Source organism: Streptomyces canus, assembly GCF_041435015.1.
Lineage (GTDB): Bacteria > Actinomycetota > Actinomycetes > Streptomycetales > Streptomycetaceae > Streptomyces > Streptomyces canus_G.
The window spans coordinates 2,973,124-3,434,496 of sequence record NZ_CP107989.1; the positions used below are offsets into that span (position 1 = coordinate 2,973,124).

Consider the following 461,373-nt stretch of genomic DNA (forward strand, 5'->3'; position numbering starts at 1 on the left):
GGGGCCCGGCACTCCGGGCTTGGCCACGGCGACGTCGTGCGGCGTCCGCTGCACCGGCGGCGCGGGCCGCAGCGGGCCGGGGCGACCGGGGCGCGGCGGAGCCGCGGGGCGTGGACCGGGTACGGGACGAGGGGTCGGCGCGGTGCGGCCACTGGCCGGAGTGGCGCGGGGACCCTGGGCACTCTCGTGAATCTGAGGCTCCTCGGGAATGAGAGGCATGGGCTGATTTTTATCAAACGTTGGTGCGGCTCGCGTCAGCGGGTGGCACATCAGTGCGAGCGGAATCGTCAGAAGTCGAAGCCGAGCTGGCCCTCGATTTCCGGAACGCTTCCATCCGCCCAGCTGCGGGCCTTCTTGAGGTGCCGCCACTGTGGCAGCGCATCAAGATACGCCCACGACAACCGGTGAAACGGGGTGGGGCCCCGAACCTCCAGCGCGGCCTTGTGCACGGGCGACGGATACCCGGCGTTGGCCGCGAAACCGAAGTCTGCATGGTCGATACCCAGTTCGGCCATCATTTTGTCGCGCTGAACCTTGGCGATCACCGAGGCCGCCGCGACCGCCACACAGGATTGGTCGCCCTTGATCACGGTCCGGACATTCCAGGGCGCTCCGAGATAGTTGTGCTTCCCGTCGAGGATCACCGCGTCCGGCCGGACCGGGAGTGCCTCCAGGGCGCGCACGGCGGCGATCCGCAGGGCGGCCGTCATCCCCAGGTCGTCGATCTCTTCGTGACTCGCGTGTCCCAGGGCGTACGACGTCACCCACGTCCGCAGTACCTCTGCGAGTTCGGTACGGCGTTTGACGCTGAGCAGCTTGGAGTCGGTGAGGCCTTGGGGCGGTCGGCGCAGTCCGGTGACGGCCGCGCAGACGGTGACGGGGCCGGCCCAGGCACCCCGCCCCACCTCGTCGACACCAGCAATGATCTTCGCTCCGGTCGTGGCGCGGAGGGAGCGCTCGACGGTGTGAGTAGGTGGTTCGTACGGCATGGCGCCCTTAGCCTACGCCGCCCGGATCACCCGGCGACACCCGGTTTCCCCGGACGGCGTCCGGACGTCCACGATCAGCGCTCACAGTCCGGTCGACCGCAGCAGCGGCAGCAGGAACTGGTCGATCATCTCTTCGACATCCCGATCGCCCCATTCGCTACCGCGCATCTTGGAGCGGTACATCATCATGGCGGGGATGGCATCGAAGACATAGTCGTTCGCCGCGTCAGGACGCACCTCACCCCGCTCTATTCCGCGGGTGATGATCTCGCGAAGCAGCCTGACACTCGGCTCAACGACCCCGTTGAAGATCACGGCACGGAAGCGTTCAGCCTGAGCCTGGTCGCATTCGTGAATGACTGAGCGCAGCGCGAAACCCGGCCGCGAGAACATCGCTTCGCGCGCCTGACGGCACAGTTCGAGCAAGTCCTCACGCACACCACCAAGGTCGGGCGCCTCCTCGAAACGCGGCAGTCCGGCCCGAAGGGCGTCGGCGACCAGGTCCTCCTTGGAGGGCCAGCGGCGATAAACCGCGGCCTTGCCGGTCTGGGCTCCGGCGGCGACACCTTCCATCGTGAGGCCGTTCCAGCCGACCGTGCTGAGCTGTTCCAGCGCGGCGTCGAGGATCGCACGCTCCAGCACGGCGCCGCGCCGACGGAGGGAGGCCGCCTGAGCGGGGGCGGCCGTCCAGCGCGAGGTAACCATCTGAGTGACTCCAGCGAGCAGGGAAGCGGGGAATTCGGGGAGGGACGGGACAACGCGCGGCGACACAGGGGGACACGCCACGCGCCAACAAACTTAAGTGAACGCTTGCGTTCACTACTGGGGACTCACTACCGTTGACGCGACAGTGAACGCGACCGTTCACTAAAGCGCTTGTGGGGGACCCATGGTGACAACCTCTCAGTTGATCAAGGATCAGAAACCAGGTGCGGCCCGCCGGGAAGGGCGACCCGGCATCGCGCTCGCCGTCATCGCGGCCTGCCAACTCATGGTGGTACTCGACGCGACGATTGTGAACATCGCGCTGCCGCACATTCAAGACGCTCTCAAGTTCAGCACCACCGACCTCACATGGGTCGTCAGCGCCTACACACTCACCTTCGGCGGCCTGCTCCTTCTGGGCGGCCGCGCGGGTGACATTCTCGGGCGCCGCCGGGTCTTCATGACCGGCATCCTGCTGTTCACCTTCGCGTCGCTGCTCGGCGGACTCGCCCAGGAGCCCTGGCAGCTGTTGGCCGCCCGCGTCCTGCAGGGCGTGGGCGGCGCGATCGCGTCGCCCACCTCCCTGGCGCTGATCACCACCACGTTCCCCGAAGGGCCCGAGCGCAACCGGGCCTTCGGCGTCTTCGCCGCCGTCTCCGCGGGCGGTGGTGCCATAGGCCTGCTGGCGGGAGGCATGCTCACCGAGTGGCTCGACTGGCGATGGGTGCTCTTCGTCAACGTGCCGATCGGCGTGCTGATCGCGGTACTCACCCCGCTGTACATCAGCGAGTCCGAGCGCCACAGCGGCCGCTTCGACATCGCGGGCGCCCTGACCTCCACAGGGGGCATGGCCCTGCTCGTCTACGGTTTCATCCGCGCCGCCGACGAGGGCTGGCGCGACAGCCTGACCATCGGGTCCTTCGGCATCGCCGTGGTGCTCCTGCTCGCCTTCGCGTTCATCGAGTCGCGCGCCAAGGAGCCGATCACCCCTCTGCGGATGTTCGCCGACCGAAATCGCTCGGGCACGTACGTGATCATGCTGAGTCTCGCTGCCGCGATGTTCGGCATGTTCTTCTACATCGTGCTCTTCGTCCAGAACGTGCTGGACTACAGCCCGATCCAGGCCGGTCTCGCCTTCCTGCCCGTGACGGTCGTGATCGCACTGGGGGCAGGCCTGTCGCAGCGGTTCCTGCCGGTGCTCGGCCCCAAGCCGTTCATGCTCACGGGGTCGGCACTCGCGGTGACCGGGCTCGCCTGGCAGGCACTCATCAGCTCCGACAGCTCTTACGTCGGTGGAGTTCTCGGCCCCATGCTGATCTTCGGCTTCGGTATGGGCCTGAACTTCGTGACGCTGACGATCACCGCGGTCTCCGGCGTCGCCCAGCATGAGGCCGGCGCGGCCTCCGGGCTGCTCAACGCCACGCAGCAGGTGGGCGGTTCGCTCGGTCTGTCCATCCTGACGACCGTGTTCGGGTCGGCCAGCAAGGACGAGGCCGAGAAGCAGCTGCCGCATTTCATGGCCGACGGTTCGGCGGAGCAGAAGGCGGAGTTCGCCAAGACGCACCAGCTGCCCGCCCCGTGGGGACACGAGGTACTCGCCCAGGGCATCTCGTCGGGCTTCGTGGCGGCCGCCTCGATGGCCGCACTCGCCCTGGCCAGCGCCTGGTTGGTGATCAAGGTCCGCAAGAGTGACCTGGAGGCGCTCGCCGGTACGGCGGGTCCGGGCCTCGGCTGAGGGAGCCGGGCTCACGATGAGCGGCGGATGGCCGGGACGGCTCCGGGGGAGCGACGGCGAGGACGAGAGTCCGGCCATCCGCACGAGAAGTACCGTCCCCAGCAAGGCGAACACCGCCCACCACCCCATGGCCACACCCCCGTGCCTCGCACGCGTCATCTGCCTGCACCGGCCCATCCGTCACAGGACAACTGTCACGACAACGAGCGGCCGGTTACACAGAGTTCCCGGCATGTACGGAGAGTTCTCGGCGATGTAGCCGGGGGCCAGGCGTGGGGCTTTCAGCCCGGCACCCGCAGCCACTCCGGAAACGTCTCGGTCCGTTGCACCCACTCGGCGGGCGGCGTCCCTGCCTTCCCCCCGGCGATCACACCTCCCACGATGGCGCAGGTCGTGTCCACGTCACCGCCCACCTGGGCGGTTGTCCAGAACGCCTCCTCGTAGTCGCCCAGGGACCGGGCGGCTGACCAGAGCGCGAACGGCACGGTGTCATGGGCCGTCGTCCGGCGCCCGCAGCCCAGCACGGCCGCGACGGTCGAGGCGTCGCCGTAGTCGAGCATGTCGCGTGCCCGTCTCAGCCCCGCGCCGACGGCACTCTTCGGGACGAGAGCGATGACGCCGTCGAGAAACGGCCCTGGGCTGGGCGGACCACCGGGGGCGGCAGCCAGCGCGGCGGCCGCGGCGACGGCCATGGCGCCGACCACGGCCTCACGGTGCTGATGCGTGGGATACGCCGAGATCTCGGCCTGGTGGGTCGCCTGCTCCGGGTCGTCCGCGTAGAAGGCTCCGAGGGGCGGGATGCGCATCGCGGCGCCGTTGCCCCAGGAACCCTGCCCGTTGAAGAGGGCCGCGGCGAGCTCACGCCAGTCGCCGCCCTCGCGGACCAGCCGCAGCAGACGGTTGACGGCGGGGCCGTAGCCCCGATCGAAATCGTGGTGTTCGGCGAAGGACTGGGCCAGGGCGTCCTGGTCGACGCGGTGGTGGGCGGCCAGGACGGCCACCACCGAGCAGGCCATCTCGGTGTCGTCCGTCCACTGCCAGTGACCAGGCGGCAGCTCGCGGTTCTTCAGCAGGGGGTAGTTCACCGGCACGAAGAACTGCGAGCCCAGCGCGTCCCCCACGGCCAGGCCACGCAGACTGGCCAGAGCGCGACTCAGGCGCCCGTCGGTTGTGGAGTCAGCGGTCATCGGTCTGCCACTCTAATCGGTGATCCCGTACGGTTCCGGCTCTCGCCAGCGCCCGAAGGGCCGGTCAAGGGCGTACTTGTCGTCGTCCCCGAGAACGAGCATCCGCATCTCCGCGTTCCCCGGGTTCGACAGTGACTCGAATTCCGCGACCGTCCAGTGGAACCAGCGCATGCAGAACAGTCGCATGGCGAGGCCGTGCGTCACGATCAGGACGTTCGGAGGGTGGTCGGGCGCCTCGAAGCTGCGGAACAGGCTCTCCAGGAAGCCACCCACGCGGTCGTACACGTCGGCCCCGGACTCACCCTGGGCGAACCGGTAGAAGAAGTGCCCGTAGGCGTCCCGGTACGCCTTCTGGAGACGTACGTCGTCGCGGTCCTGCCAGTTTCCCCAGTCCTGCTCCCGCAGTCGGGGTTCCTCGCGGACGCGTATGAGTTCGGGGTCCAGGTGGAAAGCGCGGAGTGTCTCGTGCGTACGGCGGTAGGGAGAGACGTACACACTGACGCGTTCGCGGCCCAGCTCCTCTCGCAACCGTTTACCGGTCTCCTCCGCCTGCCGCCAGCCCCGTTCCGTCAGGGCCAGGGCGTGGTCGGGCTCGCGTTCATACACGGTGTCATCAACATTGCCCGTTGACTCCCCGTGCCGGACAAGGACGATTCGCCGTGGTCGTGCCATGCCAAGACCCTAGATCGGGTGAGGGCGTATCGAGCACTCGTACGGGCTCCATACGGCGTAGGTCACACATTTCCCGCACCATCGGCCGCGCAGAGGCGCACGAATGGTAAGTCCGGATTTCAAACCGTCCAGGCCGGTTCAAGGTCCAGGATATCGCCTGTCAGGGCGGCGACGTCGGCGTCGGTCTGTGCGCGCAGCGCGAGCCGTTCCACTCGTTCGGTGCGGTACTTGCCGTGCTCGGCGGCCGACCGCCACATCGAGAGCACCAGGAACTCGTGTCCTGGGGCCTCCCCGAACAGACCACGGATCATGCCCGGCGAGCCGGCCATCGCCGGGTTCCAGACCTTTTCCTGCATGAGCGTGAAGTGCTCCGCACGCTCCTCGTGGACGCGGCAGTGGGCGAACCGCACCAGGTCGGCGTCGGTGAAGCGGGGTTCGAAGCCCGTCTTCACGTCGAAGCGGTAGTCGAACAGCTTGACCTGGATGTCCTTGAACGTGCCTGACTGGGCCGCCGCGAGCCGGTCATGGGAACGGGCCATGAAGGAGTCGTAGAAGGAACGGCTCTCCCAGAAGGAGAAGATGTGCGCCACGCCCTGCCGCCCCCGGCTCCAGCCTCCGCCCTGTCCCCGAAACCCCGGCTCTCCGAGAAGCCCCGCCCACTTTCGCTGCCCCCGCTCGAAGCCGCGGCGGTCCACCACGGTGCAGCGAATCCACTTGACCAGCACCGCGCCATGGTAAGGCCACAGAGCGTGGCGCCGGTCACGCTCGGCGGCAGAGGTGACGCTCAAGTGACACACGCGCGTGGCAGGATGGACAACCGGTCTTACCTGACTGGCAGTTCGGGCCGTGGGCACAGGGGGAAGGGGAAATCCGGTGAGCGGCATCAACAAGGGGATCCGCAAGGTCGAGGTCGCGCTCAAGTGGGATCCGAGTCCGGCGGGGCAGCCGGCCACCGACCTGGACATCGTCGCCGCGACCTACGTGGCGGGCGATCCGTACGGCGATCCCGCCTATGTGGTGCACTTCGACAGCCGTTCCCCCGACGGCACCATCTATCTCAACCGGGACAGCAAGGACGGCAAGGGCTTCGGCTGGGACGAGGTCATGACCCTCGAACTCGACCGGCTGGACGCCCGGTACACGCGCGTGGTCGTCGGCACCGTCATACAGCAGCGTTCCGCACCGCGCACCTTCGTCGGCGTGATCAACCCGGGTCTGCGCATCCGTGAGGGCTACACGGTCCTGGCCGAGGACGACTTCGGCGGCGTCCTCGGCGCTACGGCCGCGAAGGTCGCGGAGTTCGTACGTCAGGAATCCGGCACCTGGGACTTCCACCCCGGGATCAACGGCTTCGAGGACGACCCCGCGACGTTCACCCGGAGCATGGGCCGGGCGTGACGGGTCAGCCGACGGTCCAGTCCGGGACCGTCGGCAGCACCGTCTCGGCGACGCGGAACAACGCGAGGTCATCGGGCACGACGTCGTCCTGACGCCATATGGAGACCTCGTAGAAGCCACCGCCGTCCTTGGTGTCCTTGGCGACCAGCAGGCTGCGGGCGATGCCGCCGGGACCGGTGTCGACCTTGCCGCCACCGAGGTTGAAGTTGAGGGCGATGGTCCGGTCCGAGTAGAGGACCGCCGGGTGGCCGCCTATCGTCCTGTGCTGCGCCGAACTCCCCAGGAAGCCGGCCATCTCGGCCACCGGGATGTCGTCGTCGGACGTCGAGAGTTTCACGGAGTAGGTGGACAGCTGGATCTCCGCCTCGGGTGTGACGGTCTTGGTTCCGTCGGCCCAGGTGCCCACGCTCTCGTTGCCGCTGGCGTTCATCGCGTACTCGGTCGGCGTGCCGAGCAGTGTGGGCAGGTCCGCACGGTTCAGCGCCGTGCACAACTGCACCCCGGATACCGGCTTCGACGGCCGGGCGTCATCAGACGTGTCGCACACGGCCGGTTCGGGATCGCTGGACTTTTGCTGAAAGGTCCCTGACAACAGGAGAGCCGCAAGGCCCCCGACCACCACCAGTGCAGCGACAGCCTGGCCCCACTCACTCGGGCCCTTCTCGGGCTGCCTCACTCTCTCTGCGGCATCGGCAATCTGCTGCTCAGCCATGTTCCCCGTATCCCCCACCCTGCTGTTCGCGCCGGTCGTGCGCTGGGGGAGCCTAACGTGTGATCGTCTCGTGGAGAAACGGAAAAGCCAAAGGCGGTGCAGTCGATGTCCGACTGCACCGCCCCGGGCCGACTTACATCAGCTGCAGCCGCTGGTCGAGCCGCAGCCCTCGCAGATGTAGCAGGAACCGGCCCGCTGCATCTTCGTACCGCAGGAGAAGCACAGCGGGGCGTCGGCCTGGATGCCCAGCTGCATCTCCACCAGCTCGGCGCTGGTGTGGGCCTGCTGCGGAGCGGGCTTGGCCGCCTCCACCTCGGCCTTCGGCGTGACGACCGCCTTCAGCTCCTGGGCGCGCGGCGCCGACTGGGCCAGGCCCTCGACGTCGACCTCTTCCTCGGTCGGCTCGTAGGAGCCGGTCTCGAGGTGGCGCTGACGCTCCTCGGCGGAGTGGATGCCGAGCGCGGAACGCGTCTCGAAGGGCAGGAAGTCGAGCGCCAGGCGGCGGAAGATGTAGTCGACGATCGACTGCGCCATCCGCACGTCCGGGTCGTCCGTCATGCCGGCCGGCTCGAAGCGCATGTTGGTGAACTTCGAGACGTAGGTCTCCAGCGGCACGCCGTACTGGAGGCCCACCGAGACGGCGATGGAGAAGGCGTCCATCATGCCCGCGAGGGTGGAACCCTGCTTGGACATCTTCAGAAAGACCTCGCCGAGACCGTCGTCCGGGTAGGAGTTGGCGGTCATGTACCCCTCGGCGCCACCGACCGTGAAGGAGGTCGTGATGCCGGGACGGCCCTTGGGCAGACGCTTGCGGACCGGACGGTACTCGACAACCTTCTCGACCGCCGCGCGGATGGTCTCCTCGGCCTTCTCCGTGACCTCGGCCTTCTCCTTCTCCTTGGTCTTGGCGGAGAGGGGCTGGCCGACCTTGCAGTTGTCGCGGTAGATGGCGAGCGCCTTGACGCCCATCTTCCAGGCCTCGAAGTAGACCTCTTCGACGTCCTCGACGGTCGCCGTCTCCGGCAGGTTGACCGTCTTGGAGAGCGCGCCGGAGATCCAGGGCTGGATCGCGGCCATCATGCGGACGTGGCCCATCGCGGAGATGGAGCGCTCGCCCATGGCGCAGTCGAAGACCTCGTAGTGCTCGTGCTTGAGGCCGGGGGCGTCGATCACATTGCCGTTCTCGGCGATGTGGGCGACGATCGCCTCGATCTGCTCCTCCTGGTAGCCCATGCGACGCAGGGCCTGCGGGACGGTGCCGTTGACGATCTGCATCGAGCCGCCGCCGACGAGCTTCTTGAACTTGACCAGGGCAAGGTCGGGCTCAAGGCCGGTGGTGTCGCAGGACATCGCGAGACCGATGGTGCCGGTCGGGGCGATGACGGACGCCTGGGAGTTACGGAAACCGTTCTTCTCACCGAGACGCAGCACGTCCTGCCAGGCCTCCGTGGCCGCGGCCCAGATCGGCGAGTCCAGGTCGTCCATGCGGACGGCCTTGCCGTTCTCGTCGGAGTGCTGCTTCATGACACGCAGGTGCGGCTGCGCGTTGCGGGCGTAGCCGTCGTACGGGCCGACGACCGCGGCGAGTTCGGCGGAACGCTTGTATGACGTGCCGGTCATCAGGGAGGTGATGGACCCGGCGAGAGCGCGGCCGCCGTCGGAGTCGTACGCGTGGCCGGTAGCCATCAGCAGGGCGCCGAGGTTGGCGTAGCCGATGCCGAGCTGGCGGAACGCGCGCGTGTTCTCACCGATCTTCTGCGTCGGGAAGTCCGCGAAGCAGATGGAGATGTCCATCGCGGTGATGACGAGCTCGACGACCTTCGCGAAGCGCTCGACATCGAAGGACTGGTGGCCCTTGCCGTCGTCCTTCAAGAACTTCATCAGGTTCAGCGAGGCGAGGTTGCAGGACGTGTTGTCCAGGTGCATGTACTCGCTGCAGGGGTTCGAGCCGTTGATACGGCCGGACTCCGGGCAGGTGTGCCAGGCGTTGATGGTGTCGTCGTACTGGATGCCGGGATCGGCACAGGCCCAGGCCGCCTCGGCCATCTTGCGGAAGAGCGACTTGGCGTCGACCTCCTCGATGACCTCACCGGTCATACGGGACGTCAGGCCGAACTTGCCGCCCGTCTCGACGGCCTTCATGAACGTGTCGTTCACGCGGACCGAGTTGTTGGCGTTCTGGTACTGGACGGACGTGATGTCGTCGCCGCCCAGGTCCATGTCGAAGCCCGCGTCACGCAGGGCGCGGATCTTCTCCTCTTCCTTCACCTTGGTCTCGATGAAGCCCTCGATGTCGGGGTGGTCGACGTCGAGGATGACCATCTTGGCGGCGCGGCGCGTGGCGCCACCCGACTTGATCGTTCCTGCGGAGGCGTCGGCGCCACGCATGAAGGAGACCGGACCGGAGGCGTTGCCGCCCGAGGACAGCAGCTCCTTGGAGGAGCGGATACGGGAGAGGTTCAGGCCGGCACCGGAGCCGCCCTTGAAGATCATGCCCTCTTCCTTGTACCAGTCGAGGATCGACTCCATGGAGTCGTCGACGGCCAGGATGAAGCAGGCCGAGACCTGCTGCGGCTGGGGCGTACCGACGTTGAACCACACCGGGCTGTTGAAGCTGAAGATCTGGTGCAGGAGGGCGTACGCCAGCTCGTGCTCGAAGATCTCCGCGTCGGCGGGCGAGGCGAAGTACTTGTAGTCCTCGCCGGCCTTCCGGTACGTCTTCACGATGCGGTCGATGAGCTGCTTGAGGCTCACCTCGCGCTGGGGGGTGCCGACGGCACCGCGGAAGTACTTGCTGGTGACGATGTTGACCGCGTTCACCGACCAGAAGTCGGGGAACTCGACGCCACGCTGCTCGAAGTTGACCGAGCCGTCGCGCCAGTTGGTCATGACGACGTCACGGCGCTCCCAGGCCACCTCGTCGTACGGGTGCACGCCGGGGGTGGTGTGGATGCGCTCGATACGCAGGCCCTTGTTCGCTGCCGCCTTGGTGCCCTTGGCGCGGGAACTCCGTGCCGGACCGCTCGCCGTCTCTGTCATGCCGCCTCCCTGTACGGGCGAAAACGCCCTGAAGTGCCCCGATGTTCCCGTGGCACGGTGTTCTGTCTGGTATTGCGGGCGCCCACTCGCTACCGCCCGCAACAGGTCTTCGGTCGCCGCCGTCCGGCCGACCCGGGGTCCTGGCCCGGTCCGGCCCGCCGATCAGTCGGCGGCGCGGGCGGGCTCGGGGAGTTGAGCAGTCCCTCCGGGCCCGCGATCGTCTTCCTGGCTCCCCGCGACGGCCTCTTCGCCGTCCACAGCCCCTCCGCGGTCCTCGTCGTCCGCGGCGGGGGGTCCCGTCTCCCTCAGTTCCGCGATGGCCGCATCGAAGTCCTCGAGCGAGTCGAACGCCCGGTAGACGGAGGCGAATCGCAGATACGCGACGAGATCGAGCTCTTGCAACGGGCCGAGTATGGCCAGCCCCACGTCGTGGGTGGTCAGCTCGGCGCTGCCGGTGGCCCGCACCGCCTCCTCGACCCGTTGGCCGAGCTGGGCGAGTGCGTCCTCGGTGACAGGCCGCCCCTGGCATGCCTTGCGCACACCATTGATGACCTTGGTACGACTGAAAGGCTCGGTGACTCCGGACCGCTTGACCACCATCAGCGAGCACGTCTCCACGGTCGTGAAACGACGGGAGCAGTCCGGACACTGGCGGCGCCTGCGGATCGACGTGCCGTCGTCGGTCGTACGACTGTCGACGACGCGGCTGTCGGGGTGCCTGCAGAAGGGGCAGTGCATGATTCCCAACCCTCCTCACAGCAGACTCAATAGCCTCGCTGAGCCCCATGGGCCCCTCGAAGCAGCCCCCAGCATAGGCGATCGCAGCGGTCGTGGAGACCCGGGGGACCACAACTTCTGGGCTGCTGTAGCAATCCAAGCACTACATGTAGGGATTGGCACGGCATACACGCCGTACACGCATGTCGCGCCTGTATGGGCATGTGCCATACGACTGCCCCGGCCCCGGCGAACACGACGCACAGCCGTATCGCTGCGGCGCATGCGGAGATACCGTGGGCGCCACAAGGAGGGGACGTGGGATTCCCGCAGAGATGGGAGCCGGTACCCGGCCGACTGGGCACTGGATGGCAGACTGGGGCAACAACCCGCGAGGTCGCCATCCGGCGGTGAAGAGTACAGCAATGGGCCCTTTTGTTCGGCAGGCGGCGCGTTAGCCATACACCCAGACACATCATCGCGTCAGGTGATTCGCGATTTTTCACTCGAACGTGTGTTTGGCGCAACCTTTCGAAAGCAACTACCGTTGTCCAGCAGGGAGACCATCGAGAGGGGCCGACGTGACCACGACCGCAGACAGTGCCACCATCACTGCCCAGGACCGTTCCCAGGGCCGACTCGAGCCGGTGCATGCGATGAACGAAGCCGTGAATCCCGAGGGACACAAGCGGTCCCTCCCGGGCCGACCTCCAGGCATCCGGGCGGACAGCTCGGGGCTCACCGACCGGCAGCGCCGGGTGATCGAGGTCATCAGGGACTCCGTCCAGCGGCGCGGCTACCCGCCGTCCATGCGGGAGATCGGCCAGGCGGTCGGGCTGTCCAGCACCTCATCCGTCGCACATCAGTTGATGGCACTGGAGCGCAAGGGCTTCCTGCGCCGCGACCCGCACCGCCCGCGCGCGTACGAGGTGCGCGGCTCCGACCAGGGCGCCTCGGTGCAGCCCACGGACACCGCGGGCAAGCCCGCCGCGTCGTACGTCCCGCTCGTCGGCCGGATCGCCGCCGGTGGCCCGATCCTCGCCGAGGAGTCGGTCGAGGACGTGTTCCCCCTCCCCCGCCAACTCGTCGGCGACGGTGAGCTGTTTGTGCTGAAGGTCGTCGGTGACTCGATGATCGAGGCCGCGATCTGCGACGGCGACTGGGTCACCGTCCGCCGCCAGCCGGTCGCCGAGAACGGCGACATCGTGGCCGCGATGCTGGAAGGCGAGGCCACCGTCAAGCGCTTCAAGCGCGAGGACGGCCACGTCTGGCTCCTCCCCCACAACTCCGCGTACGAGCCGATCCCCGGCGACGACGCGACCATCCTCGGCAAGGTAGTGGCAGTACTGCGGCGCGTCTGAGTACCGCGGCAGGCCTCGCCGATCCGACCGGGCCCCGGAACCCCTGCGCCGGTTCCGGGGCCCTGCGCTGTCCGGCCCCGGTGACGGGTCGCTCTACATCGCGGGTTGGCCTGACCCGGTGCCGGGTCAGGCCAACCCGCGATCATCCGACTTCCGCCTGCGCCTTCTCGGCCTCTGCCACGAGTTCCGCCGCTTCCGTCGCCCTCGCTGCTGCATCGATCGCCGTCAGCGACTTCCGCACCTGGTTACGGTCCGTGGTGTACCAGAAGTCGGGCAGTGACGCCTTGAGGTAGCTGCCGTACCGCGCCGTCGCCAGCCGCTGATCCAGTACCGCGACCACACCACGGTCCCCCGAGGCCCGGACGAGGCGGCCGGCCCCCTGGGCCATGAGCAGCGCGGCATGCGTGGCGGCGACGGCCATGAAGCCGTTGCCCCCCGCGTCCTCCACCGCCTTCTGGCGGGCGCTCATCAGAGGGTCGTCGGGTCGGGGGAACGGGATCTTGTCCATGACGACAAGCTGGCAGCTGGGGCCGGGCACGTCGACGCCCTGCCAGAGCGACAGCGTGCCGAAAAGGCAGGTCTGCGGGTCTGCCGCGAAGTTTTTGATCAGCTCGCCGAGGGTCTCCTCGCCCTGGAGGAGGATCGGGAACTCCGGGATGCGGGAGCGCAGCTCCTCGGCGGCCAGTTGGGCAGCCCTCATGGAGGAGAACAGTCCCAGGGTGCGACCGCCTGCCGCCTGGATGAGCTCGGTCAATTCGTCGAGCATGTCCACTCGGTCACCGTCACGCGCGGGTCGTGAGAGGTGCTTGGCGACATAGAGGATGCCCTGCCTGGGGTAGTCGAAGGGCGAACCGACGTCGAGGCCCTTCCACTTCGGCAGGTCTTCGCCCTCGGTTCCTTCCGGGGCGAGCCCCAGGGACGCTCCCACACCGTTGAAGTCGCCACCCAGCTTCAGGGTCGCCGAGGTCAGGACCACGGAACGGTCCGCGAACAGCTTCTCCCGCAGCAAGCCGGACACCGACATGGGGGCCACGCGCAAGGAGGCTCCGAAGCGGTCGTGGCGCTCGTACCAGACGACGTCCCACTCCGAGCCGTTCGTGATCCGCTCCGCCACGTCGTGCACCGCCTCCACGGAGGCCAGCGCCTGTTTGCGAACCGCGTCTTCGTCCTGGACCGACTTGTCGCGGGTCGCTCCGATCGCGGAGATGACCGTACGGGCGGCGTCGCGCAGGGCCATGAGCGCGTACCCGAGGTCCTCCGGGATCTCCTCCAGCCTGCCGGGCAGGGCAAGCTCCATCAGCCGCTCGAAGCCCTCCGCCGCGGTCTGGAGCTGATCCGCCGCCTTCTCGTTGACAAGCTTCGCGGCGCGGCGCACCGCGCGGTTGACCTGGCCGGGGGTGAGCTCGCCGGTGGCGACACCGGTGACCCGGGAAACCAGCTCGTGCGCCTCGTCGACGATCAGCACTTCGTGCTGAGGAAGCACGGGGGCGCCTTCGATGGCGTCGATCGCGAGCAGTGCGTGGTTGGTGACGACGACCTCGGCGAGCTTGGCGCGCTCGCGGGCCATCTCGGCGAAGCACTCGGCGCCGTAGGCGCACTTCGTCGCTCCCAGGCACTCACGGGAGGACACGGAGATCTGCGCCCAGGCGCGGTCGGAGACACCCGGCGTGAGGTCGTCGCGGTCACCGGTCTCGGTGTCCTGCGACCAGTCCCGCAGCCGCAGCAGGTCCTGGCCCAGCTTGCTGGTGGGCGCCGCGGCCTCGAACTGGTCGAAGAGCCCCTCCTCCTCGTCCTGCGGGACGCCCTCGTGGAGGCGGTGCAGGCACAGATAGTTCGACCGGCCCTTGAGCATCGCGAACTCCGGGCGCCGGCGCAGCAGCGGGTGCAGCGCCTCGACCGTGCGCGGCAGGTCGCGCTCGACGAGCTGTCTCTGCAGGGCGAGGGTGGCCGTCGCGACGACGACCCGCTCCCCGTGCGCGAGCGCGGGCACGAGGTAGCCGAGCGACTTTCCGGTACCGGTGCCGGCCTGCACCAGCAGGTGGGAGCCGTCGTCGATCGCGTCCGCGACGGATTCGGCCATGGTCACCTGGCCGGGGCGCTCCGTACCGCCGACGGCAGTGACGGCAGCATGCAGGAGTTCGGGGAGTGAGGGCTTCGTCATAGCGCGACCACCCTACGGCCCGGCACTGACAAAGGGGTGATCAAGGCGGGGACGAGGGACGGGATCAAGACCGTGAACTCCTCGGAGAGGTGGAGGGCGAGATCGGATCTGCTCGACTCATTTCGACCAGGACCGCGTCTGATCCGGGCGGAGGCGACTTCGGTCGGGCGACCGGCTGAAATTGACCGAGGCGCAGTGGGCGGGACAGGTACGTCGGAACCCGTGGGTCCGAGGTCGTGTGCCGACGTGGTGCACCCGGGGTCGTATGTCCGTTGCTGCGTTCCCGGGTCGTCGAAAAAGTCTCGCGGCGGGTGGGAACCGGTTCGGTGCGAGCGGTGTACCAAAAGTGATTGCACGATGACGCGTTGCTACAGCAGATCGCGCAGGGATCGGTCTCGGATCATGAGGGCCGCCCGCTTGGCGGGCAGGTCGACCTCAGCGGAGAAACGGAAGCCTGCGCTCAGAAAGGCGGTGACGGACGGGATGTTGCGAAGGTCGGGTTCCGCGATGACACGAGCACAGGCGGGTCGCCTGTCGAGTACGAGATCGGCGACGGCTCTGAGAAGAGTGCTGCCGAGACCGCGCCCTCGATCGGAGACGGCGCCGATGAGGAGATGGATACCGGTGTCGTGCGGCCTGATCGGATAGTGGCGAGCCAGCGAATCCAGGTCTGCCCGGTAGATCTCCCAGTAGCTCATCGGAGTGCCCTCCAGCACCCCGAGGCAGGGATAGCTGCGCCCGTCACCGGCCAGCTGGGGCCGCAGGTGGCCCTCCGTCACGTTCTGGGGCCCGGCCAGCTCCCAGAACGCGGTGACGGCGGGGTCGTTCATCCAGCGGCAGATGAGGGCAAGGTCCCGCTCGACGCGTACGGGCACGAGTTGGAACACGCCTGCCGGGGTCGCGATCGGCCCCCAGTCGGCGACCCCGTCGAGCAGGTCGTCGCCGCCCGTGGTGCGTGAGGCGTGCGGGGCGGCCCTGTCGCTCCAGCTCCGTTGCTCGTGCCCGTGCCCGTGCCCGGCTGCAGCATCGGCCGTGGCTGCATCTGCGCCTGACCGTCCCTCCTGGAAGAGCGCGAGGAGTTCGTCGGGCAGGCGCAGGTCCAGCGTGTCCTCGTTGTCGGTGCCCCGGCCGATGCCCCGGGCAGCATTGTCCTCGCTCTCGTCGGGACAGACGCCGGTGCCGACGTCGGTCGAGGCGGCGGAAACGGCATCGGCACTCGCGTCGGTGGGAGACACAGGGCGCTCCTCTCAGGAGGTGGGGTGGGTCATGTTCCCCAGGAGTGAAGGGGGTTGGCGATGGTGACGTAGACGGACTGGGTGTCGACCGGGCCGACGAGTTCGTCCAGACCGTGCACGCGGGTCAGCAGATTGGCCTTGCAGCGCAGGACGGGTGAGTCGAGCAGGCGGCTGGGGAGCGTGGTGCGCAGTCGGGTGGGTCCGCAGGCCACGTCGTCGAGGAAGCGGCGGAAGGCGGCGAGCAGCAGCCGTTCGTCGGCCAGACGCTGGGAGCCGAACGCACCGATGAGGCCGAGGACGTTGTTGATCGCGAGGTAGTAGGCGAAGCGCTCGTCGGTGACCTCATCGGAGACGAAGGTGTCGCTGTGTGCACCGATGCCGGGCAGGCGGGCGTCGAGCTCCGTCCGTCGGGACTCGCGGAAGTAGTAGCCCTGGTTGTCCCGGTACCGGCCGCCGGCGGGCCAACCGTCGGCGTCCAACAGGACCAAGGTGTTCTGCTGATGCGCCTCCAGAGCGATGCCCGCCTCTCCGTCGAGCCACAGCACCGGGCGGACGACATGTTCCAGGTAGCGCAGGAACCACTCGGCGGCGACGGCTCCTCGAGGGCGGCCGGTGCGGGTGGCGAGACGCGTGACGACCTCGGCCAGACGGGACCGCCAGACCGGCCGGTCCGTCTCCGGACGGTCTCGGTCCGGGCTGTCACTGCGCGGGCGGTCGTCGGTGGCAGCGGCCCAGGCGTGGGGATCGGGGCGGGGAGAGACGAGTCCGGCGATGCAGGAGACGTCGTGAGAGGGGCTGAACGGGTTGTGCCGGATCATCACGTCGATTCCGGGGACGTGACTGCCGTCGGGCCCGTCGACGGCGAGCCAGGCGGGGTCACGGACGATGTCGAAGGCCGGGTGGACCGCCTGCCACTGCTTGGACAGGCCACTGCGCAGGAGCCGGTGCACCTCGACACCCCGGTGGAGTTCCTTGCGGAGGTTTTCGCGGCGGGAGTTGGTGATGCGCAGGCCCAGCGAGAGCTTGAGCATGGCGGGGGCGCCGGAGCGATGGACGGTGCGTACGGAGGAGGTGGGATGCCAGGGGGAGCCGTGCGCGCCCAGGTCCTGGAGCAGTCCGGCATCGAACAGCGGGGCGGTCCCGGCGCGGTGCCGGACCTCGCGGAGTTGCCAGGGGTGCAGGGGCAGGGCCGTGCGGCCGTCGGGCAGCGGAAGGTCGGGGCCGGCCAGGCGTTGGGTGAGCTGGGCGGCGGTGATGGGACGGCCGCGTTCGGTCCAGGCCGAGTCGGTGGCGAGGAGAGAGGGGTCGACAGCGAGCCAGTGCAGGAGAAAGGAGCCGCGCAGCTCAGGTGAGTACGAGGCTGCTTCGGATTCGGAGAGACCCTCGCGGCTCTTCGGGGCCGGGTGCAAAGGGTGGCCGAGGACGAGTGCCTGTTCGGCGGCGAGGAAGCAGTCGGGGCCGTCGTCGGGGTGCATGCGCCGCTCGCGGACGAAGGTGGCGGTACGGCGGACGGAGTCGGCTACACGGGCCACGACTTCGGCACAGGCTGCAGACGCGGGGGATTCTGCCGTCAGTGACTCCCGGGTGAGCAGCGCCGCGACGGTGACCGCATCGGCCGGCGGGGCCTGGCCGGGGGCGTCGGCGAGATGGGGCAGGCCGAAGCGGTGCCATCCCGTCGGCGACCAGTACTGGACGGGGACGAGGAGGGAGGTGCCGCTGGCGGGGAGAGGAATGCGGAGGGTGCCGTCGGTGGGGGCGGGCAGGTCCGTCTCGCGGGCCCAGCAGCGCAACAGATTCTCCACGGTGGCGGCTTCGGCCGCGGCGTGCGGGTCTGGGTGATTCAGCGGGTCGCTGGTGGCGCCGCGCAGGCGTTCCCGTTCGGGAGGGCCGCCCTGGGACGGGGTGCGGTCGGGGCGGGAGCGGCGCTGCGGAGAGGGGGATGCCTCGGAATGGTTGAGCGGGTACGTGGGGGTGCGGTCCTGGGGGGTGGGGGTGGTGTTCAAGTTCGGTGTTCCTCAGGGGTGGTTCTGCCTGGGAGGGGCTGCGGTCTCGTGGTGCAAGGGCGACCGGTTGATCGGGGATATCGGGCAGATGAGCGGTTGAACCGCGTGGAGATGAGTGGTGTTCGGGAGGGATTCGGTGAGCAATCAGCGTGCTGACGGCGACTGTTCGGAGGCGTCGGTAAGCGGCTCGCGGCTCGGCCTGTGGCGCGCGAGGTGGCGGCAGCTATGGGCCCGGACCGGAATCCTGCTCTGGGTCGAGCCCCGATTCCCACTCCAGTGCCGGCCCCGGCCCCAGTCCCAGCCCCGAACCCAGTCCCGGGCCCGGCTCCGTGTGCGGCTGTCAAACCGGCTTCAGGGGGAGCTGACGCCCCGGTCGAGGGCGTGGTTGCGGCCTCAGTTCCCGGTGTGGCTCGAGCCGGCACGCCAGTTCCTGCCGTCCCTTCGGCTCCCGCCGCTACCCCGTCCCCTCGCTCCGGCGCCGACGCTGCTGTTGTCTCCCGGCACCGCTGCCGTGACCGCGGGCCACAGCTGCCACGGCGTCGGCGAGTCGGTCGAGGACGGCCGTCGCCTGTTCGTCTGTGATCGTCAGAGGTGGGAGCAGGCGCACGACGCTCGCGTGACGACCACCGAGTTCGACGATCAGGCCACGCCGGAGGCACTCCCGCTGGACGGCGACGGCAAGCTCGGAAGACGCAGGCCGAGGGTGTGGAATGGAACCCGGCATCACGCCCCCCTCACCACCGGCGCTCCTCAGCCCGACCGAGCCCAGCAACCCAGCGGCCCCACGGTCCTCATCGGACCCACCGGGCCCGCCGGCCTCATAGGGCCCAGTGGATTGTCCGGACCTACCAGTCTCATCGGGCCCGTTGGCCCCTCCAGGCCCAGCGACACCCCACCCGTCCCCTTCGCCCTCCCCCTCCGCCATCTCCACCATCTCCATACCGATCATCAGCCCCCGCCCCCGCACATCACCGATCACGGAAAACTCCCGGCTCAGCCCTCGGAGTTGATCCAGCATCCGCGCACCGAGCGTTGCCGCACGTTCTGTGAGGCCGTTCTCGCGGACGTAGGCCATCGTGGCCGTGCCCGCAGCCATGGCGAGTTGGTTGCCGCGGAAGGTGCCGGCGTGGGCGCCGGGTTCCCAGACGTCGAGGTCGTCTCGGTAGACCACCACGGAGAGGGGCAGGCTTCCGCCGATGGCCTTGGACAGGACCATGACGTCGGGGGTGATGCCGCTGTGCTCCACGGCCCAGAAAGCGCCGGTACGGCCGACTCCCGTCTGGACCTCGTCGGCGATGAGCGGGATCGAGCGGTCGGCCGTGATCCGTCGCATGCGTCGCATCCACGCGTCGGGGGCTGGAAGAACTCCGCCCTCGCCCTGGACGGGTTCGAGGATCATGCCTGCGGGCAGCGGCACCCCGGACTTGGGGTCGTCGAGGACGGACTCCGTCCAGCGGGCGGCGAGTTCGGCGCCGTGCGGGCCGCCGACCCCGAAGGGACAGCGGTAGTCCTGCGGGTAGGGCAGCCGGGCGACCCGTACGTCGAAGGCGTCGCCGGACGCTTCGAGAGCCCCGGCGGTCATGCCGTGGTAGGCACCGGCGAAGGCGAGCATGCCGTTGCGGCCGGTCGCCGCGCGCACGAGCTTGAAGGCTGCCTCCACCGCATCGGTGCCGGCCGGGCTGCAGAACTGCACGCGCGCGTGGTCGGCGAGGCCAGGCGGCAGGGTGCGGAACAGTTCGGTGATGAAGGCGTCCTTGACGGGCGTCGCGAGGTCGAGGACGTGGAGGGGTGCGCCCGAGTCGAGGACCTTGCGGATCGCCTCCAGGACGACGGGGTGGTTGTGTCCGAGGGCAAGGGTGCCGGCGCCCGAGAGGCAGTCGAGGTAGCGGCGGCCGTCGGCGCCCTCGATGGTCAGCCCGCGTGCACGTACCGGCACGATCGGGAGGGCACGGGCATAGGTGCGTGCCGCCGACTCGCGGGCCGACTGGCGACGCAGGATTCCCTCGTGCGCGGAGCGGGCCGTCGACGGTTCCTCGACAGGGGTGTGCCCCGCCATGGCCTCCCCGGGTGCGGTCTCGGTCACGGCCATGGTTCTCCCGTCGTCGCGCTGTGCAGGGGCAAGCGGTTCCCTCGCGGACTCACCCGCCCCGACATACGGAACCCCGGGACCCTTTGCTCGACATCTCGGCACATCGATGCCCCGAGTGTCGGGAAATCTCCGGGGATTGGGGCGCCGGAGACCGACCCGTCCCCCGGCAGCAAGCCCCCACCGCTACCAACCCCGGACCGTTCACCGGGTTACGGGTTGACTGAAGATCTTTGGCGTGACGGAACTGTTGCGGTTCCATCGGAAGTCCCCCATAACGGACGCATAGTGTGTGATGCCGTTCCAGGGCGCGGTGCCGGAGGGTGAACTCGCGGGACGTCTGCGGGAAGTCCCCGGTTGCGCAGCCGGGTTCGTCCACACAGGGGGAGGCAGAGCATGCGATCCACACCGCTGTCATTGACCGCTCGCGACGAAGGCGAACAGGGCGCGCGCCGCAGAACCACTCCTGTGCTCGCCGCAATGACCCTCGCCTCCGTGCTGGCGCTGACCGCGACCGGCTGTGGTTCGGGCGACTCGGACGCGAACGCGCAGGCCTCCGCCTCGGCCGCGTCCGAGGGCGACGGCAAGATCACGATCCCGGACGACATCAGGGACAGGCTCAAGGAGCACGGGATCGATGTCGACGAGTGGAAGAACGGCGCCTGGAAGAACTGGGACAGGGACGACTGGCTGCGCGAGGCCCAGGACTACATCAACCCGATCATCGAGGGCCTGTGGGACCCGGACCGAATGCGGGAGGCCGAGGATCCCGACCGCGGTGTCCAGGAGAGCGACCTCTCGGATGACCAGGGTGTGACCGATCCGGAGCCCGCGCCGGTGGACGCGAAGCCCGTATCGCCTACGTACCACGACAATGTTCCTGAGGCGGGCAAGCTGTTCTTCGACTCCCCCGAGGGCACGATGGTCTGCTCGGCGACGGTCGTTGAGGACCCGGCCCACCCGGGCAAGTCCGACATGGTGTGGACGGCGGGGCATTGTGTGCACGCGGGCAAGAGCGGTGGCTGGTACCGCAACACCGCGTTCGTGCCGTCGTACAACGATCAGGCCCTGTCGGGCGCGGAGTTGGAGAGCGCGACCGAGAAGGATGTCGCTCCGTACGGCGTCTGGTGGGCCGACTGGGCGCAGACCTCGGACCAGTGGATCGCCCAGGGTGGTCCGACCGGCGGGGACGGTGCCCCGTACGACTTCGCCGTCATCCATGTGACGCCGGAGGAGGGTGGCAGCGGGAAGTCGCTGGAGGAGACGGTCGGTTCGGCCCTGCCGGTGAACTTCGCCGCGCCGGCTGTGCCACGGGTGGAGAGCATCACGGCCGGCGGGTATCCGGCGGCGGCGCCGTTCGACGGGGAGACGCTGTACCAGTGCCAGGACAGGCCGGGACGGCTGTCGATCAACGCCTCGGACCCGACGATGTACCGCATCGGCTGCACCATGACCGGTGGCTCGTCCGGCGGCGGCTGGGTCGCGACCGGTGCGGACGGCCGGCCGGCCCTGGTGTCCAACACCTCGATCGGGCCGGTGAACGCGGGCTGGCTGGCCGGGCCCCGGCTGGGTGAGGTGGCCAAGGGCGTGTACGACTCGGTCAGCGAGAAGTTCGCGGGCCAGTGAGCCCCTCGGCCTTCCCGAGCACCCTGACCGGCGCCGACGAACACAACGATCACGACCGCTCACGAACCGTCGGTGACCTGAACACGCTGGAGGCCCGCCCTTGGGAAAAAGGGCGGGCCTCTCAGAGAGCTACGGCTCAGAGAGCTACGGCACTCAGGCCACAACCGGTGCCGGCACGTACGGCGCCAGATCCGCGGCCAGCTCCTCGTGCACGCGCACCTTGAGCTGGGTGCCCTCCGCGGTGTGCTCCTCGGAGATCACCTCGCCCTCGTCATGGGCACGGGCGACCAGCTTGCCGTGGGTGTACGGCACGAGCGCCTCGATCTCGACGGACGGCCTGGGCAGTTCGTTGTCGATCAGGGCGAGCAGTTCGGTGATGCCCTGGCCGGTACGGGCCGAGACCGCGAGGGAGCGCTTCTCGTTCCGCATCAGCCGCTGGAGCGTCAGCGGGTCGGCCGCGTCGGCCTTGTTGATCACGACGATCTCGGGCACGTCGGTGGCGCCGACATCCCTGATCACCTCGCGCACGGCGGCCAGCTGCTCCTCCGGGTTCGGGTGCGAGCCGTCCACCACGTGCAGGATCAGGTCGGACTCGCCGACCTCCTCCATCGTGGAGCGGAACGCCTCGACCAGGTGGTGCGGCAGGTGCCGTACAAAACCGACGGTGTCGGCCAGCGTGTACAGGCGGCCGCTCGGGGTCTCCGCGCGGCGGACGGTCGGGTCGAGGGTCGCGAACAGGGCGTTCTCGACCAGGACGCCCGCGCCCGTGAGGCGGTTGAGCAGGGACGACTTGCCGGCGTTGGTGTAACCCGCGATGGCGACCGAGGGCACCTTGTGGCGCTTGCGCTCCTGCCGCTTGATCTCGCGGCCGGTCTTCATGGCCGCGATCTCCCGGCGCATCTTCGCCATCTTCTCGCGGATCCGACGCCGGTCCGTCTCGATCTTGGTCTCACCGGGACCACGGGTGGCGAGGCCGCCGCCCTTGCCGCCGCCCATCTGACGGGACAGCGACTGACCCCAGCCGCGCAGTCGCGGCAGCATGTACTGCATCTGCGCGAGCGCGACCTGCGCCTTGCCCTCCCGGGACTTGGCGTGCTGGGCGAAGATGTCGAGGATCAGGGCCGTACGGTCGATGACCTTGACCTTGACGACGTCCTCGAGGTGGATGAGCTGGCCCGGGCTGAGCTCACCGTCGCAGATGACGGTGTCCGCGCCGGTCTCCAGGACGATGTCCCGCAGCTCGTCGGCCTTGCCGGAACCGATGTAGGTGGCCGCGTCGGGCTTGTCGCGGCGCTGGATCACGCCGTCGAGCACGAGTGCGCCGGCGGTCTCCGCGAGGGCGGCGAGCTCCGCGAGGGAGTTGTCCGCGTCCTGCGCGGTCCCCGTGGTCCATACGCCGACCAGGACGACCCGCTCCAGACGGAGCTGGCGGTACTCGACCTCGGTGACGTCCTCGAGCTCGGTGGAGAGGCCTGCGACGCGGCGCAGGGCCGCGCGCTCGGAGCGGTCGAACTGCTCGCCGTCCCGCTCTCCGTCGATCTCGTGGCTCCAGGCGACGTCCTCTTCCATCAGGGCATCGGCCCGGAGACCTTCGGCGTATGTGTGCGCGAGGCGCTGCGTGTCCTGGGAAGGGGATGAAGAGGAGGTCATTTGATCCTTACGTCGATGGGGATTCCGATTCGGCGGTCATGTGGCACAACGCACGAGCACCTTGGGAGATTCCCGCGCCCCGTGCCGCGCCGACCTGAAGATGGTCGCACGGTACGGGGCGTCTCGTCACCGCCTTTTCGCCGGTGCCACGGCCTTCCAGTCCGGGTGGCCGGGCATCGGCGGGGTCTTCTTGCCGTAGAGCCAGCCCTGGAGGAAGTCGCCGAGGTCGCGCCCGGAGATCTCGGAGGCGAGGTGCACGAAGTCGGCGGTCGACGCCGTGCCGTCCCGGTGTTCCTGCACCCAGGCCCGTTCCAGGTTCTCGAAGGACTTGCGGCCGATCTCCTGGCGCAGGGCGTACAGGACCAGGGCGGCGCCGTCGTAGACGTTCGGCCGGAAGATGCTGATCTTCTGGCCGGGCTCGGGCGGCTTGGGCGCGGCCGGCGGTCCGCCTTCGGCCCGCCAGCGGTTGGAAGCGCCGTAGGCGGCCTTCATGCGGGCCGCAAGGGTGCGGCCCGCCTTCTCCTCCGCGTACAGGGCCTCGTACCAGGTGGCATGTCCTTCGTTGAGCCACAGGTCCGACCAGGTGCGGGGGCTGACGCTGTCGCCGAACCACTGGTGGGCGAGCTCGTGGACCATGATCGACTCGACGTACCACTTGGGGTAGGCGGGCTCGGTGAAGAGGTCCTTCTCGAAGAGGGACAGGGTTTGGGTTTCCAACTCGAAGCCGGTGTCGGCGGCGGCCATGAGGATGCCGTACGTCTCGAACGGGTACGGCCCGACTTTGCCCTCCATCCAGGCGAGCTGGCCGGGGGTCTTCTTGAGCCAGGGTTCGAGCTTGGCGCGGTCCTTCGTGCGCACGACGTCCCGGACGGGCAGTCCGTGCGGGCCGCTGCGGCGCAGCACGGTGGAGCGGCCGATGGACACCTGCGCGAGTTCGGTGGCCATGGGGTGCTGGGTGCGGTACGTCCAGGTGGTCGTCCGGCCGGCGCGGTCCTCGTCCGTCGGCAGTCCGTTGGCGACGGCCGTGTAGCCGTCGGGTGCGGTGACCCGGATGGTGAACATCGCCTTGTCGGAGGGGTGGTCGTTGCAGGGGAACACCAGGTGGGCGGCGTCGGCCTGGTTGGCCATGGCGAGCCCGTCCGCGGTGCGCACCCAGCCGCCGTCCCGGTCGTCGGCGGAGACGGGGTCACTGGTGTGCCGCACGGTGATCCGCATCCAGCTACCGGCGGGCAGCGGCCCGTCGGGCGTGACGACGAGGTCCTCGTCGGCGCTGGTGAAGGCCGCGGGCAGACCGTCGACCTCCACCGATCGGACGTCGCCGTGTGCGAAGTCGAGGTTGATGCGGTCGAGTTCGGTCGTCGTCCAGGCATCGATCGTGGTGACGGCCGTGAGTGGCTTGCTGTTGTCGCCGGGATAGGTGAAGGAGAGGTCGTACGACGCCACGTCGTAGCCGGGGTTGCCGAGGTGCGGGAAAAGGCGGTCACCGACCCCGAGCGGTGTGGCCGGGGCGCTCGCGGCCAGCAGGCAGACGGAGACGGCAGAGGCGAGCAGCGCGGCCGCCTTGCGCCGTCGGGCGTTTCCGGTACGGCGACGGGGGGCGTCGGGGCCGGGCCGGTCGGCGTGGGTGGGGTGCGTGGGGGTGGGACCGGCGTGTGTGTGGGAGCTGAGCGGCATGCACCACGGCTACCAGCGCGCACGTGCGCCACGGCGACGACTCGCGACTGTCCCACTCGAACGGGGTGCTCCGGTTCCGTTGAGGAGACGCGTGAGGTCCTGCGGCCGGCCACACGCGCTGAGGATCTGTGGCCCGCCACGCGCGCGTTCAAAGGTCCTGAGGCCTGCCACGCCCGCATCGTCAGGACCAGAGGCCTGCCACGCGCGCGCTGAGTTCCTGCGGGCTCCACGCGCGCGTGAGCGGCCTGTCGACCGGCCCTGCACCCGCTCACCAAGACCTGTGGCCCCGCCCTCACGCACATGCAGACCTGCGGACCGGCCCTCACCCACATGCAGACCAGCAGACCGGCCACCCACACGCATGCAGACCAGCGGGACGGTCCCCACGCACATGCAGACCAGCGGGACGGTCCCCCACGCGCGTGCAGACCAATGGCCCCACCCCTGTCGGGCGCGCCCCTGATGCGTCCTTCAGGCCCCAGGCGTCTGCGCCCTGCTCACGTCGTACACCCCGGCCACGTTCCGCATCGCCCGCATCAGCGACGGCAGCCGGGCCGCATCCGGCAGCTCGACGGTGTACGTGTGGCGGACTCGCTGCTGGCTGGGGGGTTCGACGGTCGCGGAGACGATCTCGGCGCCCTCGCCGGCCATGGCCTCGGTGAGGTCGGCGAGGAGGTGCGGTCGGCCGAACGATTCCGCGAACAGCGTGACCCGGCACCCGGCGGTGTCGCCCCAGCGCACGCCGACCTCCGTACGCCCCACGCTCTTCATCCGCGCCACCGCGGCGCACTCCACTCGGTGCACGGTGACCACTCCCCCGCGCACGGCGAAACCGGTGATCTCGTCGGGCGGTACGGGCGTGCAGCAGCCGGCGAGCCGTACGGTCGCGCCGGACTGGTCGATGAGGGCGACGGCGGCGCCGGGGCGTTCGGCGGCCGGGTTGTCGGAGGTCGGCGGGTCGGCGATGATCCGGCCCACGCCGTCGGGAGTGTCGGCAACCGACGGCTCCGCGGCGGAGACCCGGAAGGGGTTCGCATCCCCCCGCCCGGCCCGCAGGTCCTCGGTCGTCGCGGCGGCCGTAACGTCCCGCTCCGCGATCTCCTCCGGCGTCTCGTGCGACGGATGGGTCGCGATCCACCGCTGGATGGCGATCCGCGCCGCGGGCGTGTGCGCGTGGTCCAGCCACTCCTTGGAGGGCTCGGCGGCGGGGTCCTGTCCCATGAGGAGCTGGACGGTGTCACCGTCCTTCAGAACGGTGCTCAGGGTCGCCAGACGGCCGTTGACGCGGGCGCCGAGGCACGCGTGCGCGTCCTCGCCGTACTGCGCGTACGCGGCGTCCACACAGGTCGCGCCCTCGGGCAGGCCCAGGGTGCCGCCATCGGGCCGGAAGACGGTGATCTCGCGGTCCTGGGCGAGGTCCTCACGAAGGGTCGACCAGAAGGTGTCGGCGTCCGGCGCGGCCGCCTGCCAGTCGAGGAGGCGGGAGAGCCAGCCGGGCCGGGTGGGGTCCACCCGCTCCTCGTCGGCGCCTGCGCCGGTGGACGCGCCCGGCGCCTCCGAGGTGTCCGCGGGTGAGGCGTAGGGATTGCCGAGCGCGACCACGCCGGCCTCGGCGACCTTGTGCATCTGATGGGTGCGGATGAGGACTTCGACGACCTGGCCGTCGCCGCGGGCCACGGCGGTGTGCAGCGACTGGTACAGGTTGAACTTCGGTACGGCGATGAAGTCCTTGAACTCCGAGACGACCGGCGTCATACAGGTGTGCAGTTCACCCAGGACGCCGTAGCAGTCCGCGTCCTCGCCCACCAGAACCAGCAGGCGGCCGAAGTCCGCGCCGCGCAACCTGCCGCGCTTGCGGGCCACCCGGTGCACGGAGACGAAGTGCCGTGGCCTGATGACGACTTCGGCCGGGATACCGGCCTCGCGCAGCACGGAGCGCACCTCGTCGGCGATCTCGGCGAGCGGGTCGTCCGCGCGGGAGGCGTTGTCGACGATCAACTCGCGCGTGTGCTCGTACTCCTCGGGGTGGAGGATCGCGAAGACCAGGTCTTCCAGCTCGGTCTTGAGTGCCTGGACGCCGAGGCGTTCGGCGAGCGGGATGAGAACGTCCCGGGTCACCTTGGCGATGCGGGCCTGCTTCTCGGGGCGCATCACGCCGAGGGTGCGCATGTTGTGCAGCCGGTCGGCGAGTTTGATCGACATCACGCGGACGTCGTTGCCGGTGGCGACGAGCATCTTGCGGAAGGTCTCGGGTTCGGCGGCGGCGCCGTAGTCGACCTTCTCCAGCTTGGTGACGCCGTCGACGAGGAAGCGGACCTCCGCGCCGAACTCCTCGCCGACCTGATCGAGCGTCACCTCGGTGTCCTCGACGGTGTCGTGGAGCAGAGAGGCCGTCAAGGTCGTGGTCTCGGCGCCGAGTTCGGCGAGGATCAGCGTCACGGCGAGCGGATGCGTGATGTACGGCTCACCGCTCTTGCGCATCTGGCCGCGGTGCGAGGACTCGGCAAGGACCCAGGCGCGGCGCAGCGGTTCGAGGTCGGCGTCGGGGTGGTGGGCGCGGTGGGCCTCGGCGACATGGCCGATGGCGTCGGGCATCCGGTCTCGGGCGGCGGGGCCGAGCAGCGCGGCGCGGCCCAGGCGGCGCAGGTCGATCCGCGCCCGCCAACGGGCGGCCGCACCTGTTACCGGACCTGGGGTCGCGGGGTTCGTGGCCTCCGCACTCATGGGCACCTCCGGCTGTGGACCGGCGGACGGGGTGCCCCATGGCGGACACGGCTCAGGGGATGGCATCTGTCCCCGTCCGGGCCGGTGCTTGATGCTACCGAGCCCATCACGCCCGACTGACCGCCTCTCGGCGAGCGTGAAACGGATCACCCAATCGAGCGATGGCTTCCAGGTTTACGATTTCACGCCGCCTGGCCAGCAGCCAACCGTGGTTTTGAATCGCACAGAGGGCCGAAGGCTGCGGTTCCACGCCTTGGGCCGTCCGAGTGCTGTGATTCATATGGTCAACCAATCGCGTTTTCCAGCCAGTCGGCGTCGATCTCGCCCTCGGCGACGATCACCGCCGGACCGGTCATCTCGATCTCGCCGTCGCTCCGCTCGGTGATCACCAGGGTGCCTCCGGGCACATCGACGGTGTAGGTCGCCGGAGTGCCGGTGGCCATCGGGTCGGCGCCGTCCCGGCGGGCCGTGGCGACGGCGACGGCGCACGCGCCCGTGCCGCACGACCGGGTCTCGCCCGCCCCGCGCTCGTGCACGCGCATGGCGACATGGCGGGGGCCGCGGTCGACCACGAACTCGACGTTGACCCCGCTCGGGTAGGCGGCGGCCGGGTTGAACGGCGGCGGGGAGTACAGGTCACCGGCGTGCGCGAGGTCGTCCACGAAGGCGACGGCGTGCGGATTGCCCATGTTCACGTTGCGTGCGGGCCAGCTGCGGTCACCCACACTCACCGTGACGTCCCCCTCGGGGAGCAGCGCCTTGCCCATGCCGACGGTGACGTCACCGCCCTTCGCGATGTGCACGGCCTTCACGCCCCCGCGCGTGGCCACGGCGAGGTCGCCCTCGCTGACGTGACCGGCGCGCTGGAGGTAGCGGGCGAAGACGCGTACGCCGTTGCCGCACATCTCGGCGATGGATCCGTCGCCGTTGCGGTAGTCCATGAACCACTCGGCCTCCCCGGCCATGTGGGTGGCCTCGGGGTGCTCGGCGGACCGTACGACGTGGAGCAGGCCGTCACCGCCGATGCCTGCCCGGCGGTCGCACAGGGCGGCGACGGCGGCGGGGGGCAGGTCGAGGGTGTTCTCGGGGTCCGGGACGATCACGAAGTCGTTCTCGGTGCCGTGGCCCTTGAGAAAGGGGATCCGGGTGCTCATGTCTCGATCGTACGTGCAGGCCGGTGGTGACTGGCCGCGCCGGCGCCCACGCGGCGGGAGCCGCAGATCGACACGGCCCCGCGCCCTTGAAAGCCTCTAGCGGAGCCTCGCCACGCGCCAGACCGCGAGAACGACCACAACCGCCACCAGCAACACGTACCCGAGCACGACCCGCCAGTCCGCGCGGCGGCCGGACCCTCGCTGCGGCAGTCCCGGCCACGTGTAACCAACCCGGCGTGCGGCCATCATGCCCCAGCCCGCCGCACAGGAGCAGATCAGCAGACCCAGCATCGCGATCACCGCTCCGCTGTCACCGAAGTCGAAGGCCAGGGGGAAGGCGAACATCAGGGAGCCGACCGCGGCCAGCGAGACGATGGGAGCGAGCTGCCAGATCCGCAGACGGCGCTGCGGGCGCAGCTCGACCTCGACCTCTTCCCCGCCCGGGAACATCTCCTCGGGCTCGGGACCGTCGGCGGTCACACCGCCCTGGGTGTCGTCGGGCCCGTCGGGGCTCAGACGCTCTGCGTCCAGCTCCGGTTCACCGCTCTCGGCGGTGAGGGGCTCGGTGCCTTGTGCGGTGTCGCGAGGGCCGGCCTCCATCGCCACGCGCCCTCCCAACTCGGACTCCACTTGGTCGATCGAAGCTCGATGATGGCACGGCGCCGGAGGCCGGGATGACGGCCGGAGCGTCCCGATGCCAGGACGTGATCAGGCTGTGACCGGTCGTTCGAGCAACGCCAGTGCGAGCTGCGGAAGTTCTGTGAGATGCGCCGCAGCCCCACTCAACCAGTGCACCCGCGGATCGCGCCTGAACCATGAATCCTGACGGCGCGCGAAGCGTTTCGTGGCACGGATGGTCTCGGCCCGCGCGTCCTCCATCGTGCGCTCCCCCGAGAGCGCCGCGAGCACCTGCTGGTACCCGAGCGCACGCGAGGCCGTGCGCCCCTCGCGCAACCCGCACGCCTCCAGCTCCCGCACCTCGTCCACGAGCCCCGCCTCCCACATCCGGTCGACGCGGCGCGCGATGCGCTCGTCGAGTTCGGGCCGCGCGACGTCGACGCCGATCTGGACGGTGTCGTAGACCGAGTCGTGGCCGGGGAGATTGGCAGTGAAGGGCTTGCCGGTGATCTCGATCACTTCGAGGGCCCGGACGATACGGCGACCGTTGCTGGGCAGGATCGCCTGCCCGGCCCCGGGGTCGGCGGCGGAGAGACGGGCGTGCAGCGCGCCGGAGCCGCGCAGCACGAGTTCCTCCTCCAGGCGGGCCCTGACCTCGGGGTCGGTGCCGGGGAACTCCAGGTTGTCGACGGCCCCGCGGACGTACAGCCCGGAGCCGCCGACGAGGATCGGCCAGCGGCCCTCGGCGAGCAGGGCGTCGATGCGGGCGCGGGCCAGCCTCTGGTACTCGGCGACGGACGCCGTGACGGTCACGTCCCAGATGTCCAGGAGGTGGTGCGGGACGCCGTCGCGTTCCTCGGGCGTCAGCTTGGCGGTGCCGATGTCCATCCCTCGGTAGAGCTGCATGGAGTCTGCGTTGACGACCTCACCTCCCAGTCGCTGGGCGAGAAAGACGCCCAGATCGGACTTTCCGGCCGCGGTGGGTCCGACGACGGCGATGACGCGGGGGGAGGGGGGTGCGCTGCTCACCGCTCCAGTCTCGCAAACCCAGGAGCACCACCTCGAACGAGTTACGTGACGACGCGGGTCCGGCGTCGTTGCCAGTTGCGTGGTTTCCGCCGCCCTGTCTGCGGCGGCGGCGATCCGGGTGGCGCAATCGGGCGCTCCGGACGACGCGGGGTTTCCCCGCACGAGTAAGGTATGGAGTGGATATGGGCGTTTTCGCACGACTTCTCCGGAGGTCGAAGGCCACGGAGGAGGCGTCAACCGCCGAGGCGCAGGCCGACATCCGGACGGCCGAGCCCGCGGCGGAGGAGGCGGGAGAGGCGAAGGGGGCGACCGAGGCCGAAGCCAAGGTCGAGGCCGAGCCCCAGGCCGAGGGCAAGACCCAGGTCGAGGTCGCCGGGACGGCCGAGGACGCGGACGGAGCGACGGTGACGGAGGCCGTCGAGGACGCCGCCGCCGAGGGCGTGGATATCCCCAAGCAGCAGTCCGCCGACGAGGCGGCCGACCGTGAGGCCGGTGAGGGCGCCCGCACGTAACTGCCCCGCGTGGGAAGGTGAACGATGGGTCTCCTGGACAAGGTGAAGGCCAAGCTCAGCCCGGCCAAGGACAAGGTCTCCGGCCTCGCGCAACAGCACGGGGACAAGGTCCAGTACGGCCTCGACAGGGCCGCGAAGGCCGTGGACGAGAAGACCAAGGGAAAGTACCGCGGCAAGATCCAGACGGGCACGAGCAAGGCCAAGGGCGCCATGGACCGACTCGCGCACCAGGACGGCACGGAGGGACCGGGAGGCGGCACGCCGCCGCCGGCCTCACCGCCGCCCGCTTCCTGAGCGGCAGCACGGCACACCGACGGACGGCCGCGGGGCAGGACGCCCCCGGCCGGCCGCCGTTTCCCGCCCAGAACTCCTCTACGACCCCTGCGGCTCCACCGGACTCCTCTACGACCCCTGCGGCTCCACCGGACTCCTCTACGACCCCTGCGGCTCCGCCGGCCGTCAGGACCAGGTCGCGACCACGTACCCCACGCCGTACGGCGCGTCCTCGTACAGCAGCGAGCCGCCGAGGCCCGCGCCCTCGGCCGCGCCCGCGAGGACCTGCCAGCAGGCCCGGCCGGAGGCCTTCAGTGCGTACGCCAGCTCGGCGTCCAGCGCTTGCAGGGCGGCCACGTCGGCCGCGCCCAGCGCACGCGCGACCTCCGCGTCGAACGGGGCCGCGCGCTCGTCGAGGTAGCCGGGCGCCTTGCGCGTGCGGCAGGCGCTGGCGTCGCCCATCACCAGCAGCGCCACCCGCTCCGCCCGGGCGGCGATGTCCCTGCCGGTCTGAATACACCGCTCGGGCTCCAGAGGTTCCCCCACACCGAGTCCCTCGATCGGGGCGTCGGACCAGCCGATGCGCTCCAGCAGCCAGGCGGCGACGGCGAGTGAGGTCGGCAGCGGGCGCTGCGGGGCCGGCCCCCGCTCCGGTCCGAGCCGCACGTCCACCTCCACGCCGAAGCCGCGGAACGAGCCGCGGGCGCCCTGCGGGTGCGGGCCGCGTCCGCTCTGCTCGGCGGGGCCCACGACGACGAGGCGGTCGGGCCGGGCCGCCGCGAGCACGCCCAGCGCGTCGGTGCAGGCGGCGCGGGCCCCGTCGAGCTCGGGCGCCGCCCCGGCGGCGACCGGCGGCACGAGAAGGGGCGGGCACGGACAGACAGCGGCTGCTACAAGCATGATCGGCAGCCTACTTCCAGGCCCACGGCCAGGACTCGGGATGGGTGCTCCACTCCAGTTCGCCGAGCCGGTACACCACGCGAAACGTGCCCATCATGCCCTCGATGGTCGCGTAGTAGGCGTCCCCGTCACCGATCCGGTAGACCTGCCGACGCTTCTGGCGCAGACCGACGCCCGGACGGTGGGTGCAGGCGATCTCGTACAGGCGGGCGCGGGCCTCTTCCCGGGTGCCCTCGAAGTGCGCCACCTCGTCGAGGTCCTGATGGTTCCCGGGCCTGCGGTCGACCAAGACCACCCAGCGCCCCATGCCCCGCCCAGCCTCTCCTCGGTGACCGGCGGCGTGCGCTCAGTGCGCCGCGCAGCCGCCCGTGGCCGCAGGCAGCGGCTCGGGAACCCCGATCTTCGGGAGGCCCAGCATGACACCCGCGGGTACGGCGGCCGCGTTCCGCTTCTCCCATGCGTCCCCCGCGCGTGTGCGGCGCACATCGAGGACGGCGCCCTCGGCCAGGAGGTGGTGGGGGGCGGCGTAGGTGATCTCGACCGTGACCACGTCGCCGGGGCGGACCTCCTGGTCGGGCTTGGTGAAGTGGACCAGGCGGTTGTCCGGGGCCCGGCCGGAGAGGCGGTGGGTGGCGCCGTCCTTGCGGCCCTCGCCCTCGGCGACCATCAGCTCCAGGGTGCGGCCAACCTGCTTCTTGTTCTCCTCCCAGGAGATCTCCTCCTGGAGGGCGACGAGGCGCTCGTAGCGCGCCTGGACGACCTCCTTGGGGATCTGGTTCTCCATGGTCGCGGCGGGGGTGCCGGGACGCTTGGAGTACTGGAAGGTGAAGGCCTGCGTGAAGCGTGCCTCGCGGACCACGTGCATGGTCTGCTCGAAGTCCTCCTCGGTCTCGCCGGGGAAGCCCACGATGATGTCGGTGGTGATCGCCGCGTGCGGGATGGCGGCGCGGACCTTCTCGATGATGCCCAGGTAGCGCTCCTGGCGGTACGAGCGGCGCATGGCCTTCAGGACCGTGTCCGAACCGGACTGCAGGGGCATGTGCAGCTGCGGCATGACGTTCGGCGTCTCGGCCATCGCCGCGATCACGTCGTCCGTGAAGTCGCGCGGGTGCGGGGAGGTGAAGCGGACGCGCTCCAGGCCCTCGATCGCGCCACACGCGCGCAGCAGCTTGCTGAACGCCTCGCGGTCGCCGATGTCGGAGCCGTACGCGTTGACGTTCTGGCCGAGCAGCGTGATCTCGGAGACGCCCTCGCCGACCAGCGTCTCGATCTCGGCGAGGATGTCGCCGGTACGGCGGTCCTTCTCCTTGCCGCGCAGGGCCGGGACGATGCAGAAGGTGCAGGTGTTGTTGCAGCCCACGGAGATCGACACCCAGGCCGCGTAGGCGCTCTCGCGCCGCGTCGGCAGCGTGGAGGGGAACGCCTCGAGGGACTCGGCGATCTCGACCTGCGCCTCTTCCTGCACGCGCGCGCGTTCCAGCAGGATCGGCAGCTTGCCGATGTTGTGCGTGCCGAAGACGACGTCCACCCAGGGTGCCTTCTTCACGATGGTGTCGCGGTCCTTCTGTGCCAGACAGCCGCCGACCGCGATCTGCATGCCGGGCCGCGAGGTCTTGCGCGGCGCGAGCCGGCCGAGGTTGCCGTAGAGCCGGTTGTCGGCGTTCTCCCGCACCGCGCAGGTGTTGAAGACGACGACGTCCGCGTCCCCGTCGGAGCCCTCGGGAGCGGGGACGTATCCCGCCTCCTCCAGCAGCCCGGACAATCGCTCGGAGTCGTGGACGTTCATCTGGCACCCGTAGGTGCGCACTTCATACGTCTTCGAAGAGGGAACGTCCACTGCCGGGCTCCGGTCGCTGCTGCTGGTCATGGGTCAAGGGTAGGCGCTCCGCGGAGACCGTCGCCCCCGGTGCTCAGCCGTGGCCGTTCACCAGCTCGCGCTGACCGTGGCAGGGCTCAGAGGGGCGTTCCGGCGAGCGGACGGGCCTCTTTGCCGGTGGTGACGGACCACCAGGTGCGCGTCGGTGGTCGAAGTTCGGGCCGGGAGTCCGGGCCGGTCGCCTCGCCTGGAGACTTTCCCGGGGGCACGTCACGCCGTCGTCGCCGGTCGTCCGCATTTCGAGGCCGCCGGACGGATGACGTGCATCACGTAGGGGGCGACACCAGGGGCTTTGCATGACCATGCGTTGTGATGCATAATCTTCCTATGTCCAAGGTCCTCACGTCCCTCCCCGCCGGCGAGCGCGTCGGCATCGCCTTCTCCGGTGGTCTCGACACCTCCGTCGCGGTCGCGTGGATGCGCGACAAGGGCGCCATCCCCTGCACCTACACCGCGAACATCGGCCAGTACGACGAGCCCGACATCGACTCGGTGCCCGGCCGCGCGCACGCCTACGGTGCCGAGATCGCGCGCCTGGTCGACTGCCGTGCCGCGCTGGTCGAGGAGGGGCTGGCCGCGCTCACCTGCGGGGCGTTCCACATCCGCTCGGGCGGGCGGGCGTACTTCAACACCACGCCCCTGGGCCGCGCCGTCACCGGCACGCTCCTGGTCCGGGCGATGCTGGAGGACAACGTCCAGATCTGGGGCGACGGTTCGACCTTCAAGGGCAACGACATCGAGCGGTTCTACCGCTACGGCCTGCTCGCCAACCCGAACCTGCGGATCTACAAGCCCTGGCTGGACGCGGACTTCGTGACCGAGCTCGGCGGCCGCAAGGAGATGTCGGAGTGGCTGGTCGCGCACCAGCTGCCGTATCGGGACTCGACCGAGAAGGCGTACTCCACCGACGCCAACATCTGGGGCGCCACGCACGAGGCCAAGACCCTGGAGCACCTCAACACCGGCATCGAGACCGTCGAGCCGATCATGGGCGTCAAGTTCTGGGACCCGTCGGTCGAGATCGCGCCCGAGGACGTCACGGTCGGCTTCGACCAGGGCCGCCCGGTGACCATCAACGGCAAGGAGTTCGGCTCCGCCGTCGACCTGGTCATGGAGGCCAACGCGATCGGCGGCCGGCACGGCCTCGGCATGTCCGACCAGATCGAGAACCGGATCATCGAGGCGAAGAGCCGCGGCATCTACGAGGCGCCCGGCATGGCCCTGCTGCACGCGGCGTACGAGCGGCTCGTCAACGCGATCCACAACGAGGACACCGTCGCCCAGTACCACAACGAGGGCCGGCGCCTTGGCCGTCTCATGTACGAGGGCCGCTGGCTGGACCCGCAGGCCCTGATGATCCGCGAGTCGCTCCAGCGGTGGGTCGGCGCGGCGATCACGGGCGAGGTCACCCTGCGTCTGCGGCGCGGCGAGGACTACTCGATCCTCGACACCACGGGCCCGGCGTTCTCGTACCACCCGGACAAGCTGTCGATGGAGCGCACCGAGGACTCGGCCTTCGGCCCGGTGGACCGGATCGGCCAGCTCACCATGCGCAACCTCGACATCGCCGACTCCCGCGCCAAGCTGGAGCAGTACGCCGGCCTCGGTCTGATCGGCACCGGCAGCCCCACGATCGGCGCCTCCCAGGCGGCGGCCACGGGCCTGATCGGCACCATGCCGGAACTCCCCGAAGGCGGCGCCGAGGCGATCGCGTCCCGCGGCGAGGTCTCGGAGGACGAGGCCCTGCTGGACCGGGCCGCCATGGAGTTCGGCACGGACTGAGTCACCTCGTGAAGGAGGCCGGTGCGACCGCGCACCGGCCTCTTGTCATGTCCGCCCGTCCCGCGACCGCATCAACGGCTGGATCCGCGTCCCGAACCTCTCGATGCCCTCGAGGAAGTCGTCGAAGACCAGCATGATCCCCTTGGTCCCCTCGACCCCGGCGATCTCGTCGAGCATGCGCGCGACACTCTCGTACGACCCGACGAGCGTCCCCATGTTGAAGTTCACGGCGCCCTCGGGCAGCACGATGGTGCGGGCCGTGGAGGAGTCGTCGGCGCTGGTGTCGGTGGCCGACTCCCCCGCCATGTAGGCGAGCGCCGCGTGGTCGGCGCCCTCGTGGTAGTCCTGCCACTTCGCGCGGGCGGCCTCGTCGGTCTCGTCGGCGATGACCATGAACAGGGACAGGGCGCCGACGTCACGGCCGGTCTCCCGCGCCGCCTCCACCAGCGTGGCCGCGCTGTCCGAGAAGGCCAGCGGTGTGTTCACCCCGCTGCCCAGGATGAAGTTGTAGTCGGCGTGCCCGGCGGCGAACCGCATGCCCGTGCCGCTCTGCCCGGCGGCCACGATGTCGATGTGCCCGTCCGTGGGCCGCGGCGAGAGCACGCAGTCGTCCATCTCGTAGAACTCGCCCTTGAAGTTGCTGACGCCCTGGCTCCACAGCTCCTTCATCACCGTCACGTACTCCACGGCCCGCGCGTACCGGTTGCCGAAGTGCTCGTCGCCGGGCCACACGCCCATCTGCGCGTACTCTCCGGGCGCCCAGCCGGTGACGATGTTGACGCCGAACCGCCCGGGGGCGATGGAGTCGACCGTGACCGCCATGCGGGCGACGATCGCCGGCGGCAGGGCGAGGATCGGCGTGGAGGCGTACAGCTTGATCCGCTCGGTGACCGCGGCCAGGCCCGCCATCAGTGTGAACGACTCCAGGCAGTGGTCCCAGAACTCGGTCTCGCCGCCGAAGCCCTTGAGTTTGATCATGGACAGGGCGAAGTCGAACCCGTGCTCCTCGGCCTTCTGCACGACCGTCTTGTTGAGCTCGAAGCTCGGCATGTACTGCGGGGCACTCTTGGAGATGAGCCAGCCGTTGTTGCCGATGGGGATGAAGACACCGATGTCCATGCCGCTCCTCATGATCGGAGACTGCCCGCTCCGACGGCACGGTACACGGCCGGTGTTTCGGCAACTTCCTGTGAAGTATGGGCAGTTGAGGTGAGGGAAGGGCGGGAAACAGCGCGTCGGAAACGGTGAAGCAGGTTTCGAACGGAAACGGGAACGATAAGTTCCCTCCATGAACGCGCGGCTCGCTCTTCTCGGCACGGTCACCCCTGGTGCGACGGAGAGCGAGGTCTTCCGGCTGGCGCTAGGGCATGCGGTCGGCGAGCTGAGCGCGCTCGGCGGGGCCATGCACCTGCGCGGCCCGATGTCCGCGCTGCGCCTGGTGTCGTCCGTCGGTCTGCCGCCCGCCCTCACCCGCTCCTGGGAAATCGTCGACCAGGAGGGCCCCCTGGCCCCGGCCCGCGCGCTCCAGCAGGGCGAGGGCGTGTGGGTGCCGCTGTCCCAGGACGCGCAGGACGAGGTTCCCTGGCCCGGCACCGGCCTCGCCGCCCTCCCGGTGTTCAGCGGCCGGCGCAGCATCGGCGCGCTGACCGTCCTGGCCGGCGACCGGGGCGAACCCACTCCGCGGCACTGGGACTTCCTGCGGGACGTCGTCGCCTGGACCGAGGACCGCATGGCCCAGGCACCACCGCCGTCCGGCCCCTCCCAGACGGAACTGGGCGGCGAACGGCTCCGGCAGGCCCTGAAGGAGGTCCAGGTCGGCTCGTGGGACTGGGACATCCGCAACGGTGACCTGATCTGGGACGAGGCCGCCCTGGCGTTGTACGGCACCCGCCCGACCGACTTCACCGGCCGGATCGACAACTGGATGCGGATCGTCCACCCCGACGATCTGGCACCCACGCTGGCGGCGGCGCAGCAGGCCATCCTCGACCACAGCGTCTACGAGGCCGAGTACCGCGTACGGCGCCTGGACGGCACCTGGGGCTGGACACAGGCCCGCGGCCGGGCCACCTACGACGAGCAGGGCGAGCCCCTCCGGATGATCGGGGTGGGCTGGGAGAGCAACGAGTCGCGCACCGCGCGCGACGCCCTCGGCCGGGCCCTGAGACACATGAGCGACGGCTTCCTCGCAGTGGACGACGAGTGGCGGATCACCTTCGCCAACCTGGAGGCGGAACGCTTCCTCGGCTTCTCGGAGGAGGAGCTGTTCGGTCGCCTGCTGTGGGACCTGCCCGCCACCCGGCAGGTCCCGGGCCTGAAGGAGAGCTGTCTGGAGGCCGGGGCCCAGGAGAAGCCCGCCGGGTTCGACGTGTACCTCGCGGACTGCCGGCGGCGGGTGCATGTGCGGCTGGTGCCGGGGCCCGACGGCCGCACCCTCTACTTCCAGGACGTCACGGAGAAGCGCCGGTTGGCGGAGGAGCGGCAGGCGACGGAACGGGCCACGGCCGAGCGGGCGGTGCGGATCGCCGAGCTGACCACGGAGCTCGCCAAGGCGACGACCTCACGGGACGTGGTGGACGCGGTCGCCCGCCGGGTACTTCCGCCTTTCGCCGCCTCCGGGCTGATGGTCCAGGTCAGCGAGGGCGACCGGCTCCACCACGTCGGTGCGGTCGGCTACCCGCAGGACTTCGTGACCCTCCTCGACAGCCGCTCCCGGGCGGCGACCGGCGATCCGGCCTGGGACACGATCGCGTCCGGCCTCCCGCTGTTCATGTCCTCGGCCCACGAATACGCCGCCCGCTATCCCGAACTGGCCGGCTTCCCCGCCCGCGGCGAGAAGAAGTCCTGGGCCTTCCTGCCGCTGACGGCGTCCGGGCACACCTTCGGGGTGTGCGTGGTCTCCTTCGACCGGCCGCGGCTGCTCGACGACGAGGAACGCGCCCTGCTCACCACGATCACCGCCCTCGTCGCCCAGTCCCTGGAGCGGGCCCGTCTCTACGACGCCGAGCACACCCGGTCCCGGGAACTCCAGCGCAGTCTGCTCCCCCAGGCGCTGCCCGACCTGCCCGCGTGCACGGCGGCCGCACGCTATCTGCCGGCCGGACCGGGCGCGGACGTGGGCGGCGACTGGTACGACCTCATCCCGCTGTCCGGCGGACAGGTCGCGCTGGTCGTCGGCGACGTGATGGGCCACGGTCTGCCGGAGGCGGCCACCATGGGCCGGCTGCGCACCGCGGTGCACACCCTGGCCGACCTGGAGCTGCCGCCCGGCGAGATCCTCGGCCACCTCAACGACATCGTGGGCGGCATGGGCGAGGCGTCGTACGCCACCTGTCTGTACGCGCTCTACGACCCGACGACCCGGGTCTGCTCCATCGCCCGGGCCGGCCATCCACCGCCGGCTCTCGTACGGCCCGACGGAACCGTGCACTTCCCCGAGCCGGACGCCGATCCCCCGCTGGGAGCCGCCAAGCCGCCGTTCGAGACGGCCGAGCTGGAGGTGCCGGAGGGCAGTCTGCTCGTGCTGTACACCGACGGGCTGGTGGAATCGGCGAAGCGGGAGATCGACGAGGGCATGGCGGAGCTGGCGCGGCTGCTCGGCGCCGCCCACGCCGACGGGACCGCCGTAGACCTTGAACGCCTGTGCGACATGTTGACGGCCGGGCTCCTGCCGACGGACCAGCAGGCGGCCGACGACGCGGCGTTCCTGGTGGCCCGCCTGCACGCGCTGCCGGCCGACCGGATGGCCGGCTGGTCCCTGCCCGAGGACCCTAAGGCGGCGAGCCAGGCCCGCCGCCACATCCGCGAACAGCTCGCGGCCTGGGACCTGGACGACCTGTCCCCCACCACGGAGCTCCTGGTCAGCGAACTGGTCGGCAATGTCGTCCGGCACGCCCGCGGTCCCGTCCGGCTGCGCCTCCTGCACACCACCGAGCTGATCTGCGAGGTCTACGACGGCAGCCAGACCATGCCCCGTATCCGCCGGGCCACGGAGACCGACGAGGGCGGCCGGGGTCTGCAGCTCATCTCGGCCCTCTCCACCCGCTGGGGCGCCCGCTACACCCCCACGGGCAAGTGCATCTGGACGGAACAGTCCCTGCGGGGCCCGGACCTGCCGTCGGACGTGCTCCTCCTGAACCCCGCGGACTTCGACGAGGACTGGGACGCACTCCTGTGACGACGGATGCCCGTTCGGCCCAGCACAACGGGCCGGGCGCCGGGGCGCGTCCCTAGGGTCGCGGTGACGGCTCTTCAGGCCCCACCCGAAAGGCACGACCCATGGGAATACGCACCACACTCACCGGCGCAGCGGTGGCGGTCCTGGCCGCCGCGGGACCGCTGACCGGTGTCGCACACGCTCAAGGCGACCTGGACTGCGCCGACTTCCGCTTCCAGGAGGACGCGCAGGCGGTGTTCGACCTCGACCCCACCGACCCGAACCGGCTCGACGAGGACCGGGGACGGGACGACGGCATCGCCTGTGAGGTGCTGCCCCGAAGGGACACCGAGGCCGTGAGCGTGGCGACGCCGCTTCCGACCACGGCTCTTCCGACGCTCGGTGTCCAGGGCGGGTCCGGTGGCAGTGTGGGCCCGGCCGGCTTCGAGCGGGCGATCGGGGTGGCCCTGGCACTCGGCGGGGTCGGGCTCGCGGGTGCGTATGTCGTGCGGCGGCGTCGGGCCGCACAGCCGCAGTCCCGCCTCAGGGGTCGATGAGCCCCGCCCGTATCGCATACCGGGTCAGCTCCAGCCGGTCCCGCATCCCCAGCTTGTGCAGCAGATTCGCCCGGTGCCGCTCGACCGTCTTCGCGCTGATGAACAGCAGCTCGCCGATCTCCTTCGTGGTGTGTCCCTCGGCGACGAGCTTGAGGATCTCCTCCTCGCGCTCGGTGACGGCCCGCGCGGGCAGGTCGTCGCCGCGGTGCAGCCGGTCGAGGTAGGAGCGGACCAGGGCCCGCTCGGCCCCGGGGTAGACGAAGGACTCGTCGCGCACGGCGGCCCGGCACGCCTCGACGAGATCGCGGTCGGCGACGGACTTGAGGACGTATCCGCTCGCCCCGGCCCTGAGGGCCTCGAAGAAGTACTGCTCGTTGTCGTACATCGTCAGAATCAGGATCCGCAGGTCCGGCAGCCGCCGGGACAGCTCGCGAGCCGCCTGGAGCCCGGTCATCCGTGGCATGGCGATGTCCAGTACGGCGAGATCGACCTCGCGCGCGCGGGCCAGCTCCACCGCCTCCGCGCCGTCGCCCGCCTCGGCCACGACCGTGAGGTCCGGCTCCCCCTCGAGAATCAGCCGCACCCCCCGCCGTACGAGAGTGTGGTCGTCGGCGAGCAGCACACGGGTCGGCCCGGACATCAGCGCACCCCCGCCGCGACCGGTATCCGCAAGCGCACGTCCGTTCCCCGGCCGGGCCCCGGCGCCACCGAGAACACCGCTCCCACCAGCAGCGCCCGCTCCCGCATGCCCTGTATCCCGGCTCCCTCGACCGCCCCGCCCAGCCCGCTGCCGTTGTCGCGCACGAGGAGTTCGACACCACCGGCGACGGGCTGGAGCCGCACCTCGGCCCGGTCGGCGGCGGAGTGCCGCGCGGTGTTGGTCAGACCCTCCTGGGCCACCCGGTAGACGACCAGTTCCGACTCCTCGGTCAGCCGGGGCAGATCGCCCCCGACGTGATGGCGCACGGTCAGTCCGTGCGTGGTGAACTCGGCCGCCAGGGACCGCAGCGCACTCGGCAGCCCGAGCTCCTCCAGTACCCCGGGCCGCAGTCGGCGCGCGATCCGGCGGATCTCGTCCAGACCGGCCCGAGTGGCCTCCTGCGCCTGTCCCACGTCCTCCCGCAACTCCTCCGGTGCCCGGTCGGCGACTCGCTTCAGCTGGAGCAGAACGGCGGTCAGCGTCTGCCCGACCTCGTCGTGAAGCTCACGCGCGATGCGATGCCGCTCCCTCTCCTGCGCGGAGAGCGCGTGGGCCGCGCCGGTCGCCCGCTCGGCCTCCAACCGGTCGAGCATGGTGTTGTACGTCGTGATCAGCGCGGCCGTCTCGGAAGGACCGGAGACGGGCGCACGCACCCCGGGACGCAGCAGATCGGCGGCTGCCATGGCCCGTCCCAGCCGCTGGAGCGGGATGAGCCCGACCCGCAGCACGACAGCGTTGGCGGCCAGCAACAGAGCGAGTCCCCCGAGGACCACCACGGCCTCCCCCTGCCGGACGGGCGTCGACACGGTGACCGGCCCCAGCAGCAGCGCGGCGGCGACGACGAGGCCCGCGGCGTTGAGCGAGAAGATCCGCCAGAACAGCGACACGGTCCTGCCCTCGCTCCTCTCGTACGACGCTCGAGGAGCCAGTCTCGCCGGGCCCCGCCGCTCGCGTATATCCGTCACGTCACCCATATCGCCACCGTACGGGGACCTGGCAGCATGCGAACCCGGCACCGTGATCACACGAACCACAAGGGGAAGAAACGTGTCTGCACCACGCCTGAGGGCGACGCCGCTGCCGGGGATCGGGGTCCAGTACGACCTCATGACCCGCGAGGACCGCCATCTCTCCGTGGTGGCGCACCGCGACGGTGCCCGTACCGTGAGCGTGTACCGGGCCGACGACCCCGACTCCTGCGCCCAGTCGCTGCGCCTGACCGGCTCCGAGGCGGGCGCCCTGATCGACGCGCTGAAGCCCTCTCACCACAGCCCGAGCCTCCTGTACACCACCGACCTGGGCCTGGTGGCCGAGCGCATCGAGGTGGCGGCCGGCTCCCGCTGGAACGGCCGGGTCCTGGGCGACACGAAGATGCGCACGGACACCGGCGCGTCCGTCGTGGCGGCCCTGCGCCGGGCCGAGGCGATCCCGTCCCCCACGCCGGACTTCCGCCTGGCGGGCGGCGACATCCTCATCGTCGTGGGCACCCGCGAGGGCGTGGACGCCGCCGCGGCGATCCTCGGGCGGGAGTGAACACGTGCACTCCGCGGTCCTGCTGATCGAGTTCGGCTCGATCATCCTCGGCCTGGGTCTCCTCGGCCGTTTCGCCGCCCGTTTCCGCCTCTCGCCCATCCCCCTCTACCTTCTGGCCGGCCTGGCCTTCGGCGAGGGCGGCCTGCTCCCGCTGGGCGCGAGTGAGGAGTTCGTGTCGATAGGCGCCGAGATCGGCGTCATCCTCCTGCTCCTGATGCTCGGCCTGGAGTACTCGGCCGGCGACCTGGTCACCAACCTCAAGGCCCACTACCCCTCCGGCCTGGTCGACGGCGCCCTCAACGCCCTCCCGGGAGCGGCAGCCGCGCTCCTGCTGGGCTGGGGCCCGGTGGCGGCGGTGGTCCTGGCGGGCGTCACCTGGATCTCCTCCTCCGGCGTCATAGCGAAGGTCCTGGGCGACCTGGGCAGGGTCGGCAACAGGGAGACCCCGGTCATCCTGAGCGTCCTGGTCCTGGAGGACCTGGCGATGGCGGTGTACCTGCCCATCGTCACCGCCCTCGTCGCCGGAGCGGGCCTGCTGGCCGGAAGCCTGACGCTGGCCATCGCGCTCGGGGCGGCCGGCCTGGTCCTGTTCGTGGCGGTCCGCTACGGCCGCCTGATCTCCCGCTTCGTCTCGAGCGACGACCCGGAGAAGCTCCTGCTGGTGGTCCTGGGCCTGACGATCCTGGTGGCGGGCGTGGCACAGCAACTCCAGGTCTCGGCAGCGGTGGGCGCGTTCCTCGTGGGCATCGCCCTCTCGGGTGAGGTGGCGGAGGGCGCCCACACCCTCCTGAGCCCCCTGAGGGACCTCTTCGCCGCGGTCTTCTTCGTCTTCTTCGGCCTCCACACGGACCCGGCGAGCATCCCCCCGGTCCTGCTCCCCGCGCTGGCCCTGGCCCTGGTCACCGCGGCAACCAAGATCGCCACCGGCTACTGGGCGGCCCGCCGAGCCGGAATCTCCTCCAAGGGCCGCTGGCGCACGGGCGGCGCCCTGGTGGCCCGCGGCGAGTTCTCGATCGTCATCGCGGGCCTGGCGGTCTCGGCCGGCATAGAACCCTCCCTGGGCCCCCTGGCCACGGCCTACGTCCTCATCCTGGTCATTGTCGGCCCCCTCACGGCCCGCTACACGGAGCCCCTGGCGACACGACTGACGACGCGCCGCGAGTCCCCGACGACGACGGACAGCGGCTCGCGGGTGGCGGAGGCGTCGGTGGGGCGGGACGGCGCCTGAGCGGGCGCCGGGCGGGGTTGTCGGGCGCCTGCGGGACCGTGGGGGCTGCGCCCCTGGGGAGCTGCAGTCGCCCGCGTCACCCCGCCCGCCCCGGCGGACCGCTCGCCACGACGGACCGGTAGCCGCGTACGGCGCCAGGGGGACGGGGTGGGGGGTGTCCGCCCGCAGCGGCCGGCGTCCGATACCGGGCACCACCCAAGACACAGCAACCACCGGACCGAGGACGGACACCCCCCCCCCCGGCCCCGACCCACAACACACCCCCACGCGCTACACCCGCCCCCACCGAAGCCGAAACGGGCCGCCGCAGGCACCCAGGGGCGCGGGGAACTGCGCACAACACCCACCCCCACCCAACCGAAGCAGGCGCCGCAGGCACCCCCGCCCAACCGCCGGAGGCACTGGTCAGCCCTCCATCCCCCTGACAAAATCACCGGCATGCCCAAGCCGTTCCCCCGCCTCGGCCGCCGCCAGGCGCTCCAGACCGCGGCCGCCACGATCGTGGCCCTCGGCCTGCTCCTGTGGTGGCTGCTCCCGCTGGGCGAGACCCCTCCGGCCGGCACGATCACCTTCAGCACGGGCACGAAGCAAGGCGTCTACCAGAAGTACGGCGGCCTCCTCCGCAAGGAGATCCGCAAGGACATGCCGGACCTGAAGGTGAAGCTGGAGACCAGCGCCGGCTCCCAGGAGAACGTCAGACTCGTGGCCACCGGAAAGGCCGACTTCGCCATCGCCGCGGCCGACGCGGTGGAGACCTACCAGCAGAACGGCGACCCGGGCGCCGACCAGCTCCGCGGCGTGGCCCGCCTCTACGACGACTACGTACAGCTCGTCGTCCCGGCCGACTCGGACATCCGCACCCTGGCCGACCTGAAGGGCAAGCGCGTCTCCATCGGCGTCCCCAACTCCGGCGTACGACTGATAGCGGACCGTGTGCTCAACGCCGCCGGCATCGACCCGGACAAGGACATCCGGCCCAGGGCCGCGGGCATCGACACCGGCCCCAAGCTCCTCGGCCACGGCCTGGACGCGTTCTTCTGGTCCGGCGGCCTGCCCACCGACGGCCTGAAGCAGCTGGCCGAACGCTCCGCGTTCCGCTTCGTCCCGATCCAACCGTCCCTCGTGGCGAAGCTGCACGCCGGGGGCGAGCCCACCCGCTACTACCGCGCCACCAACATGCCGGCGTCGGCGTACCCGTCCGTCCAGAACAACAGGACCGTCCCGACGATGGCCGTGTCCAACCTGCTGATCACCCGCAAGGACATGGACCCCGAGCTCACGGAGTGGCTCACCCGGACCGTGATCAAGAGCAGGGACGGCATCGGCCACGACGTCCACTCCGCACAGCTGGTCGACGTACGTACGGCGATCTACACCGATCCGGTCCCCCTCCACGAGGGCGCCCGCCGCTACTACCGCTCGGTCAAACCGTAGGACGACTACGGGGCACGGAGACGGTCACCACCAGCCCGTGCGGCTCATGGTGTCCGTACGAGATCGCTCCGCCGCCGGCAGCCAGCAGCGCCCGCGAGATGGACAGCCCGAGACCGGAGCCCTTGATGTTCTGATGCCGTCCGCTGCGCCAGAACCGGTCGCCGACACGCACGAGTTCCTCGTCGGTGAGCCCGGGTCCGCGGTCGGCGACGACGACCGTCGAGGTGTCCCCGTCCGCGGCGACCGTGACCGCGACGGTCTCGTCCTTGGGGGTGAACTTGATCGCGTTGTCGATGACCGCGTCGAGGGCGCTGGAGAGGGTGACGGGGTCGGCCCAGGCGGTGGTGGGCGGACAACTCCCCACCAGCAGCACTCCCTTGGCCTCGGCGGTGGGGGTCCAGGCGGCGACCCGTTCGGAGGTGAGCTCCCCGATGTCGGTGATTCCGAGGTCCGCCTCGGTGTGCTCGGCGAGCGCGAGGTCGAGGAGGTCGTCGAGGACCTGGGCCAGCCGCTTGCCCTCCGTCTGCACGGAGGCGATCTCGGTGTTCCCCTCGGGAAGTTCGAAGGCGAGCAGCTCGATACGCAGAAGCAGGGCGGCGAGCGGATTCCTCAACTGGTGGGAGGCGTCGGCGACGAAGGCCCGCTGTTGCTCCAACACGTCCTCGACGTTGTCCGCCATCTCGTTGAACGAGCGTGCCAGTCGGCGGAGTTCGGGCGGCCCCCCGGCCACCGCCACCCGGGACTTGAGCCGGCCGGTGGCGATGTCGTGGGTGGTGGCGTCGAGGACCCGCACGGGCCTGAGCACCCAGCCGGTCAGCCGCAGCGCGGCGCCTACGGCCAGCAGCATGGCGGCGAGTTCGCCCGCGAAGATGACGAGCCAGTCGTGCAGGATCCGCGAACGCATCGGGCCGGTGGGCGAGTCGGTGACGACGACCGCGATGACGTCGCCGTCCCGGATCACCGGCGAGGCCACGACCAGCCGGCCCCGCTGCCAGGGCCAGACCTGCTTGGGGTCCTGGCTTCGGCGGCTGAGCAGCGCCTCGCCGAACGCGTCGCGCACCTCGCCCTCCCGGGGGAGGAACCATCCGCGTGGGGCGGTGGCCATGGGCACATCGCCGTCGTAGAAGACACCGACACGAATGCCGTAGACCTTGTAGTAGCTGGCGAGTTCACTCTCCAGTGTCTCCAGGCGTTCGTCGGAGGCGTCGGTGACGAACTGGGCGAGGGCGGCGAAGTGCGCGGTGTCGTCGATCCGGTCGACGACGACCTTCTGTTGCTGGGCGGAGGCGACACCGATGGCGAGCGGCACGCCCAGGGCCATCAGTACGGCGGCCATGAGGACGATGAGCAGCGGAAGAAGACGTGTACGCACGGCCCCGCCTACGACCCGCACCGAAGTCGCGAGCTCCGACGCACGCGAGCACCGCTGAGCGCACCCCGGCGGCACCTGCGCACGGCGACGGCACGACACCCGCAGAAGGGGGCACTCCCCTGCTTCGGGACGCCTCCTGCGCCGAGCACCGCCCCCCGGCTCGACCGGACACCTGCACCCGAACCACTCCGGGCCCCCGCATCACGCGACTCACGGCCACCACCGCACACACGGGCACCCGCTTCGCCGCACTCACCCGCGCCCACAGCCACCGCCCCTCACCCGACCCACATTCCTCCCCCGAGCCTCGCACAGCTCTTCGCCCCACGGTTTCATCCGGAGGCCTCGCCGTAGACGTGGGGCCCACGCCCCGAGCCATCACCGCAGGTCTGCGCCCCCACCGTCACTCCATGCCATCGCAGTCCCTCGGCCGAAGGCGGCACCCCGCGGCACCCCACGCTCACGCCATCCCTCCACACCGTCCCGTCGGCGCATCCCCACCGAAGTCCGGCTGGGCCCCACTGGGCCCCTTCACACCCCCGGCGCCACCAACCGGTACCCCACGCCCCGTACCGTCTCGATCAGCGCGGGCATCCTCAGCTTCGCGCGCAGGGACGCCACATGTACCTCCAGCGTGCGACCTGTTCCCTCCCAGCTGGTGCGCCAGACCTCGCTGATGATCTGCTCGCGCCGGAAGACCACACCGGGCCGCTGGGCGAGCAGCGCCAGGAGGTCGAACTCCTTGCGGGTGAGCTGGACGACCGTGCCGTCGACGGTGACCTGACGGGTCGGCAGTTCGATGCGCACGGCGCCGAGGACCAGCGCGGCATCCCCGCCGCCCGACGCGTCCTCATGGACGGTGCGCCGGCTGACGGCGTGGATGCGGGCGAGCAACTCCCCGGTGTCGTACGGCTTGACCACGTAGTCGTCGGCGCCGAGGTTGAGCCCGTGGATGCGGGAGCGCACGTCGGAGCGAGCGGTGACCATGATCACCGGTGTGCTGGTGCGCTTGCGGATCTTGCCGCACACCTCGTAGCCGTCCTGGTCGGGCAGTCCGAGGTCCAGGAGCACGACGCCGAAGCCGTCCACCTCCGGGACGAGCGCCTGGAGTGCCTCCTCGCCGCTACGGGCGTGCGTGACGTCGAAACCGTGCCGGGCGAGCACCGCGGACAGCGCGGCGGCCACGTGGTTGTCGTCCTCGACGAGGAGAAGTCTCACCCCGGCCCCCTTTGGTTCATCGGACGTACTATCTGAATGTGCAGTGAACAGGTACAAATGTGCGTACGTACACACGCGTGCGCATCGTGCAGTCATGCTGATGGATGAGGACGGCGTCAAGGGCGTTCCGGTTGCGCCGCGGTTCCGTTACCCGGCCGATATGGGCACTGGTCGCAAGTGCTACGACACGTGTCCGATTGCTATCGGATCGTGATGCTCAGATTCCCCTCAAGACTAATGACGCTGGTCGCGTGGGGTTACTACTGTCCTCCGAAACCGAGGAGGACGGAGCCAGAGAGCGATGACCGAAGTATCGGTGGCCAAGGAAGATGTGGCCGCGACCGGCGAACTGGTCGTCCTGAAGAGCGTCAACAAGCACTTCGGCGCGTTGCACGTACTCCAGGACATCGACCTGACGATCGCCCGCGGCGAGGTCGTCGTGGTCATCGGACCCTCCGGGTCCGGGAAGTCCACCCTGTGCCGCACCATCAACCGCCTGGAGACGATCGACACGGGTTCGATCGTCATCGACGGCAAGCCGCTGCCCCAGGAGGGCAAGGAACTGGCCCGGCTGCGCGCCGACGTCGGAATGGTCTTCCAGTCCTTCAACCTCTTCGCGCACAAGACCGTGCTCGAGAACGTGATGCTGGGCCAGATCAAGGTCCGCAAGGCCGACAAGAAGCAGGCCGAGGAGAAGGCGCGCGCCCTGCTCGACCGGGTCGGCGTCGCCACGCAGGCGGACAAGTACCCCGCCCAGCTGTCCGGCGGTCAGCAGCAGCGTGTCGCCATCGCCCGCGCCCTGGCGATGGACCCCAAGGTCATGCTCTTCGACGAGCCCACGTCGGCGCTCGACCCTGAGATGATCAACGAGGTGCTGGAGGTCATGCAGCAGCTCGCCCGCGACGGCATGACAATGATCGTCGTCACGCACGAAATGGGTTTCGCACGATCGGCTGCAAATCGCGTGGTGTTCATGGCGGACGGACGGATCGTCGAGGAGGCTGCGCCCGACCAGTTCTTCAGCAATCCGCGCAGCGACCGTGCCAAGGACTTCCTGTCGAAGATCCTGCACCACTGACGTGCTACCCGGATCGACCACCGACGGCCCTCATCTCTTCACCACTTAAAGGATGTTCACCATGAAGCTCCGCAAGGTCACCGCCGCCTCGGCCGCCGTTCTCGCCCTCGCCCTGTCCGCGACCGCCTGCGGCGGCGACAGCAACGACGACAGCTCCGGCTCGGGTTCCAGCGGCGGGGGCAAGATCAAGATCGGTATCAAGTACGACCAGCCCGGCCTCGGCCTGAAGGAGCCCGACGGTTCCTTCTCCGGCTTCGACGTGGACGTGGCGACGTACGTGGCCAAGCAGCTCGGTTACCAGCCCAACCAGATCGAGTTCGTCGAGACCAAGAGCGCCGACCGTGAGAACGCGCTCGCCCGTGGCGACGTGAAGCTCATCGCGGCCACCTACTCGATCAATGACGAGCGCAAGAAGAAGGTCGACTTCGCCGGCCCGTACCTGCTGGCCCACCAGGACCTGCTGGTCAAGAAGGACTCCAAGATCAGCGAGGCCACGGACCTCAACGGCGAGAAGCTGTGTTCCGTGACCGGCTCGACCTCGGCGCAGAACGTCAAGGACGACTTCGCCCCGAAGGCCCAGCTGAAGCAGAACGCCGGCTACTCGGAGTGCATCGCCGCCCTCCAGAGCGGCGCCGTCGACGCGGTGACCACGGACGACTCGATCCTCGCGGGCTTCGCGGCCCAGGACAAGTACAAGGGCCAGTTCAAGCTCGCCGGCCTCAAGCTGAGCAACGAGAACTACGGCGTCGGCGTGAAGAAGGGCGACACCGCGACCCTGAACAAGGTCAACGCCGCCCTGGAGAAGATGGTCAGCGACGGCTCCTGGCAGAAGGCGGTCGACAAGAACTTCGGCCCGGCCGGCTACAAGAACGAGCCCGCCCCGAAGGTCGGCGTCATCGTCAAGTAACGCGAGGGCTCACCGGCGCGCCGCCGCCCGCCGCGATCAGGGCGGCGGCGCGCCGCGCCCGTCCACGTACGCCACACACACGCCACACACCCGGAAGCGCGGGAGATCGTGTTCGACTTTCTAGAAGGTTATGACGTCCTCGGGGCGTTCTGGATGACGGTGAAACTCACCGCCCTGTCCGCCGTCGGCTCCCTGATCTGGGGCACCCTGCTGGCCGCGATGCGGGTCAGCCCGGTCCCGTTGATGCGCGGCTTCGGCACCGCCTACGTCAACATCGTCCGGAACATCCCGCTGACGGTCATCATCGTCTTCACCTCGCTCGGCCTCGCCGACATCTTCGGTGTGACGATGGGCGCGGCGGACAACTTCGACGTCCAGGGCTTCCGGCTGGCGGTGCTCGGTTTCGTCGCCTACACCGCGGCGTTCGTCTGCGAGGCGATCCGCTCCGGCATCAACACGGTGCCGCTCGGCCAGGCCGAGGCGGCCCGTGCGATCGGGCTGAACTTCACCCAGACCCTGCGTCTCATCGTGCTCCCGCAGGCCTTCCGCTCGGTCATCGGGCCGCTGGCCAACGTGCTGATCGCGCTGACCAAGAACACCACCGTGGCGGCCGCGATCGGCGTGGCCGAGGCCGCCACCCTGATGAAGACGATGATCGAGAACGAAGCCCAGACGCTCGCCATCGGCGCGGTCTTCGCGTTCGGCTTCCTGGTACTGACCCTGCCGACCGGCCTCCTCCTCGGCTGGCTCGCCAAGCGACTGGCGGTGAAGCGATGAGCTCGGTCCTCTACGACACGCCGGGACCCCGCGCCAAACGGCGCAACGTTCTCCTGTCGGTCGTCTTCACCGTCCTCCTCGCCCTCCTCCTGTGGTGGGTGTGGCAGAAGATGGACGACAAGAACCAGCTGGAGTGGAGCCTCTGGGAGCCCTTCACCACCAGTGCGGCCTGGACGACGTACCTGCTGCCCGGTCTCGGTGACACCCTCAAGGCCGCGGCGATCTCCATGCTGATCGCCCTCCCCCTGGGCGCGGTCTTCGGCATCGCCCGCATGTCCGACCACGCCTGGGTGCGGGGCGCGGCCGGCACGGTGGTCGAGTTCTTCCGGGCGATCCCGGTGCTGCTCCTGATGCTGTTCGCCAACGAGTTCTACGTCCGCTCCACGGACATCAGCAGCGAGCAGCGGCCCCTGTACGCCGTCGTCACCGGCCTGGTGCTCTACAACGCCTCGGTGCTCGCCGAGATCGTCCGCGCGGGCATTCTCTCCCTGCCCAAGGGGCAGACGGAGGCGGCCTACGCGGTCGGCCTGCGCAAGGGCCAGACGATGACCAGCGTCCTGCTCCCGCAGGCGGTCACCGCGATGCTGCCGGCCATCGTCAGCCAGCTGGTCGTCATCGTGAAGGACACCGCGCTGGGCGGCGTGATGCTGGGCTTCACCGAGCTGCTCAACTCACGCAGCACGCTGGCGGCCAACTACGCCAACGTCATCCCCAGCTTCATCGTCGTCGGCATCATCTACATCATCCTGAACTTCCTCCTCACCAGCTTCGCGGGCTGGCTGGAGCGGAGGCTGCGGCGCAGCAAGAAGAGCACGGGCGCGGTCCTCGGCGAGGACACGGTGGAGGTCAACCCGGCAGCGGTGGGCGGCACCTTCGGCACCGGCGGCGAGGGCGGCGGCCCGAGCGGATTCACCTTCAACGACAAGCCGCCCCGATGATCTGATGCGCGGTCAAGTGGCATGACCCGTCCGCCCGGACGACACGGAGGCAGTGGCATGATCGCCACTGCCTCCGTCACTTGACGCAAGCACCGGCAATGGGTTGCATACGTTCTGTGATCGCGCACCCTGCCCCAACCTCCTGTTCACCTACATCTCCCGGCATTCCGCTGCGGGCAGGGGGCGCCGCGCCGTGGACCCGGTGATCATCGTCGGAGCGGGGCCCGTCGGGCTCACGCTCGCCCTGGCGCTGGCGCGTCAGGAGGTCCCCTCCGTGGTCCTCGACGAGGGTCCGGGCAAGGACGAACCCCGCCTGGCCCGGACCGCCGTACTGCACGAGGACACCGCCGCTCTCATGTCGCGGCTGACCGGCGTGCCGGTCGCCGAGCTCGGCGTGCACTGGGCCGGATGGCGGTCGATGCGCCGCAAGCAGGTGATGCGCGAGGTCGACTTCGAAGAGGGCGGAGACGCCCCCCTGCACCTCGCGCAGCACGTCCTGACGGGCGCCCTGCGCGCCGCCCTGGCCGAGCAGCGACTGGTCAAGCTCACCACCGAGAGCCGTCTCGACACGATCGAGCAGGAGCCCTCCGGCGTCACCGCCCACACCCGCGGCCCCAAGGGCACCTGGTGGCGCGGCAGTTACCTGGTCGGCTGCGACGGCCCGCGTTCCACCGTGCGCAAGCTCGAGGACATCCGCTTCCCGGGCCGTACGGCGGTCGAGCGCCACGCGGTCGCCGCCCTGCGCGCGGAACTCCCCTGGGAGGACCGGGCGTTGCTCCACCGGATGCCGCCGTGGCGGACGTCCGGCCCGTCGGCCGGGGAGATCACCGCCCGCCCGCTTCCCGAGGGCGTGTGGCGCCTGGACTGGCTGCTGCCGCCGGGCAAGGACCTGGTCACCCCCGAGCTCCTGGTGGCCCGCGTCCGGGAGACCCTGGCCGGCTGGACGGGCGGCTCGACACCGCCGTACGAACTCCTCGACACCGGAGTCCACACCGTGCACCACCGGCTGGCCCGCCGCTGGCGCGCCGGCCGGGTCTTTCTCGCCGGGGACGCGGCGCACTGCCTCGGGGCGCTCGGCACGCAGGGCCTCGACGAGGGCCTCCAGGACGCCGACAACCTTGCGTGGAAGCTCGCTCTGGCCTGGCACCACGGGTCGCACGAGGCGCTTCTCGACAGCTACCAGGCCGAGCGGCGTGCGGTCGTCGCCGGGCGGCTGCGCGCCGCCGACCAGGCGCTGCCGCTGCTGCGTGGTGGCGGGGGGCTGCGGTCGGTCGTCCCCGGCTCGGCCCGTGGCCACGACGCCTTGCTCACGGACGGTCACTTGGGGCGCGGCCCGCTCGGCGCGCCGGGGGCGTACGCCGACTCGCCCCTCGCGCCCCGGCACCTCGAAGGAGAGGTGCCCGTCGCCACCCTGCCGGGGTCCGCGGTCGCGGATGTGCGGGTCACCGCCGAGGACGGCTCCTTCGTACGGCTGCGCGAGCGCCTGGGCCGCGGCGCGCTGCTGGTCGTCCTGGTCGCGCCGGGCACCGGAGTGTGGGAGCGCAAGCACTGGGTGACCGCCGGGATCATGCCCCGCCTGGCCGCGTCGGTGACCGCGCTGCCGCACCACGCCGAGCTCCTGGTCGCCGAGGAGTACCCGGGTGCGGCCCCGCACACGGTCCTCCTCGTACGGCCGGACGGTCATCTCGTCACGGCGCTGAGCGGAGTCCGCCCGGCGGACCTGTACTCGGCGGCCGAGACGGCGCTCGGCGGGCCGCCGGCGAAGACCGAGGCGAGCGCGGGGGCCGGCTCGCGTTGATGTGCTCACCGTCACTGTGCGTCCACATAGTGACGGTGAGTTGAAACGCTCCGGGCTCGCATGGTGTACTCCGGATCGTGACCGACACCTGTGTGCGCCTGTGGCGGAGGGTCCATATGGACCTCGTCCGCTATGCGGGCTGCGTGTGTCGCCCGTCCTGCTGAATTCGCCTCTTCACTTCCCCGCGTGCCGTGTCTGAGCGACGGCACGCTCTCGCGAACTCTTCTCAGGACGGTGTCCGTGTCTGTCTCCCCCGCCCTCCCCTCGGTGTCCTCCGTCACGCCGCCCACCCAGGCCGACCTCCTCGACTTCGTACGGCGCACCGCCGCCGACACCGAGCTGATCGACTCGCTCCCCCTCGACCCGGAGGGGCGCACCTGGGTGCGCCTGGAGGGGCCCGGCGGCAGCGAGGCCTGGCTGATCGGCTGGCCGCCCGGCACCGGCACCGGCTGGCACGACCACGCCGAGTCGGTCGGCGCCTTCACCATCGCCGCCGGAGAGCTCAAGGAGAACTCCCTCGCCGCCCGGCTGCCCGCCGACGGCTGGAAGACCCTCGAACTCTCCGAGGACGTGGACCGCGAGCGACAGCTGCCGGCCGGCAAGGGCCGCTCGTTCGGACAGCACCACGTCCACGAGGTCCTCAACGAGTCCACCGACGTCCACGCGATCTCCGTGCACGCCTACTACCCGCCCCTCCCCCAGATCCGCCGCTACAGCCGCACCGGCCAGATCCTCCGGCTGGAGCACGTGGAGCGGCCTGCGGACTGGCAGTGAGCGCCCCGCCTGTCGGTCGTACGGCCGAACCAGGCGCCCGGCATCGATGAGTTGCTGGAGCTGCACGCGGGCTACGAGCGGGTCGGAGCCTGCGCGAAGCTTGACGGGCTGATCCCGTGGTGCCCTGGTCGTCCAGCGCAACGAGCTGGAGTGGCGCCTCGACCCTCGGGGCAGCCACCGCCTCCCCGAGGCCACGGACCACGATCATCGGCTGGCGTCCCGTACTCCAGGAGCCGCCGGCCCGTCGGCCCAGGCGGTGACCGGCAACCCTGCCGCCCGCCAGGCCGGGAAACCGCCGACGGGATCCGTGGCCCGGCGCAGCCCCGGTCGGCGCAGGGGCTCCGCCGCGAGGCTGGAGGCGTACCCCTCGTCGCACACCACCACGACCCGCACCCGGTTGTTCACGATCTTGTCGATGTCCTCGTCGCGCAGCGGGGCGACGGTGCCGGTGACGGCCGGCTCTCCCCGCTGCCCGCCGGGGAGACCCCGTCCTGGCCGGTGATGCTTCTCCTCGTGCCGGGCATCGCCCGTTTCCGCCCCGGTGTCTCTCCGCTCAGGCCCGGTTCCTGAAAACCCCCGGTGTCAGAACCCCTCGTCGCCGAGGAACTCCGTCTCCTCGCCCTCCTCCGCCAGCGCCTGCCGGACCACCCGCAGGGCTATGCCCTCGGAGTAGCCCTTGCGGGCGAGCATGCCGGCGAGGCGGCGCAGTCGCTTGTCGCGGTCGAGGCCGCGCGTCGCGCGCAGCTTGCGGTCGACGAGCTCGCGGGCCGTCACCTCCTCCTGCTCGGAGTCGAGCTGCGAGACGGCCGCGTCGATGAGCGTGGAGTCGACGCCCTTGGTCCGCAGTTCCTGGGCGAGCGCCCGCCGGGCGAGCCCCCGGCCGTGGTGCCGGGACTCCACCCAGGCGTCCGCGAACGCGCTGTCGTTGATCAGTCCGACCTCCTCGAACCGCGACAGCACCTCCTCGGCGGCGTCGTCCGGGATCTCCCGCTTGCGCAAGGCGTCGGCGAGCTGCTTCCGCGTGCGCGGGGTCCCGGTGAGCAGGCGCAGACAGATCGCCCGCGCCCGCTCCACCGGGTCCGCCGGAGACTCCCCCTTCTCGGCCCTCGACAAGGAGGGGCCGCCTCCGTCCTCGCCGGGCGACTCCCCGAAGCCGCGCCGACGCTGTCGACGCCCCCGGGAACCGCCCGAGGCTTGGCCGCCGCCTCGACGCGAGCTCCGGCCGAACGCCTCGCCACCGGGCTCATTGCCGCTCGACCCACCATCGCCGTACGTCCCGCCGCGGTGGGACCGACCGGCGCCATACGCCAGGTCATCGCCGCCGGCCCCCTCGACGCCGTACGACATCGCGCGGCCGAATCCCCCGTCCGCGCCGCCCGTCGGCTCATCGCCGATCCACCCCATGCCGTACGACACCGAGCGGTCGTGTCCCCCGTCCGCACCGTCCCCGTCGCCGCCCGGCCCGGCAGAACCCCCGTCGCCCTTTCCGCCCCAGCCTCGTGGAGCGTCCTCGTACTCGGCCCAGTCGGTTCGCCGTGTCACAGGATCAGCTCTTGGCGGCCGGAGCCTTGGCCTTCGTCGCCTTCGCAGCCGCCGAAGCCGGCACCTTGGCGGCATCGTCCCCGGCAGCGGACACCGCGGCGTCCGCACCCGGCTCGGCGGTCGGCTCCTGAGGCCGGACGCCGACACCCAGCTTCTCCTTGATCTTCTTCTCGATCTCGTTGGCCAGGTCGGGGTTGTCCTTCAGGAAGTTGCGCGCGTTCTCCTTGCCCTGGCCGAGCTGGTCGCCCTCGTACGTGTACCAGGCGCCCGCCTTGCGGACGAAGCCGTTCTCCACGCCCATGTCGATCAGACCGCCCTCGCGGCTGATGCCCTGCCCGTAGAGGATGTCGAACTCGGCCTGCTTGAAGGGCGGCGCGACCTTGTTCTTGACGACCTTGACGCGGGTGCGGTTGCCGACCGCGTCCGTACCGTCCTTCAGGGTCTCGATGCGGCGGATGTCGAGCCGCACCGAGGCGTAGAACTTCAGCGCCCGGCCACCGGTCGTGGTCTCCGGGGAGCCGAACATCACGCCGATCTTCTCGCGGAGCTGGTTGATGAAGATCGCGGTGGTCTTGGACTGGTTGAGCGCGCTGGTGATCTTCCGCAGGGCCTGGCTCATCAGACGGGCCTGCAGACCGACGTGGCTGTCACCCATCTCGCCCTCGATCTCCGCGCGCGGGACGAGCGCGGCGACGGAGTCGATGACGATGAGGTCGAGGGCACCGGAGCGGACCAGCATGTCCACGATCTCCAGAGCCTGCTCGCCGTTGTCCGGCTGGGAGAGGATCAGGTTGTCGATGTCGACGCCGAGCTTCTTCGCGTACTCGGGGTCGAGGGCGTGCTCCGCGTCCACGAAGGCGACCTGCCCGCCGGCCTTCTGGGCGTTGGCCACCGCGTGCAGCGTCAGGGTCGTCTTACCGGAGGACTCCGGTCCGTACACCTCCACCACTCGGCCACGCGGCAGGCCGCCGACGCCGAGGGCGACGTCGAGTGCGGTCGACCCGGTGGGGATGACCTCGATGGGCTCGTTCGGCCGCTCGCCCAGGCGCATCACGGCACCCTTGCCGAACTGCCGTTCAATCTGTGCGAGCGCGGCGTCGAGCGCCTTCTCGCGGTCGGTTCCTGCCATGGGTTCCACCCGATTTGCTTGAGTCGATCGCTTCACGTCAAAGACGCTAACGCCTGCCACTGACAATGCGTCCCGACGGCCGTCCGGCCTGTGGATAACTCGGGCACTCCTCCATGCAAACCATGCCGAAACGCCCACCGTTCACTTCGCCGGAACCTCCATAAGAATGGATGTTCGATTTTCGTGTCAAGCGCACCACACGGCACCCGGGACACTTCCTGCGGCACGCTCCCACGGCTTCCTCCGCCACGCTCCGGCTACTTCCCCCGGCGTACTTCAGGTGTCTTCGACGGTACGACGACCGGGCGGGCCGTTCTCGCGAGTCTGGTGCCATGGAGACCACGACGAGCGCCCGAGAGACCGCCCGGAAAGGCGGCGGCACGGCACGTACCCCCGCCGTCGTCGCGACCCTGTCCGCACTGCTCCTGCCGGCCGCGTCCATCGTCGGCCAGATCGTCGCCGGAGCGGACTACCCCACCGTCCCGCCCGGACTCGTCATCCTGCTCGTGGCGGCGGCCCTGCTGGTCCGGCGCACGAACCGGTGGACGACCGGACTCGCCCTCGGCGTCGGCCTGCTCACAGGCACGGGCGCGATCCTGACCCCGAACACCGGCGACCACCTCTCCTCGGGGGACACCGCGCCCATCGCCTCGACTGCGGCCGAGCTCGTCGGCCTCGTCACCCTGGTGATCGCCGGGGCCGCGGCCGGCCTGGCCCGGCACGGGGCAGGGCACTGATGGCCCCGGTTCCGACGGAAGCGCCCGCGGTGCCGACACGGACGTCGGCGCCGCGGGCCCGCGCCGCACGCCGCGTGGAGCGTCTCTGCCACGCCACCGGTGTCCTCCTGGTCCTCTCCGGGCTCGCGCACCTGGTGGTGTTCGCCGTGGACGGCGGCCCCTGGGACGGGCCGGTCTCCTGGCGCAAGCCGGTGACGTTCGGGGTGTCCTTCGGGGTGACCCTGATCGCGGTCACCTGGGTCACGTCGTATCTGCGCGTCGGCCTCCGGCTGCGGACCCTGCTGCTTGCCGTCTTCGCGGCCGACTGTGTGGTGGAGGTCGGCGGCATCACCCTTCAGGCGTGGCGCGGAGTGCCCTCGCACCTCGACATGGAGACGCCCTTCGACACGGCGGTGTCCATGACGCTCGCGGTCGGCGGCGGCGTCCTGGTGGTGCTGCTGACGGTGTTCGCGGTCGCCTCCTTCCGCCACCGGCCCTCGGGCCCGGTGGGGATGGACCTCGCGGTGCGGTCCGGGTTCGCGATCCTGCTCGTCGCACTCGCCTCGGGTGCCGCGATGATCGCGCACGGTGTGGTCCTCACCCGCACCGGCCACCAGGAGGCCGCCTACCACTCGACCGCCCCGCTCAAGCCACTGCACGGCGTGAGCCTGCACGCGGTCCTGGTCCTGCCCGCACTGGCCCGGCTGCTGTCCCGCACGCCCTGGAGCGAACCGCTACGGCGACGGATCCTGTACGCGGCGATCGGCTCCTACGTCACGGCCGTCATCGGCGCCGGGGTGTGGGCCGCCCTCGCGTACTGAACCCGGCGCCCTCAGGACGAGCCGTCGCCGGATGCCTGCGTTCCCGGCCGCCGCCGCTCCCACAGCGCACGCACGCGCGCGACCGGCGAGGGCCCCTCGCCCCGCTTCCGGTGCCCGTGGACGCGCGGGTCGTCGGTGACGTCGTACCGCTTCACGTACGCCCCCAGGAACGCCTGCAGTGTGGCGACCGCCGGGATGGCGATCAGCGCGCCGACCGCGCCGAGGAGGGCGGTGCCCGCGACGACCGAACCGAAGGCGACCGCGGGGTGGATGTCGACGGTCTTCGAGGTCAGCTTGGGCTGCAGCACGTAGTTCTCGAACTGCTGGTAGATCACCACGAAGACCAGCACCCACAGCGCGTACCAGGGATCGACCGTGAAGGCGATCAGCATGGGCAGGGCGCCCGCGAGATAGGTGCCGATGGTCGGGATGAACTGCGAGACCAGGCCGACCCAGACGGCGAGCACGGGCGCGTACGGCACGTCCAGGGCCTGGAGCAGGACGAAGTGCGCGACGCCGGAGACGAGGGCCATCAGACCGCGCGAGTAGATGTAGCCGCCGGTCTTGTCCACGGCGATCTCCCACGCGCGCAGCACCTCGGTCTGGCGGGCGGGCGGCAGCACGGAGCAGATCGCACGGCGCAGCCGCGGGCCGTCCGCGGCGAAGTAGAACGAGAACAGCCCGATCGTCAGCAACTGGAAAAGCCCGCCGAGGACCTGGGCGGAGACGTCCAGGACGCCGGTGGCGCTGTTCTGCACGTAGTTGCGCAGCCAGTCGGAGCGCAGCAGCCCCTCCTGGACGTCCACCCGCTTCAGATCGGTGTGGAAGTGCCCGTTGATCCAGGCGATGACGGAGTCGAGGTAGTCCGGGAAGTCCTCGACGATCTTGATGATCTGGCCCGCGAGCATGGAACCGAGCAGCGTGACGAAACCGGCGGTCACGATCAGCACCCCGAAGAAGACGAGGAAGGTCGCGAGCCCTCTGCGCACGCCGCGCGCCGCCATCTTGCTCACCGCGGGTTCGATGGCCAGGGCCAGGAAGAACGCGATGAGAATGTTGGTCAGCAGGCCTATCAGCTGGTGGAAGGCCCAATTGCCGAGCTGGAACACGGCGAAGAGGGCGAGCGCGAGCACCATGGCGCGCGGCAGCCAGCGCGGCATGCGGGCGTTCGGCCCGACGCCGTCGGCCGGGGGCCGGGTGGGCGGCGTCGTGCCGAACGGAGATGCGTGCTGGGCTGCCTGCCCGGACTCGTCAGTGGGTGCCACGGAGCAAGTCTCGCCCACGCGACCGACAATCGGCTGCCGTGCTGCGATCTTCGTGACCGGTCAGTGCCTCTTTCGTGAGATGTTCACGCGCGGTCGGCACTTCTCCTCGGAACGTCCACGGCGTCTCAGTGCCTCTCGCCCGGAACGTTCATGACGGTGCAGACCACGCGCCACACGTCCTTGGCGTCCCAGCCGGCGTCCAGCGCCTCGTGCACCGTGCGCCCGCCGAGCTCCGCCATCACGTGATCACGCGCGAAGGTGTCGGAGTACCCCGGACCGAAGTGTTCCGTCATCCGCTGCCAGAAGACCGTCAACCGCATGACTCCAGTATCCCGCCCCTGAGGGTGGGCCTCGGCCGGGACCGCCTGCCGAGACCGCTTTCCGCCCTACGGTCTGACGCATGCCCGAAACAGGAGCTTCCCCACTCCCCCAGACGCCACCGGCGCACTCCCCGCTCTTCCGCGCCGAGCACCACGTCTGGCTCACCGCGCGTGTGCTGGAACAGCGTCTGTTCGCCTACCACTTCCTGAACGCCGCCCCCGACCCGGTGGAGACGGCACTGGAGGCGTACCGCAACGCGGACGGCGGGTACGGTCACGCGCTGGAGCCCGATCTGCGGGGCCCGGTCAGCCAGCCCCTGCACACCGGTCACGCCCTGCGGGTCCTGGACGCCGTCGGACGCTGCGGCGGACAGCGCGTGGAGCGCGTGTGTCGTTATCTCACCTCCGTGTCCACCCCGGACGGCGCCCTCCCGGCGGTCGCTCCCGCCCAGCGCGGCTATCCGACGGCCCCCTACATGCCGGTCGTGGACGGCCCGCCGAGCGATCTGCTCACCACCGGGCCCGTGGTCGGTCTGCTGCACCGCAACGACGTGTGGCACGCCTGGCTGTTCCGGGCCACGGACTTCTGCTGGCAGGCGGTGGACTCCCTCCAGGTGTCCCACCCGTACGAGATCCAGGCCGCCGTGACCTTCCTGGACTCCGTCCCCGACCGCACGCGCGCGGAGGCGGCCGCCGGCCGCCTCGGCCGACTGGTGCGGGAGCAACGTCTGGCCGCGCTGAACCCCTCGAACCTCGACGCGTTCCCCGTCTCCTCCGGCTACGCCCCGGGCGAGCACCACTTCCCCCACGACTACGCGAAGACGCCGGACTCGCTCGCGCGCGCGTGGTTCACGGACGCCGAGATGTCCCGTTCGCTCGACCACCTCGCGGCCGAGCAGCACGAGGACGGCGGTTGGCCGGTCCGCCGACGCCAGTGGGCACCGTCCACGGCCCTCGAAACGCGCCCCATGGTGACGATCGAGGCCCTGCGCACACTGCGGGCGTACGGCCGCGAAGTGGGCTGAGCCGCTACGACGGCCACGCCGACACACACGCGACGGCGGCCTCTCGCGCCCCTACGCTCCGCCCCTCCGCCGTCACGACCCCCTGGCCGGGCCTCCGCCGTCCCGCCCCGACAGCCCGTACCTCGCCGTCACTCCCCGATGGCCTGCACCCCGCCCTCACACCCCGATGGCGCGACCTCCACCGTCACGCACCCATGGCCCGACCTCCACCGTCACGCCCGCAGGACCCGTGGCCCCACCTCTCACGCCCCGACGGCCCGCAACCCACCGTGACACCCCGATGACCCGACCTCCACCGTCACGCCCCCCTGACCTGCGCACCCCCGAAACACCCCCACGGCCCACCCTCACGTCAGGCCCCGACGGCTTCCCACACCCCGCCCTCACACCCCGATGGCGCGACCTGCGCCGTGACGACTGCACGGACTCCGGACCCGCCTCACGACCCCATGGCCCGGCCTCCACCGTCACGCCCGCACAGGCTCCGCACCCGCCTCACGACCCCATGACCCGGGCACCCGCCATCACGCCCCACGTCAGGCCCGCAGCAGATCAACCCCGGGCAACTCGGCATACCGCCAGTGCCGCGCCCGCTCCCCGAAACCCGCCATGCACCCATTGTCACGCGGTTCCCCGCGCCCCTGAGTGGGCCAAGTACGAGGACGGACGGACACCTCATCGGCGCCGCAGGCATCCCCGCTCAACCGCCGGAGGCAACCCGCAGGTCAGGGGCATTGTCAGTCCCCGGGTGCAGGATGGACGCATGGTCAGCCCAGCACACCGAGCCCTGAACGGCTTCTCGCCCGCCACCCGCGGCTGGTTCACGGGTGCATTCGACGCGCCCACCACCGCCCAGGCCGGGGCGTGGCAGGCCATCGCAGAGGGCTCGGACGTACTCGTCGTCGCCCCCACCGGCTCCGGCAAGACCCTGGCCGCCTTCCTCGCCGCCCTGGACCAGCTGGCCTCCACACCCCCACCCGCAGACCCCAAGAAGCGCTGCCGAGTCCTGTACGTCTCCCCCCTCAAGGCGCTCGCCGTCGACGTGGAGCGCAACCTCCGCAGCCCCCTCACCGGCATCCGCCAGGAATCCGTCCGCCTCGGCCTCCCCGAGCCGGAGGTCAAGGTGGGCATCCGCTCCGGCGACACCCCCGCAGCGGAGCGACGAGCCCTCTCCACCCGCCCCCCGGACATCCTGATCACCACCCCGGAATCCCTGTTCCTGATGCTGACGTCGGCGACCCGCGACGCGCTCACCGGCATCGAGACAGTGATCCTCGACGAGGTCCACGCCGTGGCCGGCACCAAGCGCGGAGCACACCTGGCCCTCTCCCTGGAGCGCCTGGACGAACTCCTCCCGAAGCCGGCCCGCCGCATCGGCCTCTCCGCCACGGTCCGCCCGGTGGACGAGATCGCCCGCTACCTCTCCCCCCAGCGCAAGGTGGAGATCGTTCAGCCGAAGTCCGGCAAGGAGTTCGACCTCTCGGTCGTGGTCCCGGTGGAAGACCTCGGTGAACTCGGCGGCTCGCCGGTCGCCGAGGGCAACGAAGCCGCGGAACGCCCCTCCATCTGGCCCCACGTGGAGGAGCGCATCACCGACCTCGTCCAGTCCCACCGCTCCACGATCGTCTTCGCGAACTCCCGCCGCCTCGCGGAACGCCTCTGCAACCGCCTCAACGAGATCGCCTACGAGCGCGCCACCGGCGAGCCCCTGGACGAACACCACGCCCCGGCCGAACTCATGGGCGGTTCAGGCGCGGCCCAGGGCGCACCCCAGGTCATCGCCCGCGCCCATCACGGCTCGGTCTCCAAGGAACAGCGCGCCCTGGTCGAGGAGGACCTCAAAGCAGGCCGCCTCCCCGCCGTGGTGGCCACCTCCAGCCTCGAACTCGGCATCGACATGGGCGCGGTGGACCTCGTCATCCAGGTCGAGTCACCCCCGTCCGTGGCCTCCGGCCTGCAACGCGTCGGCCGCGCCGGCCACCAGGTCGGCGCGGTCTCCACCGGCGTGGTCTTCCCGAAGTACCGAGGCGACCTGGTCCAGGCAGCGGTCGTCACGGAACGCATGCGCACCGGCTCCATCGAGTCCCTCAAGGTCCCCGCCAACCCCCTGGACGTCCTCGCCCAGCAACTCGTCGCGATGACCGCGATGGACACCTGGCAGCTCGACGACCTCCTCGCCACCGTCCGAAGGGCGGCCCCGTTCGCCTCCCTCCCCGAGTCCGCCTTCACCGCGGTCCTCGACATGCTCGCCGGCCGCTACCCCTCCGACGCCTTCGCCGAACTGCGCCCGCGCGTGGTCTGGGACCGTATCGCCGGCACCATCACCGGCCGTCCCGGCGCCCAGCGCCTCGCCGTCACCTCCGGCGGCACCATTCCCGACCGCGGCCTCTTCGGCGTCTTCCTGGCCGGCTCCGACCCCAAGAAGGGCGGCGGACGGGTCGGCGAACTCGACGAGGAGATGGTCTACGAGTCGCGCGTCGGTGACGTCTTCACGCTCGGCACCAGCTCCTGGCGCATCGAGGACATCACCCGCGACCGCGTCCTGGTCTCCCCCGCCCCCGGTGTCCCCGGCAGGCTCCCGTTCTGGAAGGGCGACCAGCTGGGCCGCCCCCTGGAGCTGGGCCGCGCGGTGGGCGCGTTCCTCCGCGAGGTCGGCTCCCTGTCCAAGGAGGACGCCCGCCTGCGCCTCCTCGCCGCGGGCCTGGACGCGTGGGCGGCGGACAACGTCCTGTCCTACCTCGACGAGCAGCGCGAAGCCTGCGGCCACGTCCCGGACGACCGCACCATCGTCGTGGAGCGTTTCCGCGACGAACTCGGTGACTGGCGGGTCGTCGTCCACTCCCCCTTCGGCGCCCAGGTCCACGCCCCCTGGGCCCTCGCCCTCGGCGCGAAGCTCTCGGAGCGGTACGGCATGGACGCCCAGGTCATGCACGCCGACGACGGCATCGTGCTTCGGCTGCCCGACGCCGACCTGATGAGCCTCGACCTCCTCGACCGGGAGCCCAACAGGAGCGGCACGGAGTACGACGCCGAACAGGCTCCGGTGGGCGCCGCGGACGTCGTCTTCGACAAGGGCGAGGTCGACCAGGTCGTCACCGACCAGGTTGGCGGCTCGGCCCTGTTCGCCTCGCGCTTCCGTGAGTGCGCCGCCCGCGCGCTCCTGCTGCCGCGCCGCAACCCCGGCAAGCGCACCCCCTTGTGGCAGCAACGCCAGCGGGCCTCCCAACTGCTCCAGGTGGCAAGCGAGTTCGGTTCGTTCCCCATCGTCCTGGAGGCGGTCCGCGAATGCCTCCAGGACGTCTTCGACGTCCCCGGGCTCGTCGAGCTGATGGGCGACCTGGAGTCCCGCAGGGTCCGCCTGGTCGAGGTCACCACTCCCGAGCCCTCCCCCTTCGCGCGCTCCCTCCTCTTCGGCTACGTCGCCCAGTTCCTCTACGAAGGAGACTCGCCGCTCGCCGAGCGCCGCGCGGCGGCCCTGTCGCTGGACTCCCGGCTGCTGGCCGAGCTGCTCGGCCAGGCGGAGCTGCGCGAGCTGCTCGACGCCGAGGTGCTGACCGAGCTGGAGCGGGAGCTCCAGTGGCTCGCCGAGGACCGCCGGGTGAAGGACGCCGAGGGCGTCGCGGACATCCTCCGCGTCCTCGGCCCGCTCACGGACGCCGAACTGGCCGAGCGGGGCGCCGAGCCGCAGTGGGCGCAGGACCTCGCCGGGGCCCGCCGCGCGATCAAGGTCCGTGTCGCCGGCGCCGACCACTGGGCGGCGATCGAGGACGCGGGCCGCCTGCGCGACGCCCTCGGCACAGCGCTGCCGGTCGGCGTCCCGGAGGCCTTCACCGAGCCGGTCAAGGACCCCCTCGGTGATCTCCTCGCGCGTTACGCCCGCACCCACGGCCCCTTCACCTCGGCGACGGTCGCCGCCCGCTTCGGGCTGGGCACGGCGGTCACCGAGGGCGCGTTGCAGCGCCTGGCCGCGAGCGGACGGGTCGTACAGGGCGAGTTCCACCCGGCGGGCATCGGCCAGGAGTGGTGCGATGCCACGGTGCTCCGCCGCCTTCGCCGCCGTTCCCTGGCGGCCCTGCGCCACGAACTCGAACCGGTGCCGCCACCGGCCCTCGCCCAGTTCCTGCCGCAGTGGCAGCACATCGGCAAGGGCCACTCCCTGCGCGGCGTCGACGGACTGGTGCGTGCCGTCGAGCAGTTGCAGGGTGCGTCCGTGCCCGCCTCCGCCCTGGAGAAGCTCGTCCTGCCGTCACGCGTCATGAACTACACCCCGGCCATGCTCGACGAGCTCACGGCCGCCGGAGAGATCGTGTGGGCCGGAGCGGGCGCCCTGCCCGGAAAGGACGGCTGGGTCTCCCTGTACCTGGCGGACGCGGCCCCCCTCCTGTTGCCACCACCGCACCCCCTGGAGCTGACGGCCCTGCACCAGTCCGTCCTGGACGCCCTCACCGGCGGCTACGGCCTGTTCTTCCGCCAGATCGCCGACCAGGTGCGCGCCACCACCCACCCCGACGCCACCGACCCCCAACTGGCCGACGTCGTATGGGACCTGGCCTGGTCCGGGCGGCTCACCAACGACACCCTCACCCCCATGCGCTCCCTCCTCGGCTCCGGCCGCACTGCCGGCTCCACCGCCCACCGCGCCAAACGCACGATTCCCCGTGGCCGCTACGGCTCCCTCACGGCCGCGGCCCGCCCCGCCTCCCGCACCGGCCCGCCGACCGTCGCCGGCCGCTGGTCCCTGCTCCCGCCACGCGAGCCCGATCCGACCGTGCGCGCCCACGCCCTGGCCCGCACTCTCCTTGACCGGCATGGAGTGGTCACCCGGGGAGCCGTCTCGGCGGAGGGCGTGGAGGGCGGCTTCTCGGCGACGTATCGCATCCTCTCCGCCTTCGAGGACAGCGGTCAGGCCCGCCGCGGTTACGTCGTGGAGGGCCTCGGCGCCGCCCAGTTCGCCATGGACGGCGCGGTCGACCGTCTCCGCGCGGTGTCCAACGCCCGCGACCGCGGGGAGCCGGTGCCGGACAGCGGCACTCCCGATCTCTGGGGTTCCGGCTCGGTACCCGAGGCACCCCACGGCCCCGCACAAGGCGACCCCGAGGCCGAGGACTGGGACTGGACCCGCGCCTTCGACGACCCCGACGGCCCCGGTCCCGAGGCAGGCCCCGGCTTCGCTTCCGATTCCCCGTCACCCGCTTCCCGCGACGAGTACATCTCACCGCGCGACTACCCACCCCAGCCCACCCCCCAGCACTGGCAAGCCACCCCCGGATACGGTTCCGGCTTCGGCAGCCGCAGGCACCACGGCTCCGACGCCTCCCGAGCCGTGGTCCTCGCCGCCGCCGACCCCGCCAACGCCTACGGCGCCGCCCTGCCCTGGCCCGACCCCCCGACCGAGGCCGGCCACAAGCCGGGCCGCAAGGCGGGCTCCCTCGTGGTCCTCGTGGACGGCGAACTCACGCTCTATATGGAGCGCGGCGGCAAGACCCTCCTGGCCTGGCCCTCCGCCCCCGACACCGCCCCCACCGACGACCCCCGTCTGCACACAGCGGCGGAGTCCCTCGCCGCGGCCGCCAAGGCCGGTTCCCTCGGCACGGTCACGGTGGAACGCATCAACGGCACCTCGGCCCTGACCTCCCCCCTGGGCGCCCTCCTGGAAACAGCGGGCTTCATCGCCACCCCTCGCGGCCTACGTCTACGCGCGTGACGGCACCCGTCGCCCCCGGCCGCCGAGCCACGGCCACCCGCCCTGCCCCTTGAACCGAACCAGCCGAAGGCGAAGCCACCACCCGCACCCTTCTCATGCCCGCTCCCCCCTCTACGCCCTTCCCCCATGCCACCCTTGACCCATGCCCGAAGGAGACACGGTCTGGCAGTCCGCGAGACGCCTGCACAGCGCCCTGGCGGACAAGGTGCTGACCCGTAGCGACCTGAGGGTGCCGAAATACGCCACCGCCGACCTCACGGGCCGCCGAGTCCTCAACGTCACCCCACGCGGCAAGCACCTCCTCACCCGCATCGAAGGCGGCCTGACCCTCCACTCCCACCTCCGCATGGACGGCTCCTGGAAGGTGTACGCAGAAAACCAGCGCTGGACCGGCGGCCCCACCCACCAGATCCGCGCGATCCTGGCCAACGCCGACCACACAGCCGTCGGCTACCGCCTCCCCGTTCTGGAACTCCTGCGCACCACGGACGAACACAAAGCCGTCGGCCACCTCGGCCCCGATCTCCTGGGCCCGGACTGGAACCCCGAGGCGGCCCTGGCGAACCTTCTCCAGGACCCCGCCCGCCCCCTCGGCGAGGCCCTCCTCGACCAGCGCAATCTCGCCGGCATCGGCAACGTCTACAAGAGCGAACTCTGCTTCCTGCTCGGCGCCACCCCCTGGCTCCCAGTCGGCGCCCTCCCCACGGACCGCGCCGCTCAACTCCCCGCGCTCGCCAAGAAGCTCCTGGAGGCCAATCGCGACCGCCCGGTCCGCAGCACGACCGGCCGCCGCGGCCAGGACCTGTTCGTCTACGGCCGCGCACCCCGTCCCTGCCTGCGCTGCCACACCTCCATCCGCGTCGCCGACCAGGGCGACGGCTCCCGCGAACGTCCCACGTACTGGTGCCCGGCCTGCCAGACCGGCCCCGCCCCGAGCCCCCACCGCAGGGCACCTAGCGGAACTCACCCCAGAACCTCACACCGTACGACCAATTGACGCTCCGTCAGAAACGCTCGTACCGTCGCTCCATGGCCGTCAGCGCGTACGACCTCACCGGACGCACCGCATTCGTCACCGGCGCCGCGAGTGGCATCGGCCGGGCAACCGCCGCCCTGCTCGCCGAGGCCGGCGCGACCGTGCACTGCGCCGACCTCGACGCGTCGGGGCTGCACGAGACGGCGACCCTGATCAAGGACGCGGGTGGCACCGCGCACACCCATCCCCTCGACGTCACGGACCGCGAACAACTCCACCAGGCCATCACCTCCTGCGAGCGCCTCGACGTGCTGGCCGCGGTCGCCGGAATCATGCACAGCAGCCCGGTCCTGGAGACGAGGGACGAAGACCTCGACCGTGTCCTGAACGTCAACTTCAAGGGCGTGCTCCACGCCTGCCAGGAAGCGGCCCGCCTGATGCTGGACCGGGAGACGAGAGGCAGCATCGTCACGATGGCTTCCGGCGCCGTGGACACGGGCGGACCCGGGCTGCTCTGCTACGGCGCGGCCAAAGCAGCCGTGGTACAGCTCACGAAGACTCTGGCCACCGAGGTCGGCCGGTACGGCATCCGGGTCAACGCGGTCGCACCCGGCTGGATCCGCACTCCCATGACCGACCGCCACGACGAGGAGGCACAGGCGCACACCGAGGCACTCATGTCCCGCATGTCACCGCTCAGACGCGTCGGCGAACCGGAGGACATCGCCCACGCCGTGCTCTACCTGGCCTCCGACGCCTCGTCCTTCATGACGGGCCAGATCATCCGTCCGAACGGCGGGGTGGCGATGCCGTGGTAGCCGCACCGGCCCCACCGGAGCGCCCGGCCCCGGCAGGTCTCCCCGTCCGCCACGCCTGACGCCATCGCCCGGCGCCCACGGCTCCCGCGGCCCGTCCCTTCGGCACACAATGCACCGGCAGCAGGCTCAGCCCCCATCCACCCGCCGCGATCGCTCCTTCGAGCCCCCCGGCGTCCGGCGTCAGCACCAGCCGCGCCATGGCCCACCACCACAGCGCCCCGAGCCCGAGAGTCACCCCCCGGCGTACTGTCGGCCCCGCCATGCAGCCACCTCCAGCCCGGACGCTAGACCGCCGCCGCACCCATGGGGAGGGCGCACCAAGGGCACACGGTCGCACCGAAGCGGCCGTCGCTCCAAGATGCACGAAAACCCCGACCGGCGCCTCTCCAGTCCAGCTGGAGAGGCCCGTCCGGGGCCTCGCAGACTTACTCTCGGCGTGCCGTCGGCTCATGGCACACCAAGCGTGAGCGTCACGCCGCTACGACGTCCACCGCTTCGCTGGGCGCCTTGATGGTCACCCGTTCCGGTGGCACACCCTTGACCGAGACGGAACCCAGCATCGGGCGCACCGCTGCCGGTACCGGTGCGCTGGGCGTGGCCGCAGCGGACTGGGCCAGCTCGGCGAGGGCGAGCTCGTCGCTCACTTCCCGCATGAGTTCGGACATCCGTACGTCCAGCGCGTCGCAGATCGCGGACAGCAGCTCGGAGGAAGCCTCCTTCTGCCCCCGCTCCACCTCGGAGAGATAGCCGAGTGAGACTCGGGCGGACGAGGAGACTTCGCGCAGAGTACGGCCCTGGCGTTGGCGCTGCCGACGCAGCACGTCACCCAGCAGGCGACGGAGCAGAATCATCGGTGGCTCCCTCCTCGGACCGCGTAGCCGCATCCTTCACGCCCCACCGTACCGCCTTGCGCCGCGGCCGTGCGGGGAGCGATGTCGTGTTCACTCAGGGCTGCAAACATCAAAACCCCCCGTTCCGTTCCGTATCCTGTGCCCGCTCATTCCCGGTCTGTTCGCTCGCAAGCTCTTCCAGGAGCAGTGCGAGTACGCTCCGTACACTCTCCATACGAATTTCCGCGCGGTCGCCGTTCAACCGCAGCGCGGTCACTTTCCCGCCACCCGCTGCGTCGGAAGCGCCCGCGGAGGGCCCGTCGACAGCCACGAAAACCGTCCCGACGGGCTTGCCGTCCTGCGGTTCCGGGCCCGCGACTCCGGTGGTCGCGATGCCCCAGTCGGCGCCGAGTGCCTTGCGTACTCCGGCCGCCATCTGGGCCGCGACCTGCGGATCCACCGCGCCTCGTTGGGACAGCAGGGTGGCGTCGACACCCAACAGCTCCTGCTTCAGTTCGGTGGCGTAGGCGGTCACCGACCCCCTGAACGCCTGGGACGCCCCGGGAGCCGCTGTGATTTCCGCCGCAACCAGTCCGCCGGTGAGCGACTCGGCGACCGCGAGCGTCTGGCCCTTCACGGTGAGTAGTCGCACCACTTGGGCGGCCGGGGAATTCACGCTTCCGACTCCTCCAACGCCGCCTTGCGCTCGGCGATTCCCTGCCTGCGCAGCACAATGGCCTGTCTCACATAGTCCAGCCCGGTCACGACGGTCAGCACGACCGCCACAGCCATCACCCAGAACCTCGCGGTGGCCAGCCACCCCGTCAGCGCCAGGATGTACATCCCTACGGCGATGCCCTGGCTGAGGGTCTTGAGCTTGCCTCCCCGGCTCGCCGGGATCACGCCGTACCGGATGACGAGGAAACGCAGCAGGGTGATCCCGAGTTCCCTGCCCAGGATGACGATCGTGACCCACCACGGCAGGTCGCCGAGCCCGGAGAGACAGATCAGCGCCGCCCCCATGATCGCCTTGTCGGCGATGGGGTCGGCGATCTTCCCGAAGTCGGTGACGAGGTTGTAGGCGCGCGCCAGGTGTCCGTCGAAGAGGTCGGTGATCATGGCGACCGCGAAGGCCGCCCAGGCGAACGAGCGCCACGCCGGGTCGTACCCGCCGTCGGCCAGCATCAGGGCGACGAAGCCGGGCACGAGGACCAGCCGGAGCATGGTCAGCAGATTGGCGACGTTCCAGACGCTGGCCTGGTTGACCGCCGCGGCCGCGATCTTCCCGCCGCGCGCGGTCTTCGAACCGGAGTCGTTGCCGGCCCCGGAAGCCGCGCCGGCAACGGCACCCGCCACGGGGACGGCACTCGCGCGTACCTCGGCGGCCGTACCGGAGACCGCGGCCGACGGAGCGCTGTGGGCCACACCGGAGGCGGCACCCGAGACGCCGCCCGCCGGTCCGCCCTTCGCGGCGGAGGGGCCACCCGCAGCGGACGCCGGAACTCCGGTCATCTGCCCGCCTCCTCACTACACGCGAGCGAGCCGTCGAGCGGCTCGGCCACCAGGTCGACACCTTCCGTACCGACCACCTTCGCCTCGACCATACGACCGACGCTCAGACCTTCGCCGCTCGTGAGCAGCACTTGGCCGTCGGTCTCCGGCGCCTGGTGCGCGCCTCGGCCGTACACGCCCTCGTCGTCGATGGACTCGACGAGCACGTGCACGGTCTCGCCGACGCGCTCCTCGGCGCGCTGCGAGACGAGCTCTTCGGCGAGCCGGGAGACACGTGCCAGCCGCTCGGCGACGACGTCCTCGTCCAGCTTGTTCTCGTACGTCGCCGCTTCGGTGCCTTCCTCGTCGGAGTACCCGAAGACGCCGATGGCGTCCAGTCGCGCGCCGTTCAGGAACCGCTCCAGCTCGGCCAGGTCGGCCTCGGTCTCGCCGGGGAAGCCCACGATGAAGTTGGAGCGCACACCGGCCTCGGGGGCCTTGCCGCGGATGGTGTCGAGCAGCTCCAGGAAGCGGTCGGTGTCGCCGAAGCGGCGCATCGCGCGCAGCACGCCGGGGGCTGAGTGCTGGAAGGACAGGTCGAAGTAGGGCACCACCTTGGGCGTGGACGTCAGCACGTCGATCAGGCCCGGCCGCATCTCGGCGGGCTGGAGGTAACTGACACGCACGCGTTCCAGGCCGTCGACCTCGGCGAGCTCGGGCAGGAGGGACTCGAGGAGACGGATGTCGCCGAGGTCCTTGCCGTAGGACGTGTTGTTCTCGGAGACCAGCATGATCTCCTTGACTCCCTGCTCGGCCAGCCAGCGCGTCTCGTTGAGGACGTCCGAGGGGCGACGCGAGATGAAGGAGCCGCGGAAGGACGGGATGGCGCAGAAGGAGCAGCGCCGGTCGCAGCCGGAGGCGAGCTTCACGGAGGCGACCGGGGCGCCGTCCAGACGGCGGCGCAGGGGCGCACGGGGGCCGGAAGCCGGAGCGAGCCCCTCCGGAAGGTCGGCGGGAGCCGCCTCGGGGGCTTCGGCGGCCGGCCCGTGTCCGGGCAGCGAGACGGAGGCCGCCGACTCCTGTCGCTGGGCCGGGCTGATCGGCAGCAGCTTGCGCCGGTCGCGCGGGGTGTGCGCGGCGTGGATGCCGCCGCTGAGGATCGTCTGCAGGCGGTCGGAGATGTCGGCGTAGTCGTCGAAGCCGAGCACTCCGTCCGCCTCCGGCAGCGCCTCGGCGAGGTCCTTGCCGTACCGCTCGGCCATGCAGCCCACCGCCACGACGGCCTGGGTTCTGCCGTGCCCCTTGAGATCGTTGGCCTCGAGGAGGGCGTCGACGGAGTCCTTCTTGGCGGCTTCGACGAAGCCACAGGTGTTGACGACGGCGACGTCCGCGTCGGCGGCGTCGTTCACGAGATCCCAGCCGTCCGCCTCCAAACGGCCTGCGAGCTCCTCCGAGTCCACCTCGTTGCGGGCGCAGCCAAGAGTGACGAGTGCGACGGTACGGCGTTCAGGCATGGGCTCAAGACTACTTCGTCCCACTGACACCCCACGTCGACGGGGTTGGCCGATCTTGGCCAACCCCGTGACGGCAAAGCGAACGGATCCCTATCCGACCTGCGGGTCGCCCTTCGTGTACGTCAGGCGCTCCACGGCCCCGGGCTGCCAGTCGTCGTCGATCTTCTTGCCGTTCACGTACAGCTGGATCGCCCCGGCGTCACCGAGGACGAGGTTGATCTTGTCGCTGTCCTGGAAGGTCTTGGTGTCGCCCTGCTCGAGCAGTCCGTCGAAGAGGGTCCGGCCGTTGTGGTCCTTGGCGAGGATCCAGCTCTTTCCGTCAGCGGCGCCGACCTGAACGGTCACCTTGTCCTGGGGTGCCGCCGCGATGGCGCTGTCGGTCGGCGTGGGCGTCGGCTTCGGGTCCTTGGTGGTCTTGTCGGACTTGGGCGTCGGAGACTTGCTGGTGGCGGGCGTGGTGCCGTCGGCGACCTGGGTCGCCCCGCCGCCGTCGCCGCCCTTGAAGGCGGTGAACCCGACGAAGCCGACCACAGCGACGATTGCGGCGACCATGGCCGCGGTCCAGTTGGGCCCGCGGCGCTCGGGTCGGATGCGTTCCGCCTCGAACAGCGGAGCGGCCGGGGTCGGGGCCGGACGCCCGCCGCCGTGATCGGCGGCGAACTGGTCCAGCAGGGGGGCCGGATCCAGGTGGACGGCCTTGGCCAGGGTCCGGATGTGGCCCCGGGCGTACACATCACCCCCACAGGGAGCGAAATCGTCCGCCTCGATGGCATGCACGATGGCGATGCGGACCCTGGTGGCGTTGCTGACGTCGTCGACGGTCAACCCAGCCGCGATCCGCGCCTGTTTCAGGGCGTGGCCGACGGAGAGGCGGTCTTCCTGTCGGTCGTCTTCGAACGGACGCTCGTCTTCAGGGGAGTTGCCGATGGACACGGGGGCGCCTTTCGAGCGTTTAAGCCACCTGTGCTGGAGGTTCAGTCTAGGGGGGGTGCGAAAGGGTGGGGCAACCGGGCGGTGGGACTTTGTACGCCATCGGAATGGCCGGGCACACCGATGGTGGAGCAGCAGCTTTTCGCTTCCCTCAACTTGACGTACGCCGAAGGGAAACGGTTGCTCAATGATCCCTTACGGGTGAGTCACGATCGAACATCGGTGGCCGCACCCGCTCCGGGACTCCCTTTAAGCCTCCCCGCGGATCACCGCGAGCACTCCGTCCAACTCGTCAGCCTTCACAAGAACGTCACGAGCCTTGGATCCCTCGCTCGGCCCGACGATGCCCCGGGACTCCATGAGGTCCATCAGACGCCCCGCTTTCGCGAACCCGACCCGCAGCTTGCGCTGGAGCATGGACGTCGACCCGAACTGTGTGGAGACGACCAGCTCGGCCGCCTGGCACAGCAGGTCGAGGTCGTCGCCGATCTCCTCGTCGATCTCCTTCTTCTGCTTGGTGCCCACGACGACGTCGTCCCGGAAGACCGGCGCCATCTGGTCCTTGCAGTGCTGGACGATCGCCGCGACCTCGTCCTCGGTCACGAAGGCGCCCTGCATACGGGTGGGCTTGTTGGCCCCCATCGGCAGGAAGAGCCCGTCGCCCTTGCCGATCAGCTTCTCGGCGCCGGGCTGGTCGAGGATGACCCGGGAGTCGGCGAGCGAGGAGGTGGCGAAGGCGAGCCGTGAGGGCACGTTCGCCTTGATCAGACCGGTGACGACGTCCACCGACGGCCGCTGCGTGGCGAGCACCAGGTGGATGCCGGCCGCGCGTGCGAGCTGCGTGATCCGCACGATCGCGTCCTCGACGTCCCGCGGTGCGACCATCATGAGGTCGGCGAGCTCGTCGACGATGACCAGCAGGTACGGGTAGGGCTGGAGCTCACGCTCGCTGCCCTCGGGCAGCTTGACCTTGCCGTTCCTGATGGCTTCGTTGAAATCGTCGATGTGCCGGAAGCCGTACGCCGCCAGGTCGTCGTACCGAAGGTCCATCTCCCGTACGACCCACTGGAGCGCCTCGGCGGCCCGCTTCGGGTTGGTGATGATCGGCGTGATCAGGTGCGGGATGCCCTCGTAGGCCGTCAGCTCCACACGTTTGGGGTCGACGAGGACCATGCGCACGTCCTCGGGGGTCGCGCGGACCATGATGGAAGTGATCAAGCAGTTAATGCACGACGACTTACCGGAACCGGTGGCTCCGGCAACCAGCACGTGCGGCATCTTCGCGAGGTTGGCCATCACATAGCCGCCCTCGACGTCCTTGCCGAGCGCGACGAGCATGGGGTGCTCGTCCTCGGCGGCCGCCGCGAGCCGCAGCACGTCGCCGAGGTTGACCATCTCGCGGTCGGTGTTCGGGATCTCGATGCCGACCGCCGACTTGCCGGGAATCGGGCTGATGATCCGCACATCCGGGCTGGCGACGGCGTACGCGATGTTCTTGGCCAGCGCGGTGATCCGCTCGACCTTCACGGCGGGGCCGAGCTCGACCTCGTAGCGCGTGACCGTCGGCCCGCGCGTGAAACCGGTGACGGCGGCGTCGACCTTGAACTCCGTGAAGACGGTCGTCAGCGAGGCGACTATGGCGTCGTTGGCCGCGCTGCGCGCCTTGCCGGGGCCGCCGCGCTCCAGGAGGTCGAGTGAGGGCAGCGCGTAGGTGATGTCGCCGGACAGATGGAGCTGCTCCGCGCGCGGGGGCAGTTCGCCGGAGGCCTCGGGAGCGGGCTTGGTGAGGTCGGCGACCTCGACCTTGAGCTTCTCCTGCTTCGGCCGCGCGTCCTGCTTGGGCCGCGCGGCCGGGACGGGGGTGGGTACCGGTGTCGTCTCCACCCGGTCGCCCACGCTGACGCCCTGGGTGAGGTCGGCTACCAGCGCCGAGGGCGGCAGGCCGTGCATGACGACGCCGTCCAGATCCGCGGCCGCGGCCGCAGCGATGTCCACGGCGTCCATCCGCCGGTCCATCGCGGGCTGCGGCACCGCGGAGCGCCTGGGCCGTCCACGGCGCTGCGAGAGGGCCTCCTGCTCCGCTCCGTCGGGGTCGTACGACTCGGGCGCGGGACCTCGCCTGCGACCGCGTGCGGGCAGCGCCTCGCGCCACTGCTCGTCGTAGCGCTCGTCGTCCTCGCCGAGCTCGTCCTCCGCCGGGTCGGGCAGGATCCCGAGCCGCACACCGAGCTCCCGCAGCCGCCGCGGGATGGCGTTGACCGGCGTGGCGGTGACGACGAGCAGCCCGAAGACCGTCAGCAGGACGAGCAGCGGTACGGCGAGGACCTCGCCCATGGTGTACGTCAGCGGGGTCGCCGCTCCCCAGCCGATGAGGCCGCCCGCGTCCCTTATCGCCTGCATGCCGTCGCTGCGGGCGGGCGCGCCGCAGGCGATGTGGACCTGCCCGAGCACGCCGATGACGAGCGCCGACAGGCCGATCACGATGCGGCCGTTGGCCTCGGGCTTCTCGGGGTGCCGGATGAACCGCACGGCGATGACCGCGAGCAGTATCGGCACGAGCAGGTCGAGCCGGCCGAAGGCGCCGGTCACGATGATCTCGACGAGGTCGCCCACCGGGCCACGCAGGTTCGACCAGGTACCGGCGGCGACGATCAGGCCGAGGCCGAGCAGCAGAAGCGCCACGCCGTCCTTCCGGTGCGCGGGGTCGAGGTTCTTCGCGCCCTGCCCTATCCCGCGGAACACCGCGCCCACGGCATGGGCCAGGCCGAGCCAGACGGCCCGGACGAGACGGTAGACGCCCCCGGTCGGGCTGGGCGCCGGCTTCGGCGGCGCGGCCTTCTTCACCGCGGCCTTCTTGGCGGGCGCCTTTTTTGCCGGTGCTTTCTTCGCCGCAGCCTTCCTCGCCGGACCCTGCGCGGGAGCGGCAGCCTTCTTGGCGGGCTGCTTCTTGGCTGCGGAGGGACGTGAGGCCATAGGTGCGAGGTTACCGGTGGAGACGACCGCGGACACGTGTGCCCACTGCTTCACCCGTTCGTGTCGCTCGTGGAGAGGTGTCGAACTGACGCGGGCTCAAGAGGTCCTTCTACGAGCGTCAGTTCTGCGAAGGCACCGACGGCGAACTCCCGGTGCCGGGCTCCAGCGCGTCCAGCGCCCGCCGCAACCCCGTGAGTTTGCGTTCGAGATGGGCAGCGGTGGCCACCGCTGCCGCGTCCGCGGACTCGTCGTCCAGTTGCTTGGAGAGCGCCTCGGCCTGCTCCTCGACCGCGGCCAGACGCGCGGACAGCTCGGCGAGCAGACCCGCCGGCTCCTTCGCGTCCCCAACCGCCGCCTTGCCTCCGCCGCCCTCCAACTGGAGCCGCAGCAGCGCCGCCTGCTCCCGCAGCTGGCAGTTCTTCATATAGAGCTCGACGAAGACCGAGACCTTCGCACGCAGCACCCACGGGTCGAACGGCTTGGAGATGTAGTCCACCGCCCCGGCGGCATACCCCCGGAACGTGTGGTGCGGGCCGTGGTTGATCGCGGTGAGGAAGATGATCGGGATGTCCCGGGTCCGCTCCCGCCGTTTGATGTGCGCCGCGGTCTCGAAACCGTCCATGCCCGGCATCTGGACGTCCAGCAGAATCACCGCGAAGTCGTCCGTGAGCAGTGCCTTGAGTGCTTCCTCCCCGGACGATGCCCGCACCAGTGTCTGATCGAGCGCGGAGAGGATGGCCTCCAGCGCGAGCAGATTCTCCGGCCGGTCATCGACCAGGAGGATCTTGGCCTTCTGCACCATGGCCCGCCCTCCTCGCCCCGGATGTGCACCGGGCGCCGCCGCTGGGGACGACTCCCTTTCGCCGCCCGTCCTTGTGCCGGTCATCGTAGCCGCACCCTGTCTGTCGCCACACCCTGTCACCGTGATGTCACTGTGCACGTAGCAGAAACGTAGCGGGAGACCAGAAGGTTCCCCGAATCCCGTACTTCTACACGGCGTCGGGCACACTCAGTCAGCAACTCCGCGTGAACTCCGCTGATTCCCATCACTCCCCCCGCATCCACTGCTCCATCACCGACAGCAGATGATCGGGATCGACCGGCTTGGTCACGTAATCGGAGGCGCCCGACTCGATCGCCTTCTCGCGGTCGCCCTTCATCGCCTTGGCGGTCAACGCGATGATCGGGAGCCCGGCGAACTGCGGCATCCTGCGGATCGCATTGGTCGTCGCGTACCCGTCCATCTCGGGCATCATGATGTCCATCAGGACGACCGCCACATCCTCGTGCTGCTCCAGCACCTCGATACCCTCACGGCCGTTCTCCGCGTAGAGCACGGACAGTCCGTGCTGCTCGAGGACGCTGGTGAGCGCGAAGACGTTACGGATGTCGTCGTCGACGATCAGCACCTTCTCCCCGCCGAACCGGATGCCCCGGCGTGGCTGCGGCGCGGCCTGGTGCTCCACGGCCGACCACTGGTCCGGCTGTCCGATCCGCTGTTCGAGGGCGGGCGCGGTCCTGCGACGGCGCCGGAAGAGCGCCGCGGCGCCGTTCTGTGTCTCCTGGTACGACTTCACCTCGGCCGGCGTCTCGACCTCGGCCCCGGTCCGCCCGTGCTCCGACGTGGACGCGACCAGATCGCCGGCCTCCAGGGCGGGCATGGACTGCTGGTAGCCCTGCGGCGGCAGTTCGCTGGGGTGCAGCGGCAAATACAGCGTGAACGTCGATCCGCGACCGGGCTCGCTCTGCGCGTGGATCTCGCCGCCGAGCAGTTGCGCGATCTCTCGTGAGATCGACAGCCCGAGGCCGGTGCCGCCGTACTTGCGGCTGGTCGTACCGTCAGCCTGCTTGAAGGCCTCGAAGATCACCCGCATCTTGCTGGCCGCGATGCCGATCCCGGTGTCGGTCACCGAGAACGCGATCAGGTCGGCGCCCGGGTCGCGCAGGGAACCGGCCTCGAGCAGTTGCTCCCGGATCGCCACGGGTACGTCCCGCCCGGCGGGCCGGATGACCAGCTCGACGGCTCCGGAGTCGGTGAACTTCACCGCGTTGGACAGCAGGTTGCGCAACACCTGGAGCAGCCGCTGTTCATCGGTGTGCAGCGTGGCGGGCAGCTCGGGCGAGACCCGTACGGACAGGTCCAGGCCCTTCTCCGCGGTCAGCGGCCGGAAGGTGGCCTCCACGTAGTCCACGAGCTGCACGAGCGCGATGCGTGTCGGGGACACGTCCATCTTGCCCGCCTCGACCTTCGACAGGTCGAGGATGTCGTTGATCAGCTGCAGCAGGTCGGAGCCGGCCCCGTGGATGGTCTCGGCGAACTCGACCTGCTTCGGGGTGAGGTTGGAGTCCGCGTTGTCGGCGAGCAGCTTGGCGAGGATCAGCAGCGAGTTGAGCGGGGTGCGCAGCTCGTGCGACATGTTGGCCAGGAACTCGCTCTTGTACCGCATGGATACGGCGAGCTGTTCGGCACGCTCCTCCAGGACCTGCCGCGCCTCCTCGATCTCGGTGTTCTTGACCTCGATGTCGCGGTTCTGCTGGGCCAGCAGTTCGGCCTTCTCCTCCAGTTCGGCGTTGGACGCCTGGAGGGCCTTCTGCCGGTTCTCCAACTCGGCCGACCGCTCCCTGAGCTGCTCGGTCAGCTCCTGCGACTGCTTCAGCAGTACCTCCGTCTTGGTGTTGACGGAGATGGTGTTGACGCTGGTCGCGATCATCTCGGCGATCTGGTTGAGGAAGTCCTTCTGGATCTGCGTAAAGGGTGTGAAGGAGGCCAGCTCGATGACACCGAGCACCTTGCCCTCGAACAGCACCGGGAGGACGATCACTTGCGCGGGCGGCGCCTCTCCCAGTCCGGAGGAGATCTTCAGGTATCCGCTGGGCGCGTTCTCCACCAGGATCGTGCGCTTCTCCTCTGCGGCCGTCCCGATGAGCGCCTCACCCGGCCGGAACGACGTCGGCATCGAGCCCATCGAATAGCCGTACGACCCGAGCATCCGCAGCTCGTACTGCTCCTCGGCCTCGGCGCTCATGTCCTTGCCGTCCAGGAGCGGCATCGCCACGAAGAACGCGCCGTGCTGCGCGGTCACCACCGGCGTCAGCTCGCTCATGATCAGCGAGGCCACGTCCTCGAGGTCCCGGCGACCCTGCATGAGCGCCGAGATACGGGCCAGGTTGCCCTTGAGCCAGTCCTGCTCCTTGTTGGCGATCGTGGTGTCGCGCAGGTTGGCGATCATCTTGTTGATGTAGTCCTGAAGTTCCTGGATCTCGCCGGACGCGTCCACGTCGATCTTCAGGTTCAGGTCGCCTCGGGTCACCGCGGTCGCCACGCGCGCGATGGCTCGCACCTGCCGGGTAAGGTTTCCTGCCATTTCGTTCACGGACTCGGTGAGGTCGCGCCAGGTGCCGTCGACGTCACGCACGCGTGCCTGGCCGCCGAGCTGGCCCTCGGTGCCCACCTCGCGGGCGACTCGGGTGACCTCCTCGGCGAAGGAGGACAGCTGGTCGACCATGGTGTTGATGGTGGTCTTGAGTTCGAGGATCTCACCGCGGGCGTCGATGTCGATCTTCTTCGTCAGGTCGCCCTTGGCGATGGCCGTGGTCACCATGGCGATGTTCCGCACCTGACCGGTCAGGTTGGACGCCATCTGGTTCACGGACTCGGTGAGGTCCTTCCAGGTGCCGGCCACACCGGGCACCCGCGCCTGACCGCCCAGGATGCCGTCCGTGCCCACCTCGCGGGCCACCTTGGTGACCTGGTCGGCGAACGAACTCAGGGTCTTCACCATGGTGTTGAAGGTGTCGGCGAGCTGCGCGACCTCGCCGCGCGCCTCGATCGTCACCGTCCGCGTGAGGTCACCGTTGGCGACCGCGTTCGCGACCTGGGAGATGTTGCGCACCTGCATGGTCAGGTTGTTGGCCATCAGGTTCACGTTGTCGCTGAGGTCCTTCCAGATCCCCGTGACACCCGGAACCCGCGCCTGACCGCCCAGCTGGCCCTCGGTGCCCACCTCCCGGGCCACCCGGGTCACCTGCTCGGCGAAGGACGACAGCTGGTCGACCATCGTGTTGACGGTGGTGACGAGCTCGAGGATCTCGCCCTTGGCGTCGACGGTGATCTTCTTCGAGAGGTCACCCTTGGCGACCGCGGTCGTGACCTCGGCGATGTTGCGCACCTGGATCGTCAGGTTGTTCGCCATGAAGTTCACCGACTGCGTGAGGTCCTTCCAGGTGCCGGAGACACCCTGGACCTCAGCCTGCCCTCCGAGGATGCCCTCGGTGCCCACCTCACGGGCCACCCGCGTCACCTGGTCGGCGAAGCTGGAGAGCTGGTCGACCATCGTGTTGAGGGTGTTCTTCAGCTCCAGGATCTCGCCGCGCGCATCGACGTCGATCTTCTGCGACAGGTCACCCCGCGCCACCGCGGTGGCCACCTGGGCGATGTTGCGCACCTGGGCAGTAAGGTTTCCTGCCATTCCGTTCACGGAGTCGGTGAGGTCGCGCCAGACACCGGCGACGCCGGGCACCTGCGCCTGGCCTCCGAGGCGTCCTTCGGTGCCCACCTCACGGGCCACCCGCGTCACCTGGTCGGCGAAGGCGGACAGCTGGTCGACCATCGTGTTGATGGTGTTCTTCAGCTCCAGGATCTCGCCGCGCGCGTCCACGTCGATCTTCTGCGACAGGTCACCCCGCGCCACCGCGGTCGTCACCTGAGCGATCTGCCGCACCTGAGAGGTGAGGTTGCCTCCCATGAAGTTGACGGAGTCGGTGAGCTCCTTCCAGGTACCGGACACCCCCGGCACCACGGCCTGACCTCCCAGCCGTCCCTCGGTGCCCACGTCCCGGGCCATCCTCGTCACCTGGTCGGCGAAGGCCGACAGCTGGTCCACCATCGTGTTCACGGTGTTCTTCAGCTGGAGCATCTCGCCGGAGACGTCGACGGTGACCTTCTGCGACAGGTCACCGTTGGCCACCGCCGTGGTCACCTGGGCGATGTTCCTCACCTGTCCGGTGAGATTCCTGAACGCCGTGTTGACGGAGTCGGTGAGATCCTTCCAGGTACCGGCGGCCCCGGGCACCTGCGCCTGGCCGCCCAGCTCACCCTCGACACCGATCTCGCGCGCCACGCGCGTGACCTCGGCACCGAACGCGGACAGCTGGTCCACCATCCCGTTGACGGTGTTCTTGAGTTCCAGCATCTCGCCGGCCACGTCGACGGTGACCTTCTGCGACAGGTCACCGTTGGCCACCGCCGTCGTCACCGCGGCGATGTCCCGCACCTGTGTGGTGAGGTTCCGGAAGACCGTGTTCACCGAATCGGTGAGGTCCTTCCACGTTCCCGCCGCACCCGGCACGTTCGCCTGCCCGCCGAGCTGTCCCTCGGCACCGACCTCGTTGGCCACGCGGGTGACCTCGTCCGCGAAGATCCGCAGCGTCTCGGTCATCTGGTTGATCGTGTCGGCCAGCTGCGCGACCTCACCGCGTGCGGAGACCGTCACCTTCTGCGACAGGTCACCGCTGGCGACCGCCGTGGTCACCTGGGCGATCCCGCGCACCTGGGCCGTCAGATTGCCGGCCATGAGGTTCACCGAATCGGTGAGGTCCTTCCACACCCCGGCCACACCCGGCACCTGCGCCTGGCCGCCGAGCTCGCCCTCGACGCCCACCTCGCGCGCGACACGGGTCACCTCGGAGGAGAAGGAGGAGAGCTGGTCCACCATCGTGTTGACGGTGTTCTTCAGCTCCAGCATCTCGCCGGCCACGTGAACCGTGACCTTCCGGGACAGATCACCCTTGGCGACCGCCGTGGTCACCAGGGCGATGTCCCGCACCTGGGCCGTCAGCCGGTACGCCATCGTGTTGACGGACTCGGTCAGGTCCTTCCACGAACCCGACATGCCACGCACGCGTGCCTGTCCGCCGAGCTTGCCCTCGGTGCCGACCTCGCTGGCCACCCGGGTGACCTCGTCGGTGAACGTCGACAGCTGATCGACAAGGTTGTTCACCGTCCGCCCGACCTTCAGGAACTCCCCGCGCAGCGGATGCCCCGTCCCGTCCGGCGCCTGCGTCCTGAGTTCCATACGGGGTGACAGATCACCCTCCGCCACCGCGGACAGCACCCGGCCGACCTCGGAGACGGGCCGTACGAGATCGTCCACGAGCGCGTTGGAGGCATCGATGGCGGACGCCCAGGAGCCCTCACAGGCGCCTGTTTCCAGCCTTTCCGTGAGCTTGCCCTCACGGCCCACCATGCGCCGCACCCGCGACAGCTCACCTGTCAGATGGAGATTGCGGTCGGCCACCTCGTTGAAGACCGCGGCGATCTCCGACATCACGCCGTCGCCGGACACCGTGAGCCGCTTGCGGAAGTTCCCGTCCCGCATCGAGACCAGTGCCGCCAGCAGCCGGTTCAGGGCCGCCGTGTCCACCGCGGTGGTCCCATTGCGTGGTTTGCGCTGGTTGCTCGGGGACTGTCCGCCTTTCGCGCGCGTTTTAGTGCCCCGCGTCGCTGCGCCAGACTCCACTGTGTCCCTCCCGCAGGGGTCGACCGTTACTGCTGTGCTCAGGTGCTACTGCGCGGCGCACCGGTGGCTGCCGCGTGCTTCTGCTTACTACAGCGTTATTTCAACCGGGCACACAAAGCCGCACCACGGGCTGCTGCCCGCCGTACACGTAAGCCACTCGGCCTGCCCGAACCTTCTTCAGGAGCCTGCCCAGTGTTTCACCCTGGTTGAACCCGGCCATAACAGTTCGGCAGCTTCGCACATCGTCCGCACACCCTCCGGACGGAAACACTGCAGACCGGCATCCGCATGGCCGTCGAAGGTAAGTAACCTTGCATGCGGCTGTCCAGCCGAGCCGGTCCGTCCGGCCTGGACGGTGGCACGAGCACGAGCGGGCATCGGAGGGCGGCCGCACACATGACCACCGGACTGGTCCCCGGGGGACAGACCCCGGACCCCCGGCCGACGGGCGGCCTGCCGCAGCAGCGGCACGAGCCGGTCGGCCAGGCAGCCCTGCACGTCGACAACCGGCCGAGGAGTTCTGTGATCACCGCGCGCGCGGCCGCCAGCTTCGAGCCTGTCGGTCGATCGGTAGCGACCGCCCGCTCCTTTGTCCGCGACACCCTCCAGGGATGGGGCTTCGCCGACATCGTCGACGACGCGGTGGTCCTCACCAGCGAACTCGTCACCAATGCCGTGGTGCACGCGGGCACCGCCGCGGACGTTCTGTGCCTGCGCAGTGACGACGGTGTGCGGATCGAGGTGGGCGACCACTACCCCGAGCGCGAGATCCCCCTCCAGGGTCAGGCCGTCAACATGGGCAACCTGGACCGCGAGGGCGGCCGCGGCCTCCAGCTCTGCGCCGCGCTCGCCGGCCGGTGGGGCGTCGAGTACACGCCCACTCACAAGCAGGTGTGGTTCCAGCTCGATCTGCCCGAACGCACGGTGGGCACCCGCACGGCAGGTCCGTCCCTGCCCGCGGACCTCCTCCCGCTGGCGGACGGCCGCGTCCGCGTCGCCGTCGTCCAAATCGACCGTGCGTGCGCCATCAGCTCGTGGAACGAGGACGCCGAGGAACTCTTCGGCTACGCCGCCGAACAGGTCATCGGCAAGCCCCTGACCGATATCGCGGCCTGGCCGCACACCCCGGGCACCAGCACCGGAATCGCCGAGGCCCTCCAGCTCTCGCGCTGGGAGGGCAGCTACGGCATCAGGGCGGCCAACGGTCGCGTCACTTCTGTGTACGCCTCCCACCTGCGCGTCCGTGACACCGGCGGCGAACCCTCCACGGTCTGCCTCCTGGTGCGCGACCACGAACGCGCCGTCCTGCAGACCCCGTTGCGGGTGCCCGCCTCCGACACGAACACCTCATCCGACGGCCAGAGCACCGACCCCTTCGAGGTGTTCATCGGCTCCCCGGCCCCGGACGACCTCGACGGCCTCCTCCAGCGCACCGTCGAACGTGCGCGCGACATGCTCGACGGCGACTCCGCCTTCCTGCTCCTCGCGACCGACGACGAGACCGAGCTGGAGGTCCGCGCCTCCACCGGCCTGCCCTCCGCCCGCCAGCGCTTCGCGCGCGTGCCCGTCGAGGCAGGCCCCGGCCGCTACGGCTCCGCCCGCATGCCGGCCGTCCACGACGACCTCTCGGCCGTACCCGGCGCCGTACCGCTCCTGAACGGCACGGGCATGCGCTCGGTGGTCACGGTCCCGCTGAAGGTCGAGGGCCGCCTCACCGGCTCCCTCGGTGTGGCCGCCGAAGGCCCCGGCAGATACTCGAACGAAGAGGCCCTCCGCCTCCAATTCGCCGCCGACCGCATCGCGTTGGCAGTCGAGTCTGCGCGCCTGGGTGAACTCGAACGCCTGCGCCGCGGCTCCCTGAGCTTCCTCGTCGAGGCCTCCGACCTCCTCGCCGGCACCCTGGACCGCGACCAGACCCTGGCGCTCATGGCCCAGATGACCGTCCCCACCCTGGCCACCTGGTGCGCCGTCTACACGATCGCCGACCAGGCCTCGGATCCCTATCTGTCGTACGTCCTCCACGAGGACGAGGAACTCATCGACGGCATCAAGTCGTTGCTGTCCAAGATCCAGCCCCCGGACCCGGTACCCACCCCCGGGGCCCGCGTCTGGTCGGCCCCCGGCGAGGCAGCACACCAAGCGGCTCTGCGCAGCTCCATGCGCAGCCTCGGACTCAGCGGCGGCCCCACCCACCAGATCGCCTCCGGAATCGGTCCCACGCTCGCCACAGCCTCCGCGGTGGGCGGCGAGACCGTCGTCCTCCCGCTGGTCGCCCGCAACCGCGTCATCGGCATGCTGACCCTCGGCAAGCCCGCGGACGAACACTTCCGCCAGGAAATCCTGGAACTGGCCGAGGACTTGTCCCGCCGGGCCGCCCTCGCCCTGGACAACGCCCGCCTCTACTCCGAGCGCACCGCCATCAGTCAGTCCCTCCAGCGCAGCCTCCTACCGCCCGAGCTCCCCGAGATCGACGGCGTGGAGGTCGAGGTCATCTACCGTGCGGCCGGAGAAGGCAATGAGGTCGGTGGCGACTTCTACGACGTCTTCCCCATCAGCGACGGCGCCTACGGGTTCGCCATCGGCGATGTCTGCGGTACGGGTCCGAACGCGGCGGCGGTCACGGGCCTCGCCCGGCACGCCCTCAGGCTGCTCGCTCGCGAGGGCCTCAGCGGCCCGGCGGTCCTGGAGCGACTGAACTCCGCGATCCTCGACGAGGGCGCCCGCAGTCGCTTCCTGACCCTCCTCTACGGCGAGCTGTGGCCGCAGGAGGACGGCAGCGCCCGACTGAAGGTCGTCTGCGCCGGCCACCCCCTCCCGCTCCGCCTGCGCCAGGACGGCACCGTCGAACCGGCTGCCGAACCCCAGCCGCTTCTCGGTGTCATGGAGGACCTGGAGCTCTACGAGCAGACGGTCACCCTCGACCCGGGCGACGTCCTCCTCTGCGTCACGGACGGCGTCACCGAGCGCCGCGAAGGCACCCGCATGCTGGGCGACGACGGTCTCGCCGACGTCCTCACCACCTGCACGGGCCTGACGGCCGGCGCGGTCGCGGCCCGCATCATGCGCGCGGTCGAGCGCTTCGCCTCCGACGCCCCGTCCGACGACATGGCGATCCTGGCGATGCGCGTCCCGGGCCTGCACACGGACTGAGAGAGAACACGACAAAGGCCCCGCCCAATCGGGCGGGGCCTTTTGGCTGGAGCCCCCTAACGGAATCGAACCGTTGACCTTCTCCTTACCATGGAGACGCTCTGCCGACTGAGCTAAGGGGGCCTGTCGCCTTTTCGAGGTTTCCCTCGCGGCAACGAAATAGATCATACCCCGAACAGCCCGGTGCTCCCAACTCGCTCAGAAAGCAGGCTGAAGCAGTCCCCCCAGCGCATTGCACGCGGCCACGACCCGCTGCATGTCCCGCTTGGTCAGCGAAGCGTCCACCGGCAGCGCGAGCGTCTCGTCGGCCGCCCGCTCGGTCTCCGGCAGCGACACACAACGCCGGAACTCGGGCAACCGGTGCACGGGCGTCTTCACCGGCACCCGGCAGTCAACCCCCTTGCCCCGCAGGGCGCGAGCGAACGCGTCCCGGTCCGGCCGCCCGTTACCGGGCACCCGCACCACGTACTGCTGATAGGTGTGCCCGTCCCCGCCATCGGGCGTGCGCACCCCGCGCAACTTCCCATCGAGGTAGCAGGCCCGCTCCCGACGTTGAGCGATCTCGTCGTACGGCGCCTCGGACTCGCCCTCCTGCAGCACCAGCAGCCCGTGCCGCTGCCCGAGCGCGAGCAGCCGCGCCATGTCGGCAGGTCGCCCGAATCGGTGTACGACAACGACGGCCGCCGTCCGCGGAGTTACCGCCGCTTCGACAGCGGAGGCGTCAAGGCAGTAACTGACCGGATGTATGTCCGCGAACACCAGGAGCGCACCCGCGAGTGTCACCGCCTCGGCAACCTCGACGTTCCCGAAGGCCGGCACGACGACCTCGTCACCGACTCCGACGCCGGCGGCCCTGAGCATTGCAGCAGTACCCATGCCTCGGATGGTGGTTGCGCAACGTGAACTTCAAGTGACGCACAACAAAAAAGGGTTGGACCCCGAACCGAAGTTCAGGATCCAACCCTTTGAATAATTGTTCGGCGGTGTCCTACTCTCCCACAGGGTCCCCCCTGCAGTACCATCGGCGCTGTAAGGCTTAGCTTCCGGGTTCGGAATGTAACCGGGCGTTTCCCTCACGCTATGACCACCGAAACACTATGAAGTTAGACCGGAAAAACGACACGGTCGTTGCCTCAGAACTAACACAGTGGACGCGAGCAAATATGGACAAGCCCTCGGCCTATTAGTACCGGTCACCTCCACCCATTACTGGGCTTCCAGATCCGGCCTATCAACCCAGTCGTCTACTGGGAGCCTTAACCCCTCAAGGGGGTGGGAATACTCATCTCGAAGCAGGCTTCCCGCTTAGATGCTTTCAGCGGTTATCCCTCCCGAACGTAGCCAACCAGCCATGCCCTTGGCAGAACAACTGGCACACCAGAGGTTCGTCCGTCCCGGTCCTCTCGTACTAGGGACAGCCCTTCTCAATATTCCTGCGCGCGCAGCGGATAGGGACCGAACTGTCTCACGACGTTCTAAACCCAGCTCGCGTACCGCTTTAATGGGCGAACAGCCCAACCCTTGGGACCGACTCCAGCCCCAGGATGCGACGAGCCGACATCGAGGTGCCAAACCATCCCGTCGATATGGACTCTTGGGGAAGATCAGCCTGTTATCCCCGGGGTACCTTTTATCCGTTGAGCGACGGCGCTTCCACAAGCCACCGCCGGATCACTAGTCCCGACTTTCGTCCCTGCTCGACCCGTCGGTCTCACAGTCAAGCTCCCTTGTGCACTTACACTCAACACCTGATTGCCAACCAGGCTGAGGGAACCTTTGGGCGCCTCCGTTACTCTTTAGGAGGCAACCGCCCCAGTTAAACTACCCATCAGACACTGTCCCTGATCCGGATCACGGACCCAGGTTAGACATCCAGCACGACCAGACTGGTATTTCAACGACGACTCCACCTGAACTGGCGTCCAAGCTTCACAGTCTCCCAGCTATCCTACACAAGCCGAACCGAACACCAATATCAAACTGTAGTAAAGGTCCCGGGGTCTTTCCGTCCTGCTGCGCGAAACGAGCATCTTTACTCGTAGTGCAATTTCACCGGGCCTATGGTTGAGACAGTCGAGAAGTCGTTACGCCATTCGTGCAGGTCGGAACTTACCCGACAAGGAATTTCGCTACCTTAGGATGGTTATAGTTACCACCGCCGTTTACTGGCGCTTAAGTTCTCAGCTTCGCCACACCGAAATGTGACTAACCGGTCCCCTTAACGTTCCAGCACCGGGCAGGCGTCAGTCCGTATACATCGCCTTACGGCTTCGCACGGACCTGTGTTTTTAGTAAACAGTCGCTTCTCGCTGGTCTCTGCGGCCACCCCCAGCTCGAGGAGCAAGTCCTCTCACCAGTGATGGCCCCCCTTCTCCCGAAGTTACGGGGGCATTTTGCCGAGTTCCTTAACCATAGTTCACCCGAACGCCTCGGTATTCTCTACCTGACCACCTGAGTCGGTTTAGGGTACGGGCCGCCATGAAACTCGCTAGAGGCTTTTCTCGACAGCATAGGATCATCCACTTCACCACAATCGGCTCGGCATCAGGTCTCAGACTATTGCCAGGCGGATTTACCTACCTGACGTCCTACACCCTTACCCCGGGACAACCACCGCCCGGGCTGGACTACCTTCCTGCGTCACCCCATCACTCACCTACTACCACCTTGGTTCGGCGGCTCCACCACTTTCCATTCCCCGAAGGGTCCGGAACGGCTTCACGGCCTTAGCATCAATAGGTTCGGTGTTTGACGCTTCACAGCGGGTACCGGAATATCAACCGGTTATCCATCGACTACGCCTGTCGGCCTCGCCTTAGGTCCCGACTTACCCTGGGCAGATCAGCTTGACCCAGGAACCCTTAGTCAATCGGCGCACACGTTTCCCACGTGTGTATCGCTACTCATGCCTGCATTCTCACTCGTGAACCGTCCACCACTGCCTTCCGGCGCGGCTTCACCCGGCACACGACGCTCCCCTACCCATCACGATCCCCGTTGGGGGTATATATCGCAATGACACGACTTCGGCGGTACGCTTGAGCCCCGCTACATTGTCGGCGCGGAATCACTAGACCAGTGAGCTATTACGCACTCTTTCAAGGGTGGCTGCTTCTAAGCCAACCTCCTGGTTGTCTCTGCGACTCCACATCCTTTCCCACTTAGCGTACGCTTAGGGGCCTTAGTCGATGCTCTGGGCTGTTTCCCTCTCGACCATGGAGCTTATCCCCCACAGTCTCACTGCCGTGCTCTCACTTACCGGCATTCGGAGTTTGGCTAAGGTCAGTAACCCGGTAGGGCCCATCGCCTATCCAGTGCTCTACCTCCGGCAAGAAACACACGACGCTGCACCTAAATGCATTTCGGGGAGAACCAGCTATCACGGAGTTTGATTGGCCTTTCACCCCTAACCACAGGTCATCCCCCAGGTTTTCAACCCTGGTGGGTTCGGTCCTCCACGAAGTCTTACCTCCGCTTCAACCTGCCCATGGCTAGATCACTCCGCTTCGGGTCTTGAGCGTGCTACTCAAACGCCCTATTAGGACTCGCTTTCGCTACGGCTACCCCACTCGGGTTAACCTCGCAACACACCGCAAACTCGCAGGCTCATTCTTCAAAAGGCACGCAGTCACGAGACACCAAGCAAGCTTGATGTCCGACGCTCCCACGGCTTGTAGGCACACGGTTTCAGGTACTATTTCACTCCGCTCCCGCGGTACTTTTCACCATTCCCTCACGGTACTATCCGCTATCGGTCACCAGGGAATATTTAGGCTTAGCGGGTGGTCCCGCCAGATTCACACGGGATTTCTCGGGCCCCGTGCTACTTGGGTGTCTCTCAAACGAGCCGCTGATGTTTCGACTACGGGGGTCTTACCCTCTACGCCGGACCTTTCGCATGTCCTTCGCCTACATCAACGGTTTCTGACTCGTCCTGTCGCCGGCAGACGACAGAAGAGAGATCCCACAACCCCGAATGCGCAACCCCTGCCGGGTCTCACACGCATACGGTTTGGCCTCATCCGGTTTCGCTCGCCACTACTCCCGGAATCACGGTTGTTTTCTCTTCCTGCGGGTACTGAGATGTTTCACTTCCCCGCGTTCCCTCCACATACCCTATGTGTTCAGGTATGGGTGACAGCCCATGACGACTGCCGGGTTTCCCCATTCGGAAACCCCCGGATCAAAGCCTGGTTGACGACTCCCCGGGGACTATCGTGGCCTCCCACGTCCTTCATCGGTTCCTGGTGCCAAGGCATCCACCGTGCGCCCTTAAAAACTTGGCCACAGATGCTCGCGTCCACTGTGCAGTTCTCAAACAACGACCAGCCACCCATCACCCCGGAGCTTCACTCCGAGTTCACTGGGGCCGGCATCGAGGGGGTTCATTCCCTCAGACACCCAACAGCGTGCCCGGCCACTTTCCGCTTCCCTCAACGTTCCACGCTCCGAAGAGCAGTACTGGAAGGAGAAGACGATCAAGTGTGCCGAATAATCAACGTTCCACCCATGAGCAACCACCGTCGAACGTGTGCCGACGTAATGGCCCTGGACCACCGGGCAAGCCCGGCAGCCTAGATGCTCCTTAGAAAGGAGGTGATCCAGCCGCACCTTCCGGTACGGCTACCTTGTTACGACTTCGTCCCAATCGCCAGTCCCACCTTCGACAGCTCCCTCCCACAAGGGGTTGGGCCACCGGCTTCGGGTGTTACCGACTTTCGTGACGTGACGGGCGGTGTGTACAAGGCCCGGGAACGTATTCACCGCAGCAATGCTGATCTGCGATTACTAGCAACTCCGACTTCATGGGGTCGAGTTGCAGACCCCAATCCGAACTGAGACAGGCTTTTTGAGATTCGCTCCACCTCACGGTATCGCAGCTCATTGTACCTGCCATTGTAGCACGTGTGCAGCCCAAGACATAAGGGGCATGATGACTTGACGTCGTCCCCACCTTCCTCCGAGTTGACCCCGGCGGTCTCCTGTGAGTCCCCATCACCCCGAAGGGCATGCTGGCAACACAGAACAAGGGTTGCGCTCGTTGCGGGACTTAACCCAACATCTCACGACACGAGCTGACGACAGCCATGCACCACCTGTACACCGACCACAAGGGGGGCACCATCTCTGATGCTTTCCGGCGTATGTCAAGCCTTGGTAAGGTTCTTCGCGTTGCGTCGAATTAAGCCACATGCTCCGCTGCTTGTGCGGGCCCCCGTCAATTCCTTTGAGTTTTAGCCTTGCGGCCGTACTCCCCAGGCGGGGAACTTAATGCGTTAGCTGCGGCACCGACGACGTGGAATGTCGCCAACACCTAGTTCCCACCGTTTACGGCGTGGACTACCAGGGTATCTAATCCTGTTCGCTCCCCACGCTTTCGCTCCTCAGCGTCAGTAATGGCCCAGAGATCCGCCTTCGCCACCGGTGTTCCTCCTGATATCTGCGCATTTCACCGCTACACCAGGAATTCCGATCTCCCCTACCACACTCTAGCTAGCCCGTATCGAATGCAGACCCGGGGTTAAGCCCCGGGCTTTCACACCCGACGTGACAAGCCGCCTACGAGCTCTTTACGCCCAATAATTCCGGACAACGCTTGCGCCCTACGTATTACCGCGGCTGCTGGCACGTAGTTAGCCGGCGCTTCTTCTGCAGGTACCGTCACTTTCGCTTCTTCCCTGCTGAAAGAGGTTTACAACCCGAAGGCCGTCATCCCTCACGCGGCGTCGCTGCATCAGGCTTTCGCCCATTGTGCAATATTCCCCACTGCTGCCTCCCGTAGGAGTCTGGGCCGTGTCTCAGTCCCAGTGTGGCCGGTCGCCCTCTCAGGCCGGCTACCCGTCGTCGCCTTGGTGAGCCATTACCTCACCAACAAGCTGATAGGCCGCGGGCTCATCCTTCACCGCCGGAGCTTTCAACCACCACAGATGCCTGCGGTAGTGGTATCCGGTATTAGACCCCGTTTCCAGGGCTTGTCCCAGAGTGAAGGGCAGATTGCCCACGTGTTACTCACCCGTTCGCCACTAATCCCCACCGAAGTGGTTCATCGTTCGACTTGCATGTGTTAAGCACGCCGCCAGCGTTCGTCCTGAGCCAGGATCAAACTCTCCGTGAATGTTTACCCGTAATCGGGTGCACACATCACGAGAGCGGAGCGACCACCGGAATAAGGCGGTCGCTCACAGCGTCCTCGCTGTGTTTTCTTCAAAGGAACCTCGCCCCAGCAGATGCTGGAGACGGGGTATCAACATATCTGGCGTTGATTTTTGGCACGCTGTTGAGTTCTCAAGGAACGGACGCTTCCTTTGTACTCACCCTCTCGGGCTTTCCTCCGGGCTTTTCCCTTCGGTCTTGCGTTTCCGACTCTATCAGACCGTTTCCGGTTCCGATTTCCTCGGTGCTTTCCAGGTTCCCGCTCTCGCGTTTCCCTTTCCGGCGGCTCCGACTTTATCAGAAGTTCTGAGTCGGAATTCCCGCCCCCTGGAGGCTGGCTCCGGAGCACGAAGCTGCCGGGTTCCCCCTCGGGCGGAGCCGTAAACGTACTGGAGCGGGGCGCCTCGATGCAAATCGAGGCGCCCCGCTCCTGGTTCACTCGGACGAGTGTCCGACGATCCGTCAGACCTCCACCACCACAGGCAGGATCATCGGCCTGCGGCGATAGGTGTCGGAGACCCACTTGCCCAGGGTCCGCCGCACCAGCTGTTGCAGCTGGTGGGTTTCGACCACGCCGTCCTGCGCCGAGCGCTCCAGAACCTCGGTGATCCTCGGGATCACGTCGCTGAACGCCGAGTCGTCGATGCCGGAGCCGCGGGCCTGGATGTGCGGGCCACCCGTGATCTTGCCGGTGGACGAGTCCACCACCAGGAAGACCGAGATGATGCCCTCGTCCCCGAGGATCTTGCGGTCCTTGAGGGCCGGCTCGCCGACATCGCCGACCGAGAGGCCGTCGACGTAGACGTATCCCGCCTGGACCTTGCCCGAGATCTTCGCCTTGCCCTCTACGAGGTCGACGACCACACCGTCCTCGGCGATGACGATCCGGTCGTGCGGGACGCCGGTGAGGGCGCCCAACTCGGCGTTGGCGCGCAGGTGCCGCCATTCGCCGTGGACCGGCATCAGGTTCTTCGGCCGGCAGATGTTGTAGAAGTACAGGAGCTCGCCCGCGGACGCGTGGCCCGAGACATGCACCTTGGCGTTGCCCTTGTGGACGACGTTGGCGCCCCACCGGGTCAGACCGTTGATCACGCGGTAGACCGCGTTCTCGTTCCCGGGGATCAGCGAGGACGCGAGAATCACCGTGTCGCCGTTGACGATCCGGATCTGGTGGTCCCGGTTGGCCATGCGGGACAGGGCTGCCATCGGTTCGCCCTGGGAGCCCGTGCAGACCAGGACCACCTCGTGGTCCGGGAGGTCGTCGAGCGTCTTGACGTCGACCACCAGGCCCGGGGGGACCTTCAGATAGCCGAGGTCGCGCGCGATGCCCATGTTGCGGACCATCGAGCGGCCGACGAAGGCGACCCGGCGGCCGTACTCGTGGGCCGCGTCCAGGATCTGCTGGATGCGGTGGATGTGGCTGGCGAAGCTCGCCACGATGATCCGCTTGCGGGCGTTGCCGAAGACCTGCCGCAGGACGTTCGAGATGTCCTTCTCGGGCGGGACGAAGCCCGGCACCTCGGCGTTCGTGGAGTCGGAGAGAAGGAGGTCGATGCCTTCCTCGCTCAACCGGGCGAACGCGTGCAGGTCCGTGAGACGGCCGTCCAGCGGGAGCTGGTCCATCTTGAAGTCGCCCGTGTGGACCACCATGCCGGCGGGCGTACGGATGGCGACCGCCAGGGCGTCGGGGATGGAGTGGTTGACCGCGACGAACTCGCAGTCGAAGGGCCCGATGCGCTCGCGGTGTCCTTCCGCCACCTCGAGGGTGTAGGGGCAGATGCGGTGCTCCTGGAGCTTGGCCTCGATGAGCGCGAGGGTCAGCTTGGAGCCGATCAGGGGGATGTCCGGCTTCTCGCGGAGGAGGAACGGGACACCACCGATGTGGTCCTCGTGGCCATGCGTGAGGACGATGCCCTCGATGTCGTCGAGGCGGTCCCTGACGGACGAGAAGTCCGGCAGGATCAGGTCGATTCCGGGTTGCTCCTCCTCCGGGAAGAGCACCCCGCAGTCGACGATCAGCAGGCGGCCGCCGTATTCGAAGACCGTCATGTTTCGGCCGATCTCGCCGAGACCGCCGAGTGGGGTGACCCGCAGGGCGCCTTCGGCAAGCGGCGGGGGCGGGGCCAGTTCAGGATGCGGATGACTCAAAAGACTCTCCTCACCACACACGCCACGTACCGGTGGGGCACATGGCGTGCGTGACGTTCGTGCGTGTAGCAGTTGTCGTTGTGGTGCGGGCACCGGTGGCCCGCGTATTCAGTTGTTGAGTCCGGTTGCGCGCCGGGCGCGCGAAGTCTGGTGCTAGAGCTGTACCCCGCCGGCAGCAAGATCGATCTTGAGCTGCTCGATCTCGTCGGTGGAAAGCTCCACCATGGGGGCGCGCAGAGGCCCGGCGGGCAGGCCCTGGAGGGCGAGCGCGGCCTTGGTCGTCATCACGCCCTGGGTGCGGAACATGCCGGTGTACACGGGGAGCAGCTTCTGGTGGATCTCGGTGGCCTTCTGTACGTCGCCGGAGACGAACGCCTCGACCAGGGCGCGCAGGTCCGGGGTGACCACATGGCCGACGACCGAGACGAAGCCGACCGCGCCGACGGAGAGCAGCGGGAGGTTCAGCATGTCGTCGCCGGAGTACCAGGCGAGGCCGGAGCGGGCGATGGCCCAGCTGGCGCGGCCGAGGTCGCCCTTGGCGTCCTTGTTCGCGACGATCCGTGGGTGCTCGGCGAGCCGGACCAGCGTCTCCGTGCTGATCGGGACACCGCTGCGGCCCGGGATGTCGTAGAGCATGACGGGCAGCTCGGCGGCGTCGGCGACGGCCTTGAAGTGCCGGTACAGGCCCTCCTGCGGGGGCTTGTTGTAGTACGGCGTCACGATCAGGAGGCCGTGCGCGCCCACCTTCTCGGCGGCCCGCGCCAGCTCGATGCTGTGGTGGGTGTCGTTGGTGCCGACACCGGCGACGACGTGGGCGCGGTCGCCGACCGCCTCCAGTACGGCTCGTACCAGGTCCGATTTCTCCGCGTCACTGGTGGTGGGGGACTCGCCGGTGGTGCCGTTGATGATCAGGCCGTCGTTGCCTGCGTCCACCAGGTGGGTGGCGAGCCGCTGTGCGCCGTCGAGGTCGAGTGCGCCGTCCGCCGTGAACGGCGTGACCATGGCGGTGAGGACCCGCCCGAAGGGGGTCTGCGGAGTGGAGGTCGGAGCCATGGGTAACACGCTACTCGTTGCTCAAGGTGGGGTCTGCCCTAGGGGGACGCGACAAGTGGTGACAAATGCGGAGCCCGGCACTGCCTGCTCGGGGGTTCAAGCAGTGCCGGGTCCGTTTGATCAGGCTAAGTGAACTTCTCTAAATGCCGCAATACGGACACTTCGCCGGAAGGGCCCGTACATCTGTGCTCAGCGGGGAAACGGGCGTCCGTTACGGCGCCACACGGCCGTTCGCATTGAAGGCGGCGTAGGTGAGCGGCATGAGCTTCGCCCACTCCGCCTCCATCTTCTCGCCGACCATCTCGATCTCCCGCTGCGGGAAGGACGGCACCTTCGCCTGCTCGTGCTGGGTGCGCAGACCGAGGAAGTGCATGAGCGAGCGGGCGTTGCAGGTGGCGTACATCGAGGAGAACAGACCGACGGGGAGGACCGAGCGGGCTACCTCGCGGGCGACGCCCTGCGCGAGCATCTCCTGGTAGGCCCGGTACGCCTGGCGGTACGACTCCTCCATGGCGCTGCCGACGGACTCGTGCTGCTCGGGGGTGCCCTCGACGAAGACGTACTTGCCCGGGCGGCCCTGCTGGACGAGCTTGCGGTCGGGGCCGGGGACGTAGAAGACGGGCTGGAGCTCCCGGTAGCGGCCGGACTCCTCGTTGTACGACCAGCCCACGCGGTGCCGCATGAACTCGCGGAAGACGAGGATCGGGGCGTTGATGAAGAAGGTCATGGAGTTGTGCTCGAACGGGCTGCCGTGCCGGTCCCGCATGAGGTAGTTGATCAGGCCCTTGGAACGCTCCGGGTCCTTGCTCAGCTCTTCCAGGGACTGCTCTCCGACGGTCGACACCCTGGCGGCGAACAGCACGTCGGAGTCGGCCGCGCTGTGCTTGACCAGTTCGACAGTGACGTCGTCGCGCAGCTCGATCTTGAAATCGTCGTCGGGGGTGGGGCTCACGGTTCGGGGGGTCCTTCCCAGCTCGTCGTATGGCGACGCCACTCTACGACCCGCCAAACGGGACTTTCACTGTCGTGACCGAGTTAAGTCGGCGAAACCGGGCACCTTTTGCGGCAACCGCTCGTCTGTACAGACAGCAGCGATTCGTTCGATCCCCGAAGGGAGAAGTACCCCCATGCTGTTGCGTCGGCGCGAGCCCGTACCGTTCGCCTTTCTCGCCGAAGCCGACAGGTTCCGCAGCAATGTCACCCCTCCACCCCGCCGGCGGGCGTCCGCCGGTGAGATCGCGGGACGCTGGTTGACGGGACTCACCATCGTCGCCGGACTCGTGGGATCCCTGGTCCTCGGGATGCCGGCGCTGTCACAGGATCAGGCGCCCGTGCAGAACCAGCAGTCGCAGGCCTCCCAGGGGCGCTGACTCTCCCCCACTGCCCGAATGGCGTGGGACGTACCCCCATGGACCCCCTGAGGTGGCCGACAGGGTTACCGGCGGATAGCCTCACCGGGCACAGCCCACCGCATGGATCGAGTGAGGACCCGCCGTGCCCCTGCCCTTCCTGACGGCCGACCGCGCATTCGAGACGACGGACGACATCGCGCTGCCGTTCGACAACCGTGACCACTGGCGCCGGCCCTACCGGCCCGGTCCGTGGCGGGTGGGCGTGGCCGCGGTCCTGCTGTTGCTCGCCTCGTACGTGCTGTTCGCGGCGGTGATCATCGCGCTGACGGACTCTCCGTCCGAGGCCGGTGTGGTGTTCGGCATCGCGGTCCTCGTCATCGTCGGCGCACTGCGGCTGCTGCGCATGGGCGTGTGGGTCAGCGCTCGCGGGGTGCGCCGGGTCGGTTTCCTCTTCACTCGTACGGTGCCCTGGGAGCGGGTCGTCGCCGTGCGGACGGCACAGCAGCCGGTGCGCTGGCTCGGACTGCCGCGCACGGTCCAGGGGCAAGCCCTGACCCTCGTACGGCAGGGCCAGGCACCGCAGGACGTGTCGCCGCTGCTGACCACGCACAATGCGGACTTCCTCGCGCGTGGCCAGGCATTCGAGCGGGCCGCGGACGCGGTGGAGGCCTGGGCCGCGGAGTACGGGCGGGCCTGAGCCCGACAGGGAGGCATGGCGAAGGGGCCGGTCCGCACCAGGACCGGCCCCTTCGCCATGCCGGGGCTTCAGAGCTGCTGGACGGGCCTGCCGTCGTGCAGGGCGATCGCGCGCTGCATCGCCTTGCGTGCCCGGGGCGTGTCGCGGGCGTCGTGGTAGGCGACGGCGAGGCGGAACCAGCTGCGCCAGTCGTCGGGAGCCGCCTCCGTCTCGGCCTTGCGCTGGGCGAAGACCTCGTCGGCCGAGTCACGGTCGATCCGGCCGCCGGGCGTGCGCTGGAGCTCGTCGACGGGCAGGCCGCCCTCGGCGTCGAGTTCCGCGGCGAGAGCGTTGGCCCTCCGGACGAACTGGGTGTTCTTCCACAGGAACCAGACGCCGATCACCGGAAGGATCAGCACCGCGACGCCGAAGGTGACGGTGATGAGGGTGCCGGACTGGATCAGCATGACGCCGCGGCTGCCGACCAGGACGAAGTAGAAGACCAGGACGGCGGCCGTGATGGCGTAGGACAGCTTGGCGCGCATCAGCCCAGGTCCAGGAAGTTCTCCAGGCCGAAGGTCAGGCCCGGGGTCGTGACCACTCGGCGGGCGCCGAGCAGGATGCCCGGCATGAAGCTGCTGTGGTGCAGGGAGTCGTGGCGGACCGTCAGGGTCTCGCCCTCCCCGCCGAGCAGGACCTCCTGGTGGGCGAGCAGACCGCGCAGGCGGACGGCGTGGACGGGGATCCCGTCGACGTCCGCCCCGCGCGCCCCGTCCAGGGCCGTCTCCGTGGCGTCCGGCGCCGGGGCCGTGCCCGCCGCGCGCCGGGCCTCGGCGATGAGCTGGGCCGTGCGCGTGGCGGTGCCGGACGGGGCGTCGACCTTCCTGGGGTGGTGGAGCTCGACGACCTCGACGGACTCGAAGTAGGGCGCGGCGATCTGCGCGAACTTCATCGTCAGGACGGCCCCGATGGAGAAGTTGGGCGCGATGAGGACGCCCGTCTGCGGGGAGGCGTCCAGCCAGCCCTTCAGCCGCGCGAGGCGCTCGTCGGTCCAGCCCGTCGTACCGACGACGGCGTGGATGCCGTGGCCGACGCAGTACTCGAGGTTGTCCATCACCGAGGCCGGCGTGGTCAGTTCGACGGCAACCTGCGCGCCGGTCTCGGCCAGGGTCTGCAGTGTGTCGCCCCGGCCGAGGGCAGCCACCAGCTCCATGTCCTCGGCGGCCTCGACGGCCTTGACCGCCTCGGCGCCGATCCGGCCCTTGGCTCCGAGGACCGCCACGCGCAGCTTGCTCATCTTCTTGTTTCCTTAACCGATGCAACCGGGGTGGATTAGGCGACGGCCTCGTGCAGTCGGGCCGCCTGCTTGTCCTTCAGCGGGCCGATGACCGACAGCGACGGACGCTGTCCCAGGATCTCGCGGGCGACCGCACGCACGTCGTCCGGGGTGACCGACGCTATCCGGGCCAGCATGTCGTCGACGGACATCTGCTCGCCCCAGCACAGCTCGCTCTTGCCGATGCGGTTCATCAGCGCCCCGGTGTCCTCCAGGCCCAGGACCGTGGAGCCCCTCAGCTGGCCGATGGCGCGGCCGATCTCGTCGTCCGAGAGGCCGTGTTCGGCGACCTGGTCGAGTTCGTCGCGGCAGATCTTCAGCACGTCGTGGACCTGCGAGGGCCGGCAGCCGGCGTACACGCCGAACAGGCCGCAGTCGGCGAAGCCGGAGGTGTACGAGTAGACGCTGTACGCCAGTCCGCGCTTCTCCCTGACCTCCTGGAAGAGGCGCGAGGACATGCCGCCGCCGAGGGCGGTGTTGAGCACGCCGAGGGCCCAGCGGCGCTCGTCCGTGCGGGGCAGGCCGGGCATGCCGAGGACGACGTGGGCCTGCTCGGTCTTGCGGCCGATGAGCTCGACGCGGCCCGCGGTGCGCAGGGCGCGCCTGCCGTCGCGCGGGGCGATGGGCGTGGCGTCGGGGCTCTTCAGGGCGCCGGCCTTCTCGAAGGCGGCCCGGACCTGTCGTACGACCTTGTTGTGGTCGACGTTGCCGGCGGCCGCGACGACGAGATGGGTCGGGTCGTAGTGCTTCTTGTAGAAGCGGCGGATGCGGTCGGCGGTGAGGGCGTTGACGGTGTCCACCGTGCCGAGGACCGGACGGCCGAGGGGGTTGTCGCCGAACATGGTGTGCGCGAACAGGTCGTGCACGCAGTCGCCGGGGTCGTCCTCGGTCATGGCGATCTCTTCGAGGATCGCGCCGCGCTCGACGTTGACGTCCTCTTCGAGGATGAGCGAGCCCGTCAGCATGTCGCAGACGACGTCTATGGCCAGCGGCAGGTCGGCGTCGAGCACGCGCGCGTAGTAGCACGTGTACTCCTTCGCCGTGAAGGCGTTCATCTCGCCGCCGACCGCGTCGAGGGCGGAGGAGATGTCCAGCGCGCTACGACGAGTGGTCCCCTTGAAGAGGAGGTGCTCCAGGTAGTGCGTGGCGCCGTTCAGAGACGGTGTCTCGTCGCGGGAGCCGACGTGCGCCCAGATGCCGAAGGTCGCGGAGCGGACCGAGGGAAGGGTCTCGGTGACGATGCGCAGGCCACCGGGGAGGGTGGTCTTGCGGACGGTGCCGATGCCGTTCTCGCCCTTGATCAGGGTTTGGGTACGGGCGACGGCCCGCGCCTCCGAGGAGGTGCGGGCCGTCGCCGTGGAGCTACTCGACGTCACTGGTCGGTGTCGTCCTTCTTCTCATCGTCGCCTTCGCCCTCGATCACGGGGATCAGGGAGAGCTTGCCACGGGAGTCGATCTCGGCGATCTCGACCTGGACCTTGGAGCCCACAGCGAGCACGTCCTCGACGTTCTCCACGCGCTTGCCGCCGGCGAGCTTGCGGATCTGCGAGATGTGCAGCAGTCCGTCCTTGCCCGGGAGCAGCGACACGAACGCGCCGAAGGTGGTCGTCTTGACGACCGTGCCCAGGTAGCGCTCGCCGACCTCCGGCATCGTCGGGTTGGCGATGCTGTTGATCGTGGTGCGGGCCGCCTCGGCGGAGGGACCGTCGACCGCACCGATGTAGATGGTGCCGTCGTCCTCGATCGTGATGTCGGCGCCGGTGTCCTCCTGGATCTGGTTGATCATCTTGCCCTTGGGGCCGATGACCTCGCCGATCTTGTCCACGGGGATCTTGACGGTGATGATCCGCGGGGCGTTGGGGGACATCTCGTCCGGCGTGTCGATCGCTTCCATCATCACGTCGAGGATGTGGAGGCGGGCGTCACGGGCCTGCTTGAGAGCGGCGGCCAGGACGGAGGCGGGGATGCCGTCCAGCTTGGTGTCGAGCTGGAGGGCGGTGACGAACTCCTTGGTGCCGGCGACCTTGAAGTCCATGTCACCGAAGGCGTCCTCCGCACCGAGGATGTCGGTGAGGGTGACGTAGTGCGTCTCGCCCTCGATGTCCTGGGAGATCAGGCCCATGGCGATACCGGCGACGGGGGCCTTCAGCGGCACACCGGCGTTCAGCAGCGACATGGTGGAGGCGCAGACCGAGCCCATGGACGTCGAGCCGTTGGAGCTCAGGGCCTCGGAGACCTGGCGGATCGCGTAGGGGAACTCCTCGCGGGTCGGCAGGACCGGGACCAGGGCGCGCTCGGCGAGGGCGCCGTGGCCGATCTCGCGACGCTTCGGGGAGCCGACGCGGCCGGTCTCGCCGGTGGAGTACGGCGGGAAGTTGTAGTTGTGCATGTAGCGCTTGCGGGTCACCGGGGAGAGGGTGTCCAGCTGCTGCTCCATGCGGAGCATGTTGAGGGTGGTGACGCCCAGGATCTGGGTCTCGCCACGCTCGAACACCGCGGAGCCGTGCACACGCGGGATGGCCTCGACCTCGGCGGCGAGCGTACGGATGTCCGTCACGCCACGGCCGTCGATGCGCTTCTTCTCCTTGATCACGCGCTCACGGACGAGCTGCTTGGTCAGGGAGCGGTACGCGGCGGAGATCTCCTTCTCGCGGCCCTCGAACTCCGGCAGGAGCTTCTCGGCGGCGAGCGCCTTGACGCGGTCCAGCTCGGTCTCGCGCTCCTGCTTGCCCGCGATGGTCAGCGCGGAGGCGAGCTCCGGGCGGACGGCGGCGGACAGCGCCTCCAGGATGTCGTCCTGGTAGTCGAGGAAGATCGGGAACTCGCCGGTGGGCTTGGCAGCCTTCGACGCGAGGTCGGCCTGGGCCTTGCAGAGCACCTTGATGAAGGGTTTCGCGGCATCCAGACCGGCGGCGACGACCTCCTCGGTCGGCGCCTCGGCGCCGCCCTTGACCAGCTGGATGGTCTTCTCGGTGGCCTCGGCCTCGACCATCATGATCGCGACGTCGCCGTCCTCCAGGGTGCGGCCCGCGACGACCATGTCGAAGACCGCGTCCTCGAGCTCGGAGTGCGTCGGGAAGGCCACCCACTGGCCGTTGATCAGCGCGACGCGGACGCCGCCGATCGGGCCGGAGAAGGGCAGGCCGGCCAGCTGCGTGGACGCGGAGGCGGCGTTGATCGCCACGACGTCGTACAGGTGGTCGGGGTTGAGCGCCATGATCGTGGCGACGACCTGGATCTCGTTGCGCAGGCCCTTCTTGAAGGACGGGCGCAGCGGGCGGTCGATCAGGCGGCAGGTGAGGATGGCGTCCTCGGAGGGGCGGCCCTCACGGCGGAAGAAGCTGCCGGGGATCTTGCCGGCGGCGTACATCCGCTCCTCGACGTCCACCGTCAGGGGGAAGAAGTCGAGCTGGTCCTTGGGGTTCTTGGAGGCGGTGGTGGCCGACAGCACCATGGTGTCGTCGTCCAGGTACGCCACGGCGGAGCCGGCGGCCTGCTTGGCCAGGCGGCCCGTCTCGAAGCGGATGGTGCGGGTGCCGAAGGAGCCGTTGTCGATGACGGCCTCGGCGTAGTGGGTCTCGTTCTCCACTAGCGTTTTCTCCGTTACTTTTCGTCTGCGTTGCGTCTTTTGTCCCGATCCGCCCGTGTGGCGGGGGGACGTGAGCGGAGAAGCGCTCCGTCTGGTGCGGGCCGGTCTTCGATCGAAGCACCCGGGTTCGCAAGGCCCGGGGGCCACTACCGAGGACCGGCGGCGGCGAGGTGCACTTCTCCTCGTGGTACTGCGTTGTGCTACCACACTACAAAGTGGGTGTGACACTGCGCACGTTTCCGCGCGTACGTTGAGCACGTACGGCAAAGGGAGCGGTCCCCGATCGTTTCGGGAACCGCTCCCTTCACGGCGTCCTACTTGGCGCCCGCCGCACCGCGGCGGATGCCGAGGCGGTCGACCAGCGCACGGAAGCGCTGGATGTCCTTCTTCGCCAGGTACTGGAGAAGGCGGCGGCGCTGACCGACGAGGATCAGCAGACCACGACGGGAGTGGTGGTCGTGCTTGTGGGTCTTGAGGTGCTCGGTCAGGTCCGAGATACGGCGCGAGAGCATCGCGACCTGGACCTCGGGGGAGCCGGTGTCGCCCTCCTTGGTACCGAACTCGGTGATGATCTGCTTCTTCGTAGCGGCGTCGAGCGACACGCGTACTCCTCGTAGTCTCTTGGGTAGCCACCGAGTGCCCCTGGTCCACTTCTCAGGGGAGCTTCCGTAACTCGGGAGGCGGGGATCCGCTGGGCGCGGCCTCCAGAGCGGTGAGCTCCGGGGGTGCGTACACAAACGGCCGTCAGCCAGCGTATCAGCCCGGCGGCAGTGCCCCGGCCCACGCCCGCGTCGTACACATGCCACGGCGGCTGCCACCCGTGTGGGTGACAGCCGCCGTGAGGTGTGCGGGGCGTCAGCTGGTCATGCCGCGGGCCGACGCGTACAGGTCGAGGACCGCGAGGCACAGCGGGACGAGGGAGAGGAGCACCGCGCCCTCGCTCAGGTCGAGCATCCGGCCCCAGAAGGGGGTCACGCCCTTGCGCGGCACGATCAGGGCGATGGCCACCAGGAGCGTGGCACCCAGGGCCACCGCGGCCGACAGCCAGACGGTGCGGATGTCCAGCGGAGCGCTGTTGTGGTCGTAGACGAGCTCCTTGATGATGTCGGCCGGCGGGTTCAGGGCGAGGCCGAGGACCAGCAGGCTGACGGTGATGATGCCCGAGATCATCAGCGTCACGACCTGAGACGTGTACAGGAAGAGCCGGGCCCGCATCAGCATGGCGAGGCCGGCCGCCAGCGAGAGCAGCTGGGCCCAGCCGCTGCTGGAGAAGCCGAGCACCACACCGGCGGAGGCGACGCCGGTGACCGCGGAGCCGCCGACGAGGCCGAGCAGCAGCTCGTGGCCGCGGCGGGCCTGGTCGGTGATGAGCTGGTAGTCGACGGGCTCCTGCTCCTGCTGCTCCTCGGCGCGCCCGCGCTTGGCGATCTGGTCGGGCGAGCGGAAGCCGATGGGCAGCCGGGAGAAGCGGGCGGACCAGCCGGGCAGGAAGCCTATGACGGCGACCATGACCACGGCGGTGACGGCGGCGGTCTCGCGCGGCTCGGCCTCGGAGACGATCGCGGCGAAGGTGGCGAGGACGCCGACACCGGCGCCGAACGCGGCGGCGATGAAGGGCGCGTCCTTCTGGGGCAGCATCAGGACGAGCAGCACCGCGGCGACGAGGACGACGGCGAAGCCGACGAGGAGGTTCAGCCGTCCGGGGCCCTCGCCCGCGTCGAGGGCCATGATGCCGGAGCCGCCGACCATCAGGTGCGGCAGCGAGGCGAGGCCGAGGGCCACGGCCGCGTGGTGGTCGTCGTAGACCCGCGCGCGGACGGAGGCGAGCGCGACGAGGACGACACCGGTGACTCCGGCGATGACGCCCGGCAGTCCGTGCATGTCGTGGCGCAGCGGCTCCGAGAACCACAGGGCCAGCGCCATCATCGTCAGCAGCAGCGCGCCGGCGGTCAGGCCGACGACGCGCATCATGCCGTCGTTCCAGCTGCGCCGGTCGGCCTCGACGACGGCGGCCACGGCGTCGACGACGTCGTCGAAGACGGCGGGCGGCAGAGAGTCCGCGAACGGCCGCAGGAGCAGCAATTCGCCATCGCGTATCTGCTGTTCGGAGAGCGAGCGGCCGTCGTCGAGGACGGATCCGTCCCTGCGTACGAGGTTGTACCCGGTGGGCGCGGCCTCTTCGGGTGTCTGTCCCGACAGCCGCAGGATCTCCGGGTATACGTCAGAGAGCGGCACGTCCTCGGGAAGTGCCACATCGATCCGGCTGTTCGGTGCCGCCACCGTGACCCGGCAGAATCCGGTTGCTGAAACCGTACTCACCTGACGGTTCCCCCTAGTCCAGTACTCGGTGATTCGTCGCGGTTTGCCAGGGCGATTCCCGCTCCGCGCTTCGTTTGGAGCGTCACCCTACCGTCCTCTTGCGGCTTCTCCCCATCCCCTCCCGGCTCAAGGGGCCCGCAGAACAGTAGGATCAACGCCCGGCTCATGTGTTGGCAAAGCCCCATGAGTTGACGAACATACGGGGGCCGTCACGACGGGGGCGGTTCGACATTGCGATTGCGTGAAGGACTGGTGGATCGGTGAGCGTCGTCATCGTCAAGCGCCCGCCGCGGGTACTCCCGCCGGAGGTGCCGAGTGAGGAGGTCAAGCTCGAGTCCCCTCCCGAACTCCCTCGTACTGAGGACGACAGCCTCCTGATGAACCTGCTGCCCATGCTGGGCATGGGGTCGTCGGCGGCGTTCTTCTTCATGCCCGGCGCCCAGGGCTTCATGAAGATCATGGGCGGACTCATGATGGTGTCCACGGTCGCCATGCTGGTCGCCCAGATCGTGCGGGCCCGGAAGGGACCGTCCGGTCAGATGGCCGAGGCGCGGCGCGACTACCTCAAGTACCTGGCGCAGAAGCGCCGTGAGGTACGGCGCACGGTGCACAAGCAGCGCGACGCGCAGTACTACCTGCACCCGGCGCCGGAGCAGCTGTGGGCGCTGGTCGCCGAGGGGTCGCGGCTGTGGGAGCGGCGTGCCATGGACCCGGACTTCGTCCAGGTCCGGATCGGCCTGGGCCCGCAGCAGTTGGCGACGCCGCTGGTCGCGCCCGACACCGCCCCGGTGGACGAGCTGGAGCCGCTGACCGCGCACGCGATGCAGCAGTTCATCGCGAGCTACGGCACGCTCGGTGAACTCCCGCTGGCCATCGGGCTGCGCTCCTTCTACCACGTGACGATCTCCGGGGACGCGGAGACGGTCTACGGCCAGACCCGGTCGGTCGTCGGTCAACTGGCCTCGCTGCACTCGCCCGAGGACGTGGTGATCGCGGTCGTGGCCTCGCCGGGTGCGGCGGTGGACTGGGAGTGGACCAAGTGGCTGCCGCACATGCAGCACAAGGAGTCCGACGGCGCCGGCAGCCGCCGTCTGCTCTGCTACGACCTCGGCGAGCTGGAGGAGATGATCGCCCACCAGCTGGAGGGCCGCCCCCGCTGGAGTCGGGACGGCTCGCCGGTGCTCGACCAGCCGCACGTGGTCGTCGTACTCGACGGCGGCGGTGTCCCCGCCGACTCGGTCCTCGCCTCGGCGGAGGGCCTGCAGGGCGTGACCATCGTCGAGGTGGTGCCCGGCGAACTCGACGAGGTGCGTGGCTCGCTGTCGGTGCGGGTGTGGCCCGACGCCATGGAGCTGGAGGCGGGCACGGGTGTCTTCACCGGTGTCCCCGACGTGCTGTCGCAGGCGCAGGCGGAGTCGCTGGGCCGTCAGTTGGCGCCGCTGCGGCTCGGTGCCGCCGATGCGGACGAACCGCTGCTGGCGAACCTGGACTTCACCGACCTGATGCAGATCGGCGACGCGGCGAGCGTGGATGTCTCGCGCACCTGGCGGCCGCGCACGCTGCACGAGCGGCTGCGTGTGCCGATCGGTCTCGGCGAGAGCGGTGAGCCGGTCATGCTGGACCTCAAGGAGGCCTCGCAGGAGGGCATGGGCCCGCACGGACTGTGCGTCGGCGCCACCGGTTCCGGCAAGTCGGAGCTGCTGCGCACCCTGGTCCTCGGCCTCGCGGTGACGCACTCGTCCGAGACGCTCAACTTCGTCCTCGCGGACTTCAAGGGTGGTGCCACCTTCACCGGCATGGGCAACATGCCGCACGTCTCCGCGGTCATCACCAACCTGGCCGACGAGCTCACGCTCGTGGACCGGATGCGTGACTCCATCACCGGTGAGCTGACCCGTCGCCAGGAGCTCCTGCGGCAGGCCGGCAACTACGCCAACATCACCGACTACGAGAAGGCGCGCGCCGCCGGTGCCGCGCTCGACCCGCTGCCCTCGCTCGTCCTGATCATCGACGAGTTCAGCGAACTGCTCGCCGCCAAGCCCGACTTCATCGAGATGTTCATCCAGATCGGCCGTATCGGCCGTTCACTGGGTGTGCACATGCTGCTCGCCTCGCAGCGCCTCGAGGAGGGCAAGCTGCGCGGCCTGGACACCTTCCTGTCGTACCGCATCGGTCTGCGCACCTTCTCCGCGGCCGAGTCCCGTACGGCGATCGGTGTGCCCGACGCCTACCACCTGCCGAACGTCCCCGGTGCGGGCATCCTCAAGTACGACACCGAGACGATGGTGCAGTTCAAGGCCGCGTACGTGTCGGGCACCTACCGGCCCAACGGGCCGATGGCGCAGGGCGGCGGCCGGATCGACCGCTCCCCCGTGCTGTTCACCGCCGCTCCGGTGCCGTTGCGGATCCTCGCCGAGCCGGAGCCGGAGACCCGGAGCAACCAGGTCGACGACGCGCTCGCCGACACCGTCCTCGACGTCATCGTCAGCCGCCTGGACGGGCAGGGTCCGCCCGCCCACCAGGTGTGGCTGCCGCCGCTGGACGAGCCGTTCAGCCTCGACCAGGTGCTGCCGGCCCTCAACATCAGCGCGGAGCGCGGCCTGCACGCCGAGGGCTACCACGCCCAGAGCAAGCTGATCGTCCCGGTCGGCCTGGTCGACAAGCCCTTCGAGCAGCGCCGCGACGTGATGTACGCGGACCTGTCGGGGTCCGCAGGTCACGCGCTGATCGTGGGCGGTCCGCAGTCCGGCAAGTCGACGCTCGTGCGCACGATGATCACGTCGTTCGCGCTCACCCACACTCCGGCCGAAGTGCAGTTCTACGCCCTCGACTTCGGCGGCGGCGGCATGCTCGCGCTGGAGAACCTGGCCCACATGGGCGGCGCGGCCTCCCGTCTGGACCAGGAGAAGGTCCGCCGTACGGTCGCGGAGGTGCACGGCATCCTCAACGCCCGTGAGGAGTTCTTCCGCTCCAAGAGCATCGACTCCATGGGCACCTTCCGAAACCGCCGGGCGCAGGGTCACTACCCCGACCAGCAGTGGGGCGACGTCTTCCTGATCATCGACGGTTGGGCGACGTTCAAGAACGACTACGAGATGCTCGACCCGGTCATCGCGGACATCGCCACCCGTGGTCTCGGCTTCGGTGTCCACCTGATCATCACCGCGACCCGGTACACCGAGATGCGGCCGGCGCTGCGCGACCAGATCCTGAGCCGGCTCGAACTGCGGCTCGGTGACGCGATGGAGTCGGAGTTCGACCGCAAGCGGGCCGAGAACGTGCCGATGGGCAAGCCCGGCCGCGGTCTGTCCCCGGACAAGCTGGACTACCTCGCCGCCACGCCCCGGATCGACGGGGCGACCGCGGTGGAGGACCTCGCCGACGGCATGGCGAACCTCGTCCAGAGCGTCAACAACGCCTGGCAGGGCCCGGCGGCACCGAAGGTGCGGATGCTGCCGACGATGCTGCACGCGTCCGAGCTGCCCGGCGGCGGCGACTTCGGCAGCCGCGGTATCGCGGTCGGTGTCGACGAGCTCACCCTCTCGCCGGTCTTCGTGGACTTCGAGACCGACCCGCTGTTCGTCATCTACGGCGAGAGCGAGTCCGGCAAGTCCTCGCTGCTGCGGTTCATCGCCAAGCAGGTCTCCGAGCGGTACGCGACCAACAAGGCGCTGTTCGTGGTCTCGGACTTCCGGCGCGCGCTGCTCGGCCAGGTGCCCGAGAGCCACATGTACAAGTACTGCGCCTCGGGTCCGCAGCTCCAGGAGGTCATGGAGTCGCTGGCCGGCTCGATGAGCCGCCGTATGCCGGGCCCGGACGTGACGCCGGACCAGCTGCGCAACCGCTCCTGGTACAACGAGCCCGACGCGTTCATCTTCATCGACGACTACGACCTCGTCGCCACGTCGATGGGCAACCCGATGTCGGTGCTCCTGGAGTACCTGCCGTTCGCGCGGGACCTGGGTCTGCGCATCATCCTGGCCCGCAGCACCTCCGGCGCCTCGCGCTCCTCCTTCGAGCCGGTCCTCACCCGGATCAAGGAGCTCGGCGCACAGGGCATCGTGCTGTCCGGTGACCCGTCGGAGGGTCCGGTGTTCAACAACATCAAGGCCACTCCGCAGCCGCAGGGCCGTGGCCAGTTCATCTCGCGCCGCTCCAGCGGGCAGCTCGTCCAGACGGGTTACCTGCCGGAGAGCTGAGTCCGTCTGCGTGAGTGGAGGGGCGGCCCGTGTGTGCGGGCCGCCCCTCCTTGTCTTTGTGGGGAGACCTGTCGAACGGCGGACGTACGGCTGCGACAGCGATACGGCGATGGCGGCACCCGGAGAGGGTGCCGCCATCGCCGTACGGGTACCGCGTGGTGCGTCCGGTCAGGTGGACCAGAAGTGGAGGACCGCCTGGGCGTAGGCCACTCGCGGGTCCAGCTGGGCGGGGCGGACCTTGTACTTGTCGGTGATGCCGTAGAACTTCAGGGGCGCGGGGCCCAGGCCGCCGCCCGCTCGCCAGACCGTGCGCGACGGCAGGTGCCAGTCGATGCCGTAGCCGCCGATGAGGCTCGCCGCGTTGTAGAGCAGCGTCAGGGGCGAGAGGACGACGTACACGGCCCACGCGGCCACGGTGCCGGGGCGGCCGACCAGCCGGGTGCCGTCCGGAAGTTCCAGCTCGTAGCGAGGGCGGCCACCGCCGGTCGGCGGGTGGAGCACGGCGAGTACGGAGCCGTCGGGCGCCGTCACGGTCAGCGCGCCGGCCGGGCCCCGTGGGGCCACGACACAGAGCGGCTTCTGGCCCGCCTGGTCCTCGTAGAGGGTGAAGTCGGTGGCGAGACCGTCGGGCGTACCGCCGCTCGACACCCCTCGTGCGACGTAGACCGGGTCTGCGCCCCGCACCTTGATGACACTCTGGAGGTTGAGGGCCGTGGTGCCCTGGGCGGCCTGCGCGTGCACGCCAAATACAGTCGTCATCGCCATCTCTTTCCGGTGACCGGCTTCAGCCAGGCAGGCAGTCCGTGATGCGGCAGCCCCGCCGCCGACAAGATCTGAAGGTACCCGTTGACCTGGTCGCGGGTCCCGCCGCGCAGCCAGACGTGGCGGAACCAGAACGCCCGGGCCAGCAGGTACACGCTGAGCGCGAGCAGCAGCGCCACGGGGGTGCAGAGGACCACGTCGGCCGCCGTGTCGGAGGTCGACCAGTCGGTGCTGCCGAGCAGGAACCAGGCCCCGACCGCCCCGGGCACGAACAGCAGACCGCCCCACAGCCCGCGGGAGTTCATCCCGCCCAGCAGCCGGCGGTGGCGCTGGAGCATCGCCTCGACCTCCGGATCGGCCAGGTAGTCGATGCCCCGTTCGGCACCGATCGTGCGCGCCGCCTCGGGCAGGCCCGGCACCGTCGCCAGCTGCGCGGCCCTGACCTGCAACAGGTCCAGGGCCTGTGCCGGGACGGTGCCGTCGGCCGCGCTCATCCGAACACGTCTCGCACGGACTGCGCCTGCACGGGCACGTGGACGCCGTTCGTCGCGTCTGCCGGACCACTGGGAGGAACGTCTGCCGGCTGCTCGGGGACCGGCGCCTCGACCGCGCTCTCGCCGTGCACCTCAATGGTGTTCACGATGGTGAATAACAGGTCGGAGTACAGGTCCCAGTCCTGCATGCACGGAGTGCTGAGTTCGAACAGGACCATCTCCGCCTCCCGGCGCAGCGGCAGGAAGACGGCGATCTTCCCGACCTCCACGTCCTCGGGACGACCGGAGTCGGTGACCTCGGCCGGGAGGGTCGTGACGTCCGCGGTGAACCGGACCACCGCCTCTCCCGCCGTGAGCCACACCGTCTCGACCTGAGCCCCTTCGCCACTGAGGCCCGCGAGTTCCGCGGCGACGCTCGCGGCCGTCATCTTCCGGCCGTCGGGCACGGACTCCAGCAGAGCACCCGTCACCGTCGCCGTGCTGCGCCGCCCGTCGAGGTCGAGGAGACAGAAGCCGGCATAACTGACTCCGGCCTCCATCATCTCGGCGACCACCGGCAGTTGGGTCGCCGCGTACTGGAACCAGAGCTCGGGGGTGCCCTGCGGGTAGACGTCCTGGGCCAGCTCGATCAGCGCCTGGCCGACCTGCTCCTCGGTCTCGTGGACGGGGAACTCGAAGAAGGCGGGCGGCACCCGGAACGTCAGACGCGGGGTGGCGACGACCGTGGAGTCGGCCGAGCCGCCGCCGGGGAACATGGTGCTCATCGGTTACGCCGCTCCCGCCGCAGACATGAACGCGTTGCTGGGCGGCGCGGCGGCCGCCTTGGTGTCGGCGCCACCGCCCGAGATGAGGCCGAAGGCCAGGCCCACACCCTTGATGCCGCCCATGGTGCCGCGCATCAGACCGCTGCCGACGTCCACGGCCTCGTCGGCGAGGCCCATCGCCTTGCCGGCCCGCGCCAGCCCCTTGTACATGAGACCGTCGGCCATGCCTCGGGCCATGTTGACGGAGGTCGCCATCTCGTCGGCGTGGGAGAAGACACCGGCGAGCCGTTCGCCCGTCGCCGCGGCCCTGGCCGCCTTCGCTCCCGCGGTGATGCCCTTGACGGCTCCGATACCCGGCAGCACACCGAGCCCGGCGCCGACCCAGTCCATCACCCCGACCTTCTCGCCACGGGCCGTCTTGACGCCGTAGCCGGCGAGCGCGAGGGCGCTGGCGCCGATGGCGAGGCCGCCGAGGATCGCGCCCACGGGCGGGATCGCCATGGTCGCCAGGGAGAGGATGGACAGCACGGATCCGATCTTGGAGAACAGGTCGGCGTGGTCGGCGAGGAAGTCCGTGAAACCGTCCCAGGCCGCCTTCAGGCCGTCGCCGATCGACTCCCAGATACTGATGTCCGGCGGCCGGTTGTTCGCGGCCTCGCGAATGGCGTTCTCGGCCTTCGCGGACTGCTCCTCCCAGTACTTGCGCAGCGCCTCGGCGTCCTGGATGAGGAGCTTGAGGTCGGTCGCGGCGTCCTGGGCCGCCTGCGAGGCGGAGTCGGCCTCCTCCGAGAGGGCCTTGGCCTGCTGCTCGGTGAGCTGCTGGAACTGGGCGCCCTCGATCTTGACGTTGACCCGGTCGACGTCGGCGTTCTTCTGGTCGAGCCGCTTGCGGGCCTCGACCGCGCGGTCCTCCAGGTTCTTGGCCTGCCGCTGCAGGGTCTCCAGCTCGTCGTGCCAGCCGCGCAGCGCCCGGGAGCAGGCCGTCATCGACTCGTGCCCCTGCTGGAGGTACTTGGGCAGTTCGCCGACCTTCTCCTGGAACTTCTTGGCGGCCTCGCCGTCCCACACACCGTCGGTCTTGCCGATGCTCACGAGCATCTCGCGCATCTCGTCGAGCTCGTCGCCGACCGTCTTGACGTCGTACGCCAGCGACTCGATCGTGTGCAGGTCGCCCTTGGCCGGGTTGAACGTCAGTCCTGGCCAGCCGGGCTCGTCGAACATCCCCATCTTCTTCTCCCCGTTGTGTGCGTGTGCGTGTGCGAGGTGTCTTGCGTGTGCGAGGTGTCTCAGCGGTGGTGCGGGCTACTTCTGGCTGAAGCCCTTCTGCAATTCCTGGTCGGTCGTCTGATACATCTCGACCGTCTTCTGCAGACCCTCGTGCAGGGTCTTGGAGGCGTCGGCGATCCGCTTGATGCCGTCGCCCCAGGCGTCCTGGAAGTCGTCGCAGGCGTTGTCGAGGCCGTCGGTGCCAAGGCCCTTCGGGCCAACCTTGTTCAGCCGCTGCTGGGCGCCACGCATGCGGTCGTCCACCTGGTCCAGCCTGTTGATCAGGGTCTTCATCCGATCGACATCGATCTGGAAGTCAGCCATCCCCGTGTCTCCCCGTGGTCGTGATCCAGTCAACGGCGATCAGGTTATCGGAGCAGCAAGTTCCGAGGTACCGGGGATGTTCGCTGTCGCCGACCCGCGGCACGCGCATGTTCACATCCGGTCCCGCACCTGCGGCACAGCCTGCGCGCAGGCCGGCCCGCTGGTCCTGCCGGGGCGAGGCGAAACCGTACGTGCGCCCGGTCCGGTACTCGTTCGCGGCGTCGGGGGGCTCCCTCTTCAGAGGGGAGATCAGGACGAACACCGGCCACGGCAGGATGCGCCAACTGCGCCGGGTGATCCGGCCGACCGGGGCGCCGTCACCACCGGGGATCTCGTACATCCCGTCGCCGACGGACCGGACCGCACGGAGCTGGGGGTTCGCCGTCGTCAGGGCCGTTGACGGTGACGGGCGGCGGAATCTCAGAGCTCGGCGGGCCGTGCCGCGGGACGGTCGGCGTGGGGTGGTCGCCGTCGGGCGGATGGCATGGGGCGGTTCAACGACGGCTCAATCACGGGATGTTCACAGGACTTCCCCGGGCGGGTTTCTCCGTGAAGGCGCGTCGGTTTCGGTACCGCGAGGTGGCGCACGGCTGGGTCCCGGGCGCGCGGTTAGGCGTCCGGGTCGTCGCCCGGTCGGGTGTCCCGGCGGCGATCGTGGCGACGCTCATGCCGACGGCATCACGCAGCCGAGCCCCAGGCCGTCAGCTCCCCTCCGCTACAGCGACGTCCGGGTGGACCGGGCCGCCTGCCACAGGTCCCGCAGCAGAGCGATCTCCGCCATGTGATGGATGAGCTCCAGGTTGGACCCCCACAGCACGGAGATGTACGGCTCGTCGGGGGCGGAGCCGTACGGGTACTGGGAGAAGCCGATCGTGTCGAGTTGGTCCTCGGTGACCCGGCCCACGGCGTCGCGCCAGCGGTCGAGCAGGAACCAGAACCGCTCCTGGGCCAGGGCCGCGGAGGGCGTGAAGTCGACCAACTCGTGGGGGTCGGTGCGGCGTTCGCCGAAGGTCCACTCCCACTCGCCCGCGAAGCACGAGTGCAGATGCCCCAGCCGCCACGCGATGGTCGTGACCGGCGAGATGTCGGGCTCCACCCGGCCGGTGTGAGCGAGGACCTCCTCGACCCGTTCGACGCTCACGCTCCAGTCCTCGGCGATCTTGGCGACGCTCATGCCGTCGGCGGCCTGCCGGGCGACCTCGGCGTACTCGCCCGCGGGGATGTCCGGGGCGCCCCTGTCGATCACCCACTCGCCGGGGCCGTACGCCCTGGGCGTCACCGCCTCGCTCCGGCGCCGGATCGACCAGCAGTCGGGCACCGGCTCCCACAGGTACTCCTCGTCACCGAGGCCCTCCAGCCGCACCTGCGCCCGCTCGCGGACGCAGTCGAACTGGTCCAGCAGCACACCCAGTCGATCGGTCCGTACGCGTCCGGTCTCCATGGCCCCGCTCCCCTCGCGCAGACGCGTCTCGCCGCGCTCACGCGGAGGTTAGCGACCGACCCGTACAGGGTGCGACGGATTTCCGAGCCCGCAGGTTCCGTTCGGAAAGGTCTGCGCCAACTGAGCCCCAGATCAAGTCATGTGATGCAGGGTGAACTTGTCTCCTTGAACCATTCAAAGTTACGTTTCCCCAACTAACTTTCGAACGGGGGTCCTTGTGGGTGTAGTCCTGCCGAGCGAGCTGGATGCGGCCCTGGACCTGATAGGCATCAGCTGGCCCAACGTCGACGAGGACGACTACCGCGACATGGCCCAGGCCATGCGGGAGTTGGCCGACGACATCGAGGACGGTGCCGCGGACGCGCACCGGGCGATCACCGATCTGATCGGGACGAACGAGGGTCTGGCGATCCAAGCGCTGGAGAAGCACTGGGATGTCGTCAAGGGCAAGCATCTGACCAATCTCTCCGAAGCGGGCCGGGTGGCGGCGACCGCGCTGGACGCCGTCGCCGTACTGATCGAGGGCGCGAAGATCGCCGCGATCGCCCAACTCGGCATCCTCGCCGCGGAGATCGCGGCCGCCATCGCCGCGGCCCCGCTCACCTTCGGCCTGTCCACCCTGGGCGGTGTCGCGGGTACGCAGGTCACCCGGATCGCGGTGAAGCGCATCTTCGAGGAGGTGTGCGAGGAGATCGCGGGGCGGATCATGGAGGTCGCCATGGGCCCGGTCTTCCAGGCTCTCGGCGCGATGGCGGGCGACCTGGTCCTGCAACTGGGCGGCAACGCCCTGGGGACGCAGCACGGCGTCGACCTCGGTCAGACCGCGAAGGCGGGCCGGGAGGGCCTGGACGAGGGCGTCGACAGCCTCAAGTCGGGTGGGGGCATGCAGCTGGCCAGCGCCGGCGGAGGCGCGGGCGGTTCGATGCAACTGGCCGGGGCGGGCGGGGACGGCGGGTCGAGCAGTGGCGGCGGCGGTGGCGGCGGTCAGTTCAGCATGGACCTGGAGTCCTACGACCGGGCGGGCAACGGCCTCAAGAGCGCGGGCGGCAAGATCCGCGACGGAGCCGGCAGCAAGCTGACCCGCGCGAAGTCCTCGCACGGCCGCGCCCGGGGCAAGGATCCGCTCACCAATCTCCTCGACCCCATGGTGGACGAGGTCGTGGACGGGATCGAAAAGGGCGTCAAGCGCTCCGCGGCCCACCTCGACGAGAGCATGACCAGCGGCCTGAGCCAGATGGCGAAGCGCCACAAGGGCAACGACGACGAGACCGCCCTGTCCCTGAAGCAGCTCCAGAAGGGCAACGACGGCAAGACGCCCATGTACCTGATGGGCGACGACGGCACGCTCAAGAGGCTGCGGGCGGACGGCGGGACCCACAAGCTGACCCAGGAGGACCGGGACCGCATCGGCCTCACGCTCGACGGCGACAACGCCGGCCGGCCACTGCCGGGCGAGCCGAACCTCAAGCTCCACGGCAAGCAGCGTCCGCGTCCCCTCAGCAACTCGGAACAGGTGGAGCTCGGGAGCACACCCCTGTCCCAGGCCGTCCAGCTGGCCCGGCACTCGGACAAGAGCTACGGCAACCACAAACAGGTCAACGGGCAGGACAAGTTCGAGAGCAACAACTACGCCGCCGCCCGGTTCAACAGCGCCAAGCAGGACGACGGCGACTTCGTCATGGTCGCGCGCAGTTCTGGATTCCGTCACTCCGAGCGCATGATCGGGTTCCCGGTCCTGAGAGACGGCGCCGGTGGCCGTATGACCGAGCTGTACACGGAAAGAGCTCCCTGTTCGTCCGCCCCGAACTGCAGCGCATGGATGAAGGAGAGACTTTCGCACGTCGATGTCACCCACAGCATCGATTACGGAAACACCAAGGAATCCAGAGCCCAGGGCAACGCGGAAATGATGGATTACCTGGACCGCCTCAAGGCGAACCGGCATAAATAGGCACATGCTAGCATCGGGCACTCCGATCATTCGCAAGGCAGGCAGGTCACGAGATGACGTCCCCCATCGACCGGGAGACCCTGGAATCCGAGTTCGGTCCGGAGGAGCTCACCACCTTTTCCGCAGCGGCGGTGGCGAACATCCGGCACGAGCCGAGTGCGGACTTTCTTCGCAATGTCGGCATTCCCGCCCGGCCGAATCCCTGGTTCGACCTCGTGGACGGCTCTCCGGAGCAGGCCAGAACGCTCGGCGACGCCTACGCCGACCTCCGCGAGCGCTGGACGGACCTGCCCGAAGGGGCCGAGGGCTGGCTCCTGCTGGGCATGGTGCCCTATGACGACATCGCCCTGGACGGTGTCTCAGGGGTCGTGTACTGCCTTCCGGGCGACGAATCCGAGATCTATCCACTGAACAAGGATCTCCCTTCCTTCGCTCACTTTCTCTATCTACTGGAGAAGGAACGCCCGAACTACGATTTCGATTCGGAACTCGACAATATCGACCCGGAGAGCGCGGCGGCCCGTCTCGCCGAGCAAATGCGGGAAATCGACCCGGCCGCTCTTGCGGTGACCAATTCCCGCTGGCACGACATCCTGGAGTATGTCGCCGAACCCGAGGCGAGGTAATGGCGATGAATGACAGCGACATCCGGCGCATCGGAGACCTCACCTTCCCCCTGACCGTCGGCCCGTACTTCGTGACGGCCGGGTCCGACCCCGTACCGCTGCAGGAGTTCGCCCAGTCCGTCGGCCGTACGGTCGTGCTGGAGGAGTGCCGGGAGTGGGCGCGGTTCGGGTCGGACCGCGGGTTCGAGATCTGTGCCGATCAGCAGGGCGTCGTACGCGCCGTGCTCCTCGACTGGACCGAGGAGTCGCGGTTCGTGAACGCGACTGCGGAGGCCTTCACCCAGTCGCTCGCCGCGCTCGACCAGGCCCTCGCCGTGATCCTCGGCACCGAGGTGCCGCAGGAGGCCGCCGCCGCGTACGCGGAGTTGGAGCAGCGGCTGCGGACCCTCGACCCAGGGGCGTTCGAGGGGCGGGAGCACTGGTGGCCCCTCGTCCTCGACGACATCCGGGACACCGCGAGCGCGGAGTGGTTCACCGCCTTCGAGATCGTCAACGACCAGGGCGAGAAGCAGATCGTCACGCAGGCCGGTGACATCGGCGTCCACCCGGAGGAACGGCTGTGGGGCCGGCTGCGGGCCGCGGGCGTGCAGCCGGAGCAAGTGCTGCGGGTCCACACCGAGTTGGAGGCCTGCTTCATGCCGGGGCACTACTGCTCGCTGTGGCTCGGGCAGGTCTTTCCCGAGGCGCAACTGACACACAACTTCCCCTACGGGGAGACCGCCGAGTCCCGCGCCGAGGGCATCCGGCAACTGCGTGAGGCAGCGGCCCAGCAGCCGCAGTAGAGGGGATGCAGCACATCATGACCGTCGGTACCGTCACGCCGGACATCGCTTCCTGGCCGCCACTGGACGACGACAGGCGGGCTCCGGGGCAGCAACTGCTCGACTGGGCCGCCGACGGAGACGGGCCGCGGCTGTGTCTGGTGCGGGGCGCGGAGGGCAGTGGCAAGAGCGCACTGCTGGCCTGGCTCCTGGCCGGGACCGTCGGCCGGCCGGGGCTCACCGTCCATGCCACCGTGCCGTCCGAGGGGCTGACGACCGAGAGCTTCGCCTGGGAGCTGGGGCGTCAGCTCGGCTACGGCCCCCTCTCCCCCGACCGTCTGATCGACCAGGTCGGCGCGGACGAGCGGCCGTTGCTGCTGCTCGTACCCGATCTGCACCGGGCCGGGGCGGGCCCCGCCGATCTGCCGTCGGCGGCACCGGAGACGCTGGTCGCCGAGCTGCTGGAACCCTTGCTGGCGATTCCCCATGTGCGCGCGGCCGTTGAGGTCGGGACGTCGGGGTTGCTGGCGGCGGACGGGGGCGTCGAGGTCGTGGACCTGGAGGAAGTGGACCTGGGGGAAGGCGACGGCCACGGCACCGGACAGGACTCGTACGCCGAGCTCGTCGCCGCCGTCCCGCGCACGGCCGACGGTCGCCCCGACTGGTCCCGGGCGCCTGACGCGGTGCGCCGCCGCATCCTCGACGCGGCGCTGCGCACCGATGACCAAGGAGCCGCCGTTCGCGGCCTGTTGGCCGACCCCGGGTTCCTGGTGCACGGCTCGGCCACCGCGCTCTCGGCCGCCCTCGCCGACCAGCGCATCCCCGTGCCCGGACGGCTGCGCGAGGTGTGGAGGCGTGCCGCGCCGGAGCTGACGGCGTATCACACCGACGGCGCCGAACGTGCCGCCCTGCTGCACGCCGCGGCGGTCGACACGGACCCGGACCTCACGGAGTACCTGCGGCCGCTGGCCGGGCAGCACTGGTGGTCCGCGGTGTGGGCCCGGCGGGACGTCCCCCTGAGCGCGCCGGCCCTGGTGCCGGGCGGCGCGGAGCGAAAGCTGCTGGCCTCGGATCCGACGGGGCGGCTGCGGACGTACGACGTGGGGAGCGGCGCGTCACTCGGAGCGTCCGGCGGGAGTGCGTCCGAACTCGGCGCGGTCGGCGGCAGTGCGGCCGACGGCATCGCGTCGACGATCGTCCACCCGGCCTCCGTACGACCGCGCTCCATAGCCCCTCGTGACGCCCGGTCGGCGCTGCTGCTCGACCGGTCCGAGGCGCTGCTGCCGCTCGTGACCGAGGACGACCCGACCGCCGCGTTCGCGCTCGAGCGCATCGCCGAGTACCACGGTGCGGCCGCGCTCGCCGAGGAGGGTTCGCTGGTCACCGCACTCGGCAGCGGCGGCACCCGGAGTCCGTACGCGGTCGTCGGCGACCGGGGCGGCACGGTCCATGTGTGGTCCCTGGGCGAGTACCAGGACGTCCCGCGCTCCTGCCGTGTGCACGAGCAGCCGGTCACGGCCGTCACCTGCGTCGACACGGGCGACGGGCTGACGCTCACCTTCAGTGCCGGGGCGGACGGCTCGGTGCGGCTGTGGGAGACCTCGGCCGAGCCGATGCCGGTGCCGGTGCAGCAGCGCCGGTACCGGACCACCGCGCTCGCCGCCGCGGACACCTCCGCCGGTCCGGTGCTCGCCGTGGCCTGGAGCGACGGCGAGCTGCATCTGTGGCACGTCTTCTCCGGCAGGGTGCGGGTGCTGCCCTGGCTGCGGGGCTGCGCATCCCTCGCGCTCACCCCCGAGGGTCTGCTGGTCATCGCCGACGCCGAAGGGCTGCATGCCGTACGGCTGCGGCTTGACGTGCTCTGGGAGCAGTGAGGTGCCGTCGGCGCTTGATCAGGCCCTGCGGGGCGTGGGGACCTGACGAACGGCCAGTGGGCCCGGCTGGGGCCGTTGCTACCGAAGGGGTATCGGAGGGGTATCGGAGGGCAGCGCGACGGCACCTCGGCCAGGATCGTCACTCAGCTCCGGGCCCAGGCGCTGCATACAGCCCAGACGTCTCGCGCGGCCCCTGCCAGGACTGACAACTGCCAACCCACAGTGCCTATTAGGCGTACCCCACCGGGCCGTGGCTGGTCGCAGTCCTCGACGAGTGGCTGTGACCAGTACGGACCCGTCGTGCCCTAGCTGTCGACGTCGAGCGCTGTCCCGTACAGCCGGTCCACCTTCAACCGGATGACCACCCGGCGCTCGGTAACCAGCTGCTCCAGGAACGCGTCTTCGTCCTCGGGCTTCGAGGCCTTCGGGATCATCCCAAGCAGTTCCCGTCCCACAGCGTCTCCAGGAACCGTCGTGATCTCGGAGACCTCGGCCTCGCCTTCGGCGACGGCGAACGACCACACGTCGCCGCCCTGCACATGCAATGCCGCACGCGGGTTGCGCCGCAGATGCCCGACCTTGACCCGGTCGGCCGTCGTGGAGAACCGCACCGTGCGGGCTTCGGGGTCCCAGCTGTACAGCATGGTGGTCAGGTGGGGGTGGCCACTGCGTTTGACGGTGGCGAGCGTGCCGAACTGCTGCCTGCCGAGCAAGGCGGAGAGGGCTTTGTCGGACAGTGGGCGAGGCGCTGGTCCTTGAGTCATGACGTGATCAACCTCCTTGGCCGCCCAACAATTTCCTGGACGTCATCACCCCAACGCCCGGCTGGCCCGGTCGCCCGGGAGGGCCGTCACCTTCTCCGTGGACGCCTTGGCCGCCTCAACTCGTAGGTGGTGTGCAGGGTTTCGGCGGTGTGCAGCAAGTTGTTCGACAGTTCGGTCGCCAGGTGCGGGTGACCCGGGGGGCGGATTCCGGCCGAGGCCGCTCCAGTCGGTGCTCACTTCGCCCTCGGTCTGCTCGTACGCCTTGATGACGGCGGGGAGGGCGTCGTTGAGGACCTTGCCCGCTCGGGACCTGCCCGCGCTTTCGGCGCGACGACCATGCGATCAGGAGGTTCACGAGCACCAGCGCGGCCACGCCGCACCGATCCACCCGAGGATGGCCGGGCTGACGACACCGCCGGGCGGGGCCGCGAGCAGAACACTCAACGACCCCGGGTATGGATCCGGCCGGACGGACCGTCCGACCTTCGCACCGGATCACCGCACCCACGCGTCCGTTTCATCACCGTACCGACGCTCCCGCACCCCGGACGCCGCGTTTCCCTCACGGTGGTTCACACCATCGACCCATCTGACCCACACCACCCCCATCGGCCTTTTCCGTATGGATCACCATCTTTTTCCGCCTGGATGAGGAACGTGGCGCGCAGCGGCACCGGACCGAAACCGACGAGCTTGTAGGCTGTCATGAGCATTTCGGGGGAGCTGCTGATCACTTGAACGTGATCAGTTGAGCGTTGTGTTCCATTTCTCTGTGGGCTCCCGCGCATCATCGAGACTCATGGGGAGAGGGAGTTCATGTCGTACCCTCCGCCGCCCGGAGGGCCGGGCGGCGCGTATCCGCAGGGGCAGGGCGGGTGGGCATCACCTCCACCTCCCCCTCCACAGCAGCCGCAGCACCCACAGCGCCCACAGCCGCAGCCACAGCCGCAGCCAGGTGGCGTGCCCTATCCGCCCCAGGCCGTGCCGGGACACTACGGCTATCCACCGCAACCGCCCGCCTCGGCGCCGGGTTGGCACACGGCACCCCACCCGCCGTATCCGCAGCAGCATCCCGGTGGAGCCGGTGGCCACGGTGGCGGTGACCAGGGCGGTGGGAGCGGCCTGAAGAAGGCCGTCATCGGTGTCGTGGTCCTCGCCGTGCTCGCCGTGCTCGGCATAGGCGGCCTCGCCGTCTACCAGGCCCTCGGGGGCGGCGCGTTGCCCACCGCGGCAGGCGGTGCGCAAGGCGAGCAACTGCTCAGCCCGGACGACATCGAGGAGCTGCTCGACGGCCGTAGCCAGGCGTTGCGGAGCGGAGACGAGGACACGTATCTCGCGCCCTTCGCCGGTGACGCCAAGGGCACGCAGAAGCACCTCTTCGAGAACCTGCGCAAGATCCCCTTCACCCAGGCCGAGTACTCCGTCCTGAAAACGACGGGCACGGGCACCGACGAGTACGGCGACGGGGCCACGGTCGCCCTCGACGTCGCCTTCGTGCACAAGATCCAGGACGTGGACGTCCGGCCGGTGTCCGAGTGGTACCGGTGGATCATCAAGCGGGAGTCGAAGGACGCCGAGCCGCGCATCACCAGGGTCGGTCCCGCCCCGGGCGCCTACGGCGCCAAGAGTTATGTGTTCTACCCGGCTCCCTGGGACCTCTACGAGGACATGCACGTCGTCAAGAAGGCCCACACGCTGACGATCTCGGACAAGAAGTACGCCGGCGACACGGACCGCTACGCGCCGTACATCGAGAAGGCGGCGAAGGACGACATCGAGCTGTGGAAGTCGAACGGTCCCGAGGGCACCGAGACACCCACGGGATTCGTCACGGTCCTCGAACCCGACCGCAAGACCTACTCCTCCCTGTACGGCTCGCAGTCCGTCGAGTGGGAGGCCGGGCAGAGCGTGGCGATGCCCACCTTCGACGCCGGGTTCGGCGGTGACGAGAAGGACCTGGAATACGGCGGCGCCCGGGTCAAGATGGACATGTCCGGCAGCCGCTTCACCAATGCGACGTACTGGCCGAAGCTCGTCCAGGAGATCTCCCACCACGAGTTCGCGCACGCCATCGTGCAGCCGCTGGAAGCCGCCTCCGGCGGTTTCGCCGCCGACTCCTCCACACGCTGTTGGGTCGTGGAGGGTTTCGCCGACTACGTGGCCTTCCGCTTCGACAGTGAACTCGGCGCGTGGAACATCCGCAACGACGTCACCGGCAAGGAGTTCAGCGGCGAACTGCCCTCGGATCCCGGATCCGGGGACGAGGTCTCCACGAACTACACCGTCAGTTACCTGGCCATCCGCTTCATGGCCGAGAAGAACGGCGAGGCCGCGGCTCTTCGGTTCGTCACCGACCAGTACCGCCACCCGGGGCAGCTCGACCGGCAGTTGCGCACGGCCACGGGCATGGGGGAGAGCGAGTTCCAGGCAGCCTGGGCGAGTTACGTGAGGAGCCACAGCTGATGAGCGCAGACGGCACGCAGGGCCCCGCCGGTCCGTACGGGCAGCAGCCACCCCCGGTCCCCCCGCCGGGATACGGGTACCCGCAGCAGCCCCCCGGACCGCCGCAAGGTCCGCCGCCGCAAGGTCCGCCGCCCCAGGGCCCGCCACCGCAGCCGTACGGCTATGGGTACGGCGGCCCGCAGCAGGCGCCCCCGCCGGGCTACGGGACCCCGCAGGGCTACGCTCCGCCTCAGCAGCAGGGCTACGGATTCCCGCAGCAGCCCCCTCAGGCGCACGGCTACCCAGGACCGGGCGGCCCCTTCGGACCCGGCGGTCCCGTCGGACCCGGCGGCCCCATCGGCGCGCCTCAGCCGGGGAAAACGCGCGGGAAGCCGGTCGGGTTGATCGTGCTGCTCGTCATGGCCGTGCTCGTGTTGGGCGGGGCGGGTTTCGGGGCCTGGTACATGCTCGTCGGCTCGGCGAGCAACAACGTGCTGTGGAGCGTGGCCTCCCGGCAGCACGGCGAGGACGTCGACGCGGTCCTCGGGGCGAAGACGCGGGGCACCTGGTTCACCGACAAGGCGGTGGTCCAGACCCTGCCCAACGGTGTGAAGGCGTACGACCTCGACACCGGCAAGCAGCTGTGGGCGACAGCGCTCCCCGGCGACAGCAGCGAGGCGTGCGTCGCGCCCGAGAACTCCTCCGGCGACATCGGCATCGTCGCCTACGGCGAGGGGAAGGCCTGCGACCACCTCGTGGCCTACGACCTCGGCACCGGCAAGGAGCTCTGGGACAAGGACCTCAAGCCCGGTGGCACCACGTCGAAGGACGAGGTGTCGGTCGCCCGGGCCGGCGATGTGGTCGTCGTCAACGCCGCGAAGGTGACGCTGGCCCTCAAAGCGGCCGACGGCACGACGGCCTGGGATCCGAAGAAGTTCGCGACGCAGGACTGCCCCAGCGGCGAGTTCACCGGCGGCAAGGCCCTGATCCGGGTCCGTGGCTGCCAGGTCAGCGACTTCGACGACCCCGACTGGGGCCAGAACTGGGACGAGGTCTCGCTGGTCGACCCGACCACCGGGCAGGCGCGTTGGACCTACCACCACAAGGTGCCCAAGGACAGCTTCGGCGAGATCGAGGGCGGCGACGTCGTCTCGACCTCTCCCGTCGTCCTGGTCCGGCACGGCGACGACGGGGAGGCGCTCTTCTCCCTCGACGACGAGACGGGCAAGGTGCGCAGCCAGTTCTCCCCCGCCACACCGTCCCAGTACATCAGGACCGACGACTCGCTGGGCGGCCCCTGGTCGGAGGCGGGCGTCTTCGGCGACACCTTCGTCATCGATGTGACCGGCGAGAAGAGCAAGGAGCTGCTGGCCGCCTACGACCTGGACAGCGGCAAGCAGCTGTGGAAGACCGACGCGGTCGAGTACAGGTCGTTCTATCCGCTGCCCGCGGCCGGCGGTGACCGGATCCTCGCCTACAAGACCACCAACGACAATGACAAGGGCCCCGAGCTGGTGGAGTTCGGTGCGAAGGACGGTTCGACGAAGACCGTCGTCGAGTACCCGGAGGACGTCCACAAGGGCATGTCGATTTCCGCCAGGCCCTACTGGCACGAAGACCGGCTCTACGTGTCCGAGCCGAACCCTTCCGTCGTCTACGGGGAGACGCCGTACACCCTGGTGGCCCTCCCGACCACTGACTGACCGAGGGGCTGTTGTTTCCAGAAGGCTCTCGTCGCCCGCGCACCGGCGACGGGAGCCTTCCGTCCGTTCAGTACCGGGCGGAGGCCCTCGTCAGCCCCGAACGGTCCTGGCCGCCGGCGGGGTCCGACTCGTACACACAGTGCAGGGCAGTGAGTTGGGCCAGTAGCGGGACGGGTACGACGCACCCGGCGGCCGTGGCGAGGGCTCCCGGCCGCTGCCCCCGGCGCCGCAGGGACAGCAGGAGGAACAGGGCCGCCAGGGCGCACGCGGGCGCGGCCCAGACGGTGACGTACATGCAGGTGGACGGGCCAGGTAACGACAGGTCTGGCTGTGGCGTGGGGCCTCTGTTACGTGGTCGGCAAGAGGCGCCGCCAGGCGTGACACCTTCGGCCATCGGTTGACGGCGTCGATGAACATGTTCCGGGCGTCAGGCAGCAGGCTGTGTAGACGCCGCCGCGTCACTCGTGCCGTCGCAGTCACCCATGCGCCCCATCGCCTGCACCATGAAGCCGACAGCAGTGGCCAGCACACCCGCCAGGGCGGTCCACCACCGCCAGACCCCACCGTCCGGGACGAGCAGCAGGGTGGCCAGGCAGCCGAACGCCACCGCGAATCCGACGACTCCCGATACAGAGGCCGTCACCAGCCAGCCCGCTCCGAGGTCCAGCATCCGGACGTGGCGTTCGGGGTCCGGGTGCGCGGGTTCAGTGAGCCCTTCCGCTGCGATCCGCTCGACTACCTGGATCGGGACCGTGCCCGACAACTGCCAGCCGTCGTCGCCCACCAGCTCGGCGAGCATGTCGCGGCGTCGCCTCTGGAGGGGGTGCCAGAGCAGCCGGCCATGCGCACCGGACAGCGCTTCTCCAGCTGCCTTGAGTCCCATCTGGGACTGGAAGGGGACTTCCTGACCGCAGCCTTCCAGCACAAGGCACTGAAACCGCCGGGTGTTCTCCTGACGCTTCTTCTCATCGGCCGCTTCAGGGCTTCCTGGCGGGGGCGTTTCGGTGTGTTCCTTGGTGCCGGCGACCGCGACTCGCAGGGAATGCCAGTCGGGGGTGACGGTGCGAGCGGGGCGCCGGATGCTTTCGGTCAGCCCCCACCCGATGAGGGCAGCGAGAGTCGCCAGGCCCCAGAAGGGACCGATCACCAACATGCTGTCGAACTCCACAGCCCGCCCGGCAAGTTGGCGCTTCACCTCGGCGAGCCGGTCGTCACCGACTGCGCCGAGCTCGGGCCGCTCCGGGACGGATGCCACGAACAGTTCGCTGCCGATCCCATGGCGTCGATTGGTGTCCGCCCGGAATGTCACGGGCACGCCCCCCTCTCCGGCCGACGAGGGAAGCAGGACTGTGTAGTCAGCCGTGGCGGAGGAGCGGGGGCCACTACCTGCCTCCTGGTTCTCGATCTTCACGATGGGACGCCGCTCGATCACCGCACCCTCCTGGGCCAACACCGCGCTCGTGCCCGTTCCCCGGGCGTCGGCGGCGGCGAGCGTCACCCAGAGAGCCACCAGCGTGAAAGCGGTGACCACCGTGCCCCCGTAACGGACGGTCAGCCAGCGTGTTCCGCTCAGCCGCCGAGGCACGGCGCCTTCGCCGCACCCTGGGGACACTGAGGCTGTCCGCACTGCCCATTGGTACGTCTCGCTGCGGGGCCGATCGCCGTCGCGCAACACTGCCACCGACCAGATCGCCAGGGACGCGGCGAGCAGAACCAGCGAACACCACAGAACGGTCGTGCGTGCCGGTGTGGCGCCCAGGAAGAGCCAGGCGGCGGTCAGCGCCGTGAGAGCGAGCGGGACGGCCACGGTGACGAATCGCCCGCAGCGCGGGAAGGGACGGAGGTCGTTCACGCCCTTGTCCAGGGTCCACCTACCGCTCATCCGAACGCTCCGTACCGCTGGGGGTCGGGCCGATTCCGCAGGACCTTGGCAGCTGCGCCCGCATCGCTCCGCGTGTCCTCGGCCGCACCGGGCCGGGCCTGTTTCTCGTCCGCGTTGGGATCGCCATTGACGGCCGCGTCGCTCTGCTTGGAGATGTTGCCGCCCGCGCCGAGAGCGAAGCCGATGGGAGCGTTGGTGGCCACATCCCCCGCCAGGTTCCGTGCCGCAGAAAGCGTCCGCCCGTCCGTGGCCCGGTGAACGGCCGTGCTCCCGGCGCCACCTGCGAGTCCTCCGGCGACTGCTCCGAACGCCATCTGCGACGCGTCGAACCGCTCTCCGCTGCGAATGTTGTTGACGGTGTCACCGGCAACGGAGGAGAAGGCGCCCAGCGCCACACCGTCGACAGCGGTCGCGGCCACGCCCCCGCCGAGCTGCGAGGCCAGACGACCCGCCACGAACTTGCCGCCGAAGGCCCCCACAACACCGTTGAGGGCATTGCTCTTGAACTCAGGATCGTCGCCGGTGGCCAAGCTCGTCACGACACCGGAACCCGTCCCGGCAGCCCACTGCACACCCAGCTCGACGCCCAGGCTCAGCAACTGGCGGCCCCTCACGCCTGTGCGAATGGTCTGGAACGCACGGGCCGCAGCCGCCAGCAGTCGCCCCAACTTCGTGGCCGCATCCACGGCCTGCGCCCCCAACCGCACCGCATTCGCCGCCCCGGCCGCCGCCGAGAACCCGACGGTGACGAAGGAGAGCAGGACGGACGCACCGATCGAGACGCCGATCTCGAGGTAGATCTTGTGGATGTCGGCATTGATCTCCTCGATGTGGTCGGCCGCCTCCTCGAGCCCCCTCGCCGCCTCCTCGAAGAGCGGCAAGGTCTCCTCGACCCCGTGACCAACCCTCTCCCAGTGCTCGCGGAATGCCTCCGCGGACCCACCCCGCCAGTGCTCACCAAGCGTCACCCGAACCTGCCGGTCGAGCGCGGAGTACGCCTCCTCCACCTCCTCGCCCATGGTCCGCCACCCCTTGGCCGCCGCCCGCAGCACATCCGGACGGCCACCGGGATTCACCACCTCGATCCCGGCCTCGTAGACCTTTTCGGCGACGCTCTCCTCGCTCATCCCTTGCCGTCCTTGAACAGATCGGCGAGGGCATCGTCCGCCGCCTCGGAGTTCTTCGCATTGCCCTTGAGGGCCTGGCCCACCTCATCAAGATGCCGGGCGAGTTCCCCCAGCGATACGGCCATCTCCGTGGCCAACTTGACGTAGGCCGCCGTCACCTCATCGGACTCGGTCAGAAACCCGAACCCGTCCTGAATCTGCTCGGTCCCCGTCACGCCCTGAAAACTCTTGACCGCTCGGCCCAGGTCATACGCCCGCGTATCAAACGCGCTCGCCAACTTCCCCAGTTCTTGCGGCTCCAAGTAGAAGTCACCGGCCATGCGCCACTCCGTACACCCCATGCTTCGAGACCTTTGACATGCACTTCCGCAACATCAAACGGCCCGAAGAGTCACGTACTGGCACCCGATGGAGGTACTGCGTCAACTACCCACCGAGGAAGGCCCTTCGCTCCCCCAGGGCGAAAGCGCACCAGACCAAGGCCTCAACAGTGCTTCCCTCGAAGCCTATTTCTAGGCAGATGATTGAATTACCCAACGATCAAGGGCACTTACGACTCCGAGCCAGCCGTCCACGGCCTTCCGCTGCCGCCGCACTCACCAAGAACCCTCACCCACTGCTCCGCACCACGGATGGACTCGATGAGCCACCTGATCCCCGACCGATTCGACGTACTCGGTACTCGCCCACAACGGGGACCAGCAGGTAGCCGTCGTCCTGCGCTGGGAACAGAAGGACGACGACTACACGGTCGTCGCCGACGGGCCATGGGCCCAGGTGATCGGTATCGGAGGGGACTGCTTCGAGGCGCTTACTCGCGTCCGTGAGCAGATCGAGCCCGCCGGATGGCTCCTGGGAGTCAACGGCGCTCGCCGTGACACCTGGGCCTCCGGCATGTGCCGTGGCCTGGGCGCTTTCCAGGTGTATCGCCTCACCCCCGGCGCCCGCCTCACCAACGCGGACCGTGTCCAGACCTTCCACGAGGCGCCCCGCGAGACGCTTGGCACCATCGCCGAGCAGATCCTCTTCGAACATCAGTGGAACCCGGACCCGGTAGCAGCCCCTTCCGGCCCGACGCCTGCCGTTCACCCGGTCACCGATGCCCTTCGTGCCGTGGCCACACATCAACGCGGTGGCTACGTCTACGCAATCGACCCGTACTTCGATCCCCACCGCGCAGTCCCGCCGTACGGCATCGTCGGTGGCTGGTCCGTCGACAACACCGGCCGCCTGGTCGCCTTCAGTCACAACCCGAACTACCGTGCATCACCAGCGGCGTTGGAGTTCCCCACCCCGCTCTCCGCTCTGGAGGTCACCATGCACCTGGCCATCACCGGATACGGCAGCGAGGCGGATCTGTTCGCCGCCTTCCGCGACGCCGCGCTCTCAGTCTTCCCCCCCCGGATTCGCAACGGGACCCACGCACTGTGACCGACCCCGACGGCAGTCGCTACATCGCGGCGTTCACCCATCCCGACCACACGCCGGGAACGTGGCGCCAGTGGCACCGGACCACGGGTCGCGAGCTCGCAGCCGCAGGTCTCCCGGTCCGGCTCAACCCGGGGCATCACATCAGCCTGACCGTCCCGGCGGAGGCACTGCGCGTCTAGGCCGACACGAGGCATACGTGCCGTGCCGTGCCGTGCCGCGCAACACCGTCAGGGCGGACCGGCTCTCCTCACAACACGGAGTCGTACTGATTCGCTTTCGGTCGCCACGTCGTCGGGAACTAGGCTCTTCACTTACCTGTAGGCAACACGTCCGGGCCGTTGACGTCCCCGTGGCGGGGATCAGTTGCTCTTGTCGGATCCTGGCTCACGACGTCAGCTTTGCTGGTACGCCGCACCCGTGACGGGCCGCCGACTGCTCGGCGAAGTGCTCCAGGTCCACCTGCTCTTGCTCAGTGAGCGGATCCGAAGTGAACTTGCGATCGTTCCCCTCGACAGTCGACGCCTGGTAGTAGCCGACGCCCAGGGCGCCCTGGCACGTGGCCGACGTCCAGGCCGTGGACCTATCGACCCCAGAGGGGGTGTCGTTCCCGCCGTACTCACCGTTGACGACCGCTTCGGACGCGTCACTGAAGGGGCCGTAATCCGCGACAAGTCGCAGGCTGCCGACGAGGACGCACTCCTCCACCGGCGACTTCGCGGCGGCGGTCTCGCGCACGATCGGCGCGGAGGTCATCCCCTTGCAGGTCCCCGTGGCGGCACCTGCCGACACCGTCCGCGCACCGGCTGCTGGAGCGGCCAGCTTGCCCGTGCCTCCAGGTTCCGTCTCGCAGCCGGTCTTCTCCGCCGCGCGCTGCGCCGTCCCGGTGGCAGCCCGGGCGAGCTTGAGGCGTATGGACTCGGTGGCCTCGACGTCGTACGGCGAATCGGCCGTCACGAGGATTCCGCCGCCCTCCTTCGGCGACCAGTTCTTGCAACTGAGGAGCACCGATGCGGTCGACTCCTCGTCCCTGGTGACCATGAGCCCCTGCCACCCGCCGTTCAGGGGTACGGGGGTGGTCCTCTCATCGTTCTGGTAGGCCGCGTACGCGTTGTGGGCGCCGGCCGTGGTCTCGACGGCGATCTCGATGCCGTCGACCTTGCATCGCGTCGCCAGACCGGCTGGCTCCGTCACGTCGTCCGACACGTCGAACTGCCAGCTGGAGACGTCGAATCCCAGACCAAGCAGGGAGAGTTTCGACTTCCCCGCGAGATCCAGTACGGAGTCGACCGGAAGCATTCCACTGCACGCCCGTGCCGTCTTGGCGGCCGGGTACTGGAGCTGAAATCCGTAGTACCCAGCCCCCAGGACGGCCAGGGTCAGCGCGGAACCGATCAGCCGGCGCATGTCTGTTCCACGCCGGAAACTACGGTAGTTCAAACCCATGCCGGTCTCAGCCACCCGAAGCGTTCGGGGAAGCCGACCGGGACGCGGCCGGGGAAGGGGACGCCGAGCACTTGAACACGTCGTCACCGAGGTAGCTCGTGGCGATGGTCAGCGCGGAGACGAACGCCTTGGTCAGCGAGTCGTCGAGGCTCCGCGCCGGGGGCGGCTCCTTCACCTCGATCTCCAGCACGGCGTGATCGCTCGTCGCCTCTCCAGGCATAGCGCAGGGGAGAGCCAGCCACGCCCGGTTCTGGTTCACGTTTCCTTTGGCCACCCGCACCTTGGTCCTCTCCAGGTATCCGGTGCTCGAACCGACCTTGAAGGTCTTGACGGTGGATGGGCCCGGAGACCTGTACCTGTCGAGGTTGTCGATGCTGTCCGAGTGCCAGAGGTAGTCGATCTCAACAGAGTGCTTCTCGCCGTAGAGGTAGCATCTACCGCCCGCGGTCCACTCCTTGGGATGGAAGTCGTGGGTCTCTTCAGAGGTCACGCCACTATCGCCCGCGAGCGTCCGAAAGGCGTCGCCACGGAGCTTGCCATCGCACACAGGCGTATTGGCGTTCTCCGTCTTGTCGTCGCCCCCGCTGCTGCTGCAGCTGGAGAGAACCAGCGTGGCTGTGACAACCACGACGAGCGGCCAGAGGCTCCGCCGCGCCCTGGAAGATGTGCGTGATTCAGAAAGGCTGGGCACTGTCTTGATCACCGTCCGCTCGTGGAGGAGTTCCAGGTGGTCCCCGCGGCGTACCCGTCCTCCGAGGCCCGCGCCACGGATTCGGCATACACGTTGATGTCCCCCTCGGACATCTGCAGACCGGAGTGCGCGATGGCCTGACGCAGCGACTCCGCGCTCGAGGACCTCACCCCTTCCCTGCCCTCGGCGTACCGTTCCCTAGCCTCGTGCTGGGCCTCGTCAACGGTGTCCTGCTGAATCTGATCCACCACAAGTGCCTGGATGTCCTCGACGGCCCAGCCCGCAATCGTTCCCACGATCGGTGCAGCGGTGCTGGTCGCCGCGCCGACCGCCATGCCCAGGCCGCGGCCCGCCCACTTGTCGCCCAGCGCCACAGCGTCGTTGAAGTCCTTGTCGGACGCCGAGTGCTCGTCGAAAATGGCCTGATCACGGGCGTCACTGAGAATGCCTGCCACGACACCACCCGGATGAGCGACGTTCTCCATCGCGGTGGCGAAGTCCGACGGATTGCTCTCGGCCACCTGCTGCATCCAAATGGCGGTGTTGGCCTGTGAGGCCTCGGTGATCGCGACATAGGCGTCCGGGTCTCGGCCTACCGTCCCGAGGAAGGGTTGGAGCGTGCTCGTGTCCAGTCCGGCCTCCGCCCCGAAGGACTTGATCGTGCCCTGTTCGTTCCCCATGGCTGCCTGTACGTCCGCCATGTACTCCGCCGTCATGTTGCCCAGGCTGTCACGGAGCGCGTCCCGGGGAGAGTCACTGGCCAGGCCGGGGTCGCCCCCGATGGTGTCGACCACTTCCTTCATCAGGGCCGCGCGCTCGGGGGTGTGTTTCACCGGAGCACCATCGTCGTCGAACGAGCGGCCGCTGGTGGCGGATTCCAGGGCGTGGCCGAGGTTGTTGTAGCCGCTGGGGTTCTTGTCGTCGCCCGTGTAGCCCGGGCCCTCCGGCCAGTGCCGGTCCTTCAGCAGGTAGTCGAGGTGGTCGACCTTCTCACCATTGATCGTGGCGTCTGAGGTGAGGAACTCGGTGGAAGCCTCCGGATTGTGCCCCAGCGCGTCCATGTACCCCGCCATCGGGTCGAGGGCCCCGATGTTGGTCGTGCCCAGCGTCCGCGGATAGCCCCAGTACGCGTCCGGGTTCTGCCCCGCGTTGGCGCCGTTCTTCTCGGCGGTGATCAGCGCGTCGCCGTAGTCCTGGAGGAAGTCCTTGTCCCACTTGCCCTCGCTCATCAGGCTGCTGGTGAGCTGATAGCCGCTGAGGCCGTACGGCGACTCGGTGGGGTTGGCGTTGAAGTCGTGCTGGCCCGCCTTGAGCAGGTCGTTCTGGAACTTGGTGATCTCGGGGTCGGGACCGCCCTTGCGGTGGTCGTCCGACGTGGTCGCCGTACCGATGGTGGTGCCCAAGTTCGCCTTGAGCTCCTTGAGTTGGGCCAGCTGCTCCTTGGAGAGCGTGGTGCCGGCCGGCGGGCTCATGAGCTCGTTGTACTTGCTCAGCATGTTCTCGCCGCCGGTCTTGACCGCGAAGTCCCTTGAGAACTCGGGGTCGTTCTTGTTGGCGGAGAGGAGCAGGTTGAGCTTGGTGATCTCGGCGTCGGAGAGCCGGCCCTTCTTGTTCATCAGGGCGGCCGCCTGGTCGGCTTCGACGGAATCGAGGGTGGTGTAGACGCTGGTGTTGAAGGACTGGCTGTCGCCGTTGGCGTCGCGTTCCAGAGCCGAACTGGCGGCCTCATCCGCGGCGGTGGCCAGTTCCAGGACCCGCGTCAGCCGGGAGACGAGCGAGTCCAGCTTCTTCTTTCGTTCCTCGGCGAGACCCGGCGAGGCGGAAGCGGTCGGGCTGTCCTGCCGCGGGTCGACGTCCTCGACGCGCCCGTCGTCGTAGACCTTGTAGTGGTCGTTGCGGGCCTCGTCGAGCAGGGCGTGCAACTGCTTCTGGGACGCGGCGAATTCGCCGTGCGCGTCCAGCAGCAGCTTAGCGATGCGCTCCGCCTCGGTGGCGGCGTTCTCGTACTCCGTACGGGCCTTGCCCATGGTGACGAAGGCGGCCTCGGCGGCGTCGCCCTCCCAGTGGCCCTTGAGGTGGTTGATGACCCGCTGCTCGAACTCCCGCTGCAACGCGTCGTACTTGGCCGGCAACGCTTTCCAGGACGCGGCGGCGTCGGCCAGCGGGCCGAGGTCGGCCTTGTCGAGGTAGGGGATGGACACCATGTGCGACTGCTCCTTGTGAGGGGGTTCCGGTCCGACTCGATGGGCTCACCCGGGTGGCTCTACGACGACGGCCCGGGCGGCCCGATTCACCCGAAGGGCGTGCTGATCGAGCGCTGCCGGGCCTGTTCCTCCTGCTCGGTGCTGGTGTAGTGGCCGGAGGTGGTGTGGAGCTTGTCGCTGATGTCCTGGAGCAGGCTCTTGAGGTTGAGGACCTGGGAGCCCCAACGGACGTCCATGGTCACCAGAGAACCGGCGGTGGCCCAGGAGCCCGCCTCGGCCATGCCCCCGGCGCTGTGCTTGTTCAGCCCCCTGGAGGCGCTCAGGCAGTCGTCGTCGGCGCCGTTGTCGACGTTCTCGGTGTCACCGCGCAGTTCGACGAGCGCGTTGGCAGCCTCGTCTAGGCGCTGGGTGTCGACGTTGGTGCCGCCACCGCCGCCGCCCCCGCCACCACCCTCTGCGGGCACGGAGTTCAGCCGCGTGTGAGTGGATCCGCTGTGCTGCGGTGCATCGAAGGGAGTACTCATCCCTTGTCCCATCCCCGTTGTGAAAGTGGTGGGCATGCCCGGTTCGCTCACTCGACCACGGGTTGCGTTGCATCCGTACGACGTGAGGTGCCCACTCCGGCCGGGCCGTGCGTCCGGCGCGTAGGCAAGGACATGCCAATCAAGCAGGCCGAACATACCGGATCTTCCTTTGCGTGTACCACCGTTCACCGCACCGTGAGACGCGAGGAGGAGGCGGCGGACGCGAATGCGAACGGCTCGACGGGCACTTGCCCGTCGAGCCGTCACTCCTCGTTTGCGGATCAGGCGTCCGGCGCCGCCACGACCGTCCCGGAGGGCGCCTTCGCACCCACCGCCGTGCCGAAGTCGGAGTCCGTGAGGTCCTGCATGTCCTCACGGGTGCTGTCCTGCTTGATGAAGTACGGCTTGCCGGTGGTCGCGACGTACCAGGTGACGGACTCGCCCTTCCCCGACAGCACGACCGGCACCGCCGACTGACCGTCCACCGTGGTGACCTTGCCCTTCGTCACCTTGCTGCCGGCGTCGAGGGTGTCGGGGGCAGTGAACTGCTCCTGGTGACACCAACTGGCGAGCTTCGCCATCAGCGCGTTGCTCGGTGTCCCGTGGGTCCACTTGTCGGTGGAGAAAGCGGTCTTGCCGAGGGCGGAGTTCATCCCTTCGGCGAACGTCGAATCGGGCTTGGCCCAGACGTCGTTGCCCTTGCGGATGACCTCGAAGGAACCCTTCCCCGAGATCTCGACGGTGCCGACGCATTCCGTGGCGGAGAGCCGCAGATCACTCTTGGTGCCCTCGCGCTCCATCTTCTCGTGGAAGGATCCCGCCTGGGCATTGGTCTTCATGCCCGTGTCGTAGATCTCCTTGGGGGAGAGCTTCTCGATGCCGTTCGACTCGGCGGCGGGACTGGCATTTGCGGCCTTGGACGGCGTGGAACCGGCTGCGGACTTCGTGGCGGCGGTGTCGCTGTTGCAGGCCGTGAGCGACACGAGTGCGACGGCGCAAGTGAGCGCGGCGGCTGCATGCCGGGCGGACGGAATGTGCGTCTTCATAAAGACCCCCGTGAGTATTCGATTGCGGGTGAACTTGCGTGATCATTTAAACCACGATCGCCCGGTGCTCCAACTCGGCTCCCCGTCGCCGAAGTTGTCGCTCGAAAACCTCGGGGCACACCGCATCCCATCGCCTATTGGCCGTCACAGCCTAGCCGAACGCACGGGGGCCCCGTCGCGGCCGGCGCATCTCGCGCCCACCGACGACACGACACACCCGCACACATTGCAGGAGCAGCGGCGACGTAGACATGCCTGGCACAAAGCCCGGCGAAGCGAAACAATGCACAAGCTCGATCGGGCAGCGGAAACCACAGTCGTATTTCCACTCGCAGGACACCAATACTTCACAGAACCCGCCGAGGACCTCCGCTCCGCGTAGTCCCCTTCCGAATGTTCTTCCCACCAGTGGTCGCAGAGCCCATAGATTGACCTCGTGGGACTCTTCGACAAGTTGACCGGCACCCAGCGCCCCGCCGACGGCGTCACGCCGGCCTCCCCCAGGGAAGTACGCACGGCCCTGCTCGGCCTCAACCGGCCCGACCTCCCCTACGTCATCCGCGACGGCGCCCCGGAAAACGTCGACCTGGTCGCGGAGTGGCGACTGGCGGAGCCGACCTGGCAGACCTTCTTCGTCCAGTCGCAACTGTCCCGCGCCATCCGCATCCGCATGCGGCTGGATCACGAGGACCATGAGGTACGCGCCCTCGAAGAGGGGTGGGAGATCAGCCGCGTCGGGAACCCTCCGACACTCAAGATTTCGGCGCAGTACACACGCGGACCGAGCCGGACCGTCTCCACCCGCTGGAGCATCCAACGAGCGGACGACGACGGCCTCGCAGCGACGCAGACCTTCCGCTTCGACAGCTCGGACCTGGTCAACCCCCTGCGGGACACGGTCCTCAAGTCCGGCTGGACCTGGCGGGGAGTAGTCTTCGGCAAACTGTGAGGCCTCACGGCACGCGCCGGACAGGGTTGTTCGCTGTCACGACGAACGCGTCTCGGGTCTGTGCTGACTGCACGGGCGTCGCCGCAGCGACGGGACAAGACGCACCACCACACGCCTACGTTCCACAGTCGCGCAGACGGAACGTGACGCGCCACATGATCCCGGCATGCCACGCCCTTCTCCTGCGCTCCATGCCGACGAGTTTCCGTTTCTCGGCGAACAGCTTCCACGCGTTCGGCTGCATGAACAGCGGCTCCCCAGAGCCTGGCACGATGCCCGCACCGCCGACTCGGTAGGCGTTCGTACGGATCATCAGCGCCCAGTACGAAGTCTGACCAGTCTGGCGCGCGACAGCAGTGTGGGCGCAATGACGAACAGGTCGCCACTGCGCCCACACACATACCCAGTCAGATAAATACGTTGATGACCGTGCCTACTGCTGCGGCGGCCACTGCCCGTGAGGCGGGGTTGACTGCTGATACGGGTTCTGCTGCGGAGCAACCTGCTGCTGATACGGATTCTGCTGCGGCGGAGCAGGCTGCTGGCCGTAGTTCGGATAGCTGCCGGGCCCGCCAGGACCGCCGTTGTTGTTCTTGTTGCGCCGGGACAGCTTCACGATCAGAAGAACGATGAGGCCGATCACGACCAAGGCGACAACGCCGAGGACGACGAAGAAGAGCATTTGCTTCTGGTCTGCCTTTTCTTGTTCAGCAGCGGAGTCAGTGTCGGAGGGGTTGGCACTTGCCGCAGCGGACGGGCTCTCCGACCCTGGAGGCGCGAGCGGCCCATACTTTGACCCGGCGGGGATGTTCTCCGTCAGCGCGGCAAGCGGGCTGATTTCGCCGTAGCCATACTTCTCGTCGGGGAGAGAGACACCCTTGGCAGATTCCGGGAGTACGGCAGTCTTTACGAGGCGATTAGCAATCTGCCCGGCCGTAAGGTCAGGGAACTTCGATCGCAACAAAGCTGCAGCTGCAGACACGAAGGCCGTAGAGTCCGAGGTCCCGTCTCCAATTTGGAGATTGTTGCCCGGCCAACCTGCGCTGACGATGCGTGTAGCGGGGGCAGTCAGCAAGACCTCGGGTCCGTAGTTGGAGTCCTGCCAGATGGTTCCGTTCTGATCAACCCCACCCACCGCCAAAACCCCTGGCGCCATGGCAGGAAATCCGACTCGGCGCTTTCCATCGTTTCCCGTACCGGCCACGATGAGGACATCATGTTTTAGCGCATAGGAGATCGCGTCAAGATCTTCGGATGATCCGCCGCGGTCAGAGTACTGGTCGCGGATATCCATGGAAATATTTACAACGGAGGCCCCGTTGTCCACCGCGTAACGGATCTCATCTGCGAATCCTGCTAGATCGGCTCGAATGGGAAGAATCTTAGCTTCCGGCGCCAGTCCCATGACTCCGTCCGCTGCACCGGCTCCATGCCCGTGACCTGCAATGAGAGCGGCCATCTGCGTGCCGTGAGTTGGTTTGTTCTCCGAGGCTTCAGGCGAAGGATCATCATCCCCATCGACAAAATCCTTGCCCTTGAGGACATTGTTCTTCAGATCTACGTGCTCGGAGTTCACTCCTCCGTCAATGACGGCAACCGTGACGCCCTTGCCCTTGGAAACCTTCCACGCGGACTCGGCATGCAGTGCGTCCAGTGCCCACTGGTCACGTCTGGTCTGGTCGGCGGAAGCAGCAGGGGCTGCGGCAAGGATCAGCGCGACAGTCAGCGCCATGGCACCCAATGCGTGCGCCGTTCGCTTCAAGACCATTCCGTCTTCCTTATCCCGTTACTGAACGTGGGCGTGGCTCGGAAGCCACGCCCACGCATCCTGTCACGTGCCGGTGAGCCCCGACTGCAGGCGACTACTCAATGACTCGAGGAGCCGCGTTCGTCTGCGGGGTCCAGGTCTCCTCGTCCTCGACCAGGTAGTCGGGACGCTCGCCCTCGTGCTGCTCGTCTTCCTTACGGCGGCCAGTGCGCGAACCAGGAGCACCTGCGATGCCGCCCTTACGGACAGCGCTGGCTCCCTTTCCTGCGGCGCCGCGGCTGCTGTGCAGGCCCGAGCCACCGGCAGTGCCCCTGCCCGCACCCGCGCCGGACTTGGGCGTGCCACCGACTACGCCACCACGAGCCGTACCTCCGACCCGCCCGGCCCCGCCCTTGGCTGCGCCCGCTCCACCTACGCCGCCAGCGCCGGCGCGGCCTGCCATACCGCCGGCGCCAGCACCTGCGGCGGCACGGCCGACCATGCCACCGCGAGCTGCACCGGCTCCAGCCGCTCCGTCAACCGCGCCACCGACGAAACCAGCACCGCCACCGACGCCACCGCCAGCAGTTCCTCCCCCGACGGCGCCGGTGCCGGCACCGCCGATTGAGGGTGCTCCCGTCCGCCCACCAGAAATGCCGTCGATTGCCGTGCCGACCTGAGGCTCCGAGACAGTCGGCTTGTGTGCGCCACCTGTGATACCCGAGGGGGGAGTTACCGCCTTGGACGAGCTGATCGTGCTGGTCTGACCACTACGAGCGGTGCCCGTCGTAACCCGCTGCGGGCTACGCGTCGCGGTCTCAGTGGGCACGACTACAGGAGCAGGAGCGACGCCGCCGGGGTCCCCCGGGTAGTCCTCACTGTCGTTGACGCTGCCGCGCTTCCACGACCCCATCTCCGCAGCCCGACTGTTATAAGCCGCCCCCAACGCCTCCATCTTCACAGCCATCCGCAGCTGCGCCTCGCGCCCCTCGGACAAGCTGCCCGCGTTGCCGTCGAGGGCCTCCTGGGAGCCGGCGCCGCTCTTGAGGGCGTTGTTCGCGCCCGAGTCGTCGCGGTCGCCCATGTTGCCGATGTAGTCGAGCGCGCTGGAGACCTTGCCCGGCTTCTCCATCGCGAGGACCTCGGGCTTGATCTCGTCAAGCTTCGCGGCGGCGCCCCGCAGGGAGACCGAGGTGTTGGTGGCGTACTTGGAGCTGTCGGTGATCTTCGTGCCGATCACCTGGGCTCGTTCCCTGAACAGATCCGCGCTCTGTCCTTCCCAGTGGGCGAGAACGTGCTCGACAGCGGCGTCGAGGCTCTCCTTGATCCCGCCCGGTCCGACCAGGTCCTTACTGAGAGCCTCCCAGGCCTTCGCGACCCTCGTCACGGTGCCCGGGTCGGCGTCACGGACCATGTCCTTCATCTGGTCCATGTCGAAGTTGAGCCCGAACGGCGTGGTGTGCTTCGCCGAAATGCACTGGTTCGTCTCGACGTACTCGAAGTCGTCGATGTCCTTGTCGCCCATGCCTACAGCCCCCTCGTATCCCCGTAGCAGGACATCCCGTTACTTCCTGTTGAACGCCGCATAGTTCTCCGCCTCAGCGTCGCTGAACGCGTCATGCGTCCTCTTCGTCTTCTTCCCGAAGTCGTCCAGCACGTCTTCCAGGTGCGCGACGATCTCGTAGAGACGCTCCTTCATCGCTTCGTGGGCGTCGTACAGCGCCTTCGCCTCACCGAAGCCCGTACCCAGCGCGCCCTGCGGCAGGTACGTGTTGCCCATGCAGCTCGACTTGGACGTCGTCATGTCCCTGATGACGCCGTTGAGCTTGGTGATCGTCCCCTCGATCTCACTCAGATCGACCTTGTACTGCTCAGCCATAATGCTCAGCTCCCCGTTGACTCCACGTTGTTACCCACACCCTGCTTACGTCGCCAGTCGCTCAGAACCCGCCCGCCCCCGAACAGAAGCAGCACCAGCGCGAACCCGGCCGCCAGGACGTACAACGCGTAGCGTTCCGTCCGTTGTTGTTCGGACTCGCCGAGGACCAGTGTCGCGGCCTGGACGTTGGCGGAGTCGCCCGCGGGGCCCGCCGTGTCCGGCTTCGGGCCGTCGGCCGAGGGCGTCGCCGTGTCGTCGTTGACCGCGGCGGCCGGGTCGATGACGCCCCAGCCCACGAAGTCGTCGCGGCCCGCCTTGGTCCGGTCCGCCGTCTGCTCGATCTGGGTGATGACCTGCTTGTAGTTCCACTCGGGGTGCTTGGCGCGGATCAGTGCCGCGACCCCCGAGACGTACGGCGCCGCGAAACTCGTGCCCTGGTCGACGCAGTTGCCGCCCACCGGAACGGTCGAGACCATGTCGATGCCGGGTGCCGCGACGCCCACGAACGGGCCCGACTGGGAGAAGGGGGCACGGGCGTTGTTGCGGTCGGAAGCCGCGACCGCCAGCACACCCGGATACGCCGCCGGGTACGTCTCCTTGACCTTGCCGTCCGCGCCGTCGTTGCCGGCCGCCGCGACGATCAGGGCATCATGCTTGTCCTGCGCGTACTTGACGGCCTGCAGGAAGGCGGCGTCGACATCCGGGGCCATCTTCGAAGCGGTGTCCTGCGAGATGTTGATGACCTTGGCCCCGGCGTCGGCCGCGAACTTGATCGCCTTGATCATCGTGTCGACGTTGCCGCTGCCCTTGTCGTCGTTCTGACGGATCGGGATGATCGTCGCTTCCGGGGCGAGGCCGACGAAACCGGTGCCGTCGAGCTTCCTGGCCGCGATGATCCCCGCGACCTTGGTGCCGTGGCCCACCGTGGGGTCGGTCTTGCCGGTGCCGCCCTTGTGCAGGAAGTCCGTGCCGTTGGCGACTGCGCCCTTGAGCTGCGCGTTGACGGTGTCGACACCGGTGTCGATGACGGCGACCTTGACGTTCTTGCCCTTGGTGTCCTGCCACAGCTGGTCCAGGACGACACGCTGCAGCGACCAGGGCGTTCCCTTGATGATGTCGGACGGGAACGAGCAGCTGGTGTCGTCGACCTGGAAGCGCACGTCGTCGTCGGCCAGGGTGGTCCGCACGCGCTCTGCGGCGGCAGTCGATGTGGCCCCCGCCGCGGCAGTCGATGTGGCCCCCGCCAAGGGCAGCCCACAGGCCAGTACCGCCACGGCGGCGGTGCCTGCGGCGCTCCGACGCGCGGTGCGCGATGCCCCGGATCCCACTGTTTTACGTCCTCCCGTTTTGTTTCTGTACGGGACGCATGAACCAGCTTTGAGCGGAAAAGTCCATGCACCCCGTGAATCGCCGATGGGGGCGAGTGCGCGACAGCGCACCCGCCCCCATCAAGCGGTCACGTCAGCCGCCCCAGATCTGGGCGTTCTTCGACTCGGTCGCCTGGTAGTTCTGGGCGGCGCTGTCGAGGGCCTTCGCGATGGCCTCCAGCGTCTGCTGCATGGAGGCGGCGCGCTGGTCCCACTCGGCCTGCTTGGCGCGGTAGGACTCCTGCGCCGAGCCTTCCCAGCTGGCGGAGATGCGCTTGACGCCGCTCTCCAGCTCGTCAAGCTGCGTACGGATCTTGCCCGCGGTGCTGCGGACGTCCTGCGCGGCCTGGGAGATCGTGGCGAAATTTACAAGAATCTGCCCGGACATCTCTTCTATGTCTCCTCAGATGTGTGGATGGTCGGTCACGGACGTGCGCCGCGGCGCACGGGTCCGATCATCCGAAGGGGGACGAGGCCGCGATGTTCTGGATGGACGCGCGCTGCTCCTCTTCCGAAGCCGCGTAGGCCTTGGTGCTCTGGTCGATCGCTTCCTTGATGTCGTTCAAGATCTGGTTGATCTTGTTGGCATCCTGGTTCACCTGCGACTGCAGGTTGTTGTACGCGGTGGCCGCCGAGCCCTTCCAGCCGCCCGTGATCGTGTCGATCACGGTCTGCAGGCGGGAGATTTCGCCCTGGATCGAGGAGTTGACCGAGGAGATCTTGCCGCTGAACGCGACCATCTCCTCCTCGGTCATGGTGAACTGCTGTCCAGCCATGTTGTGTCCCCCATGAGACGTAGGAGTTCTAGGTAGACCCACACACGCCACACCGCCGCCGAAGGGCGGCAGGCGTAGCCAGTCTGGTCTGGCTCCACTCTAGACGCATCCGCCGACAGAACGAACATCCGAAGGGTTCTGTAGCAAGATCGCGATGAACTCAACTCACCTTTTTCACAAGTTGTTTGCTATGCGCGCGCGACGCGCGCGGCCAACAAAGCGGCCACCAGGGGGGACGGAGGAAGACACCACAAAGGCCCTCCCCCAGGCCCAACAGCCTGAAGGAGAGCCCTCGTTCCGTTCGGACGCCGTTCGGACGCCGTTCGGACGTCGTGCGGACGCCTGGCCTACGACCCCTGCGCCTGCTCCGCGTTCCCGCTGCTGAGCTCCGGCCCCGCCGCCAGCAGATCGGCCCACGCGGCCGGCACCGCGACCGGCTTGATCTTGCCGTAACCGAGCCTGACCTGGGCGGTGTTGGTCTGCTGCTGGGTGTTGTTGTCGACCTTCTCGCCGCCGGTGACCTGACTGTCGTTCGTCGCGGGGACCGAGTAGCGCAGCCCCGTGTCGGTCACCAGGAAGGTGCTGCCGCCACCGGCGTCGGCCCCGGTGAGGCGCTTGAACAGCAGGCCGCTGCCGGGCGAGACGTAGGTGCTCGAACCGCTCTGGGAGACGTCCTTCGGGTAGTCCTGGCCGGTCCAGACGGTCATCTGGTCCTTGCCGGTCCGCGGGTCGTCCTTGCCGCCGTGCCAGATGCTGCACGCGACCTTGTTCCCGCCCTTCTCCCAGTGCGTGTTGGCCACGGTCACCGGTTCCTCGGGCCAGTTCTTCGCCGACATCCACTCGCCACCCGACGGCTGGACGTCGTTGAACCTGACCTCCACCGGTGCCGGCTTCTGTGAGCCGTACGCGCCGTCCACCCAGGTGCTGCGCAGCCACATCTGCGCCGTGAAGTCCGACACCGCCTGGACCTTGTCCTTCAGCACGATGTACTTCTGCTTCTTGCCGCCGATGGAACCATCGGCCTCGAGGATCAGGCCCACCTTGGAGTAGTTGGGATCGAGGCCCTCGACCTGCGCTTGCGACCCCACGTCCCCGCCCAGGTCGGGGAAGTCGAGGTCGCCCGCGACGTTCAGCGTCTTGATGAAGTCCGCGCTGACCTTCTGCGGCGTCGCGGCACCGAACACCGCGCGTTCCAGCGTCCGCATCGACTCCTCCCCCTGGAGCCTCCAGCCCACACCGCCCAGCAGGTAGGCCTGCCCGTCCCCGGTGACCATGTACCGCGGACCGGTGGTGTCGCCGGATGCGGCGGGGCCCTCGACGTAGAGGGCCTCCCGCTGGTTCAGCTCCTTCTTCCCCTTGTGCATCAGGTCGTTGTAGTCGCCCTGGTCCAGCACGTACGTGGCCCGCACCGGCTGCCCGTCCGAGCCCGGCGCCTCGCACAGCGCCCAGACCTTGGCCTTCTCCGCGTCCGAAGCCGACGGCAGCCGATCCGGCGCGAACGGAATCCCCACCGTCGCGCCCATCGGGTACTTGCTGTTGTCGAGCACCGACTCCTTGATCTTCATGACCTGGGGGTTCTCGCCGTTCAGCAGCAGCTTGGCGGACGCCAGGTTGAGGACCGGGTGCAGGCTGAGCTTGTCCTCGCCCTTGGTCTTCACCAGGACATAGCGCGTCGTCGACTCGCTGCCGACGAGGATGTTCTTGCCCTGTGCGTCCCAGCCCTTCGGAGCGGTCGGGCTGAGCATGCCCCAGGCGCCGAATCCGATGAGCACCAGCACCGCCACACCGAGACTCGGCAGGACGGTCTTGAGGGGACGCGGCGCCGCCTCTTCCGAACCGTGCGGTGACGGCTGAAGAAACGCCGCCACCGTGCGCCTGCGCGCGAAGGAGTAAGCGTTCAGCTCATCCCGACGTGTCGCCATCGATGGGTCAACTCCCCGTTTTTTCGCTTTGTTGCCGAATGCGGAACTCCCCAGGGCCGCCCGGTAGTCCGTGGCGTTTGCTCCTGCAGGGGCCTCTACTATGCCGTGTGACGATCGCACCGTACGGTACGGGGTACGGTGATCCGCCGCCAGCTCAAGTCGCGGCCAGACAATGCAAAGGGGTTGTACCGGGGGATGAGCACTGCGACCAGGTCCCGGCGCCGTAACGGCAGCCGTCGTACCCAGGAGAACCAGGGGCCCGGGCAGGTGCCGGAACCGGCACAGCCGTCCTCGACCCCGAGGCCCGCGAGCCCGGCCTCGCCGTCGCTCGCCCGGCGCCCCGGCAGCATCGGCCCCATCCGCGTCCAGCACCTGGTCGGCTTCGAACTGGCCGCCGCGGTCCTGCTGATCGGCTGGCTGCTGCGCCCCATCGGCCTCACCGTAGGCATCGTGCTGGCCGTACCACTGGTCCTGGCCGGACTGCTGCGCCGGCGCGGTCGTCCACTGCCCGAGTGGTTCAGCACCGCCCGCGCGCTCCGCGACCGCCGCAAGCGCAACGCCGAACCCGTGCCCCCCGGCACCGACCCCGGCTTCGCCCCGGCCGTCGAGTGCGACCCGGCGCTGCGCACCTACAGCTTCCAGGACCGCGAGCAGCGTGAGATCGGCATGCTCGGCGACGGCACCTTCCTCACCGCGCTCGTGCAGGTGCAGGCCGCCGACACCCCCCTGCGTCCGTCCTACGGCACCGGGGACATCCCCCTCGATCTGCTGCAGGGCCTGCTGGAGGTGGACGACATCCGGCTCGCCTCGGTCCAGGTCGTCCAGCACACCCAGCCCGCGCCCGCACCGCATCTGCCTCCGCAGGCCATGGCGGTCCGCTCCTACGGGCCGCTGCAGGCCCAGAGCATGACCCCGGGGCTGCGCATCACCTGGGTCGCGCTCAAGTTCGACCCGGAACTGTGCCCCGAGGCCGTGGAAGCCCGCGGTGGCGGTATGCAGGGGGCCCGGCGGGCGCTGCTGCGGGTCGCCGACCAGCTGGCCAGCCGTCTCATGGGAGTCGGCATGCAGGCCAAGGTGCTGAGCGAGGCGGACATCTGCGGCGCCATCGCGACCTCCAGCTGCGTCAATCCGATGGCCACGACAGGCGGTGCCGCGCTCGACGGGAGCCGCTCGGGCCGCCGTACGGCCGAGAGCACCCGTACCTGGCGCTGCGACGACCGGCTGCACACCACGTACTGGGTCTCCCGGTGGCCGCAGTTCGGCGGCGTCGGTCCGGCGTTCCCCCGGCTGGTCGGCGCGCTGACCTCGGCGCCCACGCTGGCCAGCACCTTCTCGCTCACCATCAGCAGGCGCCGGGGCAACGTCCTCGCCCTGTCCGGGCATGTGCGCCTGACCGGCCGCGGTGAGAACGAACTGGGCGAGGCGGCCCAGCACCTGGAGCGGGCCGCGTCCGCGTTCAAGGTCGGACTCGTACGGCTCGACCGTGAGCAACTGCCCGGAGTTCTGGCCACCCTGCCGCTGGGAGGTACCCGCTGATGTCCGCTCCCACCGTCCGTCCCTCCGGCCGCTCCGGTTTCGGATCGTCGACCCCGGGCTTCCCCGGACAGCGTCCCGGGCATCTGCCCCGCTCCCCCGAGCCCGCCCGGATCGGTCCCGAGCGGCGTCTGCGCGAAGCCTTCGGTCTGCTCGGCCCCCGACGTGAGCGTCACCTCGTCGACGCCGACGTCCTGGCGCAGCTGACGCTGCCCGTCGGCGACGACGGTCTGATCCTCGGCATCGATCAGGACAACCAGCCCGCGGTGCTGGGGCTGTGCCGCCCCACGCGGCTGGACATGGTGCTGGTGGGCGGCACCTGGATGGCCCAGGTCATCGCCCTGCGGGCGGCGGCGATCGGCGCGCGGGTGGCCGTGGAGACGGCACGTCCGCAGCTGTGGGCGCCGATGGCGCAGGCGGCCGGCGGTGGCCAGCAGTGCGTGACGGTGCACCAGGTGGGCCGGATCGCCCCACAGGGCCCGTCCCCGGCCAGCCCGGTGCTCATCATCCGCGACCTGGGCATCCGCCCGCCGCGCAGCCGTCTCACCACGGCGCCCTGGCAGTCGGTGCTGACCCTGCTCCCCTACCTCGGCCCGACCGCCCCGCGGCTGCTGGCCAACGCGGACGTCGTCGGCGTCCAGCGGATCTCTCCACAGGAGTCCCAAGTGGTCGGCAAGTCCATGCGGTTGCCCCAGGGCGACGCCGCGTCCCTGCCGTCCCTCGCCGACAACGTCGCCCTGTGGTGCACGCAGAAGCACCGGCAGTACGTGATGACCCAGCCCACCGACGCGGAGACCGGTCTCCTCGGGGCGCCCCGCCGGATGGACTGACGGGCGGACTCGTGACGCGGCCAAGGCGGCGGCCCCTCACGCGAGTTCGTAACCGAACCGTTGCGCCGTGTGAGAGGGCCCAGGCCAAGTAGGGTGCTCGTGCACGAGGTTCGCTCATGAGAAAGGGCCCGCCGACCATGACCGACGCGGACGACATCGCCGCAAAGACACCGGACGAGGACGTCAAGGCGCGAAAGGCGAGGGAACGGGACGAGCTGTACGGCCTGGACATCTCCGGCGTCGAATGGCACAGCGCGCCCGGCACCGAGGAGCACGAGGAGCGCGTCGAGATCGCGTACCTCCCCGAGGGCGCGGTGGCCATGCGGTCCTCCCTGGACCCGGACACCGTGCTGCGGTACACGGAGGCGGAGTGGCGGGCCTTCGTACTCGGCGCACGCGACGGCGAGTTCGACCTGGAGGCCGCACAGCACCAGGGCGGGCTCTCCGCGGAGCAGGCGGAGTAGGCAGGACGGCCCGGCCTCGGCCGGGACAGAGCCGACCGCCCCGGGCTCCAAAAGACGGACAATCGTCACAAGGCCGACATCAGGGCAGGCACCGGTCCGTTGGGCGCGAGCGCACAGCGGACGGGCCTGCCCCGCCGACGCCGGTGGCGTTTACGCTTGATGCGGGTGCGGCGTAAGAACCCACGGGTGGGTTGTTCGCGTCCAGGGGACTTCAGACGGATCGGACACCAGGAACGGTCGCCCCCAGCCCGGCACATGAGTGCCCACACGGCACGAGGGTGCTCGACCCCACACCAGGAGGAATTGTGCAGAGCGATCGGGACGGGCTGCGCGCGGGCTGGACCACGCCCAGCGACGACCAGTCCGACGCGGAGTCCGCCACCGAGATGACGGGCGAGTTCACCATCGACTACGCCGCGCCTGCCTGGTACACGCAGAGCGCGGCGCCCGAGGCCGAGGCGGAACCTCCCGCGCCCGCCGCTGCCCCCACCGCGCCTGCACCGCACCCCGGTTACCCCGATACGTCCGGTTCCGCACCGTCGGCTCCCGTTCCCGGCCCGCAGTTCGACCCTTCCGCGGGCCCGGCCGGCGCAACGCCTCCGCCGCCGCCGTGGGCGGGAAACCCCGGCGCGGCCCCCCAGCCCCCGCAGAGCGGCTACGGCTACCCGCAACCGCCTGCTCCCCCGAACCCCCAGAGCGGCTACGGCTACCCCCAGCCGCCCGCTCCCCCGAACCCCCAGAGCGGCTACGGCTACCCCCAGCCGCCTGCTCCCCCGAACCCCCAGAGCGGCTACGGCTACCCCCAGCCGCCCGCTCCCCCTACGGCACCCACCGCGGCACCGGTGGCTCCCGCACCCCCCGCGGCCCCAGTGGCTCCCGCACCTCCCGTCGCCCCTGTAGCCCCCGCGCCCCCCGTGGCTCCGGCACCCCCTGCAGCCCCTGCCCCCGCCCCCGCCGCCGCAGACGGCGGTGCGGCTCCCGCAGGAGAGGAAGCGGAAGGCCGTTTCGACGCGTCCTCCGCCACGGCGACGAGCGCCCCGCAACCCCCCGCCACCCCGTCGCCGGAGGCACCCGCCGCGCCCACCGCGCCCACCGCCCCCGAGCCTTCGGCCCCCGCCGAAGCCCCGCAGGGGTCCGCGGAGGCGGACGTCGAGGCACCGGCGGCGGCCCCGTCCTCGAGCGAGGCCGGAGCCACATCCGCCTCCGACGACGAGACCGGAACCGACGAGGCCACGGCCGCCCCCCAGGCGCCCACCGCCGAAGCCGCGGCACCGGAAGCGCCGGAAGCCCCTGAGCCACCGGAAGCCAATACGCCCCCGGCCGCCACCCCGAGCGGTGACGCCGAGCAGCGGACCACCGCACCGGACCAGCCCCAGGCACCGCAGGTCGCCGCCGGACCCGAGCAGCCCCAGCCTGCCCAGAACCCCGCCCCCGAGCAGCCCCACGCCCAGCAGGAGGGCTGGCGTCCCCCGCCGGCTCCCCAGGGCGCAGTCCCGCCCCTCCCGCCCCAGTTCGCGTCGGCGGCGCCCGGTGCGGCACCGCCGTCGGCCCCGGAGTGGTCGACGGGCGGACAGCCCGGCGCCCCGCTCCCGCCCGCACAGCCGACGGCCGCCCCCCAGCCCCAGGCACCGCAACCGGCGCCCGGGGGCTGGCCGGCCACTCCGCCGCAGCCGGAAGGCCAGCCGGCACAGGGCGGTTACGGCTACCCACAGCCCCCGGCCCCGCAGAACCCGCAGAATCCCCAAAACCCGCAGAGCGGTTACGGCTTCCCCCAGCCCCCTGCGCCCCAGCCCGGCCAGGGCGGCTACGGCTACCCCCAGCAGCCCGCGCCCCCCAACCCCCAGAGCGGTTACGGCTTCCCCCAGCCCCCCGCTCCGCAGCCCGACCAGAGCGGCTACGGCTACCCCCAGCAGCAGGCCCCCGCACAGCCCGGCCAGCCGGGTCAGCCCGTGCCGCCGCCCCCGGCACAGCCGCAGGCCCAGCCGGGGCAGCCGCAGTTCCCGGGACAGCAGCCGCCGCAGGCACCCCAGCCCGGCCCCTACGCGGGCGCTCCGGGCCAGCCCGGCGTGGACCCCCGTACCGGTGGAGCCTGGCCCGCGGCCGTCCAACACGACCAGCGGCAGCAGGTCGCCGGCGCCGGCGCGCCGCTGGGCTACAACGCCGCGGTGGAGCTGACCTCGGACCGGCTGGTCAACAGCAAGAAGCAGAAGGCCAAGAGCAGCCGCCCCACTCCCGGTGGCTCCAAGTTCAAGCTCGGAGGCAAGAAGGAGGAGCAGGAGAGGCAGCGCAAGCTCGACCTCATCCGCACCCCGGTGCTGTCCTGCTACCGGATCGCGGTGATCAGCCTCAAGGGCGGCGTGGGCAAGACGACCACGACCACCGCCCTCGGCTCCACTCTCGCCACCGAACGGCAGGACAAGATCCTCGCCATCGACGCCAACCCGGACGCCGGCACCCTCGGCCGCCGGGTGCGGCGCGAGACCGGCGCCACCATCCGCGACCTGGTCCAGGCGATCCCGTACCTCAACTCGTACATGGACATCCGCCGGTTCACGTCCCAGGCGGCCTCGGGCCTCGAGATCATCGCCAATGACGTCGACCCGGCCGTGTCCACGACGTTCAACGACGAGGACTACCGGCGCGCGATCGACGTGCTGGGCCGCCAGTACCCGATCATCCTCACGGACTCGGGCACGGGTCTGCTCTACAGCGCCATGCGCGGGGTCCTCGACCTCGCGGACCAGCTGATCATCATCTCGACCCCGTCGGTGGACGGCGCGAGCAGCGCCAGTACGACGCTGGACTGGCTGTCGGCGCACGGGTACGCGTCCCTGGTCTCGCGGTCCATCACCGTGATCTCGGGTGTGCGCGAGACCGGCAAGATGATCAAGGTGGAGGACATCGTCACCCACTTCGAGCAGCGCTGCCGGGGCGTGATCGTCGTACCGTTCGACGAGCACCTGGCGGCCGGTGCCGAGGTCGACCTCGACATGATGCGGCCGAAGGTCCGGGAGGCGTACTTCGACCTCGCCGCGATGGTGGCCGAGGACTTCGTGCGGGCCCAGCAGGAGCAGGGTCTGTGGACGGGACAGGGCGGCCACCAGCCGCCGACCATGGCTCCCCCGATGCCGGGCCATCAGCAGCAACCCCCCGCCGGACAGCCGCAGCAGCCCCAGCCGCCGTTCCAGGGCTTCCCCGGCGCCCAACCCGGCCAGCCCTGGCAGACCGGTCAGCCGGGTCAGCCGGGTCAGCCGCAGCCCGGGTTCCCGCAGCCGCCGTACGACCCGAACGCGGGACAGCCGCCGCAGCAGTAGGCGAAAGCAGCAGACGAAAGAGGGCCGGCACCACAAAGGTGCCGGCCCTCTTTCGTCTCCACGCCTTCAGGCCTGCGCGCCCTCGATCAGCTCACGGCACCGCTTCACGTCCTCGGCCATCGCCTTCAGCAGCGCGTCCAGCGACTCGAACTTCTGCTGCCCGCGCACATAGGCGAGGAAGTCCACCGCCACGTGCAGCCCGTACAGGTCGAGCCCGACGCGGTCGATCGCGTACGCCTCCACCGTGCGCTCGGTGCCGTCGAACTGCGGGTTGGTGCCGACGGAGATCGCGGCCGGCATCGCCTCGCCCTGGGCGTGCAGCCAGCCGGCGTAGACGCCGTCGGCGGGGATGGCGGTGTGCGGGAGGGTCTCGACGTTGGCGGTCGGGAAGCCGAGCTCGCGCCCTCGCTGGGCCCCGCGGACGACCACGCCCTCCACCCGGTGCGGACGGCCCAGGATCTCCCCGGCGCCCTCCACGTCACCTTCGGCGACCAGGCGCCGGGTCAGGGTGGAGGAGAAGGGCTCGCCGCCGCCCGCCGTGCCCGACACGTACAGGTCGACGATCTCGACCTCGAAGTCGTACGTCTTGCCCTGCTCGACGAGGAAGTCGACGTTGCCCGCGGCCTTGTGGCCGAAACGGAAGTTGGGGCCCTCGACGACCGCCTTGGCGTGCAGCTTGTCGACCAGGACCTTGACGACGAAGTCGGCGGGCGAGAGCTTCGAGAACTCCGTGGTGAAGGGGAGGATGAGGAGCGCGTCCACGCCCAGCTCGGCCATGAGCTCGGCGCGGCGGTGGTGCGGGGCCAGCAGGGGCGGGTGACTGCCGGGGCGGACGACCTCGCTGGGGTGCGGGTCGAAGGTGACGACGACCGAGGGGACGCCCAGCTCGCGCGCCCGGTCCACGGCATGCCGGATGATCAGCTGGTGCCCGCGGTGGACCCCGTCGTAGGAACCGATGGTGACGACGCTGCGCCCCCAGTCCTCGGGGATGTCCTCCAAGCCACGCCAGCGCTGCACTGTGACCGCTCCTCGTCGAACCTGTGTCCGTATTGACTCTTGCGACTTACGCAGGTCTAAGGGTGCCATGCCGCGTGCCCGTCGCTCGCATCGGCATGGGGGCTGTGACCCGACGCACGCGGAGTCAGGCGGGAACCCGTACACCCGCCAGGTTCTCGATCATCCGCCGGGTGCTGGGGCCGACCACCCCCGCCCACTCCTGCGGGGCGTCGGCGAGCCAGCCGGCCACCAGCGCGGCGAACCCGGGCACGTGCCGACCGAGGTCGACGAGAGCGCGGTCGAAATCGGACGCGCCCAGCGGGGTGCGGACGAGGAGGAGGCCGGTGCGCCGGACGAGGTCGCGGACGCCGTCCCCACCGCGCGCGGCGGCCGCGGGCAGCAGGGCGACCAGGACCGCGGGCTCCCGTTCGTGGTCCAGGAGGAAATCGAGGAGTTCCTGGCGCAGCGGGCGCGAGGCGGGGGTGCCCGGGCCCACGAGCACGGCGGCCAGCGCGGCCCGCACCCGTTCCGAGGCGCCGGCGAGCAGTCCGCTGACCAGCGGGAGGAGTACGGCCCGGGCGGCGGGGCCCTGGTCGAGGCGCCGGTCGACGTACGCGGCCACGTCACCGGCGGTCTCCGGGCGCCGCTCGACCGCCTCCCGCGCCAGCACGGCCACCCGGCGGGCCAGGGCGGGCGTGGTGACGTCGGCGAGCGTGCGCAGCGCCCCCCCGGCACCCGGCCTGCGCAACCGCTCCCGGAAGGCCTCCAGGACCGGATCGGGGTCGGTGGCGAGCGCGGGGACCAGCGCGCCGGGCGGGAACCGCGGGTCGCCGGCCGCGAAGTGCCCGAGCGCCTGCGGGAGATGACGGGCACGCGTGCGCGGGTCGCGCACCAGCAGGGCGAGCGCACCGCCGTGCAGGGTGCGGTCCTCGGGGCGGGCGAGCAGCGCGAGGGCGGCGTAGCGCAGGAGTTCGCGGTCGGCCTCGGTGCGTACGTGCGGGGCGGCCCGCAGTCCGTACGCCACCGCCGCCACCCGCCGTGCCGGCCGCTCGTCGTGCGCCCACCGGTCCACGGCCCGGCACACCGCCGACGGCTCGTCCTCGGCCAGCACCGCGAGCAGTTCGTCGGCCCGCCGGTGCGCACAGCCGACGAGCACCTCGGTGAGGTCGTCCAGGGCCCGGGTCCGGTGCGTGTGCAGCAGCGCCTGCGCGGCCTCCGCGACGGTCGCGTGCGGGGTCGCGGGCAGCGGCCGCTCGTCGTCGAACCAGCGCGTGAGATGCGGCTGTACGGCGGTGGGGTCCGTGGCCAGCAGCTCTGCCACGGCGTCCAGGAACCGGGGGCCCGGCTCGTGCGGGGGCCCGTCGGCGAGGACGAGGCGGCGCAGCAGCTCGAAGCGGTTACCGGGCGGGAGCGGGAGGGCGGTCCAGAAGGCCGGCCCGAACGCGGGCGGGACCGGTTCCTCCTGACGGCGCCGGTCCACCAGGCGGTCGGTGAGCCGCCGCAGGACATCGGTGTACGGCGTCGCGTCGGGCACGCGCAGCAGGGTCTCGGTGAGAAGGCGGGCCGCCCACCAGGAGTGCGTGTCGGCGTCGAGGGCGTGGAGCAACTCCTCCAGTCGGTGCGCCAGTTGCCGTGCGCCGTGCTGGCGGGCGACGAGAAGCAGGGCCTGGACGACGGGGCCGATGCGGTGGTGCGGGACGGGGAGGGGGTCTTCCCGTTCGGTGCGGTGGCGGTGGACCAGGACACGCAGGGCCTCGTCCAGGTCGAGGTGGGTGCCCTGGATCCAGTCGGCGAGTTCCTCGTGGGCGAAGCGGTAGCCGCTGCCGGCGGGGACGAGGAGGCCCTCGGTGAGGACGGCGGAGGCCCAGCCGGTGCCGCCGAGCCGCTTCGGCGCCGGGCCCCAGGGGAACACCGCCTCGAACGACTCCCGGTCCAGCTCCCCGTGCCCGGGACCGAGGCTGCGGCGGGCGGCCTCGTGGACCTGGCCGGAGACCTTCGCGGCGAGCCGGCGGACGGCGGCGCCGCGCAGGCCGCTCGCCGTGGCCAGCCGTACCGCGATACGCAGGCACATCAGGTCGAGGTACGCCGAGAAGACCTCGTCGCGGTCCGTGGGGGCGTGCGGGGCGTCCGGGAGAGCCGCGCGGACCTCGGAGAGGAGCCGGAGGGTGAGGGGGTGGCGGTCGTCGGGGGCGGTGAGGATGCCTTCGGGGAGGGTGTGGCGGGCCCGGGCACGGCGGGCCTCCTCGTCGGTGAGGTCGGCGAGGCGTACGCAGGGCGGAAGGTGCCCCTCCGGGATGCCGTACAGCAGTTCCTCCGGGAAGTCCGCGCCCTCCCAGTACTCCTCCCGGCACGCCACCACCAGCCTCGCCCCCGTCTCCGCCAGCCACTTCACCGTGCCCTGTGTCCACTCGGCGAGGCGGTGGGCCAGGACCGGGGGCATCTCCTCGGGTCCGTCGAGGAGAAGGAACAGGGGGCGGCCCGCGGTGCCGGAGAGGCGGGCCAGGCGTTCTGGGGTGAGGTCGCCCAGGTCGGCGGGGACGGTGTCCGTGGAGCTCGCCACGATCCGGGCGGCCCTGGTGAGCGCTCGGCTCGCCGCGTCGGCCACCGAGGCGTCGGTGTCCTCGAGGTCCGCGCCGCGCAGCCAGAGGGTGGGGGCCGGGGCGGAGCTCCGGTGGCGGCGGGCGGCGAGGGCCGCGAGTTGTGTCGTACGGCCGCTGCCGGGCGGTCCGACGAGGCCGAGAACGCCGGCCGGGCCCTCGGGGAAAGCGGCGAACTCCCTGGTGACCGCTGTCCGTTCGACCGGCTCGGTCGGGTCTGCCCGGCCCACGTGACCGGCGAGCGTGCCCGGCGGCCCGTCCTGGCCGATCGAGGTGGCCGTCAGTTCCAGCACGCCGGCGAGGTTGAGGTCGGCGCCGTACGCCGGGACCGTCGCCGCGTTCTCCGCGAGCAGGTCGGCGAGGGGGCCGGTCCGGACGGAGCGGAGCGGGACCGCGTATCCGCTGTCGCGGTGGCCGCACTGCAGGGCGGTGCCGAGGACGGCGACCACCGCGCCGGTCTCGGCGTCGAGCACGGGGCCTCCGGCGGCCCCGCCGCCCAGCCGGAGGGCGTCCCGTCCCGCGGTGCCGATCGCCAACTCCAGGACGTCTTCGAGGAGATGGAAGCGGTCGGTGGCGGTGTAGGTCACGGAGGCCGTGCCCAGCACACGGGCCTCGCGCCAGCAGCCGGCGGGGAGCCGGACGTAGGTGCCGGTCTCGACGGTGTCGCGCACGGACACCGGCAACGGGTCCACGCCGAGTCCTTCGGCCCGGATGAGCGCCAGGTCCAGCTCGGGCAGCGCGGTCACGGCATCGGCGGACACCACACGACTGCGGTCACCGCCGGAGTGCAGCACGAGCCGGGCCAGCCCGTCGACGGCCTCATGGCCGGTGACGACGGTGCCACGGTGATCGGCCACGAACCCGATCCCCCGGGGCCGGCCGGCCAGATCAAGAATCCGCACGAGTCCCTCGTCCCGCCCGGCCCCGGGAACCGGTCCGCGTTGCCGCCCCCGCGCATGCCGCGAACGCTCCTCGCACCCGCTCAGACCCGCCTCACGCGGCTCCGAGCCCCGCTGTTCCGCAGACAGCTGTTCCGCAGACAGACCCGCGTCGCGCGACTCCCGCCCCCCAGATCCCGCAGACAGACCCGCCTCACGCGACTCTCCACCCCCAGCCCCCCTAGGCCAGGCCACCTCGCCGGACTCCCGGCCCCCAGGCCCCGCAGTCCAAGCCACGTCCCGCAGCTCCCGACCACCAAGCCCCGCAGACCGACCCGGCTCACGCGACTCCCGCCCCCCAGCCCCCCTAGGCCAGGCCACCTCGCCGGACTCCCGGCCCCCACGCCCCGCAGTCCAAGCCACGTCCCGCAGCTCCCGACCACCAAGCCCCGCAGACCGACCCGCCTCACGCGGCTCTCCACCCCCAGCCCCCCTAGGCCAGGCCACCTCGCCGGACTCCCGGCCCCCACGCCCCGCAGACAGACCCGGCTCCCCCGCGATCCCTTCCCCCCGCCCCGGCATCTCCGCGCCGGAGGCGAGAGGCGTCGTTCCGTCGGCGGAGTCATCTCCTGCCGCCATGGCCGTACCTCCCCGCCGTACGCACGTTCCTGTTTTCGACGGTAGGCGTGTGGTGATCGGCGGCACAGATCGTGTGGTGAACGCGCCCCCTTCCACTCCCCCGGTTCACTCCGAGCGCCTGCCCGCGCGGGTGAATGGAAGGGGACGGGCGGATACACCCTAGGGGTGGGGGAACCGAGGGGGGACCGTGGAGCGGCGGCACAACCCCGTGATCGCCGCTCCACGGGCAAACAGCCTCGGTGCCTAGCCGAAGACGGCCAGGCTCTTCGCCTTGCCCTTCTGTTCCTCGACCAGCGCCAGAAAGCGGCCCTCGGGGTCGAAGACGGCCACCGTACCGGCGCCCGTGTACTCGTCGGGCATGTCGAGCCGTACGCCGTTGGTGAGCAGCTTGGCCCGGCGGCCGTCGACGTCCCAGCGGGGGAACGCGGCGGTCGCGGCCTCGGCGATCGGCATCACCGTCAGCTCCTGCTGGAGCTGGTCGAGCGTCTTGGCCGAGTCCAGCTTGTACGGGCCCACGCGCGTGCGGCGCAGAGCCGTCAGGTGGCCGCCGACGCCCAGGTCGGCGCCCAGGTCGCGGGCGAGGGCCCGGATGTAGGTGCCGGACGAGCAGACCACCGACACGACCAGATCCACAACGGCCGTGCCGTCCTCGGCGACCGCGTCCCGGACGTCGTGGACCGCGAAGGACGAGATCGTGACGGGGCGGGCCGGGATCTCGAAGTCCTCGCCCTCACGCGCCCGTTTGTACGAGCGCACGCCGTCGATCTTGATGGCGCTGACCTTGGACGGCACCTGCATGATGTCGCCGCTCAGCTTGGCGATCCCGGCGTCGACGGCCTCTCGGGTGACCTTCGAGGCGTCTGCCGACCCCGTGATCTCGCCCTCCGCGTCGTCGGTCAGCGTCGTCTGGCCGAGCCGGATCGTGCCCAGGTACTCCTTCTCGGTCAGCGCGAGGTGCCCGAGGAGCTTGGTGGCCTTCTCGACACCGAGGACCAGCACACCCGTCGCCATGGGGTCGAGGGTGCCGGCGTGTCCGACGCGGCGGGTCCTGGCGATCCCGCGCATCTTGGCGACCACGTCGTGCGAAGTGAAGCCCGACGGCTTGTCCACGATGACAAGGCCGTCGGGCGGCGGGTTCTTCTGGGTCATTCGGCGGCGTCGTCCGTCTCGTCCTCGTCGCCCGGCTTCCGGTACGGATCGGCGTCGCCGGCGTACTTGGCGCCGGCCGAGACCTCGCGCACCTTCTCGTCGGACTGGCGCGCCTTGTCGAGGAGGTCGTCGATGGTCTTGGCGGTGTCGGGCAGCGCATCGGCCACGAAGGTCAGCGTCGGGGTGAACTTCACGCCCGCCGCCGCTCCGACCGCGCTGCGGAGCACGCCCTTGGCGCTCTCCAGCCCTGCGGCCGCGGCCGCCCGCTCCTCGTCGCCGCCGTACACCGTGTAGAAGACGGTCGCCTCCCGCAGGTCACCCGTGACCCGGGTGTCCGTGATGGTGACGTGTGAGCCGAGCCGCGGGTCCTTGATCCCGCGCAGCAGCTTCTGGGCCACCACCTCTCGGATGAGGTCCGCCAGCCTCTTGGCGCGCGCGTTGTCGGCCACTGGTCCGTCTCCTTAGTAACTGTCTTGCTGCTTGCTTCAGTCTTCGTCGCTGTGGAGCCTGCGTCGAACCGAGAGCAGTTCCACCTCGGGCCGCCCGGCGACCAGCCGCTCGCAGCGGTCCAGCACGTCGGTGAGGTGTCCCGTGTCCCCGGAGACCACCGCGAGCCCGATCTCGGCCCTGCGGTGGAGGTTCTGATTGCCCGTCTCCGCCGCGCTCACCGCGTACTTGCGCTGGAGCTCGGCCACGATCGGACGGACGAGAGAGCGTTTCTCCTTCAGCGAGTGGACGTCACCGAGGAGCAGGTCGAAGGACAGAGTCCCCACATACATGTGTAGCCGGATGTCCCGCCGGTTCGGGGTACGGGCGCCGCGCTTGGACGCCGGTACGGGGAACCGTACACGCAACGGCCGGGGCCGATCGACGGATATTACGTCCGCCGATCGGCCCCGATCGCGTGCTACGACGGTCAGCCGCGCGGCTTCTCGCGCATCTCGTACGTCGCGATGACGTCGTCGACCTTGATGTCGTTGAAGTTTCCGAGGTTGATACCACCCTCGAAGCCTTCGCGGATCTCGGTGACGTCGTCCTTGAAGCGGCGCAGACCGGAGATGGTGAGGTTCTCCGCGACGACCTTGCCGTCGCGCAGCAACCGCGCCTTGGTGTTGCGCTTGACCTCGCCGGAGCGGACCAGCACACCGGCGATGTTGCCCAGCTTCGACGAGCGGAAGACCTCGCGGATCTCCGCCGTACCGAGCTCGACCTCTTCGTACTCCGGCTTGAGCATGCCCTTGAGGGCCGCCTCGATCTCCTCGATCGCCTGGTAGATGACCGAGTAGTAGCGGACGTCCACACCCTCGCGCTCGGCCATCTGCGCCGCACGGCCTGCCGCGCGGACGTTGAAGCCGATCACGATGGCGTCCGAGCCCATCGCCAGGTCGATGTCCGACTCCGTGACCGCACCGACACCGCGGTGCAGGACCCGGATGTCGACCTCTTCGCCGACGTCCAGCTGGAGCAGGGAGGACTCGAGGGCCTCGACGGAACCAGAAGCGTCACCCTTGATGATGAGGTTGAGCTGCTGGACCTCGCCGGCCTTGAGCACCTTGTCCAGGTCCTCGAGCGACACACGGCGCGTGCGCTTGGCGAACGCCGCGTTCCGCTCGCGGGCGGCGCGCTTCTCGGCGATCTGACGGGCCGTACGGTCCTCGTCGACCACCAGGAAGTTGTCGCCCGCACCCGGGACGTTGGTCAGGCCCAGGACCTGGACCGGCGTCGACGGGCCGGCCTCGGCGACGTTGTTGCCGTTGTCGTCGAGCATGGCGCGCACGCGGCCGTAGGCGTCGCCCACGACCATCGTGTCGCCGACCCGCAGCGTGCCTCGCTGGACGAGCACCGTCGCCACGGCACCACGGCCGCGGTCGAGACGGGACTCGATCGAGATGCCCTGCGCGTCCTGGTTCGGGTTGGCCCGCAGGTCGAGCGAGGCGTCGGCCGTGAGCACCACGGCCTCCAGCAGGGAGTCGATGTTCAGACCCTGCTTGGCGGAGATGTCGACGAACATGGTGTCGCCGCCGTACTCCTCGGCCACCAGGCCGTACTCGGTCAGCTGACCGCGCACCTTGGTCGGGTCGGCACCCTCGACGTCGATCTTGTTGACCGCGACGACGATCGGGACGTCGGCCGCCTTGGCGTGGTTGAGCGCCTCGACCGTCTGCGGCATGACGCCGTCGTTGGCCGCGACGACCAGGATCGCGATGTCCGTCGACCGGGCACCACGGGCACGCATGGCGGTGAACGCCTCGTGACCCGGGGTGTCGATGAAGGTGATCGCGCGGTCTTCTTCGTTGACCTGGGTCGAGACCTGGTAGGCACCGATGTGCTGGGTGATGCCGCCGGCCTCGCCCGCGATGACGTTCGTCTTGCGGATGGCGTCGAGGAGTCGGGTCTTACCGTGGTCGACGTGACCCATGACGGTCACGACCGGCGGACGGACGACCAGGTCCTCGTCGTCGCCCTCGTCCTCACCGAACTCGATGTCGAAGGACTCGAGCAGCTCGCGGTCCTCCTCCTCGGGGCTGACGATCTGAACCGTGTAGTTCATCTCGCCCGCGAGGAGCTGCAGCGTCTCGTCGGAGACGGACTGCGTGGCCGTGACCATCTCGCCGAGGTTCATCATGACCGCGACGAGGGACGCCGGGTTGGCGTTGATCTTCTCCGCGAAGTCGGTGAGCGAGGCACCGCGCGACAGGCGAATGGCTTCGCCGTTGCCGCGAGGCAGCATCACGCCGCCGACCGACGGGGCCTGCATGGCCTCGTACTCCTGGCGCCTCTGCCGCTTCGACTTGCGACCGCGACGCGCGGGACCGCCGGGACGACCGAAGGCGCCCTGCGTGCCACCACGGCCACCGGGACCGCCGGGACGACCACCGAAACCGGGACGACCGCCGCCGCCACCGCCGGGACCACCCGGACGGCCGGCGAAACCGCCGCCACCGCCACCGGGACCCGCGGGACGACCGGCGAAGCCGCCGCCACCGCCACCGGGACGACCGGCGAAACCGCCGCCGCCGCCACCGGGACGACCGCCGCCACCGCCACCGGGGCGACCGCCACCGCCACCGGGACCGCGACCACCGGGGCCACCGCCGCCGGGACGCGGGCCGGCAGCCGGACGCTGCGGCATCATGCCGGGGTTGGGACGCGGGCCGCCGGGGCCACCGCCGCCGGGACGGGGACCGCCCTGCGGACGGGGCATGCCACCCGGGCTCGGACGCGAGCCGCCCGGGGCCTGCGGACGGGGACCGCCCGCCGCGCCCTGGGGACGGGGACCGCCCTGGCCCTGACCCTGCGGACGCGGAGCGCCGCCGGGACGCTCACCGGGACCACCAGGGCCGCCGGGGCGCGGGGCACCGCCCGGACGGGGCGCCTGCGGGCGCGCCATGCCGGTGGAGCCACCAGAGGTGAAGGGGTTGTTGCCCGGACGGGGACCGGCCGGACGAGCGCCGGGACGGGCACCCTGGCCGCCCGGACGCGGAGCGCCGGGACGGTCGCCGCGCTCACCACGGCCCTGACCGCCCTGGCCGGGACCGCCGGCCGGACGCGGAGCGCCGGGACGCGGGGCCTGGGAGGCCGGACGAGGAGCACCCGGACGCGGGCCGGAACCCTGGCCCTGGCCCTGGGAGGCCGGTGCGGCGGGAGCCGCCGGGGGTGCCGTGAACTCCGGCGTGGTCGGAGCCGGGGACGCCGGGGCGGGCCGCGGCGCCGGTGCGGGCTTCGGGCCCGGAGTGGGACGGGAGCCGGGAGCGGCCGGGGCGGCGGGAGCCGCGGGCCTCTCGGCGGCGGCCGGCTTGGGAGCCGGCGGGCGCGGGGCGGCCGGACGGGCGGCCTGCGCGGGAGAGGGGGCTGCCGGCCTGGCCGGGGCAGCCTTGCGTGCGGGGGCGGGCTTGCCGCCTCCGTTGCCCTGCTGGAGGGCGTCCGTCAACTTACGGACAACGGGCGCTTCGATGGTCGAAGACGCCGAACGGACGAATTCACCGAGTTCCTGGAGCTTGGCCATGACGACCTTGCTCTCCACCCCGAACTCCTTGGCGAGTTCGTATACCCGGACCTTAGCCACTTCGCTCCTTTTAGGTCCGGGTGCGTCCGGACCGTCGCTACTTCATGGGCGTACTCATCGCGTGCTCATCGAGTGCTCATCGCAATCTCGACCTACTTCCAACTCGCGGGGTACCAGGGCCGCACGGGGGTTCCGCGCGACGCTTCTTACGGTGTTGCCTGCTCAGCAACTGTCTGTCTGCTCGACGTACTGGCGCAACGCCTTTATGTCGAGCGCTCCCGGGGCGCGCAGCGCCCGCGTGAACGCCCGGCGGCGTACCGCCTGGTCGAGACAGACCAGGGCGGGGTGTACGTACGCACCCCGGCCGGGCAGCGTACCGCGAGGATCAGGGACGCATGCGTCCTCGATCGCCACGATGCGCAGCAGATCGGTCTTGGCCGTTCGCTGCCTGCAACCCACACAGGTGCGTTCAGGGCATGCTCGGGCGGGCGTCCGGCCAGACACTCTTAAGTCTACCTCCCCGTACCGACCTCACCCCTTGGGGGCAGCGATCGAACGGTTGTTGTCGTGATCTAAGCCACCTGCGGCTTGGATCTATTCCCCAGCGCCGTTCACCGGCGCCATCCGCCGGCGCTACTCGCCGGCCTGCTCGGTGTCCGGCCGGATGTCGATCCGCCAGCCGGTGAGCCGGGCGGCGAGCCGGGCGTTCTGCCCCTCCTTGCCGATGGCGAGGGAGAGTTGGTAGTCGGGGACGGTCACCCGCGCGGAGCGGGCGGCCATGTCCACGACCTCGACCTTGGACACCCGGGCCGGCGACAGCGCGTTGGCGACCATCTCGGCCGGGTCGTCCGACCAGTCGACGATGTCGATCTTCTCACCGTTCAGCTCACCCATGACATTGCGCACACGTCCGCCCATCGGGCCGATGCAGGCGCCCTTGGCGTTCAGGCCCGATCGGGTGGACCGTACGGCGATCTTGGTGCGGTGACCGGCCTCGCGGGCGATCGCGGCGATCTCGACGGACCCGTCGGCGATCTCCGGCACCTCCAGGGCGAAGAGCTTCTTCACCAGATTGGGGTGCGTGCGCGACAGGGTGACGGACGGACCACGCACACCCCTCGCCACTCGTACGACGTACGACCGCAGCCGCATCCCGTGCGGATACGTCTCACCGGGGACCTGCTCCTGCACCGGCAGGATGGCCTCCAGCTTGCCGATGTCGACGAGCACGTTCTTCGGGTCGCGGCCCTGCTGGACCACGCCCATGACGATGTCGCCCTCGCGCCCCGCGTACTCGCCGAGCGTCGCGTCGTCCTCGGCGTCGCGCAGCCGCTGCAGGATGACCTGCTTGGCGGTGGTGGCGGCGATACGGCCGAAGCCGGACGGGGTGTCGTCGAACTCGCGGGCCTCCTGCCCCTCCTCCAGATCCTCGGGATCCTCCTTCGCCCACACGGTCACATGGCCGCTCTCGCGGTTGAGCTCCACGCGCGCGTGACGGCGGCTTCCCTCGGTGCGGTGGTAGGCGATGAGGAGGGCCGACTCGATCGCCTCGACCAACAGGTCGAAGGAGATCTCCTTCTCCCGTACCAAGCCCCGCAGGGCACTCATGTCGATGTCCACGGCTACGCCTCCTCTTCCTGCTCGTTTTCGTTCTTGCTGTCCTTGCGGCTGAACTCGACCTGCACGCGTGCCTTCTCGAAGTCGGAGAAGGCGAGTCTGCGGGCGGTGGCCTTGCGGCCCTTGACGCCGGGCACTTCGAGGTCGAGGCCTTCGTCGTCGACCTTCAGGATCCTGGCGACCAGCTCGCCGCCCTCGGTCAGCTGGAACTTCACCAGCCGGTCCACGGCGCGCACGTAGTGACGGTGCTCCTTGAGGAGGCGCTCCGCGCCCGGGGTGCCGACCTCGAGGGTGTACTCCCCCGCGCCCATCGCGTCGCTCTCGTCGAGCTTCGCCGAGAGCGCACGGCTCACATCGGCGATCTGGTCCAGGTCGGCACCGGTGTCCGAGTCGACGACGACGCGCAGCACTCGCTTTCGTCCTACGGAGTCCACTGCGATCTCTTCGAGATCCAGGCCCTGGGAGGTGACGAGCGGTTCCAGGAGCTCTCGCAGCCTCTCGCTCTGGGTCGTGCTCATCCGGGTGACTCCTCGGCCGCGTGTGCTGTTGTGGGTAGGTCGCGTGTCTGGTCAAAGGGTATCCGGTCGCAGGGGGTGTTGCCGTCCAGGTGACCTCGGATGCGCGGGTACCGTGATCGCCAGCGGGGTGACCTCCCGCCCATGTGTTCGTACGAGCTTCCCGAGGACGTCTGTCGTGCCGTACCCCCCTCCGCCGCACGTCCCCTCGGGGCCGCGCAGAAGATCCCTGCTCGCCTCGGTCGCCGGGGGCGCCCTGCTGGTCGGCTGCTCCGACGGGACCGGGAGCAGCGAGGAGGGCACCGCCGGCAGTCCGTCCGTCGTCGAGCGGGCACGCGTGCGTGCGGCTCGGGACAGCCGGGGGATCGTCGAGCGGTACGACGCCGTCCTCGCCGCCCATCCGGCGCTGGCGCAGCGGGTGGGGCCGTTGCGGGCGGAAGCGGCGCGGCATGTGGAGGCGTTCGGGGAGACGGTCGCGAAGTCCTCGCCCACCGCGTCGCAGGCCTCGCCCGCACCGTCGGTCACGGTCCCCGCGACCGAGAAGGACGCCCTCGCCCAGCTCGCCGCCGCCGAACGGGCGCTCGCCGACCGGCGGGCCAAGGCGCTGCTGGACGTACCGGGCGAGCTGGCCCGGCTGCTGGCCTCCGTGGCGGCGGCCGGTGCGGCGCACGCCTATCTGCTGATGGAGGGGATCCGGTGAGCGACGGGAACGACAAGGAGCTGGAGGCCTTTCAGAAGGCGCTGGCCGCCGAGCACGCGGCCGTGTACGGCTACGGCGTCGTCGGCGGCCGGATCGCTGAGGCTCGGCGAACGGAGGCCAAGGCCGCCTATGACGCACACCGGGCCCGGCGGGACGGGCTGGTGCGCCAGGTGCGGAACATGGGCGGAAAGCCGGTGGCCGCGGCCGCGGCGTACGCGCTGCCCTTCCCGGTGCCGGACTCGGCCGCGGCGGTACGGCTCGCCGCCGACCTGGAGGAGCGGGTGGCCGGGGTGTACTCCGACCTGGTGCGGGCAACCGAGGGCGGGCGGCGGAGCACGGCCGCCGAGGCGCTGCGGGAGGCCGCGGTGCGGGCGGTGCGCTGGCGCGGCGAGAGCGTAGCCTTCCCTGGGCTCGCCGAGCGGGCGGTCACGCTGTCGTCGTCGGCCTATGGCCCGGCTTCTTCGTCGGCTCCCAGGGCGTAACGCGGTACAGGAAGGAAACGACTCGGGCATGGCTTTCGAACCACCGCAGCGGCTGGTGCGGGCGCTCGGCGAGAGCGCGCCGGACGGTGACGACTGGGTGGAGAGGCTGCCCGAGACCGCTGAACAGGCTGTCGCGCTGCGCGAGTTGACCGTGGAGCGGGTCCAGGTGCCCGGGGGGCGCAGCAGCCTCGTGGTGCTCGTGCGACACGCTGACGGAACCCCGGCCGTGCTCAAGCTGGCCCCGGCCCGGGCCCGGCCGGAGAGCGAGCGGGCGGCGCTCGCGCACTGGGACGGGCGGGGGGCCGTACAGCTGCTGGAGCCCTTTGTCGCCGAGGGGGTACTGCTGCTCGAGCGGCTGCATCCGGATGTGTCCGTGCGGTCCCTGCCGGAGGCGAAAGCGCTGCTCGAGGCTGCTGGGGCGCTGCGGCGGCTGTGGGTGGAGCCGCCGGGCGACCATGTCTTCGAGACGGTGGCCGAGCGGACCGGGCGGCAGGCCGCGGTCATGCGGGGGGCTTCCGCGGAGGTGGCGGGGCTGGTGAACGCGGCCCTCGATGCGCGCGAGTCGTTGCTGGCCGCGCCGCCGGAGGAGCGGTTGCTGCACGGCACGTTCCGGCAGAGCAAGGTGCTGTCCGGTGTGCGGTCGCCCTGGCTCGCCGTCGGGCCTGATCCCGTCGTCGGGGAGTGTGCGTTCGATCTGGCCCGGCTGGTGCGGGACCGGGTGGAGGACCTGATCGCCTCGCCGTCGGGGGCGGCGACGACCCGCCGGCGGATCAAGCGGCTCGCGGAGTCCCTCGAGGTGGATCAGGAGCGGTTGCGGGGGTGGACGTTGTTCCGGGCCGTGGAGTCGGGGGTCCGGGCGCTACGGGTGGGACGGCCGAAGGATGCCGAGTTGCTGCTGGAGTTCGCCGCGTGGCTCTGAGACCGTAGGGCGGCGGCCGCCGGTGCGACCGCCGCCGTGCGCTCAAGCGGTCAGGCGCGCGATCGCCTCGTCCACCGTCAGCTCCTCGCGCTCACCGCTGCGGCGGTCCTTGAGTTCCAGGACACCCTCGGCGGAGCGGCGGCCCGCGACCAGGATCTTCGGTACGCCGATGAGTTCGGAATCGGTGAACTTCACACCCGGGGAGACCCCCGCGCGGTCGTCGACGAGAACCCTGAGGCCCGCCTCGCGCAGCTTCTCGGAGACGTCGAGGGCCAGTTCGATCTGGAGGGCCTTGCCTGCGGCGACGACGTGCACGTCGGCGGGGGCGACCTCGGCGGGCCAGCACAGGCCCTTGTCGTCGGCGGACTGCTCGGCGAGGGCGGCGACCGCGCGGGAGACGCCGATGCCGTAGGAGCCCATGGTCACGCGGACCGGCTTGCCGTTCTGGCCGAGGACGTCGAGCTTGAGGGCGTCGGCGTACTTGCGGCCGAGCTGGAAGATGTGGCCGATCTCGATGGCGCGGTCCAGCTTGAGGCCGGTGCCGCACTTCGGGCACGGGTCGCCCTCCTGGACGACCACGACGTCGACATACTCGTCGACCTCGAAGTCACGACCGGCGACGACGTTCTTCGCGTGCGTGTGCTCCTTGTTGGCGCCGGTGATCCAGGCGGTGCCGGGGGCCACGCGCGGGTCGGCGATGTACTTCACCTTCTCGCCCAGGCCCTGCGGACCGACGTAGCCGCGCACAAGGTCGGGACGGCCGACGAAGTCCTCGGCGCTCACCAGCTCCACGGCGGCGGGCGCGAAGTGTGCCTCCACCTTGCCCATGTCGACCTCGCGGTCGCCGGGGACGCCGACGGCCACGATCTCGCCGTCGACCTTCACGAGGAGGTTCTTGAGGGTGTCGGAGGCCTCGACGCCGAGGTGGGCGGCGAGGGTCTCGATGGTCGGGGTGTCGGGGGTGGGGATCTCCTCGAGGGCGGCGACGCCGACCGCGTCCACCGGCTTCAACTCGTACGTGATCGCCTCGGTGTTGGCCGCGAAATCACAGTTCGGGCAGTCCGCGAAGGTGTCCTCGCCGGCCTCGGCGGGGGCGAGGAACTCCTCCGACTTGGAGCCGCCCATCGCGCCGGCGGTGGCGGCGCAGATGCGGTAGTCGAGGCCCAGACGCTCGAAGACCTTCTGGTAGGCCTGGCGGTGCAGGGCGTAGGACTGGGCCAGGCCCTCGTCCTCGGTGTCGAAGGAGTACGAGTCCTTCATCAGGAACTCGCGGCCGCGCAGGATGCCGGCCCGGGGGCGGGCCTCGTCACGGTACTTGTGCTGGATCTGGTAGAGGATGACCGGCAGGTCCTTGTAGGAGGACGCCTGGTCCTTCACGATCAGCGTGAAGATCTCCTCGTGGGTCGGCCCGAGGAGGTAGTCGCCGCCCTTGCGGTCCTGAAGGCGGAACAGCTCGGGGCCGTACTCGTCCCAGCGGCCGGTCGCCTCGTACGGCTCCCGCGGCAGGATCGCGGGGAGCAGCACCTCCTGGGCACCGATCGCGTCCATCTCCTCACGGACGATCCGCTCGACGTTGGCCAGCACCTTCTTGCCGAGCGGCAGCCAGCTCCAGATGCCGGCCGCGGTCCGGCGAACGTACCCGGCACGCACGAGCAGCTTGTGGCTGAGGACCTCGGCGTCCGCCGGGTCGTCGCGCAGCGTCTTCGCCATCAACTGGGACATGCGCTGGACCGGTGCGTTCGCCATGGTTCTCGTACTCCTGCCGGATAAGGGTGATGGCTAGGAGGTTAGCCGGGCGGGCTGTGCCCGCGGAAATCGGTTCAGCGGCGGCGCAGGGGCAAGGGGGCGCCCATCACGGCGTACGGCTTCGGGGCGCTCGGGAAGAGGACCTGGCGGGCGAGGTCCTGGTAGCCGAGGGAGTGGTAAAGGCCGCGGGCCGGGCTGTCGGTGTCGATCGCGGAGAGGATCGAGCGGGGCTCCGCGGCGCTGTCGGTGATCGCGGTGATCAGGGTGCGGCCGATGCCGCGGTTCTGGTGGTGGGGGTGGACATGGAGCTCGGTGATCACGAACGAGCCGTCGAGCCAGATGTCGTGGTGCTGCGCGCGGAGGTAGGGCTCCACGACGGTGGACCACCAGTGGGTGCGGTCGTTGGGCATGCCGTACACGAATCCGACGAGATGCCCTCCGACGGTCGCGCCGAGGGCCCTCGCACCGGGATAGGTCATGTGGCGGAGCACGATCTGGCGGCGGACCGCTACCTCGTCGGCGCCGAGGCCGAATGCGACGGCCTGTACTGCCAGGGCCTCGTCCACGTGGGCGGACAGGTCCAGGGGGCCGATGACGAGGTCCATGCGGGCAGCGTACAGGGGGGTTTCCGTTGTGTGCCGGGGGCGGGTCGGCTCAGAAGAGGATGCTCATGAACGCGCCGATCTCCTGGAAGCCCACCCTCGCGTACGTCCGCCTCGCCGGGGTGTTGAAGTCGTTGACGTACAGGCTCACCACCGGGGCCACGTCCGCCAGGGCGTACCGCAGTACCGCCGCCATCCCCGGGGCCGCCACTCCCCTGCCCCGGTACTCAGGGGCCACCCACACGCCCTGGATCTGGCAGGCCCGGTCCGTCGCGGCGCCGATCTCCGCCTTGAAGACGACCTTGCCGTGTTCGTCGAGGCGGGCGAAGGAGCGGCCGGAACCGACCAGTTCGGCGACGCGGGCCTGGTAGAGGAGGCCGCCGTCGCCGGCCAGCGGGGAGACGCCGACCTCTTCCGTGAACATCGCCACGCACGCCGGCATGATCGTTTCCATCTCGTCCTTCCGGATGCGGCGGACGTACGGATCCGGGGCGATGTCGGCGGGCATGCGGTCGGTGACCATGAGGGGCTGCTGGGCACGGATCTCCCGCGCCGGGCCCCAGCTGGGTTCCAGCAGGCGCCAGAGCTGGGCGGTGGGTTCGACGGGACCGACGATGGACGAGCAGCGGCGGCCGGAACGCCGGGCGCGGTCGGCGAAGGCACGAACGGCTCGAGGGGTCGCGCAGATCGGCACCAGGTTGGCGCCGGCGTAGCAGAGGGACGTGAGCATGCCGTCCTCGTACCAGCCCCACATCTCGCCGCCGAGCCGCCACGGGTCGAGGCCTGCGACCTGCACCCTCGACGTCACGAAGGCGTTCGCGACCGGATCGCGGTCGAGCACGGCGAGCGCGGCATCCAGGTCGCTCGGTTCGAGGACCCGGGAGGTCGTCTGGGTCAACACGGGCGGGGCCTCACACTGGGGTCTGCTGATCTCCGCACTGTACCTGCGGAAGCTGAGCCGTGCCGCCCCCGGTTCGGGGGCCGTTCGTTGCTGACACAGCCGGACCGCGCTGATAGGAACGTCGGATGATCTCGACCCCTGTGCGATCCGACGCCCGGACATGGCCCGACGAGCAGCTCGCGGAGTTGTTCGGCGAGGGCTTCCCCTCGTTCATCACCGCCGACCGGCTGGTGAAGGAGTACATCGGCCGGGTGCGGGAGTTCTTCGCGGGGCTGGATCTGATGCTGCTGGACGCGGACGGGGTTCCCGTCGCCGCCGGGTGGGGGGTGCCGCTGCGGTGGGACGGCCGGGCCGACGCGCTGCCCTCGGGGTACACGGACGCGCTGGTGCGGGCCGTCGAGGGTCATGAGCAGGGCGTCGAACCCGACACCCTGGTGATCTGCGGGGCGATCGTCACCCCGTCGCTCAAGGGGCAGGGACTCGCGGGGCGGATGCTCACCGCCCTGCGGGAGGCCGGACAGGATGCGGGGCTGGCGCGAGTCGTCGCGCCCGTGCGGCCCACGACCAAGGCCCGCTATCCGCTGACGCCCATCGAGTCGTTCCTGCGCTGGCGGCGGGAGGACGGGACCGCCCTCGATCCCTGGATCCGGACCCACGAACGGCTCGGCGCCCGGATCCTCGCCCCGGCCCCCGTCTCACAGACGATGACCGGCACGGTCGCCGAGTGGGAGGGCTGGACGGACCTCGCCCTCCCCGAGTCCGGCGACTACGTCATCCCGGACGGGCTGAGTGTGCTGCGGGTCGACCGGGACGCCGACGCCGGCCTCTATCAGGAGCCGAACGTCTGGATGCGACACCGGTGAGCCACGGATGTCAGCCCGCGACGGACACCGACGGCTCGCCGGAGGCGATGCCCTCCGCCTCCATCTGCTCGGCGATCTTCATCGCCTCTTCGATGAGGGTCTCCACGATCTTCGACTCGGGGACGGTCTTGATGACCTCGCCCTTGACGAAGATCTGGCCCTTGCCGTTGCCGGAGGCGACGCCGAGGTCGGCCTCGCGGGCCTCGCCGGGGCCGTTCACCACGCAGCCCATGACCGCGACGCGGAGCGGGACCTCCATGCCGGTCAGACCCGCGGTGACCTCTTCGGCCAGCTTGTAGACGTCGACCTGGGCGCGACCGCAGGACGGGCAGGAGACGATCTCCAGGCCGCGCTGCTTGAGGTTCAGGGACTCCAGGATCTGGTTGCCGACCTTGACCTCCTCGACCGGCGGGGCACTCAGCGACACCCGGATGGTGTCGCCGATGCCCTGGGAGAGCAGCGCGCCGAAGGCCACGGCCGACTTGATCGTGCCCTGGAAGGCGGGGCCCGCCTCGGTCACGCCGAGGTGCAGCGGGTAGTCGCACTGGGCGGCGAGCTGGCGGTACGCCTCGACCATCACGACCGGGTCGTTGTGCTTGACCGAGATCTTGATGTCCCGGAAGTCGTGCTCCTCGAAGAGGGAGGCCTCCCACAGGGCGGACTCGGCCAGCGCCTCGGGGGTCGCCTTGCCGTACTTCTGGAGCAGCCGGCGGTCCAGCGAACCCGCGTTGACGCCGATCCGGATCGGCGTGCCGTGGTCCTTCGCGGCCCGCGCGATCTCCTTGACCTTGTCGTCGAACTGCTTGATGTTGCCGGGATTGACGCGTACGGCCGCACAGCCGGCCTCGATCGCCGCGAAGACGTACTTGGGCTGGAAGTGGATGTCCGCGATCACCGGGATCTGCGACTTGCGCGCGATGGTCGCGAGGGCGTCGGCGTCGTCCTGGGTCGGGCAGGCCACACGCACGATCTGGCAGCCGGACGCCGTGAGCTCGGCGATCTGCTGGAGCGTCGCGCCGATGTCCGAGGTGCGGGTGGTCGTCATCGACTGGACGGAGACCGGGGCGTCGCCGCCCACAGCCACCGTGCCGACCTGGATCTGCCGGCTCTTCCGGCGCTCGGCGAGCCTGGTCGGAACGGACGGCATGCCGAGAGAAATCGCAGTCATCTGCTGTGCAACCCCAAGTCGTGGATCAAGGTCCAGGTCCCGTCAGCGCCGGGCTCCGGACTTCGAGATTACGGCACGAGCCCCGGCACCAGCACATCCCGGCCCGCAAACCCACTCAATGGAAGACGGCCCGGCACAGAGCGTGCCGGGCCGCCTCGAACGCCGTATGGCTAGGAGATTCTCACCGGGTTAACCACGCGGGCACCCAGCGAGATACTGGGCTGTGGCTCAGCGACGGGCCCGGAGCTGATGGACAGTGCCGGAGCGGTTCCGTGGCTCAGCACAGGAGTGCTCCCTCCCTCCTCACCGAGGATCTCCACGATCTTCGCCCACACACCGTCCGCCAACCAGGTTCGCTGCCGGAGCCGGACTTTCCCGGGGTCGCCGAGTCCCGGTTCCCCCAATGCCTGGTCGCAGCACTCAGCTTGACACGAGTACGACGTCGAACAGGCCTGCGGCGATTTCCGCGAGCAGCTCATTCAGTGCAGGCCTCGAAGTCGTCGAGCCTGATTCGCCGAGGTCTTCCCAGGATCCCGCGAGTCGCCACGCCGAGCGCTTCTCCACGAACGTTCGAGTGGCGTCGGCCTGAGCCGGAATTCCGTACCTTCTCTCCTGCTCCGCTGTCGAGACCCGCATGTACGCGGCGACGGCGAGCGCCTCGGATCCTTCGAGACTGGCCAGACCCCAGGGTGTTGGCGCACCGCTGGGGTCATCCATGAACAGCAAGAACGTACGAAGTCCGCACCTGCTCCGTACGAATAAGCCTCGCCTTTCACCCGTGTGAGCTACACGAGCGAAAGGCGAGGCGCTATCACGGCGCTATCACCACGGTGATAGAAAATGACCGATTCTCAGCTGAGTTTGACCGGATTAACTACATCCGCGATCAAAACGAGGACCGTAAAGCAGATAAAGATCCCCGCCACCACATAAGCCACCGGCATCAGCTTCGCCACGTCGAACGGGCCCGGGTCCGGGCGCTTCAGGACCTTCGCCAGGTTGCGGCGCAGGGACTCCCACAGGGCGCCCGCGATGTGGCCGCCGTCCAGGGGCAGCAGCGGGAGCATGTTGAAGAGGAACAGGGAGAGGTTGAAGCCCGCGACCAGCATGAGCGCCATGGCGAGTTGCTGGGTCGGGGGGATGTCGAGCGTGAAGATCTCGCCGCCCACCCTCGCCGCGCCGACCACGCCCATCGGGGAGTCCGGCTCGCGCGGGGCGTCGCCGAAGGCCGCGTTCCACAGGGCCGGGATCTTGCCGGGCAGGGCGGCCAGGGAGTCGACGGCCTCGCCGACGCGGTCGCCCATCCAGACCACGGAGTCGCCGAAGTCCTGCTTGACGATGCCGGTGGCCGCGCTGAAGCCGAGGAAGCCGGCGGTGACGTACTCGCCCTGGACGTACTGCCCGCTGGAGTCCTTCTTGGCGACCTGGTTGCTCGCGATCTTCGCGGTGAGGGTGACGTCCTTGCCGTCCCGCTCGACGACGATCGGGACCGTCTTGTCGGGGTTGGCGCGGATGAGGTCGGAGAGCTTGTTCCAGTCGTCCGTCCTCACGCCGTCGAACGAGAGGATCTTGTCGCCCGCCTTGAGGCCGGCCGCCGCGGCCGGGGAGGCGGGGTCGGAGGCCTTGCAGGTCTGGCGGTTCTGGCTCTGGGAGATCACGCACTTGGAGACGGAGCTGACCGTGTTGGTCTGCTGGGAGATGCCGAAGCCCATGAGCACCGTGAGGAACAGCGCCACCGCGAGGATCAGGTTCGCGAAGGGGCCGGCGAACATCACGATGACGCGTTTCCAGGGCTTACGGGTGTAGAAGAGGCGTTTCTCGTCGCCGGGCTGGAGCTCCTCGAAGGCGGCCGAGCGGGCGTCCTCGATCATGCCGCGCCACGGGGAGGTGGAGCGGGCGCTGATACGGCCGTCGTCGCCGGGCGGGAACATGCCGATCATGCGGATGTAGCCGCCGAAGGGGACGGCCTTGATGCCGTACTCCGTCTCGCCCTTCTTGCGCGAGAAGACGGTCGGTCCGAAGCCGACCATGTACTGCGGCACGCGGATGCCGAAGAGCTTGGCGAAGGACAGATGCCCCAGCTCGTGCCACGCGATCGACACCAGAAGGCCGAAGGCGAAGAGCCCTATGCCGAGGATGAACATCAGGGTCGTCATGCACGGGCCTCCGCCGTCTGTGCCGTCAGTTCCCGGGCCCGGGTCCGCGCCCAGGTCTCCGCTTCGAGGACGTCCGCGACGGTGAGCGAGGTTCCCCCGCGCGGGGTGCCGTGCTCGTCCACCACCCGGGTCACGGTCTCCATGATCCCGTTGAACGGCAGTGCGCCGGCCCGGAAGGCCTCGACGCACTCCTCGTTGGCGGCATTGAACACCGCCGGGGCCGTGCCCGCGAGCTGTCCCACGTGTCGCGCGAGGTTCACCGAGGGGAACGCCTCGTTGTCGAGCGGGAAGAACTCCCAGCTCGACGCCTTGCTCCAGTCGAAGGCGGGCGCCGCGTCGGGGACGCGCTCGGGCCAGCCCAGGCCGATGGCGATCGGCCCGCGCATGTCGGGGGGCGTCGCCTGCGCGATCGTGGATCCGTCCGTGAACTCAACCATCGAGTGGACATACGACTGGGGATGCACGACCACCTCAATGCGGTCGAAGGGAATGTCGTAGAGGAGGTGTGCCTCGATGACCTCCAGCCCCTTGTTGACGAGGGTCGCGGAGTTGATCGTGATGACCGGGCCCATGGCCCAGGTGGGGTGGGCGAGGGCGTCCGCGACGCTCACCTGAGCGAGGTCGGCCTTCGTACGGCCGCGGAAGGGGCCGCCGGACGCGGTGACGACGAGCTTGCGTACGTCGGCCCTCGTCCCGGAGGCCAGGGCCTGGAAGAGGGCCGCGTGCTCGGAGTCGACCGGGATGATCTGCCCGGGCTTGGCGAGGGCCTTCACCAGCGGGCCGCCCACGATGAGCGACTCCTTGTTGGCGAGCGCGAGGGTGCGGCCCGCCTCCAGGGCGGCGAGGGTCGGGGCGAGGCCGATGGATCCGGTGATGCCGTTGAGGACGGTGTGCGCGTCGGAGGCGGCGAGCTGTGTGGCCGCCTCCGGGCCGGCGAGGATCTCGGGGAGCGGCTCGCCCGTGCCGTAGAGACCGCTGAGCGCCTCGCGCAGCTGCGGTACGACGTCCTCGCGGGCGACGGCGACGGTTCGCGCCTTCAGCCGGTGCGCCTGCTCGGCGAGGAGCGCGACCCGGCCGCCGTTGGCGGAGAGCCCGGTCACCCGGAACCGGTCGGGGTTGCGCAGCACGAGGTCGATGGCCTGGGTGCCGATGGAGCCCGTGGAGCCGAGGATCACCACGTCCTTGGGACCGTCGCCCGGGAGGGGGTCGTAGACCAGGTGCGGGTCGGCGAGGGCGCGGGCCGGAAGCCCCGTCGTCCGCCCGGAGGGCGGGCTCTGCGGCGTCAGGTGCGTGCTCTCGCCGTGCCGGGCGTCGGCCCTCGTACTGGATGTACCTGGGTCGGCGCCCGGCACGGCGGGAGTGGGTGCATGGCGTCGCGGGGCGGACGGGGCTTCCGGCCCGTGCCCTCGGGGGGCTGGACTGTCGCTCATCCCTCCATTGTGGCCGTAAAGAGGGTGTGTGAGGACAGCGCGTCCCCTTCTCGGGTTGCGGGAGGGGGATCGTCCTGTCACCGGATGGGCCGGTGCATGTTCTCCTTCTCCGAAGGGCCGGGGGTGGCGTCCGCGATCCAGACGCCCTCGCCCGAGGGGTCGACGATGCCGTCCTCCAGCCAGGAGTAGGTGCCGGACATGACTCCCTTGACGACCTTGCGGTCCTGGTCGTCGGTGTTGTTCCACAGGCGGCCGAAGAGTTCCTCGACGCGCAGGCGGGACTGGTGGCAGAAGGCGTCGGCGAGTTGGTAGGCCTCACGGCCGTGGGATTCGGTGGTGTAGAGGAGTTCGGCGCGTACGCAGGCCGCGCTCATCGCGAAGAGTTCGGCGCCGATGTCGACGACGCGGCCGAGGAAGCCCTGCTTGGTCTCCATCCGGCCCTGCCAGCGGGACATGGCGTAGAAGGTGGAGCGGGCGAGTTTGCGGGCCGTTCGTTCGACGTAGCGCAGGTGTACCGAGAGGTCTACTTCGCGCTTGAACTCGGCGTAGGAGGTGGGGAGTTGGCCCGGTCCCGCTACCAGCTTCGGGAGCCATTTGGCGTAGAAGACGCCCGCGTTCGCGCCCGCCTTCGCCTTGTCGCCGAGGGACTTCTCCGGGTCGATGAGGTCGCCCGCGACCGAGAGGTGGGCGTCGACGGCCTCGCGGGCGATCAGCAGGTGCATGATCTCCGTGGAGCCCTCGAAGATGCGGTTGATGCGCAGGTCGCGCAGGACCTGTTCGGCGGGGACGGCCTTCTCGCCGCGGGCCCTGAGGGAATCGGCGGTCTCGAAGCCCCGGCCGCCGCGGATCTGGACCAGTTCGTCGGCGATGAGCCAGGCCATCTCGGAGGCGTAGAGCTTGGCGAGGGCTCCCTCGATACGGATGTCGTTGCGGTTCTCGTCGGCCATCTGACTCGAGAGGTCGAGCACGGCCTCCAGGGCGAAGGTCGTCGCCGCGATGAAGGAGATCTTGGAGCCGACGGCCTCGTGGTGGGCGATCGGTTTGCCCCACTGTTCGCGGGCCGCGGACCACTCGCGGGCGATCTTCAGACACCACTTGCCGGCGGCCACGCAGGAGGCGGGCAGCGAGAGGCGCCCGGTGTTCAGGGTGGTCAGGGCGATCTTCAGGCCCGTGCCCTCGGGGCCGATGCGGTTGGCCGCGGGCACCCGGACCTGGTGGAAGCGGGTGACGCCGTTCTCGATGCCGCGCAGGCCCATGAAGGCGTTGCGGTTCTCGACGGTGATGCCGGGTGAGGCGGTCTCCACGACGAAGGCGGTGATGCCGCCCTTGTGGCCCTCGGACTTGGGGACGCGGGCCATCACGACGAGCAGGTCGGCCACCACGCCGTTGGTGGTCCACAGTTTCACTCCGTCGAGGATGTAGTCGTCCCCGTCGGGCACCGCGCTGGTCGCGAGGCGTGCCGGGTCGGAGCCGACGTCCGGTTCGGTGAGGAGGAAGGCGCTGATGTCGGTGCGGGCACACCGGGGCAGGAACCGCTCCTTCTGCTCCTGCGTGCCGAAGAGCTTCAGCGGCTGGGGCACGCCGATCGACTGGTGGGCCGACAGCAGCACGCCGATCGCGGGGCTCGCGGAGCCCGCGAGGGCCAGCGCCTTGTTGTAGTACACCTGGGTGAGGCCGAGGCCGCCGTACTTGGTGTCGATCTTCATGCCGAAGGCGCCGAGTTCCTTGAGCCCGTCCACGACGTCGTCGGGGATCCGGGCCTCGCGTTCGATGAGGGCGCCGTCCACCTTGGTCTCGCAGAAGTCGCGGAGCTTGGCCAGGAAGTCCTCGCCGCGCTGGGCGTCCTCCTCGGGGGGCATCGGGTGGGGGTGGATGAGGTCGAGCCGGAAACGACCGAGGAACAGTTCCTTGGCGAAGCTGGGCTTGCGCCAGTCCTGTTCCCGGGCGGCCTCCGCCACCTCGCGGGCCTCGCGCTCGGTGACGACGGGCTTGGTGGACGGTGCGGACATCAGGCTCACCTCGTCGTGAATCGGGATCTTGGGGGCCGTATGGTTACCGACGGGTGCTACCCGATCGTATGTACCCGATCCAGGGCGAGGCCACCACCCTTCGTGCGGCCGTTCGGCCGATGTCGACGGAAAACGACTTGGTGTCCAGTCGGCTGGTGCCTTGGTGGACCTCGGTGCCGCAGACGCAGCTGTCGTCGCTCAGGGGCTTCCGCCGGACGAGTGGCGGGGTGAAGTCATCGACGCCGAGGGCGGCCTAGGTGGTGCTGTCCGGGCGGACGAAGGAGCAGCCGCTCCGGCCGATGCCCTCTCCGTGCGACGTCCCATCCGTGCGACGTCCCATCCGTGCGACGTCCCATCCGTGACCGCGCGCGGGGGAAGGTTGCCGCCGGGCCGGGGCGGGCCTGGAGGCGGTCGCCGCGCGGGCCGGGCGGGCTGCGGGGTCGGATGAGGAACTGAAAGCCGACCGGCTCGCTGCGACGACCTGAAGGGGCCCCGAGGGAGGCCGGGGCCGGGTGGCCCTGCGGGCTCCGGGGGCCGGAGATCCGGGCATGCCCCGGGCGGCCGAGCGGGCCTGGAGGCGGTCGCCGCGCAGGAGGTGCGGGCTGCGGGGTCGGATGAGGAACTGGACGCCGAGCGACTCGCTGGCGACAGCCTCAGGGGGCCAGGGGTCGGGGTGGCCGTGCGGGCTCCGGGGCGCCGGAGATCCGGGCTTGCCCCAGGGGCCCGAGCGGGCCTGAGGGCGGTCACCGCGCAGACGGGCGGGCTGCGGGGTCGGCGAGGAACTGGACGCCGAGCGACTCGCTGGCGACAGCCTCAGGGGGCGGGGCCCTGGTGGCCCTGCGGGCTCCAGGAGGGCCGGAGATCCGGGCATGCCCCGGGCGGCCGGGCGGGCCTGGAGGCGGTCGCCGCGCAGGACGGGCGGGCTGCGGGGTCGGTGAAGGACTGGACGTCGGCCGGATCGCTGCGACGGCCGGGGCCCGGACGGCCGCGGGGGCCGAACGGCGCAGCTGGTGCAGGGGGCGCCGGGAGTCCGCACGGCCCTGCGGGCGCAGGAGGGCCGGAGGTCCAGGCGGCTCCGCGAGTGCGCGGGACGACGGCCTCGGTGTCCTCGAGGTGGGCGGTGCCGCCGTGGATGGTCGCGCGTCCGGGTGGCCCGAGGTCGGGGTGGGCGGGGTGCTGCTCGCCCGGCAGCATCGTCACCTGCCGGGCGAGCAGCACTCCGCCCCAGGTGTACCGTGCTCATCCCGCTCTCACCGGCCCCCCCCCACCGGACGGGTTCTCGCGTCTCCGTTCCATGGCCCCCCGAGGCCGGTCGTGGTAGGCAAGAGGCCGTACCCCGTCGCGGGCGTGAACGGGCAGGCCGGAGCGGGTTCGCCGGTGTCGGGGCCTGCTTCGCGCGCCGCTCGCCCACGAGTCCTTGTCGAAGCGCTTCGACAACCTATGGACACCCACTCCCGGGGGAGCTACTGTCGAACCACCCCCACCCACCATTGTTCGCACTGCGCACTGTCGAAGCGCTTCACAAAGCTTGGAGAGCTGGATGGTCACCCTCGCCGAGGTCGCCCAGCACGCCGGAGTCTCGGCGAGCACGGTGAGCTATGTCCTCAGTGGCAAGCGGTCCATCTCGACGACCACCCGGCAGCGCGTCGAGGAGAGCATCCGCGAGCTCGGCTACCACCCGAACGCCGGCGCCCGCGCCCTCGCCAGTAGCAGGTCGAACATCATCGCGCTGATGATCCCGCTCCGCACCGACATGTACGTGCCGGTGATGATGGAGATCGCCATCGCGGTGGCCACCACCGCACGGACGCACGGCTACGACGTCCTGCTGCTCACCGGCGAGGAGGGTCCCGACGCCGTACGGCGCGTCACCGGCAGCGGGCTCGCCGACGCGATGATCCTGATGGACGTCGAACTCGACGACGAGCGGCTGCCGTTCCTGCGCGGCACCGACCAGCCCTCCGTGCTCATCGGCCTGCCCGCCGACACCTCCGGGCTCACCTGCGTCGACCTCGACTTCCGGGCCACCGGCGCGCTGTGCGTCGAGCACCTCGCGAAGCTCGGTCACCGCGACATCGCTGTCATCGGCGAGGCCCCCGCGGTCTACGAACGGCACACCGGTTTCGCCGAGCGCACTCTGGACGGACTCCGGTCGCGGGCCCAGGAGTTGGGCGTACGACTGCTGCACCGGCCGTGCGACGGCGGGTACGACGCGATGGCCGTGACGCTCGCCCGCGTCCTCGACGAGCGTCCGTCCACCACGGGCTTCGTCGTGCAGAACGAGCAGGCGGTCGAGCCGCTGCTCGCGCTGCTGCGCCAGCAGGGCCGGGCCATTCCCGAGGACGTCTCGGTGGTCGCGATCTGCCCCGAACAGGTCGCCGTCCAGGCCTCGGTGCGGCTGACGTCGGTCGCCATTCCCGCCCAGGAGATGGGCCGGCACGCCCTGGAGCGGCTGGTCGCCAAGCTGGAGGGCCGCGGTGAGGACGAAGTGGTCCTGATCGAGCCCGAGTTGACGGTCCGGGCGAGCACCGGCCCGGCGCCTTCGACCACCTGACACGTCACGCACCACACCTCACACACCACGCGTCCCGTGCCTGTGCGGCACGCCCCTGTCTGCATTCCTTCAGGAGCACTCCTCGTGAATCAGCCTGCCGAAAACCAGCCCAAGGTCACTCTCGCGCAGTCGTCTCCCACCGTCGGTACGTTCCGGGAGCGGGACGGCGCGCTGGAGTGGAGCGGGCGCCAGGAGACCGTCCGTGTCGAGCCCTGGGGTCCGGACGCGGTCCGGGTGCGTGCCCGGCTCGGCGGGCCGATCCTCGAGGGGCTGCCGGGCGCCCTGCTCGACGAGCCGCCGGCCACCGAGAGCACGGTCAAGATCGGTGACGGGGAAGGCCAGTTGACGGTGGGCGCACTGACGGTCCACGTCGACGCCGAGGGGCAGCTCCGCTTCCTGCGCTCGGCGGACTCCGCCGAGCTGCTCGCGGAGGCCCGCGCCCACTTCTGGTGGCCCGGCTCGCGTCTGTACACCGCGGTCGGCAACGGCCACCACCGGCTGGAGCAGCGCTTCGCCGCCTACGACGACGAGAAGCTGTACGGCCTCGGCCAGCACCAGCACGGCAAGCTGGACCAGAAGGGCCTGGTCCTCGACCTGATCCAGCGCAATGCCGAGGTGGGCATCCCGGTTCTGGCCTCCAGTCGCGGCTACACCCTCCTCTGGAACAACCCGGCGATCGGTCGCGTGGAACTCGCCCGCAACGGCACGCGCTGGGTGGCCGACTCGGCCCGCCAGATCGACTACTGGATCACCGCGGGCTCCCCGGCCGACGGTCAGCGCCGCTACAGCGGGGTGACCGGCCGGACGCCGATGCTGCCGGAGTGGGCGGCGGGGTTCTGGCAGTGCAAGCTGCGTTACCGCACCCAGGACGAACTCCTGTCCGTGGCACGGGAGTACAAGCGGCGCGGGCTTCCCCTCTCCGCGATCGTCTGTGACTTCTTCCACTGGACGCACCTCGGCGAGTGGAAGTTCGACCCGGCCGAGTGGCCCGACCCGGCGGCGATGGTCCGTGAACTGGAGGAGATGGGCGTCAAGTTGGTGGTCAGCGTCTGGCCGTCGGTGTCGCCGCTCAGCGAGAACCACCTGGTCATGGAGCAGCGCGGCTACTTCATCGGCACCCAGTACGGCCCGATGGCGCACGCCGACTGGCCCGACAAGGGGGTCGCCTCCACCGTCCAGGTCGCCTTCTACGACGCCACGAACCCGGAGGCCCGGGAGTTCATGTGGTCGAAGGTCCGCGACAACTACCTTGCCCCGTACGGCATCACGGCCTTCTGGCTGGACGCCTGCGAGCCGGAACTCAAGCCCGGATTCCAGGAGAACCTGCGCTACTGGGCGGGGCCCGGCCTCGAGGTCGGCAACATGTACCCGGCCGAGAACTCCCGCACCTTCCACGAGGGCCTGACGGCCGCCGGCGAGGAGGTCATCACCCTCAACCGCTCGGCCTGGGCGGGCAGTCAGCGCTACGGCGCCGCCCTGTGGTCCGGTGACATCGGCACCGACTTCCCGACCCTGCGCGAGCAGATCGCCGCGGGTCTCAACACCGCGATGTCCGGCATTCCGTGGTGGAACACGGACATCGGCGGCTTCCACGGCGGCGACCCAGACGACCCGGCGTACCGCGAGGTCATGGTCCGCTGGTTCCAGTTCGGCGCCCTGTCCCCGCTCATGCGGCTGCACGGCTTCCGCGACCCGGGCATGCCGCTGGGACCGGAGATGACCGGCGGCCCCAACGAGGTGTGGTCGTACGGCAAGGAGGCCGGCGCGATCATGGAGAAGTACCTGCGCCTGCGCGAGCGGCTGAAGCCGTACGTCCTGAAGGTCATGCGCGAGGCCCACGAGGAGGGCCTGACGCCGATGCGCCCGCTGTTCCTGGAGTTCCCGGACGACCAGGCGACGTGGACGGTCGACGACGCGTATCTCTTCGGCGCGGATCTTCTGGTCGCGCCGGTGCTCACGGCGGGCGCGACGGCCCGTACGACCTATCTCCCGGCGGGCGCGACCTGGACGGACGCGTGGACCGGTGAGACGTACGAGGGCGGCACGACGGTGACCGTCGACGCCCCGCTGGACCGCATCCCGTTGTTCCTGCGGGACGGGGCGCGGCTTCCGGTGGCCGAGTAGCGCTGGGGAAGCGGCCGGTCCCACGGGGGTGGGCCGGCCGCTTCGTCGTGTGGGAGTCAGCTTCCGCAGACCGAGTGCAGAGCACGCACCAGGGCCCTGGTGTGCAGGGCGTCGAGGTGATCCTCGTGGTGGACCTGGAGGCCGGCCAGCGCCAGCTCGGGACGGCAGGTGAGCGCGCCGCGGTCGTCGGCGGTGGTGGCGAGGGCCTCGACCAGTGCGCTGGTCACACGGTTGATCTCCTGCCGTACGACGCTCAGGTCCGGCTTGGTCGTCGGCGCCTCGTCGGGGTGGTCGGTCCACCGCTGGAACAGACCGCGCTGGACGATCTTGTTCGCCTCGATCTGGTCGCGGAAGATCACTCGGATCTCGTCCGGGTCGGCGCCGAGCTGCTGGGCCTGGGCGGCGACGTTGTCGAGGACCTGTTGTTCGCGGGCGGGGTCGTCGATGGGGCTGTCGGTGCCCCACTTGGCGGCGGCGACCAGGTCGGCGGTGGCCAGGCGTTCGGCGGCGAGTTCGACGACGGGATGCAGGGCGGAGAGGGAGGGGGCGGCGGCGTGGGGCGCCGCGGCCGTCCCGGAGACGGGAACCGCGACCGCGGAACCCGTCGCGGTGAGAACGACGGCCGCGGTCGCGGTCACGGCGATCAGGGCACGTCGGAGGGGGGTGGTGGTACGCATGCCCCCATCCAACCCGACGCTGCCCCACGATCAGGTCAACTGCTGCTTACGGTCAGGTTGTTCGCGGTGAAGTTGAGGCCACCGGACGAGCTGGTGATCTCGAAGCCGAACTGGACGTCACCGATGGTCTCGTTGCCGAACCAGCCCTTGGTGTCCTTGATCCACTTCAGGATCGGGAGGACGTCGACCGTGCCCGAGGTCGAGTTCGAGGTGCGCACGAAGGAGAACACCTGGTTCGACCCGTTGGTGCCCTTGTACACGGTCCAGGTGTGGCCGCCGAGCGTCACGTTGCCCTGCGAGCTGCCGATCGGGCCGACGGCTCCGGTCTTGTTGACCCAGAGCATGATCTCGTACTTGTGGTTGGTGTCCCAGATGTCATACGACGTGTTGTACGCGCCGGACGACGGGACCGAGACGTTGTAGCTGCTGGAGAGCGAACCCAGCGAGGTGATCGACTTGTTGATCACCTTCTTGGAGTTGGGGTAGGACTTGATGCCGCCGGTGTTGGGGTGGTTGGCGTTGACGCCCCAGTTGGTGCCGGAGTTGGCCCAGATGCACTGGCTGCCGGCGCCGGAGCCCCAGATGTTGTTGTAGAGCGTGTAGCCGTTCAGGCTCGTGTTGCCGTACTGATCGCAGGTGTTCCAGACGGCGGCGGACGCGGGGGCCGAGGCGAGTCCGACGGTGGCGCCGATGGCCATCGCCGGGGCCAGCACCGCCATGGTGATCTTGCGCAGGGTGCTCTTTGCCATGGTGTCCCTTTCCATGGGTGGGGGGAAATGCGGGGGTGGTTACCACGCCTCCAGACGAAGGACGTGGTCTTCTCCGGCGACGAGGTCGAGCGGCTCGGTGCCGGAGGAAGTCCGGAGTTCGACGCGGTGGGTGCGGGTGGGGCGCAGCACCGCGGTCGCTTCGGTGGGGCTCCAGGTGAGGTCGAGTGCGGCCCCGAACCTGGTGCGGATGCCCCGTAGTTCACCTCGGGGGCAGGTGGTCGGAACCGCCGGGAGCAGCACCAGCCGGTCCGGTGTCGACTGCACGAGCATTTCGACGAGGACGGCGGGCAGGGTGTGGGCGGCGTCCGCGTTGTAGACGTGCCGGTTCGGGTAGTGCGCGCTCATCAGCGAGGCGTGGAAGAAGTCGCCCCCCAGGACCTGGCCGAGGGCGTGCGCGACCCGTTCCGCGTCGCGCAGCCGGGCCGCGACGAGGGCGTGGTGGAGATGGCCGTGGGCCGAGTCGTTCTCGGAGCCGCGGAGTTCGAGGGCGCGGTGGGCGGCCCCGGCGAGGTCGGGGGTGTCGTAGGGGGTGATCTCGTCGAGTGGCCAGACACCGTAGAGGTGGCTGAGGTGGCGGTGGTCGTAGGTGTCGTCGAGGCCGGGCCACGCCCATTCGGCGAGGGCGCCGTCGGCGTTGACCCGGTGGGGAGGGAGCCGGTAGGCGAGGGCGCGCCAGGCCTCCGTCTTCTCGGGGTGGTAGGCGGCGGCCGTGAGCAGGGCGTGCCGGGCGGCCGAGAGGTCCATGGCCGCGTTGATCGCGCCCCAACTGGCGTTCGCGGGACGGTTCTCGGGCGAGTAGGAGGGGACGACGACGAGATGGCCGTCGGCGTCGGTGCGGGTGAGGAAGTCCTCGTAGAACAGGGCGACTTCGGCGAGCGCACGGGCGGTGCGCGGGTCCTGTTCGCCGCGGGTCTCGTCGTGGTCGACGAGGGGCTTGAGCAGCCAGTCGGCACCCGCGGTCCACAGGTGCAGCGGGTACTCGCGGTTGAAGTGGTACGTCAGCCCGGACTCGCCGTCGGAGTGCGGCGGGGCCACGGCACCCCGGGTGCCGAAGATCTCGCGGGCGTTGTCCTGCCAGTCGGACAGCTGACGGTGGATCAGGGAGGCGAGGGCTTCGGTGACTTCGGGAAGGTCAGCGCTCGCTGCCGACGCGGTCTGGAGGTTGACATTGGCGTCGTTGGTGAACGCTCCCGACCATGCGGTGTCCCAGTCGCCGGTCCACAGACCGTTGAGGCGGGGTGGGAAGAGGCCGCTGGAGGAGAGCAGGTGGTAGCGGCCGGCGGCGAAGAGGCGTTCCAGGAGGGCGGGACTGTCGGAACGCTCCAGCAACTCCGAGCCCGGCAGCGCGCGTTCGGCGGGGTCGGCGGCGAGGTCGAGGGTGACGCGTTCGTAGGCGGTGCGGTGGGACTCGGTGTGGCGGGCCAGGAGGCCGTCGTAGGGATCCTGCCGGTCGGGCAGCAGCTCGCGCAGGGCGCGGGCCTCGGCGAGCGCGTCCGGATCGTCGGTGTGCCGCAGGACGCGGGTCAGCAGGAGGACGGAGTCCGCGCCGGTGACGCGGAGCCCGGGGGGCGTGAGTGTCGTACGGCCGCCCGTGACCACGACGAGGGTCACGCCGGTGTAGGCGCGGTCGCTGCCGGGGTAGCGGGCGCGCAGGGTGAGCAGGGCTCCCTCGGGGGTGAGCACGGCGCCGTGGCCGACGGCGAGGCCGTGCGGGGCGTTCGGGAGCCGGTGGTCGAGGGAGATGTCCAGGTCGGGAGTGGTGGCCTGGTGGACGACGACGTCGTCGGCACGGGAGACGAAGACGCGGCTGAGGCGGCCGTCGTACTCCGTCCGTGCGACGCCGGTGGTGAAGTCGACGGAGCGGCGGTAGCCGGAGTCTTCGGCGGACGCGGTCCGCCGCAGCCGGATCGCGAAGGCCGGGTGGAAGGGCTGTACCCACTGGAGCTCGCGCCGGTCGGTGAAGCTCTCGGCCGCGTGGAGGTCGCCGGAGAGCAACCGGTCCTGGAGCGCGGGGAGTCCGGCGGCGAGCCGGGGCGGGCGGGCGTGTTCGGCGCCGTTGGGGCGGACGAGGGTGTGGTGGGTGACGACGACCCGCTCGTCGGTCGGATCGCCGAAGAGGAGAGCGCCGTGGTGGCCGTTGCCGCTGAGGAAGCCGTCCTCCCAGCGCGCGGCCGGTTCGCGTTCCCAGGTGCCGTGGACGAGGTTCATGGGCGCAGTACCGCCACACCGTAACGTTCCAGGGTGAGTTGGTTCGTGACGGCCGTTCCGGTCAGCAGGTCGTGGTGGGTGCCCGGCACCCGGACCGTCACCGGCTCGCGGCCGTGGTGGAGCAGGAAGAGCAGGTCACCGCGGCGGACGGCCTCGACCTGGTCGGGCAGTCCGTCGAGGACCGGTCGCACGCCCGCTCCCGTGGCGATCCCGGCGAGGAGCTCGCGCAGGGCGCCCGGCTCGGGAAGCGTCGAGAGGTACCAGGCGCGGCCCCTGCGCAGCACGGCGGGCAGCCCGTCGAGCTCACCGCCCTTGTACGAGGCCTCTGTTGTGGCGTCCTCGGACTTGTCGATCTCCTCCGACCACAGGGTGCCGCGGAAGTCGTCGCATTCCGCGTACTCCCCCGCGTCCAGCGGCCACCACTCGTGCAGGGTGCGGATGCCGAACAGGTCGCGCAGCCGGGCGTCCATGCCTCCGGGGCGCACCCGGTCGTCCTCGTCGGCGACGCCGGTGAGGAATCCGGAGACGAGGGTGCCGCCCTGGTGGACGTAGCCGAGGAGGTTGTCGATCGCCGCGTCGGTGAGGGCGTACAGCTGGGGGACGACGACCACCTTGTAGGCGGTGAGGTCGTGTTCGGGGTGAGCGAAGTCGGTGGTGAGGTGGGCTTGCCAGAGCGCGCGGTGCCAGGCCTTGAGGACGTCGGGGTAGTCGGCCTCGCTGGAGAGGCGGCCGTCCTGGGCGCCGGCCCACCAGGCATGCCAGTCGTGCAGGACAGCGATGTCGTGGGCGGTGTGACATCCCGTCACCTGCGCTGAGATCGCGGCCAGTTCGGCTCCGAGCCGCTTGACCTCCTGATAGGTGCGTCCCTCCTCCCCCGCGTGGCTGACCATGCCGGAGTGGAACTTCTCCGCGCCTTGCCGGGACTGGCGCCACTGGAAGAAGCAGACGGCGTCGGCCCCGCGGGCGACGGCCTGGAGGGACCAGAGGCGGTTCAGCCCACGGGGCTTGGGGTGGTTCACGCCCCGCCAGTTGACCGGTCCGGCGGCCTGCTCCATGAGCATCCACGGCCCACGGGCCTGCGAGCGGGTCATGTCCTGGACGAGAGCGCCCTGTTGAGCCCCGAGAGGATCACGGGGGTCCGGATAGAGGTCGACGGAGACGACGTCCTCCTCCTCGGCCCAGCGCCAGGCGTCCTGGCCGACCCACAGGGGCATGAAGTTGCTGGTCACCGGGGTGTTCGGGGTGGCCCGGCGGACGATGTCCCGCTCGGCGAGGTAGCACTCGAGGAGCATGTCGGAGGTGAACCGCTTGAAGTCCAGCACCTGGCTGGGGTTCTTCATGTAGTGGGCGTGGCGAGGCGTGTGGATCTCGGCCCAGTCGCCGTAGCCCTGGCTCCAGAAGGCGGTTCCCCAGGCGGAGTTGAGGGCGTCGAGGGAGCCGTAGCGTTGCCGCAGCCAGGTGCGGAAGCGGGCGGCGGCCTCGTCGCTCCAGTCGTAGGTGCAGTACTCGTTGTTGATGTGCCACATCGTGAGGGCCGGGTGGCCGCCGTAGCGGGCGGCGAGGTCCTCGCTGATGGCGGCGGCGTAACGGCGGTAGGTGGCGCTGGAGTGCGAGAAGTGCTGGCGCCCGCCCCAGTACTCGGTGCGGCCGTCCTCGGTGACGGGCAGGGTGTCGGGGTGCAGGTGGCCCATCCACGGCGGTGGCGAGGAGGTGGGGGTGGCGAGGACGACCCCGATGCCGTTGTCGTGCATGAGGTCCATCAGCCGGTCCAGCCAGCCGAAGTCCCGCTCCCCCGGCCGGGGTTCGAGCCTGGCCCAGGAGAAGACCCCGACGGTGACGGAGTTGACGCCGGCGGCCCTCATCAGCCGGACGTCCTCCGGCCAGGTCTCCTCGGGCCACTGCTCGGGGTTGTAGTCGCCGCCGTAGAGGATGCGGCCGCGGGTGGCGTCGCCCAGGTGCGGCCTCCTTTCCACGGCCATCAGACGGGCTCCCCGTACTGGATGCCCCGGCCGTTGGTGGCGATGTAGACGCGGCCGTACAGCCGCGGGTCGGCGGCGATGGTCGCGCCGATCCAACCCCACTGGTGCCGGTCGTCGTTGACGCGCACCCAGGTCTTCGCGCCGTCGTCGGAGCGGTACACGCCGGTGATCGCCTCCGTGGCGCCGACCATGTAGATCGCCGGGTGGTCGGCGCCCTTGGCCGCCTTTCCGAAGGCGAGGGTGTGCGAGGCCCAGCAGCTGGTGAGCTTGGTGAAGGTCGCTCCGCCGTCGGTGGACCGGTACAGGCCGTTCGTCTTGGTGCTGAGCCACAGGTCGCCGGAGCGCCCAGGGGCCGCCGTCAACTGGAACTGGCTGTCGCCGGAGGGCAGTCCGCTCGCGCGGCCGGTGAAGGTGAGGCCGCCGTCCGTGCTGGCGAACAGGGTGCCGGTGTCGGTGTCGTACGCGTAGAAGCGCGTCGGGTCGGCGGGGTCGGCGAGCGGGGTGGCGCCCTTGGGGTAGGTGGAGACCTCCGACCAGCTCGCTCCGTTGTCCGTGGAGCGCTGGGCGGAGTACTTGGTGCCGTCCCAGTGCACGAAGGTCCACAGCAGCACGCTGCCGTCGCTGTTGGTGGCGATCGGCCCCGGCGCGTCCTTGGCGAGGGCGGGCTGGGCCGCGAAGGGCGCCCAGGACTTGCCGCCGTCGTTCGAGAAGGCGCCGTTGCCGTGGTCGCCGAAGCCCGTGCGGACGACGTACGCCGGCCGGGCCGCGGCCTGCGCGAGGCCCGTCGCCGAACCGAACACGGGGTTGCTCGCCATGCCCCGCGACGGCGACGCCGTGAGCCGCTCGTGGTACATCACCCCGACGTCCCCGAGACCGCTGAGCAGGTGCGCCTCCCCGGTCGGGGGCGAGATCAGCATGCGTACGGAGGTCTCCTCGAGGCCGCGGATCTGCGGCGCCCAGTGCTTGAGGTCCCGGGTGCCGTAGAGGGTGGCGCCAGTGCCGTGGACGATGTGCTTCGAGTCGTACGGATCGACGGCGAGGGCCTGGATCCACCAGCCGAACTTGGGCGCGTCGGCCCCGAAGGTGAGGAACGGGGTCTCGGACACGTCGAGGACCGCGGACTCCTTGAGGGAGGTCCAGGTGCGTCCGCCGTTCGTGCTCCGGTACAGGGTGTCGACGGCCGCCCAGCGGTTGTTGGTGGAGACGACGACCGTGCCGGGCCTGCGGGCGTCGACGGCGACTCCGCCGTACCCGAAGGTGTCGGCGGAGCCTCCCCCACTCTCGGCTTCGCTCGAGCGGGAGGTGCCCCCAGCCGTCGTCCCGCCGGGCTTCACGGGCGTGACGTCGGTCCACTTGCCGCTCGCCGTGGCCAGCTTGTGCACACTGCCGTCGGACTGTCCGTTGGGGCCGGGTGCGTTGGCGTAGGTGACGTACAGCTCGCGAGTGTGGCAGTCGTAGGCGGCCCGGATCGGCACCTTCGCGGCGGCACCGGAGGGCTGCGCGGGGACGGCTTCCCAGGTGGCCCCGTCGACGGTGCGGTACAGGTTGGCAGCGGTGCCGTCCGAGTCGCCCCAGCCGGCGTAGACGCTGCGGCCCACGGCGACGAGGAGGGTGATGCCCTGGCCGGTGGCGCTCGGGGTGGCCGGGAAGCTCACCGCCTTCCAGGTCGCGCCCCGGTCCGTGGACTTGAGCAGCCCGTCGTGTCGGGTCCCCAGCCACAGCGTGTCGCTGTCCCGCGGATCGACGAGCAGCCGCTCACCCGCCCCCCGCCCGTCCTCGTTCCCACCGAGCTTCACGGTGAGATCGGTACGGGCCCAGGTGGCGCCACGGTCCTCGGACCGCAGGACCGCCCCGTTTCCGGCCCAGGACTGGGCGTAGGCACCGAGGGACAGATACACCCGGTTCGGGTGAGCGGGATCGACGGCGATGGCCTCGACCCCGAGGAGGTTCCAGTCGTCCCACCCGAGATCGTCGTTGAGCGGAGTCCAGCGCGCGCTCCGGTCGTCCCAGCGATAGGCCCCGCCGATGTCGGTACGGGCGTAGGCGAGCCCCCGCACGGTGGGATGGAAGAGCACACCGGTGACGAATCCGGTGCCACCGATGACGGCGGTGCGCCAGCGGTAGGTGGGGGTGACCGAGGCGGCTTCCGCACGCCCTTGGAGGGAAGGAACGGTGGTGAGCGCGGCGGCAGCCGCGGTCCCGGCCAGAACAGCACGCCGGCTCAGCCTGGACGTAAGCATGACAAACCTCGCTCTGAACTAAGGGGAAGTAAGCCCACTAAGGGGCGCGGGGAACTGCGCGCCCAGCCACAACGGACTCGCGGCCGCCGTCCGACAGAACCACCCCTCCGGGATGGCGAACGGTCAGCCCTTCACCGCACCCGTCAACATGCCCTTCTTGAAGTGCCGCTGGACGAACGGAGAAGCAACCGCGACAGGAATCAACGCCAGCACCATGACCGCCATCTGCAATCCCAGCGCCGACAACTGCCCCGTACGCACCGCCTGCTGAAGCCCCGTGGGGTTCGCCGTGTTCTTCTGGACCAGCTGAATGAGCACGTTCTGCAACGGCATCATGTCCTGGTCGCTGAGATAGATGGACGCGTTGAACCAGGCACTCCAGTACCCGACCGCGTAGAACAGCGAGATCACGGCCAGCACGGCCCGTGACAGCGGCATGATGATGGTCAGCAGGATCCGCAGGTCACCGGCCCCGTCGATGCGCGCGGACTCGGTGAGCTCGGGTGAGATGCCCATGAAGAAGGCCCGCAGCACGAGGATGTTGAAGACGCTGACCGCGCTCGGCAGGATCAGCGACAGATAGGTGTCGGTGAGTCCCAGCGACTGCACGAGCAGGTACGTCGGGATGAGCCCGGCGCCGAAGAACATCGTCGCCATCATGATGACCAGGAAGAGCCGGTGTCCCAGACTCCCCGGCCGCGACAGACCGTAGGCCGCCAGCACCGACACCGCCATGGAGAACACCGTGCCGGTGAGCGTGACCCCGACCGAGACCATGATGGCCCGGCTGACCTGGCCACCGCTGAGCAGTTCGGTGTAGTTGACGAAGGTGATGCCCTGGGGGATCACGACCAGGCCGCCGACCCGGTCGATCACCGGTTTCGGGGACAGGCTGGTGACGATCACGATCCACAGCGGGCCGAGCACCCCCAGGCAGCACAGCGCGAGGAAGCCGCTCTTCGCGGTGATGCCGGCCTTGCTGGGCGGCTCTTCCCACACCGGGCGGGCGGGGGCCTTGAGACTGCGGACGAGCTGCGTGTTGAGGCTCATTTCTGGTACACCCCCTGCTCGCCGAGCAGGTGCGCGAACTTGTTCGCACCCAGCACGAGGCAGATTCCTATGACTCCCTTGACGAGGCCGACCGCGGCCGCGTAGCTGAAGTCGCCGTTCTGGATACCCATGTTCCACACATAGGTGTCGAGGACCTCGCTGACCCCCACGCCGACCGCGTCCCGCTGGAGCAGGAACTGCTCGAAGCCGACGCTGAGCGCGTCGCCCACCCTGAGGACCAGCAGCAGCGCGATCACCGGGCGCAGCGCGGGCAGCGTGACGTGCCACATGCGCCGCCAGCGCCCGGCGCCGTCCATCGCGGCGGCCTCGTACAGGTCGGTGCTGACCGCGGCCAGCGCGGCGAGGAAGACGATGATCCCCCAGCCGGCGTCCTTCCACACGGCCTGCGCGGTGACCAGGTACTTGAACAGGCCCGCGTTGGTCATCAGGTCGAAGCCGCTCCAGCCGTGGTCCTCCAGGGTCTGGGCGATGATGCCCGCGCCGCCGAAGATCTGCTGGAAGACGGTGACGACGAGGACCCACGAGAAGAAGTGCGGCAGATACATGATCGCCTGCGCCACGGCCCGGACCCGGGGCCGGATCACACTGTTGATGAGCAGCGCGAGGGCGATGGGGATCGGGAAGAACAGCACCAGCTGAAGCACGAACAGCATGATGGTGTTCTTCGCGGCGCCCCAGAACAGCGGGTCGTCGATCATCCGCGAGAACTGCTCGACGCCGACCCAGGGGCTGTGGAAGATCGCGGTGACGCCATTGCTGGAGACGTAGGGGTCGTAGTCCTGGAAGGCGACGACGTTGCCCAGCAGCGGGACGTAGTTGAAGAGCAGGAGCAGGAGGATGACGGGCAGCGTCATCAGGATGAGCGTACGGTCGCGGCGCAGCCGGACCCGGAAGGGGACCTTGCCCGCCTTGCCCGCCTTGCGCGGCACCCGCGCCTCCGCCGCGGCGGCGACCGCGGCCGTCGGTTCCTCGACGGCCGCGGGGGGACGAGTCCCGTCAGGCCTGCTCCCGGCCGTGATGGACATCAGTTGGCGCTGCCGTTCTTGTCGATGAGCTGCTTGTACCAGTCGCGCAGCTTGTCGCCGCCGGAGGACTTCCACGTGGAGATGGCGGCCTGCACATCGGACAGCTTGCGGTTGCCGCGCACGTAGTCGATCTCCAGCTGCTCGAACTGGCTGGAGAGGTTGGCCCAGCGGGTCGGCTCGACGATGTTCATGCCGAAGGTGGACGTCTTCTTCATGAAGGCCCCCATCCGCTGCTGCCACTCGACCTGCTTGCGGGCGACCTCGGGGAGGTCGGGGTGGGCGTAGTAGGCGGCCGGTGCGGCCAGCATGACCCAGGCGTTGAGCACCTCGGAGTTGCCCAGGTCGTTCTTGACCGGGACGCCGTCCTTGACGGTGTAGTGGGTGCCCTCGACGCCGTAGTCGACGAGCATCCGCTCCTTGGTGCCGTAGGGCGCGGCCGAGAAGTTGGCTGCGGCCAGCGCGTTCTCGATCGTCGCTTTCGAGGCGCCCTTGCGGATCAGCGACCAGATGGTGGCGGGCGAGGAGGCGTACAGCTTCGGGTTGCCGCCGTCCGCGCCGAAGAGGTCCATGGCGTCGATCACGAGGTCCGGGTTGGACTGGGCCTGTTCGGAGGCCTTCCCGTACCAGTCGGCGATGTTGGTGTTCCAGACCAGGATCTGTCCGGCGGTGAAGCGCTGGCCCGCGTCGCCCGTGCGTGCCTTGTCGTCGGGGTGGACCACGCCCGCGTCGAACAGCTTGCGGACCCACTCCAGGGCTTCCAGGTACTCGGGCTGCTCGATGCGGTACGTCAGCTTGCCGTCGGACCCGATGTCCCAGCCGATCGACCCGGAGCCGCGGACGCCGAAGAAGCTCCACGCCGACCAGGTCATGTCACCGCAGGCCCACACCTTGGCCTTGGAACTGGTGGCCTCCTTGGCCCAACTGAGGAACTCGTCGGCCGACTTGGGTACCGAGTAGCCCTTCTTGTCGAAGAGGTCCTTGCGGTACAGGGGCGCGATCCAGTTCGCGGTGGCGGCGGGCATCGGTATGCCGCGCAGCGCGCCGCCGAAGATGCCCATGCGCCAGGCGTCGGAGGGGATCGCGGCCAGGTTCGGGTACTTCTTGACCTTGTCGCCCGCCAGGTAGGGGCCGAGGTCCATGAACTTCGCGGTGACCGCGTTCGCGATCTTGCCGACCAGTTCCCAGCTCGGCACGACCACCATGTCGGGAATGGAGCTGGAGGCCAGGACGGCGCCCAGCTTCTGGCCATAGGTGTTGCCGTCCTGGTTCTGCCAGGTGACCTTCGTGCCCGCCGCCGCGTCCAGCGCCGTGTAGTAGGCGCAGCCGGCCTTCGGCGGGGAGCCCCAGAACGGGGACATGACCTTGAAGGGGGCGCCGGTGCCGAGCTTCTCCGGGACCGAGGCCTTGAGGGCCGCGAGGTCGACCTTGCCGGTGTAGCCGGCGGCCGAGCCGTTCTTGGACGGCAGGTCCGGGTTCGCGACCGTGCTGGCGACGAACGCCGGGAGCAGCTTGTCCGCGGCCTTGCCCGACGTGGTCCCTTCGCGCTCGCCGCTGTCCGAGCCGCCACAGGCGGCAAGCAGCGGCATCCCGCCCGCCACCGCTGCGGTGGCGACCGCGGTGGAGGCGAGGAAGCTTCTCCGGCTCGGCCCGGAAGGACCGGAGGAGGGGGCAGCGGCGTTCGGCGTCATTGCGTCAACCCTTCATGGCGCACCAGGACACCCGGCGGTGGAGCCGTCGGCTGCGGTGTCTTGAGTGGAACTGGCTGAGCTGAAGCGATGCTTCGACAGTGCGACGGAATCCGTAGTCGAAGCGCTTCGATGTTGCTGTGAGGTTAAGTGAACGCCCAGGGGTGCACAAGGGTCGATCCCAAGATTCCTCCGAGGCATAAGGGGTGACCTTTTCTTATGCACCGCTTGAAGTGACGGTGTGGATCCCTTGACACCCACCCCGATGTCGAATGAGCATCGAAGCGCTTCGAAAGCATCGAACCGATCCATCGCAGGGGGATCCCCACGTGACCGCACACCCGCCGCACACACCACCGTTTCGCGATCCGCATCTGCCGTTCGCGAAGCGCATCGACGATCTGCTGTCGCGGCTGACCCTCGACGAGAAGACCGGATTCCTGCACCAGTTCGCCCCTGCCGTCGAGCGGCTGGGCATCTCCGCGTTCCGTACCGGCCAGGAGGCGCTGCACGGCGTCGCGTGGATGGGACCCGCGACGGTGTTCCCGCAGGCGGTGGGCCTCGGCGCGACCTGGAACACCGATCTCGTACGCCGGATCGGCGAGGCGGTGTCCAAGGAGGTCCGGGCGATGCGCGCCCGCGACGACAGGGTCGGCCTCAACATCTGGGCACCGACGGTCAATCTGCTCCGGCACCCGCTGTGGGGCCGTAACGAGGAGGGCTACTCGGAGGACCCGAAGCTCACCTCGGCCATCGCCACCGCCTACACCCACGGGCTGCGCGGCGAGCACCCCACGTACTGGCGCACCGCCCCGGTGCTCAAGCACTGGCTCGCCCACAACAACGAGACGGACCGCGCCACTTCGTCGAGCTCGGTGCGTCCGCGCGTGCTGCACGAGTACGATCTGCGCGCCTTCCGCGAGACGGTCGAGGCGGGCGCGGTGGCCGGGGTGATGCCCGCGTATAACCTGGTCAACGGCCGCCCCAACCACGTCTCGCCCTATCTGCGCGAGCACTTGCGCGCCTGGACCGACGAGGAGCTGCTGGTCTGCTCGGACGCGGGCGCGCCCTCCAACCTGGTCGACCACGAGCACTACTTCGACACCCACGAGGAGGCCACCGCGGCCTCCCTGCGGGCGGGCGTCGACAGCTTCACCGACCACGGCACGGACAGCTCGCAGATGGTCGGCCGGATCCGGAAGGCCTACGAGCAGGGCCTGTTGACCGAGGCCGACATCGACGCCGCGGTCCGCCGGCAGCTCTCGGTCCGCTTCCGGCTCGGCGAGTTCGACCCGCGCTACGACCCGCACGCCGACGTCAAGGACTTCGACACCCCGGCACACCGCGCGCTCGCCCAGGAGGCCGCCGAGCAGGCGATCGTGCTGCTCAGGAACGACGGCGTGCTCCCGCTCGCCCCCGGCACCCGGCTCGCCGTGGTCGGCCTGCTCGCCGACGAGTGCAAGCTCGACTGGTACAGCGGCACGCTCATCCACCGCTCCACCCCGCTGGAGGGGCTGTACGAGCGGTTCGGCGCCGAGCGGGTGGAGTTCGCGGAGGGGGTGGACCGGGTCCTCCTGAAGACCTCCGCCGGGACGTTTCTGCATGTCCTGGCCTCCGGCGACGGCGAGGACGAGGTGCGCGGCGCCGAGGGCGCCCTGGACCCGGCGCTGCTCGCGGGCCGCACGGACCTGCCCCCGCTGACGACCGACGCGACCGGCACCGAGTTCGCGCTGGTCGACTGGGACGAGGGCGTCCTCACGCTCCGCGCCCCCGACGGCCGCTATCTCTCCGTCGCCGAGGACGGCTACCTGCGCGCCTCCGCCGACCAGCCGGGGGGCTGGGTCGTCCAGGAGACCTTCCGCCTGGAACCGCACGCGAACGGTCACCTCCTCAGGCACATCGGCACGGGCCGCCACGTCACTGTCGCCGCGGACGGAGTGAAGGTTGCCGACGAGAACGCGGAAACTTTTGAGCTGATCATCGCCGAACGCGGCGAGGACGCAGTGACCCGCGTCACGTCCGAGGCGGACGTGGTCCTGGTCGTCGCGGGCAACGACCCGCACATCAACGGCCGTGAGACCGAGGACCGGGCGTCCCTGCGGCTTCCCGCCCACCAGGAGCGCCTGCTGCGGGCGGCGCGCGCCGCCCACCCCCGCACGGTCCTGGCCCTGGTCTCGGCCTACCCCTACGCGGTCGACACGTCCGACCTGGCCGCGGCGCTCTGGACGGCCCACGGCGGCCAGGCGGCCGGCACCGCCCTGGCCCGCGTCCTGGCCGGGGACGTCTCTCCCGCGGGCCGCCTCCCCCAGACCTGGTACGAGAACGACGCCGACCTCCCCGGCCTCCTCGACTACGACGTCATCGGCAGCCGCCAGACGTACCTGTACTTCGAGGGCACGCCCCTGTTCCCGTTCGGCCACGGGCTGTCGTACACGTCCTTCTCGTACGGCGACCTCACGTCCCGCGTGGCCGAAGGGGCGCTGCATGTCTCGTTCGCGATCACGAACACCGGTGACGTCACCGCCGACGAGGTCGCCCAGCTCTACACCCGCGCGGTGGACCCGGCACTCCCCCGCCCGCGCCGCGAACTCGTGGCCCACCGGCGGGTGACGCTCGCCCCGGGCGCCCGGGAGGAGCTGTCCTTCGAAGTCCCCTTGCGCGCCTTCGAGTTCTGGGACGTGGCGCAGGGCCGCTCGCGCCTGGAGCCGGGCCCGTACGAGCTGCTGGCCGGTGCCTCCAGCGAGGACATCCGGCTGCGGACGACGGTGCTGCTCGACGGCGAGCCCGGCGCGCCGCGCCCCGTGCTCCAACGGGGCCTGGAGGGTGTGGACTTCGACGAGCAGAGCGGCGTCGAGATCGTCGACCGGACGAGGACGGCCGGCGACGCGGTGACGGCGGCCGAGGGGCGTACCGGCGAACTGGTCTACCGGGACTGCGACTTCGGGGACGGTGTCTCCGGTGTCACCATGACGGTGTCCGGCGAGGGCGCGGTCGAACTGTCGCTGGACGGGGGCACGGTGCTCGCCGCCGTGCAGGTGGAGGAATCCGACTCCGGACCGTACGACTACACCACTCTCGGCGCCGAGATCGTCGCCGAGGGCGTGCACGACGTGCATCTCAGGCTGCGCGGCCCGCTGCGGCTCGCGCACGTCGGCTTCTCCGGTTGAGGGTCCGGAGCGGCTGACGACAAGAAGAGGCCCGGCACCGGAAGGCATCGGTGCCGGGCCTCTTCGAGAACCCTATATGGAAATGGTTCCCATTAGCTAGAGAGCTTTGGCCAGAGAGCTTTGGCCAAAGGGCTTTGGCTAGAGGGCTTTGGCTAGAGGGCGAGCCCCGTCAGCACCAGCACCCGCTCGTACGTGTAGTCCTCCATCGCGAACTTCACGCCCTCGCGGCCCACACCGGACTGCTTGACGCCGCCGTACGGCATCTGGTCGGCGCGGTAGGAGGGCACGTCACCGACGACCACGCCGCCGACCTCCAGCGCCCGGTGGGCGCGGAAGGCGGCCTGCAGGTCGTGGGTGAACACGCCTGCCTGGAGCCCGTACTTGGAGGAGTTGACGGCGGCGAACGCCGCGGCCTCGCCGTCGGCCTTCTGCACGGTGAGGACGGGGCCGAAGACCTCCTCGCAGGAGATCGTCGTGTCGGCCGGGACGTCGGTCAGGACGGTCGGCGCGTAGGAGGCGCCGTCGCGGTCGCCGCCGGTGAGCAGGGTGGCACCCGCCTCGACGGCCTCCTTCACCCACGCCTCGACGCGTACCGCCGCGTCCTCGCTGACCAGCGGGCCGACGTCGGTCCTGTCGTCGCCCGGGTCACCGGTGACCTGGGCCTCGACGGCGGCGACGATCCGCGGGAGCAGCCGGTCGTACACCGACGCGTCGGCGATCACCCGCTGCACCGAGATGCAGGACTGGCCGCCCTGGTAGTTGGAGAAGGTCGCGATGCGGGTCGCGGCCCAGTCGAGGTCCTCGTCGCTCGCGTAGTCGCCGAGGACGACCGCCGCGCCGTTGCCGCCGAGCTCCAGGGTGCAGTGCTTGCGCGGCACCGAGTCCATGATCGCGTAACCGACCTTCTCGGAACCGGTGAAGGAGATCACGGGCAGCCGCTCGTCCTGGACGAGGGCGGGCATCCGGTCGTTCGGGACGGGCAGGATGCTCCAGGAACCGGCGGGCAGCTCGGTCTCGGCGAGGAGGTCGCCGATGATCAGCCCGGAGAGCGGGGTGGCCGGGGCCGGCTTCAGGATGATCGGGGCGCCGGCCGCGATCGCCGGGGCGATCTTGTGGGCGCAGAGGTTGAGCGGGAAGTTGAAGGGCGCGATACCGAGCACGACACCCTTCGGGAAGCGCCGGGTCAGCGCGAGGCGGCCCTGACCGCCCAGGTCGGTGTCGAGGCGCTGAGCCTCACCGCCGTTGAACCGCCGGGCCTCCTCCGCGGCGAACCGGAACACCGAGACGGCACGGCCGACCTCCCCCCGGGCCCACTTGATCGGCTTGCCGTTCTCGGCGGAGATCAGCTGCGCGATCTCCTCGGTGCGTTCGACGAGCCTGCGGCTGACGTGGTCGAGGGCGGCGGCGCGGACGTGGGCGGGGGTGGCGGCGAACTCGTCCCGTACGGCGTACGCGGCGGCCACGGCCTCCTCGATCTGCGCGTCGTCGGGCACGGCGACCCTGCCCACGAGCCGGCCGTCCCACGGGGAGGTGACGTCGAAGGTGTCCTCGCCGGTGACCCGGCGGCCGGCGAGCCAGAAGGCGTGGGTGGAAGTCATGACTCCACGGTAGGGCCGGGAGGACGAGATCGAATTTGTCCGGGGTGGAGCAGTGGGCCACTCGGACACTCCGGTTCGGCGCCCCCGGGCGATGTCTACTCGGCCGACGTCGTCGCCTTCAACGCCAGCCACAGCTCCATCCGCACATCGGGATCGTCCAGCGACCGGCCGAGGATCTCCTCGACCCGCCGCATCCGGTACCGCAGGGTGTGCCGGTGAACGCCGAGGTCCGCGGCCGCCGCGTCCCACTGGCCGTGCCGGGAGAGCCAGGCCCGCAACGAGGCGACCAGGTCGCCCCGGCCGGTCGCGTCGTGCTCGTACAGCGGCCGCAGAAGGCCGTCCGCGAAGGCCCGTACCGCGTCGTCGGCGAGCAGCGGCAGCACCGACCCGGAGGCCAGCTGCTCGTGCTCGACGTACACCCGGCCCCGTCGCCGGGCGACCGACAGTGCCTGTTCGGCCTGCTTGTAGGCGGCCGCGGCGGCGATCGGTCCCACGGGGGCGGACACCCCGACGACCAGTTCGTCCTGGTCCCCGGCGCTCGCCTGTTCCCGTGTCCGCGCCGCCTCCAGCGCCACCGCGTACTCGCCGCACGCGGTGACGGCGGCCCCACCGTCCGCGGCCAGCACCACCAGCCGCTCCCGCTCGGGGACCACGAGCACGGCCTCGCCGGAGCGGGCCGCCGCGGACTCCACGACCTCGGTCAGCGCCTCGAGCGGATCTCCGTCCGTGTCGGCGGCCGCGGCGAGCGCGGCGGCGGACGGGACCCGGGTGGGGGCGTCGGCGGCGATCCGCACGGACGACACGGCGACCGTCTCCGCCACGATCAGCCGGAAGGGCGCGTCCAGGAGCCCGCCGTACAGATCGCCCGCGACCGTGCGCGCGTGCTCCGGCTCGCCCGCGAGCAGCATCCGCAGCACCGCCGCCCCGATCCGCTGTTCGGCCGCCTGCAGTGAGCGGGACCGCTCGGTCGTGAGCGTCAGCAGCGCGATCGCCGAGTGCACCGCGTACCGCTCCGCCGTACCGAGCGCCGCGGCCGTCCCCACCGCCAGCGCGGACCGCGGCCGCCGCCCGGTGCCCAGGGAGTGCAGCTCCACACGGTCGTCGTTGTCGGAGGTGCCGGACCCCCCGACCACGGAGGAGGCGGGCGCGGACCGTTCCCGCAGCCGTTCCACGTCGGCGGTGAGGCGCGCGGCACGGCGGCCGGCCCACTCCGGCGCGGTGGCGACGACGGCGCCCGAGGCGTCGTAGAGCGCCGCCCAACCGTCCACCTGGGAGGCGAGCGCGGCGAGCAGCCCCTCCGGGCCGCCGGTCAGGGCCTGCTTGGTCAGTTCGCGCTGGGCGGCGAAGCCCGCGGTGACGGACCGGTACTGGTCGGCGGCGATCGCCGCGGACACGGCCTTGCTGATCGCGAGGAAAGGAGTGCGGCGCGGCACCTCGAGCAGCGGGAGCCCCTCGTCGCGGGCCGCCTCGACGAGGGCCCCGGGGATCTCGTCGTAGGTGACCCCGACGGCGAACCCGAGCCCCACCACCCCCGCCCCGGCCAGCCGCTTCACATACCGCCGCATCGCCTCCGGATCCTCCGCGTCCAGCTTCAGCGCGGTGATCAGCAGCAGCTCCCCGCCCTCCATGTAGGGGACGGGATCGGCCAGCTCGCTGACGTGCGCCCAGCGGACGGGGACGTCCAGCCGGTCCTCGCCCGCGCGCACGGTCAGCTTGAGCGCGGAGTGATGGACGAGCGAGGCGAGGGTGGGTGGCATGAGGTCCGGGACCTTCGGAGAGGAGTGCGCAGAGGTGTGATCTTTTGGCCGCCGTGTATGAACGACCTGTGACGATTCTGCCTCACTGTACGGTCCTCAGCTCACGTCATCCCCGCAGATCCACCAGCAGCGGCGGCGCGTGCTCGCCCTTCACCGTGGTCAGCGACAGCACCGCGTGCCCCGCCGGCACCCCGTGCGCGAGTTCGGACGCGGACCACCGCTCCCGCTCGACCTGCCGCACGGTCACCGCCCGCGCGGTCGGCGCCTTGCCGGTGATGACCTGGCGCACCGCGTGCAGCACCTTGCCGGCCGGGGTCTCGGCGATGATCTGCCGGTCGGTGACGTCCCGCGCCTCGATCCACTCCTTGCCCCACACCTCGGCGAAGTCCTGCCCGTCCCACGGGGTGAGCCCGGACAGCGCCATCCGGCACCCGATGGCCCCGAGCAGGGGCCCGCGCAGCGGCCGCGGTACGTCGTCCAGCGTCCGCAGCGTCAGCACCACTCCCGCGTTGCCGGACCGCAGCCGCTGAACGCCCCGTACGGCTTCTGGGGTCACGACCCCCGTGGCGTCGTCGATGACCAGACAGGCGAACAGCGACCGGTCCTCCCGTACCGCGACGCTCGCCGTGAACTGTGCGAGCACCAGCCGCGCCAGCATCCGCGAGGCGTCGGCGTGCCCGCGCTGGGGGAGGTCGATCCGGACCCGGACGGGGTGGTCGAGGGCCTTCAGCGAGAACGGCCGCGACTGTCCGGACGTGTCGAAGAACCCCGCGAAGGCGGGCCGGTCGAGCAGCGCGACCCGGTCCGCGAGAATGCCTCCCACATCCCCCGGATTCCCCATCTGCCGCTCCCGCGCGTCGAGTTCCCGCAGCAGCGACTCCTGCCGGGAGTCCTCGAGCCCCTTGCGCAGCGCGGCCATCGGCCCCGGCGCCCCGTCGAGCAGCTGACGCAGCTCCGGTACGGAGGGGAAGCGGCCGTGGACCGACCGGAACGGTCCGAGGAGCTGGGCCAGCACCGTGGTCGACCGTCGGGTGTCGCCCCCCTGATGAGGCTCGGCGAGGTCCCCGACGAGCGCCTCGGCGAGCACGGCCGCGGCTTCGTCCGGATCGGCCGTACCGCCGTACAGGTCGAGGTTGTACACCGACTCCGGATTCCCGATCTGTACGACGACGTCGTAGGCGTCGGCCGGTCCGAGCCCCACGCCCACGGCTCCGACCACCACGACGGCGGCCCGTCCGGCGAGGGCGTGCAGACACAGCGACTCGGCGAGCGGCCTGATGACGGTCCCGGTCTTGCCGGACCCGGCCGGCCCCACGGCGAGCAGCGAGGTACCGAGCAGCTCGGGCCCGAGCCCGAGCCCGGTCCCCCGATAGGCGTACGGATTACGGGCGTCGTCGGCGGTCGTCCCCAGCCGCACCTGCCCGGTGAGGAGATCGTGCCGAGCGAGCCGAGCGGGCAGATCCCGCTCCCCGGAGGGGTGCAGACAGGCGGCTGCGCCGTCCTGGAGCACGGCACCGGTGAACGTGGCCAGCCCGAACCGCCCACTGCGCACGCCCTGCCAGGCACGGGCGATACGAGCGTGGTCGACGTCGCGCATGCGCCCGGCCCTGGCCTCGGCTGCGAGCCGCTCGGCGGCGTCGACGGCACCGGCAGCGCGGAGCTGGGGCCATTCGGCGGGGTCCTCTTCGGGGGCGGGCGGCGGTTCATGCGCGGGTACGGCTCGACGCCAGGCAGGGGGGCCGAACCGGCGCCAGACCTCACCCCAGCGACCGAGCTTGCCCACGACGACCATGATGATCAACGCGATGAGCACCTTGTAACCCGTGTAGAGGAGGGCGGTGCCCGTCCGGCCGAGGGCGCCGTCGGGGCCGCGCCAGGAGTCAGGCGTGATCAGAAGAAGCGGAACCCACCACCAGTCGCCGAGATAACCGTTCTGGAGCAGCGACCAGACGAGCCAGCCCACGAGGAACGCGATCAACGCGCCGCTGATCAACTGGCGGCCGGGAATCAGTTCCGGTTCCGCCTCCGGCCGGGGCCGGTGTCCGAACCGCCACACCCCGGGCAGCGTCTCGGACCGTGGCGTCCGCAGCCACGTCAGGAACGCCGAGCCGTCCGGCAGTGGTGGCACCCCAGGCGCCTGGGACGGCATCGGCGGCATATCGGACCGTGCCCGTGGCACAGGATTCGCATGCGTACCCCGCGCGTCCCGCGTCCCGTCGCTGTCCATCGCCCCTGCTCCCTGACCAGCCGTTCCGTCCACCATCAGCGGCCAATCTAACGCCCCCGCCAGGGGAGTTCACTGCTTACGTGGCCGGGCGTCGCGGTCGGCGCCATGTCCACCGCGGACAACCCGATCTCCTGACAACGCCCACATGGAGCATGCCCACCCCCCGGCCACCGGCCTAGCCTGCGAGAAAGAAGGTAAGCGTCAGCACCACCCCAGGAGCCCCTCATGACCGCACTGCCGCAGGAGCGCCGCCTCGTCACCGCCATCCCGGGACCCAAGTCGCAGGAGCTGCAGGCCCGCCGGGTCGCCGCGGTCGCGCAGGGAGTGGGGTCCGTGCTGCCCGTCTTCACGGCGCGCGCGGGCGGCGGGATCATCGAGGACATCGACGGGAACCGGCTGATCGACTTCGGTTCGGGCATCGCCGTGACGTCCGTCGGCGCCTCCGCCGAGGCCGTCGTACGCCGGGCCTCCGCCCAGTTGGCCGATTTCACCCACACCTGTTTCATGGTCACCCCGTACGAGGGCTATGTGGAGGTCGCCGAGGCCCTCGCCGAGCTCACCCCGGGTGACCACGCCAAGAAGTCGGCCCTGTTCAACAGCGGCGCCGAGGCCGTGGAGAACGCCGTCAAGATCGCCCGCGCCCACACCAAGCGGCAGGCCGTCGTCGTCTTCGACCACGGCTACCACGGCCGCACCAACCTCACCATGGCCCTGACCGCGAAGAACATGCCGTACAAGCACGGCTTCGGCCCCTTCGCGCCCGAGGTCTACCGCGTCCCCGTCGCCTACGGCTACCGCTGGCCCACCGGCCCCGAGAACGCGGGCCCCGAGGCCGCCGCCCAGGCCATCGACCAGATCACCAAGCAGGTCGGCCCGGAGAACGTCGCCGCGATCATCATCGAGCCCGTCCTGGGCGAGGGCGGCTTCATCGAGCCCGCCAAGGGCTTCCTGCCGGCGATCAGCCGGTTCGCCAGGGACAACGGCATCGTCTTCGTCGCCGACGAGATCCAGTCCGGCTTCTGCCGCACCGGCCAGTGGTTCGCCTGCGAGGACGAGGGCATCGTCCCGGACCTGATCACCACCGCCAAGGGCATCGCCGGCGGTCTCCCGCTCGCCGCCGTCACCGGCCGCGCCGAGATCATGGACGCCGCCCACGCCGGCGGCCTCGGCGGCACCTACGGCGGCAACCCGGTGGCCTGCGCGGGCGCGCTCGGCTCGATCGAGACGATGAAGGAGCTCGACCTCAACACCAGGGCGAAGAACATCGAGACGGTCATGAAGGCCCGCCTCACCGCCATGGCGGACAAGTTCGACATCATCGGCGACATCCGCGGCCGCGGCGCCATGATCGCCATCGAGCTCGTCAAGGACCGCACGACCAAGGAGCCCAACCCGGAGGCGACCGCCGCGCTCGCGAAGGCCTGCCACCAGGAGGGGCTGCTGGTCCTGACCTGTGGCACGTACGGCAACGTCCTGCGCTTCCTGCCCCCGCTCGTCATCGGCGAGGACCTGCTCAACGAGGGCCTCGACATCATCGAGCAGGCCTTCGCCCGCATCTGAGGAGAAACACAGCAGGTCGGAAGCGGACTCGCACCTTCCGACACCACCCGCCCCAGGCGTGACAACCCCCCGGATTCCGGGGCTGCGGTGGCGAACGGCAGAGGGTGTGAAGAAGGTGTGCGAGGTGGTTGTGAGGATGCGATTCCGCCTGTCGTACGCCGCCACCCTGCCGTAGGTTCTACCCAGATGAGAGATACACCCCGCCCACAGGGGACTGTGGGCGACATCAGGCCGGGGCCTCCCCAGCTTCGACCTGGTCGTGCCCTCGCGCACACAACTGGAGCCTCTGGCTCCGGATCTCCTCACCGATCGGACAGTCGCCCGCCCCAAACCCCCCGGGGCGGCCGACCATCCGATCCGATCGGCCGCCTCGGAACCACCCCCCCTGTTCCGGGGCGGCCGGCCTTCCTCATCTTCCTTCTCGGAAGCGCGGTCCTCCTCTTCGCCCTGATCACCTGGCAGGTCGTCGAGGACGGGCCGCTTCTGCGTGTCGACGAGCGCGTCAGCCGCGCACTGGTCCACCCGGACCTCGGCTCGGCGGCCCTCGCCGACCTGGGCAATGTCGAGGTCGCGGTTCCGGTCCTGGTCGCGGCCCTCCTCTGGTCGGCCCGGCGGGCCCGGCGCACGGGTACGGACCGCTGGTGGCTGCCGCCCGTCGCGGCGGCCGCCCTGATGGCACTGGTCCCGGCCCTGGTGGTCCCCCTCAAGGAGCTCACCGCCCGCTCGGGCACCCCGGTCGTCCCGCCCGGTACCGGCTACTACCCCTCGGGGCACACCGCCACGGCCGCCATCGCCTACGGCGCCGCCACCCTGCTCGTCCTCCCCTGGCTCCGCACCACCCGCACCCGCCGCGCACTCGTCGTCCTCTACGGCCTTGTCGTTCTCGGCGTCTCCTTCGGCCTGGTCCGCCGCGGCTGGCACTGGCCCCTGGACGTGGTGGCCAGCTGGTGCCTCTGCACGGCCCTGCTGCTCGGGTTCTGGCTTTTCCTGGCACGACTCGGCCGCCGCTGAACTCCTGGTCACACTGGGCGTTGTCGCTGCCGGCGGGGGACGCCCGCAGCGCCGAACTCCCACTGTGCACAGGACTCCCCGGTCCACGTCGGCAGCACGGGCGGCCGACGACGGCGCGGTGGTGCGTCGGTTCAGCCGTCGCCCTCCGTCGCCAGGCCCGCCGCCGCCTCGTGCATGGCCAGTTCGAGCAGCGCCGGATCGACGAGAATGCCGGAGCCGTCCGGCGGGACCAGCCAGCGCACCCCTCCCCCGGCCACCCGGCCCGGGTACGGCACGACGATCCAGGTGCCGGCACCGGCCGTACGGATACCGGTGCCGAGCCAGCGGGCCGCGGTGCCCGGCGGCACGAAGAAGCCCATCCGCGCGTCGCCGAAGTCGACGAGCACCGGGCCCAGCCGGTCGAGGATGCGGGTGAGGACATCGAGCGTCGGGTAGCCGAGTCCGCCCGGCAGAATCAGTACGTCCCAGGCCTTGCCGGCTGGAAGCAGCGCGACCCCGAGGGGGTTGCGCTCCCACTCCCAGCGGCAGGCCTCGGGATCCGGTGCGACGGATGCCAGCCACTCGACCGCCGTCTTCGCCCCACTCATGACAGGACCTCCCCTTCCCTCATCGACGCTGATCGCGTCACGAAGGAGAGGAAGTTCTCCTGCCGAGCATTACGCGGGTTCTGACCACCCGTTGGAGTGAATCAGATCACATACGACCGTTCAGCTGTCGAATCCCAGACCGAGCTTGTCCATGGTCCGCAGCCACAGGTTGCGCCGCCCACCGTGCGCGTCGGCACGGGCCAGCGACCACTTGGTGAGGGCGATACCCGTCCAGGCGAAGGGCTCCGGCGGGAACGGCAGCGGCTTCCTGCGGACCATCTCCAGCGAGGTCCGCTCGGTGCTCTCCCCGGCCAGCAGATCCAGCATCACGTCCGCCCCGAACCGGGTCGCGCCGACACCGAGACCCGTGTAGCCGGCCGCGTACGCCACCTTGCCGTGGTGCGCGGTGCCGTAGAACGCGGAGAACCGCGAGCAGGTGTCGATCGCGCCGCCCCACGCGTGCGTGAAGCGGACGCCCTCCAGCTGCGGGAAGCAGGTGAAGAAGTGCCCGGCGAGCTTGGCGTACGTCTCCGGCCGGTCGTCGTACTCGGCCCGCACCCGGCCGCCGTACGGGTAGACCGCGTCGTACCCGCCCCACAGGACGCGGTTGTCGGCGGAGAGCCGGAAGTAGTGGAACTGGTTGGCGCTGTCGCCCAGGCCCTGCCGGTTCTTCCAGCCGATCGCCGCGATCTGCTGGTCGCTCAGCGGCTCGGTCATCAGCGCGTAGTCGTAGACCGGCACGGTGTACGCCCGTACCCGCTTGACCAGGCTGGGGAAGATGTTCGTGCCGAGCGCGACCTTCCGGGCCCGGACCGAACCGTACGGCGTGCGTACGGCCATGCCGGCGCCGTAGGACTTCAGGTCCAGGGCGGGCGTGTTCTCGTAGATCCGGACACCGAGTCCCAGGCACGCCCGCTTCAGGCCCCAGACGAGCTTGGCCGGGTTGAGCATGGCCACGCCCCGGCGGTCCCACAGTCCCGCCTCGAAGGTCGGCGAGTCCACCTGCTCCCGCACCGCGTCGGCGTCCAGGAAGTCGACACCGTCGGCGAGGTCCTGCTGCTGGAGCTCCTCGTACCAGTCGCGGAGTTCCCGGGCCTGGTACGTCTCGGTCGCCACGTCGATCTCGCCGGTGCGCTCGAACTCGCAGTCGAGGTCGTGCCGGGCGACCGCCTTCTCGATCTCGTCGAGATTGCGGGCGCCCAGCTCCTGGAGCTTGTGGATCTCGTCCGGCCAGCGGGTCAGCCCGTTGGACAGACCGTGGGTGAGGGAGGCGGCACAGAAGCCGCCGTTGCGACCGGAGGCGGCCCAGCCCACCTCACGGCCTTCCAGCAGGACCACGTCCCGCTGCGGGTCCCGCTCCTTCGCGTTGAGCGCGGTCCACAGCCCGCTGTACCCACCGCCGACGACCAGCAGGTCGCAGGTCTCGGCGCCGGTGAGGGCGGGCTCGGGGCGGGGCCTGCCGGGGTCGTCCAGCCAGTACGGGACCGGCCGGACCTCGGAAAGTGCCTTTGTCCAACGGCTCATGGCGCCTGGGGCCATGATGTCAACTCCCTACAGGGGCTTTTGCTTGTTACGGCGGTTGCTGACGACCATCGAGCCCAGCACCAGAAGCACGGCGACGAGGAACATGGTCGTACCGATGACGTTGATCTGAACGGGCGTTCCGCGCTGTGCCGAACCCCAGACGAACATGGGGAAGGTGACGGTCGAGCCCGCGTTGAAGTTGGTGATGATGAAATCGTCGAAGGAGAGCGCGAAGGCGAGCAGAGCGCCCGCGGCGATTCCGGGGGCGGCGATCGGCAGGGTGACCCGGAGGAAGGTCTGCAGGGGCCCGGCGTAGAGGTCCTGGGCCGCCTGCTCCAGGCGTGGGTCCATCGACATCACGCGCGCCTTCACCGCCGTCACGACGAAGCTGAGGCAGAACATGATGTGGGCGATGAGGATCGTCCAGAAGCCCAGCTGGGCGCCCATGTTGAGGAACAGGGTGAGCAGCGAGGCCGCCATGACGACCTCGGGCATCGCCATCGGCAGGAAGATCAGCGAGTTCACGGCGCCGCGGGCGCGGAAGCGGTAGCGGACCAGCGCGAAGGCGATCATCGTGCCGAGGGCGGTCGCGCCGATCGTCGCCCAGAACGCGATCTGGAGGCTGATGGAGAGCGAGCCGCACATGTCGGCGACCCCGCAGGGGTCCTTCCAGGCGTCCAGGGAGAACTGCTGCCACTGGTAATTGAAGCGGCCCTTCGGTTTGTTGAAGGAGAACACCGTGACGACGACGTTCGGCAGCAGCAGATATCCGAGCGTGATCAGTCCGGCGATGACGACGAGGTGGCGCTTGAGCCAGTTGACGAAGGTCATTTAAACCAGATCCTCCGTGCCGGACCTACGGATGTAGAGCGTGACCATGAAGAGAATCGCGGCCATCAGGATGAAGGAGAGAGCCGCCGCCGTCGGATAGTCCAGAATCCTCAGGAACTGCGTCTGGATGACGTTTCCGACCATGCGGGTGTCGGTGGAGCCGAGCAGATCCGCGTTGACGTAGTCACCGGCGGCCGGGATGAAGGTCAGCAGCGTCCCGGAGACCACGCCCGGCATCGACAGCGGGAAGGTGACCTTGCGGAAGGTGGTGACCGGCTTGGCGTACAGGTCGCCCGCCGCCTCGTGCAGCCGCCCGTCGATGCGTTCCAGCGAGGTGTAGAGCGGAAGGATCATGAACGGCAGGAAGTTGTACGTCAGACCGCACACCACCGCGAGCGGCGTGGCCAGCACACGGTCGCCGGCGGTCCAGCCCAGCCAGTTGGTGACGTCCAGGACGTGCAGCGTGTTGAGCGTGCTCACCACCGGGCCGCTGTCCGCGAGGATCGTCTTCCAGGCGAGGGTGCGGATCAGGAAGCTGGTGAAGAACGGCGCGATCACCAGGATCATGATCAGGTTCCGCCAGCGACCCGCGCGGAACGCGATGAGATACGCGAGTGGATACCCCAGCACCAGGCAGAGGACCGTCGCGGCACCGGCGTACAGGATCGAGCGCAGGAACTGCGGCCAGTACTGGGACAGGGCGTCCCAGTAGGTCGCCAGGTGCCAGGTGACCTTGTAGCCCTCCTCCAGGGAGCCCGTCTGCACGGACGTGGAGGCCTGGTAGATCATCGGCAGCGCGAAGAAGACCAGCAGCCACAGGATGCCGGGCAGCAGCAGCCAGTACGGCGTGAAGCGGCCCCTCTTGCGCGGGGGCTTCTTCTCGGGCGCGGTCGGGGTGAGAGGCGGCGGCGCCTCGGTGAGGGTCGCCATCAGACCGTCGCCTCTTCCTGGATACCGGCGTCGATGTCCTGGTCGGCGTCCAGGCCGAAGGTGTGGGCCGGGTTCCAGTGCAGGACGACCTCGGCGCCGGGGGCGAGCCGGTCGTCGCGGTCGATGTTCTGGGCGTAGACCTCGAACTCGGGGCAGACGGGGCTGTCGATGACGTACTGCGTGGAGACGCCGATGAACGAGGAGTCGGCGATCTTCCCGGTGATCCGGTTGCGGCCCTCCGGGATCTCCCCGGCCTCGTCGGCGTGGGTGAGGGAGATCTTCTCCGGCCGGACACCCACCAGCACCTTGCCGCCGGTCGTCGTGGGCCCGGCGTAGCGCGCCTCGGGCAGCATCAGCTTGCCGCCGCCCGCCTTCAGCACGATCTCGCCACCGCTCCTGGAGTCGACCTCGGCCTCGATGAGGTTGGAGGTGCCGAGGAAGTTGGCGACGAAGGTGGTGTTCGGGTTCTCGTAGAGGTCGGTCGGCGAGCCGAGCTGCTCCACGCGGCCCGCGTTCATCACGGCGACCGTGTCGGCCATGGTCATGGCCTCCTCCTGGTCGTGCGTGACGTGCACGAAGGTGATGCCGACCTCGGTCTGGATGCGCTTGAGCTCCAGCTGCATCTGGCGGCGCAGCTTGAGATCGAGGGCGCCGAGCGGCTCGTCCAGCAGCAGCACCTTGGGCGTGTTGATCAGCGCCCGCGCCACGGCGACCCGCTGCTGCTGGCCACCGGACAACTGGTGCGGCTTCTTGCGGGCCTGCTCCCCCAGCTGCACGAGCTCCAGCATGTCCTCGACCTGCTTCTTCACCGACTTGATGCCGCGTCGGCGCAGGCCGAAGGCGACGTTCTCGAAGATGTCGAGGTGCGGGAAGAGGGCGTACGACTGGAAGACGGTGTTCACCGGCCGCTTGTAGGGCGGCAGCCGGGTGACCTCCTGGTCGCCGAGGTGCACGGTGCCCGTCGTGGGCTCCTCGAGACCGGCGATCATGCGCAGGGTGGTCGTCTTGCCGCAGCCGGAGGCGCCGAGCAGAGCGAAGAAGGAGCCCTGGGGGACGGTCAGGTCGAGCGGCTGTACGGCGGTGAAGCCGTTGTCGTACGTCTTGCTGATGCCGGAGAGACGGACGTCGCCGCTGCTGTCGGTGTTCTTGTTCGTCATGGTGGTCACGCCCCAGTCAGCTTCGCGAACTTCTCTTCAAAGGCCGTCTCTTCCTTCGAGCTCAGGGAGCGGAAGGCGTGGGACTTCGCGGCCATGGCCTTGTCGGGGATGATCAGCGGGTTGTTCGCCGCATCCGGGTCGAGCTTCTCCAGCTCGGGCTTCACTCCGTCGACGGGAGTCACGTAGTTGATGTAGGCGGCGAGCTCGGCGGCCGGCTTCGGCTCGTAGTAGAAGTCGATGAGCCGCTCGGCGTTCGTCTTGTGACGCGCCTTGTTGGGGATCAGCATGTTGTCGGTCGACGTCATGTATCCGCTGTCCGGGATGATGAAGTCGATGTCCGGGCTGTCCGCCTTCAGCTGTACGACGTCACCGGCCCAGGCGATACAGGCCGCGAAGTCGCCGCTGGTCAGGTCGGAGGTGTAGTCGTTGCCGGTGAAGCGGCGGATCTGCCCCTTGTCGACGGCCTTCTGGAGGCGCGCGATGGCCGCGTCGTAGTCGTCGGCGGTGAAGTGCGACGGGTCCTTGCCCATGTCGAGCAGGGTCATGCCGATGCTGTCGCGCATCTCCGACAGGAAGCCGACGCGCCCCTTGAGCTTGGCGTTGTCGAGCAGGTCGGAGACCGACTTGACCTCCACGCCGTCGAGGGCCTTCTTGTTGTAGGCGATGACGGTCGAGATGCCCTGCCACACATAGCTGTAGGCCCGCCCGGGGTCCCAGTCCGGGTCACGGAACTGCGCGGACAGATTGGCGTACGCGTGCGGGAGGTTGGAGGCGTCCAGTTTCTGGACCCACCCGAGGCGGATGAGCCGGGCGGCGAGCCAGTCCGTGAGGACGATGATGTCCCGCCCGGTGTCCTGACCGGCGGCCAGCTGCGGCTTGATCTTCCCGAAGAACTCGACGTTGTCGTTGATGTCCTCGGTGTACTTCACCGATATGCCGGTCCGCTTCTTGAACTGGTCGAGCGTGGGGTGGTGCTTCTCGCTCTCGTCCACGTCGATGTACTCGGTCCAGTTGGAGAAGTTGACGACCTTCTCCTTGGCCGAGTGGTCCTCCGCGGAGACGCCGCCCTTGGTGTTGCCGGCCGCGGGGATGCCACAGGCGCTCAGCGCCCCGAGGCCGCCGACCGTGAGCGCGCCGCCCGCGGAGGCACGCAACAGGGACCGCCGGGTCATGGCGGCCCGGCCGCTTCGGAAGCTGCGCCGCATGGCGGCCACTTGGGCCGGGGACAGGCGGTCGGGCTCGTACTGCTCCATGCGCTGGTGCCCTTTCGGGAAAGTGGGCGGCCGCGGGTCGGGCGGCCTGAATTCGGCTAACGGTCCCCGAAGATCGTGCGGTGCCAGTCCTTCGCCGCCACCGCCGTGTTGTCGAACATGACATGCTTGATCTGGGTGTACTCCTCGAACGAGTACGAGGACATGTCCTTGCCGAAGCCGGACGCCTTGTACCCGCCGTGGGGCATCTCGCTGATGATCGGGATGTGGTCGTTGACCCACACGCACCCGGCCTTGATCTCACGGGTGGCCCGGTTCGCCCGGTAGACGTCCCGGCTCCAGGCGGAGGCGGCAAGCCCGTAGGGGGTGTCGTTGGCGAGCCGGATGCCTTCGTCGTCACTGTCGAACGGCAGGACGACAAGGACGGGTCCGAAGATCTCGGACTGGACGATCTCGCTGTCCTGGGCGGCGTCGGCGACGAGCGTGGGCCGGTAGTACGCCCCCTTGGCGAGCTCTCCCTCGGGCACCTCGCCGCCGGTCACCACGCGCGCGTAGGCACGCGCACGGTCGACGAAGCCCGCGACCCGGTCCCGCTGGACGTGTGAGATGAGCGGCCCGAGATCGGTGCCGGCGGCGAAGGGGTCCCCGAGCCGGACGGTCTGCATGAGCGCGGCGGTCTTCTCGACGAATGCGTCGTACAGCGGCCGCTGCACGTACGCGCGCGTGGCGGCCGTACAGTCCTGCCCGGTGTTGATGAGCGCGCCCGCGACGGCTCCGTTGACGGCGGCTTCGAGGTCGGCGTCGTCGAAGACGACGAAGGGAGCCTTGCCGCCGAGCTCCAGGTGCAGCCGCTTGACGGTGGCGGTGGCGATCTCGGCCACGCGCTTGCCCACCGCCGTCGACCCGGTGAACGAGGTCATGGCCACGTCGGGATGCCCGACCAGCCGCTCCCCGGCCTCTTTCCCGGTCCCGGTGACGATGTTGACGACACCGTCGGGAATGCCCGCCCTGGTGGCGGCCTGGGCGAAGAGCAGCGAGGTGAGCGGGGTGATCTCGGCGGGCTTGAGCACGATCGTGTTGCCCGCGGCGATCGCCGGAAGGATCTTCCATGCGGCCATCTGAAGGGGGTAGTTCCAGGGCGCGATGGACCCCACGACACCGATGGGCTCGCGCCTGACGTACGACGTGTGGTCACCGGAGTACTCACCGGCGGACTGCCCCTGCAGATGCCGGGCGGCACCGGCGAAGAAGGCGGTGTTGTCGATCGTGCCCGGGACGTCGAACTCCCGGGTCAGCTTCAGCGGCTTCCCGCACTGGAGCGACTCCGCCCGGGCGAAGTCCTCGGCGCACTCGGCGAGCACGGCGGCGAACCGGTGCAGGGCGTCGGACCGCTCACCGGGAGTCAGGGCCGCCCAGCCCGGGAAAGCCGCGCGAGCCGCGGCGACGGCGGCGTCCACATCCTCGACGCCCGCCAGCTCGTAGGTGAGGACCTCTTCCCCCGTCGCGGGATCCACGACCGCGTGCGTACGACCGGAGGTCCCCTTGGTGAGGCGCCCTCCGATGAACTGCGCGCCTTCGGCGAACCGCTCCTGGGCCGCGAACCGGTCCGGGGTGGCACTGCCCGGCTTGTGCATGTCGCTCTCCTCCGCCGTCACCCCGCGGATTCCGCGGGTGGGTGGCGTAGCTCCAGCTCGATTTGAGTGCCGATCCTGACAGAGCAATGGCACTCCTACAAGTGATTCCGTTGTTGCCTTTCGGTTACGCGACGGAATCTGTCGACCAGGTGTCGAGTCGTCCTCGAAAAGAAAGGACGGAATGTCAGTGGCAGCTGCCAGACTCGGGTGCATGGGGAAGATCACGGGGACGATCGATTCACAGGATGCCCTGGTCAAGCAGGTCCGGGCCGGAGCGAAGATCAAGTATCTGCACTTCTGGGGCCACCGCCCGCGTCCGGACGGCCACGTCGGCGCGAGCTGTCTGAGCCAGTGGTGGCCGTCACCGTTCGTGGTGGACGGAGTGACCTATGCGACCGCCGAGCACTGGATGATGGCGGGCAAGGCACGCCTTTTCGAAGATCAGGAGGCCGAGCGCCGGGTCCTGGCGGCCGGATCTCCGGCTCAGGCCAAGAACGTGGGCCGTCTGGTCCGGGGCTTCGACGAGCAGACCTGGCGGCGCGAGCGCTTCGGGATCGTCGTCGAGGGCAGCGTCCACAAGTTCGCGGCGCACGCGGACCTGCGGGAGTTCCTGCTGAACACCGGCGACCGGGTTCTGGTGGAGGCCAGCCCGATGGACCGGGTGTGGGGCATCGGGCTCGCGGCGGACGACGAGGCGGCGGGCGACCCGGCGCGCTGGCGAGGCCCGAATCTCCTCGGCTTCGCGCTGATGGAGGCGAGACAGCGCCTCAGAATCGCCTGAAGGGACCGCCGCATCCCGGCGATCCCCTCCTTGTTCCGTCCGGGACGATCGCTACGCCACCGCGGCGGAGGCCGCCACGACGGCGAGGGAGCCGTCGTAGGAGTCGGAGTCGTCCTCCGAGTTGATGGCAGCGGTAATGCCGATGGCGAGCAGCACGATCACGGCGACGCCGAGGATCGTCCCGATGATCCCCATGATGAATCCGGCCTGGGCCTGCCCGTGGTTGGTGGCCTCGCCCCGCTCGGCCCGCTTGCGTCCCTTGACCCCGAAGACGATGGCCAGGACCCCGAGCACCAGCGAGAGGATGCCGTACATGCAGAACAGCGCGCAGGACAGGATGCCCAGCACCATCGCCGCGACACCCATACCGTTCTGCGGGGGCATCGGCGGGGTGGGCCAACCGCCGTACCCCTGCTGGTAGTTGGGGTAGCCGTAGCCGACGGGGGCACCGGGGCCCTCCGGTCCGATGGGCGGGGGCGGCACGGAGGCGGGCCCACCGGGTACGCCGGGGTAGCCGTAACCGGGAGTGGCGGTGGGCTCCGCGGCTCCGGGAGGCGGAAAGCCGTACCCGTCGTTCGGCACGGACGTCACGGTGGGCTGATCATGGACGGGCGGCGACGGGTTCTTCTCCAGCGAAGGCCCACTTTGCGGCGGCGCCCACGGGTCCCGACCGTCCCCGTTCGGCTGCGTTCCGTCCGTCATGCTCACGTCCCCCTAGGTCGTTCGTGCGGCCATGTTACGGGGCGGGGCTTGGGCGGGACACGGCCGGGCGCCTACGGGGGTGCCGGGTCGGGTTGTCGGGCGGGTGCGGGTGAGTGGGGGCTGATCGCGCAGTTCCCCGCGCCCCTAAGGAGTTGCAGTCACCCTTGCAGTCACCCGCGCCACGACGGACCGTTGGCCGCGTACGGCGCGCAGGGGACGGGGTGGGGGGTGTCCGCCCGCAGCGGCCGGCGTCCGATACCGGGCACCACCCAAGACACAGCAACCGCCGGACCGAGGACGGACACCCCCCCCCCCGGCCCCGCCCCACAACACACCCCCACGCGCTACACCCGCCCCCACCAAAGCCGAAACGGGCCGCCGCAGGCACCCAGGGGCGCGGGGAACTGCGCACAACGCCCACCCCCACCCAACCGAAGCAGGCGCCGCAGGCACCCCCGCCCAACCGCCGGAGGCAACCGCACCCCGCCTAACATGTTCCGCATCGATCAGCCGATCACCGCGCCCACCGCACCACCCCACCGTGCGGGCGCCCAGCAAGGGGAGGCCCCATGACGACGACCGACCACCTGCACGCCTTCATCGCCGACCTGCCCAAGGCCGAACTCCATGTGCACCACGTCGGATCGGCCTCCCCCCGCATCGTCTCCGAGCTGGCCGCCCGCCACCCCGACTCCAAGGTCCCCACGGACCCCGAGGCGCTCGTCGACTACTTCACCTTCACGGACTTCGCCCACTTCATCGACGTGTACCTCAGCGTCGTGGACCTGATCCGCACCCCCGAGGACGTACGACTCCTCACCTACGAGGTCGCCCGGGACCTCGCCCGCCAGCAGGTCCGCTACGCCGAGCTCACGATCACCCCGTTCTCCTCGACCCGCCGCGGCATCGACGAGCGCGCGTTCATGGAGGCCGTCGAGGACGCCCGCAAGGCGGCGGAGTCCGAGTTCGGCACGGTACTGCGCTGGTGCTTCGACATCCCCGGCGAGGCAGGCCTGGAGGCCGCCGAGGAGACGACCCGCCTCGCCACCGACGACCGCCTCCGCCCGGAGGGCCTCGTGAGCTTCGGCCTCGGCGGTCCCGAGATCGGCGTACCGCGCCCCCAGTTCAAGCCGTACTTCGACCGCGCGATCGCCGCGGGCCTCCACTCGGTCCCGCACGCCGGCGAGACGACCGGCCCGGAGACGGTGTGGGACGCCCTCACCCACCTCCGCGCCGAACGCATCGGCCACGGCACGAGCTCCTTCCAGGACCCGGCGCTCCTCACCCACCTCGCCGAACACCGCATCCCGCTGGAGGTGTGCCCCACCTCCAACATCGCGACCCGAGCCGTCCGCACCCTCGACGAGCACCCGATCAAGGAGTTCGTGGAGGCGGGCATCGTCGTCACGATCAACTCCGACGACCCCCCGATGTTCGGTACCGACCTGAACAGCGAGTACGCGGTGGCGGCAAGGCTCCTCAACCTCGACGAGCAGGGTCTCGCCGGGCTCGCGAAGAACGCGGTGGACGTGTCGTTCCTCGACGAGCCCGGCAAGGCGCGGATCAAGGACGAGATCGACACGTACACCACCACCTGGCTCGCACCCTGAGCGAACGCCCCCACCACAATGGGCGCATGCACAAGCTGACGGCCGTGGCACACCGCGGCGACCCCTACCACGTCCGTGAGAACACGATCGACTCCCTGCGTGCCGCGCTCGACCGGGGCGCGGACGCGGTGGAGATCGACGTACGGCTCACCAGGGACGGCGTACCGGTGCTGCTCCACGACGAGACGCTGAAGCGGCTGTGGGAGCACGACCGCCCCCTCCGCGCCCTGTCGGCGGACGAGGTACGAGGGCTGACGGACGGCAGGGTGCCGACGCTCGCGGAGGCCCTCCGGGCCACCGACGGCCACCGTCTGATGCTCGACCTGCCCGGCACGAGAGAGGTACGAGTCGCCCGCCGCGTCGTCGACGTGGTCCGCGAGTGCGGAGCCCAGGACCGGGTCTACTACTGCGCCGACGCCACCGCGATGCTCGCCGTGCGCGCGGCCGACCCGTCCGCCGAGATCGCGCTCACCTGGACGACCCTCGCGCCCCCGCGTCCCACCCTCCTGGACGCGGTGCGGCCCCGCTGGCTCAACTACCGTTTCGGCCTGATCGACCGCGGCCTCGCCGACCGTATCCACGCCGACGGCTACCTGATCTCCGTCTGGACCCCCGACACCCGCCGCTCCATGCGCCGCCTGGCCGCCGCGGGCGTCGACTCGATCACGACGAACCGGGTGGACGTGCTCTGCGCGTTGAGAGCACAGGCGAACGGAAGTGGGACGGAGACCTACGGCGCCGACACCCGGGACTCCTGAGCGACGGTCGCCGCGTCGGCGGGAGTCGAGCGGGTGAGGTACTGCGGCACGGGGGTGTCGTCCTTGCCGGTGTCGCGGACCAGGCCGTAGCGCTTGACGCCCTGGTCGGGACCGGTGGTGATGTCCTTCTCCGCCGCGTCCCAGCTGGACGGGAAGACGCTGAGGCCGTAGTCGGCGCCGCGTTCGTTGACCGTGAGGGTGACGCTGCCGTCGAGGTAGAAGTACTCGTTCTGCCACATCTGCTGGGTGCCGGCGGGCAGGACGGTGTAGCCGATGGTGGCGCTGCCCATGCCGGTGGCGGTGCTGTCGGTGGCGCTGACGGGGTCGTCCATACGGCGCCCGCCGCCCGAGGCGACGTGGAAGAGCTCGCCCCTCAGGCCGGTCCAGGACGGCATGACGAGGCCGCCGGCCCGGTACTGCGGCGAGATCTGCCAGCGGACGAGGACATAGCCCTTGCCGGTGAGCGTGACGCTGTCCCCGCGGTGGTTCATGACGGCGTGCGCCCCGCCGGTGCTGGTGACGCCGGTCTCGGGCCGGTGCGGCAGCGCGGCGGGCGGGGTGTCGGGGTCCGGGGCCCGGTCGACGGCGTCGACGACGCTGCCGTAGCGGGCGGTCCTGGTCGGTGTCACCGAAGGCGACGGCGAAGGGGAAGGGGACGGCGACGGGGAGACCGACGGGGTGTCCACCACGGGCGGCGGCCGATGCGTGCTCGCCGCCGTGGGCGAGACCGCCACCCGCGGCGGCGGGGCGTCCGGGGTCTGCGTGACGACGTACGCCCCGCCCGCGACGATCGTCGCCCCCGCGGTGGCCGCGACGACGGGCTGGGTGAGGGCGCTCATCACCTTGGCGGACCAGCTGACGGACGCGACCGTGGCGGTGGCGGCCGCGGCCGTCTTTCCCCCGAGGGCCAGCGAGAGGGTGAAGCCGACCGGGACCGGCACCAGCGCGATCCCGACGAGCAGCCGCTCCGGCGGTACGACGGACTCGCGGGTGTCTCCGCAGTAGCCGCAGCCGCGGATGTGCCGGGCCAGCCGCTTGCGCCAGACCGAGTCGGGGCGGCCGTTCCAGCGGGCGGTCAGTTCGCGCAGGCCGGGACAGGCCCCGTCAAGGGCGCGGACGATGCCCCGGGAGGTCTCCAGGCGCTCCTTCATGCGCTGGACGCGTACGGCGGCGTGCTGCCTGCTGATGCCGACGGCGGCGGCCAGTTCCCGTCGGGTGAGCTCGCCGGCGACCTCCAGCCACCACAGCGAGAGCAGTTGCCGGTCCTCGTCGTCGAGCCAGCGCACCGCCTCCGCGACCTCGCGCCGCTGCCCCTCCAACTGGAGCCGCAGGACGGTGAGTTCGGCGAAGTCGGCGGCTCCGCCCGTGGCCGACTCGTCCAGCGGGGCGGGGGTCCTGCGACGGGCCCGGTCCCGTATCTGCCGCATGGCGATGGCGACCAGCCAGGACCGGAAGCTGTCCGGGTCGCGCAGGCTGCCGAGGTTGTCGACGGCCCGCAGCATGGTCTCCTGGACGACGTCGTCGACATCGGCGTGGCCGTTCAGGGCGCGGCCGACGATGTTGTACACCAGTGGCAGCCAGCCTTCGACGAGCTCGTCGAGCGCCCGCCGGTCGCCGTCCTGCGCCGCCGCGATGGTGTCGCGCCATTGCCGCGTGTCCACGTGGTCCTTTCCGGCCGGTGCCCCTCGTGCGTGGAGACGGAGTGAAGGGCTCCGCGATAACACTTTTTCGCCCCCCCTAGGGGGCCTCCCCCACAACTCCCCTAAAGACAGCGGGAGTTGCTCAGGGTTCCGCCAGGGGTCGGGCCCTCCTCACCGACGATCCCGTCACCTCTGCAGCACCGCAGGATGATCACACACATCCCACACCCCCAGGAGCCGACTCGTGCGTGACCTTCGTCGCAGAAGCATCCTCGCCGGCGCTCTCGCCGTGCCCCTGACCGCCGGCCTGCCGACCTCGTCGGCGAGCGCGCACAGCGCCTGCGCGCCGGACGGCGAGGCACTGCGCTCGGCGCTCGCGGGGCTCCCCGATGCGGATGCCACCGCGGCCCTGGTCCGGGTCGGCGGCACCGGCGGGAGCTGGCGCGGCAGCTCGGGTGTGCACGACCTGGAGAGCGGGCGGCCCGCCGATCCGGACGCGCGGTTCCGGGCCGGTTCGACGACGAAGGTGGTCACGGCGGCGACCGTACTGCGCCTGGTTTCCGAGGGACGGATCGACCTGAACACTCCGGTCCAGCGCTACCTGCCCGGCATCCTGAGCGCGCGGTTCCGGCCGGTCACCGTACGGCACCTGCTCAACCACACCAGCGGCATCCCGGCGGGCGACGGTCTGGGCGACACCTTCGAGGAGGTGTACGCCCACCGCTTCGACACCCTCACCCCTCAGCGGGTCGCCGCGTCCGCGGGCGCGAAGCAGCCGGAGTTCTGCCCGGGGAGGCAGCAGCACTACCTCAACATCAACTACACCTTCCTCGGCCTGCTGATCGAGAGGGTGACCGGGCGGTCGTACGCCGCCGAGGCCGCCCGGCTGGTGCTGGCGCCGGCCAGGATGCGGGACACGTACTTCCCGGGCACCGACCCGCGCGTCCTCGGCCCGCACAACCGGGGCTACCAGGCGGTGAAGCGGGCCGACGGGACGACGGAGTTCGTGGACGTCACGGAGTGGAACCAGGCGGACCGGTTCGCGGCCGGGGACATGATCTCCACGATCGCGGACCTGGAGCGGCTGCTCACCGGCCTCTTCCGGGGCCGGATCGTCGAATGGCCGCAGCTGAAGGAGGTGTTCTCGGTCCCGTCGGGCATCACCGGCGCGAGTTACAGCGCGGGCGGCCTCCAGCGCTTCGAGTCCGACGGGAAGGTCTACTGGGTCAAGTCGGGCGGCCGGTACGGCTACAACTCGGCGATCGCCGCCACCCGCGACCTGAGCCGGACCCTCGTCTACTCGGTCAACTCCACCGACGCGAAGAGCGAGGACGCGAACCCGGTCGTCGTCCGGATCATCACGGCCGCGCTCAAGTAGCGGGCACAGCCGGGGGGTTGTGCGTGGGGTTGTGCGGAGTGAGCGCCTCCAGCCGCTTGATCCTCCTCCGTACGACGTACAGCGGGAGCACCCCGAACACCCCGAACGCCATGTCGATCACGGTCCACCAGAACGGGATCCCCCGGATCGGTCCGCAGATCAGGGCGAGCGGGACGATCCCGGCGCAGGCGATCATGCCGAACTCGACGACCCAGATGTTGCGGACCGGGTCGCGGTAGGGGCCGTAGAAGGCGACCGCGATGACCAGGTGGGCGAAGGCCAGCCAGTCCGTGCCGTAAAGGAGGAAGGGGTAGTCGGAGTCGGCGGTGTCGAGCCCGCGCCGGACGCGAGCGATCCAGTCCGTCAGGGCGTCCGGCGCGGGAAGGTACCGCAGCACGTCCTCGGTCCAGCGCAGTTCGTGGACCAGCGGGAAGGCGGTGGCACCGCTGAGCACCAAGCAGACGACGAAGAAGACCAGCCATGCGCGGATGCCCCTGAGTTGGGCGGCTCTGTCGCTCATGGCAGCAGCGTACGCCTGGAATTGAACATGTTCAAAACAGTAGGACCGCGGGGCCCGAGGTCAGGACGCCGCCGCCGTCTCGGCCAGCTTCTGGAACTCGCCCAGGTCGTAGTTGGCGAGCGTCGAGTCCAGGTTGGTCAGCGCGCCGAGGTGCTCGATGAACCCCTTGGGGTCGTACTCGATCTGCAGCGTCACTCGGCTCGTGGTGTCAGTGAGCCGGTGGAAGGTGACGACGCCCGCGTGGTGAACCCCCTCCACCGTGCGCCAGGCGATGCGGTCCTCGGCAATGACCTCGGTGAGCTCGGCGACGAAGTTCTTGTCGGCGCCGGGCAGTTGCAGTTGCCAGGCGAAGCGGCGCTCGTCCAGCGGCTCCACCAGGCGTACGTGGCTCAGAAAGGTCGGCCACCGGGTCACGTCGCTCCACAGGGCCCATGCGACAGCGACGGGAGCCTCGATATCGACCGTTTCCACGAGGGACGCGGACATGCGGTACCTCTCCTTCCGATCAGCCGGGGGGCCGGCTCGACGGTTGCGGTGCGAAGCGGATACCCCCGCCGGGGCGGCACACACGGTCCGGGTGGTACCCCGGTACCACCCGGACCCCGAAGATTCCCCCACGGTCCCAGAGTCCTGACCTGTGGCGCTCCTAACGTCGGAGACAGACACCGCGGCGCCTTCGCCGACGGGTCCGAGCCCAGGCAGGAAAGGCCCCTCACCATGATCGAAGCGCGTGAACTGACCAAGCGGTACGGCGACAAGACCGTCGTCGACCACCTGAGCTTCACCGTCAGGCCCGGCGAGGTGACCGGCTTCCTCGGTCCCAACGGCGCGGGCAAGTCGACGACGATGCGCATGATCGTCGGCCTGGACGCCCCCACCGAGGGCGCGGTCACCGTGGGCGGCCGTTCCTACGCCAGTCAGGCAGCGCCCCTGCACGAGGTCGGCACGCTGCTGGAGGCCAAGTCCGTCCACCCCGGGCGCAGCGCGTTCAACCACCTGATGGCGCTCGCGTACACCCACGGCATTCCGCGCCGCCGGGTGGACGAGGTGATCGAGCTGGCGGGCCTGACCAGCGTGGCCGGCAAGCGGGTGGGCGCCTTCTCGCTCGGTATGGGACAGCGGCTCGGCATCGCCGCGGCCCTGCTCGGCGACCCGGCGGTCGTCATGCTCGACGAACCGGTCAACGGCCTCGACCCGGAAGGCGTGTTGTGGGTGCGTAACCTTCTGCGCCGGCTGGCGGACGAGGGCCGGGCCGTGATGCTGTCCTCGCACCTGATGAGCGAGACCGCGCTGATCGCCGACCACCTGGTGATCATCGGACGCGGCCGGCTGCTCGCCGACACCACGGTCGACGGCTTCACCCGTGAGGCTAGCGGCGGCGGCGTGAAGGTCGCCACCGCCGAGGCAGCGAGGCTGCGCTCGCTGCTGGCCGGCCCCGATGTCACGGTCAGCTCCTCCAGCGCCGAAGAGCTGCTGGTCACCGGACGCGACGCGCGTGAGATCGGGGCGATCGCCGCCCGGCACGGAGTGGCGCTGCACGAACTCACCCCACAGACCGTCTCCCTGGAGGAGGCGTTCATGGACCTCACCCGCGATGTCGTCGAGTACCAGAGCGCTCCGGCCGGCACCGAACGAAAGGCCGCCTGATGACCGTCACCAGCCTTGCCCCCGCTCCTGCCCGCACGACGGAATACAAGGTCACCGGTGTCCGGGTGCTGCGCTCGGAGTGGGCCAAGTTCTGGTCACTGCGCTCCAGTTGGATCACCCTGGGTGTCGCCGTGTTCCTGCTGGTCCTGTTCGGGACGATCGCCTCCTACACCTACAGTCCCGACGCCGCCGGGACCGGCGGACCGGGCCCGGGAGGCGGCAGCGGTGACAGTACCGCGGTGAGCCTGGCCCTGACCGGTGTCCCATTCGCCTCGCTGGCCATCGGTGTGCTCGGAGTGCTGCTGTCGGCCGGCGAGTACAGCACCGGCATGATCCGCTCGACGCTCACCGCCGTACCACGTCGGCTGCCCGTCCTGTGGTCGAAGGCCGCCGTGATCGGCCCGGTCGCCCTGGTCCTCAGCACCGTCGGCGCCCTGGCCGCCTTCCTGCTGGGAACCCCGGGCCTGGACGGCGAGAAGATCGCCTTGTCCCTGGGCGACGACGGTGTCCTGCGCAGCCTGGCCGGCGCCGGTGTCTACCTCGGCCTGGTCGCCGTGTTCGGCGTGGCCCTGGGCGTACTGATCCGTTCCTCCGCCGGAGCCATCGCGGCCCTGGTCGGCATCCTGCTCATCCTGCCCGGCCTGGCCTTGCTGCTGCCCGACTCGCTGTACGACAGCATCAACCCCTACTTCCCCGGCAACGCGGGCTCGGCCGTCTACGCCCTGCACCAGTCCTCCGACGCTCTCTCCCCCGGCGCGGGCCTGGCGGTGTTCGCGGGATGGGTGGCCCTGACCCTGGCCGGGGCGGCCTTCCGGCTCGTGAAGTCCGACGCCTGACCCGGGCACGGGGACAATGGTGTCCATGACCGCGCACCGTGCCGCAGCCGCCGCGGACCCGGACCGTGGGGCGGCGGCCCCGCCGTCCCCCGGATACGACGCGGCGTGGGCGCACCCGCTCCTGGGCCGTATCCTGCGCGACCGGAGCCGCCTCCAGCGGCTGGACCGCCGGTATCCGTGGCTGCTCGACACCGCGACGGTGCTGGCCGTCACGCTGTTGAGCCTCCCGGTCCTGCTCCGGGGCACCGGCACCTCCCCCTTCGGGGAGACCGAAATCCGTGACGTGCCGTCCGGTGTCCTGGTCGCCTGCGTCGCCGCGGTCGTCGTTCCGCTGTGGTGGCGCCGCAGGGCCCCTGCCGTCACGTACTTCGTGATCATGTCGGCGTCCCTCGTCCAGTGGTCGCTGGGGGTCTGGCTGCCGACCGGCTTCGCCGCGCTCATCGCCCTGTACACCGTGGCCCGGACCGCAGCACTGCGGGTGCTGGGCTGGGCTGCCGCGCTGACCGTGGTCGTGCCGGTGCTGGCGGTCTCCGTCCTGGTACCGATGGAGCATCCGCTGCTCAGCCTCTTCTTCCTGCTGGGCACGGCGACGGCGGCCGTCGCCACCGGCCTGACCCTGCGCATCCGTCAGATGTATCTGGCGGCGCTGGAGGACCGCGCCCGGCGCCTGGAGATCGAGCACGAGCAACGCGTCCTGCTCACCGCCGCCGCCGAGCGCTCCCGGGTCGCCCGCGAGATGCACGACATCGTCGGCCACAACCTCTCCGTCATGGTCAGCGTCGCGGACGGCGCCGCGATCCTCGCCGCCAACCGGAACGAACGGTCCGCCGACGCCCTGCGCATCCTCGGCGACACCGGCCGCCAGGCCATGAGTGAACTGCGCCGCGTGCTGGGCGTCCTGCGCGAGGAGCGGGGACCTGACGAAGACGCGCGACCGCTCAGCCCGCAGCCCGGCATCCGCGACCTGGACCCCCTTCTCGCGCGGGTGCGGGCGGCGGGCCTGCCGGTCACCTACCGGACCGTGGGCGACCTCGACGCACTGAGCAGCGGCGTACAGCTCACCGTGTACCGCATCGTCCAGGAGTCGCTGACCAACTCCCTCAAGCACGCGGGGTCCGGCACGTCCGCCGAGGTCACCCTCGCCGCCGGGGCGCGAGACGTACGCGTCGAGGTCGCCGACACCGGCACACCGCCGGGCGCACCCGCGCCGGGGAAGCCGCAAACCCGCGGCGACGGCCCCGGTCACGGCCTCGTCGGCATCCGCCAGCGGGCCGCCATGTACGGCGGCACCGTCATCATCGGCCCACGCGACACCGGCCACGGCTGGCTCGTGGACGTCGTGCTCGACGTACCACCGGGAGATCCCCTGCCATGACCACCGTCCTCGTCGCCGACGACCAGCCCCTGCAGCGCATGGGCGTCCGCATGCTCCTGGAGGGCACCCCGGGCCTGGACCCGGTCGGCGAGGCCGAGCACGGCGCCGAGGCCGTCCGCTTGGCCGCCGAACTCCGCCCCGACGTCGTCCTCATGGACATCCGCATGCCCGGCATGGACGGCATCGAGGCCACCCGCCGCATCACCGCCACCGGCGGCCGCACCCGCGTCCTGATCGTCACCACCTTCGACCTGGACGAGTACGCCTACGAAGGCCTGCGGGCAGGTGCCAGCGGCTTCCTGCTCAAGGACGCCCGCCCGGAGGAACTCGTCGCCGGCATCCACGCGGTCGCCACCGGCGACGCGGTCGTGGCCCCCCGCCTGACCCGCCGTCTCCTGGACGCCTACGCCCACCAGGTCCTCGCCCCGACCGACGCCACCGCCTCTGACGACCCCCGGCTCCGGACCCTCAGCGACCGCGAGCGCGAGGTCCTCGTCGCCATCGGGCACGGCTGGACGAACACGGAGATCGCCGAGCGGCTCGTGCTCACCGAGTCCACGGTGAAGAAGCACGTCGGCCGCGTCCTCGCCAAACTCGGGGCCCGCGACCGCATCCAGGCCGTGATCACGGCGTACGACACCGGGCTGGTCAGAGCCAAGCCGTAGCCCGGGGTGCCGGAGTTCCCCGTCACCACGTCAGCCGCGGCGGTCACAACCCCACGATCACGTTCCACCGCTTCGCGTACTCCACCCGCTCCTTCGACGTGAGGTCCCGAGCGATCACGAGCCGCTCGCGCATTCGCGCGTCCGGGAAGATCAGGGGGTTCTCGGCGAGGGCGGCGGTGTCCTCGCCCTTCGACGCGGCCAGGACGTCCCGGGCGGCGGGGACGGGGCAGACGTAGTTGACCCAGGCGGCGAGTTCCGCGGCGGCCTCGGGGGCGTAGTAGTAGTCGATCAGGCGCTCCGCGTTGGTCTTGTGCAGGGCGCGGGCGGGGATCATCAGGGAGTCCGACCAGAGCTCCGCGCCCTCCTCGGGGACGACGAAGCGGATGTCCGGGTTGTCGGCCTGAAGCTGGATCACGTCTCCTGAGTAGGCCTGACAGGCCAGGACGTCACCGGTGACGAGGTCCTTGGTGTAGTCGTTGCCGGTGAAGCGGCGGATCTGGCCGTTCCTGACGTACTTCTCGACCTGGTCGCAGACCTCGTCGAAGTCGTCCGCCGTCCACCGGGTGATGTCGACGCCGTTGCCCTGCATGAGCAGCGCGAAGGCCTCGTCGAGGCCGGAGAGCAGGGTGACCCGGCCCTTCAGGTCGCTCGCCCAGAGGTCCTTCACATGGCGGATCTCGCGACCCAGCTTCCTGCGGTTGTACGCGATGCCGGTGATCCCCGACTGCCACGGCACGGTGTACTCGCGGCCCGGGTCGAAGGCCGGTGAACGCAGGAGCGGGTCCAGGTACTTCGTGACGTTCGGCTGGTTCGCCCGGTCCATCTCCTGGACCCAACCGAGCCGTACGAACCGCGCGCACATCCAGTCGCTCATGACGATCAGATCGCGGCCGGTCTGCTGGTGGTTCATCAGCGCGGGGCTGATCTTGCCGAAGAACTCGTCGTTGTCGTTGATCTCCTCGACGTAGTCGACGGATATGCCGGTCCGCTTCCGGAAGGCGTCCAGCGTCGGCCGCTTCGTCGAGTCGTCGTCGTCCGTGTCGATGTAGAGCGGCCAGTTCGCCCAGGTCAGCCGCCTGTCGGTGGCGGAGCGATCGGTGACGGCGCGGTCGCTCGCGGCCACGTGCGCGGCGGGCACCCCGCACCCGGCGAGTCCGCCCAGCACCGCCCCGCCGCCGACCGCGCGCAGCAGAGTCCTACGGGAGAGCGGGGGCGTGTGCGGTATGAGGGGGAGAGGCATTGACGCAGCATGCCGCCCCGGGCCGTGGGCCGACAATCGACGCAGCGTCGAACGGAGCGGGGTGCGGCGGACACCCTGTCGAGCGGGCACCCTGTCGAGCGGACGCCACACCGACCCACCTCAGGGGCGCGGGGAACTGCGCGACCAGCCCCCACGCACCCGCGGCCGAAGAGCCACGCACACCCCGCCGCCGAAGCACCACCCGCGGAACCACCGCCCCCGCGGCGGAGGAACTACGCGTCCAACGAAGTCATGACGTGCTTGATCCGCGTGTAGTCGTCGAAGCCGTAGCCCGAGAGGTCCTTGCCGTAGCCCGACTTCTTGAAGCCGCCATGGGGCATCTCGGCGACCAGCGGAATGTGCGTGTTGATCCACACACACCCGAAGTCCAGCTTCTTGGACATCCGCATCGCGCGGCCGTGGTCCTTGGTCCACACCGAGGAGGCGAGCGCGTACTCGACCCCATTGGCCCACGACACGGCCTGCTCCTCGTCCGTGAAGGACTGGACGGTGATGACCGGCCCGAAGACCTCCTTCTGGATGATCTCGTCATCCTGCTTCAGCCCGGACACGACGGTCGGCGCGTAGAAGTACCCCTTCTCGCCGACCTGGTGACCGCCGGCCTCGACCTTGGCGTGCGCGGGCAGCCGCTCGATGAACCCGGAGACCTGCTTGAGCTGGTTCGGGTTGTTGAGCGGCCCGTACAGCACGTCCTCGTCGTCCGGCTGCCCGGTCTTCGTGTCGGCGGCGGCCTTCGCCAGCGCCGCGACGAACTCGTCGTGGATCGAGGACTGCACCAGCACTCGCGTGGCCGCCGTACAGTCCTGCCCGGCGTTGAAGAAGCCCGCCACCGAGATGTCCTCGACGGCCTTCGGGATGTCGGTGTCCTCGAAGACGACGACCGGGGCCTTGCCGCCCAGCTCCAGGTGCACCCGCTTCAGGTCCCTGGACGCGGACTCGGCGACCGACATACCGGCCCGCACCGACCCCGTGATGGACGCCATCGCCGGCGTCGGGTGCTCGACCATCAGGCGCCCGGTGTCCCGGTCGCCGGTGATGACGTTGAAGACGCCCTTCGGCAGGATTCCGCCGATGATCTCCGCGATCAGCACGGTCGAGGCGGGCGTCGTGTCCGACGGCTTCAGCACCACGGTGTTGCCCGCCGCGATCGCCGGCGCGAACTTCCACACGGCCATCATCATCGGGTAGTTCCACGGTGCCACCTGCGCGCAGACCCCGACCGGCTCGCGCCGCACGATGGAGGTCAGACCCTCCATGTACTCACCGGCCGACCGCCCCTCCAGCATCCGCGCCGCGCCGGCGAAGAAGCGGATCTGGTCGACCATCGGCGGGATCTCCTCGGACCGCGTGAGCCCGATCGGCTTACCGGTGTTCTCCACCTCGGCCGCGATGAGCTCCTCGGCCCGCTCCTCGAACGCGTCCGCGATCTTCAGCAGGGCCTTCTGCCGCTCGGCGGGGGTGACGTCACGCCAGCCCGGGAAGGCCGCGGCGGCGGCCGCCATCGCCGCGTCCACGTCCGCCTGCCCGGACAGCGGCGCGGTCGCGTACGCCTCACCGGTGACGGGGTTGACCACCTCGGTGGTGCGCCCGTCGGCGGCGTCCCGGAACTCACCGTCGATGTAGTTGCGCAGACGACGCAGCTCGGTGCTCACTGCCGGCCTCCTGTGTCAGGTCGAACTGTCCAATGGCTGAGACACCCACCCTAATCCGGCGGCTCACGTTTTCAACACCCCCGATCGCGCCAAAGCTGCGAAATCCGCAGGTCTCAGTCACGTAAACAACGAATTTCATCGCCCTGGCCTTGCGGAAGTGACGAGACCTCGTGCACAGTGACGTCGTGGCCAGTCGAAGCGCAGACCCCAAGGACTCCCGCGAGTCCCGGAGCGAGTCCAGGAACGGCGCCGGCCCGAACCTGGACGCCGTCTCCCTCGCCATCATCGAACAGCTCCAGGAGGACGGCCGCCGTCCGTACGCCGCGATCGGCAAGGCCGTCGGCCTGTCGGAGGCGGCCGTGCGCCAGCGCGTCCAGAAGCTGCTCGACCAGGGCGTGATGCAGATCGTCGCCGTCACGGACCCGCTCACCGTGGGCTTCCTGCGCCAGGCGATGGTCGGCATTCATGTCGAGGGCGACGTGGAGTCCGTGGCCGACGCGCTGACCGGCATGTCCGAATGCGAGTACGTGGTGATGACCGCCGGCTCCTTCGACCTGGTGGTGGAGATCGTCTGCGAGGACGACGACCACCTCCTGGAGGTCATCAACCGCCGCATCCGGGCCATCCCCGGAGTGCGCTCCACCGAGAGTTTCGTCTACCTGAAGCTCAAGAAGCAGACCTACATGTGGGGAACCCGATAACCGTGAGGACCCGATAACCGTGAGCTCCAAGGACCTCAGCCGCACCGCGTACGACCACCTGTGGATGCACTTCACCCGCATGTCCTCGTACGAGAACTCCCCGGTCCCGACCATCGTCCGGGGCGAGGGCACGTACATCTACGACGACAAGGGCAAGCGCTACCTCGACGGTCTCGCGGGCCTGTTCGTGGTCCAGGCCGGCCACGGCCGCACGGAACTCGCCGAGGCCGCCTTCAAGCAGGCGCAGGACCTGGCGTTCTTCCCGGTGTGGTCCTACGCGCACCCGAAGGCCGTCGAGCTCGCGGAGCGCCTCGCGCAGCACGCGCCCGGCGACCTGAACAAGGTCTTCTTCACCACCGGCGGCGGCGAGGCGGTCGAGACCGCCTGGAAGCTCGCCAAGCAGTACTTCAAGCTCACCGGCAAGCCCACGAAGTACAAGGTCATCTCGCGTGCGGTCGCCTACCACGGCACCCCGCAGGGCGCCCTGTCGATCACCGGACTGCCGGCTCTGAAGGCCCCCTTCGAGCCGCTGGTCCCGGGCGCCCACAAGGTCCCGAACACCAACATCTACCGCGCCCCGCTCTTCGCCGACGACCCCGAGGCCTTCGGTCGCTGGGCCGCCGACCAGATCGAGCAGCAGATCCTCTTCGAGGGCCCGGACACGGTCGCCGCGGTCTTCCTGGAGCCCGTGCAGAACGCGGGCGGCTGCTTCCCGCCCCCGCCCGGCTACTTCCAGCGCGTTCGCGAGATCTGCGACCAGTACGACGTGCTCCTCGTCTCCGACGAGGTCATCTGCGCCTTCGGCCGCCTCGGCACCATGTTCGCCTGCGACAAGTTCGACTACGTCCCGGACATGATCACCTGCGCCAAGGGCATGACCTCGGGCTACTCCCCGATCGGCGCCTGCATCATCTCCGACCGCCTGGCCGAGCCGTTCTACAAGGAGGACAACGTCTTCCTGCACGGCTACACCTTCGGCGGCCACCCCGTGTCGGCCGCGGTGGGCCTGGCGAACCTCGACCTGTTCGAGCGCGAGAACCTCACCCAGCACGTCCTCGACAACGAAGGCGCCTTCCGCGCCACCCTGGAGAAGCTCCACGACCTGCCGATCGTCGGCGACGTCCGCGGCAACGGCTTCTTCTACGGCATCGAGCTGGTCAAGGACAAGGCGACGAAGGAGTCCTTCAACGACGAGGAGACCGAGCGCGTCCTGTACGGCTTCCTCTCCAAGGCCCTGTACGACAACGGCCTGTACTGCCGTGCCGACGACCGCGGCGACCCGGTCGTCCAGCTCGCCCCGCCGCTGATCTCCGACCAGGGCACCTTCGACGAGATCGAGCAGATCCTGCGCGCGACCCTCACCGAGGCCTGGACGAAGCTCTAGCCCCCCGCGATCCAGCGGCCCGTACGGCCCGGCGTGCACCCGTCCGAGTGACAGGCGTGCACCCCGGGCCGTGTGCTGTACGGCGTCCCGCCCCCGCCTCCTTAGCGTGCCTGGTAACCGATCGGCCCTGCTTTCGTTCCCCCGCACGGGGGATTGCAAGGCACAACGGACCAGAACGAGGTGTACGCCCATGGAGGCCCCGCCGGACAACGACGTGCTCTGGGCACGCTCCCTGCACTTCACCCACCGCGACGGGTCGCCGGCACTGCAGGGTGTCTCCCTCGGCGTGCGCGAGGGCGAGATCCTCGCCGTGAGCGGCCCACGCGGCAGCGGCAAGACCGCGCTGCTCAGATGTCTGTCGGGACTCACCCCGGCCCAGCGCGGGGAGGTCTGGTTCAACAGCGTGCCCGTGCACACGATGGGCCCGATGACCCGCGAGCGCCTGCGCCGCGACCGCTTCGGCTGGATCGACCCGGCCCCCGCGCTCGTCCCCGAGCTCAACGCCTGGGAGAACGTCGCCCTCCCCCTCATGCTGCGCGGCACCGGCCGCAGGCGCGCCAGGACGGCCGCCCTGGAGTGGCTGGAGCGCCTCGACATCGGCGACCGGACCCGCAGCCACCCGCACGAGCTGACCCAGTCCGAACGCCAGCGCGTCTGCATCGCCCGCGCCCTGGCCCCGGCGCCGTCCGTGCTTTTCGCGGACGAACCGACGGCTCCCCTGTACCGGGCGGACCGCGCGCACGTGCTGCGGACGCTCACGACGGCCGCCCGCTCGCACGGCATCACCGTGGTCCTGGCGACGCACGACACGCACACCGCAGCCCTGGCGGACCGCACGGTCACCCTCCTGGACGGACGCCGGGTGAACACCGTGCACCTGCCCCCGATGGCCGACTCGGAAGGCCGTACCGCGTGCTCGCTCTCCGTCTGATGCGGGGCGCCCGTCCCGCCGTACAGCTGCGCCGCCTCCTGGTGGCACTCGCCTCGGCCGGCACGGGCTTCCTCCTCCTGTGCGCCCTCGGTCACGCGATCGGTCACCCCGAGGACCCGTCCGGCGCCCTGCTGCGCCTGGCCTGGTGTCTGACGCCCCTCGCGGCGACGGTCCATTTCGCCCTGGCGGTCGCCCGCACGGACCCGGGCACCCGCCCCCGCCCCGGCCTCGCGGCCATCGGCCTGGGCCCGGCCCGCCTGATGGCCGTGTCGGCCACGACAACGGCCCTGTCCTGCACCCTCGGCTCCCTGCTGGCCCTGCTCTTCTTCCTCCACCTCCGGGGTGACCAGACGGGCATGCCCTTCGACGGAGCGGCGGCGGACTTCCTGGCAGCGGACGTCCCGCTGCCGTTGCCGGCCGCCCTGACCCTGCTGGGCCTGGTTCCGGCGATCGCGTCGGCCACCGTGGGATGCGTCCTGCGGCCGCGGGACGACCGACCGGCATCGGCGAAGAACCAGGCGCGGTCGTACGGCCGTTTCGGCGCCTACGGCAGGACGGCAGCCAGGGAGACCTTCGGCTCGTACGGCCGTTTCAGGGCTCACCGGCCCGCGGGCGGCCGTGCCGCCGGGGCGGCTCCCGACCCCGTGCGAGGGCGCACTCCGCAAGCGCGGGCCGGCGAAAGCACCCTGACGGCGCCCCCCGCCGCGGACAACCAGAACGAGGACCTGGGCCGAGAAGCCCTGCCCACCCCCCGAGAAGCCCCCAAAGGCCTCCCTTGGGGCATCGCCGTGCTCGCCGCGGGCCTGGCGGTGGAGGCCTACGCCAACCGGCAGGGGACCGCCACCGCCGCACCCCTCCCGGGCGGCCTGGCAGGCACCCCCTCCGTCCTTGTCGGCTGGCTCCTCACCGCCGTAGGCCTGGCGGTCGCCGGCCCCGGCCTCACCCACCTCTGCGGCCGCCTCCTCCAGTCCACCCGCCCCGGCGCCCTGCGCCTCCTCGCCGGAAGGGTCCTCATGTCGGAAGCCGCCCGCATCGGCCGCCCCCTGGGCATCGTCTGCGCGGTGACGTCCGGCATCTGGGCCATGGCCACCCTGTACGACCCGACAGGCCCCGAAGTGGGCCCCCTGACCACCCTCGGCCTGCTCCTGGTGACGAGCTGCACGATCGCCACGCTCCTCACAGCCGCCGTGGAGGCCAAGCACGCGAGGTCGGACACCACAGCCGCGCTGCTCCGCCTGGGCGCCCCGGCGACCATGCTCCGCAGCGCGGCTGCCCTGCGCGCCGGCGCCCTGCTGGCCCTCTTCGGCCCGCTCACCCTGGTCGTGGCCGAGCTGGCGGCCCTCCCCCTGACCTCCTGAGCGCCCGTACGAAAAACCCGTACGAGAAATTCGTACGAAAAAAAATCACGGCCGCCGATGAGTTCCGCCGCGCCCACCCGTCTACCCACCGAACAGCACGCACCCGATGGGAGAGACTCCGATGACCTCGCCGACCTACCAGCAGATGATCTTCGTGAACCTGGCCGTGAACGACCTCGACGCCTCGAAGAAGTTCTTCACCGAGCTCGGCTACTCGATCAACCCGCAGTTCAGCAACGACTCCGCGGCGTCCGTCGTGATCAGTGACACCATCGTCGCGATGCTGATGACGAAGGAGTTCTACGCGACCTTCACCAAGAAGGAGATCGCGGACGCGACGAAGACCAGCGAGGTCCTGATCGCGCTGAGCGCGGAGAGCCGCGCGAAGGTCGACGAACTGGTCGACAAGGCGATCGCGGCGGGCGGCACCCTGTCCGGCGAGACCCAGGACCACGGCTTCATGTACGGCCGCTCCTTCGACGACCTCGACGGCCACAGCTGGGAGGTCGTCTGGATGGACCCGGCGACGATCGAGGGCTGACCCACCGGCCGCAACTCGGCGTGCGAGCATGGGCGGGTGCAGACGAGCCCCGCCCATGCGGCACACCACGACGACCGTGAGATCGAGACGCTGGAGGAGTTCGACGCGGTCGTACCGGCCCGCGGCACCCTCTCGGGTTTCCGGGTCCAGGCCGTCGATCTGACGGACCGGACCAGGGAGTTGCTGGCCACCGACACAGCGGGCGCCGTCTTCCTCGGCTGCCCGATGCGGGAGAACGCCGCGGAGAAGATCCGCGCGGACGGCGCCCTGGTCTTCCCGCCCGTCCCGAACCTCCCCTTCGACCCGTACCGCGGACTGCTGTACTCCCCCGACGAGTTGTTCGACGGGCTGGAGAAGGGATACGAGCAGACCCCCGACGCGCTCGCCTACGCCTGGTTCCAGCGCACCAAGGCCGACGGCGACATACACGCGTCGATGCTGCGCTCCGTCCACGACGACGCCGTCTCCGACGCCCTCGACGAACTCCTGCGCGGCACAAGGGTCGTGGGGGTCATGGGCGGTCACGCGATGGCCCGCGGCACACGTGAATACGCCGGCGCCGCGCGCCTCGGCCGCGAACTGGCCCGCGCCGGGCTCACCGTGGCCACCGGAGGCGGCCCCGGCGCGATGGAGGCGGCCAACCTCGGCGCCTACGCGGCCCCCTTCGAGGACGCCATGCTCGACGAGGCGTGCGATCTGCTCGCCGAGGCGCCGTCGTTCACGCCGTCGATCACCGACTGGGCGCGCGTCGCCTTCGAGGTCCGCTCCCGCTGGCCCCGGGGCGGCTCTTCCGTCGGCATCCCGACCTGGTTCTACGGGCACGAGCCGCCGAACGCCTTCGCCTCGCACATCGCCAAGTACTTCGCCAACGCCACCCGCGAGGACGGCCTCCTCGCCCGCTCCACCGCGGGTGTGGTCTTCCTGCCGGGCGCCGCCGGCACCGTGCAGGAGATCTTCGACAACGCGACGCCCAACTACTACGAGTCGCACGGCGAACCCACGCCGATGGTGCTCGTGAAGCGCGTCCACTGGACGGAGAAGCTGCCCACCTGGCCGCTGCTCCAGGCGCTCGCCCGGGAGCGGTCGATGGAGGCCCGAATCGCCCTTGTTGACCGGATCGAGGAGGCCGGAGAGGCCTTGAAACGTCTCACTCCTTAATAAGAAGGCAAAGTCAACACGTGTAGGGTCCCTGCACGTTGACACTTCTTATGCTGCGCTTATAGACCTGTGAGACTCGTGGGGGCGGTGATGTCACATCACCATCCCCTCAGCCCCCCGCATTTGAGCATCCCGTGAAGGACGAACGTGGCATTTACGCCCATATCCCGCCGCACCGCCCGCGTCTCGCGCTTCCTCGGCGTCGCCGCCGCATCGACCGCGATCGTGCTCGGTGCCTCCGGCAACGCTCTTGCCTGCAACATCAATGAGTTCTCCGCCGAAGCCAAGTGCGACGGCACTCAGGGCGTCATCACCGTCACCGACGTGGACAAGTCCGGCGTCGAGGCGACGGTCTCCGTGTACCTGCAGAGCAACGGCGCCGACGCGAAGAAGGTCGGCGAGCAGACGGTGAAGGGCTCCAAGGAGGGCACCACCATCACCTTCGAGGAGGACTGGGCGCCCAACGCGGAGTACCGCATCCACGTCGAGGCCCTGCCCTACATCAAGGGCAAGGACATCACGCCGAACCTGACCACCCCGGCGACCGCCTGCAAGACCGAGGACACGCCGACCCCGACGCCCACGCCCACCCCGTCGGACTCCGCCAGCACTCCGGCCGAGGAGTCCCCGACCCCGACCCCGTCGGCCTCGGAGGGCACCACCGCTCCGGCCACCGTCGAGAGCAACGCCCCGTCGCCCGCGGCCGGTGACTCCAACCTCGCCGAGACCGGTGCGAACTCCAACACCGGCCTGATCGCCGGGATCGCGATCGCCCTGGTCGCCATTGGCGGCGGCGCCGTGTTCTTCGGCCTGCGCCGTCGTGGGGCCAGCACCCGCTGACGACAGTCGTGTGTGGCCCGTCCCGGGTTCGGGGCGGGCCACACCCCTGTCATCCGAAGCTCGCCCGCCGCAGCCAGAACTCCAGCAGCTCCCGCTCACCCAGGACTTCCAACTCCGGGCTGTCCAGGGGCAGTCGACGGTAGAAGGCGAGCATGACGGCGGTCAGCGGACCGCGCAGGGCTACGGTCGCCTTCTCGTGCCCGCGCCGCCACACGATGACGTCCTCGGTGAGCTCGATCACCCACTCGGCCTCCAGTCGAGGCGTCCCGTCGGTGGCATGCAGATGGATACTGCGCCCGGAGCCGCGCAGTTCCCCCGACTCGTCGTCCGGCATGGTCCGCTGGGCGAACTCCACGATCTGCAACCACTCGTCGATCGCGTCGGCGGCGATCTCCGGGGCCACCTCGTACGGCTGCCCGGCGGCGAGCGTGGCGTCGGCACGGTGGACCGTGAGTTCGTGTGCCATCCTGCGGGCCCAGAAGCCCGAGGTGGGGATCCCGGCCCAGGACCACACCTTGGCATCCGGCCCGGCCTCCCGTAGCGCGGCGACGAGCAACTCCCCCGTCTCCGCGAGCCAGGCGTCCAAGGCCCCGGTGTCCTCGGGCCCCTCCCCCAACGGCACCCGGTCCTCGGGCACTTCCTCCTGGGCCCGGGTCCGCACCATCACCTCCACCCAGCGCAGGGCGCCCCCGGTGTGCCGCACCAACCGCTCCAGGGACCACTCCGGGCAGGTCGGCACGGTCACGGACAGGTCGACCCCGGACGTCAATACGTCCCTGAGCAGGCCGACTTGATGAGCGATCTCGTCGCAGTACCGGTCATGTGCGAGCAGAGTCATGCCCCGCACCCTATGTGCGCCCGGTCAGTCCAGCACCACGATTTCGGCCGGGTCGAATTCCACCCCGACCGTGTCCCCGACCTCCGGCGCCGCACGGAGCGCGCAAGCGGCCTCCAACCGCGGCCCGCCCTCCCCAGGGTGCAGATGTACGGCCACGTGGGTGCCCTTGAAGGTCCGCGCGGCCACCGTGCAGCGCAGGCCCTCGTCGGCCGCCGTCAGCCGCACTCCGGCCGGCCGCACCAGCACGCTCCTGACCCCCTGGGCAGCTCCCGAGGGCACCGGAACCTTTCCCCACGCCGTGTCCGCGACCTCACCCGCCACCGTGCCCTCGACGACGTTCTCGAAGCCGAGGAAACGGGCCACGAACTCGTCCGCCGGCCGCTGCCACACCTCAAGAGGCGTACCGGACTGGGCGATCCGCCCGTCCCGCATCACCACGACCCGGTCGGCCAGCGCGAAGGCCTCGCCCTGGTCGTGGGTGACCGCGAGCACGGTGGTGCCCAACCGCCCGAACAGCTGCCGCAGTTCGACGACCAGCCGTTCCCGCAGCGAGCGGTCCAGCTGTCCGAGCGGCTCGTCGAGCATCAGCAGCCGGGGCCGGGGCGCGAGCGCGCGGGCCAGTGCGACCCGTTGCTGCTCACCGCCGGAGAGCGCGCCGACAGCCCGACGGGCGGCGCCCGGAAGCCCGACGAGGTCGAGCAACTCCCGCACCCGCTCGTCCTGTTGCGCCCTCGTGGCGCCGTGCATCCGCAGTCCGAAGGCCACATTCGCGCCCGCGTCCCGCTGCGGGAAGAGCTGATGGTCCTGGAACATCAACCCGACCCCGCGCTTGTGCGCGGGCACCCCGCCCTGGTCACGCCCGTCGAGCAGGACCCGGCCCCGGTCGAGCGGTTGAAGGCCGGCCACCACCCGCAGCAGCGTCGACTTGCCGCTGCCGCTGGGCCCGAGCACACACACGATCTCGTGCTCGGCGACATCGAGACCGACCTCGTCGAGCACGGGCCGCCCGCCGAACCGTACCGTCGCGTCCTCAAGGCTCAGCAGCATCAGAACTCCCCTGTCCGGTCGGTACGCAGCCGTTCGAGGACCAGCAGCGCCACCGCGCACACCACCATCAGGATCGTCGAAAGGGCCATCGCCTGGCCGTAGTTGAGATCACCGGCCCGCCCGAGCAGCCGTGCCACGGCGACCGGCAGCGTCGGGTTGTCGGGCCGTGCGATGAACACCGTCGCCCCGAACTCGCCCAGCGACACGGCGAAGGCGAAGCCCGCCGCGATCAGCAAGGCCCGCCGCACCATGGGGAGATCGACCTCCCGCCACACCCGCCACGGCGAGGCCCCGAGCACGGCCGCGGCCTCCCGCAGCCGGTGGTCCACGGCCCGCAGCACCGGCAGCATGGTCCGCACCACGAAGGGCACCCCGACCAACGCCTGCGCGAGCGGCACCAGGATCCAGGACTGCCTGAGGTCCAGCGGCGGCTCGTCGAGCGAGATCAGGAACCCGAAGCCCACGGTCACCGCGGACACCCCGAGGGGCAGCATCAGCAGCGCGTCGAAGCCCCGTACGAACCGGCCCGCGTCCCGCCGCGTCAGCGCGGCCGCCGCCAGGCCTCCGATCACCACGGCGATGGCGGTGGCGGCGAGGGCGTACTCCAGGGAGTTCCCGACCGCCTCGATCGGCGCGACGAGGAAGACCCCGCCGTCGCTGTGGGTCAGCGCCCGGTAGTAGCCGAAGTCGGCAGCGTCGAGCGACCGCTGCACCAGCACCGCGAGCGGCAGCACAAGGAGGACGGCGACGCTGCCCACCACCCCGGCCAGCAGCCCCCACTCCCCCGCCCCTCGCGGCCGCCGGGCGGTGACGGACTCGTCCACGAGCCGCAGCGCGGTCTCCCGGCGCCGTACGGTCCACGCGTGCACGGCGAGAACAGCGCCCACCGCGACGAACTGGATCAGCGTCAGCACGGCGGCCGTGGACAGGTCGAAGATCTCGGAGGTCTGCCGGTAGATCTCCACTTCGAGAGTCGAGAAGGTCGGCCCGCCGAGGATCTGCACCACGCCGAAGGAGGTGAAGGTGAAGAGGAACACCATGAGGGCGGCGGCGGCCACGGCGGGCGCGAGCGCGGGGAGCGTGACCGTCCGCCAGGCCCTGAGCCGGGACGCGCCCAGCATCCGCGCGGCCTCCTCCTGGCGCGGATCCAGCTGGGACCACAACCCGCCGACGGTCCGTACGACGACCGCGTAGTTGAAGAAGACGTGCGCGAGCAGGATCGCCCACACCGTGGTGTCCAGCCGTACGCCCCACAACTCGTCCAGCAATCCCCCACGGCCGACGAGCGCCAGGAAGGCCGTACCGACGACCACGGTCGGCAGCACGAAGGGGACGGTGACCACGGCCCGCAGGATCTGCTTGCCGGGGAAGTCGAAGCGCGCGAAGACATACGCGCCGGGGAGCGCGACCAGGAGCGTGAGCGCGGTGGAGGCGAGCGCCTGCCAGGTGGTGAACCACAGGACGTGCCGGATGTCCGGCTGCGCGAGGACGTCGGTGATCCTGCCGAACTGCCAGGTCCCGTCGGTCTTGAGTCCGCGCGCGACGATCGCGGCGACGGGATAGGCGAAGAAGACGGCGAAGAACGCGACGGGCACGGCCATGAGTCCGAGCCGGGCCGCCGCATTCTTGACGCCCTTGCGGGGCCTTACTTCAGTACGAGCGAGGTCCACGACTTGACCCAGTCGTCACGGTTGTCGGCGATCTTCGCCGGGTCCATCGTCTCGGGGTCCTTGGCCTGCGGACCGTACTGCGTGAACTCGGCCGGCACCTGGGCGCCGTCGACGACCGGGTAGACGAACATGTTGAGCGGCATGTCCTGCTGGAACTCCTTGGTGAGCAGGAAGTCCAGGAACGCCTTGCCGCCCTTGGTGTTCGCGGCGTTGCTCAGCAGTCCGGCGTACTCGATCTGCCGGAAGCAGGTGCCCTGCGCCACGCCGGTCGGGGCGGTCGTCGGCTTCGGGTCGGCGTAGATCACCTCGGCCGGCGGCGAGGAGGCGTACGACACGACGAGCGGCCGGTCGGCCTTCGCCTTCTTGCCCCCGGCGGAACCGGAGAACTCCTCGTTGTAGGCCTGCTCCCAGCCGTCGACGACCTTGACGCCGTTGGCCTTGAGCTTCTTCCAGTAGCCCTGCCACCCGTCGTCGCCGTACTTCGCGGCGCTCCCGAGCAGGAAGCCGAGCCCCGGCGAGGAGGTGGAGGCGTTCTCGGTGACGAGGAGGTTCTTGTAGGCGGGCTTGATCAGATCGTCGTACGACGTCGGCGGCTGGAGCTTGTGCGCAGCGAAGTAGGCCTTGTCGTAGTTGACGCAGATGTCGCCGGTGTCGATGGGCGTGACCTTGTCCCCGTCGACCCGGTACCCGGCCTTGATCCGATCGGCGCCCTTGGCCTCGTACGACTGGAAGAGCCCGTTGTCGAGCGCGCGGGACAGCAAGGTGTTGTCGACGCCGAAGAAGACGTCGCCCTGCGGGTTGTCCTTGGTGAGGATGGCCTTGTTGACGGCCTGTCCGGCGTCGCCGTCCTCCAGGACCTTGACCTTGTAGCCGGACTTCTTCTCGAAGTCGGCGAGGACGGTCTTGGAGACGGCCCACGAGTCGTGGCTGACGAGGGTGACGGTCTTGGAGCCGTTTCCTTCGGAGTCGGAGGACGACGACCCGCACCCGGACAGCGTGACCAGGCCGAGGCCGACGACGGCAGCAAGAAACTTCTTGTTGTTCACGGTGATGACCGAACTTCCTACCCAGAATGACCTGGGCGAGGTTCAGAGGGTCTGCGGCCCGATTGCCGCACTCTCAGCGCTGTGGCGCTCCCCTGTCGGATATGAAGATGTACGTACGTCCGTCAGACTACCGCTCGGTGGCCGCGAGCTGACCACAGGCCCCGTCGATCTCCTGTCCACGGGTGTCCCGGATCGTCACCGGCACACCATGGGCGGCGATGGCCTCGACGAAGGCCTTCTCGTCCTCGGGACGGGAGGCGGTCCACTTGGATCCGGGAGTCGGGTTCAGCGGGATCAGGTTGACATGCACCGGCTTGCCCTTGAGCAGGCGGCCCAGCCGGTCACCGCGCCAGGCCTGGTCGTTGATGTCGCGAATGAGCGCGTACTCGATGGACAGGCGCCTTCCCGACTTCTCGACGTACTCGAACCCGGCGTCGAGCACCTCGCGCACCTTCCACCGCGTGTTCACGGGGACGAGGGTGTCGCGCAGCTCGTCGTCGGGCGCGTGCAGGGAGATCGCGAGCCGGCACTTGAAGCCTTCGTCGGAGAACCGGTGAATGGCGGGCACGAGCCCCACGGTCGACACGGTGATGCCGCGCTGGGAGAGACCGAGCCCATCGGGCGCGGGATCGGTGAGCGCGCGAATGGAGCCGACCACGCGCTTGTAGTTGGCGAGCGGTTCGCCCATCCCCATGAAGACGATGTTGGAGAGCCGCGCCGGCCCACCCGGCACCTCCCCGTCCCGGAGCGCCCGCATGCCGTCCACGATCTGATGCACGATCTCGGCGGTGGACAGATTGCGGTCCAGTCCCGCCTGCCCGGTGGCGCAGAAGGGGCAGTTCATGCCACAGCCCGCCTGCGAGCTGATGCACATGGTCACCCGGTCCGGATACCGCATCAGCACCGACTCCACGAGCGTCCCGTCGAACAGCCGCCACAGCGTCTTGCGCGTGGTCCCCTGGTCGGTCGACAGATGCCGTACGACGGTCATGAGCTCGGGAAGCAGCGCCTCCTGGAGCTTGCCGCGCGCGCCGGCCGGGATGTCGGTCCACTCCGCCGGGTCGTGCGCGTACCGCGCGAAGTAGTGCTGCGAGAGCTGCTTGGCGCGAAACGGCTTCTCCCCGATCCCCGCCACGACCTCCTTGCGCTCGGCGGGCGTGAGATCGGCAAGGTGCCGCGGCGGCTTCTTGGCTCCGCGGGGGGCGACGAAAGTGAGTTCTCCGGGCTTAGGCATAGCCTCACCAGTGTCGCAGATCATTCGGGGACCGCGTTCAGAAGATCCACACGCCGAAGGCGGCGACCGCCAGGCCTACAACCACGAAGAAGCCGCCGGTGAGGGTGACCGGGAGTGCCTGACCGCGGCGGCGGGAGGGCTCCAGGCCGCGCCAGGTGCTGATCGCCGCGTACAGGCCGATGAGAGCGATCGCACAGCCGAGCACGAGGGCGACCAGGCCGAAGAACCCGGACCAGGTGGAGTGGTGGCCCGGGTTGGGGGTGAACACGGCCGCGAGGGCTGTTCCGCCGAGGGGGCTCACTTGTCGTTCTCGTCCTTCTTCAGGTTCTGGATGTCGGCCTCGATACCGGACGCGGCGGCGTAGACGCCGGTGTTGAGGGTGGTGCCCACGGTGTTCCTGAACGCTCCGTCCGCGAGCTTGCCCTGCTCGCTGAGGTGTTCCCCGCCGAGGCTGCCGTGCTGCTCCAGGGCGTGGTTGACCCCGTGGTTCTGGGCATTTCCGGCGGCCCCGGCGACCGCGTTGGTCAACGCGTCCTGGCCCATGGTCGACGCGTCCTGGCCGTTCGCGTAGTCGGCTGTCAGACCGCCCGTGACGTTGCCGAACGCGCCGTTGACCGCGGTGCCGAGCAGGCCCTCCCCTCTCAGGAGGTCTCCGGCCACCCCGGTGAGACGGGCCCCGACCGCGCCGGCTCCCGCGGTGAACCCCGCTGTACCGCCCGCGAGCAGCGCGCCGTTCCTGAGGTCCGCCCCGACGGTCACCGGCTGCCCGTTCACGGCCTGGGTCACCATGATGCTCCCCGAGTCCGCCACGACGTTCGTCGTGAAGCTCTCCAGCCCCGTCTTGGCGAAGGTCGCGGAGACCCTCGCCACGGCCGTGAGCATCCTCTCCAAGGTGGCGACCGTCTCCGCGCTCAGCCCCGAGAACCGTTCCAGGAGGCCCGCCACCCGCTCCGCCGCCGCCGTGAACAGCCGGACCAGGTCCACGATCCTGGCCACCCGCGCCGCCACCGCCGTGTTCGCGACGAGGTCGGAGATGAAACCGGTGAAGAACGACAGCGCGACCCCGGCGATCTCCATCTCGGCGATCTCGACACAGATGTCGATGATCTCCTTGTTGATCCCGTCGATCTCGTCCGCGTAGGACCGCAGGCCGTCGGCGACATGGTGGAAGTTGGCGGCGACGTCCTGGACGGCCTTCTTCTGCTCGCCCCAGTGCTTCTCGAAGGCGTCCCTGGCGGCCCCGTGCCAGCCCTGTTTGTCGACACCGGCGATCGCTGCGTCCACGGCCCGTACGACATCTGTCAGTTCGGTGCCCGTGGCGTCCCAGGAACGGGCGATGGCCCGGAGGGTGTCGCCGTCCCCGCCGGGGAGCTCCACACCGGCGGCCTGGAGGATCTCCAGGACCTTGCCGTCGATCCAGTCGTTGACGCTCACGGGCGGCCGCCCGAGGCCGCGGAGTGCAGATAGCCGAGGGCCGTCCGGTCCGAGTCCGTGTAGTGGGTGGCGTTCAGCCGCAGCCGGTCACCGTCGCTCCTGAGCACGTCCGGAAGATGTCCGAGCGCCTTGGCGGTGTTCTCCAGCAGCTGCCGGTACTGCTCCGACGCCCCGTCGCAGATCCCCAGCAGCCCGAACGCCTGCCCGATCTCCGCCGCGCTTCCCGAGAACGCCCCGATGGGCCCGGCGAGGCCCGTCGCCTCCCGGTCGAACCTGCCCGCCAGATCCGTCAACGTCTCGGGGTCCACCCCGAACTGCTCGCTCATCTCGTTCCCCCGTTCGAAAACCGACGCGACGGTCAGCATCCCGGTCGAGATCCCGCGGAAACGGCCCCTTTTACGTATGCGAAGCAAGGCCTGACACACAATTTGCGCCGCCCTGGCCTCCGCCATGCCTACGTGACAGATCTCCGCCACGCCTGCGGGTGACGCAACGCAAAGGGGCGGCAGCCGTCGCTGCCGCCCCTCTCCCATCCTCGTGCGTCAGCCGCTGCCCACGAACAGCACCAGCAGCAGCCACACCACCGGAGCCGTCGGCAGGAGGGAGTCCAGGCGGTCCATGATGCCGCCGTGGCCCGGCAGCAGGGTGCCCATGTCCTTGATGCCGAGGTCCCGCTTGATCATCGACTCGCCGAGGTCACCCAGCGTCGCGCTGGCCGCGACCGCGAGGCCGAGGACCAGGCCCTGCCACCAGGTGCCGTCGTCGATCAGGAACTGCATGCACAGCGCGCCCGCCACCATCGCGAACAGGACCGCTCCGACCAGGCCCTCACGGGTCTTGCCGGGACTGATGCGCGGCGCGAGCTTGTGGGTGCCGAAGCGCCAGCCGACGGCGTACGCACCGGTGTCGCTGACGACGGTCAGGAGCAGGAACATCAGTACCCGGGCCGCCCCGTCCTCGGCCGTCAGCATCATCGCGACGAACGTGGCCAGGAACGGGACGTAGAACGCCGCGAAGACGCCGGCCGTGACGTCCTTGAGGTAGCCCTCCGGCGGTTCCGTCATCCGCCAGACGAGGACGGCGAGTGCCGTGAGTGCCATGGCGACCCAGGCCCCCTCGGCGCCCCTGACGTACCCCGCGACGACCATCGCGGCCCCGCCGAGCGCCAGCGGCACGAGCGGCGCCCTGATGCCCTTGCGCTCCTCAAGCCTGCTGGTCAGCTCCCACAGACCCACGACCACGGCGACGGCTATCACGCCGACGAACGCGGCCTTGACGAAGAACAGCGACGCGATGATCACCGCACCGAGTCCGACCCCGACCCCTATGGCGGCACCCAGATCCCGCCCCGCGCTCTTCTTCTGCGGCGCGGGAGCCGGCTGCGAGGAGTCGGGCATGGGCTCCGGATTCTGCTTCTGCGGCGCCGCCGCGTGGGGCTGCGCCGACGTGGTCTCGTCGCGGAACCTCTCGTTCCGGAACGCCTCGTCCCGGAACTGGTCGTCCCGGAACAAGGGGCCGCTCAGCCGAGCGGCCCCCCGGTCGTCATCCTGGTCGCCGCCGTATCGAGGTACAGCGGGTCCGTCGGGCACGATGGGCATGGGCCGAGTGTGCTGCGCGTCATGCGCATCGTACGCGGGACCCGCCGGGTCAGCCCCCTGGACAGGCCCCTGGTCGGACGGCGCCCAGTACCCGGCGTGGGGCGGCGTTCCCCAGGAAGAGTCGTTCATCAGACCTCGAGAAGCTCAGCTTCCTTGTGCTTGAGGAGCTCGTCCACCTGGGCGACGTACTTGTGCGTCGCGTCGTCGAGCTCCTTCTCCGCACGGCGGCCCTCGTCCTCGCCGACCTCGCCGTCCTTGACGAGCTTGTCGATCGCGTCCTTGGCCTTGCGGCGGACCGAGCGGATGGACACGCGCGAGTCCTCGGCCTTGGCCTTGGCGACCTTGATGTAGTCGCGGCGGCGCTCCTCGGTGAGCTCGGGGAACACCACCCGGATGATGTTGCCGTCGTTGCTCGGGTTGACGCCCAGGTCGGAATCGCGGATCGCCTGTTCGATGTTGCGCAGGGCGGTCTTGTCGAACGGGGTCACCACGGCCATGCGCGGCTCCGGCACGGAGAACGAAGCCAGCTGGTTGATCGGCGTCGGCGCGCCGTAGTAGTCGGCCACGATCTTGTTGAACATCGCCGGGTGCGCACGCCCGGTGCGGATCGCGGCGAAGTCCTCCTTGGCGACCACGACGGCCTTCTCCATCTTCTCCTCGGCCTCGAGGAGGGTCTCTTCGATCACCACTTGCTCCTGCGTGTCTTGAGTAGGCCCGGCTGCTGTTCCATGTGCGTGGGCGGCGGCCGGCTGCGTCGCGTCTTCTTCCTGCACGGTTCCCGACCGGCAGGACATTGTCCATCCCCCGGTCAGGGACCGGGTGTATCCCGGGTCAGTCCCGGCTGTCCTGGTCACCCACAAGCGTGCCGATCTTCTCACCCTTGACGGCGCGGGCGATATTGCCCTCCGCCAGGAGCTCGAACACCAGGATCGGAAGCTTGTTGTCGCGGCACAGCGTGACGGCGGTGGCGTCGGCGACCTTCAGGTCACGGGTGATGACCTCGCCGTATCCGAGGGCGTCGAACTTGACCGCGTCGGGGTTGGTCTTCGGGTCGGAGTCGTAGACCCCGTCCACGCCGTTCTTGCCCATGAGCAGCGCCTCGGCGTCGATCTCCAGGGCGCGCTGCGCGGCGGTGGTGTCGGTGGAGAAGTACGGCATGCCCATACCGGCGCCGAAGATGACCACGCGGCCCTTCTCCAGGTGGCGCACGGCACGCAGCGGGATGTAGGGCTCGGCGACCTGGCCCATGGTGATGGCGGTCTGCACCCGGCTGTCGATGCCCTCCTTCTCCAGGAAGTCCTGGAGGGCGAGGCAGTTCATCACGGTGCCGAGCATGCCCATGTAGTCCGAGCGGGCGCGGTCCATGCCGCGCTGCTGGAGTTCGGCACCGCGGAAGAAGTTGCCGCCACCGATGACGACGGCGATCTCGGCACCGTCCCGGACGACGGCGGCGATCTCACGGGCGATCTTGTGCACCACGTCGGGGTCCACACCCAGGCCCCCGCCACCGGCGAACGCCTCTCCGGACAGCTTCAGCAGAAACCGGCCGCGCACTTTGCCGTCGTCGCTCTTCTGGGCCTTGGTGGTCATGGGGATCCCGCCTCTTTCACCTGTTGCACATACGAAGAAGGCCACTGCCGGTGGGAACTGGTTCGCATCCCATGCGCGGCAATGGCCTCCTCGTCAGATCTGCTGTCGTCCGCCACGCGCGTGCGTGGCGGCGTACCGGACGACTGCTGACGACCCTATAGGGCCCGCGCGTCGCTCGCGGTACGGACTCAGATGCCGACCTTGATGCGCGTGAAGCGCTTCAGGGTGACACCGGCCTCGTCCAGAACCTTCTGGACCGACTTCTTGTTGTCGAGCGCGTACGGCTGACCGAGCAGCGTGGCGTCCTTGAAGAAACCGTTGAGGCGACCCTCGACGATCTTCGGCAGGGCGGCCTCGGGCTTGCCCTCGGCGCGGGTGGTCTCCTCGGCGACGCGACGCTCGGACTCGACGACCTCGGCCGGAACGTCCTCCTTGGAGAGGTACTTCGGCGCGAAGGCGGCGATGTGCTGGGCGACACCGCGGGCGACCTCGGCGTTGGGCTTGTCCAGCTCGACGAGGACACCGATCTGCGGGGGCAGGTCGGGCATCGTGCGGTGCATGTACGCGGTCACGAAGCCGTCGGCGAACTGCGCGAAGCGGTCCAGGACGATCTTCTCGCCGAGGTTGGCGTTGGCCTCGTCCACGAACGCCTGGACGGTCTTACCGGCCTCGATCTCAGAGGCGAGCAGGGCCTCCAGGTCGGCCGGGGAGGTCGCGGCGACGTGCTGCGCGATCTTGTCGGCGACGGCCTGGAACTTCTCGCCCTTGGCGACGAAGTCCGTCTCGCACTTGAGCTCGACGAGGACGCCGGAGGAGTTGTCGTCGGCGATGATCGAGACCACGGCGCCGTTCTCGGCGGAGCGGCCCTCGCGCTTGGCGACGCCCTTCTGGCCCTTGATCCGGAGCGCCTCGACAGCCTTCTCGACGTCGCCCGCGGCCTCGTCCAGCGCCTTCTTGCAGTCCATCATGCCGGCGCCCGTGAGCTCACGGAGCTTCTTGACGTCGGCGGCGGTGTAGTTCGCCATGAGTCTGTGAATCTTTCTCGAAGTCTGGAAGATCGAAGATCTACGGGGTCTACGGCCCCCATTCAGCCGGGGGCCGCCGACTCTCCGCTGATCTACGGGTGAACGGCGGGAGCGGAGTTCATGCCCCCGCTCCCGCCGTCACCCCTGACGCTGACGGATCAGGCCTGCTCGGCGTCCGCGGCCGGAGCGGCCTCGGCGGCGGGAGCCTCGGCAGCGGGCGCCTCGGCCGGGGTCTCGGCCTCGGCGGCGGGGGCCTCAGCAGCAGGAGCCTCGGTGGCCTCCGCGGCCGGAGCGGCCTCGGCGGCGGGAGCCTCCTCGGCCTTCTTCTCGCCACCCTCGAGCAGGTCGCGCTCCCACTCGGCGAGCGGCTCGCCCGCGGCCTTCTCGCCCTTGTCACCGGTGGCGACGCGAGAGCGGGAGATGAGGCCCTCGGCGACCGCGTCCGCGATCACACGGGTGAGCAGGGTGACGGAGCGGATCGCGTCGTCGTTGCCCGGGATCTTGTAGTCGACCTCGTCGGGGTCGCAGTTGGTGTCGAGGATGGCGACGACCGGGATGTTGAGCTTCCGGGCCTCGCCGACCGCGATGTGCTCCTTCTTGGTGTCCACGATCCAGACGGCGCTGGGCACCTTCTGCATCTCGCGGATACCACCGAGGGTCTTCTCCAGCTTGGCCTTCTCGCGCGAGAGCACGAGAAGCTCCTTCTTGGTCAGACCCGACGCGGCGACGTCCTCGAAGTCGATCTGCTCGAGCTCCTTGAGGCGCTGCAGACGCTTGTAGACGGTCGAGAAGTTGGTGAGCATGCCGCCCAGCCAGCGCTGGTTGACGTAGGGCATGCCGACGCGGGTGGCCTGCTCGGCGATGGCCTCCTGCGCCTGCTTCTTCGTGCCGACGAACATGACCGTGCCGCCGTGGGCGACGGTCTCCTTGACGAACTCGTAGGCGCGGTCGATGTACGACAGCGACTGGAGCAGGTCGATGATGTAGATGCCGTTGCGCTCCGTGAAGATGAACCGCTTCATCTTCGGGTTCCAACGACGGGTCTGGTGACCGAAGTGGACGCCGCTTTCCAGCAGCTCCCGCATCGTGACGACGGCCATGGCCGTTCTCCTTGGTGTTCTCGGTTGTGCCGCGCGCGCCGGATGGCACTCGCGCCTGACGCCCGCGATGCGCCTTGCCACTAGGGACCGAGAGGCGCTGACACCGGCTGTGTGAGGGCCTGATGTCGGGGCGTGCGAAGTCGACCCGGTGACCCGGATCGCCAGAAGAAGTGTACGGGACCCGCGAGGTACCGGGTGACGCCGCTGTCCACAACCCGGGAGTAGTCCACAGGTCCCGGCCGTGACCGGGGCGGGTGCGGGACGGTTTCCGCATGCGAGCGAAGCGATACGGGCGATGCGGTACATGGCTGGTGCTGGGGATTCTGCTGCTGTTGACGGCGCCGACACCCCGGCCCCGGCCGCCCCTTCTCACCCCGACGGCCACGGACACGGCGGTCCCGGCGATCGGCCGCGCCTGGCCCGTGGGCGCCCGCCCGACGGTTCTGCGTGGCTGGGAGCCCCCGGCGACGGTGTACGGCCGCGGCCACCGGGGCGTGGACCTGGCGGCCCCTCCCGGAAGCCCGGTACGGGCGGTGGCGCCGGGCCGGGTGGCCTTCGCGGGGCGGGTGGCGGGGAGGGGTGTGGTCTCGGTGGAACTGACAGGGACGGATCTTCGAACGACCTACGAGCCGGTGACGGCGTCGGTGGAGAAGGGCGCCGAGGTGGCGGCGGGCGAGGTGGTGGGCACGGTCGAACCGACGGGCTCCCACTGCACGACCACCTGCGTGCACTGGGGCTTACGGAGGGGCGAGACCTACCTGGATCCGCTGTCCCTGCTCCCACCATGGCTGCTGCGCAGGGGTCCCTCGAGACTGCTCCCGGTACTGGACGTCCCCCTGCCCTGACTGCGGGCAGCAGCCGCTCGGCCGGCTCCCCCTCAGGCGCGGGCAGGCGAAACGCACGCCCACCCGGCGTCAGCCCCGCACACCCCGCAGCGCCATGGAAACCGCGGCCTCGGTGATCACGGACGGCTCCTCCGCGGCCCCGAGCTCGATCCTCCGCACAGCCGCGTCCACGACCCCCTGCACCAACATCGCCGCCAGCCGAGGCTGTTCATGCCCCATCTCGCCGAGCGCCTCGACGATCATCGCCACCAGCCCCCCGTGCGCCGCCCGGATCTTCTCCCGGGCCCCCGCGTCCAGCTCACTCGCGGAGATGGCCACCACGGCCCGGTGCCGCCGATCCCCCACCAGCGCCAGCTGCTGCCGCACATACGCCTCGACCCTGACCTCGGGGCCCTCCGCCGCGGCCATCGCCGCCGAGACCTCCGCGGCCCAGACGGGGAAGTCGACCGCGCACAGTTCCTCGACCACGGCGGCCCGCGACCGGAAGTACTCGTACACGGACGATCGCGCGAGCCCCGTCCGCTCGGCGAGAGCCGGGAAGGTCAGCGCCTCCGTCCCACCCTCGGACAGCAACGACCGAGCCGCGTCCAGCAGGGCGGCTCGCTGCATCGACCGGTGCTCGGCCACGGAGGCCGCTCGAATCCTTGGCACGTCAACCACTGTACGGACGCACCACTGCGGACGGGAGTCACTCCACCCCACCGGCCGTGACCGAGAGACCGTCGGGCCAGGTCAGCGACCGAAGCCGGCCAGCTTCGCCCTCAGTTGCAGCACGGACTTGGTGTGGATCTGGCTGACCCGGCTCTCGGTCACCCCCAGCACGTTCCCGATCTCCGCGAGGGTGAGCCCCTCGTAGTAGTACAGGGTGACGACGGTCTTCTCGCGCTCGGGCAGCGTGTTGATGGCCCGCGCCAGGAACCGTCTGAGCTCCCGGTCCTCGGCGACCTCCACGGGATTGTCCGCGGCGGTGTCCTCCAGGGTGTCCATGAGGCTCAGCCGGTCGCCGCCCTCGCCACCGACATGCAGCAACTCCTCCAGCGCCACCACGTTGGCCAGCGACAACTGGCTGAAGACCGCATGGAGATCGTCCACCGCGATCCCCAGCTCGCCGGCGACCTCCCCCTCCGTGGGCGTCCGCCTGAGCCGCGCCTCCAGCGTCGCGTACGCCCGCTCGACGTTGCGCGCCTTCTGCCGCACGGACCGGGGAATCCAGTCCAGCGCCCGCAGTTCGTCGATCATCGCGCCCCGGATCCGGGTGATCGCGTACGTCTCGAACTTGATCTCCCGGTCGATGTCGAACTTCTCGATCGCGTCGATGAGTCCGAAGACCCCCGAGGACACGAAGTCCGCCTGCTCGACATTGGGCGGCAGCCCGACGCTCACCCGCCCGGCCACGTACTTCACGAGCGGCGAGTAGTGCAGGATCAGCTGCTCGCGCAGCCGCTCGTCTCCCGTCGCCTTGTACGACCGCCACAGCTCGTCGAGCGTCGAGGGAGCGGGCGGCCGCACGCTGCCACCGCCACGGGCGGCTGGGGGGATCGCCGCCCGGTCGGACCCGGAAGTGTGCTGGGGCATTCGTCGCCTTGTGCCGTTCTGCCGTGAAGTACGCGATGTACATGAAGTGCGTCGGAATCCCCGTGAGCGTAGCGTGACTGAAGAGTCGCAGTGCGCAAACAACGTGGCCGAGTGCATGCGCAGATGCGTTCCGCCGACCGCTCGCCCGGGGCACGGGCATCACCCTGTGTGATCACCGGAACGCTCCAACTGCGGGAAACCGCAAGGGCTTCGGGCTTCGCCCGGACGGCCGAACACGCTCGGTCAACACGGGCCGCGACCACCCCGGACGGAGATCATCGCCTGGCGTGTCAACTTCCAGCTGTCGCCGTGTCGTTCGACGTAACCAAGTGAACGGAGTTCGTACAGTCTCGCGATGGCGTCGTCCCGCGTCGTCTGCGCACCGCGCGCGATCTCCTCCGCACCGGCCTCCCGTCGACCGGGCAGCGCGGACAGCACCCTCCGTGCCGCCGGGTCCAGCAGATCGCGCGGCAGCACGGGCCCGCGCCGGTCCGGCGCCAGCTCCCCCATGTCGCCGACCAGCTCCACGACTTCCGCCGCGTCCGTGACCAGCGCGGCATCCCCGCGCAGCAGCTCGTGCACTCCGGCCGACAGGCTGCTGGTGGCAGGCCCGGGCACTCCCATCGTGTGACGGCCCAACCGCTGTGCCGCACGGGCGGTGACCAGCGAGCCGCTGCGGTGGGCGGCCTCGACGACCACCGTGCCCCGGGTGAGGGCGGCGATCACTCTGTTGCGCAGCACGAATCTGCTGGGCGTCGGATGATCGCCGGGCGGCAACTCGCCGATCACCAGACCCTGTTCCGCGATCCTGGTGATCAACTGGGTGTGTCCGCGCGGATAGGGCCGGTCGACCCCGCAGGCCAGGACGGCCACGGTGGCGCCCCCTGCGCCGAGAGCACCGCGATGCGCGGCGCCGTCGACCCCGTACGCCCCGCCGGACACGACGACCCAGCCGCGCTCGGCGAGCCCGGTGCCGAGGGTGGCCGCCATGTGAGCCCCGTACTCGGTGCAGGCACGGGCTCCCACGAGGGCGACGGACCTCAACGCCCACATCCGCAGACTGGGCAGCCCCCGCACCCACAGTCCGATCGGCCGCGCGTCTGCGAGATCGTCTAGCTGCCCCGGCCACTCGGCGCTGCCGGGAACGACGAAGCGCGCACCGGCCGCGTACGCGACGGCGAGATCCCGGCGGGGCTCGGCCACCCGCGCCCGGGCCCGCAAACCGCTCCACCGTTTCTCACTCACCCCGGGCAACGGCTCCCCGGACCCCCGCAACCGCGAGGCCACCTCCGCCACACCCCACTCCCGGAGCCACCGCCCGCCGACCTCGTCCCCGGGCTCGACGACCCGAGCGAGGAAGACCCGGTCGAGCAGCTCGCCGTCGGGTTCGTCGCCGGTCACGCCGGCGCCCCGATGGCCATGGGCACTCCCCGGGGCACTCCGGTGCGCAGTTGCAGCGCCAGGGCGACGTCCGTCGCGTCCGGTCGGTCGTGTCCCGAGAGGTCCGCGACCGTCCAGGCGACACGCAGGACGCGGTCGAGCCCCCGGGCGGTCAGGACGCCCCGCTCCAGATTGCGCTCGGCCTCGTCCATCGCCCCCGACATGGCGTGCCAGCGGCTTCGCAGCTCACGCCCGGGTACGTCGCTGTTGGTCCGCCACGGGGTGCCGGCGAAGCGCAGCGCCGCCCGTTCCCTGGCGGCCCGCACCCGGTCGGCGACCACGGCGGTCGACTCGCCCCGGGCACCGCGTCCGGCAAGCTGGTCACGTGTGACCCGGTCCACCTGCACCCGCAGGTCGACCCGGTCGAGCAGCGGGCCGGAGAGCCGGGCCTGGTAGCGCCGGATCGCCGAGGGCGGACACTCGCAGAAGTCGTCGGTCTGCGAGAAGCGACCGCAGGGGCACGGATTCGCCGCGAGCACCATCAGGAACCTCGCCGGAAACCGCACCACGCCCGCGCTGCGCGCGATCACCACGTGCCCCGCCTCCAGCGGCTGCCGCAGCGCGTCGAGGGCCTGGGTGTTGAACTCGGGTGTCTCGTCCAGAAAGAGGACGCCTCGATGAGACAGCGACACCGCCCCGGGACGGGCGATACCGGGTCCGCCGCCGACGAGGGCCTGCATGGTGGCCGAGTGGTGCGGAGCGCAGTAGGGGGCGACATCGATCAGGGGCTTGCCCGGCGGCAGCAGACCCGCCACCGAGTGCACCGCCGTCACCTCGAGCGACTCCTCCCGGGCCAGCCGGGGCAGGATCGCGGGCAGCCGCTCCGCGAGCATCGTCTTGCCCGCGCCGGGCGGGCCCTCCAGGAACAGGTGATGTCCACCGGCCGCCGCCACCTCCACCGCGGTCCGCGCCGAGATCTGACCGACGACGTCGGCCAGGTCGTGGCCGTGGTCCTGCTGCGCGGCTCCGGAGCTGTGCATGCCGGTGGCGGCGCCCGTACCCGGCACGCGCAGGCCGGCCAGCAGCGGATCGGGGCGGCCCGGCTCGTCGGGTTGCTCGTCGGGCACCGGCTCGTCCGCGAGGACCGCGATCAGCTGCCGCAGGGTGCGCACGCCGAGCACGGAGACCCCGGGCACCAGCGAAGCCTCGGCGGCGGCGCACTCCGGCACCACGACCTGCTCGTAGCCGGCGTCCGCGGCGGCCAGTACCGCGGGCAGGATGCCCCGAACGGGCCGCACCCGACCGTCCAGCCCCAGCTCTCCGATCATCACGATGTCGGCGAGCACGCGCGGGTCGATCCGCTCGGAGGCACCCAGCACGGCACACGCGACGGCGAGGTCGAATCCCGAACCCGCCTTCGGCACGGATGCCGGACTGAGCCCCACCGTGAGCTTCTTCTGGGGCCATTCACCGCCCGAGTTCACGACGGCCGCCCGAACCCGGTCCCGGCTCTCCGTCAGGCTCTTGTCCGGCAGCCCCACCAGTGTGAACGCCGCCACCCCGGGCTCCAGGTCCGCCTGGACCTCGACCACGACTCCCTCGACGCCCACCAGCGCCACCGAGCACGTACGAGCGAAACCCATCTCAGGCCACCCCCTGCGCATGCTCGACCAGGGGCGCGCCGCGCTGTGGCAGGACCACACCCACCAGGTCGATGCGGACGCCTCCCGGTGGGGCGCCTCCGTGGGCGTGGATCCAGCAGGCGGCGAGGCCCCGCAGGCGCTCCGCCTTCTCGGGGGTCACCGCGGCCATGGGGTGCTCGAAGGCGCCCGCCCGCCGTGTCTTGACCTCGCAGACGACCAGGACCTCGCCGTCCCGCGCCACGATGTCGATCTCACCCGTCCTGCCACAGCGCCAGTTGCGCTCCAGGACCGTCATCCCGGCCTCGGTCAGCCGCCTCGCGGCCAGACTCTCGCCGTACTTGCCGAGTGCACTGCGTGCGTTCATGTCGGCACCACCTCCGGCGCCAACGATCACGCAAACCCGTCCACCGAGTTGATCTTGGTGGACTACTCACCGGTTGTGGAAAACCTGGTCACCCACAAGGGTCACCCGCCGGGCAACTCCAGGTCGCTCTTGTTCAGCTCCTCGATGTTCACGTCCTTGAACGTCAACACCCGGACCTGTTTCACGAAGCGAGCCGGCCGATACATGTCCCACACCCACGCATCCGCCATGGACACCTCGAAGAACACCTCACCCTGGACCGAGTGCACCTGCATCTCGTAGTCGTTGGTCAGGTAGAAGCGCCGCTCGGTCTCGATCACGTATTTGAACAGACCGACGACATCGCGGTACTCCCGGTAGAGCTTGAGCTCCATCTCGGTCTCGTACTTCTCGAGGTCCTCGGCGCTCATGGCATGTTCCCCTTCAGCCGTGCGATCCCACCATTGTGCGCCAGTCCCGTCAGCCCCTAGACGATTTCGGTGTCCAGGGTCACGGGCCCGGCCGGGGGACCTTCGTCGAGCAGCCTGCGCAGCAGCTCGGCGAGTCTGGTCGGATACACCGTCTCATGTGCCTGGCTCAGTTCCTGACACGTCCACCAGCGCGCTCCGGCGACACTGCGCCGCTCCAGCTCGGTCAGGGCCGTGGCCCGGGTGGCCGTCACCGTCGTACGGGCCAGGTAGTACCACTCGTCCTGGTCCCAGCGACGACCCGCGAACGGGAACGAGCATGTCCGCCGCCAGAGCACCGGCCCGAGCTCCACCTCGGTGATGCCGGTCTCCTCGGCGAGTTCCCTCAGGGCGGCCTCTTCACGGGTCTCCTCGCCCTCCAGTCCGCCACCGGGCGTGAACCACCAGTCGTCGGCCGGATCGTCCGGCTCGTGACCGTGCAGCAGCAGAATGCGGTCCTCGGGGTCGAGCAGGACCACCCGGGCCACCTTGCGCAGTTCGCCTTCGGGCGAGTCGTCCTGCCCGGCCGACGCCTCAGCGGGCACCGGCGGGCTCCGTCCGGACGCGGGAGCGCCCGCCGAAGAGCTTGGCGACGGGCCCGTACGCCCCGCCGCCCAGAACGAGCACCGCGCCGACGATGATCAGGATGAAGATCGTACGCAGCGGTCCGGGCGAGGAGAGCGCGCCGAGCGGCTCGAAGCCGGTGGGGCGCTCCAGCATGCCCTTCATGGGCCAGACGACGGCGTCCACCCGAGCGGTGACGGCCGAGCGTGCGACGGTGCCCTGGGCGGCGTCGGTGAGGTGGGCGGAGGAGTCCAGCGAGCCCTGGCGCTCGTCGCCGAGCAGGAAGAGGCGGCCTTCGGGCACTTTCACCGTCGGGATGGACTTGTCCTCGACGATGCTGCCCTTGAGATAGGTTTCGTCGATCTTCTTACCATTGACGGTCAGCTTCCCGTCGGTGCAGCAGGAGACGGTGTCCCCGCCGACCGCGACCACCCGCTTGACCACCGAGGCGCCGGTCACCCAGCTCTTGTCGGTGAAGACGACGACATCGCCCCGGCGTATCTCGTCGCCGTCGACGCGCTGCGCCATCACCCGGTCGCCCGCGTCGATCGTGGGCGTCATCGAGCTGGTGGGCACGGTATACGGCCGGTACAGCACCGCTCCCCAGGCGAATCCCCCGAGAAACAGCACCAGGCCCAGTGCGACGGCCAGTCCGGACAGTCGCTGTCCGGTCCGGCCGCCCACCGGGCCCGTGCTGGTGCCGCCGCTCTGCGGGGCCGTACGTGTAGTGCTCTCGCCACCCATGGACCCGCACCCTACCCGGCGGTACCCGGCCGGGGCAGCCCCTCCTCCCCGGCCGGGGTCACCCGCTCCGCAAAGCTTTCGCCAGGTCGCGCGGCACCCCCGGTGCCTGGGGGCTGATCAGCGGGTCCGCTCCACGGTGATCTTCCTGCGCCGCCACAATGCCACCGGCACCACACCGACGAGGGCGATCCCCTGCGGCGCGACCGTCAGGGCGGCGGAGGCCGACGACCCGTTGTTGATGCCGGCCTGGTCGAAGGTGTCGGGCTTGGGCAGCGTGCCCCAGCGGTTGAGCGGCCAGGCCTTCACGACGGCGCGCCCGACGACGTCGTCGACCGGGACCATGCCGTGGTGCTTGTCCGACTGGTTGTAGCGCGAGTCACGGGAGTTCTGCCGGTGGTCGCCCATCACCCAGATGTAGCCCTTGGGGACCTTCACCGTGAACTGGCCGCCCTGGTCGTCCTGGCTGCACGGGGTGTTGCCGGCATAGACGTACGACGCCTCGCTCAGCGCCTTGCCGTTGACCTTCAGCGGACCGGTGCCCTCGCAGGAGACCGTGTCACCACCCACGCCGACGACGCGCTTGATGAGGTCCTTCTCCTCGGCGGAGGGCATCAGGCCGATCCAGGAGAGGAACGTCTGTACGGCGTTCGGGTCCGCGGTCGGTTCGCCCGCCAGCCAGTTGTCGGGGTCGTGGAAGACGACGACCTCGCCGCGCTCGGGCTCGGAGCCGAACCACGGGGTGAGCTTGTCGACCAGGACGCGGTCGCCCTCCTGGAGGGTGTTCTGCATCGAGTCGGACGGGATCGAGAAGGCCTGCACCAGGAACGTCTTGATCAGCAGCGCCAGCACGAGCGCGATGCCGACCAGGATGGGCAGCTCCTTCCAGAAGGAGCGCGGCTTCTTCACCCTGGGGGCCGAGTCGCCGGGCCCCCCTCCCTTGACCTCCGTCACCATGCCGTCCTCGGTCACTCCGGAGTCACTCCCGGAGGTCACGGCGCTGTCCGCGGCCGGGTCGGCTGCTTCCACGGGGCGTCCGCGGTGCTCCTCGCCGTCGTGCCCGGATCGTGCGCCAACCGCCACATCCCCCACGCCAACTCCTTACTCTGTGCCGCCGCCTGCCCCAGGTTCGGCGCAGGCCCACCACTCCCATAACGAGCGGGAGTTCCGCAGGGCTCGGGAGTTGGATCGCTTCGTTCGGATCCTCGGGAGCAACCCTAAGCGACGCCCGGGAGCCTGAGGTCGTCCCTGATGCCGAGTCGGCCACGGAAGAGTAAGTTTTCGGTTCTTTCAGCGTGGTCCAGTGCCCAAAGGGCCAGGCGATGACCATGGCCCGTCCGACCACCGAGTCCAGGGAGACGGTGCCGCCGTAGTCGGTGTCCTGGTGCGAGCGGGAGTCCGCGGAGTTGGCGCGGTGGTCCCCCATGACCCACAGCCGCCCCTGGGGGACGGTGATGTCGAACTGCTGGGTGGAGGGGGCGTTTCCCGGATAGAGGTAGTCGGTCTCGCTCAGGGGGACGCCGTTGACGGTCACCCGCCCCTGGGTGTCGCAGCACTTGACGCGGTCACCACCGACCCCGACGACCCGCTTGATGAGGTCCTTCTCGTTGTCGGACGGCAGCAGGCCGATGAAGGTCAGGCCCTCCTTGACCTGCTTGACGACGATGGGGTCGTCCTTCTTCGTCGTGGTCTGCTCGTCCTGGAGCCAGCCGCCGGGGTCCTTGAAGACGACGACGTCCCCGCGTTGCGGCTCGGAGCCGAACCACGGGGTGAACTTGTCGACCAGGACACGGTCGCCGATCCGGATCGTCTGTTCCATCGAGCCGGACGGGATCACGAACGCCTGGACGAGGAAGGTCTTCAGGACCAGGGCTATGAGGACGGCCACGCCGACGAGGAGGGGTATCTCCTTGACCGCGCCGCGCCTCCTGCGCCGCTTGACCTTGCGCTGGAGCTGTCGCCGCTCCGCGCGTGAACGGCCGCCCGTGGGGCTGGCGGAACGCCGGACACCGGTGGGCAGCAGGTTCTCGGCGGCGGAACTCGACACACCGCGCGGCTTGCCGCGGTTACCCATGCGCGCCCTCCGCTGCGGACACGCGCGCGTAGGCGGCGGAACGGTGCAGACGGGTGGCGTGGCCGGCGGGCCAGATGATCCAGTCGGCCCGGCCGAGAACATCGTCGACGGGGATCATGCCGCCGCCCGGTGAGCCCAGATGGTCCCGGGAGTCGCTGGAGACGCTGCGATGGTCACCGAGGACGAACAGTGCGGCGTCGGGCACCTCGACGTCGAAGGAAACCGAGGACGGGCTGTCGCCCGGGTACAGGAAGCCCGACTCGTCGACCGACCGGCCGTTCACCTCGATCCTCCCCACCTTGTCGCAGCAGACCACGTGGTCTCCCCCCACACCCACAACGCGTTTGATGTAGTCCCCGTCACCGAAATACCCGGTTCCGTCGAACACGACCACATCTCCCCGCCGCGGCTCGGCACCGAAACGGTACGCCAACCTATTTACGAGAACGCGGTCCCCGATCCTCAATCCGTTTTCCATGGATCCGCTGGGAATCTGGAATGGTCTGACCACGAACGTGCTGATCAGCAGAAGAAAGACCAGGCAGAGCAGCAGGGTCAGGGAGATCCGGCCCCCCGGCAGCCCCTCGGTGATCCTTGACACCAACGCGAAACGCGACCGTCCCTCCGCGGCTCCTGGTGCGGAGCGGGAGGAGCGGTCGCGCTCCGTCGGCTGTGCTTCGGTGTCCATCGGAGCCAGATGCTATCCGGCCCCGCTGTGACCTCCGAAAAGCGCTCAGTTGTCGCGCTTCTCCTTGATCTTCGCGGCCTTGCCGCGGAGCTCGCGCAGGTAGTACAGCTTCGCGCGGCGCACGTCACCGCGGGTGACGAGCTCGATCTTCTCGACGATCGGGGTGTGCACCGGGAAGGTGCGCTCGACGCCGACGGAGAACGAGACCTTGCGGACCGTGAAGGTCTCGCGGACACCGGCGCCCTGGCGACGGATCACCACGCCCTTGAACTGCTGCACACGGGAGCGGTTGCCCTCGATGACGCGGACGTGGACGTTGACGGTGTCACCCGGGCGGAAGGCCGGGATGTCGGTGCGCAGCGACGCGGAGTCGACGATGTCGAGCAGGTGAGACATTTCGTCTGCTTTCTTCGCCCATGCCACAGGTCATCGGCGGTAGCTAGTGTTTCGTGAGGAGGCTGTCCGTGCCGGGGCGGGCGTCGTGTCCCCCTGTGGCAGGGGCGCACGCCGGACGACGCACAACAGCGGCCTATTGTTCCATGGCTTGTGGCCTGCGCCAAAATCGGCCGTACGGCTCCCCCGCCGGGTCCGGCGCCCAGCCCAGGATGGAGAGCATCTCGCGGTCCTTCTTGTCGAAGACCCCCGGGTCACAGCGCTCGATGAGGTCGGGCCGGTTGGCAGCCGTACGCCGGAGTGCCTCGTCGCGGCGCCAGCGGGCGATCTTGCCATGGTGCCCGCTGAGCAGCACGTCCGGGATGCCGCGCCCGCGCCACTCGGGCGGCTTGGTGAAGACGGGGCCTTCGAGCAGGTTCGCCATGGCTCCGGGCGCGAAGGAGTCGTCCCGGTGCGACTCGGCGTTGCCCAGCACACCGGGCAGCAGCCGGGCCACCGCCTCGGTGACCACCAGTACGGCCGCTTCGCCGCCGGCGAGGACGTAGTCGCCGATGGACACCTCGTGGACGGGCATCCGAGTGGCGTACTCGTCGATCACCCGGCGGTCGATGCCCTCGTAGCGCGCCGGAGTGAAGATCAGCCAGGGGCACTCGGAGAGCTCCACGGCGAGCTCCTGGGTGAAGGGGCGGCCGCTCGGGGTGGGGACGACGAGCGCGGGCGCGTGGGAGCCCGTCTCGTAGCCGTCCGCGAGCACGCAGTCCAGCGCGTCCCCCCAGGGGTCGGTCTTCATGACCATGCCCGGGCCGCCGCCGTACGGGGTGTCGTCGACGGTGTTGTGCCGGTCGTACGTCCACGCGCGCAGATCGTGGACGTGCACGTCCAGCTGGCCACGCGCGCGTGCCTTGCCGACCAGGGAGACGTTCAGGGGTTCGAGGTACGCGGGGAAGATCGTGACGACGTCGAGCCGCATCAGGACTCGTCCTCGGAGTCCCGGGAGGACGCGATCTCGGCGCGGTCGTCGATCAGGCCGGGCGGTGGTGTGATGACCGCCCTCTGCTCCGCCAGGTCGATCTCGGCGACGATCTCCTCGACGAACGGGATCATCACCTCACTGCCGTCCGGCCGCTCGACGATGAAGAGGTCCTGGGAGGGCAGGTGCGAGATCTCGGTGATCCGGCCGACCTCGACGCCGTCCGCGGTGACCACGTCGAGGTCCATCAGCTGGTGGTCGTAGTACTCGTCCTCCTCCTCCGGCAGCTCCTCCGGATCGACCTCGGCGATCAGGAGGGTGTTGCGGAGGGCCTCGGCGGCGGTGCGGTCCTTCACGCCCTCGAAGCGCAGGAGGAGACGGCCGCTGTGGACGCGGCCGGTCTCGATGGTGAGCGGCCCCGTGGAGGGCGGGTCGGTGGCCAGGACGGCGCCGGGGGCGAGCCTGAGTTCGGGCTCGTCGGTTCGTACCTCGACGGTGACGTCGCCCTTGATGCCGTGGGCGCGGCCGATCCGTGCGACTACCAGCTGCACTGTGCTTGCTCTCCTGTCATACGACTACGGGCCGGGGACGGCCCGATGGCCCTCCCCGGCCCGAGCCGGTGCTGCGTTTGACGTCAGCGGACGTGGTCGACGTCGACGAGGTCGACGCGAACACCACGGCCGCCGATGGCGCCCACGACGGTGCGCAGGGCACGCGCGGTGCGGCCGTTGCGGCCGATCACCTTGCCGAGGTCGTCGGGGTGCACCCGGACCTCGAGAACGCGCCCGCGACGCAGGTTGCGCGAGGCGACCTGCACATCGTCAGGGTTGTCGACGATGCCCTTCACGAGGTGCTCGAGAGCCTCCTCGAGCATGCTCAGGCCTCGGTCGACCCGGACTCGGCCGCGGCCTCGTCCTTCTTCTCAGCCTTCTTCTTCTGGGTGATGGCCTCACCCTTGCCCTCGTCGTCGCCACCAAGGGCCTCGAACGAGGGGCGCGCGGCCTTCTCGGCCGGCTGGAGCAGCGGAGCCGGGGCGGGCTCGCCCTTGTACTTCTGCCAGTCGCCGGTCTTCTTCAGAATGGCGAGCACGGGCTCGGTCGGCTGCGCGCCGACACCGAGCCAGTACGCCACACGGTCGGCGTCGACCTCGATGCGCGAGGGGTTCTGCACCGGGTGGTACAGGCCGATCTCCTCGATCGCACGGCCGTCACGGCGGGTGCGGGAATCGGCGACGACGATGCGGTAGTGAGGCGAACGGATCTTGCCCAGACGCTTCAGCTTGATCTTGACTGCCACGGGAGTGGGTTCTCCTGGTTTTGACGTGGTTGGGCACGGCGAGATTGCCGCGTGGGGTTGCGGTACCCGAGTGCCCGATGGACGCGTCAGCCGGAGGCGAGAGGGTTCCTGTGCGGCTGTCGAGTACAGCTAGCCATTGTGCCACACCCCGCGACTCACGTCGGACCGAGGGCGCGCACGCGCATGCCTGAGGGGCACCCGGCGTTCCAGGTGCCCTCGGGCCGACCGCGACTGCCACGAGCAGCCGCGATCTCAGCCTGCTGCCGCGCCCACGATCTCGGGGATGCGGAACGGCTTGCCGCAGCCCCCGCAGACGATCGGCGCCTGGGCCAGGACGGAGGGGACGACCCTCACATTGCGGCCGCAGTCGCAGACCGCCTTGACCCGGACCCCGCCTCCGGAGGAGCCGTGACGGGCCGCCGGTCCCCGGAAGGAGCGGGCGGTGTCGGCGGAGGTCGCCGCCGTGTGGGCCTTGAGGGCGCGCTGGAGCTGATCGATGGTCGGGCGATACCGACGCTTCGCCTCGGGGGTGAGCGTGACCAGTGAGAAGCCGCTGCTCGGGTGCGGCTCCTCGGGGTGGTCCAGGCCCATCTCCTCGGCGATCGCGAGGAATCTGCGGTTGTGGTAGCGGCCGGCGCGGGAGGTGTCGCGGATGCCTCGCGCGGCGGCGATGCCGTGGACTGCCTCGTGAAGCAGTCGCTCGAAGGAGAGCTCGTGACCGCACGCGGACGACGACTCCCCGATCAGGGACTCTGGCGCGGCAAGGTCCGGCAGTTCGGGGTGGTACCGCTGAATGTCGGCCCACGCCTCTGCCAGCTCTGCGGCGAGAACAGGTGGTGTCTGTGTCGTGCTCACGTAATGACAACGAGCCGGAGGGCCCCTGTGTTCCTATTCCGGGGCATCCCAAATAATTTGCACGTACCCGTCAGTTGCCGCTGATGCGTGGAGACGAGGGCGGGTGCGCTGATCTGCGGAGAAGCCTCGCAGCTCATACCAAGCTGGTGCGTAGTGTGAGGTACGCCCCGGCGCGTAGATCGCGTCCACGCGCCGGTGCGGTTGTGATCCGCAGGTGCGCAAGAGGCGTTTCGGCCGCTCTCGCACCGGAAGGGTGCTGCCTCAGTAAGCGCGCGCGACGACCGCGACGTTACCGGGGGCGTCGTCGGCACTCGGCACCGACCCGTCCTCCGCGACCAGACACCGTACGGTCACCGCGTGCGCGGCCAGCCTGGCCTCGCCTTCTTCGCCGAGGGTGGCCCACGGGATCCGCGCCCAGCCGCCGGCGACAGCGGCCTCGACGGCTTCGTCGAACGTCGACACCTCACTCGTCCGGGACTCGCGTCGCTCGCGGGACTGGGCCAGCAGCAGCGCCTGGTCCTCCTCGAGGACGGCCGGGAGCAGTCGTACGAGATCCTCGACGTCGATCGCCTCCTTCCCGCCCGGGATCCGCCGCGCCACCATCGCGGTGCCGTTCTCCAGGTCACGGGGCCCGATCTCGACGCGGACCGGTACGCCCTTGAGCTCCCAGTCGACGACCCGGCGGCCGAAGGGGGTGTCGGTGCGGTCGTCGACGTGGACGCGGATGCCCGCCGCCTTCAGCCGGTCGCCGATCTCGCGGACCTTGGCCAGAACCGGCTCGTCGCCCTTGATCGCGAGGACGACGACCTGGGTCTGCGCGAGCCGCGGCGGCACACGGAGGCCGTTGTCGTCACCGTGCATCATCACCAGGGCGCCGATCATGCGGGTGGTCGAGCCCCAGGAGGTCTGCCAGACGAGTTCCTGGGTGCCGTCCTTGGACAGGTACGAGGTGTTGAAGGCCTTGGCGAAGTTCTGGCCCAACTCGTGGCTGGTGGCCATCTGGAGGGCCTTGCCGTCACCCATCATGCCTTCGAGCGTGAGGGTGTTGATGGCGCCGGCGAAGCGCTCCTTGACGGTCTTGCGGCCGGGGACGACGTCCATGGCGAGGACGTTGGTCATGAAGTCCTCGTAGACCTGCCGGTGGATGTGCGAGGCGAACGCACGCGCGTCCTCCTCGGTCGCGTGCGCGGTGTGGCCCTCCTGCCACAGGAACTCCGTCGTCCGCAGGAAGAGCCGGGGCCTGAGTTCCCAACGCACCACGTTCGCCCACTGGTTGATCAGCAGCGGCAGGTCGCGGTAGCTCTGCACCCACTTCGAGAAGTAGTCGTTGATGATCATCTCGGAGGTGGGGCGGACGACCGCGGGCTCCTCGAGTTCCTTGCCGCCGCCATGGGTGACCACCGCGAGCTCGGGCGCGAATCCCTCGACGTGGTCCGCCTCGCGGGTCAGGTACGACTGCGGGATCAGCAGCGGGAAGTACGCGTTCTGGGTGCCCGTCTCCTTGATGCGGGCGTCCATCTCGGCCTGCATCCGCTCCCACAGTCCGTACCCGTATGGTCGGATGACCATGGTGCCGCGCACCGGACCGTTGTCGGCCAGTTCGGCCTTGGTGATCAGATCCTGGTACCAGCGCGGGAAGTCGTCCGCCCGGGGTGTGAGAACAGGTGCCTTTGCCATGGCGCGATGTTACGGGCGCAGATTGCCGGGATGTGAATTCTTTTCCCCGGCACATGCCAACCCGCAACCAGGGCCCTTCTGCCTCTGGACGAGCGGTCGAGTGCGGAGTTACCTGGCATACGGGGGAACTGCGAGCGCACGTCACGGGGGCTACGGAATCGGGCACAGAGTCAACTCTCGGCGGATTGGGGCGCTTATCCATGACACCTACGCTCGTGCGGCAGCACTTGCCCTCGACGGGAGAGGTCTCCCGTCGCGACCTCGGTGCACGCGCGCGTGACTGGTCCGAGATCCAGGAGCGGATGCTGGTTCCGCTGTACGAGGCCGTCTACGAGCGATTGGAAGTGGGCTCCGCGACACGGGTGTTGGGCCTCGGCTGCGGCAGCGGGCTCGCCCTGCTGATGGCGGCCTCCAGAGGCGCCGCGGTCGCCGGTGTCGAGCCAGCCTGCCCCGAACGGCTGGCGCTCGCGCGGCAGCGGCTGCTGCCGGAGACGTGGGGCACACGCGCGCGTGTCGGCACCCGGCTCGTCGAGGGAGCCCCTGGGGACGCCGCCGACGCCGACGCTCCCCCGTACACCCTCGTGACCGCCTTCGAGCCGATCGGGTGTCTGGCGGGCGACTCGGAGGGGCTCGGTGAACTTCTCGCCTCGGCGACACCACTCGCCGAGCGGGGAGCGCCCGTGGCGCTCGCCGGCTGGGGTCCGCCGGAGCGGTGCGCCACGTCGTCCGTGCTGCGGGTGGCCACCAAGCTGGCGGATCCGCTGCGCAGCACGGGCAGTTGGCGCCCGGCCCTGCGCGACGATCTGGAGGAGGTCGCCCAGCGGGCGGGGCTGAAGCCCGACGGCTCGGGGCGGGTGGCCTGCCCCTTCGGGTACGCCGACCTCGACAGCGCGCTCAAGGGGCTGCTGTCGACCGGGCTCTTCGACGCGGCCATCGAGGCGACCGACCAGGCACAGGTGGACAAGGAAGTGACGGAAGCCCTGCATCCGTATCAGCGCCGGGACGGCACGGTGTGGATGCCGAACGTCTTCCGGTACCTGATCGCGAGGGTCCCCTAGGCCTCCGTGTCCTTCTTCAGCCGCGTGACCCCGGCGATCCGGTACGCGTCCGTCTCCTCCAGCGTCTCGCTCGCCAGCAGGGCCTCGGCCAGCGCGTTCAGTTGCCCCCGGTGCTCGGTGAGTTTGTGGAGGGCCTCGTCGTAGCACTCGTCGACGATCCGCCGCATCTCGCCGTCGATCACATCGAGGGTCTGGGGTGCGGCGGCGAGGCCGTACGCCTGCTGGGCGTCGCTGGGGAGGGCGGACAGGCGTCCCACCCGCTCGCTCATCCCCCACCGCGCGACCATCCCGCGCGCGATGTTCGTGACCTGTTCGAGGTCGTTCTCGGCGCCGGTCGTGACGACGCCGTAGACGACCTGTTCCGCGGCCATGCCGCCGAGCGCGCCGATGATCCGTCCGCGCAGGTACTCCTCGGAAAGCGCGTACCGCTCCACCTCGGGCGTCGACATGGTCACCCCGAGCGCGCGGCCGCGCGGCACGATGGTCACCTTGCGGACCGGGTCGGCGCCGGGCTGCAGCATGCCGAGGAGGGCGTGCCCGCTCTCGTGGTACGCGGTACGGCGCCGGTCCTCCTCCGGCATCACCAGCGTGCGCTCGGCCCCGAGCTGCACCTTCTCCAGGGCCTCCGACAGGTCGGACTGCGTCACCTGGTCCTGCTTGCGCTTCACGGCGAGCAGCGCGGCCTCGTTGGCGAGATTGGCCAGATCCGCCCCCGTCATGCCGGGGGTCGTGCGTGCCACCCGGGCCAGGTCGACCTCGGGCGCGAGCGGGATCTCGCGGGTGTGGATGGCGAGGATCGCCTCGCGTCCGGCGCGGTCCGGCGGGGAGACGTTGACCACCCGGTCGAAGCGGCCGGGCCGGGTCAGCGCCGGGTCCAGAATGTCGGCGCGGTTGGTCGCCGCGATGACGACGACGCCCTCGGACCCCGAGAAGCCGTCCATCTCGGTGAGGATCTGGTTCAGCGTCTGCTCGCGCTCGTCGTGACCGCCCACCGAGGCGCCGCCGCTGCGGACCCGCCCGATGGTGTCGATCTCGTCGATGAAGATGATCGACGGCGCCACCTTGCGGGCCTCGGCGAACAGCTCACGGACCCGGGACGCACCGACACCCACGATCATCTCGATGAACTCGGAGGCCGAGGCGGAGAAGAACGGCACCCCCGCCTCACCCGCCACCGCACGCGCCAGCAGGGTCTTGCCGGTGCCGGGCGAACCGGCGAGCAGCACACCGCGGGGCATCTTCGCGCCCATCCTGCGGTAGACGTCGGGGTGCTCCAGGAAGTCGACGACGTCGTCCAGCTCACCCTTGACCTCGTCGATGCCGGCCACGTCGGCGAAGGTGGTGCGCTGGGTGCCGGGCCGCAGGCCCACCGGCTTGGGCGGCGCCTTGCGCCCGAGCATGCCGCCCACACCACCCATCCCGCCGCCCAGCCGCCGGGCGAAGAAGATCCACACGGCGACCAGCAGCACGATCGGGATCAGCGAGAGCAGCAGGTTGGGCAACAGACCGCGCTGCTGCACGACCGGTCGCGCGGTCACCGTGACGTCGTGGCTGCTCAGGTGCTGCCAGAGGGCGTCGTCGGCGAAGGCCGGGCGCTGGGTCCTGAACCTGGTGTAGTCGCCGCCGCCGTCGGGATCGTCCCGGGACTGCTTGAGCTGACCCTGGATCGCGTCGCCCTTGGAGTAGATCTTGTCGACGTTTCCCGCGTCGACCTGTCTGCTGAACTCCGTGTAGGAGATCGTCGGCTCGTCGCCCCCACCGAGGTAGTTCAGCCCGACGTACACCAGCAGGAAGACGATCACCGCGGTGACGGCCAGTCCCCACCAGCGGCCGCGCGGCCGCCTCCCGCCCGGGGGCCGTGGTCCGTCGTCCGGGGTGCCCTCGGTGCGCCAGGGCTGGTCGGGGGCCTTGCGCGCCGGAGCGGCATTGCTCATATCTGGACGTTACGGCAGACCTCGGGCCTCGGCACGCGCTGAGGGCGCCCTCCGGCAGGGAGGACGCCCTCGAAGTCGTACAGGACTCAGCCCATGAACTTCTTGAACTCGTCCGGCAGCTCGAAGTCCTGCGGGGCCTGCTGGCCGGGCACACCGAAGGCGCTGCCCCCCTGGGCGGCCTTCCGCGCGGCCTCCTCCTGCTCCTGCTGCTTGCGCTTCATCGGGTTGCCGGAGCGCTGCTTGCCCTTGGCCTTCTTCGGCTGCTTCTTGGCACGGCCGGGGCCGCCGCCCATGCCCGGGATGCCCGGCATGCCCGGCATCCCGCCGCCCTGGGCCATGCGCGACATCATCTTGCGGGCCTCGAAGAACCGCTCGACGAGGTTCTTGACCGCGCTGACCTCGACGCCGGAGCCCTTGGCGATACGGGCGCGGCGCGAGCCGTTGATGATCGTGGCGTCAGCGCGCTCGGCCGGGGTCATCGACTTGATGATGGCGGCCGTGCGGTCGACGTCCCGCTCGTCGATGTTGTTGATCTGGTCCTTGATCTGACCCATGCCGGGCATCATGCCGAGCAGCTTGCTGATGCTGCCCATCTTCCTGACCTGCTCCATCTGGGCCAGGAAGTCGTCCAGGGTGAAGTCCTGGCCCTTCTTGGACGCCAGCTTGGAGGCCATCTTCTCGGCCTCTTCCTGGCTGAACGTCTTCTCCGCCTGCTCGATCAGGGTGAGCAGGTCACCCATGTCGAGGATGCGGGAGGCCATCCGGTCCGGGTGGAAGGCGTCGAAGTCCTCGAGCTTCTCGCCGCTCGACGCGAACATGATCGGCTTGCCGGTGACCTGGCGGATCGACAGGGCCGCACCACCGCGGGCGTCACCGTCGAGCTTGGAGAGCACCACGCCGTCGAAGCCGACGCCGTCGCGGAAGGACTCGGCGGTGTTGACCGCGTCCTGACCGATCATCGCGTCGACGACGAAGAGGATCTCGTCGGGCGAGACGGCGTCACGGATGTCCGCGGCCTGCTGCATCAGCTCCTGGTCGATACCCAGGCGGCCGGCGGTGTCCACGATCACGATGTCGTGGACCTTGGACTTCGCGAACTCGATGGAGTCCTTGGCGACCTTGACCGGGTCACCGACGCCGTTGCCCGGCTCGGGCGCGTAGACCGCGACACCGGCACGCTCGGCGACGACGCTGAGCTGGTTGACGGCGTTGGGACGCTGGAGGTCGGCGGCGACGAGCAGCGGCGAGTGGCCCTGCTCCTTCAGCCAGTGGCCGAGCTTGCCCGCGAGGGTGGTCTTACCGGCACCCTGGAGACCCGCCAGCATGATCACGGTGGGCGGGTTCTTGGCGAACCGCAGCCGCCGGGTCTCGCCGCCGAGGATCGTGACGAGCTCCTCGTTCACGATCTTCAGGACCTGCTGCGCGGGGTTCAGCGCCCGCGAGACATCGGCACCGAGGGCACGCTCCTTGACGTTCTTGATGAACGTCCGGACGACGGGGAGGGCCACGTCCGCTTCCAGGAGGGCGATCCGGATCTCGCGCGCGGTGGCGTCGATGTCCGCCTCGGAGAGCCGTCCCTTGCCGCGCAGGTTCTTGAAAGTCGCTGAGAGGCGATCGGAAAGAGTATCGAACACGGCGCTCGCGGTCCTCGGGGTCGGTGGCAGCTGGGAATCGCCCTCCAGGGTATCCCGGCGACACACGTAGCCGGGATCCCCCGGTCAGCCCCGCAAGGTCTCCTCCAGCTTCCGGGCCACGGAAGCCGCTTCGCCGGCCCCGAGCGGGGCGCCCTTGCCGTCGGTGACGTAGAAGGCGTCCACCGCGTTGGCGCCCAGTGTCGACACGTGGGCGCTGCGCATCCGCACCCCGGCGTCCTCCAGCGCTTGCCCGATGCGGAACAGCAGTCCCGGGGCGTCCTGGGCCCGCACCTCGATCACCGTCGCATGCCGGGAGGCCGCCGAAGCGACCGTCACGCGTGCGGCGGGCGCGATGACACCCCGGCGCCTCGGATACGCGGCGTCGCGCTCGGCCAGCCGCCCGGCGACGTCCAGCGAGCCGTCCAGGGCCCGTACGAGATCGGCGCGCAGCCGGGCGGCCTGGGGCAGCGAGCCGTACTGGGCCGCGACCCGCCAGTTCAGCAGGAGCACGGAGCCCTCGACACCGTCGGGCAGGTCCAGGGCCCGCAGCTCCGCCGTGCGGACGGTCAGCCGGTGCACGGCCAGCACTCCGGCGACAGCGGGCAGTACGCGCGGCTGGTCCGGTACGGCGATGAGGAGCTCCACGCCGAGCGGCTCGGGGTCCCCGGCGGGCTGGCCCTCCGTGAGCGCCGGCGGCTCGGTCTGCGCGCGCAGGGACAGCACCGGGCTGCCGGTCGCCACCGCCTCGATGGCGAGCCGCTCCTGCTCGGCGGTGGGCGCGGCGGCCTCCGGCTCGTCGAGGTCGTCCCCGGCGAGCACGGCGGCCACCCTCTTGACCAGGTCGGCGACGAGCGAGCCCCGCCAGGACGACCAGGCGGCGGGCCCGGTGGCCAGGGCGTCCGCCTCGGTCAGCGCGTGCAGCAGCTCCAGCGTGCCCTGTGATCCGACCGCATCGGCGACCGAACGCACGGTGGCCGGGTCCTCCAGGTCACGCCGGGTGGCGGTGTCCACGAGCAGCAGGTGATGCCGTACGAGCGTCGCGAGTACGGCGACGTCGTCGCGGTCGAATCCGATGCGCGCGGCAACGTCCTTCGCGATGATCTCGCCGGCCACCGAGTGGTCGCCGGGCCAGCCCTTGCCGATGTCGTGCAGCAGCGCGGCGACGAGCAGCAGGTCGGGGCGGTGGACGCGCCGGGTGAACTCGGAGGCGCGGACGGCCGTCTCGATGAGGTGCCGGTCGACGGTCCAGATGTGTACGGCGTTGCGCTGGGGACGGCACCGCACCCGCTCCCAGTCGGGCAGCATTTGGGTGATCAGCCCCTCGGCCTCCAGCGCCTCCCAGACGTCGATGGTGGGCTGGCCCGAGCCGAGCAGGGTCACGAGCTGCTCGCGCGCCTCGGCGGGCCACGGCGTGGGCAGCGGGCGCACTCCGGCCGCCATGCGCCGTACGGCGTGCAGGGAGAGCGGGAGTCCGGCCTGTGCGGCGGCGGCCGCGGCGCGCAGCGGGAGCACGGGATCGCGATCGGGGCGCGCGGCGCGGGCGAGCACCACCTCGCCGTCCTGCTCGACGACCCCCTCCGCCAGCGGCGACCTCTCGGCCACCGGCTTGCCACCGCCGAGCATGGCGCGCAGCCGCGGCCGTACGGCACGTGACCTGAGGACGCGTCCCACCTCGCGCCAGGTGACGTCACTGGCGTACGAGATGACCCGCGCGGCTTCGTAGACCTGCCGCAGCAGGGTGTCGGCGTCGAGCAGGCCGAGCTCGGCGGCGACCTGGTCCTGTTCCTGGAGCGCGAGCCGGTCGGTAGCGCGGCCCGTCGTCAGATGCAGGGCGTCCCGGACGTCGAGCAGTCGGCGCCGGGCGTCGTCGAGGCCCTCGCGCGGGGCGTCGGCCAGCCAGGAGGCGGCGACGGCACGCAGGGCGGTGGCGTCCCTCAGGCCGCCCCGGGCCTCTTTGAGATCGGGTTCGAGCAGGTACTGCAGTTCGCCCTGGCGCTCGGCGCGCTCGGCGCACAGTTCCTGGAGCTCGGGAAGGCGCTTGGGGGCCTGGTTGCGCCAGTCGGCGAGGACCGCCGTCCGCAGGCCCGCCGTCAGTCCCAGGTCGCCGGCGATGTGGCGGGCGTCCAGGAGGCCGAGTTGGACTTTCAAGTCCTCCCCGGCCGTCTTGCGGGCCTCCGCAGGCGTGCGCACGGAGTGGTCGAGGGCGAGACCGAGGTCCCACACGGGGTACCAGATGCGGTCGGCCAGCGCGGCGACCGCGGCCGAGTCGCTGCCGTCATGCAGCAGGACCAGGTCCAGGTCGCTGCGCGGGGACAGCTCGCCGCGGCCGTAGCCACCGACGGCGATCAGGGAGACCCCGCGCAGCGCCTCGGCGCCCGCGGTGAACAGCCCCGAGAGCCAGTCGTCCGTCAGCTCGGCGAGGGCCGAACGGCGCGGCGGCCCGGACCGCGCCCCCTCCTGGAGGAGGCGCAGCCGGGCCGCCGCGTAGCCGCTGGGTCCCGAGTCCTCTACGTCCTTGTGCACGTCCGTGCTCGTCACCCAGCAGCTCCAGTTCTGTTCTTCGGTCAGAGCGCGTCCGGGCCGCGCTCGCCCGTCCGGACCCGTACGGCCGTCTCGACCGGCAGGGACCAGACCTTGCCGTCACCGATCTTGCCGGTACGGGCCGCCTTGACGATGACGTCGATCAGCTGCTCGGCGTCGTCGTCCTCGGCGAGGACCTCGATGCGGATCTTCGGGACCAGGTCGACGGTGTACTCGGCACCGCGGTAGACCTCGGTGTGGCCCCGCTGACGACCGTAGCCGCTCGCCTCGGTGACCGTCAGGCCGTGGACCCCGAAGGCCTGGAGGGCTTCCTTGATCTCGTCGAGCCGGTGGGGCTTGACGACGGCGGTGATGAGCTTCATGCGTCCACCTTCTTGCCCGCGTCGCCGGCCGGGGCCGTGACGGAGGTCCGGGCGGCGCCGCCACCGGCACCGCTGAAGTCGTATGCGGTCTCGGCGTGCTCGGCCTGGTCGATGCCCGAGACCTCCTCGTCCTCAGTGACCCGCATGCCGATCGTCTTGTCGAGCAGGAAGGCAAGGATCGCGGAGGCGATCAGGGAGTAGGCGAGGACCGCGAAGACACCGGCGCACTGCTTCCAGAGCTGGTCCGCGTTGCCGCCGTAGAAGAGGCCCTTGACGTCGGACTGGCCCTTGCCGCTGGCGAAGAAGCCGATCAGCAGGGAGCCGATGATGCCGCCGACCATGTGGACACCGACGACGTCCAGGGAGTCGTCGTAGTTGAACCGGTACTTCAGGCCGACGGCCGCGGCGCAGGCGACACCGGCGATGGCGCCGATGCAGATCGCGCCGATCGGGGTGATCGCACCACCGGACGGGGTGATGGCGACCAGGCCGGCGACCGCGCCGGAGGCGGCGCCCAGCGTGGTGAACGCGCCGTGGCGGATCTTCTCGTAGATGAGCCAGGCGAGCATGGCGGCCGCGGTGGCGATCTGCGTGTTGACGAACATCAGCGAGCCGACGCCGTCGTCGTTGCCGAGCCACGAGCCGGCGTTGAAACCGAACCAGCCGAACCACAGCAGGCCGGCGCCGAGCATGACCAGCGGGAGGCTGTGCGGGCGCATCGGGTCGCGCTTGAAGCCGACGCGCTTGCCGATGACGAGGATCACACCGAGCGCCGCGGCACCCGCGTTGATGTGGACCGCGGTACCACCGGCGAAGTCGATCACACCGAGCTCGAAGGCCCAGCCGCCGGTGCCCCAGACCCAGTGGGCGACCGGGAAGTACACGACCGTCGCCCACAGCGCCACGAAGAGCGCCCAGGCGGAGAACTTCACGCGGTCGGCGATCGCACCGCTTATCAGGGCGGGCGTGATGATGGCGAACATCATCTGGAAGACGGCGAAGGCGAGCACCGGGATCGTGTATCCGGACCAGATGTCGCCCTTGTCGATGCCGGTCCATCCGAAGAAGTCGGATTCCCAGCCGATGAGCGAGCCGTGGTCCGTACCGAACGCCATGGAGAAGCCGTAGACGACCCACAGGATGGTGACGATACCCATGCTGATGAAGCTCATCATCAGCATGTTGAGGGTGCTCTTGACCCGGACCATGCCTCCGTAGAAGAAGGCGAGACCCGGCGTCATGATCAGCACCAGAGCGGAACAGATCAACATGAAGCCTGTGTTGGCCACAGACAGCTTGTCTGCGGCGAGCGTGATGGCGGTTGGTGCCATCGGCGTCTCCTCGTCGTAGGTACGGCCCCGTGCGGGCGAAGCCAGAGCGGAATGAGGGGTGGGCCGGTTATGCGCCATGAGATTGACGCAGCGCGGTTTCGGTGGAAGCCCCTCGTTGTTTCGCCGCCGTGACGAAGACGCCTTGCGTGTTACGCATCGATGAACTGGCAGATATGGGCCGCGTCGATCGTTATCGTGGCGCAACCTTCGCTCAAGGAGTGAAACCGGCCGCGGTCGGCCTTCCGGTGACCTGGCATGGGGGAGCCGAGTCGGGCAGTTCGGGAGGGCCGGCCGCGGCCGGGGTTCTGGGGATTCAGACGGCTTCCGCGGTCTCCGGAAGTTCCACGGCAAGCTTGTCGGTGAGTTCCACGACCTCGGCGAGATCACCGAAATCGCGTACAGCCGTGTCGACCGTCTTTCGAATACGAGTGTTGACGCGCTCGGAGCGGACCTTCTTGGCGATGTGCATGGCCTGTTCCACCAGTACGGTGCTCTGCTCGGGCTCGCGCCGGAGCAGATGCACCGTGGCCATGCCGATGAGATTGAGTGCGTACGACCGCTGGTGCTCGTCGTCCTCGGAGAAGAGCTCCACCGCCCGATGCATGAGGGGCTCGGCCAGGGAGGCGTAGGTCGGGCTGCGACCGGCCACGTAGGCCAGGTCCCGGTAGGAGTGGGAGTTCTCGCCGTACAGCTCGGCCTCCGAGAAGAAGCGGATCCAGTCGGGGTCCGGCTCGTCCCACTCGTCGGCGTCGGCGAAAACGTCCTCGGCCATCCGGACCGCCCTCTTGCACTTGCCGGGCTGCCCCATGTTGGCGTAGGCGCGGGCCTCCATCGCATACAGCATCGACTGGGTGCGGGGGCTCGCACAGTCCCGGCTGCCGTACTGCGCGAGGTGGATCAGCTCCAGGGCGTCCTCGGGTCGCCCGAGGTGGATCATCTGACGGCTCATGCTGGACAGGACGTAGGAACCGAGCGGCTTGTCGCCGGCCTCCTTGGCCGCGTGCAGGGCGAGGACGAAGTACTTCTGCGCGGTGGGCTGCAGCCCCACGTCGTACGACATCCAGCCCGCGAGTTCCGCCAGTTCGGCGGCGACCTTGAACAGCTTGCGGGTGGTGGTCTCGGGCTGGGGCTCCTGGAGGAGGTCCGTCACCTCGTGCAGCTGGCCGACGACCGCCTTGCGGCGCAGGCCGCCGCCGCACTGGGCGTCCCACTGGCGGAACATCTCGGTCGTCGACTCGAGGAGGTCGAGCTCGGGCCTGGAGAGACGGCCGACGCGACGGGACGCGGCCGGGTCGGGTTCCCGGTGCGGGGTGGCGGCGGGGCCGGGGACGAGCCAGCGCTGCATGGGCTCGATGAGGGACGGGCCCGCGGACAGGACCAGCGAAGTCCCGAGGAAGCCGCGCCGCGCCAGCATGAGGTCGCTGCGCGAGAACTCGCTGAGCAGGGCCACGGTCTGCGGGCCCGTCCAGGGCAGGTCGACCCCGGTCGCGGACGGCGACTGGCGGGCGGCCCGCAGCCCGAGGTCCTCGACGGAGACGACGCATCCGAACCGCTCGGAGAACAGCTCGGACAGGATCCTGGGGATGGGTTCGCGGGGGTTCTCGCCATCCAGCCAGCGGCGCACCCGCGAGGTGTCGGTGGAGATGTGGTTGGCCCCCAACTGGCGGGCCCTGCGGTTGACCTGGCGGGCGAGCTCGCCCTTCGACCAACCGCTGCGCACGAACCAGGAGGTGAGCAGCTCGTTGGGGCGCTTGTCGGCCTGAGAGGAGCTCTGCGCGGCGCTCCCGGCGCCCGTCCCGCTTCCGCTGTTGCCGCCCACTGGAACGCCCCCATCCCTGAGACCACTTGTCGCCGAGTGCGCCAAGCCTTATCAGAATGCCGGTAAATAGGGCCGTTCGTCCGGCAGTTGTCAGCCTTCGAACGGGGACCCGACTTGCCTCCGGCATACCCACACGTGCATGTGCCCCCAGGACTCGTGCACTCAAAGTAATCCTACGATCACGCGTCCAGCCATGGCGATCCCGGAAACGCCACCATTCGCCACCCCTTCGAATGAACTCACGGTCGCCTCCACACGATTCACTTGACATAGACCGAGCAGGGGTAGGCGGAGCGGTGCATTCAGGGGCGCACATGACCCAGCGCACCACCCGGGGCACCTCCGAGCGCCGACATCGCCCGGAAGAAGCAACGGAGAGTGACTGACCGCGTCCGTCGCGTAACCACCGGCGCGCTGGACCCGTTGGAGGGGGCATGGGCTTCACGATCGGCGGCATTCGGGAGATCCGTTCCGGTACCCGCAGGCGCGGCCGCTCCTCGGAGTGCACCACCGTCGCCGAGTTCACCGGACTCTGGGGCTGGGACGTCGTCCCGGGCGCGCGCACGTCGGCCGGCGAGTGCTCCTGCGGCCGCGCGGACTGCCGTCACCCCGGCGCCCACCCCCTCGACTTCGCACCCCCGGTCCCGGCCGGGGCCACGCTCGACGACGTGACCAAGGCGTGGTCCGAGTTCCCCGGCGCCTCGGTGATGCTGCCCGTCGGCCGTGCCTTCGACGTCATCGAGGTCGCCGAGCCGGCCGGACGCCGCGCCCTGGTCCGCCTGGAGCGCATGGGCCTGCCCCTCGGCCCGGTGACCGCGACCCCCGAGGGCCGCGCCCAGTTCTTCGTCGCCCCCGGCGCCGCGTCCGACCTGAGCGAACTCCTCTACCGCATGGGCTGGGACGACGCCGCCTCCCTCGACCTGCGCGGCCTGGGCTCCGGAAGCCACATCACGGCTCCGCCGTCGGACCGGGGCGGCCTGGGCCCGGTCCAGTGGCTGCGCCCGCCTTCCCTGGACACGGCGACGAAGCCGCCGGCGGCCCGTCTGCTGCTGGGGACACTGGCGTACGTGGCACACAGGTCGCAGGCGTAGACGTAGACGTACGCAGCGAAGCGCCCGCTCCCCACTGCACCTCGGGGGCGGGCGCTTCTTCGCGCTCCACGGCTTCTCGCGCGCCGCGGGTACGGCGTCTCAGTCGCCGATCAGCGCATCCACGAACGCTTCCGGCTCGAACGGCGCCAGGTCGTCGGCGCCCTCTCCGAGGCCGATCAGCTTGACCGGCACGCCCAGCTCACGCTGGACCGCGACCACGATGCCACCCTTGGCCGTGCCGTCCAGCTTGGTCAGGACGATGCCGGTGATGTCGACGACCTCGGCGAAGACGCGCGCCTGCACCAGGCCGTTCTGCCCGGTGGTGGCGTCCAGGACCAGCAGCACCTCGTCGACCGGAGCGTGCTTCTCGACGACCCGCTTGACCTTGCCGAGCTCGTCCATGAGACCGGTCTTGGTGTGCAGCCGTCCCGCGGTGTCGATGAGGACCACGTCGACCCCCATCTCCTTGCCCTCCTTCACCGCATCGAAGGCGACGGAGGCGGGGTCGCCCCCCTCGGGCCCGCGCACGGTGTGGGCACCCACCCGCTCGCCCCAGGTCTGGAGCTGGTCGGCGGCGGCGGCACGGAAGGTGTCCGCGGCGCCCAGGACCACGCTCCGTCCGTCGGCCACGAGCACGCGCGCGAGCTTGCCGGTGGTGGTGGTCTTGCCGGTGCCGTTGACGCCGACGACCATCACGATGCCCGGCTTGCGCTCCTCGGGCTCGGTCTTCACCGTGCGGTCGACCTCGGTGCCGACCAGCTTGAGCAGCTCGTCGCGCAACAGCCCGCGCAGCTCGTCCGGGGTCCGCGTGCCGAGCACCTTCACCCGCTCACGCAGCCCGTCGACCAGCTCCTGGGTGGGGGCCACGCCGACGTCGGCGGTGAGGAGGGTGTCCTCGATCTCCTCCCAGGTGTCGTCGTCGAGGTGCTCGCGCGACAGGAGCGTGAGCAGCCCCTTGCCGAGCGCGTTCTGCGAGCGGGAGAGCCGGGAGCGCAGACGGACCAGGCGGCCGGCGGTGGGCTCCGGGACTTCGATCTCGGTCGGGGGAAGCTCTTCTACGACGGGCGGCGCCGAGCCGTCCGGAAGGTCCACCTCCTCTATGGTCCGGCGCGGTTCGTCGCGCGGCGTCTCGGCCTCGTCGCCGACGTGCGGCTCGGCCGGAGGGGCGGTGATGTCGGGCGCGGCGGGAGGCGGCGGGGGCAGCGGCTTCTTGCGCCGGCTGCCGACGACGAGCCCGCCGAGCACACCGAGCACGACCACGGCGATGACTACAGCAAGGATGACGGTTTCCATAACGCACCCAGTATCGGCCATGGGTCACGGCCGAACCCAGCTCGTGTTTTCACACGGGGAAAATAGCCACAAAATGGCTTTTAGTATGACTAATGTACGATGGCTGCCCATGAGCGGTCTCGAAGTCCACGGCCTCGAACAGATCCCCGAGGCCGAGCGCACCGCGAAGACACGTGAGCTCTTCCCCACCTGGGCCGCCGCCAACATCAGCGTCCTGCTCCTGACCATGGGAGCGGGCCTGTCCGTCTCGTACGGCCTCGGTTTCTGGCAGATCCTGGTCGTCGGCGTCACCGCGCCGATCGTGTCGTACGGCTTGGTCGGGCTGATCGGAATCGCCGGTAAGCGCGGCGGCGCGCCCGGCATGGCGCTGTCCCGGGCGGTGTTCGGACAGCGGGGCAATCTGCTGCCCGGGGCGCTGATCTGGGTCGCCCGCTGGGGCTGGGAGACGATCAACGCGGTGACCGGTGCGTACGCGCTGCTCAGCGTCCTGGACATCCTCTTCGGCGTCCGCAGCGGCACCGCGCTGATCGTCGTGACGCTGCTGCTCTTCGTGGTCGCGAGCTTCGCGATCTCGGGTCTGGGCATCAACGCCGTACAGAGGTGCGCCACCTGGGCCGCCTGGCTCTTCGGCGCCTTCTCCGTCCTGGTGCTCGCGCGTCTGGTCGTCGACACGGACTGGGCTGAGGTCTTCGGGCAGGGCGCGGGACCGGTGTCGGCGATGATCGCGGCCATCGGCCTGATCGCCGCGGGCGGGATCAGCTGGGTGCCCTCCTCCCCCGACTTCACGCGCTATCTGCCGGGTACGGCCTCCTCGGCGGCGATCGTACGCAACACGGTGGGGGGTGCCGGCGTCGTCGTCCTGCCGCTGGTCCTCATGGGCATGGTCATGGCGTCCGCGACCCCGGACCTGGCCTCCACCCCGGACCCGGTCTCCTTTCTGGGCGAGATCCTTCCGCTCTGGCTCGCCGTCCCCTACCTCCTGATCGCCCTGGCCGGCACGCTGCTGATCAACTCGATGTCCATGTACTCAGCGGGCTTCACCGCGCAGACCCTCGGCTTCCGGGTCCAGCGGCACTGGGCGGTCTCGGTCAACGCGGTGATCTCACTCGTCCTCGGCGGTGTCCTCATGCTGGCCGCGACGAGCTTCCTGGACACGTTCGTCGCCTTCCTCTCCCTTCTCGCGGTGGCCTTCTCGGCGTGGGCCGGGGTCTTCGGCGCGGACCTGCTGCGCCGGACGTCGTACGACGGCGAGGCCCTGCTCGACACGACACGGACGAGCGCCTACTGGTACCGGGGCGGCTTCAGCCCGGCGGCGGTCACCGCGTGGGCGGCCGGGCTCGGTGCCGGGCTGCTGTTCACCACCTGCGACTGGTTCACCGGGCCGCTCGCCTCGAACAACCCGGTTGGCGAGTACGGCCTCGGCTGGGCGGCGACGATCGTGATCTCCGGGCTCCTGTACATGGTCCTGCCGAAGCCGGCGACCGCCGAACCGGACGGACGGTCGACCGAACGAGTCGACGCCATCATCTGATCCGGCACGCACCCTACGGCCCGCGTGCCGACTCCATAGCAATCTGACGCCTCGTCAGTTACCGTCCCCGCACCACCCGCCCGGTGAAGGGGGACCCCCATGCCCGTCACGGTCGTCCGTTTCAACCTCGTCGAGCCCGGCGCGACGCCCGCCTCCCTCAGCGCCCGCTACCGGGCCGCCCTGGACATGGCCGCGTACGCCGACGAGCACGGGATCACCACCGTGCAGACCGAGGAGCACCACGGCGTCGACAACAACTGGCTGCCGTCGCCGTTCGCCTTCGCGGGCGCGGTGTTCGGCGCGACGCGGAGGATCGCGGTCACCGTCTCCGCCGTGATCGGCCCGCTGCACGACCCTCTCCGTCTGGCCGAGGAGATCGCCGTACTGGATCTGCTGAGCGGCGGACGGCTGGTGACGGTCGCCGGGATCGGGTACCGGCCCGAGGAGTACGCCCTGTTCGACGTGGAGTGGAGCCGACGGGGCCGCCTGCAGGACGAGCTGCTGGAGACTTTGCTGAAGGCCTGGACCGGCGAGGAGTTCGCGTACCGGGGTCGTCCGGTACGCATCACCCCGCGCCCCTTCACCGACCCGCACCCCCTCCTCCTGGTCGGCGGCTCCTCCAAGGCCGCGGCCCGCCGAGCCGCCCGCCTCGGCCTTCCCTTCTTCCCCAGCGCCCACCTCCCGGAACTGGAGGCGTACTACAAGGAGCGGCTCGTCGAGTACGGCACCGAGGGCTGGACCATGATGCCGACGGCCGAGACACCGTTGCTGCACATCGCCGAGAACCCGGACGAGGCGTGGGCGCGTCACGGGGAGCACTTCCTCCACGAGGCCCGGACCTACGCCTCCTGGCAGTCCGGCGACATCCACTCGGCGGTGCGGTCGGCGGCCGCGAGCGTGGAGGAGCTGCGCGCGGAGGGCGTGTACCGGATCCTGACGCCGGACGAGTGCGTGGAGCAGGGGCTCGACAACCTCGTCCTGCATCCGCTGGCGGGCGGTATGCCGGTGGAGGAGGGGTGGCGGAGCCTGCGGTTGTTCGCGGAACGAGTGATTCCGGCACTGAACGGCTGAGCCGGGCGTTATCCGGTGGTCGACGAGGACTCGGCGATGCTCCACTGAGCCCATGAGCCTGTTGGTGGACGTCTTCGTCCGGGAGCCGGACGGCAAGCGGCGGATACTTGACGTGCCGGAGGGCGTGTACCACTCCGGCGGCTTCGAGTCGTGGCGTACGACGGTGTGGGGCTCGGAGTTCGTGCGCTCGCTCGGTGCGCGCTTCCTGCCCGTACTGGCCGAGGACGACCTCCATGTCGAGGCCGAGGACGTGCCGGAGTTCCGGCGCGAGGTGGCCCTGCTGCGCTCCCGTCTGGACGAGGTCGCCCACGGCACGCAGCGGCCACGGACCGTCGAGGAGCACCGGCACCAGATCGACACTCGGTTGCGGATCATCGAGGAGAGCATCCGCAAGGCCCTGGAGATCGGCGGCGGCGTCCTCATCTGGTGACGCACGCAAACAACCGCCGCCCCCGGTCCAGCGGTTGCCGGATCGGGGGCGGCGGACGGTGCGAGGAGAAGGGCAGCGGGGTGTTGGCCCCTCCCCCCGGGTTCGCGTGGGCCGTCAGCCCATCTCCTCCAGCTTCTTGCCCTTCGTCTCCTTGACGTACTTGAGGACGAACGGAATGGAGAGCGCGGCGAAGACCGTGTAGATCACGTAGGTCGCGGAGAGGTTCCAGTCGGCCAGCGACGGGAAGCTCGCGGTGATGGCCCAGTTGGCGATCCACTGCGCGGACGCGGCCACACCGAGCGCGGCGGCGCGAATCCGGTTCGGGAACATCTCGCCGAGGAAGACCCAGACGACCACACCCCAGGACAGGGCGAAGAACAGGACGAAGACGTGCGCGGCGATCAGTGCGGTCCAGCCCTGCGCGGCCGGCAGCTTGCCGTCGACCAGGTCGAAGGAGAACGCCCACGCCTCCAGTGCGAGACCGATCACCATGCCGACCGAGCCGATCAGGGCGAGCGGCCGACGGCCGACGCGGTCCACGAAGATCATCGCGATCACGGTGCCGACGATGTTGATGATCGACGTCGTGAAGGAGTAGAAGAACGAGTCCGTCGGGTCGACGCCGACCGACTGCCACAGCGTCGAGGAGTAGTAGAACGCGACGTTGATGCCGACGAACTGCTGGAAGACCGAGAGGCCGATGCCGACCCAGACGATCGGCTTGAAGAAGAAGCTCCCGCCGAGCAGGTCCTTGAACGTCGACTTGTGCTCGCTCTTCATGGCGTGCTCGATCTCGGCCACGCGCGCGTCGAGGTCGATCTTGTCGCCCTCGACCTCCTCGAGGATCTCCCGGGCACGCTCGTGCTTGCCGACGGAGATCAAAAAGCGCGGGGACTCGGGGATGGCGAAGGAGAGCAGGCCGTAGAGGACGGCCGGGATCACCATGACGCCGAGCATGACCTGCCAGGCCTCGAGCCCCATCAGCTTGCCGCGCTGGTCACCGCCGGCCGCGTTCAGCAGGCCCCAGTTGACCAGCTGCGAGATGGCGATGCCGATGACGATCGCGGCCTGCTGGAAGGACCCGAGGCGACCGCGGTAGGCCGGCGGGGCGACCTCGGCGATGTAGGCGGGGCCGATGACCGAGGCCATACCGATGGCGAAGCCGCCGACGATCCGCCAGAACGCCAGGTCGTACAGCGCGAAGGGCAGCGCCGAGCCGACGGCGGAGATCGTGAAGAGGACGGCTGAGATCTGCATGCACCGGATACGGCCGATGCGGTCCGCGATACGTCCCGCGGTCGCCGCGCCGATCGCACAGCCGATCAGGGCGATGGCGATGACCTGCGCCAGGGCCGCGGAACCGATGTCGTAACGGCCCCGGATGGCCTCGACAGCGCCGTTGATCACGGAGCTGTCGTAGCCGAAGAGGAAACCGCCCATCGCGGCCGCCGCCGCGATGAAGATGACGTGCCCGAGATGATCGGGGTGAGCCGCCTGGGCTCCTGACTTGGACGCCTGCTCTGTGCTGGTCACGTGTACTCCTCGGGCCACCGGCAACGCTGCCGGCTGGGGGCGACCCTTCCAGATAGGTGGTACCTGAAGGTAAAAACAACATTGCCGAGACTATGCCTTCAAGTTTCGAAGTCAAGAGGGCGGCTGGTGTGAGATTGCAGGTACGTCTGACCTGGATGTGTTCAAGTCTTGAAGTATTGAAGGAGGGCTAGCGGAGCCGCTGTGAAATCACCTTCGACACACCGTCGCCCTGCATGGAAACGCCGTACAGCGCGTCGGCGACCTCCATGGTCCGCTTCTGGTGCGTGATCACGATGAGCTGCGAGGCCTCCTGCAGCTCCTGCATGATGCGGATCAGCCGCTGCAGGTTGGTGTCGTCGAGGGCGGCCTCGACCTCGTCCATGACGTAGAACGGGCTGGGCCGAGCCTTGAAGATCGACACCAGCAACGCTACGGCGGTGAGCGAGCGCTCGCCACCGGAGAGCAGCGACAGCCGCTTGACCTTCTTGCCCGGCGGACGGGCCTCGACGTCCACGCCGGTGGTGAGCATGTTGTCGGGGTCGGTCAGGATGAGCCGCCCCTCGCCGCCCGGGAAGAGCCGGCTGAAGACACCCTCGAACTCCCGGGCCGTGTCCCGGTATGCCTCGGTGAATACCTGCTCGACGCGCTCATCTACCTCCTTCACCACTTGAAGCAGGTCGGTGCGGGTCTTCTTCAGGTCCTCCAACTGCTCACTGAGGAACTTGTGCCGCTCCTCCAGCGCCGCGAACTCCTCCAGGGCGAGCGGATTGACCTTGCCGAGCTGCTGATACGCCCTCTCGGCCGCCTTGAGCCGCTTCTCCTGCTCGGCACGGTGGAACTGCTTCGGCTGGTTGCGCGGATGCTCCGGATCGTCGGGCAGTTCCTCGCCCTCGGCGGGCGGGGAAGGCGGTACCGGCTGGTGGGGGCCGTACTCGTCGATGAGCCCCGCCGGTTCGACACCCAGTTCTTCCAGCGCCTTGGTCTCCAGCTGCTCGATCCGCATCCGCTTCTCGGCGCCGAGCACCTCGCCGCGGTGGACGGAGTCGGTCAGCTTGTCGAGCTCGGACTTGAGATCGCGGCCGGTGTTCCGTGCGGCGGTCAACTCCCGTTCCCGCAGCGCCTTGGCGGCGTCGGCGGCGGTCCGCTCCTCGTCCGCGCGCGCGAGGGACACCTCGACGTGCGCGAGCAGCTGCCGCGCACCGGAGGCGACAGCCTCGGCCACGGCGGCCTCGTGGCGCAGCCGGGCCCGCCGCTGTTCGGCACGCGCGCGTGCGTCGCGCTCCGCACGGGCGGCTCGGTCGAGGGAGTCGGCCCGTCCGGCAAGCCCCTTGACCCGCTCCTCATGGGTACGGACCTGGAGGCGGGCCTCCATCTCGGTCTGGCGGGCGTTGGCCCCGTCGGCGGCGAGACGGTCCCGTACCGACGTGTCGGGCTCCTCCTCCACCGGCATCTCCTCGGCGACGGCGAGCCGTTCGGCGAGTTCCTCGACCTCCTCGAGCGCCTTCTCCAGGGCGTCCTGCGCTCGCGCGGCCGCCGCGGTGGACCGCTCCGCCTCGCCGGCGGCACCTTTCGCCTGGCCGGCGAGGCGGCCGAGCTGCTGGGCGACGGCTGACTTCTCCCGGTCCGCGGCGCGGCGGCGCTCTCCGAGCTCCTCGACCAGTGCGGCTGATGCTGTGCGGCGCTCGACTGCGGTGTGCTGGGCCTCAGTGAGTTCCTCGCAGCGGATGGCCAGCTCTTCGAGTTCGACGGCCGCTTCGTCGACTGAGGCCTGTACTTCGAGGAGGCTCGGGGCGCCCGCGGAGCCGCCGTGGGCGAAATGGGCGCCCAGGAGGTCGCCTTCGGCGGTCACTGCGGTGAGGTGGGGGTTGGCGTAGACGAGGTCTTCGGCGTCTTCGAGGGTGCCGACGACGACGATGCCGTGGAGGAGGCGTCTTACTGCGGGGAGGAGGTCCTGGGGGGCGCGGACGAGGTCTGCCGCGTGCTGATGCGTGGCGTCTGCGGGGCCGTCGTGGCTGGTCGCGCCCCGCGGCGGAGCCGCACTTTGATGCAGGCCCGCGGCCCTGAAGGGCGCGTCTTCGGCGCCGCCTGCCAGGAGGAGTGACGCTCGTCCTGCGTCCTGTTTCCGCAGCAGGCGGATCGCGTCCGCCGCTGCCGACGGGGAGGTCACCGCGAGGGCGTCCGCTGCCGCGCCGAACGCCGCCGCCAAGGCTGCCTCGTGCCCCGGAGTCACCGTCAGGAGTTCCGCCGCCGGACCCAGCAAGCCTGTGAGACGATCCTTCGCGCCCAGCAGCGCTCCCGTCCCGTCCTTCCTCCGCAGTCCCATTGCCAGCGCCTCATGCCGGGCCTGCGTCGCCGCGCGTCTGCGTTCCGCCGCCGTGACCGCCTCTCGGGCCACGGTCAGGGCTGCCTCCGCCTCGGCGAGCTGTCGCTTCGCCGCGTCGTGCCGCTCCGCCAGTTCCGCGTCGCCCGCGTCCAGGCCGTCCACCTCGGCCTTCAGTGCCTCGTACTCCTCCTGCGCGGCGACCGCCCGCTCCTGGGACTCGTCCCGGGTGGCGGCGAGGCGGTCGATCTCGGCCTGGGCGGAGGCGGCGCGGGAACGGGCCGCGTTGACCTGGCCGCCCAGCCGGGCGAGGCCCTCGCGGCGGTCTGCGATGGCGCGCGCGACGTCCTTGAGTCGCCGTTCCTCCTGGGTGAGTTCCCGCTCCAGGTCGGCGCGGTGCGCGACCGTGTCCTCCAGGGCGTGCTCGGCCGCCTCCAGCGCGGCCTCCAGCTCGGCCTCCTGCTCGCGGATGCGGGCGGCCTCGCGCTCCATGTCCTCGGGGTCGCGGCCCCGCCGTTCCTCGGGCGGCGCAGAGGTCGCGCTCTTCACGCGCGCGTCGGCCAGCGAGACCGTGCCGCGCACCCGCTCGGCGAGCTGGGAGAGCTCGTACCAGGTCTGCTGGGCCCGCTGGAGCCGGGGCGTGAGCTGTCGGACCTCGTCCTCCAGAAGCGCCTCCCGCTGGAGGGCCTTCTTCAGTTCCTGCTCGGCGCTCTCCTTGCGCTCCTTCAGCGCGGCCTCGTCCGCGACCTCGACCTGGAGCGCCTGTCGCAGCCGTACGAGATCGTCGGCGAGCAGCCGGAGGCGGGCGTCTCGCAGGTCGGCCTGGATGACGGCGGCCCGGCGGGCGACCGCGGCCTGGCGGCCGAGCGGCTTGAGCTGGCGCCGGAGTTCGTCGGTCAGGTCCTGCACGCGTGCGAGGTTGGCCTGCATCGCGTCGAGCTTGCGGAGGGCCTTCTCCTTGCGCTTGCGGTGCTTGAGAACTCCGGCGGCCTCCTCGATGAAGGCCCGGCGGCCCGTCGGATCGGCGTGCAGGACGGAGTCGAGCTGGCCCTGGCCGACGATGACATGCATCTCGCGGCCGATGCCGGAGTCGGAGAGCAGATCCTGGATGTCGAGGAGACGGCAGGTGTCGCCGTTGATCTGGTACTCGCTGCCGCCGTTGCGGAACATGATCCGCGTGATGGTGACCTCGGCGTACTCGATGGGCAGGGCGCCGTCGGAGTTGTCGATGGTCAGGGACACCTCGGCGCGGCCCAGCGGCGGGCGGCCGGTGGTGCCGGCGAAGATGACGTCCTCCATCTTGCCGCCGCGCAGCGACTTGGCGCCCTGCTCGCCCATGACCCAGCTGAGCGCGTCCACGACGTTGGACTTGCCTGAGCCGTTCGGCCCCACGACACACGTGATCCCCGGCTCGAACCGGAGCGTGGTCGCCGAGGCGAACGACTTGAACCCTCGGAGGGTCAGCGCCTTGAGGTGCACGCCGCTGGACTCTACCTTCCGGGGGTGTCTCACTCCATGAACGCGTTGTTGCCCGCGGTTTCACCGTTGAACGTGCAGGGCACACCAAACGTTAAGAGGGTGAAAGGATGCACGGGGGCAAGAAAGAAGGGACGCCGAAGCGTCCCTTGCAAACTCTGACAACTTAGCGGTTGATACAGGCCGCCCAACCACTGCGTGAGCTGTCGTGGAGCGATGCAGTGATCAGGTGAGCGCAGGCTCCGCCTGGTGTGCGTCGATGCTCTCCAGGAGACTTTCGTGAGAAGCGGCAGCCGCGAGCGCGTCGTTCTCGGCCTGGATCCGTACGAGCTCGGATTCCAGATCCTGTACGCGCTGCTGGAGCCGTCGCATCTCGGCGAGGAGTCGAGGGTCGGAGCCGCCGACGTAACCGAGAAGCGCCTTTGCCATGATGGATGGTCCTCCACACTGAGTGACCGACCGAAGCGGTGTGGGTCGTGAGGGATTCGCACCCGCGGTGCTTGACACTCTTGAGTTCATACTGCTGTTCATCCATGCCAAACAGCTAAGGTGCGCGGGGTGCTTTCAGCGTCTCACCAAAAAGTTTGACGGTCAACACGATCACGCCCCGTATTGGCGGACAACCCGGTCCGGCGCGACCTGAGACGGTGGCGCTGCGGCTCCCTCGGGGCCCTCGGGACGTGACGATCAGTCTTAGCCGCGGAGCTTGCCACGGCACGGCCTTCTTGGCAACCACCAGCGACTTTCTGCTCCGGGCAGGTGCCAGCGGCATGTCCCTCCGCTTCCGCCTGGGCCGTTTTACAGAAACGGCTCATCGGATGGCGAAGCCGTCGTAACCCCCACGAGGTGTGTCCCAGATCTCGGTGACACCGTCTACGCGGCCGGGCGTGTCGTCGCCCAGGAGCCAGTCGAGGAGTCCCTGGCATCCCTTTCGCGGGCCCTCCGCGACCACTTGCACGCGTCCGTCGTCCAAATTGAGAGCAAAACCACTCAGGCCGCCGATCTCCAGGGCCTTGGCCCGCGTGAACCAGCGGAAACCCACACCTTGGACGCGTCCGCGCACCCAGGCGACCAGTCGTACATCCTCGCTCATGGGTGCAACCTAACCGGGCAATGTCTCTCTGGGCACTCCCTCCCCAGGCGCCATGCGGTACTGTCCGCTGCCAATGAATCTCATACGAAACTCACTCGATGGTGTGGGTTTTGTGACTTTGGTTGACCCGGGGGGACGCGTCGACCTCACGAACGAGGACTAGGAAGGCAAGCACATGGGACGCCACCGACGCTCCGCCGCCGGCCGCGCCGCCACGGGCCGCGCCACGGGGGTCACAGCGACACACAGCTCCTACGGGAGCGGTTACGACCCACAGGACTCGTACAACTTCGCCTCGGCGGGCACCGCGACCTACCGAGGCCAGGAAGACCCCGACCCCTACGCGCGCAGTGACGCCTACCTGTTCGCGTCGGAGGAGGAGTACGCGCTCTACCGCGGCGAGGGCTACACGCCCGCCGACGGTTCCCGGCGCAGCGGGTCGCACCGCCGGCGCAAGAGGAACCTCGTGACGCCGGTCAAGACCGGTCTGCTCGGGGTCTCGGCGGCCGTCGCGATCGGCACGGTCGCGGTCGCCACCGGTGTGGTGCCCGGCCTGGACAACTACAAGCTCGGCGGCGGCAGCACCACCGGCGGCGATGTGCAGGCGGCGGGCACTCCGACCAACTCCCCGGCCGAGCAGGGTGGCACCTCCGGCAGCGCCGACAGCCGTGAGGACGGCAGCTCGACGAGCCGGGACGCCGACCGCGCCTCCTCGCCCTCACCTTCCCCCTCGCCCTCGACCTCGACGGCCACGCCGACCGAGAAGCCGACGAAGAAGCCGGCGGCCCCGCCGAGCAAGAAGCCGAAGACGACGCCTTCTCAGAAGGAGAGGGAGCCGGCGAAGAAGGAGACCACCGCGCCCGTGGAGGTCTCGACCGAGGCCGCCGCGGCCGCCGAGGTGCTCAGGCTCGTCAATGCCGAGCGGGCGAACGTCGGCTGCAGCCCGGTCGCCGCCAACAGCGCGCTGGCCGATCTCGCCGGGGCCTTCAGCAAGGCCATGGCCGACCAGGGCTTCTTCGACCACACCGACCCGAGCGGCGCCACGCCGTGGGACCGGGCCGCGCAGGCCGGGATAACGAGCCTCGGCGGCGAGAACATAGCCCGCGGCCAGTCCGACCCGGCGGCGGTGATGGAGGCCTGGATGAACAGCCCCGGCCACAAGGCCAACATACTGAACTGTGACTTCAAGACGCTGGGCGTCGGTGTGGTCTTCGGTTCGGGCGGCCCCTGGTGGACGCAGGACTTCGGCTACTAGAGGACGCCGAGACAGATGGCACTAACTACAAGTTAGTGCCGTCTGTTGGTTAGTGCCGTCTTCCAGTACGCTCGTGATATGGACACCACGCAGCAGCCCTTGGAGGCGCGGGACCTCCCGTTCGACGTGTTCGCCAAGGCCTGCCCCTCGCGCGGCACGCTGGAGCACGTGACGGGCCGCTGGGGCGGACTCACCCTCGGCGCCCTGTACGAGGGCTCGCTGCGCTTCAACGAGCTGCGCCGCCGGGTCGACGGCGTGAGCGAGAAGATGCTCTCCCAGACGCTCCAGGCGCTGGAGCGCGACGGCCTGGTGCACCGCGAGGCCCAGCCCACCAACCCGCCCCGGGTCGACTACGAACTGACCCCGCTGGGCCGCGAGGTCGCCGAGCGGCTGCTGGGCCTCATCCACTTCGTCGAGGGCCGCATGGACGACGTCCTGGCCGCCCGCGAGCGTTACGACGTGACGCGTGGCGCCCGCTGACACCTCGGGCAGAAATAGCTGGACCGGTTCATCCAGGGCCGTCGGCGCATCGGCGTACCGCACCGCTTGCACGGCAGCCCCTCCCGTCCGTACGCGTCGAGGGACCGGTCGAAGTACCCGGACTCACCGTTGACGTTGACGTAGAGGCTGTCGAAGCTGGTGCCGCCGACCGCGAGGGCCTCGTTCATCACGTCCCGGACGTGGCCCAGGAGTTCGGTCGTGCGCGGGCGGGTGAAGTTCGCGGTGGGGCGCTCGTAGTGGATGCGGGAGCGCCAAAGGGCCTCGTCCGCGTAGATGTTGCCGACTCCACTGATCAACGACTGGTCGAGCAAGGCCCGTTTGATGGTGCTGCGCTTGCGGCGCAGGGCCTGGTGGAAGGCCTCGTCGTCGAAGAGCGGGTCGAGGGGGTCGCGCGCGATGTGCGCGATGACGTCGGGCAGGCCGTCGGGGGTGTTGTCGTGCAACGACAGCCCGCCGAAGGTCCGTTGGTCGACGAAGCGGAGCTCGGTGTCGACCTCGTCGGCGAACCGCACCCGGATCCTGAGGTGCTTCTCGTCGGGCGCGGCATGCGGCTGGACCAGTAGCTGGCCGCTCATGCCGAGGTGGGCCAGGATCGACTGGTCCGTGTCCTCCAGGGGCAGCCAGAGGTACTTCCCGCGGCGGCGCGGGGTGCCGACGCGGTGACCCTTGAGGCGGTGCGCGAAGTCGTCGGCACCGGCGAGGTGACGGCGGACCGCACGCGGGTGCAGCACCTCGGCCTCGGCGACCGTACGGTGGGCGACCCACCGCGCGAGGCCCCGCCGCACGACCTCGACCTCGGGCAACTCGGGCATGGGACTCCCCCGTCACGGACCGGTGTATGAACCGAGCGCCCGCCCCGGTGTTCGGGGGCAGGCGCTCGGCTGCGCTGTTCTTCCGGACGCGCTGGGGCTTCCAGGCGTCAGGCGGAGACGGACGACGGACCTTCGTCGTCGTTCTTGGCGGCTTCGACGACCTCAACGGCCTCGACGGCCTTTTCGGCCACCGCCTTGGCGCGCTCGTCCGCGGCGGCCCGGATGGACCTCCAGGCGGACTCCGCGGCCTGCTGCTCCGCCTCCTTCTTGCTGCGGCCGGTGCCGGTGCCGTACGAGACGCCTCCGACGCGGGCGGCAGCAGTGAAGGTCTTCTCGTGATCGGGGCCGGTCTCCGTGACCAGGTACTCGGGCACGCCGAGTCCTTCGGTCGCGGTGAGCTCCTGGAGACTGGTCTTCCAGTCCAGGCCGGCACCGAGGTTGGAGGACTTCTCGATCAGGGGGTCGAACAGGCGGTGCACCAGTTCGGAGGCCGCTTCGAGACCCTGGTCGAGATAGACCGCGCCGATCACCGCTTCCAGGGTGTCGGCGAGGATGGATGCCTTGTCCCGGCCGCCCGTGCCCTCTTCACCACGGCCGAGCCGGATGAAGGAGCCCAGGTCGAGCCCACGGCTGACCTCCGCCAGTGCGCGTGAGTTGACCACCGCGGCCCGCAACTTGGCCAGTTGGCCTTCGGGCAGGTCGGGGTGGGTGGTGTACAGCGTGTCCGTGACCACGAGGCCGAGCACGGAGTCCCCGAGGAACTCCAGCCGCTCGTTGGTCGGCAGACCGCCGTTCTCGTACGCGTACGAACGGTGGGTCAGCGCACGCACCAGAAGGGCGGACTCGAGTTTGTACCCGAGCCGCCCTTCCAACAGCGTGTGGGACGAGGCCTGGTTGTCGCCCGCGTTCTTCTTCGGCGTGGACACAGTGCCTCTCACCAGCCGCTCAGACCTCGAGGACCTGGCGCTTGTTGTAGGTGCCACAAGCAGGGCACGCGATGTGCTGCAGCTTGGGCTCGTGGCAGCGCTCGCACGCAACCAGGGTGGGGACCGCAGCCTTCCACTGCGACCGGCGGTGGCGCGTGTTGCTGCGCGACATCTTCCGCTTCGGAACAGCCACGGCTACTTCTCCTGCTTCTCGTCGACGCCCGGTTCGGCGCCGCTCATCTCGTCCTTCTCGCCGTCTTCGAGTGAACCGGCGAGTCCCTGCAGTGCCGCCCAACGGATGTCGACGGCGTCATGGTGGTGGTCCGGGTCGTCCGTGAGCCGCGCCCCGCACTCGGAGCACAGGCCCAGACAGTCGTCCTGGCACACCGGCTGCATCGGCAGTGCGAGCACCACCGCATCACGCAGCACGGGTTCGAGGTCGAACAGGCCGTCCTCGATGAAGAGCCTGTCCTCGTCTTCCTCGGCGTCGTCGGCCGGTTCCGCTTTCACGCGGCCACGGTCGTCGGCGTCAGGGTACGAGAACATCTCCTGGAAATCCGCTTCGAGCACCAGCTCAAGCGGCTCCAGACACCTTACGCACTCCCCCTCGGCCTGTGCACGGGCGGTGCCTGTGACAAGCACACCTTCCATGACCGACTCGAGGCGGAGCTCGAGCACGACCGGGGCGCCTTCCGGCACTCCGATCACTCCCTGGATACCCAGATCCTTGGGAGCGTCGATCTCACGGGTCAGGCGCTGCAGCGCGCCAGGACGCCGCCCCAGCTCGTGTGTGTCGAACACGAGAGGGTTGCGGTGGTCGAGGCGGGCGTTCAGGGCCATTCCTGCTTTCGATCTTCGAGCTCAGAGGGGCGCCGCCCTTCGGTGCTCCCGGGCAGCGTTGATCGCGGACGTACGCGCGACCGAAGAGCCAGGATACTGGACCTTTCGCTCACGGCCCAATCCGGTGGTCCCTTACTGGCCGCGACCCTGCTCGTACGCCCTCAACTGCTCCGGCGTGATCATGCCGGTGTCGAAGAGGCTGGTCTCGTCCAGGGCGTAGCTCTGCTGCTCCTGGTGGGCCTGCTGGGCCTGCTGGGCCTGGTTCGGGTCGTACTGCTGCTGGTCGTAGCCCTGGTAGGCGTAGGGATCGGCCTGCTGGTAGCCGTACGGGTCCTGCTGGGCGTAGGGATCGGGCTGCTGCTGATAGCCGGCGTAGGCGTCGGCCTGCTGGTAGCCGTACGCGTGCTGCTGGGCGTAGTCCGGCTGCTGCTCGGACTGGCCGCGGGCCTGGGACCGGGCGTCCTGCTCCGCGAGGGCGGTGAGGTCGGCCAGGTAGTCGGCGTCGCTGGAGTGCTGGACGGTGGAGGTGTCGTCGGCGAGGGCGCCGAGGTCGTCCGTGGCGATACGGCCGTGCAGCTTCTGTCGGCCGCGGCCGACGGCCTCCAGGGTCTTGGCGAGGACCGCCTCGAAGGCACCGAGCTTGGCGTCGACGTAGGAGTCGGCGTCCTTGCGCAGGGTCTCGGGGTCGTGGCTGCGCTCGGGGGCGTCCTCGTCCTCGTAGCCGTTCTCGTCGAGGCCCGGGCCGGTGCCGAGGAGCTTCTCGCGGCCGCGGCCGACCGAGCCGAGGGTCTTGGTGAGGACGACCTCGAAGTTGGCGAGCTTGGAGTCGACGTAGTCGTCGGCCTCCGCCCGGACCTCCTCGGCCTCCTGGCGGGCCTCGTTCAGGATCCGGTCGGCCTCGGCCTGGGAACGGCGGGCGACCTCGGTGTCGGAGATCAGGGAGCCGCGCTCGGCATGCGCCTGCCCGATGATCCGCTCGGCCTCCTGGCGGGCCTGCTCGACCATCTGCTCGCGGTCCCCGATCAGTTCCTGAGCCTGCGCGAGGGAGCCGGGCAGCGCCTGGCGCACCTCTTCGAGCAACGCGAGCAGTTCGGCGCGGTTGACCATCACCGAGGCCGACATGGGCATCGACCGGGCACCGGAGACCGTGGAGACGATCTCGTCGAGCTTCTTCTGCACGTCCACCTGTGCTCGCCACTCTCTACAGCTGTGTTGGAGACGGACGGGACGACTGTAGTCCCATCAGTCCTTGCGCAGGCGCTTGTTGAGTGCCTCCAGGACCAGCGGCGGGACCAGGTGGGAGACGTCTCCACCCCAGGTCGCGACCTCCTTGACGAGCGAGGAGGACAGGAAGCTGTAGGTGGGGTTGGTCGGGACGAAGAGGGTCTCGACTCCCGAGAGGCCGTTGTTCATCTGGGCCATCTGGAGTTCGTAGTCGAAGTCGCTGACCGCGCGCAGGCCCTTGACGATGGCCGGGATGTCGCGCTCCTTGCAGTAGTCGACGAGGAGGCCGTGGAAGGCCTCCACGATCACGTTGCCGTACTCGGCGGTGACCTCGCGGATCAGGTCGATCCGCTCGTCGATCTCGAAGAGGCCCTTCTTGGACTTGTTGATCATCACCGCGACGTAGACCTCGTCGTACAGTCTGGAGGCGCGGGAGATGATGTCGAGATGTCCGTTGGTGATCGGGTCGAACGACCCGGGACAGACGGCGCGGCGCACTTGAGATCCCTCGCTCTCCGGTCCGGTCATCGTGCGTCTTCGCACGTAGAGGCGGCGCGACCGTACCAAAACGTTCCCTCGCCGTAGCGACGGGCCTTGACCGCGTCGAAACCGGGCGGCCACTGGAACTCTCCGCCTCTGGTGCTGCGCTCCACGGTGACCAGGGCCTCGGGCGCTAGCCAGTGTTCGGTGCGGAGTGTGAGGAGAATCTCGCGAAGATCGTGATCTGTGACTCGGTACGGGGGGTCGAGGAAGACGAGGTCGTACGGCTCGGTCGGCGCCGATTGTTGAATGATCTGTTCCGCTTTGCCTGCCCGTACCTCGGCACCCGGGAGGCCGAGGTTCTTGACGTTCTCGCGGATCGTGCGGGCGGCTCTCGCGTCGGCCTCGACCAGGAGGGTGTGGCTCGCGCCGCGCGAGAGGGCTTCGAGGCCGACCGCGCCTGAGCCCGCGTACAGGTCGAGGACCCGTTCGCCCGCCAAGGGGCCGCCGAGGAGCGACTGCCAGGTGGAGAAGAGACCTTCGCGCGCGCGGTCCGAGGTGGGACGGGTTCCGTTGCCCGGCGGGACGGCCAGGCGGCGTCCGCCGGCTCTGCCCGCGATCACGCGAGTCATCTTCGGTCCTTGTTCGGGGATGGTCGGGGGGGGTGGTTGCGGATCCAGTTTCTCAGCCCTTTTCCAGGTACTGCTCCCTCTCCTCGTCCAGGAGCGCGTCCAAGGCTGTGCGCAGGCCGGGAAGTCCCGTCAGCTCGGGATCTGCCTCCACCACCGCTGTCGCCTCCTGCCTCGCCTCCGCGATGATCTCCTCGTCCTCGATCACGGCGAGGACCCTCAGCGAGGTCCGGGCGCCGGACTGGGCCTGGCCGAGGACATCGCCCTCCCGGCGCTGCTCCAGGTCGATGCGGGACAACTCGAAGCCGTCCAGAGTCGACGCCACCGCGTTCAGGCGCTGGCGGGCCGGGCTCGCCTCGGGCATCTCCGAGACCAGGAGACAGAGACCCGCCGCCGAACCCCGGCCCACTCGGCCGCGCAGCTGGTGGAGCTGGGAGACGCCGAAGCGATCGGCGTCCATGATGACCATCGCCGTGGCGTTCGGGACGTTGACGCCCACCTCGATGACCGTGGTGGCGACCAGGACGTGGGTCTCGCCCGCGGCGAAGCGGCGCATGACCGCGTCCTTGTCGTCGGGGTGCATACGGCCGTGCAGCACCTCGACCCGCAGGCCGCTCAGAGGGCCCTTGGCGAGCTGGTCGGCGATGTCCAGGACGGCGAGCGGCGGGCGCTTCTCGGCCTCGTCCTCCGCGGACTTCCTGGCCTTCTTCGGGTCGTCCTCCTCGTCGCCGATGCGGGGGCAGACGACGTAGGCCTGGTGGCCGTTCTCCACCTCCTCGCGGACCCGCTCCCAGGCCCTGGCGAGGAAGTGGGGCTTGTCGGCGGCGGGGACGACATGGCTGGCGATGGGTGAGCGGCCGGCCGGGAGCTGGTCCAGGACGGAGGTCTCCAGGTCACCGAAGACCGTCATCGCGACCGTGCGCGGGATGGGCGTGGCCGTCATGACGAGGAGGTGGGGCGGCTGCTTGCCCTTGCCGCGCAGGGCGTCCCGCTGCTCGACCCCGAACCGGTGCTGTTCGTCGACCACGACCAATCCCAGGTCGTGGAACTGCACCTTGTCCTCGATCAGCGCGTGCGTCCCGATCACGATCCCGGCTTCACCGGTGACCAGATCCAGCATGGCCTGTCTGCGCGCGGCCGTCCCCATCGAACCGGTGAGCAGCACGACCTTGGTGCCGTGCTCGGACCCGCCCAGCATGCCGCCCTCGGCCAGCTCCCCCATCATCTCCACGATCGACCGGTGGTGCTGCTGGGCCAGCACCTCGGTGGGGGCCAGCATGGCCGCCTGCCCGCCCGCGTCGACGACGGCGAGCATGGCGCGCAGGGCCACCATTGTCTTCCCCGATCCGACCTCGCCCTGCAGCAGCCGGTGCATCGGATGGTCTGTCGCCAGGTCGTCGAAGATCTCCTTGGAGACCTTCTGCTGCCCGTCCGTGAGGGTGAACGGCAGTCGGTCGTCGAAGGCCGAGAGGAGGCCGTCCGGAGCGGGTTTCCTCGGTACCGCCGGGAGTTGGGCGTCCGCGTGGCGGCGACGGGCCAGGGCCACCTGGAGGACGAAGGCCTCGTCCCACTTGAGGCGGGCGTGGGCGTCAGCGATGTCGGCCTTGGTGTGCGGGCGGTGGATCTTGAGGAGTGCCTCGGGGAGGGGGACCAGGCCGCGCCCCTCGCGGAGGGACTCCGGGAGGGGGTCGACCGCCTCCTGGGCGCTCGGCAGCACCGTCTGGATCGCCTTGCCGATCTTCCAGGACTCCAGTTTGGCGGTGGCGGGATAGATGGGGATCAGGGCGCCCGCCCAGGTCTCCACCGTCTCCGCTGCCTCGTCGTCGGCCCCGCGCAGCAACTCGTAGGCCGGATGCGCCAGTTGGAGGCGGCGGTTGAAGAGGGAGACCTTTCCGGCGAACAGCGCGCGAGTGCCCGGCAGGAGGTCCTTGTGGGGCTTGTGAACGCCGTTGCCGAAGAAGACCAGTTGGAGGCGGCCGCTGCCGTCCGTGATGGTGACCTCGAGACGCTGTCCCTTGCCGCGCGGCGCCTTGGCCGAGGCGAAGGTGTGCAGGCGGGCGTCGGCGACCTGGGCGACCACGGTGACATGCTCGTCCATCGGCAGGTCGGCGAGGTGCGTCAGCTGCCCCCGCTCCTCGTATCTGCGCGGGTAGTGGTGCAGGAGGTCGCCGACGGAGTGCAGGCCGAGATGCTCGGCCATCACCTTCGCGGTGGCGGGGCCGAGCACCTTCTTCAACGGTTCTTCCAGTGCGGGCACGAGATCCATTGCACACCACACCACTGACATTGCCGTATACATACCGGGAAACCCCTGGTCAGACGGCTGGTTGGGGACTTAGGATGGCGCGCTCCGGCCATCCCCGCGGATCCCGCCCCACCCGGGACCGCCCGACCCCGCGCCGTGCGAACGTTCCTCCCACCGGCGCTGCGACGATGGACTCCCAGACCTCACAGACACCCCAGGTACCTCAGCAACCTCATACGTTTCAGGTCGACCTGCGCGGTCTGGTGGACCTCCTCTCCCATCACCTCTACTCCAGCCCCAAGGTCTATCTGCGCGAACTGCTCCAGAACGCGGTGGACGCGATCACGGCCCGGCGGGCCGAACAGCCGGACGCCCCGGCCCGGGTGCGGTTGTACGCCGAGAACGGCGCCCTGAGGGTCGAGGACTCCGGGGTCGGGCTCACCGAGGCGGACGTGCACAGCCTGCTGGCCACCATCGGACGCAGCTCCAAGCGGGCCGAGGGACTTCAGGAGGCCCGCTCCGACTTCCTCGGCCAGTTCGGCATCGGTCTGCTCGCCTGTTTCGTGGTCGCCGAGCGGATCCGGGTGGTCAGCCGAAGCGCCCGTACGCCGGACGCGCCGCCCGTGGAGTGGACGGCGAGCGACGACGGTTCGTACGAAGTGCGGACGCTGCCCCCCGACGCCCGTCCGGAGCCGGGGACCACCGTGCACCTGGTCGCGCGGGCGGGCGCCGGCGAGTGGCTCACGCCGGAGCGGGTCCTGCGGCTCGCGCGGGACTTCGGCTCCCTGCTGCCGTACGACGTCCGGGTCGGCGACGAAGCGGTCACCGACCTGCCCGCCCCCTGGGACCGGCCCTACACCTCCCCCGCCACCCGCAGGGTGGCCCTGGCCCGGCACTGTCACGAGCTGTTCGGCTTCACACCATTGGACTCGATCGAGCTGAACGTGCCGCTCGCCGGGATCCGGGGCGTGGCCTACGTCCTTCCGTCGGCGGTCAGCCCTGCCCAGCGGGCGACCCACCGCGTCCATCTCAAGGGCATGCTGCTGACCGAGCGGGCCGAACAGCTGCTGCCGGACTGGGCGTTCTTCGTGCGCTGCGTCCTGGACACCGACAGCCTGCGTCCCACGGCCTCGCGCGAGTCTCTGTACGAGGACGAGACGCTGGCCGCCGTACGGGAAGCGCTCGGGGAGCGCATCCGGTCCTGGCTGACGGGCCTCGCCGCCGGGGACCCGGAACGGCTCGCGGCCTTCCTGTCCGTGCACCACCTGGGCGTGAAGTCGCTCGCGCGGCACGACGTGGACATGCTGCGCACGATGCTGCCGTGGCTGCCCTTCGAGACGACCGACGGCCGGCTGTCGCTGGAGGAGTTCGCGCAGCGGCACCCGGTGGTGCACTTCACGCGGACCGTCGAGGAGTACCGGCAGGTCGCGCCGATCGCCTCCGCGCAGGGCGTCGGGGTGGTCAACGGCGGTTACACGTACGACAGCGACCTGGTCGAGGCGCTGCCCTCGGTGCGGCCGGGAACGGTCGTCTCCGAGCTGGACGCGGACACCGTCACCGCCCACATGGGCCTGGTCGACCCGGCCGAGGAGCTGGCGCTGTCCGGTTTCCTGGCGGCCGCGCGCGCCAGGCTCGATCCGCTGGGCTGTGACGTGGTCCTGCGGGCGTTCCGGCCGCTGTCCGTGCCCGCGCTGCACCTGGACGACCGGGACGCCCGGCACGAGCAGGCGCGGGCGGAGGCCGAGGACCGGGCCGACGACCTGTGGGCGGGCATCCTGGGCTCGCTGCGCGGCAGCGCCCCACGCGCGCGTCTCGTGCTGAACCATCTCAACCCGCTGGTGCGGCGGATCGGTTCGCTCGGCGATCCGGACCTGATCGGCACCGCCACCGAATCCCTGTACGGGCAGGCCCTGCTGATGGCCCAGCGCCCGCTCAGGCCCGCGGACTCGGCCTTGCTGAACCGGGCCTTCATGGGCCTGCTGGAGTGGGCCACGAACGGCGAGGAGGGCCTGTGATGAGCGGGATCGACGGGTTGGACGGCAACCACGGGGTCACGGGCTTCGACGCGCTGCGCCGGGCGATGGCGGAGAACGCCGAGGAGCCGGAGGGGCCCGCCCGCAACGCGCGCGCGGAGCAGCTGCTCGCCGAGGCCGAGAAGCTGAACACCCCGCTCGCGGTGATCGAGGCGCTCGGACACCAGCTGAAGGTCTACAACTACAGCTCCGAGAAGGCCAAGATGTTCGTCCCCTTCGCGCGGCTGCTGCGCATGTGGGACGAGCGGCCAGAGGACTTCGACGAGTACGAGACGCACTCCCTGCACTGGGTCTTCAAGTGGATGACGACCGGCATGCTCGACCAGCCGCACATCCCGCTCGCCGCCATGGAGAAGTGGCTCGGCGAGATGGAGCAGCGCTACCGGCTGGCCGGGCACTCCGAACGGGCCGTGCGCAGCGCCGAGTACAGCGTGGCCGCGCATGTCGGGGACCTGGCGCGGGCCGAGCGCGCGTACGCCGCGTGGCTGGCCGCCGACCGGGACGCCATGGCCGACTGTCACGCCTGCGAGCTGCACGAGCAGGGCTGGTGGCAGGCGCAGCGCGGGAGGGACGAGGAGGCGCTCGACCTGTGGGCGCCGGTCCTGGAGGGCGAGTTCACCTGCGCCCACGAGCCGCACGCGGTCCTCGCCTCTTCGCTGACGCCGCTGCTGCGGCTGGGCCGCCTCGACGAGGCGCGCGCCAACCATCTGCGGGGCTTCAGGCTCGTGCGCTCCATGGAGAGCATGCGCAGCGCCTACGCGGACCATGTCGAGTTCTGCGCCCTCAGCGGCAACGAGGCGCGCGGCCTGGAGCTGCTCGCGGAGCGCCCCGCGTACTTCACGGACGACGGTCATCCTCGCAGCAGGCTGGACTTCACGGCCGTGGTGGCGCTGCTCATGGACCGGCTGACCGAGCTGGGCCTGGGCGACCGGCCGGTGCCGGGGCCCGCGGGCCGGTCCTGGAGCGCGGCCGAACTCGCCGCCCACGCGCGCGCAGAGGCCCTCGCGCTGGCCGCCCGCTTCGACGAGCGCAACGGCACGGTCCACGTCAGCGAGCGGGCACGCGCGCGCATGGCTCAGCGCCCGCTCGTGGAGCGGCTGCCGCTGGGAGTGCGGGCGGTTCGGACGGCCGCCGCCGTGGTCGTGCCATCGGTCCCGCTGACTGCTCAGGAGCCCGATCTGCCCGACCTGTCCGCGCTGATCGCCGAGGCGCGGCGGCTGTCGGACACCCTCCAGCCGAACGCCGTCGAGGCGTGGGCGGCGGTCGCGCGGGCCGCGAAGGGCGTCGAGCTGGACCCGCGCGACCGGGCGGAGATGGCCGACCACGAGGCGATGGACCTGGGTCCCGAGGGAACCGAACTGTTCGAGCGGGCCGCCGCGTTGTACGCGGAGGCGGGGGACCCCGGCGAGTCGCTCGCGGCACGCGCGCGTGCCGCCTACATACGCGCGCTGGCGGGAGATGTGGACGAGGCCCTCACCGTGGTCGCCGGGCTGTACGACGAGGTCCTCGCGCTCTACTCCACGGACGGCACAGGCGTACGGCAGACGGCGTCGGTGCTGATGTCCCGGGCGCGCATCCTGATGCGGCGGGTGCACGAGGCCGAGGAGGACGCGGTCCTCTCGGAGGCGGAGCAGGCCGTGCGGGAGGTGCTCGCGCTCGTCGAGGGGCGGACCGGGGACGACGTGCGGCTCGCCGCGCGGGTCGCCGAGGGGCAGGCGATGCTGGCGGAGCTGGCCGCGCGGGCCGGGGACGTGGAGGCGTCCGCGGAGCTGTTCACGTGGGCCGCGGCGGGGTTCGTGGAGGCGGGCCTGCCGTGGTTCGCGGTGGAGTACGAGGCCCGGCTGGCCGGGCTCCTGCACCACCTGGGAGATCCGGCGGGCTGCGAGCGGGCGCTGGGGGCGGCCCTGGAGCACGGCGGCCCGCACCTGGAGGCGATCGGGCGGGCCCAGCTGCATCTCCAGCTCGCGGAGATCGTCGGCGGCCGGGGTGACGACGAGGAGGCGGCCGAGCACGCCCTGGAGGCCGCTCACTGGGCCGACGAGGCCGGGGAGGGCCCGGCGCTGGGTGCCCTGGCCCGGCACCAGCTGGGCGGGTTCCTGCTGCGGCAGGGCCGTTGGGCCGAGGCCGCCGAGGTGCTGGAGTCGGCGCTGCCCGACCTGAGCGCCGAGACGCACGGCGACGGGGCGGTCGTCCAGACGCAGTGGTGGCTCGGTGACTGTCTGAGCGAGCTGGGCGAGCACCGGGAGGCGGCCGAACGGCGCCTGCAGGCCGCCGAGATCGCCCGGCACTGGCCCGAGCAGCACGACCACGCGACGCTCGCCCACCTCGCCGCCGAGTCCCTCGGGGCGGCGGGTCTGCCCGCCGAGGCGGACCGGGCGTACGCGCGCGCGGGCGGCCTGTGGCGTGAACTCGGCAACGTCCACGGGCTGATCCGCTCCCTGCGCGCCCGCGCGTGGCTCGCGCTGCGTGCCGAGGACGGGGCGGACACGGCACGGGAGCTGATGACGGAGGCGGTCCGGGAGTGCGAGGTCGCGCTGGGTGGGACGCGGGCCGAGGAGGAGGCGTGGCAGCGGCTCGTCGGTGAACTCGGGCACACGCACCGGCAGTTCGGGGACCTGCTGGCCCGTTCCGTGCCCGAGGACGCCGAGGACGACTCGATCCGGGCGGTGCTGGAGGCGTCGCTGGCCCAGGTGGTGGAGGCGATCGTGGTGTTCGCCTCGCTCGGGGACGACGCCCTGGACGCCCGGACCGGTGCCGAGCTCGCGGCGGGCTGGCTGGCGGCGGACCTGAGCCGGCCGGCGGAGGCGGCGGCACGCGCGCGTGCGGTGCTCGACGCCTATGGCGGCACGGACGGCTCCGGCAAGGCTCGCGACGACGAGACGGCACGGACCCGGCGGGCCGAGGCCGAGCAGATGCTGGGGCTCATGGAGGAGCAGAAGAGCTGATCGCCCAGGGGTGCTATTCGACCCCGATGAGCAGCAGGGCTCCCTGCCGTCCGCCCCGGTACACCACGGTGTCGACAGCGAGGTACGACTCCCGTACGCGTGTCTCCAGGTGGTCGGCGACCGCCTCGGGGGCCTCGTCGCCGAGGACGAGGGTGACCAGCTCGCCGCCGGCCGAGAGCATGCGGTCGAGGACGGTCTCGGCCGTGACGGTGACGTCCGAGCCGATCACGGCCACGTCCCCGTCGATGAGGCCGAGGACATCGCCGGTCTGGCAGATGCCGGCCATGGTCCAGGACTGGCGTTCGGCGACGGCGACCTCGGCGTAGCGGGTCGCGCCGGCCGCCGAGGTCATCTGGACGACGTCCTCGTCGAACCGGCGCTCCGGCTCGTGCACGGCGAGCGCCGCGATGCCCTGGACCGCGGAGCGCGTCGGGATCAGCGCGACGCGGATGCCCTCCGCGCGGGCCTGCTCGGCCGCGGCGGCCGCGGTGTGGCGCAGGTCGGCGTCATTGGGCAGCAGCACGACCTCGCGCGCGTGGGCACGCCGTACGGCCTCCACGAGCTCCCCGCTCGCGGGCGGCTCCCCCGGGCGGGCGAGGACGGTGGTCGCGCCGGCCTCGGTGTACAGCCCGGCCAGGCCCTCGCCGGGCACGACGGCGACGACGGCCCGCTGGGCGCGCTCGCGGGGCTGCCGTTCGGCGCCGGTGGTGTGCACGTCACCGAGGCCGAAGTGCGTGATACGGATCCGGTACGGCCGCCCGGCCTCGATGCCCGCCTCCACGGCGGCGCCGGCGTCGTCGACGTGCACATGGACGTTCCACAGGCCGTCGCCGCCGACCACCACGAGCGAGTCCCCGAGCCCGTCGAGCCGCTCCCGCAACCGCGCGACGGCCGTGTCGTCGGCCTCCAGGAGGTAGATCACCTCGAAGGCGGGGCCACCGGTGCCCGGGGCGTCGGCGCACTCGTCGGGGGAGGCCGGGTCGGCCGCGGAGACTTCGGCAGAGCCTGCGTCCGGGGAGGTCCCGCTCAGCACCGGCACCGCCCTGGGCGCCTCCCCCGTGAACGTCTCCACCAGCGCCCCCAGCACCGCCACCAGTCCTCGCCCGCCGGCGTCCACCACCCCGGCCCGTTCCAGGACGGCCAGCTGGCCGGGTGTCGCGGCGAGGGCGGCGCGCGCGCCCTCGTAGGCGGCCCGGGCGACCGTCCCGCAGTCGCCCTCCGCTGCCCCGGCGGCGTCGGCGGCGGCCGAGGCGACCGTGAGGACGGTGCCCTCGACCGGGTGGGCCACGGCCCGGCGGGCGGAGTCGGCCGCGTGCCGCAGGGCGAGTCGGAGTCCCTCGCCGTCCGTGTGAGCCGTCTCACCGTCGGCGGCCAGCACCTGGGCCATGCCCCGCAGCAGCTGGGCGAGGATCGTGCCCGAGTTGCCGCGGGCGCCTATGAGGGCTCCGTGCGCCATCGCGCGCGCGGCGTCGGCCAGTGCGGGTTTGCCCGAGCCATGGGCGTCGTGGCCGTCGAACACGGCTTCCACGGCCGCGGCCGCGGACTCCGCCGTCAGATAGAGGTTCGTGCCGGTGTCCCCGTCGGCGACGGGGTAGACGTTGATCGCGTCGATCTCCTCGCGTGCCCGGCCCAGCGCCCGCAGCGCGAGACCGCACCAGGTGCGCACCGCGAGAGCATCGAAGAATGTCTGCGGCACGTGTGCCACCTGCGCCTCCTCGGCCTGCTGGACTGGACGCAGCGTAGACCCCGGGTGGGTGTCCACCGGAAGTGGGCCGGGAGCGAGTGCCTGGTCAGCCATGGTAGTTTCGTTCTACTGGCGCAGTCGTTGTATGCTGCTCCGGTTGCCCGATCCCGATCGGGCCATTCCCCCTGGCAGTGCCACTCAGATCTCTGATCCTACGATCTTCGATCCCGGCTTGCCGGGATCCGACCGTAAGTGCATCTGAAGTCTTTGGAGTGACCCGTGGCTGCCAACTGCGACGTCTGCGGCAAGGGGCCGGGCTTCGGCAACAACATCTCGTTTTCGCACCGCCGTACGTCCCGTCGCTGGAACCCGAACATCCAGCGACGCCGTATCGTGGTCGGCGGGACGCCGAAGCGCGTGAACGCTTGCACCTCGTGCATCAAGGCCGGCAAGGTCTCGCGCTGACGCACAGCTAAGCGCGCGGCCACTGCTGGTTCGCTGCACTGAGCCGGTCCACCGAGAGGTGGGCCGGCTTTTTGCCGTGTCCACGTACGGCGCGTCCGCGTACTAGCGGAACCGCCATCCATGATCCACAGGGCCGATTCCGCCGCCGAGGGCGAACCCGGCGGCGATCGCCCCGGTGACGTACTCCTTGGCGGCCGCCACCGCCTCCGGCACGGACCGTCCCTTCGCGAGCTGCGAGGCGATCGCGGAGGCCAGGGTGCAGCCCGTTCCGTGCGTGTGCCCGTTGTCGTGGCGAGGTGCGCGCAGCCAGTGCTCCGTACGGCCGTCGGTGAGCAGGTCGACGGCGTCGCCGGTCAGATGGCCGCCCTTGACGAGCACCCACGTCGGTCCGTACGACAGGATCGCCTCGGCGGCCTCTCGCATACCGGACTCCGACTCGACCCGGACGCCGGTGAGCTGTGCCACCTCGTCGAGGTTCGGGGTGGCGACCGTGGCGACCGGGAGCAGCCTCGTGCGTACGGACTCCAGGGCGGACGCGGCCAGCAGCGGGTCCCCGTGCTTGGAGACGCCGACCGGATCGACCACGGCCGGGGCATCCGTGGCTCCGAGCAACTCGGCCACCGCCTCGACGAGTTCGGCCGAAGCGAGCATCCCGGTCTTCACGGCCTGGACGCCGATGTCGTCCACGACACTGCGGTACTGGGCCCGCACCGCCTCGACGGGCAGCTCCCAGGCACCCTGTACGCCGAGGGAGTTCTGCGCGGTGACGGCCGTGACGACACTCATGCCGTGCACGCCGAGCGCGAGCATGGTCTTCAGGTCGGCCTGGATCCCGGCGCCTCCGCCGGAGTCGGAGCCGGCCACGGTGAGCACCAGGGGCTTCACGACTCGATGTCCCCGCCGAAGTGGTCCCAGCCGCCCTTGCTCGTCCAGGGCGCCCCGTCGACCGTCACCTGGGGCAGCGCCGAGGGGTTGAGGACCTCGCCGATCACCTTCCAGCGGGCCGGGAGCTTCACGTCCGGCGAGAAGGTCGCCACGATCGCGTGGTCCTCTCCCCCGCTCAGCACCCACTGCATGGGGTCGACACCGACGGCCTGCCCGATGTCGTTCATCTGCGTGGGGATGTCGATCGCGCCGGAACGGATGTCGATGCGGACCTTGCTGGCCTCGGCGATGTGTCCGAGGTCGGCGATCAGCCCGTCGCTCACGTCGCACATCGCGGTCGCGCCGAGCGCCGCGGCGGCCGGGCCCGCGTGGTAGGGCGGCTCGGGGCGCCGGTGTGCCTCGACGAACGCGCGAGGCGAGCGGAAGCCGCGGGAGAGCACCGCGTACCCGGCCGCGGACCAGCCCAGCCAGCCCGTCACCGCGACGAGGTCGCCCGGCTGGGCGCCGGCCCGGGTCACCGGCTCCTGGCCCCGCAGATCGCCGAGGGCGGTGATGGAGACCATGATCGTGTCTCCCCGTACGACGTCCCCGCCGACCACCGACGCGCCCGCGACCTGGCACTCGTCGCGCAGGCCGTCCATGAGCTCCGAGGCCCAGGTGACGGGGAGTTCGGCGGGCACGACCAGGCCGAGCAGCAGGGCGGTCGGCACCGCACCCATGGCGGCGATGTCCGCGAGGTTCTGCGCGGCCGCCTTGCGGCCGACGTCGTAGGCCGTGGACCAGTCGCGGCGGAAGTGCCGACCCTCCAGAAGGATGTCGGTGCTCGCCACGACCCTGCGGTCGGGTGCGGCGACCACCGCGGCGTCGTCGCCGGGACCCACCCGGACCGCCGGGGTGGTGGTGAGACGGGAGGTGAGCTCCCTGATGAGCCCGAACTCACCGAGCTCACCAACAGTGCCCTTCATTGCCCTTACGCCCCTTCTGTGCCGTGCCGTGCCCGGTCGCGCGTCAACAGTGTCCTCGATACGGTCGAGGGGACCGTCAGCTTCTTCGGTGTTCGTCGTGTCCGCACCCCGGCACAGGCGTCCACGCCCCCGCGGGTCTCCCCGCGACGAGCGGCGACGCGATACCGTGGCGTTCCTTTTCCCCACATGATCCTCGTGGCCGCCCTGGAGGTTCCGTGGTACAGGCGTACATCCTGATCCAGACGGATGTCGGCAAAGCGTCGACCGTCGCCGAGACGATCAGCAAGATTCCTGGAGTCATCCAGGCCGAGGACGTGACAGGACCGTATGACGTGATCGTCCGTGCACAAGCCGACACCGTGGACGACCTGGGTCGCTTGGTGGTCGCCAAGGTCCAGCAGGTGGATGGCATCACCCGTACCCTGACCTGCCCGGTCGTCCATCTGTAGCCCCCGTCTACCCTTGGCCGGTGAACTTCTTCCGTCACCGGCCTCTCGGTCTGCCCGCGCTCGCCCTGCTGATCACGGTCGCGGGCTGCTCCTCCGCGGACGACAGCGCGTCGGCGGCGGTTCCCTCGCCGGGGGCGGGCGTCACGAAGCTCTGCCGAGAACTGGACCGGGTACTGCCGTCCAAGGTCGACGACCAGGACCGTCGGGATCCCGAGCCCGTGTCCGCGCTGACCGCGGGCTGGGGTGACCCGGCGATCATACTGCGGTGCGGTGTCGAGCGACCCTCGAAGATGGACGACCCGGAAGCCGACGGGGTCGAGGTGAACGGGGTCGGCTGGCTGCTGGAGAAGCAGGACGACGGTTCGTTCCGGTTCACCACGACTTTGCGGAAGGCGTACGTCGAGGTGACGATCCCCAAGGACCGCACCGACGACGGCATGGCACCCCTGGTGGATCTGGCGTCCACGGTGAAGAAGGCGATCCCCGAGGGGATCGCCGACTAGCTGCCGACCGGTTAACGAAGTCCCGTCGGCCTGCGCAGTGCCGCCTCGATCAGCCTGTCCACCAGCTCCGGGTAACCGATCCCGCTCTTCTCCCACATCTGCGGGTACATCGAGATCGGCGTGAAGCCCGGGAGCGTGTTGATCTCGTTGATCACGAACTCGCCGTCCTCGGTGAGGAAGAAGTCCGCGCGGACCAGGCCCTCGCAGGAGGCCGCGTCGAAGGCGTCGACCGCGAGCTTCTGGACCTCGGCCGTCTCCTCGGGCGTGAGCGGCGCCGGCACGATCCCCGGGGTCGAGTCGATGTACTTCGCCTCGAAGTCGTAGTACGCGTGCTCCTGCGGCGGGGGGATCTCGGCCGGGACCGACGCGCGCGGGCCGTCCTCGAACTCCAGGACACCGCACTCGATCTCGCGGCCCCGCAGCGCCGCCTCCACGAGGATCTTCGGGTCGTGGCTCTGTGCCTCGGCGATCGCCTCGTCCAGGCCGGACAGGTCGTCGACCTTGGTGATGCCGATCGACGAACCCGCGCGCGCGGGCTTCACGAACAGCGGCCAGCCGTGCTGGCCCGCGAAGTCGACGATCTTCTTGCGGGCCGCGGACTCGTCCCGCTGCCACTCGCGCGGCCTGATCACCACGTACGGGCCGACCTTGAGCCCGAAGGAGGTGAACACCCGCTTCATGTACTCCTTGTCCTGGCCGACGGCCGAGGCGAGCACACCCGCGCCGACGTACGGGACGCCGGAGAGCTCCAGGAGGCCCTGCAGGGTGCCGTCCTCGCCGTAGGGGCCGTGCAGGACGGGGAAGACGACGTCGACCTCGCCGAGCGCCTTGGGCACCGATCCGGGCTCGCTGTAGACGACTTCACGGTTCGCGGGGTCGACGGGGAGCACCACGCCGCCCTCGCTCGACTCGGCGAGTTCCTCGACACTCGGCGTACGGCGCTCGGTGATCGCCATGCGTTCCGGTTCGTCGGCGGTGAGCGCCCAGCGGCCGTCCCGGGTGATACCGATCGGCAGGACGTCGTACTTGGTCCGGTCGATGGCGCGCAGTACGGCGCCGGCGGTGACCACGGAGATCCCGTGTTCGGAGCTGCGCCCGCCGAACACGACGGCCACGCGCGGCTTGCGAGGCGGCTGCTGAGGGCTCTGGGGGAGGTTCTCGGTGCTCATATCGCGTTGAGAGTACCCGTTGGTAGTGCCTCGATACAGCGTGCGCCCCCGCGGCGAACGAGGCAAAAAGCGAGGCCGTAGCTCAGCGTCGTTCGGGTTTCGCGCTGCGCGACATCAGCTCCTTGACGGCGACCACCGGGGCCTTGCCCTCGTGCACGATGCCGACGACGGTCTCGGTGATCGGCATGTCGACGCCGTGCCTGCGGGCCAGATCCAGCACGGACTCACATGACTTGACGCCCTCCGCGGTCTGCTTGGTGACCGCGATGGTCTCCTGCAGGGTCATGCCCTTGCCGAGGTTGGTGCCGAAGGTGTGGTTGCGCGACAGCGGTGAGGAGCAGGTCGCCACCAGGTCGCCGAGACCGGCGAGTCCGGAGAACGTCAGCGGGTCGGCGCCCATGGCGAGTCCGAGCCGGGTCGTCTCCGCGAGACCGCGCGTGATGAGCGAGCCCTTGGCGTTGTCACCGAGGCCCATGCCGTCCGCGATGCCGACGGCGAGGCCGATGACGTTCTTCACGGCGCCGCCGAGTTCGCAGCCCACCACGTCGGTGTTGGTGTACGGGCGGAAGTACGGCGTGTGGCAGGAGGCCTGGAGCCGCCGGGCGACCGCCTCGTCGGTGCAGGCGACCACGGCGGCGGCCGGCATCCGGGCGGCGATCTCCCGCGCGAGGTTGGGGCCGGTGACCACGGCGATGCGGTCGGCGCCGACCTTCGCGACGTCCTCGATCACCTCGCTCATCCGCATGGCGGAGCCGAGTTCGACGCCCTTCATGAGGGAGACGAGGACGGTGTCGGGCGCGAGCAGGGGGGTCCACTCGGCGAGGTTGGCGCGCAGGGTCTGCGAGGGGATCGCGAGGACGGTCAACTCCGCGTCGCGCGCTGCCTCCGCGGCGTCCGCCGTGGCCCGGAGGTTCTCCGGGAGTTCGACGCCGGGGAGGTAGTCCGGGTTCGTCCGCGTGGAGTTGACGGCTTCCGCGAGTTCGGGACGCCTCGCCCACAGGGTGACCTCGCACCCCGCGTCGGCGAGCACCATGCCGAACGCGGTGCCCCAGGAACCGGTACCGAAGACGGCCGCCTTGACGGGCTTGCTCACTTGGTCTTCTCCCCCTCGTGGCCGCTCTGGGCCTGGGTCCGGCGCCGCTGCTCGATCCGCTCGCGGCGCGGGTCGTACGCCGTCTCGGGCGCCTTCTCGCCGCGGATCAGCTCCAGCTGGGCGGTGACGGCGGCCATGATGACCTCGGTGGCCTCCTTCAGGAGGTCCGGGGTCATCTCCTTGCCGTAGAAGGGCGACAGGTCCACGGGCGGGCCCGCCAGGACGTGCGAGGTCTTGCGCGGAAGCACGTGGAGCTTCTTGGCGTAGGGCGGCAGGAGTTCGTTGGCGCCCCACTGCGCGACGGGGATCACCGGGCACTTGGTCTGGAGGGCCACCCGCGCGGCACCGGTCTTGCCGATCATGGGCCACTGGTCGGGGTCCCGGGTGATGGTGCCCTCGGGGTAGAACGCGACGCATTCGCCGCGGTCCACGGCGTCGATGGCGGCCCTGAAGGCGCTGAGCGCGTCCGTGGTCTCGCGGTAGACGGGAATCTGCCCCGTGCCGCGCATCATGGCGCCGATGAATCCCTTGCTGAAAAGACCGCTCTTCGCGAGGAATCGCGGAACGCGTCCGGTGTTGTACTGGAAGTGCGCGTACGCGAAGGGATCGATGTGCGAATTATGGTTGACCGCAGTGATAAATCCGCCGTCGGCCGGAATATGCTCCATTCCGCGCCAGTCCCGCTTGATCAGAACCACGAGCGGCGGTTTGGCGATCACCGCTGCCAGGCGGTACCAGAAGCCGATTCTGCGGCGGGGCACGCGGACACCTTCCTCTAGGGCCTGGGGGGCCGCACAAGTGTCGCCCCAGGCCGCCGGTCTGTCGAGAACACCGTACGCCCCGCCACCGACACCGCCAGATGGGCCGCGTGACGACTGAGTGACAATGGCCGCCACAAGAGAAGGACGGAACACGCGTGCAGTGGACGTTGGTCATCCCGCTGAAGCCCTTGGCGCGGGCCAAGAGCAGGCTCTCGGACACCGCCGACGACGGGGTACGCCCGGGTCTGGCCCTCGCCTTCGCCCAGGACACCGTGGCGGCCGCGCTGGCCTGCCCCGCGGTCGGTGATGTGGCGGTAGTCACGAATGACGCCCTGGCGGGCCGCGAGCTGGTGGCCCTGGGCGCCCGGATCGTCCCCGACGAACCAGGGGGCGGCCTGAACGCGGCCCTGTCGCACGCGGCGGCCGTCGTACGGTCCACGCGTCCCGAAAGCGCCCTCGCGGCCCTGAACGCCGATCTCCCGGCGCTACGGCCCCTGGAATTGGCCCGGGTCCTCGACGCTGCCGCGGAATTCCCGCGCGCTTTTCTCGCGGACGCCGCAACAATCGGCACCACTCTGCTGGCGGCCCGACAAGACGCGGAATTGCTCCCGGCCTTCGGCCCGGATTCCCGCGCACGACATCGCGCCTCGGGAGCGACGGAACTCCCCCTCACCGAGGTGGATTCCGTACGACAGGACGTGGACACCGGCGAGGATCTGCGGGCCGCGCTCGCCCTCGGTGTGGGCCCCCGGACGGCCGCCGCCGCTGCGCGGTTGCTGATTCCCGGGCAGTAGGCTGCGGCCATGCAGGCGACCGCGTACACGTACGACCCCGAAAGCCGCAGCGGGCAGGTGCTTCTCGACGACGGCACCCCCGTCCCCTTCGACACACCGGCGTTCGACGCGGGCGGTCTGAGGCTGCTGCGTCCCGGACAGCGCGTGCGCATCGAGATGGACGGGGACAAGAAGGTCACGCTGGTGACCCTCCAGACCTTCTGAACCCCCTGTCTGAACCCCCTGTGCACACGCCGCGGGCCGGACTCCGATGCGGAGTCCGGCCCGGCGCGTGAGTGCCCTGTGCCCTTACCTCTTGCGGGCCGTGGCCTTCTTGGCGGTGGTGGTGCGAGCCGTCGACTTCTTGGCGGGGGCCTTCTTGGCGGTCGCCTTCTTCGCCGGGGCCTTCTTGGCCGTCGCCTTCTTGGCGGTGGTCTTCTTCGCGGCGGTGGTCTTGGCGGTCGCCGTGGTCTTGGCGGGCGCCTTCTTCGCCGTGGTCTTCTTCGCGGTGGCCGTCGTCTTCTTGGCCGTCGTCTTCCTCGCGGTGGTCTTCTTGGCGGCAGCGGTCTTGGCGGTGGCCTTCTTCGCGGCCGCCTTCTTGACCGTGGCCGAAGCCCCGCCGGTCAGGCTGCCCTTGGGCGCCTTCTTGACCGCGACGTCGTTCTTCGGGAGCTTCTTCGTGCCGCTCACCAGGTCCTTGAAGCCCTGGCCCGCGCGGAAGCGCGGAACGGAGGTCTTCTTGACCCGAACCCGCTCGCCCGTCTGGGGGTTACGGGCGTAACGGGCCGGCCGGTCGACCTTCTCGAACGAACCGAAGCCGGTGACCGAGACCCGGTCGCCCGCGACCGTCGCGCGGACGATGGCGTCCAGGACCGCGTCGACCGCGTCGGCGGCCTGCTGGCGGCCGCCGACCTTGTCGGCAATCGCTTCTACGAGCTGCGCCTTGTTCACGTCTTCCCCTTCGGAGACATTGCCCGAACGAAAGTGTTCAAGCTTTTTCGCACGTTAGGCAGATATATACCGCAAATCAAACACGAAACGGGCTTATCACCCTTGTGCCGCAACGAACTCGGCTGCTCTGGACTTGTTCAGCGTTCCTCTTCCGGGATCCGCCCCGCGTCGAGGTCGGCCATGAACCCCTCCAGACGCCTTGTCGCTTCGACGACGTCGTGCTTGGCCGCGGCCGTAATGACCAGCAGCTTCCGGGTCAGCGCCATCCGTACGCCCTCCGGGACTTGCAGTGCGCGCACTCTTGCGTGCGCTTCCTTGAGTTGGTCCGCGACTGCCGCATAGAGCTCGAGTTGGCCGTCGTGTTCCATGCACAGATTGTGCCATCTGGGGCGAGTTGTCGCCTGCTAGGGGTGCAACTGCCGCCTCAAACGGCCTTCCGGGCACATCCGGAAGCCACGGCTACAAGGGACGCGTACCCCGACAACACCCGCCGTAACGTGGGAAGTTGAACGGGCGTGTCGCAGCGCGCGAGGCCGTCCGGGCGCAGACACGGCCGTACCCCCGATCGGGCTGATCGGGGGTACGGCGGGGGTGTTGAGGTGGCCGAAACTCGACCTGTTCAGTTGCTCCGAAGGAGGGTTCCGGGTGTTCCGGCCGCCCTCGGGGTCAGCTCTGGAGCGTCCTCGGCTTGTACGAGGGCCGCTTGGCCTCGTACGTGGCGATGTCGGCCTCGTTCTGGAGGGTGATGGAGATGTCGTCCAGGCCGTTCAGCAGCCGCCAGCGGGAGTTCTCGTCCAGCTCGAAGCTCGCCGTGATGCCCTCGGCGCGCACCTCGCGGGCCTGGAGGTCGACCGTGATCTCGGCCTCGGGGTCGTTCTCCGTGAGCCCCTGGAGCGCGTCCACGATCTTCTGCTCCAGAACCACCGTGAGCAGGCCGTTCTTGAGCGAGTTGCCACGGAAGATGTCGGCGAAGCGGGAGGAGATGACGGTCTTGAAGCCGTAGTTCTGCAGCGCCCACACCGCGTGCTCACGGGAGGATCCGGTGCCGAAGTCGGGGCCGGCGACCAGGACCGTGGCGCCCTTGCGCTCGGGCTGGTTGAGGATGAATTTCTCGTCCTTGCGCCAGGCTTCGAACAGTCCGTCCTCGAACCCGTCCCGCGTGACCTTCTTGAGCCAGTGAGCAGGGATGATCTGGTCGGTGTCGACGTTGGAACGGCGCAGCGGGACGGCCCGGCCGGTGTGCGTGGTGAATGCTTCCATGACTCTCAGACTCCAGCGGCGACAGGGGCGTCGGACAGGTCGGCGGGCGAAGCCAGGTGGCCGAGGACGGCGGTCGCGGCCGCGACCTGCGGCGACACCAGGTGCGTACGACCGCCCTTGCCCTGCCGGCCCTCGAAGTTGCGGTTGGAGGTGGACGCGGAGCGCTCACCGGGGGCCAGCTGGTCCGGGTTCATGCCCAGACACATCGAGCAGCCCGCGTGCCGCCATTCGGCGCCGGCCTCCTTGAAGACGACGTCCAGGCCCTCGGAGACGGCCTGCAGACCCACGCGCGCGGAGCCGGGGACGACCAGCATCCGTACGCCGTCGGCGACTTTGCGGCCCTTGACGAGCTCGGCGGCGGCGCGCAGGTCCTCGATACGGCCGTTGGTGCATGAACCTACGAAGACGGTGTCCACCTTGATGGAGCGCAGCGGCTGCCCAGCCTCCAACCCCATGTATTCCAGGGCCTTTTCGGCGGCGAGGCGCTCCGAAGCGTCTTCGTACGAAGCAGGGTCGGGGACGTCCGCCGAAAGCGGCGCGCCCTGGCCGGGGTTGGTGCCCCAGGTGACGAACGGCGCCAGCTCGTCGGCCTTGATGACGACCTCGGCGTCGAACTCGGCGTCCTCGTCCGTCTTCAGCGTCTTCCAGTACGCGACGGCCGCGTCCCAGTCCTCGCCCTTGGGCGCGTGCGGGCGGCCCTCGAGGTAGTCGAAGGTGGTCTGGTCGGGGGCGATCATGCCTGCGCGGGCGCCGGCCTCGATCGACATGTTGCAGATGGTCATGCGGGCTTCCATCGAGAGCTTCTCGATGGCGGAGCCGCGGTACTCCAGGACGTACCCCTGGCCGCCGCCGGTGCCGATCCTGGCGATGATCGCCAGGATCAGGTCCTTGGCGGTGACGCCGTCGGGCAGTTCTCCGTCGACCGTGATGGCCATGGTCTTCGGGCGGACCAGCGGCAGCGTCTGGGTGGCCAGGACGTGCTCCACCTGGGAGGTGCCGATGCCGAACGCCAGGCCGCCGAAGGCGCCGTGCGTGGAGGTGTGCGAGTCGCCGCAGACCACGGTCATGCCGGGCTGGGTCAGTCCGAGCTGCGGACCCACCACGTGCACGACGCCCTGCTCGACGTCGCCCAGCGGGTGCAGGCGGACGCCGAAGTCGGCGCAGTTCTTGCGCAGCGTCTCCAGCTGGACACGCGAGACCGGGTCGGCGATCGGCTTGTCGATGTCGAGGGTCGGGGTGTTGTGGTCCTCGGTGGCGATGGTCAGGTCGAGCCGGCGCACCTGGCGACCGCTCTTGCGCAGACCGTCGAAGGCCTGCGGGCTGGTCACCTCGTGCAGCAGGTGCAGATCGATGAAGAGGAGGTCGGGCTCGCCCTCGGCGCGCCGGACGACATGGTCGTCCCAGACCTTCTCCGCGAGTGTCCTACCCATCGCTTTCCCTCCGGCCGGCAAACGTCCACCGGCCCAACTAGAGATCTTGAGGAGACGGCGCCCGGCCCCAGTTCACGGGCGCCCGTCACCCGGCCCGTACGGTCACCGGGCCGCTGTGTCTACAAGGGTTGCGCGTCTCACGAAAAAAGGAACTTGCGTTTCACAGAGTGAGACGTGAGTATCGTTTCATGGACAACAGTAGCGGCGTCGGCGTTCTGGACAAGGCAGCCCTTGTCCTGAGCGCTCTGGAGTCCGGTCCGGCCACCCTCGCGGGCTTGGTCGCGGCGACCGGACTGGCACGACCCACGGCCCACCGGCTGGCCGTGGCTCTGGAACACCACCGCATGGTGGCACGCGACATGCAGGGCCGTTTCATTCTGGGCCCGCGCCTCGCCGAGCTGGCCGCGGCCGCCGGCGAGGACCGCCTCCTCGCGACGGCCGGCCCGGTGCTCACGCATCTGCGGGACATCACCGGCGAGAGCGCACAGCTCTACCGCCGCCAGGGCGACATGCGTATCTGCGTCGCCGCGGCGGAGCGCCTGTCGGGCCTCAGGGACACGGTCCCGGTCGGCTCGACGCTCACCATGAAGGCCGGCTCCTCGGCCCAGATCCTGATGGCCTGGGAGGAGCCGGAGCGTCTGCACCGCGGTCTCCAGGGCGCCCGCTTCACGGCCACGGCCCTGTCGGGCGTACGGCGCCGCGGCTGGGCCCAGTCCATCGGCGAGCGCGAGCCGGGCGTGGCGTCCGTGTCCGCGCCCGTACGCGGCCCCTCCAACCGCGTGGTGGCCGCCGTCTCGGTCTCCGGCCCCATCGAGCGCCTGACCCGCCACCCGGGCCGCATGCACGCCCAGGCGGTCATCGACGCCGCCGCCCGCCTCTCCGAGGCACTGCGCCGCACGGGCTGAGGAGCAGGGGACGGTCGTATCCCCGTCGGCTCAGGACCAGCCTCAACGCCGCGGCAGATCTTGGACCTACGGGGATCGGACCCACCCGAAGGAGCGCGGGGAAGTGCGCGAGCACCCACCGACAGCTCCTATACGCCCCACAGGGCTCCCCCTATGACGTTCAGGCGTCCGCCGACTCCCCGGACCGATGGGCGAACCGCTCTTTCGCGTACCGCCCGCGCGCGGCGACCGGCACCTGTCCATGTGCCGCGGCGAGTCCGAACGCCGGCATGTCCGCGTAGATCGACTCGTAGGACCCCTCCGGCACCACATACGCCTCGTGCCACAGCCCCACGTGCTGCCGTGCCCTCCCCGCCTTCTCCTTGCGGTTGATGATCGCCCACGCCCTGTGGTGGAACATCTCCGGCGAGTGCGCGTAGGCGTACAGCTTCTCCTTCGACTCCCAGTACTGGACGACGTAGTACGTCCGCGGTGAGGCCGTCAGCAGCACATGCGAGAGCAGCCCCCGCTCCGGAGCCCTCCGCAGCTCCCGCAGCATCCGCGGCATGGCCAGGAAGACCGGGACCCAGTGGTGCACGGCCCAGAAGTGGTTGATGCGCATCCCGATCAGCAGGACGACCACGTCCCTCTCCGCGGACGCGGTGGTGCGGCCTGCGACGACCTTCTTCCCGACCATGGAACCCCCTCGTTGGCGAGCAGCACTATCCGACTGCGCATGCTTGGATAGTGCCGGTATCCGAGAGGGGGTGCAAGAGATGCGGCTGGCCGAACTCAGCGAGCACAGCGGTGTGTCCACCGCGACGATCAAGTACTACCTGCGCGAAGGGCTGTTGCCGCCGGGCCGCCAGATCAACGCCACGACGGCCGAGTACGACGAGGAGCATCTACGTCGGCTGCGGCTGGTGCGCGCGATGATCCAGGTGGGCCGAGTGCCGGTGGCGAAGGTGCGCGAGGTCCTCGGACACGTGGACGACGACTCCCTGGGCCGCTCGATCCGTCTCGGCGCGGCGCTGTGGGCCCTGCCGCAGGTGCCCGAGCCGGACGAGGACGACGAGTACGTCCGGGCCGCGCACCAGGAGGTCACCGCACTCCTGGACCGGCTCGACTGGGAGAACGCCAAGCAGCTGACGACCATCTCCCCCGCGTACCGCTCGCTGGTGGTGGCGGTGGCCGCGTTCCGCCGGCTCGGCTACGCGTGGGGAGCCGAACAGCTCGCGCCGTACGCCGAGTTGATGCACCGGACAGCCGTCCTCGACCTGGACAACCTGGAGACGCACCCGTCGGAGGCGGAGTGGATCGAGTTCGCGATCCTGGGCGCGATCCTCAACGAGCCGCTGCTGCAGTCGCTGCACCGGCTGGCCCAGGAGGAGGAGTCGACGCGGCGCTACGGCTTCGCATGACCCGGGCACGGCGAAGGCCCTCCACCGAAGTGAAGGGCCTTCCTCTACGTACCCCCGACCGGATTCGAACCGGCGCTACCGCCTTGAGAGGGCGGCGTGCTAGGCCGCTACACAACGGGGGCGTGGAGCCTGCGTTTCCGCAGGTCCGAGCTGGTCTACCTGGACTCGAACCAAGAATGACGGTACCAGAAACCGTAGTGTTGCCAATTACACCATAGACCAAGGTGATTTAGAGTAAATCGTACCCCCGACCGGATTCGAACCGGCGCTACCGCCTTGAGAGGGCGGCGTGCTAGGCCGCTACACAACGGGGGCCCTAGCGATCCTGCATGAACGTCAGCGGGTGCGACCCTGACTGACCCTCCGGGAAGGATCTGTACCCCCGACCGGATTCGAACCGGCGCTACTGCCTTGAGAGGGCAGCGTGCTAGGCCGCTACACAACGGGGGCTTCGCGGAGTTGATCTCCGCCTTTGCAGATGAGCTCTGCGAGCTGGCCTACCTGGACTCGAACCAAGACTAACTGAACCAGAATCAGTCGTGCTGCCAATTACACCATAGGCCACTGGAACTCAAGCCCCTACGGGGATCTTGTTCTAGTTTGCTCCTCCGGATCCCGGCCTTTCGGCCCGCTCCCCGGCGGCGCAGGAAGAACATTACCTGAAGGTGGACGGGGCTCCAAAACGACTATCCGCGCCGAGGATCGCGGGGAGTTCGGCGAGCGAGGCGATGCGCCGCGGTCCGGCGGGGGTGGGGACATGGGCGTGCACACTGCCGTCGCGGTCGACCCAGACCGACAGCAGTCCGGCCTCGGCGGCGCCCCGGCCGTCGATCTCCGGGTGGTCGCCGACGTACGCCACCTGGTGCGGGGCCAGCTCCAGGGCGTCACAGGCCGCGAGGAAGGCTCCGGCCTCGGGCTTGGAGACGCCCAGTTCGGCGGCGCACAGGATGACCTCGAAGCGGTCGTGCACGCCGAGCACGCGCAGCTTGTGGTCCTGGACGCGGATGCTGGAGTTGGACAGCACGGCGTGTCGGTGACTGGCGGCGAGGGCGTCGAGGGCGGGCAGCACGTCGGGGAAGAGGGTCCAGGCGGTCTCGTAGTGCGCGATGTACCGCTGGAACCAGGCGTCCGCCTCCGTGTCGGTCAGCTCCTCGCCCAGGAACACCCGTACCCGGTCCCGCCGCTGACCCTGGAAGTCGACCTCCCCCGCCGAGAACCGCGCCCACTGGGTTTCCGTGATCGCCCGCCACCGCACGATGGCTTGCTCGACGTTCTCGTACGCCTCGAGCAGCCCCTCGGCCGCCAGATGCAGACGCATCCCGATGCGGTCGGCCCCCGTGTAGTCGAAGAGGGTGTCGTCCACGTCCCAGACCACGGCCCTGATGCTCATGATCCGACGGTAACCCGGCATCCGGGGCCGCGTCCGGCGATTGCGGCCCCTCAGGACTCGGGCGGGCGACGCGGCGCGGACTGGCACACTGGGCTCATGACCGAGTACCGCGTCCAGTTCACCGTCGAGGCCCGGGCGACGTACGACGCTCTGCCCGGAGAGCGTCGAGCCCAGTTGGACAAGGCCGTGCGGATACTGGCTCGTGACCCGTTCCGCAAGACATCGACCGCGCAGCTCGGGCCCGATGAGCACCTGCGCAAGGCCTATGTGGCGCCCGGCGTGATGCTGGAGTACATGGTGGCCGGCGCGATCATGGTCGTCGTGGTGCTGGAGATCTTCGACGAAAGCGCCTACCTGATCGACGAGAGCGACGCGGTCTGAGACGCCGAGGGGCGGCAGCCGGAGTCCCCGGTTGCCGCCCCTCGCGCGTGCGTGCGTTACGGCGTCAGCTTCTCCAGCGCCGCGTCGATGCGGGCCAGCGTCGTCTCCCTGCCCAGGATCTCCAGGGACTCGAAGAGGGGCAGGCCGACCGTGCGGCCGGTGACGGCCACGCGGACCGGGGCCTGGGCCTTGCCGAGCTTGAGGCCATGGGTCTCGCCGGCCGCCAGGACGGCCTCCTTGAGGGACTCCGGCGAGGTCCAGTCGGCGGACTCCAGCTTCTCGCGGGCGGTGCGGAGCAGGGCGTCCGAGCCCTCCTTCATCGCCTTCGCCCAGGACGGCTCGTCGAAGACCGGCTCGGGGAGGAAGAGGAAGTCGACGTTGTCGGTGATCTCCGAGAGGACCTTCAGACGGGTCTGGGCGTGCGGGGCGATCGCCTGCCACTTCGACTCGTCGAAGTCCTCCGGGGACCAGGGGGCGAAGGGAGCCTTGAGCCACGGGGCGCAGCGCTCCGTGAAGTCCTTCACGTCCAGGAGACGGATGTGGTCGGCGTTGATCGCCTCGCACTTCTTCAGGTCGAAGCGCGCCGGGTTGGGGTTCACGTCCGCGATGTCGAAGGCCGCGACCAGCTCGTCGGTGGTGAAGATGTCCTTGTCCGCCGAGAGCGACCAGCCCAGCAGGGACAGGTAGTTGAGCAGGCCCTCGGGCAGGAAGCCGCGCTCCCGGTAGAGGTTGAGCGAGGCCTGCGGGTCACGCTTGGAGAGCTTCTTGTTGCCCTCGCCCATCACGTACGGCAGGTGCCCGAAGGCGGGCACGGACTTCGCCACACCCAGCTCGATCAGCGCCTTGTACAGGGCGATCTGGCGCGGGGTGGAGGACAGCAGGTCCTCGCCGCGCAGGACGTGCGTGATCTCCATCAGCGCGTCGTCGACCGGGTTCACCAGCGTGTAGAGGGGCGCCCCGTTGGCTCGTACGATCCCGTAGTCCGGCACGTTCTCCGGGGTGAAGGTCAGCTCGCCGCGGACCAGGTCCGTGAAGGTGATCGTCTCGTCGGGCATACGGAAGCGGACGATGGGCGTACGGCCCTCGGCCACGTACGTGGAGACCTGCTCGTCGGTCAGGTCGCGGCAGTGGCCGTCGTAGCCCGAGGGCCTGCCGGCCGCGCGAGCCGCCTCGCGACGGGTGTCCAGCTCCTCCTGGGAGCAGTAGCAGTGGTAGGCGTGACCGGCGTCCAGGAGCTTGGCGGCGACGTCCTTGTAGAGGTCCATCCGCTGCGACTGCCGGTACGGCGCGTGCGGGCCGCCGACCTCGGGGCCCTCGTCCCAGTCGAAGCCCAGCCAGCGCATCGAGTCGAGCAGCTGGTTGTAGGACTCCTCGGAGTCGCGGGCCGCGTCGGTGTCCTCGATGCGGAAGACGAGCGTGCCCTGGTGGTGCCGGGCGAACGCCCAGTTGAACAGGGCGGTGCGGACCAGGCCCACGTGGGGGTTACCGGTGGGCGAGGGGCAGAAACGTACGCGGACGGGTGCGCTAGCCACGCTTGACAACCTTGTTGGTGAGAGTGCCGATGCCTTCGATGGTGACGGCGACCTCGTCGCCGACGGTGAGCGGCCCGACGCCTGCCGGGGTGCCCGTGAGGATCACGTCGCCGGGGAGCAGCGTCATGGCCTCGGAGATGTTGACGATCAGATCCTCGATCGGGTGGATCATCTCGCTGGTGCGGCCGAGCTGGCGTTGTTCGCCGTTGACGGTGAGCTGGATCGTCAGGTCGGAGGCCGTCTCCAGGTCCAGGTCCGTCTCCACCCAGGGGCCCAGCGGGCAGGAGGTGTCGAAGCCCTTGGCCCGCGCCCACTGCTTCTCGCGCTTCTGGACGTCCCGGGCGGTGATGTCGTTCGCGCAGGTGTAGCCGAAGATCACGTCCTTGACGCGCTCGCGCGGCACCTCGCGGCACATACGGCCGATGACGACGGCGAGTTCGGCCTCGTGGTGGACGTCCGCCGAGAAGGAGGGGTACTGGATCTCGTCGCCGGGGCCGATCACCGAGGTGGAGGGCTTGAAGAAGGCGAAGGGGACGTCCGGGACCTCGTTGCCGAGTTCCTTCGCGTGGTCGGCGTAGTTACGGCCGTACGCCACGACCTTGTTGGGGAGCACCGGGGGCAGCAGCCGGACCTTGCTGAGCGGGACCTTCGTACCGGAGAGCTCGAAGTCCACGAACGGGATGCCCTTGATGATGTCGAGGACGAGCTCGTCCGGCCTGTCGCCCTCGACCGCGCCGAAGGCGACGTTCCCGTCGATGGAGAATCTGGCGATGCGCACGGGATCTGGGCGCCCCTCTACTCGGCCGGCTGGAGTCTGACGCTCCAGGCTAACGCGGGGAGGGGTGCCCCGAGGCGCTGGGACAGGCCCGTGCCTCGCGTGATGCGCCCGGGCCACCTGCCCGCGGGGCGGTGATCCGGGCGCGCTACGGTTACTTGGCGGCGGAGACCGGGATCTCCATCAGGACCGTCCGCCGGGGGTTGGCGGTCTGGGCCGGGAGGACGAGCGAGTGCTCCGGCTGCTCCGGGATCTGCAGTGCGTCGGCGTCCTCGAGGTGCGCCAGCGTCGTGCGCCGCGGGTTGGCAATGTTGCGGAACATCATCGTCGTCTTCACGGTTGTACTCGACCTCGACAGTGGTGGTGTGGACAGATGGAGCCTTCTTGTAAAGCGCCAGGCTAAACATGCCATTCCCCGCCGAAGCCGCGAAGACCTCATGATCGGCGTGTGAGTTTGCTCACTGACCTGTGGGCAAAACGGACAATCCGTAACCTTAACTCACCCCAACGAAACGGACATTGCCCCCCTGAAGCCATCATTCCGCTCCTGATCATGGCGACTGGGACACCTCCCCCCGCAGGGGGACTCGCGGACTTATGCCCGTTTTCGACGAGAACGCTTCCCACACCCGGTAACTCTGCCCTCACGTGGTGTCACGTAGGTCACGGTCTGACCCTCGGACCTTGTTGGAGATCCGGCACTGTGCTGGAATTCCACGGACCGCTGCGGGATCGAACCGGCGCACAGGGGGCGCAGAGAAGCGCCGAGCGGCGGTGAGAAGGGGGAGCAGCGCCGGTCACTCAGACCACCCGGGGTGCGTATTCAGGGCGCTCCCCACAACGCCGACACCGTGCTCCGCCGTTCTGCGGAGGAGCGCCTGGTCCAGAGGTTGCGACGCTAGTGCAGGGACGTTTCAAGAGGGATGGCAGCGCTTCGGCCGAGCCGGAGCAGCACGGCGGGACTGGCCCCAATGTCGGCAGTTCCTCCCCCCAGCACGCCCAGAACCCGGGCCCGGGCGTCGACGGCGGTTCCGGCCCCGGGCGCCTCGGCACGTCGGCGTCCTCGGGCCCGGCGGCCGCGGCCAAGCCGACGGTGAAGCCCCCGAAGGGCCCGAACGGCCCGGGATCGCGCGTGGCCCTGCGCAACTGGCGTATCTCCACGCGCCTGGTGTCGCTGCTCGCGCTCCCCGTGGTGGCGGCCACCTCGCTGGGCGCGCTGCGCATCAACGACTCCATGGACGACATTCAGCAGCTCGACAACATGAAGCTGCTGACGGAGATGACGAAGCAGGCCACCGAGCTGGCCGCGGCCCTCCAGGAGGAGCGCGACCAGTCGGCCGGTCCGCTGGCGCACGACTCCACGGCGAGCAACATCACGGTCAAGGGCTACCGGGACAAGACGGACCGGGCGGCGACCAACTTCATCAACGCCGCCGAGGACATCGACACCGCCGGCAAGGACGGCAATCTCCAGGGCGTCCGCGACAGCCTCGTCGGCCTCGTCCGCGACCTGGACACGCTGAGCAAGATCCGCGGCGACGCCTACGAGACCAAGGGCAACGCGACGCAGACGGTCGAGTCCTACCACCGCCTGATCACCCACCTGCTCGACCTCTCGCAGGACATGGCCCAGGCGACCAGCAACCCGGAGATGATCCAGAGCACGCGTGCCCTGGCGGCCTTCTCCTCCGCCAAGGAGTACGCGTCCAGCCAGCGCGCGATCCTCGCGGCGGCGCTGCCCGCGTCCAACAAGACGCTGGGCAACCTCTCCGAGACCGACCGGCTGTACGGCCAGGGTGCGCTCGACAGTGAGGCGTCCGACCTCAACACCTTCCGGAGCATCTACGGCGACAACAACGCCGAGGAGCTCCTGCAGCCCATCGAGGACGGCAACTCGAACATCGAGGCCGCCGACCAGTACGCCGGCCGTGCCTTCGGCCGCCAGGGAGGCCTCGCCGACCTGGACAAGCGCTCCTACAAGGACTGGGTCGACGACAGCTCGACCAAGATCCAGCAGATGGGCAACATCGAGCACACGCTGCTCGAGGACATGGAGCAGAAGGCCCGCGAGCTGCGCAGCGCCACCGAGCGCGACGCGATCATCGCCGGTGCGCTGATCCTGCTCGTGCTCGGCGTCTCGCTGGTCGGCGCCTTCGTCGTGGCCCGGTCCATGATCCGCTCGCTGCGCCGCCTCCAGGAGACCGCCACCAAGGTCGCCCAGGACCGGCTGCCCGAGCTGGTCAAGCAGCTGTCCGAGTCCGACCCGCAGGACGTCGACACGTCCGTGGAGTCGGTCGGTGTGCACTCCCGGGACGAGATCGGCCGCGTGGCCGCGGCCTTCGACGACGTGCACCGCGAGGCGGTCCGCCTCGCCGCCGAGCAGGCCCTGCTGCGGGGCAACGTCAACGCGATGTTCACCAACCTCTCGCGCCGCTCCCAGGGCCTCATCCAGCGCCAGCTCTCGCTCATCTCCGAGCTGGAGTCCCGCGAGGCCGACCCGGACCAGCTCTCCTCGCTCTTCAAGCTCGACCACCTCGCGACCCGCATGCGCCGTAACGGTGAGAACCTCCTCGTCCTCGCGGGCGAGGAGCCCGGCCGCCGCTGGACCCGCCCGGTCCCGCTGGTCGACGTGCTCCGTGCCGCCGCGTCCGAGGTGGAGCAGTACGAGCGCATCGAGCTGGCCTCCGTGCCGACCACCGAAGTGGCCGGCCGCGTGGTCAACGACCTCGTGCACCTGCTCGCCGAGCTGCTGGAGAACGCGACCTCGTTCTCCTCGCCGCAGACCAAGGTCAAGGTCACCGGTCACGCGCTGCCCGACGGCCGGGTGCTGATCGAGATCCACGACACCGGCATCGGCCTCTCCCCCGAGGACCTCGCCGCGATCAACGAGCGGCTCGCCTCGCCGCCCACCGTGGACGTCTCCGTCTCCCGCCGCATGGGTCTGTTCGTGGTCGGCCGGCTGTCGCAGCGCCACGGCATCCGCATCCAGCTCCGGCCTTCCGACTCCGGTGGTACGACCGCGCTGGTCATGCTGCCCGTGGATGTCGCCCAGGGCGGCAAGAAGCCCCAGCCCAAGCCCGGCCAGGGCGCCCCCGGTACCCCCGCGGCGGCCCAGGCCGCCGCCGGTGTGGCCGCGGCCCGTCGTGGTGGCGGCAACGGCCAGGGCGGTGCCCTTGGCGGTGCGCCCGGTGGCGCGGGCGGTGGCGCTCTCGGTGCCGGTGCCCCCTCGGGCGGACGGCTCAGCTCCGGTCAGGGACCGCGGGCGGCACTGCCCGGCAGTGGCCAGGGCGGTCGTCCCGGTGCGCCGGGGGGACCGCGAGGACCGCAGGGTCCCGGTACGCCCCCGCAGGGTCGGCCCGCTCCCGCCGGCGCCGGGTTCGGCGGCCAGGCACCGGGTGCTCCGCAGGGCCTCCAGGCCGCGGGCACGGGCGGTCCGGGTCAGGACGCCTTCAACGGTCAGGACGCTTTCGGCGGCGGCCAGGACGCCTTCGGCGGCCGGGGTCCCGTACCCCCGCAGTCGCAGGCCCCGAACGCCGGCCAGGCTCCCGAGCCGGGCGGCCGGCGCCGTCGGCCGCAGCTGCCGGGCCGCGGTGGTCCGCGGGCCGAGCTGCCGGGCGGCAACCAGCAGCCCCGGACGCCGAGCTGGAGCGACGAGAACGCGCAGCCGCCGGTGCCGCGCGCTTCGCTCGACGTCCCGCGCGGCCACGACGAGCAGGACCCGGCCGCCACCTCGCGGATGCCGCGGATCGACGACCACCGGGGTCCCGCGAGCACCTCCGAGTTCCCGCGGCCGGACTTCGACGCGCCGCAGAACACCGGCCAGTTCCCGAGGCCGGGTGCGAACGGTCCGCAGGGCGACTTCCCCCGTCCGGGTACGGTCGGCCCGCAGAACACGGGTCAGTTCCCGCGGCCGGGATCCAACGGCCCCCAGGACACGGGCGAGTTCCCCCGCCCTGTCACGAACGACCCGCAGAACCCGGGCCAGTTCGTCCGCCCGGACGTCTTCGGTACTCCGCCGGGGCAGAACAGCGGTTCGCAGACCGGGCAGTTCGCGACGCCGCAGGCGTACGACAGCGGCTCGACCGGCCAGTTCGCGATGCCGGGCTATGACGGCAGCTCCACCGGGCAGCATTCCCTGCCGGGTCGTCAGGACCCCGCGTCCACGGGCCAGTTCGAGCGCCCCCAGGCCAACGGCGCCGACTTCGGCGCCCCGCGGCCGCCCATGCCGCCGCGTCCGCAGCAGCGGCCGGTCCGCCAGGAGCCGGAGGCGCTGCCGCCGGCGGGTCCCGGTGACGGCCGGACGCCGCTGTACGACACGCTGGAGACCAACTGGTTCCACGGCAGCCAGCAGCAGGGACAGGGGCAGCCGGCCAACGGCAACGGCTCCTCCCCGGCTACGGCACCGCGGCAGCAGCAGGCTCCCGAGGCCCCACAGAGTTCAGCCGGCGCTCCGCAACGGCCCGCGGCCTCCGCGGGCTGGCGCAGTTCGCCCAACGACGACCTCGTCCGGCAGGCGGAGCGTGTCCGCCAGCCGGCCGCGGGCGGTGTCACCACCTCCGGTCTGCCGCGCCGGGTGCCCAGGGCGAACCTCGTCCCGGGTACGGCTCAGCAGCAACAGCACCAAAGCGGTCCGGCTGTCTCGCGTGCGCCTGACGACGTGCGCGGCCGGCTGACCAATCTCCGTCGGGGTATCGCGCAAGGTCGTCAGGTCGGCGGCAACGGCCAGACGGGCAGCTTCCCGAACCCCACTCACCAGCAGGAGCGTTAGTTGAGCCCGATGAGCCAGGCGGCACAGAACCTCAACTGGTTGATCACCAACTTCGTGGACAACACCCCAGGGGTGTCCCACACCGTCGTCGTGTCCGCCGACGGCCTTCTGCTGGCGATGTCCGAGGGCTTCCCGCGCGACCGTGCCGATCAGCTGGCGGCCGTCGCTTCGGGGCTGACCTCGCTCACGGCGGGTGCCTCACGGATCTTCGAGGGCGGCAGCGTGGCCCAGACCGTGGTGGAGATGGAGCGGGGATTCCTCTTCCTCATGTCCGTCTCCGACGGTTCCTCGCTCGCGGTCCTCGCCCACCCGGAATGCGACATCGGCCTGGTCGGATACGAAATGGCCCTGCTCGTCGACCGCGCGGGCGCAGTGCTCACGCCCGACCTGCGAGCCGAGCTGCAAGGCAGTCTGCTCCACTGACCCGCCCGGATCCACCCGTCACACCACATCACCGTCCGGCCGCCACAATCCCCCCACCGGCCTCTTCAGACGGCTTGCCCGACCGACTTGCTGTCCCGCCCGGAGGATTCATGACCCCGCCCACCGCCTCTCATGATCCGTACGCGGAGCCGTACGAGGATGAGGGCGACCAGCCGCTGGTACGTCCGTACGCGATGACCGGCGGCCGGACCCGGCCGCGCTACCAGCTCGCCATCGAGGCTCTGATCAGCACCACGGCCGACCCGGCGGCGCTGATGGGGCTCCTCCCCGAGCACCAGCGCATCTGCCACCTGTGCCGTGAGGTGAAGTCGGTCGCCGAGGTCTCGGCGCTGCTCGCCATGCCGCTCGGCGTGGCCAGGATCCTCGTCGCGGACCTCGCCGAGGCCGGACTGGTGGCCATCCACCAGCCGGGCGGCGACGAGAACAACGGCGGCGCTCCCGATGTGACGCTGCTCGAAAGGGTGCTCAGTGGACTTCGCAAGCTCTGACGGAGGGCGGGCGACCACCTCCGCGAAGATCGTGGTGGCGGGTGGCTTCGGTGTCGGCAAGACCACGTTCGTGGGTGCCGTCTCCGAGATCAACCCGCTGCGCACCGAGGCCGTGATGACGTCCGCGTCGGCGGGCATCGACGACCTCACCCACACCGGTGACAAGACGACCACCACGGTCGCCATGGACTTCGGCCGCATCACGCTCGACCAGGACCTGATCCTGTACCTCTTCGGTACGCCCGGTCAGGACCGCTTCTGGTTCATGTGGGACGACCTGGTCCGCGGCGCCATCGGCGCAGTGGTGCTGGTCGACACCCGGCGCCTGGCCGACTGCTTCCCCGCGGTCGACTACTTCGAGAACAGCGGTCTGCCCTTCGTCGTGGCCCTCAACGGCTTCGACGGGCACCAGCCGTACGCTCCCGAGGAGGTGCGCGAGGCCCTGCAGATCGGGCCGGACGCACCGATCATCACGACGGACGCCCGGCACCGGTCGGACGCCAAGAGTGCCCTGATCACGCTGGTCGAGCACGCCCTCATGGCGCGTCTGCGGTAACGCCCCGAAGACGTGTCGATCAGCTCCCAAATCAAAAGCGTCATACGGCAGTTGTCGTAGATGTCCCGGAGCCGGCTGTGGTCTTTGACACGGTCGGCCCCGGCGTTCATAACGTTTCGGCAGAGGAATCGGGTGGTACGGCCACGCGTGGTTGCCAACCGGTCTCGCTGCGCTCACAACGGCCCCGTCTTTTGACGGGGCTCGCTCTTTATGACCGTTTTATCTGGGGCTTACATCACGCGGAATCCGCGCGTACCACTGTTTGGTGGTGCGGAGGACGTCGTGCTGGAATGCGTGAACTGCCCAATAGTCAAAGACGTACTCATCAGTCGATGACACTGGGCTCTGAGAGACTGCGGCACAACGTAGGTGCCGACCCCTCCGAGAGGTTGTTGGTCGAGTGAGGCGAAGCAAGAACGGTCCCGAGCCGTCGGCCCGGGGCAACTTCACCCCGCCGCCGCGCGGAGCGGCGCCCGCCCCTGTGCCCGGTGCGGACTCGACGGCCGCGCCGTCGTCCAGCGGTGGCCGGTTCTCCCCGCGCAACTGGCGGGTGCCCACCCGGCTGAACGCGATCCTGCTCATACCCGTGATCGTCGGCCTCGTCATGGGCGGCTTCCAGGTCAAGAGCTCGATCGACACCTGGCGTGAGGCCGAGGACGCGGAGAACACCGCCCGTCTGGTGCGAGCCTCTCTCAGCTACGCCGACGCCCTCTACCAGGAGCGCGACAGCACCGCCGCCCCCTTGCTGAGCGGCCAGGGCCAGGACAACGCCACGGTCGTCGCCGCCCGCAAGAAGACCGACGAGGCCGCGGACGCCTTCGACGAGGCCGCCCAGAACATGCCGCAGAAGGCGGGCCTGCAGCGCCGCCTCACACTGTTCCGGGACGGCGAGGGAGGGCTCCAGACGCTGCGCGCGGGCGCCTACACCTCCTCCAAGCTCACCGGCGTCAAGACCGAAGAGGGCTACACCCAGATCGCGCACCCGCTGACGGAGTTCGCCAACGAGCTCGGCCTGGGCACCGGCAACATCACCAGCTACGGCCGTACCGTCTACGCCATCGAGCTCACCAAGGCGGCCCTGTCGCTGCAGCGCTCCATCGGCATGCACCTGCTGATCAAGCCCGGCCCCGGGCTGAGCAGCTTCGCCAGCCAGAAGGTCGCCCTCTCCTCGTACGCGTATCTGGAGGGCATCGCCGTCGAGGAGTACGTCGGCGGTGGCACCGCGGCCGACGCGGCGAAGCTCGACACCGCGAAGAAGCAGATCCAGGCCGAGGGCGCGGCGCTCGCGAAGGAGGCCGCGGCCAAGAACCCGAACTACGTTCCGCCGCCGTCCAACCCCGTGGACATGGTCTCCAGCCTCGCCCAGCTGCCGTCGATGGACCAGAGCGCCCGTGAGGCGCTCGGCAAGGACGGCATCACCGCCGAGAACTGGTGGGCGGTCAACACCCTCAAGTACAACGCCTACCGCCAGATCGAGACCGACCTGGCCGACACCGCGGTGAACGAGGCCGCGAGCATCGCCGACGACGCCAAGCGCGACGCGTTCATCGTGGGTGCCGCCGTCGTGGTCGCCCTGCTCCTCGCGTTCATCCTGGCCGGCGCGGTCGCCCGCCAGATGTCCCGCTCGATGCGCCAGCTGCGCAACGCCGCCTTCGGTATCGCCGAGCAGCGCCTGCCGATGCTGGTCGACCAGCTCTCGCGCACCGACCCCGGCCGCGTCGACACCCGGGTCGCGCCGATCCCGATCAACACCAAGGACGAGATCGGCGAGGTCGCCCGCGCCTTCGACCAGGTCCACCGCGAGGCCGTACGACTCGCCTCCGAGCAGGCCCTGCTGCGGGGCAACATCAACGCGATCTTCACCAACCTGTCCCGGCGCAACCAGTCGCTGATCGAGGGCCAGCTGACCCTGATCACCGACCTGGAGAACAACGAGGCCGACCCGGACCAGCTGGAGAACCTCTTCCGCCTGGACCACCTCGCGACCCGTATGCGCCGCAACGGCGAGAACCTCCTGGTCCTCGCCGGCGAGGAGCCCGGCCGCCGCTGGGACCAGCCGGTCCCGCTGGTCGACGTCCTGCGCGCCGCCTCCTCCGAGGTGGAGCAGTACGAGCGCATCGAGCTGTCCGGTGTCCCGGAGGCCGAGATCCACGGCCGCGCGGTCACCGACCTCGTGCACCTGCTCGCCGAGCTCCTGGAGAACGCCACCACGTTCTCCTCGCCGCAGACCAAGGTCCGCGTCACCGCGACCCGGCTGCCCGACGGCCGCATCATGATCGAGATCCACGACAAGGGCATCGGTCTGACCGCCGAGGACTTCGCGGACATCAACCACAAGCTCGCGAACCCGCCCACCGTCGACGCGGCGATATCCCAGCGCATGGGCCTGTTCGTGGTCGGCCGTCTGTCCGACCGGCACGGCATCCGCGTCCAGCTGCGCCCCTCGGGCGAGCAGGCCGGCACCACCTCGCTGGTCATGCTGCCGGACGCGATCACCCACGGCGGCGGCGGCGAGCACCAGCCGGACCGTGACGAGTTCACCGTCTCGCAGATCATCCCGGAGCAGAACTTCGGCGGCGAGAACTTCAACAACGGCCTGCCGATGCGTACGGCCGCGGAGCTCGGCTTCGACGACAGCCGCTACTCCGAGGTCCCGGACGACATACGCGAGCTGGACCCGGTCGGCCGCTCCCTGATGCGCGAGGAGCGCCGCGCGGCCCTGGAGTCCCAGAACGGCGGCGAGCCGGCCGCTCTCCAGGGTCCGAACCCGTCGTACACCGACGCGTTCGACGCTCCCCAGAGCGCCCCGCAGACCGGTTACGACAACGGCCGGGGCGGCTACCCGGAGCAGCAGCCCGCCGCGTACGACCAGCAGACGTCGTACGAGGAGGCGCAGCAGGCGCCGTACGAGGAGCAGCGGCAGACGGCGTACGAGGAGCCGAAGCGCCCGGCGTACGACGAGCCGTACTTCGCGCAGAACGGTGGCCTGCCGCAGAACGACTCCTTCTCCGCCGGCGGCGGCTACCCGGAACCCTCCTATGCGGAGCCGGTCCAGGAGGAGCCCCCGGCGGTCCACACGTCCGCGCCGGAGACCTTCTCGGGATTCGAGGAGCGCCGCTACCAGGATGACTGGCCGCAGCCGGACGGTTACCAGAACGGCTACCCGGACCAGTACGCTCCGGAAGCGGAATCTGCGCAGGCCGCTGACGTGAGTGAGCGCGACCGCGTAGGCTTCGAACGTCCGGGGCCGGCCCCCGCCACCGTGGGTCACCAGCTGACCGACGCCGGGCTCCCCCGCCGTGGCTCCACCGGCAGCGGCGCCAACGGCTCGAACGGCACGCGGCACGCGAACCAGGAGCCGTCGGCCTCCGCGCCGGAGAGCAACGGCGGCGGCGAATCATGGCGCTCGGCCAACGACGCGCGGTGGCAGCAGGCCTCCCAGCTCCGGAAGCCCAAGGCGGGCGGGGTCACCTCCTCCGGTCTGCCGCGGCGGGTGCCCAAGGCCAACCTGGTCGAGGGAGCCGCCGAGTCCACCCCCCAGGGGGGCCCATCGGTCTCCCGTGCTCCCGAGGACGTCCGGGGCAGGCTGAGCAATCTGCGTCGCGGTGTCCAGCGGGGTCGCAACGCAGGCAGTGAAACGAACGGTCAGGGCTTCGGTTCTGACAGCACCTACAACCAGGAGCGTTAGTGTGAGCCCGATGAGCCAGGCGGCGCAGAACCTGAACTGGTTGATCACCAACTTCGTGGACAACACCCCGGGGGTGTCCCACACCGTGGTGGTCTCCGCCGACGGACTCCTTCTGGCGATGTCCGAAGGCTTTCCCCGCGACCGGGCCGACCAGCTTGCGGCCGTCGCCTCCGGTCTGACCTCGCTGACCGCGGGTGCCTCGCGCATCTTCGAGGGCGGCGCCGTGAATCAGACGGTTGTGGAGATGGAGCGGGGATTCCTGTTCATCATGTCCGTATCCGACGGTTCCTCGCTCGCGGTCCTCGCGCACCCCGAGGCGGACATCGGCCTCATTGGGTACGAGATGGCCCTCCTGGTGGACCGAGCCGGGTCGGTCCTCACGCCCGATCTGCGTGCGGAGCTCCAGGGCAGCTTGCTCAACTGACAGACAGACGGTGCGTTTTGGCGTCCCGGGGCCGTAAGGTTTCGGGACGCGGCTCCACACAGCGTGATGGGTGCCCCGGCACAGTCGGAGGAGGAGAGAAAGTGGCAACACCCCCAGGTGGTTCATCTGGCAATTGGTCGTACGGCCCCGGCCAGGGCCAGAACGACGGTTCCCAGAACCCGAACCGCTACAACTTCCCCTCCGCACCGAGCCAGCGGCGTCAGCAGCCGTACGCCCCGCAGGGTCCCGGGCCGTCGCCGTACGACCAGCCGCCCGCCCCGCGCATCCAGCCCGTGCAGCCGCAGCGCCGCAACCCTGAGCCTTCACCCGCGGGAGGCGCCAGCAATCCTCTGGTGCGCCCGTACGCCATGACGGGCGGCCGTACCCGCCCGCGCTACCAGCTCGCCATCGAGGCGCTGGTGCACACCACCGCGCAGCCGCACCAGATGCAGGGCCAGTTGCCCGAGCATCAGCGGATCTGCAACCTCTGCCGGGAGATCAAGTCGGTAGCCGAGATCTCGGCGTTGCTGACCATCCCCCTCGGCGTGGCCAGGATCCTCGTCGCCGACTTGGCGGAGGCGGGCCTGGTCGCCATCCATCAGCCCGGCGGCGACGAGAACGCCGGCGGCCAGCCAGACGTGACACTGCTCGAAAGGGTGCTCAGTGGACTTCGCAAGCTCTAGCGGCGGTCCTTCCCGCTCCACCACCTCGGCGAAGATCGTGGTGGCGGGTGGCTTCGGCGTGGGCAAGACCACGTTCGTCGGGGCCGTTTCGGAGATCAACCCGCTGCGCACAGAGGCCGTGATGACATCCGCGTCGGCGGGCATCGACGACCTCACCCACACCGGTGACAAGACGACCACCACGGTCGCCATGGACTTCGGCCGCATCACCCTGGACCAGGACCTGATCCTGTACCTCTTCGGTACGCCCGGTCAGGACCGCTTCTGGTTCATGTGGGACGACCTGGTGCGCGGCGCCATCGGCGCGATCGTCCTCGTGGACACGAGGCGCCTTGCCGACTGTTTCCCGGCCGTCGACTACTTCGAGAACTCGGGGCTTCCCTTTGTGATCGCCCTGAACGGGTTCGACGGGAACCAGCCGTACAACCCGGACGAGGTCCGGGAAGCTCTGCAGATCGGGCCGGACACTCCGATCATCACGACGGACGCGCGGCACCGTTCGGACGCGAAGTCTGCGCTGATCACCCTCGTGGAGCACGCGTTGATGGCTCGCCTGCGGTAAGTGGTTCTGTTTGCGGCTACTGGGCTGCCACGGACGGTTGTGCGCCGTCTGCGGCAGCCCAGTGGCTTGTCGCGCAGTTCCCCGCGCCTTCCCCGCGCCCCTAAAACGCTGAGGGCCCCCTCTCCTTCGAGAGGGGGCCCTCAGGCGTCGTACGCGCTCTAGTGCCAGCTGTGCGGGGCGCGGAAGCCGCCCTCGCGCTCCAGGCGGCGCCAGCCGGCCTTGGGGCGGCCTCGGTGGGCCGGGGTCTCGGAGGGCTGGGCTGCGGCGCGAGCCAGCAGGATCGCCGTGATGGCGGCGACTTCCTCGGGCTCGGCGTGGCCCTTCTCGACGCGGATGTCAGGGGTGCTCATAGGTCACAGTCTCCGTGAGAGAGGTTTCCGCGAGGGTGTCGCGGAGGGTCCGCGGGGTTACTGCGGAGGGTTGCCGTGCTTACGGGAGGGCAGGTCGGCGTGCTTCGACTGGAGCATCGCCAGGGACCGGATCAGTACCTCGCGGGTCTCCGCCGGGTCGATGACGTCGTCGACCAGGCCGCGCTCCGCCGCGTAGTACGGGTGCATCAGCTCGGACTTGTACTCCTTGACCATGCGGGCCCGCATGGCCTCGGGGTCCTCGGCCTCGGCGATCTGACGCCGGAAGATGACGTTGGCGGCACCTTCGGCACCCATCACCGCGATCTCGTTCGTCGGCCAGGCGTAGGTGAGGTCCGCGCCGATGGACTGGCTGTCCATCACGATGTAGGCCCCGCCGTACGCCTTGCGGAGGATCAGGGAGATCCTCGGCACGGTGGCGTTGCAGTACGCGTACAGCAGCTTGGCGCCGTGGCGGATGATTCCGCCGTGCTCCTGGTCGACACCCGGAAGGAACCCGGGGACGTCCAGGAAAGTGACGATCGGGATGTTAAAAGCGTCACACATCTGGACAAAGCGCGCAGCTTTTTCCGACGCCTCGATGTCCAGGACACCGGCGAGCGAGGAGGGCTGGTTGGCCACGATGCCGACGACCTGGCCGTCAAGGCGGGCCAGGGCGCAGATGATGTTGCGGGCCCAGCGCTCGTGGACCTCGAGGTAGTCGCCGTCGTCGACGATCTCCTCGATGACCTTGGTCATGTCGTACGGCCGGTTGCCGTCCGCGGGGACCAGGTCCAGGAGCACGTCGCCGCGCCGGTCGGCCGCGTCGGAGGACTCCACCCGCGGCGGGTTCTCCCGGTTGTTCTGCGGGAGCATCGACAGCAGGTAGCGCACCTCGGCGAGGCACGTCTCCTCGTCGTCGTAGGCGAAGTGGCAGACACCGGACGTCTCGGCGTGCACGTCCGCGCCGCCGAGGCCGTTCTGGGTGATCTCCTCGCCCGTCACCGCCTTCACCACGTCCGGTCCGGTGATGAACATCTGGGACGTCTCGCGGACCATGAAGACGAAGTCGGTGAGGGCGGGGCTGTAGGCCGCGCCGCCCGCGCACGGGCCGAGCATCACGCTGATCTGCGGGATGACGCCCGATGCCTTGGTGTTGCGCTGGAAGATACCTCCGTAGCCGGCCAGCGCCGAGACGCCCTCCTGGATACGGGCGCCCGCGCCGTCGTTCAACGACACCAGCGGGGCTCCGGCCGCGATGGCCATGTCCATGATCTTGTGGATCTTCGTGGCGTGGGCCTCGCCCAGCGCGCCGCCGAAGATGCGGAAGTCGTGGGCGTAGACGAAGACCGTACGGCCCTCCACCGTGCCCCAGCCGGTGATGACACCGTCGGTGTACGGCTTCTTGGCCTCCAGGCCGAACCCGGTCGCCCGGTGCCGGCGCAGCTGCTCGACCTCCTGGAAGGAGCCCGCGTCGAGGAGCAGCTCGATGCGCTCCCGTGCGGTCAGCTTGCCCTTGGCGTGCTGCGCCTCGGTCGCCTTCTCGCTCGGACCGGCCAAAGCCGCCGCACGGATCCCGTGCAGTTCGGCCACCCGTCCGCGCGCGTCCGTCGGCTCACCCGTCGTCTCACTCGGCGCCTCATCCAAAACGGTCATGTAGTGACCTTACGAAGACCCGCGAGGAATGCGAGCCGTCGACTCCTCACAGTCTCCGGCCCGTTTTCCTGGTGCCACTGAACAGAACCCGAGAGGCATGCAGGCGTTCTGACTGCTCAGGGGGCCTGCCGCTTGTAGGGGTCTGACAAAGTCAGGGCGTGAGAGTCACCTCACATTCATGCGTGGCGCATACCGTCCCCGGAGTGACGCGCAGGTACAGCAGGCGGCCCGTGGCGCGGATGTCGACCGTGTCGTCGGCGCGCACGACCGAGCGCACGGGACGGTTCCAGACGATCTCCAGCGGTTCGCCCGAACGGGGTGGCTCGGCCACGGAGAGAGTAGCGGTACGACCCCTGCGGCGGACCAGCACGCTCGCCCCGGCCGACGCGCTGAGCGGGCCCGCGGTGCCGGCCCGCCAGAAGTTCGCGGCGGTCAGGCCCAGGCGGTCGACGCGGACCGCCTGGCACACGCTGTCGTTGGCGAGGACCGACAGCCAGTGGTGGTCGGCGGCGCGGGCGGCGACGGCGTGCCGGGAGGCCCCGGGCATCAGGACATAGGCGTACGAGGCGTCCACGGGGTCGGTGCCGTGGTCGAGCCAGAGCGTCTGCCAGCGCCGGGTGCGCTGTTCGGTCGTACTGGAGGCGTTGATGTCGGACCAGGCGCCGGTGCGGTCCTCGCGCAGGGCGCGCACCTCGCCGGGGACGAGCCAGCCGCCGTGCCCCTCCAGATGTGCCCAGCCCCGTCCCCGTACGAAGGACTGCGTCCCGCCCTCCCCCAGGTTGCGGTTGTCGACGACGGTCTCGACGGGGACGCCGTCGGTGCAGGTGATGCCCGCGCCGAGGCAGATCACCGCGTCCTCGACGCAGAACCACGACTTGCGGGCCTGAAGAGTCGACTCCAGTCCCTTCAGGTGCTGGCCGATCGCCGCGTACTCGCCGTCGGTCGTGCCGCCGACCCAGCGGACGTCCGGCTTGGGCTCGCCCCACTCGCCGCCGGCCCGGTCGGGAAGACGTTTCGTGGAGACGGTCGTGCCGGGGAGGCGGTACCAGTCGACGGTCGGCCAGTACCAGTCCGTGTACTGATCGGTCCGGCCGCCACGGCCCTCGGCCCACCAGGAGAGCATTCCGGCGCCGGTGTGCCAGCCGCGCGGGTTCTCGCCGTTGCCGCATTCGTAGGCGGCGATGCGGTCGCTCGCCATGGCGATGTTCGCGACGAATCCGGGGCGGCGGTGGACGGCCCTGTCCATGGCGGCGAAGAGCGTGTGCCCGACGGGTTCGGGGGTGGCGGGGACGGGTGACGCGGCCACCGCGTGCAGCCGTGCGAGGTCGGCCACGTCGAACTGGGGTGCCGTCAGGATCGGCGTGACGGTGTCCCGTTCGATCCAGCCCTTCACCAGGCCGTGCCAGCGAGACCGCTCCTCCTCGCTCGCCCCGCCCGCCAGCAGCGCGATGGCGGCGATGATTCCCTGGCCGTGGAAGTGGTCACCGCGCAGGACGTGGCGATCGTCGCCCTTGAGGTGACCGCGGCTGATGGCACGGCCGTTGACGCTGTCCATCACCAGCCCGTCGTGGATCAGCGGGGCGTAGGCGCGCTCGACGCTGTCGAGGACGGTCTGCCGGTGCGGGTCGGTCACCTCCCACTCGGACCCGGCGAGCAGGGCGAAGAGGCGGCCGAGGCCGTCGAGCAGGACCTGGCCGTAGGTGCCGGAGTAGGCGACCCAGGTGTGCTGGACGAACGAGCCGTCGGCGTAGAGGCCGTCGCCCTTCGTGACGTACGGGAAGACCGGCGAGAGGGCGTCGCGGGCGAGGGCGATCCGGTCGGGGGCTCTGCCGAGGACGCCGCGCAGGACGACGGAGCGGCACAGGTCGACGCGGTTGGCGCCGGTGGAGGTGCCGGAGTAGTCGGTGAGCATCGCGTCGGGGATGAAGTGGTCGACGGCGGCGCAGGCCGCTGTGACGCGGGCCGGGCCGAGGTGGTCGTACAGGGCGGCCGCGGTGTCCATGAGGAGGCGGGGGCTGCCGATCTGCCATTCCCACCAGTTGCCGTAGCGGGTGGTGGAGGGGTTGTAGACGGTGGCGGAGAGGTGGTCGAGGCCGTGGAGGACGTCCGCGAGGAGGGTCTCGTCGCCGGTGGAGCCGGTGCCCCGCTGGACGTAGGCCTGGGTCATGGTCCACAGGCGGCCGTAGCTCCGGGTGATGCCGGCCGGGGGGTCGTAGGGCTGGCCGGGCCAGAGGGAGGTGGGCGTCGGGGCCATGGTGGCGCGGAAGCCGCGGGCCAGTTCGCCGGTCTCGGCGAGGCGGGCGGCGTACGGCTGCGCTGCCGGGTCGTAGCCGGTGCCGAGGGCGATGTCGAGCCAGCGTCGACGGAGGGTGTCGTAGGGATCGGCTGCGGCGGCGGCCGCACGGGCGGGCGGGGCCGCGGTGGCCAGGAGCGCCGCCGCGAGTAAGACGGCTCTGCGGGTGGGTCGCACGAGGGCTCTGCGCTGCGGGTTCATACCGGGGCATCTACCACCTCGAGGCAATCACGCCAACTCTTCGCGGATGATGTTGAAACCTGTATGGAATAGGTCTACGGTCGTTCGCGTTGAGTGGTTCAACGTTCAACATCCTCACTTCAAGGAGCTACGTCATGACGAACACCGACCTGACCGCGCTGACCGGCGACTACACGATCGACGCCTCCCACTCCACGATCGGCTTCACCGTGCGTCACGCCATGGTCACCAACGTCAAGGGCAAGTTCAACGAGTTCAGCGGCACGCTGCACCTGGACGGCGGCGACCCGTCCGCGTCGACGGCCTCCATCGACGTCAAGATGGACAGCATCGACACCGGGTCGGCGGACCGTGACGGGCACCTCAAGAGCGCGGACTTCTTCAAGATCGAGGAGTTCCCGACGATGACCTTCCGCTCCACCAAGGCGGAGGCACTCGGCGACGAGGACTACCGCATCACCGGCGACCTGACGGTCCTCGGCACCACCAAGCCGCTCACCATCGACCTCGAGTTCAACGGCGCCGCGAAGGACCCCTTCGGCAACGAGCGCGTGGGCTTCGAGGGCAAGGCGGAGATCAAGCGCTCCGAGTGGGGCCTGACCTGGAACGCGGCCCTGGAGACCGGCGGCGTCCTGATCTCCGACAAGATCAAGCTGAGCTTCGACATCTCCGCGATCAAGAACGCGTGACCCCGTCACCGCGGTTCAGCAGGTGCGCCGGTACGGGAGGTCCGGGAGGTACGTCTTCCAGGCCGTCCCGGACAGACCGGAGCCGGCGCGTCGGCAGACCTCGGTGATCAGATGGCCCGGGTTCAGGTCGTACCGGTGCACGGGGACGTGGGTGCCGGAGGCGTAGAGCGTGCCGTCGGGACCGAACGCGAGTGCGCGGATCTCGTCGCCCGGGGTGGGCAGGGTGGTCCCCAGGAGCCGCTGGGACGCCAGGTCCCACAGGTGCAGGCTGCCGGCCGATCCGGCGACGGCGAGCGTACGGCCGTCGTGGGAGAAGGCGAGCGCGGTCACCGCGCCGCTGGCGTCCGTCGCCGGGTCGGACGTGGTGCCGTCCAGCACGCCGAGGCGCGCCCGCGCGGCACCGTCCCAGAGGGTGACCCGGCCCAGGACGTCACCCACGGCCAGCCGGGCGCCGTCGGGGCCGAAGGCCGCGGTGCTGATCAGGTCCTCGCCGAGCACGCGTGGCTCCATGCGCCCGGCGCGGAGGTCGGCGACCAGGCCCTCCTGGGTCACCAGGCCGGCTCCGTCGGGCCGGAGGGCCAGGCCCACGCCCTCCGAGCCGGAGGTGACGGCATCGCTGGAACGCACACTGCGTACGGTCTTCACCCGCTGTTCGCGGCGTACGTCCCACACCTCGACGGCGGACCGTTCCATGGAGCGGTACACCAGAAGGGTGTGGGCGTGGGTGTCGAGGGCGAGGCCGTCGACCGCGAGGGATCCATCGCGGGTGGCGCCGATGACCACGGTGGCCTGTGCGCGACGGGTTTCGAGGTCCCACACCGTGATCCTGGTCCGGTCCGGCGGCGCGCTCTGCCCGGGGTGGTGCGGGTCGCGGCCGGTCGCCAGGTATCTGCCGTCGCCGCTGAGCGCCATGAGGTCGGCGCAGGACTCGGCGTCGGGACAGGGCCGCGTCGGCGGCTCGAAGACCACGCGTCCGTCGCGGGTGTCCAGCACCTGCAACCTGCGCTTGCCGCCCGTCTCCACGGAGCGGGCCAGGACGCGGCCGTCGTCGGAGAGTGCCGCCCGGTACGCCGCGGGCTCCTGCGGGCGTGCCGTCGCGGCGGCGCCGAGAGCCAGTGAGCGGACGACGGTCGCGGATCCGCCGAGATAGCGGACCGCTCCCGCCCTCCGGTCGTAGGTGACATCGGTCCACTCGTCCGCGACGATCCGCCGGCTCAGCACGGGCACCTGCGGGTGGGCCGCCCGCCACACGACGAGGCGGTGGGGTCCGGTGCCCACGAGGAAGGTGCCGTCCCCGCCGGGCCACACCTGCGTCAGCCCGTCGGCCTTGAGGGACGGGGTCCCGCGCCCGGTGCGCAGATCCCATCCGTGGATCCCGTCCTCGGTGGCGACGGTGAGCGTGCGGCTGTCCGGCGTGAACGCCGTCGCGTGGTCGCGGCAGTCGGCGGCCCGGACCTTCGTCACCCAGGGCGCCGAGACCTTTCGCCGGTGCGCGATGTCCCAGAGCTCCAGCGCGTGGCCGCCCGTGCACAGGGCGAGCCAATGGCCGTCGGGGCTGGCGGCGACACCGTCCACGCCGTCGTCCGGTGCGGGGACGCGCAGCGTCGGTCGCCCGCTGCGCGGGTCCCAGGCGTGCACGCCGCCGTCGTCCCAGTCGACGGCGACCAGGGAGCGCCCGGTGAAGGCGAAGGGCGTCTGCATCGCGTCCACGCCGGGAAGCGTCCTCGTCACCCGCCCGGTGCGTACGTCCCACAGCTCGACACGGTCGCCCGCCAGCAGCGCGAGGGTCCGGCCGTCCGGGCCGACGGCGGCCGGGACGCCGTCCATCAGCTTTCCGGGGCCCGGCTCGGAGAGCGTGAGCCGTCGGGTCCGCAGGTCCCAGATCCGGATCCGGTCCGCGGTGACGGACACCACGGACCTGCCGTCCGCCGTCAGCCGGTGCACGTCGTTGCCCGAGCCGTCGAAACCGGCGTCCGCGCCCGGCACCGCGAACACGTCCTCGTCGCGCTGGGCCATCGCCCCGATCAGCGCCGACCGGGTCTCCGTCGTGTCGGCCAGCCGCGCGGCGGCGACGCTGAGCCGCATCGCGGTGCGCGGGTCGGAGAACCGCATGCCGTCCGCGACGGCGGCGACCCGACGGGCCTCGGCCTCCACCTGACGGCGGTCACTGGTGCGGTTCTGCTGCCAGGCGGTGGCCCCGGCGACGAGCGCGAGCACGAGGAGCGTGGCGAGGGCGCCGACGAGTCCGCGGCGCCTGCGGCGCTCACCCCGGCGCGCGGCGCTGCTCGCCGTCAGGAACGCCCGCTCCTGCACGGTGAGCGAGGCCCCGGCCAGCTGTTCCTCCGCCGCGGCCAGCCGGGTCCCGCGGTACAGGGCGCCCGGGTCGTGCCCGAGGTCGTCCCAGGTACGGGCCGCCTCGGTCAACCGGCGGTGCACGCGCAGCTGTTCGCGCTCCTCGTCGATCCACCCGGACAGCCGGGGCCAGGCGGTGATCACGGCTTCATGCGCAAGGTCGACGCTGCCATGATCAAGCGTCACGAGCCGCGCCCTCGCCAGCCGGTCCAGGACGAGGGAGACGTCTGCGGGATTCGTCGCGGTGGTGGGGGCCGGATTCCTTTTTAGGTCGGTGGAGGCACCGGTGAAGTCTGGGCTGGTCGGGTCGGTCGACGGGCCCGCGAAGCCGCGGCCGACCGGGACGGCCGACGAACCCGCGACGCCGCGGCTCGCCCGGTCGGCTGACGGCCCGATGACGTCGGGACCGGCCGGGCCGGCTGACGAACCCGTGACGCCCCGGGTCGTCGAGCCGGTCGCCGGACCGGTGGTGTCGGCGTTCCTTGGGGCAGTGGAGGGACCGGTGAAGTCTGGGCTGGTCGGGTCGGTCGACGGGCCCGCGAAGCCGCGGCCGACCGGGACGGCCGACGAACCCGCGACGCCGCGGCTCGCCCGCTCGGCTGACGGCCCGATGACGTCGGGACCGGCCGAGGGGCTCGGGGAGCCGTGCCCCGTCCGGACACCCAGGCCGACGAAACCCCGCCTCATCCGGTCGCCCCACACCCCGGCGAAACCCCGCCCCACCCGCTCACCCCGCACACCGGCGAACCCGCGCTCCACCCGCTCACCCGACGGACCGGTGAAGTCGAGTTCGGTGCGGGATATCGGGCGGCGGGTGTCCTGGGATCCCTCGCCGGGGGTGATGAGTCGCAGGAGGACGAGTCGGGCGAGTTCGGCGTGTTCGGGGGAGAGGTCCGCCCAGACCTCCTCGGCGCTCTGGGCGATGGCCCCGTGGACGCCGCCCGCGGCCTCGTACGCCTCCTCGGTCAGTGCCCGGCCGCGGCGGCGGCGCCAGGTCTCGCGCAGGACGTGCGAGAGCAGCGGGAGACCGCCGGGCTCGTCGGCGATCTCGTCGACCAGGCGGGCGGTCAGGGTCCGTTCGACGATGTGGCCGGCGCTCTGGGCGGGCTTGACGATCACCTCGCGCAGTTCGGCCGGGTCCATCGGCCCGACGAGCAGGCCGGACTCCCCCAACGCGTCCGCCAGACCCCGGTGTTCGGCGCAACGGCCGTAGAAGTCCGCCCGTACCGCGATGACGACCCGCAGCCGGCCCGCCGGCTCCCGGGCGGCCAGCAGCAGGTCGAGGAAGGCGCGGCGCTCGTCCGGGTCCCGGCAGAGCGTGAAGACCTCCTCGAACTGGTCGACGACGACCAGGGTGTCGCCCGTCCCCGCAGGGCGCAGCGCGGCGGCATGGCTGCGGGCCGGGTGCGGGCCCGGGGTGAGGACGCGGATCGCGGCCAGCTCGCGCTCGGCGCGCAGGGCCGGGATCAGTCCGGCCCGCAGGAGCGAGGACTTGCCGCTGCCGGAGGGGCCGAAGACCGCGGTGAAACGCCGGTCGCGGACCCGCTGCCGCAGTGCCGAGACGAGTCGGTCGCGGCCGAAGTAGCGGTCGTGGTCGTCCGGTTCGAAGCGGGCCAGGCCCTGGTACGGCGGCTCCACGTCGTCGTCCTCGCCGGCGGCCGCCTCGCGGACCTCCCGGTCGGCCTCCTTCCAGCGGCGCTCCCACTCTCCCGGGTCGCCCCCGCAGGCCGCGGCGTAGGCCAGGGCCACCTGGAGCGAGGGCAGTTGCTCCCCGGCCGCGGCCTGGGAGAGCGCGGTCACGGAGAAGTGCGCCCGGCGGGCGAGTTCCCGGTAGGTGGGCCCGCCGGCCTCCTGGCGGAGCTTGCGGAGTCCGTACGCGAACCTCGGCACCGGTCCGGCGGCCGGATCGACCGGAGTCTCCCGACGGCCCATGTGTGCCCCGCCCCCCATGTCCACCCGCGCCCCGGTGGCGTGGACGCCTGTTCGCCGCCGCCACCCTAAGGAACCCTCCGGACCACCCGCAAGGTTCCGCCGCGCCCGCGACCAGGCACTTTCGTTTTGTTCAGGGTGGCGCGCAGTGGCTGCTGAACAACGCGCCGACCGCTGGACTCGTGGTCACGGGCCTCGCTCCAGGGGCCGTACCGCAGCGTGCGGTCCCTGCGCACAGACGCCACGAGAGACGACATGACCCTCACGAACGGGGCGGCGACACCGCCCTCGCGCACTGCCCGAGGTGTCCTCACGGGGGTGGGACACCTCGGGCAGGCGCCCCCGCTCGCGCTCCCCGAAAGGCGCCCCTCCCTCGCGCGCCGAGCCTGGACCTACTGGCTCGGGTGCGCGGGATTCGCGCTGGCACTGGCGACGACGACGGGGCTCGGCCCGCACCGGGTCTGGGGAGCCTGCGCGGCGGTCGGATACGGCACGGCGGCCGTGCTCGCCGCGCGGAACTCGCGCGCCGGGAACCGGGCCGGGGCGTGGGCCGCCGTGCTCGGGGCGGTCCTGGTGCCGCTGCTGGTGCTCGTCGTCTCGGGCGCGGCCCAGTCGGAGGTCGGTGTCGTCGAGCGCTCGGGGGCTCTGCTGGTGCACACCGGGAGCCCCTATCTGCCGCAGCCGGCCCACACCGTGGACTACAACCCTTATCTGCCCGGCATGGCGCTCTTCGGCCTCCCCCGCGCGCTCTTCGGAGACAGTCCGCTCGCCGATGCCCGCATCTGGTTCTGCCTCACCTTCCTGGTCTGCATGTTCGTCGCCGCGCGGCGATCGGACGGGGGCCCCGGACCGACGCCGGTGGGCGCGGTGTCGCTGCTCGCCGGCTTCCCCGCGGTGGCGCTGCCGCTGACCGTCGGAGGGGTGGACCTGCCGGTGCTCGGGCTGATGTGCCTGAGTCTGGCACTGGCGGGCCGGGGCGGCTCGGGAACGGCGGCCGGCGTGGCCATGGGCGCGGCGGCCGCCCTGAAGTGGACGGCGTGGCCGCTGCTGCCGGTGGGGCTGGTCCTGCTCGCGGTCACGGCGGGCCGCCGCACGGCGCTGCGGGCGGCTCTCGCCGCGCTGTCGGTGGCGGCCTCGGCCGTCGTGCCCGTCGCCCTCGCCGACCGGCACGCCTTCGTCGAGCACGTGGTGCTCTTCCCGCTCGGTGAGGGTGGCGTCCGCTCGCCGGCGGCCAGTCCGCTGCCGGGACGTCTGCTGGCCGTGTACGTCCCGGGCGGCGCCGCTCTCGCGACGGCCGCGCTCGTGGCCGCCGCCGTGGGGGTGACGGTCTCGCTGCTGATACGGCCGCCCCGTACGGTCCGTGCGGCGGCGGACCGGCTGGCCGTCGGCCTGGGACTCGCCATCTGCCTGATCCCGGCGACCCGCTTCGGCTATCTCGTGCTGCCTCTGGTCCTCGCGGGCTGGTTCCGGTGCACGTCCAAAACCGGTGGCTCACCTTCCGCGGTCCCGGTCAGTCTGCCTCCGTGTCCAGCCCCGATGCGTCCAGACTCCGGCCACCGGCTCTCCGGTGGCTGAGCCCTGCCCCTCGCCGACGCGGAGACACCTGAGTCTGGCTGAATCGCACCCCTTGTGCGCGCGTTCACAGGATTCCCATAATCCATCAACAGATTTGACCGGCCCATGCCAGAACTTGGGCGTTTCTTTTGATGCCTAACTTGGCATGAACTCGTCAAAACCACCCCCCACCTGGAAGAGGCATCACCTTGAAGAAACTCCTCACGGCCCTCAAGAGATGTCTGGCGGTCGGAGCCGTCGCGCTCGCGATCGCCGGCCTCCAGCCCGTGTCGGCCGCGCAGGCCGCGCCCTCGCCCGTCGTCGGCGGCAGCCGTGCCGCGCAGGGCGAGTTCCCGTTCATGGTGCGCCTGTCCATGGGGTGCGGCGGGGCGCTGTACACCCAGCAGATCGTGCTCACCGCCGCGCACTGTGTGAACGGCACCGGAGCGAACACCGGCATCACCGCCACCGCCGGGGTCGTGGACCTTCAGTCCAGCAGCGGGCGGGTGCAGGTCAAGTCGACGTACGTGTACCGGGCGCCCGGGTACAACGGTGACGGCAAGGACTGGGCGCTCATCAAACTCGCCGCGCCGATCAACCTTCCTACGCTGAAGATCGCGACGACGACGCAGTACAACACCGGGACCTTCACGGTCGCGGGGTGGGGTGCGGCCACCGAAGGCGGGGCTCAGCAGCGGTATCTGCTGAAGGCCGGCGTGCCGTTCGTGAGCGACGCCACCTGCCGGGGATACAGCGGGTACAGCGGACTCATCGCGAACGAGGAGATCTGCGCGGGGTATGCCGCGGGCGGGGTCGACACCTGCCAGGGGGACTCCGGTGGGCCCATGTTCCGGCGGGACTCGGCGAACGCGTGGGTCCAGGTGGGCATCGTGAGCTGGGGCATAGGGTGCGCCCGGGCGAATGCGCCCGGGGTCTACACCGAGGTGTCCACGTTTGCCTCGGCGATCGCTTCGGCGGCCGCGTCGCTGTGAGGTGAGGCGGGTTCCGCTGCGGGCCCGGTGCGTTGCGCACCGGGCCCGTGGTTGTCGCCCACTCAGAACCCCCCGCCCCCGAAGTCCCCTCCTCCGCCGAAATCGCCACCGCCTCCGAAGTCCCCGCCACCCCCGAAGCCGCCGAAGTCCCCGGAGTCGAAGTCCGAGCCGGAGAGGTCGCCGCCCTCGTAACCGCCGAAATCGCCGTAACCGGAGCCGTAGTCGGCCGCGTAGGCGGGGGTGGCCATCATGCTGCCGAGGACCGTGCCGACCAGCAGGCCGGGGAGGAGGCCGCCGCCGAAGTAGCCGCCGGCCCAGGGGCCGTAGGCGGGGCCCGCGTCCCAGTAGGGGCGGCGGCCCTGGTCGGTGTCGACCTCGCGCATCACCGGGTCCCGGCCGTCGGACAGGCGGGTGGCGTCGGCGGCGCAGACCGGGACCTCGCGCGGGGCCCCGCCCGGCGGCGTCCAGGTGGCGTCGGTGACGGAGGGACCGTGGCGGGGGTCGAAGAAGCAGGGGACCCGGCGCTCGGGAAGGGTCCGGCCCTCACGGCGCGCCGCGAGCTGGGCCAGCGAGAAGCGGCCGTCCTCCAGGGCTCCGGTGACCGCCCGCACGTCCTCGGGTCTCGTGGCCGCCCCCATGAGCGACTTCGCCTGCTCGTACGCGTCCAGGGCCCGCTCGTAGTCCGCGCGCATCGCGTCGTCGGCGCCCGCCTCGGCCGGGTGGAAGTCCAGCCGGTCCAGTTCCTCGCCGAACGCCGTGATGTCCTCGTCCACCACCACCCGCAGCTTCTCCAGCGCGGCCCGCTGCTCCTCCGCGTGCCGGCGCCGGTTGCGCCGCACCAGCGTGTACGCGCCCGCCCCACCGGCCACGAGCACCGCGCCGACCGTGATCAGTGCCGTGCTCGAGACCCCGCCCCCGTCGTCGGAGGTCTGCCAGGTCGACGGGGCCGAGCCGCCCATGTTGGTGAGCGCGGCGGCGGTGAAGTCGGTCAGCTGGGCGCGGGTGTCCTCGCCCTGGACGGTCGTCACCAGGTTCCGTACGGCCGCGCCCGGCAGGACCGAGGCGTCGGCACGGGCGTCGAAGGCGTCGCCCAGGCGGACCGCGTACAGGCCGGTGATGCCGGTCGCGGTGCGCAGCTTCGTGAACAGGTCCTGCTTCGGGTAGTCGGCGGGCAGCACCGCGACGAACAGCGGCTTGTCCGCCTTCGTGATCCGGTCCGCCAGGGCGTCCGCGTCCTTGGCGGACAGCTGGGCCGCGGCGGCCGGATCGACGTAGACGGGGCTCTTGCGGAGGGCCTGGCCGATGGCCGAGACGCTCGTGGCGCTCGGCGTGCTCGTCGTGCTCGTCGTGTTCGTGGTGGCGGAGACGGGCCGGGCGCCCGCCGCCAGGACGGCCAGGACCGCGAGCACCAGGGCGAACAGCAGCCCTGGAAGGCTCCGGGTCCGTACTACGGCCTGCGCGGCGGCCTTCATACTTCGAAGCTACCCGAAACCTCCCGGAACCGACCTCTCAGGCGGTCGTCTCAGGCGGCCCGATACGCCTCCGTCAGCTTCCGCACCGCCTCTCCGTAGTGTCCGGTCAGCAGCAGGTGGTCGGCCTCGGCGAAGGGCTTGGCCATGGCGGCCGTCACCCGCTGTGCCGCCTTGCGCTGGACGATCAGCCGGGCCTGCCCGACGAGCGCGCGGCCCCTGTCGTCGGCGCCGGCCCGCTCGGCCGCCCTGGCCGCGGCCCCGAGCGCCTCGAGCCTGGCCGCCCCGCCGTCCGGGACCTTGGTGAGCGTGGTCAGGCCCCAGCCGTAGGGGAACTGCGGGTCGTACGCCGCGTCACCGACGTTGATCGGCAGCTGCGCCTGCGACCTGGGCCAGGTGACGGGGAGCCGGCCGGTGAAGGCCCGCTTGCCGTACAGGACGTCCGCGACCCCCTCGCCCTCGGTGCCCGGCAGCCAGGAGGCCACCAGGGCGTCGATCTCGCCGAGCCGGTCACCGATGAGCTGAGGCCGCCCGGAGACGATCAGCACCGCGCACTTCATGGCCGCGCACACCTTGTCGACGGCGGCCCGGTCGGCGGCGGACAGCTCCAGGTCGTGGCCGTTGCCGACGTCTCCGACGCCCTCGGCGTACGGGGTCTCGCCGACGACGACCACACCGACGTCGTAGCCGGTCAGCGGCTCGGAGGCGTCCTTGGAGTAGGTCAGCCGCGCGGAGTTCCCGCGCATCGCCTCCAGGATCGTCGTGCCGGGGGTGATGGCACCGGAGGCACCCTGCCAGGTGACCGTCCAGCCACCGCTCTGGTTGCCGATGTCGTCGGCGTTGGACCCGGCGACGTACACCTTCTGCGACCTCCTCAGCGGCAGCACGCTCCCCGCGTTCTTCAGCAGCACCTGCGACTCGGCGGCCGCCTCGCGTGCCACGGCCCGGTGCCCGGTGGAACCGATCCTCGAGGCGCCGCTCGTGTCGGCGTACGGCTTCTCGAAGAGCCCGAGCCTGAACTTCTGCGTGAGGATGCGCGCCACGGCGTCGTCGATCCGCTTCTCGCTGACGCGACCGGCCCGCACCTCCTGGACGAGCGCGGTGTGGAAGTCCTTGTAGGCGTAAGGGGCCATGACCATGTCGACGCCGGCGTTGACGGACGTACGGACGTCGCTCGCGTAGTCGCCGGGGATCTGGTCGATGCCGTTCCAGTCGCTGATGACGAAGCCGTCGAAGCCGAGCTTCTTCTTAAGGACTCCGTTGATCATGTCGGCGCGGGCGTGCATCTTCACCGGTCCGAGGCCGTCGCCGACGACATCGAGCGAGGAGTACGACGGCATGACCGAGCCGACGCCACGGTCCACCGCGGTCTTGTACGGCGCGAGGTGGATCGCCTCCAGCTGCGCTCGCGTGACCGTGGTGACGCCCTGGTCGATGGTGTAGGTGCCGGTGGTGGAGGAGCCGTACGCGGTTCCGCCGTCGCCGACGAAGTGCTTGGCGGTGGCGAGGACCCTGTCGTCGTCCTTCAGGTCCCGTCCGTCACGGGCGCCCTGGAGCCCCTGGACGACCGTCTCCATCGACTCGACGAGAGCCGGGTCCTCGCCGAAGGACTCGTAGGAACGGCCCCAGCGTTCGTCGCGGGTGACGCAGAGGCAGGGCGCGAAGTCCCAGGGGATGCCGGTGGCACGGACCTCGGCGGCGGTCACGGCACCTGTCCGCTGCGCGAGCCCGGGGTTCCGGGTCGCGCCGATGCCGATGTTGTGCGGCATGACCGTGGCACCGACCAGATTGTTGTGGCCGTGGACGGCGTCGACGCCGTAGATGAGCGGGATCTGGAACCTGGTTGCCTGCGCCCGGAGTTGGAAGGAGTCGATCATCTTCGCCCAGGCCTCCGCGGTGTTGGGCGTGGGCGTGGAGCCGCCGCCGGAGAGCAGCGAGCCGAGGTCGTCGGCGGCGATGTCGGCCCCGGTCCCGACGGCTCCGCGCTCGGCCTGGGTCATCTGACCGGTCTTCTCCGCGAGGGACATCCGGGAGAGGAGGTCCGCGACCCTCTTCTTCACGGGGAGCTTGCTGTTCAGATACGGCAGCCCGTGCGCGTCGATGACGACCTGCGGGGTCTCGGCGGGGGCCTTGGCGCCGGTGACGGTGAGCTTGAGGGGGATGGTCTCGGCGGTCTCGGAGGCGGTCCTGTCCTTGCGGGTGACGACCTGGAGGGTGCGGGTGGTGCCGGACGCGGTGCCCGCGGGGAAGGTGAACTCGCCCTTCAGGGGAACGTAGTCCGCGTCCGAGGCCGTGCCGCCCGCCGTCTCGTAGGCGACCGTCACCGGTTCGTCGATCGGGGCGGAGCCGGTGGTGGCGACGGTGATTCCGACCTTCGCGGTCCTGCCCTGCGTGACCGGGTAGACGGCGGAGTCGGTGGTGACGTTCGCGCGCAGCGACTGGTCGGCCTTGCCGTACAACTCGACGCCGTCCAGGGCGAATCGGCCGGGTGCGCCGACGGGGAGTGTGACGCCGTACCCCCACATCTCCGTCAGCCCCAGGACGTGGTCGATGCCGCCGACGGGCTGGTAGTCGGTGCGATAGGCGAAGTCCGTGAAGGGGATCTCGATCTGCTTCCAGCCGCTGAAGTCGTCGGTGAAGGACGTCGTCCACAGCTCGGAGGCCTCGCCGTTCGCGCCGCCGTCCTTGAGCTCGAAGGCGACCTTCCTGCCGTTGTTCTGGCCTTCCCACCAGAAGCGGATGCCCCGGTGGGCGGACCAGTCGTGGGCGGGCTCGGCGAAGGCGAAGTCGTGTGTGAAGCCGCCGTAGCCGCTGATGTCATAGGTGCCGGTGAGGACCTGGTCTCCCTCGGGAGCGTCATCCCGGGGGCCGAGCTTGAGAGTTGGCGGGTCGTCGGTGTCGCTGCCCCAGGTGAAGATGCCGTTCTCCGGCGGGCTCGCGAAGGGGACTTCGCCCTCGAAGCGGTCGACCGGAACCGGGGGCGGGTCGTCGGCGGCTCGGGCGACGGCCAGGGGCAGCAGGGAGGTGAGCAGGGCGGCGGAGACGAGCAGGGCGGTTCTTCGCATGGACCTTCCCTCGGCTCTCAGGGTTCACACAGGACTTACCTCACGGCGTGAGTGAACTGAGAGCACGCGAGTCCGTCAAGACAGCACGTCGGCCATTGCGTCCCGGGCGCGTTGTACGACCGCAACGCGACCGGTGCGCAACGGTGGTCGTGCGGCGGAGCGAGCGGTGCCATCCTCGGCAGGCGACGGGGGTGGGGCTGTGAGACGACGGTTCATCGGCGGGGTGGCTCTGGTGGGCGGAGCCGTGGGGCTGTTGAGCGGGTGCACGGCCGTCGATCTGCCGCTGGCCGGGGTCCGGGTCGGGGCGAACGGGGCGCCGTACGCGTTGCTCAGGCCGTGCGGGGACGAGGACTACCGCACGCCCGGGCTCGACGGGTGGGTCGGGGAGGGACCCGTCACCACCGGGTGGCTCGTGAAGAAGACGAAGCTGAGCGGAGACGCCGACTTCCCGCTGTTCTCGCCTCCGGCCGCCTGGGGCGCCCGGCACCGGGGCACCCAGCGGCTGCTGCCGAAGCACCACTACACGCTGAGCTTCGGCCACTACGTGACCGGCGACTCCTACAACGGCCTCGTCACCTTCACCGCCGCCGACCTCGACGCGCTCGAGCCCGGCCAGGTCTGGGCCGACGGCCGGGCCATGAGCCTCGGCGAGTTCGAGGAGCTCGCCGAGGACTCGTGCTGAGCAGTGGCTACTCCGCCGGCTCCACCCCGGCCCGCAGCAGCCCGTACGTGTAGGCGTCCTCCAGGGCCTGCCACGACGCCGCGATCACGTTCTCCGCGACGCCCACCGTCGACCACTCCCCCGTGCCGTCCGACGTGGAGATCAGGACGCGGGTGGTGGACTGGGTGCCGTGGACGCCTTCGAGGATGCGGACCTTGTAGTCGACGAGGTCGAGCTTGGCGAGCTGGGGGTAGATCTTCTCCAGGGCCACGCGCAGGGCGCGGTCGAGGGCGTTGACCGGGCCGTTGCCCTCCGCGGTGGCGACGATGCGCTCGCCCTTGGCGAAGAGCTTGACCGTGGCCTCGTTGGCGTGGGTGCCGTCGGGGCGGTCCTCCACGATCGCGCGCCAGGACTCGACCCCGAAGTACTTCAGGGGCTTGCCCTGGACCTCGGCGCGCAGGAGGAGTTCGAAGGAGGCGTCGGCGGCCTCGTACGTGTAGCCCTTGAGTTCGCGTTCCTTGACCCGCTCCACGACCCGGCCGACCAGCTCGCGGTCGCCGCCGAGGTCGACGCCGAGTTCCTTGCCCTTGAGCTCGATCGAGGCGCGGCCCGCCATGTCGGAGACCAGCATCCGCATGGTGTTGCCGACCTGCTCGGGGTCGATGTGCTGGTAGAGGTCCGGGTCGACCTTGATCGCGGAGGCGTGCAGGCCCGCCTTGTGGGCGAAGGCCGAGACGCCGACGTAGGGCTGGTGGGTGGAGGGAGTGAGGTTGACGACCTCGGCGATCGCGTGCGAGATGCGGGTCATCTCGCGCAGCTTGCCGTCGGGGAGGACCTTCTTGCCGTACTTGAGCTCCAGGGCCGCGACGACCGGGAAGAGGTTGGCGTTGCCGACCCGCTCGCCGTAGCCGTTCGCAGTGCACTGGACGTGGGTCGCGCCCGCGTCCACGGCGGCGAGGGTGTTGGCGACCGCACAGCCGGTGTCGTCCTGGGCGTGGATGCCGAGCCGGGCACCGGTGTCCGCGAGGACGGTCGCGACGACCGCCTGGACCTGGGCCGGGAGCATGCCGCCGTTGGTGTCGCAGAGGATGACGACGGAGGCGCCGGCCTCCGAGGCCGCCCGTACGACGGCCTTCGCGTACTCCGGGTTCGCGCGGTAGCCGTCGAAGAAGTGCTCGCAGTCGACGAAGACGCGGCGGCCCTGGTCCTTCAGGAAGGACACCGTGTCGCGGACCATCTCCAGGTTCTCGTCCAACGTCGTCCTGAGCGCCAGCTCGACGTGTCGGTCGTGCGACTTGGCGACCAGGGTGATCACGTCGGCGCCAGAGTCCAGGAGGGCCTTGACCTGCGGGTCCTCCGACGCCTTCGCGCCCGCCCGACGGGTCGCGCCGAAGGCGACGAGCTGGGCGTGCCGGAAGTCGATCTCCTGCCGGGCGCGGGCGAAGAACTCGGTGTCCCGTGGGTTGGCGCCGGGCCAGCCGCCCTCGATGAAGCCCACGCCGAAGTCGTCCAGGTGCCGTGCGATGGCCAGCTTGTCCGCGACGGTGAGGTTGATGCCCTCCCGCTGGGCGCCGTCGCGCAGGGTGGTGTCGAAGACGTGGAACTGATCGTCGAGCTCGCTGGTTGCGGTCATGGTCTCAAGGCTCCTGAGGATTGGATCTCGGTCGTACCGGAATGACCGGCTCCACCGCCCCCACATACTCCCTCGCGCTCTCGCCTCCGGCTGCGGGTGGGCCAGAAATGCGAAAAACCCCTCGCGGGTGCGAGAGGTCTGCGCGCGGGTCGAGGACGACGGTGTCCGCCCGTACCTGGTCGTACGTGGCGGTCACTGCGGACCGGCGCGCCTGCTGCCAATAATCATGGCGAACGAGAGCACGGAGGCAGTCTGGCACAGACCGCCCCCGTGCTCACCCTCCGTCTCAGGATGCGAGCACTGTGCTGCTCATCGAAGGTGCCGTACGAACGCGTCGGTGCCCTCGTTGGTGTCGCCGGCCGGGATCAGCGTCGGGTCGGAGGACTGGAAGAGGATCCGGCGGGCGCCGTCGGCGATCCGGCCCGGCAGGACGTCGGCCGTCGCGGTGCCACCGGTCGTGTCCGGGGTGACGAGGGTCGTGGTGCCCTTCTTCAGGTCCCGCAGATAGACGGGGTACTCCTCGCCGTACCGGCTGCCGGGCTCGGCCACCTTCGACATGAACGTGAGATAGCGGCCGTCGGCGCTGATCGCCGCGTTCCGGGTGTAGACCTCGCCGCGGCCGCCCTGGGTGCCGTGGATGCGCTCGTTGGTGCCGGTGCGCAGGGAGTGCACGAACACGTTCCAGCTCACGTCGGTGTCGTCGGGAACCAGGTGGGTGTCCCGGGACTCGAAGACGACCGTACGGCCGTCGCCGCTGATGGACGGGTTCAGCGACTCCCGCTCGGTCTGCGAGCCGTCGTAGGAGCGGTCGATCTGAGTGTGCTCGCCCGTGCCGCGGTCGTACATCCAGACGTCGCCCCAGTCGTCGCCGCGCGGCCCGTTCGCGTAGGAGTACTGGTAGACGATCCGGCGCCCGTCGTCACTGACCGTCGGCCGGGAGGCGTTGCGCGGCTCCCAGGTGGGCTTGGGGTGGCTGACGCGCTCGGTGGTGCCCTTGATGCGGTCGCGCAGGAAGACCACGCCGGTGTTCCCGGCGGTCTCCTGGAGCGTGTAGACGGCGTAGCGGCCGTCGGGGCTGACGGAGATCTCGGCGGGCCGCCCGGTGAAGCCCTCGGGGACCTCGATACCGAACCCGACCCGCTTGCCCGTCCCGATGTCGTGGATCCACAGCTCCGCGGACTCCGGGCCGTACTCGGCGTAGACGTAGCGGCCGTCGTTCAGGACCGCCACCAGACCCCCGAAGCCCGCGAAGCGGAGCTTGCCGGTGTGCGGGTCGCGCAGGTACATACCGCCGTGCGGCACATGGGGGTCCAGGTCCTCGGCGTCCGAGGTGAGGGCGAGGTGGCGACCGTTGCGGCTGATGACCGCGGTGCGTGTGACGCCGTTGCCCGCCTTTCCCTCCGGGGTGACGCTGACCGGCTCGGTGTACGGGCCCCTGGGTGCGGCGGTCGCCGCCGGAGCCGTGAGTGCCGCGGTGGCGATGGCCGCCAGGAGCGCGGCTGCCAGGCGCTTCTTGCCGTGCATGGTTGGTCCCCCGTGATCGGTCGTTGACATCGCGTTGTCCGTCATTGCGTTGTCCGTCATTGCACTGTCCTGAGGAACACGTCCGACACTCCGTTGGTGTCCCCCTCCACCAGATCGGGTGACGCCGACTCGAACGCGACGACCGTGCCGTCGGCGTTGACGGAGGGGTGTCCGGCCGGGAGGTCGTTGCGGCCGCCCCAGCGGTCGACGCTGATCAACTGGCGCTTTCCGGTCGCGAGTTCGAGCAGGTGGATGGAACGGCCCGCTGTGTACGCCACCCGGGTGCCGTCTCCCGAGAGCGAGGGCTGGGTGCCCCCGACCCGGGTCGTGGTGCCGGTGTCGAGGTCGCGGACGTAGGAGTCGCGGCCCGGCTGGTAGGCGACCTTGCGGCCGTCCGCACTGAGGGAGGGTGCCGACGCGCGCTCCGCGGCCTTCTCCAGGGTGCCGGTGTCCAGGTCACGGACGTACACGGAGCCGCCCTGCTCGAAAGCGATGTACCGGCCGCCGTAGTTGACGGACGGGTTGCCCGCCGCTCCGCCCGTGGGCGCGCTGACCACGTCGGTGCCGCCGCCGTTGAACTTGAAGCGGTAGACGCGGGGTTGCGGGTCCGGATCGCTGTCGGTGGCGGGCAGGGTCGCCGCGTAGGTGAGCCACTGGCAGGTGGGGTCCACCACGGGCTGTCCCATCCAGGTGAAGCGGACGCCCTGGTAGGAGCCCAGGCTGGTGAGCTTGCCGACCGCGCGGTTGCGGATGTGGACCCCCGGGCCGCCGTCGGAGGCGTAGGGGGCCACATAGCCGACCTCGCGTCCGCTGTAGCAGGGGGTGCCCTCGGACGACGGTTTCTGGCCGGCCGAGTTGACCTGCGAGACGCCGCTGGGGGTGTTCACGAAGACATCGCCCTCCGAGGTGAAGGAGACGACCTTGTCCTGCCCCATCGCCGCGTCGTAGGACGCTCCGGCCCGCTGCTGCCCGTCCCGGGTCGTGCTGATGCGCTCGGTGACGGACGGCATCGGCGCCGGGTTCCTGCGCAGCCCGCCGGAGAAGACGAACACGTCCGACTCCGCGTTGGTGTCGCCCGGAACCAGGTGGGACGCCGTCGAACTGAAGGCCACCGCACGGCCCTTGGCGGCCAGTGCGCCGTCCATCACCTGGGCGCTCGGCGGCAGAGCGGCCCCCCGCAGCCCGGTACGCAGATCACGCACCCGGGTGCCGTCGTCGCCGGCGACGACGGCGTACCGGCCGTCGGCCGTGGCCGAGAGCGGCCGTCCGTCGGCCACCCGCCGCGACTCGCCGGTGCGCAGGTCGTGGACGTACAGGCCGCTCTCCGCGTCGAGGAGGACACGGCGGCCGTCCGCGGTGATGCTGACCAGGTAGGCGACTCCGAGGCCCGTGTCCACCTGGGTCCGCTCGCCCGTCCTGCGGTCCTTGACGTAGACGTCGACGGGATCCTCGTCGCTGTCGACGCGGACGCCGTACGCGACCCGCTTTCCGTCTCCGCTCACCGAGGCCCCGGCCTTCTGGCCCTCCTCGGCAGGTGAGACCAGTTCGTCGGTGCCGGTGGCGGTGTCGCGGACGTACAGGAGCCGGGTGTTCTCCGGGCCGTTGCGGTTGCCGATGGTGTACGCGACGTGCGTGCCGTCCGGGCTGATCGACTGCACGCCGCCCAACTCGTTGAAGCCGGGCGGATCTTGCGGCCACAGCTTCTCCGCGCGGCCGGTGGCGCGGTCGTACAGATAGGGGGCCAGGAAACGGGTGCCCGCGGAGAAGGCGATACGGCTTCCGTCGGCGCTCGGCGTCGGTGAGCCGTACGTGTGGCCGCTGCCGAGGTCGATCTTCGTGACCCCGCCGTCGGACAGGTCCTTCACCAGCAGACACGGGGTGAAGTCCGCGCACCCGAAGCTCGACGCGACGGACACGAACGCGACATGGCGGCCGTCGGCACTGATCGCGGCTTCGCTCGAGGATCCGTCCGCCTGGCCGCCGTCGGCACCGGTGCTCACACGCTGGGTGGGGGACTTCCCGGGACGGGACTGGGCCTGGGTCTGGGCGTGGGACTGGGCCTGGGCCTGGGCGGTGGTACCGGCCAGGGCGAGAACAACTGTCGCTCCCAGCAGGGCTCTTGAGACGCGGGACATCAGCGGGACCTCCACTGGAAGACGTCGTGCACACCATTGGTGTCACCGGGGACGACGTCCGCGTCCTCCGTGGAGTAGACGACCGCGCGGCCCCGGTCGGAGACCGATCCGTCGACGGCACCGCCGTTTCCGACGAGCTCGCGGTGTCCGCCGTGCAGCAGCCAGAGGTTCGACTGCCCGTCCTGGAGCAGCAGTCGGCGCCCGTCGGGGCTGACGGCCCGCACCTGGACGCCGGGGAAGTGCCGGACCCGGTCCGTGCGCAGATCGCGTACGTACGAGCCGTCCGCCGAATCCATCACGAGGACCCGGCCGTTGACGCTCAGCTGTACGACGGTCGAGCGGGTGCCGTCGTCCACCTCGGTCTGCGTACCGGTGGCGCGGTCGGCGAGCCATACGTCCCCGGTGCCGTTGTCCTGGTAGGCGACGAGGCGGCCGTCACCGCTGAGGGACGGGTTGTCCATGTCCCGGGCGGAGTCGGCCGGGCCCGCGCTGACGGTCTCGGTGGTGCCGGTGACCCGGTCGTAGAGGTCGATGCGGGTCGGGAACTGCGGGTGCCCGGACCACTGGTAGGCGAGGTAGCGGCCGTTCGCGCTGATCTCCGGGGAGGCCGCGCTGTCCTGGGCGTCGCCCCCGACCCGGGCTCTCGTGCCGTTGGTCAGGTCGGTCAGGAAGACGTTGATCTTACGGCTGCCCCAGTCGATGTACGTGGCCCAGCGGCCGTCGGCGCTGAGCCGGGGCGTGCTGAGCGCGTTCTCCATCTTGGTGACCTCGGCGGTTCTCAGGTCACGGACGTAGGAGTAGGTGCCGGGGTGGGTGATCCCCTCGGGCACGAGGTTGGTCGCGGACGAACGGAACGCCACGAAGCGGCCGTTCGGCGTGGTGACCGCGGCGCTGGAGGCCTTGTCGCCCTGGGTTCCGTCGGCGGCGGTGCTGACGCGGTCGACGTGCGGTGCGGCGGATGCGGTGGTACCGGTGAACGCGACGAGTAAGGCCGCGCCTGAAAGACATGCGGCGGCTCCGGACATGTTCCCCCCTGTGGTCCCCGTTGACGCATACCCCCGGCCCCGCGCCGAGGGCTCCCTACGAGGCAAACGCACCATCGACCACAGGGTCAATCGGTCTTATTGCGTACAACCCGGGCGGAAGGTCACGCGTCCGCGCGGAGCCGAAGGAGCGGAGGAGGTGACCGGAATACGCGACGGGCCCGCCCGGACATCGTCCGCACGGGCCCGTGGAACGGCCGCCGGGTCAGCCCAGCTTGTGCATCCAGCCGTGCTTGTCCTCCCTGACACCGCGCTGGATGCCGAGCAGCGCCTCGCGCAGCTTCAGGGTGACCTCGCCGGGCGCGCCGTCGCCGTGGGTCCAGGCGTCCGTCTTCGTCTTGACGTGGCCGATCGGCGTCACGACCGCGGCGGTGCCGCAGGCGAAGACCTCGGTGAGGGCGCCGGACGCGGCGTCGGCACGCCACTGGTCCAGGGTGACGACACCTTCCTCGGCGGTGTAGCCGAGGTCGCGGGCGACCTGGAGGAGGGAGTCACGGGTGATGCCCTCGAGGATCGAGCCCGTGAGCGACGGCGTGACGATCCGGTCGCCGTACACGAAGGCGATGTTCATGGAGCCGGACTCCTCGACCTTGGTGCGGGTCACCGCGTCGAGGTAGACGACCTGGTCGCAGCCGTTCGCGGCGGCCTCGGCCTGCGGGAGGAGGGAGGCCGCGTAGTTGCCGCCGGTCTTGGCGTCGCCGGTGCCGCCGGGGACCGCGCGGACGTAGTCCTCGGAGACCCAGATCGTGACCGGCTTGACCCCGCCGGCGAAGTACGCCCCGGACGGGGAGGCGATCAGCATGAAGAGGTACTCGTTGGCCGGGTGGACGCCGAGCGCGGCCTCCGTGGCGAACATGAAGGGCCGCAGGTAGAGGGACTCCTCGCCGCCGTGCGGCGGGACCCAGTCGGCGTCCTGGCCGATCAGCGCGTCGAGGGCCTCGATGAACAGCTCCTCGGGCAGCTCGGCCATCGCCATCCGGCGGGCGGAGTTGCGGAAGCGCCGGGCGTTGGCCTCCGGCCGGAACACGGCGACCGAGCCGTCGGCCTGGCGGTACGCCTTCAGTCCCTCGAAGATCTCCTGACCGTAGTGCAGGACGTGGGTGGAGGGGTCCAGGGAGATGGGGCCGTACGGGACGAGCTGTGCGTCGTGCCAGCCGCGCCCCTCGGTCCACTTGATCGTCACCATGTGGTCGGTGAAGTGTCGGCCGAACCCGGGATGGGCCAGGATCGCCTCGCGCTCGGCGGCGGAGAGCGGGCTGGCGGAGGGCTTGAGCTCGATCGTGGGCGTCGTCATGAGTGGTTGTCCTTCACCGGTTGTGTAGTGACGGGCCGCGCTCACGCCCTTTTACTGTCAGTGACCAGTGCTAGGACGTCCGAGCATTCCCTCATTCCGCGGCTCCGCGTTCGATTATCGCAAGCGGGGAGCCGAGGAAGAAACGGCGTGAAATGCGACCCGGGGGATGATGGTGGCACCCGGCGGGGGACATGCGAAAGCCGCCGGGTGCGAGTGACCCGGCGGCTTCGAATGGTTTTCGAGTGGCGCGCCCGGTCAGCCGGCTACGCGTACGGCGAGCGCGTCGCCGATCTCCGACGTGCTGCGGGCGGGCTTGCCGGTGCGCTCGGCGAGGTCGGCGGTGACCGCCTCGTCGATGCGGGCGGCCTCGGCCTCGAAGCCGAGGTGGCGCAGGAGCAGGGCGACGGACAGGACCGTGGCGGTGGGGTCGGCCTTGCCCTGACCCGCGATGTCGGGCGCTGAGCCGTGGACCGGCTCGAACATCGAGGGGAACTCGCCGGACGGATTGATGTTGCCGCTCGCGGCGACGCCGATGCCGCCGGAGACGGCCGCGGCGAGGTCGGTGATGATGTCGCCGAAGAGGTTGTCGGTGACGATCACGTCGAACCGGGCCGGGTCGGTGACCAGGTAGATCGTGGCCGCGTCGACGTGGATGTAGTCGGTGGTGACCTCGGGGAACTCCTCGGCCACCTTGTTGAAGATGTTCGTCCACAGGTGTCCGGCGAAGGTCAGCACGTTGTTCTTGTGGACCAGCGTGAGCTTCTTGCGCGGACGGGCCTGGGCGCGGGCGAAGGCGTCACGGACCACGCGCTCGACACCGAAGGCCGTGTTCACGGAGACCTCGGTGGCGACCTCGTGCTCGGTGCCCTTGCGGATGGTGCCGCCGTTGCCGGTGTACGGCCCCTCGGTGCCCTCACGGACGACGACGAAGTCGATGGCCGGCTCGCCCTTGAGGGGCGTGTCGACACCCGGGAGCAGCTTCGACGGACGCAGGTTCACGTGGTGGTCGAAGGCGAAGCGGAGCTTGAGCAGGAAGCCGCGCTCCAGCACGCCGGAGGGGACCGACGGGTCGCCGATGGCGCCCAGCAGGATCGCGTCGTGCTTCTTCAGCGCGTCGAGGTCGGCGTCGGTGAGCGTCTCACCGGTGTCGTGGTAGCGGCGGGCGCCGAAGTCGAAGTCCTTGGTCTCCAGCTTCACATCCTGCGGAAGGACGGCGGAGAGGACCTTCAGACCTTCGGCCACGACCTCCTGGCCGATGCCGTCACCGGGAATCACTGCGAGATTGATGCTGCGAGACATGCGGGAACCCTACTCCTCGTCCCATGGGATGACATGACCTGTCCGCGATACGGACACGTGACGGGAGGGGCCGCACGGACGGGCGTCAGTGGGCGTCAGTCCTTCGACTCACGTTCACCTGAAGGTATGGCGGTTGTCGGTGTCCGCTGGGAAGTTCACAGCCATGGACCTCCCCGACTTCGGCATTCCGCCCCAGCTCGCGCGCCGGATGACCATGGCCGAGCAGCACGAGTACCTGAGGACGAAGCTGTCCCGGCGCCGCACGCTGGTGACGGCGGGCGCGGTCGCGGGCGGCCTGCTGACCGGCTGCGCGGGAAACGGCCCTTCGAGCCCGGCCACCACCGGCTCCCCCACGGCCACGGTGCACGGTTCCGCCGTCTCCCCCTTCGGCCGTCATCTCGCCTTCGGCGCCGACCCGAGGACGCAGATGCGGATCTCGTGGCAGGTCCCGCTCGCGGTGAAGAGGCCTTACGTCCGCGTCGGCCTGAAACCCGACGACCTGAGCCGGAAGATCGAGGCCGAGCTCCGCGACCTGCACACTCCGGGGCAGACCGGCGTACGCCTGGCCCTCGACCAGTACTACCTGCACGCGGCCCTGGACGGCCTGCGCCCCGGCACGACGTACTACTACGGCGTCGGCCACGACGGCTTCGACCCGGCGGACGCGAGCCGCCGCTCGACCATCAGCAGCTTCCGTACGGCCCCTGCGAGCCCCGGGAAGTTCGTCTTCACCGCCTTCGGCGACCAGGGCGTCGGCACCGCCGCGGCCGCCAACGACAACCTCCTGCTGCGTCAGAAGCCCGCTTTCCACCTCCACGCCGGCGACATCTGCTACGCCGACGGCAACGGCCAGGGCCTGACGTCGGACGGCTACGACCCGGCCTTCTGGGATCTGTTCCTCAAGCAGAACGAGGAGGTCGCGCGGAGCGTGCCGTGGATGGTGACGACCGGCAACCACGACATGGAGGCCTGGTACTCACCCGACGGCTACGGGGGCCAGCTCGCCCGCTGGTCCCTCCCGGACAGCGGCTTCGCCCCGCGCTCGGCGCCGGGTGTGTACTCCTTCGTCTACGGCAACGTCGGCGTCGTGGCGCTGGACGCGAACGACGTGTCGTACGAGATCCAGGCCAACTTCGGCTGCACGGGCGGGAAGCAGACGACGTGGCTGGAGAAGAAGCTGGCCGAACTGCGCGCGGCCAAGGGAATCGACTTCGTCGTCGTCTACTTCCACCACTGCGCGTACTCGACGTCCTCGCACGCCTCCGACGGCGGGGTGCGCGCCGAGTGGCTGCCGCTGCTGGAGAAGCACCAGGTGGATCTGGTGATCAACGGGCACAACCACGTGTACGAGCGGACGGACGCGATCCGCGGCGGCGAGGTGGGCCGGGCGGTACCGGTCGGCGGCGCCACGGATCCGACGCGGGACGGGATCGTGTACGTGACGGCCGGCGGGGGCGGCCGGGATCTGTACGGCTTCCCGGCGGGCGTGAAGGAGAGCTACGAGGGGCGCGTGCACGACCACGAGTCCGTCGAGACCTTCCAGTGGACGAAGTCCAAGCAGCCCCGGAAGGAGACGGTGGAGTGGTCGCGGGTGCGCTACCGCGGGTTCTCGCTGCTCTCGGTGGAGGCGGAGAGCGGGGCGCGGCCACGGCTGACGGTGTCGGCGCTCGCGCAGAGCGGGCAGCGCGTCGACCACTTCGAGGTGCGGCGCGGGGCCTGACGGGCCCGCGCCGCACCTCATGCGGGTGCGGCTCCCGGCTTCGGGGGGGTCGGTCAGTGACCGGTCGAGCCGCCGTTGTCACGGCGGTCGAGGGCGCGCTGCAGGGCTGCGGCGGCGTTCTTGCGGTCGGACTCGCTGGTCCGGGAGATGTGACGGACTCGACGGCGGGCGGTCGTCTCGGCCATGAGAAATCGACTCCTTCGAATTCCAGGGAAGGGGACAACGAGACGCCGGAAGGGGCGGGGAGCGGCGGGCCGCAGGGGTTGCCTGCACGGGGCCCGGCTCACGACCGCCATTCGCTTGATCGAGCGAGACGTTCGGCTCCTACAAAGCTAAGGGAGGACGGCCGGTCTGTCTCCACAATTACTCGGACTTCCTACTATCTGAGACGGCGGAGTGGATCAACCGCCACTGAGCTGCGGTTTCACAAGCGGATGGGGCCGGGCACCAGCCCGGCCCCATCCAACGGCTGACGGGAGCTGTCAGCCCATGTGCGGGTATCCGTAGTCGGTGGGCGGGACCAGGGTCTCCTTGATGGCGCGGGTCAGGGTCCAGCGCTGGAGGTTCTGCGGGGCGCCGGCCTTGTCGTTGGTGCCGGAGGCGCGGCCGCCGCCGAAGGGCTGCTGGCCGACGACGGCGCCGGTGGACTTGTCGTTGATGTAGAAGTTGCCGGCCGCGTAGCGCAGCTTCTCCATCGTGTACGCCGCCGCCGCGCGGTCGGACGAGATCACCGAGCCCGTCAGCGCGTAGTCGGACGCCGACTCCATCTGGGTCAGCATCTCCTCGTACGTGTCGTCCTCGTAGACGTGGACCGCGAGGAAGGGGCCGAAGTACTCGGTGGTGAAGACCTCGTTCGCCGGGTCCGTGCACTCGACGACGGTCGGGCGGACGAACCAGCCGACCGAGTCGTCGTAGGTACCGCCCGCGACGATCGTGCAGGTGGGGTCCGACTGTGCGCGGTCGATCGCCGCCTTGTTCTTGGCGAAGGCGCGCTCGTCGATGACCGCGCCGATGAAGTGGGACAGGTCGGTGACGTCACCCATGGCGATGCCGTCCACCTCGGCGGCGAACTCCTCGCGGAAACCGCTGTTCCAGATCGACGCCGGGATGTAGGCCCGGGAGGTCGCCGAACACTTCTGGCCCTGGTACTCGAAGGCACCGCGGGTCAGGGCGGTCTTCAGGATCGCGCGGTCGGCGCTCGGGTGGGCGACGACGAAGTCCTTGCCCCCGGTCTCGCCGACCAGGCGCGGGTAGGTGCGGTACTTCTCGATGTTGGCGCCGACCGTCTTCCACAGGTGCTGGAAGGTCTTGGTGGACCCGGTGAAGTGGATGCCCGCGAGGTCCCGGTGCTCCAGGGCGACCTTGGAGACCTCGATGCCGTCGCCGGTGACGAGGTTGATGACGCCCTTGGGCAGACCGGCCTCCTCGAGGAGCTGCATGAGCAGCACGGCGGCGTGGGTCTGCGTGGGGGACGGCTTCCACACGACCACGTTGCCCATGAGCGCCGGAGCCGTCGGCAGGTTGCCCGCGATCGCCGTGAAGTTGAACGGCGTGATCGCGTAGACGAAGCCTTCGAGGGGGCGGTGGTCGAGGCGGTTCCAGACACCCGGGGAGTTGGCCGGGGGCTGCTCGGCGAGCAGGTCGCGGGCGTACTTGACGTTGAAGCGCCAGAAGTCGATCAGCTCGCAGGGCGTGTCGATCTCGGCCTGCTGGGCGGTCTTGGACTGGCCGAGCATGGTGGAGGCGGCCAGCGTCTCGCGCCAGGGGCCGGAGAGCAGTTCGGCGGCGCGCAGGATGATCGCGGCGCGGTCGTCGAAGGACATCGCACGCCAGGCGGGGGCGGCGGCGAGCGCCGCGTCGATGGCGTCCTGGGCGTCCTGCTGGGTGGCGTTGCGGTAAGTGCCCAGCACGGCCTTGTGGTTGTGCGGCTGCACGACCTGGAAGGCCTCGCCGCCGCCCAGCCGCTTCTCGCCGCCGATGGTCATCGGCAGGTCGACGGGGTTCTCGGCCAGCTCCTTGAGCTTCACCTCCAGCCGAGCCCGTTCGGGCGAGCCGGGGGCATAGCCGCGCACCGGCTCGTTGACGGGGGTGGGGACCTGGGTCACAGCGTCCATGAGATCCGTAACTCCTTGAACTTGAGCGGGTGTTCGGGCTCAGCCCTTGCTGATCATGCTGCGGACGAAGAAGCGCAGGTTCGCCGGCTTCTCCGCGAGCCGCCGCATGAAGTAGCCGTACCAGTCGGTGCCGTAGGCCGTGTAGACGCGCATCCGGTGGCCCTCGGCGGCCAGCCGCAGGTGTTCGTCGCCGCGGATGCCGTAGAGCATCTGGAACTCGTACTCGTCGGGCTTGCGGCCCGCCTGCCGGGCAAGTTCCTGGGCGATGGAGATCAGGCGCGGGTCGTGGGTGCCGACCATCGGGTATCCCTCGCCCTCCATGAGGATGCGCAGGACCCGGACGTACGCCTTGTCGATCTCGTGTTTCTGCTGGTAGGCGACTTCCGCGGGCTCCTTGTACGCGCCCTTCACGAGCCGCACCCGGCTGCCCGCCCCGGCGAGCCGGCGGGCGTCGGCCTCGGTGCGGAAGAGGTAGGCCTGGATCACGCAGCCGGTCTGCGGGAAGTCCTTCCGCAGCTCCTCGTGGATGGCGAACATCGAGTCGAGGGTGGTGTGGTCCTCGGCGTCGAGCGTGACGGTCGTCCCGATGGCGGCGGCCGCCTCGACGACCGGCCGGACGTTCGCCAGGGCCAGCTCGTGACCGCCGGGCAGCGCCTGGCCGAACATCGACAGCTTCACCGACATCTCGGCCCTGGTACCCAGTTCGAGTGTCCTGAGCCGCTCGATGAGCGCCAGATAGGCGTCCCGGGCGGCTTCCGCCTGTTCCGGCGTGGTGATGTCCTCGCCGACGACGTCCATCGTCAGCTCCAGACCGCGGTCGGTCAGCTCGCGGACGATCGGCACGATCTCGTCGACCGTCTCGCCCGGGATGAAGCGGTCGACGACCCGCTTGGTCACCGGGGCCGCCGAGATCAGGCGTCGCATCCGGTCGCTGCGCGACGCGGCAAGAATCACGGGACCCAGCACGGGGCACCTCCACAAACCAGCAGATAGAACCACCGTGAAATCTAAGGATCCCCCCGATCGTCGGCCATCGACAGCTGTCACGCATCCGTGCCGCAGATCTCAGACAGATGTATGAAGCGGGGTGTTTTTGCGCGAGAATGCCCGAGTGACAGGCGACTACAAAGGTGACTACCAGGAGCTGGTCGACGAGATCTCGGAGCTCCTGGGGGTGCCGGCGACCCTGGAGAACCGCGACTTCGAGCTGATCGCCTTCGGTGCGTACGACAGTGAGGGCGACCTCGATCCGTCCGCACTGGACCCCGTCCGCACCCGCTCGATCCTGACCCGGCGCTCCACGACCGCGGTCCGGACGTGGTTCGAGGGCTTCGGCATCACCCGGGCGAGCGGGCCGGTGCGGATTCCACCCACTCCTGAGGCGGGGGTCTATCGCGGGCGGATCTGTCTGCCCGTACGTCACCGGGGGGTCGTCCTCGGTTACGTCTGGCTCCTGGACTCCGAGCCCGGCCCGACCGACCGGCAGCTGGACGCGGCGATGCGGGTGACGGCCCGAATCGGCGCGCTGCTCGCGGACGAGGCGCAGCACGGGGCCGACCTGAGCCGGGAGCTGCGGGCGGTGCTGACCGCCGAGCGCGGCTGGCAGGGCGACATGGCGGTGGCGGCCCTGCGCACGGCCCTGGGCTCCCGCGCCGACGGCCCGTACACCGTGGTGTGCGTCGCCCCATGGCCGTCCACCGACCCGGACGACGCCCCGTCGGCCCGCACGGTCCCGCAGGCGACGGCGTGGTGCACGGTGCCGTGGGGTGCGACGGGCCTGGGACTGGCGGTACTGGTACGACTACGCGCGACCGACACGCTGACACCGGCGAGTTCGGCGGCGGGGCGGTTGCTGGAGCGGGCGCGGGGTGTGGAAGGGAGCGGCGGCGGTGCCTACGGCGAGCCGGGGAGCGGCGGCGGCCGCAGCGGCGACGAGCCGAGCACAGGCAGGTCGGGCGGGACGCATGGCGGTCGGCCGGCCGAGAACAAGGCCACCGGGCCGGACGACGGCAGGTCGCACAGCAGCGACGACAGCGGACCGGGCGGCGCCCGGAGCGGCGGCAACCCGCCGGGAAGCGGCAGCAGCGTCGGGCCGGTTCAGGACGCGCCGGGCACGAGGCGGGGAGCGGCGGGGGCGGGCGCGACGCGGGGAGCGGCGGGCTCCGGCGGCGCGGCCCCGGGCACGGCGGGGGCGGGCGCGGCGGGGCCGGGCGCGGCAGGGTCAGGTGCGGCGCGGGACACGGCAGGCTCCGGCGCGGCGGCCCCGGGCACGGCGGGCGACACGGCAGCTTCCGGCACGACTGGGGGCACAGCAGCCCCGGGCGTGACGCGGGGAGCGGCGGGCTCCGGCGCGGCGGCCCCGGGCACGGCGGGCGACGCGGCAGCTTCCGGCGCGACGGGGGGAACCGCAGCCACGGGCGCGACGCGGGGTGCGGCAGGCTCCGGCGCGGCGGCCCCGGGCACGGCGGGCGACACGGCAGCTTCCGGCGCGACGGGGGGAACCGCAGCCACGGGCGCGACGCGCAGTACCGCCGCCCCGACCGCGACACGGGACGCCGCAGTCCCCAGTGCCGTGGCCGCCGGAATCGCCGCCGCTCGCGTGGGCCTCGCCGAGCTGGCCCCCGCCTGGCAGGAGGCGTCCGCCGCGGCCCGGGCGGCGCTCGCCGAACCCGGGTTCGGGCCGGTCGCGGAGTGGTCGCGCATCGGCCCGTACCGTCTGCTGACCGCGCTGCCCCCCGAAACGGCCCACGACCCCGTCGTGCGACCCCTTCTCTCCCCCGCCCACCGGGAACTCGCCCGCACCGCCGAGGTCTACCTCGACTGCGCGGGCCAGGCGGGCCGCACCGCTGCCGCACTGGGTATCCACCGCCAGACCCTCTACTACCGCCTCTCCCGCGTCGAACAGCTCACCGGGCTGGACCTGGACGACGGCGAGGACCGGCTGCTGCTGCACATGGCACTCAAGGGCGCGCGGCTGTAAGTGCTGATCGCCGCGTTCGGCGCGCGACCGGCCCGGGGAGGCTGATCCCCATGCCTCTGCTGATGATCGACCTCGACAACACCCTCGTCGACCGGGACGCCGCCTTCCGCGCGGCAGCGACCACGTTTCTCGCCGAACACGGCCTGCCCGAAGGGGACTTGAACTGGCTGATGGCCGTCGACGCGAGCGGCTGCACACCACGGCGGGAGGTCGCGCGGACGCTGTCCGAGCGGTACGGCGGCATCGACGCCCAGGAGTTCCTGGACCGCGGCGCGGCCGACCGGATCATCCTGTCCGACCCGGTCCGTGAGGCGCTCGTCGAGGCCCGCGCCGACGGCTGGTCCTGCGTGATCGTGACCAACGGGCGGACCGTCCAGCAGGAGACGAAGATCCGCAACGTCGGCCTCGACCGGCTCGTCCACGGCTGGGTGATCTCCGAGGCGGCCGGGCACTGGAAGCCCGAGCCGGAGATCTTCCACGCGGCGGCCGCCGTCGCCGGAGCCGCGCTCGACGGCTCGTGGATGATCGGCGACTCGGCACCCGCGGACATCCGGGGCGCGCTGGGCGTCGGAGCGCGGAGCGTGTGGGTCTCGGCCGGCCGGCCGTGGACGGAACCGGACTACCGGCCCACCCTCACCACGCCGGACACCGCGTCCGCCATCCGCCGCGTGACCAGCGGTCGGGACAATTATTGAACGGCGTGTACGAGGGACGGGCCGACGTGGCCGAGGGGCTGCTCGGGCCCACGCTGCCGTGGGCAGCCGAGCTGCGCGGGCACGTCGGACACGCCAAGGCCGGCAAGCCGACCGGGCAGACCGCCACCCTCGGCACCTTGGTCCCGCAGGACACCCTCCCGGCGCCGTCCCCCGTCCACCCGGTCGGCGACCAACTCGCCGCCGCCGTACGGTCGGTACGGGGTCTGGGCCGACGGGAGGCGCGCGCCATCGTGGTGGCCGCGCTGGACCGGGTGGGCATCCCCGACGCCGCCCGCCGGGCCCGTGCCCACCCGCACGAGCACTCCGGCGGCATGCGCCAGCGGGCGGTCGTCGCGATGGCCACCGTCAACGAGCCGGACATCCTGGTCGCCGACGGACCCACCACCGCCCTGGACACCGACCATCGCGAGCTGGTGCTCCAACTCCTCGCGGAGCAGCGGGAGTCGAGGGGCACGGCGCTGGTGCCGGTCACCCACGACATGGACGCGGTACGGCGCCACGCGCACCGGGCGCTGGTGATGTACGCCGGTCGCGCGGTGGAGACGGGCCCGGCACGCGAGGTCCTGGCCCACCCCCGGGCCCCGTACACCGCGGGCCTTCTCGCTCCCCTCCCGGAGAACGCACGGGGCCGCCGTCTCGTCGCCCTCCCCGGCTCACCGCCGGCCCCGCACGCTCTCCCCCATGGCTGCGCCTTCGCCCCGCGCTGCCCGCTGGCGACGGACGTGTGCCACCACGAGGAACCTGAGCCGACAGGTGAGCGGTCGGTCGCCTGTCACCACGGGGAGAAACTGTGAGCGCTCCGCTTCTCGACGTCAGTGACCTGGTCGTCCGCCACGGCACGACGACCGCCGTTGACCACGTCTCCTTCACCCTCGAAGCGGGCGAGACGCTCGCCCTCGACGGCCCGTCCGGCTGCGGCAAGTCGTGCACCGCCCTGGCGGTACTCCAACTGCGCCGTCCGGACGGAGGTGAAGTGCGCTTCGAGGGGAGGGAGTTGACCTCGCTGAGGACCGCGAACTCCGCCCCCTCCGTCCCCTCCGCCCCCGCATGCAGCCTGTCTTCCAGGATCCGTACGGCTCCCTCAGCCCTCGCCACCGCATCCGGGACGCGGTGGCGGAACCTCTGCGGGTCCAGGGGCGCCGCCCCACGCCCGCCCAGGTCGCCGAACTGCTCGACCGGGTCGGCCCGGACCCGTCGTACGGCGACCGGCACCCGCACGAACTCTCCGGCGGCCAGTGCCAACGCGTGGGAATCGCCCGGGCGTTGGCCTCCGGCCCGCGTCTGCTCGTGCTGGACGAGCCGGTGTCGGCGCTGGATCCCTCCGTCCGGGCCGGGATCCTCAACCTCCTCGCCGACCTCCGGGACGAGCTCGGCCTCGGCTACCTGTTCATCTGCCACGACCGGGCGGTCGTACGGCACTTCGCGGACCGGGTACTGGAGATGCGGGACGGGCGGATCAGCTCCGGTCGAAACCCTCGGCCACGCGCCGCAGGCCCTCGGTGAGCTGGCCGGCGTCGGTCGCCGTGTCCGGGTTGAAGACCCACTGGACCATGAGCCCCTGGAGCAGGGTCTGGTAGAAGCGGCCCTCGGTGTCGATGGTCTCCTTGTCCTGCTCCTCTTCCGGGATGTCGTTGAACAGGGGCAGGAGACCCGAGCGCCCCTGCTCCTCCGCCTCGACGAGCATCTGGCGGATCTCCGCCAGCCGCTCCCCCTGGACGACCACCTCGAAGCTCAGCATCCAGATCGCCCGCGCCTCACCCACGGCGCTGGTGATGCTCGTCCACACCTGCCGGAACCGCTCCAGCGAGCCGGCGGGCGTCGCCTTCGCGGCCTCCCCCTCCCCGCCCGGCTCGAAGCGATGCCCCGTGGCCTCGATGAGGGCGACGTACGCCTGCACCAGCAGCGCGTCCTTCGAGCCGTAGTGATAGCCGATGGACGCCAGGTTCGTCCCGGACTCCTTGACGATGTCCCGCGCGGTCGTCCGCAGGAACCCCTTCTCCAGCAGGCAGCGCTTGGCGCCTTCGAGCAGATCCTCGCGATGTCCCATGCGCTCAGCCTATCTAGACAAGCGATTTATACAAGCGTCATAGACAAGCGTTTAAGACGCTCGTATAGTCACCGGCATGACGAACCCGACTCCCGCCGGTTCCCTGGCCGGCCGCCGCGAATGGACCGCCCTCGGCGTCCTGATGCTTCCGCTGCTCCTGGTCTCGATGGACGTCTCCGTCCTCTACTTCGCGATCCCGTCCATCAGCGCCGACCTGGAGCCGAGCGGCACCCAGCAGCTGTGGATCTTCGACATCTACGCCTTCGTCCTGGCCGGCCTGCTGATGACCATGGGCTCGCTCGGCGACCGCATCGGCCACCGCAGGCTCCTGCTGATCGGCGCCGCCGCCTTCGGCACCGCCTCACTGGCGGCGGCGTACGCGAACAGCGCCGAGGTGCTCATCGCGGCCCGCGCGGTACTCGGCATCGGCGGCGCGACCCTGATGCCGTCGACGATGGCCCTGCTCCGCACGATGTTCACCGACCCCGGCCAGCGCGCGAAGGCGATCGGTCTGTGGTCCGGCGTGATGACGGCCGGGATCGCGCTCGGCTCGGTGATGAGCGGTGTGCTGGTCGAGTACTTCTGGTGGGGCTCGGTCTTCCTGGTCAACCTGCCCGCGATGGCACTGCTGCTGATCCTCGGCCCGGCACTGCTCCCCGAGTCGCGGAACGCCACCCCCGGCCGCTTCGACTGGCTGAGCGTCCCGCTGTCGATGGCCGCCGTGCTCCCCGTGGTCTACGGCCTCAAGGAGATCCCCTCGGAGGGCTGGAACGTCCGCTACGTCGTCTCGATCACCGTCGGCCTGCTCTTCGCGGCCCTCTTCGTCCAGCGCCAGCGCACCGCGGCCTCGCCGATGATCGACCCCGCCCTGTTCCGCGGCCGCGGCTTCGCGCCGTCCGTCGCCCTGAACCTCGTCTCGGCGTTCGGGATCATGGGGTCGGCCTACTTCACCACGCAGTACCTTCAGTCCGTGCTCGACAAGAGCGCGCTGGAGGCGGCCCTGTGGGCGCTGCTGCCGTCGGTGCCGATCGGGGCCGCGGCGCCGGTCGCGACCGCGCTGGTCCAGAAGGGCGTCAACCGCGCCTCTGTCGTCACCGCGGGCTTCGCGATCGCCGCGGCCGGCTTCGCGATGCTGGCCTTCGCCGGTACGGACTCGATGTGGCTGGTGCTGGCCTCCTGCGGTGTCCTCGCGGTAGGCGCCGTCATCGTCATGTCCCAGATCATGGACCTCGCGATGGGCACCGCCCCGGTGGAGCGGGCCGGTGCCGCATCCTCCCTGATGGAGACCGGCTCGGAGTTCGGCGGTGCGCTGGGCATGGCGGTCCTCGGCTCCATCGGTACGGCGGTCTACCGCCACGACATGCCGGCCTCGGCACCCGACGTGGCCCGCGAGACGCTGGGCGGGGCGCTGGCCGTCGCCGATCGGGTACCGGGGCTGGCGACCGTGGCCCGGGAGGCGTTCACCAACGGGATGCAGGGGGCGGCGATCGCGGGGGCGGTGCTGCTCGCGGGGGCGGCGGTGCTGGCCGCGGTGACACTGCGCCGGGTCGAGCTGCACACGCCGCAGGAGGCATCGGAGCCGGAGAAGGTGCCCGCGTAACAGAAAAGCGCCGGGCGGGCCGAGGAAACCCTCGGCCCGCCCGGCGTTCGTGGTGCAGCGTCAGACCAGGTTCACCGCACGGGCCGACGTCGCCCCGATCTCCTCGGCCACCTCGGTCAGCACACCCGCGGGCACCGTGTCGTCGACGGTGAGGACCGCGAGCGCCTCGCCCCCGGCGATCGCCCGCGACACCTGCATACCGGCGATGTTGATACCGGCCTCACCGAAGATACGGCCGACCGTGCCGACGACGCCGGGACGGTCCTCGTACTTCAGGACGACCATGTGGTCGGCGAGGGCCAGGTCGACGTCGTACTCACCGACCGCGACGATCTTCTGGAGGTGCTTGGGACCGGCCAGGGTGCCGGAGACCGACACCTCCTCGCCGCTGCCGAGCGTGCCGCGCACGGTGACGACATTGCGGTGGTCGGCCGACTCCGAGCTGGTCGTCAGCCGCACCTCGACACCGCGCTCCTGGGCGAACAGCGGGGCGTTGACGTACGACACGGTCTCGGCGACGACGTCCTCGAAGACACCCTTGAGGGCGCTGAGCTCCAGCACCTTCACGTCGTGCTGGGTGATCTCGCCGTACACCTCGACGTCGAGGCGGACCGCGACCTCACCGGCGAGCGCGGTGAAGATCCGGCCGAGGCGCTCGGCGAGGGGCAGGCCCGGCTTGACGTCCTCGGCGATGACGCCGCCCTGGACGTTCACCGCGTCGGGCACGAGCTCACCGGCGAGGGCGAGGCGCACCGAGCGGGCGACGGCGATACCGGCCTTCTCCTGGGCCTCGTCGGTGGAGGCACCGAGGTGCGGGGTGGCGACGACCTGGTCGAACTCGAAGAGCGGGGAGTCCGTGCAGGGCTCCTTCGCGTACACGTCGAGACCGGCACCGGCGACCCGGCCCTCCTTGAGGGCGGAGTACAGCGCCTCCTCGTCGACGATCCCGCCGCGCGCGGCGTTGACGATCCGCACGCTCGGCTTGACCTTGCGCAGCGCCTCGTCACCGATGAGACCGACGGTCTCGGGGGTCTTGGGCAGGTGGACGGTGATGAAGTCGGAGACCTCGAGCAGCTCGTCCAGGGACAGCACCTTGACGCCCATCTGGGCGGCACGGGCGGGCTGGATGTAGGGGTCGTAGGCGACGACCTTCATGCCGAACCCGGACATGCGCTGGGCGACCAGCGCGCCGATCCGGCCCAGACCCACGACGCCGAGGGTCTTCTCGGCGAGCTCCACGCCCGTGTACTTGCTGCGCTTCCACTCGCCGTTCTTCAGCGCGGCGTTGGCCTGCGGAATGTGGCGGGCGGTGGCGACGAGGAGACCGCAGGCCAGCTCGGCGGCGGTCACGATGTTCGAGGTGGGGGCGTTGACGACCATCACGCCGGCCTTGGTGGCGGCGGAGACGTCGACGTTGTCCAGGCCGACGCCGGCTCGTGCGACGACCTTCAGTTTGTTCGCGGCGGCGATCGCCTCCGCGTCCACCTTGGTGGCGGAGCGGATCAGGATCGCGTCGACATCGGCGATGGCCGGGAGCAGTTCGGCTCGGTCCGCTCCGTTGCAGTGCCGGATCTCGAAGTCGGGGCCAAGCGCGTCCACAGTCGCGGGCGACAGCTCTTCAGCGATGAGTACGACGGGTTTCGAGCTCACGTGAGTCCTCACAAGTCCAATGCGGACGGCCGTCCCGACGGCCGCAGGCGGTGGAGGGGTGCTTGCCGCGTTGGAGACGCACGACGCTGTGGGCCTGACGCGTATGTAGTACGGCAGTGTAGTGGCGCCCGGACGGTCGTCCCGCGCCTCTGCGGAAGGATCACCCGTCCGTGATGCGACGGGTTGGACAACGGGGCCGGAGCTGTCTGCTCCGGCCCCGCGGCCTGAGGCTTACGCCTCCTCGTCGACCCAGCTCATCAGCTTGCGCAGCTGCTTGCCGGTGGTCTCCAGCAGGTGCTCGGAGTCCTGCTTCTTGTACTCGTTGTACTTCTTCAGACCGCCGTGGTACTCGGCCATCCACTCACGGGCGAAGGTGCCGTCCTGGATCTCGGCGAGGACCTTCTTCATCTCGGCCTTGGTGGCGTCCGTGATGATCCGCGGGCCGGTGACGTAGTCGCCCCACTCGGCGGTCTCGGAGATCGACCAGCGCATCTTCTCCAGGCCGCCCTCGTACATGAGGTCGACGATGAGCTTCAGCTCGTGCAGGCACTCGAAGTACGCGATCTCCGGCTGGTAGCCGGCCTCGGTCAGCGTCTCGAAACCGGCCTTGACCAGCGCGGCCGTACCACCGCAGAGAACGGCCTGCTCACCGAACAGGTCGGTCTCGGTCTCCTCGGTGAAGGTCGTCTTGATGACGCCGGCGCGGGTGCCGCCGATGCCCTTGGCGTACGACAGCGCGAGCGCGAAGGCGTTGCCGGTCGCGTCCTGCTCGACGGCCGCGATACACGGAACGCCGCGGCCCTCCTCGTACTGGCGACGGACGAGGTGGCCCGGGCCCTTGGGGGCGACCATGCAGACGTCGACGTTCGCCGGGGGCTTGATGAAGTCGAAGCGGATGTTCAGGCCGTGGCCGAAGAACAGCGCGTCGCCGTCGTTCAGGTTGTCCTTGATGGACTCCTCGTAGACCTGGGCCTGGATCGGGTCCGGGACCAGGATCATGATGACGTCGGCCTCGGCGGCGGCCTCGGACGGCGTCACCACGCGCAGGCCCTGCTCCTCGGCCTTGGCCTTGGACTTGGAGCCCTCGTGCAGACCGACACGCACGTCGACACCCGAGTCACGGAGCGACAGCGCGTGGGCGTGGCCCTGGCTGCCGTAACCGATGACCGCGACCTTGCGGCCCTGGATGATGGACAGGTCGGCGTCGGCGTCGTAGAACAGCTCGGCCACTTTGGGTTCTCTCCTTGGTCTGCAGGTGTTGCGTCCCACCGTATGACGGCGGGCTGAGATGAAGTTTCCGGGTCTCGGTATACGGGCGGCCGGAGCCGCCCGTGCCCGGCCCTATGCGCTGCGGTCGAGCGCGCGCAGCGAGCGGTCCGTGATCGAACGGGCGCCGCGGCCGATCGCGATGGTGCCCGACTGGACCAGCTCCTTGATGCCGAAGGGCTCCAGCATCTTCAGCATCGCGGACAGCTTCTCGCCGCTGCCGGTGGCCTCGATCGTGACGGCCTCCGGGGAGACGTCGACGGTCTTGGCACGGAACAGCTGGACGATCTCGACGATCTGGGAACGCGTCTCGTTGTCGGCGCGCACCTTCACCAGAACGAGTTCGCGCTGAACGGCCGAGCCGGGTTCCAGCTCGACGATCTTCAGCACGTTGACGAGCTTGTTGAGCTGCTTGGTCACCTGCTCCAGCGGCAGTTCCTCGATCACGTTGACCACGATGGTGATCCGGGAGATCTCGGGGTGCTCGGTGACACCGACCGCGAGCGAGTCGATGTTGAAGCCGCGGCGGGAGAACAGGGCGGCGATCCGGGCGAGGATGCCGGGGGTGTTCTCCACCAGGACGGAGAGCGTGTGCTTGGACATGATCTTTTACGTCTCTCTCGCTCAGTCGTCTTCGTTGTCGCCGAAGTCGGGGCGGACGTCCCGGGCGGCCAGGATCGTGTCGTTCGAGGTGCCGGCGGCGACCATCGGCCACACCATCGCGTCCTCGTGGACGATGAAGTCGACGACGACGGGGCGGTCGTTGATGGAGTTCGCCTCTTCGATGACCTTGTCCAGGTCCTCCGGGCGCTCACAGCGCAGGCCCACGCAGCCCATCGCCTCGGACAGCTTCACGAAGTCCGGCACGCGCGTGCCCTTGGCGTCCGGGTTGATGTCCTCGGGACCGCTGTGCAGCACGGTGTTGGAGTACCGCTGGTTGTAGAAGAGGGTCTGCCACTGGCGGACCATCCCGAGGGCGCCGTTGTTGATGATGGCGACCTTGATCGGGATGTTGTTCAGGGCGCAGGTGGTCAGTTCCTGGTTGGTCATCTGGAAGCAGCCGTCGCCGTCGATCGCCCAGACGGTGTTGCCCGGCATTCCGGCCTTGGCGCCCATCGCGGCCGGGACCGCGTAGCCCATGGTTCCGGCGCCGCCGGAGTTCAGCCAGGTGGCGGGCTTCTCGTACTGGATGAAGTGCGCGGACCACATCTGGTGCTGGCCGACGCCCGCCGCGAAGATCGTGCCCTCGGGGGCGAGCTGTCCGACCCGCTCGATGACCTGCTGCGGGGAGAGCGAGCCGTCGGCGGGCAGGTCGTAGCCGAGCGGGTAGTTCTCGCGCCAGCGGGACAGGTCCTTCCACCAGGCGCTGTAGTCGCCCTTGTGGCCCTCGCTGTGTTCCTTCTGGACGGCCTGGACCAGGTCGGCGATGACCTCGCGGGCGTCCCCGACGATCGGCACGTCGGCGGCACGGTTCTTGCCGATCTCGGCCGGGTCGATGTCGGCGTGGACGATCTTGGCGTGCGGGGCGAAGCTGTCCAGCTTGCCGGTGACGCGGTCGTCGAAGCGGGTACCGAGGGCGACGATCAGGTCGGCCTTCTGCAGCGCGGTGACGGCGGTGACCGAACCGTGCATGCCCGGCATTCCCACGTGCAGCGGGTGGCTGTCGGGGAATGCGCCGAGCCCCATCAGGGTGGTGGTGACGGGGGCTCCGGTGAGTTCTGCGAGGACCTTCAGCTCGGCGGTGGCGCCCGCCTTGATGACACCGCCGCCGACGTAGAGGACGGGCCGCTTGGCCTGGGTGATCAGCTTGGCGCCTTCGCGGATCTGCTTGGCGTGCGGCTTGGTCACGGGGCGGTAGCCGGGCAGGTCCATGACGGGCGGCCAGGAGAACGTCGTCTTCGCCTGGAGGGCGTCCTTGGCGATGTCGACCAGGACCGGGCCGGGGCGGCCGGTGGAGGCGATGTGGAAGGCCTGCGCGATGACGCGCGGGATGTCCTCGGCCTTGGTGACGAGGAAGTTGTGCTTGGTGATCGGCATGGTGATGCCGACGATGTCCGCCTCCTGGAAGGCGTCCGTGCCGATCGCCTTGGAGGCCACCTGCCCGGTGATCGCCACGAGCGGCACCGAGTCCATGTGGGCGTCCGCGATCGGGGTGACCAGGTTGGTGGCACCGGGGCCCGAGGTCGCCATGCAGACGCCGACCTTGCCGGTGGCCTGCGCGTAACCGGTGGCCGCGTGGCCCGCGCCCTGCTCGTGACGGACCAGGACGTGCCGCACCCGGGTGGAGTCCATCAGCGGGTCGTACGCCGGAAGGATGGCACCGCCGGGAATGCCGAATACCGTCTCGGCGCCGACCTCCTCGAGAGAGCGGATGAGGGACTGCGCGCCCGTCACGTGCTCGGGGGCGGACTGCTGTCCTCCGGATCGGGGCCGCGGCTGCGGATGGGCCCCGGTGGCCTGCTCGGTCATCGTCATTCTCTTCTCGATGCTGAGGGTTTTTGCGAAGTTTGTACGGTGTTCGACTGGTGCCTGTGCAACAAAAAACCCCTCGTGCCATAAGGCAAGCGAGGGGAGCGCGCCGGGTGGGGTCGCTGAGCGATCGAGGGCTCAGCGTCAGCCGACGCGCTTTCCAAGTACGAGAATTCGGGTGCGCATGGCACTGACCCTCCCCCCGGCACGCATGTGGTGTCAAGTGGGTGGGACGGGAGTCTCATTATGTGAGCGCAGGGCAGTGCCGCCTCCGAGGACCGCGGTCACCCCACTGGTGTACACCTCCGCGCCGCCCCCCGCGAAGGCGGGTTCGGCGGGGCCGTGCGGCACCGGATAGTGGCCCGAGGCCAGCGCCCTGCGCAGCCGGTACTCGTCCAGCGGTCCGGAGAAGGCCATGCCCTGCCCGTGCGTGCAGCCCATCGCCCGCAGTGCGACGACCTGTTCCGGGAGGTCCACGCCGTCCGCCACGGACTGAAGGCCGAGGTCTCCGGCGATCCTCAGCAGCCCGCTGGTGATCTTGTGCAATCTGGCGGACTCCACGACGCCCTCGACCAGACTGCGGTCGAGCTTCAGTACGTCCACGGGGAGTTTGCGCAGCACGGTGATCGCCGCGTAGCCGCTGCCGAAGCCGTCCAGGGCGATCCGGACACCGACGCGGCGGATCGCGGTCAGCCGGCGCTCCAGCTCGTCCAGGGAGACCCGGGGATCGGTGTCGGAGAGCTCGATGACCAGGGAGCCCGACGGCAGCCCGTGCCGGGTCAGGAGCGCCTCCACCGAGCCCAGGGGCAGCGAGCGGTCCAGCAGCCGCTGGGCGCTCATCCGGACCGCCACGGGCACGGTGAGCCCGGTCGCGGCCCGCTCGGCGGCCTGTTCGACCGCCTCCTCCAGGATCCAGCGGCCCAGCTCCTGCGCACGGTCGCTGTCCTCGGCCACCCGCAGGAACTCGGCGGGCGTGAACAGCACCCCCTGGGAGGAGCGCCAGCGCGCCTGGGCGGAGACCGAGGTGATCCGGCCGTCCTCCAGACAGACGACGGGCTGGTGCAGCAGGGCGAACTCGCCGTCGTGCAGCGCGGCACGCAGGCGCGTGGCCAGCTCCGCCTTCCGTACGACGTCCTGCTGCATCTGGGGCGCGTAGAGCTCGACGCGCCCCTTGCCGCCCGCCTTGGCGCGGTACATCGCGAGGTCCGCGTTGCGCAGGAGCTCGCCCGCCCCGAGGCCGGGTTCGGCGAAGGCGACGCCGATGGAGGCGGCGACCCGGACATCGTTGCCGTTGATGAGGTACGGCTGCGAGAGGGTGACCCTGAGGCGGTCGGCGAGCTCCAGGATGTGACCCTCGCGGGCGGTGCGGTCGCGGGTGCCGTCCCCGACGATCAGCGCGGCGAACTCGTCCCCGCCGAGCCGGGAGGCGGTGTCCCCGTAGCGGACCGCGTCCTGGAGTCTGCGGGCGGCCTGGACGAGCAGTTCGTCCCCGGCCTGGTGACCGATCGTGTCGTTGACGGCCTTGAAGCCGTCCAGGTCGATGAAGAGGACGGCAGTGCCGCGGTCGGAGGAACGGCGGCCGGACAGGGCCTGCTGCACGCGCCGGGTGAACAGGGCGCGGTTGGGCAGGTCGGTCAGCGGGTCGTGCTCGGCATTGTGCTGGAGCTGCGCCTGCAGGCGCACTCTTTCGGTCACGTCCCGGCTGTTGAAGATGAGGCCGCCGTGGTGACGGTTGACGGTGGACTCGACGTTGAGCCAGCCGCCGTCGCCGGACCGGAAACGGCACTCGATGCGGGTGGTGGGCTCTTCGAGAGGGCTGGCGGCGAGGAAACGGCGCACTTCGTGCACCACGCAGCCCAGGTCCTCCGGGTGGATGAGACCGGCCAGTTCCGTGCCCACGAGTTCGTCGGCGGAGCGGCCGTAGACCCCTGCGGCGGCCGGGGAGACATACCTCAGGATGCCGTTGGGTGCGGCGATCATGATGACGTCGCTCGAGCCCTGCACCAGGGAGCGGAAGTGGTTCTCCTTCTGCGCGAGTTCCTGGGTGAGGGTGATGTTGTCGAGCAGCATGATGCCCTGGCGCACCACGAGGGCGAGCACGACGGTGCCGCCGGTGAGGAGCACCACGCGGTCCACGCTGCGGCCGTTGAGGACGTTGTAGAGGATCCCCAGTGTGCAGACGGCGGCGGCGAGATACGGGGTGAGGGCGGCCAGCGACCCGGTGATGGGCCGGGTGACCGGATACCGGCTGTGGTCACCGCCCTGCGCGCCCTGTGCTCCCTGTGCGGACGGGTGGCGCTGGATCCCGAACCGCGGCCTGGGCAGGTGTTCGTGCACCACGCGCGTGCGCCCCACCGGTCGCCGCAGGTCGCCGTCCGGGTGCCGGGGTGCGGCCCAGGGGGCGTAGGCGAGGAGCAGGGAGCCGGCGAACCAGCCGGCGTCCAGCAACTGGCCGGAGCGGTAGTTGTTGTGGAGCAGTGGCGAGGTGAACAGGGCGTCGCACATCACGGTCAGGGCGAGCGCGCCGATCGCGGTGTTCACCGCGGTGCGGTTGACCGCCGAGCGCCGGAAGTGCAGCGCGAGGACCATGCTGACGAGGGCGATGTCCAGCAGCGGATACGCCAGGGACAGCGCGGTGCGCGCGACGCTGGGCCCCTCCGACTTGGCCGCCTGGGCGAGAGCGAGGCTCCATGAGAGCGTGAGGAGCGAGCCGCCGATCAGCCAGGAGTCGAGGCCGAGACAGACCCAGCCCGCCTTCGTCACCGGGCGCTTGGCGAGGACCAGCAGACCCACGATGGCGGGCGGCGCGAAGCACAGGAAGAACAGGTCGGCGTAGCTGGGGCTGGGCACGCCTCGGCCCAGGACGACCTCGTACCACCCCCAGATCAGATTGCCGAGCGACGCCATGGTCGAGGAGAGCGCGAAGAGCAGCCAGGCCTGCCGGAAGCGGACCCGACGGTCGCGGGCGTAGAGGAAGCACGACACGGCGGCGGCGCCCGCCGCGGCGCTCAGGCCGAAGTCGCCCATGATCAGGGCGACTTCGCGCGAGCCCCAGCCGAGGGCGGAACCGAGGGCGTACCCCGCGCACATCAGGGCGAGGAGGAGTTGGTGGACCAGGCTCGACCCGCCACGGAGGACCGGCGGTCGGGAGGGCAGCAGCGCCCCCCTCGCGGGCCGGGCCCGCAGCGCTCCGTCGAGGGTGGTCGTGGGAGAGGAGGGCGAGCTCACCGGGTCCTCCCGGTCCGCGCCGCTCCGGGGTCCCGGGGGTCCGGGTGCGCCGGGTGCGCATGCCTCCTGCTGCTCTGCCTGCGGTGATGAGGACTGTGGTGACCGCCGTGACCGGCGTGGTGGCCGCGTCTGCGCGCGGCTGTGTGCCAGGGTCGGAGCCGGCGGCCCCGCCGCGTCGGATCGTTGGTCCATAGGCCGTGCATCGCCCGTCGCCCCCCTCACAGTCTGCAATGTCCATCCCCGGCGCCGAACGGTGCTTGGCGCTGCCCCTGTCGGGACGATACACCAGTCTCGTCACTCAGGGACATAGTTCCTCTACGCTCCGTGACGACCAGCGGCGATGCATGCACGGCCCGCGTCCGGAAGGTTGCGGAGGGTACCGGAAGCGGATTGCGCGCCTGTTACTCCGGGGGTCTAAGCGTTCTTGGAACCCGTCGTAAGGATCACGTTGCGCAAGGGCTCCTGGTTCACATAGCGGGTCAGCTGGTCCACCAACAGGCGCTTGGCGCGCGGCAGGAACGCGGAGGTGGGTCCTCCGACATGGGGACTGATGAGTACGCCCGGCGCCTGCCACAAGGGGTGTCCCGGGGGGAGCGGCTCGGGTTCGGTGACGTCGAGGGCGGCGGTGATGCGGCCGGTCTCCAGTTCGGCGAGCAGCGCCTTGGTGTCGACGACCGGGCCGCGGGCGACGTTCACGAGGAGCGCGCCGTCCTTCATATGGGCCAGGAAGTCGGCGTCGGCCAGGTGACGCGTGGTCTCGTCGAGGGGCGTGGACAGGATGACGACGTCCGCCTCGGGGAGCAGGGCGGGCAGTTCGGTGAGCGGGTGCACCGGGCCGCGCTCCGTGGTGCGCGCGGAGCGCGCGACGCGCGCCACCCGCGCGACCTCGAACGGTACGAGCCGGTCCTCGATGGCGGAGCCGATCGAGCCGTAGCCGACGATGAGGACGTTCTTGTCGGCGAGCGAGGGCCGGAACCCGCCGCGCCACTCCCCCTGGTCCTGGGCCCGCACGAAGTCGGGGACGCCGCGCAGCGAGGCGAGGACCAGGGTGAGCGTGAGCTCGGCGGTGCTCGCCTCGTGCACACCGCGCGCGTTGCACAACCGCACGCCGGGACGCAGATGCCTCAGGCCCGGTGTCACGTTGTCGACGCCGGCCGACAGCGTCTGTACGACCTCGACGGAGCTCAGGTGGGGCATCGGCCGCAGGACGACATCCAGCGGCTTCATGTAGGGGACGACGTAGTACGCGCAGTCGGCCGGGTCCGCCGGGAAGTCGTCCTCGCCGTTCCAGAAGTGGTACTCGGGGCCCTCGGGGAGCCCCTCGATGTCGTCGGGCGGGATGGGAAGCCACACGTCAGCACTCATGGTCAGGAGGCTATGTCAGGCGCCCGGGAGCCCAGAGGTTAGGTTGGGGGCCGGAAGAGGGAGGGTCACGGGCAGGTGGAGCGCAGGAAGATCGGCGCGGCGGCGCTCGCGGTGGGAGCCGTCGGACTCGGGTGCATGCCGATGAGCTGGGCCTACAGCGGGTCGCGGCAGCGGGGCGACGAGTCGGTCAGGGCCGTGCACCGGGCGCTCGATCTGGGCTCGACGCTGCTGGACACGGCCGACATGTACGGCCCGTTCACCAATGAGCTGCTGCTCGGCCGGGTGTTGAAGGAGCGGCGCGAGGACGCCTTCGTGTCGACCAAGGTCGGTCTGCTGGTGGGCGAGCAGCACATCGTGGCCAACGGCCGCCCCGGCTATGTGAAGCGGGCGTGTGACGCCTCCCTGCGGCGGCTCCAGACCGATGTGATCGACCTCTACCAGCTGCACCGCGAGGACCCCGAGGTCCCGGTCGAGGAGACCTGGGGCGCGATGGCGGAGCTCGTACAGGCCGGAAAAGTACGGTCGTTGGGGCTCTGCGCGATGGGAGCGCGGGGCGGGCGCCGCTCCGGCAGGCGGCTGTACGACGCGACGATCCGGCAGTTGCAGCGGGTCCAGCAGGTGTTCCCGGTGAGCGCGGTGGAGGCGGAGCTGTCGGTGTGGTCGCCGGAGGCGCTGGGGACGCTGCTGCCGTGGTGCGCGGCGCGCGGCATCGGGTTTCTGGCGGCGATGCCCCTCGGCAACGGCTTCCTGACCGGCACCCTGACCCCCGGCGAGGGCTTCGAACCGGACGACGTCCGCGCCCGCCATCCCCGCTTCACCGCCGAGATGATGGCCGCGAACCAGCCGATCGTCTCCGGCCTGCGCCGCGTCGCGGCCCGGCACGGGGAGGGTGTCACTCCGGCACAGGTGGCGCTGGCGTGGGTACTGGCCCAGGGCGCTCACGTGGTCCCGGTGCCCGGCGCCAAGCAGGAGCGGTGGGTGACGGAGAACGCGGCGGCGTCCGCCCTCCGACTGACCGGCCAGGACCTCACCGAGGTGGCGACACTGCCGCCGGCACAGGGGTCGTGGGACTAGCGGACCTGCCGACGGCACACGGACCCCGGACCAGCAGCCCCAGCGACAACACACGCGCCGCCGGACTGGCGGGAGCGGGTGTGCATGGGGTCCGGGAGATCGGGAACCTGGGGGGCTCGAGCGGTGTATGACAGGTAGAACTCGCCGCTTCGAAGGGACCATGATCGTGCATCGTCGAGCTGTGACGGCCGTACTGGCCGCGACCACGCTCCTGCTGACGGCCGGCTGCTCCTCCGACGGCGGAGGAGGGGGTGGCGGCTCTCCCGGCGGCGGCGACAGCGCCTCGTCGAGCGGTGCGGCCTCGGGGTCCTCCCCCACCCAGCAGGCCGCGGAGGCGACCCCGCCGGCGAAGGGCTCGGTGAAGGTGGTGCGCACGGTCGCCGAGGGCCTCAAGACCCCCTGGGGCCTCGCCCCGCTCCCCGACGGCGACCTGCTCGTCTCCTCACGGGACGACGGCACGATCACCCGGGTCGACGGACAGTCCGGCAAGAAGACGGAGCTGGGGCAGGTATCCGGAGTCTCCGCGGCCGGCGAAGGCGGCCTCCTGGGCATCGCGCTGTCCCCGGACTACGCCTCGGACCACATGGTCTACGCCTACTTCACCTCCGACTCGGACAACCGCGTCGTGCGGATGGTCTACGACGAGCAGAAGGCGTCCGGTGAGCAACTGGGCGCACCCGACACCATCTTCAAGGGCATCCCGAAGGGCTTCATCCACAACGGCGGCCGGATCGCGTTCGGCCCGGACGGCATGCTGTACGCGGGCACGGGTGAGAGCGGCAACACCGGCCTGTCCCAGGACCGCAAGTCCCTGGGAGGCAAGATCCTGCGCCTGACCCCCGAGGGCGACCCTGCCCCGGGCAACCCGTTCCCGGACTCCCCCGTGTACTCCTACGGCCACCGCAATGTGCAGGGCCTCGCCTGGGACTCCAAACAGCGCTTGTTCGCCTCGGAGTTCGGCCAGGACACCTGGGACGAACTGAACGCGATCAAGCCGGGCGACAACTACGGCTGGCCGACCGCCGAGGGCAAGTCCGACGACAAGAAATTCCACAACCCGATAGCCCAGTGGCACACCGACGACGCCTCCCCCAGCGGCATCGCCTACGCCGAGGGATCCGTCTGGATGGCCGGGCTGAAGGGCCAGCGCCTGTGGCGCATCCCGCTGAAGGGCACAGCGGCCTCCGCCGACCCGCAGTCCTTCCTCAAGGGGGAGTACGGCCGGCTGCGCACGGTGGTCTCCGCGGGCGGCGACAAGCTGTGGCTCGTCACCAGCAACACCGACGGCCGCGGCAGCCCCAAGGAGGGAGACGACAAGATCCTGGAGATACAGGTCAGCTAGCCGGAGCCGTCATCACGGCGCGCTCTGCGAGGGCTCCTCGGTGTCGTCGTCCGGCTTGGACCGGCGGACGACGACCTTCCCGGACGTGAGATCTATCGGTCCGCGTCCGGGGTCGCCGTCGCCGACGTCCTCGCGGGTCAGCTCCAGCCGGTTCTGCTCGTCACGGGTGTGCTTGCGGCCGGGTGCGAACAGTTCCTCGAACATGTTGAACATGCAGCCTCCCCTGCCGGTCTCCTACACCGTACGCCTCACTCTGTGATCGGCGCGTGGAGAGCCTCCGCCGGGAACAGCCCCAGCCGGTGCGCCACGGCCGCCGCCTCTCCCCTTCCGGACACGCCGAGCTTGGCCAGGATGTTGGAGACGTGGACGCTGGCCGTCTTCGGGGAGATGAAGAGTTCCTCGGCGATCAGGCGGTTGGTGCGGCCGAGGGCGACCAGGCGCAGAACGTCGCGTTCGCGGCCGGTGAGGCCGAGGGAGCGGACCGGGTCGTCCCGGTCGGGGGCCGGCGCAGGGGCCAGGGTGAGGCGGGCGCGCTGGGCGAGGAGCGTGACGGCGTCGGCGAGGGGCCGGGCGCCGAGGTGGTCGGCGGCGGCGTGGGCGAGGCGCAGGAGCTCGGTGGCCCGGTCGCGTTCGGGCTGCTCGGCGCCGCCGGGTGCCGACAGGAGGGCCTGGGCGAGCCGGTGTCTGACGCGGGCGAGGGCGTAGGGACGTTCCAGGGGCTCGAAGGCGGTGAGCGCCTCGCACCAGTGGTCCGGGGTGTCTGCGCTCTCGGCGCGCAGCAGTTCGGCGCGCAGCCAGCGTTCGTGGGCCAGCCAGACGGGCGCGTTGGTGGCGAGGGGCCTGGCGGCCTCCCGGATGCGGTCGAGGATCTTCGCGCGGCCCTGTTCTGCGACGGGCAGGCCGAGGCTGTCGGCCTCCATGACGGCGGCGGTCAGGAGGAGGGGCCAGGCGTAGCGCTGGGTGCCGGGCGGGAAGCCGGTGTCCAGGACGCGTTCGAGTTCGGCGCGGGCGTCCAGGAGGCGTCCTTCGGCGGCGGCGATGCCGATGGCCAGTTCGCAGAGGGGGATCTCGTGTTGCGGAGCCCGGTCGTGAGTACCGAAGTAGCCGCGGGCGGACGACAATTGACGGTCTGCCTCTGACAGCTCGCCGCGGGCGAGGGCGAGTTGGGAGCGGGTGGCGGCGTGGAAGGCGCGGGGTTTGGCGCTCTGGCCGACGAGTTCAGCCTTGGTGGCGGCCTCCGCTGCCCGGTCCCAGTGGCCCAGGGAGTAGAGGGATTCGGCGAGGTTGCCCCAGATCCAGGCCTCCTTGTCGGACAGGCCGAACTTCCGGGCGTAGCCGAGCCCCTTGTCCAGGATCGGCACGGCTTCCCGGGAACGCCCAATGGCTTCGAGGGCGTTCGGCAGATTCACATAGACACGGCTGGCGACGGCGGAGATGCCGTCCTCGACTGTCTGCCGCAGGATCTCGAACATCTCGTCGAGCCCGGTCTCGACGCCGCCGGACTCGACGATGAGACCCGCGTGGGTGAGGCGGGCGTTCATCTCGATCTCTCGAGCACCGACCATGCGCGCGTACTCCACGGCGCGCTCGGCGGCCGAGATGGCCTCGGGGCCGGGGACGTGGACCATGGACCAGTGGGCGACGTTGGCGAGGACCTCGGCGTGCACCTCGGACGGCGGCAGACCGCGGACCAGGTCCTCGGCGGTGGCCAGTTCGGCCCAGCCGTCGCCGCGGGCCAGCCCCTGGACGAGATGGGAGCGCTGGACCCAGAACCAGGCGGCGCGCAGGGGGTCCCCGTCGTCCTCCAGGAGGTGCAGCGCCCGCCTGGTGATCTTCAGGGCGCGTTCGCGTTCGCCGCCCAGGCGACCGGCTACGGCGGCCTCGGCCATCAGATCGAGGTAGCGCAGCGGGGTGGTGGCCGGGTCACAGCCGCACGGAGGGTAGACCTCTGTGTAGTCGACGGGGCGCAGGGCGGCCCTGACGTCCTCGGGGGCGGTGTCCCACAGCTCCATCGCTCGTTCCAGGAGCCGGAGTTGTTCGGAGTAGGCGTGCCGGCGGCGGGCGGTGACGGAGGCGTCCAGGACGGCGGGCAGGGCCTTGGCCGCGTCGTGGGCGTGGTACCAGTAGCTGGCCAGACGCATGACCCGCTCGTCGGCCGGGACGAGCGTGGGGTCGGCCTCCAGGGCTTCGGCGTAGCGGCGGTTGAGGCGGGAGCGTTCGCCGGGCAGCAGATCGTCGGCGACGGCCTCGCGGACCAGGGAGTGCCGGAAGCGGTAGCCGTCACCGTCGGGTGCCGGAAGGAGGATGTTGGCGTTCACCGCGACCCGCAGCGCCTCGATGAGGTCGTCCTCGGCGAGCCGGGTGACGGCGGCGAGCAGCCGGTACTCCACGGTGGAGCCGCCCTCGGCGACGACCCGGGCGACCCGCTGGGTGCTCTCGGGCAGCCCCTCGACGCGGACCAGGAGCAGATCGCGCAGGGAGTCGGTGAGGCCGGTGCCACAGCCCTCGGTGGCGCAGACGGCGAGTTCCTCGACGAAGAAGGCGTTGCCGTCGGAGCGTTCGAAGATGTCGTCGACCTGGGCGGGGTTCGGTTCGGTGGCGAGGATCCCGGCTATCTGGCGGCTGACCTCGTTCCGGTTGAAGCGGCCGAGTTCGATCCGGCGGACCGTGCGCAGCCGGTCGAGTTCGGCGAGCAGGGGGCGCAGCGGGTGGCGGCGGTGGATGTCGTCGGCGCGGTAGGTGGCGAGGACGACCAGGCGACCGGTGCGCAGGGTGCGGAAGAGGTAGGCCAGGAGGTGGCGGGTGGAGGCGTCGGCCCAGTGGAGGTCCTCCAGGGCGACGACGACGGTGCGCTCGGCGGCGACACGCTCCAGGAGGCGGGCGGTCAGTTCGAAGAGGCGGGCCAGGCTCTCCTCGTCGTGCCGGCCGGTGCCCCGGGCGGGGACGGCCTCGCCGACCTCGGGCAGCAGCCTGGCCAGTTCCTCCTCCTGGCCCGCGGCCGCGGCGGCCAGTTCGTCGGGCAGGGCGCGGCGCAGAGCGCGCAGGGCGGTGGAGAAGGGGGCGAAGGGCAGGCCGTCGGCGCCGATCTCGACGCAGCCGCCGAGGGCGACGACCGCGCCCTGACGGCAGGCGGCGGTGGCGAACTCCTCGACGAGCCGGGTCTTGCCGACGCCGGCCTCGCCGCCGAGCAGCAACGCCTGCGGCTCGCCCGCGGCGGCGCGGGCGAGCGCTTCGTTCAGGCTGTTCAGTTCTTCGGTGCGGCCGACGAACACGGGACTGACGGACCTGGTCTCCACAGGCCCGAGCATGACACGCGGGTCCGACAGCGCGGCACTCGTTTTCGGGGCGGGTCCGGTTCCCCAACTGCCCCTGGTTGCCGGGAGGACGGCCGCGGTGGTGACCGCCGGGACGGCCAAGGCCGTACGGCCGTCCTCCCTGCCGGCGCTCACGCCGTGCGCAGGAACCGGTGCCGCCGGGGGCGGCCGGTATGCGCCTCGCTCTCAGCGCTGCGCTCGGCGGCTTCGCGACGGGCGGCGCGGCGGCCGCGCAGGGTCTCGCGGACGAGCCGCTCGTGCTCGGCCTGGCGGCGCAGTTCGGCGGAGCGGTACTGGGAGATCTCGTATGCGGAGTACATGGTGTCGTCCTTGTCGGAGTCGGTTTCGGGCTTCGCTTTCTGCGATGCCTCTACCTTCGTCTCCGAGGGGGGTCCGCCACATCGGGAGAGTTCCGCATCTTCGGGGGCGCCAGGGGCCTTAGACGCGAGGGAGGGGCCTCAGGAGCTCCGTAAGGTACCTACGGATGCCCTAAGACCCCTCGTGACCTGCGGTTGTTCAGCTCGTGGAGGGCAGGTCCAGCAGGACGCCGGTGTACTTGAGGACGGCCAGGAGCAGACCGACGACCCCGAGCGCGACACCGCCCCAGGCGACGGACTTGATCCACACGGCCTGCGGCTTGCCGGGGGCACCGAAGGCGGGCCGGGCCAGCACGCCGACACCGACGACCAGGGCGAGCAGCGCGAAGAGGCCGCCCCAGAGCGCGGTGGCCTTCCAGGCGTCGCCGTAGCCCTCGTCGAGGAGCTTCGCCACGTCGGAGGACGTCGCGGTCTGCGCGTGCAGCTGTCCGATGAGCGACTGCCGTGCGGAGGCGACGGTGCCGATCCAGCTGCCGGTGAGCGAGACCAGGCCGAGCGCTGCGGACACGACGGCGCCCGCGCCCTGGCCGACGCCGGTGGGGCCTTCCTCCTGGGCGGCCTCGGGCAGCTCGTCCTCGTCGTCGGCGGTGATCTCGTCGTCGGCCGTGGTGTCCTCGGCCTCCGTCACCTCGTCGGTCTTGGCGACGTTCACCTTCTCCTCGGTCGTGGCCTCTGCGCCCGTCTCGGCGCCGGTCTCGTCAGCTGTCTTCGTTCCCATGTCGGGCACCGTACGGATCCTGTCTGAGAGGTTTCTTAATGATCGTTCCGGGCTGCACGCGCGCGTGCTTCACGCCACTCGGGGGCGAGAATCGACCACACCTCGAGGTCGTGCCGTACGCCACGATAGGGGTGGGCCTGACGGCGGACTCCGTCGCGGGTCATTCCCAGGCGCTTGGCGACGTTGACGCTGGCCGTGTTTCCCGATGCGGCGACCCACTCGACCCGGTGGACACCGCGCTCCTCGACCACCCAGTCGATCAGTATCCGCATGGCCCGGGTGATCAGTCCGCGGCCGGTCGCGGCGGGCTCCAGCCAGCAGCCGACCTCGCAGTTTCCCTGTTCGGCGTCGAAGTTGAGGGTGAGCACTCCACCGACGAGCTTTCCGTCGAGCCAGATGCCGTGGTAGCCGCCGGTGTCGTCGGCGCGCATCCGCGCGTACCGCTGGAGTGTCTCGCGCGCGGAGGCCACGTCGACGGCCCGGGAGCCGAAGGGGATGAACTGCCCGATGAACTCCCGGCCCCGCTCCAGGTTGGCCAGGAACTCCTCCGCGTGCCACGGCTCCAGGGGCCGCAGTTCGGCCCCGTCGTCACCCAGGGATATCGCGTACATCCTCGTCCCGCTCCCTCTCCATCTGCTCCACGACGTCCTGCTCCACGACATCGGTGAGCCTCTCATGCGCGGCGCGGCGCTCGGGAGGTTCGATGCTGATGCGGGGCATCCGGCGGTCCAACCAGCCCGGCAGCCACCAGTTGGCGCCGCCGAGCAGGTGCATGAGGGCGGGCACGAGGAGGGTGCGCAGGACGAAGGCGTCAAGGGCGACGGCGGCGGCGAGCGCGATGCCGAACATGGCGATCACGCGGTCGCCGCTGAGGACGAAGGCGAGGAAGACGGAGATCATGATGACCGCGGCGGAGTTGATCACCCGGCTGGTCTCGGCGAGGCCGACCCGGACGGCCCGCCGGTTGTCGCGGGTCTCCAGCCATTCCTCGTACATCCGGCTGACCAGGAAGACCTGGTAGTCCATGGAGAGCCCGAAGAGCACGGACACCATGATCACGGGGAGGAAGGGCTCGATCGGGCCCGCGCGGCCGAGGCCGAGCAGCTCGCTCCCCCAGCCCCACTGGAAGATCGCCACGACCACTCCGAAGGCGGCGGCGACGGCCGCCACGTTCATCGCGGCCGCCTTCAGCGGGATGCCGACGGAACGGAAGGCGAGCAGGAGCAGCAGACAGCCCAGGCCGATGACCACGCCGACGAACAGGGGCAGCTTGCCGACGATGACGTCCGCGAAGTCGTCGTACGACGCCGTCGTCCCGCCGACCTGGATGTCGAGCGATGTGCCGGTCTCCGCGCGCGGCAGCACCTCGGTGCGCAGCCGGTCCACGAGCGCGCTGGTCTGCTGGGACTGCGGGGCGGAATCGGGGACGATCGTGAAGTAGGCGAGATCGCCGCCGGTGTCGTAGGTCACCGGGGTGGTGGACGCGATGCCGTCGGTGGTGCGGAGGGTGGCGTCGAGGTTGTCGAGGAGGAGCTTGTCCTCGGCTCCGTCGACACGGGTCACCAGCGTGAGCGGGCCGTTGACGCCCGGGCCGAAGCCCTCCGCGAGGAGGTCGTAGGCCTGCCGGGTGGTGGCGGACCGTGGGTCGTTGCCCTGGTCCGAGGTGCCGAGGTGCAGACCCAGGGTGGGCAGGGCGAGGACGGTGATGACCACCAGGGCGATGGCGCCGAGCAGCTTGGGGTGCCGTTCCACGAACGCGGACCAGCGGTGGGCGAACCCGGTCGGCAGTTCGGGCTCGGGTCCGTGCTCGGCGAGGCGGCGCCGCTCCCGCCGGCTCAGGGCGCGCATGCCGATGAGGGAGAGCAGGGCCGGCAGCAGGGTCACGGAGGAGGCGACCGTCAGGACGACGGTCAGGGAGGCGGCTATCGCGACGCCGTTGAGGAAGCCGAGCCGGAGGATCAGCATCCCCAGCAGGGCGATGCAAACCGTGGCACCCGCGAAGACGACCGCGCGTCCGGTGGTGGTGACGGCGTTCTCGACGGACTCGGCGACGCCCAGCCCGCGTTTGAGGCCGCGCCGGTGTCTGGTGACGATGAAGAGCGCGTAGTCGATGCCGACGCCGAGCCCGATGAGCATGCCGAGCATGGGCGCGAAGTCGGCGACGGTCATGGCATGTCCGAGCAGCCCGATCCCGGCGTACGCGGTGCCCACACCGACCAGGGCGGTGGCGATGGGCAGCAGCGAGGCGGCGAGCGAGCCGAAGGCCAGGAACAGCACGACGGCGGCGACGAGCACCCCGACGATCTCGGCGACATGCCCGCCCGAGGACTCGGTGAGGGCGACGGCGCTGCCGCCCAGTTCCACCTGGAGCCCGTCGGCCTCGGCGTTCTTGGCGGTGTCCACCACGGCCTTCGCCTCGGAGGCGTCGATGTCCTCGGCCGAGTCGGTGAAGGTGACGGTGGCGTACGCGGTGTGTCCGTCGGCGCTGACCCGTCCGGCGCCCGCGTCGTCGTACGGGCTGACGACGGCGGCCACTCCGGGCAGATCCGCGATCTTGTCCAGGGTCGCGGTCATCGTCTGCTCGACGTCGGCGTCCCGGACCGAGCCCGACGCGAGGTGCCAGACGACCGTGTCGCTGTCGCCCCCGAGGTGCGGGAAGCCGTCCTGGAGCAGCTGGGTGGCGCGGCCGGACTCGGTGCCGGGGACCTCGTAGTCGTTCGAGTACGCGGAGCCGGTGACGGCGGCGGCCGCGCTCACCCCGCCGAGCGCGAGGAGCCACAGGAGAACGACGACCAGACGTCGTCGTACACACCAGCGTGCAAGGGCTGCCACGAACGTGCTCCCGGGGGGTGAATTGTGGATCTTTGACCGGGAACAGTCCTTCATGTGTGAACAGCCCGCAAAGAACGCATGAGCAATGCGTGGACCACTCTTGCAGGGGAAAGTGATCGTTTATCGCGATCGTGCGTTTATTCACAGGAGTGGGAGACAGATCACAGGACAGTAACGGCCACTCTGTCATGTCAGTCGAACTGGTCGCCCAGCGCCATCACCATCACGCCGGCGATCAGCAGCCACAGGGCCCTGCGGGTGCGTCCGCGGGAGCCCAGGACGGCGGCGAGCGCGCACACCCCGGCGCCGAATCCGTAGGCCGCCGGGACCAGCGTGGGGGCGGAGCCGCTCAACCGGAGCGCCGCCGCGGCCAGACCGGCGAGGGCCAGCAGCGCGCCGGTGCCGGAGGCCGTCCAGCGGGCCCGCCGGGCGTCCAGCACCTGGCTGTCGTACTCCTCCTGTATGTCGGATGGCTCGGAATTCGCAGGACCGTTCATGGCGGGCGAGCGTAGCGTGTTCCGCTGAGCGACTCCGGGCCCGTCCGGCCCCCGACCGAAGCAGGTGCGTTGTTTGAGCGTCCGACCGAGCTCCTCCGTATCCCTTTCCGTTTCCCCGGACTCAAGGAGCCCGTTCACCGATGCCAGACGACATCACCCCGTCCATGACGGGGCCCTCGAATGAGGACCTCACCCGGCGGCTGACCCAGGCCCGTTACCCGCGCAGCAACAGCTACGACGCCCGCTGGGTCATCGAGAACCAGATGGGCCCGAACGCGCTGTGGCTGCTGGAGTGGCTGGCGCCCGCCCTGGGCCTGGACACCCTGCGGCCCTGCGCCCGGGTGCTCGACCTGGGCTGCGGCCGTGCGATGACCTCGCTCTTCCTGGCCAGGGAGTACGACGTCCAGGTCACCGCGGCCGACCTGTGGGTCAAGCCCGACGAGAACGCGAAGCGCATCGCCGAGGCCGGTTTCGCCGACCGGGTGCTGCCCGTGCACACCGAGGCACACGACCTGCCCTTCGCCGAGGGCAGCTTCGATGCGATCGTGAGCATCGACGCGTACCAGTACTTCGGCACCAACGACCTCTATCTGCCCACGCTGACCCGGTTGTTGAAGCCGGGCGGGCGGATCGGGGTCGTGATGCCCGCGGTACGGGAGGAGCTGGCGGGCGACGAGCCTCCGGAGCACCTCAAGCCCTTCTGGGACCCCGGTTTCTGGGCGTTCCACTCCGCCGCCTGGTGGCGGCGCCAGTGGACGCGCACGGGGGCCGTCGAGGTCGAGACCGCCGAATGGCAGCCCGACGGCTGGAAGGACTGGCTGCTGTGGAGCGAGGTCTGCGCCGAGGAGAGCCCCTACGCGTGGATGGCCGACATGGCCCGCGACTCGGTCGACCTGGTGCGCGCCGACGAAGGCCGGACACTGGGCTTCGTACGGCTCGTAGGGCGCCGTAAGTAAGGCTACGGCCCCGGAGGACACGTCCTCCGGGGCCGTACGCTGCGGAGAGCTCAGCCCTCGCTGACGCCCAGCTTCTCCAGGATCAGCTCCTTGACGCGCGCCGCGTCGGCCTGACCGCGGGTCGCCTTCATGACCGCGCCGACCAGGGCGCCGGCCGCGGCGACCTTGCCGGAGCGGATCTTGTCGGCGATGCCCGGATTGCCGGCGATGGCCTCGTCCACGGCGGCACCCAGGGCGCCCTCGTCGGAGACGACCTTCAGACCGCGCTTGTCGACGACCTCGTCCGGGGTGCCTTCGCCCGCGAGAACGCCTTCGATGACCTGACGGGCCAGCTTGTCGTTCAGGTCACCCTTGGAGACCAGCTCGGTGACCCGGGCGACCTGCTCCGGCGTGATGGCCAGTTCGTCCAGCGCCTTGCCGGACTCGTTGGCGCTGCGGGCGAGTTCGCCCATCCACCACTTGCGGGCGGAGGCCGCGTCGGCACCGGCGTCGATCGTGGCGACGATCGGGTCCAGCGCGCCGGCGTTGAGGATCGCCTGCATGTCGAGGGCCGTGATGCCCCACTCGGCGACGAGCCGGTTGCGCCGGGCCAGCGGCAGCTCGGGGAGCGCCGCCCGGATCTCCTCGACCCACTCGCGCGAGGGGGCCACCGGAACGAGGTCCGGCTCGGGGAAGTACCGGTAGTCCTCGGCCTCTTCCTTCACGCGGCCCGAGGTCGTGGACCCCGTGTCCTCGTGGAAGTGCCGGGTCTCCTGGATGATCGTCCCGCCACTGCTCAGGACGGCCGCGTGCCGCTGGATCTCGAAACGGGCCGCGCGCTCCACGGACCGCAGCGAGTTGACGTTCTTCGTCTCGGAACGCGTGCCGAACTTCTCGGTGCCGTTCGGGCGCAGCGACAGGTTCACGTCGCAGCGCATCTGCCCCATCTCCATGCGGGCTTCCGAGACACCGAGCGCCTTGATGACCTCGCGCAGCTCACGGACGTACGCCTTCGCCACCTCGGGAGCGCGCTCACCCGCGCCCTCGATCGGCTTGGTGACGATCTCGATGAGCGGGATGCCGGCGCGGTTGTAGTCGAGCAGCGAGTGCGAGGCGCCGTGGATACGGCCCGTCGCGCCGCCCACGTGGGTCGACTTGCCGGTGTCCTCCTCCATGTGGGCGCGCTCGATCTCCACGCGGAAGGTCTCGCCGTCCTCCAACTGGACGTCGAGGTAGCCGTTGAAGGCGATCGGCTCGTCGTACTGGGAGGTCTGGAAGTTCTTGGGCATGTCCGGATAGAAGTAGTTCTTCCGGGCGAAGCGGCACCACTCGGCGATCTCGCAGTTCAGCGCGAGACCGATCTTGATGGCCGACTCGATGCCGATCGCGTTGACGACCGGGAGCGCGCCGGGCAGGCCGAGGCAGGTGGGACAGGTCTGCGTGTTGGCGTCCTGACCGAGCTCGGTCGAACAGCCGCAGAACATCTTGGTCTTGGTGCCGAGTTCGACATGGACCTCAAGGCCCATGACGGGGTCGTACGACGCGAGAGCGTCCTCGTACGACACCAGGTCGGTCGTGGTGGTCACGGTGAAACTTCCCTCTCAGCCCAGCAGGACGTCGTCGTCGCCCAGCCGCTTCAGCTCGCGGTACAGGATGGCGAGGCCGGTGACGATGGCGACCGCGGAGACGGTGGCGTCGATCAGGACGAGCGTGTCCTTCTCGGCGCGGGCCTTCTTGAGCCGCTTGGCGACGCCGATCGCGCCGAACGCGGTCCCGGCGATGGACAGGTACGTACCGGACTTGGACTTCTTGAAGTCCTTCGCCTTGGTCAGCTTGCTCACAGCGACGGTGCCTCCTCCAGGAGCGGGTGCCCCCACCTTTCCACGAAGGCGGCCTCGACGGCTGCGCCGACCTTGTAAAGGCGGTCGTCCTTCAGGGCCGGGGCGATGATCTGCAGGCCGACCGGGAGGTTGTCCTCCGGGGCGAGACCGCACGGCAGCGACATGGCCGCGTTGCCCGCGAGGTTGGTCGGGATGGTGCACAGGTCGGCCAGGTACATCGCCATCGGGTCGTCGGCGCGCTCGCCGATCGGGAAGGCGGTGGTCGGGGTCGTCGGGGAGACGATCACGTCGACCTGCTCGAAGGCCTTCTCGAAGTCACGCGTGATGAGCGTGCGGACCTTCTGCGCCGAGCCGTAGTAGGCGTCGTAGTAACCGCTCGACAGGGCGTACGTGCCGAGCATGATCCGGCGTTTGACCTCGGGGCCGAAGCCCGCCTCACGGGTGAGGGAGGTGACCTCCTCCGCCGAGTGGCTGCCGTCGTCGCCGGTCCGCAGGCCGTAGCGCAGGCCGTCGAAGCGGGCGAGGTTGGACGAGCACTCGGACGGCGCGATCAGGTAGTACGCCGACAGGGCGAGGTCGAAGGACGGGCAGTCCAGTTCGACGATCTCGGCGCCCAGCTCCTTGAGCAGAGCCACGGACTCGTCGAAGCGCTGGATGACACCGGCCTGGTAGCCCTCGCCGCGGAACTGCTTCACGACACCGACGCGCATGCCCTCGACGCTGCCGTTGCGGGCGGCCTCGACGACCGCCGGGACCGGGGCGTCGATCGAGGTGGAGTCGAGCGGGTCGTGGCCGGCGATGACCTCGTGCAGCAGGGCCGCGTCCAGGACCGTACGGGCGCAGGGGCCGCCCTGGTCGAGGGAGGAGGAGAAGGCGACCATGCCGTAGCGGGAGACCGCGCCGTACGTCGGCTTCACACCGACCGTGCCGGTGACGGCGGCCGGCTGGCGGATGGAACCGCCGGTGTCGGTGCCGATGGCGAGGGGCGCCATGTGCGCGGCCAGCGCGGCGGAGGAGCCGCCGCCGGAGCCGCCGGGGATCCTGGTGAGGTCCCAGGGGTTGCCGGTGGGTCCGTAGGCGCTGTTCTCCGTCGACGACCCCATGGCGAACTCGTCCATGTTGGTCTTGCCGAGGATGACGACGTCGGCGGCCTTGAGCCGCTTGGTGAGGGTGGCGTCGTACGGCGGGATCCAGCCCTCGAGGATCTTCGAACCGACGGTCGTCGGGATGCCCTCGGTGGTGAAGATGTCCTTCAGCGCGAGCGGGACGCCGGCCAGCGGGCCGAGCTTCTCGCCCTTGGCCCGCTTCTCGTCGACGGCACGGGCCTGCGCGAGGGCGCCCTCGCGGTCGACGTGCAGGAAGGCGTGCACCTTCTCGTCGACGGCCTCGATACGGGCGAGGTGGGCCTCGGTGACCTGCACGGCCGTGAGCTCACCGGAGGCGATCCTGGCGGCGGTCTCGGCGGCGGTCAGCTTGATGATGTTGACGTTGTCCGTCATGGCGATTAGTCCTCCCCCAGGATCTGCGGCACCTTGAAACGCTGCTGCTCCTGGGCCGGGGCGCCGGAGAGCGCCTGCTCGGGGGTGAGCGACGGACGGACCTCGTCCGCGCGCATGACGTTCGTCAGCGGGAGCGGGTGCGAGGTCGGCGGTACGTCTTGGTCGGCGACCTCACTGACGCGTGCGACCGCGCCGATGATGTCGTCCAGCTGTCCCGCGAAGTGCTCGAGCTCTTCGGGCTTCAGCTCCAGACGCGCCAGCCGTGCGAGGTGGGCGACCTCCTCGCGCGTGATGCCAGGCATGCAGCGATCCTCTGGGGTGAGTGCGTGTGGTTTGGGGCGGGGCCAGCCGTCACATTCCCGTCGTCCGTCCGAAGGGCGGGTCGCGCGGCGTCTGGTGCGTGCGATCGCAAGGCGCCGGAGCGGCTTCGTGGCGGAGCCACGTGGCCGATTCGGCAACGCGGCGAGCGTGCGTGCCAGGCGTCGCGCGACAGACGGGAATGTGACGGCTAGCCCCAATCCTATGGGTCACGGCCGGATGGCCGTTAAACGGTTTCCCGCAGCCGAGGGCAACGGGCAGCGCCCATACCGCGCCAAAGGATGCCTGGACGGGTCACTCCGCCGCGGGCAGCGCGGCCCTCGGCCGCTGCCAGCCCCTCGATCCCCTGGCCAGGAGCCACGCCGTCGTCTCCTCCGGAGGCATCGCGGCCGCGACCAGCCAGCCCTGTACGGCGTCGCAGCCCATGTCGCGCAGCCGCTCCCAGGTCTCGTCGTCCTCGACGCCCTCCGCCACGACCAGGAGGCCCAGGGAGTGCGCGAGGTCGACCGTGCAGCGGACGATCTCCGCGTCCTCGGTGTCGACGGCCAGCTTGGCCACGAAGGAGCGGTCGATCTTCAGTTCGCTGACGGGGAGGCGGCGCAGGTGGACCAGGGAGGAGTAGCCCGTGCCGAAGTCGTCCAGGGACATCTTCACGCCGTGCCCGGTCAGTGCGGCGAGTGTGTCCGCCGCCCGCGAGGGGTCCTCGAGGAGGACGTGTTCGGTGATCTCCAGTTGGAGGGCGCCCGCGGGGACGCCGTGCCGGGCGAGGCGCGCGGCCACCGAGCCGGCGAAGCCCGGGGTGTGCACGTCACGCGGAGAGACGTTGACCGCCACCGGGACGAACAGGCCGTGCGCCCGCCACTCGGCGACCTGGGCGAGAGCCGTGTCGAGGACGTACTCGGTGAGGTAGGGCATCAGTCCGGACGACTCGGCGATCGCGATGAACTCGTCCGGTGGTACCTTCCCGCGCTCCGGATGCACCCAGCGCACCAGGGCCTCCAGACCGGCGACCTGTCCGTCGAAGCGGACCTTGGGCTGGTAGTGCAGCTGCACCTCGTGCGCGTCCAGCGCCCGGCGCAGATCGCCGAGCAGCCCGAGCCGGTCGGGGGTGTTGGAGTCCCGCTTGGATTCGTACACCTCTACGCCCGTACGGTCCCGCTTGGCCTGGTACATCGCCACGTCCGCCCGCCGCAGCAGACCCTCGGCGTCCACGGCGTGGTCGGGGAAGACGGCGACGCCTGCGCTGGCCTCCAGGACGAGGGTCAGCCCGTCGAGATCGAGCGGGGAGCTGAGGGCCGCGACCAGGTTGCGGGCGACCCGGGTGGCGGAGGTCGTGGAGTCGGCGACCGGCAGTAAGACGGCGAACTCGTCGCCACCGAGCCGTGCCGCCTCTGCCCCGCGCGGGAGCGCGATCCGCAGCCGGTCGGCGATCTGGAGGAGCAGCCGGTCACCGGCGAGGTGCCCCAGGGTGTCGTTGACCGAGCGGAAGCGGTCGAGGTCGATGAGCATCAGGGCGGACCGGGCGCCGATGCGCTCGGCGTCGTCCAGGGCGGTCCAGATGCGCTCCAGGAGCCACTGCCGGTTGGGCAGTCCGGTCAGCGGGTCGCGCAGTTGCTCCTCGGCACGGGCCCGGGCCATCCACAGCGTGGAGTCGAGGGCGATGAGGGGGATCGCGAACAGCGGGAGCAGCACGGGCTTGGCGGTGGCGACCACACAGACCAGGGGTGCGATGCCGAGCAGTGCGACCGCGACCAGGCCCTGTCTGACCAGGGCGGTGCGGGCCACGGTGGGCAGACCGGCGTGCCGGGAGGAGTGCAGATACCAGCCCAGGGCCCGGGTGACCGCGAGGTAGGCGATGGCGACCAGGACCACCTCGGGGCCGGTGTAGAAGGTCCAGGTGTCGGGGTTCCAGGGGGTCTCGACGGACGGCGACTGACCGAACACGGCGATGACCAGGGCGCCGGTGGCTATGCCGAGCATGTCCACCGCGCCGTGCAGGATGCCCTGCCGCCAGCGGTGGCGCCGGGCTATGCCGACCAGCAGGACGACGGTGAGGCTGACCATTCCGGCGGGCACCCAGCCGTACAGCAGCAGGACGGCGAGGGTCAGGGCGGCGCCGGAGCCGGTGCCGCCCCACCAGCGGGCCCGGCCGAGGGCGACCAGATGGCCGACGATGACGCCGGTCAGCACGGCCAGCGACCAGCCGACGGTGCCGGACGGGAAGAGGGCGTGGCCGCCGGTGAACGCCCGGTAGAAGCCCGCGCCCAGCACGAATCCGGCCGCCGAGACGACCGCCGTGGGCAGGGCGGGCCAGGACGGCTGCCGGTCAGGATCGGAGTCCGGCATACCGGGGGCGCGCTCGGCGGTGAGCTGTGCGGCGCCGGGGCCGCCGGCCGCGGTGTACTGTCCGGCGGCGCGCCCCTCCGCGCCCGGACGCTCCGAAGGCCGCCCGGCCCAGCGGCTCGACCGCCATGCGCCGGTGAGCCGGCGCATGCGCAGCCGTGAGTCCGGGGCGGCGCTCTCGGTCGGTTCCATTCCCGTCCCTCTCACAGCCGGCGGTGCCCACGCCACGCGGCTCGTTCGCCCGACAAAAACCTCGACGGCGCCGCGTTGGAAAAACCTTCCCCTTGCTCTTCAGGAGCAAGGGGATGCCCCGACCGCAGCTGGGCACGGCAGGCGCACGTCTCAACAGTAGGCCGCAGAAGGCTTCCACGGGCAGCGGTCGTCGACGGTTGCCCGAATGCGCCCCGGCCACCCGTATGCATCTGGTATGCGCCGATCGGGTGGCCTTCAACCGCCGCCGCTCGCTACTCCTCCGTGGGAAGTGCCACATCGGTGGCCGCCTCGGGGCCCTGTTCCAGCAGCACGTCGAAGCCGTCCTCGTTCAGCACGGGGACCTTGAGTTGCATCGCTTTGTCGTACTTGGAGCCCGGATTGTCGCCCACGACGACGAAAGACGTCTTCTTCGAAACCGAACCGGTGACTTTCGCCCCTCTGGTCTGCAACGCCTCTTTGGCCCCGTCGCGAGTGAAGCGCTCCAGGGTGCCGGTGACGACGACGGTGAGCCCTTCGAGGGGCCGCGGACCCTCGTCCTCCCCCGAGCCCTCCTCCTCCGTGCGCACACCCGCGGCCTTCCACTTGCGCAGGATCTCCTGGTGCCAGTCCTCCGCGAACCACTCCTTGAGGGACCTGGCGATGATCGAGCCGACGCCGTCGGTGTTCGCCAGTTCCTCCTCGCTCGCCTGCTCGATGCGGTCGATCGAGCGGAAGTTGCGCGCCAGTGCCTCGGCGGCGACCGGGCCGACATGGCGGATCGACAGACCGGTGAGGACGCGGGCGAGCGGGCGCTCCTTGGCGGCCGCGATGTTCTCCAGCATGGCGACGGCGTTCTTCTTGGGCTCGCCCTGCTGATTGGCGAAGACGGTGGCGATCTTCTCCTCGCCGGTCTTCGGGTCACGCTTGGGCAGACCGCTGTCCTGGTCGAGGACGTACGCCTTGATGGGCAGCAGCTGCTCGATGGTGAGGTCGAACAGGTCGCCCTCGTCGGTCAGCGGCGGATCCGAGGGTTCCAGCGGTTTGGTCAGGGCCGCGGCCGCGACGTACCCGAAGTGCTCGATGTCCAGCGACTTGCGGCCCGCGAGGTAGAACAGGCGTTCACGCAGCTGGGCGGGGCAGGTCCGGGCGTTGGGGCAGCGCAGGTCGACGTCCCCCTCCTTCATGGGACGCAGGCCCGTGCCGCACTCCGGGCACTCGCTCGGCATCACGAACTCGCGCTCGCTGCCGTCGCGCAGGTCGACCACCGGGCCGAGGATCTCCGGGATGACGTCACCGGCCTTGCGCAGCACCACGGTGTCCCCGATCAGGACGCCCTTCAGCTTGACGACGTCCTGGTTGTGCAGGGTGGCGAACTCGACCTCCGAGCCCGCCACCGTCACCGGTTCGACCTGGGCGTACGGCGTGACCCGGCCCGTACGGCCCACGCCCACGCGGATGTTGATGAGCTTGGTGTTGACCTCTTCGGGGGCGTACTTGTACGCGATCGCCCAGCGGGGAGCTCGGGAGGTGGAGCCGAGGCGGCCCTGGAGGGGGATCTCGTCGAGCTTGACGACGGCCCCGTCGATCTCGTGCTCCACGGAGTGGCGGTTCTCGCCGAAGTACGCGATGAACTCCCGTACGCCGTCGAGACCGTCGACCACCTTGTTGTGCTTGGCGGTGGGCAGGCCCCAGGACTTGAGGAGGTCGTAGGCCTGGGAGAGGCGGGTCATGCCGTCGAAGCCCTCCAGGGCACCGATGCCGTGCACCACCATGTGGAGGGGGCGGGTGGCGGTGACGCGCGGGTCCTTCTGGCGCAGCGAACCGGCCGCCGCGTTGCGCGGGTTGGCGAAGGGCTTGTCGCCGGCCTCGACCAGGCGGGCGTTGAGCTCCTCGAACTTCTCCATCGGGAAGTAGACCTCGCCGCGGATCTCCACGAGGGCGGGGACCTTGTCGCCGGTGAGGCGGTCCGGGATCTCGGCGATCGTGCGGACGTTGGGCGTGATGTCCTCGCCGGTGCGGCCGTCGCCGCGGGTCGCCGCGCGGGTGAGGCGGCCGTGCTCGTAGGTGAGGTTGACGGCGAGGCCGTCGACCTTGAGCTCGCACAGCAGGTGGTAGTCGGTGGTGCCGACGTCCTTGGCGACCCGCTCGGCCCAGGCCGCCAACTCCTCGTCGCTGAAGGCGTTGTCCAGGGAGAGCATGCGGGAGCGGTGCTGGACGGACGTGAAGTCGGTCTCGTACGCCCCCGCGACCTTCTGGGTGGGCGAGTCGGGGGTGCGCAGCTCGGGGTACTCGTCCTCGAGGGATTCGAGGGAGCGCAGGAGCTTGTCGAAGTCGGCGTCGCTGATGACCGGGGCGTCGTTCACGTAGTACCGGAAGCGGTGCTCCTCGATCTGCTCAGCGAGCTGCGCGTGCTTCTCCCGTGCCTCGGCGGGCACCGTCGTTTCCGCTTGCTTGTCGCCGGCCACCGTGTTGTCCTCCCGTTACTCTGGGTTGTCCGCGAGGGATCTCGCCGCCTGGGCGCAGTGGGCGAGAGCCTTGCGCGCGTACTCGGGGGAGGCCCCCGCGAGCCCGCACGACGGAGTGACCGTGACCGCCTCCGCGAGAAGTCCCGGATGCAGCCCCAGCCTGCGCCACAGCGTCCTGACACCCATGACGCTACCGGCAGGGTCTGACAATGCCGTGTCCGTGCCGGGCACGACACCGGCGAAGAGCCTCGTCCCCCCTTCCACCGCCTCGCCGATCGCGTCGTCGTCACGCTCGGTGAGGAGCGAGAAGTCGAAGGAGACCGCCGCCGCACCCGCCCTGCGCAGCAGGGCGAAGGGGACGTCCGGTGCGCACGAGTGGACCACGACGGGGCCACCCGCGTGAACCCCGACGACCTCGCGCAGGCCGGCTTCGACGACCTGCCGGTCGACGGCCCGGTGGGTGCGGTACCCGCTGGCGCTCCTGACCTGCCCGCGCAGGACGCCGATGAGGGACGGTTCGTCGAGCTGGAGCACGACCTGCGCCCCGGGGACTCGTCTGCGAACCTCCTCCAGGTGCAGGCGCAGTCCCTCGGCCAGCGAGCCGGCGAGGTCCCGGCAGGCGCCGGGGTCGGAGAGGGCGACCTCGCCGTTCCGCAGCTCCAGCGTGGCGGCCAGCGTCCAGGGACCGACGGCCTGCACCTTCAGCTGCCCCTCGTACCCCTGGGTGAACTCCTCCAGCGCGTCGAGGTCCTCCCCCAGCCAGGACCGCGCCCGCTTGGAGTCCCGCCCCGGCCGGTCCCCGATCCGCCACCCACTGGGCTCCACGCGCGCGTACAGCTCGACGAGCATTCCGGCGGTACGGCCGATCATGTCGGCGCCGGGTCCGCGGGCGGGCAGTTCGGGCAGGAACGGGAAGTCCTCGAAGGAGCCGGTGGCGGCCTTGGCGGCCTCACGGGCGTCGCCGCCGGGGAGGGAGCCGATGCCGGTGGCGGGGGCGAAGCGAAGGTCTGCGGTCACGTGTGAAGCCTACGTAGGTGACCGGCGTGGTTCTCGCATGGTTCTCGCCCCCACCGAACCGTCAGTGACCGGGGCGGACCGTCAGGTCATTGATCTCCGCGTCCCGCGGCAGGTCGATCGCCGTCAGGATCGTCGTGGCGACCGACTCGGGGTCGATCCATCGCGCGGGGTCGTACTCCTTGCCCTCCTGCTGGTGGACCTTGGCCTGCATGGGGCTCGCCGTGCGGCCGGGGTAGACCGAGGTGACGCGGACGCCGTTCGCGTGCTCCTCGTGGCGCAGGGAGTCCGCCAGGGCCTTGAGGCCGTGCTTGGAGGCGGCGTACGCGGACCAGTCGGCGTGCGCGTTCAGCCCCGCGCCCGAGTTCACGAACACCACGTGACCCCGGGTCGCCCGGAGCTGGGGCAGGAAGTGGCGGGTCAGCTCGGCCGGAGCGATCAGGTTGACGTTCAGCTGGTGGCGCCAGGACTTCGGGGTCAGATCGCTGACCGGGCCGAGGTCGACCACACCCGCGACGTGCAGCAGCGAGTCCACCCGGTCCGGCAGCGACTGGTGCGAGAAGGCCCAGCTCAGCTTGTCGGGGTCGGCCAGATCCCCGACCAGGGTGCGCGCCCCGGGGAACTCCGCCGCCAGCTCCTTGGCCCGGCCCGCGTCCCGCGCGTGCAGCACGAGCTCGTCCCCGCGCGCGTGCAGACGGCGGGTCACCGCCGCACCGATGCCGGAGCCCGCTCCGGTGATCACATGTGTAGCCATGTCGCCATGCTCGCATCACGGCGTCAGCGGGTACCGAGCGACTCCTCCAGGTACGCCAGCGCCCCCACCGGCTCCTCCGCGAAGAACACCAGGTCCGTGAGCGGGCGAGGCAGGAAGCCCTCGTCCTCCATGCGGCGGAACTGCTCCTTCAACCCGTCGTAGAAGCCCGCCGTGTTCAGCAGCACCACCGGCTTCTCGGTGTGCCCGTGCTTCTTCAGCTCCAGGATCTCCGTCGCCTCGTCGAGCGTGCCCGTGCCGCCCACCATGATCACCACGGCGTCGGCCCTCTCCAGGAGCAGTTTCTTCCGTTCGGCGAGGTCCTTCGTGATCACCATCTCGTCGACGCCCGGGCGGACCTTGGCGGCCAGGAACTCCACGGAGACCCCGACGAGCCCTCCGCCCGCCTCCTGCACCCCGTCGGCGACGACCTTCATGAGGCCCACGTCCGAGCCGCCCCACACGAGCGTGTGGCCGCCCTTGCCCAGCAGCTTCGCGAACTCCCCCGCGGGGCGCGTGTAGCGGTCGTCGAGGTCGGCGGCGGAGAGGAAGACGCAGATTCGCATGAGGTCACCGTACGCGGGAAGAACCGGGGGCCCGCGAGCGCTTTCCCGGTATGGCCGAAGGACACACGATCACCATCGAGCAAGCCGACCAGCACGTGCGCGTGGTGCACGGCGACCAGGTCCTCGCGGAGAGCGAACGGCCCCTCGTGCTGCGCGAGACGGGCTCTCCCGTGCGGTACTACCTCCCCGCCGAGGACGTACGACTCGACCTGCTGACCCCCTCCGACACCCACACCTACTGTCCCTTCAAGGGCACCGCGTCCTATTGGTCCCTGCCGGACGCGCCCGACCTGGTGTGGTCCTATCCCGAGCCGAAGCCCGCCGTCGCCGAGATCAAGGACCACCTCTGTTTCTACGAGGTCGACGTGTCCTGACCGATGATTTCCGTGCGGTGCGGCAGTCTCCACAGGCATGGACAAGAAGACCCTCTCGCGCGACGGCACGCCGATCGCGTACGAACGCACCGGACACGGCCCGGCCGTCATCCTCGTCAGCGGCGCGATGTCCACCGGCGGCACGGTCGCACCCCTGGCCGTGCCGCTGTCCGAGCGGTTCGACGTGCTCGTGTACGACCGCCGGGGCCGCGGTGCGAGCGGCGACACGGCCCCCTACGCGGTCGCCCGTGAGGTCGAGGACCTCGCCGCGCTCATCGAGGCGGCGGGCGGCGAGGCGTCCCTGTGCGGCGTCTCGTCAGGCGGCGCGCTGGTCCTGGAGGCCGCGGCGAGCGGACTGCCGGTGCGCCGGGTCGCCGTGTACGAGACGCCGTACGCCGACTTCCTGGACGGCGGCGCGGAGCGGAACGCCGAGTACACCGAGAAGCTGACGGCAGCGCTCGCCGAGGGCCGGCGCGGGGACGCGGTGGAGCACTTCCTGCGGCTCACCGGCATGGGCGAGGGGATGATCCAGGGCGCCCGCCAGTCCCCCATGTGGCCCGGCATGGAGGCGGTCGCCCCGACGCTCGCCTACGACAACTCGGTCATGGCCGGCGGTCTGGTCCCCCGGGACCGGCTGGCCTCGATCACGGTCCCGTTGCTGGCGGTCGCGGGCGGCGCGAGCCCCGCGTGGATGCGCGAGGGCACCAGGGCGGTCGCGGAGGCGGCGCCGCAGGGCTCGTACCGCGTCCTGGAGGGCCAGACCCACATGGTGGACCCGACGGCCCTCGGACCGGTCCTGGCGGAGTTCTTCGCGGGCTGACCACCGGGCAAGCGAGGGGTGTACGCGGGTGTGGCGACCGCGCCCGCGGGCGGCCCCGCAGGAGCGGCCGTGAGCCTGGCAGTGGCCGACGCGGGTCTCGGACCACGCCCGCCGTCACCCGCACCGTGGTCGCGAGCGAGGGGGGGCGGAACATGCCCGTACGCGCGGGCCCGTGACGATCACGCCCACGGCCGCCCCCACCCGCCGACCTGCGGGCACGCGCGCGTGCCCGCAGGTCGGCGGGTGGGGGCGGCCGTGGGCCGTGTCAGTGGCCGACGGAGGCCTCAGGCCACGCCCGCCGTCACCCGCACCGTGGTCGCGATCGTCGCCGAACCCACCACGCGCGTGCCGTCGTACAGCACGATCGCCTGGCCGGGGGCCACCCCGCGCACGGGCTCGGCGAAGGAGACCTCCAGGGTGCTGTCCACCAGCTCCGCGGTGACCTCGGTCTCGCCGCCGTGGGCTCGGAGCTGGGCCGTGTAGGTGCCGGGGCCCGTCGGGGACGCGCCGCACCAGCGGGGCTTGATCGCGGTCAGGGCGTTCACGTCCAGCGCGGCGGCCGGGCCGACCGTCACCGTGTTGTTCACCGGTGAGATGTCGAGGACATAGCGCGGCTTGCCGTCGGCGGCCGGGGTGCCGATCCTGAGGCCCTTGCGCTGGCCGATGGTGAAGCCGTACGCACCCTCGTGGGAGCCGATCTTCGCGCCCGACTCATCGACGATGTCGCCCTCCGCCCTGCCGAGGCGCGAGGCGAGGAAACCCTGGGTGTCGCCGTCGGCGATGAAGCAGATGTCGTGCGAGTCGGGCTTCTTGGCGACCGCCAGACCCCGCCGCTCGGCCTCGGCACGGATCTCGTCCTTGGTGGTGACCGTGTCGCCGAGCGGGAACAGGGCGTGCGCCAGTTGCTTCTCGTCCAGGACACCGAGGACGTACGACTGGTCCTTCGCCATGTCGGAGGCGCGGTGCAGCTCGCGGGAGCCGTCCGTGAGCGTGACGACCTTCGCGTAGTGGCCCGTGCACACCGCGTCGAAGCCCAGCGCGAGCGCCTTGTCGAGCAGGGCGGCGAACTTGATCTTCTCGTTGCACCGCAGGCAGGGGTTGGGGGTGCGGCCGGCCTCGTACTCGGCGACGAAGTCCTCGACGACGTCCTCGCGGAAGCGGTCGGCGAGGTCCCAGACGTAGAACGGGATGCCGATGACGTCGGCGGCGCGGCGGGCGTCGCGTGAGTCCTCGATGGTGCAACAGCCACGCGCGCCCGTGCGGAAGGATTGAGGGTTCGCGGAGAGCGCTAGGTGGACGCCGGTCACATCATGGCCGGCTTCGGCGGCGCGGGCGGCGGCGACGGCGGAGTCGACTCCTCCGGACATGGCGGCGAGTACACGAAGAGGGCGCGGCGTGGTGTCAGTCATAACCCCTCCAGGGTACGGGGGCGCGGGAACCGAAGCTCACGAGTATCCGTTGACGATCGCATGGGGGAGAAACAGGCATCCGCGGACGGCGACCGGCGCATCGGGCGGCGGGCCCTGCTCATCGGCGGGACGGCGGCGGCCGTGGGCTCGGCGGTGCTGGCCCGCGACGAGTTGGCGCGGCTGTGGTGGCGGACGCCGGGTGTGGAGAAACCGCGTGTCGAAGGCGCGGTCGACTTCCGCGGCGCGCAGTGGGTGGCGGCCTCCGACGCGAACTGGCGGCGGGCGGACCGGCCCGACGACTACGGCATAGACATGGTGGTCATCCATGTCACCCAGGGCAGCTTCGCCGGCGCGGTGAAGGTGTTCCAGGACCCGGGGCACGGCGCGGCGGCGCACTACATCGTCCGCAAGGACGGGCACATCACGCAGATGATCCGCGAGCTGGACGTGGCGTATCACGCGGGCAACCGCGCCTACAACGAACGCAGTGTGGGCATCGAGCACGAGGGATTCGTCGACCGGCCCGAGGACTTCACGGACGAGATGTACGCGGCCTCGGCGCGGCTGACGGCCGGGATATGCGCGCGGTACGCCATACCCGTCGACCGCGAGCACATCATCGGCCATGTGGAGGTGCCGGGCACGGATCACACCGACCCGGGCGCGCACTGGGACTGGGAGCGGTACATGCGGCTGGTGCGGAAGGTGCCGAGTGCCTCCGCGTAGCTACGAACATCCCGTAGCTACGAACATCCCGCTTGGGTATGAACATTCGGCCGAGACCGCACGCCCGACATGTCCCACATCCCAATCATGACCTGCGGGTCGGCAACTTGGCTTTTCTTCAAGGGAGTTGACCCGGGACCCGCCCTCACAGCTTCCCGGGCTCGCACCTAGCTTCACCTCAGTCCTCACACAGCCCTTGGGTCGAGGCTCCCCGGCCATGACACACACCACAGACGGCCTGGGGGCCAAGCCCGAGCACTCCAAGGAGAGCCGAGGCCACAAGAAGGGTCTGCACCGGCGGAAGTTCCTCGGTGGGATGGCCGGGGTGGGCCTCGGGGCCGTGGGGGCGGCAGGCGCCGCGTTTTCCCTGCTGACCGAGGGCACCCGCAGCAAGGCGGCCGCCGCGACGGACGGCACCCTCACCATTCCGGACCTGCTGGAGGGCACCACCACCAACGGCACCACCACCTTCACCCTGGCGGCACAGACCGGCACCGCCGAGGTGCTCAGCGGCGTCACCAGCAGCACCGCGGGTTACAACCAGTCGTTCCTCGGCCCCACTTTGAAGTGGACCAAGGGCGACACCGTGCTGCTGAACATCACCAACAGCCTCACCGAGGACACCACCGTCCACTTCCACGGCGCCCATGTCCCGCCCAAAATGGACGGCGGCCCGCAGAACGCCTTCTCCGCCGGGACGACCTGGTCCCCCACCTTCACGGTCCTGGACGAGGCCAAGACCCTCTGGTACCACCCGCACGCCCTGGGCACCACGGCCAAGCAGGCCACCCACGGCCTGGCCGGGATGATCATCGTCGAGGACGACTCCGACACGTCCGCCGCACTGCCCGGCGACTACGGCGTCGACGACATCCCGCTCGTCTTCCAGTGCCTGGCCGTGGACGGCGCCGGCGACATCAAGTACGACCAGAGCGGCTATCTCAGCTCCGGTCTCAGCTTCCCGCTGCTGGTGAACGGCGAGAACGTCGACGACACCACGCTCGCCTTCGCCGCCACCAAGACCCGCAACCGCTTCCGCGCGCTCAACGCCTCGCCGTCGGACATCATCACCCTCCAGCGCAGCGACGGCGGCACGCTGACCCAGATCGCCACGGACCAGGGCTATCTGACGGAGGCGGCCGAGGTGACCACCATCCGTCTGGTGGCCGGCGCCCGCGCCGAGTTCGTCATGGACGTCAGCGAGGACGTCACGCTCCAGGCCGTGATCACGACGGGCTGGATCCGCGGCGGCTCCGGTACGTACGACTTCCTCACCGTCACCGCGGGCGGCACCGACACCCCGGACGACCTACCGAGCTCGCTCAACACCATCGAGCGGTACGACACCTCCGACTTCACGGCGCGCACCATCACCCTCAGCAACACGGGCGCGACCATGAAGATCAACGGCTCTGCCGGGCTCACCACGGCCGGCATGACCATGATCAGCACCACGCTGGGCGCGAAGGAGATATGGACGGTCACCAACGCCAGCCAGCTGGAGCACTCGTTCCATCTGCACGACGTCCCCTACCAGCTCGTCTCGATCAACGGTAAGGAGCCGACCGGCGTCGACCTCGGCTGGTACGACACGTTCGAGGTCGTCGGCGGCGGCGAGATCGTGATCGCGATGGAGTTCACCGACTTCGCCGACGACACGTACATGTACATGCTCCACTGCCATCTGCTCCAGCACGAGGACGAGGGGATGATGGCCTCCCTCATGGTCACGGAGAGCTGACCGGAACGGACGGTCTCTCCACAGCCACAGCCACAGCCACAGCCACAGCCACAGCCACAGCCACAGCCACAGCCACAGAAAGGATGTCCTGCTGCGGCGGCGCTACGTCAGTCCCGCCGCGCGGGCCCGTTCCACCGCCGGGCCGATGGCCTTCGCGACCGCCTCGATGTCCGCCTCGGTGGAGGTGTGGCCGAGGGAGAAGCGGAGGGTGCCGCGGGCCAGGTCGGGCTCGGTGCCGGTGGCCAGCAGGACGTGGCTGGGCTGGGCCACGCCCGCGGTGCAGGCGGAGCCGGTGGAGCACTCGATGCCCTGGGCGTCCAGGAGCAGCAGCAGGGAGTCGCCCTCGCAGCCGGGGAAGGTGAAGTGGGCGTTGGCCGGGAGACGACCCCCGGGCGCCGGGTCGCCGCCGAGGATCGCGTCCGGGACCGCCGTACGCACCGCCTCGACCAGGGCGTCGCGCAGGGCGCCGATCTCGAGCTCGAACCACTCGCGCTGTTCGGCGGCGAGGCGGCCGGCCACCGCGAAGGAGGCGATGGCGGGGACGTCGAGGGTGCCGGAGCGGACGTGGCGCTCCTGGCCGCCGCCGTGCAGGACGGGGACGGGGGTCCACTCGCGGCCGAGGACCAGGGCCCCGATGCCGTACGGGCCGCCGATCTTGTGACCGGAGACCGTCATCGCGGCGAGGCCGGAGGCGGCGAAGTCGACGGGGACCTGGCCGAAGGCCTGGACGGCGTCGGCGTGCAGCGGGACACCGAACTCCGCGGTGACGTCGGCGAGTTCACGGACCGGCAGGACCGTGCCGATCTCGTTGTTGGCCCACATGACCGTGGCCAGGGCGACGTCGTCGGGGTCGCGGGCGATCGCCGCGCGCAGGGCGTCGGGGTGGACCCGGCCGTACGTGTCGACGGGGAGGTACTCGACGGTGGCGCCCTCGTGTTCGCCGAGCCAGTGGACGGCGTCGAGGACGGCGTGGTGTTCGACGGGGCTCGCGAGCACCCGCGTCCTTGCGGGGTCCGCGTCGCGCCGGGACCAGTACAGGCCCTTCACGGCGAGGTTGTCGGCCTCCGTGCCGCCGGAGGTGAAGACGATCTCGCTGGGCCGGGCGCCGAGCGCCTCCGCGAGGGTCTCGCGGGATTCCTCGACCGTGCGGCGGGCCTTGCGGCCGGATGCGTGGAGGGAAGAGGCGTTGCCGGTGGCGCCGAGATGCGCGGTGAGTGCCTCGACCGCCTCGGGGAGCATCGGGGTGGTCGCGGCGTGGTCGAGGTATGCCATGGTGACGCCGATTCTACGGGTCGCGGGTGAGCACCCTCAGGCCAGGACCAGCCGCTGCCGAAGGCCTCAGAGGTTCCAGGACACCGTGCTGTCGAACTGCATGAACGCCACCAGGACCAGCAGGTCGGCCACGCCGAGGCCGAGGCCCAGGTAGGCACGGCCGCGGCGGGCGGTGCCGCGCCACAGGGCCACCGAGGCCAGGACGATGGCGATGGGGCCGAGGAAGACATTGAGGACGAGGAGGCCGAGGAGGCCGAGGACGAAGGACGCCACGGCCATGCCGTCGGCATCGCGGGCGCCGGTGCGGGAGGTGGCCTGCGCGGTGAGCTGCATGGTGATCAGTGCTCCTGGGGACGGTGGGGCGGGGGTCAGTGGGCCGAGGTGCGGCGGCGGGCGTGGCGCTCGCGGAGCGCGAAGATGCCCAGCCAGGCGGCGATCACGACGGCGGTGACGGCGGTGAAGGTGAGCGGTGCGTGGGCGACGGTGCCCAGGACCACGCCGAGCAGCATGAGTGCGGCGACGAGGAACAGCATGGGACGGATCCCCCTCCGAGATGACTGTCGTTACGTTTGGGTGAACAGTTGTAGTTACAGTTGTTCACTGACTCCAGAGTCTAGCGTGTCACACGGCTTTCCAATTACGGAGAACAGTTGTTAACTGGATGACATGAGTCACACCCTCGGCATCCGGCAGGCACAGAAGCAGAAGACCCGACAGGCACTCCTGGACGCGGCGTTGGCCCTGCTGGAGGAGCAGAGCCTGAGCAGCCTCGGCCTGCGCGAGGTCACGCGTGCCGTCGGCGTCGCCCCGACCGCCTTCTACCGGCACTTCCGCTCCATCGCGGATCTCGGCGCGGCCCTGGTCGAGGAGGCGCTGGGCAGCCTGCACCCGATGATCCGGACGACGGTGTCCGCGTCCGACGACCACGCCCAACGCATCAAGCGTGCCATCGAGTTGATCGCCGGTCATGTGGACGCGTACCCCGCACATGTCCGTTTTATCGCCCGGGAGCGACATGGCGGTGTCCAGCCGGTCCGGGAGGCCATCCGGGACCAACTCGCCCGGTTCGGGCAGGAGGTGAAGGAAGAGCTGGCCAAGGACCCGGTGTCCGAAGGCTGGAGCGAGGACGACCTGCTCATGCTGGCCAACCTGTACGTCGACCAGATGCTGATCACGGCCTCACTGTTCCTGGAGGCCCTGGAGGCGTCCCCGGAGGAGCGGGAGCGCGTCTGCCAGGTGGCGGAGCATCAGATGCGCCTGATCAGCATCGGCCGCGAACACTGGCTGGACTAGGACCTGTCCACCGGCACCCCGCCCGGGCAACGCACAGGGGCGGCACCCCCGTTCGCCGGGAGCACCGCCCCTGTCGTACGACGTCGGTGTCAGCTCTTCGTCGCCGCCGCACTCGGCGCGCCGCTGGGCGCACCGCTCGGGGCCGCGCCGCCACCGGGGCCGCCGCAGCCGCCCATGCCGCCGGGGCCGCGCTGACCGCCCTGACCGCCGCCGGGACCGCCGCTCGGCATCCCGGAGGGGATGCCGCTGGGCGCGCCCGACGGCCGTGCGGTGGCGTTGCGGGTCGGGGCGCCCGAGGGGGCACCGCTCGGCATTCCGGACGCGTTGCCGGTGGGCGCCTGACAGTTCTGCTGCCCGCCCGAGTTGCCGCTCTTCGAGGTCGACGACGAGTCGCCCGAGCCACAGGCCACCAGGGCGAGGGGCGAGAGCGCCAACAGGGCCACGGCGGGGAGAAGACGCACACGCTTCATGAGAGACAGCTCCAGGGAGAATGAGGAAGTCCTGAGGTCGGGAACTCTCGCAACGGCCCCTGAGGCTTCGTTGAGTCCGGCCTGTCCCCCGCCTGTGCGCCAGGCAAAGCGCGGCTAAAGCAGCTCCTCCGAGCTGGGGTTCTGCGCGGAACGCTCACCTACTCGCTGGTACAAGCCCGTGACAGAAGCGGCCGCGCGGGCCACCTCCGCACGCACCTCGGGCGGCGAGAGCACCTCCACCCGGTCGGAGAACTGCAGGAGTTGACGGGCTTCGCCGACCACGCCGAGGGACAGCCGGGCCGTCACCCACCCGCTCTCGCCGCCGTCCTCGGGGAGTTCGGCGAGATACGGGGCCATCAGCCGCAGAAACAGGTCGAGTCGGTCGCGGCGGACCCGGACGGTGACGTCGATACCGCCGGGGCGCTCCTCGACCCGGCGGCGCAACACCTCCCAGGCGTCGGCGAGTTCGACACCGGGCCGGCGCTTCACGGGATCGTCCAGAAGAGCCGCGGAGTGCACCCGGTCCGCCCGGAACAGCCGGGGCAGGCCGCGCCGGTCGGCGACCAGGTACCAGACGCCCGCCTTGGCGACGAGACCGTACGGGTCGACGGTGTACGTGCGGGTCTCCCGCTCCCCGCTGTGCCGGTAGCGCAGCCGCAGCCGCCGGTCGGCGAAGACCGCGTCCTGAAGGGTCGCCAGATCCACGGACCGCTGTGGTCCGCCCTTCCAGCGGGTGGCGTCGACCAGGATGCGGCGTGAGGTGGCCTCGGCGGCCGGGCGGTGCGGTGCGGGCAGCGCGGCCATCACCTTGCGCAGCGCCGAGCCGAGGGCGGAGTCCAGGCCGAGGGCCGCGTGGGCGCCCTGGGCGGCCAGGATGAACAGGGCGCGGGACTCGTCGGCGGTCAGACCGGTGACGTCCGTACGGAAGCCGGCGAGGAGTTCGACGCCGCCGTGTCGCCCGCGCTCGGCGTAGACCGGGACACCTGAGGTGGAGAGGGCCTCGATGTCCCGGTAGATGGTGCGGACGGAGACCTCCAGCCGGGCGGCGAGTTCGGAGGCGGTGACGCGGCCGCGGGTCTGGAGCAGGAGCAGGATCGACAGGAGACGGTCGGACTTCACCGGGACAGGATCTCGCGTGACCCGTCGCCGTGGCCGCACCCCTGGGTGGGTCAGGGCAGCCTGACCCTGGCCAGCTGACGCGACTGTGCCACCAACCGGTCCGCGCTGTCCCAGACCTCCGCGTCCTCCTCCAGGAAGCCGCCGGCGAGGTTGCGGGTGGTGATGGAGACGCGCAGCGGGCCCGGTGCCGGGCGGCAGCGGACGTGGACGGTGAGCTCCACCGTGGGCACCCAGCCGTTGATGCCGATCTCGAAGGCGGTGGGCGGGAGCGCGTCCACCGCGAGGAGCAGCGAGAAGGGGTCGGCGTCGCGGCCGTCGGCGAGCCCGAACCAGGACCGCATCTCGCCCTTGCCGGACGGGGCGCCGAGGGCCCAGCCCAGGGTCGAGGGGTCCAGCTTGAGCATCAGCCGGTCGGTGATGGCGGAGCTGCCCTCGACGGGGGCAGGGCCGTCCTCGGGGCCGAAGCACTGGTCCATCGGCGGGATCACCGGCGGCTTCGCCGTCGTACGGACGTCGTCGGGGAGGGAGTCGAGGTCGCCGTAGGAGGCGAGGACGCGGATGCGCTCGACCTCCTTGCCCGCCTCGTCGTACTGGAAGAGCGCGGCCTGGCCGGTGGAGAGGGTGCGGCCGGTGCGGACCACGTCCGTGCGGATCACTGCGGGTCCGGGCTGGGACGCGGTCAGGTAGTGCGCGGAGATCGTGAACGGGTCGGCGTGCGGCAGGGCGTCCGCGAGGGCGCGGCCCAGGACCGCCAGCAGGTAGCCGCCGTTGACGGCGCTGATGATCGTCCAGCCCGCGGAGAGGTCGATGTCGTAGACGCCGGGTGCGCGGCGGGTGACCGCGGTGTCCCGGTCGAACTCGCTGTCGCCGATGGTGGCACGCGTGGCGGAGGCTGCTTCTGGCATGCCTGAACGGTACAACAACTAACTACTAAGCGGTAGCTTTTCTCAGGTCACCGACAGGCCTGTCCAGGTGAGACCCGGGCAATTCTTCGGTAAGTGTCCGTACTCGTCCGTAAACCCCTGTCCCGGCATCCCCCTCTACAGGGACATGAGCCTCACCGGGACCGCGTTCCTCTACACGCTGATCGTGCTGTCCGTCGTCGCCCTCGTGCTGCCGCTCGCCCTGTGGTCGCGGCTGCGGGGCCCCCGGATCGCACGCGCCGCCGCCCGCGTACTGATGGTGCTGTTCGCCCAGGGCACGGCCGTCGGCCTCGTCTTCGCGGTGGTCAACAACCAGAACAACCTGTACGACAACTGGGCCGACCTGCTCGGCACCGGCAACCACGTCCAGCAGGCCGCGAACCTGGGCGCCGACGGCACCGGCGGCATCTCGCTGAAACGGTTGCCCAGGGTGGAGCAGCACTTCACGAAGGCCACCGGACCCGGCATGCACGGCGTACGGGTGACCCAGCTCAAGGGCCGGGTCTCGGGTGTGGACGCCGAGGTCTACGTCTGGCTGCCGCCGCAGTACGGCACACCCGCCTACCGGCACCACAAGTTCCCCGTGGTGGAACTGCTGTCGGGCTATCCGGGCTCGGCGAAGGCCTGGTTCGGGTCACTGCACGCGGTGAACCAGCTGCGGCCGCTGATGCGGGAGGGCCGGGTGGCGCCCTTCATCCTGGTCGCCCCGCGCATGAACCTGCTGGCCGGGGTGGACACCGGCTGCGCCAACATCACGGGCACGGTGAACGCCGACACCTGGCTCAGCGTCGACGTGCCGAAGATGGTCACCGACAACTTCCGCGCCCAGACCGGTCCCGCGGGCTGGGCGGTGGCCGGGTACTCGGCGGGCGGGCACTGCGCGACGAAGCTCGCCGTCGCCCACCCCGACCGCTACCGGGCCGCGGTCAGCATGTCGGGCTACAACGACCCGATCGGCGAACGCAATTCGCTGGCCGCCGAGACGCCCGCCCTGCGCCGCGCCAACAACCCCTACCTGCTGCTGCGCGAGGCCCGCACCCCACCCGCGATCGCGCTCTACCAGTCCGGCCAGCCGGGCGACGGCTACGAGGCGGCCACCGGTCTCGAACAGATCGCGAAGGCGCCGACCACCGTGCACGTCGTCTACGTCCCGAAGAGCGCGGGCGGCCACAACATGGCGTTGTGGCGGCCGCAGGTGGTCCCGGCGTTCCAGTGGCTGACCGAGGAGATGGGGCTGCTGCACGGCAAGGCGGGCACTACTCCTCACGCACGGTCGAGCGCCGGTTCCAGGCCCGCGGAGCTCGCCAGTGGAACCGCATCGCGAGCAGGCGCAGTACGAAAGCCGTGAGGGCCGCGAGCCCGCTGGTGAACGGGGAGAGCACGTCGTAACGGATGCACAGGGCGGCCATGGTGGCGCCGACGATCGCCGGGACCGCGTACAGGTCGCGGTCCCACCGCAGCAGCGAGGGCACCTCGTTGGCGAGCACGTCCCGCAGGACACCGCCGCCGACGGCGGTGGCGAGGCCGAGGGTGGCGGACTGGGTGAGGCCGAGCCCGTACTCGTAGGCCTTCGTCGTGCCGGCGACGCAGAACAGGCCGAGGCCGGCCGCGTCGAAGACGTTCACGCCGGCCTGGATGCGCTCCACGTGCGGGTGCAGGAAGAAGACCAGGAGGGCGGCGAGCAGCGGGGTGATGAAGTAGCCCAGGTCCGAGAAGGCGGCGGGCGGTACCGCGCCGATGATCAGGTCCCGGAACAGCCCTCCGCCCAGCGCGGTGACCTCGGCGAGGACGGCCATGCCGAAGACGTCGAAGTTCTTGCGGACGGCCAGCAGCGCGCCGGAGATGGCGAACACGAAGATGCCGACGAGGTCGAGCGTGTGCTGGACGGAGGGGCTGAACAGTTGCTGGAGCACACCGCATTCTTGCGCAGGGGCTTTTACAGGGCAGGTTTGCCCGTCGTGAAGAGCCAGGTGCGGAACAGGTCGTCGAGCTGCCGGCCGCTGACCTTCTCCGCGAGCCGGATGAAGTCGGCGGTGTCGGCGTTGCCGTACCGGTGGAGCTTGGTCCAGGCCGGCAGCAGCTTGAAGAACGCCTTGTCGCCGATCCGTTCGCGCAGCACCTGGAGGGTCATCGCGCCGCGCTGGTAGACCGCGGACGCGAACATCGTGTCGCGCTGCGGGTCGCCGACGGTGATCTGCCAGAACGGGTTGTCGGCGGGGCGGGCGTCGTAGCCGGCGAGGAAGGAGTCGTGGGCGCTGCGGGTGCCCTTGTGCTCGGCCCACAGCCACTGGGCGTAGGTGGCGAAGCCCTCGTTGAGCCAGATGTCCTTCCAGTGCGCGACGGAGACCGAGTCACCGAACCACTGGTGGGCGAGCTCGTGCACGATCGTGGTCTCGTTGCGCACCGCCGAGTACACCGGCTTCGACTGCACCTCCAGCGAGAACCCCGCCTGCGGCATGTCGTCGACGATCGCGCCGGTCTCCTCGAAGGGGTACGGCCCGAAGACCTGCGACCAGTAGTCGGTGGCCTCGGCGGTCACGCCGTACACGTCGACGTTGTTGCTGTTCTGCAGCACCGGGTCGATGGCGGTGTAGATGGGGATGCCGCCGGGGGTCTTCCCGGTGCGTACGTCGAACTTCCCGATGGTGGCGGTCGCGAGGTAGGTCGCCATCGGCTTCTTCTCGCGCCAGTGGGTGTACGTCGAACCACCCTTGTCGTACGTCGACACGAGCCGGCCGTTGGAGACCGCGGTCAGGCCCTTGGGGGTTCTGATGCGGATGTCGTAGGTGGCCTTGTCGGAGGGGTGGTCGCTGGACGGGAACCACGTCGAGGCGGCGTTGGGTTCACAGGCGACGAACACGCCGTCGGGGGTCTTCATCCAGCCGTAGTCGGAGCCGAAGACGATGGGGCCGCTGAGGGGTTCGGGGACGCCGCCATAGGTGACGGCGACCGTGAAGTCGTGGCCCTTGCGCAGGGATTGGCGCGGGCTGATGCGGATCTCGTCGCCGTCGCGGGTGAACTGGGCGCGTCTGCCGTTCACTTCGACTCTCGTGACCTCGAGCTTCTGGAGGTCCAGGTCGAAGGAGGAGAGGTTCCGGGTGGCGCGGGCGGTGAGTGTCGTACGGCCGTCCAGACGGTCGGTGTCCGGGTTGTACGCCACGTCGAGGGTGTAGTGGCGGGCGTCGAAGCCGCCGTTGCCGAGGTTCGGGAAGTAGGGGTCGCCGATGCCGGGGGCGCCGGGTTTCGGGCCCGGGGCGGCGGCGATGACAAAGAAGGAAGCCACCGCCGTGACGGTGGCTCCTAAGCGTGCCGAACGGGAGAGTTTCATGAGCCGTCCCTTTCGAGCGTGTACCGATCAGTCGGACACGGACGACTCTTCACTCTCCCGTTCGGGCATGTGCATGACTTTGCCAACTCGTCATGCGCTACTTGTCAGTTGGGTCCTGACGGTCGGCTTCCGGTTCCGTGGTCGCCTCGCCGGTCTGCAACGGTGCCGCGGGGGCGGTTCTGGCACCCGGGCCCGTCTTCGCAGCCGTGGCCTCGACGTCCGCCGCGGCCTCCGGCTCCGGCTTCTTCGCCGAGTCCGCCGTCTTCCCGGCAGCCTCGGCGTCGCCCCCCTGGGCGGGCTCCGCCTCCGCCGCCACCGCCGCCGACTCCGCGAGGACCTCCCCGGCGACCAGCCCGGCCGCCTCCTTGGCCACGGACAACAGAACCGTGTCCTGGGGAGCCTGGTCCGCGAAGTTCTCCGGGTGGTGGCAGGCCACGCGCTGGCCGGGACGCAGCTCGATCAGCTGGGGCTCGGTCGTGCTGCAGATCTCCGTGGCCTTCCAGCACCTGGTGTGGAAGCGGCAGCCCGAGGGCGGGGAGATCGGGGACGGGACGTCGCCGCGCAGCAGGATGCGCTCCGACTTGGCGCCGCGGCGCTTCGGGTCCGGCACCGGGACCGCCGACATCAGGGCCTTGGTGTACGGGTGCATCGGCGCCTCGTACAGCGAGGTGCGGTCGGCGAGTTCGACGATCTTGCCGAGGTACATCACCGCGATGCGGTCCGAGACATGCCGTACGACGGACAGGTCGTGCGCGATGATCACGTACGTGAGGCCGAGCTCCTCCTGGAGGTCGTCCATCAGGTTCACGACCTGCGCCTGGATCGACACGTCGAGGGCCGAGACCGGCTCGTCCGCCACGACCAGCTTGGGCTTCAGGGCCAGTGCGCGCGCGATGCCGATGCGCTGGCGCTGGCCGCCCGAGAACTCGTGCGGGTAGCGGTTGTAGTGCTCGGGGCTGAGGCCCACCAGCTCCAACAGACGCTGGACCTCCTTCTTCACCCCGCCCTCGGGCTCCACGCCCTGGAGCCGGAACGGCGCCGAGACGATGCCGCCGATGGTGTGCCGGGGGTTCAGGGAGCCGTACGGGTCCTGGAAGATCATCTGGATGTCCCGCCGCAGCGGACGCATCCCGGCCGCGTTCAGCCGCGTGATGTCCTGGCCCTCGAAGTGGATCGAACCGCCGGTCGGCTCCTGGAGGCGGGTGATGACCCGGCCCATGGTCGACTTGCCGCAGCCCGACTCGCCGACCACGCCGAGCGTCTCGCCCTTGCGCACCTCGAAGTCGATGCCGTCGACCGCCTTGACCGCACCCACCTGGCGCTGGAGGACGCCCTTGCGGATCGGGAAGTGCTTCTGGAGGCCCTCGACCTTGAGAAGTATCTCGCGCTCGTCGGGGGCGGCCGTCACGTCCGCGTCCGTCTTCTTCGTCTCACTCACAGCTTCGGCGCAATCTCTTCGGTCCAGATCCGCGTGCGGTCCTCCGGCGAGAGGTGGCACGCGGAGTAGTGCCCGCCGCCGACCTGCTGGAGCTCCGGGCGCACGGTACGGGTGACATCGCCCTTGGGGATGTCCGCGTACGGGCAGCGGGGGTGGAAGGCGCAGCCCGAGGGGACGTTGATGAGGCTCGGCGGCTGACCCTTGACGGGGATGAGCCGCTCGGAGGTCTCCCGGTCGATGCGCGGCATCGAGCCGAGCAGACCCCAGGTGTACGGGTGTTGCGGCCGCTCGAAGACGTCGTCGACGCTGCCCCGCTCCACGCACCGGCCGCCGTACATCACCAGCACGTCGTCGGCGATCTCGGCGACCACACCCAGGTCGTGGGTGATGAGGACGACCGCGGAGCCGAACTCCTTCTGCAGGTCCCGGATGAGGTCGAGGATCTGCGCCTGGACGGTGACGTCGAGGGCGGTCGTCGGCTCGTCCGCGATCAGCAGCTCGGGGTTGTTGACAAGCGCCATGGCGATCATCGCGCGCTGGCGCATACCGCCGGAGAACTCGTGCGGGTAACCGTCCACGCGCTTGGCCGGCTCGGGAATGCCGACCCGGTCGAGCATCTCTATCGCCCGCTTGCGAGCGATCTTCTTGCTGACGTCGTGGTGGACGCGGTACGCCTCCACGATCTGGTTGCCGATCGTGTAGTACGGGTGCATCGCGGACAGCGGGTCCTGGAAGATCATCGCCATCTCGCGACCGCGCAGCCGGCGCACCTCGTCCGGGTCGGCGGAGACCAGCTCCTTGCCGTCCAGCCAGATCTCGCCGGACATCTGCACGTGCTTGCCCTGTGCCCCGAGCCGGTGCAGGCCCATGATCGCCAGCGAGGTGACGGACTTGCCGGAACCGGACTCGCCCACGATGCAGAGGGTCTTGCCCTTCTCCACCTGGAAGCTGAGCCCGTCGACGGACTTGACCAGGCCGTCGTCGGTCGGGAAGTGCACCTTGAGGTCGCGGACCGCGAGGAAGGCGTCGGGGGCGTTCCCCGGAGCCGGCTCGCCCAGGGCGGCACCGGTCTTGGAGAGTTCGGTCACGAGAGCCTCACCCGCGGGTCGGCGGCGGCGTACAACAGGTCCACCAGGAGATTTGCGATCACGACGAAGAAGGCGGCGAGCAGGGTGACGCCGAGGATCGGGGGCAGGTCGTTGTCGGTGATGCCCTGCACCGCGTACTGGCCGATGCCGGGCAGCGAGAACACCGTCTCGGTGATCACGGCGCCGCCGAGCAGCAGGCCCAGGTCCATGCCGAAGACGGTGATGATCGGGGTCAGCGCGGCGCGCAGCCCGTGCCGGGCGACGACGTTGCGCTCCCGCAGGCCCTTGGCGCGGGCCGTGCGGATGAAGTCCTCGTTCATCGTCTCCAGCATGCCCGAGCGGGTCAGCCGCGCGTAGATGGCGGAGTACAGCAGGGCGAGCGAGCACCAGGCCGGGAAGAGCGTGTTCGCCCACTGGGCCGGGTTCTCGGTGAACGGCACATAGGTCCGTCCGAAGATCGGCCACTGGTAGGTGAAGAGCAGCAGGGCCAGGTTGCCCGTGAAGAACATGGGCAGCGAGACACCGGCGAGCGCGACGCCCATGAAGGAGCGGTCGAAGAAGCTGCGGGGCTTGAGCGCGGAGATCACACCGATCACCACGCCGGACACCAGCCACATCACGGCGGCACCGGCGGCCAGCGAGACGGTCACCGGAAGGCGCGAGGTGAGCTGCGGCCACACCGCGACGTGGTTCTTGAAGGAGTAGCCGAAGCACGGCGCGTCACAGTGCGCCGTCGTGGGGCCCAGGTTGTAGGTGGCGCCGGACACGATCCCCTTGATGAAGTGCCAGTACTGGGCATACAGGGGCTCGTCCAGACCGAGGTTCTGCTTGACTGCGGCGATGTCGGCCTTCGTCGGACTCTTTCCGATGTACTGCTGCGCGAGCTGGTCGGCGGTCTGGCCGGCCATCCGCGGCAGCAGGAAGAAGATCGCGAAGGTGACCGCGGTGACGACCAGCAGCAGGATCACTGCCGCGAACGTCCGACGGAGGATGTACGAGATCACGGGGACCGGCGCTGGTGCCCGCGGGCCGCGAGGCCCACGGGCACCAATGCCTTCACCTGCCTTCCGGGGCTACTTCTTGGTCGTGCCGATGTTGAGGTAGTCGTACTGACCGCTGAAGGCCGACGTGGACACCAGGTTGGTGAAGCCCGTCGGGCGGTACAGCAGGACCTTGAAGTAGGTCAGCGGGACGAGCGCCGCCAGGTCCATCGCACGCTTGTCGATCTGCCCGTACAGGGCGTTGCGCGCGGTGTCGTCCTCGGTGGCGATGGCCTTCTCCAGCATCTCGTTGATCTGCTTGTCGTTCAGATACGAGAGGTTGGTGTTGCCGGACGCGCCGATCGCGTCACCGTGCAGGATCTGCTGGAGGAAGCCGTAACCGGAGTTCCAGTCGGCACCCCACTGCATCATGTGCAGGCCGATGTTCTGCTTCTTGTCGAACGTCGGCACACCCGCGTAGTCGGTGAAGTACTTGCCCGACGGGTACTGCTTCAGGCTGGCGTTGATGCCGACCTTCTTCAGCGAGGCGATGATCGCGGTGGCCGCGTCGATCTCCTGCGGGCGGTCGCTGCGCGCCGAGATGTTGGTGTTGATCGTCGTCTTGCCGCAGGCCTTCAGCTGGTCCTTGGCCTTGGCGACGTCACCCTTGTTGCCGGTGGTCGCGTAGACGTCGGCCTTCGCGTAGCCGGTGATGTCCGGAGGCAGGACGGTCGTGGCGATGTCACCGCGGATCGGGCCGCCCTCGGCGGTCTGCACGGAGACCTTGTCGACGGCGTACTCGACGGCCTTGCGGCACTCGACCTTGTCGAACGGCGCGACCTGGTTGTTGATCGCCATGTAGACCAGACGGCCACCGTAGGTGTTGTCCGTGTTGGCCTTCAGGCTCGCGTCGTTGACGACCTTCGCCTGGGTCGCGGCCTGGACACCGGTACCGCCGAGGTCGATCGCGTCACCGGCCTGGACGTCCTGGTCGATCGTCTCGGCGTTGACCTTCAGCTTGACGACGATCTTGTCCGGGTACTGCTTGCGCAGCGGGTCGGTCTTCGGGTCCCAGTTCTCGTTCTTGACGAGGACGGCCTGCTTGCCCTCGTCGTAGCTCTGGAACTTGTACGAGCCCGAGGACACGATGCTCTTGACGTAGTCGATGCCGGTGTCCTTGGACTGCGGCACCGGAGCCGTCTGCGGCGTCGCGACCAGGTAGTCGAACTCCTGGAAGGGACGGTTGAGCTTGAAGACGATCGTGGTGTCGTCCGGCGTCTCGATGGACTTCAGGCCCTCGGCGCTCTTGTCCTTGTAGGGACCCTTGTACGCCTTGCCGCCCTCCATGAACTGCTGGAAGTAGTTCGGGCCGAGGGAGAGCACGTCACGCGCGAAGTTGGAGCGCTCGACGGCGTACTTGACGTCCTTCGAGGTGATCGCGGTGCCGTCCTGGTACTTCAGGCCGGAGCGGATCTTGTACGTCCAGGTCTTGCCGCCGTCGCTCGGCTCGCCCGCCTTCTCGGCGAGGTCCGGGACCAGCTTGTTGCCCTCCTCGCCCGGACCGGGCTGGAAGGTCATCAGCGGGCGGGCGTACAGCCGGCTGAGGTTGTACATGTAGGCGTAGTACGTGTTGCCGGGGTCGAAGGAGTCCGGGACGTCGGAGTACTCGTACGTGACCGTCCCACCCTTCTGGGTGGAGGCGTTGACGACACCCTTGGTCGCTGCGTTGGCCCCAGCCGACTTGTTCCCGTCTCCACCGTTGTCATCGGCCTTGCTGCAAGCCGAGAGCAACAGGCTCGCACTGCCGATGGCCGCCACTGCGGCCAGCGCTGACCTTCGCATGATGGTCTGCTTCCCCTTCAATTGTCGGAAATCTTGTGGACTCTCACCGCGGTCGCGGGTCAGCGGCTGCGCGGGTCGAGAGCGTCTCGGAGACCGTCACCGAGCAGGTTGAACGCCAGGACGGTCACGAAGATGGCCAGACCAGGCACGATCATGAACTGCGGGTCGACCTGGTAGAAGTCGACGGCCTGGTTGAGCATGCCGCCCCAGGAGGCCTGGGGAGGCTGGATGCCGACGCCGAGGAAGCTCAGCGACGCCTCGAAGAGGATGTTGGTCGGGATGAGCAGCGTCGAGTAGACGATGATCGGGCCGACGAGGTTCGGCAGCAGCTCCCGGAAGAGGATGTAGGGCCCCCTGGCCCCCATCCCGCGCGAGGCGTCGACGAACTCCCGCTCGCGCAGGGCCAGTGTCTGGCCGCGCACGATACGGCCCAGGTAGGGCCAGTTGAAGAAGCCGATCACGAAGATCAGCACGCTGATGTGCAGCGGCAGACCCTCGAGCCCGAACGCACCGCCCTGGAGCGTGGCCGAGATGGCGATGGCGAACAGCAGCAGCGGGAACGCCAGGAAGGTGTCCATCAGCCGGCTGATGATCGTGTCGACCCGTCCGCCGTAGTAGCCGGCGACCACGCCGAGCACGGCGCCGATCGTGTTGGACAGGATCGTGGCGCCGAAGGCGACGACCAGAGAGACCCAGGAGCCCTCGAGGATGCGGGTGGCGATGTCGCGGCCGAACTTCGGCTCCACACCGAGCGGGTGCGACCAGCTCATGCCGCCGAAGTCGCCCTTGGGCAGCGAGGTGTTGGGGTCGATCAGATCCTGGTGCAGGGCGTTGGGGTCCAGGCCGAACATGGCCTGGATGGGCCGGGAGAGCACCGCGAGCAGGACCAGCAGGATGACGATCACGCCGCCGGCGACCGCCACCTTGTCCTTCTTGAAGCGGGACCAGGCGATCTGACCCAGGGAACGGCCCTCGATCTGCCCCTTGTCGACGCCGACGAGGACAGCCTCCGGCTGCGCCTCGGCCTGCGCCCCGGTGGTCTCGATCGGTGCGGTCACAGTGACCCGACCCCTCTCGCCGGTGGTGACCGGCCTACACCTGCCGTGGATTACGGCTTTGTCGACTTGCTCAGCTCGCAGGGAACGTCTGATCCTGCGTCTGCCTGGGGAGTCTTCAGCTTCGCTGCGATCACCCGCCAGGCCTGGCGAAGAAAGTATGCGTAACCGTGATGCAGTACGAGGGATTCCGTTATCCGAACAACGGGTAACGCCCCTCGGACGCATGCTAGTTGGGACAGAACGGCGCAATAGGTGACCTTCGTGACGGTCTGCCGCCATCTACGCGCGAAGAAATGTGGCTGTTACGTAAACGAGTCGAACAAGTAGTTGTAGCTCTCAGTAACCACCACGGGCCGGCGGGTAGCCGTACCCGGCCGCCGGGGCCTGAGCGGGGGATCCATGGGCCTCGCGGTCGTAGAACGGACGGGCACCGGCGCGCATCCACAGCGCCACCGGGTCGTAGTCGTCGGACATCGCCACGGTGGACACCGGGAGCCCGTCCGGGACGGCGCCGATGGACTGCTGCATCATCGCGCGCACCGAGTCCACGGCCGAGGGGCTGGTGTCGTACACGTCCAGGCCGATCGCGAGATACGGCGCCCCGAGCGCCGGCTGCACCCAGGCGCGGCGCAGTGAGCGGACCGCCGGGGTGCGGTGGGCGTTCTGCACGAGCAGCGCGTAGAACTGGGGGATCTCGATGCCGGGCTCCGACAGCCTGAGCGGCCCCGCGGGCTGGCGCTCGAGGCCGGTGGCGATGCGGCGCAGATCGAGCCAGGGGATGCCGAGACCGCCGCCGGGGGCGTGCGGGTTGAGCCAGAGGCCGTACTGGTCGGGGTAGAGGGTGCGGGCCACGTCGATGCCGTCGACCACTTCGTACGAACGGTTCCAGCCGCTGGCGCTCAGCTCCTGGGCCGAGGTCACACAGGGGGCGTAGCCGTAGCCGTCGACCTCCATGTTTCCGTACTGGGCGTCCGGGGAGCCGGCCTGGCCGTGCCACAGGAGCATCCAGATCTGGCCGGAGTTCGGGGTCGCCAGGGCGCGCAGCAGTGCCTCGTAGGCGTCGTAGCGCCCGGGGGTCACCTGGCGCAGCATGTGCTCGACCTGGTCGGTCGTGGTGGCGCTCACCCTGTATCGCCCCTTCTTGAAAGTTGCCCCGAGTAGGAAACCAGCTTAAGCGCGCACGAGCTCGGGATCCGTGCGCCGTCAGCCCTGTGTGTAGAAGGGGCGCACCTGTTCGCGCATCCAGTGGCCCACCGGGTCGTCCGCCACGTCCAGCAGAACCAGGTTGACCGGCCATGCAACCGGAGTCGTCCCCAGGGCCCTGCCGAGGGCGTCCATCGGAAGGGTGCGCAGATCGCCCTCCCACTGGGACAGTTCGACGCCCACGAACATCACCGGGTCGGCCGTTTCGATGGCGGCCAGGCAGCGGCGGGCCGTGAGGACCACGCCCGTGGCCGCGAACTCGGCCGACGCGGCTGCCAGGAAGTCGACCGGGTCGTCCTGCCAGTCCGGCTCGTAGAGCTTGACCCGGCCGCCGGTGTTGGGGCCGTCCAGCGGGGTGCGGCCCACGCGGCAGAGGTCGGCGACCGCGGCGGGCGGCAGGGGGACGCCGACCACGCCGTCGGGGTTCACCGCGATGCCCACGTGCGGGGGCAGGCCGCGGGCGAACTCGACCGCCGGGGCGATGGTGTACGACAGATGGCTGCCGACGACCTGGCGGAACTGCTCCTCGGAGCTGAACACCGGGACGAAGGCCTGGCCCCCGATCTCCACGGTGGGCAGGTCGAGGGGGCCGCTGTGCGGACCGCCGCCGTTCGGCAGGGGGATCCAGACGAAGCTGCGGCCGAGCACCTCGATGATCCGGCCGCCCGCCGAGGGCATGCCGAGGGAGGCCGAGAGCACCTCCTCCAGTTCGTTGCCGGGCCATCCGCCGTGCGGATGAGGGTGCGGGTGTGCCGGTGCTGGAAAGTCCGCGGGAAGATCCGCCGGGAAGTCCATCTGTCTGACCGCCTGCTGTGAACCTACTGATGTGGCTGAAAGGCTAGCGGGTGCGGTGGAAAGGTGGCTCGGCCCGGCACATCCGTCCGCGTCAGCCCGTGAAGCCGATCCGCCGCAGCACGTCCGCGGCGTCCCGGTCGATCAGCACCGCCGAACCGCAGCCCTGGGGCAGGTCACCGCGCTCCACGGAGCGGATCAGCCGGGCGGCCGCGCCCCGGTGCCGCAGGAAGGCGTACCGCGAGACGCCCCGGCCGCGCTCGCGCTGGCCCTCCAGCGCGGTGTCCGCCGCGACGTCGAGCAGCAGCAGATGCAGGGTGCCGCCCCGGCGCCGGGCCTCGCGGGCCAGCCAGCCGCGCACCCAGGCCTGGGTCCCGCAGTCGTGGACCACGACCCCCTCGCCGGAGCGCAGGGCGCCGCGCAGTCCTACGTAGTGCGCGAGCCGGACCAGGGGGCGGTAGACGGCGTACGGCAGTAAGGGGGACAGCCGGCCGTCCCAGCGGTCGCGGGTGTCCTGGGAGTCGATCCGGATCCCGCCCACCGCCCGCTTCATCAGCGTGGACTTGCCGCTGCCCGGCAGGCCGGTGATGACGACGAGGTCCTTGGGGCCGAAGAGCAGCGCGTGCGGGCTGCGGCCGGAGCGGTCGCGCAGGTCGCGGACGACCGGGGCGGCGCGGCATGCGCCGCGGAGCTCGACGACCGGGGCCGCGGGCTGCTCCGGCAGCGCGATGCCCGAGGTCGTCGCGTACGCCGTGGTCCTGTCCACCGTCATCGTCCTCCTCCGGGGTCGGGGTTCCCCTCCCCACCGAGCGTAAAGAGAAGGTAATGGACGATCTCTCGCTTTTCTGTAGTCGTACCGCCACAAGCTGGTTACAGACGCTGCCCTGCCGGACGCGTACGCGGCGTGCAATGATGTGCGCGCCAACTGCATACCGGCCGCTTGAATCCGCGCGGGAGAGTCCTGGGTACGTGTACCCGGGCGCCGAAGGAGCAAGTCCCTCCCTTGAATCTCTCAGGCCCCGTTACCGCGCGGGCGAGGCACATCTGAAAAGCGGGTCGCCTACTCGAAGGCGGCTCCACCCACGGTGCAAGCCCGGATCATTTCGTGATCAGGGCGAACCTCTCAGGTTCCGATGACAGATGGGGAGGAAAGCCCTCGCCCGTCATGCCTTGGATCCTTGGGAGACGACCGTCCGATGAGCAGTACCGAATCCCGTCGTACCGCGCTCGATGCCCTGCACCGCTCGCTGGGCGCGACCATGACCGACTTCGCCGGCTGGGACATGCCCCTGCGCTACGGCTCCGAGCGCGACGAGCACAACGCCGTGCGGACGCAGGCCGGGCTCTTCGACCTCTCCCACATGGGCGAGATCACCGTGACCGGGCCGCAGGCGGCCGAGCTGCTGAACTTCGCCCTCGTCGGCAACATCGCGTCCGTGGGTGTCGGCCGCGCCCGCTACACCATGATCTGCCGGGCCGACGGCGGCATCCTGGACGACCTGATCGTCTACCGGCTCGGGGAGACCGAGTACATGGTGGTCGCCAACGCCTCCAACGCCCAGGTCGTGCTGGACGCGCTGACCGAGCGCGCGGCCGGCTTCGACGCCGAGGTGCGTGACGACCGGGACGCCTACGCGCTGATCGCCGTACAGGGGCCTCAGGCGCCGGGGATCCTCGCCTCCCTGACCGACTCCGACCTCGACGGCCTGAAGTACTACGCCGGTCTGCCGGGCACGGTCGCCGGGGTGCCCGCGCTGATCGCCCGCACCGGATACACCGGCGAGGACGGCTTCGAGCTGTTCGTGGCGCCCTCCGACGCGGAAGCACTGTGGCAGGCCCTGACCAAGGCGGGCGAGCCGGCCGGCCTGGTCCCCTGTGGCCTGTCCTGCCGGGACACACTGCGCCTCGAGGCGGGCATGCCGCTGTACGGGCACGAGCTCTCGCGGGAGCTGACGCCCTTCGACGCCGGGCTCGGCCGGGTCGTGAAGTTCGAGAAGGAGGGGGACTTCGTCGGGCGGGAGGCACTGGCCGAGGCGGCCACCCGTGCCGCGGAGAACCCGCCGCGCGTCCTCGTCGGACTCGTCGCCGAGGGCCGTCGGGTCCCGCGTGCCGGGTACGCGGTCGTCGCGGGCGGCGAGGTGATCGGCGAGGTCACCTCCGGGGCTCCTTCCCCCACCCTGGGCAGGCCGATCGCGATGGCGTACGTCGACCCCGCCCACGCCACGCCGGGCACGGCGGGTGTCGGTGTGGACATCCGGGGCAGTCACGAGCCGTACGAGGTCGTGGCGCTGCCGTTCTACAAGCGTCAGAAGTAGCCGTCGTAGGTGATGCTGAGCACAGAGTCGCTGCTCACGCACGCCTTCCGCAGTCCCCCACCCATCAGCACTCCCCCGCGTACAGGAGAATTCAGACCATGAGCAACCCGCAGCAGCTGCGCTACAGCAAGGAGCACGAGTGGCTGTCGGGCGCCGAGGACGGCGTCTCGACGGTCGGCATCACCGAGCACGCGGCCAACGCGCTCGGCGACGTCGTCTTCGTCCAGCTCCCGGAGGTCGGTGACACGGTGACCGCGGGCGAGACCTGCGGCGAGCTGGAGTCGACCAAGTCGGTCAGCGACCTGTACTCCCCCGTCTCCGGTGAGGTCACCGAGGTCAACGAGGACGTCGTGAGCGACCCGGCGCTGGTGAACTCCGCCCCCTTCGAGGGCGGCTGGCTGTTCAAGGTGCGCGTCGCGGAGGAGCCGGCCGACCTGCTCTCCGCCGACGAGTACACCGCCTTTTCCGCCGGCTGAGGAGTCCGCACCTGATGTCCGCACTGAACACGCCCCTGCACGAGCTCGACCCGGAGATCGCCGCCGCGGTCGACGCCGAGCTGGACCGTCAGCAGTCCACCCTCGAGATGATCGCGTCGGAGAACTTCGCTCCGCTCGCGGTCATGGAGGCGCAGGGCTCGGTCCTCACCAACAAGTACGCCGAGGGCTATCCCGGCCGTCGCTACTACGGCGGCTGTGAGCACGTCGACGTGGCCGAGCAGATCGCGATCGACCGTGTGAAGGAGCTGTTCGGCGCCGAGTACGCCAACGTGCAGCCCCACTCCGGCGCCTCCGCGAACCAGGCCGCCCTGTTCGCGCTGGCGCAGCCCGGCGACACGATCCTGGGTCTGGACCTGGCGCACGGCGGTCACCTCACCCACGGGATGCGGCTGAACTTCTCCGGCAAGCAGTTCGACGTGGTCGCGTACCACGTGGACGAGGCGGGCCTCGTCGACATGGCCGAGGTGGAGCAGCTCGCCAAGGAGCACCGGCCCAAGGTGATCATCGCCGGATGGTCGGCGTACCCGCGGCAGCTGGACTTCGCGGAGTTCCGCCGGATCGCCGACGAGGTCGAGGCGTATCTGTGGGTCGACATGGCCCACTTCGCGGGTCTGGTGGCAGCGGGGCTGCACCCGAACCCCGTCGAGTACGCGGACGTGGTCACCTCCACCACCCACAAGACGCTGGGCGGACCGCGCGGCGGGATCATCCTCGGGAAGAAGGAGTTCGCGAAGAAGCTGAACTCCTCCGTCTTCCCGGGCTTCCAGGGCGGTCCCCTGGAGCACGTGATCGCGGCGAAGGCGGTGTCCTTCAAGGTGGCGGCCTCGGAGGAGTTCAAGGAGCGCCAGCGGCGTACCGTGGACGGTGCGCGCATCCTCGCCGAGCGTCTGACGGCCGACGACGCCCGGGAGGCCGGGGTCGACGTGCTCTCCGGCGGCACCGACGTCCACCTCGTCCTCGTCGACCTGCGCGAGTCCGAACTGGACGGCCGGCAGGCCGAGGACCGTCTCCACGAGGTCGGCATCACGGTCAACCGCAACGCCGTCCCGAACGACCCGCGCCCGCCGATGGTGACGTCGGGGCTGCGGATCGGCACGCCCGCCCTGGCCACCCGCGGCTTCACGGCCGAGGACTTCACCGAGGTCGCGGACGTGATCGCCGAGACGCTGAAGCCGTCCTACGACGTCGAGTCGCTGAAGGCCCGGGTCAAGGCGCTCGCCGACAAGCACCCGCTGTACCCCGGCCTGAACAAGTAGTTCCACGGTGGGGGCACCCGACGACGTGTGCCCCCACCCTTTTTGAAGGAGTGCCCGTGGCCATCTCGGTCTTCGACCTGTTCTCGATCGGCATCGGCCCGTCCAGCTCCCACACGGTCGGCCCGATGCGCGCGGCCCGCATGTTCGCCCGCCGCCTGCGCAACGAGGAGCTGCTGCCCTCCGTCGCCTCGGTCCGCTGCGAGCTCTACGGCTCCCTGGGCGCGACCGGCCACGGCCACGGCACCCCGAAGGCGGTGCTGCTGGGCCTGGAGGGGGCGTCCCCGCGCACGGTGGACGTGGAGAACGCGGACGACCGGGTGGCGGAGATCAAGGCCGCGGGCGTCCTGAAGCTGCTCGGCGAGCGCGAGATCCCCTTCTCCTTCGACGACGACCTCGTCCTGCACCGGCGCAAGACACTCCCGTACCACGCGAACGGCATGACGGTGTGGGCGTACGACGCCTCGGGCACCGAGCTCATGTCGAAGACGTACTACTCGGTGGGCGGCGGCTTCGTCGTCGACCAGGACGCGGTGGGCGCGGACCGGATCAAGCTCGACGACACCGTGCTGAAGTACCCCTTCCGCACCGGCGACGAGCTGCTGCGGCTGACGAAGGAGACCGGACTGTCGATCTCCGCCCTGATGCTGGAGAACGAACGCGCCTGGCGCACCGAGGACGAGATCCGCACCGGGCTGCTGGAGATCTGGGAGGTCATGCGGGCCTGCGTGCAGCGGGGCATGACCCGCGAGGGCATCCTGCCGGGCGGCCTTCGGGTGCGCCGCCGTGCCGCGGTGACCGCGCGCCAACTCCGCGCCGAGGGCGACCCGTTGGCGCACTCCATGGAGTGGATCACGCTGTACGCGATGGCGGTGAACGAGGAGAACGCGGCCGGCGGCAGGGTGGTGACGGCCCCGACCAACGGGGCCGCAGGCATCATCCCCGCGGTGCTCCACTACTACATGAACTTCGTGCCCGGCGCCGACGACGAGGGTGTCGTCCGGTTCATGCTGGCCGCCGGTGCGATCGGCATGCTCTTCAAGGAGAACGCGTCCATCTCCGGCGCCGAGGTCGGCTGCCAGGGCGAGGTCGGCTCGGCCTGCTCGATGGCCGCGGGCGCCCTCGCCGAGGTCCTCGGCGGCTCCCCCGAACAGGTCGAGAACGCGGCCGAGATCGGCATGGAGCACAACCTGGGTCTGACGTGCGACCCGGTCGGCGGACTGGTCCAGATCCCCTGCATCGAGCGCAACGGCATGGCCGCGGTCAAGGCGGTCACGGCGGCGAAGATGGCCCTGCGGGGGGACGGCTCGCACAAGGTGTCCCTCGACAAGGTCATCAAGACGATGAAGGACACCGGGGCGGACATGAGCGTGAAGTACAAGGAGACGGCGCGGGGCGGGCTCGCGGTGAACATCATCGAGTGCTAGGGAAACTGTCCCCGACCAGCGCGTTCGCGTCTTTCAGCGCGGTCGGGCCTTTCCTGCTCGCGTGGCGGAAAGTCGCCGAAAGGGCCCTCGGAGAGGCTTGAAAGTCCCGTAAGGTCCCCCGCTTGCCCCCAGGGACCGGCGGCACAGCGAAGTCCCGGTTTCTCGCCGCCATCAGGTCTTTGCCACAGTCCTGCCTGGTCGGCACCCGCAGTCCACCTGACACGGTCGATGTGACGCATGTCACTGGGGGGCCATCCGGTGGCACTGCCGCAATCTGGCGCGAATTGAGCGTTCAGGGCTCCGGAATACATTGTTCCCGGCTGTCGACCCCCTCGGCCCCGACGCTTGGACCCCTGCCGGACGGCGTTCCGGAAAGCGATGATACCCCCAGGTCTTCGCAATGCAGCCAGCCCTCCACTTCAACACCTCAGCAGATGAAATAGCGGATCGGCGCGCTCTGGATTTTCGGAAGGGTTGACAGGGGTCAGTTATGGAATGTTGCATGACGTCATCAACGGGGCGGGGTGGCAAACGGGGGCCATTCGGAAGGGCCGACGCCGCAGAGGCGTTCTATTGACCTGCTGCCATCTCCATTTTTGGGGGAGATGTCATGAGTAGAATCAAGCTGACGTTGTCGATCGCCACCTCGGCCATTGTGTTTACGGCCGTGAGTATCGCGGGCCCTACCTTCATCCAGGCCCAGACGGCAAATGCGGCGGCGGCTGCGGGTACATCACCTGCGACCACGACCCAGGCGGAAACCAGCAACGCGCAGGTCGCCGCCAAGACCCCCGCCGAGTTGCTGCAGCTCTTGGGCGAGAGGATCAAAGCCAAGGACGTGGACGGAATCATCGCCCTCCAGGAGCCCGAAGCGGCGATTGTCAATTACGACGGATCGGTCGTCAGGGGCCACAAGGAAATCCGGGCGTTCTACGTCGAGTGGTTCAAGTCGGATCCGGTGCTCACAGTCAACCCTCGCCAAACCGTGCTGGCGGGAGGGAAGGGAACCGGTGACAAGGCACGCAACCGCATAGCGTCCATAATGGGCGATTACACTCTGGCACAGACCGGGCCGGATGGAACCCGCGAGAGTTTCACTGGGAATTTCTGCGACACCGTGCAAGAGCAGTCGAACGGCACCTGGCTGTACGTCCAGGACAACCCGTATCCGCCGCACGGAAACGCAACATCGGCCCACCACTGATCAAGCTTTCTCGGCGGTTCCTTCTTCTATGTGCTCAGCCGATTTCTCGGTGGGCAAGCCGTGCCAAAATCAAGCACTTCGGGGTAACCCCGGCCGCCTTGTAGTAATTCGAAATGGCCATTGGCGGCGGGCCGTCAGTTGATGCACGGATAGCGAGTTGCCGTCATGTTCGAGGTCTGGAGAAAACTTGAACGTCACCTCGATCGAAGTCTTACGGGCCCCAGTTGCGCGGCAGCAGCCTCAGTGGGAGGACCCGGAACAGGTCAACCAGGTCAGGGATGTGCTGGCGGCCCTTCCCCCGCTGGTGGAAGCAGAATCGCTCAGCAGGCTCAGCGGCTTGCTCGCCGGAGTTGCCGCCGGGCGGGCACAGGTGGTGCAGGCGGGTGACTGCGCGGAGGATCCCGCGGAATGCACCGCGGGTGACGTGGAGCGGAAGACGGGACTCCTCAACGTGCTCGCCGGCGTCATGAACGCGATCACTCATCAGCCGGTGGTGCGGGTGGGCCGGATCGGAGGCCAGTACGCCAAGCCCCGGTCGGCGCTCACCGAGTGGGTCGGTGGCGTCGAGCTCCCGGTGTACCGAGGGCACATGGTGAACGGTCCGGAGCCGGACCCGGAAGCACGGCGGCACGATCCCCGGCGCTTGTTATCGGGCTACCGGGCGGCGAGCCAGGTCATGGCCAACCTCGGCCAGACTCCACGGGCGCGCATCGACCCTGCCGTCTGGACCAGCCACGAGGCTCTGCTGCTCGACTACGAGATCCCGATGCTGCGGCCGGACCGGGAAGGCCGGCTCGCGCTCACTTCGACACACTGGCCCTGGATCGGCGAGCGGACCCGCCAGCTCGAGGGAGCGCACGTCGCGATGTTGGCCGAGGTGGTGAACCCCGTAGCGTGCAAGGTCGGGCCACGTATGACGGTCGCCGAGCTGCTCGGGTTGTGCGAGCGGCTCGACCCCGGGAAAGAGCCGGGACGCCTCACCCTGATCGCCCGGATGGGCGCCGACGCGGCAACGGATCTGCTGCCACCGTTGGTTCGAGCCGTACGCGCCGCCGGACACCCGGTGATCTGGCTGGTCGACCCCATGCACGGGAACACCGTGACCACCGCCGACGGACGCAAGACCCGACTCGTGGAGATGATCGTCCGCGAGGTCACCGCCTTCCAGACCGCCGTGCGCGCGGCCGGTGGAACACCGGGCGGGATCCACCTGGAGACCACTCCCGACCCGGTGACCGAATGTGCCGACGCGGCAAACGACATCGACCGGATCAGTGACAAGTACACGACGTTGTGCGACCCGCGACTCAACCCTCGCCAGGCGGTGTCCGTGGTGTCGGCCTGGCGGACGCAGACGATGACGAACCGAGCCGAGGGAGAAACGTGGCGGGCCTAGCACCGATCTCAGTCTATCCACTGCCGACGGCGGCTGAACTGCCCACCAGCACGGCGCAGTGGACGCCCGACCCGAGCCGCGCGGCCCTGCTCGTCCACGACATGCAGCGATACTTCCTCGCGCCCTTCCCTCCAGCGGTACGCGAACCACTGGTGCGCCACTGCACACAGCTGCGGGAGCGGTGCGCCGAGCTCGGGGTCCCGGTGTTCTACACCGCTCAACCCGGGGGCATGACGGACGAGGAACGCGGCCTGCTCAAGGACTTCTGGGGTCCGGGCATGAGGGTGGACCCCGTCGACCGTCAGATCGTCACGGAGCTCGCACCCCGGCCGGCGGACCAGGTGCTCACCAAGTGGCGCTACAGCGCGTTTTTTCGCTCGGACCTGCTGGCGCAGCTGCGTGCCCAGGGCCGCGACCAGCTGATCGTCTGCGGGGTGTACGCACACGTCGGTGTACTGGCGACAGCCCTGGAGGCGTTCGCCAACGACATCCAGGTGTTCCTGATCGCCGACGCCGTCGGTGACTTCTCAGCCGACTACCACCGGCTGGCCCTCGACTACGCGGCCGCTCGCTGCTCGGTGGTCACCACCACCGAGGAGGTCTTCCGATGAACTCGAAGCAGCTGCTCGGGCACGTGGTGGGCGCCGCTCCGGGTGCCTTCGCCCTGCTGCACCGCCCCGAGACCCTGGGGCCGGACCGTGTGGAGATCCTGCTGGGCCGGGTCAGCACCCCGGCCCGGCTCGCCGACATCCCGGTGGCCGACCAGACCGGGCGCCCCGGCGAGGCCAGGCACGAGACGCTGGTCCTGGTGCCCCACCAGCAGATCACCGAGCGCGGCTTCGTCGCCGCCGAGGACGGCTCACCCTTGCTCGCGATGTCGGTGACCGACCACGGGCAGGTCAGCACGTCCGACGCGCTGAGGGCCTTGCCGGACGAGCCGATCACCCTGACCGGCGGGCGCTTCGACACCGATGACGAGGCCTACGCGGCCACGGTCCGCGCCGTGCTCGACAACGAGATAGGCACCGGAGAGGGCTCGAACTTTGTCATCAAGCGCTCGTTCGTCACCACCATCACCGGATACTCGACGCGCAGCGCATTGAGCCTGTTCCGTCGACTGCTCACCCGGGAGAGCGGCGCCTACTGGACCTTCCTCGTGCACACCGGCACTCGCACCTTCGTCGGGGCCACACCGGAGCGCCACGTCAGCTTGCGAGACGGCATCGCGGCGATGACCCCGATCAGCGGCACCTACCGCTACCCGGCCACCGGACCGGTCCTGTCGGAGGTCATGGAGTTCCTCACCGACGGCAAGGAGACCGACGAGCTGTACATGGTCCTCGACGAGGAACTCAAGATGATGGCCCGGGTCTGCCGGCGCGGCGGCCGCGTGACGGGGCCGTTCCTGCGGGAGATGGCCTGGCTCGCGCACACCGAGTACATCATCGAGGGGCGCAGCGACCTCGACCCCCGCGACATCCTGCGGGAGACAATGTTCGCCCCTACCGTGACCGGCAGCCCTCTTGAGAATGCCTGCCGAGTGATCGCCCGCTACGAGCCCCGCGGCCGCGGGTACTACGGGGGCGTCGCGGCTCTCATCGGCCGGGACGCCCACGGTGCGCGCACCCTGGACTCGGCCATCCTCATCCGTACCGCCGACATCCAGACCTCGGACGTCGACGACACCGGTCACGTCGAGGTCGGCGTGGGCGCGACCCTGGTCCGGCACTCCGACCCCGACGCAGAGGTCGCCGAGACCCGCACCAAGGCCGCGGGCGTGCTCGCGGCGCTGGGTGCCGACGAGCGACTCGACGCGCACCCGCTGATCCAGGAGGCGCTGGGCAGACGCAACGAGACGATCGCGAACTTCTGGCTCGGCGAGGTCGAGAAGCGCGCGCGGCCCCATCCGGTGCTGGACGGCCGCCGGGCGCTGGTCGTCGACGCCGAGGACACCTTCAGCGCGATGCTGGCCCACCAGCTGCGCGCCATCGGCTTGACCGTGGAGCTCAGCAGCTTCGACGCGTCCCACCGCTTCGACGACCACGACCTCGTCGTCATGGGCCCCGGACCCGGCGACCCACGGGAGACCGACCACCCCAGGATGGCCCGGCTCACCTCGACCATCGAGGAGTTGCTGTCCCGGCGGATCCCCTTCCTGGCCGTCTGCCTGAGCCATCAGTTGCTCTGCCGGCACCTCGGGCTCGAACTGCGACGCCGGGACCTCCCGAACCAGGGCATCCAGCGCGAGATCGACCTGTTCGGCTCGCGGGAACGAGTGGGGTTCTACAACTCCTACTCGGCCCGCGCGCGAGCCGATCGGCTGGAGTGCCCCGATGTCGGCGAGGTGAAGGTGTGCCTCGACGTCGGCACGGGCGAGGTGCACGCCCTGCGCGGGCCGCACTTCGGCTCGGTGCAGTTCCACCTCGAGTCCGTGCTCACCCAGGACAGCGAGCGCGTCCTGGCCGAGCTGCTCGTACCGCTGATGGAGACCGCGGAGGTACTGAACGCATGAAAGCCACCATCTCCTGGTGGGACCTCACCGGGTCCGGCCAGACCATCGACTCCTTACGCGTCTACCTGCGCGACGAGGGCGTGGAGCCGTGGACGGAGATCCACGGAATGCGGTTGAAGTTCTGGATCTCCGACCGGGCGACCAACCGCTGGGGCGCCGTGATGCTGTGGGATGCCGATGCCGACCCGAGGGCACCGATGCCGCCGAACCGGGCCACCGAGCTCATCGGATACCCGCCGACCGTCCGGATGATGTCCGACGTCGAGGCCATCGTCGAAGGTGTCCACTCCGGCCGGCTGGTCGAACGCGGCCTGGCCTTCGAACCGATCGGGAAGTCATCGTGAGCGCATCGACCCTGCCCCGGCCCGCCGAAGAGTTCACCACCCCGCCCGCCGAACCGATGGAGCTGCTCCAGGCCTGGTTCGACAGCGCCGTCGCGAACGCCATCCGCGAGCCGGGCGCGCTGGCGCTGGCCACCGTCGACGCCCGCGGCCACGCCTCCAATCGCATCGTCCAGGTGCTCGAGGTCCGCTCGACGGGGCTGGTGTTCGCCAGCCACTCCGACAGCCGCAAGGGCCGGGACCTGGCCGAGACGGCCTGGGCGTCCGGGGTGTTCTACTGGCGCGAGGCCGGCCGCCAGCTGAGCGTGAGCGGCCCGACCCGTCCGCTGCCCGACGAGGAGTCCGAGGCCCTGTGGGCGGCCCGACCCGTCAACACGCACCCGATGTCGGTGGCAGCGCACCAGAGCGCGCCGCTGCTGGACGAGGACGCGCTGCGGAAGCAGGCCCGGGAACTGGGCCGGGACGGCTCGGCGCTGCCCCGCCCGGACCGTTGGCTGGGCTATCTGCTGGAGCCGGCGTCGGTGGAGTTCTGGCAGGCCGATCCGCAGGACCGGTTGCACCTGAGGCTGCGTTACGAGCGCGACGGTTCCAGCTGGCGTACCGACCGGCTCCAGCCCTGACCGTGCTCTGGACCGTGGACTCGACAGGAAGAAGGGCAAGTCGATGTGTGGAATGACGGGCTGGGTCTCGTTCGCTCGGGATCTGACTCAGCAGCGCGCGCAGCTGGACGCGATGACGCAGACCATGGCCTGCCGGGGACCGGACGCCTGCGGCGTCTGGCTCGACCGGCACGCGGCGATCGGCCATCGAAGGCTGGCGGTCATCGACCTCGAAGGCGGCACCCAGCCCATGGTGGTGCCCACCGACGACGGCCCGGTGACGATCACCTACACCGGTGAGGTTTACAACTACACCGAACTCAGGGCCGAGTTGCTGCGTCGGGGCCATCGGTTCCGGACCCGCAGCGACACCGAGGTCGTGCTCCACGGCTACCTGGAGTGGGGCGAAGCGGTCGCCGAACGGCTCAACGGCATGTTCGCCTTCGCCGTCTGGGATTCCCGGGTCGAGAAGCTCGTGATGATCCGCGACCGGATGGGAGTCAAGCCGCTCTACTACTCCAGCACCGACGACGGGGTGATGTTCGGCTCCGAGCCCAAGGCGATCCTCGCCAACCCTCTGGCCGACCGCGCCGTCGACCTCGCCGGACTGCGGGAGCTGGTCAGCTTCACCCAGACGCCGGGCAGCGCCGTGTGGTGCGGGATGAACGAGGTGGTCCCGGGCGGTCTGGTCACCGTCGACCGCTCCGGCCTGCGCGAACGCCGCTACTGGACGCTGCCCACCCGTCCGCACACCGATGACCGGAAGACCACCGTCGCCACCGTGCGCGAACTGCTTGAGGACATCGTCAGCCGCCAGCTGGTCTCCGACGTCCCGCGCTGCACCCTGCTCTCCGGTGGCCTGGACTCCAGCGTCATCACCGCGCTGGCCGCCGCCAAGCTCGGCCGGCCCGGGGAGCACGGCGAGCCCGGCGAGAGGGTGCGCAGCTTCGCGGTGGACTTCGTCGGGCGGGAGGACGACTTCGTCGCGGACGAACTGCGGGGCACGACGGACGCTCCTTACGCGCTCGAGGTGGCCGCGCACGTCGGCTCGAAGCACGAGGCCATCGTGCTCGACCACGCCGCGATCGCCGACCCGGCGGTGCGCCGGGCCGTCATCACCGCGCGGGACAGTCCGCTCAGCCTCGGTGACATGGACAACTCGCTCTACCTCCTGTTCCAGGCCATCCGGGAGCAGTCCACGGTCGCCCTGTCCGGAGAGTCCGCCGACGAGGTCTTCGGCGGGTATCGGTGGTTTCACCAACCCGAGGTCCAGGCCGCACAGACCTTCCCCTGGATGGCCGTCTTCGTCAGCGGCGCGCGGGCCCAGGTGTCCGACCGGTTCAACGCCGACATCACCGCCGCCCTCGACCTGCCCACCTACATCCGCGACCGGTACTCCGAGGCGGTCGGCGAGGTCGAGCGAGGAGAAGGCGAGAGCGACCACGACATGCGGATGCGGGTGATGTGCCACCTGCACCTGACGCGCTTCGTCCGGATGCTCCTGGAGCGCAAGGACCGGATCAGCATGGCCGTAGGACTGGAGGTTCGGGTCCCCTTCTGCGACCACCGCCTCGTCGAGTACGTCTACAACACCCCCTGGTCGTTGAAGACCTTCGACGGCAGGGAGAAGAGCCTGCTTCGCGCCGCGACCGCGGACCTGCTGCCGCAGTCGGTGCTGGACCGGGTGAAGGCTCCCTACCCCGCCACGCTGGACCCGCACTACACCAGCGCGCTGCTGCAGCAGTCCAAAGAGCTGCTCACGACCAAGGACCCGGTCTTCGACCTGGTCGATCGCAGCTGGCTGGAGGACATCACGCGGCGTGACTCGGCCACCATGCCGATCGACGTCCGCAACGGCATGGAGCGCGTGCTCGACCTGAGCACCTGGCTGGACATCTACCGGCCCGAACTCCGGCTCTGACGCGGTTTCCGGCCGGTTCCGGTCAGCGACCGGCGGCCCACCGCGCACACCACGTCACTGTCCACGCCCGGACCATGGATTGAGGAAGACGAGATGAGAACGGAAGACGCCCGGCCCGAGGGGCTCGAAGCCGACCTCGACCTGCGCGCCCGGCACCGTGCCGTCGTCGCGGACTACATGAGTCGCAAGGGCGAGAACCGACTGACCCGTTACCTGCTCTTCACCGAGGGCGGCAGCGCCGGCCTGTGGACCAGCGACACCGGCGAACCGATCGAGTCCCAGGGACACGAGAAGCTCAAGGCGCACGGCGAGTGGTCGCTGCGCATGTTCCCCGACTGGGAGTGGAAGAACGTCGAGATCTTCGAGACGCAGGACCCCAACAGGTTCTGGGTCGAGTGTGACGGAGAAGGGCAGATTCTCTACCCGACCTACCCACCCGGCTACTACAGGAACCACTTCATCCACTCGTTCCTGCTCGAAGACGGCAGGATCAGGCAGCAACGCGAGTTCATGAACCCGTTCCAGCAGCTGCGTGCGCTGGGCATCGAGGTGCCGAAGATCAATCGCGGCGGGATCCCCACCTAGGGACTTTCCACAGGGACTTTCCGCAGGGAATCCCCGCCAGGGGCTTCCCTGCGCCTTCCACGAACCGGACGCGACGGGCCCGGCCGGTCCGTCCGGCGCCCGTCGCCCGGTTCACTCGTCCGAACGGCCAGCAAGGAGCATCCGGTGGGATCTCAGCTCAACCCGTACATCGCCTTCGACGGGGACGCCCGGCAGGCGATGGAGTTCTACCACGAAGTCCTCGGCGGCAAGCTGGAGTTGGGAACGTTCGGCGACTTCGGCTCGCCGGAGTCGCCCGACCCCGACAAGATCATGCACGCCACACTCAGCACCGCGGACGGCTTCACGGTGATGGCGTGGGACGTCCCGGAGCGGGTCCCGTTCAACCCGGGCACCAATGTCGCGCTCTACCTCGGTGGCGACGACGCCGGCCTCCGCGAGTACTTCGAGAAGCTGTCCGTCGGCGGCACCGTGGCCATGCCCCTCAAGAAACAGATCTGGGGCGACGAGGCCGGCACGCTCGTGGACAGGTTCGGGATCACCTGGATGTTCAACATCACCCGGCAGCAGACCTGATCACTCACAGGGCTACCGCGTTCGAAGGGGCCTGGAACCGATGACGGACGAGTTGGACGACAGGTTGGACCGGATCGGGCGGCACCCGTTCCGCGCGAGGTTCCGGCTGCGCGGAAGGGATCGCGCGGTGGTCGACCTGCGCGGGATCATGACCGCCCGCAAGCACGCCGAGGATCTGATCGGTCGCAGGCTGGCGCCGGCCGAACCGCGCAACGACGGCCGTCAGACGCCCTACCGAGGGCATCCCGTCTTCGTCGCCCAGCACGCCACGGCGACGTGCTGTCGTACCTGCCTCGCGCGCTGGCACGGCATCCCCGCCGGCCATGCACTCGACGACGCCGAGCGGGCCTACGTCGTGGAGGTGATCTGCCGGTGGATCGTGAAGCAGTACGCCCCCCGTCAGCCACCGCCCTGACCAGGTCGAGGCTTCACCGCAGGCCGACGGGTGAAGAGCGAGGGACTCCAGGAGTGAGGTGGGTCAGCCTGACGATTCCGCTTCACAGAGCGTGACGACGTGCCGTGGAAGACCGCGGCGAAGTGGGCCGACCGGCGTTGGTCGGGAGGTCGGGATGGTGAGGACTCAATGACAGTCGACGTGCAGGCCACAAGAGACGTGGTCGACATCATCACCGGGGGATGGAGGGCGCAGGCGCTCTACACCGCGGTCAAACTCGGACTGCCCGACCACATCGAGGCCGGCCGTGACACCGACGCCGAACTGTCCAAGGCGACCGGGGCGAACGAGCAGGGCATCCACCGTCTGATGCGCCTGCTCGTGGCCATGGGCATATTCGAGGGCAGCGAGTCCACCGGCTACCGCGGTACCCGGCTGAGCGCTGCCCTCCTCGAAGGCCCCCAGTCCCTGAGCGCCATGTGCCTGCTGTACGGCGAGGAGTTCTACTCCGCGTGGGGTCACGCCCACCACGCGATCAGCACGGAGAGCTCGGGATTCGAAGCCGCCTACGGCCGCTCGTTCTACGAGTACCTGAGCCGGGACGCGGCCACCGCCCGCCGGTTCCAGCTCACCATGAACGCCGCGAGCATGTTCTTCCACCAAGTACCCGAGGTCTTCGACTTCTCCGGCAAGAAGGTCGTGGACGTCGGGGGCGGAGGCGGGCACCTGCTCGCCACGATCCTCGGCGCCACGCCGGACGCCAGGGGCACGCTCTTCGACCGCGAGCACATGATGCCCAAGGCGCGTGAGCACCTGTCCGCCACCGTCGGCCTGGACCGGACCGAGCTGGTCGGGGGCGACATGTTCCAGGGCGTACCGGCGGGCGGGGACGTCTACCTCCTCTGCCGGGTGCTGGGCGGCCACGACGACGATGCCGTCGTCGGCGTCTTCGAGCACTGCCGCCGCGCCATGGCGGACTCCTCTTCGCGGCTGTTGATCCTCGACCGGTTCGTCGAGGACGAGAACTCCACCGTGCTGCCCGCCCTGTGGGACCTGCACCTGCTGGTGACGACGGGCGGTGAACACCGCAGCGTCGACCGGATCACACGGCTGCTGAACCGCGCCGGCCTGGAGATGGCCGGGACCGCGGAGCTGCCCATGGAGACGACCGCCCTGATCGCCGCACCGCGCACCCCGTAACGGCACGAAGGTGTGGAGCACGAGCAACAGCGCGAACAGGAGATCTCCGGTGCTCAAGTTGGCAACGATCGGCGTCTACGGCTTCGACGGCGATTCCTTCCTGGAACGACTACGACAGGCGGACGTGCGCCTGCTGCTCGACGTACGTCAGCGCCGCGGGGTGCGCGGACCGGACTACGCCTGGGCGAACTCACTCAGGCTGCAGTCGGCCCTCACCGAGGCCGGCATCGCCTACCGGCACCACCGCGAACTCGCCCCGACCACCGAACTGCGTCACCTCCAGTACGCCGAGGACGACCGCCAAGGGGTCGGCAAGCGCTCCCGCCGCGAGCTCGCCGCCGAGTACACCCGCCGCTACACGGCCGAGATCCTCGACCCGGTCGACCTCGATCCGATCGTGGCGGCGCTGCCGAGCAGGGGCATCGCGACGCTGTTCTGCGTCGAGTGCGACCCCGAGGCGTGCCACCGGTCGCTGGTCGCCCAGCGGCTGGCCGAGCGGCACCACATCACCGTCGAACACCTGAGGCCGCTGTGATGGATGACATTCTTCGGGCCGGCACGCCGCGACCGCGGATCGCTGTGTTCGCCGGACCGACGGCGACGATCCTCAACACACCGGACCTGGTCACGTCGCACAAGGCCCGCGTACGCCATGGTCTGCCGCTCCGCCCCTCCCCGTTCGACGTTCTGCGTCCCCAACGGCTCGCGGCGCCCGTGACGTTGTACGTCGAGGCGTTCAGCGCGCACCCGCTCGAAAGGGACGCGGCAGACTTGTACGCCCCGCCGGACGGCTGGCTCGACGAGAACGGCACATTCCACGCCGAGCAGCCGTCCGAAGACGCCACCGCGGTGTATGTGGTCGAACTCGACCCCGCCGACGGCCTCTACCCGCTTCCCTACATGGGAAGGCAGGTGGACGGATCCGCCTGGGAGGAGACCTCGACGGCACCGTACGCACCACCGGGAGCCGCGCGGCAGACGTTCTACCCCGACGCCCGCCGCCTCTACGAGGAGATCGAGCGGTTCGGCCTCGCCGACCACGGCACCCCCGTCGCGTTGGGGTCCGTCGCCGACTTCGAGTTCTTCCGCGCCGCTCCGTCCGGCGGATACACCACCGGGCCCGAGTCCGAGCGCCTTGGGCAGGACTTCTTCGTCTACTACCCGTACCACCTCCAGAGCGAGCCCGGTCTGGCTGACCTCGCCGAGGCGACCAACCAGGTCCAAGCCGTCCTCGCCACAGGAGAGTTCGCCGGCGTCCAGTGGCTCGAAGGGAGCCCGACCGTCGACGAGACCCTGTACTGGTTCGGACTGACGGTCGACACCAAGGTGCCGCTCGTCGGACACGCGGCACAGCGCCGCCACCAGTCCCTGAGTGCGGACGGCGACCGCAACGTGGTGGACGGCGTGAAGTTCATCGCGTCGGGCGTCGCCCTGGACGAACGGGGCGATGACCGCGTCGGTGCCTGCGTGATCGTCGACGAACTCGTCTACTCGGCCCGGGACGTGACCAAGGTGGACGCCCGGCCGGGCGGATACGAGGTCACCGGCGGCCACGGAGGAGTGGTCGCCGACCTCGGCGGCTACGGCCCCCCGCAGCTCACCTACGTCCCCGCCCGCAGGCACACCCACCGCTCGGAGCTGCGCCTGACTGTGCTCCCCGAGCGGGTGGCCGGCGTCACCGGGAGCCTGGGCTCGGGTGTGTTCCCGGTCGGCATCGAGACGAAGAACGCCGAGGGACTCGTACCAGCCGCCATGCCGCACGTCTCCCTCACCAAGTACAGCCGGTACGCGGCGACGGGTACCGGCACGGTCAACCCGCCCGTCGCCGAGGAGGAGGTCGAGATCCTGGCCCGGATCGACGCCAACCTCGAGAACGCGCCCCTGTCCGGTTTCGTGTGCGAGGGCATGTCGCCGTTCGGGATGGCCGACCCGACGAGGAACGCGGCGCTGAGTGTCGCCGTCTTCGCCGGCATGCCGGTGGTCCGCACAGGCCGCGGCAACACCGGAGGCATGGCGTACCGCACCGACCCGACGTTCATCTCCGGCAACAACCTCACGGCCACCAAGGCGCGCCTGCTCCTCATGGCCGCACTGCTCAAGTTCGGTGCCCTGCCCCCGGCCGCGCATCCCTTCCATCCGACCCTCGACGAGCGTGCGGCCACCGAAAAGGCGGTCGCCCAGTACCAGGCCCTGTTCGACACCCACTGACCTGCGACACGACGAGCCGGCGGCGAGGACGGCATGACCTTCGCCCGGCGTCCGGCGGGCGATCGCCGACGACCCCCTTCGAGAACGGAACCCATGAGTACGTACGAGTACGTGGTGGCCGACGTCTTCACCGACGTCCCGCTGGAAGGAAACCCGACCGCGGTCTTCCTGGACGCTTCCGGCCTCTCCCCCCGGCGCATGCAGCAGATCGCGCAGGAGATGCACCTGTCGGAGACGGTGTTCGTCCTCCCCGCGGAGCACGACGGCGACGTGCGGGTCCGCATCTTCACCCCGGTGAACGAACTGCCGTTCGCCGGACACCCGACTCTGGGCACGGCGGTGGTGCTCGGCGAGTCGCACGAGGCGAAGGAACTCCGGATGGAGACCGCCAAGGGCACCGTGGCGTTCGAACTCGAGCGTGACGACGACGGCCGGACCGTCGCGGCCGGCATGTGGCAACCCCTCCCGACGTGGGAGCCCTACGACCGCGCGGACGAACTGCTCGCCGGTCTGGAACTGGTGTCCACCGGGAGCACCCTGCCGGTCGAGGTCTACGACAACGGGCCGCGGCACGTGTTCGTCGGCCTGGACAGTGTGGCCGCGCTCTCCGCCGTGCAGCCGGACCAGCGGATACTCGCGAGGCTGCCCGACATGGCTGCCAACTGCTTCGCGGGCTCGGGGACCCGGTGGCGGCTGCGCATGTTCTCCCCCGCCTACGGCGTGGTGGAGGACGCGGCCACCGGCTCGGCCGCCGGATCGCTCCCGGTACACTTGGCACGGCACGGACTGATCCCGTTCGGGGAGTGGATCGAGATCCGCCAGGGGGTGGAGATGGGCCGTCCTTCGACGATGCGCGCTCGCGCGACGGGGACGCCGGAACGGATCGATTCGGTGCAGGTGGCGGGGTCCGCCGTGGTCGTCGCCAGGGGAACGCTGTACGCGTAGCCGCCGAGAACGTATGAGTGACCTATCCACAGAGGAAGGGCCGCCGCGCGTGTCCAGCACAGCATCGTCCCCCGGCCGTCCCGAGGAACGGCCGAAAATCCGACCGGTGATGAGCCGCGGCGACCGAGGTCCTCGGGCCGCCGGCGGAGCCCGACAACACGGCGTGCCGCGTGCCGAAGGACGGGTGGAATGATGGCAGCCGAGGACGACGGGCTGTTCGCGTTACCGACGTCGGACGACACCCCGCCCGCCGGGCCCGTACAGGTCGGCGCGCCGCTGGCGGTACGGATGCGCCCGCGCTCACTCGCCGAGGTCGTCGGCCAGGCGCACCTGCTGCGCCCCGGCGCACCGCTGCGGCGATTGGCGGAGGGCGGGGAGGCGGCGTCCGTGCTGCTCTATGGTCCGCCCGGCACCGGGAAGACGACCCTCGCGCGGCTGCTCGCCGATGTCGCCACCCGGCACTTCGTCGCCCTCTCGGCCCTGTCCAGCGGGGTCAAGGAACTGCGCGACGTGATGACTGACGCGCGCCGTCGCCAGGACCGCCAGGACCGGCAGACAGTGCTGTTCATCGACGAGGTGCACCGCTTCTCCAAGACCCAGCAGGACGCGCTCCTCGGCGCAGTGGAGGACCGGCTCGTGCTGCTCGTCGCGGCCACCACCGAGAACCCGTCGTTCTCCGTGGTGTCCCCGCTGCTCTCACGCCTGCTGGTGCTGCAACTGCGGTCCCTGACCGAGAACGAGGTCCGCGAGCTGCTGCGCCGGGCCGTGAAGGACGAGCGTGGCCTCGGCGGTGCGGTCACCCTGTCCCCCGAGGCCGAGGACGTCCTCGTACGCCTCGCGGCCGGCGACGCCCGGAGCGCGCTGACCGCTCTGGAGGCGAGCGCCGACGGGGTGAACCACACCGGAGGCACAGTGGTCGACGTGGCCGCGGTGGAGCGGGCCGTCGCCGAGACGTCCGTCCGCTACGACCGGCAGGGCGACCAGCACCATGACGTCGTCAGCGCGTTCATCAAGTCGATCCGCGGCTCGGACCCCGACGCCGCGCTGCACTACCTGGCCCGCATGCTCGTGGCCGGGGAGGACCCGCGATTCATCGCGCGGCGACTGCTGGTGCACGCCAGTGAGGATGTCGGGCTGGCCGACCCCACGGCACTACAGGCCGCCGTCGCGGCGGCGCAGACGGTCCAGCTCATCGGCATGCCCGAGGCCCGCCTCGCCCTGGCGCAGGCCACCGTGCATCTGGCCATGGCACCAAAGTCGAACACGGTGATCGTCGGGATCGACGAGGCCATGGCCGACGTCCGGGCGGGCGCCGTCGGCGAGATCCCCGCCCATCTGCGGTACGGCCGTTACGTGGGTGCCAGGGAACTGGGCAACGCAATCGGCTACCGATACCCCCATAGGACCTCCGAGGGAGTCCTGGAGCAGCAGTACCCACCGGACGACCTGGTGGGGACGGACTACTACCGCCCCACGCAGCACGGCGGGGAGCGCGTACTGCACGAGCGCCTCGCCAAGCTCCGCCGTGCCGTCCGCGGCGAGGTGAGGTAGCACTGGGAGCGCGCGTGGCCGACGGCCTGCTCCCCGAGCGCCGACATCACCGGGGTGACGTCGGCGGCGCCGACATGTGTCGAGCAGCAGGCGGGCATCCACGTGTTGCAGTCGTCGCAGACAGGATCCGTGGTCGAAGCCCGTGGCGTGGACGTCGCCGCTACGAGGCTCGGAATTCAGCGCGTTCCCGCTGCTCGTGCCGGTTCACGGGCACGAGCAGCGGAGGAGACGGGGTCACCTCACGCGACAGCGGTGCCCTCGAGCTCGACCATCTGGCCGGGGATCGCCAGGCGCGTCACACCGAGCATGGTGGTGGTCGGCGCGACCCTGGCGGCGCCCAGCCGGCCCGCCAGCACACCGTAGTGCTGGAAGAGCAGGTCGACGTCAGTGGTGAAGACGTTGAGCCGGACGAGGTTCGAGAGGGACATGCCGGCCTCGGCGAGCACCGCCTCGATGTTGTCGATGCTCAGCGCCAGCTGCGCCGCCATGTCACCGTCGTGCTCAGGTTTGCCTTCCTTGCTCATCGCGGTCTGCCCCGAGATGTACAGGGTCCGCGAGTGCCCGGAGACGACCTCACCCTGGTTGAAGCCCATCTCGACCGACCACGTCACCGGGTTGACCGCGTTACGTTCCATTGCCGACTCGCTCCATCCATTCGGTTCACTGAATTACGTACGTTCAACGACTCGGCATACGCCGGGCTTTGTCGCCTCGCGAAGGAGCCTCCCAGCAATACATGACATCCTCAGTCATGTATTTGGTTAGAGTTTTCGCATGCGCGCCGACCGGTTGGTTTCCTTGGTGCTCCTGCTGCGTCAGCGCGGTCGGATGACCGCGGAGACACTGGCTCGTGAGTTGGAGGTATCCACCCGCACTGTGCTGCGCGACATAGAGTCGCTGTCTGCGGCCGGCGTCCCGGTCTATGCCGAGCGCGGCCGACACGGCGGGTTCGCACTGTTACCCGACTTCCAGACTGCGCTCACGGGACTGAATCACGACGAGGCGCTCGCCCTGCTCGTGGCAGGATCACGGCGCGGCGCACAGCTGTTCGGCCTCGGTTCGGCGCTCGCCTCGGCCATGCTCAAGGTGGTCGATGCGTTGCCCGAGGGCCTTCGGGACACGGCGGCCGATGCCGCGCGGCGATTACTCATCGACCCGGAGACCGACCTCCTCTCGCGCCGTGTGGACACCGAGGAGATGTCCGACGCCATCGTGGCCGAGGTCCGGCGCGCGGTGTTCGCCGGACACAGGTTGCGCATCCACTATGCGGCGGTGGACCAGGCCCCGAAGTGGCGCACGGTGGACCCGATCGGCCTGGTCACCGTACGCGAACAGGGTTACCTGCTTGCCAAAAGATCCGGCGAGGACCGCACCTACCGCCTGTCCCGGGTGCTGGCCGCCGAGGAACTCGACGAACCCGCGCAACGACCGGACACTGTCGACCTGGACCGAGCCTGGCAGGAACGCAACGCGCAGTTCCGGACCGGCGGTGACACGGTCGCCGTACTGGTACGGGTGCACCCGGTACGACGGGAGCACCTGGTCGGCACCGTCCTGGCCGTCTGCGCCGAGGAAGCCGACGTGGACGGCTGGTTGCGGCTGAACGTGATCTTCCAGGATTCTCGACATGCCGAATGGGCCCTGTGGCAGCACGCCACCGACGCGGAAGTCCTTGCCCCGCAGTGGCTGCGCACCTCCCTTCGCAACCGCGCCGCCGCGATCGCTGCCCGCTATGGTCCGCCCTCCTGAGTGGCCTGGTGCCCCGTTCCGCTCCGCGAGCAGTCGTCACACCACCATGACCTCCACGTGCCCCACGACGCTGATGCTGTTGGCGTCGCCGACGAGGAGGCCCTGGCGGAGGGGTGCGAGCGGCCGGCGGAGGCTTGGGCGGAGGCGGGCGGGTCCCGGGGGCAGGTGCAGGGGGGGTCAAGCGGCTGCGGGCGTAGGGGCAGGGGTGTGACACATCACCGTATCCACGCCATGGCAGACGGATACGGCGTGTCCGGTGCAATCTCCTCCGCCGGCACCACGGACGGGGAGGTCGGCGTAGGCGGCCGCGCCGCTGGAACCGCTGCCCTCCCGCAGCCGAGGTTCCTCCGCCACCATGTGGGGCATCATCAACTGCGGTCCCCCCACTCACACTTCAGGGAGCCCCCACATGCTCCGCGGCATCGATGTCAGCGCCTACCAGTCGTCCACCTACAGCACGGAAGGCCTCTCCTTCGTCTTCATCAAGGCGACAGAGGGCCGCTCCTACACCAACCCGAAGCTCTCCGCCCAGACCAAGCACGCCCGCGACGCCGGACTGGTCGTCGGCTTCTACCACTTCCTCTGGCCGGGCAATCTCACCGCCCAGGCCGAGTACTTCGTCAAACACGCCCCCGAGAAGGGGGGCGACATCCTCGCGGTCGACTGGGAGGCGACGGGCGAGGGCACCCACGCGAGCAACGCGGAGAAGGACAGCTTCATCCGCAAGGTGAAGCAACTCCGCCCGAACAACCGGGTCCTGCTGTACTGCAACCGGCACTACTGGTTGGACGTGGACAACACGTCGTACGCCGGCGACGGCCTCTGGATCGCCGACTACGTCACGGCCGGCAATCCTCGCATCAAGGCCAAGTGGCGCTTCCACCAGTACACCGACGACCCCGTGGACAAGAACGTCGCCGACTTCGCGAGCAAGGCGGCGCTGCGCGAGTGGGCCACCGACGCCTGACCGGCGCTCCCGGTGGGTGTCGTCGCGGTGGGCGGTGTGGTGCGTCCCGGGACACGATCGGGACCGAGCCGCCGACCGGACCGCACCGGCCGTTCGACATCGTGTGATCGCCCGGGAGCCGGTACGGCGCCGGTGCCTCCCCGCCGCTCAGGCCGCGAACGGATCCTCCAGCTCCGCCCGCAGAATCTCCGCCGCCCGCTCCGCGTCGCCGTCCGCCACCGCCCGGACCAGTGCCGCGTGGGCCTCGTCCGCGGTGTTGGGGTCGTCGTCGCGCAGGGCGGTCAGGGCCAGCAACTCGATCAGGCCCTCGCGCAGGACGGGAGTGAACTCCCTGAACAGGTCGGCGAGTACGGGGTTGTGCGCGGCCGCAACCACCGCCGCATGGAAGGTGATGTCCGCGTCGACGAAAGCCGCGTCGGAGGATGCGGAGGCGGCCCGCCGGCCCTCCAGCGCGCGTTCCATCGCCGTCACGTCCTCGGGGGTACGGCGGCGCGCGGCGAGGCGGGCCGCGTGGACCTCCACCGCCATGCGGACCTCGTAGACGTCCGTGACCGCGGCCCGGCGCAGCCGCGTGGGCCAGTCCTCCACCGCCTGCGTCGCGGTGACCACCGACACGAGCGGCCGGGAGATGACGCCGAAGGAGCTGTACGAGCTGTTCCGGGCCACCTACCTGGCGGAGGGTGACGTACGGCTGCACGCCTGGTCGGCGTACGAGGAGGCGCCCGGCGTGCACCGCTTCGTGTGCACGCTGGAGGCCGGTGACCGCACCCGCGACTACGAGGGCACGGGCGGCAGTCGGGTCTCCGCGTTCGTGGACGCGCTCGCCGGAGCGGGTCATGGCGTCGATGTCGTCGACTTCGCCGAGCAGGAGGACGGCACGGCCGTGTACGCCGAGTGCCGGGTGGACGGCCGTACGGCGTGGGGTGCGGGCGTGGGCTCCTCGGCCGCCGTCCAGGCGGTGCTCTCCGCGCTGAACCGGGCGATGCGGTGACGGAGGTCCTGCGCGCCGAGGACGTGCATGTCGTCCGGGACGGGAAGCCGATCCTCCAGGAGGTCTCCCTGACGGTCCGGGCGGGCGAGCACTGGGCACTCCTGGGCGCCAACGGCGCGGGCAAGTCCACCCTGCTCAGCTTGTGCGGCGCCCTGGTCCACCCGACCCGCGGCACGGTCGAGGTGCTGGGCCGTCGGCTCGGCCGGGTCGACCTGCGGGAGCTGCGCGCCCACGTCGGTCACGTCGACCCGCGTCATCCGCTCACCGCGCCCCTGCGGGTCCGGGACGTCGTCCTGACCGGGCTGACCAACTCCGTTGCCCCGCTCCCCCGTTGGCGGCCGACGCAGGGACAGAGGGACAGGGCCGCCCGGCTCATCGGCACCCTCGGCCTCGCCGACCTCGGCGACGCCCGCTGGCCGACGCTCTCGCAGGGTCAGCGCGGCCGTACCCTCATCGCCCGCGCGCATGGGGGTACCGCCCGGCTCGAGCGAAGCCGAGAGCTGGGGGAGCCCGAACCGCGGCTGCTCCTCCTCGACGAACCGGCGACCGGCCTCGATCTCCCGGGCCGCGAGCGGCTGATCGAGGCCCTGGGCGCCCTGTGCCGGGAGCATCCGGCACTGGCGACGGTCCTGGTCACCCACCATCCGGAGGAGCTCCCGGCCGGCACCACCCACGCGATGCTGCTGCGCGAGGGCCGGGTCCTCGCGCAGGGTCCGGCATCGGACGTCCTGACCGGTGACCAGGTCGGCAAGTGCTTCGACCTGCCGCTGGTCCTGGAGCGCCACGACGGCCGCTGGACGGTACGGATCCGGGGTGGGGCATGACGAAGGGGGCGCTCACCGAAGCTCGCGGAGCGCCCCCCTCACGGTCGGCTCTACTTGTTCAGGAAGGCCCAGAACTCGTCGAACGACAGGAGCTTGTCGCCGTTCAGGTCGCGGCTCTTGATGATCGCCTCGGCGACCGACTCGGTCACGTTCCAGTCGCCGCCCTGGGCCAGGGCGGACTTGAACTCGGCGGCGGTGATGGTGCCGTCCCCGTCCGCATCGATCCGCTCGAACTGCTTGCGTGCTTCCTCGATGTCGATGTGCGCCACCGGTCCGCCCCTTTTCTTGCCTCTGTCGTGTCCTGCCGGCTTACTGCCGCAGGTCAGATTAGCGGCCCGCCCCGACCTCCGGTGCGGCACCCACCCGGGGAAACCCCAGTGCCGTCCTCGATCATGTCTGCGAGTGTGGGCCTTCCACTGGGTGGCGACCGAGGAGCGGTGTGATGGAGACCTTGCGGGAGATTCTCGAGGCGGCGGCCCGCGGTGTCTTCCCGCCCGCGGACGGCGGCACGACGGTCGTACCGCAGGAGTGCCACCGGGACGCGGGCGTGCTGTCCTTCACGGCACACTCGGTCGTCTTCACCGACGAGGACCCCGAGTGGGTCCACGCCACCCTGCGCGGGCTGGACTGCGACGCGCTGGCCGCGACACTGAACCCGCGGTTCCTGACCGCGCTCCTGGACCGGACCGGGCGCAGGTCCGAGACCATCGACGCGATGCTGGTCGCTGACCCGCTGCCGGGCGGACCGCCGCTCGCGCTGCAGGAGATCGAGGACGCGAACCATCCCCGGATCGCCTACGCCCGCAGGCGGCGCGACGACATCCGTGCCTGGACGGCGCAGGGCGGGGTGCTGGTGACGGGACGCGGGGTCGGCGGCCGCCTGGAGGTCTCGGTGGAGGTGGACGAGGACGTACGGCACCGGGGGCTGGGGCGTGCGCTGGTGAGCGCGGCCAGGCATCTCGTCACGGAACCGCTGTGGGCCCAGGTCTCACCGGGGAACGCCCGCAGCATGCGGGCGTTCCAGGCGGCCGGTTACCGTCCGGTGGGCGCGGAGGCGGTGCTGCTCGCCACGACCCCGCGGGTCCTCGGCGGCTCAGCGGAAGATGCCGGTGTGACCGAGTGAGTACCGCCCCGGCTGCGGATACACGGCGAGTCCGTGCGGGCCGCTGCCGACCTTGACGCGGGCCAGCTGGGCGCCGGTGCGGGTGTCGATGGCGTAGACCTCGGAGTTGTAGCGGCCGGACAGCCACAGGACCTTGCCGTCGGCGGAGACACCCCCCATGTCGGGGCTGCCGCCGTCGGGGAGGCGCCACTTCTTGGTGAGCCTGTTCTCGGCGAAGTCGAAGACGGAGACGGTCCCTTCGCCCCGGTTGGACACGTACATCTCGCGGGAGTCGCGGCTGACGTAGAGGCCGTGGGCGCCCTTGCCGGTGGGCAGCAGGGTCGGCTTGCCGAACGTGTCGCCGTCCAGGACCCACATCCCGTCGGCCATCATGTCCGCGATGTAGAACCGCTTCCCGTCCGGCGAGACCTTGACGTCCTGCGGCATGGCCCCGTCGAAGGGGAGCTTCTCCTGCCCGATCACCTTCATCTTCTCGGTGTCGACCTTCAGCAGCTCTCCGCTGAACTCGCAGGACACGATGAAGTACCTCCCGTCCAGGGAGAAGTCGGCGTGGTTGACGCCGTAGCAGCTGACCGGGACGGTCTTGACCCGCTCCATGGTGTGCGGGTCGCGGAAGACGAGCTCGCGGTCGAGGGAGGCCATCACGACGGCGTACTTGCCGTTCGGCGTGAAGTAGAGGTTGTACGGGTCGTGCACGTCGACGGGCTTGCCCGCCTTCCCGGTCCTGGGGTCGATCGGCGTCAGGGTGTTCCCGCGGTCGTTGTTGACCCAGAGGGTCTTCAGGTCCCAGGAGGGCACGACGTGTTGGGGCTGCCGTCCGACCCGGATCGTCTCGAGGACCTCGTACGTCTTCGGGTCGATGACGGAGACCGTGTCGGACTCGGTGTTGGGGACATAGACCCGCGACGGGAAGTCCTTGACCACCGGCGACAGCTTGTTCGGGCGGTCGGCCGCGTACACGTCCTTCGGGTCGAGGACGGGCGGCATCCCGGGCAGCCCCGGGGCCGGCTTCCGCACCGGTTTCACCGGGGCGGGGACGGCCGCCTTGGTGCCCAGGGCCTGGTTCGCCCCGTCCTTGGACCCGCTGCCGCAGGCGGCGAGGGCGACGAACGCGGCGCCCACGATCAGGGCACTCTTCACGAGATGGCGCTTCAGGGAAGTGGGGGGCATCAGCTGAACAGCTCCGTGGTGGTCACCGCGGCCAGGCCGCGCCGGTCGAGTTCTTCCAGTACGACGGGGAGGGCGGCGATCGTGTCGGCATACCCGAAGTGCAGGCTCACCACGGACCCTTCGCGGATCTCGGCGAGAACCTTGCGGGCGACGGCCGGAGCGCCGGGCGAGGTGAAGTCGAGGGAGTCGACGTCGTAGGAGAGGACGTGGGGGTAGCCGGCCTCCTGGGCCAGCCGCGTGACGAGGGGTGTGGCGACGGGCGTGCGGGAGGGTCGGAACCAGGTCCCGATCGACCCGGTGAGCCGCTTCAGCCGCTCCGCGCACCCGGTGATCTCTTCTCTGGCCTCGGTCTCGGACATCGTGTTGATGTCGAGGTGGCGGAGGGTGTGATTGCCGAGGTCGTGGCCGCCGTCGAGAATCCGGCGGGCGAGGTCGGGGTGCGCGTCGAGCCATGTGCCCACGGCGAGGACAGTGACCCGGGCGCCGTACTTCTCGGCTTCGGTGAGCAGGGCACGAGCGGTCGCGGGATCGCCGCCACCGTGAAAGGTGAGGGCGACACGGGGGCGGTCTCGGGGGCCGTGGGTGAGCTGGGCGGGGAGAGCGGGCGCTGCGCTGGGGGAACGGACTGGATGGGCGACAGCACCACTGCTGCTCGCACATCCCGCGGCCAACGCCAGCCCGGCGGTGGCGAGCAGCACTGCCCGACGATCGGTAGCGGTCACCCGTCCCATTTAAGTGGTGATGTCGGAGAATAACGCTGATCGACCCACCGACTACCTGTCGGCCACCCGCATCTCGAACCAGGTGGTCTTCCCACGAGGCAGCAAGTCCACGCCCCACCGATCGGAGAGCTTGTCCACGAGGAACAGCCCTCGCCCGCTGACATCCATCTCCTGCACCGGCATCAGACAGGGCAACCCGCGGGACGGATCCCGCACCTCTATCCGGATCCACCCCCGACGACGCCGCATCCGGAGACCGAACACCCGCGCGCCCGTGTGCCGCACGGCGTTCCCCACCAGCTCGGACACGAGTAACACCGCGTCCTCGGTCATCTTCGGAGTGAGCCCCCACTGCCGGAGAACGATCACCTGGGTCAAGCGCCGCGCGGCCGCCGCGGACTCCGGCCGGGACGGCAACGGAACCTCGGCCTCCGTGGGATTCCCGAACAGTTCGAGCGCCTTCAGTGCGTGCTCGTCCTCGACCGCCGGAGACCAGCGCGCCGCCGTCGTACGACCGTCTCCCCGCGGCTGTTCGAAACCCTCCAGCCCCGCCATGCCCCCATCATGGCCGCCCAAAGCGCCCTCCGGGGCCGTTCCTGACGAATACGCCCCCCGGAATGCGTCGCTCCGACGGGGTCGATCGGCATATGCCAACGGCACTTCGGCGCCTTCGACAGCCCTGCTGACCTGCGGAGGAGGCTCATTGGGAGGCAATCGACCGACTCCCTCGACAAGGCAGGCTTAAGGGTGCGTTAAGGCTCCCATAAACCGCCCCATCGAGGGACCCGGATCAGACATCGCGTCAATTGCAAGCGGTTCAGAGGAATTTCGCCTTGCCGGGGCCCTCCTCGACGAAGCTCTTCATGCCGCGCTCGCGGTCCTCCGTGGCGAACAGACCGGCGAACCAGTTCCGTTCCACCGCGAGGCCCGTCTCGATGTCGGTCTCCAGCCCCGTGTCGATCGACTCCTTGGCCGCGCGCAGGGCGATCGCCGGCCCCTGCGCGAGCCTGGCCGCCCAGGTGTGCGCCTCGGCATACACCTCGTCGGCGGGCACGACCCGGTCCACGAGGCCCAGCGTCAGCGCCTCGTCGGCCTTGACCATACGGCCCGTGAAGATCAGGTCCTTCGCCTTGGACGGACCGACCAGCCGGGCGAGCCGCTGGGTGCCGCCCGCGCCGGGGATCAGGCCGAGCAGGATCTCCGGCTGCCCCAGCTTGGCGTTCTCCGCGGCGATCCGGAAGTCCGCGCACAGCGCGAGTTCGCAGCCGCCGCCCAGGGCGTAGCCGGTGACGGCCGCGACGACCGGCTTGGGGATGCGGGCCACGGCCGTGAACGCGTCCTGGAGGGCGCGGGCGCGCAGGACCATCGCGGTGTGGTCCATGTTCTGCATCTCCTTGATGTCCGCGCCGGCCGCGAACACCTTCTCCCCGCCGTACAGGATCACGGCGCGCACGTCCTCGCGCCGGGTCGCCTCCTCGGCGAGCTCCTTCAACCGGTCCTGGGTGGCCACGTCCAGCGCGTTCATGGGCGGGCGGTCGAGACGGATGGTGCCGACGCCTTCGGCGACTTCGAGATTCACGGTCATGCCAGCAGGTTAACGGCGACTAACGGCAACGGTCCCGGTGCCGTACCTCACACCGGGACCGCGCAAGCCGTGCCTCAGAAGCCGCCGCTCACGCCTTCCACTTCTCCCACGACATGTTCCAGCCGTTGAGGCCGTTCTCCGGCGCGACCGTCGCGTCGTCGGAGTTCTTGACCACGACCACGTCGCCGATCAGCGAGTGGTTGAAGAACCAGGCGGCCGGCACACCGCTGTCGTAACCGCCCTTGACGTCACGCAGGCCCACGCAGCCGTGGCTGGCGTTGTAGTTGCCGAAGGCGTCGCCGCCCCAGTAGTTGCCGTGGATGAAGGTGCCGGAGTCGGTCAGCCGGGCGGCGTGCGGGACGTCCTTGATGTCGTACTCGCCGCCGTAGCCGACGGTCTCGCCGTTCATCCGGGTCACCGCGAGCTTCTCGCTGATGACCATCTGGCCGTTCCAGGTGTCGTAACCGGGCTTGCCGGTGGTGACCTTGATGGTCTTGATGGTCTTGCCGTCCTGGGTGACCTTCATCGTGTGCTTCTTGGCGTCCACGACGGAGACCTGGTTGCGGCCGACGGTGAAGGAGACGGTCTTGTCCTGCTTGCCGTAGACGCCGTCGCGGCCCTCGACCCCGTTCAGGTTGAGGTCGACGGTGACCTTGGTGCCTTCCTTCCAGTACTGCTCGGGACGGAAGTCCAGGCGGTCGTTGCCGAACCAGTGGCCCTCGACGTCGACCGCGGGCGACGTCTTGACCGTGATGGCCTTCTCGACATCCTCGGGGCTGGTGATGCCCCGGGTGAAGCGGATGGAGAACGGCATTCCGACGCCGACCGTCGAACCGTCCTCGGGCGTGAACGTGCCGGTGAAGGTGTTCTTCGGAGTCAGGGTGGTGAAGCGGGAGTCCTCGGCCGCCGTACGGCCCTTGGCGTCCTTCGCGACCGCGTGCACGGTGTAGGCGGTGCCGGAGGCGAGGTGGGTGGACGGCGTCCAGGAGGCGCCGTCGCCGGTTATCTCCCCTGCTATCGCGGTGCCCTTCGCGTCCTTGACCTGGACCTCGGTCAACTTGCCCTGGGCGGCACCGACCTTGAGGGCGCCACTGGTGTCGACGGACTTCGCCCCGTCCTTGGGGCTGATGGAGACGACCGCCTCGGACTGCTTGGTCTCGGTGGCGGACGAGTCGCCCTTCTCGGCCTTGGCGTCACCGGAACCGGAATCTCCCCCGCCGCAGGCGGTCACGGCCAGCAGCAGAACGCCGAGTATCAGCGCCAACAACCCCTTGGTCCCGCGCCCCCGCGCGTCAACCGACGCCCCCGATATCGGTCGCACGTTCAAGTCTTTCTCCCCTCGAAGGGCCTGGTCAGGCCCACTCCCCAACGCGTTCCACGAACGCGTTGGCGAATATTAACCGCAGAGTTTTGAGCATCGTGTGAGCCCAAGGTCACCATTCAGTCCCAACTTCAACGGAAAGTTGGGCCAACCCACCCCCCTGTCGAGTTACTTCACCGCACTGCCCGCCTTCCACTCCTTCCAGCCCATATTCCAGCCTCCGAGGCCATTGTCAGGAGCGACCTTTTTGTCATTGCTGTGGACGACCTCGACGACGTCCCCGACCAGGCTGCGGTCGAAGAACCAGCCCGCGGGCGTGTCCGAACTGCCGCCCTTCACGTCCCTGAGGCCCACGCAGCCGTGGCTGACATTGACCCTGCCGGGCGCGGTGGGCGCCCAGTAGTTGCCGTGCACGAACGTGCCGGAGTCGGTCAGACGCAGGGCGTGCGGGACGTCCGGGATGTCGTACTCGCCGCCGAAGCCGACCGTGCGGCTGTTCATACGGGTCACTTCGAGCATCTCGGTGACGACCATCTTGCCGTTGTACGTGGTCGTCTTCGGGGCGCCCGCGGTGATCGGCACGGTGGCGAGCAGCGCACCGTCCCGTCTGACCTGCATGGTGTGCCGGGCCGCGTCGACGAGGGAGATCTGGCTGCGGCCGACGGTGAAGGAGAAGGTCCGGTCCTGGAGGCCGTAGACGCCGGACGCCCCTGCCACGTCACGGAGTCTGAGCGCGACCGTCACGCGGGTGCCGGGCGTCCAGTAGCGCTCGGGGCGGAAGTCGAGGCGGCCGTTGCCGAACCAGTGCGGGCGGATCTCGACGGGCGGTTTCGAGGTGACGTGTACGGCGCGTTCGACGGCGGCGCGGTGCTCGATCTCCCGGTTGAACTCCAGGGAGACGATCATCCCGGTGCCGACGGTGGAGCGGTTCTCGGGGCTGACGTACCCGATGAAGCGCTCCTCGGGGACGTAGGTGGTGAACGTCGTGTGCCGGGCCGAGCGGCGGCCGTGGCCGTCCAGGGCGACCGCGTCGACGGTGTACTTGGCGGCCAGCGCCAGCTGCGCCTCGTCGGGTTCCCAGCGCAGGCCGTCCTCGGAGATGCGCCCGGGCACCGGGAAGTCCTGCGCGTCCTGGGACTTGACGACGGTGACCGACTCGAGGCGTCCGCTGGGCACCCGGACCCGCAGCCTCTCCTCGGGCGGCACGCCCTTGGTGCCGTCGTCGGGCGCGACCCTGATCACGTCCTCGGGCGCCGGAGGCTTCCCGAATCCACCGACACCGCCGATCCCGCCACCCCCGTCCGCCGTACAGCCGGCGACTCCGGCCAGCAGTCCTGCCCATGTCATGACGGCGGCCAGAACGGCCCCCGCGCGCCGAGCGCGCCCTTGTCTCTGCCTCACACCCAGCCCAACGACCGGGCCCACCCGGGGGAAACGTAAGTACGAGCCCGATCGTGCACCCGCCCCGCCGACGCCGGGAACGCGGCCACGAGCCCCGCTCTTCACGCTCCCTGCGCGGAGTCCGCCCAACGGCCCTGCCCGGGGAAACGTGAGTGCGAGGCAAGCGCTGGGCAGAACAGTGGGGAGAACGACGCGAGGGGGTGTCGCGGCCGGGACGCCGTGCGCCCTTTTCCGCGTTGCTCCATGAGCCGTGGGAGGCCGACCGGTGTCCAGCGCAGCCGAGCAGGAGGCGGTGACCGAAGCCGCCGAGGAGCGCCCCGCCGCGCTGGTGAACGGCGCGCAGCGCACGGTACCCGCCGTACCGGTGTGGCCCGGTGCGCCGACGCCGCTGGGCGCCCGGTTCCGGGTCGGCCCGGACGGGGTGGCGGGGACCAACTTCGCGCTGTGGGCGGGCGGGGCCGAGGCGGTCGAGCTGTGTCTGTTCGACGCGGACGGCAAGGAGACCCGGGCCCGGCTCACCGAGCTCACCCACGAGATCTGGCACGGCTTCGTGCCCGGTGTCATGCCCGGCCAGCGCTACGGCTTCCGGGTGCACGGCCGCTGGGACCCGTGGACCGGCGGCCGCTGGAACCCCTCGAAGCTGCTCCTCGACCCCTACGCCCGCGCGGTGGACGGCGACTTCAGCCTGCCGCCCGAGGTGTACGGCCATGTCCGCGACTGGCCCCAGCAGCAGGTCGCGGACACCGTACGGGACGACCGGGACTCGGCGCCGTACGTCCCGAAGGGCGTGGTCGTCCACGATGACGACGACTGGGCCGAGGACCGTCGCCCGAAGACCCCGTGGGCCGACTCGGTGATCTACGAGGTGCATGTGCGGGGCTTCACCGCGCTGCACCCCGGCATCCCCGAGGAACTGCGCGGGACGTACGCCGGGCTGGCGCACCCGGCCGCGATCGAGCACCTCGTGAAACTCGGCGTCACGGCCGTCGAACTGCTCCCCGTCCACCAGTTCGCGCACGAGGACCATCTGCTGCGGCGCGGTCTCAAGAACTACTGGGGATACAACTCCATCGGCTACTTCGCGCCGCACGCGGCCTACGCCGCCTCCGGTACGACGGGCCAGCAGGTCGGCGAGTTCAAGCGCATGGTGCGCGGGCTGCACGAGGCCGGGATCGAGGTCATCCTCGACGTGGTCTACAACCACACGGCGGAGGCGGGCGAGCTGGGGCCCACGCTGTCCCTGAAGGGCATCGACAACCGGGGGTACTACCGGTTGCAGTCCGACGCCCGGCGCTACGCGGACTACACGGGCTGCGGCAACACCCTGCACGTGGTCCAGCCGCATGTCCTGAGGCTGATCACCGACTCCCTGCGCTACTGGGTGACGGAGATGGGCGTGGACGGCTTCCGCTTCGATCTGGCCGCCGCGCTGGCCCGTTCGATGCACGACGTCGACATGCTGTCCCCGTTCCTCGCGGTCATCGCCCAGGACCCGGTGCTGCGGCGCGTGAAGCTGATCGCCGAGCCCTGGGACGTGGGCTCCGGGGGCTATCAGGTGGGCGCCTTCCCGCCCCTGTGGACGGAGTGGAACGACCGCTATCGCAACGCCGTACGCGACTTCTGGCGGGGCGCGCTCCCGGACGTGCGGGACCTCGGCTACCGCCTCTCCGGCTCCAGCGACCTGTACGCCTGGGGCGGGCGCCGGCCGTACGCATCCGTCAACTTCATCACCGCGCACGACGGTTTCACTCTGCGGGACCTGGTGTCGTACGAGCGGAAACACAACGAGGCGAACGGCGAGGGCAACCGGGACGGCACGGACGACAACCGGGCGTGGAACTGCGGGACGGAGGGGGAGACGGACGACGAGCGCGTACGGGCGCTCAGGCGACGGCAGTTGCGGAACCTGCTCACCACACTGCTGCTGTCGACAGGCGTGCCGATGCTGGTCGCGGGCGACGAACTGGGCCGCACCCAGCGCGGCAACAACAACGCCTACTGCCAGGACAACGAGATCAGCTGGGTGGACTGGGGGCTGCTGGAGGACCCCGGCTGGAAGGCCCTGTTCGACCTCACCGCCCGCCTGATCGACCTGCGTCACCGGCATCCGGTGCTCAGGCGCCGGGCGTTCTTCTCGGGGCGGGCGCACTCGGCGGACGGGCTGCGGGACCTGGCCTGGTTCACGGCCCGCGGCACGGAGATGACCGAACGGGACTGGTACGCGCCGGCCGCCTCGCTCGGCATGTATCTGTCGGGGCGGGACATCCCCGGCCGGGACGAGCGCGGCGCGCCGATCGTGGACGACAGCTTCCTCGCCGTCCTGCACGCCGGGGACCGCCCGGCGAGCTTCCTGCTGCCGGGGCCGCCGTGGGCGGAGCGCTACGAGGTGGTCGTCGACACGTCGAGGGAGGAGCAGGAGGAGGCGCCGGGGGTGGTGCACCGGGCGGGGGCGTCGATCACGGTTCCGGCGCGGGCGGTGCTGCTGCTGCGGGTGGCAGGGTGAGATTGCAGTCCCGTGAACAGCGCATGTGATCGCTGGCCAGGGCGCCGGTCCGCTGACCAGACTCGCTCACATGCCCGAGATCTCCCGCCGTGCCTTCGGCGGTCTCGTCGGCGGCGGTGCCGTGACCGCCGTCGCCGCTACGACGACCGCAGCCGAAGCCGCTCAAGCTCCCGCCGAACGTCCCTTCAGGGCCCGGGCCGCAGGCTCCACCGGCAGACGCCCCAACCTCCTGGTCATCCTCGGTGACGACCTCGGCTGGGCCGACCTGTCGTCGTACGGCGCCCCGCACATCAGGACGCCGAACCTGGACCGGCTGGCCCGGCAGGGCGTGCGGTTCACCGACGCGTACTCGGGGTCCTCGACCTGCTCCCCGACGCGGTTCAGCCTGTACACCGGACGGTATCCGGGCCGTACGAAGGGCGGACTCGCCGAGCCGATCGCCAACCGCACGCAGGGGCTCGACCCGAACCATCCGACCCTCGCCTCACTGCTGAAGAAGGCCGGCTACTCCACCGCCCTCATCGGCAAGTGGCACTGCGGCTGGCTGCCCGACTACAGCCCCACCAAGTCCAGCTGGGACGAGTTCTTCGGCAACCACGGGGGCGTGCTGGAGTACTTCTCCAAGCTCGGCCAGCTCGGTGACCACGACCTCTACGAGGGCGACGCCGAGTACCAGGACCTGCGCTACTACACGACCGTCCTCACCGAACGGGCCGTGGAGTACGTGAGCCGCGACCACGACAGGCCGTGGCTGCTCAACCTCAACTTCACCACCCCGCACTGGCCGTGGCTCGCGGAGGGCGACGAGGAGACCGGCGCCGAGATCGCCGCGCGGATCCGGGCCGCCACCTCGCAGGCCGAGGTCAGCAACGCGCTCAACCACTACGACGGCGGTTCGGTCGCGAAGTACACGGAGATGGTGGAGAGCCTGGACGCGGCCGTCGGCGAGGTGCTCGCGGCCCTGCGCCGCTCCGGGCAGGAGGAGCACACGCTGGTGTACTTCGCCAGCGACAACGGCGGCGAGCGCTGGTCGTACCTGTGGCCGCTCAGCGGTGAGAAGTCCGTGCTCCAGGAGGGCGGCATCCGCGTCCCGACGATCGTGCGCTGGCCGCACCGGATCGACGGCCACCAGGCGAGCCACGAGCCGAACTTCTCCCCCGACTGGACGGCGACCTTCCTGGAGGTGGCCGGTGCGCGACCCGATCCGGCCTACCCGCTGGACGGAACGAGCCTGGCCGGGTACCTGCTGCGGGGCGAACGGCTGCCGGAGCGGGACCTGTTCTGGCGGGTGCGGGCCAACCGGGCTCTGCGGCGTGGGAGGTGGAAGTACTACCAGGACGCGGCCGGCAAGGACCACCTCTACGACCTCGGCGCCGACCTGCGCGAACAGGCCGACCTGGCTCCCGACGAACCGGACCTGCTCGCCGAGCTGAAGGCCGCTTGGGAGCGGACCGCCGCCGGACTGCTGCCGTATCCCGGCTAGCCGAGGATCCCCCGCTCGTACGCCGTCGCGACCGCCGCCGCGCGGTCCTTGACGCCCAACTTGGCGTACAGGTGGGTGAGATGGGTCTTCACGGTCGCCTCGCTGATGAACAGGTCGCGGGCGATCTCGCGGTTGGACGTGCCCTTGGCGACCAGGGCCAGCACCTCGCGCTCGCGGGCGGAGAGGGTCTCGTTGCCGGGAGCCCCGGGAGTGCGGACCGCGGAGACCAGGCGGGAGGCTACGGCCGGGGAGAGGACGGTGCGGCCCTGCGCCGCGGCCCGCACGGCGGTGAACAGTTCGTCGCGCGGGGCGTCCTTGAGGAGGTAGCCGGTGGCTCCCGCCTCGATGGCGGGCAGGGTGTCGGAGTCGGTGTCGTACGTCGTCAGGACGAGGACCTTCGCGCGGGCCCGGGCGCGGGTCAGCTCACGGATGGCGTCCACGCCGCCCCCGCCCGGCATCCGCAGGTCCATCAGGATCACGTCGGGGTCGAGCGCGGCGGCCCGCTCGACGGCCTCGACGCCGTTGGACGCCTCGCCGAGGACGGCGAACCCGGGCGCGGACTCGAACATGCCGCGCAGACCGTCCCGTACGACGGGATGGTCGTCGACGATCAGCACCGAGATGTCACTGGTCATGGCGGACCAACGGTACGCGAGCCGACAGCGCGGTGCCGTGGCCCGGTTCGGACTCGACGGTCAGGGAGCCCGCGATGCGTTCGGCGCGGGCGCGCATGCCGTCGAGCCCGAAGCCGCCGGTGCGGGTGCGGGGCGCGAGGGTGAGGGGGTCGAAGCCGACGCCGTCGTCGCGGATGTCGAGGATGACCTCCTCGTCCAGGAAGGTCAGGGTGACGCCGAGGCGGCCCGCCCGGGCGTGCCGGGAGGCGTTGGAGAGGGCTTCCTGGGCGATGCGCAGGAGAGTGGCCGCGATCTCGTCGTGGAGCTGCTGAGCGATGCCGGTGACCGTGAACTCGGCGCGCACGCCGGTGCGTTCGCCCCAGTCGGTGACCGTCTGCTTCAGGGCTTCGGGAAGTCCGGCGTCGTCCAGGGCGACCGGAGCGAGGTTGTGCACCGAGCGGCGCGCCTCGCCCAGGCTGTGCCGGGCCAGGTCCATGGCGCGGTGGACGTGCTCGCGGGCCTGGCCCTCGTCGGGCGTGTTCGCGACCACCTGGAGCTGGGCGATGATCCCGGTCAGGCCTTGGGCGAGGGTGTCGTGGATCTCGGCGGCGAGCCGCCGACGCTCGTCGGCGACGCCCGCTTCCCTTGCCTGGACGAGGAGTTGGGCATGAAGGGCGGCGTTCTCGTCGAGCGCCTGTTGCAGGGCCTCGATGGTCGAGGTGCGCTCGCGGGAGCGCTGCTCCTCCTGCTCGGTGATGTGGGCGACCACCGACTGGAGACCGAAGTTGGCGGCCAGGAGCGCGGCGAACCCGAGCCACTGGGCCGTGCTGTCCGGCATCAGCCCGCCGGCCTGCGCGCCCGCCACGGTGACCGCGCTCGCGAAGAGTCCGAGCCGCCGCCACAGGCCCGGGATCAGCTCGTCGGCGTCCATGTAGCCGGTGGCGGCGTAGAACGCGAAGAACGGGTTGAGCCAGGTCAGCACGAAGGCGATGGCCCAGCGCACGGCGTAGTACACGGTGCCCGCCCGGGAGGGGCTGCGGCCGCGTCTGACGCGGCGGTGCCGGGTGCCGTGCCACCACGCCTGAAGGACGATCGCGGCGCCGACCAGGGCCCCGACGAGATACCAGTCGACGGGGCCGTCCATGATGCCCGCGGAGACCACCGCGAGGACGACACTGGTGCCGAGCAGCCCGTACGGCCCCCAGACGTGCAGCCGCTCCCAGTACCGGTCGATCCGGGCGTCCGACGCGTTCATCTCCCCAGTCTGCACGGCCCGTCCCTCACTCCCAGCGGAACCAGCGCGACGCGGCGGCCGTGAGCAGCACCGTCCAGGCGACGAGCACGCCCAGGTGGGTCCAGCCCGGCCAGTCGCCGGCCGCGGCCCGGTTCAGGGCTTCGGCGGCCGCGCCGAACGGGGTGTATCCGACGATCCGGGCGAGGACGTCCGGCATGGTCTGCACCGGCGCCCACACGCCCGCGCAGAACATCGACGGGAAGAACACGGCGGACCCGATGGCACCGGCGATCTTCGTGGTCCGGGACAGCGCGGAGATCACCGCGCCCAGCGCGAGGGCGACCAGCACCGCCAGAACCAGGGCCAGCAGGTATCCGAACAGCTGCTCGGGCAGTCGTACGGCGAAGGCGAACCGTCCGACGAGGAGGGCCAGTAGGGCGGATGCCAGGGCGGCGCCGCCGTAGACGGTCATCTGCGCGGTGAGCAGGGCGGTCGGGCGGACCGGGGTGGTGGACATGCGGCGCAGGATGCCGCGCTCGCGGTAGCCGGTGAGGGTCTGCGGCATGGACTGCAGGCCGCCGACGATCAGTCCGAGGAGCACGGCCACCGGGACGTAGACGTCGATGGTCCTCAGGCCGCCGAGGTCGGCATCGTGGTTCCGGAAGGACGGGATCGAGCCGAGGATGACCAGGAGCAGGGTCGGGAACAGCAGGATCCAGAAGAGGGCGCCGGGTTCGCGGCGGAAGAGTCGGACCTCGGTCCGCAGTACGGCGGTGTTCATGCCGTGGCCTCCTGGGTCAGGTCGAGGAAGGCGTCGTCGAGGGTGGCGTCGACGACCCGGAGCTGGTGGGCGGTGACGTGCCGGCGGGCGAGCAGGGTGATCACGGCGTTCACGGTCTCGTCGGTGCCGGACAGGGTGAGGCGGCCGTCCCGGTCCTCGATCGAGGCGAGCGCGGGCAGCGTGTTCAGGTCGTGTGCGTCGAGCGCGGCGGACGGGGTGAAGCTGATGACGGTGGCGCCCGCCGAGCGGTGGATGAGGCCCGCCGGGGTGTCCAGGGCGGCGATCCGGCCCTTGTCGATCACGGCGATCCGGTCGCAGAGCCGCTGCGCCTCCTCCATGAAGTGCGTGACGAGCAGGACGGTGACGCCGTTGGCGCGGATGTCCTCGATGAGCTCCCAGGTGTCGCGGCGGGCTCGCGGATCGAGGCCGGTGGTGAGCTCGTCCAGGACGACGACCCGGGGGTTGCCGACGAGCGCGAGCGCGATGAACAGGCGCTGCTTCTGGCCGCCGGAGAGCTTGCCGAACCGGGTGGTGAGCTTCTGGGTGAGCCCCAGGCGCTCGGCGAGCGGGCGCCAGTCGAGGGGCTTGTCGTGGAACGCGGTGTACAGCTCCAGGGCCTCGCGGACGGTGAGCTTGGCCTGGAGTTCACTCTCCTGGAGCTGGGCGCCGAGGACGCGGGCCACGCGCGCGTGGTCGGCGACGGGGTCGAGACCGGTGACCCGCACGCGGCCCGCGTCGGGAATCCGCAGACCCTCGACGCACTCGACGGTGGTGGTCTTCCCGGCGCCGTTCGGGCCAAGAATTCCAAAAATCTCGCCCTCCTCGACGGCGAAGGAGACACCGTCGACGACGGCCCGGCCGCCGTAGGACTTTCGCAGTTCGCTGACTTCGATGACGGACATGGCATCAGCGTCCCGGCACGGACCCCGCCGCCACATCGCCCGTCGCGCTCGACCCGGCATCAACCGATCGGTGGATGCGGCTGTACGACCCCTCGAACATGCAGGTCGTAGGACCATCGGCCGATTCCGGTCCGGCCAAAACTCGGTGGGCGTTGTCAGTGCCGGTCCGTAGGCTCGCAGCTGATGTCCACGACACGTGCAACCACCAAGGACCGATCGGCGGCCAGAACCCTGCTGCGCCTGTGGCCGTATGTCCGGCCGGTCCGCGCGCGGCTGTTCACCGCCGCGTTCGTGGCGATCCTCGCCTCCTGTACGGGGCTGGTGATCCCCCTCGTCCTGAAGTGGATGGTGGACGGCCCGGTCGCCGACGGGGACACGGCGGGGGTATGGCTCGGAGCGCTGTACCTGCTGCTGCTCGGGTTCGCGGAGGCACTGCTGTTCGGACTGCGGCGATGGCTGGTGGCGAGACCGCTCTCCCACGTCGAGGCGGAGATGCGGGCGGGACTGTACCGGCACCTCCAGCGCCTCCCGGTGGCCTTCCACGACCGCTGGGCGTCCGGTCAGCTGCTGTCCCGGGCCACCACGGACCTCATGCTCCTGCGCATGTTCCTCGCCTTCCCGCTGACGTTCCTGCTGGTCAACAGCGTGACGATCACCGTCGGCGTGATCATCATGCTGCTCCAGGACTGGACGCTCGGGCTGGTGATCCTGGGTCCGGCCATCCCCGTGATGATCACGTGCATGGTCTTCGAGAAGCGGTACCACCGTGTGGCGCGGCTCGCCCAGGACCAGGTCGGCGACCTCACGACGGTCGTCGAGGAGAGCGTGCTCGGCATCCGGATCATCAAGGGCTTCGGCCGGCACCGTTCCCAGGCGCGGGCGTTCCGCGAACTGTCGGGGAAGCTGCGGGGAACCGAGCTGCGCAAGGCGGGGCTGCTGGCCACGATCTGGGGCGTCATCACCACCCTCCCCGAAGTGGCCATCGGGGCCGCGCTGGTCGTGGGCTGCGTACAGGTGGCCGACGGGGAGTTGTCGGCGGGCACGTTGGTGGCCTTCTTGTCGACGGCTCTGGCACTGCGCTGGCCGGTGGAGTCGATCGGCTTCCTGCTGGCGATGACCCAGGAGGCGGCGACGGCGACGGAGCGCTATTTCGAGGTGATCAATGAAGTGCCGGAACAGGAGACCTGCTCAAGGCGCGCGGGGAACGGCGCGACCGGCCCCCACCGAGCGTCAGCCGACAACGATGGCCTCCGGTTCCGCAACGTCCGGTTCCGCTACCCCGACGCCCCCGAGGACTCCCCACCCATCCTCGACCTCATCGACCTCCACATCCGCCCCGGCGAATCGATGGCCCTGGTCGGCACGACGGGCAGCGGCAAGACGACCCTCACCGCCCTCGTCCCCCGCCTCCACGAGGTGACATCCGGCCACATCACCCTGGACGGCGAGGACATCACCGCGATGCCGAGGGAAACGCTGCGCGCACTCGTGGCCGTCGCCTTCGAGGAACCCACCCTCTTCTCGGCCAGCGTCAAGGACAACGTCCTGCTGGGCATGGACGAACAGGAACTGGACCGAGCCCTGTCCGTCGCGCAGGCGGACTTCGCACACGCCCTCCCCCACGGCACCGACACCCAGGTCGGCGAACAGGGCCTCAGCCTCTCGGGCGGCCAGCGCCAACGCCTCGCCCTCGCCCGGGCCGTGGTCGGCAAGCCCAGATTCCTCGTCCTCGACGACCCCCTGTCCGCGCTGGACGTGCACACCGAGGCCGCCGTGGAGGCCGCGCTGCGCGACGTCCTCGCGGACACCACCGCGCTCATCGTGGCGCACCGCCCCTCGACCGTGCTGCTCGCCGACCGCGTGGCTCTGCTGTCCGACGGCCGTATCACCGCCGTGGGCACCCACCACGAACTGCTGCGCACGAACGCCGAGTACGCCCACCTCATGTCCGGCACCGGGGAAGCGGAGGACGACCGATGACGGCCCCCACCACCAACGCCCCCACGGCGGACGAGGAACCGGAACTCCCCCGTCACCAGGACACGGTGGACGCCTTCGACCGCGACCTCCTGCCCACTCCGCCGCGCGCCACCTCCCTCCTGCTGCGCTCGCTGCTCGCCCCGATGAAGGCGCGGGTCACGCTCACCACGTTCCTGCTGCTGCTCCAGCAGGCGGCCGTGCAGGCGGGCCCGCTGCTGGTCGCGTACGCCATCGACCGCGCGGTTCCGGCGTTCCGGGACCACGACAACGGCCCGCTGATCGCGGTCGGCGCCGGCTATCTGCTGTCGGCGCTGGCCTCCGGCGGGCTCCAGTACGCGTTCATCCTGGTCTCCGCCCGCGTCAACCAGGACGTGCTGCTCGACCTGCGGGGCCGGATCTTCCGGCATGCGCAGGCACTGAGCATCGACTTCCACGAGCGTTACACCTCGGGCCGGCTCATCTCCCGTTCGACGACGGACGTGGAGTCGCTGCGCGAACTGCTCAATGAGGGCCTGCAGGAACTCGTCACCGTCATCCTGTCCTTCCTCTACATCTCCGCCCTGCTGCTCTGGCTGGACCTCGCCCTCGGCGCGGTCGCGGTGGCGTCCTTCGTGCCGCTGTACCTGCTCGTGCGGGGTTACCGGAGGCGCGCGGGCCGGGTGTACCGGAAGCGGTCGACCGCGATCGCCGCCTTGATCGTCAAGTTCGTGGAGACGATGAACGGCATCCGGCCGGTGCGCGCGTTCCGCCGCGAGGCCGCCAACGACGCCGACTTCGCCGTACTGAACAAGCGGCACGAGCGGGTCAACGGCGATGCGCTCCTTGAGATGGCCCGCTATGTCGTCAGTTCCCGGCTGGTCGCCAACATGGCCGTCGCGGGGATCGTGCTGTGGGGTGCCTACCGGGTGGCGCAGGACTCGCTGGAGCTGGGTGTCCTGGCGGCGGCGGTGCTGTATCTGCGGCGGCTGTACGACCCGATCGACCGGCTCGGGATGTTCCTGAACTCCTACCAGTCGGCGGCGGCCTCCCTGGAGAAGATCGCGGGACTGCTCGCCCAGACCCCGACCGTGCCGGAGCCGTCGGTTCCCCGGCAGCTCCCGGCGCTCGAGTCCTCGGACCGTCCCGGCCGTCAGGTCGTCTTCGAGGGTGTCTCGTTCGGCTACCGCACCGGCGGCGAGGTGCTCCCCCGTTTCGACCTCACCCTGCCCGCCGGACAG

383 protein-coding genes, 6 tRNA genes, 3 rRNA genes, 7 pseudogenes and 2 riboswitches (2 of these 401 cut by a window edge) are annotated in these 461,373 nt (G+C 70.0%); of the genes and pseudogenes, 141 read left to right on the top strand and 258 right to left on the bottom strand.

Annotated elements, in window-relative coordinates; genetic code table 11:
* The 3 genes from OG841_RS13190 to OG841_RS13200 all read right to left on the bottom strand — a co-directional run.
* On the bottom strand, positions 1 to 219 hold the beginning of the coding sequence (locus OG841_RS13190) for a hypothetical protein (protein ID WP_328641301.1). Its footprint begins 441 nt before the window's first position; 219 of the gene's 660 nt are visible here — the first part of the coding sequence; the start codon lies at positions 217 to 219; its stop codon lies off the left edge, out of view.
* Between the two features lie 68 nt (positions 220 to 287).
* On the bottom strand, positions 288 to 989 hold the full coding sequence (locus OG841_RS13195; protein ID WP_328641300.1) for a ribonuclease HII: 702 nt from the start codon (positions 987 to 989) through the stop codon (positions 288 to 290).
* A gap of 81 nt (positions 990 to 1,070) precedes the next feature.
* Positions 1,071 to 1,694, bottom strand: coding sequence for a TetR/AcrR family transcriptional regulator (locus OG841_RS13200; RefSeq protein ID WP_328641299.1), 624 nt, complete (start codon positions 1,692 to 1,694; stop codon positions 1,071 to 1,073).
* A 187-nt stretch (positions 1,695 to 1,881) separates the two neighbouring features.
* On the opposite strand from OG841_RS13200, the gene OG841_RS13205 reads away from it, so the two are divergent.
* A complete protein-coding gene (locus OG841_RS13205) occupies positions 1,882 to 3,429 on the top strand; it encodes an MFS transporter (RefSeq protein ID WP_371570684.1) in 1,548 nt (515 codons plus the stop codon).
* A gap of 281 nt (positions 3,430 to 3,710) precedes the next feature.
* Here the strand turns inward: OG841_RS13205 and OG841_RS13210 are convergent, their stop codons facing one another.
* From OG841_RS13210 to OG841_RS13220, 3 genes are all read right to left on the bottom strand, one after another.
* Positions 3,711 to 4,616, bottom strand: coding sequence for an ADP-ribosylglycohydrolase family protein (locus OG841_RS13210; protein WP_328641298.1), 906 nt, complete (start codon positions 4,614 to 4,616; stop codon positions 3,711 to 3,713).
* A 12-nt stretch (positions 4,617 to 4,628) separates the two neighbouring features.
* Positions 4,629 to 5,288: a histidine phosphatase family protein gene (locus OG841_RS13215; protein WP_328641297.1), complete on the bottom strand. Its 660-nt coding sequence runs from the start codon at positions 5,286 to 5,288 to the stop codon at positions 4,629 to 4,631.
* A gap of 119 nt (positions 5,289 to 5,407) precedes the next feature.
* Positions 5,408 to 6,013 carry a YdbC family protein gene (locus OG841_RS13220; protein ID WP_328641296.1) on the bottom strand — a complete coding sequence of 202 codons (606 nt, stop codon included), beginning with the start codon at positions 6,011 to 6,013 and terminating at the stop codon, positions 5,408 to 5,410.
* A 148-nt stretch (positions 6,014 to 6,161) separates the two neighbouring features.
* Between OG841_RS13220 and OG841_RS13225 the strand changes: the two genes are divergently transcribed.
* On the top strand, positions 6,162 to 6,686 hold the full coding sequence (locus OG841_RS13225; RefSeq protein ID WP_328641295.1) for a TerD family protein: 525 nt from the start codon (positions 6,162 to 6,164) through the stop codon (positions 6,684 to 6,686).
* A 4-nt stretch (positions 6,687 to 6,690) separates the two neighbouring features.
* On the opposite strand, the gene OG841_RS13230 is transcribed toward OG841_RS13225, so the two are convergent.
* The 3 genes from OG841_RS13230 to nrdR form a co-directional block, all read right to left on the bottom strand.
* The gene (locus OG841_RS13230; protein WP_328641294.1) at positions 6,691 to 7,398 is read right to left on the bottom strand and encodes a DUF6215 domain-containing protein; all 708 of its coding nucleotides are present in this window, start codon (positions 7,396 to 7,398) and stop codon (positions 6,691 to 6,693) included.
* Positions 7,399 to 7,536: 138 nt separating this feature from the next.
* Positions 7,537 to 10,437, bottom strand: a complete 2,901-nt coding sequence (locus tag OG841_RS13235) for a vitamin B12-dependent ribonucleotide reductase (protein ID WP_328641293.1) — start codon at positions 10,435 to 10,437, stop codon at positions 7,537 to 7,539.
* A gap of 162 nt (positions 10,438 to 10,599) precedes the next feature.
* A complete protein-coding gene (gene nrdR, locus OG841_RS13240; RefSeq protein ID WP_280862202.1) occupies positions 10,600 to 11,175 on the bottom strand; it encodes a transcriptional regulator NrdR in 576 nt (191 codons plus the stop codon).
* 560 nt (positions 11,176 to 11,735) lie between these two features.
* Between nrdR and lexA the strand changes: the two genes are divergently transcribed.
* Positions 11,736 to 12,515 carry a transcriptional repressor LexA gene (lexA, locus tag OG841_RS13245; RefSeq protein ID WP_057613273.1) on the top strand — a complete coding sequence of 260 codons (780 nt, stop codon included), beginning with the start codon at positions 11,736 to 11,738 and terminating at the stop codon, positions 12,513 to 12,515.
* A gap of 142 nt (positions 12,516 to 12,657) precedes the next feature.
* Here the strand turns inward: lexA and OG841_RS13250 are convergent, their stop codons facing one another.
* The 4 genes from OG841_RS13250 to OG841_RS13265 all read right to left on the bottom strand — a co-directional run bounded on the left by OG841_RS13250 (position 12,658) and on the right by OG841_RS13265 (position 20,003).
* Positions 12,658 to 14,676, bottom strand: coding sequence for an ATP-dependent DNA helicase (locus OG841_RS13250; protein ID WP_328641292.1), 2,019 nt, complete (start codon positions 14,674 to 14,676; stop codon positions 12,658 to 12,660).
* Between the two features lie 368 nt (positions 14,677 to 15,044).
* Positions 15,045 to 15,911, bottom strand: a complete 867-nt coding sequence (locus tag OG841_RS13255; RefSeq protein ID WP_328641291.1) for a GNAT family N-acetyltransferase — start codon at positions 15,909 to 15,911, stop codon at positions 15,045 to 15,047.
* Positions 15,912 to 15,940: 29 nt separating this feature from the next.
* Complete coding sequence (locus tag OG841_RS13260) at positions 15,941 to 17,914, bottom strand: IucA/IucC family protein (RefSeq protein ID WP_328641290.1); 1,974 nt, start codon at positions 17,912 to 17,914, stop codon at positions 15,941 to 15,943.
* 454 nt (positions 17,915 to 18,368) lie between these two features.
* Entirely contained in the window at positions 18,369 to 20,003 is a 1,635-nt protein-coding gene (locus tag OG841_RS13265) for a diaminobutyrate--2-oxoglutarate transaminase family protein (protein WP_371565351.1), read from the bottom strand.
* Positions 20,004 to 20,396: 393 nt separating this feature from the next.
* Between OG841_RS13265 and OG841_RS13270 the strand changes: the two genes are divergently transcribed.
* The gene (locus tag OG841_RS13270; protein ID WP_328641289.1) at positions 20,397 to 21,626 is read left to right on the top strand and encodes a trypsin-like serine peptidase; all 1,230 of its coding nucleotides are present in this window, start codon (positions 20,397 to 20,399) and stop codon (positions 21,624 to 21,626) included.
* A 153-nt stretch (positions 21,627 to 21,779) separates the two neighbouring features.
* Here OG841_RS13270 and hflX read toward each other — a convergent pair whose 3' ends face one another.
* The 6 genes from hflX to miaA form a co-directional block, all read right to left on the bottom strand.
* The gene (hflX, locus tag OG841_RS13275; protein WP_328641288.1) at positions 21,780 to 23,276 is read right to left on the bottom strand and encodes a GTPase HflX; all 1,497 of its coding nucleotides are present in this window, start codon (positions 23,274 to 23,276) and stop codon (positions 21,780 to 21,782) included.
* A 126-nt stretch (positions 23,277 to 23,402) separates the two neighbouring features.
* Positions 23,403 to 24,950: a M1 family metallopeptidase gene (locus tag OG841_RS13280; protein ID WP_328641287.1), complete on the bottom strand. Its 1,548-nt coding sequence runs from the start codon at positions 24,948 to 24,950 to the stop codon at positions 23,403 to 23,405.
* A 471-nt stretch (positions 24,951 to 25,421) separates the two neighbouring features.
* On the bottom strand, positions 25,422 to 27,674 hold the full coding sequence (locus tag OG841_RS13285; RefSeq protein WP_371565352.1) for a RelA/SpoT family protein: 2,253 nt from the start codon (positions 27,672 to 27,674) through the stop codon (positions 25,422 to 25,424).
* 284 nt (positions 27,675 to 27,958) lie between these two features.
* Complete coding sequence (gene dapF / locus OG841_RS13290) at positions 27,959 to 28,828, bottom strand: diaminopimelate epimerase (RefSeq protein WP_371565354.1); 870 nt, start codon at positions 28,826 to 28,828, stop codon at positions 27,959 to 27,961.
* Positions 28,829 to 28,924: 96 nt separating this feature from the next.
* Positions 28,925 to 29,428, bottom strand: coding sequence for a hypothetical protein (locus tag OG841_RS13295; RefSeq protein WP_328643675.1), 504 nt, complete (start codon positions 29,426 to 29,428; stop codon positions 28,925 to 28,927).
* A gap of 108 nt (positions 29,429 to 29,536) precedes the next feature.
* A complete protein-coding gene (gene miaA, locus OG841_RS13300; protein ID WP_328641284.1) occupies positions 29,537 to 30,475 on the bottom strand; it encodes a tRNA (adenosine(37)-N6)-dimethylallyltransferase MiaA in 939 nt (312 codons plus the stop codon).
* Positions 30,476 to 30,657: 182 nt separating this feature from the next.
* Here miaA and OG841_RS13305 point away from each other — a divergent pair, with 182 nt between their 5' ends.
* The gene (locus OG841_RS13305) at positions 30,658 to 30,987 is read left to right on the top strand and encodes a hypothetical protein (RefSeq protein WP_328641283.1); all 330 of its coding nucleotides are present in this window, start codon (positions 30,658 to 30,660) and stop codon (positions 30,985 to 30,987) included.
* Between the two features lie 24 nt (positions 30,988 to 31,011).
* Positions 31,012 to 31,281, top strand: a complete 270-nt coding sequence (locus tag OG841_RS13310) for an antitoxin (RefSeq protein ID WP_365115714.1) — start codon at positions 31,012 to 31,014, stop codon at positions 31,279 to 31,281.
* Positions 31,282 to 31,446: 165 nt separating this feature from the next.
* Here OG841_RS13310 and OG841_RS13315 read toward each other — a convergent pair whose 3' ends face one another.
* The 3 genes from OG841_RS13315 to miaB are packed head-to-tail and all read right to left on the bottom strand — an operon-like array spanning position 31,447 to position 34,027.
* Positions 31,447 to 32,160 carry a class III extradiol dioxygenase subunit B-like domain-containing protein gene (locus OG841_RS13315; RefSeq protein ID WP_328641281.1) on the bottom strand — a complete coding sequence of 238 codons (714 nt, stop codon included), beginning with the start codon at positions 32,158 to 32,160 and terminating at the stop codon, positions 31,447 to 31,449.
* Positions 32,161 to 32,170: 10 nt separating this feature from the next.
* A complete protein-coding gene (locus OG841_RS13320) occupies positions 32,171 to 32,467 on the bottom strand; it encodes a hypothetical protein (RefSeq protein ID WP_328641280.1) in 297 nt (98 codons plus the stop codon).
* Positions 32,468 to 32,506: 39 nt separating this feature from the next.
* The gene (gene miaB, locus OG841_RS13325; protein WP_371565361.1) at positions 32,507 to 34,027 is read right to left on the bottom strand and encodes a tRNA (N6-isopentenyl adenosine(37)-C2)-methylthiotransferase MiaB; all 1,521 of its coding nucleotides are present in this window, start codon (positions 34,025 to 34,027) and stop codon (positions 32,507 to 32,509) included.
* A 336-nt stretch (positions 34,028 to 34,363) separates the two neighbouring features.
* On the opposite strand from miaB, the gene argG reads away from it, so the two are divergent.
* Entirely contained in the window at positions 34,364 to 35,818 is a 1,455-nt protein-coding gene (gene argG, locus OG841_RS13330) for an argininosuccinate synthase (RefSeq protein ID WP_057613288.1), read from the top strand.
* 45 nt (positions 35,819 to 35,863) lie between these two features.
* Here argG and rutA read toward each other — a convergent pair whose 3' ends face one another.
* Complete coding sequence (gene rutA, locus OG841_RS13335; protein WP_328641278.1) at positions 35,864 to 36,937, bottom strand: pyrimidine utilization protein A; 1,074 nt, start codon at positions 36,935 to 36,937, stop codon at positions 35,864 to 35,866.
* A gap of 169 nt (positions 36,938 to 37,106) precedes the next feature.
* Here rutA and OG841_RS13340 point away from each other — a divergent pair, with 169 nt between their 5' ends.
* Positions 37,107 to 39,995, top strand: a complete 2,889-nt coding sequence (locus OG841_RS13340) for a SpoIIE family protein phosphatase (protein WP_328641277.1) — start codon at positions 37,107 to 37,109, stop codon at positions 39,993 to 39,995.
* 101 nt (positions 39,996 to 40,096) lie between these two features.
* Positions 40,097 to 40,531 (top strand): hypothetical protein, encoded by a 435-nt coding sequence (locus tag OG841_RS13345; RefSeq protein ID WP_328641276.1) that lies wholly within the window; start codon positions 40,097 to 40,099, stop codon positions 40,529 to 40,531.
* On the opposite strand, the gene OG841_RS13350 is transcribed toward OG841_RS13345, so the two are convergent.
* Positions 40,518 to 41,171 carry a response regulator transcription factor gene (locus OG841_RS13350; protein WP_328641275.1) on the bottom strand — a complete coding sequence of 218 codons (654 nt, stop codon included), beginning with the start codon at positions 41,169 to 41,171 and terminating at the stop codon, positions 40,518 to 40,520. The genes OG841_RS13345 and OG841_RS13350 overlap by 14 nt on opposite strands.
* A complete protein-coding gene (locus OG841_RS13355; protein WP_328641274.1) occupies positions 41,171 to 42,118 on the bottom strand; it encodes a HAMP domain-containing sensor histidine kinase in 948 nt (315 codons plus the stop codon). Before OG841_RS13355 ends, OG841_RS13350 begins: the two co-directional genes overlap by 1 nt.
* Before the next feature lie 160 nt (positions 42,119 to 42,278).
* Between OG841_RS13355 and OG841_RS13360 the strand changes: the two genes are divergently transcribed.
* The 3 genes from OG841_RS13360 to OG841_RS13370 all read left to right on the top strand — a co-directional run bounded on the left by OG841_RS13360 (position 42,279) and on the right by OG841_RS13370 (position 45,426).
* The gene (locus tag OG841_RS13360; RefSeq protein WP_328641273.1) at positions 42,279 to 42,764 is read left to right on the top strand and encodes a cation:proton antiporter regulatory subunit; all 486 of its coding nucleotides are present in this window, start codon (positions 42,279 to 42,281) and stop codon (positions 42,762 to 42,764) included.
* A gap of 4 nt (positions 42,765 to 42,768) precedes the next feature.
* Positions 42,769 to 43,992 carry a cation:proton antiporter gene (locus OG841_RS13365; protein ID WP_328641272.1) on the top strand — a complete coding sequence of 408 codons (1,224 nt, stop codon included), beginning with the start codon at positions 42,769 to 42,771 and terminating at the stop codon, positions 43,990 to 43,992.
* A gap of 438 nt (positions 43,993 to 44,430) precedes the next feature.
* Positions 44,431 to 45,426, top strand: a complete 996-nt coding sequence (locus OG841_RS13370; RefSeq protein WP_328641271.1) for a TAXI family TRAP transporter solute-binding subunit — start codon at positions 44,431 to 44,433, stop codon at positions 45,424 to 45,426.
* Here OG841_RS13370 and OG841_RS13375 read toward each other — a convergent pair.
* Complete coding sequence (locus OG841_RS13375) at positions 45,416 to 46,798, bottom strand: sensor histidine kinase (RefSeq protein ID WP_371565365.1); 1,383 nt, start codon at positions 46,796 to 46,798, stop codon at positions 45,416 to 45,418. The two genes, OG841_RS13370 and OG841_RS13375, sit on opposite strands and share 11 nt — an antisense overlap.
* A 531-nt stretch (positions 46,799 to 47,329) precedes the next feature.
* On the bottom strand, positions 47,330 to 48,016 hold the full coding sequence (locus OG841_RS13380) for a response regulator transcription factor (protein ID WP_311720823.1): 687 nt from the start codon (positions 48,014 to 48,016) through the stop codon (positions 47,330 to 47,332).
* Positions 48,017 to 48,317: 301 nt separating this feature from the next.
* Here OG841_RS13380 and OG841_RS13385 point away from each other — a divergent pair, with 301 nt between their 5' ends.
* The 8 genes and pseudogenes from OG841_RS13385 to OG841_RS13420 form a co-directional block, all read left to right on the top strand.
* A complete protein-coding gene (locus OG841_RS13385) occupies positions 48,318 to 49,094 on the top strand; it encodes an amino acid ABC transporter ATP-binding protein (protein WP_164420640.1) in 777 nt (258 codons plus the stop codon).
* A 61-nt stretch (positions 49,095 to 49,155) separates the two neighbouring features.
* Complete coding sequence (locus OG841_RS13390; RefSeq protein ID WP_328641269.1) at positions 49,156 to 50,001, top strand: glutamate ABC transporter substrate-binding protein; 846 nt, start codon at positions 49,156 to 49,158, stop codon at positions 49,999 to 50,001.
* A 108-nt stretch (positions 50,002 to 50,109) separates the two neighbouring features.
* Positions 50,110 to 50,778: an amino acid ABC transporter permease gene (locus OG841_RS13395; protein ID WP_365115724.1), complete on the top strand. Its 669-nt coding sequence runs from the start codon at positions 50,110 to 50,112 to the stop codon at positions 50,776 to 50,778.
* Positions 50,775 to 51,716 (top strand): amino acid ABC transporter permease, encoded by a 942-nt coding sequence (locus OG841_RS13400; RefSeq protein WP_328641267.1) that lies wholly within the window; start codon positions 50,775 to 50,777, stop codon positions 51,714 to 51,716. Before OG841_RS13395 ends, OG841_RS13400 begins: the two co-directional genes overlap by 4 nt.
* Before the next feature lie 193 nt (positions 51,717 to 51,909).
* The gene (locus tag OG841_RS13405; protein ID WP_371565369.1) at positions 51,910 to 53,514 is read left to right on the top strand and encodes an FAD-dependent monooxygenase; all 1,605 of its coding nucleotides are present in this window, start codon (positions 51,910 to 51,912) and stop codon (positions 53,512 to 53,514) included.
* Between the two features lie 116 nt (positions 53,515 to 53,630).
* Positions 53,631 to 53,678: a hypothetical protein gene (locus OG841_RS13410; RefSeq protein ID WP_309506048.1), complete on the top strand. Its 48-nt coding sequence runs from the start codon at positions 53,631 to 53,633 to the stop codon at positions 53,676 to 53,678.
* A 76-nt stretch (positions 53,679 to 53,754) separates the two neighbouring features.
* Positions 53,755 to 54,288, top strand: a complete 534-nt coding sequence (locus OG841_RS13415) for a cysteine dioxygenase (RefSeq protein ID WP_328641265.1) — start codon at positions 53,755 to 53,757, stop codon at positions 54,286 to 54,288.
* A gap of 42 nt (positions 54,289 to 54,330) precedes the next feature.
* Positions 54,331 to 54,502, top strand: a pseudogene (locus tag OG841_RS13420) (rhodanese-like domain-containing protein); the annotation flags it as partial.
* On the opposite strand, the pseudogene OG841_RS13425 reads toward OG841_RS13420, so the two are convergent.
* The 3 genes and pseudogenes from OG841_RS13425 to recA form a co-directional block, all read right to left on the bottom strand.
* Positions 54,493 to 54,681, bottom strand: a pseudogene (locus OG841_RS13425) (rhodanese-like domain-containing protein); the annotation flags it as partial. The pseudogenes OG841_RS13420 and OG841_RS13425 sit on opposite strands and share 10 nt — an antisense overlap.
* A 189-nt stretch (positions 54,682 to 54,870) precedes the next feature.
* Positions 54,871 to 55,830 carry a recombination regulator RecX gene (gene recX, locus OG841_RS13430; RefSeq protein WP_328641264.1) on the bottom strand — a complete coding sequence of 320 codons (960 nt, stop codon included), beginning with the start codon at positions 55,828 to 55,830 and terminating at the stop codon, positions 54,871 to 54,873.
* 4 nt (positions 55,831 to 55,834) lie between these two features.
* Complete coding sequence (gene recA / locus OG841_RS13435) at positions 55,835 to 56,959, bottom strand: recombinase RecA (RefSeq protein WP_328641263.1); 1,125 nt, start codon at positions 56,957 to 56,959, stop codon at positions 55,835 to 55,837.
* 332 nt (positions 56,960 to 57,291) lie between these two features.
* Here recA and OG841_RS13440 point away from each other — a divergent pair, with 332 nt between their 5' ends.
* Entirely contained in the window at positions 57,292 to 57,696 is a 405-nt protein-coding gene (locus OG841_RS13440) for a hypothetical protein (RefSeq protein ID WP_328641262.1), read from the top strand.
* Positions 57,696 to 58,496 (top strand): hypothetical protein, encoded by an 801-nt coding sequence (locus tag OG841_RS13445; protein ID WP_328641261.1) that lies wholly within the window; start codon positions 57,696 to 57,698, stop codon positions 58,494 to 58,496. The genes OG841_RS13440 and OG841_RS13445 overlap by 1 nt, the downstream gene beginning before the upstream one ends.
* A gap of 11 nt (positions 58,497 to 58,507) precedes the next feature.
* On the opposite strand, the gene OG841_RS13450 is transcribed toward OG841_RS13445, so the two are convergent.
* Both OG841_RS13450 and OG841_RS13455 read right to left on the bottom strand, forming a co-directional pair.
* A complete protein-coding gene (locus OG841_RS13450; RefSeq protein ID WP_328641260.1) occupies positions 58,508 to 59,761 on the bottom strand; it encodes an AI-2E family transporter in 1,254 nt (417 codons plus the stop codon).
* A 125-nt stretch (positions 59,762 to 59,886) separates the two neighbouring features.
* Positions 59,887 to 60,081, bottom strand: coding sequence for a DUF3046 domain-containing protein (locus OG841_RS13455; RefSeq protein ID WP_328641259.1), 195 nt, complete (start codon positions 60,079 to 60,081; stop codon positions 59,887 to 59,889).
* A gap of 80 nt (positions 60,082 to 60,161) precedes the next feature.
* On the opposite strand from OG841_RS13455, the gene OG841_RS13460 reads away from it, so the two are divergent.
* The 4 genes from OG841_RS13460 (at position 60,162) to OG841_RS13475 (ending at position 68,604) form a co-directional block, all read left to right on the top strand.
* Positions 60,162 to 61,106: a hypothetical protein gene (locus tag OG841_RS13460; protein WP_328641258.1), complete on the top strand. Its 945-nt coding sequence runs from the start codon at positions 60,162 to 60,164 to the stop codon at positions 61,104 to 61,106.
* Positions 61,107 to 61,869: 763 nt separating this feature from the next.
* On the top strand, positions 61,870 to 66,810 hold the full coding sequence (locus tag OG841_RS13465) for an ATP-dependent helicase (RefSeq protein WP_371565371.1): 4,941 nt from the start codon (positions 61,870 to 61,872) through the stop codon (positions 66,808 to 66,810).
* Positions 66,811 to 66,952: 142 nt separating this feature from the next.
* Complete coding sequence (locus OG841_RS13470; protein WP_371565373.1) at positions 66,953 to 67,807, top strand: Fpg/Nei family DNA glycosylase; 855 nt, start codon at positions 66,953 to 66,955, stop codon at positions 67,805 to 67,807.
* A 32-nt stretch (positions 67,808 to 67,839) separates the two neighbouring features.
* Positions 67,840 to 68,604 carry an SDR family NAD(P)-dependent oxidoreductase gene (locus tag OG841_RS13475; RefSeq protein WP_328641255.1) on the top strand — a complete coding sequence of 255 codons (765 nt, stop codon included), beginning with the start codon at positions 67,840 to 67,842 and terminating at the stop codon, positions 68,602 to 68,604.
* A gap of 470 nt (positions 68,605 to 69,074) precedes the next feature.
* Here the strand turns inward: OG841_RS13475 and OG841_RS13480 are convergent, their stop codons facing one another.
* From OG841_RS13480 to OG841_RS13515, 8 genes are all read right to left on the bottom strand, one after another.
* Positions 69,075 to 69,455, bottom strand: coding sequence for a helix-turn-helix domain-containing protein (locus tag OG841_RS13480; protein ID WP_266558798.1), 381 nt, complete (start codon positions 69,453 to 69,455; stop codon positions 69,075 to 69,077).
* A 109-nt stretch (positions 69,456 to 69,564) separates the two neighbouring features.
* Positions 69,565 to 70,110 (bottom strand): CinA family protein, encoded by a 546-nt coding sequence (locus OG841_RS13485; protein WP_328641253.1) that lies wholly within the window; start codon positions 70,108 to 70,110, stop codon positions 69,565 to 69,567.
* Complete coding sequence (gene pgsA, locus OG841_RS13490; RefSeq protein WP_328641252.1) at positions 70,107 to 70,946, bottom strand: CDP-diacylglycerol--glycerol-3-phosphate 3-phosphatidyltransferase; 840 nt, start codon at positions 70,944 to 70,946, stop codon at positions 70,107 to 70,109. The genes OG841_RS13485 and pgsA overlap by 4 nt, the downstream gene beginning before the upstream one ends.
* Positions 70,943 to 72,439 (bottom strand): 30S ribosomal protein S12 methylthiotransferase RimO, encoded by a 1,497-nt coding sequence (gene rimO, locus OG841_RS13495; protein WP_365115744.1) that lies wholly within the window; start codon positions 72,437 to 72,439, stop codon positions 70,943 to 70,945. Before rimO ends, pgsA begins: the two co-directional genes overlap by 4 nt.
* Positions 72,440 to 72,529: 90 nt before the next feature.
* Positions 72,530 to 73,372, bottom strand: a complete 843-nt coding sequence (locus OG841_RS13500; protein WP_328641250.1) for a helix-turn-helix domain-containing protein — start codon at positions 73,370 to 73,372, stop codon at positions 72,530 to 72,532.
* Positions 73,373 to 73,618: 246 nt separating this feature from the next.
* Positions 73,619 to 76,342: a DNA translocase FtsK gene (locus tag OG841_RS13505; protein WP_328641249.1), complete on the bottom strand. Its 2,724-nt coding sequence runs from the start codon at positions 76,340 to 76,342 to the stop codon at positions 73,619 to 73,621.
* 118 nt (positions 76,343 to 76,460) lie between these two features.
* Positions 76,461 to 77,144 (bottom strand): response regulator, encoded by a 684-nt coding sequence (locus OG841_RS13510; RefSeq protein ID WP_328641248.1) that lies wholly within the window; start codon positions 77,142 to 77,144, stop codon positions 76,461 to 76,463.
* A gap of 244 nt (positions 77,145 to 77,388) precedes the next feature.
* Positions 77,389 to 82,860, bottom strand: coding sequence for a HAMP domain-containing protein (locus OG841_RS13515; RefSeq protein WP_328641247.1), 5,472 nt, complete (start codon positions 82,858 to 82,860; stop codon positions 77,389 to 77,391).
* Positions 82,861 to 83,256: 396 nt separating this feature from the next.
* On the opposite strand from OG841_RS13515, the gene OG841_RS13520 reads away from it, so the two are divergent.
* Complete coding sequence (locus tag OG841_RS13520) at positions 83,257 to 86,010, top strand: SpoIIE family protein phosphatase (protein ID WP_328641246.1); 2,754 nt, start codon at positions 83,257 to 83,259, stop codon at positions 86,008 to 86,010.
* Between the two features lie 47 nt (positions 86,011 to 86,057).
* On the opposite strand, the gene OG841_RS13525 is transcribed toward OG841_RS13520, so the two are convergent.
* The 8 genes from OG841_RS13525 to thyX form a co-directional block, all read right to left on the bottom strand.
* Positions 86,058 to 86,133: transfer RNA gene (locus OG841_RS13525), tRNA-Thr, on the bottom strand.
* A 75-nt stretch (positions 86,134 to 86,208) separates the two neighbouring features.
* Positions 86,209 to 86,871, bottom strand: a complete 663-nt coding sequence (locus tag OG841_RS13530; protein ID WP_328643674.1) for a DegT/DnrJ/EryC1/StrS family aminotransferase — start codon at positions 86,869 to 86,871, stop codon at positions 86,209 to 86,211.
* Positions 86,872 to 86,985: 114 nt separating this feature from the next.
* Positions 86,986 to 87,102: ribosomal RNA gene (gene rrf, locus OG841_RS13535) — 5S ribosomal RNA — on the bottom strand.
* Between the two features lie 71 nt (positions 87,103 to 87,173).
* Positions 87,174 to 90,296, bottom strand: a 23S ribosomal RNA gene (locus OG841_RS13540).
* Positions 90,297 to 90,599: 303 nt separating this feature from the next.
* Positions 90,600 to 92,125 (bottom strand): 16S ribosomal RNA (locus OG841_RS13545).
* Together the 16S, 23S and 5S rRNA genes form the textbook arrangement of a ribosomal RNA operon.
* 500 nt (positions 92,126 to 92,625) lie before the next feature.
* Positions 92,626 to 94,311, bottom strand: coding sequence for a ribonuclease J (locus OG841_RS13550; protein ID WP_371565381.1), 1,686 nt, complete (start codon positions 94,309 to 94,311; stop codon positions 92,626 to 92,628).
* A gap of 153 nt (positions 94,312 to 94,464) precedes the next feature.
* The gene (gene dapA / locus OG841_RS13555) at positions 94,465 to 95,364 is read right to left on the bottom strand and encodes a 4-hydroxy-tetrahydrodipicolinate synthase (protein ID WP_307079123.1); all 900 of its coding nucleotides are present in this window, start codon (positions 95,362 to 95,364) and stop codon (positions 94,465 to 94,467) included.
* Between the two features lie 211 nt (positions 95,365 to 95,575).
* Positions 95,576 to 96,316, bottom strand: coding sequence for an FAD-dependent thymidylate synthase (gene thyX / locus OG841_RS13560; protein ID WP_266558812.1), 741 nt, complete (start codon positions 96,314 to 96,316; stop codon positions 95,576 to 95,578).
* A 178-nt stretch (positions 96,317 to 96,494) separates the two neighbouring features.
* Here thyX and OG841_RS13565 point away from each other — a divergent pair, with 178 nt between their 5' ends.
* Complete coding sequence (locus tag OG841_RS13565; protein ID WP_328643673.1) at positions 96,495 to 96,734, top strand: hypothetical protein; 240 nt, start codon at positions 96,495 to 96,497, stop codon at positions 96,732 to 96,734.
* A gap of 124 nt (positions 96,735 to 96,858) precedes the next feature.
* A complete protein-coding gene (locus tag OG841_RS13570; RefSeq protein WP_328641244.1) occupies positions 96,859 to 97,413 on the top strand; it encodes a phage holin family protein in 555 nt (184 codons plus the stop codon).
* 68 nt (positions 97,414 to 97,481) lie between these two features.
* Here OG841_RS13570 and OG841_RS13575 read toward each other — a convergent pair whose 3' ends face one another.
* From OG841_RS13575 to eccD, 6 genes are all read right to left on the bottom strand, one after another.
* Positions 97,482 to 97,937: a hypothetical protein gene (locus OG841_RS13575; RefSeq protein ID WP_328641243.1), complete on the bottom strand. Its 456-nt coding sequence runs from the start codon at positions 97,935 to 97,937 to the stop codon at positions 97,482 to 97,484.
* Complete coding sequence (dapB, locus tag OG841_RS13580; RefSeq protein ID WP_328641242.1) at positions 97,937 to 98,689, bottom strand: 4-hydroxy-tetrahydrodipicolinate reductase; 753 nt, start codon at positions 98,687 to 98,689, stop codon at positions 97,937 to 97,939. The genes OG841_RS13575 and dapB overlap by 1 nt, the downstream gene beginning before the upstream one ends.
* A 35-nt stretch (positions 98,690 to 98,724) precedes the next feature.
* A complete protein-coding gene (locus OG841_RS13585) occupies positions 98,725 to 100,104 on the bottom strand; it encodes a M16 family metallopeptidase (RefSeq protein WP_266558820.1) in 1,380 nt (459 codons plus the stop codon).
* Positions 100,101 to 102,317, bottom strand: a complete 2,217-nt coding sequence (locus OG841_RS13590) for a polyribonucleotide nucleotidyltransferase (protein WP_328641241.1) — start codon at positions 102,315 to 102,317, stop codon at positions 100,101 to 100,103. Before OG841_RS13590 ends, OG841_RS13585 begins: the two co-directional genes overlap by 4 nt.
* A 314-nt stretch (positions 102,318 to 102,631) precedes the next feature.
* A complete protein-coding gene (gene rpsO, locus OG841_RS13595) occupies positions 102,632 to 102,919 on the bottom strand; it encodes a 30S ribosomal protein S15 (RefSeq protein ID WP_005479656.1) in 288 nt (95 codons plus the stop codon).
* A 253-nt stretch (positions 102,920 to 103,172) separates the two neighbouring features.
* Entirely contained in the window at positions 103,173 to 104,636 is a 1,464-nt protein-coding gene (eccD, locus tag OG841_RS13600; RefSeq protein WP_328641240.1) for a type VII secretion integral membrane protein EccD, read from the bottom strand.
* 260 nt (positions 104,637 to 104,896) lie between these two features.
* On the opposite strand from eccD, the gene eccCa reads away from it, so the two are divergent.
* Positions 104,897 to 108,835: a type VII secretion protein EccCa gene (gene eccCa, locus OG841_RS13605; protein ID WP_328641239.1), complete on the top strand. Its 3,939-nt coding sequence runs from the start codon at positions 104,897 to 104,899 to the stop codon at positions 108,833 to 108,835.
* Positions 108,836 to 109,003: 168 nt separating this feature from the next.
* Here eccCa and OG841_RS13610 read toward each other — a convergent pair whose 3' ends face one another.
* The 7 genes from OG841_RS13610 to OG841_RS13640 form a co-directional block, all read right to left on the bottom strand.
* The gene (locus tag OG841_RS13610) at positions 109,004 to 109,594 is read right to left on the bottom strand and encodes a hypothetical protein (RefSeq protein ID WP_328641238.1); all 591 of its coding nucleotides are present in this window, start codon (positions 109,592 to 109,594) and stop codon (positions 109,004 to 109,006) included.
* Entirely contained in the window at positions 109,591 to 110,091 is a 501-nt protein-coding gene (locus OG841_RS13615) for a hypothetical protein (RefSeq protein ID WP_328641237.1), read from the bottom strand. The genes OG841_RS13610 and OG841_RS13615 overlap by 4 nt, the downstream gene beginning before the upstream one ends.
* The gene (locus tag OG841_RS13620) at positions 110,088 to 110,855 is read right to left on the bottom strand and encodes a hypothetical protein (protein ID WP_371565393.1); all 768 of its coding nucleotides are present in this window, start codon (positions 110,853 to 110,855) and stop codon (positions 110,088 to 110,090) included. Before OG841_RS13620 ends, OG841_RS13615 begins: the two co-directional genes overlap by 4 nt.
* A 3-nt stretch (positions 110,856 to 110,858) precedes the next feature.
* On the bottom strand, positions 110,859 to 112,082 hold the full coding sequence (locus tag OG841_RS13625; RefSeq protein WP_328641235.1) for a putative T7SS-secreted protein: 1,224 nt from the start codon (positions 112,080 to 112,082) through the stop codon (positions 110,859 to 110,861).
* A 75-nt stretch (positions 112,083 to 112,157) separates the two neighbouring features.
* Positions 112,158 to 112,445 carry a type VII secretion target gene (locus OG841_RS13630; RefSeq protein ID WP_007385088.1) on the bottom strand — a complete coding sequence of 96 codons (288 nt, stop codon included), beginning with the start codon at positions 112,443 to 112,445 and terminating at the stop codon, positions 112,158 to 112,160.
* Entirely contained in the window at positions 112,438 to 112,785 is a 348-nt protein-coding gene (locus OG841_RS13635) for a hypothetical protein (RefSeq protein ID WP_328641234.1), read from the bottom strand. Before OG841_RS13635 ends, OG841_RS13630 begins: the two co-directional genes overlap by 8 nt.
* A 375-nt stretch (positions 112,786 to 113,160) precedes the next feature.
* A complete protein-coding gene (locus OG841_RS13640; protein WP_365122093.1) occupies positions 113,161 to 113,886 on the bottom strand; it encodes a DinB family protein in 726 nt (241 codons plus the stop codon).
* A 217-nt stretch (positions 113,887 to 114,103) separates the two neighbouring features.
* Between OG841_RS13640 and OG841_RS13645 the strand changes: the two genes are divergently transcribed.
* From OG841_RS13645 to OG841_RS13660, 4 genes are read left to right on the top strand one after another with little or no spacing between them, the layout of a single operon-like run.
* On the top strand, positions 114,104 to 115,837 hold the full coding sequence (locus OG841_RS13645; RefSeq protein WP_328641232.1) for a nucleic acid/nucleotide deaminase domain-containing protein: 1,734 nt from the start codon (positions 114,104 to 114,106) through the stop codon (positions 115,835 to 115,837).
* A gap of 53 nt (positions 115,838 to 115,890) precedes the next feature.
* Positions 115,891 to 116,463 (top strand): SUKH-4 family immunity protein, encoded by a 573-nt coding sequence (locus OG841_RS13650; protein WP_371565396.1) that lies wholly within the window; start codon positions 115,891 to 115,893, stop codon positions 116,461 to 116,463.
* Between the two features lie 5 nt (positions 116,464 to 116,468).
* Positions 116,469 to 117,245 (top strand): nucleic acid/nucleotide deaminase domain-containing protein, encoded by a 777-nt coding sequence (locus OG841_RS13655; protein ID WP_328641230.1) that lies wholly within the window; start codon positions 116,469 to 116,471, stop codon positions 117,243 to 117,245.
* A 17-nt stretch (positions 117,246 to 117,262) separates the two neighbouring features.
* A complete protein-coding gene (locus tag OG841_RS13660) occupies positions 117,263 to 119,098 on the top strand; it encodes a hypothetical protein (protein WP_371565398.1) in 1,836 nt (611 codons plus the stop codon).
* 305 nt (positions 119,099 to 119,403) lie between these two features.
* Here OG841_RS13660 and OG841_RS13665 read toward each other — a convergent pair whose 3' ends face one another.
* Entirely contained in the window at positions 119,404 to 119,862 is a 459-nt protein-coding gene (locus OG841_RS13665; protein WP_365122086.1) for a PPOX class F420-dependent oxidoreductase, read from the bottom strand.
* A 960-nt stretch (positions 119,863 to 120,822) separates the two neighbouring features.
* Here OG841_RS13665 and OG841_RS13670 point away from each other — a divergent pair.
* Both OG841_RS13670 and OG841_RS13675 read left to right on the top strand, forming a co-directional pair.
* Entirely contained in the window at positions 120,823 to 122,325 is a 1,503-nt protein-coding gene (locus tag OG841_RS13670; protein WP_371565399.1) for a hypothetical protein, read from the top strand.
* The gene (locus OG841_RS13675; protein WP_371565401.1) at positions 122,325 to 124,007 is read left to right on the top strand and encodes an outer membrane protein assembly factor BamB family protein; all 1,683 of its coding nucleotides are present in this window, start codon (positions 122,325 to 122,327) and stop codon (positions 124,005 to 124,007) included. Before OG841_RS13670 ends, OG841_RS13675 begins: the two co-directional genes overlap by 1 nt.
* Before the next feature lie 67 nt (positions 124,008 to 124,074).
* Here the strand turns inward: OG841_RS13675 and OG841_RS13680 are convergent, their stop codons facing one another.
* From OG841_RS13680 to OG841_RS13695, 4 genes are all read right to left on the bottom strand, one after another.
* Positions 124,075 to 124,302, bottom strand: coding sequence for a hypothetical protein (locus OG841_RS13680; RefSeq protein WP_328641225.1), 228 nt, complete (start codon positions 124,300 to 124,302; stop codon positions 124,075 to 124,077).
* A 132-nt stretch (positions 124,303 to 124,434) separates the two neighbouring features.
* Entirely contained in the window at positions 124,435 to 125,814 is a 1,380-nt protein-coding gene (locus OG841_RS13685; protein ID WP_371565404.1) for a hypothetical protein, read from the bottom strand.
* Positions 125,815 to 125,885: 71 nt separating this feature from the next.
* Positions 125,886 to 127,016: a WXG100 family type VII secretion target gene (locus tag OG841_RS13690; RefSeq protein ID WP_371565406.1), complete on the bottom strand. Its 1,131-nt coding sequence runs from the start codon at positions 127,014 to 127,016 to the stop codon at positions 125,886 to 125,888.
* Entirely contained in the window at positions 127,013 to 127,336 is a 324-nt protein-coding gene (locus tag OG841_RS13695; protein WP_328641222.1) for a hypothetical protein, read from the bottom strand. The genes OG841_RS13690 and OG841_RS13695 overlap by 4 nt, the downstream gene beginning before the upstream one ends.
* A 457-nt stretch (positions 127,337 to 127,793) precedes the next feature.
* Between OG841_RS13695 and OG841_RS13700 the strand changes: the two genes are divergently transcribed.
* A complete protein-coding gene (locus tag OG841_RS13700) occupies positions 127,794 to 128,447 on the top strand; it encodes a hypothetical protein (RefSeq protein ID WP_365122066.1) in 654 nt (217 codons plus the stop codon).
* The gene (locus tag OG841_RS13705; RefSeq protein WP_365122064.1) at positions 128,444 to 128,626 is read left to right on the top strand and encodes a hypothetical protein; all 183 of its coding nucleotides are present in this window, start codon (positions 128,444 to 128,446) and stop codon (positions 128,624 to 128,626) included. The genes OG841_RS13700 and OG841_RS13705 overlap by 4 nt, the downstream gene beginning before the upstream one ends.
* Positions 128,627 to 128,831: 205 nt before the next feature.
* Here OG841_RS13705 and OG841_RS13710 read toward each other — a convergent pair whose 3' ends face one another.
* The 5 genes from OG841_RS13710 to OG841_RS13730 all read right to left on the bottom strand — a co-directional run bounded on the left by OG841_RS13710 (position 128,832) and on the right by OG841_RS13730 (position 134,355).
* Entirely contained in the window at positions 128,832 to 129,851 is a 1,020-nt protein-coding gene (locus tag OG841_RS13710; RefSeq protein WP_328641220.1) for a hypothetical protein, read from the bottom strand.
* Between the two features lie 46 nt (positions 129,852 to 129,897).
* The gene (locus OG841_RS13715; RefSeq protein WP_328641219.1) at positions 129,898 to 130,593 is read right to left on the bottom strand and encodes a hypothetical protein; all 696 of its coding nucleotides are present in this window, start codon (positions 130,591 to 130,593) and stop codon (positions 129,898 to 129,900) included.
* Positions 130,590 to 132,785 (bottom strand): DUF6571 family protein, encoded by a 2,196-nt coding sequence (locus OG841_RS13720; protein ID WP_365122061.1) that lies wholly within the window; start codon positions 132,783 to 132,785, stop codon positions 130,590 to 130,592. The genes OG841_RS13715 and OG841_RS13720 overlap by 4 nt, the downstream gene beginning before the upstream one ends.
* 86 nt (positions 132,786 to 132,871) lie before the next feature.
* Positions 132,872 to 133,249: a hypothetical protein gene (locus OG841_RS13725; RefSeq protein WP_365122059.1), complete on the bottom strand. Its 378-nt coding sequence runs from the start codon at positions 133,247 to 133,249 to the stop codon at positions 132,872 to 132,874.
* Positions 133,250 to 133,590: 341 nt separating this feature from the next.
* Positions 133,591 to 134,355: a hypothetical protein gene (locus OG841_RS13730; protein ID WP_328641216.1), complete on the bottom strand. Its 765-nt coding sequence runs from the start codon at positions 134,353 to 134,355 to the stop codon at positions 133,591 to 133,593.
* Positions 134,356 to 134,791: 436 nt separating this feature from the next.
* Between OG841_RS13730 and OG841_RS13735 the strand changes: the two genes are divergently transcribed.
* Complete coding sequence (locus OG841_RS13735) at positions 134,792 to 135,304, top strand: hypothetical protein (protein ID WP_365122057.1); 513 nt, start codon at positions 134,792 to 134,794, stop codon at positions 135,302 to 135,304.
* 115 nt (positions 135,305 to 135,419) lie between these two features.
* Here the strand turns inward: OG841_RS13735 and OG841_RS13740 are convergent, their stop codons facing one another.
* The 8 genes from OG841_RS13740 to eccB form a co-directional block, all read right to left on the bottom strand.
* Positions 135,420 to 135,617 (bottom strand): hypothetical protein, encoded by a 198-nt coding sequence (locus OG841_RS13740; RefSeq protein ID WP_365122054.1) that lies wholly within the window; start codon positions 135,615 to 135,617, stop codon positions 135,420 to 135,422.
* 120 nt (positions 135,618 to 135,737) lie between these two features.
* Entirely contained in the window at positions 135,738 to 137,072 is a 1,335-nt protein-coding gene (locus tag OG841_RS13745; protein WP_371565419.1) for a S8 family serine peptidase, read from the bottom strand.
* A 94-nt stretch (positions 137,073 to 137,166) separates the two neighbouring features.
* Positions 137,167 to 138,576, bottom strand: a complete 1,410-nt coding sequence (locus tag OG841_RS13750; protein ID WP_371565422.1) for a WXG100 family type VII secretion target — start codon at positions 138,574 to 138,576, stop codon at positions 137,167 to 137,169.
* 39 nt (positions 138,577 to 138,615) lie between these two features.
* Positions 138,616 to 138,930: a WXG100 family type VII secretion target gene (locus tag OG841_RS13755; RefSeq protein ID WP_020122655.1), complete on the bottom strand. Its 315-nt coding sequence runs from the start codon at positions 138,928 to 138,930 to the stop codon at positions 138,616 to 138,618.
* 5 nt (positions 138,931 to 138,935) lie between these two features.
* Entirely contained in the window at positions 138,936 to 140,117 is a 1,182-nt protein-coding gene (gene mycP / locus OG841_RS13760; protein WP_371565424.1) for a type VII secretion-associated serine protease mycosin, read from the bottom strand.
* Positions 140,118 to 140,391: 274 nt separating this feature from the next.
* Positions 140,392 to 140,685, bottom strand: a complete 294-nt coding sequence (locus OG841_RS13765; RefSeq protein WP_007385065.1) for a WXG100 family type VII secretion target — start codon at positions 140,683 to 140,685, stop codon at positions 140,392 to 140,394.
* A gap of 67 nt (positions 140,686 to 140,752) precedes the next feature.
* Complete coding sequence (locus OG841_RS13770) at positions 140,753 to 141,073, bottom strand: WXG100 family type VII secretion target (RefSeq protein ID WP_007385064.1); 321 nt, start codon at positions 141,071 to 141,073, stop codon at positions 140,753 to 140,755.
* Positions 141,074 to 141,420: 347 nt separating this feature from the next.
* Positions 141,421 to 142,995: a type VII secretion protein EccB gene (gene eccB, locus OG841_RS13775; protein ID WP_365122045.1), complete on the bottom strand. Its 1,575-nt coding sequence runs from the start codon at positions 142,993 to 142,995 to the stop codon at positions 141,421 to 141,423.
* 195 nt (positions 142,996 to 143,190) lie between these two features.
* Between eccB and eccE the strand changes: the two genes are divergently transcribed.
* The 4 genes from eccE to OG841_RS13795 all read left to right on the top strand — a co-directional run bounded on the left by eccE (position 143,191) and on the right by OG841_RS13795 (position 149,136).
* Positions 143,191 to 144,531, top strand: a complete 1,341-nt coding sequence (gene eccE, locus OG841_RS13780) for a type VII secretion protein EccE (protein WP_371565426.1) — start codon at positions 143,191 to 143,193, stop codon at positions 144,529 to 144,531.
* Entirely contained in the window at positions 144,531 to 145,358 is an 828-nt protein-coding gene (locus tag OG841_RS13785; RefSeq protein ID WP_328641209.1) for a hypothetical protein, read from the top strand. The genes eccE and OG841_RS13785 overlap by 1 nt, the downstream gene beginning before the upstream one ends.
* A 137-nt stretch (positions 145,359 to 145,495) precedes the next feature.
* A complete protein-coding gene (locus OG841_RS13790) occupies positions 145,496 to 145,822 on the top strand; it encodes a DUF397 domain-containing protein (RefSeq protein ID WP_328643671.1) in 327 nt (108 codons plus the stop codon).
* 305 nt (positions 145,823 to 146,127) lie between these two features.
* A complete protein-coding gene (locus OG841_RS13795) occupies positions 146,128 to 149,136 on the top strand; it encodes an SCO5717 family growth-regulating ATPase (RefSeq protein WP_371565429.1) in 3,009 nt (1,002 codons plus the stop codon).
* A gap of 66 nt (positions 149,137 to 149,202) precedes the next feature.
* On the opposite strand, the gene OG841_RS13800 is transcribed toward OG841_RS13795, so the two are convergent.
* The 9 genes from OG841_RS13800 to rimP form a co-directional block, all read right to left on the bottom strand.
* A complete protein-coding gene (locus tag OG841_RS13800; protein WP_328641207.1) occupies positions 149,203 to 150,153 on the bottom strand; it encodes a bifunctional riboflavin kinase/FAD synthetase in 951 nt (316 codons plus the stop codon).
* 124 nt (positions 150,154 to 150,277) lie between these two features.
* Positions 150,278 to 153,631, bottom strand: coding sequence for a trypsin-like peptidase domain-containing protein (locus OG841_RS13805; RefSeq protein WP_371565431.1), 3,354 nt, complete (start codon positions 153,629 to 153,631; stop codon positions 150,278 to 150,280).
* Positions 153,632 to 154,489: 858 nt separating this feature from the next.
* On the bottom strand, positions 154,490 to 155,395 hold the full coding sequence (gene truB, locus OG841_RS13810) for a tRNA pseudouridine(55) synthase TruB (protein ID WP_365122035.1): 906 nt from the start codon (positions 155,393 to 155,395) through the stop codon (positions 154,490 to 154,492).
* Positions 155,392 to 155,844, bottom strand: coding sequence for a 30S ribosome-binding factor RbfA (rbfA, locus tag OG841_RS13815; RefSeq protein WP_266558903.1), 453 nt, complete (start codon positions 155,842 to 155,844; stop codon positions 155,392 to 155,394). The genes truB and rbfA overlap by 4 nt, the downstream gene beginning before the upstream one ends.
* A gap of 36 nt (positions 155,845 to 155,880) precedes the next feature.
* Entirely contained in the window at positions 155,881 to 156,174 is a 294-nt protein-coding gene (locus tag OG841_RS13820) for a DUF503 domain-containing protein (RefSeq protein WP_020122665.1), read from the bottom strand.
* A gap of 137 nt (positions 156,175 to 156,311) precedes the next feature.
* Complete coding sequence (infB, locus tag OG841_RS13825) at positions 156,312 to 159,461, bottom strand: translation initiation factor IF-2 (RefSeq protein ID WP_328641204.1); 3,150 nt, start codon at positions 159,459 to 159,461, stop codon at positions 156,312 to 156,314.
* Between the two features lie 162 nt (positions 159,462 to 159,623).
* Entirely contained in the window at positions 159,624 to 159,905 is a 282-nt protein-coding gene (locus OG841_RS13830; RefSeq protein ID WP_328641203.1) for a YlxR family protein, read from the bottom strand.
* Positions 159,906 to 160,034: 129 nt separating this feature from the next.
* Positions 160,035 to 161,021, bottom strand: coding sequence for a transcription termination factor NusA (gene nusA, locus OG841_RS13835; protein ID WP_057616701.1), 987 nt, complete (start codon positions 161,019 to 161,021; stop codon positions 160,035 to 160,037).
* A gap of 2 nt (positions 161,022 to 161,023) precedes the next feature.
* On the bottom strand, positions 161,024 to 161,536 hold the full coding sequence (gene rimP / locus OG841_RS13840; RefSeq protein WP_328641202.1) for a ribosome maturation factor RimP: 513 nt from the start codon (positions 161,534 to 161,536) through the stop codon (positions 161,024 to 161,026).
* A gap of 175 nt (positions 161,537 to 161,711) precedes the next feature.
* Between rimP and OG841_RS13845 the strand changes: the two genes are divergently transcribed.
* The 3 genes from OG841_RS13845 to OG841_RS13855 are packed head-to-tail and all read left to right on the top strand — an operon-like array spanning position 161,712 to position 163,634.
* Positions 161,712 to 162,233 (top strand): hypothetical protein, encoded by a 522-nt coding sequence (locus tag OG841_RS13845; protein WP_365122029.1) that lies wholly within the window; start codon positions 161,712 to 161,714, stop codon positions 162,231 to 162,233.
* Positions 162,230 to 162,715, top strand: coding sequence for a ferritin-like domain-containing protein (locus OG841_RS13850; protein ID WP_365122026.1), 486 nt, complete (start codon positions 162,230 to 162,232; stop codon positions 162,713 to 162,715). Before OG841_RS13845 ends, OG841_RS13850 begins: the two co-directional genes overlap by 4 nt.
* Positions 162,716 to 162,743: 28 nt before the next feature.
* Positions 162,744 to 163,634 (top strand): aminoglycoside phosphotransferase family protein, encoded by an 891-nt coding sequence (locus OG841_RS13855; protein ID WP_328641199.1) that lies wholly within the window; start codon positions 162,744 to 162,746, stop codon positions 163,632 to 163,634.
* A 42-nt stretch (positions 163,635 to 163,676) separates the two neighbouring features.
* Here the strand turns inward: OG841_RS13855 and OG841_RS13860 are convergent, their stop codons facing one another.
* The 3 genes from OG841_RS13860 to OG841_RS13870 form a co-directional block, all read right to left on the bottom strand.
* Complete coding sequence (locus OG841_RS13860; RefSeq protein WP_365122023.1) at positions 163,677 to 165,380, bottom strand: proline--tRNA ligase; 1,704 nt, start codon at positions 165,378 to 165,380, stop codon at positions 163,677 to 163,679.
* Between the two features lie 74 nt (positions 165,381 to 165,454).
* Positions 165,455 to 165,985 (bottom strand): GNAT family N-acetyltransferase, encoded by a 531-nt coding sequence (locus OG841_RS13865; RefSeq protein WP_328641197.1) that lies wholly within the window; start codon positions 165,983 to 165,985, stop codon positions 165,455 to 165,457.
* Positions 165,986 to 166,034: 49 nt separating this feature from the next.
* A complete protein-coding gene (locus OG841_RS13870) occupies positions 166,035 to 166,883 on the bottom strand; it encodes a GNAT family N-acetyltransferase (protein WP_328641196.1) in 849 nt (282 codons plus the stop codon).
* Between the two features lie 125 nt (positions 166,884 to 167,008).
* Here OG841_RS13870 and OG841_RS13875 point away from each other — a divergent pair, with 125 nt between their 5' ends.
* On the top strand, positions 167,009 to 167,746 hold the full coding sequence (locus tag OG841_RS13875; protein WP_328641195.1) for a GNAT family N-acetyltransferase: 738 nt from the start codon (positions 167,009 to 167,011) through the stop codon (positions 167,744 to 167,746).
* A 10-nt stretch (positions 167,747 to 167,756) separates the two neighbouring features.
* On the opposite strand, the gene ispG is transcribed toward OG841_RS13875, so the two are convergent.
* The 5 genes from ispG to OG841_RS13900 form a co-directional block, all read right to left on the bottom strand.
* Entirely contained in the window at positions 167,757 to 168,914 is a 1,158-nt protein-coding gene (gene ispG / locus OG841_RS13880; protein WP_057616679.1) for a flavodoxin-dependent (E)-4-hydroxy-3-methylbut-2-enyl-diphosphate synthase, read from the bottom strand.
* A 420-nt stretch (positions 168,915 to 169,334) separates the two neighbouring features.
* Entirely contained in the window at positions 169,335 to 169,631 is a 297-nt protein-coding gene (locus OG841_RS13885; RefSeq protein ID WP_328641193.1) for a recombinase family protein, read from the bottom strand.
* Between the two features lie 134 nt (positions 169,632 to 169,765).
* Positions 169,766 to 171,058, bottom strand: a complete 1,293-nt coding sequence (locus OG841_RS13890; protein ID WP_328643670.1) for a M50 family metallopeptidase — start codon at positions 171,056 to 171,058, stop codon at positions 169,766 to 169,768.
* A gap of 8 nt (positions 171,059 to 171,066) precedes the next feature.
* Positions 171,067 to 172,500: a 1-deoxy-D-xylulose-5-phosphate reductoisomerase gene (gene dxr / locus OG841_RS13895; RefSeq protein ID WP_328641192.1), complete on the bottom strand. Its 1,434-nt coding sequence runs from the start codon at positions 172,498 to 172,500 to the stop codon at positions 171,067 to 171,069.
* A gap of 77 nt (positions 172,501 to 172,577) precedes the next feature.
* Positions 172,578 to 174,509, bottom strand: a complete 1,932-nt coding sequence (locus OG841_RS13900) for an acyl-CoA dehydrogenase family protein (protein WP_328641191.1) — start codon at positions 174,507 to 174,509, stop codon at positions 172,578 to 172,580.
* A gap of 1,540 nt (positions 174,510 to 176,049) precedes the next feature.
* Between OG841_RS13900 and OG841_RS13905 the strand changes: the two genes are divergently transcribed.
* Both OG841_RS13905 and OG841_RS13910 read left to right on the top strand, forming a co-directional pair.
* Complete coding sequence (locus tag OG841_RS13905) at positions 176,050 to 177,063, top strand: LacI family DNA-binding transcriptional regulator (protein ID WP_328641190.1); 1,014 nt, start codon at positions 176,050 to 176,052, stop codon at positions 177,061 to 177,063.
* Positions 177,064 to 177,147: 84 nt separating this feature from the next.
* A complete protein-coding gene (locus OG841_RS13910; protein ID WP_371565450.1) occupies positions 177,148 to 179,187 on the top strand; it encodes a glycoside hydrolase family 31 protein in 2,040 nt (679 codons plus the stop codon).
* 56 nt (positions 179,188 to 179,243) lie between these two features.
* Here the strand turns inward: OG841_RS13910 and OG841_RS13915 are convergent, their stop codons facing one another.
* From OG841_RS13915 to OG841_RS13950, 8 genes are all read right to left on the bottom strand, one after another.
* Positions 179,244 to 179,864, bottom strand: coding sequence for a chorismate mutase (locus OG841_RS13915; RefSeq protein WP_371565452.1), 621 nt, complete (start codon positions 179,862 to 179,864; stop codon positions 179,244 to 179,246).
* 35 nt (positions 179,865 to 179,899) lie between these two features.
* Complete coding sequence (locus tag OG841_RS13920) at positions 179,900 to 180,613, bottom strand: glycoside hydrolase family 12 protein (protein WP_328641187.1); 714 nt, start codon at positions 180,611 to 180,613, stop codon at positions 179,900 to 179,902.
* Positions 180,614 to 180,652: 39 nt separating this feature from the next.
* A complete protein-coding gene (locus OG841_RS13925) occupies positions 180,653 to 182,842 on the bottom strand; it encodes a glycosyl hydrolase family 95 catalytic domain-containing protein (protein ID WP_371565453.1) in 2,190 nt (729 codons plus the stop codon).
* On the bottom strand, positions 182,839 to 184,821 hold the full coding sequence (locus OG841_RS13930; RefSeq protein WP_371565454.1) for a beta-galactosidase: 1,983 nt from the start codon (positions 184,819 to 184,821) through the stop codon (positions 182,839 to 182,841). The genes OG841_RS13925 and OG841_RS13930 overlap by 4 nt, the downstream gene beginning before the upstream one ends.
* Positions 184,821 to 187,061, bottom strand: a complete 2,241-nt coding sequence (locus OG841_RS13935; RefSeq protein WP_328641184.1) for a WD40/YVTN/BNR-like repeat-containing protein — start codon at positions 187,059 to 187,061, stop codon at positions 184,821 to 184,823. Before OG841_RS13935 ends, OG841_RS13930 begins: the two co-directional genes overlap by 1 nt.
* A gap of 123 nt (positions 187,062 to 187,184) precedes the next feature.
* A complete protein-coding gene (locus tag OG841_RS13940) occupies positions 187,185 to 188,111 on the bottom strand; it encodes a carbohydrate ABC transporter permease (protein ID WP_031039072.1) in 927 nt (308 codons plus the stop codon).
* On the bottom strand, positions 188,108 to 189,157 hold the full coding sequence (locus OG841_RS13945) for an ABC transporter permease (protein ID WP_328641183.1): 1,050 nt from the start codon (positions 189,155 to 189,157) through the stop codon (positions 188,108 to 188,110). Before OG841_RS13945 ends, OG841_RS13940 begins: the two co-directional genes overlap by 4 nt.
* Positions 189,157 to 190,845: an extracellular solute-binding protein gene (locus OG841_RS13950; protein ID WP_328641182.1), complete on the bottom strand. Its 1,689-nt coding sequence runs from the start codon at positions 190,843 to 190,845 to the stop codon at positions 189,157 to 189,159. The genes OG841_RS13945 and OG841_RS13950 overlap by 1 nt, the downstream gene beginning before the upstream one ends.
* Positions 190,846 to 191,171: 326 nt before the next feature.
* On the opposite strand from OG841_RS13950, the gene OG841_RS13955 reads away from it, so the two are divergent.
* Positions 191,172 to 194,009 (top strand): glycoside hydrolase family 3 C-terminal domain-containing protein, encoded by a 2,838-nt coding sequence (locus tag OG841_RS13955; RefSeq protein WP_371565456.1) that lies wholly within the window; start codon positions 191,172 to 191,174, stop codon positions 194,007 to 194,009.
* 152 nt (positions 194,010 to 194,161) lie between these two features.
* Here OG841_RS13955 and OG841_RS13960 read toward each other — a convergent pair whose 3' ends face one another.
* The 3 genes from OG841_RS13960 to OG841_RS13970 form a co-directional block, all read right to left on the bottom strand.
* Entirely contained in the window at positions 194,162 to 195,607 is a 1,446-nt protein-coding gene (locus tag OG841_RS13960) for an aldehyde dehydrogenase family protein (protein ID WP_365123626.1), read from the bottom strand.
* Positions 195,608 to 195,702: 95 nt separating this feature from the next.
* Entirely contained in the window at positions 195,703 to 197,364 is a 1,662-nt protein-coding gene (locus tag OG841_RS13965; protein ID WP_365123629.1) for a PucR family transcriptional regulator, read from the bottom strand.
* Positions 197,365 to 197,470: 106 nt separating this feature from the next.
* Positions 197,471 to 199,591 carry an ATP-binding protein gene (locus OG841_RS13970; RefSeq protein ID WP_371565459.1) on the bottom strand — a complete coding sequence of 707 codons (2,121 nt, stop codon included), beginning with the start codon at positions 199,589 to 199,591 and terminating at the stop codon, positions 197,471 to 197,473.
* A 225-nt stretch (positions 199,592 to 199,816) separates the two neighbouring features.
* On the opposite strand from OG841_RS13970, the gene gabT reads away from it, so the two are divergent.
* Positions 199,817 to 201,151, top strand: coding sequence for a 4-aminobutyrate--2-oxoglutarate transaminase (gene gabT / locus OG841_RS13975; protein ID WP_371565461.1), 1,335 nt, complete (start codon positions 199,817 to 199,819; stop codon positions 201,149 to 201,151).
* Between the two features lie 216 nt (positions 201,152 to 201,367).
* Positions 201,368 to 202,162, top strand: a complete 795-nt coding sequence (locus OG841_RS13980; protein WP_371570689.1) for a phosphatase PAP2 family protein — start codon at positions 201,368 to 201,370, stop codon at positions 202,160 to 202,162.
* A gap of 131 nt (positions 202,163 to 202,293) precedes the next feature.
* On the opposite strand, the gene OG841_RS13985 is transcribed toward OG841_RS13980, so the two are convergent.
* From OG841_RS13985 to OG841_RS14015, 7 genes are all read right to left on the bottom strand, one after another.
* Positions 202,294 to 202,749, bottom strand: a complete 456-nt coding sequence (locus tag OG841_RS13985) for a hypothetical protein (RefSeq protein WP_328641175.1) — start codon at positions 202,747 to 202,749, stop codon at positions 202,294 to 202,296.
* A gap of 120 nt (positions 202,750 to 202,869) precedes the next feature.
* Positions 202,870 to 204,288, bottom strand: coding sequence for an NAD(P)/FAD-dependent oxidoreductase (locus tag OG841_RS13990; protein ID WP_328641174.1), 1,419 nt, complete (start codon positions 204,286 to 204,288; stop codon positions 202,870 to 202,872).
* Positions 204,289 to 204,300: 12 nt separating this feature from the next.
* Positions 204,301 to 205,104 carry an ABC transporter permease gene (locus OG841_RS13995; protein WP_328641173.1) on the bottom strand — a complete coding sequence of 268 codons (804 nt, stop codon included), beginning with the start codon at positions 205,102 to 205,104 and terminating at the stop codon, positions 204,301 to 204,303.
* Positions 205,105 to 206,034 (bottom strand): ABC transporter permease, encoded by a 930-nt coding sequence (locus tag OG841_RS14000; RefSeq protein ID WP_328641172.1) that lies wholly within the window; start codon positions 206,032 to 206,034, stop codon positions 205,105 to 205,107.
* A complete protein-coding gene (locus tag OG841_RS14005; protein WP_328643669.1) occupies positions 206,034 to 207,191 on the bottom strand; it encodes an ABC transporter ATP-binding protein in 1,158 nt (385 codons plus the stop codon). The genes OG841_RS14000 and OG841_RS14005 overlap by 1 nt, the downstream gene beginning before the upstream one ends.
* Before the next feature lie 5 nt (positions 207,192 to 207,196).
* On the bottom strand, positions 207,197 to 208,444 hold the full coding sequence (locus OG841_RS14010; protein WP_328641171.1) for an ABC transporter substrate-binding protein: 1,248 nt from the start codon (positions 208,442 to 208,444) through the stop codon (positions 207,197 to 207,199).
* Between the two features lie 56 nt (positions 208,445 to 208,500).
* Positions 208,501 to 210,036 (bottom strand): gamma-aminobutyraldehyde dehydrogenase, encoded by a 1,536-nt coding sequence (locus OG841_RS14015; RefSeq protein ID WP_328641170.1) that lies wholly within the window; start codon positions 210,034 to 210,036, stop codon positions 208,501 to 208,503.
* A 211-nt stretch (positions 210,037 to 210,247) separates the two neighbouring features.
* Here OG841_RS14015 and OG841_RS14020 point away from each other — a divergent pair, with 211 nt between their 5' ends.
* Positions 210,248 to 210,817 carry an NADAR family protein gene (locus tag OG841_RS14020; protein WP_371565469.1) on the top strand — a complete coding sequence of 190 codons (570 nt, stop codon included), beginning with the start codon at positions 210,248 to 210,250 and terminating at the stop codon, positions 210,815 to 210,817.
* 51 nt (positions 210,818 to 210,868) lie between these two features.
* Here the strand turns inward: OG841_RS14020 and OG841_RS14025 are convergent, their stop codons facing one another.
* Positions 210,869 to 211,519 carry a DUF4190 domain-containing protein gene (locus tag OG841_RS14025; RefSeq protein WP_328641168.1) on the bottom strand — a complete coding sequence of 217 codons (651 nt, stop codon included), beginning with the start codon at positions 211,517 to 211,519 and terminating at the stop codon, positions 210,869 to 210,871.
* Between the two features lie 492 nt (positions 211,520 to 212,011).
* Between OG841_RS14025 and OG841_RS14030 the strand changes: the two are divergent.
* Both OG841_RS14030 and OG841_RS14035 read left to right on the top strand, forming a co-directional pair.
* Positions 212,012 to 213,129, top strand: a pseudogene (locus OG841_RS14030) (adenosine deaminase).
* Between the two features lie 26 nt (positions 213,130 to 213,155).
* Positions 213,156 to 213,887 (top strand): glycerophosphodiester phosphodiesterase, encoded by a 732-nt coding sequence (locus tag OG841_RS14035; RefSeq protein ID WP_328641166.1) that lies wholly within the window; start codon positions 213,156 to 213,158, stop codon positions 213,885 to 213,887.
* On the opposite strand, the gene OG841_RS14040 is transcribed toward OG841_RS14035, so the two are convergent.
* Complete coding sequence (locus OG841_RS14040) at positions 213,860 to 215,548, bottom strand: RNA polymerase sigma factor (protein WP_371565473.1); 1,689 nt, start codon at positions 215,546 to 215,548, stop codon at positions 213,860 to 213,862. The two genes, OG841_RS14035 and OG841_RS14040, sit on opposite strands and share 28 nt — an antisense overlap.
* A 223-nt stretch (positions 215,549 to 215,771) precedes the next feature.
* Between OG841_RS14040 and OG841_RS14045 the strand changes: the two genes are divergently transcribed.
* Positions 215,772 to 216,905, top strand: a complete 1,134-nt coding sequence (locus OG841_RS14045) for a serine hydrolase domain-containing protein (protein ID WP_371565476.1) — start codon at positions 215,772 to 215,774, stop codon at positions 216,903 to 216,905.
* On the opposite strand, the gene OG841_RS14050 is transcribed toward OG841_RS14045, so the two are convergent.
* Together OG841_RS14050 and OG841_RS14055 are read right to left on the bottom strand one after the other, a co-directional pair.
* Positions 216,898 to 217,425, bottom strand: coding sequence for a hypothetical protein (locus OG841_RS14050; RefSeq protein ID WP_328641163.1), 528 nt, complete (start codon positions 217,423 to 217,425; stop codon positions 216,898 to 216,900). The genes OG841_RS14045 and OG841_RS14050 overlap by 8 nt on opposite strands.
* Before the next feature lie 60 nt (positions 217,426 to 217,485).
* Complete coding sequence (locus OG841_RS14055) at positions 217,486 to 217,911, bottom strand: SRPBCC family protein (RefSeq protein WP_328641162.1); 426 nt, start codon at positions 217,909 to 217,911, stop codon at positions 217,486 to 217,488.
* A 231-nt stretch (positions 217,912 to 218,142) separates the two neighbouring features.
* On the opposite strand from OG841_RS14055, the gene OG841_RS14060 reads away from it, so the two are divergent.
* The 4 genes from OG841_RS14060 to OG841_RS14075 are packed head-to-tail and all read left to right on the top strand — an operon-like array spanning position 218,143 to position 221,948.
* Entirely contained in the window at positions 218,143 to 219,072 is a 930-nt protein-coding gene (locus tag OG841_RS14060) for an ATP-binding cassette domain-containing protein (RefSeq protein ID WP_328641161.1), read from the top strand.
* The gene (locus OG841_RS14065; protein ID WP_328641160.1) at positions 219,072 to 219,908 is read left to right on the top strand and encodes an ABC transporter permease; all 837 of its coding nucleotides are present in this window, start codon (positions 219,072 to 219,074) and stop codon (positions 219,906 to 219,908) included. The genes OG841_RS14060 and OG841_RS14065 overlap by 1 nt, the downstream gene beginning before the upstream one ends.
* Before the next feature lie 25 nt (positions 219,909 to 219,933).
* Entirely contained in the window at positions 219,934 to 221,283 is a 1,350-nt protein-coding gene (locus OG841_RS14070; RefSeq protein WP_328641159.1) for a sensor histidine kinase, read from the top strand.
* The gene (locus tag OG841_RS14075) at positions 221,280 to 221,948 is read left to right on the top strand and encodes a response regulator transcription factor (RefSeq protein WP_328641158.1); all 669 of its coding nucleotides are present in this window, start codon (positions 221,280 to 221,282) and stop codon (positions 221,946 to 221,948) included. Before OG841_RS14070 ends, OG841_RS14075 begins: the two co-directional genes overlap by 4 nt.
* 43 nt (positions 221,949 to 221,991) lie before the next feature.
* Here OG841_RS14075 and OG841_RS14080 read toward each other — a convergent pair whose 3' ends face one another.
* Positions 221,992 to 223,188: a polyamine ABC transporter substrate-binding protein gene (locus tag OG841_RS14080; protein ID WP_371565480.1), complete on the bottom strand. Its 1,197-nt coding sequence runs from the start codon at positions 223,186 to 223,188 to the stop codon at positions 221,992 to 221,994.
* 233 nt (positions 223,189 to 223,421) lie between these two features.
* Positions 223,422 to 224,861, bottom strand: coding sequence for a gamma-aminobutyraldehyde dehydrogenase (locus tag OG841_RS14085; protein ID WP_328641156.1), 1,440 nt, complete (start codon positions 224,859 to 224,861; stop codon positions 223,422 to 223,424).
* A gap of 170 nt (positions 224,862 to 225,031) precedes the next feature.
* Between OG841_RS14085 and OG841_RS14090 the strand changes: the two genes are divergently transcribed.
* The 7 genes from OG841_RS14090 to OG841_RS14120 all read left to right on the top strand — a co-directional run bounded on the left by OG841_RS14090 (position 225,032) and on the right by OG841_RS14120 (position 231,774).
* Positions 225,032 to 225,562 carry an Lrp/AsnC family transcriptional regulator gene (locus OG841_RS14090; protein ID WP_306975810.1) on the top strand — a complete coding sequence of 177 codons (531 nt, stop codon included), beginning with the start codon at positions 225,032 to 225,034 and terminating at the stop codon, positions 225,560 to 225,562.
* Positions 225,563 to 225,581: 19 nt separating this feature from the next.
* Entirely contained in the window at positions 225,582 to 226,946 is a 1,365-nt protein-coding gene (locus OG841_RS14095; protein WP_328641155.1) for an aspartate aminotransferase family protein, read from the top strand.
* A 190-nt stretch (positions 226,947 to 227,136) separates the two neighbouring features.
* The gene (locus OG841_RS14100) at positions 227,137 to 227,877 is read left to right on the top strand and encodes an ABC transporter ATP-binding protein (protein WP_328641154.1); all 741 of its coding nucleotides are present in this window, start codon (positions 227,137 to 227,139) and stop codon (positions 227,875 to 227,877) included.
* On the top strand, positions 227,859 to 229,235 hold the full coding sequence (locus tag OG841_RS14105; protein WP_371565483.1) for a hypothetical protein: 1,377 nt from the start codon (positions 227,859 to 227,861) through the stop codon (positions 229,233 to 229,235). Before OG841_RS14100 ends, OG841_RS14105 begins: the two co-directional genes overlap by 19 nt.
* Before the next feature lie 121 nt (positions 229,236 to 229,356).
* Complete coding sequence (locus OG841_RS14110) at positions 229,357 to 229,776, top strand: VOC family protein (protein WP_365117661.1); 420 nt, start codon at positions 229,357 to 229,359, stop codon at positions 229,774 to 229,776.
* 36 nt (positions 229,777 to 229,812) lie between these two features.
* Positions 229,813 to 230,934: an LOG family protein gene (locus OG841_RS14115; RefSeq protein WP_371565485.1), complete on the top strand. Its 1,122-nt coding sequence runs from the start codon at positions 229,813 to 229,815 to the stop codon at positions 230,932 to 230,934.
* A 147-nt stretch (positions 230,935 to 231,081) separates the two neighbouring features.
* On the top strand, positions 231,082 to 231,774 hold the full coding sequence (locus OG841_RS14120; protein ID WP_328641150.1) for an LAETG motif-containing sortase-dependent surface protein: 693 nt from the start codon (positions 231,082 to 231,084) through the stop codon (positions 231,772 to 231,774).
* A gap of 49 nt (positions 231,775 to 231,823) precedes the next feature.
* On the opposite strand, the gene OG841_RS14125 is transcribed toward OG841_RS14120, so the two are convergent.
* From OG841_RS14125 to rpsB, 13 genes are all read right to left on the bottom strand, one after another.
* Positions 231,824 to 232,612 (bottom strand): maleylpyruvate isomerase family mycothiol-dependent enzyme, encoded by a 789-nt coding sequence (locus tag OG841_RS14125; protein WP_371565487.1) that lies wholly within the window; start codon positions 232,610 to 232,612, stop codon positions 231,824 to 231,826.
* 24 nt (positions 232,613 to 232,636) lie between these two features.
* Entirely contained in the window at positions 232,637 to 233,659 is a 1,023-nt protein-coding gene (locus OG841_RS14130; protein WP_328641148.1) for an ABC transporter ATP-binding protein, read from the bottom strand.
* Positions 233,659 to 235,260: an ABC transporter permease gene (locus OG841_RS14135; protein ID WP_371565489.1), complete on the bottom strand. Its 1,602-nt coding sequence runs from the start codon at positions 235,258 to 235,260 to the stop codon at positions 233,659 to 233,661. Before OG841_RS14135 ends, OG841_RS14130 begins: the two co-directional genes overlap by 1 nt.
* Before the next feature lie 44 nt (positions 235,261 to 235,304).
* Positions 235,305 to 236,375: a thiamine ABC transporter substrate-binding protein gene (locus tag OG841_RS14140; protein WP_371565491.1), complete on the bottom strand. Its 1,071-nt coding sequence runs from the start codon at positions 236,373 to 236,375 to the stop codon at positions 235,305 to 235,307.
* Between the two features lie 127 nt (positions 236,376 to 236,502).
* Complete coding sequence (rlmN, locus tag OG841_RS14145; protein ID WP_328641145.1) at positions 236,503 to 237,609, bottom strand: 23S rRNA (adenine(2503)-C(2))-methyltransferase RlmN; 1,107 nt, start codon at positions 237,607 to 237,609, stop codon at positions 236,503 to 236,505.
* Between the two features lie 37 nt (positions 237,610 to 237,646).
* Complete coding sequence (locus tag OG841_RS14150; protein ID WP_328641144.1) at positions 237,647 to 237,910, bottom strand: hypothetical protein; 264 nt, start codon at positions 237,908 to 237,910, stop codon at positions 237,647 to 237,649.
* The gene (locus OG841_RS14155) at positions 237,907 to 239,043 is read right to left on the bottom strand and encodes a WXG100 family type VII secretion target (protein WP_371565494.1); all 1,137 of its coding nucleotides are present in this window, start codon (positions 239,041 to 239,043) and stop codon (positions 237,907 to 237,909) included. The genes OG841_RS14150 and OG841_RS14155 overlap by 4 nt, the downstream gene beginning before the upstream one ends.
* Complete coding sequence (locus OG841_RS14160; protein ID WP_371565496.1) at positions 239,040 to 239,369, bottom strand: WXG100 family type VII secretion target; 330 nt, start codon at positions 239,367 to 239,369, stop codon at positions 239,040 to 239,042. Before OG841_RS14160 ends, OG841_RS14155 begins: the two co-directional genes overlap by 4 nt.
* A gap of 216 nt (positions 239,370 to 239,585) precedes the next feature.
* The gene (locus tag OG841_RS14165) at positions 239,586 to 240,770 is read right to left on the bottom strand and encodes a phosphatidate cytidylyltransferase (protein ID WP_371565498.1); all 1,185 of its coding nucleotides are present in this window, start codon (positions 240,768 to 240,770) and stop codon (positions 239,586 to 239,588) included.
* Positions 240,770 to 241,327, bottom strand: coding sequence for a ribosome recycling factor (frr, locus tag OG841_RS14170; protein ID WP_057616820.1), 558 nt, complete (start codon positions 241,325 to 241,327; stop codon positions 240,770 to 240,772). Before frr ends, OG841_RS14165 begins: the two co-directional genes overlap by 1 nt.
* A 145-nt stretch (positions 241,328 to 241,472) precedes the next feature.
* Complete coding sequence (gene pyrH / locus OG841_RS14175; RefSeq protein WP_020138770.1) at positions 241,473 to 242,231, bottom strand: UMP kinase; 759 nt, start codon at positions 242,229 to 242,231, stop codon at positions 241,473 to 241,475.
* A 188-nt stretch (positions 242,232 to 242,419) separates the two neighbouring features.
* Positions 242,420 to 243,256 carry a translation elongation factor Ts gene (gene tsf, locus OG841_RS14180; protein ID WP_371565501.1) on the bottom strand — a complete coding sequence of 279 codons (837 nt, stop codon included), beginning with the start codon at positions 243,254 to 243,256 and terminating at the stop codon, positions 242,420 to 242,422.
* A gap of 158 nt (positions 243,257 to 243,414) precedes the next feature.
* Entirely contained in the window at positions 243,415 to 244,356 is a 942-nt protein-coding gene (gene rpsB, locus OG841_RS14185) for a 30S ribosomal protein S2 (RefSeq protein WP_371565503.1), read from the bottom strand.
* Positions 244,357 to 244,628: 272 nt separating this feature from the next.
* On the opposite strand from rpsB, the gene OG841_RS14190 reads away from it, so the two are divergent.
* Entirely contained in the window at positions 244,629 to 245,201 is a 573-nt protein-coding gene (locus OG841_RS14190) for a murein hydrolase activator EnvC family protein (protein ID WP_371565506.1), read from the top strand.
* A 69-nt stretch (positions 245,202 to 245,270) separates the two neighbouring features.
* Here OG841_RS14190 and OG841_RS14195 read toward each other — a convergent pair whose 3' ends face one another.
* The 18 genes from OG841_RS14195 to proS all read right to left on the bottom strand — a co-directional run bounded on the left by OG841_RS14195 (position 245,271) and on the right by proS (position 259,867).
* The gene (locus tag OG841_RS14195; RefSeq protein ID WP_371570694.1) at positions 245,271 to 245,828 is read right to left on the bottom strand and encodes a TetR/AcrR family transcriptional regulator; all 558 of its coding nucleotides are present in this window, start codon (positions 245,826 to 245,828) and stop codon (positions 245,271 to 245,273) included.
* 105 nt (positions 245,829 to 245,933) lie between these two features.
* Positions 245,934 to 246,776: an RNA polymerase sigma factor WhiG gene (gene whiG / locus OG841_RS14200; RefSeq protein WP_328641137.1), complete on the bottom strand. Its 843-nt coding sequence runs from the start codon at positions 246,774 to 246,776 to the stop codon at positions 245,934 to 245,936.
* 243 nt (positions 246,777 to 247,019) lie between these two features.
* Entirely contained in the window at positions 247,020 to 248,177 is a 1,158-nt protein-coding gene (gene dprA / locus OG841_RS14205; protein WP_328641136.1) for a DNA-processing protein DprA, read from the bottom strand.
* Positions 248,174 to 249,799 carry a YifB family Mg chelatase-like AAA ATPase gene (locus OG841_RS14210; protein WP_371565511.1) on the bottom strand — a complete coding sequence of 542 codons (1,626 nt, stop codon included), beginning with the start codon at positions 249,797 to 249,799 and terminating at the stop codon, positions 248,174 to 248,176. The genes dprA and OG841_RS14210 overlap by 4 nt, the downstream gene beginning before the upstream one ends.
* 1 nt (position 249,800) lies before the next feature.
* Positions 249,801 to 250,163 carry a YraN family protein gene (locus tag OG841_RS14215; protein WP_365122438.1) on the bottom strand — a complete coding sequence of 121 codons (363 nt, stop codon included), beginning with the start codon at positions 250,161 to 250,163 and terminating at the stop codon, positions 249,801 to 249,803.
* 101 nt (positions 250,164 to 250,264) lie between these two features.
* The gene (locus tag OG841_RS14220; RefSeq protein WP_003965949.1) at positions 250,265 to 250,573 is read right to left on the bottom strand and encodes a DUF2469 domain-containing protein; all 309 of its coding nucleotides are present in this window, start codon (positions 250,571 to 250,573) and stop codon (positions 250,265 to 250,267) included.
* Positions 250,574 to 250,629: 56 nt separating this feature from the next.
* Entirely contained in the window at positions 250,630 to 251,154 is a 525-nt protein-coding gene (locus tag OG841_RS14225; protein WP_328641129.1) for an NUDIX hydrolase, read from the bottom strand.
* Positions 251,144 to 251,917, bottom strand: coding sequence for a signal peptidase I (gene lepB, locus OG841_RS14230; protein ID WP_328641128.1), 774 nt, complete (start codon positions 251,915 to 251,917; stop codon positions 251,144 to 251,146). Before lepB (OG841_RS14230) ends, OG841_RS14225 begins: the two co-directional genes overlap by 11 nt.
* Positions 251,918 to 252,034: 117 nt before the next feature.
* Complete coding sequence (lepB, locus tag OG841_RS14235; protein WP_328641127.1) at positions 252,035 to 253,006, bottom strand: signal peptidase I; 972 nt, start codon at positions 253,004 to 253,006, stop codon at positions 252,035 to 252,037.
* Positions 252,894 to 253,988, bottom strand: coding sequence for a signal peptidase I (gene lepB, locus OG841_RS14240; protein ID WP_328641126.1), 1,095 nt, complete (start codon positions 253,986 to 253,988; stop codon positions 252,894 to 252,896). The genes lepB (OG841_RS14235) and lepB (OG841_RS14240) overlap by 113 nt, the downstream gene beginning before the upstream one ends.
* Positions 253,981 to 254,676, bottom strand: a complete 696-nt coding sequence (gene lepB, locus OG841_RS14245; RefSeq protein ID WP_328641125.1) for a signal peptidase I — start codon at positions 254,674 to 254,676, stop codon at positions 253,981 to 253,983. The genes lepB (OG841_RS14240) and lepB (OG841_RS14245) overlap by 8 nt, the downstream gene beginning before the upstream one ends.
* Before the next feature lie 45 nt (positions 254,677 to 254,721).
* Positions 254,722 to 255,072, bottom strand: a complete 351-nt coding sequence (gene rplS / locus OG841_RS14250; protein WP_069765421.1) for a 50S ribosomal protein L19 — start codon at positions 255,070 to 255,072, stop codon at positions 254,722 to 254,724.
* Positions 255,073 to 255,205: 133 nt separating this feature from the next.
* Positions 255,206 to 256,039: a tRNA (guanosine(37)-N1)-methyltransferase TrmD gene (gene trmD, locus OG841_RS14255; protein ID WP_328641124.1), complete on the bottom strand. Its 834-nt coding sequence runs from the start codon at positions 256,037 to 256,039 to the stop codon at positions 255,206 to 255,208.
* Positions 256,039 to 256,590, bottom strand: coding sequence for a ribosome maturation factor RimM (gene rimM / locus OG841_RS14260; protein WP_328641123.1), 552 nt, complete (start codon positions 256,588 to 256,590; stop codon positions 256,039 to 256,041). Before rimM ends, trmD begins: the two co-directional genes overlap by 1 nt.
* Positions 256,591 to 256,673: 83 nt before the next feature.
* The gene (locus OG841_RS14265) at positions 256,674 to 256,913 is read right to left on the bottom strand and encodes an RNA-binding protein (protein WP_003973401.1); all 240 of its coding nucleotides are present in this window, start codon (positions 256,911 to 256,913) and stop codon (positions 256,674 to 256,676) included.
* Between the two features lie 2 nt (positions 256,914 to 256,915).
* Entirely contained in the window at positions 256,916 to 257,335 is a 420-nt protein-coding gene (gene rpsP / locus OG841_RS14270) for a 30S ribosomal protein S16 (protein WP_328641122.1), read from the bottom strand.
* A 252-nt stretch (positions 257,336 to 257,587) separates the two neighbouring features.
* Positions 257,588 to 258,190, bottom strand: a complete 603-nt coding sequence (locus OG841_RS14275) for a hypothetical protein (protein WP_057616534.1) — start codon at positions 258,188 to 258,190, stop codon at positions 257,588 to 257,590.
* Positions 258,191 to 258,451: 261 nt separating this feature from the next.
* Positions 258,452 to 259,867 (bottom strand): proline--tRNA ligase, encoded by a 1,416-nt coding sequence (gene proS, locus OG841_RS14280; protein WP_365122447.1) that lies wholly within the window; start codon positions 259,865 to 259,867, stop codon positions 258,452 to 258,454.
* Between the two features lie 200 nt (positions 259,868 to 260,067).
* Here proS and OG841_RS14285 point away from each other — a divergent pair, with 200 nt between their 5' ends.
* The gene (locus tag OG841_RS14285; RefSeq protein WP_365122449.1) at positions 260,068 to 260,925 is read left to right on the top strand and encodes a class I SAM-dependent methyltransferase; all 858 of its coding nucleotides are present in this window, start codon (positions 260,068 to 260,070) and stop codon (positions 260,923 to 260,925) included.
* On the opposite strand, the gene ftsH is transcribed toward OG841_RS14285, so the two are convergent.
* The 6 genes from ftsH to nsdA form a co-directional block, all read right to left on the bottom strand.
* Positions 260,922 to 262,859 carry an ATP-dependent zinc metalloprotease FtsH gene (ftsH, locus tag OG841_RS14290; RefSeq protein ID WP_365122451.1) on the bottom strand — a complete coding sequence of 646 codons (1,938 nt, stop codon included), beginning with the start codon at positions 262,857 to 262,859 and terminating at the stop codon, positions 260,922 to 260,924. The genes OG841_RS14285 and ftsH overlap by 4 nt on opposite strands.
* A gap of 86 nt (positions 262,860 to 262,945) precedes the next feature.
* Positions 262,946 to 264,493, bottom strand: coding sequence for a signal recognition particle protein (gene ffh, locus OG841_RS14295; RefSeq protein ID WP_328641118.1), 1,548 nt, complete (start codon positions 264,491 to 264,493; stop codon positions 262,946 to 262,948).
* Positions 264,494 to 264,577: 84 nt separating this feature from the next.
* Positions 264,578 to 267,031, bottom strand: coding sequence for a [protein-PII] uridylyltransferase (locus OG841_RS14300; RefSeq protein ID WP_328641117.1), 2,454 nt, complete (start codon positions 267,029 to 267,031; stop codon positions 264,578 to 264,580).
* Between the two features lie 26 nt (positions 267,032 to 267,057).
* Entirely contained in the window at positions 267,058 to 267,396 is a 339-nt protein-coding gene (locus OG841_RS14305; protein WP_003997576.1) for a P-II family nitrogen regulator, read from the bottom strand.
* The gene (locus tag OG841_RS14310) at positions 267,393 to 268,727 is read right to left on the bottom strand and encodes an ammonium transporter (protein WP_328641116.1); all 1,335 of its coding nucleotides are present in this window, start codon (positions 268,725 to 268,727) and stop codon (positions 267,393 to 267,395) included. The genes OG841_RS14305 and OG841_RS14310 overlap by 4 nt, the downstream gene beginning before the upstream one ends.
* 313 nt (positions 268,728 to 269,040) lie before the next feature.
* Positions 269,041 to 270,546 (bottom strand): transcriptional repressor NsdA, encoded by a 1,506-nt coding sequence (nsdA, locus tag OG841_RS14315; RefSeq protein ID WP_328641115.1) that lies wholly within the window; start codon positions 270,544 to 270,546, stop codon positions 269,041 to 269,043.
* A 434-nt stretch (positions 270,547 to 270,980) separates the two neighbouring features.
* Here nsdA and OG841_RS14320 point away from each other — a divergent pair, with 434 nt between their 5' ends.
* The gene (locus tag OG841_RS14320; protein WP_328641114.1) at positions 270,981 to 271,637 is read left to right on the top strand and encodes a bifunctional DNA primase/polymerase; all 657 of its coding nucleotides are present in this window, start codon (positions 270,981 to 270,983) and stop codon (positions 271,635 to 271,637) included.
* 99 nt (positions 271,638 to 271,736) lie between these two features.
* Here the strand turns inward: OG841_RS14320 and ftsY are convergent, their stop codons facing one another.
* Positions 271,737 to 272,930 carry a signal recognition particle-docking protein FtsY gene (gene ftsY, locus OG841_RS14325; RefSeq protein ID WP_328641113.1) on the bottom strand — a complete coding sequence of 398 codons (1,194 nt, stop codon included), beginning with the start codon at positions 272,928 to 272,930 and terminating at the stop codon, positions 271,737 to 271,739.
* A gap of 109 nt (positions 272,931 to 273,039) precedes the next feature.
* Here ftsY and OG841_RS14330 point away from each other — a divergent pair, with 109 nt between their 5' ends.
* From OG841_RS14330 to OG841_RS14340, 3 genes are all read left to right on the top strand, one after another.
* Positions 273,040 to 274,461, top strand: coding sequence for a cytosine permease (locus OG841_RS14330; RefSeq protein ID WP_371565531.1), 1,422 nt, complete (start codon positions 273,040 to 273,042; stop codon positions 274,459 to 274,461).
* 99 nt (positions 274,462 to 274,560) lie between these two features.
* Positions 274,561 to 275,532, top strand: coding sequence for an LLM class flavin-dependent oxidoreductase (locus tag OG841_RS14335; RefSeq protein ID WP_328641111.1), 972 nt, complete (start codon positions 274,561 to 274,563; stop codon positions 275,530 to 275,532).
* Between the two features lie 52 nt (positions 275,533 to 275,584).
* Entirely contained in the window at positions 275,585 to 275,962 is a 378-nt protein-coding gene (locus tag OG841_RS14340) for a hypothetical protein (RefSeq protein WP_328641110.1), read from the top strand.
* Positions 275,963 to 276,076: 114 nt separating this feature from the next.
* Here the strand turns inward: OG841_RS14340 and OG841_RS14345 are convergent, their stop codons facing one another.
* From OG841_RS14345 to OG841_RS14360, 4 genes are all read right to left on the bottom strand, one after another.
* On the bottom strand, positions 276,077 to 277,495 hold the full coding sequence (locus OG841_RS14345; RefSeq protein WP_371565534.1) for a sugar porter family MFS transporter: 1,419 nt from the start codon (positions 277,493 to 277,495) through the stop codon (positions 276,077 to 276,079).
* A gap of 187 nt (positions 277,496 to 277,682) precedes the next feature.
* Complete coding sequence (gene smc / locus OG841_RS14350; protein WP_371565536.1) at positions 277,683 to 281,294, bottom strand: chromosome segregation protein SMC; 3,612 nt, start codon at positions 281,292 to 281,294, stop codon at positions 277,683 to 277,685.
* Positions 281,295 to 281,516: 222 nt separating this feature from the next.
* Complete coding sequence (locus OG841_RS14355) at positions 281,517 to 281,720, bottom strand: hypothetical protein (RefSeq protein WP_057616507.1); 204 nt, start codon at positions 281,718 to 281,720, stop codon at positions 281,517 to 281,519.
* 382 nt (positions 281,721 to 282,102) lie between these two features.
* Positions 282,103 to 282,384, bottom strand: a complete 282-nt coding sequence (locus tag OG841_RS14360) for an acylphosphatase (protein WP_057616505.1) — start codon at positions 282,382 to 282,384, stop codon at positions 282,103 to 282,105.
* A 175-nt stretch (positions 282,385 to 282,559) separates the two neighbouring features.
* Between OG841_RS14360 and OG841_RS14365 the strand changes: the two genes are divergently transcribed.
* Positions 282,560 to 283,639 carry a CAP domain-containing protein gene (locus OG841_RS14365; protein WP_328641107.1) on the top strand — a complete coding sequence of 360 codons (1,080 nt, stop codon included), beginning with the start codon at positions 282,560 to 282,562 and terminating at the stop codon, positions 283,637 to 283,639.
* A gap of 78 nt (positions 283,640 to 283,717) precedes the next feature.
* On the top strand, positions 283,718 to 284,119 hold the full coding sequence (locus OG841_RS14370) for a winged helix-turn-helix transcriptional regulator (protein ID WP_328641106.1): 402 nt from the start codon (positions 283,718 to 283,720) through the stop codon (positions 284,117 to 284,119).
* On the opposite strand, the gene mutM is transcribed toward OG841_RS14370, so the two are convergent.
* The 8 genes from mutM to recG all read right to left on the bottom strand — a co-directional run bounded on the left by mutM (position 284,092) and on the right by recG (position 291,317).
* Positions 284,092 to 284,952, bottom strand: coding sequence for a bifunctional DNA-formamidopyrimidine glycosylase/DNA-(apurinic or apyrimidinic site) lyase (gene mutM / locus OG841_RS14375; RefSeq protein WP_371565541.1), 861 nt, complete (start codon positions 284,950 to 284,952; stop codon positions 284,092 to 284,094). The two genes, OG841_RS14370 and mutM, sit on opposite strands and share 28 nt — an antisense overlap.
* A 107-nt stretch (positions 284,953 to 285,059) precedes the next feature.
* On the bottom strand, positions 285,060 to 285,878 hold the full coding sequence (rnc, locus tag OG841_RS14380; RefSeq protein ID WP_328643667.1) for a ribonuclease III: 819 nt from the start codon (positions 285,876 to 285,878) through the stop codon (positions 285,060 to 285,062).
* A gap of 19 nt (positions 285,879 to 285,897) precedes the next feature.
* On the bottom strand, positions 285,898 to 286,071 hold the full coding sequence (gene rpmF, locus OG841_RS14385; protein WP_006139588.1) for a 50S ribosomal protein L32: 174 nt from the start codon (positions 286,069 to 286,071) through the stop codon (positions 285,898 to 285,900).
* A gap of 2 nt (positions 286,072 to 286,073) precedes the next feature.
* A complete protein-coding gene (locus OG841_RS14390) occupies positions 286,074 to 286,718 on the bottom strand; it encodes a YceD family protein (RefSeq protein WP_057616496.1) in 645 nt (214 codons plus the stop codon).
* Positions 286,719 to 286,850: 132 nt separating this feature from the next.
* Positions 286,851 to 287,903: an ATP synthase F0 subunit B gene (locus OG841_RS14395; RefSeq protein WP_371565544.1), complete on the bottom strand. Its 1,053-nt coding sequence runs from the start codon at positions 287,901 to 287,903 to the stop codon at positions 286,851 to 286,853.
* A gap of 57 nt (positions 287,904 to 287,960) precedes the next feature.
* On the bottom strand, positions 287,961 to 288,440 hold the full coding sequence (gene coaD, locus OG841_RS14400; RefSeq protein WP_057616492.1) for a pantetheine-phosphate adenylyltransferase: 480 nt from the start codon (positions 288,438 to 288,440) through the stop codon (positions 287,961 to 287,963).
* Positions 288,441 to 288,466: 26 nt separating this feature from the next.
* On the bottom strand, positions 288,467 to 289,054 hold the full coding sequence (rsmD, locus tag OG841_RS14405; protein WP_328641103.1) for a 16S rRNA (guanine(966)-N(2))-methyltransferase RsmD: 588 nt from the start codon (positions 289,052 to 289,054) through the stop codon (positions 288,467 to 288,469).
* Positions 289,055 to 289,106: 52 nt separating this feature from the next.
* Positions 289,107 to 291,317, bottom strand: coding sequence for an ATP-dependent DNA helicase RecG (gene recG, locus OG841_RS14410; RefSeq protein WP_371565546.1), 2,211 nt, complete (start codon positions 291,315 to 291,317; stop codon positions 289,107 to 289,109).
* 167 nt (positions 291,318 to 291,484) lie between these two features.
* Here recG and OG841_RS14415 point away from each other — a divergent pair, with 167 nt between their 5' ends.
* Both OG841_RS14415 and OG841_RS14420 read left to right on the top strand, forming a co-directional pair.
* The gene (locus OG841_RS14415) at positions 291,485 to 293,311 is read left to right on the top strand and encodes an HSP90 family protein (RefSeq protein WP_371565548.1); all 1,827 of its coding nucleotides are present in this window, start codon (positions 291,485 to 291,487) and stop codon (positions 293,309 to 293,311) included.
* On the top strand, positions 293,311 to 296,274 hold the full coding sequence (locus OG841_RS14420; protein WP_328641100.1) for a tetratricopeptide repeat protein: 2,964 nt from the start codon (positions 293,311 to 293,313) through the stop codon (positions 296,272 to 296,274). The genes OG841_RS14415 and OG841_RS14420 overlap by 1 nt, the downstream gene beginning before the upstream one ends.
* A gap of 13 nt (positions 296,275 to 296,287) precedes the next feature.
* Here the strand turns inward: OG841_RS14420 and OG841_RS14425 are convergent, their stop codons facing one another.
* Positions 296,288 to 297,979, bottom strand: a complete 1,692-nt coding sequence (locus tag OG841_RS14425; RefSeq protein WP_365122474.1) for a DAK2 domain-containing protein — start codon at positions 297,977 to 297,979, stop codon at positions 296,288 to 296,290.
* A 258-nt stretch (positions 297,980 to 298,237) separates the two neighbouring features.
* Here OG841_RS14425 and rpmB point away from each other — a divergent pair, with 258 nt between their 5' ends.
* Complete coding sequence (rpmB, locus tag OG841_RS14430) at positions 298,238 to 298,423, top strand: 50S ribosomal protein L28 (RefSeq protein ID WP_069765393.1); 186 nt, start codon at positions 298,238 to 298,240, stop codon at positions 298,421 to 298,423.
* A gap of 102 nt (positions 298,424 to 298,525) precedes the next feature.
* Here the strand turns inward: rpmB and thiD are convergent, their stop codons facing one another.
* Complete coding sequence (gene thiD, locus OG841_RS14435) at positions 298,526 to 299,308, bottom strand: bifunctional hydroxymethylpyrimidine kinase/phosphomethylpyrimidine kinase (protein WP_371565551.1); 783 nt, start codon at positions 299,306 to 299,308, stop codon at positions 298,526 to 298,528.
* Positions 299,305 to 300,273 carry a thiamine-phosphate kinase gene (locus OG841_RS14440; protein WP_059208497.1) on the bottom strand — a complete coding sequence of 323 codons (969 nt, stop codon included), beginning with the start codon at positions 300,271 to 300,273 and terminating at the stop codon, positions 299,305 to 299,307. The genes thiD and OG841_RS14440 overlap by 4 nt, the downstream gene beginning before the upstream one ends.
* Positions 300,274 to 300,488: 215 nt before the next feature.
* On the opposite strand from OG841_RS14440, the gene OG841_RS14445 reads away from it, so the two are divergent.
* Together OG841_RS14445 and OG841_RS14450 are read left to right on the top strand one after the other, a co-directional pair.
* Positions 300,489 to 300,722 (top strand): Lrp/AsnC family transcriptional regulator, encoded by a 234-nt coding sequence (locus OG841_RS14445; RefSeq protein ID WP_057616476.1) that lies wholly within the window; start codon positions 300,489 to 300,491, stop codon positions 300,720 to 300,722.
* Between the two features lie 20 nt (positions 300,723 to 300,742).
* Positions 300,743 to 301,225 carry a DUF3515 domain-containing protein gene (locus OG841_RS14450; protein ID WP_328641097.1) on the top strand — a complete coding sequence of 161 codons (483 nt, stop codon included), beginning with the start codon at positions 300,743 to 300,745 and terminating at the stop codon, positions 301,223 to 301,225.
* Between the two features lie 11 nt (positions 301,226 to 301,236).
* Here OG841_RS14450 and OG841_RS14455 read toward each other — a convergent pair whose 3' ends face one another.
* From OG841_RS14455 to OG841_RS14465, 3 genes are all read right to left on the bottom strand, one after another.
* Positions 301,237 to 302,394, bottom strand: a complete 1,158-nt coding sequence (locus OG841_RS14455; RefSeq protein ID WP_328641096.1) for a D-alanine--D-alanine ligase family protein — start codon at positions 302,392 to 302,394, stop codon at positions 301,237 to 301,239.
* A gap of 82 nt (positions 302,395 to 302,476) precedes the next feature.
* Positions 302,477 to 303,487, bottom strand: a complete 1,011-nt coding sequence (locus OG841_RS14460) for an NAD(P)H-dependent glycerol-3-phosphate dehydrogenase (protein ID WP_371565555.1) — start codon at positions 303,485 to 303,487, stop codon at positions 302,477 to 302,479.
* Positions 303,484 to 304,248, bottom strand: coding sequence for a lysophospholipid acyltransferase family protein (locus tag OG841_RS14465; RefSeq protein ID WP_328641094.1), 765 nt, complete (start codon positions 304,246 to 304,248; stop codon positions 303,484 to 303,486). The genes OG841_RS14460 and OG841_RS14465 overlap by 4 nt, the downstream gene beginning before the upstream one ends.
* 155 nt (positions 304,249 to 304,403) lie before the next feature.
* On the opposite strand from OG841_RS14465, the gene cofC reads away from it, so the two are divergent.
* Together cofC and OG841_RS14475 are read left to right on the top strand one after the other, a co-directional pair.
* Complete coding sequence (gene cofC, locus OG841_RS14470) at positions 304,404 to 305,042, top strand: 2-phospho-L-lactate guanylyltransferase (protein WP_328641093.1); 639 nt, start codon at positions 304,404 to 304,406, stop codon at positions 305,040 to 305,042.
* A gap of 9 nt (positions 305,043 to 305,051) precedes the next feature.
* Positions 305,052 to 305,246: a hypothetical protein gene (locus OG841_RS14475; protein ID WP_371565558.1), complete on the top strand. Its 195-nt coding sequence runs from the start codon at positions 305,052 to 305,054 to the stop codon at positions 305,244 to 305,246.
* Between the two features lie 84 nt (positions 305,247 to 305,330).
* Here OG841_RS14475 and OG841_RS14480 read toward each other — a convergent pair whose 3' ends face one another.
* The 4 genes from OG841_RS14480 to leuC all read right to left on the bottom strand — a co-directional run bounded on the left by OG841_RS14480 (position 305,331) and on the right by leuC (position 308,662).
* A complete protein-coding gene (locus OG841_RS14480; protein ID WP_328641092.1) occupies positions 305,331 to 305,972 on the bottom strand; it encodes an HU family DNA-binding protein in 642 nt (213 codons plus the stop codon).
* A 137-nt stretch (positions 305,973 to 306,109) separates the two neighbouring features.
* On the bottom strand, positions 306,110 to 306,340 hold the full coding sequence (locus tag OG841_RS14485) for a hypothetical protein (RefSeq protein ID WP_007384922.1): 231 nt from the start codon (positions 306,338 to 306,340) through the stop codon (positions 306,110 to 306,112).
* 298 nt (positions 306,341 to 306,638) lie between these two features.
* The gene (leuD, locus tag OG841_RS14490; protein WP_328641091.1) at positions 306,639 to 307,232 is read right to left on the bottom strand and encodes a 3-isopropylmalate dehydratase small subunit; all 594 of its coding nucleotides are present in this window, start codon (positions 307,230 to 307,232) and stop codon (positions 306,639 to 306,641) included.
* A 5-nt stretch (positions 307,233 to 307,237) separates the two neighbouring features.
* Positions 307,238 to 308,662 (bottom strand): 3-isopropylmalate dehydratase large subunit, encoded by a 1,425-nt coding sequence (leuC, locus tag OG841_RS14495; RefSeq protein WP_266559217.1) that lies wholly within the window; start codon positions 308,660 to 308,662, stop codon positions 307,238 to 307,240.
* A gap of 188 nt (positions 308,663 to 308,850) precedes the next feature.
* Here leuC and ndgR point away from each other — a divergent pair, with 188 nt between their 5' ends.
* Positions 308,851 to 309,567 (top strand): IclR family transcriptional regulator NdgR, encoded by a 717-nt coding sequence (gene ndgR, locus OG841_RS14500; protein WP_007384919.1) that lies wholly within the window; start codon positions 308,851 to 308,853, stop codon positions 309,565 to 309,567.
* Positions 309,568 to 309,727: 160 nt separating this feature from the next.
* On the opposite strand, the gene OG841_RS14505 is transcribed toward ndgR, so the two are convergent.
* Positions 309,728 to 310,243, bottom strand: a complete 516-nt coding sequence (locus OG841_RS14505) for a DUF4188 domain-containing protein (protein WP_328641090.1) — start codon at positions 310,241 to 310,243, stop codon at positions 309,728 to 309,730.
* Between the two features lie 79 nt (positions 310,244 to 310,322).
* Between OG841_RS14505 and OG841_RS14510 the strand changes: the two genes are divergently transcribed.
* Positions 310,323 to 310,967, top strand: coding sequence for a MerR family transcriptional regulator (locus OG841_RS14510; protein ID WP_371565570.1), 645 nt, complete (start codon positions 310,323 to 310,325; stop codon positions 310,965 to 310,967).
* Positions 310,968 to 311,016: 49 nt separating this feature from the next.
* On the opposite strand, the gene OG841_RS14515 is transcribed toward OG841_RS14510, so the two are convergent.
* The 6 genes from OG841_RS14515 to OG841_RS14540 all read right to left on the bottom strand — a co-directional run bounded on the left by OG841_RS14515 (position 311,017) and on the right by OG841_RS14540 (position 312,357).
* Positions 311,017 to 311,089: transfer RNA gene (locus tag OG841_RS14515), tRNA-Glu, on the bottom strand.
* Positions 311,090 to 311,117: 28 nt separating this feature from the next.
* A tRNA-Gln gene (locus tag OG841_RS14520) sits at positions 311,118 to 311,189 on the bottom strand.
* Positions 311,190 to 311,209: 20 nt separating this feature from the next.
* Positions 311,210 to 311,282 (bottom strand) — tRNA-Glu (locus tag OG841_RS14525).
* 62 nt (positions 311,283 to 311,344) lie between these two features.
* Positions 311,345 to 311,417 (bottom strand) — tRNA-Glu (locus OG841_RS14530).
* Between the two features lie 42 nt (positions 311,418 to 311,459).
* Positions 311,460 to 311,531, bottom strand: a tRNA-Gln gene (locus OG841_RS14535).
* A 91-nt stretch (positions 311,532 to 311,622) separates the two neighbouring features.
* A complete protein-coding gene (locus tag OG841_RS14540) occupies positions 311,623 to 312,357 on the bottom strand; it encodes an HAD family hydrolase (RefSeq protein ID WP_365122487.1) in 735 nt (244 codons plus the stop codon).
* 96 nt (positions 312,358 to 312,453) lie between these two features.
* On the opposite strand from OG841_RS14540, the gene OG841_RS14545 reads away from it, so the two are divergent.
* Positions 312,454 to 312,738, top strand: a complete 285-nt coding sequence (locus OG841_RS14545) for a type II toxin-antitoxin system RelE family toxin (RefSeq protein ID WP_057616454.1) — start codon at positions 312,454 to 312,456, stop codon at positions 312,736 to 312,738.
* 56 nt (positions 312,739 to 312,794) lie between these two features.
* Here the strand turns inward: OG841_RS14545 and gltX are convergent, their stop codons facing one another.
* The 3 genes from gltX to OG841_RS14560 form a co-directional block, all read right to left on the bottom strand.
* Positions 312,795 to 314,279 (bottom strand): glutamate--tRNA ligase, encoded by a 1,485-nt coding sequence (gltX, locus tag OG841_RS14550; RefSeq protein WP_371565572.1) that lies wholly within the window; start codon positions 314,277 to 314,279, stop codon positions 312,795 to 312,797.
* A complete protein-coding gene (locus OG841_RS14555; RefSeq protein WP_371565573.1) occupies positions 314,263 to 315,048 on the bottom strand; it encodes a fumarylacetoacetate hydrolase family protein in 786 nt (261 codons plus the stop codon). Before OG841_RS14555 ends, gltX begins: the two co-directional genes overlap by 17 nt.
* 151 nt (positions 315,049 to 315,199) lie before the next feature.
* Entirely contained in the window at positions 315,200 to 315,382 is a 183-nt protein-coding gene (locus OG841_RS14560) for a hypothetical protein (RefSeq protein ID WP_371565575.1), read from the bottom strand.
* 564 nt (positions 315,383 to 315,946) lie between these two features.
* Between OG841_RS14560 and OG841_RS14565 the strand changes: the two genes are divergently transcribed.
* The 8 genes from OG841_RS14565 (at position 315,947) to OG841_RS14600 (ending at position 326,658) form a co-directional block, all read left to right on the top strand.
* Complete coding sequence (locus OG841_RS14565) at positions 315,947 to 319,813, top strand: sensor histidine kinase (protein WP_328641084.1); 3,867 nt, start codon at positions 315,947 to 315,949, stop codon at positions 319,811 to 319,813.
* A 9-nt stretch (positions 319,814 to 319,822) separates the two neighbouring features.
* Entirely contained in the window at positions 319,823 to 320,236 is a 414-nt protein-coding gene (locus OG841_RS14570; protein ID WP_003993189.1) for a roadblock/LC7 domain-containing protein, read from the top strand.
* 110 nt (positions 320,237 to 320,346) lie between these two features.
* Complete coding sequence (locus OG841_RS14575) at positions 320,347 to 320,745, top strand: DUF742 domain-containing protein (protein ID WP_003973454.1); 399 nt, start codon at positions 320,347 to 320,349, stop codon at positions 320,743 to 320,745.
* Positions 320,726 to 321,301 carry a GTP-binding protein gene (locus OG841_RS14580; RefSeq protein ID WP_037744164.1) on the top strand — a complete coding sequence of 192 codons (576 nt, stop codon included), beginning with the start codon at positions 320,726 to 320,728 and terminating at the stop codon, positions 321,299 to 321,301. Before OG841_RS14575 ends, OG841_RS14580 begins: the two co-directional genes overlap by 20 nt.
* Positions 321,302 to 321,701: 400 nt before the next feature.
* Positions 321,702 to 324,989, top strand: coding sequence for a sensor histidine kinase (locus OG841_RS14585; protein ID WP_365122501.1), 3,288 nt, complete (start codon positions 321,702 to 321,704; stop codon positions 324,987 to 324,989).
* 10 nt (positions 324,990 to 324,999) lie between these two features.
* Positions 325,000 to 325,413 carry a roadblock/LC7 domain-containing protein gene (locus tag OG841_RS14590; RefSeq protein ID WP_007384910.1) on the top strand — a complete coding sequence of 138 codons (414 nt, stop codon included), beginning with the start codon at positions 325,000 to 325,002 and terminating at the stop codon, positions 325,411 to 325,413.
* A 101-nt stretch (positions 325,414 to 325,514) separates the two neighbouring features.
* Complete coding sequence (locus OG841_RS14595) at positions 325,515 to 326,096, top strand: DUF742 domain-containing protein (RefSeq protein WP_328641082.1); 582 nt, start codon at positions 325,515 to 325,517, stop codon at positions 326,094 to 326,096.
* Positions 326,077 to 326,658, top strand: coding sequence for a GTP-binding protein (locus OG841_RS14600; protein ID WP_269642923.1), 582 nt, complete (start codon positions 326,077 to 326,079; stop codon positions 326,656 to 326,658). Before OG841_RS14595 ends, OG841_RS14600 begins: the two co-directional genes overlap by 20 nt.
* A gap of 158 nt (positions 326,659 to 326,816) precedes the next feature.
* Here OG841_RS14600 and OG841_RS14605 read toward each other — a convergent pair whose 3' ends face one another.
* From OG841_RS14605 to OG841_RS14615, 3 genes are all read right to left on the bottom strand, one after another.
* Positions 326,817 to 327,008, bottom strand: a complete 192-nt coding sequence (locus tag OG841_RS14605) for an acyl-CoA carboxylase subunit epsilon (RefSeq protein WP_020121024.1) — start codon at positions 327,006 to 327,008, stop codon at positions 326,817 to 326,819.
* A gap of 57 nt (positions 327,009 to 327,065) precedes the next feature.
* Entirely contained in the window at positions 327,066 to 328,661 is a 1,596-nt protein-coding gene (locus OG841_RS14610) for an acyl-CoA carboxylase subunit beta (RefSeq protein WP_371565580.1), read from the bottom strand.
* Positions 328,662 to 328,812: 151 nt separating this feature from the next.
* Complete coding sequence (locus tag OG841_RS14615) at positions 328,813 to 331,155, bottom strand: polysaccharide lyase 8 family protein (RefSeq protein ID WP_371565582.1); 2,343 nt, start codon at positions 331,153 to 331,155, stop codon at positions 328,813 to 328,815.
* 134 nt (positions 331,156 to 331,289) lie between these two features.
* Between OG841_RS14615 and OG841_RS14620 the strand changes: the two genes are divergently transcribed.
* On the top strand, positions 331,290 to 331,844 hold the full coding sequence (locus OG841_RS14620) for a YceI family protein (RefSeq protein WP_328641079.1): 555 nt from the start codon (positions 331,290 to 331,292) through the stop codon (positions 331,842 to 331,844).
* A gap of 15 nt (positions 331,845 to 331,859) precedes the next feature.
* Here the strand turns inward: OG841_RS14620 and OG841_RS14625 are convergent, their stop codons facing one another.
* Positions 331,860 to 336,128 (bottom strand): nSTAND1 domain-containing NTPase, encoded by a 4,269-nt coding sequence (locus tag OG841_RS14625; protein ID WP_371565584.1) that lies wholly within the window; start codon positions 336,126 to 336,128, stop codon positions 331,860 to 331,862.
* Positions 336,129 to 336,380: 252 nt separating this feature from the next.
* Here OG841_RS14625 and OG841_RS14630 point away from each other — a divergent pair, with 252 nt between their 5' ends.
* Together OG841_RS14630 and OG841_RS14635 are read left to right on the top strand one after the other, a co-directional pair.
* Complete coding sequence (locus OG841_RS14630; RefSeq protein WP_328641077.1) at positions 336,381 to 337,700, top strand: glycosyltransferase 87 family protein; 1,320 nt, start codon at positions 336,381 to 336,383, stop codon at positions 337,698 to 337,700.
* Between the two features lie 188 nt (positions 337,701 to 337,888).
* On the top strand, positions 337,889 to 338,671 hold the full coding sequence (locus OG841_RS14635) for a S1 family peptidase (RefSeq protein ID WP_365122790.1): 783 nt from the start codon (positions 337,889 to 337,891) through the stop codon (positions 338,669 to 338,671).
* Between the two features lie 62 nt (positions 338,672 to 338,733).
* On the opposite strand, the gene OG841_RS14640 is transcribed toward OG841_RS14635, so the two are convergent.
* Together OG841_RS14640 and OG841_RS14645 are read right to left on the bottom strand one after the other, a co-directional pair.
* Positions 338,734 to 340,143 (bottom strand): hypothetical protein, encoded by a 1,410-nt coding sequence (locus OG841_RS14640; protein ID WP_371565587.1) that lies wholly within the window; start codon positions 340,141 to 340,143, stop codon positions 338,734 to 338,736.
* A gap of 50 nt (positions 340,144 to 340,193) precedes the next feature.
* Positions 340,194 to 343,205, bottom strand: coding sequence for a glycoside hydrolase family 3 N-terminal domain-containing protein (locus OG841_RS14645; RefSeq protein WP_371565590.1), 3,012 nt, complete (start codon positions 343,203 to 343,205; stop codon positions 340,194 to 340,196).
* A 199-nt stretch (positions 343,206 to 343,404) separates the two neighbouring features.
* On the opposite strand from OG841_RS14645, the gene OG841_RS14650 reads away from it, so the two are divergent.
* Complete coding sequence (locus OG841_RS14650) at positions 343,405 to 343,887, top strand: hypothetical protein (RefSeq protein WP_328641073.1); 483 nt, start codon at positions 343,405 to 343,407, stop codon at positions 343,885 to 343,887.
* 7 nt (positions 343,888 to 343,894) lie between these two features.
* On the opposite strand, the gene cimA is transcribed toward OG841_RS14650, so the two are convergent.
* From cimA to OG841_RS14680, 6 genes are all read right to left on the bottom strand, one after another.
* Positions 343,895 to 345,499 carry a citramalate synthase gene (gene cimA, locus OG841_RS14655; protein WP_328641072.1) on the bottom strand — a complete coding sequence of 535 codons (1,605 nt, stop codon included), beginning with the start codon at positions 345,497 to 345,499 and terminating at the stop codon, positions 343,895 to 343,897.
* A gap of 309 nt (positions 345,500 to 345,808) precedes the next feature.
* The gene (locus OG841_RS14660; RefSeq protein ID WP_371565597.1) at positions 345,809 to 347,083 is read right to left on the bottom strand and encodes a TolB family protein; all 1,275 of its coding nucleotides are present in this window, start codon (positions 347,081 to 347,083) and stop codon (positions 345,809 to 345,811) included.
* Positions 347,080 to 349,158 (bottom strand): TolB family protein, encoded by a 2,079-nt coding sequence (locus OG841_RS14665; protein ID WP_371565599.1) that lies wholly within the window; start codon positions 349,156 to 349,158, stop codon positions 347,080 to 347,082. Before OG841_RS14665 ends, OG841_RS14660 begins: the two co-directional genes overlap by 4 nt.
* Entirely contained in the window at positions 349,158 to 350,183 is a 1,026-nt protein-coding gene (locus OG841_RS14670; RefSeq protein WP_371565601.1) for a protein TolB, read from the bottom strand. Before OG841_RS14670 ends, OG841_RS14665 begins: the two co-directional genes overlap by 1 nt.
* A 223-nt stretch (positions 350,184 to 350,406) precedes the next feature.
* Positions 350,407 to 351,495, bottom strand: a complete 1,089-nt coding sequence (locus OG841_RS14675; protein WP_328641068.1) for a branched-chain amino acid aminotransferase — start codon at positions 351,493 to 351,495, stop codon at positions 350,407 to 350,409.
* A gap of 255 nt (positions 351,496 to 351,750) precedes the next feature.
* The gene (locus OG841_RS14680; protein ID WP_280862414.1) at positions 351,751 to 352,794 is read right to left on the bottom strand and encodes a 3-isopropylmalate dehydrogenase; all 1,044 of its coding nucleotides are present in this window, start codon (positions 352,792 to 352,794) and stop codon (positions 351,751 to 351,753) included.
* 163 nt (positions 352,795 to 352,957) lie between these two features.
* On the opposite strand from OG841_RS14680, the gene OG841_RS14685 reads away from it, so the two are divergent.
* Positions 352,958 to 354,514: a purple acid phosphatase family protein gene (locus OG841_RS14685; RefSeq protein WP_328641066.1), complete on the top strand. Its 1,557-nt coding sequence runs from the start codon at positions 352,958 to 352,960 to the stop codon at positions 354,512 to 354,514.
* 53 nt (positions 354,515 to 354,567) lie between these two features.
* Here the strand turns inward: OG841_RS14685 and OG841_RS14690 are convergent, their stop codons facing one another.
* The 3 genes from OG841_RS14690 to OG841_RS14700 all read right to left on the bottom strand — a co-directional run bounded on the left by OG841_RS14690 (position 354,568) and on the right by OG841_RS14700 (position 357,594).
* Positions 354,568 to 354,699 carry a hypothetical protein gene (locus tag OG841_RS14690; RefSeq protein WP_107056436.1) on the bottom strand — a complete coding sequence of 44 codons (132 nt, stop codon included), beginning with the start codon at positions 354,697 to 354,699 and terminating at the stop codon, positions 354,568 to 354,570.
* A 297-nt stretch (positions 354,700 to 354,996) separates the two neighbouring features.
* Positions 354,997 to 356,628: an L-glutamate gamma-semialdehyde dehydrogenase gene (gene pruA / locus OG841_RS14695; protein WP_328641065.1), complete on the bottom strand. Its 1,632-nt coding sequence runs from the start codon at positions 356,626 to 356,628 to the stop codon at positions 354,997 to 354,999.
* A gap of 39 nt (positions 356,629 to 356,667) precedes the next feature.
* Entirely contained in the window at positions 356,668 to 357,594 is a 927-nt protein-coding gene (locus tag OG841_RS14700) for a proline dehydrogenase family protein (RefSeq protein ID WP_371565605.1), read from the bottom strand.
* 145 nt (positions 357,595 to 357,739) lie between these two features.
* Between OG841_RS14700 and OG841_RS14705 the strand changes: the two are divergent.
* From OG841_RS14705 to OG841_RS14725, 5 genes and pseudogenes are all read left to right on the top strand, one after another.
* Positions 357,740 to 358,502 (top strand): annotated as a pseudogene (locus tag OG841_RS14705) (PucR family transcriptional regulator); the annotation flags it as partial.
* 698 nt (positions 358,503 to 359,200) lie between these two features.
* Positions 359,201 to 359,608: pseudogene (locus tag OG841_RS14710) on the top strand (PucR family transcriptional regulator); the annotation flags it as partial.
* A gap of 50 nt (positions 359,609 to 359,658) precedes the next feature.
* On the top strand, positions 359,659 to 360,303 hold the full coding sequence (locus OG841_RS14715) for an HAD family hydrolase (protein ID WP_328641063.1): 645 nt from the start codon (positions 359,659 to 359,661) through the stop codon (positions 360,301 to 360,303).
* Between the two features lie 5 nt (positions 360,304 to 360,308).
* The gene (locus OG841_RS14720; RefSeq protein ID WP_371565607.1) at positions 360,309 to 361,118 is read left to right on the top strand and encodes an oligopeptide/dipeptide ABC transporter ATP-binding protein; all 810 of its coding nucleotides are present in this window, start codon (positions 360,309 to 360,311) and stop codon (positions 361,116 to 361,118) included.
* Positions 361,115 to 361,827, top strand: a pseudogene (locus OG841_RS14725) (ATP-binding cassette domain-containing protein). The gene OG841_RS14720 and the pseudogene OG841_RS14725 overlap by 4 nt, the downstream one beginning before the upstream one ends.
* Here OG841_RS14725 and OG841_RS14730 read toward each other — a convergent pair.
* Positions 361,781 to 362,371, bottom strand: coding sequence for a TetR/AcrR family transcriptional regulator (locus OG841_RS14730; protein ID WP_328641061.1), 591 nt, complete (start codon positions 362,369 to 362,371; stop codon positions 361,781 to 361,783). The pseudogene OG841_RS14725 and the gene OG841_RS14730 sit on opposite strands and share 47 nt — an antisense overlap.
* Positions 362,372 to 362,447: 76 nt before the next feature.
* Between OG841_RS14730 and OG841_RS14735 the strand changes: the two genes are divergently transcribed.
* A complete protein-coding gene (locus tag OG841_RS14735) occupies positions 362,448 to 363,971 on the top strand; it encodes an MFS transporter (RefSeq protein ID WP_328641060.1) in 1,524 nt (507 codons plus the stop codon).
* A gap of 60 nt (positions 363,972 to 364,031) precedes the next feature.
* Here the strand turns inward: OG841_RS14735 and serA are convergent, their stop codons facing one another.
* The 6 genes from serA to OG841_RS14765 form a co-directional block, all read right to left on the bottom strand.
* Complete coding sequence (gene serA, locus OG841_RS14740) at positions 364,032 to 365,621, bottom strand: phosphoglycerate dehydrogenase (protein ID WP_069766168.1); 1,590 nt, start codon at positions 365,619 to 365,621, stop codon at positions 364,032 to 364,034.
* Between the two features lie 231 nt (positions 365,622 to 365,852).
* A complete protein-coding gene (ilvC, locus tag OG841_RS14745) occupies positions 365,853 to 366,851 on the bottom strand; it encodes a ketol-acid reductoisomerase (RefSeq protein WP_266559280.1) in 999 nt (332 codons plus the stop codon).
* A 111-nt stretch (positions 366,852 to 366,962) separates the two neighbouring features.
* Positions 366,963 to 367,490 carry an acetolactate synthase small subunit gene (ilvN, locus tag OG841_RS14750; RefSeq protein WP_057616386.1) on the bottom strand — a complete coding sequence of 176 codons (528 nt, stop codon included), beginning with the start codon at positions 367,488 to 367,490 and terminating at the stop codon, positions 366,963 to 366,965.
* 21 nt (positions 367,491 to 367,511) lie between these two features.
* Positions 367,512 to 369,356, bottom strand: a complete 1,845-nt coding sequence (locus tag OG841_RS14755) for an acetolactate synthase large subunit (RefSeq protein WP_328641059.1) — start codon at positions 369,354 to 369,356, stop codon at positions 367,512 to 367,514.
* Positions 369,357 to 369,575: 219 nt separating this feature from the next.
* Positions 369,576 to 372,584, bottom strand: a complete 3,009-nt coding sequence (locus tag OG841_RS14760; protein WP_371565611.1) for a putative bifunctional diguanylate cyclase/phosphodiesterase — start codon at positions 372,582 to 372,584, stop codon at positions 369,576 to 369,578.
* A 414-nt stretch (positions 372,585 to 372,998) separates the two neighbouring features.
* Positions 372,999 to 373,949, bottom strand: a complete 951-nt coding sequence (locus tag OG841_RS14765) for a 2-hydroxyacid dehydrogenase (protein WP_328641057.1) — start codon at positions 373,947 to 373,949, stop codon at positions 372,999 to 373,001.
* A 75-nt stretch (positions 373,950 to 374,024) separates the two neighbouring features.
* Here OG841_RS14765 and OG841_RS14770 point away from each other — a divergent pair, with 75 nt between their 5' ends.
* Positions 374,025 to 375,023, top strand: a complete 999-nt coding sequence (locus OG841_RS14770) for an aldo/keto reductase (protein WP_328641056.1) — start codon at positions 374,025 to 374,027, stop codon at positions 375,021 to 375,023.
* A 160-nt stretch (positions 375,024 to 375,183) separates the two neighbouring features.
* Positions 375,184 to 376,365 carry a PQQ-dependent sugar dehydrogenase gene (locus OG841_RS14775; RefSeq protein ID WP_328641055.1) on the top strand — a complete coding sequence of 394 codons (1,182 nt, stop codon included), beginning with the start codon at positions 375,184 to 375,186 and terminating at the stop codon, positions 376,363 to 376,365.
* Positions 376,366 to 376,377: 12 nt separating this feature from the next.
* Here the strand turns inward: OG841_RS14775 and OG841_RS14780 are convergent, their stop codons facing one another.
* The 7 genes from OG841_RS14780 to OG841_RS14810 all read right to left on the bottom strand — a co-directional run bounded on the left by OG841_RS14780 (position 376,378) and on the right by OG841_RS14810 (position 384,103).
* Positions 376,378 to 376,578 (bottom strand): DUF6191 domain-containing protein, encoded by a 201-nt coding sequence (locus tag OG841_RS14780; RefSeq protein ID WP_328641054.1) that lies wholly within the window; start codon positions 376,576 to 376,578, stop codon positions 376,378 to 376,380.
* A 35-nt stretch (positions 376,579 to 376,613) separates the two neighbouring features.
* Complete coding sequence (locus OG841_RS14785) at positions 376,614 to 379,673, bottom strand: helix-turn-helix transcriptional regulator (protein ID WP_328641053.1); 3,060 nt, start codon at positions 379,671 to 379,673, stop codon at positions 376,614 to 376,616.
* Positions 379,674 to 379,810: 137 nt separating this feature from the next.
* Positions 379,811 to 379,999, bottom strand: coding sequence for a hypothetical protein (locus OG841_RS14790; RefSeq protein WP_328641052.1), 189 nt, complete (start codon positions 379,997 to 379,999; stop codon positions 379,811 to 379,813).
* Positions 380,000 to 380,195: 196 nt separating this feature from the next.
* Positions 380,196 to 380,774 carry a hypothetical protein gene (locus OG841_RS14795; protein WP_328641051.1) on the bottom strand — a complete coding sequence of 193 codons (579 nt, stop codon included), beginning with the start codon at positions 380,772 to 380,774 and terminating at the stop codon, positions 380,196 to 380,198.
* Positions 380,775 to 380,809: 35 nt separating this feature from the next.
* The gene (locus tag OG841_RS14800; protein ID WP_328641050.1) at positions 380,810 to 381,385 is read right to left on the bottom strand and encodes a GNAT family N-acetyltransferase; all 576 of its coding nucleotides are present in this window, start codon (positions 381,383 to 381,385) and stop codon (positions 380,810 to 380,812) included.
* Positions 381,363 to 383,606 carry an MMPL family transporter gene (locus tag OG841_RS14805; RefSeq protein ID WP_328641049.1) on the bottom strand — a complete coding sequence of 748 codons (2,244 nt, stop codon included), beginning with the start codon at positions 383,604 to 383,606 and terminating at the stop codon, positions 381,363 to 381,365. The genes OG841_RS14800 and OG841_RS14805 overlap by 23 nt, the downstream gene beginning before the upstream one ends.
* A gap of 191 nt (positions 383,607 to 383,797) precedes the next feature.
* Entirely contained in the window at positions 383,798 to 384,103 is a 306-nt protein-coding gene (locus tag OG841_RS14810) for a hypothetical protein (RefSeq protein WP_365122831.1), read from the bottom strand.
* A 140-nt stretch (positions 384,104 to 384,243) separates the two neighbouring features.
* On the opposite strand from OG841_RS14810, the gene OG841_RS14815 reads away from it, so the two are divergent.
* On the top strand, positions 384,244 to 385,059 hold the full coding sequence (locus tag OG841_RS14815; protein WP_365122833.1) for an SAM-dependent methyltransferase: 816 nt from the start codon (positions 384,244 to 384,246) through the stop codon (positions 385,057 to 385,059).
* A 50-nt stretch (positions 385,060 to 385,109) separates the two neighbouring features.
* On the opposite strand, the gene gatB is transcribed toward OG841_RS14815, so the two are convergent.
* From gatB to OG841_RS14860, 9 genes are all read right to left on the bottom strand, one after another.
* Positions 385,110 to 386,624 carry an Asp-tRNA(Asn)/Glu-tRNA(Gln) amidotransferase subunit GatB gene (gene gatB, locus OG841_RS14820; RefSeq protein WP_328641046.1) on the bottom strand — a complete coding sequence of 505 codons (1,515 nt, stop codon included), beginning with the start codon at positions 386,622 to 386,624 and terminating at the stop codon, positions 385,110 to 385,112.
* Positions 386,625 to 386,639: 15 nt separating this feature from the next.
* Positions 386,640 to 386,879 (bottom strand): hypothetical protein, encoded by a 240-nt coding sequence (locus tag OG841_RS14825; RefSeq protein WP_007384862.1) that lies wholly within the window; start codon positions 386,877 to 386,879, stop codon positions 386,640 to 386,642.
* Complete coding sequence (gene gatA / locus OG841_RS14830; RefSeq protein WP_328641045.1) at positions 386,876 to 388,378, bottom strand: Asp-tRNA(Asn)/Glu-tRNA(Gln) amidotransferase subunit GatA; 1,503 nt, start codon at positions 388,376 to 388,378, stop codon at positions 386,876 to 386,878. Before gatA ends, OG841_RS14825 begins: the two co-directional genes overlap by 4 nt.
* Before the next feature lie 5 nt (positions 388,379 to 388,383).
* Positions 388,384 to 388,680 carry an Asp-tRNA(Asn)/Glu-tRNA(Gln) amidotransferase subunit GatC gene (gatC, locus tag OG841_RS14835; RefSeq protein ID WP_007384860.1) on the bottom strand — a complete coding sequence of 99 codons (297 nt, stop codon included), beginning with the start codon at positions 388,678 to 388,680 and terminating at the stop codon, positions 388,384 to 388,386.
* A gap of 310 nt (positions 388,681 to 388,990) precedes the next feature.
* Positions 388,991 to 391,231 (bottom strand): putative bifunctional diguanylate cyclase/phosphodiesterase, encoded by a 2,241-nt coding sequence (locus OG841_RS14840; protein ID WP_371565627.1) that lies wholly within the window; start codon positions 391,229 to 391,231, stop codon positions 388,991 to 388,993.
* Positions 391,232 to 391,503: 272 nt separating this feature from the next.
* A complete protein-coding gene (gene ligA / locus OG841_RS14845; protein ID WP_328641043.1) occupies positions 391,504 to 393,696 on the bottom strand; it encodes an NAD-dependent DNA ligase LigA in 2,193 nt (730 codons plus the stop codon).
* A gap of 15 nt (positions 393,697 to 393,711) precedes the next feature.
* Positions 393,712 to 394,713 (bottom strand): methionine synthase, encoded by a 1,002-nt coding sequence (locus tag OG841_RS14850; RefSeq protein ID WP_328641042.1) that lies wholly within the window; start codon positions 394,711 to 394,713, stop codon positions 393,712 to 393,714.
* 61 nt (positions 394,714 to 394,774) lie between these two features.
* The gene (locus OG841_RS14855; protein WP_328641041.1) at positions 394,775 to 395,464 is read right to left on the bottom strand and encodes an SDR family oxidoreductase; all 690 of its coding nucleotides are present in this window, start codon (positions 395,462 to 395,464) and stop codon (positions 394,775 to 394,777) included.
* A 23-nt stretch (positions 395,465 to 395,487) separates the two neighbouring features.
* On the bottom strand, positions 395,488 to 396,027 hold the full coding sequence (locus tag OG841_RS14860) for a TIGR00730 family Rossman fold protein (RefSeq protein WP_328641040.1): 540 nt from the start codon (positions 396,025 to 396,027) through the stop codon (positions 395,488 to 395,490).
* A gap of 50 nt (positions 396,028 to 396,077) precedes the next feature.
* Between OG841_RS14860 and OG841_RS14865 the strand changes: the two genes are divergently transcribed.
* Entirely contained in the window at positions 396,078 to 396,401 is a 324-nt protein-coding gene (locus OG841_RS14865) for a DUF427 domain-containing protein (protein WP_057616345.1), read from the top strand.
* Between the two features lie 37 nt (positions 396,402 to 396,438).
* On the top strand, positions 396,439 to 397,221 hold the full coding sequence (locus OG841_RS14870) for an alpha/beta fold hydrolase (protein WP_371565632.1): 783 nt from the start codon (positions 396,439 to 396,441) through the stop codon (positions 397,219 to 397,221).
* Positions 397,222 to 397,505: 284 nt separating this feature from the next.
* Here the strand turns inward: OG841_RS14870 and mnmA are convergent, their stop codons facing one another.
* Positions 397,506 to 398,630, bottom strand: coding sequence for a tRNA 2-thiouridine(34) synthase MnmA (gene mnmA, locus OG841_RS14875; RefSeq protein WP_328641038.1), 1,125 nt, complete (start codon positions 398,628 to 398,630; stop codon positions 397,506 to 397,508).
* Between the two features lie 60 nt (positions 398,631 to 398,690).
* On the opposite strand from mnmA, the gene OG841_RS14880 reads away from it, so the two are divergent.
* Together OG841_RS14880 and OG841_RS14885 are read left to right on the top strand one after the other, a co-directional pair.
* The gene (locus OG841_RS14880) at positions 398,691 to 399,356 is read left to right on the top strand and encodes an N-acetylmuramoyl-L-alanine amidase (protein WP_371565635.1); all 666 of its coding nucleotides are present in this window, start codon (positions 398,691 to 398,693) and stop codon (positions 399,354 to 399,356) included.
* Positions 399,357 to 399,573: 217 nt separating this feature from the next.
* Positions 399,574 to 401,097: a multicopper oxidase family protein gene (locus OG841_RS14885; protein WP_371565637.1), complete on the top strand. Its 1,524-nt coding sequence runs from the start codon at positions 399,574 to 399,576 to the stop codon at positions 401,095 to 401,097.
* A 102-nt stretch (positions 401,098 to 401,199) separates the two neighbouring features.
* Here OG841_RS14885 and OG841_RS14890 read toward each other — a convergent pair whose 3' ends face one another.
* The 3 genes from OG841_RS14890 to OG841_RS14900 all read right to left on the bottom strand — a co-directional run bounded on the left by OG841_RS14890 (position 401,200) and on the right by OG841_RS14900 (position 402,902).
* On the bottom strand, positions 401,200 to 402,369 hold the full coding sequence (locus OG841_RS14890; RefSeq protein ID WP_371565639.1) for a cysteine desulfurase family protein: 1,170 nt from the start codon (positions 402,367 to 402,369) through the stop codon (positions 401,200 to 401,202).
* Between the two features lie 66 nt (positions 402,370 to 402,435).
* Entirely contained in the window at positions 402,436 to 402,702 is a 267-nt protein-coding gene (locus OG841_RS14895; protein ID WP_328641034.1) for a DUF4190 domain-containing protein, read from the bottom strand.
* A 35-nt stretch (positions 402,703 to 402,737) separates the two neighbouring features.
* Positions 402,738 to 402,902: a hypothetical protein gene (locus OG841_RS14900; protein ID WP_328641033.1), complete on the bottom strand. Its 165-nt coding sequence runs from the start codon at positions 402,900 to 402,902 to the stop codon at positions 402,738 to 402,740.
* A gap of 133 nt (positions 402,903 to 403,035) precedes the next feature.
* Between OG841_RS14900 and OG841_RS14905 the strand changes: the two genes are divergently transcribed.
* A complete protein-coding gene (locus tag OG841_RS14905) occupies positions 403,036 to 403,662 on the top strand; it encodes a TetR family transcriptional regulator (RefSeq protein WP_328641032.1) in 627 nt (208 codons plus the stop codon).
* An 89-nt stretch (positions 403,663 to 403,751) separates the two neighbouring features.
* On the opposite strand, the gene OG841_RS14910 is transcribed toward OG841_RS14905, so the two are convergent.
* The 3 genes from OG841_RS14910 to OG841_RS14920 all read right to left on the bottom strand — a co-directional run bounded on the left by OG841_RS14910 (position 403,752) and on the right by OG841_RS14920 (position 406,156).
* Positions 403,752 to 404,132 carry a hypothetical protein gene (locus OG841_RS14910; RefSeq protein WP_371565642.1) on the bottom strand — a complete coding sequence of 127 codons (381 nt, stop codon included), beginning with the start codon at positions 404,130 to 404,132 and terminating at the stop codon, positions 403,752 to 403,754.
* 114 nt (positions 404,133 to 404,246) lie between these two features.
* Positions 404,247 to 405,251: a helix-turn-helix transcriptional regulator gene (locus OG841_RS14915; RefSeq protein ID WP_328641030.1), complete on the bottom strand. Its 1,005-nt coding sequence runs from the start codon at positions 405,249 to 405,251 to the stop codon at positions 404,247 to 404,249.
* A gap of 50 nt (positions 405,252 to 405,301) precedes the next feature.
* Positions 405,302 to 406,156: a thioesterase family protein gene (locus OG841_RS14920; protein ID WP_365122520.1), complete on the bottom strand. Its 855-nt coding sequence runs from the start codon at positions 406,154 to 406,156 to the stop codon at positions 405,302 to 405,304.
* A 145-nt stretch (positions 406,157 to 406,301) separates the two neighbouring features.
* On the opposite strand from OG841_RS14920, the gene OG841_RS14925 reads away from it, so the two are divergent.
* Positions 406,302 to 407,522 carry an alpha/beta hydrolase gene (locus tag OG841_RS14925; protein WP_328641028.1) on the top strand — a complete coding sequence of 407 codons (1,221 nt, stop codon included), beginning with the start codon at positions 406,302 to 406,304 and terminating at the stop codon, positions 407,520 to 407,522.
* On the opposite strand, the gene OG841_RS14930 is transcribed toward OG841_RS14925, so the two are convergent.
* The 10 genes from OG841_RS14930 to OG841_RS14975 all read right to left on the bottom strand — a co-directional run bounded on the left by OG841_RS14930 (position 407,431) and on the right by OG841_RS14975 (position 418,675).
* Entirely contained in the window at positions 407,431 to 408,087 is a 657-nt protein-coding gene (locus OG841_RS14930) for a trimeric intracellular cation channel family protein (RefSeq protein ID WP_328641027.1), read from the bottom strand. The two genes, OG841_RS14925 and OG841_RS14930, sit on opposite strands and share 92 nt — an antisense overlap.
* Positions 408,088 to 408,110: 23 nt before the next feature.
* On the bottom strand, positions 408,111 to 409,502 hold the full coding sequence (locus OG841_RS14935; RefSeq protein WP_328641026.1) for a M1 family metallopeptidase: 1,392 nt from the start codon (positions 409,500 to 409,502) through the stop codon (positions 408,111 to 408,113).
* 97 nt (positions 409,503 to 409,599) lie between these two features.
* A complete protein-coding gene (locus tag OG841_RS14940) occupies positions 409,600 to 410,940 on the bottom strand; it encodes an ABC transporter ATP-binding protein (RefSeq protein ID WP_371565646.1) in 1,341 nt (446 codons plus the stop codon).
* A complete protein-coding gene (locus tag OG841_RS14945; protein WP_371565648.1) occupies positions 410,937 to 412,028 on the bottom strand; it encodes an ABC transporter ATP-binding protein in 1,092 nt (363 codons plus the stop codon). The genes OG841_RS14940 and OG841_RS14945 overlap by 4 nt, the downstream gene beginning before the upstream one ends.
* Positions 412,025 to 413,032, bottom strand: coding sequence for an ABC transporter permease (locus tag OG841_RS14950; RefSeq protein ID WP_328641023.1), 1,008 nt, complete (start codon positions 413,030 to 413,032; stop codon positions 412,025 to 412,027). The genes OG841_RS14945 and OG841_RS14950 overlap by 4 nt, the downstream gene beginning before the upstream one ends.
* Before the next feature lie 69 nt (positions 413,033 to 413,101).
* Positions 413,102 to 414,850, bottom strand: coding sequence for an ABC transporter substrate-binding protein (locus OG841_RS14955; RefSeq protein WP_328641022.1), 1,749 nt, complete (start codon positions 414,848 to 414,850; stop codon positions 413,102 to 413,104).
* A 59-nt stretch (positions 414,851 to 414,909) separates the two neighbouring features.
* Positions 414,910 to 415,908, bottom strand: coding sequence for an ABC transporter permease (locus tag OG841_RS14960; protein WP_328641021.1), 999 nt, complete (start codon positions 415,906 to 415,908; stop codon positions 414,910 to 414,912).
* Between the two features lie 336 nt (positions 415,909 to 416,244).
* Positions 416,245 to 417,000 carry an enhanced serine sensitivity protein SseB C-terminal domain-containing protein gene (locus OG841_RS14965; RefSeq protein WP_328643666.1) on the bottom strand — a complete coding sequence of 252 codons (756 nt, stop codon included), beginning with the start codon at positions 416,998 to 417,000 and terminating at the stop codon, positions 416,245 to 416,247.
* A 111-nt stretch (positions 417,001 to 417,111) separates the two neighbouring features.
* On the bottom strand, positions 417,112 to 417,906 hold the full coding sequence (locus tag OG841_RS14970; RefSeq protein WP_328641020.1) for an enhanced serine sensitivity protein SseB: 795 nt from the start codon (positions 417,904 to 417,906) through the stop codon (positions 417,112 to 417,114).
* A gap of 91 nt (positions 417,907 to 417,997) precedes the next feature.
* A complete protein-coding gene (locus OG841_RS14975) occupies positions 417,998 to 418,675 on the bottom strand; it encodes an AAA family ATPase (protein WP_371565650.1) in 678 nt (225 codons plus the stop codon).
* A 169-nt stretch (positions 418,676 to 418,844) separates the two neighbouring features.
* Positions 418,845 to 418,941: riboswitch (glycine riboswitch) on the top strand.
* A riboswitch (glycine riboswitch) is annotated at positions 418,942 to 419,053 on the top strand. It abuts the riboswitch before it with no gap.
* Between the two features lie 46 nt (positions 419,054 to 419,099).
* Here OG841_RS14975 and gcvT point away from each other — a divergent pair.
* From gcvT to OG841_RS15070, 19 genes are all read left to right on the top strand, one after another.
* Positions 419,100 to 420,218 carry a glycine cleavage system aminomethyltransferase GcvT gene (gcvT, locus tag OG841_RS14980; protein WP_371565651.1) on the top strand — a complete coding sequence of 373 codons (1,119 nt, stop codon included), beginning with the start codon at positions 419,100 to 419,102 and terminating at the stop codon, positions 420,216 to 420,218.
* 98 nt (positions 420,219 to 420,316) lie between these two features.
* A complete protein-coding gene (gene gcvH / locus OG841_RS14985) occupies positions 420,317 to 420,694 on the top strand; it encodes a glycine cleavage system protein GcvH (RefSeq protein ID WP_007384830.1) in 378 nt (125 codons plus the stop codon).
* 14 nt (positions 420,695 to 420,708) lie between these two features.
* Entirely contained in the window at positions 420,709 to 421,971 is a 1,263-nt protein-coding gene (glyA, locus tag OG841_RS14990; RefSeq protein WP_328641017.1) for a serine hydroxymethyltransferase, read from the top strand.
* Positions 421,972 to 422,027: 56 nt separating this feature from the next.
* The gene (locus tag OG841_RS14995) at positions 422,028 to 423,395 is read left to right on the top strand and encodes an L-serine ammonia-lyase (protein WP_328641016.1); all 1,368 of its coding nucleotides are present in this window, start codon (positions 422,028 to 422,030) and stop codon (positions 423,393 to 423,395) included.
* A gap of 610 nt (positions 423,396 to 424,005) precedes the next feature.
* Complete coding sequence (locus OG841_RS15000; RefSeq protein ID WP_328641015.1) at positions 424,006 to 424,599, top strand: YybH family protein; 594 nt, start codon at positions 424,006 to 424,008, stop codon at positions 424,597 to 424,599.
* A 187-nt stretch (positions 424,600 to 424,786) separates the two neighbouring features.
* Positions 424,787 to 425,995 (top strand): 3-deoxy-7-phosphoheptulonate synthase, encoded by a 1,209-nt coding sequence (locus OG841_RS15005; RefSeq protein ID WP_328641014.1) that lies wholly within the window; start codon positions 424,787 to 424,789, stop codon positions 425,993 to 425,995.
* Entirely contained in the window at positions 425,983 to 426,606 is a 624-nt protein-coding gene (locus tag OG841_RS15010; RefSeq protein ID WP_328641013.1) for an isochorismatase family protein, read from the top strand. Before OG841_RS15005 ends, OG841_RS15010 begins: the two co-directional genes overlap by 13 nt.
* Positions 426,603 to 428,507, top strand: a complete 1,905-nt coding sequence (locus OG841_RS15015) for an anthranilate synthase family protein (protein WP_371565652.1) — start codon at positions 426,603 to 426,605, stop codon at positions 428,505 to 428,507. Before OG841_RS15010 ends, OG841_RS15015 begins: the two co-directional genes overlap by 4 nt.
* Positions 428,504 to 428,851 carry a hypothetical protein gene (locus OG841_RS15020; RefSeq protein WP_328641011.1) on the top strand — a complete coding sequence of 116 codons (348 nt, stop codon included), beginning with the start codon at positions 428,504 to 428,506 and terminating at the stop codon, positions 428,849 to 428,851. Before OG841_RS15015 ends, OG841_RS15020 begins: the two co-directional genes overlap by 4 nt.
* Positions 428,848 to 429,468 (top strand): phenazine biosynthesis FMN-dependent oxidase PhzG, encoded by a 621-nt coding sequence (gene phzG / locus OG841_RS15025; RefSeq protein WP_371565654.1) that lies wholly within the window; start codon positions 428,848 to 428,850, stop codon positions 429,466 to 429,468. Before OG841_RS15020 ends, phzG begins: the two co-directional genes overlap by 4 nt.
* Positions 429,469 to 429,511: 43 nt before the next feature.
* A complete protein-coding gene (gene asnB / locus OG841_RS15030; RefSeq protein ID WP_328641009.1) occupies positions 429,512 to 431,368 on the top strand; it encodes an asparagine synthase (glutamine-hydrolyzing) in 1,857 nt (618 codons plus the stop codon).
* A gap of 93 nt (positions 431,369 to 431,461) precedes the next feature.
* Entirely contained in the window at positions 431,462 to 431,953 is a 492-nt protein-coding gene (locus OG841_RS15035; RefSeq protein WP_328641008.1) for a PhzA/PhzB family protein, read from the top strand.
* A gap of 144 nt (positions 431,954 to 432,097) precedes the next feature.
* Positions 432,098 to 432,508 carry a VOC family protein gene (locus OG841_RS15040; protein ID WP_371565655.1) on the top strand — a complete coding sequence of 137 codons (411 nt, stop codon included), beginning with the start codon at positions 432,098 to 432,100 and terminating at the stop codon, positions 432,506 to 432,508.
* Between the two features lie 40 nt (positions 432,509 to 432,548).
* Positions 432,549 to 432,923, top strand: a complete 375-nt coding sequence (locus OG841_RS15045) for a DUF4186 domain-containing protein (RefSeq protein WP_365122532.1) — start codon at positions 432,549 to 432,551, stop codon at positions 432,921 to 432,923.
* Between the two features lie 168 nt (positions 432,924 to 433,091).
* The gene (locus tag OG841_RS15050; RefSeq protein WP_328641005.1) at positions 433,092 to 434,102 is read left to right on the top strand and encodes a methyltransferase; all 1,011 of its coding nucleotides are present in this window, start codon (positions 433,092 to 433,094) and stop codon (positions 434,100 to 434,102) included.
* A 49-nt stretch (positions 434,103 to 434,151) separates the two neighbouring features.
* Positions 434,152 to 434,637: a DUF488 domain-containing protein gene (locus OG841_RS15055; RefSeq protein WP_328641004.1), complete on the top strand. Its 486-nt coding sequence runs from the start codon at positions 434,152 to 434,154 to the stop codon at positions 434,635 to 434,637.
* Positions 434,637 to 436,310, top strand: coding sequence for an asparaginase domain-containing protein (locus OG841_RS15060; protein ID WP_328641003.1), 1,674 nt, complete (start codon positions 434,637 to 434,639; stop codon positions 436,308 to 436,310). The genes OG841_RS15055 and OG841_RS15060 overlap by 1 nt, the downstream gene beginning before the upstream one ends.
* 93 nt (positions 436,311 to 436,403) lie before the next feature.
* Positions 436,404 to 437,255 (top strand): PhzF family phenazine biosynthesis protein, encoded by an 852-nt coding sequence (locus OG841_RS15065; RefSeq protein WP_328641002.1) that lies wholly within the window; start codon positions 436,404 to 436,406, stop codon positions 437,253 to 437,255.
* Between the two features lie 192 nt (positions 437,256 to 437,447).
* Positions 437,448 to 438,806, top strand: a complete 1,359-nt coding sequence (locus OG841_RS15070; protein ID WP_328643665.1) for a replication-associated recombination protein A — start codon at positions 437,448 to 437,450, stop codon at positions 438,804 to 438,806.
* Between the two features lie 239 nt (positions 438,807 to 439,045).
* Here the strand turns inward: OG841_RS15070 and OG841_RS15075 are convergent, their stop codons facing one another.
* Entirely contained in the window at positions 439,046 to 439,441 is a 396-nt protein-coding gene (locus OG841_RS15075; RefSeq protein WP_328641001.1) for a RidA family protein, read from the bottom strand.
* A 139-nt stretch (positions 439,442 to 439,580) separates the two neighbouring features.
* On the opposite strand from OG841_RS15075, the gene OG841_RS15080 reads away from it, so the two are divergent.
* Positions 439,581 to 440,555: a helix-turn-helix transcriptional regulator gene (locus OG841_RS15080; RefSeq protein ID WP_328641000.1), complete on the top strand. Its 975-nt coding sequence runs from the start codon at positions 439,581 to 439,583 to the stop codon at positions 440,553 to 440,555.
* A 409-nt stretch (positions 440,556 to 440,964) separates the two neighbouring features.
* Positions 440,965 to 441,522 (top strand): glycoside hydrolase family 25 protein, encoded by a 558-nt coding sequence (locus OG841_RS15085; protein ID WP_371565666.1) that lies wholly within the window; start codon positions 440,965 to 440,967, stop codon positions 441,520 to 441,522.
* Between the two features lie 147 nt (positions 441,523 to 441,669).
* Here OG841_RS15085 and OG841_RS15090 read toward each other — a convergent pair.
* Positions 441,670 to 442,128: pseudogene (locus OG841_RS15090) on the bottom strand (FadR/GntR family transcriptional regulator); the annotation flags it as partial.
* Between the two features lie 22 nt (positions 442,129 to 442,150).
* Here OG841_RS15090 and OG841_RS15095 point away from each other — a divergent pair.
* Both OG841_RS15095 and OG841_RS15100 read left to right on the top strand, forming a co-directional pair.
* Complete coding sequence (locus OG841_RS15095) at positions 442,151 to 442,513, top strand: alpha-isopropylmalate synthase regulatory domain-containing protein (RefSeq protein ID WP_328643664.1); 363 nt, start codon at positions 442,151 to 442,153, stop codon at positions 442,511 to 442,513.
* Positions 442,510 to 443,337, top strand: a complete 828-nt coding sequence (locus OG841_RS15100) for an ABC transporter ATP-binding protein (RefSeq protein WP_328640998.1) — start codon at positions 442,510 to 442,512, stop codon at positions 443,335 to 443,337. The genes OG841_RS15095 and OG841_RS15100 overlap by 4 nt, the downstream gene beginning before the upstream one ends.
* Positions 443,338 to 443,387: 50 nt before the next feature.
* Here the strand turns inward: OG841_RS15100 and OG841_RS15105 are convergent, their stop codons facing one another.
* Positions 443,388 to 443,606 (bottom strand): EF-hand domain-containing protein, encoded by a 219-nt coding sequence (locus tag OG841_RS15105; protein ID WP_020121116.1) that lies wholly within the window; start codon positions 443,604 to 443,606, stop codon positions 443,388 to 443,390.
* A 173-nt stretch (positions 443,607 to 443,779) separates the two neighbouring features.
* Here OG841_RS15105 and OG841_RS15110 point away from each other — a divergent pair, with 173 nt between their 5' ends.
* Positions 443,780 to 444,460 carry a GNAT family N-acetyltransferase gene (locus OG841_RS15110; protein WP_328640997.1) on the top strand — a complete coding sequence of 227 codons (681 nt, stop codon included), beginning with the start codon at positions 443,780 to 443,782 and terminating at the stop codon, positions 444,458 to 444,460.
* Here the strand turns inward: OG841_RS15110 and OG841_RS15115 are convergent.
* From OG841_RS15115 to OG841_RS15140, 6 genes are all read right to left on the bottom strand, one after another.
* Positions 444,431 to 445,630, bottom strand: coding sequence for a YVTN family beta-propeller repeat protein (locus OG841_RS15115; RefSeq protein WP_328640996.1), 1,200 nt, complete (start codon positions 445,628 to 445,630; stop codon positions 444,431 to 444,433). The genes OG841_RS15110 and OG841_RS15115 overlap by 30 nt on opposite strands.
* The gene (locus OG841_RS15120; RefSeq protein ID WP_328640995.1) at positions 445,630 to 446,361 is read right to left on the bottom strand and encodes a polysaccharide deacetylase family protein; all 732 of its coding nucleotides are present in this window, start codon (positions 446,359 to 446,361) and stop codon (positions 445,630 to 445,632) included. The genes OG841_RS15115 and OG841_RS15120 overlap by 1 nt, the downstream gene beginning before the upstream one ends.
* A 42-nt stretch (positions 446,362 to 446,403) precedes the next feature.
* Complete coding sequence (locus tag OG841_RS15125) at positions 446,404 to 446,907, bottom strand: ATP-binding protein (protein ID WP_328640994.1); 504 nt, start codon at positions 446,905 to 446,907, stop codon at positions 446,404 to 446,406.
* Between the two features lie 262 nt (positions 446,908 to 447,169).
* Positions 447,170 to 447,937, bottom strand: coding sequence for an enoyl-CoA hydratase/isomerase family protein (locus OG841_RS15130; protein ID WP_328640993.1), 768 nt, complete (start codon positions 447,935 to 447,937; stop codon positions 447,170 to 447,172).
* A gap of 88 nt (positions 447,938 to 448,025) precedes the next feature.
* Positions 448,026 to 449,264 carry a L,D-transpeptidase gene (locus tag OG841_RS15135; RefSeq protein WP_371565672.1) on the bottom strand — a complete coding sequence of 413 codons (1,239 nt, stop codon included), beginning with the start codon at positions 449,262 to 449,264 and terminating at the stop codon, positions 448,026 to 448,028.
* A gap of 162 nt (positions 449,265 to 449,426) precedes the next feature.
* Positions 449,427 to 450,659, bottom strand: coding sequence for a L,D-transpeptidase (locus OG841_RS15140; protein ID WP_328640992.1), 1,233 nt, complete (start codon positions 450,657 to 450,659; stop codon positions 449,427 to 449,429).
* A 265-nt stretch (positions 450,660 to 450,924) separates the two neighbouring features.
* Between OG841_RS15140 and glgX the strand changes: the two genes are divergently transcribed.
* Together glgX and OG841_RS15150 are read left to right on the top strand one after the other, a co-directional pair.
* Positions 450,925 to 453,162, top strand: coding sequence for a glycogen debranching protein GlgX (gene glgX, locus OG841_RS15145; RefSeq protein WP_328640991.1), 2,238 nt, complete (start codon positions 450,925 to 450,927; stop codon positions 453,160 to 453,162).
* 70 nt (positions 453,163 to 453,232) lie between these two features.
* On the top strand, positions 453,233 to 454,645 hold the full coding sequence (locus OG841_RS15150; RefSeq protein ID WP_371565676.1) for a sulfatase family protein: 1,413 nt from the start codon (positions 453,233 to 453,235) through the stop codon (positions 454,643 to 454,645).
* Here the strand turns inward: OG841_RS15150 and OG841_RS15155 are convergent.
* From OG841_RS15155 to OG841_RS15170, 4 genes are read right to left on the bottom strand one after another with little or no spacing between them, the layout of a single operon-like run.
* A complete protein-coding gene (locus OG841_RS15155) occupies positions 454,642 to 455,280 on the bottom strand; it encodes a response regulator (protein WP_371565678.1) in 639 nt (212 codons plus the stop codon). The two genes, OG841_RS15150 and OG841_RS15155, sit on opposite strands and share 4 nt — an antisense overlap.
* On the bottom strand, positions 455,270 to 456,514 hold the full coding sequence (locus tag OG841_RS15160; protein WP_371565683.1) for a sensor histidine kinase: 1,245 nt from the start codon (positions 456,512 to 456,514) through the stop codon (positions 455,270 to 455,272). Before OG841_RS15160 ends, OG841_RS15155 begins: the two co-directional genes overlap by 11 nt.
* 25 nt (positions 456,515 to 456,539) lie before the next feature.
* Complete coding sequence (locus OG841_RS15165) at positions 456,540 to 457,274, bottom strand: ABC transporter permease (protein ID WP_371565687.1); 735 nt, start codon at positions 457,272 to 457,274, stop codon at positions 456,540 to 456,542.
* Positions 457,271 to 458,176, bottom strand: coding sequence for an ABC transporter ATP-binding protein (locus OG841_RS15170; protein WP_371565689.1), 906 nt, complete (start codon positions 458,174 to 458,176; stop codon positions 457,271 to 457,273). Before OG841_RS15170 ends, OG841_RS15165 begins: the two co-directional genes overlap by 4 nt.
* Positions 458,177 to 458,359: 183 nt before the next feature.
* Between OG841_RS15170 and OG841_RS15175 the strand changes: the two genes are divergently transcribed.
* Positions 458,360 to 460,156, top strand: coding sequence for an ABC transporter ATP-binding protein (locus OG841_RS15175; RefSeq protein WP_328640986.1), 1,797 nt, complete (start codon positions 458,360 to 458,362; stop codon positions 460,154 to 460,156).
* Positions 460,153 to 461,373: the 5' portion of an ABC transporter ATP-binding protein gene (locus tag OG841_RS15180; RefSeq protein ID WP_371565692.1), read on the top strand. Its footprint extends 642 nt past the window's final position; the window shows 1,221 of its 1,863 coding nt (coding positions 1-1,221); it begins with the start codon at positions 460,153 to 460,155; its stop codon lies off the right edge, out of view. The genes OG841_RS15175 and OG841_RS15180 overlap by 4 nt, the downstream gene beginning before the upstream one ends.

Coding starts and splice junctions, on each gene's coding strand:
- OG841_RS13195 (WP_328641300.1), bottom strand. CDS start 989: ATGCCGTACGAACCACCTACTCACACCGTCGAGCGCTCCCTCCGCGCC.
- OG841_RS13200 (WP_328641299.1), bottom strand. CDS start 1,694: ATGGTTACCTCGCGCTGGACGGCCGCCCCCGCTCAGGCGGCCTCCCTC.
- OG841_RS13210 (WP_328641298.1), bottom strand. CDS start 4,616: ATGACCGCTGACTCCACAACCGACGGGCGCCTGAGTCGCGCTCTGGCC.
- OG841_RS13215 (WP_328641297.1), bottom strand. CDS start 5,288: ATGGCACGACCACGGCGAATCGTCCTTGTCCGGCACGGGGAGTCAACG.
- OG841_RS13230 (WP_328641294.1), bottom strand. CDS start 7,398: ATGGCTGAGCAGCAGATTGCCGATGCCGCAGAGAGAGTGAGGCAGCCC.
- OG841_RS13235 (WP_328641293.1), bottom strand. CDS start 10,437: ATGACAGAGACGGCGAGCGGTCCGGCACGGAGTTCCCGCGCCAAGGGC.
- nrdR (WP_280862202.1), bottom strand. CDS start 11,175: ATGCACTGCCCCTTCTGCAGGCACCCCGACAGCCGCGTCGTCGACAGT.
- OG841_RS13250 (WP_328641292.1), bottom strand. CDS start 14,676: ATGACGAAGCCCTCACTCCCCGAACTCCTGCATGCTGCCGTCACTGCC.
- OG841_RS13265 (WP_371565351.1), bottom strand. CDS start 20,003: ATGGCCGTGACCGAGACCGCACCCGGGGAGGCCATGGCGGGGCACACC.
- OG841_RS13270 (WP_328641289.1), top strand. CDS start 20,397: ATGCGATCCACACCGCTGTCATTGACCGCTCGCGACGAAGGCGAACAG.
- hflX (WP_328641288.1), bottom strand. CDS start 23,276: ATGACCTCCTCTTCATCCCCTTCCCAGGACACGCAGCGCCTCGCGCAC.
- OG841_RS13280 (WP_328641287.1), bottom strand. CDS start 24,950: ATGCCGCTCAGCTCCCACACACACGCCGGTCCCACCCCCACGCACCCC.
- OG841_RS13285 (WP_371565352.1), bottom strand. CDS start 27,674: ATGAGTGCGGAGGCCACGAACCCCGCGACCCCAGGTCCGGTAACAGGT.
- dapF (WP_371565354.1), bottom strand. CDS start 28,828: ATGAGCACCCGGATCCCCTTTCTCAAGGGCCACGGCACCGAGAACGAC.
- OG841_RS13295 (WP_328643675.1), bottom strand. CDS start 29,428: ATGGAGGCCGGCCCTCGCGACACCGCACAAGGCACCGAGCCCCTCACC.
- OG841_RS13305 (WP_328641283.1), top strand. CDS start 30,658: ATGGGCGTTTTCGCACGACTTCTCCGGAGGTCGAAGGCCACGGAGGAG.
- OG841_RS13310 (WP_365115714.1), top strand. CDS start 31,012: ATGGGTCTCCTGGACAAGGTGAAGGCCAAGCTCAGCCCGGCCAAGGAC.
- OG841_RS13315 (WP_328641281.1), bottom strand. CDS start 32,160: ATGCTTGTAGCAGCCGCTGTCTGTCCGTGCCCGCCCCTTCTCGTGCCG.
- OG841_RS13320 (WP_328641280.1), bottom strand. CDS start 32,467: ATGGGGCGCTGGGTGGTCTTGGTCGACCGCAGGCCCGGGAACCATCAG.
- miaB (WP_371565361.1), bottom strand. CDS start 34,027: ATGACCAGCAGCAGCGACCGGAGCCCGGCAGTGGACGTTCCCTCTTCG.
- argG (WP_057613288.1), top strand. CDS start 34,364: ATGTCCAAGGTCCTCACGTCCCTCCCCGCCGGCGAGCGCGTCGGCATC.
- rutA (WP_328641278.1), bottom strand. CDS start 36,937: ATGGACATCGGTGTCTTCATCCCCATCGGCAACAACGGCTGGCTCATC.
- OG841_RS13340 (WP_328641277.1), top strand. CDS start 37,107: ATGAACGCGCGGCTCGCTCTTCTCGGCACGGTCACCCCTGGTGCGACG.
- OG841_RS13345 (WP_328641276.1), top strand. CDS start 40,097: ATGGGAATACGCACCACACTCACCGGCGCAGCGGTGGCGGTCCTGGCC.
- OG841_RS13350 (WP_328641275.1), bottom strand. CDS start 41,171: ATGTCCGGGCCGACCCGTGTGCTGCTCGCCGACGACCACACTCTCGTA.
- OG841_RS13370 (WP_328641271.1), top strand. CDS start 44,431: ATGCCCAAGCCGTTCCCCCGCCTCGGCCGCCGCCAGGCGCTCCAGACC.
- OG841_RS13385 (WP_164420640.1), top strand. CDS start 48,318: ATGACCGAAGTATCGGTGGCCAAGGAAGATGTGGCCGCGACCGGCGAA.
- OG841_RS13390 (WP_328641269.1), top strand. CDS start 49,156: ATGAAGCTCCGCAAGGTCACCGCCGCCTCGGCCGCCGTTCTCGCCCTC.
- OG841_RS13400 (WP_328641267.1), top strand. CDS start 50,775: ATGAGCTCGGTCCTCTACGACACGCCGGGACCCCGCGCCAAACGGCGC.
- recA (WP_328641263.1), bottom strand. CDS start 56,959: ATGGCAGGAACCGACCGCGAGAAGGCGCTCGACGCCGCGCTCGCACAG.
- OG841_RS13440 (WP_328641262.1), top strand. CDS start 57,292: ATGGAGACCACGACGAGCGCCCGAGAGACCGCCCGGAAAGGCGGCGGC.
- OG841_RS13445 (WP_328641261.1), top strand. CDS start 57,696: ATGGCCCCGGTTCCGACGGAAGCGCCCGCGGTGCCGACACGGACGTCG.
- OG841_RS13455 (WP_328641259.1), bottom strand. CDS start 60,081: ATGCGGTTGACGGTCTTCTGGCAGCGGATGACGGAACACTTCGGTCCG.
- OG841_RS13460 (WP_328641258.1), top strand. CDS start 60,162: ATGCCCGAAACAGGAGCTTCCCCACTCCCCCAGACGCCACCGGCGCAC.
- OG841_RS13465 (WP_371565371.1), top strand. CDS start 61,870: ATGGTCAGCCCAGCACACCGAGCCCTGAACGGCTTCTCGCCCGCCACC.
- OG841_RS13470 (WP_371565373.1), top strand. CDS start 66,953: ATGCCCGAAGGAGACACGGTCTGGCAGTCCGCGAGACGCCTGCACAGC.
- OG841_RS13475 (WP_328641255.1), top strand. CDS start 67,840: ATGGCCGTCAGCGCGTACGACCTCACCGGACGCACCGCATTCGTCACC.
- OG841_RS13480 (WP_266558798.1), bottom strand. CDS start 69,455: ATGATTCTGCTCCGTCGCCTGCTGGGTGACGTGCTGCGTCGGCAGCGC.
- pgsA (WP_328641252.1), bottom strand. CDS start 70,946: ATGACCGGAGTTCCGGCGTCCGCTGCGGGTGGCCCCTCCGCCGCGAAG.
- rimO (WP_365115744.1), bottom strand. CDS start 72,439: ATGCCTGAACGCCGTACCGTCGCACTCGTCACTCTTGGCTGCGCCCGC.
- OG841_RS13505 (WP_328641249.1), bottom strand. CDS start 76,342: ATGGCCTCACGTCCCTCCGCAGCCAAGAAGCAGCCCGCCAAGAAGGCT.
- OG841_RS13510 (WP_328641248.1), bottom strand. CDS start 77,144: ATGGTGCAGAAGGCCAAGATCCTCCTGGTCGATGACCGGCCGGAGAAT.
- OG841_RS13520 (WP_328641246.1), top strand. CDS start 83,257: ATGACCACCGGACTGGTCCCCGGGGGACAGACCCCGGACCCCCGGCCG.
- OG841_RS13530 (WP_328643674.1), bottom strand. CDS start 86,871: ATGCTCAGGGCCGCCGGCGTCGGAGTCGGTGACGAGGTCGTCGTGCCG.
- dapA (WP_307079123.1), bottom strand. CDS start 95,364: ATGGCTCCGACCTCCACTCCGCAGACCCCCTTCGGGCGGGTCCTCACC.
- OG841_RS13575 (WP_328641243.1), bottom strand. CDS start 97,937: ATGCGCGCCAAGCTGTCCTACGCCATCACGGCCGCCGTCCTGGTCTTC.
- dapB (WP_328641242.1), bottom strand. CDS start 98,689: ATGAGCAAGCTGCGCGTGGCGGTCCTCGGAGCCAAGGGCCGGATCGGC.
- OG841_RS13610 (WP_328641238.1), bottom strand. CDS start 109,594: ATGACGACTGTATTTGGCGTGCACGCGCAGGCCGCCCAGGGCACCACG.
- OG841_RS13615 (WP_328641237.1), bottom strand. CDS start 110,091: ATGAGCGCGGCCGACGGCACCGTCCCGGCACAGGCCCTGGACCTGTTG.
- OG841_RS13620 (WP_371565393.1), bottom strand. CDS start 110,855: ATGAGCACCATGTTCCCCGGCGGCGGCTCGGCCGACTCCACGGTCGTC.
- OG841_RS13625 (WP_328641235.1), bottom strand. CDS start 112,082: ATGGGGATGTTCGACGAGCCCGGCTGGCCAGGACTGACGTTCAACCCG.
- OG841_RS13630 (WP_007385088.1), bottom strand. CDS start 112,445: ATGGCTGACTTCCAGATCGATGTCGATCGGATGAAGACCCTGATCAAC.
- OG841_RS13635 (WP_328641234.1), bottom strand. CDS start 112,785: ATGTACGAGATCCCCGGTGGTGACGGCGCCCCGGTCGGCCGGATCACC.
- OG841_RS13640 (WP_365122093.1), bottom strand. CDS start 113,886: ATGGAGACCGGACGCGTACGGACCGATCGACTGGGTGTGCTGCTGGAC.
- OG841_RS13650 (WP_371565396.1), top strand. CDS start 115,891: ATGACGTCCCCCATCGACCGGGAGACCCTGGAATCCGAGTTCGGTCCG.
- OG841_RS13655 (WP_328641230.1), top strand. CDS start 116,469: ATGAATGACAGCGACATCCGGCGCATCGGAGACCTCACCTTCCCCCTG.
- OG841_RS13660 (WP_371565398.1), top strand. CDS start 117,263: ATGACCGTCGGTACCGTCACGCCGGACATCGCTTCCTGGCCGCCACTG.
- OG841_RS13665 (WP_365122086.1), bottom strand. CDS start 119,862: ATGACTCAAGGACCAGCGCCTCGCCCACTGTCCGACAAAGCCCTCTCC.
- OG841_RS13675 (WP_371565401.1), top strand. CDS start 122,325: ATGAGCGCAGACGGCACGCAGGGCCCCGCCGGTCCGTACGGGCAGCAG.
- OG841_RS13680 (WP_328641225.1), bottom strand. CDS start 124,302: ATGTACGTCACCGTCTGGGCCGCGCCCGCGTGCGCCCTGGCGGCCCTG.
- OG841_RS13690 (WP_371565406.1), bottom strand. CDS start 127,016: ATGAGCGAGGAGAGCGTCGCCGAAAAGGTCTACGAGGCCGGGATCGAG.
- OG841_RS13695 (WP_328641222.1), bottom strand. CDS start 127,336: ATGGCCGGTGACTTCTACTTGGAGCCGCAAGAACTGGGGAAGTTGGCG.
- OG841_RS13710 (WP_328641220.1), bottom strand. CDS start 129,851: ATGCGCCGGCTGATCGGTTCCGCGCTGACCCTGGCCGTCCTGGGGGCT.
- OG841_RS13720 (WP_365122061.1), bottom strand. CDS start 132,785: ATGGTGTCCATCCCCTACCTCGACAAGGCCGACCTCGGCCCGCTGGCC.
- OG841_RS13730 (WP_328641216.1), bottom strand. CDS start 134,355: ATGAAGACGCACATTCCGTCCGCCCGGCATGCAGCCGCCGCGCTCACT.
- OG841_RS13740 (WP_365122054.1), bottom strand. CDS start 135,617: ATGATCCGTACGAACGCCTACCGAGTCGGCGGTGCGGGCATCGTGCCA.
- OG841_RS13745 (WP_371565419.1), bottom strand. CDS start 137,072: ATGGTCTTGAAGCGAACGGCGCACGCATTGGGTGCCATGGCGCTGACT.
- OG841_RS13750 (WP_371565422.1), bottom strand. CDS start 138,576: ATGGGCGACAAGGACATCGACGACTTCGAGTACGTCGAGACGAACCAG.
- OG841_RS13755 (WP_020122655.1), bottom strand. CDS start 138,930: ATGGCTGAGCAGTACAAGGTCGATCTGAGTGAGATCGAGGGGACGATC.
- OG841_RS13765 (WP_007385065.1), bottom strand. CDS start 140,685: ATGTCCGGGCAGATTCTTGTAAATTTCGCCACGATCTCCCAGGCCGCG.
- OG841_RS13770 (WP_007385064.1), bottom strand. CDS start 141,073: ATGGCTGGACAGCAGTTCACCATGACCGAGGAGGAGATGGTCGCGTTC.
- eccB (WP_365122045.1), bottom strand. CDS start 142,995: ATGGCGACACGTCGGGATGAGCTGAACGCTTACTCCTTCGCGCGCAGG.
- eccE (WP_371565426.1), top strand. CDS start 143,191: ATGAGCACTGCGACCAGGTCCCGGCGCCGTAACGGCAGCCGTCGTACC.
- OG841_RS13785 (WP_328641209.1), top strand. CDS start 144,531: ATGTCCGCTCCCACCGTCCGTCCCTCCGGCCGCTCCGGTTTCGGATCG.
- OG841_RS13790 (WP_328643671.1), top strand. CDS start 145,496: ATGACCGACGCGGACGACATCGCCGCAAAGACACCGGACGAGGACGTC.
- truB (WP_365122035.1), bottom strand. CDS start 155,395: ATGACCCAGAAGAACCCGCCGCCCGACGGCCTTGTCATCGTGGACAAG.
- OG841_RS13820 (WP_020122665.1), bottom strand. CDS start 156,174: ATGTATGTGGGGACTCTGTCCTTCGACCTGCTCCTCGGTGACGTCCAC.
- rimP (WP_328641202.1), bottom strand. CDS start 161,536: ATGAGCACGACCCAGAGCGAGAGGCTGCGAGAGCTCCTGGAACCGCTC.
- OG841_RS13855 (WP_328641199.1), top strand. CDS start 162,744: ATGGCTTTCGAACCACCGCAGCGGCTGGTGCGGGCGCTCGGCGAGAGC.
- OG841_RS13860 (WP_365122023.1), bottom strand. CDS start 165,380: ATGGCGAACGCACCGGTCCAGCGCATGTCCCAGTTGATGGCGAAGACG.
- OG841_RS13865 (WP_328641197.1), bottom strand. CDS start 165,985: ATGGACCTCGTCATCGGCCCCCTGGACCTGTCCGCCCACGTGGACGAG.
- OG841_RS13875 (WP_328641195.1), top strand. CDS start 167,009: ATGATCTCGACCCCTGTGCGATCCGACGCCCGGACATGGCCCGACGAG.
- ispG (WP_057616679.1), bottom strand. CDS start 168,914: ATGACTGCGATTTCTCTCGGCATGCCGTCCGTTCCGACCAGGCTCGCC.
- OG841_RS13885 (WP_328641193.1), bottom strand. CDS start 169,631: ATGGATGACCCCAGCGGTGCGCCAACACCCTGGGGTCTGGCCAGTCTC.
- OG841_RS13890 (WP_328643670.1), bottom strand. CDS start 171,058: ATGTTCATCCTCGGCATAGGGCTCTTCGCCTTCGGCCTTCTGGTGTCG.
- dxr (WP_328641192.1), bottom strand. CDS start 172,500: ATGAGCGACAGTCCAGCCCCCCGAGGGCACGGGCCGGAAGCCCCGTCC.
- OG841_RS13900 (WP_328641191.1), bottom strand. CDS start 174,509: ATGTCCGCACCGTCCACCAAGCCCGTCGTCACCGAGCGCGAGGCCCGC.
- OG841_RS13905 (WP_328641190.1), top strand. CDS start 176,050: ATGGTCACCCTCGCCGAGGTCGCCCAGCACGCCGGAGTCTCGGCGAGC.
- OG841_RS13915 (WP_371565452.1), bottom strand. CDS start 179,864: ATGCGTACCACCACCCCCCTCCGACGTGCCCTGATCGCCGTGACCGCG.
- OG841_RS13920 (WP_328641187.1), bottom strand. CDS start 180,613: ATGGCAAAGAGCACCCTGCGCAAGATCACCATGGCGGTGCTGGCCCCG.
- OG841_RS13925 (WP_371565453.1), bottom strand. CDS start 182,842: ATGAACCTCGTCCACGGCACCTGGGAACGCGAACCGGCCGCGCGCTGG.
- OG841_RS13930 (WP_371565454.1), bottom strand. CDS start 184,821: ATGGCCGTGGAAAGGAGGCCGCACCTGGGCGACGCCACCCGCGGCCGC.
- OG841_RS13935 (WP_328641184.1), bottom strand. CDS start 187,061: ATGCTTACGTCCAGGCTGAGCCGGCGTGCTGTTCTGGCCGGGACCGCG.
- OG841_RS13940 (WP_031039072.1), bottom strand. CDS start 188,111: ATGAGCCTCAACACGCAGCTCGTCCGCAGTCTCAAGGCCCCCGCCCGC.
- OG841_RS13945 (WP_328641183.1), bottom strand. CDS start 189,157: ATGTCCATCACGGCCGGGAGCAGGCCTGACGGGACTCGTCCCCCCGCG.
- OG841_RS13950 (WP_328641182.1), bottom strand. CDS start 190,845: ATGACGCCGAACGCCGCTGCCCCCTCCTCCGGTCCTTCCGGGCCGAGC.
- OG841_RS13960 (WP_365123626.1), bottom strand. CDS start 195,607: ATGACTTCCACCCACGCCTTCTGGCTCGCCGGCCGCCGGGTCACCGGC.
- OG841_RS13965 (WP_365123629.1), bottom strand. CDS start 197,364: ATGCCACCCACCCTCGCCTCGCTCGTCCATCACTCCGCGCTCAAGCTG.
- OG841_RS13970 (WP_371565459.1), bottom strand. CDS start 199,591: ATGGACAGCGACGGGACGCGGGACGCGCGGGGTACGCATGCGAATCCT.
- gabT (WP_371565461.1), top strand. CDS start 199,817: ATGACCGCACTGCCGCAGGAGCGCCGCCTCGTCACCGCCATCCCGGGA.
- OG841_RS13985 (WP_328641175.1), bottom strand. CDS start 202,749: ATGAGTGGGGCGAAGACGGCGGTCGAGTGGCTGGCATCCGTCGCACCG.
- OG841_RS13990 (WP_328641174.1), bottom strand. CDS start 204,288: ATGGCCCCAGGCGCCATGAGCCGTTGGACAAAGGCACTTTCCGAGGTC.
- OG841_RS13995 (WP_328641173.1), bottom strand. CDS start 205,104: ATGACCTTCGTCAACTGGCTCAAGCGCCACCTCGTCGTCATCGCCGGA.
- OG841_RS14000 (WP_328641172.1), bottom strand. CDS start 206,034: ATGGCGACCCTCACCGAGGCGCCGCCGCCTCTCACCCCGACCGCGCCC.
- OG841_RS14005 (WP_328643669.1), bottom strand. CDS start 207,191: ATGACGAACAAGAACACCGACAGCAGCGGCGACGTCCGTCTCTCCGGC.
- OG841_RS14010 (WP_328641171.1), bottom strand. CDS start 208,444: ATGGAGCAGTACGAGCCCGACCGCCTGTCCCCGGCCCAAGTGGCCGCC.
- OG841_RS14015 (WP_328641170.1), bottom strand. CDS start 210,036: ATGCACAAGCCGGGCAGTGCCACCCCGGACCGGTTCGCGGCCCAGGAG.
- OG841_RS14020 (WP_371565469.1), top strand. CDS start 210,248: ATGGGGAAGATCACGGGGACGATCGATTCACAGGATGCCCTGGTCAAG.
- OG841_RS14025 (WP_328641168.1), bottom strand. CDS start 211,519: ATGACGGACGGAACGCAGCCGAACGGGGACGGTCGGGACCCGTGGGCG.
- OG841_RS14035 (WP_328641166.1), top strand. CDS start 213,156: ATGCACAAGCTGACGGCCGTGGCACACCGCGGCGACCCCTACCACGTC.
- OG841_RS14050 (WP_328641163.1), bottom strand. CDS start 217,425: ATGAGCGACAGAGCCGCCCAACTCAGGGGCATCCGCGCATGGCTGGTC.
- OG841_RS14055 (WP_328641162.1), bottom strand. CDS start 217,911: ATGTCCGCGTCCCTCGTGGAAACGGTCGATATCGAGGCTCCCGTCGCT.
- OG841_RS14060 (WP_328641161.1), top strand. CDS start 218,143: ATGATCGAAGCGCGTGAACTGACCAAGCGGTACGGCGACAAGACCGTC.
- OG841_RS14065 (WP_328641160.1), top strand. CDS start 219,072: ATGACCGTCACCAGCCTTGCCCCCGCTCCTGCCCGCACGACGGAATAC.
- OG841_RS14070 (WP_328641159.1), top strand. CDS start 219,934: ATGACCGCGCACCGTGCCGCAGCCGCCGCGGACCCGGACCGTGGGGCG.
- OG841_RS14075 (WP_328641158.1), top strand. CDS start 221,280: ATGACCACCGTCCTCGTCGCCGACGACCAGCCCCTGCAGCGCATGGGC.
- OG841_RS14080 (WP_371565480.1), bottom strand. CDS start 223,188: ATGCCTCTCCCCCTCATACCGCACACGCCCCCGCTCTCCCGTAGGACT.
- OG841_RS14100 (WP_328641154.1), top strand. CDS start 227,137: ATGGAGGCCCCGCCGGACAACGACGTGCTCTGGGCACGCTCCCTGCAC.
- OG841_RS14110 (WP_365117661.1), top strand. CDS start 229,357: ATGACCTCGCCGACCTACCAGCAGATGATCTTCGTGAACCTGGCCGTG.
- OG841_RS14125 (WP_371565487.1), bottom strand. CDS start 232,612: ATGACTCTGCTCGCACATGACCGGTACTGCGACGAGATCGCTCATCAA.
- OG841_RS14130 (WP_328641148.1), bottom strand. CDS start 233,659: ATGCTGCTGAGCCTTGAGGACGCGACGGTACGGTTCGGCGGGCGGCCC.
- OG841_RS14135 (WP_371565489.1), bottom strand. CDS start 235,260: ATGGCCGTGCCCGTCGCGTTCTTCGCCGTCTTCTTCGCCTATCCCGTC.
- rlmN (WP_328641145.1), bottom strand. CDS start 237,609: ATGCCTAAGCCCGGAGAACTCACTTTCGTCGCCCCCCGCGGAGCCAAG.
- OG841_RS14160 (WP_371565496.1), bottom strand. CDS start 239,369: ATGAGCGAGCAGTTCGGGGTGGACCCCGAGACGTTGACGGATCTGGCG.
- OG841_RS14165 (WP_371565498.1), bottom strand. CDS start 240,770: ATGAACGACTCTTCCTGGGGAACGCCGCCCCACGCCGGGTACTGGGCG.
- pyrH (WP_020138770.1), bottom strand. CDS start 242,231: ATGACCACCAAGGCCCAGAAGAGCGACGACGGCAAAGTGCGCGGCCGG.
- tsf (WP_371565501.1), bottom strand. CDS start 243,256: ATGGCGAACTACACCGCCGCCGACGTCAAGAAGCTCCGTGAGCTCACG.
- rpsB (WP_371565503.1), bottom strand. CDS start 244,356: ATGGCCGTCGTCACGATGCGGGAGCTGCTGGAAAGCGGCGTCCACTTC.
- OG841_RS14190 (WP_371565506.1), top strand. CDS start 244,629: ATGCGAGCGAAGCGATACGGGCGATGCGGTACATGGCTGGTGCTGGGG.
- whiG (WP_328641137.1), bottom strand. CDS start 246,776: ATGCCCCAGCACACTTCCGGGTCCGACCGGGCGGCGATCCCCCCAGCC.
- OG841_RS14210 (WP_371565511.1), bottom strand. CDS start 249,799: ATGGGTTTCGCTCGTACGTGCTCGGTGGCGCTGGTGGGCGTCGAGGGA.
- OG841_RS14215 (WP_365122438.1), bottom strand. CDS start 250,163: ATGAACGCACGCAGTGCACTCGGCAAGTACGGCGAGAGTCTGGCCGCG.
- OG841_RS14220 (WP_003965949.1), bottom strand. CDS start 250,573: ATGAGCGCCGAGGACCTCGAGAAGTACGAGACCGAGATGGAGCTCAAG.
- lepB (WP_328641128.1), bottom strand. CDS start 251,917: ATGGGTGGCGAGAGCACTACACGTACGGCCCCGCAGAGCGGCGGCACC.
- lepB (WP_328641126.1), bottom strand. CDS start 253,988: ATGGGTAACCGCGGCAAGCCGCGCGGTGTGTCGAGTTCCGCCGCCGAG.
- lepB (WP_328641125.1), bottom strand. CDS start 254,676: ATGGACACCGAAGCACAGCCGACGGAGCGCGACCGCTCCTCCCGCTCC.
- rplS (WP_069765421.1), bottom strand. CDS start 255,072: ATGTCTCACCTGCTCGACATCGTCGACTCCGCGTCGCTGCGCACCGAC.
- trmD (WP_328641124.1), bottom strand. CDS start 256,039: ATGCGGCTCGACGTCGTCACGATCTTCCCCGCGTACCTCGAACCCCTG.
- OG841_RS14265 (WP_003973401.1), bottom strand. CDS start 256,913: ATGCTCGAGGAGGCTCTCGAGCACCTCGTGAAGGGCATCGTCGACAAC.
- proS (WP_365122447.1), bottom strand. CDS start 259,867: ATGGCAAAGGCACCTGTTCTCACACCCCGGGCGGACGACTTCCCGCGC.
- OG841_RS14285 (WP_365122449.1), top strand. CDS start 260,068: ATGACACCTACGCTCGTGCGGCAGCACTTGCCCTCGACGGGAGAGGTC.
- ftsH (WP_365122451.1), bottom strand. CDS start 262,859: ATGAGCAATGCCGCTCCGGCGCGCAAGGCCCCCGACCAGCCCTGGCGC.
- OG841_RS14305 (WP_003997576.1), bottom strand. CDS start 267,396: ATGAAGCTCATCACCGCCGTCGTCAAGCCCCACCGGCTCGACGAGATC.
- OG841_RS14310 (WP_328641116.1), bottom strand. CDS start 268,727: ATGGCACCAACCGCCATCACGCTCGCCGCAGACAAGCTGTCTGTGGCC.
- OG841_RS14320 (WP_328641114.1), top strand. CDS start 270,981: ATGGGCTTCACGATCGGCGGCATTCGGGAGATCCGTTCCGGTACCCGC.
- ftsY (WP_328641113.1), bottom strand. CDS start 272,930: ATGGAAACCGTCATCCTTGCTGTAGTCATCGCCGTGGTCGTGCTCGGT.
- OG841_RS14330 (WP_371565531.1), top strand. CDS start 273,040: ATGAGCGGTCTCGAAGTCCACGGCCTCGAACAGATCCCCGAGGCCGAG.
- OG841_RS14335 (WP_328641111.1), top strand. CDS start 274,561: ATGCCCGTCACGGTCGTCCGTTTCAACCTCGTCGAGCCCGGCGCGACG.
- OG841_RS14340 (WP_328641110.1), top strand. CDS start 275,585: ATGAGCCTGTTGGTGGACGTCTTCGTCCGGGAGCCGGACGGCAAGCGG.
- OG841_RS14355 (WP_057616507.1), bottom strand. CDS start 281,720: ATGGCAAAGGCGCTTCTCGGTTACGTCGGCGGCTCCGACCCTCGACTC.
- OG841_RS14360 (WP_057616505.1), bottom strand. CDS start 282,384: ATGAGCGAGGATGTACGACTGGTCGCCTGGGTGCGCGGACGCGTCCAA.
- OG841_RS14365 (WP_328641107.1), top strand. CDS start 282,560: ATGGGACGCCACCGACGCTCCGCCGCCGGCCGCGCCGCCACGGGCCGC.
- OG841_RS14370 (WP_328641106.1), top strand. CDS start 283,718: ATGGACACCACGCAGCAGCCCTTGGAGGCGCGGGACCTCCCGTTCGAC.
- mutM (WP_371565541.1), bottom strand. CDS start 284,952: ATGCCCGAGTTGCCCGAGGTCGAGGTCGTGCGGCGGGGCCTCGCGCGG.
- OG841_RS14390 (WP_057616496.1), bottom strand. CDS start 286,718: ATGGCCCTGAACGCCCGCCTCGACCACCGCAACCCTCTCGTGTTCGAC.
- rsmD (WP_328641103.1), bottom strand. CDS start 289,054: ATGACTCGCGTGATCGCGGGCAGAGCCGGCGGACGCCGCCTGGCCGTC.
- recG (WP_371565546.1), bottom strand. CDS start 291,317: ATGGATCTCGTGCCCGCACTGGAAGAACCGTTGAAGAAGGTGCTCGGC.
- OG841_RS14415 (WP_371565548.1), top strand. CDS start 291,485: ATGGACTCCCAGACCTCACAGACACCCCAGGTACCTCAGCAACCTCAT.
- OG841_RS14420 (WP_328641100.1), top strand. CDS start 293,311: ATGAGCGGGATCGACGGGTTGGACGGCAACCACGGGGTCACGGGCTTC.
- OG841_RS14440 (WP_059208497.1), bottom strand. CDS start 300,273: ATGAAGGGCACTGTTGGTGAGCTCGGTGAGTTCGGGCTCATCAGGGAG.
- OG841_RS14455 (WP_328641096.1), bottom strand. CDS start 302,394: ATGAGCACCGAGAACCTCCCCCAGAGCCCTCAGCAGCCGCCTCGCAAG.
- OG841_RS14475 (WP_371565558.1), top strand. CDS start 305,052: ATGCAGGCGACCGCGTACACGTACGACCCCGAAAGCCGCAGCGGGCAG.
- OG841_RS14485 (WP_007384922.1), bottom strand. CDS start 306,340: ATGGAACACGACGGCCAACTCGAGCTCTATGCGGCAGTCGCGGACCAA.
- leuD (WP_328641091.1), bottom strand. CDS start 307,232: ATGGAAGCATTCACCACGCACACCGGCCGGGCCGTCCCGCTGCGCCGT.
- leuC (WP_266559217.1), bottom strand. CDS start 308,662: ATGGGTAGGACACTCGCGGAGAAGGTCTGGGACGACCATGTCGTCCGG.
- ndgR (WP_007384919.1), top strand. CDS start 308,851: ATGGACAACAGTAGCGGCGTCGGCGTTCTGGACAAGGCAGCCCTTGTC.
- OG841_RS14505 (WP_328641090.1), bottom strand. CDS start 310,243: ATGGTCGGGAAGAAGGTCGTCGCAGGCCGCACCACCGCGTCCGCGGAG.
- OG841_RS14510 (WP_371565570.1), top strand. CDS start 310,323: ATGCGGCTGGCCGAACTCAGCGAGCACAGCGGTGTGTCCACCGCGACG.
- OG841_RS14540 (WP_365122487.1), bottom strand. CDS start 312,357: ATGAGCATCAGGGCCGTGGTCTGGGACGTGGACGACACCCTCTTCGAC.
- OG841_RS14545 (WP_057616454.1), top strand. CDS start 312,454: ATGACCGAGTACCGCGTCCAGTTCACCGTCGAGGCCCGGGCGACGTAC.
- OG841_RS14570 (WP_003993189.1), top strand. CDS start 319,823: ATGAGCCAGGCGGCACAGAACCTCAACTGGTTGATCACCAACTTCGTG.
- OG841_RS14575 (WP_003973454.1), top strand. CDS start 320,347: ATGACCCCGCCCACCGCCTCTCATGATCCGTACGCGGAGCCGTACGAG.
- OG841_RS14590 (WP_007384910.1), top strand. CDS start 325,000: ATGAGCCAGGCGGCGCAGAACCTGAACTGGTTGATCACCAACTTCGTG.
- OG841_RS14605 (WP_020121024.1), bottom strand. CDS start 327,008: ATGAGCACCCCTGACATCCGCGTCGAGAAGGGCCACGCCGAGCCCGAG.
- OG841_RS14610 (WP_371565580.1), bottom strand. CDS start 328,661: ATGACCGTTTTGGATGAGGCGCCGAGTGAGACGACGGGTGAGCCGACG.
- OG841_RS14615 (WP_371565582.1), bottom strand. CDS start 331,155: ATGAACCCGCAGCGCAGAGCCCTCGTGCGACCCACCCGCAGAGCCGTC.
- OG841_RS14620 (WP_328641079.1), top strand. CDS start 331,290: ATGACGAACACCGACCTGACCGCGCTGACCGGCGACTACACGATCGAC.
- OG841_RS14625 (WP_371565584.1), bottom strand. CDS start 336,128: ATGGGCCGTCGGGAGACTCCGGTCGATCCGGCCGCCGGACCGGTGCCG.
- OG841_RS14630 (WP_328641077.1), top strand. CDS start 336,381: ATGACCCTCACGAACGGGGCGGCGACACCGCCCTCGCGCACTGCCCGA.
- OG841_RS14640 (WP_371565587.1), bottom strand. CDS start 340,143: ATGAAGGCCGCCGCGCAGGCCGTAGTACGGACCCGGAGCCTTCCAGGG.
- OG841_RS14645 (WP_371565590.1), bottom strand. CDS start 343,205: ATGCGAAGAACCGCCCTGCTCGTCTCCGCCGCCCTGCTCACCTCCCTG.
- cimA (WP_328641072.1), bottom strand. CDS start 345,499: ATGACCGCAACCAGCGAGCTCGACGATCAGTTCCACGTCTTCGACACC.
- OG841_RS14660 (WP_371565597.1), bottom strand. CDS start 347,083: ATGACGGACAACGCAATGACGGACAACGCGATGTCAACGACCGATCAC.
- OG841_RS14665 (WP_371565599.1), bottom strand. CDS start 349,158: ATGTCCCGCGTCTCAAGAGCCCTGCTGGGAGCGACAGTTGTTCTCGCC.
- OG841_RS14670 (WP_371565601.1), bottom strand. CDS start 350,183: ATGTCCGGAGCCGCCGCATGTCTTTCAGGCGCGGCCTTACTCGTCGCG.
- OG841_RS14675 (WP_328641068.1), bottom strand. CDS start 351,495: ATGACGACGCCCACGATCGAGCTCAAGCCCTCCGCCAGCCCGCTCTCC.
- OG841_RS14680 (WP_280862414.1), bottom strand. CDS start 352,794: ATGTCTCGCAGCATCAATCTCGCAGTGATTCCCGGTGACGGCATCGGC.
- OG841_RS14685 (WP_328641066.1), top strand. CDS start 352,958: ATGGACCTCCCCGACTTCGGCATTCCGCCCCAGCTCGCGCGCCGGATG.
- OG841_RS14690 (WP_107056436.1), bottom strand. CDS start 354,699: ATGGCCGAGACGACCGCCCGCCGTCGAGTCCGTCACATCTCCCGGACC.
- pruA (WP_328641065.1), bottom strand. CDS start 356,628: ATGGACGCTGTGACCCAGGTCCCCACCCCCGTCAACGAGCCGGTGCGC.
- OG841_RS14715 (WP_328641063.1), top strand. CDS start 359,659: ATGCCTCTGCTGATGATCGACCTCGACAACACCCTCGTCGACCGGGAC.
- OG841_RS14730 (WP_328641061.1), bottom strand. CDS start 362,371: ATGGGACATCGCGAGGATCTGCTCGAAGGCGCCAAGCGCTGCCTGCTG.
- OG841_RS14735 (WP_328641060.1), top strand. CDS start 362,448: ATGACGAACCCGACTCCCGCCGGTTCCCTGGCCGGCCGCCGCGAATGG.
- ilvN (WP_057616386.1), bottom strand. CDS start 367,490: ATGTCCAAGCACACGCTCTCCGTCCTGGTGGAGAACACCCCCGGCATC.
- OG841_RS14755 (WP_328641059.1), bottom strand. CDS start 369,356: ATGACCGAGCAGGCCACCGGGGCCCATCCGCAGCCGCGGCCCCGATCC.
- OG841_RS14765 (WP_328641057.1), bottom strand. CDS start 373,949: ATGAGTGCTGACGTGTGGCTTCCCATCCCGCCCGACGACATCGAGGGG.
- OG841_RS14775 (WP_328641055.1), top strand. CDS start 375,184: ATGATCGTGCATCGTCGAGCTGTGACGGCCGTACTGGCCGCGACCACG.
- OG841_RS14780 (WP_328641054.1), bottom strand. CDS start 376,578: ATGTTCAACATGTTCGAGGAACTGTTCGCACCCGGCCGCAAGCACACC.
- OG841_RS14785 (WP_328641053.1), bottom strand. CDS start 379,673: ATGCTCGGGCCTGTGGAGACCAGGTCCGTCAGTCCCGTGTTCGTCGGC.
- OG841_RS14790 (WP_328641052.1), bottom strand. CDS start 379,999: ATGTACTCCGCATACGAGATCTCCCAGTACCGCTCCGCCGAACTGCGC.
- OG841_RS14795 (WP_328641051.1), bottom strand. CDS start 380,774: ATGGGAACGAAGACAGCTGACGAGACCGGCGCCGAGACGGGCGCAGAG.
- OG841_RS14800 (WP_328641050.1), bottom strand. CDS start 381,385: ATGTACGCGATATCCCTGGGTGACGACGGGGCCGAACTGCGGCCCCTG.
- OG841_RS14810 (WP_365122831.1), bottom strand. CDS start 384,103: ATGAACGGTCCTGCGAATTCCGAGCCATCCGACATACAGGAGGAGTAC.
- OG841_RS14815 (WP_365122833.1), top strand. CDS start 384,244: ATGCCAGACGACATCACCCCGTCCATGACGGGGCCCTCGAATGAGGAC.
- gatA (WP_328641045.1), bottom strand. CDS start 388,378: ATGACGGACAACGTCAACATCATCAAGCTGACCGCCGCCGAGACCGCC.
- gatC (WP_007384860.1), bottom strand. CDS start 388,680: ATGCCTGGCATCACGCGCGAGGAGGTCGCCCACCTCGCACGGCTGGCG.
- OG841_RS14840 (WP_371565627.1), bottom strand. CDS start 391,231: ATGGAACCGACCGAGAGCGCCGCCCCGGACTCACGGCTGCGCATGCGC.
- OG841_RS14855 (WP_328641041.1), bottom strand. CDS start 395,464: ATGGCTACACATGTGATCACCGGAGCGGGCTCCGGCATCGGTGCGGCG.
- OG841_RS14860 (WP_328641040.1), bottom strand. CDS start 396,027: ATGCGAATCTGCGTCTTCCTCTCCGCCGCCGACCTCGACGACCGCTAC.
- OG841_RS14865 (WP_057616345.1), top strand. CDS start 396,078: ATGGCCGAAGGACACACGATCACCATCGAGCAAGCCGACCAGCACGTG.
- OG841_RS14870 (WP_371565632.1), top strand. CDS start 396,439: ATGGACAAGAAGACCCTCTCGCGCGACGGCACGCCGATCGCGTACGAA.
- mnmA (WP_328641038.1), bottom strand. CDS start 398,630: ATGACTGACACCACGCCGCGCCCTCTTCGTGTACTCGCCGCCATGTCC.
- OG841_RS14880 (WP_371565635.1), top strand. CDS start 398,691: ATGGGGGAGAAACAGGCATCCGCGGACGGCGACCGGCGCATCGGGCGG.
- OG841_RS14885 (WP_371565637.1), top strand. CDS start 399,574: ATGACACACACCACAGACGGCCTGGGGGCCAAGCCCGAGCACTCCAAG.
- OG841_RS14890 (WP_371565639.1), bottom strand. CDS start 402,369: ATGGCATACCTCGACCACGCCGCGACCACCCCGATGCTCCCCGAGGCG.
- OG841_RS14895 (WP_328641034.1), bottom strand. CDS start 402,702: ATGCAGCTCACCGCGCAGGCCACCTCCCGCACCGGCGCCCGCGATGCC.
- OG841_RS14900 (WP_328641033.1), bottom strand. CDS start 402,902: ATGCTGTTCCTCGTCGCCGCACTCATGCTGCTCGGCGTGGTCCTGGGC.
- OG841_RS14905 (WP_328641032.1), top strand. CDS start 403,036: ATGAGTCACACCCTCGGCATCCGGCAGGCACAGAAGCAGAAGACCCGA.
- OG841_RS14910 (WP_371565642.1), bottom strand. CDS start 404,132: ATGAAGCGTGTGCGTCTTCTCCCCGCCGTGGCCCTGTTGGCGCTCTCG.
- OG841_RS14920 (WP_365122520.1), bottom strand. CDS start 406,156: ATGCCAGAAGCAGCCTCCGCCACGCGTGCCACCATCGGCGACAGCGAG.
- OG841_RS14925 (WP_328641028.1), top strand. CDS start 406,302: ATGAGCCTCACCGGGACCGCGTTCCTCTACACGCTGATCGTGCTGTCC.
- OG841_RS14935 (WP_328641026.1), bottom strand. CDS start 409,502: ATGAAACTCTCCCGTTCGGCACGCTTAGGAGCCACCGTCACGGCGGTG.
- OG841_RS14955 (WP_328641022.1), bottom strand. CDS start 414,850: ATGCGAAGGTCAGCGCTGGCCGCAGTGGCGGCCATCGGCAGTGCGAGC.
- OG841_RS14965 (WP_328643666.1), bottom strand. CDS start 417,000: ATGCTGCGCCAGGTGACCCCCGGGCGCTACGACGCCTACGAGGCACTG.
- OG841_RS14970 (WP_328641020.1), bottom strand. CDS start 417,906: ATGGACTTCCCGGCGGATCTTCCCGCGGACTTTCCAGCACCGGCACAC.
- OG841_RS14975 (WP_371565650.1), bottom strand. CDS start 418,675: ATGACGGTGGACAGGACCACGGCGTACGCGACGACCTCGGGCATCGCG.
- gcvT (WP_371565651.1), top strand. CDS start 419,100: ATGAGCAGTACCGAATCCCGTCGTACCGCGCTCGATGCCCTGCACCGC.
- gcvH (WP_007384830.1), top strand. CDS start 420,317: ATGAGCAACCCGCAGCAGCTGCGCTACAGCAAGGAGCACGAGTGGCTG.
- glyA (WP_328641017.1), top strand. CDS start 420,709: ATGTCCGCACTGAACACGCCCCTGCACGAGCTCGACCCGGAGATCGCC.
- OG841_RS15000 (WP_328641015.1), top strand. CDS start 424,006: ATGAGTAGAATCAAGCTGACGTTGTCGATCGCCACCTCGGCCATTGTG.
- OG841_RS15015 (WP_371565652.1), top strand. CDS start 426,603: ATGAACTCGAAGCAGCTGCTCGGGCACGTGGTGGGCGCCGCTCCGGGT.
- OG841_RS15020 (WP_328641011.1), top strand. CDS start 428,504: ATGAAAGCCACCATCTCCTGGTGGGACCTCACCGGGTCCGGCCAGACC.
- asnB (WP_328641009.1), top strand. CDS start 429,512: ATGTGTGGAATGACGGGCTGGGTCTCGTTCGCTCGGGATCTGACTCAG.
- OG841_RS15035 (WP_328641008.1), top strand. CDS start 431,462: ATGAGAACGGAAGACGCCCGGCCCGAGGGGCTCGAAGCCGACCTCGAC.
- OG841_RS15045 (WP_365122532.1), top strand. CDS start 432,549: ATGACGGACGAGTTGGACGACAGGTTGGACCGGATCGGGCGGCACCCG.
- OG841_RS15050 (WP_328641005.1), top strand. CDS start 433,092: ATGACAGTCGACGTGCAGGCCACAAGAGACGTGGTCGACATCATCACC.
- OG841_RS15060 (WP_328641003.1), top strand. CDS start 434,637: ATGGATGACATTCTTCGGGCCGGCACGCCGCGACCGCGGATCGCTGTG.
- OG841_RS15065 (WP_328641002.1), top strand. CDS start 436,404: ATGAGTACGTACGAGTACGTGGTGGCCGACGTCTTCACCGACGTCCCG.
- OG841_RS15070 (WP_328643665.1), top strand. CDS start 437,448: ATGGCAGCCGAGGACGACGGGCTGTTCGCGTTACCGACGTCGGACGAC.
- OG841_RS15075 (WP_328641001.1), bottom strand. CDS start 439,441: ATGGAACGTAACGCGGTCAACCCGGTGACGTGGTCGGTCGAGATGGGC.
- OG841_RS15080 (WP_328641000.1), top strand. CDS start 439,581: ATGCGCGCCGACCGGTTGGTTTCCTTGGTGCTCCTGCTGCGTCAGCGC.
- OG841_RS15085 (WP_371565666.1), top strand. CDS start 440,965: ATGCTCCGCGGCATCGATGTCAGCGCCTACCAGTCGTCCACCTACAGC.
- OG841_RS15095 (WP_328643664.1), top strand. CDS start 442,151: ATGACGCCGAAGGAGCTGTACGAGCTGTTCCGGGCCACCTACCTGGCG.
- OG841_RS15110 (WP_328640997.1), top strand. CDS start 443,780: ATGGAGACCTTGCGGGAGATTCTCGAGGCGGCGGCCCGCGGTGTCTTC.
- OG841_RS15115 (WP_328640996.1), bottom strand. CDS start 445,630: ATGCCCCCCACTTCCCTGAAGCGCCATCTCGTGAAGAGTGCCCTGATC.
- OG841_RS15120 (WP_328640995.1), bottom strand. CDS start 446,361: ATGGGACGGGTGACCGCTACCGATCGTCGGGCAGTGCTGCTCGCCACC.
- OG841_RS15125 (WP_328640994.1), bottom strand. CDS start 446,907: ATGGCGGGGCTGGAGGGTTTCGAACAGCCGCGGGGAGACGGTCGTACG.
- OG841_RS15130 (WP_328640993.1), bottom strand. CDS start 447,937: ATGACCGTGAATCTCGAAGTCGCCGAAGGCGTCGGCACCATCCGTCTC.
- OG841_RS15150 (WP_371565676.1), top strand. CDS start 453,233: ATGCCCGAGATCTCCCGCCGTGCCTTCGGCGGTCTCGTCGGCGGCGGT.
- OG841_RS15155 (WP_371565678.1), bottom strand. CDS start 455,280: ATGACCAGTGACATCTCGGTGCTGATCGTCGACGACCATCCCGTCGTA.
- OG841_RS15160 (WP_371565683.1), bottom strand. CDS start 456,514: ATGAACGCGTCGGACGCCCGGATCGACCGGTACTGGGAGCGGCTGCAC.
- OG841_RS15165 (WP_371565687.1), bottom strand. CDS start 457,274: ATGAACACCGCCGTACTGCGGACCGAGGTCCGACTCTTCCGCCGCGAA.
- OG841_RS15170 (WP_371565689.1), bottom strand. CDS start 458,176: ATGTCCGTCATCGAAGTCAGCGAACTGCGAAAGTCCTACGGCGGCCGG.
- OG841_RS15175 (WP_328640986.1), top strand. CDS start 458,360: ATGTCCACGACACGTGCAACCACCAAGGACCGATCGGCGGCCAGAACC.